Origin of the sequence: Candidatus Endoriftia persephonae (genome assembly GCF_023733635.1) — a bacterium.
GTDB lineage: Bacteria > Pseudomonadota > Gammaproteobacteria > Chromatiales > Chromatiaceae > Endoriftia > Endoriftia persephonae.
The window spans coordinates 801,418-1,262,790 of the sequence record NZ_CP090569.1 but is presented as its reverse complement, the minus strand read 5'-3'; the positions used below and the strand labels follow the sequence as shown (position 1 = coordinate 1,262,790).

399 protein-coding genes, 5 tRNA genes, 1 other RNA gene and 8 pseudogenes (2 of these 413 cut by a window edge) are annotated in these 461,373 nt (G+C 59.1%); 139 read left to right on the top strand and 274 right to left on the bottom strand.

Going from position 1 to position 461,373, the window contains the following annotated elements; genetic code table 11:
- Positions 1 to 1,282 carry the 3' portion of a type IV pilus assembly protein FimV gene (locus L0Y14_RS05700; RefSeq protein ID WP_240991598.1) on the top strand. It extends 800 nt beyond the left edge of the window, so only the last 1,282 of its 2,082 coding nucleotides appear in the window; its start codon lies off the left edge, out of view; its stop codon occupies positions 1,280 to 1,282.
- A gap of 87 nt (positions 1,283 to 1,369) precedes the next feature.
- Here L0Y14_RS05700 and L0Y14_RS05695 read toward each other — a convergent pair whose 3' ends face one another.
- The 5 genes from L0Y14_RS05695 to hypF all read right to left on the bottom strand — a co-directional run bounded on the left by L0Y14_RS05695 (position 1,370) and on the right by hypF (position 11,107).
- Positions 1,370 to 2,668 carry a TIGR03013 family XrtA/PEP-CTERM system glycosyltransferase gene (locus L0Y14_RS05695; protein WP_006474160.1) on the bottom strand — a complete coding sequence of 433 codons (1,299 nt, stop codon included), beginning with the start codon at positions 2,666 to 2,668 and terminating at the stop codon, positions 1,370 to 1,372.
- A 214-nt stretch (positions 2,669 to 2,882) separates the two neighbouring features.
- Entirely contained in the window at positions 2,883 to 6,437 is a 3,555-nt protein-coding gene (locus L0Y14_RS05690; RefSeq protein ID WP_240991599.1) for an EAL domain-containing protein, read from the bottom strand.
- A gap of 386 nt (positions 6,438 to 6,823) precedes the next feature.
- Positions 6,824 to 7,618 (bottom strand): AmmeMemoRadiSam system protein B, encoded by a 795-nt coding sequence (gene amrB / locus L0Y14_RS05685; RefSeq protein ID WP_040818984.1) that lies wholly within the window; start codon positions 7,616 to 7,618, stop codon positions 6,824 to 6,826.
- Between the two features lie 20 nt (positions 7,619 to 7,638).
- Positions 7,639 to 8,727, bottom strand: a complete 1,089-nt coding sequence (gene amrS, locus L0Y14_RS05680) for an AmmeMemoRadiSam system radical SAM enzyme (protein WP_006474163.1) — start codon at positions 8,725 to 8,727, stop codon at positions 7,639 to 7,641.
- 49 nt (positions 8,728 to 8,776) lie between these two features.
- Positions 8,777 to 11,107, bottom strand: a complete 2,331-nt coding sequence (gene hypF, locus L0Y14_RS05675) for a carbamoyltransferase HypF (protein WP_006474164.1) — start codon at positions 11,105 to 11,107, stop codon at positions 8,777 to 8,779.
- A gap of 169 nt (positions 11,108 to 11,276) precedes the next feature.
- Between hypF and L0Y14_RS05670 the strand changes: the two genes are divergently transcribed.
- Positions 11,277 to 13,454 (top strand): tRNA(Met) cytidine acetyltransferase TmcA, encoded by a 2,178-nt coding sequence (locus tag L0Y14_RS05670; protein WP_006474165.1) that lies wholly within the window; start codon positions 11,277 to 11,279, stop codon positions 13,452 to 13,454.
- Between the two features lie 94 nt (positions 13,455 to 13,548).
- On the opposite strand, the gene L0Y14_RS05665 is transcribed toward L0Y14_RS05670, so the two are convergent.
- Both L0Y14_RS05665 and L0Y14_RS05660 read right to left on the bottom strand, forming a co-directional pair.
- A complete protein-coding gene (locus tag L0Y14_RS05665) occupies positions 13,549 to 14,982 on the bottom strand; it encodes a class I adenylate-forming enzyme family protein (RefSeq protein WP_006474166.1) in 1,434 nt (477 codons plus the stop codon).
- Positions 14,983 to 15,112: 130 nt separating this feature from the next.
- Positions 15,113 to 15,277, bottom strand: a pseudogene (locus tag L0Y14_RS05660) (transposase); the annotation flags it as partial.
- An 834-nt stretch (positions 15,278 to 16,111) separates the two neighbouring features.
- Between L0Y14_RS05660 and L0Y14_RS05655 the strand changes: the two are divergent.
- Genes L0Y14_RS05655 through L0Y14_RS05645 form a run of 3 tightly spaced genes read left to right on the top strand, consistent with a single transcriptional unit; the run spans position 16,112 to position 21,785 of the window.
- On the top strand, positions 16,112 to 17,377 hold the full coding sequence (locus L0Y14_RS05655) for a TolC family protein (protein WP_005963154.1): 1,266 nt from the start codon (positions 16,112 to 16,114) through the stop codon (positions 17,375 to 17,377).
- Positions 17,378 to 17,380: 3 nt separating this feature from the next.
- Positions 17,381 to 18,574, top strand: a complete 1,194-nt coding sequence (locus tag L0Y14_RS05650; RefSeq protein ID WP_040818989.1) for an efflux RND transporter periplasmic adaptor subunit — start codon at positions 17,381 to 17,383, stop codon at positions 18,572 to 18,574.
- A 10-nt stretch (positions 18,575 to 18,584) separates the two neighbouring features.
- The gene (locus L0Y14_RS05645; protein WP_006474171.1) at positions 18,585 to 21,785 is read left to right on the top strand and encodes an efflux RND transporter permease subunit; all 3,201 of its coding nucleotides are present in this window, start codon (positions 18,585 to 18,587) and stop codon (positions 21,783 to 21,785) included.
- A 721-nt stretch (positions 21,786 to 22,506) separates the two neighbouring features.
- Here the strand turns inward: L0Y14_RS05645 and L0Y14_RS05640 are convergent.
- From L0Y14_RS05640 to L0Y14_RS05630, 3 genes are read right to left on the bottom strand one after another with little or no spacing between them, the layout of a single operon-like run.
- A complete protein-coding gene (locus L0Y14_RS05640) occupies positions 22,507 to 23,895 on the bottom strand; it encodes a sigma-54-dependent transcriptional regulator (protein ID WP_006474172.1) in 1,389 nt (462 codons plus the stop codon).
- Entirely contained in the window at positions 23,895 to 25,340 is a 1,446-nt protein-coding gene (locus tag L0Y14_RS05635; protein WP_240991600.1) for a sensor histidine kinase, read from the bottom strand. Before L0Y14_RS05635 ends, L0Y14_RS05640 begins: the two co-directional genes overlap by 1 nt.
- 43 nt (positions 25,341 to 25,383) lie before the next feature.
- The gene (locus L0Y14_RS05630) at positions 25,384 to 26,253 is read right to left on the bottom strand and encodes a substrate-binding domain-containing protein (protein ID WP_005965628.1); all 870 of its coding nucleotides are present in this window, start codon (positions 26,251 to 26,253) and stop codon (positions 25,384 to 25,386) included.
- Positions 26,254 to 26,808: 555 nt separating this feature from the next.
- Here L0Y14_RS05630 and L0Y14_RS05625 point away from each other — a divergent pair.
- From L0Y14_RS05625 to L0Y14_RS05605, 5 genes are all read left to right on the top strand, one after another.
- Positions 26,809 to 28,335, top strand: coding sequence for a NapC/NirT family cytochrome c (locus L0Y14_RS05625; protein WP_006474175.1), 1,527 nt, complete (start codon positions 26,809 to 26,811; stop codon positions 28,333 to 28,335).
- A 64-nt stretch (positions 28,336 to 28,399) separates the two neighbouring features.
- Positions 28,400 to 29,251, top strand: coding sequence for a 4Fe-4S dicluster domain-containing protein (locus L0Y14_RS05620; protein ID WP_005965624.1), 852 nt, complete (start codon positions 28,400 to 28,402; stop codon positions 29,249 to 29,251).
- 32 nt (positions 29,252 to 29,283) lie between these two features.
- A complete protein-coding gene (locus L0Y14_RS05615; protein WP_006474177.1) occupies positions 29,284 to 30,894 on the top strand; it encodes a molybdopterin-dependent oxidoreductase in 1,611 nt (536 codons plus the stop codon).
- Positions 30,815 to 31,819: a molybdopterin dinucleotide binding domain-containing protein gene (locus tag L0Y14_RS05610; RefSeq protein ID WP_138921764.1), complete on the top strand. Its 1,005-nt coding sequence runs from the start codon at positions 30,815 to 30,817 to the stop codon at positions 31,817 to 31,819. Before L0Y14_RS05615 ends, L0Y14_RS05610 begins: the two co-directional genes overlap by 80 nt.
- Positions 31,820 to 31,846: 27 nt before the next feature.
- Positions 31,847 to 32,500, top strand: coding sequence for a TorD/DmsD family molecular chaperone (locus L0Y14_RS05605; RefSeq protein WP_010088842.1), 654 nt, complete (start codon positions 31,847 to 31,849; stop codon positions 32,498 to 32,500).
- 38 nt (positions 32,501 to 32,538) lie between these two features.
- Here L0Y14_RS05605 and L0Y14_RS05600 read toward each other — a convergent pair whose 3' ends face one another.
- Together L0Y14_RS05600 and L0Y14_RS05595 are read right to left on the bottom strand one after the other, a co-directional pair.
- Complete coding sequence (locus L0Y14_RS05600) at positions 32,539 to 33,069, bottom strand: protein-tyrosine phosphatase family protein (RefSeq protein ID WP_138921765.1); 531 nt, start codon at positions 33,067 to 33,069, stop codon at positions 32,539 to 32,541.
- Positions 33,070 to 33,376: 307 nt separating this feature from the next.
- Positions 33,377 to 34,039: an ArsR/SmtB family transcription factor gene (locus tag L0Y14_RS05595; protein ID WP_005965620.1), complete on the bottom strand. Its 663-nt coding sequence runs from the start codon at positions 34,037 to 34,039 to the stop codon at positions 33,377 to 33,379.
- A gap of 99 nt (positions 34,040 to 34,138) precedes the next feature.
- On the opposite strand from L0Y14_RS05595, the gene L0Y14_RS05590 reads away from it, so the two are divergent.
- From L0Y14_RS05590 to L0Y14_RS05535, 13 genes and pseudogenes are all read left to right on the top strand, one after another.
- On the top strand, positions 34,139 to 35,002 hold the full coding sequence (locus tag L0Y14_RS05590) for a sterol desaturase family protein (protein WP_006474180.1): 864 nt from the start codon (positions 34,139 to 34,141) through the stop codon (positions 35,000 to 35,002).
- Positions 34,992 to 35,993, top strand: coding sequence for a VTT domain-containing protein (locus L0Y14_RS05585; protein WP_006474181.1), 1,002 nt, complete (start codon positions 34,992 to 34,994; stop codon positions 35,991 to 35,993). The genes L0Y14_RS05590 and L0Y14_RS05585 overlap by 11 nt, the downstream gene beginning before the upstream one ends.
- Complete coding sequence (locus L0Y14_RS05580) at positions 35,993 to 36,775, top strand: sulfite exporter TauE/SafE family protein (RefSeq protein ID WP_005966801.1); 783 nt, start codon at positions 35,993 to 35,995, stop codon at positions 36,773 to 36,775. Before L0Y14_RS05585 ends, L0Y14_RS05580 begins: the two co-directional genes overlap by 1 nt.
- A 48-nt stretch (positions 36,776 to 36,823) precedes the next feature.
- The gene (locus tag L0Y14_RS05575) at positions 36,824 to 37,168 is read left to right on the top strand and encodes a DsrE/DsrF/TusD sulfur relay family protein (protein ID WP_005966802.1); all 345 of its coding nucleotides are present in this window, start codon (positions 36,824 to 36,826) and stop codon (positions 37,166 to 37,168) included.
- A gap of 115 nt (positions 37,169 to 37,283) precedes the next feature.
- Positions 37,284 to 38,474, top strand: coding sequence for an adenylate/guanylate cyclase domain-containing protein (locus tag L0Y14_RS05570; RefSeq protein ID WP_050799339.1), 1,191 nt, complete (start codon positions 37,284 to 37,286; stop codon positions 38,472 to 38,474).
- Positions 38,467 to 40,311 carry an MMPL family transporter gene (locus L0Y14_RS05565; protein ID WP_050799341.1) on the top strand — a complete coding sequence of 615 codons (1,845 nt, stop codon included), beginning with the start codon at positions 38,467 to 38,469 and terminating at the stop codon, positions 40,309 to 40,311. The genes L0Y14_RS05570 and L0Y14_RS05565 overlap by 8 nt, the downstream gene beginning before the upstream one ends.
- A gap of 192 nt (positions 40,312 to 40,503) precedes the next feature.
- Positions 40,504 to 40,824, top strand: coding sequence for a hypothetical protein (locus L0Y14_RS05560; protein ID WP_040818998.1), 321 nt, complete (start codon positions 40,504 to 40,506; stop codon positions 40,822 to 40,824).
- Between the two features lie 68 nt (positions 40,825 to 40,892).
- Positions 40,893 to 41,825, top strand: a complete 933-nt coding sequence (locus L0Y14_RS05555; RefSeq protein ID WP_006474185.1) for an MBL fold metallo-hydrolase — start codon at positions 40,893 to 40,895, stop codon at positions 41,823 to 41,825.
- A gap of 121 nt (positions 41,826 to 41,946) precedes the next feature.
- Positions 41,947 to 44,283: an FAD-dependent oxidoreductase gene (locus L0Y14_RS05550; protein ID WP_251859271.1), complete on the top strand. Its 2,337-nt coding sequence runs from the start codon at positions 41,947 to 41,949 to the stop codon at positions 44,281 to 44,283.
- Positions 44,280 to 44,795 (top strand): hypothetical protein, encoded by a 516-nt coding sequence (locus L0Y14_RS05545; protein ID WP_240991601.1) that lies wholly within the window; start codon positions 44,280 to 44,282, stop codon positions 44,793 to 44,795. Before L0Y14_RS05550 ends, L0Y14_RS05545 begins: the two co-directional genes overlap by 4 nt.
- On the top strand, positions 44,788 to 46,134 hold the full coding sequence (locus L0Y14_RS05540; protein ID WP_006474188.1) for a multiheme c-type cytochrome: 1,347 nt from the start codon (positions 44,788 to 44,790) through the stop codon (positions 46,132 to 46,134). Before L0Y14_RS05545 ends, L0Y14_RS05540 begins: the two co-directional genes overlap by 8 nt.
- Positions 46,134 to 46,478 (top strand): annotated as a pseudogene (locus tag L0Y14_RS16620) (multiheme c-type cytochrome); the annotation flags it as partial. The gene L0Y14_RS05540 and the pseudogene L0Y14_RS16620, both read left to right, overlap by 1 nt.
- A 9-nt stretch (positions 46,479 to 46,487) precedes the next feature.
- Positions 46,488 to 46,958, top strand: a complete 471-nt coding sequence (locus L0Y14_RS05535; protein ID WP_251859270.1) for a hypothetical protein — start codon at positions 46,488 to 46,490, stop codon at positions 46,956 to 46,958.
- 93 nt (positions 46,959 to 47,051) lie between these two features.
- On the opposite strand, the gene L0Y14_RS05530 is transcribed toward L0Y14_RS05535, so the two are convergent.
- The 8 genes from L0Y14_RS05530 to L0Y14_RS05495 form a co-directional block, all read right to left on the bottom strand.
- Positions 47,052 to 47,222 (bottom strand): transposase, encoded by a 171-nt coding sequence (locus L0Y14_RS05530; RefSeq protein ID WP_010086310.1) that lies wholly within the window; start codon positions 47,220 to 47,222, stop codon positions 47,052 to 47,054.
- A 401-nt stretch (positions 47,223 to 47,623) separates the two neighbouring features.
- Positions 47,624 to 48,463 carry a hypothetical protein gene (locus L0Y14_RS05525; RefSeq protein WP_138921766.1) on the bottom strand — a complete coding sequence of 280 codons (840 nt, stop codon included), beginning with the start codon at positions 48,461 to 48,463 and terminating at the stop codon, positions 47,624 to 47,626.
- Positions 48,464 to 48,637: 174 nt separating this feature from the next.
- Positions 48,638 to 50,188, bottom strand: a complete 1,551-nt coding sequence (locus L0Y14_RS05520; protein ID WP_251859269.1) for an MBOAT family O-acyltransferase — start codon at positions 50,186 to 50,188, stop codon at positions 48,638 to 48,640.
- 207 nt (positions 50,189 to 50,395) lie between these two features.
- On the bottom strand, positions 50,396 to 50,560 hold the full coding sequence (locus L0Y14_RS05515; RefSeq protein ID WP_005961037.1) for a hypothetical protein: 165 nt from the start codon (positions 50,558 to 50,560) through the stop codon (positions 50,396 to 50,398).
- 291 nt (positions 50,561 to 50,851) lie between these two features.
- The gene (locus L0Y14_RS05510; RefSeq protein WP_005961036.1) at positions 50,852 to 52,219 is read right to left on the bottom strand and encodes a sigma-54-dependent transcriptional regulator; all 1,368 of its coding nucleotides are present in this window, start codon (positions 52,217 to 52,219) and stop codon (positions 50,852 to 50,854) included.
- A complete protein-coding gene (locus L0Y14_RS05505) occupies positions 52,216 to 53,622 on the bottom strand; it encodes a sensor histidine kinase (protein WP_006474192.1) in 1,407 nt (468 codons plus the stop codon). The genes L0Y14_RS05510 and L0Y14_RS05505 overlap by 4 nt, the downstream gene beginning before the upstream one ends.
- A gap of 24 nt (positions 53,623 to 53,646) precedes the next feature.
- Complete coding sequence (locus L0Y14_RS05500; protein ID WP_005961034.1) at positions 53,647 to 53,883, bottom strand: type II toxin-antitoxin system RelE/ParE family toxin; 237 nt, start codon at positions 53,881 to 53,883, stop codon at positions 53,647 to 53,649.
- Positions 53,883 to 54,110: a TA system antitoxin ParD family protein gene (locus L0Y14_RS05495; protein ID WP_006474194.1), complete on the bottom strand. Its 228-nt coding sequence runs from the start codon at positions 54,108 to 54,110 to the stop codon at positions 53,883 to 53,885. Before L0Y14_RS05495 ends, L0Y14_RS05500 begins: the two co-directional genes overlap by 1 nt.
- Positions 54,111 to 54,390: 280 nt before the next feature.
- Here L0Y14_RS05495 and L0Y14_RS05490 point away from each other — a divergent pair, with 280 nt between their 5' ends.
- The 3 genes from L0Y14_RS05490 to L0Y14_RS05480 are packed head-to-tail and all read left to right on the top strand — an operon-like array spanning position 54,391 to position 55,994.
- Positions 54,391 to 54,972, top strand: a complete 582-nt coding sequence (locus tag L0Y14_RS05490; protein ID WP_006474195.1) for a cytochrome b/b6 domain-containing protein — start codon at positions 54,391 to 54,393, stop codon at positions 54,970 to 54,972.
- 24 nt (positions 54,973 to 54,996) lie between these two features.
- A complete protein-coding gene (locus L0Y14_RS05485; RefSeq protein ID WP_006474196.1) occupies positions 54,997 to 55,398 on the top strand; it encodes a DUF1924 domain-containing protein in 402 nt (133 codons plus the stop codon).
- 26 nt (positions 55,399 to 55,424) lie between these two features.
- Positions 55,425 to 55,994 (top strand): diheme cytochrome c, encoded by a 570-nt coding sequence (locus L0Y14_RS05480; RefSeq protein WP_040819007.1) that lies wholly within the window; start codon positions 55,425 to 55,427, stop codon positions 55,992 to 55,994.
- Positions 55,995 to 56,309: 315 nt separating this feature from the next.
- Here the strand turns inward: L0Y14_RS05480 and L0Y14_RS05475 are convergent, their stop codons facing one another.
- Positions 56,310 to 57,740, bottom strand: a complete 1,431-nt coding sequence (locus L0Y14_RS05475; RefSeq protein ID WP_006474198.1) for a sensor histidine kinase — start codon at positions 57,738 to 57,740, stop codon at positions 56,310 to 56,312.
- Between the two features lie 74 nt (positions 57,741 to 57,814).
- Between L0Y14_RS05475 and L0Y14_RS05470 the strand changes: the two genes are divergently transcribed.
- Positions 57,815 to 59,158, top strand: coding sequence for a sigma-54-dependent transcriptional regulator (locus tag L0Y14_RS05470; RefSeq protein WP_006474199.1), 1,344 nt, complete (start codon positions 57,815 to 57,817; stop codon positions 59,156 to 59,158).
- Between the two features lie 107 nt (positions 59,159 to 59,265).
- On the opposite strand, the gene L0Y14_RS05465 is transcribed toward L0Y14_RS05470, so the two are convergent.
- From L0Y14_RS05465 to L0Y14_RS05415, 11 genes are all read right to left on the bottom strand, one after another.
- Positions 59,266 to 60,219 (bottom strand): permease, encoded by a 954-nt coding sequence (locus L0Y14_RS05465; protein WP_039959910.1) that lies wholly within the window; start codon positions 60,217 to 60,219, stop codon positions 59,266 to 59,268.
- Positions 60,212 to 61,438 (bottom strand): organoarsenical effux MFS transporter ArsJ, encoded by a 1,227-nt coding sequence (arsJ, locus tag L0Y14_RS05460; RefSeq protein WP_006474201.1) that lies wholly within the window; start codon positions 61,436 to 61,438, stop codon positions 60,212 to 60,214. The genes L0Y14_RS05465 and arsJ overlap by 8 nt, the downstream gene beginning before the upstream one ends.
- 4 nt (positions 61,439 to 61,442) lie before the next feature.
- Positions 61,443 to 61,766 (bottom strand): cytochrome c, encoded by a 324-nt coding sequence (locus L0Y14_RS05455; RefSeq protein ID WP_006474202.1) that lies wholly within the window; start codon positions 61,764 to 61,766, stop codon positions 61,443 to 61,445.
- A 2-nt stretch (positions 61,767 to 61,768) separates the two neighbouring features.
- The gene (locus tag L0Y14_RS05450; RefSeq protein WP_006474207.1) at positions 61,769 to 62,779 is read right to left on the bottom strand and encodes an ArsJ-associated glyceraldehyde-3-phosphate dehydrogenase; all 1,011 of its coding nucleotides are present in this window, start codon (positions 62,777 to 62,779) and stop codon (positions 61,769 to 61,771) included.
- Positions 62,780 to 62,800: 21 nt separating this feature from the next.
- Positions 62,801 to 63,037 carry a thioredoxin family protein gene (locus tag L0Y14_RS05445; protein WP_006474208.1) on the bottom strand — a complete coding sequence of 79 codons (237 nt, stop codon included), beginning with the start codon at positions 63,035 to 63,037 and terminating at the stop codon, positions 62,801 to 62,803.
- Between the two features lie 75 nt (positions 63,038 to 63,112).
- Positions 63,113 to 63,460 carry an ArsR/SmtB family transcription factor gene (locus L0Y14_RS05440; protein ID WP_005961023.1) on the bottom strand — a complete coding sequence of 116 codons (348 nt, stop codon included), beginning with the start codon at positions 63,458 to 63,460 and terminating at the stop codon, positions 63,113 to 63,115.
- Between the two features lie 176 nt (positions 63,461 to 63,636).
- Positions 63,637 to 64,059: a heavy metal-responsive transcriptional regulator gene (locus tag L0Y14_RS05435; RefSeq protein ID WP_005961022.1), complete on the bottom strand. Its 423-nt coding sequence runs from the start codon at positions 64,057 to 64,059 to the stop codon at positions 63,637 to 63,639.
- A gap of 12 nt (positions 64,060 to 64,071) precedes the next feature.
- Positions 64,072 to 64,347, bottom strand: coding sequence for a thioredoxin family protein (locus tag L0Y14_RS05430; protein ID WP_039959908.1), 276 nt, complete (start codon positions 64,345 to 64,347; stop codon positions 64,072 to 64,074).
- On the bottom strand, positions 64,347 to 65,066 hold the full coding sequence (locus L0Y14_RS05425; protein WP_005961021.1) for a hypothetical protein: 720 nt from the start codon (positions 65,064 to 65,066) through the stop codon (positions 64,347 to 64,349). Before L0Y14_RS05425 ends, L0Y14_RS05430 begins: the two co-directional genes overlap by 1 nt.
- A complete protein-coding gene (locus tag L0Y14_RS05420; protein ID WP_006474212.1) occupies positions 65,063 to 65,371 on the bottom strand; it encodes a heavy-metal-associated domain-containing protein in 309 nt (102 codons plus the stop codon). Before L0Y14_RS05420 ends, L0Y14_RS05425 begins: the two co-directional genes overlap by 4 nt.
- 32 nt (positions 65,372 to 65,403) lie before the next feature.
- Positions 65,404 to 65,802 (bottom strand): hypothetical protein, encoded by a 399-nt coding sequence (locus L0Y14_RS05415; protein ID WP_040819012.1) that lies wholly within the window; start codon positions 65,800 to 65,802, stop codon positions 65,404 to 65,406.
- A gap of 156 nt (positions 65,803 to 65,958) precedes the next feature.
- On the opposite strand from L0Y14_RS05415, the gene L0Y14_RS05410 reads away from it, so the two are divergent.
- The 7 genes from L0Y14_RS05410 to L0Y14_RS05380 all read left to right on the top strand — a co-directional run bounded on the left by L0Y14_RS05410 (position 65,959) and on the right by L0Y14_RS05380 (position 70,967).
- Positions 65,959 to 66,333 (top strand): mercuric transporter MerT family protein, encoded by a 375-nt coding sequence (locus L0Y14_RS05410; protein WP_005961019.1) that lies wholly within the window; start codon positions 65,959 to 65,961, stop codon positions 66,331 to 66,333.
- Positions 66,334 to 66,362: 29 nt separating this feature from the next.
- Positions 66,363 to 66,689: a cation transporter gene (locus L0Y14_RS05405; protein WP_006474216.1), complete on the top strand. Its 327-nt coding sequence runs from the start codon at positions 66,363 to 66,365 to the stop codon at positions 66,687 to 66,689.
- Positions 66,686 to 66,913: a mercury resistance system transport protein MerF gene (gene merF / locus L0Y14_RS05400; RefSeq protein ID WP_010085351.1), complete on the top strand. Its 228-nt coding sequence runs from the start codon at positions 66,686 to 66,688 to the stop codon at positions 66,911 to 66,913. Before L0Y14_RS05405 ends, merF begins: the two co-directional genes overlap by 4 nt.
- Positions 66,906 to 68,552 carry a mercury(II) reductase gene (gene merA / locus L0Y14_RS05395; protein ID WP_276145422.1) on the top strand — a complete coding sequence of 549 codons (1,647 nt, stop codon included), beginning with the start codon at positions 66,906 to 66,908 and terminating at the stop codon, positions 68,550 to 68,552. Before merF ends, merA begins: the two co-directional genes overlap by 8 nt.
- A gap of 59 nt (positions 68,553 to 68,611) precedes the next feature.
- A complete protein-coding gene (locus L0Y14_RS05390; protein ID WP_005961014.1) occupies positions 68,612 to 69,019 on the top strand; it encodes a MerR family transcriptional regulator in 408 nt (135 codons plus the stop codon).
- 257 nt (positions 69,020 to 69,276) lie between these two features.
- On the top strand, positions 69,277 to 70,413 hold the full coding sequence (locus L0Y14_RS05385; RefSeq protein ID WP_006474219.1) for a carbohydrate porin: 1,137 nt from the start codon (positions 69,277 to 69,279) through the stop codon (positions 70,411 to 70,413).
- 278 nt (positions 70,414 to 70,691) lie between these two features.
- Entirely contained in the window at positions 70,692 to 70,967 is a 276-nt protein-coding gene (locus L0Y14_RS05380) for a hypothetical protein (RefSeq protein WP_005961012.1), read from the top strand.
- Between the two features lie 110 nt (positions 70,968 to 71,077).
- On the opposite strand, the gene L0Y14_RS05375 is transcribed toward L0Y14_RS05380, so the two are convergent.
- From L0Y14_RS05375 to L0Y14_RS05235, 30 genes are all read right to left on the bottom strand, one after another.
- Positions 71,078 to 71,707, bottom strand: coding sequence for a tetratricopeptide repeat protein (locus L0Y14_RS05375; RefSeq protein WP_006474220.1), 630 nt, complete (start codon positions 71,705 to 71,707; stop codon positions 71,078 to 71,080).
- Positions 71,708 to 71,714: 7 nt separating this feature from the next.
- Complete coding sequence (locus tag L0Y14_RS05370) at positions 71,715 to 72,611, bottom strand: hypothetical protein (RefSeq protein WP_138921767.1); 897 nt, start codon at positions 72,609 to 72,611, stop codon at positions 71,715 to 71,717.
- Between the two features lie 13 nt (positions 72,612 to 72,624).
- Positions 72,625 to 74,814: an urea transporter gene (locus tag L0Y14_RS05365; protein ID WP_157292823.1), complete on the bottom strand. Its 2,190-nt coding sequence runs from the start codon at positions 74,812 to 74,814 to the stop codon at positions 72,625 to 72,627.
- Complete coding sequence (locus L0Y14_RS05360; protein WP_005961008.1) at positions 74,811 to 76,202, bottom strand: alanine racemase; 1,392 nt, start codon at positions 76,200 to 76,202, stop codon at positions 74,811 to 74,813. Before L0Y14_RS05360 ends, L0Y14_RS05365 begins: the two co-directional genes overlap by 4 nt.
- Entirely contained in the window at positions 76,195 to 77,262 is a 1,068-nt protein-coding gene (locus L0Y14_RS05355; protein WP_005961007.1) for an ATP-grasp domain-containing protein, read from the bottom strand. The genes L0Y14_RS05360 and L0Y14_RS05355 overlap by 8 nt, the downstream gene beginning before the upstream one ends.
- Positions 77,259 to 77,522, bottom strand: coding sequence for a PqqD family protein (locus L0Y14_RS05350; protein ID WP_006474228.1), 264 nt, complete (start codon positions 77,520 to 77,522; stop codon positions 77,259 to 77,261). Before L0Y14_RS05350 ends, L0Y14_RS05355 begins: the two co-directional genes overlap by 4 nt.
- A gap of 454 nt (positions 77,523 to 77,976) precedes the next feature.
- Positions 77,977 to 78,258, bottom strand: coding sequence for a hypothetical protein (locus tag L0Y14_RS05345; protein WP_138921769.1), 282 nt, complete (start codon positions 78,256 to 78,258; stop codon positions 77,977 to 77,979).
- Entirely contained in the window at positions 78,218 to 78,349 is a 132-nt protein-coding gene (locus L0Y14_RS16375; protein ID WP_005961005.1) for a hypothetical protein, read from the bottom strand. Before L0Y14_RS16375 ends, L0Y14_RS05345 begins: the two co-directional genes overlap by 41 nt.
- Positions 78,350 to 78,538: 189 nt before the next feature.
- A complete protein-coding gene (locus tag L0Y14_RS05340) occupies positions 78,539 to 81,037 on the bottom strand; it encodes a multicopper oxidase family protein (RefSeq protein ID WP_005961004.1) in 2,499 nt (832 codons plus the stop codon).
- Between the two features lie 476 nt (positions 81,038 to 81,513).
- Positions 81,514 to 82,311 (bottom strand): PqqD family protein, encoded by a 798-nt coding sequence (locus L0Y14_RS05335; protein WP_005961003.1) that lies wholly within the window; start codon positions 82,309 to 82,311, stop codon positions 81,514 to 81,516.
- 360 nt (positions 82,312 to 82,671) lie between these two features.
- Positions 82,672 to 83,487 carry a DsbA family protein gene (locus L0Y14_RS05330; protein ID WP_240991604.1) on the bottom strand — a complete coding sequence of 272 codons (816 nt, stop codon included), beginning with the start codon at positions 83,485 to 83,487 and terminating at the stop codon, positions 82,672 to 82,674.
- Between the two features lie 145 nt (positions 83,488 to 83,632).
- On the bottom strand, positions 83,633 to 84,085 hold the full coding sequence (locus L0Y14_RS05325; RefSeq protein ID WP_006474233.1) for a hypothetical protein: 453 nt from the start codon (positions 84,083 to 84,085) through the stop codon (positions 83,633 to 83,635).
- A 47-nt stretch (positions 84,086 to 84,132) separates the two neighbouring features.
- Positions 84,133 to 87,336, bottom strand: coding sequence for an efflux RND transporter permease subunit (locus L0Y14_RS05320; RefSeq protein ID WP_006474234.1), 3,204 nt, complete (start codon positions 87,334 to 87,336; stop codon positions 84,133 to 84,135).
- Entirely contained in the window at positions 87,333 to 88,895 is a 1,563-nt protein-coding gene (locus tag L0Y14_RS05315) for an efflux RND transporter periplasmic adaptor subunit (RefSeq protein ID WP_251859268.1), read from the bottom strand. The genes L0Y14_RS05320 and L0Y14_RS05315 overlap by 4 nt, the downstream gene beginning before the upstream one ends.
- A complete protein-coding gene (locus L0Y14_RS05310; RefSeq protein WP_006474906.1) occupies positions 88,888 to 90,177 on the bottom strand; it encodes a TolC family protein in 1,290 nt (429 codons plus the stop codon). The genes L0Y14_RS05315 and L0Y14_RS05310 overlap by 8 nt, the downstream gene beginning before the upstream one ends.
- A 149-nt stretch (positions 90,178 to 90,326) precedes the next feature.
- A complete protein-coding gene (locus L0Y14_RS05305; protein ID WP_005965752.1) occupies positions 90,327 to 90,734 on the bottom strand; it encodes a hypothetical protein in 408 nt (135 codons plus the stop codon).
- A 128-nt stretch (positions 90,735 to 90,862) separates the two neighbouring features.
- Positions 90,863 to 91,618, bottom strand: coding sequence for a TVP38/TMEM64 family protein (locus L0Y14_RS05300; RefSeq protein ID WP_240991660.1), 756 nt, complete (start codon positions 91,616 to 91,618; stop codon positions 90,863 to 90,865).
- Positions 91,619 to 91,622: 4 nt separating this feature from the next.
- Positions 91,623 to 91,976, bottom strand: a complete 354-nt coding sequence (locus L0Y14_RS05295; RefSeq protein WP_081417769.1) for a heavy-metal-associated domain-containing protein — start codon at positions 91,974 to 91,976, stop codon at positions 91,623 to 91,625.
- A gap of 19 nt (positions 91,977 to 91,995) precedes the next feature.
- A complete protein-coding gene (locus L0Y14_RS05290) occupies positions 91,996 to 92,220 on the bottom strand; it encodes an SHOCT domain-containing protein (RefSeq protein WP_005965749.1) in 225 nt (74 codons plus the stop codon).
- A 13-nt stretch (positions 92,221 to 92,233) separates the two neighbouring features.
- A complete protein-coding gene (locus L0Y14_RS05285) occupies positions 92,234 to 94,882 on the bottom strand; it encodes a heavy metal translocating P-type ATPase (RefSeq protein ID WP_006474910.1) in 2,649 nt (882 codons plus the stop codon).
- Positions 94,883 to 94,892: 10 nt separating this feature from the next.
- Positions 94,893 to 95,333: a MerR family DNA-binding protein gene (locus L0Y14_RS05280; RefSeq protein WP_006474911.1), complete on the bottom strand. Its 441-nt coding sequence runs from the start codon at positions 95,331 to 95,333 to the stop codon at positions 94,893 to 94,895.
- 31 nt (positions 95,334 to 95,364) lie between these two features.
- Positions 95,365 to 95,712 (bottom strand): hypothetical protein, encoded by a 348-nt coding sequence (locus tag L0Y14_RS05275; protein ID WP_005966593.1) that lies wholly within the window; start codon positions 95,710 to 95,712, stop codon positions 95,365 to 95,367.
- A gap of 97 nt (positions 95,713 to 95,809) precedes the next feature.
- The gene (locus tag L0Y14_RS05270) at positions 95,810 to 96,211 is read right to left on the bottom strand and encodes a DUF302 domain-containing protein (RefSeq protein ID WP_005966592.1); all 402 of its coding nucleotides are present in this window, start codon (positions 96,209 to 96,211) and stop codon (positions 95,810 to 95,812) included.
- A gap of 31 nt (positions 96,212 to 96,242) precedes the next feature.
- The gene (locus L0Y14_RS05265) at positions 96,243 to 96,695 is read right to left on the bottom strand and encodes a c-type cytochrome (RefSeq protein WP_050799384.1); all 453 of its coding nucleotides are present in this window, start codon (positions 96,693 to 96,695) and stop codon (positions 96,243 to 96,245) included.
- A 25-nt stretch (positions 96,696 to 96,720) separates the two neighbouring features.
- Positions 96,721 to 97,164: a DUF4399 domain-containing protein gene (locus L0Y14_RS05260; protein WP_005966586.1), complete on the bottom strand. Its 444-nt coding sequence runs from the start codon at positions 97,162 to 97,164 to the stop codon at positions 96,721 to 96,723.
- Between the two features lie 9 nt (positions 97,165 to 97,173).
- Entirely contained in the window at positions 97,174 to 97,671 is a 498-nt protein-coding gene (locus L0Y14_RS05255; protein WP_005966583.1) for a DUF411 domain-containing protein, read from the bottom strand.
- Positions 97,672 to 97,682: 11 nt separating this feature from the next.
- Complete coding sequence (locus tag L0Y14_RS05250; RefSeq protein ID WP_039960753.1) at positions 97,683 to 98,189, bottom strand: c-type cytochrome; 507 nt, start codon at positions 98,187 to 98,189, stop codon at positions 97,683 to 97,685.
- 68 nt (positions 98,190 to 98,257) lie between these two features.
- On the bottom strand, positions 98,258 to 98,956 hold the full coding sequence (locus L0Y14_RS05245) for a copper resistance protein B (protein ID WP_006474917.1): 699 nt from the start codon (positions 98,954 to 98,956) through the stop codon (positions 98,258 to 98,260).
- Positions 98,957 to 98,969: 13 nt separating this feature from the next.
- Entirely contained in the window at positions 98,970 to 100,931 is a 1,962-nt protein-coding gene (locus L0Y14_RS05240) for a copper resistance system multicopper oxidase (RefSeq protein WP_006474918.1), read from the bottom strand.
- Between the two features lie 670 nt (positions 100,932 to 101,601).
- A complete protein-coding gene (locus L0Y14_RS05235) occupies positions 101,602 to 102,057 on the bottom strand; it encodes a Spy/CpxP family protein refolding chaperone (protein ID WP_006474919.1) in 456 nt (151 codons plus the stop codon).
- 199 nt (positions 102,058 to 102,256) lie between these two features.
- Between L0Y14_RS05235 and L0Y14_RS05230 the strand changes: the two genes are divergently transcribed.
- The 3 genes from L0Y14_RS05230 to L0Y14_RS05220 are packed head-to-tail and all read left to right on the top strand — an operon-like array spanning position 102,257 to position 105,254.
- The gene (locus tag L0Y14_RS05230; protein WP_005966376.1) at positions 102,257 to 102,982 is read left to right on the top strand and encodes a response regulator; all 726 of its coding nucleotides are present in this window, start codon (positions 102,257 to 102,259) and stop codon (positions 102,980 to 102,982) included.
- Between the two features lie 14 nt (positions 102,983 to 102,996).
- Positions 102,997 to 104,391 carry an ATP-binding protein gene (locus L0Y14_RS05225; RefSeq protein WP_005966377.1) on the top strand — a complete coding sequence of 465 codons (1,395 nt, stop codon included), beginning with the start codon at positions 102,997 to 102,999 and terminating at the stop codon, positions 104,389 to 104,391.
- The gene (locus L0Y14_RS05220) at positions 104,388 to 105,254 is read left to right on the top strand and encodes an alpha/beta hydrolase (RefSeq protein ID WP_005966378.1); all 867 of its coding nucleotides are present in this window, start codon (positions 104,388 to 104,390) and stop codon (positions 105,252 to 105,254) included. The genes L0Y14_RS05225 and L0Y14_RS05220 overlap by 4 nt, the downstream gene beginning before the upstream one ends.
- A 35-nt stretch (positions 105,255 to 105,289) precedes the next feature.
- Here L0Y14_RS05220 and L0Y14_RS05215 read toward each other — a convergent pair whose 3' ends face one another.
- Positions 105,290 to 106,126 (bottom strand): DNA ligase, encoded by an 837-nt coding sequence (locus L0Y14_RS05215; protein ID WP_005966379.1) that lies wholly within the window; start codon positions 106,124 to 106,126, stop codon positions 105,290 to 105,292.
- A gap of 160 nt (positions 106,127 to 106,286) precedes the next feature.
- Here L0Y14_RS05215 and L0Y14_RS05210 point away from each other — a divergent pair, with 160 nt between their 5' ends.
- Positions 106,287 to 108,203, top strand: a complete 1,917-nt coding sequence (locus L0Y14_RS05210; RefSeq protein ID WP_006474923.1) for a RecQ family ATP-dependent DNA helicase — start codon at positions 106,287 to 106,289, stop codon at positions 108,201 to 108,203.
- A 226-nt stretch (positions 108,204 to 108,429) separates the two neighbouring features.
- On the opposite strand, the gene L0Y14_RS05205 is transcribed toward L0Y14_RS05210, so the two are convergent.
- Positions 108,430 to 108,663, bottom strand: coding sequence for a Wadjet anti-phage system protein JetD domain-containing protein (locus tag L0Y14_RS05205; RefSeq protein ID WP_138921851.1), 234 nt, complete (start codon positions 108,661 to 108,663; stop codon positions 108,430 to 108,432).
- 11 nt (positions 108,664 to 108,674) lie between these two features.
- The gene (locus tag L0Y14_RS05200) at positions 108,675 to 108,887 is read right to left on the bottom strand and encodes a DUF3322 domain-containing protein (protein ID WP_006474924.1); all 213 of its coding nucleotides are present in this window, start codon (positions 108,885 to 108,887) and stop codon (positions 108,675 to 108,677) included.
- 418 nt (positions 108,888 to 109,305) lie between these two features.
- On the opposite strand from L0Y14_RS05200, the gene L0Y14_RS05195 reads away from it, so the two are divergent.
- A complete protein-coding gene (locus L0Y14_RS05195; protein ID WP_305790622.1) occupies positions 109,306 to 110,508 on the top strand; it encodes a DUF438 domain-containing protein in 1,203 nt (400 codons plus the stop codon).
- 35 nt (positions 110,509 to 110,543) lie between these two features.
- Positions 110,544 to 110,819, top strand: a complete 276-nt coding sequence (locus L0Y14_RS05190; RefSeq protein ID WP_006474926.1) for a hypothetical protein — start codon at positions 110,544 to 110,546, stop codon at positions 110,817 to 110,819.
- A gap of 71 nt (positions 110,820 to 110,890) precedes the next feature.
- On the opposite strand, the gene L0Y14_RS05185 is transcribed toward L0Y14_RS05190, so the two are convergent.
- Together L0Y14_RS05185 and L0Y14_RS05180 are read right to left on the bottom strand one after the other, a co-directional pair.
- Complete coding sequence (locus L0Y14_RS05185) at positions 110,891 to 112,027, bottom strand: CapA family protein (protein WP_006474927.1); 1,137 nt, start codon at positions 112,025 to 112,027, stop codon at positions 110,891 to 110,893.
- An 89-nt stretch (positions 112,028 to 112,116) separates the two neighbouring features.
- Positions 112,117 to 114,618, bottom strand: coding sequence for an HAD-IA family hydrolase (locus L0Y14_RS05180; RefSeq protein WP_251859267.1), 2,502 nt, complete (start codon positions 114,616 to 114,618; stop codon positions 112,117 to 112,119).
- 582 nt (positions 114,619 to 115,200) lie between these two features.
- On the opposite strand from L0Y14_RS05180, the gene L0Y14_RS05175 reads away from it, so the two are divergent.
- Together L0Y14_RS05175 and L0Y14_RS05170 are read left to right on the top strand one after the other, a co-directional pair.
- Complete coding sequence (locus L0Y14_RS05175) at positions 115,201 to 115,887, top strand: protein-L-isoaspartate(D-aspartate) O-methyltransferase (RefSeq protein WP_005966626.1); 687 nt, start codon at positions 115,201 to 115,203, stop codon at positions 115,885 to 115,887.
- Between the two features lie 64 nt (positions 115,888 to 115,951).
- Positions 115,952 to 116,116: a hypothetical protein gene (locus L0Y14_RS05170; RefSeq protein WP_006474929.1), complete on the top strand. Its 165-nt coding sequence runs from the start codon at positions 115,952 to 115,954 to the stop codon at positions 116,114 to 116,116.
- Positions 116,117 to 116,163: 47 nt separating this feature from the next.
- On the opposite strand, the gene L0Y14_RS05165 is transcribed toward L0Y14_RS05170, so the two are convergent.
- Positions 116,164 to 116,826: a class I SAM-dependent methyltransferase gene (locus tag L0Y14_RS05165; RefSeq protein WP_005966624.1), complete on the bottom strand. Its 663-nt coding sequence runs from the start codon at positions 116,824 to 116,826 to the stop codon at positions 116,164 to 116,166.
- A gap of 200 nt (positions 116,827 to 117,026) precedes the next feature.
- Here L0Y14_RS05165 and L0Y14_RS05160 point away from each other — a divergent pair, with 200 nt between their 5' ends.
- The 3 genes from L0Y14_RS05160 to L0Y14_RS05150 are packed head-to-tail and all read left to right on the top strand — an operon-like array spanning position 117,027 to position 118,177.
- Positions 117,027 to 117,497 carry an aminoacyl-tRNA deacylase gene (locus L0Y14_RS05160; RefSeq protein ID WP_039960769.1) on the top strand — a complete coding sequence of 157 codons (471 nt, stop codon included), beginning with the start codon at positions 117,027 to 117,029 and terminating at the stop codon, positions 117,495 to 117,497.
- Positions 117,463 to 117,960 carry a phosphoribosyltransferase gene (locus L0Y14_RS05155; protein ID WP_251859266.1) on the top strand — a complete coding sequence of 166 codons (498 nt, stop codon included), beginning with the start codon at positions 117,463 to 117,465 and terminating at the stop codon, positions 117,958 to 117,960. Before L0Y14_RS05160 ends, L0Y14_RS05155 begins: the two co-directional genes overlap by 35 nt.
- Before the next feature lies 1 nt (position 117,961).
- On the top strand, positions 117,962 to 118,177 hold the full coding sequence (locus tag L0Y14_RS05150) for a hypothetical protein (RefSeq protein ID WP_039960404.1): 216 nt from the start codon (positions 117,962 to 117,964) through the stop codon (positions 118,175 to 118,177).
- Between the two features lie 79 nt (positions 118,178 to 118,256).
- Here L0Y14_RS05150 and L0Y14_RS05145 read toward each other — a convergent pair whose 3' ends face one another.
- From L0Y14_RS05145 to L0Y14_RS05135, 3 genes are all read right to left on the bottom strand, one after another.
- The gene (locus tag L0Y14_RS05145) at positions 118,257 to 119,687 is read right to left on the bottom strand and encodes an RtcB family protein (protein WP_006474932.1); all 1,431 of its coding nucleotides are present in this window, start codon (positions 119,685 to 119,687) and stop codon (positions 118,257 to 118,259) included.
- Positions 119,688 to 119,701: 14 nt separating this feature from the next.
- Positions 119,702 to 120,133 (bottom strand): archease, encoded by a 432-nt coding sequence (locus L0Y14_RS05140; RefSeq protein ID WP_005965077.1) that lies wholly within the window; start codon positions 120,131 to 120,133, stop codon positions 119,702 to 119,704.
- A 311-nt stretch (positions 120,134 to 120,444) separates the two neighbouring features.
- Positions 120,445 to 120,573, bottom strand: coding sequence for a hypothetical protein (locus tag L0Y14_RS05135; RefSeq protein ID WP_005965074.1), 129 nt, complete (start codon positions 120,571 to 120,573; stop codon positions 120,445 to 120,447).
- A 210-nt stretch (positions 120,574 to 120,783) separates the two neighbouring features.
- Here L0Y14_RS05135 and bioA point away from each other — a divergent pair, with 210 nt between their 5' ends.
- On the top strand, positions 120,784 to 122,097 hold the full coding sequence (gene bioA / locus L0Y14_RS05130) for an adenosylmethionine--8-amino-7-oxononanoate transaminase (protein ID WP_006474934.1): 1,314 nt from the start codon (positions 120,784 to 120,786) through the stop codon (positions 122,095 to 122,097).
- A gap of 509 nt (positions 122,098 to 122,606) precedes the next feature.
- Here bioA and L0Y14_RS05125 read toward each other — a convergent pair.
- The 3 genes from L0Y14_RS05125 to L0Y14_RS05115 all read right to left on the bottom strand — a co-directional run bounded on the left by L0Y14_RS05125 (position 122,607) and on the right by L0Y14_RS05115 (position 125,258).
- The gene (locus tag L0Y14_RS05125; RefSeq protein ID WP_006474935.1) at positions 122,607 to 123,146 is read right to left on the bottom strand and encodes a translation initiation factor 2; all 540 of its coding nucleotides are present in this window, start codon (positions 123,144 to 123,146) and stop codon (positions 122,607 to 122,609) included.
- Positions 123,147 to 123,155: 9 nt separating this feature from the next.
- Positions 123,156 to 123,737, bottom strand: coding sequence for a hypothetical protein (locus L0Y14_RS05120; protein ID WP_005965065.1), 582 nt, complete (start codon positions 123,735 to 123,737; stop codon positions 123,156 to 123,158).
- Between the two features lie 75 nt (positions 123,738 to 123,812).
- Positions 123,813 to 125,258: an aldehyde dehydrogenase family protein gene (locus L0Y14_RS05115; protein WP_006474937.1), complete on the bottom strand. Its 1,446-nt coding sequence runs from the start codon at positions 125,256 to 125,258 to the stop codon at positions 123,813 to 123,815.
- A 211-nt stretch (positions 125,259 to 125,469) separates the two neighbouring features.
- Between L0Y14_RS05115 and L0Y14_RS05110 the strand changes: the two genes are divergently transcribed.
- Positions 125,470 to 126,021, top strand: a complete 552-nt coding sequence (locus tag L0Y14_RS05110; protein ID WP_006474938.1) for a DUF5610 domain-containing protein — start codon at positions 125,470 to 125,472, stop codon at positions 126,019 to 126,021.
- 67 nt (positions 126,022 to 126,088) lie between these two features.
- On the opposite strand, the gene pnp is transcribed toward L0Y14_RS05110, so the two are convergent.
- The 29 genes from pnp to rlmE all read right to left on the bottom strand — a co-directional run bounded on the left by pnp (position 126,089) and on the right by rlmE (position 156,275).
- On the bottom strand, positions 126,089 to 128,188 hold the full coding sequence (pnp, locus tag L0Y14_RS05105) for a polyribonucleotide nucleotidyltransferase (protein ID WP_006474939.1): 2,100 nt from the start codon (positions 128,186 to 128,188) through the stop codon (positions 126,089 to 126,091).
- Between the two features lie 34 nt (positions 128,189 to 128,222).
- Entirely contained in the window at positions 128,223 to 128,492 is a 270-nt protein-coding gene (gene rpsO, locus L0Y14_RS05100) for a 30S ribosomal protein S15 (RefSeq protein ID WP_006474940.1), read from the bottom strand.
- A gap of 179 nt (positions 128,493 to 128,671) precedes the next feature.
- Complete coding sequence (truB, locus tag L0Y14_RS05095) at positions 128,672 to 129,595, bottom strand: tRNA pseudouridine(55) synthase TruB (protein WP_005965046.1); 924 nt, start codon at positions 129,593 to 129,595, stop codon at positions 128,672 to 128,674.
- Positions 129,596 to 129,677: 82 nt separating this feature from the next.
- A complete protein-coding gene (gene rbfA, locus L0Y14_RS05090) occupies positions 129,678 to 130,046 on the bottom strand; it encodes a 30S ribosome-binding factor RbfA (protein ID WP_006474941.1) in 369 nt (122 codons plus the stop codon).
- A 3-nt stretch (positions 130,047 to 130,049) separates the two neighbouring features.
- Complete coding sequence (gene infB, locus L0Y14_RS05085; protein WP_006474942.1) at positions 130,050 to 132,671, bottom strand: translation initiation factor IF-2; 2,622 nt, start codon at positions 132,669 to 132,671, stop codon at positions 130,050 to 130,052.
- A 68-nt stretch (positions 132,672 to 132,739) separates the two neighbouring features.
- On the bottom strand, positions 132,740 to 134,233 hold the full coding sequence (gene nusA, locus L0Y14_RS05080) for a transcription termination factor NusA (protein WP_005965033.1): 1,494 nt from the start codon (positions 134,231 to 134,233) through the stop codon (positions 132,740 to 132,742).
- Between the two features lie 15 nt (positions 134,234 to 134,248).
- Positions 134,249 to 134,707, bottom strand: coding sequence for a ribosome maturation factor RimP (gene rimP, locus L0Y14_RS05075; protein ID WP_005965028.1), 459 nt, complete (start codon positions 134,705 to 134,707; stop codon positions 134,249 to 134,251).
- 157 nt (positions 134,708 to 134,864) lie between these two features.
- Positions 134,865 to 134,941: transfer RNA gene (locus L0Y14_RS05070), tRNA-Met, on the bottom strand.
- 126 nt (positions 134,942 to 135,067) lie between these two features.
- A complete protein-coding gene (nuoN, locus tag L0Y14_RS05065; protein ID WP_005965025.1) occupies positions 135,068 to 136,534 on the bottom strand; it encodes an NADH-quinone oxidoreductase subunit NuoN in 1,467 nt (488 codons plus the stop codon).
- A gap of 27 nt (positions 136,535 to 136,561) precedes the next feature.
- Positions 136,562 to 138,076 carry an NADH-quinone oxidoreductase subunit M gene (locus L0Y14_RS05060; RefSeq protein ID WP_006474943.1) on the bottom strand — a complete coding sequence of 505 codons (1,515 nt, stop codon included), beginning with the start codon at positions 138,074 to 138,076 and terminating at the stop codon, positions 136,562 to 136,564.
- Between the two features lie 20 nt (positions 138,077 to 138,096).
- On the bottom strand, positions 138,097 to 140,091 hold the full coding sequence (gene nuoL, locus L0Y14_RS05055; RefSeq protein WP_006474944.1) for an NADH-quinone oxidoreductase subunit L: 1,995 nt from the start codon (positions 140,089 to 140,091) through the stop codon (positions 138,097 to 138,099).
- Between the two features lie 134 nt (positions 140,092 to 140,225).
- Positions 140,226 to 140,531 (bottom strand): NADH-quinone oxidoreductase subunit NuoK, encoded by a 306-nt coding sequence (gene nuoK / locus L0Y14_RS05050; RefSeq protein WP_005961591.1) that lies wholly within the window; start codon positions 140,529 to 140,531, stop codon positions 140,226 to 140,228.
- Between the two features lie 11 nt (positions 140,532 to 140,542).
- Complete coding sequence (locus L0Y14_RS05045; RefSeq protein WP_006474946.1) at positions 140,543 to 141,145, bottom strand: NADH-quinone oxidoreductase subunit J; 603 nt, start codon at positions 141,143 to 141,145, stop codon at positions 140,543 to 140,545.
- 36 nt (positions 141,146 to 141,181) lie between these two features.
- On the bottom strand, positions 141,182 to 141,670 hold the full coding sequence (nuoI, locus tag L0Y14_RS05040) for an NADH-quinone oxidoreductase subunit NuoI (RefSeq protein ID WP_005961588.1): 489 nt from the start codon (positions 141,668 to 141,670) through the stop codon (positions 141,182 to 141,184).
- Between the two features lie 13 nt (positions 141,671 to 141,683).
- Positions 141,684 to 142,739 carry an NADH-quinone oxidoreductase subunit NuoH gene (gene nuoH, locus L0Y14_RS05035; protein ID WP_005961586.1) on the bottom strand — a complete coding sequence of 352 codons (1,056 nt, stop codon included), beginning with the start codon at positions 142,737 to 142,739 and terminating at the stop codon, positions 141,684 to 141,686.
- 3 nt (positions 142,740 to 142,742) lie between these two features.
- Positions 142,743 to 145,103: an NADH-quinone oxidoreductase subunit NuoG gene (nuoG, locus tag L0Y14_RS05030; RefSeq protein ID WP_005961584.1), complete on the bottom strand. Its 2,361-nt coding sequence runs from the start codon at positions 145,101 to 145,103 to the stop codon at positions 142,743 to 142,745.
- A 17-nt stretch (positions 145,104 to 145,120) separates the two neighbouring features.
- On the bottom strand, positions 145,121 to 146,404 hold the full coding sequence (nuoF, locus tag L0Y14_RS05025) for an NADH-quinone oxidoreductase subunit NuoF (RefSeq protein WP_006474948.1): 1,284 nt from the start codon (positions 146,402 to 146,404) through the stop codon (positions 145,121 to 145,123).
- A 4-nt stretch (positions 146,405 to 146,408) separates the two neighbouring features.
- The gene (gene nuoE, locus L0Y14_RS05020; protein WP_005961580.1) at positions 146,409 to 146,915 is read right to left on the bottom strand and encodes an NADH-quinone oxidoreductase subunit NuoE; all 507 of its coding nucleotides are present in this window, start codon (positions 146,913 to 146,915) and stop codon (positions 146,409 to 146,411) included.
- A 9-nt stretch (positions 146,916 to 146,924) separates the two neighbouring features.
- Positions 146,925 to 148,178: an NADH-quinone oxidoreductase subunit D gene (locus tag L0Y14_RS05015; protein WP_006474950.1), complete on the bottom strand. Its 1,254-nt coding sequence runs from the start codon at positions 148,176 to 148,178 to the stop codon at positions 146,925 to 146,927.
- Positions 148,171 to 148,872 carry an NADH-quinone oxidoreductase subunit C gene (locus L0Y14_RS05010; protein ID WP_240991663.1) on the bottom strand — a complete coding sequence of 234 codons (702 nt, stop codon included), beginning with the start codon at positions 148,870 to 148,872 and terminating at the stop codon, positions 148,171 to 148,173. The genes L0Y14_RS05015 and L0Y14_RS05010 overlap by 8 nt, the downstream gene beginning before the upstream one ends.
- Before the next feature lie 35 nt (positions 148,873 to 148,907).
- Positions 148,908 to 149,384: a NuoB/complex I 20 kDa subunit family protein gene (locus L0Y14_RS05005; protein WP_005961574.1), complete on the bottom strand. Its 477-nt coding sequence runs from the start codon at positions 149,382 to 149,384 to the stop codon at positions 148,908 to 148,910.
- Complete coding sequence (locus L0Y14_RS05000) at positions 149,375 to 149,731, bottom strand: NADH-quinone oxidoreductase subunit A (protein ID WP_005961572.1); 357 nt, start codon at positions 149,729 to 149,731, stop codon at positions 149,375 to 149,377. The genes L0Y14_RS05005 and L0Y14_RS05000 overlap by 10 nt, the downstream gene beginning before the upstream one ends.
- A gap of 191 nt (positions 149,732 to 149,922) precedes the next feature.
- A tRNA-Leu gene (locus L0Y14_RS04995) sits at positions 149,923 to 150,007 on the bottom strand.
- 10 nt (positions 150,008 to 150,017) lie between these two features.
- Complete coding sequence (gene secG / locus L0Y14_RS04990; protein ID WP_006474951.1) at positions 150,018 to 150,422, bottom strand: preprotein translocase subunit SecG; 405 nt, start codon at positions 150,420 to 150,422, stop codon at positions 150,018 to 150,020.
- Positions 150,423 to 150,448: 26 nt separating this feature from the next.
- Positions 150,449 to 151,201 (bottom strand): triose-phosphate isomerase, encoded by a 753-nt coding sequence (tpiA, locus tag L0Y14_RS04985; protein WP_006474952.1) that lies wholly within the window; start codon positions 151,199 to 151,201, stop codon positions 150,449 to 150,451.
- Positions 151,202 to 151,351: 150 nt separating this feature from the next.
- Positions 151,352 to 152,692: a phosphoglucosamine mutase gene (gene glmM / locus L0Y14_RS04980; protein WP_006474953.1), complete on the bottom strand. Its 1,341-nt coding sequence runs from the start codon at positions 152,690 to 152,692 to the stop codon at positions 151,352 to 151,354.
- Positions 152,693 to 152,802: 110 nt separating this feature from the next.
- Positions 152,803 to 153,576, bottom strand: a complete 774-nt coding sequence (gene folP / locus L0Y14_RS04975; protein WP_006474954.1) for a dihydropteroate synthase — start codon at positions 153,574 to 153,576, stop codon at positions 152,803 to 152,805.
- Between the two features lie 69 nt (positions 153,577 to 153,645).
- On the bottom strand, positions 153,646 to 155,562 hold the full coding sequence (gene ftsH / locus L0Y14_RS04970; RefSeq protein WP_240991664.1) for an ATP-dependent zinc metalloprotease FtsH: 1,917 nt from the start codon (positions 155,560 to 155,562) through the stop codon (positions 153,646 to 153,648).
- Positions 155,563 to 155,654: 92 nt separating this feature from the next.
- Entirely contained in the window at positions 155,655 to 156,275 is a 621-nt protein-coding gene (gene rlmE / locus L0Y14_RS04965; protein WP_005961561.1) for a 23S rRNA (uridine(2552)-2'-O)-methyltransferase RlmE, read from the bottom strand.
- Positions 156,276 to 156,377: 102 nt separating this feature from the next.
- Between rlmE and yhbY the strand changes: the two genes are divergently transcribed.
- Positions 156,378 to 156,674 carry a ribosome assembly RNA-binding protein YhbY gene (yhbY, locus tag L0Y14_RS04960; protein WP_005961559.1) on the top strand — a complete coding sequence of 99 codons (297 nt, stop codon included), beginning with the start codon at positions 156,378 to 156,380 and terminating at the stop codon, positions 156,672 to 156,674.
- A gap of 51 nt (positions 156,675 to 156,725) precedes the next feature.
- Here the strand turns inward: yhbY and greA are convergent, their stop codons facing one another.
- The 4 genes from greA to trxC all read right to left on the bottom strand — a co-directional run bounded on the left by greA (position 156,726) and on the right by trxC (position 162,289).
- The gene (gene greA / locus L0Y14_RS04955) at positions 156,726 to 157,202 is read right to left on the bottom strand and encodes a transcription elongation factor GreA (protein ID WP_005961557.1); all 477 of its coding nucleotides are present in this window, start codon (positions 157,200 to 157,202) and stop codon (positions 156,726 to 156,728) included.
- 26 nt (positions 157,203 to 157,228) lie between these two features.
- Positions 157,229 to 160,438 (bottom strand): carbamoyl-phosphate synthase large subunit, encoded by a 3,210-nt coding sequence (gene carB / locus L0Y14_RS04950; RefSeq protein WP_006474955.1) that lies wholly within the window; start codon positions 160,436 to 160,438, stop codon positions 157,229 to 157,231.
- A gap of 118 nt (positions 160,439 to 160,556) precedes the next feature.
- Positions 160,557 to 161,723, bottom strand: a complete 1,167-nt coding sequence (gene carA, locus L0Y14_RS04945) for a glutamine-hydrolyzing carbamoyl-phosphate synthase small subunit (RefSeq protein ID WP_305790621.1) — start codon at positions 161,721 to 161,723, stop codon at positions 160,557 to 160,559.
- A gap of 122 nt (positions 161,724 to 161,845) precedes the next feature.
- Positions 161,846 to 162,289 (bottom strand): thioredoxin TrxC, encoded by a 444-nt coding sequence (trxC, locus tag L0Y14_RS04940; protein ID WP_005961549.1) that lies wholly within the window; start codon positions 162,287 to 162,289, stop codon positions 161,846 to 161,848.
- Positions 162,290 to 162,414: 125 nt separating this feature from the next.
- Here trxC and trxA point away from each other — a divergent pair, with 125 nt between their 5' ends.
- The 4 genes from trxA (at position 162,415) to L0Y14_RS04920 (ending at position 165,333) form a co-directional block, all read left to right on the top strand.
- Positions 162,415 to 163,278, top strand: a complete 864-nt coding sequence (gene trxA, locus L0Y14_RS04935) for a thioredoxin (protein ID WP_006474957.1) — start codon at positions 162,415 to 162,417, stop codon at positions 163,276 to 163,278.
- A gap of 10 nt (positions 163,279 to 163,288) precedes the next feature.
- Positions 163,289 to 164,140: an MbnB/TglH/ChrH family RiPP precursor modification enzyme gene (locus L0Y14_RS04930; RefSeq protein WP_005961545.1), complete on the top strand. Its 852-nt coding sequence runs from the start codon at positions 163,289 to 163,291 to the stop codon at positions 164,138 to 164,140.
- Between the two features lie 396 nt (positions 164,141 to 164,536).
- Positions 164,537 to 164,869: a hypothetical protein gene (locus L0Y14_RS04925; protein ID WP_006474959.1), complete on the top strand. Its 333-nt coding sequence runs from the start codon at positions 164,537 to 164,539 to the stop codon at positions 164,867 to 164,869.
- Positions 164,870 to 164,883: 14 nt separating this feature from the next.
- On the top strand, positions 164,884 to 165,333 hold the full coding sequence (locus L0Y14_RS04920) for a hypothetical protein (RefSeq protein WP_005961541.1): 450 nt from the start codon (positions 164,884 to 164,886) through the stop codon (positions 165,331 to 165,333).
- Positions 165,334 to 165,522: 189 nt separating this feature from the next.
- Here L0Y14_RS04920 and tilS read toward each other — a convergent pair whose 3' ends face one another.
- From tilS to L0Y14_RS04905, 3 genes are all read right to left on the bottom strand, one after another.
- Positions 165,523 to 166,896: a tRNA lysidine(34) synthetase TilS gene (gene tilS / locus L0Y14_RS04915; RefSeq protein WP_005961539.1), complete on the bottom strand. Its 1,374-nt coding sequence runs from the start codon at positions 166,894 to 166,896 to the stop codon at positions 165,523 to 165,525.
- A 31-nt stretch (positions 166,897 to 166,927) separates the two neighbouring features.
- Positions 166,928 to 167,887: an acetyl-CoA carboxylase carboxyl transferase subunit alpha gene (gene accA, locus L0Y14_RS04910; protein WP_005961537.1), complete on the bottom strand. Its 960-nt coding sequence runs from the start codon at positions 167,885 to 167,887 to the stop codon at positions 166,928 to 166,930.
- A 309-nt stretch (positions 167,888 to 168,196) separates the two neighbouring features.
- Complete coding sequence (locus tag L0Y14_RS04905; protein WP_005966544.1) at positions 168,197 to 168,922, bottom strand: transposase; 726 nt, start codon at positions 168,920 to 168,922, stop codon at positions 168,197 to 168,199.
- A 172-nt stretch (positions 168,923 to 169,094) separates the two neighbouring features.
- On the opposite strand from L0Y14_RS04905, the gene L0Y14_RS16615 reads away from it, so the two are divergent.
- Positions 169,095 to 169,364, top strand: coding sequence for a winged helix-turn-helix domain-containing protein (locus L0Y14_RS16615; protein ID WP_005966540.1), 270 nt, complete (start codon positions 169,095 to 169,097; stop codon positions 169,362 to 169,364).
- A gap of 10 nt (positions 169,365 to 169,374) precedes the next feature.
- Positions 169,375 to 170,568, top strand: a complete 1,194-nt coding sequence (locus L0Y14_RS04900) for a tetratricopeptide repeat protein (protein ID WP_083825155.1) — start codon at positions 169,375 to 169,377, stop codon at positions 170,566 to 170,568.
- A 51-nt stretch (positions 170,569 to 170,619) separates the two neighbouring features.
- Here L0Y14_RS04900 and L0Y14_RS04895 read toward each other — a convergent pair whose 3' ends face one another.
- From L0Y14_RS04895 to rpsB, 19 genes are all read right to left on the bottom strand, one after another.
- Entirely contained in the window at positions 170,620 to 171,912 is a 1,293-nt protein-coding gene (locus L0Y14_RS04895) for an NAD(P)/FAD-dependent oxidoreductase (RefSeq protein ID WP_251859265.1), read from the bottom strand.
- A gap of 76 nt (positions 171,913 to 171,988) precedes the next feature.
- A complete protein-coding gene (locus L0Y14_RS04890; protein WP_006475834.1) occupies positions 171,989 to 173,266 on the bottom strand; it encodes a DUF1501 domain-containing protein in 1,278 nt (425 codons plus the stop codon).
- A 24-nt stretch (positions 173,267 to 173,290) separates the two neighbouring features.
- On the bottom strand, positions 173,291 to 184,573 hold the full coding sequence (locus tag L0Y14_RS04885) for a PA14 domain-containing protein (protein ID WP_251859264.1): 11,283 nt from the start codon (positions 184,571 to 184,573) through the stop codon (positions 173,291 to 173,293).
- Between the two features lie 244 nt (positions 184,574 to 184,817).
- The gene (dnaE, locus tag L0Y14_RS04880; RefSeq protein ID WP_006475405.1) at positions 184,818 to 188,342 is read right to left on the bottom strand and encodes a DNA polymerase III subunit alpha; all 3,525 of its coding nucleotides are present in this window, start codon (positions 188,340 to 188,342) and stop codon (positions 184,818 to 184,820) included.
- Positions 188,343 to 188,439: 97 nt separating this feature from the next.
- Positions 188,440 to 189,012: a ribonuclease HII gene (gene rnhB / locus L0Y14_RS04875; RefSeq protein WP_005959120.1), complete on the bottom strand. Its 573-nt coding sequence runs from the start codon at positions 189,010 to 189,012 to the stop codon at positions 188,440 to 188,442.
- Positions 189,009 to 190,157, bottom strand: a complete 1,149-nt coding sequence (gene lpxB, locus L0Y14_RS04870) for a lipid-A-disaccharide synthase (protein ID WP_006475406.1) — start codon at positions 190,155 to 190,157, stop codon at positions 189,009 to 189,011. Before lpxB ends, rnhB begins: the two co-directional genes overlap by 4 nt.
- On the bottom strand, positions 190,157 to 190,933 hold the full coding sequence (gene lpxA / locus L0Y14_RS04865) for an acyl-ACP--UDP-N-acetylglucosamine O-acyltransferase (protein ID WP_006475407.1): 777 nt from the start codon (positions 190,931 to 190,933) through the stop codon (positions 190,157 to 190,159). Before lpxA ends, lpxB begins: the two co-directional genes overlap by 1 nt.
- Complete coding sequence (gene fabZ, locus L0Y14_RS04860; protein WP_081417690.1) at positions 190,930 to 191,364, bottom strand: 3-hydroxyacyl-ACP dehydratase FabZ; 435 nt, start codon at positions 191,362 to 191,364, stop codon at positions 190,930 to 190,932. Before fabZ ends, lpxA begins: the two co-directional genes overlap by 4 nt.
- 26 nt (positions 191,365 to 191,390) lie before the next feature.
- On the bottom strand, positions 191,391 to 192,437 hold the full coding sequence (gene lpxD, locus L0Y14_RS04855; protein ID WP_005959117.1) for a UDP-3-O-(3-hydroxymyristoyl)glucosamine N-acyltransferase: 1,047 nt from the start codon (positions 192,435 to 192,437) through the stop codon (positions 191,391 to 191,393).
- A 15-nt stretch (positions 192,438 to 192,452) separates the two neighbouring features.
- Positions 192,453 to 192,965, bottom strand: a complete 513-nt coding sequence (locus L0Y14_RS04850) for an OmpH/Skp family outer membrane protein (RefSeq protein WP_005959116.1) — start codon at positions 192,963 to 192,965, stop codon at positions 192,453 to 192,455.
- 17 nt (positions 192,966 to 192,982) lie between these two features.
- On the bottom strand, positions 192,983 to 195,268 hold the full coding sequence (gene bamA, locus L0Y14_RS04845) for an outer membrane protein assembly factor BamA (protein ID WP_251859263.1): 2,286 nt from the start codon (positions 195,266 to 195,268) through the stop codon (positions 192,983 to 192,985).
- Between the two features lie 178 nt (positions 195,269 to 195,446).
- Positions 195,447 to 196,811 (bottom strand): RIP metalloprotease RseP, encoded by a 1,365-nt coding sequence (gene rseP / locus L0Y14_RS04840; protein ID WP_005959114.1) that lies wholly within the window; start codon positions 196,809 to 196,811, stop codon positions 195,447 to 195,449.
- A 23-nt stretch (positions 196,812 to 196,834) separates the two neighbouring features.
- A complete protein-coding gene (ispC, locus tag L0Y14_RS04835) occupies positions 196,835 to 198,013 on the bottom strand; it encodes a 1-deoxy-D-xylulose-5-phosphate reductoisomerase (RefSeq protein ID WP_006475412.1) in 1,179 nt (392 codons plus the stop codon).
- Positions 198,013 to 198,834: a phosphatidate cytidylyltransferase gene (locus L0Y14_RS04830; RefSeq protein WP_005959112.1), complete on the bottom strand. Its 822-nt coding sequence runs from the start codon at positions 198,832 to 198,834 to the stop codon at positions 198,013 to 198,015. The genes ispC and L0Y14_RS04830 overlap by 1 nt, the downstream gene beginning before the upstream one ends.
- A gap of 4 nt (positions 198,835 to 198,838) precedes the next feature.
- Complete coding sequence (gene uppS, locus L0Y14_RS04825; RefSeq protein WP_006475413.1) at positions 198,839 to 199,546, bottom strand: polyprenyl diphosphate synthase; 708 nt, start codon at positions 199,544 to 199,546, stop codon at positions 198,839 to 198,841.
- Positions 199,547 to 199,653: 107 nt separating this feature from the next.
- Positions 199,654 to 200,211 (bottom strand): ribosome recycling factor, encoded by a 558-nt coding sequence (frr, locus tag L0Y14_RS04820; RefSeq protein ID WP_006475414.1) that lies wholly within the window; start codon positions 200,209 to 200,211, stop codon positions 199,654 to 199,656.
- 1 nt (position 200,212) lies between these two features.
- Entirely contained in the window at positions 200,213 to 200,935 is a 723-nt protein-coding gene (gene pyrH, locus L0Y14_RS04815; RefSeq protein WP_005959109.1) for a UMP kinase, read from the bottom strand.
- A gap of 78 nt (positions 200,936 to 201,013) precedes the next feature.
- Positions 201,014 to 201,898, bottom strand: coding sequence for a translation elongation factor Ts (gene tsf / locus L0Y14_RS04810; RefSeq protein ID WP_005959108.1), 885 nt, complete (start codon positions 201,896 to 201,898; stop codon positions 201,014 to 201,016).
- A 99-nt stretch (positions 201,899 to 201,997) separates the two neighbouring features.
- Positions 201,998 to 202,732 (bottom strand): 30S ribosomal protein S2, encoded by a 735-nt coding sequence (rpsB, locus tag L0Y14_RS04805; RefSeq protein ID WP_198295043.1) that lies wholly within the window; start codon positions 202,730 to 202,732, stop codon positions 201,998 to 202,000.
- Positions 202,733 to 203,008: 276 nt separating this feature from the next.
- On the opposite strand from rpsB, the gene map reads away from it, so the two are divergent.
- Together map and glnD are read left to right on the top strand one after the other, a co-directional pair.
- Positions 203,009 to 203,791, top strand: coding sequence for a type I methionyl aminopeptidase (gene map / locus L0Y14_RS04800; RefSeq protein ID WP_006475415.1), 783 nt, complete (start codon positions 203,009 to 203,011; stop codon positions 203,789 to 203,791).
- A gap of 5 nt (positions 203,792 to 203,796) precedes the next feature.
- The gene (gene glnD, locus L0Y14_RS04795; RefSeq protein WP_005959105.1) at positions 203,797 to 206,451 is read left to right on the top strand and encodes a [protein-PII] uridylyltransferase; all 2,655 of its coding nucleotides are present in this window, start codon (positions 203,797 to 203,799) and stop codon (positions 206,449 to 206,451) included.
- Positions 206,452 to 206,458: 7 nt separating this feature from the next.
- Here glnD and L0Y14_RS04790 read toward each other — a convergent pair whose 3' ends face one another.
- The 7 genes from L0Y14_RS04790 to alaC all read right to left on the bottom strand — a co-directional run bounded on the left by L0Y14_RS04790 (position 206,459) and on the right by alaC (position 212,550).
- The gene (locus L0Y14_RS04790; RefSeq protein WP_005959104.1) at positions 206,459 to 206,632 is read right to left on the bottom strand and encodes a class I SAM-dependent methyltransferase; all 174 of its coding nucleotides are present in this window, start codon (positions 206,630 to 206,632) and stop codon (positions 206,459 to 206,461) included.
- Positions 206,633 to 206,918: 286 nt separating this feature from the next.
- Positions 206,919 to 207,326, bottom strand: coding sequence for a hypothetical protein (locus L0Y14_RS04785; RefSeq protein WP_005959103.1), 408 nt, complete (start codon positions 207,324 to 207,326; stop codon positions 206,919 to 206,921).
- A gap of 28 nt (positions 207,327 to 207,354) precedes the next feature.
- Positions 207,355 to 207,744, bottom strand: a complete 390-nt coding sequence (locus L0Y14_RS04780) for a VOC family protein (protein ID WP_005959102.1) — start codon at positions 207,742 to 207,744, stop codon at positions 207,355 to 207,357.
- The gene (locus L0Y14_RS04775) at positions 207,741 to 208,826 is read right to left on the bottom strand and encodes a hypothetical protein (RefSeq protein WP_006475416.1); all 1,086 of its coding nucleotides are present in this window, start codon (positions 208,824 to 208,826) and stop codon (positions 207,741 to 207,743) included. The genes L0Y14_RS04780 and L0Y14_RS04775 overlap by 4 nt, the downstream gene beginning before the upstream one ends.
- A gap of 27 nt (positions 208,827 to 208,853) precedes the next feature.
- Positions 208,854 to 209,936, bottom strand: coding sequence for a threonine synthase (gene thrC, locus L0Y14_RS04770; RefSeq protein ID WP_006475417.1), 1,083 nt, complete (start codon positions 209,934 to 209,936; stop codon positions 208,854 to 208,856).
- Between the two features lie 70 nt (positions 209,937 to 210,006).
- Entirely contained in the window at positions 210,007 to 211,320 is a 1,314-nt protein-coding gene (locus tag L0Y14_RS04765) for a homoserine dehydrogenase (protein ID WP_005959099.1), read from the bottom strand.
- 39 nt (positions 211,321 to 211,359) lie between these two features.
- On the bottom strand, positions 211,360 to 212,550 hold the full coding sequence (alaC, locus tag L0Y14_RS04760) for an alanine transaminase (RefSeq protein WP_006475418.1): 1,191 nt from the start codon (positions 212,548 to 212,550) through the stop codon (positions 211,360 to 211,362).
- Between the two features lie 704 nt (positions 212,551 to 213,254).
- Between alaC and L0Y14_RS04755 the strand changes: the two genes are divergently transcribed.
- The 5 genes from L0Y14_RS04755 (at position 213,255) to L0Y14_RS04735 (ending at position 219,422) form a co-directional block, all read left to right on the top strand.
- Positions 213,255 to 213,998 (top strand): PEP-CTERM sorting domain-containing protein, encoded by a 744-nt coding sequence (locus tag L0Y14_RS04755; RefSeq protein ID WP_081417689.1) that lies wholly within the window; start codon positions 213,255 to 213,257, stop codon positions 213,996 to 213,998.
- Positions 213,999 to 214,220: 222 nt separating this feature from the next.
- Entirely contained in the window at positions 214,221 to 214,991 is a 771-nt protein-coding gene (locus L0Y14_RS04750; protein WP_039959626.1) for a PEP-CTERM sorting domain-containing protein, read from the top strand.
- A 981-nt stretch (positions 214,992 to 215,972) separates the two neighbouring features.
- Complete coding sequence (locus tag L0Y14_RS04745) at positions 215,973 to 217,112, top strand: FIST signal transduction protein (RefSeq protein WP_005959097.1); 1,140 nt, start codon at positions 215,973 to 215,975, stop codon at positions 217,110 to 217,112.
- A complete protein-coding gene (locus L0Y14_RS04740) occupies positions 217,109 to 218,980 on the top strand; it encodes a putative bifunctional diguanylate cyclase/phosphodiesterase (RefSeq protein WP_240991705.1) in 1,872 nt (623 codons plus the stop codon). Before L0Y14_RS04745 ends, L0Y14_RS04740 begins: the two co-directional genes overlap by 4 nt.
- A 70-nt stretch (positions 218,981 to 219,050) precedes the next feature.
- A complete protein-coding gene (locus L0Y14_RS04735; RefSeq protein WP_006475419.1) occupies positions 219,051 to 219,422 on the top strand; it encodes an Mth938-like domain-containing protein in 372 nt (123 codons plus the stop codon).
- Here the strand turns inward: L0Y14_RS04735 and L0Y14_RS04730 are convergent.
- The gene (locus tag L0Y14_RS04730; RefSeq protein WP_006475420.1) at positions 219,419 to 219,955 is read right to left on the bottom strand and encodes a hypothetical protein; all 537 of its coding nucleotides are present in this window, start codon (positions 219,953 to 219,955) and stop codon (positions 219,419 to 219,421) included. The two genes, L0Y14_RS04735 and L0Y14_RS04730, sit on opposite strands and share 4 nt — an antisense overlap.
- Positions 219,956 to 220,186: 231 nt before the next feature.
- On the opposite strand from L0Y14_RS04730, the gene L0Y14_RS04725 reads away from it, so the two are divergent.
- Positions 220,187 to 220,867, top strand: a complete 681-nt coding sequence (locus tag L0Y14_RS04725; protein WP_005959093.1) for a hypothetical protein — start codon at positions 220,187 to 220,189, stop codon at positions 220,865 to 220,867.
- Here L0Y14_RS04725 and ccoS read toward each other — a convergent pair.
- The 15 genes and pseudogenes from ccoS to surE all read right to left on the bottom strand — a co-directional run bounded on the left by ccoS (position 220,852) and on the right by surE (position 233,917).
- Positions 220,852 to 221,061 (bottom strand): cbb3-type cytochrome oxidase assembly protein CcoS, encoded by a 210-nt coding sequence (gene ccoS, locus L0Y14_RS04720; protein WP_010085314.1) that lies wholly within the window; start codon positions 221,059 to 221,061, stop codon positions 220,852 to 220,854. The two genes, L0Y14_RS04725 and ccoS, sit on opposite strands and share 16 nt — an antisense overlap.
- Positions 221,062 to 221,089: 28 nt before the next feature.
- The gene (locus L0Y14_RS04715) at positions 221,090 to 223,603 is read right to left on the bottom strand and encodes a heavy metal translocating P-type ATPase (protein WP_305790620.1); all 2,514 of its coding nucleotides are present in this window, start codon (positions 223,601 to 223,603) and stop codon (positions 221,090 to 221,092) included.
- Between the two features lie 24 nt (positions 223,604 to 223,627).
- Positions 223,628 to 224,131: a FixH family protein gene (locus tag L0Y14_RS04710; protein WP_039959621.1), complete on the bottom strand. Its 504-nt coding sequence runs from the start codon at positions 224,129 to 224,131 to the stop codon at positions 223,628 to 223,630.
- Positions 224,132 to 224,212: 81 nt separating this feature from the next.
- Positions 224,213 to 225,607 carry a cytochrome c oxidase accessory protein CcoG gene (gene ccoG / locus L0Y14_RS04705; RefSeq protein WP_006475423.1) on the bottom strand — a complete coding sequence of 465 codons (1,395 nt, stop codon included), beginning with the start codon at positions 225,605 to 225,607 and terminating at the stop codon, positions 224,213 to 224,215.
- Positions 225,608 to 225,889: 282 nt separating this feature from the next.
- A complete protein-coding gene (locus tag L0Y14_RS16370) occupies positions 225,890 to 226,012 on the bottom strand; it encodes a hypothetical protein (RefSeq protein ID WP_006475227.1) in 123 nt (40 codons plus the stop codon).
- A gap of 67 nt (positions 226,013 to 226,079) precedes the next feature.
- Positions 226,080 to 226,931 (bottom strand): cytochrome-c oxidase, cbb3-type subunit III, encoded by an 852-nt coding sequence (ccoP, locus tag L0Y14_RS04700; protein WP_006475226.1) that lies wholly within the window; start codon positions 226,929 to 226,931, stop codon positions 226,080 to 226,082.
- Entirely contained in the window at positions 226,921 to 227,133 is a 213-nt protein-coding gene (locus tag L0Y14_RS04695) for a cbb3-type cytochrome c oxidase subunit 3 (protein ID WP_006475225.1), read from the bottom strand. Before L0Y14_RS04695 ends, ccoP begins: the two co-directional genes overlap by 11 nt.
- Positions 227,126 to 227,839, bottom strand: a complete 714-nt coding sequence (ccoO, locus tag L0Y14_RS04690; protein WP_005961738.1) for a cytochrome-c oxidase, cbb3-type subunit II — start codon at positions 227,837 to 227,839, stop codon at positions 227,126 to 227,128. The genes L0Y14_RS04695 and ccoO overlap by 8 nt, the downstream gene beginning before the upstream one ends.
- Before the next feature lie 19 nt (positions 227,840 to 227,858).
- Positions 227,859 to 229,286 carry a cytochrome-c oxidase, cbb3-type subunit I gene (gene ccoN, locus L0Y14_RS04685; protein WP_005961740.1) on the bottom strand — a complete coding sequence of 476 codons (1,428 nt, stop codon included), beginning with the start codon at positions 229,284 to 229,286 and terminating at the stop codon, positions 227,859 to 227,861.
- A 445-nt stretch (positions 229,287 to 229,731) separates the two neighbouring features.
- A pseudogene (gene rpoS / locus L0Y14_RS04680) lies at positions 229,732 to 230,562 on the bottom strand (RNA polymerase sigma factor RpoS); the annotation flags it as partial.
- 13 nt (positions 230,563 to 230,575) lie between these two features.
- Positions 230,576 to 230,737 carry a hypothetical protein gene (locus tag L0Y14_RS04675; protein WP_006475223.1) on the bottom strand — a complete coding sequence of 54 codons (162 nt, stop codon included), beginning with the start codon at positions 230,735 to 230,737 and terminating at the stop codon, positions 230,576 to 230,578.
- Positions 230,738 to 230,926: 189 nt separating this feature from the next.
- Positions 230,927 to 231,784: a peptidoglycan DD-metalloendopeptidase family protein gene (locus L0Y14_RS04670; RefSeq protein ID WP_039960050.1), complete on the bottom strand. Its 858-nt coding sequence runs from the start codon at positions 231,782 to 231,784 to the stop codon at positions 230,927 to 230,929.
- 155 nt (positions 231,785 to 231,939) lie between these two features.
- Positions 231,940 to 232,512: a YqaA family protein gene (locus L0Y14_RS04665; protein WP_006475222.1), complete on the bottom strand. Its 573-nt coding sequence runs from the start codon at positions 232,510 to 232,512 to the stop codon at positions 231,940 to 231,942.
- The gene (locus tag L0Y14_RS04660; protein ID WP_420887016.1) at positions 232,512 to 233,171 is read right to left on the bottom strand and encodes a protein-L-isoaspartate(D-aspartate) O-methyltransferase; all 660 of its coding nucleotides are present in this window, start codon (positions 233,169 to 233,171) and stop codon (positions 232,512 to 232,514) included. The genes L0Y14_RS04665 and L0Y14_RS04660 overlap by 1 nt, the downstream gene beginning before the upstream one ends.
- A gap of 5 nt (positions 233,172 to 233,176) precedes the next feature.
- On the bottom strand, positions 233,177 to 233,917 hold the full coding sequence (surE, locus tag L0Y14_RS04655; RefSeq protein WP_006475221.1) for a 5'/3'-nucleotidase SurE: 741 nt from the start codon (positions 233,915 to 233,917) through the stop codon (positions 233,177 to 233,179).
- 156 nt (positions 233,918 to 234,073) lie between these two features.
- Between surE and L0Y14_RS04650 the strand changes: the two genes are divergently transcribed.
- A complete protein-coding gene (locus tag L0Y14_RS04650; protein WP_006475220.1) occupies positions 234,074 to 234,622 on the top strand; it encodes a Smr/MutS family protein in 549 nt (182 codons plus the stop codon).
- Between the two features lie 3 nt (positions 234,623 to 234,625).
- Here L0Y14_RS04650 and truD read toward each other — a convergent pair whose 3' ends face one another.
- Together truD and ispF are read right to left on the bottom strand one after the other, a co-directional pair.
- Positions 234,626 to 235,690 carry a tRNA pseudouridine(13) synthase TruD gene (truD, locus tag L0Y14_RS04645; RefSeq protein ID WP_006475219.1) on the bottom strand — a complete coding sequence of 355 codons (1,065 nt, stop codon included), beginning with the start codon at positions 235,688 to 235,690 and terminating at the stop codon, positions 234,626 to 234,628.
- On the bottom strand, positions 235,687 to 236,157 hold the full coding sequence (ispF, locus tag L0Y14_RS04640) for a 2-C-methyl-D-erythritol 2,4-cyclodiphosphate synthase (protein WP_040819767.1): 471 nt from the start codon (positions 236,155 to 236,157) through the stop codon (positions 235,687 to 235,689). Before ispF ends, truD begins: the two co-directional genes overlap by 4 nt.
- A 208-nt stretch (positions 236,158 to 236,365) precedes the next feature.
- Between ispF and L0Y14_RS04635 the strand changes: the two genes are divergently transcribed.
- A complete protein-coding gene (locus tag L0Y14_RS04635) occupies positions 236,366 to 237,547 on the top strand; it encodes an HDOD domain-containing protein (protein WP_006475217.1) in 1,182 nt (393 codons plus the stop codon).
- Here the strand turns inward: L0Y14_RS04635 and ispD are convergent.
- From ispD to L0Y14_RS04610, 5 genes are all read right to left on the bottom strand, one after another.
- The gene (gene ispD, locus L0Y14_RS04630; protein WP_005961756.1) at positions 237,530 to 238,237 is read right to left on the bottom strand and encodes a 2-C-methyl-D-erythritol 4-phosphate cytidylyltransferase; all 708 of its coding nucleotides are present in this window, start codon (positions 238,235 to 238,237) and stop codon (positions 237,530 to 237,532) included. The genes L0Y14_RS04635 and ispD overlap by 18 nt on opposite strands.
- Positions 238,230 to 238,523 (bottom strand): cell division protein FtsB, encoded by a 294-nt coding sequence (gene ftsB / locus L0Y14_RS04625; RefSeq protein WP_005961758.1) that lies wholly within the window; start codon positions 238,521 to 238,523, stop codon positions 238,230 to 238,232. The genes ispD and ftsB overlap by 8 nt, the downstream gene beginning before the upstream one ends.
- A 148-nt stretch (positions 238,524 to 238,671) precedes the next feature.
- Positions 238,672 to 239,952, bottom strand: a complete 1,281-nt coding sequence (gene eno, locus L0Y14_RS04620; protein WP_005961760.1) for a phosphopyruvate hydratase — start codon at positions 239,950 to 239,952, stop codon at positions 238,672 to 238,674.
- Positions 239,953 to 240,030: 78 nt separating this feature from the next.
- Entirely contained in the window at positions 240,031 to 240,867 is an 837-nt protein-coding gene (gene kdsA / locus L0Y14_RS04615) for a 3-deoxy-8-phosphooctulonate synthase (RefSeq protein ID WP_006475215.1), read from the bottom strand.
- Positions 240,864 to 242,495 carry a CTP synthase gene (locus tag L0Y14_RS04610; RefSeq protein WP_006475214.1) on the bottom strand — a complete coding sequence of 544 codons (1,632 nt, stop codon included), beginning with the start codon at positions 242,493 to 242,495 and terminating at the stop codon, positions 240,864 to 240,866. Before L0Y14_RS04610 ends, kdsA begins: the two co-directional genes overlap by 4 nt.
- A 331-nt stretch (positions 242,496 to 242,826) precedes the next feature.
- Between L0Y14_RS04610 and L0Y14_RS04605 the strand changes: the two genes are divergently transcribed.
- Together L0Y14_RS04605 and fnr are read left to right on the top strand one after the other, a co-directional pair.
- A complete protein-coding gene (locus L0Y14_RS04605; protein ID WP_006475213.1) occupies positions 242,827 to 243,177 on the top strand; it encodes a sulfur globule family protein in 351 nt (116 codons plus the stop codon).
- A 245-nt stretch (positions 243,178 to 243,422) separates the two neighbouring features.
- Positions 243,423 to 244,184, top strand: a complete 762-nt coding sequence (fnr, locus tag L0Y14_RS04600; RefSeq protein ID WP_006475212.1) for a fumarate/nitrate reduction transcriptional regulator Fnr — start codon at positions 243,423 to 243,425, stop codon at positions 244,182 to 244,184.
- Between the two features lie 14 nt (positions 244,185 to 244,198).
- Here the strand turns inward: fnr and dnaQ are convergent, their stop codons facing one another.
- The 3 genes from dnaQ to L0Y14_RS04585 are packed head-to-tail and all read right to left on the bottom strand — an operon-like array spanning position 244,199 to position 246,085.
- Positions 244,199 to 244,915 carry a DNA polymerase III subunit epsilon gene (gene dnaQ / locus L0Y14_RS04595; RefSeq protein WP_005961772.1) on the bottom strand — a complete coding sequence of 239 codons (717 nt, stop codon included), beginning with the start codon at positions 244,913 to 244,915 and terminating at the stop codon, positions 244,199 to 244,201.
- Positions 244,912 to 245,355: a ribonuclease HI gene (gene rnhA, locus L0Y14_RS04590; protein ID WP_006475211.1), complete on the bottom strand. Its 444-nt coding sequence runs from the start codon at positions 245,353 to 245,355 to the stop codon at positions 244,912 to 244,914. Before rnhA ends, dnaQ begins: the two co-directional genes overlap by 4 nt.
- The gene (locus tag L0Y14_RS04585) at positions 245,348 to 246,085 is read right to left on the bottom strand and encodes a class I SAM-dependent methyltransferase (RefSeq protein WP_005961776.1); all 738 of its coding nucleotides are present in this window, start codon (positions 246,083 to 246,085) and stop codon (positions 245,348 to 245,350) included. The genes rnhA and L0Y14_RS04585 overlap by 8 nt, the downstream gene beginning before the upstream one ends.
- A gap of 208 nt (positions 246,086 to 246,293) precedes the next feature.
- Here L0Y14_RS04585 and L0Y14_RS04580 point away from each other — a divergent pair, with 208 nt between their 5' ends.
- The 4 genes from L0Y14_RS04580 (at position 246,294) to L0Y14_RS04565 (ending at position 253,444) form a co-directional block, all read left to right on the top strand.
- Positions 246,294 to 247,997, top strand: a complete 1,704-nt coding sequence (locus L0Y14_RS04580) for a lytic transglycosylase (protein WP_240991682.1) — start codon at positions 246,294 to 246,296, stop codon at positions 247,995 to 247,997.
- A 135-nt stretch (positions 247,998 to 248,132) separates the two neighbouring features.
- On the top strand, positions 248,133 to 248,321 hold the full coding sequence (locus L0Y14_RS04575) for a hypothetical protein (RefSeq protein WP_005961780.1): 189 nt from the start codon (positions 248,133 to 248,135) through the stop codon (positions 248,319 to 248,321).
- A 90-nt stretch (positions 248,322 to 248,411) separates the two neighbouring features.
- The gene (locus tag L0Y14_RS04570) at positions 248,412 to 249,497 is read left to right on the top strand and encodes a mechanosensitive ion channel family protein (RefSeq protein WP_006475209.1); all 1,086 of its coding nucleotides are present in this window, start codon (positions 248,412 to 248,414) and stop codon (positions 249,495 to 249,497) included.
- Between the two features lie 383 nt (positions 249,498 to 249,880).
- Complete coding sequence (locus L0Y14_RS04565; protein WP_006475208.1) at positions 249,881 to 253,444, top strand: putative Ig domain-containing protein; 3,564 nt, start codon at positions 249,881 to 249,883, stop codon at positions 253,442 to 253,444.
- Positions 253,445 to 253,539: 95 nt separating this feature from the next.
- Here L0Y14_RS04565 and L0Y14_RS04560 read toward each other — a convergent pair whose 3' ends face one another.
- Together L0Y14_RS04560 and L0Y14_RS04555 are read right to left on the bottom strand one after the other, a co-directional pair.
- Positions 253,540 to 254,328, bottom strand: a complete 789-nt coding sequence (locus L0Y14_RS04560; RefSeq protein ID WP_006475207.1) for a DUF2145 domain-containing protein — start codon at positions 254,326 to 254,328, stop codon at positions 253,540 to 253,542.
- 1 nt (position 254,329) lies between these two features.
- On the bottom strand, positions 254,330 to 254,668 hold the full coding sequence (locus L0Y14_RS04555; protein ID WP_005961788.1) for a hypothetical protein: 339 nt from the start codon (positions 254,666 to 254,668) through the stop codon (positions 254,330 to 254,332).
- A 123-nt stretch (positions 254,669 to 254,791) separates the two neighbouring features.
- Here L0Y14_RS04555 and L0Y14_RS04550 point away from each other — a divergent pair, with 123 nt between their 5' ends.
- On the top strand, positions 254,792 to 255,535 hold the full coding sequence (locus tag L0Y14_RS04550; protein WP_240991681.1) for a helix-turn-helix domain-containing protein: 744 nt from the start codon (positions 254,792 to 254,794) through the stop codon (positions 255,533 to 255,535).
- 27 nt (positions 255,536 to 255,562) lie between these two features.
- On the opposite strand, the gene L0Y14_RS04545 is transcribed toward L0Y14_RS04550, so the two are convergent.
- Genes L0Y14_RS04545 through L0Y14_RS04530 form a run of 4 tightly spaced genes read right to left on the bottom strand, consistent with a single transcriptional unit; the run spans position 255,563 to position 262,203 of the window.
- Positions 255,563 to 257,584 (bottom strand): ABC transporter ATP-binding protein, encoded by a 2,022-nt coding sequence (locus L0Y14_RS04545; protein ID WP_006475206.1) that lies wholly within the window; start codon positions 257,582 to 257,584, stop codon positions 255,563 to 255,565.
- Positions 257,585 to 257,596: 12 nt separating this feature from the next.
- The gene (locus tag L0Y14_RS04540) at positions 257,597 to 258,997 is read right to left on the bottom strand and encodes an ABC transporter permease (protein ID WP_240991680.1); all 1,401 of its coding nucleotides are present in this window, start codon (positions 258,995 to 258,997) and stop codon (positions 257,597 to 257,599) included.
- 45 nt (positions 258,998 to 259,042) lie between these two features.
- Positions 259,043 to 260,020 (bottom strand): ABC transporter permease, encoded by a 978-nt coding sequence (locus tag L0Y14_RS04535; protein WP_005961042.1) that lies wholly within the window; start codon positions 260,018 to 260,020, stop codon positions 259,043 to 259,045.
- Complete coding sequence (locus L0Y14_RS04530; RefSeq protein ID WP_050799395.1) at positions 260,017 to 262,203, bottom strand: ABC transporter substrate-binding protein; 2,187 nt, start codon at positions 262,201 to 262,203, stop codon at positions 260,017 to 260,019. Before L0Y14_RS04530 ends, L0Y14_RS04535 begins: the two co-directional genes overlap by 4 nt.
- Before the next feature lie 173 nt (positions 262,204 to 262,376).
- Between L0Y14_RS04530 and L0Y14_RS04525 the strand changes: the two genes are divergently transcribed.
- Complete coding sequence (locus L0Y14_RS04525; RefSeq protein WP_006475203.1) at positions 262,377 to 263,153, top strand: enoyl-ACP reductase FabI; 777 nt, start codon at positions 262,377 to 262,379, stop codon at positions 263,151 to 263,153.
- A gap of 84 nt (positions 263,154 to 263,237) precedes the next feature.
- Here the strand turns inward: L0Y14_RS04525 and L0Y14_RS04520 are convergent, their stop codons facing one another.
- From L0Y14_RS04520 to L0Y14_RS16430, 34 genes are all read right to left on the bottom strand, one after another.
- Positions 263,238 to 265,151 (bottom strand): SurA N-terminal domain-containing protein, encoded by a 1,914-nt coding sequence (locus L0Y14_RS04520; RefSeq protein ID WP_006475202.1) that lies wholly within the window; start codon positions 265,149 to 265,151, stop codon positions 263,238 to 263,240.
- A gap of 71 nt (positions 265,152 to 265,222) precedes the next feature.
- Positions 265,223 to 265,299: transfer RNA gene (locus L0Y14_RS04515), tRNA-Asp, on the bottom strand.
- Between the two features lie 5 nt (positions 265,300 to 265,304).
- Positions 265,305 to 265,380: transfer RNA gene (locus L0Y14_RS04510), tRNA-Val, on the bottom strand.
- Positions 265,381 to 265,391: 11 nt separating this feature from the next.
- On the bottom strand, positions 265,392 to 265,664 hold the full coding sequence (locus tag L0Y14_RS04505) for an HU family DNA-binding protein (protein WP_006475201.1): 273 nt from the start codon (positions 265,662 to 265,664) through the stop codon (positions 265,392 to 265,394).
- Positions 265,665 to 265,838: 174 nt separating this feature from the next.
- Complete coding sequence (lon, locus tag L0Y14_RS04500; RefSeq protein ID WP_039960183.1) at positions 265,839 to 268,280, bottom strand: endopeptidase La; 2,442 nt, start codon at positions 268,278 to 268,280, stop codon at positions 265,839 to 265,841.
- A gap of 216 nt (positions 268,281 to 268,496) precedes the next feature.
- The gene (gene clpX, locus L0Y14_RS04495; protein ID WP_005963020.1) at positions 268,497 to 269,774 is read right to left on the bottom strand and encodes an ATP-dependent Clp protease ATP-binding subunit ClpX; all 1,278 of its coding nucleotides are present in this window, start codon (positions 269,772 to 269,774) and stop codon (positions 268,497 to 268,499) included.
- 148 nt (positions 269,775 to 269,922) lie between these two features.
- Positions 269,923 to 270,564 carry an ATP-dependent Clp endopeptidase proteolytic subunit ClpP gene (gene clpP / locus L0Y14_RS04490; protein WP_005963017.1) on the bottom strand — a complete coding sequence of 214 codons (642 nt, stop codon included), beginning with the start codon at positions 270,562 to 270,564 and terminating at the stop codon, positions 269,923 to 269,925.
- Positions 270,565 to 270,694: 130 nt separating this feature from the next.
- Positions 270,695 to 271,981 carry a trigger factor gene (gene tig, locus L0Y14_RS04485; protein WP_006475199.1) on the bottom strand — a complete coding sequence of 429 codons (1,287 nt, stop codon included), beginning with the start codon at positions 271,979 to 271,981 and terminating at the stop codon, positions 270,695 to 270,697.
- 94 nt (positions 271,982 to 272,075) lie between these two features.
- Positions 272,076 to 272,160: transfer RNA gene (locus tag L0Y14_RS04480), tRNA-Leu, on the bottom strand.
- Positions 272,161 to 272,241: 81 nt separating this feature from the next.
- Entirely contained in the window at positions 272,242 to 274,491 is a 2,250-nt protein-coding gene (parC, locus tag L0Y14_RS04475; protein WP_006475198.1) for a DNA topoisomerase IV subunit A, read from the bottom strand.
- 95 nt (positions 274,492 to 274,586) lie between these two features.
- Positions 274,587 to 275,192 carry a molecular chaperone gene (locus L0Y14_RS04470; RefSeq protein WP_138921884.1) on the bottom strand — a complete coding sequence of 202 codons (606 nt, stop codon included), beginning with the start codon at positions 275,190 to 275,192 and terminating at the stop codon, positions 274,587 to 274,589.
- A gap of 74 nt (positions 275,193 to 275,266) precedes the next feature.
- Entirely contained in the window at positions 275,267 to 276,694 is a 1,428-nt protein-coding gene (locus tag L0Y14_RS04465) for a cation:proton antiporter (RefSeq protein ID WP_240992068.1), read from the bottom strand.
- 271 nt (positions 276,695 to 276,965) lie between these two features.
- On the bottom strand, positions 276,966 to 277,160 hold the full coding sequence (iscX, locus tag L0Y14_RS04460; protein WP_420887015.1) for a Fe-S cluster assembly protein IscX: 195 nt from the start codon (positions 277,158 to 277,160) through the stop codon (positions 276,966 to 276,968).
- 20 nt (positions 277,161 to 277,180) lie between these two features.
- Entirely contained in the window at positions 277,181 to 277,519 is a 339-nt protein-coding gene (gene fdx, locus L0Y14_RS04455; protein WP_005963000.1) for an ISC system 2Fe-2S type ferredoxin, read from the bottom strand.
- Positions 277,520 to 277,540: 21 nt separating this feature from the next.
- A complete protein-coding gene (gene hscA / locus L0Y14_RS04450) occupies positions 277,541 to 279,412 on the bottom strand; it encodes a Fe-S protein assembly chaperone HscA (RefSeq protein WP_006475194.1) in 1,872 nt (623 codons plus the stop codon).
- Between the two features lie 24 nt (positions 279,413 to 279,436).
- Positions 279,437 to 279,982, bottom strand: coding sequence for a Fe-S protein assembly co-chaperone HscB (gene hscB, locus L0Y14_RS04445; protein WP_005962994.1), 546 nt, complete (start codon positions 279,980 to 279,982; stop codon positions 279,437 to 279,439).
- Between the two features lie 64 nt (positions 279,983 to 280,046).
- The gene (iscA, locus tag L0Y14_RS04440) at positions 280,047 to 280,370 is read right to left on the bottom strand and encodes an iron-sulfur cluster assembly protein IscA (RefSeq protein ID WP_005962991.1); all 324 of its coding nucleotides are present in this window, start codon (positions 280,368 to 280,370) and stop codon (positions 280,047 to 280,049) included.
- Between the two features lie 35 nt (positions 280,371 to 280,405).
- Positions 280,406 to 280,789 carry a Fe-S cluster assembly scaffold IscU gene (iscU, locus tag L0Y14_RS04435; RefSeq protein WP_005962988.1) on the bottom strand — a complete coding sequence of 128 codons (384 nt, stop codon included), beginning with the start codon at positions 280,787 to 280,789 and terminating at the stop codon, positions 280,406 to 280,408.
- A gap of 22 nt (positions 280,790 to 280,811) precedes the next feature.
- Complete coding sequence (locus L0Y14_RS04430) at positions 280,812 to 282,026, bottom strand: IscS subfamily cysteine desulfurase (RefSeq protein WP_006475193.1); 1,215 nt, start codon at positions 282,024 to 282,026, stop codon at positions 280,812 to 280,814.
- Positions 282,027 to 282,071: 45 nt separating this feature from the next.
- Entirely contained in the window at positions 282,072 to 282,569 is a 498-nt protein-coding gene (gene iscR, locus L0Y14_RS04425; protein WP_006475192.1) for a Fe-S cluster assembly transcriptional regulator IscR, read from the bottom strand.
- A gap of 76 nt (positions 282,570 to 282,645) precedes the next feature.
- Positions 282,646 to 283,458 carry a serine O-acetyltransferase gene (cysE, locus tag L0Y14_RS04420; RefSeq protein ID WP_006475191.1) on the bottom strand — a complete coding sequence of 271 codons (813 nt, stop codon included), beginning with the start codon at positions 283,456 to 283,458 and terminating at the stop codon, positions 282,646 to 282,648.
- Positions 283,459 to 283,618: 160 nt separating this feature from the next.
- On the bottom strand, positions 283,619 to 284,620 hold the full coding sequence (locus L0Y14_RS04415; protein WP_005962975.1) for an FAD:protein FMN transferase: 1,002 nt from the start codon (positions 284,618 to 284,620) through the stop codon (positions 283,619 to 283,621).
- Complete coding sequence (locus tag L0Y14_RS04410; RefSeq protein WP_005962972.1) at positions 284,617 to 285,603, bottom strand: AgmX/PglI C-terminal domain-containing protein; 987 nt, start codon at positions 285,601 to 285,603, stop codon at positions 284,617 to 284,619. The genes L0Y14_RS04415 and L0Y14_RS04410 overlap by 4 nt, the downstream gene beginning before the upstream one ends.
- Positions 285,600 to 286,121, bottom strand: coding sequence for an ExbD/TolR family protein (locus L0Y14_RS04405; RefSeq protein WP_005962969.1), 522 nt, complete (start codon positions 286,119 to 286,121; stop codon positions 285,600 to 285,602). Before L0Y14_RS04405 ends, L0Y14_RS04410 begins: the two co-directional genes overlap by 4 nt.
- Positions 286,118 to 286,633, bottom strand: a complete 516-nt coding sequence (locus L0Y14_RS04400; RefSeq protein WP_006475188.1) for an ExbD/TolR family protein — start codon at positions 286,631 to 286,633, stop codon at positions 286,118 to 286,120. Before L0Y14_RS04400 ends, L0Y14_RS04405 begins: the two co-directional genes overlap by 4 nt.
- A complete protein-coding gene (locus L0Y14_RS04395) occupies positions 286,630 to 287,274 on the bottom strand; it encodes a MotA/TolQ/ExbB proton channel family protein (RefSeq protein WP_005962963.1) in 645 nt (214 codons plus the stop codon). Before L0Y14_RS04395 ends, L0Y14_RS04400 begins: the two co-directional genes overlap by 4 nt.
- Before the next feature lie 34 nt (positions 287,275 to 287,308).
- Positions 287,309 to 287,581, bottom strand: coding sequence for a hypothetical protein (locus L0Y14_RS04390; protein ID WP_005962961.1), 273 nt, complete (start codon positions 287,579 to 287,581; stop codon positions 287,309 to 287,311).
- Between the two features lie 2 nt (positions 287,582 to 287,583).
- Positions 287,584 to 288,198, bottom strand: a complete 615-nt coding sequence (locus L0Y14_RS04385) for a tetratricopeptide repeat protein (RefSeq protein ID WP_240991679.1) — start codon at positions 288,196 to 288,198, stop codon at positions 287,584 to 287,586.
- A complete protein-coding gene (locus L0Y14_RS04380; RefSeq protein WP_251859262.1) occupies positions 288,185 to 290,992 on the bottom strand; it encodes a tetratricopeptide repeat protein in 2,808 nt (935 codons plus the stop codon). Before L0Y14_RS04380 ends, L0Y14_RS04385 begins: the two co-directional genes overlap by 14 nt.
- The gene (locus L0Y14_RS04375) at positions 290,989 to 292,848 is read right to left on the bottom strand and encodes a coiled-coil domain-containing protein (protein WP_040819420.1); all 1,860 of its coding nucleotides are present in this window, start codon (positions 292,846 to 292,848) and stop codon (positions 290,989 to 290,991) included. Before L0Y14_RS04375 ends, L0Y14_RS04380 begins: the two co-directional genes overlap by 4 nt.
- Positions 292,845 to 293,375: a hypothetical protein gene (locus L0Y14_RS04370; RefSeq protein WP_006474542.1), complete on the bottom strand. Its 531-nt coding sequence runs from the start codon at positions 293,373 to 293,375 to the stop codon at positions 292,845 to 292,847. The genes L0Y14_RS04375 and L0Y14_RS04370 overlap by 4 nt, the downstream gene beginning before the upstream one ends.
- A gap of 1 nt (position 293,376) precedes the next feature.
- Positions 293,377 to 294,966, bottom strand: a complete 1,590-nt coding sequence (locus L0Y14_RS04365) for a hypothetical protein (protein ID WP_006474543.1) — start codon at positions 294,964 to 294,966, stop codon at positions 293,377 to 293,379.
- Between the two features lie 10 nt (positions 294,967 to 294,976).
- A complete protein-coding gene (locus L0Y14_RS04360) occupies positions 294,977 to 297,445 on the bottom strand; it encodes a LamG domain-containing protein (RefSeq protein ID WP_050799364.1) in 2,469 nt (822 codons plus the stop codon).
- The gene (locus L0Y14_RS16430; RefSeq protein WP_006474545.1) at positions 297,445 to 298,158 is read right to left on the bottom strand and encodes a hypothetical protein; all 714 of its coding nucleotides are present in this window, start codon (positions 298,156 to 298,158) and stop codon (positions 297,445 to 297,447) included. The genes L0Y14_RS04360 and L0Y14_RS16430 overlap by 1 nt, the downstream gene beginning before the upstream one ends.
- 1,139 nt (positions 298,159 to 299,297) lie before the next feature.
- Between L0Y14_RS16430 and L0Y14_RS04350 the strand changes: the two genes are divergently transcribed.
- From L0Y14_RS04350 to L0Y14_RS04325, 6 genes are read left to right on the top strand one after another with little or no spacing between them, the layout of a single operon-like run.
- Entirely contained in the window at positions 299,298 to 301,925 is a 2,628-nt protein-coding gene (locus L0Y14_RS04350) for an HzsA-related protein (RefSeq protein ID WP_006474546.1), read from the top strand.
- A gap of 4 nt (positions 301,926 to 301,929) precedes the next feature.
- Positions 301,930 to 302,679 (top strand): outer membrane beta-barrel protein, encoded by a 750-nt coding sequence (locus L0Y14_RS04345; RefSeq protein ID WP_006474547.1) that lies wholly within the window; start codon positions 301,930 to 301,932, stop codon positions 302,677 to 302,679.
- Positions 302,649 to 303,278, top strand: coding sequence for an outer membrane beta-barrel domain-containing protein (locus tag L0Y14_RS04340; RefSeq protein WP_005965983.1), 630 nt, complete (start codon positions 302,649 to 302,651; stop codon positions 303,276 to 303,278). Before L0Y14_RS04345 ends, L0Y14_RS04340 begins: the two co-directional genes overlap by 31 nt.
- A gap of 12 nt (positions 303,279 to 303,290) precedes the next feature.
- The gene (locus L0Y14_RS04335) at positions 303,291 to 303,785 is read left to right on the top strand and encodes a TlpA disulfide reductase family protein (protein WP_005965982.1); all 495 of its coding nucleotides are present in this window, start codon (positions 303,291 to 303,293) and stop codon (positions 303,783 to 303,785) included.
- 3 nt (positions 303,786 to 303,788) lie between these two features.
- Positions 303,789 to 304,007: a DUF4266 domain-containing protein gene (locus tag L0Y14_RS04330; RefSeq protein ID WP_005965981.1), complete on the top strand. Its 219-nt coding sequence runs from the start codon at positions 303,789 to 303,791 to the stop codon at positions 304,005 to 304,007.
- Positions 303,994 to 305,127, top strand: coding sequence for a DUF3570 domain-containing protein (locus tag L0Y14_RS04325; RefSeq protein WP_005965979.1), 1,134 nt, complete (start codon positions 303,994 to 303,996; stop codon positions 305,125 to 305,127). Before L0Y14_RS04330 ends, L0Y14_RS04325 begins: the two co-directional genes overlap by 14 nt.
- A 62-nt stretch (positions 305,128 to 305,189) precedes the next feature.
- Here L0Y14_RS04325 and L0Y14_RS04320 read toward each other — a convergent pair whose 3' ends face one another.
- The gene (locus L0Y14_RS04320; protein WP_006474549.1) at positions 305,190 to 306,539 is read right to left on the bottom strand and encodes an HD domain-containing protein; all 1,350 of its coding nucleotides are present in this window, start codon (positions 306,537 to 306,539) and stop codon (positions 305,190 to 305,192) included.
- A 262-nt stretch (positions 306,540 to 306,801) separates the two neighbouring features.
- Entirely contained in the window at positions 306,802 to 308,874 is a 2,073-nt protein-coding gene (locus L0Y14_RS04315; RefSeq protein WP_251859261.1) for an ATP-binding protein, read from the bottom strand.
- A gap of 458 nt (positions 308,875 to 309,332) precedes the next feature.
- On the opposite strand from L0Y14_RS04315, the gene L0Y14_RS04310 reads away from it, so the two are divergent.
- The 3 genes and pseudogenes from L0Y14_RS04310 to L0Y14_RS04300 all read left to right on the top strand — a co-directional run bounded on the left by L0Y14_RS04310 (position 309,333) and on the right by L0Y14_RS04300 (position 312,181).
- Positions 309,333 to 309,731: a PilZ domain-containing protein gene (locus L0Y14_RS04310; RefSeq protein WP_005960897.1), complete on the top strand. Its 399-nt coding sequence runs from the start codon at positions 309,333 to 309,335 to the stop codon at positions 309,729 to 309,731.
- 13 nt (positions 309,732 to 309,744) lie between these two features.
- Positions 309,745 to 310,128: a hypothetical protein gene (locus tag L0Y14_RS04305; RefSeq protein WP_005960898.1), complete on the top strand. Its 384-nt coding sequence runs from the start codon at positions 309,745 to 309,747 to the stop codon at positions 310,126 to 310,128.
- An 83-nt stretch (positions 310,129 to 310,211) separates the two neighbouring features.
- Positions 310,212 to 312,181, top strand: a pseudogene (locus tag L0Y14_RS04300) (SLC13 family permease).
- A 31-nt stretch (positions 312,182 to 312,212) separates the two neighbouring features.
- Here L0Y14_RS04300 and L0Y14_RS04295 read toward each other — a convergent pair.
- The 4 genes from L0Y14_RS04295 to L0Y14_RS04280 form a co-directional block, all read right to left on the bottom strand.
- Complete coding sequence (locus tag L0Y14_RS04295; protein ID WP_005960901.1) at positions 312,213 to 313,148, bottom strand: Nudix family hydrolase; 936 nt, start codon at positions 313,146 to 313,148, stop codon at positions 312,213 to 312,215.
- Between the two features lie 54 nt (positions 313,149 to 313,202).
- Positions 313,203 to 314,408 carry a bifunctional glutamate N-acetyltransferase/amino-acid acetyltransferase ArgJ gene (gene argJ / locus L0Y14_RS04290; protein WP_005960902.1) on the bottom strand — a complete coding sequence of 402 codons (1,206 nt, stop codon included), beginning with the start codon at positions 314,406 to 314,408 and terminating at the stop codon, positions 313,203 to 313,205.
- Positions 314,405 to 317,218 (bottom strand): preprotein translocase subunit SecA, encoded by a 2,814-nt coding sequence (gene secA, locus L0Y14_RS04285; RefSeq protein WP_005960903.1) that lies wholly within the window; start codon positions 317,216 to 317,218, stop codon positions 314,405 to 314,407. Before secA ends, argJ begins: the two co-directional genes overlap by 4 nt.
- Positions 317,219 to 317,333: 115 nt before the next feature.
- On the bottom strand, positions 317,334 to 318,272 hold the full coding sequence (locus L0Y14_RS04280) for a M23 family metallopeptidase (RefSeq protein ID WP_039959861.1): 939 nt from the start codon (positions 318,270 to 318,272) through the stop codon (positions 317,334 to 317,336).
- Between the two features lie 135 nt (positions 318,273 to 318,407).
- Between L0Y14_RS04280 and L0Y14_RS04275 the strand changes: the two genes are divergently transcribed.
- Positions 318,408 to 318,848, top strand: coding sequence for a DciA family protein (locus L0Y14_RS04275; RefSeq protein ID WP_039959864.1), 441 nt, complete (start codon positions 318,408 to 318,410; stop codon positions 318,846 to 318,848).
- A 25-nt stretch (positions 318,849 to 318,873) separates the two neighbouring features.
- Here the strand turns inward: L0Y14_RS04275 and lpxC are convergent, their stop codons facing one another.
- The 18 genes from lpxC to rnpB all read right to left on the bottom strand — a co-directional run bounded on the left by lpxC (position 318,874) and on the right by rnpB (position 338,351).
- Positions 318,874 to 319,785, bottom strand: a complete 912-nt coding sequence (gene lpxC, locus L0Y14_RS04270; RefSeq protein WP_005960905.1) for a UDP-3-O-acyl-N-acetylglucosamine deacetylase — start codon at positions 319,783 to 319,785, stop codon at positions 318,874 to 318,876.
- A gap of 204 nt (positions 319,786 to 319,989) precedes the next feature.
- Positions 319,990 to 321,183 carry a cell division protein FtsZ gene (gene ftsZ, locus L0Y14_RS04265; RefSeq protein WP_005960906.1) on the bottom strand — a complete coding sequence of 398 codons (1,194 nt, stop codon included), beginning with the start codon at positions 321,181 to 321,183 and terminating at the stop codon, positions 319,990 to 319,992.
- 47 nt (positions 321,184 to 321,230) lie between these two features.
- Positions 321,231 to 322,466, bottom strand: coding sequence for a cell division protein FtsA (gene ftsA / locus L0Y14_RS04260; protein WP_005960907.1), 1,236 nt, complete (start codon positions 322,464 to 322,466; stop codon positions 321,231 to 321,233).
- Entirely contained in the window at positions 322,467 to 323,282 is an 816-nt protein-coding gene (locus tag L0Y14_RS04255; RefSeq protein WP_005960908.1) for a cell division protein FtsQ/DivIB, read from the bottom strand. It abuts the gene before it with no gap.
- A complete protein-coding gene (locus L0Y14_RS04250; RefSeq protein WP_006474554.1) occupies positions 323,279 to 324,211 on the bottom strand; it encodes a D-alanine--D-alanine ligase in 933 nt (310 codons plus the stop codon). The genes L0Y14_RS04255 and L0Y14_RS04250 overlap by 4 nt, the downstream gene beginning before the upstream one ends.
- Positions 324,208 to 325,104 (bottom strand): UDP-N-acetylmuramate dehydrogenase, encoded by an 897-nt coding sequence (gene murB / locus L0Y14_RS04245; protein ID WP_006474555.1) that lies wholly within the window; start codon positions 325,102 to 325,104, stop codon positions 324,208 to 324,210. Before murB ends, L0Y14_RS04250 begins: the two co-directional genes overlap by 4 nt.
- A gap of 199 nt (positions 325,105 to 325,303) precedes the next feature.
- On the bottom strand, positions 325,304 to 326,743 hold the full coding sequence (murC, locus tag L0Y14_RS04240; protein ID WP_006474556.1) for a UDP-N-acetylmuramate--L-alanine ligase: 1,440 nt from the start codon (positions 326,741 to 326,743) through the stop codon (positions 325,304 to 325,306).
- Positions 326,736 to 327,818: an undecaprenyldiphospho-muramoylpentapeptide beta-N-acetylglucosaminyltransferase gene (gene murG, locus L0Y14_RS04235; protein ID WP_005960912.1), complete on the bottom strand. Its 1,083-nt coding sequence runs from the start codon at positions 327,816 to 327,818 to the stop codon at positions 326,736 to 326,738. The genes murC and murG overlap by 8 nt, the downstream gene beginning before the upstream one ends.
- Positions 327,803 to 329,002 (bottom strand): putative lipid II flippase FtsW, encoded by a 1,200-nt coding sequence (gene ftsW, locus L0Y14_RS04230; RefSeq protein ID WP_006474558.1) that lies wholly within the window; start codon positions 329,000 to 329,002, stop codon positions 327,803 to 327,805. The genes murG and ftsW overlap by 16 nt, the downstream gene beginning before the upstream one ends.
- A complete protein-coding gene (gene murD, locus L0Y14_RS04225; protein WP_006474559.1) occupies positions 328,999 to 330,354 on the bottom strand; it encodes a UDP-N-acetylmuramoyl-L-alanine--D-glutamate ligase in 1,356 nt (451 codons plus the stop codon). Before murD ends, ftsW begins: the two co-directional genes overlap by 4 nt.
- Positions 330,354 to 331,436, bottom strand: coding sequence for a phospho-N-acetylmuramoyl-pentapeptide-transferase (gene mraY / locus L0Y14_RS04220; RefSeq protein ID WP_005960915.1), 1,083 nt, complete (start codon positions 331,434 to 331,436; stop codon positions 330,354 to 330,356). The genes murD and mraY overlap by 1 nt, the downstream gene beginning before the upstream one ends.
- Before the next feature lie 2 nt (positions 331,437 to 331,438).
- Positions 331,439 to 332,803, bottom strand: coding sequence for a UDP-N-acetylmuramoyl-tripeptide--D-alanyl-D-alanine ligase (locus L0Y14_RS04215; protein ID WP_006474561.1), 1,365 nt, complete (start codon positions 332,801 to 332,803; stop codon positions 331,439 to 331,441).
- Positions 332,800 to 334,332 (bottom strand): UDP-N-acetylmuramoyl-L-alanyl-D-glutamate--2,6-diaminopimelate ligase, encoded by a 1,533-nt coding sequence (locus tag L0Y14_RS04210; protein WP_240991630.1) that lies wholly within the window; start codon positions 334,330 to 334,332, stop codon positions 332,800 to 332,802. Before L0Y14_RS04210 ends, L0Y14_RS04215 begins: the two co-directional genes overlap by 4 nt.
- A gap of 8 nt (positions 334,333 to 334,340) precedes the next feature.
- Positions 334,341 to 336,077, bottom strand: coding sequence for a peptidoglycan D,D-transpeptidase FtsI family protein (locus L0Y14_RS04205; protein WP_005960919.1), 1,737 nt, complete (start codon positions 336,075 to 336,077; stop codon positions 334,341 to 334,343).
- Position 336,078: 1 nt separating this feature from the next.
- On the bottom strand, positions 336,079 to 336,348 hold the full coding sequence (gene ftsL / locus L0Y14_RS04200) for a cell division protein FtsL (RefSeq protein WP_005960920.1): 270 nt from the start codon (positions 336,346 to 336,348) through the stop codon (positions 336,079 to 336,081).
- Positions 336,348 to 337,283 (bottom strand): 16S rRNA (cytosine(1402)-N(4))-methyltransferase RsmH, encoded by a 936-nt coding sequence (gene rsmH, locus L0Y14_RS04195; RefSeq protein WP_251859260.1) that lies wholly within the window; start codon positions 337,281 to 337,283, stop codon positions 336,348 to 336,350. Before rsmH ends, ftsL begins: the two co-directional genes overlap by 1 nt.
- A gap of 2 nt (positions 337,284 to 337,285) precedes the next feature.
- Positions 337,286 to 337,741 (bottom strand): division/cell wall cluster transcriptional repressor MraZ, encoded by a 456-nt coding sequence (mraZ, locus tag L0Y14_RS04190; RefSeq protein WP_005960922.1) that lies wholly within the window; start codon positions 337,739 to 337,741, stop codon positions 337,286 to 337,288.
- A gap of 261 nt (positions 337,742 to 338,002) precedes the next feature.
- An RNA gene (gene rnpB, locus L0Y14_RS04185) (RNase P RNA component class A) lies at positions 338,003 to 338,351 on the bottom strand.
- 175 nt (positions 338,352 to 338,526) lie between these two features.
- On the opposite strand from rnpB, the gene L0Y14_RS04180 reads away from it, so the two are divergent.
- Together L0Y14_RS04180 and L0Y14_RS04175 are read left to right on the top strand one after the other, a co-directional pair.
- Entirely contained in the window at positions 338,527 to 340,704 is a 2,178-nt protein-coding gene (locus L0Y14_RS04180) for a YgiQ family radical SAM protein (RefSeq protein ID WP_251859259.1), read from the top strand.
- Positions 340,705 to 340,816: 112 nt separating this feature from the next.
- Positions 340,817 to 341,257, top strand: coding sequence for an Hsp20/alpha crystallin family protein (locus tag L0Y14_RS04175; protein ID WP_005960924.1), 441 nt, complete (start codon positions 340,817 to 340,819; stop codon positions 341,255 to 341,257).
- A 53-nt stretch (positions 341,258 to 341,310) separates the two neighbouring features.
- Here the strand turns inward: L0Y14_RS04175 and rsmI are convergent, their stop codons facing one another.
- Positions 341,311 to 342,156, bottom strand: coding sequence for a 16S rRNA (cytidine(1402)-2'-O)-methyltransferase (rsmI, locus tag L0Y14_RS04170; protein ID WP_039959871.1), 846 nt, complete (start codon positions 342,154 to 342,156; stop codon positions 341,311 to 341,313).
- A 53-nt stretch (positions 342,157 to 342,209) separates the two neighbouring features.
- On the opposite strand from rsmI, the gene L0Y14_RS04165 reads away from it, so the two are divergent.
- The 6 genes from L0Y14_RS04165 to L0Y14_RS04140 all read left to right on the top strand — a co-directional run bounded on the left by L0Y14_RS04165 (position 342,210) and on the right by L0Y14_RS04140 (position 347,863).
- On the top strand, positions 342,210 to 344,210 hold the full coding sequence (locus L0Y14_RS04165) for a penicillin-binding protein activator (protein WP_006474569.1): 2,001 nt from the start codon (positions 342,210 to 342,212) through the stop codon (positions 344,208 to 344,210).
- Positions 344,207 to 344,563 (top strand): YraN family protein, encoded by a 357-nt coding sequence (locus tag L0Y14_RS04160; RefSeq protein WP_005966461.1) that lies wholly within the window; start codon positions 344,207 to 344,209, stop codon positions 344,561 to 344,563. The genes L0Y14_RS04165 and L0Y14_RS04160 overlap by 4 nt, the downstream gene beginning before the upstream one ends.
- 81 nt (positions 344,564 to 344,644) lie before the next feature.
- Positions 344,645 to 345,232, top strand: coding sequence for a phosphoheptose isomerase (locus L0Y14_RS04155; protein ID WP_006474570.1), 588 nt, complete (start codon positions 344,645 to 344,647; stop codon positions 345,230 to 345,232).
- A gap of 24 nt (positions 345,233 to 345,256) precedes the next feature.
- The gene (locus tag L0Y14_RS04150; protein ID WP_005966457.1) at positions 345,257 to 345,838 is read left to right on the top strand and encodes a BON domain-containing protein; all 582 of its coding nucleotides are present in this window, start codon (positions 345,257 to 345,259) and stop codon (positions 345,836 to 345,838) included.
- Positions 345,838 to 347,256 (top strand): FAD-binding oxidoreductase, encoded by a 1,419-nt coding sequence (locus L0Y14_RS04145; protein ID WP_005966455.1) that lies wholly within the window; start codon positions 345,838 to 345,840, stop codon positions 347,254 to 347,256. The genes L0Y14_RS04150 and L0Y14_RS04145 overlap by 1 nt, the downstream gene beginning before the upstream one ends.
- A 193-nt stretch (positions 347,257 to 347,449) precedes the next feature.
- Positions 347,450 to 347,863, top strand: a complete 414-nt coding sequence (locus L0Y14_RS04140; protein ID WP_005966453.1) for a hypothetical protein — start codon at positions 347,450 to 347,452, stop codon at positions 347,861 to 347,863.
- Positions 347,864 to 347,966: 103 nt separating this feature from the next.
- Here L0Y14_RS04140 and L0Y14_RS04135 read toward each other — a convergent pair whose 3' ends face one another.
- The gene (locus L0Y14_RS04135) at positions 347,967 to 349,652 is read right to left on the bottom strand and encodes a SulP family inorganic anion transporter (RefSeq protein WP_240991631.1); all 1,686 of its coding nucleotides are present in this window, start codon (positions 349,650 to 349,652) and stop codon (positions 347,967 to 347,969) included.
- A gap of 431 nt (positions 349,653 to 350,083) precedes the next feature.
- Here L0Y14_RS04135 and nhaD (L0Y14_RS04130) point away from each other — a divergent pair, with 431 nt between their 5' ends.
- The 5 genes from nhaD (L0Y14_RS04130) (at position 350,084) to L0Y14_RS04110 (ending at position 355,443) form a co-directional block, all read left to right on the top strand.
- A complete protein-coding gene (gene nhaD, locus L0Y14_RS04130; protein WP_005959988.1) occupies positions 350,084 to 351,559 on the top strand; it encodes a sodium:proton antiporter NhaD in 1,476 nt (491 codons plus the stop codon).
- A gap of 162 nt (positions 351,560 to 351,721) precedes the next feature.
- On the top strand, positions 351,722 to 353,152 hold the full coding sequence (gene nhaD / locus L0Y14_RS04125) for a sodium:proton antiporter NhaD (RefSeq protein WP_240991632.1): 1,431 nt from the start codon (positions 351,722 to 351,724) through the stop codon (positions 353,150 to 353,152).
- A gap of 189 nt (positions 353,153 to 353,341) precedes the next feature.
- On the top strand, positions 353,342 to 354,214 hold the full coding sequence (locus L0Y14_RS04120; RefSeq protein WP_005959990.1) for a phosphoribulokinase: 873 nt from the start codon (positions 353,342 to 353,344) through the stop codon (positions 354,212 to 354,214).
- Between the two features lie 237 nt (positions 354,215 to 354,451).
- Complete coding sequence (locus tag L0Y14_RS04115; protein ID WP_006474576.1) at positions 354,452 to 354,814, top strand: hypothetical protein; 363 nt, start codon at positions 354,452 to 354,454, stop codon at positions 354,812 to 354,814.
- A gap of 176 nt (positions 354,815 to 354,990) precedes the next feature.
- On the top strand, positions 354,991 to 355,443 hold the full coding sequence (locus L0Y14_RS04110) for a YaiI/YqxD family protein (RefSeq protein WP_005959993.1): 453 nt from the start codon (positions 354,991 to 354,993) through the stop codon (positions 355,441 to 355,443).
- A gap of 2 nt (positions 355,444 to 355,445) precedes the next feature.
- Here the strand turns inward: L0Y14_RS04110 and L0Y14_RS04105 are convergent, their stop codons facing one another.
- Complete coding sequence (locus L0Y14_RS04105; protein WP_005959994.1) at positions 355,446 to 356,519, bottom strand: hypothetical protein; 1,074 nt, start codon at positions 356,517 to 356,519, stop codon at positions 355,446 to 355,448.
- 178 nt (positions 356,520 to 356,697) lie between these two features.
- Here L0Y14_RS04105 and L0Y14_RS04100 point away from each other — a divergent pair, with 178 nt between their 5' ends.
- Entirely contained in the window at positions 356,698 to 357,759 is a 1,062-nt protein-coding gene (locus tag L0Y14_RS04100) for a hypothetical protein (protein ID WP_006474577.1), read from the top strand.
- Between the two features lie 20 nt (positions 357,760 to 357,779).
- On the opposite strand, the gene gloB is transcribed toward L0Y14_RS04100, so the two are convergent.
- The 3 genes from gloB to L0Y14_RS04085 form a co-directional block, all read right to left on the bottom strand.
- Positions 357,780 to 358,559, bottom strand: a complete 780-nt coding sequence (gene gloB, locus L0Y14_RS04095) for a hydroxyacylglutathione hydrolase (RefSeq protein WP_006474578.1) — start codon at positions 358,557 to 358,559, stop codon at positions 357,780 to 357,782.
- Positions 358,560 to 358,579: 20 nt separating this feature from the next.
- Positions 358,580 to 360,490, bottom strand: a complete 1,911-nt coding sequence (gene dxs, locus L0Y14_RS04090; RefSeq protein WP_006474579.1) for a 1-deoxy-D-xylulose-5-phosphate synthase — start codon at positions 360,488 to 360,490, stop codon at positions 358,580 to 358,582.
- A 114-nt stretch (positions 360,491 to 360,604) separates the two neighbouring features.
- Positions 360,605 to 361,513, bottom strand: a complete 909-nt coding sequence (locus L0Y14_RS04085) for a LysR family transcriptional regulator (RefSeq protein ID WP_039959748.1) — start codon at positions 361,511 to 361,513, stop codon at positions 360,605 to 360,607.
- Between the two features lie 252 nt (positions 361,514 to 361,765).
- Between L0Y14_RS04085 and L0Y14_RS04080 the strand changes: the two genes are divergently transcribed.
- The 3 genes from L0Y14_RS04080 to L0Y14_RS04070 all read left to right on the top strand — a co-directional run bounded on the left by L0Y14_RS04080 (position 361,766) and on the right by L0Y14_RS04070 (position 364,188).
- Positions 361,766 to 363,151 (top strand): ribulose-bisphosphate carboxylase, encoded by a 1,386-nt coding sequence (locus tag L0Y14_RS04080; RefSeq protein ID WP_005960001.1) that lies wholly within the window; start codon positions 361,766 to 361,768, stop codon positions 363,149 to 363,151.
- 138 nt (positions 363,152 to 363,289) lie between these two features.
- Positions 363,290 to 363,763 carry a C-GCAxxG-C-C family protein gene (locus L0Y14_RS04075; protein ID WP_005960002.1) on the top strand — a complete coding sequence of 158 codons (474 nt, stop codon included), beginning with the start codon at positions 363,290 to 363,292 and terminating at the stop codon, positions 363,761 to 363,763.
- A 239-nt stretch (positions 363,764 to 364,002) separates the two neighbouring features.
- Complete coding sequence (locus tag L0Y14_RS04070) at positions 364,003 to 364,188, top strand: sulfur globule family protein (RefSeq protein ID WP_006474583.1); 186 nt, start codon at positions 364,003 to 364,005, stop codon at positions 364,186 to 364,188.
- 141 nt (positions 364,189 to 364,329) lie between these two features.
- On the opposite strand, the gene L0Y14_RS04065 is transcribed toward L0Y14_RS04070, so the two are convergent.
- The 4 genes from L0Y14_RS04065 to L0Y14_RS04050 all read right to left on the bottom strand — a co-directional run bounded on the left by L0Y14_RS04065 (position 364,330) and on the right by L0Y14_RS04050 (position 368,756).
- Complete coding sequence (locus L0Y14_RS04065) at positions 364,330 to 364,911, bottom strand: PhnA domain-containing protein (protein WP_005960006.1); 582 nt, start codon at positions 364,909 to 364,911, stop codon at positions 364,330 to 364,332.
- A 94-nt stretch (positions 364,912 to 365,005) separates the two neighbouring features.
- Entirely contained in the window at positions 365,006 to 366,229 is a 1,224-nt protein-coding gene (gene glcF / locus L0Y14_RS04060; protein ID WP_005960008.1) for a glycolate oxidase subunit GlcF, read from the bottom strand.
- Positions 366,229 to 367,284 carry a glycolate oxidase subunit GlcE gene (glcE, locus tag L0Y14_RS04055; protein WP_005960009.1) on the bottom strand — a complete coding sequence of 352 codons (1,056 nt, stop codon included), beginning with the start codon at positions 367,282 to 367,284 and terminating at the stop codon, positions 366,229 to 366,231. Before glcE ends, glcF begins: the two co-directional genes overlap by 1 nt.
- Complete coding sequence (locus L0Y14_RS04050; protein ID WP_251859258.1) at positions 367,281 to 368,756, bottom strand: FAD-linked oxidase C-terminal domain-containing protein; 1,476 nt, start codon at positions 368,754 to 368,756, stop codon at positions 367,281 to 367,283. Before L0Y14_RS04050 ends, glcE begins: the two co-directional genes overlap by 4 nt.
- A gap of 344 nt (positions 368,757 to 369,100) precedes the next feature.
- Between L0Y14_RS04050 and L0Y14_RS04045 the strand changes: the two genes are divergently transcribed.
- The 4 genes from L0Y14_RS04045 (at position 369,101) to L0Y14_RS04030 (ending at position 375,814) form a co-directional block, all read left to right on the top strand.
- On the top strand, positions 369,101 to 369,907 hold the full coding sequence (locus L0Y14_RS04045) for a CbbQ/NirQ/NorQ/GpvN family protein (protein WP_005960013.1): 807 nt from the start codon (positions 369,101 to 369,103) through the stop codon (positions 369,905 to 369,907).
- Between the two features lie 159 nt (positions 369,908 to 370,066).
- Positions 370,067 to 372,322 (top strand): nitric oxide reductase activation protein NorD, encoded by a 2,256-nt coding sequence (locus L0Y14_RS04040; RefSeq protein ID WP_005960015.1) that lies wholly within the window; start codon positions 370,067 to 370,069, stop codon positions 372,320 to 372,322.
- Positions 372,323 to 372,503: 181 nt separating this feature from the next.
- Positions 372,504 to 373,571 carry a 3-deoxy-7-phosphoheptulonate synthase AroG gene (aroG, locus tag L0Y14_RS04035; RefSeq protein WP_005960017.1) on the top strand — a complete coding sequence of 356 codons (1,068 nt, stop codon included), beginning with the start codon at positions 372,504 to 372,506 and terminating at the stop codon, positions 373,569 to 373,571.
- Positions 373,572 to 373,723: 152 nt separating this feature from the next.
- Positions 373,724 to 375,814: an EAL domain-containing protein gene (locus tag L0Y14_RS04030; RefSeq protein WP_005960018.1), complete on the top strand. Its 2,091-nt coding sequence runs from the start codon at positions 373,724 to 373,726 to the stop codon at positions 375,812 to 375,814.
- A 268-nt stretch (positions 375,815 to 376,082) separates the two neighbouring features.
- Here L0Y14_RS04030 and L0Y14_RS04025 read toward each other — a convergent pair whose 3' ends face one another.
- The 6 genes from L0Y14_RS04025 to soeA form a co-directional block, all read right to left on the bottom strand.
- Positions 376,083 to 376,610, bottom strand: coding sequence for a hypothetical protein (locus L0Y14_RS04025; protein ID WP_006474585.1), 528 nt, complete (start codon positions 376,608 to 376,610; stop codon positions 376,083 to 376,085).
- Positions 376,611 to 376,749: 139 nt separating this feature from the next.
- Positions 376,750 to 380,481: a DUF1631 family protein gene (locus L0Y14_RS04020; protein ID WP_251859257.1), complete on the bottom strand. Its 3,732-nt coding sequence runs from the start codon at positions 380,479 to 380,481 to the stop codon at positions 376,750 to 376,752.
- A 246-nt stretch (positions 380,482 to 380,727) separates the two neighbouring features.
- Positions 380,728 to 381,534: an esterase/lipase family protein gene (locus L0Y14_RS04015; RefSeq protein WP_006474589.1), complete on the bottom strand. Its 807-nt coding sequence runs from the start codon at positions 381,532 to 381,534 to the stop codon at positions 380,728 to 380,730.
- 36 nt (positions 381,535 to 381,570) lie between these two features.
- The gene (gene soeC / locus L0Y14_RS04010; RefSeq protein ID WP_005960026.1) at positions 381,571 to 382,548 is read right to left on the bottom strand and encodes a sulfite dehydrogenase subunit SoeC; all 978 of its coding nucleotides are present in this window, start codon (positions 382,546 to 382,548) and stop codon (positions 381,571 to 381,573) included.
- Positions 382,549 to 382,655: 107 nt separating this feature from the next.
- Positions 382,656 to 383,381, bottom strand: coding sequence for a 4Fe-4S dicluster domain-containing protein (locus tag L0Y14_RS04005; protein WP_006474590.1), 726 nt, complete (start codon positions 383,379 to 383,381; stop codon positions 382,656 to 382,658).
- 41 nt (positions 383,382 to 383,422) lie between these two features.
- Positions 383,423 to 386,335 (bottom strand): sulfite dehydrogenase subunit SoeA, encoded by a 2,913-nt coding sequence (soeA, locus tag L0Y14_RS04000; RefSeq protein ID WP_005960029.1) that lies wholly within the window; start codon positions 386,333 to 386,335, stop codon positions 383,423 to 383,425.
- 123 nt (positions 386,336 to 386,458) lie between these two features.
- Here soeA and L0Y14_RS16610 point away from each other — a divergent pair.
- From L0Y14_RS16610 to L0Y14_RS03975, 5 genes and pseudogenes are all read left to right on the top strand, one after another.
- Positions 386,459 to 387,626: pseudogene (locus L0Y14_RS16610) on the top strand (tripartite tricarboxylate transporter permease).
- Positions 387,627 to 387,778: 152 nt separating this feature from the next.
- Positions 387,779 to 388,078: a hypothetical protein gene (locus L0Y14_RS03990; protein ID WP_010084488.1), complete on the top strand. Its 300-nt coding sequence runs from the start codon at positions 387,779 to 387,781 to the stop codon at positions 388,076 to 388,078.
- 347 nt (positions 388,079 to 388,425) lie between these two features.
- Positions 388,426 to 388,929: a cytochrome c oxidase subunit 3 family protein gene (locus L0Y14_RS03985; RefSeq protein WP_006474593.1), complete on the top strand. Its 504-nt coding sequence runs from the start codon at positions 388,426 to 388,428 to the stop codon at positions 388,927 to 388,929.
- Positions 388,930 to 388,940: 11 nt separating this feature from the next.
- Positions 388,941 to 389,228, top strand: coding sequence for a cytochrome C oxidase subunit IV family protein (locus L0Y14_RS03980; RefSeq protein ID WP_005960035.1), 288 nt, complete (start codon positions 388,941 to 388,943; stop codon positions 389,226 to 389,228).
- Between the two features lie 391 nt (positions 389,229 to 389,619).
- Entirely contained in the window at positions 389,620 to 390,234 is a 615-nt protein-coding gene (locus L0Y14_RS03975) for an FmdE family protein (RefSeq protein ID WP_050799368.1), read from the top strand.
- 166 nt (positions 390,235 to 390,400) lie between these two features.
- Here L0Y14_RS03975 and L0Y14_RS03970 read toward each other — a convergent pair whose 3' ends face one another.
- The 6 genes and pseudogenes from L0Y14_RS03970 to tnpA (L0Y14_RS03955) all read right to left on the bottom strand — a co-directional run bounded on the left by L0Y14_RS03970 (position 390,401) and on the right by tnpA (L0Y14_RS03955) (position 393,168).
- Complete coding sequence (locus L0Y14_RS03970; RefSeq protein WP_006474595.1) at positions 390,401 to 391,279, bottom strand: TauD/TfdA family dioxygenase; 879 nt, start codon at positions 391,277 to 391,279, stop codon at positions 390,401 to 390,403.
- A 355-nt stretch (positions 391,280 to 391,634) separates the two neighbouring features.
- Positions 391,635 to 391,814, bottom strand: coding sequence for an IS66 family transposase (locus tag L0Y14_RS16605; RefSeq protein ID WP_420887003.1), 180 nt, complete (start codon positions 391,812 to 391,814; stop codon positions 391,635 to 391,637).
- 69 nt (positions 391,815 to 391,883) lie between these two features.
- Positions 391,884 to 392,313: pseudogene (locus L0Y14_RS16600) on the bottom strand (IS66 family transposase); the annotation flags it as partial.
- 9 nt (positions 392,314 to 392,322) lie between these two features.
- Positions 392,323 to 392,475 carry a hypothetical protein gene (locus L0Y14_RS16595; RefSeq protein ID WP_240991766.1) on the bottom strand — a complete coding sequence of 51 codons (153 nt, stop codon included), beginning with the start codon at positions 392,473 to 392,475 and terminating at the stop codon, positions 392,323 to 392,325.
- Between the two features lie 13 nt (positions 392,476 to 392,488).
- A complete protein-coding gene (gene tnpB, locus L0Y14_RS03960; RefSeq protein ID WP_251859255.1) occupies positions 392,489 to 392,854 on the bottom strand; it encodes an IS66 family insertion sequence element accessory protein TnpB in 366 nt (121 codons plus the stop codon).
- Positions 392,851 to 393,168, bottom strand: coding sequence for an IS66 family insertion sequence element accessory protein TnpA (tnpA, locus tag L0Y14_RS03955; protein ID WP_010083125.1), 318 nt, complete (start codon positions 393,166 to 393,168; stop codon positions 392,851 to 392,853). Before tnpA (L0Y14_RS03955) ends, tnpB begins: the two co-directional genes overlap by 4 nt.
- A gap of 693 nt (positions 393,169 to 393,861) precedes the next feature.
- On the opposite strand from tnpA (L0Y14_RS03955), the gene L0Y14_RS03950 reads away from it, so the two are divergent.
- The 3 genes from L0Y14_RS03950 to L0Y14_RS03940 all read left to right on the top strand — a co-directional run bounded on the left by L0Y14_RS03950 (position 393,862) and on the right by L0Y14_RS03940 (position 396,097).
- Positions 393,862 to 395,148, top strand: coding sequence for a porin (locus L0Y14_RS03950; protein ID WP_251859254.1), 1,287 nt, complete (start codon positions 393,862 to 393,864; stop codon positions 395,146 to 395,148).
- A gap of 142 nt (positions 395,149 to 395,290) precedes the next feature.
- Entirely contained in the window at positions 395,291 to 395,683 is a 393-nt protein-coding gene (locus L0Y14_RS03945) for a hypothetical protein (protein ID WP_139042190.1), read from the top strand.
- 45 nt (positions 395,684 to 395,728) lie between these two features.
- Positions 395,729 to 396,097 carry a c-type cytochrome gene (locus tag L0Y14_RS03940; RefSeq protein WP_050798794.1) on the top strand — a complete coding sequence of 123 codons (369 nt, stop codon included), beginning with the start codon at positions 395,729 to 395,731 and terminating at the stop codon, positions 396,095 to 396,097.
- A gap of 255 nt (positions 396,098 to 396,352) precedes the next feature.
- Here the strand turns inward: L0Y14_RS03940 and L0Y14_RS03935 are convergent.
- From L0Y14_RS03935 to tnpA (L0Y14_RS03930), 3 genes and pseudogenes are all read right to left on the bottom strand, one after another.
- Positions 396,353 to 396,604, bottom strand: a pseudogene (locus L0Y14_RS03935) (transposase domain-containing protein); the annotation flags it as partial.
- A 45-nt stretch (positions 396,605 to 396,649) separates the two neighbouring features.
- A pseudogene (locus L0Y14_RS16590) lies at positions 396,650 to 396,731 on the bottom strand (hypothetical protein); the annotation flags it as partial.
- The gene (tnpA, locus tag L0Y14_RS03930) at positions 396,728 to 397,045 is read right to left on the bottom strand and encodes an IS66 family insertion sequence element accessory protein TnpA (RefSeq protein ID WP_251859253.1); all 318 of its coding nucleotides are present in this window, start codon (positions 397,043 to 397,045) and stop codon (positions 396,728 to 396,730) included. The gene tnpA (L0Y14_RS03930) and the pseudogene L0Y14_RS16590, both read right to left, overlap by 4 nt.
- Positions 397,046 to 397,610: 565 nt before the next feature.
- Here tnpA (L0Y14_RS03930) and L0Y14_RS03925 point away from each other — a divergent pair.
- From L0Y14_RS03925 to pstB, 9 genes are all read left to right on the top strand, one after another.
- Positions 397,611 to 398,693: an alpha/beta fold hydrolase gene (locus L0Y14_RS03925; protein WP_050799422.1), complete on the top strand. Its 1,083-nt coding sequence runs from the start codon at positions 397,611 to 397,613 to the stop codon at positions 398,691 to 398,693.
- Between the two features lie 91 nt (positions 398,694 to 398,784).
- The gene (locus L0Y14_RS03920; RefSeq protein ID WP_006475833.1) at positions 398,785 to 403,617 is read left to right on the top strand and encodes an alpha-2-macroglobulin family protein; all 4,833 of its coding nucleotides are present in this window, start codon (positions 398,785 to 398,787) and stop codon (positions 403,615 to 403,617) included.
- Positions 403,614 to 405,944 carry a penicillin-binding protein 1C gene (gene pbpC / locus L0Y14_RS03915; RefSeq protein WP_251859252.1) on the top strand — a complete coding sequence of 777 codons (2,331 nt, stop codon included), beginning with the start codon at positions 403,614 to 403,616 and terminating at the stop codon, positions 405,942 to 405,944. Before L0Y14_RS03920 ends, pbpC begins: the two co-directional genes overlap by 4 nt.
- Positions 405,945 to 406,068: 124 nt before the next feature.
- Positions 406,069 to 406,767: a phosphate regulon transcriptional regulator PhoB gene (gene phoB / locus L0Y14_RS03910; protein WP_006475309.1), complete on the top strand. Its 699-nt coding sequence runs from the start codon at positions 406,069 to 406,071 to the stop codon at positions 406,765 to 406,767.
- The gene (gene phoR, locus L0Y14_RS03905; protein ID WP_006475310.1) at positions 406,764 to 408,119 is read left to right on the top strand and encodes a phosphate regulon sensor histidine kinase PhoR; all 1,356 of its coding nucleotides are present in this window, start codon (positions 406,764 to 406,766) and stop codon (positions 408,117 to 408,119) included. Before phoB ends, phoR begins: the two co-directional genes overlap by 4 nt.
- A 419-nt stretch (positions 408,120 to 408,538) precedes the next feature.
- Positions 408,539 to 409,645 (top strand): PstS family phosphate ABC transporter substrate-binding protein, encoded by a 1,107-nt coding sequence (locus tag L0Y14_RS03900; RefSeq protein WP_040819831.1) that lies wholly within the window; start codon positions 408,539 to 408,541, stop codon positions 409,643 to 409,645.
- Between the two features lie 50 nt (positions 409,646 to 409,695).
- Positions 409,696 to 411,084 carry a phosphate ABC transporter permease subunit PstC gene (gene pstC / locus L0Y14_RS03895; RefSeq protein WP_006475312.1) on the top strand — a complete coding sequence of 463 codons (1,389 nt, stop codon included), beginning with the start codon at positions 409,696 to 409,698 and terminating at the stop codon, positions 411,082 to 411,084.
- Positions 411,077 to 412,375, top strand: coding sequence for a phosphate ABC transporter permease PstA (pstA, locus tag L0Y14_RS03890; RefSeq protein WP_006475313.1), 1,299 nt, complete (start codon positions 411,077 to 411,079; stop codon positions 412,373 to 412,375). The genes pstC and pstA overlap by 8 nt, the downstream gene beginning before the upstream one ends.
- A 164-nt stretch (positions 412,376 to 412,539) precedes the next feature.
- A complete protein-coding gene (pstB, locus tag L0Y14_RS03885) occupies positions 412,540 to 413,286 on the top strand; it encodes a phosphate ABC transporter ATP-binding protein PstB (RefSeq protein WP_305790630.1) in 747 nt (248 codons plus the stop codon).
- A gap of 144 nt (positions 413,287 to 413,430) precedes the next feature.
- Here the strand turns inward: pstB and L0Y14_RS03880 are convergent, their stop codons facing one another.
- Together L0Y14_RS03880 and uup are read right to left on the bottom strand one after the other, a co-directional pair.
- Complete coding sequence (locus L0Y14_RS03880; protein ID WP_006475315.1) at positions 413,431 to 413,850, bottom strand: hypothetical protein; 420 nt, start codon at positions 413,848 to 413,850, stop codon at positions 413,431 to 413,433.
- Between the two features lie 88 nt (positions 413,851 to 413,938).
- Positions 413,939 to 415,834, bottom strand: coding sequence for an ATP-binding cassette ATPase Uup (uup, locus tag L0Y14_RS03875; RefSeq protein WP_006475316.1), 1,896 nt, complete (start codon positions 415,832 to 415,834; stop codon positions 413,939 to 413,941).
- Between the two features lie 127 nt (positions 415,835 to 415,961).
- Between uup and L0Y14_RS03870 the strand changes: the two genes are divergently transcribed.
- The 4 genes from L0Y14_RS03870 (at position 415,962) to L0Y14_RS03855 (ending at position 419,048) form a co-directional block, all read left to right on the top strand.
- Complete coding sequence (locus tag L0Y14_RS03870; protein ID WP_005965869.1) at positions 415,962 to 417,311, top strand: TrpB-like pyridoxal phosphate-dependent enzyme; 1,350 nt, start codon at positions 415,962 to 415,964, stop codon at positions 417,309 to 417,311.
- Positions 417,312 to 417,404: 93 nt separating this feature from the next.
- Complete coding sequence (locus L0Y14_RS03865; protein WP_005965871.1) at positions 417,405 to 418,112, top strand: Crp/Fnr family transcriptional regulator; 708 nt, start codon at positions 417,405 to 417,407, stop codon at positions 418,110 to 418,112.
- A gap of 133 nt (positions 418,113 to 418,245) precedes the next feature.
- Entirely contained in the window at positions 418,246 to 418,668 is a 423-nt protein-coding gene (locus L0Y14_RS03860; RefSeq protein ID WP_006475317.1) for a DUF6858 family protein, read from the top strand.
- Positions 418,665 to 419,048, top strand: a complete 384-nt coding sequence (locus tag L0Y14_RS03855) for a NifB/NifX family molybdenum-iron cluster-binding protein (RefSeq protein ID WP_005965874.1) — start codon at positions 418,665 to 418,667, stop codon at positions 419,046 to 419,048. The genes L0Y14_RS03860 and L0Y14_RS03855 overlap by 4 nt, the downstream gene beginning before the upstream one ends.
- Before the next feature lie 8 nt (positions 419,049 to 419,056).
- Here L0Y14_RS03855 and L0Y14_RS03850 read toward each other — a convergent pair whose 3' ends face one another.
- The 6 genes from L0Y14_RS03850 to dapA all read right to left on the bottom strand — a co-directional run bounded on the left by L0Y14_RS03850 (position 419,057) and on the right by dapA (position 425,405).
- On the bottom strand, positions 419,057 to 419,551 hold the full coding sequence (locus L0Y14_RS03850) for a GlcG/HbpS family heme-binding protein (protein WP_006475318.1): 495 nt from the start codon (positions 419,549 to 419,551) through the stop codon (positions 419,057 to 419,059).
- A 151-nt stretch (positions 419,552 to 419,702) separates the two neighbouring features.
- The gene (gene ispG, locus L0Y14_RS03845; protein ID WP_005965876.1) at positions 419,703 to 420,929 is read right to left on the bottom strand and encodes a flavodoxin-dependent (E)-4-hydroxy-3-methylbut-2-enyl-diphosphate synthase; all 1,227 of its coding nucleotides are present in this window, start codon (positions 420,927 to 420,929) and stop codon (positions 419,703 to 419,705) included.
- Positions 420,930 to 421,059: 130 nt separating this feature from the next.
- Positions 421,060 to 422,328, bottom strand: coding sequence for an NAD(P)/FAD-dependent oxidoreductase (locus tag L0Y14_RS03840; protein WP_039960560.1), 1,269 nt, complete (start codon positions 422,326 to 422,328; stop codon positions 421,060 to 421,062).
- Positions 422,329 to 422,518: 190 nt separating this feature from the next.
- Positions 422,519 to 423,292 carry an MBL fold metallo-hydrolase gene (locus L0Y14_RS03835; RefSeq protein ID WP_005965878.1) on the bottom strand — a complete coding sequence of 258 codons (774 nt, stop codon included), beginning with the start codon at positions 423,290 to 423,292 and terminating at the stop codon, positions 422,519 to 422,521.
- A gap of 22 nt (positions 423,293 to 423,314) precedes the next feature.
- Positions 423,315 to 424,460, bottom strand: coding sequence for an outer membrane protein assembly factor BamC (gene bamC, locus L0Y14_RS03830; protein ID WP_040819821.1), 1,146 nt, complete (start codon positions 424,458 to 424,460; stop codon positions 423,315 to 423,317).
- Between the two features lie 69 nt (positions 424,461 to 424,529).
- Positions 424,530 to 425,405 (bottom strand): 4-hydroxy-tetrahydrodipicolinate synthase, encoded by an 876-nt coding sequence (gene dapA / locus L0Y14_RS03825; protein ID WP_006475323.1) that lies wholly within the window; start codon positions 425,403 to 425,405, stop codon positions 424,530 to 424,532.
- 197 nt (positions 425,406 to 425,602) lie between these two features.
- On the opposite strand from dapA, the gene L0Y14_RS03820 reads away from it, so the two are divergent.
- From L0Y14_RS03820 to L0Y14_RS03805, 4 genes are all read left to right on the top strand, one after another.
- A complete protein-coding gene (locus L0Y14_RS03820) occupies positions 425,603 to 426,691 on the top strand; it encodes a galactose-1-phosphate uridylyltransferase (RefSeq protein ID WP_006475324.1) in 1,089 nt (362 codons plus the stop codon).
- Positions 426,692 to 426,775: 84 nt separating this feature from the next.
- Positions 426,776 to 427,318: a glycine cleavage system transcriptional repressor gene (locus tag L0Y14_RS03815; RefSeq protein WP_005960756.1), complete on the top strand. Its 543-nt coding sequence runs from the start codon at positions 426,776 to 426,778 to the stop codon at positions 427,316 to 427,318.
- Between the two features lie 11 nt (positions 427,319 to 427,329).
- The gene (locus tag L0Y14_RS03810; RefSeq protein WP_005960757.1) at positions 427,330 to 427,806 is read left to right on the top strand and encodes a peroxiredoxin; all 477 of its coding nucleotides are present in this window, start codon (positions 427,330 to 427,332) and stop codon (positions 427,804 to 427,806) included.
- A gap of 34 nt (positions 427,807 to 427,840) precedes the next feature.
- Entirely contained in the window at positions 427,841 to 429,253 is a 1,413-nt protein-coding gene (locus tag L0Y14_RS03805; RefSeq protein WP_005960758.1) for a PhoH family protein, read from the top strand.
- A gap of 12 nt (positions 429,254 to 429,265) precedes the next feature.
- Here L0Y14_RS03805 and L0Y14_RS03800 read toward each other — a convergent pair whose 3' ends face one another.
- Positions 429,266 to 432,082, bottom strand: coding sequence for a hybrid sensor histidine kinase/response regulator (locus L0Y14_RS03800; RefSeq protein WP_006475325.1), 2,817 nt, complete (start codon positions 432,080 to 432,082; stop codon positions 429,266 to 429,268).
- Between the two features lie 268 nt (positions 432,083 to 432,350).
- On the opposite strand from L0Y14_RS03800, the gene L0Y14_RS03795 reads away from it, so the two are divergent.
- The 3 genes from L0Y14_RS03795 (at position 432,351) to L0Y14_RS03785 (ending at position 435,754) form a co-directional block, all read left to right on the top strand.
- Positions 432,351 to 434,723 (top strand): response regulator, encoded by a 2,373-nt coding sequence (locus tag L0Y14_RS03795; protein ID WP_006475326.1) that lies wholly within the window; start codon positions 432,351 to 432,353, stop codon positions 434,721 to 434,723.
- Positions 434,724 to 434,741: 18 nt separating this feature from the next.
- Positions 434,742 to 435,428, top strand: coding sequence for a Crp/Fnr family transcriptional regulator (locus L0Y14_RS03790; RefSeq protein WP_005960762.1), 687 nt, complete (start codon positions 434,742 to 434,744; stop codon positions 435,426 to 435,428).
- A gap of 137 nt (positions 435,429 to 435,565) precedes the next feature.
- The gene (locus tag L0Y14_RS03785; RefSeq protein ID WP_005960763.1) at positions 435,566 to 435,754 is read left to right on the top strand and encodes a YgaP family membrane protein; all 189 of its coding nucleotides are present in this window, start codon (positions 435,566 to 435,568) and stop codon (positions 435,752 to 435,754) included.
- A 49-nt stretch (positions 435,755 to 435,803) separates the two neighbouring features.
- Here L0Y14_RS03785 and L0Y14_RS03780 read toward each other — a convergent pair whose 3' ends face one another.
- The 5 genes from L0Y14_RS03780 to L0Y14_RS03760 form a co-directional block, all read right to left on the bottom strand.
- Positions 435,804 to 436,856 (bottom strand): AI-2E family transporter, encoded by a 1,053-nt coding sequence (locus L0Y14_RS03780; protein WP_006475327.1) that lies wholly within the window; start codon positions 436,854 to 436,856, stop codon positions 435,804 to 435,806.
- A gap of 29 nt (positions 436,857 to 436,885) precedes the next feature.
- A complete protein-coding gene (locus tag L0Y14_RS03775; RefSeq protein ID WP_005960765.1) occupies positions 436,886 to 437,281 on the bottom strand; it encodes a hypothetical protein in 396 nt (131 codons plus the stop codon).
- On the bottom strand, positions 437,278 to 438,192 hold the full coding sequence (locus L0Y14_RS03770) for a selenium metabolism-associated LysR family transcriptional regulator (RefSeq protein ID WP_040819823.1): 915 nt from the start codon (positions 438,190 to 438,192) through the stop codon (positions 437,278 to 437,280). Before L0Y14_RS03770 ends, L0Y14_RS03775 begins: the two co-directional genes overlap by 4 nt.
- Positions 438,193 to 438,578: 386 nt before the next feature.
- Positions 438,579 to 439,079 carry a response regulator transcription factor gene (locus L0Y14_RS03765; RefSeq protein WP_006475329.1) on the bottom strand — a complete coding sequence of 167 codons (501 nt, stop codon included), beginning with the start codon at positions 439,077 to 439,079 and terminating at the stop codon, positions 438,579 to 438,581.
- An 88-nt stretch (positions 439,080 to 439,167) separates the two neighbouring features.
- Positions 439,168 to 441,519 carry a PAS domain-containing sensor histidine kinase gene (locus tag L0Y14_RS03760; protein WP_006475330.1) on the bottom strand — a complete coding sequence of 784 codons (2,352 nt, stop codon included), beginning with the start codon at positions 441,517 to 441,519 and terminating at the stop codon, positions 439,168 to 439,170.
- 628 nt (positions 441,520 to 442,147) lie between these two features.
- On the opposite strand from L0Y14_RS03760, the gene L0Y14_RS03755 reads away from it, so the two are divergent.
- The gene (locus L0Y14_RS03755; protein ID WP_005960769.1) at positions 442,148 to 443,419 is read left to right on the top strand and encodes an OmpP1/FadL family transporter; all 1,272 of its coding nucleotides are present in this window, start codon (positions 442,148 to 442,150) and stop codon (positions 443,417 to 443,419) included.
- Positions 443,420 to 443,522: 103 nt separating this feature from the next.
- Here L0Y14_RS03755 and dsrE2 read toward each other — a convergent pair whose 3' ends face one another.
- The 3 genes from dsrE2 to L0Y14_RS03740 form a co-directional block, all read right to left on the bottom strand.
- The gene (gene dsrE2, locus L0Y14_RS03750; RefSeq protein WP_005960770.1) at positions 443,523 to 444,002 is read right to left on the bottom strand and encodes a sulfur carrier protein DsrE2; all 480 of its coding nucleotides are present in this window, start codon (positions 444,000 to 444,002) and stop codon (positions 443,523 to 443,525) included.
- A gap of 45 nt (positions 444,003 to 444,047) precedes the next feature.
- Positions 444,048 to 444,278, bottom strand: coding sequence for a sulfurtransferase TusA family protein (locus L0Y14_RS03745; protein WP_005960771.1), 231 nt, complete (start codon positions 444,276 to 444,278; stop codon positions 444,048 to 444,050).
- 143 nt (positions 444,279 to 444,421) lie between these two features.
- Positions 444,422 to 444,751 (bottom strand): rhodanese-like domain-containing protein, encoded by a 330-nt coding sequence (locus L0Y14_RS03740; RefSeq protein WP_005960772.1) that lies wholly within the window; start codon positions 444,749 to 444,751, stop codon positions 444,422 to 444,424.
- Between the two features lie 167 nt (positions 444,752 to 444,918).
- Between L0Y14_RS03740 and cysG the strand changes: the two genes are divergently transcribed.
- A complete protein-coding gene (gene cysG / locus L0Y14_RS03735) occupies positions 444,919 to 446,343 on the top strand; it encodes a siroheme synthase CysG (protein ID WP_006475334.1) in 1,425 nt (474 codons plus the stop codon).
- A gap of 70 nt (positions 446,344 to 446,413) precedes the next feature.
- Here cysG and L0Y14_RS03730 read toward each other — a convergent pair whose 3' ends face one another.
- The 5 genes from L0Y14_RS03730 to L0Y14_RS03710 all read right to left on the bottom strand — a co-directional run bounded on the left by L0Y14_RS03730 (position 446,414) and on the right by L0Y14_RS03710 (position 452,325).
- A complete protein-coding gene (locus L0Y14_RS03730; RefSeq protein WP_006475335.1) occupies positions 446,414 to 446,878 on the bottom strand; it encodes a rhodanese-like domain-containing protein in 465 nt (154 codons plus the stop codon).
- A gap of 173 nt (positions 446,879 to 447,051) precedes the next feature.
- Entirely contained in the window at positions 447,052 to 447,699 is a 648-nt protein-coding gene (locus L0Y14_RS03725) for a response regulator (RefSeq protein ID WP_005960775.1), read from the bottom strand.
- Positions 447,700 to 449,343: an ATP-binding protein gene (locus L0Y14_RS03720; RefSeq protein ID WP_081417712.1), complete on the bottom strand. Its 1,644-nt coding sequence runs from the start codon at positions 449,341 to 449,343 to the stop codon at positions 447,700 to 447,702.
- Between the two features lie 10 nt (positions 449,344 to 449,353).
- Positions 449,354 to 450,541 (bottom strand): tRNA nucleotidyltransferase/poly(A) polymerase-related protein, encoded by a 1,188-nt coding sequence (locus L0Y14_RS03715; RefSeq protein ID WP_251859251.1) that lies wholly within the window; start codon positions 450,539 to 450,541, stop codon positions 449,354 to 449,356.
- A complete protein-coding gene (locus L0Y14_RS03710) occupies positions 450,538 to 452,325 on the bottom strand; it encodes an ABCB family ABC transporter ATP-binding protein/permease (protein ID WP_040819825.1) in 1,788 nt (595 codons plus the stop codon). The genes L0Y14_RS03715 and L0Y14_RS03710 overlap by 4 nt, the downstream gene beginning before the upstream one ends.
- A 131-nt stretch (positions 452,326 to 452,456) precedes the next feature.
- On the opposite strand from L0Y14_RS03710, the gene L0Y14_RS03705 reads away from it, so the two are divergent.
- From L0Y14_RS03705 to L0Y14_RS03685, 5 genes are all read left to right on the top strand, one after another.
- Positions 452,457 to 452,813, top strand: a complete 357-nt coding sequence (locus tag L0Y14_RS03705) for a S24 family peptidase (RefSeq protein ID WP_006475339.1) — start codon at positions 452,457 to 452,459, stop codon at positions 452,811 to 452,813.
- 11 nt (positions 452,814 to 452,824) lie between these two features.
- Positions 452,825 to 453,892 (top strand): efflux RND transporter periplasmic adaptor subunit, encoded by a 1,068-nt coding sequence (locus L0Y14_RS03700; protein WP_005960780.1) that lies wholly within the window; start codon positions 452,825 to 452,827, stop codon positions 453,890 to 453,892.
- Between the two features lie 254 nt (positions 453,893 to 454,146).
- Entirely contained in the window at positions 454,147 to 454,380 is a 234-nt protein-coding gene (locus tag L0Y14_RS03695) for a hypothetical protein (protein ID WP_005960781.1), read from the top strand.
- Between the two features lie 162 nt (positions 454,381 to 454,542).
- Positions 454,543 to 455,670 carry an NAD(P)/FAD-dependent oxidoreductase gene (locus L0Y14_RS03690; RefSeq protein ID WP_006475340.1) on the top strand — a complete coding sequence of 376 codons (1,128 nt, stop codon included), beginning with the start codon at positions 454,543 to 454,545 and terminating at the stop codon, positions 455,668 to 455,670.
- 106 nt (positions 455,671 to 455,776) lie between these two features.
- The gene (locus L0Y14_RS03685) at positions 455,777 to 456,970 is read left to right on the top strand and encodes a GGDEF domain-containing protein (protein ID WP_006475341.1); all 1,194 of its coding nucleotides are present in this window, start codon (positions 455,777 to 455,779) and stop codon (positions 456,968 to 456,970) included.
- A gap of 37 nt (positions 456,971 to 457,007) precedes the next feature.
- Here the strand turns inward: L0Y14_RS03685 and L0Y14_RS03680 are convergent, their stop codons facing one another.
- Positions 457,008 to 460,121: an efflux RND transporter permease subunit gene (locus tag L0Y14_RS03680; protein ID WP_240991692.1), complete on the bottom strand. Its 3,114-nt coding sequence runs from the start codon at positions 460,119 to 460,121 to the stop codon at positions 457,008 to 457,010.
- 290 nt (positions 460,122 to 460,411) lie between these two features.
- On the opposite strand from L0Y14_RS03680, the gene L0Y14_RS03675 reads away from it, so the two are divergent.
- Positions 460,412 to 461,373, top strand: partial view of an MMPL family transporter gene (locus L0Y14_RS03675; protein ID WP_251859250.1) — the start only. Its footprint extends 1,840 nt past the window's final position; only the first 962 of its 2,802 coding nucleotides appear in the window; it begins with the start codon at positions 460,412 to 460,414; its stop codon lies off the right edge, out of view.

Genomic DNA, 461,373 nt, shown 5'->3' with positions numbered 1-461,373 from the left:
TACCGCTCCGCCAGAGACAAAGAAGCCAGAGCATGCGGAACAATCCGGCATCGCTGAATCCCAACTCGCGACCGCAGAAGAAGAGGCAACATCAACAACGCCTGATGCAGCCAAACCGCAGGTAGAGGAAGAGTCGCTGCTGCGTTTGGTCCCGGTCAGCAACGAGGATCTGAAACTGATTTCGGACGAGAATCAGGAACGTCTGGAAAATGAGTTAAGCGAAGTCTCCAAACAGTTGGACGAAGTACGAGATGAGAATCGACTGCTTCGAGCTCGCCTGGAAGGGATGGAGCAGATCCTCAGTGAGCTCAGGGAAGAAGCCGTGCGTATCGTGGCAGAAGAGCAGAAAATTGCCGCGGCCGAAGAGTCTGCCACATCTGCTATACCTGTCCCCGCAGCGATTGAAAAGCCTCAGCCAGCGCCGTCTCCAATCGAGATCGCCACTGATACACCAGCACCAGTTGAATCGACACCCACTGACGAAAAGGAGGTCTCCGAGTCGTCTCCAGACTGGATACTGTTGATTGGACTGGGTATCGCACTTATCTTCGCTCTGTTTGCGCTGCTTTGGATGCGCATGCGGGAAGAGGAGGAGCACGACCTCAATGAGTCTCTGACACTAAGCGAAGCTGAAGACCTGATTCCCCACCAGCCTCGGCCATCTCCCGCCGAAGCCGCCATGGAAAGAGTGGCCTTGGAGAAAATCGATGACACTGATGAAAGCTTTGCTCAACAGGTGCTTGAGGAACCAAAGCCCGTCAGCAACCTTGAGAAACTACGGACGCAAATCGATACCAATATCGCCTACGGTCGCTATTCTGATGCCCAGAATGCACTCGATGAAGCACTCCATGAGTCACCATCTGACATCGCACTGATCTCCAGGGCACTTGAGCTCGCTCTGCTCAAAAAAGATGAGAAACAGTTTGTCGCATGGATTGAACAGGTCGACGAATTGCTGTCGGAACAAGCACCCGAGGTCTGGGAGCAGATCCGCAAAAAAGGCCAGGAGTGGCTTCCAAACCACCCGGTCTGGCACAAAGACGTGTCCACACCCATCTTGGATATAGACGACTTTCCTCTGGAGCATGATGATGACTCGGTCACTCTCGATCCCTCTGAACTCAACGAATTTCTTCTCAAGTCAGTGGATGTCGAGCAGAGCTATCCTTCCGATGAAGCAGCCGCAGATGAAGAACTCTCTCAGGTTCTGAACGAGCTTGAAGCCCTCGACCTGAGAATCAATGAGGATGATGCTAAAAAGCCCCACGAGACTGAATGATCAGGATCGAAGTCTTACACATCCACACGAGCCTGTCGGTCACATTGAGTTACCATCAGCGACCTTGCGGAGACCAGCAAAAGAGGCTTATCGTGCACCCTTTGCCAACAACACCACCTCAACCGTCTCCAGCAGAATAATCAGGTCCAGGAACAGGCTCGAGTTCTTAACGTAATAGAGGTCATACTCCAGCTTTTTCCTGGTATCCTCCCGGTTCGCTGCATAACTGAACATCAGCTGCGCCCAACCTGTCAGCCCCGGCTTTACCCTGTGCCGCTCTTCATAATAGGGGATCTCTTGAGTCAAGCGCCTGACGAACTCTGGCCTCTCCGGCCTCGGCCCCACCAGACTCATCTCACCCCTCAGCACGTTGTAGAGTTGCGGCAGCTCATCCAGCCGGGTAAATCGCAGAAAAGCGCCAAGCTTGGTGATACGATCATCATTCACACTCGCCCATCGGGCACCTGTCTCAGCCTCAGCATTGACTCGCATACTGCGAAACTTATGGATCTGGAACAATTTCCCGTCCTTCCCTACCCGGGTCTGGTGATAAAGAACGGGATCACGCCAACGAGATTCAATCAGGCTGGCGAACGCGACCAAAACCATCAAGGGTACCACCAAGACCAACAGCACAAGGCTGACAAAAACATCCAGAAGCCGCTTAAGCTGAATCGAAAATCCACCACTGTAGAACCCGCTTGAGAAGAAGATCCAGCTAGGGTGAAGCAGATCGATCTTGATTATCGAGTCTTCTTTTTCGTAAAAGGTGAGCAGATCCAGTATCTCTACCCCCTTCATTTTGCAATCGATCAACTCGTTCACCGGTAGGCCTTTTCGACGATCATCCACCGCCACCACCACCTCATCCACCGCCATCCGGGTGGCGATATCATAGAGTTCCTGATCTTTTGGAATCTGCCGGCACTCTTCAATCAGGCTGATACTGTCGCCCAGATTGATGTAACCCACCACCACATAACCCAAACGGGAATTTGTGCTGAAAAGATCCTCGATCCTGTCGGCATTGATTCCTGTACCCAACACAAGCACCCGGCGCTTGCGTGAGTCGGCGCGAGTCACCCGAACAAACACCGATCGCAGCATCAGCACGCCGGTTATCGAGATCAGCAGACTAAGACCAAATTCTCTCGGGGGAATAGCCACATCGGGAAAGATGTAGAAGATCAGACTCATCAGGACGACGCCAAAGGCAAATACCAGAATCAGGCGAAGAATCAGACCTGAGGCCCGCTCCAGCACTCCACGCTGATAGAGCCCAAGCGCCACCATCGACATCATCATCACCACTGCGTAGATGATTGACGAGGTGAGCATCTCCGTCCGCTCCAGCATCAACTGCTTAGAAAACAGCTGTTGCAGCATCAATGCCGCCCACACGGATCCAGCAAAGACTAGGAATTCAATCTGCCCGAGAATTAGGAATGACTTGGAGATGAAATAACCGAAGAACCTTACCATCTTGAACTTAAAATCACCTGAAAAAAAGATTCATTGCATCTGTCCAGAATCTGAGAATCGTCATCCACGACACCACAATCATCAGATTCCACCGTCAGCTAAGAAAGGGGATTAACAACTAATCGGGTGCACCCGGCACAGGCGTTGACAGACAGAGGTCGGCCTGACTATCCAACAGGAATTTCTCAAACTCAGCCGCAGGAACCGGCCGCTGATAGAGAAAACCCTGTGCCTGTGTACACCCGGCGCTTTGCAAAAACTCAGCCTGAGCCTGATTTTCAATGCCCTCTGCCGTAACCGAAAGTCCAAGGCTTCTGCCCATGCCAATGATCGCCTCAGCAATCGCCCGGCTATCCATATCATCCGGCAGATCCCGCACAAAGGAGTGATCAATCTTCAGCTTGTTCAAAGGCAGCTGTTTCAGCTGACTGAGTGACGAATAACCGGTGCCAAAATCATCAATAGCCACCGTGATGCCATTTTTGCGTAACGCCTCCAGAACACCGATAGCCCGCTCACTGCGTTCCATGATCTGCCCCTCTGTCACCTCAAATTCGATCTGTTCAGAGGGGCAGCCTGTCTCGTCAAGAATCCTGATGATATTTTCGAGCAGGTGCTTGTCGTTAAACTGCTTGGGCGACAGATTGATCGCGATCCTTGGCACCGGGATCCCCCGCTTCAGCCAATCCACTATCTGCTGACAGGTGGTTCGCGTCACCCACTCCCCAATAGGCAGGATCAACCCCGTATCTTCAGCCAGAGGGATAAAATTCGCCGGCGAAACCATTCCCATCTCCGGGAAGTTCCAACGAATCAGCGCCTCGGCCCCCACCACCTCACCTGTATCAAAACTCACCTGGGGCTGGTAGTAGATCTCAAACTGCTGCTCCATTAGCGCATTGCGCAGATTATTTTCCATCAGCACATGCTCAAACGCCTGGACAGTCATCTCATCGCGATAGAACTGAAAACTATTGCGCCCCTCATCTTTCGCCTGAAACAGCGCGGTATTGGCCTCTCTCATCAGGGCCTCGGGGTCCTGTCCATCCTGCGGAAAGATACTCACACCGATACTGGCGGTGACATAAAATTTCTGATCTTTGACGAAGAAGGGCTCATCAAATCCCTGCAACAGCTTCTGCGCCAGTATCCCTGCATGCTCAGGCTGCCCCAGATTACCCGTCACCGCGACAAATTCATCGCCACTGAAGCGCGCCAGAGTATCCCCTTCGCGCAACTGTCCCTGCAGTCGCCGCGCCACATCCTGCAGGATCAGGTCACCAAACTCGTGGCCAAAGCTCTCATTGATCTGTTTGAAGCGATCCAGATCGATATAGAGCACCGCCAGCGACCGATTATCGCGCCGGGAGATACTCAGCCCCTGACGCAAGCGATCCATGAAAAGCAATCGGTTGGGGAGCCCAGTCAACTGATCCAGATAGGTCAGCTGAACCACATGGTCATCCTGCTCCTGCAGCCGCGCCTGCAACCCCAGATGTTCAGTGATATCGCGACTGGTCTCGACCACCCCGTACATGATCTTCTCCTCATTCAGCAGGGGGCTGAAGGAGGACTCATAGGTTCGCTGTTCGCCATCATCCAGAGTAATGAGATGGGTTTCCGTCTGCGGCTGTTTGGTTTTGATAACCCGCTTCAACGGGCAGGCAGGCATACCATCCGGGTACTCATCACAAAGCGGCTTCATGCCCTGGCAGCTCTGATAACAAGTCGCCTTACCTTCACAGTCACCACGCTCCACCGACTGATCGAGCGCAGCGCCGTTCATCAGCATCACCCCCATCTCCTGATCGATCACTCGCAACGGATCGGAAATGCCGTTGATCACGTGCTGCAGGAAGTTGCGCTCCTCAACGAGCGACTGTTCAGCCAGCTTGCGATCGGTGATATCGATCACCACACCCAGCATCTGATCAGGGAAGCCATCCGCATCACGGTCCAGCTCTGCCTCCTGATGAATCCAACGCACCGTGCCATTGCGCCAGACAATCCGGTGATCGACGCTGAACGGCTGATTCTCCTCCAGGTGGGCATTGAACTTCAGTTTGACCAACGCCCGGTCCTCCTCGTGCACGAAGTTTAGAAACGCCTCATAGGTCGAATCAAAGCCACCAGGCACCACGCCGAAGATGCGAAACACCTCCTCAGACCAGAATAGCTTGTTGTGCTTGATGTCCCAGCTCCAGTGGCCCATATGGGCGATCGCCTCGGCAAGCGTCAGACGTGCCTCATTGACCTTGAGATCGCCCATCGCCCGATTCAGCGCGGTGATATCCCGGGCCACAGCGAGCACCCCATAAACCTTGCCGGTGCTGTCCCGTAGCGGTATCTTGTGGGTGTCGAAGATGTGGAACGAGCCATCCTGGTAAGTGGCCGGGTCGTATGGATTGTGGATGCGCTTGCCCCCAAGAACATCAACATCATCCTTGCGAAAGCCCCTGATGCCATTAGCCGCGTCACCCGAGACGATCTCTGGCGGAAACCCCAAATCCTCATCCGTTTTGCCGATCACCGAGTCGGGCTTGTGTCCCACCGCCTCGGCAAAACTACGGTTGGCGAACAGGTATTTGAAGCTGGCATCCTTAATGAAGATCCAGTCGGGGGTGGCGTCGACGATGCTTCGCAGCAGATGCTCTGAACGCTTCAGCTGCGCCTCTTTCTGACGCTGCTCGGTGAGATCGGAGTAGATCACCACCACCTCTCCGGAGCCGAGCCGATAGATAAAGTTCTCCACCCATCTCGCCCGACCGCTCCCATCGCTGTATGTGAGCGAAACAAACTCGGACTCACCCGACTCCCAGACCCGCCTGAGCGCCGCTGACAAGCCGCTTTTGGCCACCCGTGGCAGCGCCTCGCTGATCTGCTGGCCACTAATCTGCTCGCGCTCGACCCCATGAAACTGCTCTGCCGCCTTGTTGACGTCGACAATGAGAAAATTCTCTCCGCCTTCCACGCAATCGTAAACAGCGACACAGTCAGCCATGTTATCGAGCAGATTGCGGTAGCGGGATTCACTGTGCTGATGCTGCTCAAGCAGCGGCTGGGTGACCCGGCGGAAAAATCGTGCACTCACAAAGATCAGCACCAGGGCGAGGATCAGTACCAGCAGCCCAGTCTGCGCAAACGGTTTTGCCATCTCCAACAGATCGACTCGGCCTATCAGGGCGGCCCCCGCAGTCCCCAGCGGTGCATAGGCGACAAGCACCCACTGATCTCGGAAATCCCGTGCCACCAGGCTGCCGGACTCGCCCTTGACCCCACGCCGCAATGCCTCACCATAAGCATCCGTCTCCCCGCTCAGGGCAACCATCTTGGCCAACCCGGCCAACTCCTCTTCCGCATGCAGCGGTATCACCAGCTGCGCCCCCTGCTTCACACCCAGAGCATAGGCATTGGCAAGCCCTTGATGCTCCAGCAGCAACAGCATCGCCTTGATATTGTCAAACAGAGGGGTAGCCAGATCGAGCTGCAGCGACTCATGTTCTGGCAGCATCGAGCCAATGAAGGCCGCCTGACGCTCAACGCTGAGGATCAGCTGGTCACGCTGAAACTGATACGAGGAGTGGAAAAGCAAGGCGAATGATGTGAGGGCAACAATACCGGTAACCAGTATCAGAACCCTGAGCAGAAGTGGTGTTGAACGGTGCTTTACCATCGGTTTATCCAAACGGAAACAGAGAAGCGTGCAGACCTCAAACCTTCGGGATCACGGCTTGCTCCTCCGCCAACAACCGCTCAAAACGGCGCTCCGTCAACGACAGATCGACCAAAACCGCCTACCCCGGCCTTGGATGTATCATCGTATTGTTGCTGTCGGGGATTCCAGTCGATCCAGAGAATCTGGCGTTTTTCTTGTCTCTGCCGGATCCTTGCCCCAAGGTTACTATAGGTTCAGTTTTCTGCAAGCAGTGCCGGCAGATCGGCTGCTCGATAGGGAGGGTGGGTTCGCAGTTTATCGATCCAGGGTAGAATCGGCTTGACAACATACTTGAGCCGCCAGAAGTCTGGCAGCAACATAACGATCAGATCTAATCTGAAGCTTCACTGCTGTGAATGCACAGCAAAGGCATAAGCGCCATAGCCCACCACCCGATCCTTGAGGCCGGCGGTATCCCCCGAGTTACGCAGGTCTACCAGCTCACCATCTAATCCCTTGCGCTGCGCGACCTCCAGCAACCCCTGCAGCGGAATCCGGCCGCAGGCATCCTCATAGTGGAGTCGCTCCGGCTGCAGGGCGAGGATCGCATCCGAGGTGGTGCGGTCCATCTGCTGAGCCGTGAGATAGTCGTGATAGTGGCTCAGATCGGAGCTAATCACGATCAGCGTCTCCTCTCCGTCCCAGACCTGCTCCAGCACCTCGGCCACCTCAGCGCCGCTGGCATCCCCCACCACGATCGGCAGCAGCCGGAACTCACCCAGAACCCGTTGCAGGAACGGCAGCTGCACCTCCAGGGAGTGCTCCTGAGCATGCGCCATGTCATTCACACTCAACTGCGGTAGACGTAATAGCTCATCGCTCACCTGTTCCAGCGGAATCTCCCCCAGTGGAGTCTGAAAGCTTTGCGCCGAACTCAGCGCCAGGCCACGGAACGCCACCCGGTGGGAAGGCCCCACCAACACCACCCGACTGATCCGATCGGCCACTGGCGTCAAACGATGATAGACACTCGCGGCCACCGGCCCTGAGTAGACAAACCCCGCATGGGGAGCGACGATCGCCTTCGGTGGCCTCCCCTCGCCCGCCTGCCCCAGATAGTCATCGACCATCGCTCTCAACTCTGCCGGGGCATCCGGATAAAAAAGCCCCGCTACTGCTGCTGTGCGTACCCCGCCCATCGTTCCTCCCCCGGATGCACTCAGGCACCCTGACTCGACAGTCTGACCGGCTGCTGCCGGGCACCCCAGTCACCCGGCTGCGCCTCAAATACACCGGCACAGGGCGTGCCACAGAATCGGCAGGCCCCCTCGGCGTTGAGATTCCAGTTACTCAGTTGATACCAGTCCCGACCGATCAGCAGCTCGCCGCAATTGGAGCACCAGGTGCTATCGGCAGCCGGATCGTGCACATTTCCCACATAGGCGTAGCGAACCCCGGCCTGCAGTGCGATCTGCCGCGCCCGCGTCAGGGTCGCCGCCGGTGTCGCTGGATGGTCCATCATCTTCCAGCTCGGGTGGAAGGCGCTGAAGTGCATCGGCACCTCCCGCCCCAACTGCTCCACCACCCACTGGCACATCGCCTCAATCTCCGCCTCGGAATCGTTTTCACCGGGGATCAGCAGGGTCGTCAGCTCGAACCAGACATCGGTCTCATGTTTCAGATACTGCAGCGTCTCCAGCACCGGCTGCAGATGGGCGCCGGTCAGTTTATGGTAGAACCCCTCATCGAACGACTTCAGATCCACATTCGCCGCGTCCATGTAACGATAGAACTCCGCGCGCGGCTCAGGGCAGACATAGCCGGCAGTCACCGCCACCGACTTGATATCCAGCTCGCGGCAGGCCTGGGCCACGTCGATAGCATATTCATGGAAGATCACCGGATCGTTGTAAGTGTAGGCGACGCTACGGCAGCCCAACTGGCTGGCAGTACGGGCGATGGTCTCCGGCGAAGCGCTATCGGCCAGGGTATCCATCTCGCGGGACTTGCTGATATCCCAGTTCTGGCAGAACTTGCAGGCAAGATTGCAACCGGCGGTGCCAAACGAGAAGATCGGCGTGCCGGGCAGGAAGTGGTTGAGCGGCTTTTTCTCAATCGGATCGACACAGAAGCCGCTGGAGCGCCCGTAGGTGGTCAACACCAGCTCGCCCTGACGGTTCTCCCGCACAAAGCAGAAGCCCTGCCGACCCTCCTTGATCTTGCAGAAGCGGGGACAAAGATCGCACTGCACCCGACCATCTTCCAGGCGGTGCCAATACTTGGTAGGAAAGGCGCTGCTCGCCATCATCACACACCCTCTTTCGAGCTTCTAATCTAAATCTAGCAGACCGGCTCGACTATTTAATCTGCCGGGCAGCGGCAATCACCGCCTGCCCCAGCGCCAACCCACCATCGTTGCTGGGCACGGCTTCATGGCTCAGCAGCCGCAGACCCTGTTTTCGCAACGACTCGGCAATCGCTTCAAACAAGCTACGGTTCTGAAACACCCCGCCCGAGAGCGCCACCGTCTGAATCCCGTGCACTTCCGCCAGCTGCCGGACCGCCCTCACCAGTGCGCTAGCCAGCCCCAGATGAAAGGCGTAGGCAATCTGCTCACTACAGACCCCATCGGCCAGATCCTGCATCAGGGCCCGCCACATGGGAGTGGGGTCGAGCACCAGACCGCTCTCCTCTCGGTTGAATCCAAACGGGTAGGGCTCCGGCAGCCGTTCAACAGCCGCCATCGCTGCCGTTTCCAACTCGACCGCCGCCTGCCCCTCATAGTCGATACCATCCGCACAGATGCCAAGCAGTGCCGCCACCGCATCGAACAGACGGCCGCAGGAGCTGCTCAACGGGGAGTTGAGGCCCTGCTCAACCATCGCCAGCAGGACCGCCACCGGCCTCTGCTGCAGGGCGCAGATCGCCTCCAGCCCGCCCCACTGCCGCTCCACTTGGGACCAGCCGAAGCAACGCTGGAGCTGGGCGAAGGCGTTGCGCCAGGGCTCTTGAATCGCCTTGCTACCACCGGGCAAGGCCGTCGTCTGTAGATGCCCAAGACGCTGGCAGCTACGGTAGTCGACAAGCAGCAGCTCACCGCCCCAGATGGTGCCATCCTCGCCGTAGCCCGAGCCATCCAGGCAGATCCCCAGCACCCGACCGCCATCCAGCGGCCAGCCCCGCTCTGCCATTACACTAGCGATATGGGCATGGTGGTGCTGCACCCGCTCCAGCGGCAACCCCTGCTGCTGTGCCAGCTCCCGGCCAAAGCGGTGAGAGCGATAGCCGGGGTGGCTATCCACCACCAACCGCGTGGGATGATGCTGGTAGAGCTGCCGATAGAGCGCCAGGGTCTGCTGGTAGGCCTGAAAGGTCGGGTAGTTCTCCAGATCCCCCAGGTGCTGAGTGAGGATCGCTTGGCCATCCTTGAGCAGACAGAGAGTCGACTTTAGCTCACCCCCCAGCGCCAGCAGATCGGGAGCCTGCTCAAACCCTGGCGGCAGCGCCAGATGCCCCGGCGCATAACCCCTTGCGCGTCGCAGCAGCCGCGGCCGCCCAGCCACCAGCCGCGCCACCGAGTCATCGACCCGGTTGACGATGGGCCGATCGTGCAGCAGATAGGCATCGGCGATCTCACCCAGGCGCCGGCGTGTCTCATGGTTGCCGACGCACTGAGGCTCTTCGCTGAGGTTGCCGCTGGTCATCACCAACGGGTGTTCCCAATCGGCCAACAGCAACTGATGCAACGGCGTGTAGGGGAGCATGAAGCCAAGGCTGGCCTGCCCCGGCGCCAGCGCCTCGGGCAGCGTCTCCCCCTGCTGATCCAACAGCAGGATCGGCGCTGCCGGGCTCTGCAGTAAATCAAGTTCCTCCCGACTCAGCCGGCAGTAGCGACGAATCACCGTCGCATCCCGTGCCATCAGGGCGAAGGGTTTGGCCGGCCGCCGTTTGCGCTGACGCAAACGCGCCACCGCCGCTGGGTTAGCGGCATCGCAGGCCAGATGCACCCCACCGATCCCCTTGATCGCGAGGATCTGCCCCTGCCGCAGTAGACGACTGGCGCTGTCGATAGAATCCCGCTCCTCAGCTGTCAGCTCGATCTGTTCTCCCGCCCGATCCTCCAGCCAGAGCTGCGGACCACAGACCGGGCAGGCGTTGGGTTGGGCGTGGAAGCGGCGATCCGCCGGATCCAGATATTCCGCCTCACAGACCGGACACATGGGGAACAGGCGCATACTGGTGTTGGCCCGGTCGTAAGGAATGCGCTCGATGATGCTCAGGCGCGGGCCACAGTGGGTACAGTTGGTAAAAGGGTAGCGATAGCGGCGGTTGGCCGGGTCGAAAATCTCCTCGCGGCAGGCATGGCAGGTCGCTGCGTCCGGCACTATGCCGGTATGCACCCCACCGCTCTGGCTAGCGATGATCTGAAATCCCGGCTGAGCGGGCGCGGCATCTACAAACGGCTGGCGTTGGATGAAATCGATACGCGCCAGCGGTGGACACTCTGCCTGCAACTGCTCGCAGAATCGCCCGATGGCATGGCGATCGGCCCAGAGCCGCACCAGCACCCCCTCGCCATCGTTGCTCACATCGCCCTGCAGCCCCAGCTGGCTGGCGATGCGCCAGACAGTGGGACGAAACCCCACCCCTTGCACCAGTCCCCGCACCCGGATCTGCTCAGCGGGCATGCTCAATTGGCTGGACTGGGCGATGGTGAAACAGCGGCCCGTAGAGACGTTCTGAACAGCATGAAATGGCCTGTTGAGCGGCGGGAGTTAAGGTTGCTCATACTACTGCGAAACCCCATCCGAATGCATATTCCTGATCAAACCCGGCCGAGGCGCTATCATCCCGCCCATGAAACTCCCCATCGAACAGATTAGGGTACTGCTGGCCGAGGCCCGCAGCGGTAATCGGCGGCGGCTGGTGGTGGTCTCAGGGGCAGAGCCGTGGTGCCATGAACTTACCACAGAGATCATCCACCAGGCCCCGCTGCCGGAGTGTCGCTGGATCGGCGGGCAGGCCCCGGAAGGGCTGCAGGCATCCCCCCCGGGGCGTCCGGTCGGCTGGCTCGGTGGGGAGAGCTCACACCTGGTCTACGACGCCTTCAGCGGCTTCGACCCTAACCTGTTTGGCGCCGCATCGGGCACCCTGCGTGGCGGTGGTCTGTTGCTGCTGCTGGCCCCGCCGCTGGACGAGTGGCGCAACTACCCCGATCCACAGCAGGCGCGTATCCGAGTGGCCGGTTTTGAGGATCAGCCACTCGCCGGACGCTTTCTGCAGCGCCTAGCGGAGATCATCCGGGAGGATTCGGCAAGCCTGATCCTGCAACAGGATCACCCCATGCCACCCCTGCCCGTTCCTCTGCCAGCTTCTCCATCTGCAGCGCCGAATGACCCGGAGTGCCGCACCCAGGACCAAGCCGAGGCGGTGGGGGCGATCCAGCACTGCATGACCGGTCACCGCCGCCGGCCAGTGGTACTGATCTCCGACCGCGGCCGTGGCAAAAGCGCGGCTCTGGGGATCGCCGCAGCACGGCTGCTGCTAGGGGACAGCTGCAGCGAGATCAGCGTCACCGCCCCTCGTCTGGGGGCCTGCGACGCCCTGTTCCAACAGGCGGCTCGGCTACTGCCAGACGCAGAAGTCGGGCGTGGCACGATCCACGATCAACAGGGCCGCATCCAGTTTGCCGCGCCGGATGAACTGATCCACTCACCTCGCAAGACCAGTCTGCTGCTGGTGGACGAAGCGGCGGCCATCCCCACTCCCCTGCTCGAACAGCTGCTGGAGCGCTATCCGCGCATCGCCTTCGCCACCACCATCCACGGCTACGAGGGGAACGGTCGAGGTTTTGCAGTGCGTTTCCGCCAGCATCTGAGTGAACGCTGCCCCCAGTGGCGGGAGATCCACCTCGAACAGCCAATCCGCTGGTCCCCGGATGACCCGCTGGAACGCTTCCTGTTCCGCGCCCTGGCGCTGGACGCCACGCCGGCAAAGATTGCAGTACCGCCGCAGGGCCGAGAGCAGGCGCTGCAATTTGAGTGGCTCGAGCGGGACCAGCTCATCGCAGATAGACAATCTCTCACCGATCTGTTCGGTCTACTGGTCCTGGCCCACTACCGCACCTCGCCCCTCGACCTCTATCAGCTGCTGGATGGCCCCAATCTGCAGATCGCGGTCGCACGCCAGCAGGGGCGCATCATCGCTACCGCGCTGGTGGCTCTCGAGGGCGGTTTTTCCGCTGAGATGGCGGAGGCAATCCGCCTCGGTGAGCGCCGCCCACGAGGCCACCTACTAGCCCAGTCCCTCAGCGCTCACCTGGGCATGCAACAAGGCGCTTGCTTGCGCGGCGCACGCATCATGCGCATCGCCGTCCACCCCAAGCTACAGCGCCGCGGCATCGGCTCCCGCCTGCTCGGGCTGGCCGGTGAGATGGCCAACGAACAGCGCCTCGACTACCTGGGGGCCAGCTTTGGCGCGACCCCGGAGCTACTGCAATTCTGGCAACAGCGCAGCTTTTCACCACTGCGAATCGGCCTGAGACGCGGCGCCAGCAGCGGCAGCCATTCACTGCTGGTAGTGCAGCCGATCTCCAGCGAGGGGCGGCAGATCTTGCAGCTGGCACACCGACGCTTTCACCAGCAGTTGCCTCAGATGCTGGGCGATCCACTGCGCGAACTCGATCCGACCCTGGCGCTGCAGCTGCTGAGCTGCCCCCCTGCCCGGCCAGCCATCGCGCTCGATCCACAGGACTGGCTCGACCTGCAGGCATTCGCCTTCGCCAGACGGGGGTTCGAGATCACCCTGCCGCCAATCCACCGCCTGACCCTGCAGGGGCTGCGGGATGGAGCGCCACTGGCAGTTGAGATGGAGAGACTGCTGCTAGTGAAGGCGGTACAGCACCACAGCTGGGCAGAGACAGCGAGCCGCTGCGGGTTTTCTGGCCGCCGTCAGACCGAAGCTGCGTTGCGCGAGGCGGTACGAGCGCTGATGCACCACTACAGCGATGTCAGGCCCGCCAGTACAGGGGAATAGACTCCCCACCGACAAAACTCCGGCTGCCAAGCACTGCCCTGAAAAAGCATCCAAAAGGGGGTATTAGGGCGTTCCACGCAGACCTGTCAGCTGCTCAATTAGCAAGCACCTTCAGAGCCTGTCGATCGAGTTTGCCCATGCGGTTGCAGGGTAAAGATTCGAGCTGGACAAAGCGTCTGGGACGCAGTGCAGAAGGGAGTTGCTCCCTCGCCCACTGCTCAAGAGCATCGCAGGAGATATCCCCCACATAGAAGGCCACCAGCCGCTCACCCCAGACTGGATCATGGCTCGATGTCACGGCGGCAGCCGTCAGCCCAGGGCAGGCCTGCAGGCATTGCTCCACCTCCTGCGGGTGGATATTGCGGCCGCCGCTGATCAGCATATCATCGGCCCGCCCCAGCAGGCGCAGCTGCCCCTGTTCGCTCAGTTGCCCCAGGTCGCCGCTCTCGAACCAGCCATTTTCCAGCCCAGCGCCCGGCTGCAGCTGGGGATTGGCGTAGCCGACCATCAGTGCCGGGCCTCGCAGGCGTATCCGCCCCACCCCGTTCAGCTGCAGCTCGAAACCGGCCAGCGGTGCACCCACCACACCGGCCTCTAATCCCGCCTGCTGGCTGTCATCCATCAGGCACATGGAGCCGGTCTCGCTCATGCCGTAGCTGATCACCAGTGGCCAGCCCAGCTGCCGGGCGCGCTGCGCCAGTCGGGGTGAAAGCGGGCCACCGCCGATCAACGCCACTCTCAGGCTGTCGGGGGGCGAACAGGTTTCGGCATGATCGAGCAGCCGTGACAGCATCGCTGGCACCAGCGAGATATGGGTTGCCCGATAGCGATGCAGCGCATCCCACACCCGCACCACATCAAATCCCTGCTGCAACACCACCCCCGCCCCTGCGCGCAAACAACGATAGAGGATCGCCAGCCCGGCGATGTGGTAGAACGGTAGGCAATTGAGCCAACGGTCGGCGCTGCCCAGCCCCAGCGCGGCGTTGACCGCAGCGGTGCTGGCAGCCAGGCTGGATGCCGAGAGCATCACCCCTTTGGGGTCGCCTGTGCTGCCACTGGTGGCGATAATCAGCAGGACTCGGTCGGGGGAGTCACTCGGCACCACTTTGCAGACTGGAACTGGCCCTGCCCCACTATCGCCCAACAGGTAGGCTGCAGGAATCAGCCTGACTCCCGCAGGGTGATCGGCAGAGGGCTGATCGGTAATCAGCAGACGACAGCCGCTCTGCTGCAACAGGCGCTGACGCCGCTCTGGCGCCAGTTGCGGATCGAGCGGCAGCAGCGCGACCCCCAGTCGCGCGCCGGCATACAAAAGCAATAGGAGCAACTGGGGGTCGGCACTAAGCAGACCGACCACCCGATCGGCCGGCTCCAGCGGCAGGCGGCGGCTGAAGCGCGCCACTTGCTGTTCAAGTTCCGCATAGCTGACCTGTCGATCCGCCAGCCAGATGGCTGGTCGTGAGGGATAGCGACCTGCGGCGTGGAGCAACCAGTCGCCGGGCCATTGAGAAAGTTCAGCTGCCACCTAACTCTGTCTCATCATTCTGTGTTCGACTGAAGTCAAACCTACCGACCATCCTAAGGGAGCGCTGATAAATTAATCGATCCCAGCCGCCCCCCAGCATCGGGCGATTTTTTCGCCGGAATAGCGGCATATCGTACATCGCATCCTCCACCGCTTCGTCCGGGAGCGAGAACCAATGCTGGAGGAAATAGAGCCGCAGCATCCGAGCCAGCCCCACCGATGGGCGGCCTCGCTTGCCCTTGGGGTAATGCGGTTCGATGAGCGACGCCAGCTCTGGCCAGGATACCAGGGCCTCCGTTCACTTCAGAAATGCCGCCTTACGCGTGATGCATTGCTGTCGCTCTTGGCCCAGTGAGGCTGGGCCAGGTTGCTACATGTCAGAGTCCTCTGTCTCGATATCGCCGCTCGGATTATCCCATCTTCATGGCCGGAGTAACCGATTAAATCAGTGGTTCCATAGCCGTGTTGCACGTCAGAGAGGTGCAGAGAAAAACCAATGATCTCAAGCGGCTCCACAATGCGCTGAACGAGATGTCTATTAAATGCACTGGAGATAACTATTCGGTCGTTAACTGCCCGATTATCGACGCGCTGTTCCCAAGCGGCCAGTGAAGGACAATGCTCGATACCTGCCGGAACCTTCCCGTTTCCAGGTTGACTAACTGAGTCGTGCACTCTAGATTGGCCGCTTCAGTTAACTCCGAAATCATTACCAATGCTTCGTCGTCTGTTAATCACATGGCTGGTCGTCTCTATCCTCGGTTATGGGATGGCGTTGGCCGCTGATGTGCATAATGAACTGTTGACGGACCAGACTCACGCGATTGGCGATCACGCAACAAACCCGGCCGATATGGACGATGCGAGCGACAGCGACCACTGCTGTCACGGAATCATCCATCTCCTCGGCCTGAACAGGGCTGAAGCGATTAAACTGTCAGCCGATCGTGGCATTTTGCGGACTACCTATCCTGTTTCGATAGTCTCCTCCCCCCCTGCGTTCCTTTTCCGCCCTCCAATCTCTGCCTGATTTTCGTCTCACCCGCGCCTGCTATAAACCCACCTGCTGCTTGCCAGGTTAGCGTTTGTAACGGGTTCTCGTTGTTTACGAACTTACGGAATTCAGGTTATGTCGTTCTCCATCTGCACGCCTGCAGGCCTGTTCGCCTGCCTATTAACCCTTACTGCCTGGACACCAGCGGCGCTTTCCAAGGGGCAATCACCCCATGACATGGAAGTTCAGCAACTGGCTGCCATCATCAACCGCGCACTGGAATCAAACCCTGAGATAGAGGCGGCTCAAGCTGCCGTGGACGCTGCTCAGGCACGGCTTGTCGGCGCCGGTCTGCCGCTGAACAATCCGGAGCTGGAGCTGGAGGCCGAGCGCACCGACATCAGCACCTACACCCTCGGCATCAGCCAGACCATTGACTGGTACGATAAACAGGACGCCCTGAAACAGGCGATGCAGGCGGAACTGAATGCCGCCCGAGCACGCGTTGCCGCCCTGCGGTTGACGAAGTCGGCCGAGCTGCTCAATGCGCTAGGCAGGATCTCCACCCACCACGAAATCACCACTCTCTCCAAGCGCCGAACCGGGATACTGGAGCGCTTCGCCCGGCTCGCGGAGCAGCGTCATGCCTCCGGGGACATTCCACAGGCGGAGATGGAACTGGCCCGTCTGTCGCTGGCAGAAGCGGTCATGCAGCACGCCGGCAATGGCGCTGAACTCATCCAGGCCAGAAGTGACTTTTTCAGTCTCAGCGGCCAGATACCAGGCAGCGGCGTCAAGTTTCCCGACCGGCTACCCGCTGCGCTGCCCCACACCTCGGATGATGAGGCCCTCGCCCGGAATCATCCACAGGTGCAAGCCGCCCAACAGATGGCTGGTGCAGCCCGGCAGCAGATTCATGCCGCGGATCAGGCGCGCAAGGCCGATCCCACCTTCGGTCTGAGAGCAGGACGCGAAGCCAGCGAAAACCTGGTTGCGCTCACTTTCTCCATCCCGCTTCAGATCAGAAACGATTTTCGCAGCACTGTAGATGCCGCACAGGCAGAGGCGCTGCAGGCGGAGCAGGAGGCGCATCAAGCCTACCGGAATCTACTGGCCCGACTCATGAGTGCGCGTAAGCGTTACAAACTGGTGGCCGATGCCTGGTCCCTGTGGGTCTCTCTGGGACAGACCAGTCTGCAACAACGTATCGATCTGCTGGAGACCCAGTGGCAAGCCGGTGAGATGAGCACCACCGACTACCTTCTGCAGGTGCAACAGACCCTGGATACACAAATCGCGGGGGTCAGACTTCACGGCGATCTGTGGGACGCCTGGGTCGAGTGGCTAAACGCCTCCGGCACCCTGAGCCCGTGGCTGAACAAAACATCGAAGGAGCAGTAACCAATGCATATTAACAAATGGAGCCTCTGCCTCCTGACCCTCATCTTCCTTTACGCCAATCCGCTTTCCGCTGCGGATGAACATGATCACGACCATGCTGAGGAATCATCAGAGGCTAACCACGGCGATGAACATGGCCATGAAAATGAGCATCAGGATGAACACGGTCATGAAGAGGAAAACCGTGTTCATCTGAATGACGAACAGCGCCACAGTGCCGGGATCCGGGTGGAGAGATTGACCCTTCACCCCATTCCCACAGAGATCGAAGCCCCGGGGGAGATCCGGCTCAATGCTTACGCCTCCAGCCAGGTCACACCACGCATCGAGGCCCAGGTTATAAAGCGCCATGTCCGCCTTGGCAGTCATGTCTCCACAGGCCAGCCCCTGGTGACTCTCTCCAGCGTTACCATGGCCGAGGCCCAGGGCGACCTGTTGGTAGCCACCCAAGAGTGGCAACGGGTGAAAAAGCTGGGGAAGAAGGTAGTGTCGGAACGGCGCTATCTGGAAGCCCGAATCGCCTATCAGCAGGCTCGTGCCAAGCTGCTGGCCTATGGCATGACCGCCAGCCAGGCCGACCGGCTGGTCAAAGGGAACACGATCAGTCAGGCAGACGGACGCTTTACCCTGCTCTCACTCCAACAAGGCACGGTGATTCGGGATGACTTCATCCTCGGTCAAATGGTGGAGCCAGGCCAGCTACTGTTCGATATCACCGATGAATCCCGGCTCTGGGTTGAGGCCCGGATCAATCCAGAATCACTATCCCACCTCAAGATCGGTGCGCCTGCACGAGTACAGGCAGGCGGGAAGTGGATAGAGGGTAAGGTCATCCAGATCCACCACGCGCTGGACGAGACCACCCGCACCCTGGCAGTTCGCCTGGAGATTGCCAATCCGGCAGACCGGCTGCACCCCGGTCAGTTCGTAACCGCGAGGATCCAGACCGGCGAGTCAGGACAGACCGCCCTCACCCTGCCACTGGATGCCGTACTACGCAGCCCCGACGGTGATTGGCAGGTCTTCGTGGAAGAGGAGCCAGGGGAGTTCGAGCCTAAGGAGGTGGAACTGGTCCGGCAACTGCCCGGACTGGCCGTGATCGAAGGGCTGGAACCGGGAACCCGGGTGGTCACCCAGGGAGCCTTCTTTGTGCAGTCGGAACTGGCCAAGTCCGGTTTCGCGGTCCACAACCACTGAGGGCGACACCATGTTAAACAAGCTGATCGACTGGTCGGTAGCCAATCGCCTGCTGGTGGTGCTCGGCCTGCTGGCCGCACTGGGCGCGGCGGTTACCCTGATACCCCGCCTCAATCTCGACGCCTTTCCCGACGTCACCAATGTTCAGGTGCAGATCAATACCGAGGCCCAGGGACTGGCCGCCGAGGAGGTGGAGCAGCTCATTACCTATCCCATCGAGGCAGTAATGTATGCCCTGCCTGATGTCGAAGAGGTCCGCTCCATCTCCAAAACCGGGCTCTCCGTGATCACCGTGGTCTTCAAAGAGGGGACCGATATCTACTTCGCCCGTCAGCTGGTCTTCGAGCGGCTGCAGGATGCCAGGGAGGAGATCCCCGAGGGCGTGGGTACACCGGAGATGGGCCCCAACACCTCCGGCCTGGGACAGATCTATCAATATATCCTGCGCTCCGACGATCCAGAAAAGCACGATGCCATCGCCCTGCGCAGCCTCAACGACTGGGTAGTGAAGCTGCTGCTCCTGCCGGTGGACGGCATCACCGACGTGCTCTCCTACGGTGGCGAGGTGCGGCAATACCAGGTGCAGGTCGACCCCCGCAAGCAGCTCGCCTACGGCATCAGCATTGATGAGATCGCCGAAGCCATCGAGGCCAATAACCGCAACGCCGGCGGCTGGTATCTCGACCGTGGCGCGGAGCAGCTGGTGATCCGGGGCGTGGGTTGGCTGCGCGCGGGCGAAGATGGGCTGCGTGACATCCGCAACATCCCGTTAAAAATCGAAGACGGCGTGGTGGTGCGCGTGCATGACATCGCTCAGGTCGCCTTCGGTGGCGAGATCCGCCAGGGTGCCGTGACCATGACACGTCGCAGCGCCGCAGGAGAGTCGGAACCTTTGGGTGAGGTGGTGGCCGGTATCGTGCTTAAACGTTTGGGGGCGAATACCAAGGCGACCATCGATGCAGTCAAGGCACGCCTGCCCGCCATCCAGCAGGCGCTACCCGATGGCGTCACCATCGAGCCCTTCTATGATCAGGCCGATCTGGTGGAACAGGCGGTGGAGACCGTCAGCCGGGCGCTCACCGAGGCCTTCATGCTCATCGTGGTGGTGCTGGTGCTATTTCTTCTGAATATCCGCGCCACCCTGCTGGTGCTGATCTCGGTGCCACTATCGGTCGGGCTGGCCCTGACCGCCATGAGCTACTGGGGCCTCTCGGCCAACCTGATGTCCTTGGGCGGCCTGGCCATCGCCATCGGCATGATGGTGGACGGCTCGGTGGTGATGATGGAGAACATTTTCAAGCACCTCACTCACCCGGACCAGGAGCACCTGGAAAAGATCGAGAAAGAGGTAGCACCGGGTGATCTTGATCCCTACGACGCTGCCCAGGACCACCACGGCATCCCCCTGCGCATCCAGCAGGCAGCTCGTGAGGTGGGCAGGCCAGTCTTCTATGCCGTGATCATTATCATCGTGGTTTTTGCCCCCCTGTTCACGCTGGAAGGTGTCGAGGGCAAGCTGTTTCAGCCGATGGCCATCTCCATCGTGCTGGCCATGCTAACCTCCCTCGCGGTAGCGCTGGTGGTGATGCCCGCACTCGCCACCTATGCCTTCCGCCGGGCCGTCAAACATCGCAACAGCCCGGTCTTCCTGCCACTGGAGTGGTTCTACCGGCACTCTCTTCGCTTCGCCCTTAAGGTGAAATGGCTGGTGGTGCTGATGGCCTTGGGGATGTTCGCGGGGGCCATGATGCTGGTGCCAAAGCTGGGCACCGAGTTCGTACCGGAACTGGAAGAGGGCACCATCAACATCCGGGTGACCCTGGCCCCTTCCGCCAGCCTGGAAACCGCGTTGGAGGTGGCCAACCGACTCGAAAAACGCCTCATGAACTTCCCGGAGGTGACCTACGCCTCCAGCCGGGTGGGCCGTCCCGAACTGGGCGGCGACCCGGAACCGGTCTCCAATGTGGAGATCTACGTAGGCTTGAAGCCGGTCGAGGAGTGGACCAGCGCCAGGGACCGTTTCGGCCTGCAGAAGCTGTTCGAGGCAGCCCTCTCGGTGCATCCGGGACTGCTCTTCAGCTTCTCCCAGCCCATCGCCACCCGCGTGGACGAACTGCTCTCGGGCGTCAAGGCGCAGCTGGCGATCAAACTGTTCGGTCCGGACCTCAACGTACTCGCTGAAAAAGGCAAGGCCATCGAGGCGCTAGCCCGTGGGGTCGATGGTACCCGCGGCGTAGAGATGGAACAGATCGCCGGCGAGGCCCAGCTGACCATTCGTCCCCGGCGGGATCTGTTGGCCCGCTACGGTATCCCGGTTTCACAGGTCATGGACCTGGTCGCCGACGGCATTGGCGGCACCAAGGCCGGCCAGGTGATCCAGGGTAATGAACGCTACGACATCACCGTGCGTCTGGCGAAGGCCTGGCGCAAGGATACGGAGACACTGAAACAGCTGGTATTGCAGGCCCCCGGTGGCGCCTGGGTGCGCCTGGGCGAAGTGGCCGATGTGGTGATCGAGTCCGGCCCACCGCAGATCCGCCGCGATGATGTGCAGCGCCGGGTGGTGATCCAAGCCAATGTGGAGGGCCGTGACATGGGGGGGCTGGTGGCGGAGCTACGCCAACGCATCGCTGAGGAGATCGACCTGCCGGCCGGTTACTCGGTGGTCTTTGGCGGGCAGTTCGAGAACCAGCAGCGGGCACAACAGCGGCTGATGATCGTGGTGCCGCTCTCTCTCGGCCTGATCTTCCTGCTGCTCTACTTCGCCTTTCATTCCGTGGGCCAGGCGTTGCTGATCATGCTCAACGTGCCGTTGGCGTTGATCGGCGGTATCGCCGCTCTCTACTGGACCGGCCAGTATCTCTCGGTACCCGGCTCTATTGGTTTCATCGCCCTGTTTGGTGTGGCGGTGCTCAATGGCGTGGTGATGGTCAACGCCATCAACCAGAACGTCGAAGCCGGGGTGCCGGCCGCCGATGCGGTCTTCCGTGGCGCCCTCTCCCGTCTACGCCCAGTACTGATGACCGCCGCCATTGCGGCACTGGGGCTGATCCCGATGCTGATCTCCACCGGCGTCGGTTCCGAGGTGCAGCGCCCGCTGGCGACCGTAGTGGTCGGAGGGCTGGCATCGAGCACCCTGTTGACCCTGTTCGTCCTGCCCACCCTCTACCGGGTGTTTTCAAAGGGGATTCAGTCCAATGCTTCTCAGTAATTATTCAGCCCATTCAGCCAGGGGAGGAACATGGTGAGTCGCTCAGTCGAGCCCGAGTGCGCCGGCTGATGAAGCAACAGGCCCTGGAGGCCTGGAGCCAGCGAAAATTCAAGGCAACCACCCACTCGAATCACGGTCTTCCTGTGGCGCCGCGCCATTTGAACCTAGAGTTCCAGGTAGAGGCACCAGATGGAGTATGCGCCGGTGACATCACATACATCCGCACCAAGGAACCTCTAATTAAGTCTGGACGAAGCCGATTGTGATTCAGAATATCCAGATTCAAGGCGAAAATCGCACGTAAAGCTACCGCTTCCTGCTCATGCTCCTCCCCTACAGGGATGTAGGGGATAGCTGGCTATTGCGAACGACCGCATGGATGCAGGAGGTAGAGTAACGCATGGAGCCGTTGCCGAGATTTGCCACGCAGAAGCTGGATATTCTGGGCACAAGATACGCGTTCATGACGTGATCAGAGGTTCCCTAACCCACCACCAGTGATACCGAGCCAGGAAAGCCACAAAGCGGGAGATATTTGAATATATTGAGGTATTTTATAATGCCAGGGGCGCCCCTCAACTATCGGCCACCAAACGCCCTTAGGCTATGAGCAAGCCGAAAAATTGTGTGATTATTTGTCCGGAAAAATCTTGCCACATCATAAGCTTGCCAGTTCTTATTTCAGGCCGCGAAAATATAGTGGGTCAGGTACCAACCCCTACTACTTTTCAATTCCGTAACGTTTCATCTTCTCCCATAGGTTTTTACGTGAGATGCCGAGAGAACCCGCAGCCTGGTTTATTTTGCCATGATTTTCGGCTAATGCCTTGTTGATTGCCTTACGCTCTGCTTCTTCAATCGATTGCCTCAGCGTCGTCGTGCTGATCTCGTGGGTGTTGCTATCCAGGGTCAGCAGGTCTCTGGCGCCGATCCAAGGAGCGTCACACAAGGCGATAGCCCGTTCAATAATATTCTTAAGCTCACGGACATTTCCTGGAAATGACATGGATTGAAGCTGTAACTCAGCTTCTTTTGACAACCCTTTGATAGAGCTTCCGGATTTTTTTACCAATTCACTTGCGAACAGTCTTGCGAGATAGACGATGTCTTCCGGACGCTCCCGCAACGGAGGAATATCCACATGAATGACATTAAGGCGCCAATAGAGATCAGACCTAAAATCATTGTTCTTAATGGACTCATCCAGGTTTACTTGGGTTGCGGCAATAACCCTGACATCCAGAGTGACCGATTCCACCCCACCTACACGCTCGATTTCACGCTCCTGCAGGACACGTAGTAGTTTGACCTGTATATCAGGTGATACTTCGGCGATCTCATCGAGAAAGATAGTCCCCCCTTGGGCCTGTTCAAAGCGCCCTATACGCCGCTGGGTTGCGCCGGTGAATGCCCCTTTCTCATGGCCAAAGAGTTCACTTTCAATCAGGGTGGAGGATAGGGCGGCACAATTAACCTTGACCATTGGCCCCTGGGCTCGGAGACTGTTGTTGTGGATCAGGGTGGCAACCACCTCTTTACCAACACCGGACTCACCTGTGAGCAATACTGAACTGTCACTCTCACCAAGGCGCGCCACCAACCGCTCGATCTTGCGCATCGCAGAGCTCTTTCCGAGGTGCCCACTGCCTGCTTTGAAGCTGTTGTTGTCAGCACCTGAATTGCCCAGCGTTAAACGAGTATCTGCGATGCAGGAGAGATGGTGTTCTACCTTTTTAATAAAATCGCTGATTTCAAACGGTTTGGTCAGATAATCTAGGACACCGGATTTAACCAGGGTGACCGCATCTGATACGTCACCATAGGCTGTCATGAGGATCACTGGGATTCCGGGAAACCGGCGTGACATATCGGTAAACAATTCAATCCCTGTGCCATCGGGCAAGCGGATATCGGTGATAACAAGATCGACATCACCTTTCTCAAGCTCTTTTCTGGCACTGGCTGTATCACATACGGCGTGCACTGGGATATTTTCAAGGCGTAGTCTGTCTTCAAGTGACAGGCGCATGATTTCATCATCTTCAACCAAGAGTACACAGTAGTCACTGAAATCGTTACTATCCAGCATTGGCTCAAAATTATTTTGCATCAGGCAGCCTTCATCACATTAACCGGTACAGCAACAAGGAACGTAGTACCCTGCCCTTTCTCGCTATTCACTTCAATGATTCCTTGCATGCTTTGGACTTGGCGATAGACCACCCAGAGACCTAATCCAGTACCATTGGGTTTGGTAGTGAAAAAAGGATCAAACAGCTGATTCCTTATGCTGGATGGAATGCCTGGACCATTGTCCCTGACTTCGATGATCAGGTGTGGTCCATCTTGATACATGCAGAAAGTGACGGTGCCACCATCTGGAAGTATTTCTACCGCATTCTTTAGAAGATTACAGACGATCTGTTCAACCTTTCCAGGTATGTGACGATCTTTATCTGTGTTGTTTTTCCAGATGACATTTATATCCCTGCCTCCAATCTCAGCTATTATCAGATCATGTAGCTTATCGATATGTTCAATAGCTACTGTTTCATCGCTCTCTTCATTCTTTAGCCCCACAAGCAGATTGTGAACGATCTCTTTGATTCGGTGCAGCCCTTGATCGATGACCGGCAAGTAACGATCAATAAGTTCTTTATTATTAGGGTGTTTGCGCAGTGTATCGATACAGTTTAGAAGACCGGCAAGAGGGTTATTGACTTCATGGGCCACACCCGCGGTGATGCGGCCAAGCGCGACCAGTTTTTCACTCATTGCGATCTCCTCTTCAAGCATCTTTTTTTCAGCTAATTCCGCCATAATTTTGTTGAAGGTGACACTGAGACGCCCGATCTCATCTCTCTCTTTTACGGGGATAGGTGCAAAATCCGTCATTTCACCTCGCCCTACCGCTTCCAGTCCTTGTGTAACTGCAGTAAGAGGCTTGACCATGCGCCTGGAAACAATGGTACCCAGAGCACTACCGATAATGACGAAACAGAATATCAAGGCAAGAACAATGACCGCGGTGTTTTTGGTCTTTTCATATAACGGAGCGACAGACAAACGAACTCGAACCACACCCATATATTTTTGATCGGAGAAGAGGGGGACAACACCTTCCTGAAAACCTCTCTTTGAAAAACCACCAATGCTTAACACAATGGGAGCTCTTGCGCTCATGGCCTGTTTGAAAAGGTCCTGCTCAATACTATTTTCAGATGAAAAAGGAAGGCCCATTGGATTTTTAGCGGGATTAAGATGTGCCTGAACCCTGCCCTCTGCGTCAAGTATCATTGCTGTTAAGACTTCATGACTTCCTCTTGTTCCTGGTCTTCTGGATGCCATGTTCTTCAGGCTTATGTAGAGTAACCAGTAGTCCTTGCGCAGCATTGCCTTGGGTGTAGTGATGGCAACCGATTCGGATAGCAGGAGGGCCTTTTCCCCCAATTCATCATGAAAACGTTTCCAATCCTGCACAACCATAACAGCTCCGATCATGAAGCCGACAGCGGCCACAACAGCTGTGATTGTAAGTGATAACTTTATCGCCAATGGCCAAGATCTAGGACTAAGTAGCGGCATTTATGCTCTACAATTAATCAGTTGGTAACAAGGAATGCTTCGGATCAGATCTTTGGATTGTCTTTACCATAGCGCGGATTTCATTGAACAACGAATCCGAATAATGACCAAAGCCATCCAGTTTGAGTCGGGCGAGGAGCATCTTGCCAGTGACATCCTCGCCCATATTCTCAAGAGTATCCTTCATCAAGTTGACTGTATTGGGGTTTACTCCTAAACGAAAAACAATAGGTGGGAAGCCAAAACTCGGAGATATTTTTATTATTCGAGTCTTCTTAGTAATATCGGGCCTAAAGATGGCAAGGTATTCCCATATGTATGAATCTACCGCCCCGCCATCTGCAACCTGCTCGGAAACGGCCTGCACCGTTTCGGCGTGATTGAAGGTGAAAAATGTCTGTCGGAAAAAGGTCTCAGGCCTCTCACCTTTCGCTGTCATCAAGGAAAGGGGATAGAGGAAGCCTGAATTCGAGTCAGGGTCAGAGAAAGCAAAAATCTTCCCTTTCAGATCACTAAAGCGTTTATGGGGGCTGTTATGGTGGACGATGATATATGAGTGATAACGTGGTGCCCCTCGATAGATAGGCACTGTTAGGAGCTGAAGAGATTCCGGTTTTCTTGTTTGTACGTAAGAGTAGCCGCAGATCCATGCGAATTCGATACCGCCAGAGTCCAATAGATCCATCACCTCTCGATAGGACTTTCTGAGCACAAATTCTACCTTACGGCCCATTTTATACCCCAGGTATTGACTCCACTGGTCTAGAAATCTGAGGTTTTCGGTGAGTATCACAGCCGTCAGGCCAAAACGGATAGGTGGTTCCGTGTTGGCAGCATAAACCGGGCTAATCAAGAAAACCAATAATAAATAGAACAATCGCACTGGGATTCCTTATTAAGAATAACCTCTTAAGGATACTGCTAAGTTATGTCACGGCATCCACATTGCGACATATATCCTGTGCTCCCCATGGAGTACATAAGCCATCACTGGCTACACTTTCCTGCCTGCTTTAAACAGCCCTATTCTATGAGGATAGCAGAACCCAATTATCACTCTGGATGCTGTTGTTTGTTATTGAAGTCAAGTTAATCGCACACGATCAGTAAGGTTATTTTTAGCTTCTTTTGCTGGAAAAGTGAAGTGGTCTTTCAATTTACCTCTTTTCTATTCTGTAGCTTGTTACCTATTAGTAACTTGATACTTCACGCCACCCTCCTAACTGTTTGAAATTAAATGAATAATCAGAATGGTAACGTTTTTTTCAAAAACGTTACCATCAGGTAACAAATTTCAGCTCATTATCTCCATTGTTTTTTTTATTCTTGCTTTTTCAAGTAGATACAAATCTGGCTCGACTCTTGCAACTCGCACTTAAAGTAATTTTGCACATTCCAATAATAATGCTAAAGCCGTAATTCGGAGTGGGAGAAAACAGTGGCAAAGAATGGTGGGGCTGGAATTGTATTTAGAATTACCTGGCGACTGACAGCATTTATTTTCGTTGGAATCGTACTGTTTTTATTAACAGCCTATGGAGGTGTTGAGTATTACACCTCGCAGTCCTCTTTTTGTGGTGGTAGCTGCCACACCATGACAGAGCAGTATGAAGCCTGGAAGACCAATACCCACCACAAAAGCAACAATCCGGACGGAATGCAGGCAGACTGCATAGATTGCCACTTTCTACCAGGTGAGAAGCATTCACTTAAGGCCAAATTCGAGGGGCTACGTCACCTGGCTGCCTATCTATATAACCCAGATGCACCGCTACCCATACGCCCGGTAATTAAGGATGGCGCTTGCCTCCAGTCTGGCTGTCACAATCGCGAAAACCTCGCGCAGAAGGAGATACAGTACACAGAGAAAGTACGTTTCAAGCACGAGGTTCACTTTAGTGATAAAGCTCTCGATGGCCACCAGATCACCTGCGATACCTGCCACTTTAAGACGACCGCGAATAAACATTTTGAGGTGCCCAAAGATATCTGCTTCCTTTGCCACCTAAAACTGGATAAACCCACGCTTGATAAAGCGAATATGGGTGATGGGGGTGTAAAGAAGATCAGCTTTGCGAATAAACCATCTATCAATTTCAACGAGGGGAAATCCCGTTGTGATATCTGCCACACGATCCCAACCAGATCGCTGCAAAGTCAATTACAGGTAGGTGATAAGAGTACAACCAAGGGGCCAATCACACATCAGACTATGCAGGAATCGAGTGTAGCCTGTGAGAGCTGCCATTTTGAGGTAGTGAAAGGTCAGGGAGAGATTGAGACCGGTAACGTAGTCTCCAATGGTTGTCTCACATGTCATAACCGGAGCCAAACACTTCTGGCTGCCGCAGGTGACAAGACATTGATGCATGAAAAGCATATCCCTAACAAGGCAGACTGCTTCGATTGTCACACTGTAGTCGAACACAAGAACAGGACCGATCATCTTGATTTTGTGCGCGAAGATTGTCAGCTCTGTCATGTCGATCAGCATAAGTACCAAAAGCTGTTGCTTTCCGGTGCTCCCGTTGATGATGAAATTTCAGGTGCTCCACATCTCATGTACGAGGTCAATGTTAACTGCATGGCCTGCCATCTTAAGAAGACCTTGAGCAAAGGGCATGATGTGAGAACCGCATCTGGTGATACCTGTGCCGCCTGTCATACAAAACAGCACAGAAAAATGCTGGATGACTGGAAAAAAACACTTAAGAAAGAGATTGCGGATGGTGAAGAGCTAGAAGCAGAGGCAATTAAACTTCTTGCTGAGATCAAGAGCAACCTGGACAAGAAACAATTAAATCAGGCAGAGGCAATGATCGCCAAGGGCATTCAGCTACTTGATATTGTGCGTTTCGGTAATGGCGTACACAACAAGAAGTATGCAATCACCATTCTTGATGGTGCATTCAACAACTTTGAAGACACCATTGAATTGCTTGAAGGAGCAAAGGGCGCTGAATAAGGAGATTGATCTATAGCACCACTAACATCTGTGGAGGATGAGGAGATGAGTAGGAGATACCAATATGAGTGACAATAAAACACCAGAAATCAGTCGCCGTAAATTTCTAAGTGGGGTCGGAACAGCGGCCGCTGGCGCCGCCGCAATGGTAACACCTGGGCTGAATGTCCAGGCAGCCACAACAAAAGCCCCCCGCTGGGCGATGGTCATGGACCTTAGGCGCTGCATAGGTTGCAGAGCCTGTACTGTGGCCTGCAAATCGGAAAACCACGTATCTCTTGGCCGATTCAGGGCGGTTATTCAAGAGAAAACCATGGGTACATTCCCGAACACAAAGAAAGCGTTTCTGCCTTTGATGTGTAATCACTGCGAGGGTAATAAAGAGGATGGTGTTCCTCCTTGCGTAAAAATCTGTCCTCAGTTCCCCGGTGAACGTCGCAAGTATAAAACCGCTGATGGTAAGACAATACGTTACCGTAGCGGTGGTACTTACAAACGACCAGATGGCATGATCCTGGTCGACGTTGAGCAGTGTATCGGCTGTGGGAAGTGCATTGATGCCTGTCCCTATGGTGTTCGTTCGTTCAATCCCTTTGTCAAAGCCGGCGCCGATCCAACTAAGCAGGCCGCGGACAAATGCGATATGTGCGCTCATCGTGTCGACAACGGTGTTGAACCATCCTGCGTCAACACCTGTCAAGGTCGCGCTCGTATCTTTGGCGATCTTAACGATCCGAACAGTCACGTCTCCAAGCTTGTTAACGAGCACAATTTGGCTAAGGCCGATAATGTGCTGCTTCCGGAGGAGGGAACCAACCCGCATGTATTCTATATCGATCCGGATAACATGTTGAAGCGTCTCTATACACAGCGGAGGAAGGGCAAACTGGATCACTATGTGGATCAGATCCCATAAGCCCTGAAAGCTTGTAAAAGAGAGGAATTGATATGAAAAAGCTAAATCGTCGTAATTTCATGAAACTTGCCGCAGCGAGCGGCACCGTAATGGTGACAGGGATCGGAACCAGTCAGAACGCACTTGCCGGATCAATCAAACTGCAACCGGGTGGTCGCGATTTTTCTCCAACCACGAAGAAGGAGCGGCAGGCTATTCCCACCGCTTGTTGGCAGTGTGTGACCCGTGACGCCATGATGGGCTATGTCGAGGATGGCCGTTTGGTAAAACTGGAGGGGCATCCGGATTCTATCCGTACCCTCGGTAAACTCTGCGCAAAAGGGCAGGCCGGTGTTAATCAAGTCTATTTCCCGGATCGAATCCTGTATCCGATGAAACGTGTCGGTAAGCGCGGCGAGCACAAGTGGAAAAGGATCTCCTGGGATGAGGCCCTGGATCTTTTGGCATCCAAGATCAAACCGCTTCGTGACGCTGGAACACCCGAGTTGTTCATGTACCAGTACGGTCGCCACAAGGGCAGCCAGTCTTCGATCATGCACGACTTCATGGACGCCTTCGGTTCCCATACCATCGGTACGCACACGTCGGTCTGTGAGGGGCCTAAATGGGTCGGTCAGGAGAGCCTGTGGGGCGGCATGTACGATAACTGGGACTACGATCATACCGATTTCGTGGTCAATTTCGGCTCAAACCAGTTCGAGACTCACACCAACCACATCCCGACATCGCAGCGTCTGATTCGGGCAATGGTTGAACGTAACGTCCCGCTCTATACCTTTGATGTGCGCCTTTCCAATACCGCCGCCAAGTCAACCGAATGGGTTCCCATCAAAGTCGGCATGGACGGTCTGGTCATGTTGTCCATGGTTAACGTCATCATGAACGAAGGATTGTTCCGCAGAGATCACCTCAAGTACATGCGCGTGTCGCCGGATTATCATGCATCGGACGACGAGAAAATCGCTGCGATCAAGAAGCATGTAGCTAAGTTCACACCGGAGTTTGCTGAGAAGGAGAGCGGTGTTCCTGCAACCAAGATCAAGCAGATCGCACGCGGTTACGCCAAGGCGAAGTCGGCCTGTCTGATCAGCTATCGTGGCACCGTCATGCATTATCATGGTGCAGATCAGGAGCGTGCGGCGATGTTGCTCTCGGCAATCACCAACAACCTTGATACAAAAGGCGGTCGGGTCATGGGCGTCGGCGCCGGCTGGAAATCCCCCCATTCACCAAAAGCCAAGGTGCAAAAAGGTCTCGACATCGTCAACGGTTTCCCCGGTGAGGCCGCGTTCCCCACGCATCAGGTGAGTCAGCAGAATCTTCCGATGATCAAGGACGGCCAAAATGGCCGGCCCAAAGTCTACTGGTGGAGCTGTAACAACATGGCCTTTATCAACGGAAACAATAAGGAAGCGGAAGCGATCTTAAAAGATGAGAGCCTCATACCCTTCTCGGTTTCGTCTAACATCGTCTATGACGAGTCATCGCAATACGCCGATCTTATCCTGCCTGATGTCACCTATCTGGAACGATGGGACACCGAAGATATGGTGTCGCCGACCGGTGTCGCCGACCGGTGTCGCCGAATACTACATCCGCCAACCCCTCATCAAGCCGCTTGGCGAGGCGAAGGATCAGGGTGAAATCTTTGCCGGCCTGGCGAAACGGTGTGGATTTGAACTGGCCTATTCGACCAAGGAGGAGTATGTCCGTCAGTCTTGCGATATGACACCGGGCGTCAGAGAAGCCGGCGGTTTCGAGTACATGAAGAAACATGGGGTCTGGCACGATAAGAACGCCAAGCCTAACTTCGGCTTCTACGAAGCCAAAGTGGATGTTTCCGGCGACGGGGTTATTCTCGATGAAAAAACCGGCGTCTACTGGAACTACAAGAAGGCCGGAGTCAGCAAAGCCGAAGCTAAGAGCAAAGGCTATCTGGGGGTCGAGGGCGCCAAGAAAGCCTATGTCGCCCAGAACATCGAGGGCACGCCGCGTAAGGCCTATCCGCCGAACACCTCATTCATCAAGTCCGGCCTGCTCGACTTCTATTCCGATAACTTCGCGTCCAAGGGGTTCCCGGCGTTCCCAACCTATACGCCGATACCTGAGCATCAGAAGATGGGCAAGGATGACTTGCACCTGACCACCTACAAGGTAGCCGTACATACGCACTCCCGCACAGCCCATTGCAAGTGGTTGTCTGAGATCAAGCACGACAATCCGGCATGGATCAACGCCAAAACCGCCGCCGCGCGCGGTATCAAGGATGGCGATACCATCAAGGTGTCTAACGAACTTGGTGAGATCACCACCACAGCTCATGTCACCGAAGGCATCATCCCCGGCATCATCGCCATCTCGCACCACTTGGGACGTCAGCATTCCGGTATCTACGGATCGGGAAAGCGTTCTCCCACTCCTGGGGGTGCCGCAGCGGATCCGGACGCCAAGAACATGTGGTGGAACAAGCACGGAACCCATCCCAACTCGATCATTCCGAACAGTTCGGATCCGATTAGTGGTGGGCAACGGTGGATGGATACGGTGGTAAGAGTTGCCAAAGTGTAATTAAGTGAGTGAAACAGGAGAGCTGAGATGGAAACTGATTGGAAAAAGCTGGCCGATAGCGCCAAATCACGAAGTGAAATTTATGGACTATTGACCACTGTTTTCCGGGAGGAACCCACCGAGGCCCTCATCAAGGAGCTGAGAGGTCCCCGCTTGTCGGGGGCCTTCTCAGACATGGACGTGGATCTGGGAGAGACGTTCTACAGCGATCCTGAAGGGCAAGTGGCGGATGAGTTAGCTGTGGAGTTTACCCACTTGTTCCTTGGCCCTGGTCCTCATATATCGGCCCATGAGTCTATCTTTGTCGAGGTGGATGGCGACGCATGTGCTCTATGGGGGGCACAGACCGTTGAAGTGAAAAAGTTTATCGAGACGACAGGCCTCAATTATGAGCCGGGGTTCACAGGTCTTCCTGATCACGTCAGCGTTGAACTTGAATTTTTACAGAAGCTGACAGAGTGGGAGGCTGATAAGTGGATTCAACAAAATCGCAAGAGTGCAGAGTATTGTCTGACAGTGCAACGCATGTTTCTTGAACGGCATCTATTATGTTGGTTACCCCAATTCTGTGATGCGATCATGACTCAGGCGGAGATGCCCTTCTACCGAGCTATGGCTGAATTGACCAAGAATTATATGGAGTTTGAGCGGCAGAGTATCGCAACCGATACAGCTGCTTAATGTATGCTTACCAATTCACCTACATCCATGTAGGTGGATTATTTATTTCTTAACCGGTTGCGAAGGGTAGCTTCCTGATTAGGCCCCATGCCCATTTTTTTACCCTGATTGATAGCGAATTCGACTGGAGCACCTAGATTGATTCGGTAAGCTGCCCACATAGTGCCCAGTAGTGCAGAACTTGGTGCATAGACCAAGAGCATGTCCTTGCTGGCATCGATAACCTTCTGGGTGAAGTCGTCAACCTGTTCCTGACTTGGCACTAGGCCGTCGATCGGGATGCTAATATAACGCATACCCAGCGCCTCAGTCTCCAATTGATGTAATCGTGCGGTTTTTTCTGGTGTTCCGAGATCGATCACGGTTTCAAACCCGAAAATTTTCAGTTCCGCTATACGATTGATCTGACGACCACAGGTTGCCTGTAAATAAGGAATAGCTCGACCAGGATCCGGAATGGCAATAGCGTATCCCATTCTCCCCGGTAACTTGGATGTCTTGTGGGTGAGTGTTTGCGGTACTGATTTGCCATCGCTGGCAGTAAGCACTGCATCATTGTGTCGATTCATCTCTCCGTCACCCCACCAACCGCAGGCGTACACTGACTTGGGTGACATTGCGAAGAGGCATAACAAAGTAGTGATAGATACAGATCTCAATCTGTAAATGGGTTGTGCTTTCTTCATGATTTTGAGTGTCCCTGATCAGGTTATCAGTAGCGCATTCAGTGAATCTTGGTGCGAGTCTATTATCTTTGGATAATCAGCATCATTCCCTATGTGGCAAGAGTGACAGGATTAGTCTGTCAGGGGTGACTGACTAAAATAGATAAGGAGAGAGCTGCGGGAAATTAGACCCACAGCGGTAGACATATTTTCAGGAGGTCTCCACAGGTAATCCTTCCAGTCTCCATTCGGGAAGGCCTCCTTCCAGGCGCTTGGCGTTAACGCCTCGCTCCCGCAGTCTGGAGACAGCATCGAATGCCAGTACACAATGCGGACCGCGGCAGTAGGCGACAATCTCCTGAGAAGGATCAAGCTCGTCCAGATGCTTTTCCAATTCCTCCAGCGGAATATTGATCGCACCCGGCAGGTGTCCCGCTGCATACTCCTCTGGCGGGCGCACATCCAGGACCGTCACCAGACCATCCCTCGCACGCTCCAGTAGTTGAGCTGCCGGCACCGGTTCTAGACTGTCTTTGACCTTGAGGTAGTCGTCGACGAGACGATTCACATCGGCCAGGTGGCGCTCCGCCACTTCTCTCAGCGATCCGAATAGGGCCGAAACGTCCATACCACTCAATCGATAATAGACCTTGTGGCCCTCCTTACGATTGGCAACCAGCCCGGCCTGCCTGAGTTGTTGCAGATGTTGAGAGGTATTAGCCACAGTCAGGCCCGAAACCTGCGCCAAGGCATCTACACTGCGTTCACCCTGCGCCAAAAATTCCAGAAGTTCCAGTCGGTAGCCATTGCTCATCGCCTTGGCGACACGGGCAAATTGGCTGAAAAGATCGTGTTTGAAATTACCTGTTGACATATATATCGCCCCAACTATACTTCAATTATTCAATAGATCTATTGATTATATGATCTCTTTGAAAATTATAACAGATTATGTATTGGAGGAGAGTGGAGCATGAATTGGTACGACTGGATTCTCAGGAATGAACTGCCCGTTCGCCTGGGTTTTTTCTTCGGCATCTTTGCCATCATGGCGGCCTGGGAGCTGCTAACCCCCCGCCGTACTCTCACAGTTTCCAAGAGCATTCGCTGGGCCAACAACCTGGGCCTAGTCTTCCTCAACAGTTTTATTCTGCGTTTGCTGTTTCCGGCGGCGGCGGTGGGTGTTGCTGCCCTTGCCGAGCAACGGGGGTGGGGCCTGCTCAACTTTTATGAAACCCCCTTTATTCCATCGGTCGTCATTGCAGTGATAGTGATGGATTTCGTTATCTACCTGCAGCATGTGATGGTCCATGCCGTACCTGTTCTTTGGCGACTACACCGGGTCCATCACGCCGACCTCGACTACGACGTGACCACCGGCGCCCGCTTCCACACCTTTGAGATCATCCTATCCATGTTGATCAAGTTCGCCACCATCATGGTGCTGGGTCCACCCGTCGTAGCGGTGGTGATCTTTGAGGTGCTGCTCAATGCCACCGCCATGTTCAATCACGGCAATGTCCGGCTCCCAACCAGCCTAGACCGGGTATTGCGCTGGTTCCTTGTCACTCCTGATATGCACCGCGTACACCATTCGGTAGAGGATGATGAGGCAAACAGCAACTTCGGCTTCAGCCTGCCCTGGTGGGATCGGTTGTTCGGCACTTACCGTGATCAACCCAGAGGAGGTCATGAGGGCATGACCATCGGTATCCATAAATACCGCGACCCGAAACAGGTCAACCGCTTACCCGGCATGCTGGCGCTGCCCTTTATCGGCAAGATCAGTGGCTACGCCATCAATCGCCGCGAATGGAGCAATAGCGATGAGAAGTAAAGCACTTCGCTGGCTACTATTTGCCCTGTTGGCATCGGCAATTTCTCTGACCATTCTCTACCGAGACCATATTGATGCAGGTGCCCTGCAGCAGTGGGTAGAGCAAGCCGGTCCCGCCGCTCCACTGCTGTTCATGGTTATCTATGCCATCGGCACGGTGCTGTTCCTTCCAGGATCAGTGATGACCCTGGCGGGTGGTGCCCTGTTCGGGCCGGTGCTCGGCACCTTCTACAATCTCACCGGCGCAACTATCGGCGCGGTGCTGGCTTTTCTTATCGCACGATTCTTTACTTCCAACTGGGTGGAGCAGAAGACCGGTGGCCATCTCAAGCGGCTGAAAGAGGGCGTGGAAAATGAGGGTTGGCGCTTCGTCGCCTTCGTGCGTCTGGTACCGCTCTTTCCCTTCAATCTGCTCAACTATGCGTTGGGCCTGACCCGTATCCCGCTGCTTCACTACCTGATCGCCACCTATCTGTGCATGCTGCCAGGCGCCATTGCCTACACCTATCTAGGATACGCCGGGCGTGAAGCGGTGGCTGGTGGTGAAGGCTTGATTCAGAAAGTGATGCTGGCGCTGGCGCTGCTGGCCGTAGTGGCCTTCCTTCCCCGACTAATCGGTCGTCTCAGGCAGGGCCCCACCATGAACATCGATGCACTGAGGGAACGCCTGAACAAAGAGGACGAATTACTTTTGCTGGATGTCCGCACCGCCAATGACTACCAGGATAAGCTGGGACACATCGTGGGCTCCCTGAATATACCCCTGGAAGAGCTTGAATCCCGTCTGGCCGAACTGACCCCCTATCTGGAAAAACCGGTCGCATTGATCTGCACCACGGATCGTCGTTCCAAAAAAGCCGCGCAGATACTCGGTAGTCAGGGTTTTGCCGATGTGCATGTGGTGATTGGCGGGATGACGCAGTGGAACAAGAATGCCCTGCCTGTTCACACCACAACTGAGACTTCAGACCATTTACGGGAGATTCAATAGTGTCCCTTTCCATTATTATCGCTGGACTCGCCACCGGCCTGCTGCTCGGCGTATTCGGCAGCGGTGGCTCCATCATCACCATGCCCGCCCTGCTCTATCTGTTGCATGTTGAGCCAAAATCGGCCATCGCAATGAGCCTGGGTATCGTGGCTGTCACTGCCACCATTACTGCCATACAGCACTGGAAGCGTGGCAACGTCAACCTGAAGGTGACAGCCATGTTTGGGCTGTTTGGTGTGGCCGGAACCTATGCCGGCGCTCTGCTTGGCGTCATCACACCGGTGGTTATTCAACTGGGTCTGTTTGCTGTAGTGATGTACGCAGCCGCATGGAAGATGCTCAAACCAAAGCCGCAACACAGATCCGTCGGCGCCGCCGCAGTGATTGAATGCGATAGTGGCGATTGTGAAGCCCCCCACTACGGACACATCGCGCTGCACGGCATAGGCGTCGGCATCCTGACCGGCGTCGTGGGAGTGGGCGGCGGCTTTTTGATCGTTCCCGCACTGGTTTTGCTCTCCGGACTCTCCATGAAGCGTGCCGTTGGCACCTCGTTGAGCATCGTCGCACTGAAATCCTTTGCCGGTTTTGCAGGTTATGCCGGTACTGTTTCCGTCGATTACGGGTTGATGGCAATTTTCACAGCCATTGCCATCGCCGGCAGCTTTGCTGGAAGCATGCTTAGCCACCGGCTACCCGCAGAGCACCTGAAAAAAGGGTTCGGTGGTTTTCTGATGCTCGTGGCGAGCTACATATTGATCAAGAGTGTCGTGTTCGGTTGATGCAATACCGACGTTGGTTGGCAAGCATACTTTGTACAGGAGTAAATCATGAATACCCTGATCATATTGAATGACCCACCCTACGGCACTGAACGCAACTATAACGGCCTGCGCCTGGCCAAGGCACTGAGCAATACAGATACAAAGGTCACGGTATTTCTGCTGGCCGACGCGGTGGTCTGTGCAAAACACGGACAAAAGGTACCTCAGGGGTTCTACAACATCGAACTGATGCTTAAATCCATCACACGTAAAGGTGAGGTGCTGCTCTGTGGTGCCTGTATGGATGCCCGTGGCCTGACCGATGAGGAAATCATCGAAGGCGCCCAGCGCAGCAACATGGGGACACTGGCAGAGCACACCCTGGAAGCGGACAAGGTGCTGGTTTTTTGACCCTGTTTTATTCAGGGGCAGAATTGATATGACACCTACCCACACACCTCTGGATAGACTGGTAGCAGTGATTCGGCGCGTTGGTGCTGAAACGGTCGATAGTGAAGACGCTCGCTTGCAAAAGACGCTGCTAGTCGGCGCCAGCCTGATGTTTATCCTGGCGGGCCTGCTGTGGGGCGGTATCTATATTGCGTTCGACGAACCACTGGCCGGAGCGGTGCCACTATCCTATGCGGCGGTTTCGCTCTTCAGCATCCTCTTATTCGGCCTGACACATCACTACCGGCTGTTCCGGGTGAGTCAATTGCTGCTCATTCTGATTCTCCCGTTTCTGCTGCAACTGGCCCTGGGTGGATTTGTCAATTCAAGCGCCGCGATACTATGGTCACTGATATGCCCATTTGGTGCGCTGCTGATCGGGCAGCGCCACCACGCCCCCTGGTGGTTTCTGGCCTTCCTGGGCCTGGTCATCGTCAGCGGTTTGATACAGCCGGACATGCACCCCACCAACAATCTGCCACCCTGGTTGGTAACCATCTTTTTTGTGGCCAATATCGGTACGGTTTCAGCCGTCGCGTTCATTCTGCTCCACTACTTCGTCGGCCAGGAGAGCCGCTTCCTCGGACTGCTTCGTCTCGAGCAGGAAAAATCGGAAAGACTGCTGCAGAACGTTCTACCCAAGGAGATCGCAGCAATCCTGAAAGACAAGGATGAAACCATTGCCGAGCACTACGACTCGGTCAGCATCCTGTTCGCTGACATCGCAGATTTTACGGCCCTTTCCGACGAGCTCTCTCCAACCGAGATGGTCGATCTGCTCAACGAGGTATTTTCTCGATTCGACTCACTGGTCACAAAGTACAGCCTGGAGAAGATACGGACCATCGGAGACAACTACATGGTCGTCTCCGGTGCGCCACGCCCACGGCCAGATCACGCCCGACTCCTGGCGCGCCTGGCGTTGGAGATGCACGCCTACGTCGAGGAATATCAGCGTAACGGCAGGCGATTGAACTTTCACATCGGCATCGGCTCCGGTCCGGTCCGGTCCGGTCCGGTCCGGTCCGGTGATCAGAGGCGTGATTGGCCGCCAGAAATTCCACTACGATGTCTGGGGCGACGCAGTCAATATGGCCAGCCGTATGGAAAATCCCAAGGCGTACCCGGAAAGATCCAGATCACCCAAGACACCTATGAACTGCTCAAGGATGCATGCATTTGCGTACCCAGGGGCACAGTGTTGGTAAAAGGTAAGGGTGAGATGGAAACCTGGTTCTTGGAAGGCATCAAGGCTGGTCATGAATAGGATCATCTCTTTTGCCGCAAGACACCCCCTGCCTGTTTTGCTGATCATTGCGGCACTGACCGCCGTCGCTCTCTCCAGGGTGGACGAACTCCGTCTGAATATCTCTGCAGAGGGCATGCTGGTCGACAACGATCCGGCCAGGGCCTTTTACAAACACACCCGCGAAACTTTCGGGGCCGACGGCTCCACCGAAGACATTCATCTGCTCGCCGAATACCATGCCGGCACCCTGCAGGGGATGCCGCGCATGGATGGCATCCATGTCATGGGCCGCAACATGGGACTCGCGGTGCTGCTTACCTTCATCACCACCTATCTCGGTTTTCTCTCCATTGCACTAAACGACATCCAACTGCTGCGGCAGTTCGGTCTGGTCGCATCCACAGGCCTGCTGCTCAATTTCCTGATTACCATCTTTTTGCTTCCGGTCTGTCTCCGCTACCTCGGCGAGAGGCCTGTCACCCGATCAGCCAACCTCAGCAGCAGCCCCTACCATCGACTGGCCGGGCGGATTTTTCGGCGGGTTCAGACAAACAAAAGAAAAATCGTCATCCTGACAACGATAGTAGTGATCGTCAGCGTTTATGGCGCCTTCTCGTTGCGGGTGAACAATACGCCGCTGGACTATTTTGACAGCAACTCAAACCTCACCCAGCGTCTGAACAGACTGCAGGAGCGACTCGTCGGCATGGAGACCTTCTCCATCGTCCTGGATTCGGGGATCGAGGGCACCTTTCTGAAGCTGCGCTATCTCGAGGAGATCAAGAAGCTTCAGGACTACCTGGCCCAGAGCGAATGGGTCGACAAGTCACTCTCCTTTGCCGACTTTATCGCCCTGATTAACAGCGTCATGGAAGAGGGCACGAGCGGCGATCTATGGCTGCCAGAATCTGATGCCAACGTTCAGGAGTACATGCTCTTTATCAGGCATGAACAGGTCAGTGGCCTTGTCTCGGCGGATTTCAGCGAAGCAAGGATTCTCGTCCGGCACCCTATCGGCTCATCCTGGCAGCTGAAGCAGGCGCTACGGGAGATCCGTGCATTCACCGAAAAACAGATCGACCCCGGCCTCGAGGTGCGAATCACCGGTGAATCCATTCTCACCAATAGGGCGGCGGACGCGATGGCAATCACTCAGGCTAAATCCCTGGCGCTAATGATTCTTGTCATCTTCATCATTATCTCTGTGCTGTTCGTGAATATGAGGACGGGGCTGGTCGCCATAGTTACGAACCTTTTCCCCATCATTGTGTTGTTTGGCGTCATGGGTTACGCGGGCATCCCGTTGAATACAGGGACTGCGATGGTCGCGGCCATCGCCCTGGGGATCTGCGTGGATCACACCATGCATTTCATGGTGCGGTATCAGCGGAAAACGCACAGACATCAGGATGAGGGCCTGGCGCTTGCCGAAACAATACATCAGGAATCCATCCCCATCATGGCGGCCTCCATCGCCCTGGCATTCGGGTTTGCCACGCTGGCAACGTCGAGCTTTCCACCGGTCATGCATTTCGGTCTGCTGAGCGCAATGGTCATGCTGCTGGCGCTACTGGCCACCTTCATCATCACGCCCATCCTGCTGTCGTCCATAAGATTGATCACGCTGTGGGACATGCTGTCGTTGCGCCTCCAGTCGCAGGTCATCGAGCGGTGTGAACTATTTCGGGAGATACGGCCATGGCAAGTCAAAAAGATCGTGTTGGTCAGCAAGGTTCAAGCGGTCAACCCCGGAGATATCATTGTCCGGCAGGGAGACACTGGTGACGAGATGTTTGTCCTGTTGGAGGGGAGCGCAGAGGTGTGGCAAAACCGCCGATGTCGTAGCACGGGATGACTCCAAAATTCTGGCAATCAATTGGGACGGTATTGACCATATCGCCAAAATCTTTCCCCGCATCTCGACAAAACTGTTTCGTAATCTCTCCGCCATTATCAGCAAAAAGCTGGCTGGGACGCAGGCTAAAAATATTTTGGACGGGGATGGTTTGACTGGGGCAAATAGCCAAAATTGAGAGGGGAAAAAACCATGAGCACAATCACCATACTGTCCAAACAACCGCCAGGTGGCCACTGCACCTTGTACATCCATTATGCAGAGGCCATCAGCCAGCATCTTGGGATCGGTTCCCAGGTGAAATATTGTGAGTCGGATGGTGAGGATGGGAACCAACCACCGGCACTGATGATTGGTGAGAACCTTATCGAGCCTTCCGACGGCGTGATCGTATCCCCAGAAGATCTGATCAACAGTCTACGCGATAGCGTTACAGAGAACGAACTGGAAGAGCTATACCAGCTTCTCGATACCGTTCAAGAACAACTGATGGAGGAGTGGAGCAATGAGTGAAGAATACACACTAGACACCTTGGTACGCTCTTGCCACCCACGGAAAACATCATAGAGAGGACACAGAAATGCTGCGTATCTACATCACCCTTTTCACACTGCTAATGCCTATTCTGTCTCTGGGCGGTGACCTGCTGCCGGCCCCGCGCCAGGTTTCCGACCACACCTGGGCATGGATCGGCCCCTACGGTCCTCCCACCCGTGAGAACGGCGGTTTTCGTATGAACCTGGGCTTCGTGGTGGGCGATGATGCCGTGGCGGTTATCGATTCCGGCTATGGAGGGGCGATGGCCGAGGCGATGCTGGCTCATATCCGTCGCATCACAGACCGGCCAGTGCGATATGTGATCAACACCAATTCCCAACCTCATCGGATCATGGGCAATCCGGTGTTTCGGCGCGCCGAAGCCGAGGTGATCGCTGCGGCCGAGGCGGTGCCACGCATCAAGGCCGAAGCTCAGGTCTTTGCCGCCACCATCGAGGGCGTGCTGGGCCTCACGCCCAACAGTGTCGAGGTACCGAGCACCCCCACTGTCGCCATCGATAAGGAGACCTCGTTGGATTTGGGCGGAGTACGGCTGCGCGTGATCCCGGTGGGGGACGCCCACACCCCCGGTAGTCTGGTGGTAGCGGTGAATCCGGACGCACTGGCCTTTGCTGGCGACGTGCTCTACAGAGGCCGGCTGTTGTCCATCCTCTCCAAGAGCAATGTGCGGGAATGGATTAAGTCTTTCCAACGGTTGCGGCAACTTGGTGATGTTCTGTTCATACCGGGCCACGGTGAGCCTGGTCCACTGTCCGCCTTCGAGCACTCTACGCACGACTATTTGACGGCGCTGAAACGACACATGGACCAGGCAGTGGAAGAAGACATTGATCTGCAGGACGCCATCAGCTCCTTCGATCAATCGGCATGGAAAGGGTTTGCCGACTTCGAAGCATTGGCCGGCCGCAACGCCCACCAAGCCTATCTGCAGAGCGAGGCAGCGGCCTTCGAGTAACCATGAACCATGAGGGGGCGAAGTCAAACCGACAACACGAGTCGCATTTATCACAGGATCTAATGCGGTTTGACTTCGACCCCTGCCATGAGAAATCCGTAGATTCGGCAAAAATGTACCCATGAATCCAGACACGCAACAAGAACCCCTCCTGGCATACAGTGCCCGCCCCAACACTGCGGCGCGTCAGGATACCCTGCCGGGGCGTTATCGCTGGTGGGTCATGGCCATCTCCATGGCCGCCTTCAGCCTGGCCTTCGTTGGCTGGCTCAACGAATCCTGGCTCTATCTGTTTGAGAGTCCTATCTGGCTCAACCGCTATACCGAATACGCCATTATCCTTGCCTTTGGCCTCTGGCGTATCCGTGCTGAACAGAACCCCTATACCCGCAAGCGTCTGATCATCCTGGTGACGGTGGTGACCGGCTTCTGGTGGCTGATCCCCTGGCTCATGCCGATGTTCGAGCCCTATGCCGGCTATGTCTGGAGCCAGCCGGTGTTTCCCGCCCTGCACACACCGGGCACCCTCACCTTCTTTCTCACCCTGCTGCTGGTGTTCCTGTTCGGGCGGCGGATCATCTGCGGCTTCGGCTGCCCCTGTGTGGGCGTGCGCGAGACCGTGGGCTTTCCGTTCCGCCGCTTCTCCCTGCGCGGCGATTGGGCCTGGCGGCTGCGCCATACCAAATGGTTCTTCTTCATTTGGTACGTGGGGGTGATGGTGGCCACCCAGTTCCCGCCCAACGCCTGGACCGCAACCCTGGTCGGCATGTTCGCGCTGGTGGTGGGGCTGACCTATTTCGGCACCTTCTTCATTACCCCAATCACCGGCAACCGCTTCTACTGCCGCTACCTCTGCCCCTTCGGCGCCACCTTCGGTCTGCTCAATCATGCCGGCTTCTTCGGCATCAAGATGGACCCTGAACAGTGCATCGACTGTCGGCGCTGCGAGCAGGCCTGCGACATGGGTATCCCGGTGTGGCAACAAGGCAAGACCACAGGCGAAGTCACCAGCATCGAGGATTGTATGGGCTGCGCCCGTTGCATCATCTCCTGTCCCACCGATGCGTTAGAGATTCGCGATGTACGCAACCTGTTCCGGCCTAATCTGCGGCAGGATGCCGGCCATCTTCTCAAACGAAAATCCCAGATCCCAGCACCCCGGACAGAACCGGCACACCGGCCTGCGGCAGTGCGCCTGAGCGACTGGAATCAAGCAGAAAAGGTTCTGTCCACAAAAGACCTGCAGCGCCAGGCTGAACGCTGCCTCGATTGCGGTGTTCCCGGCTGCCGCAATGCCTGCCCACTGGGCAATTTCATCCCCGACTGGCTGGAGGCTGCTGCCCGTGGGGATTGGAAAAAGGCTGGGGATCTGGCCCATGCAACCTCACCACTACCCGAGGTGTGCGGCAGGATCTGTCCTCAGCACCGCCTCTGCGAAGGGGCCTGCACCCGCACGCAGCTGGAAGGGGCTGTCACTATCGGGGCGATAGAGCGAACCTTGGCCGAACGGGCTCTGGATGAAGGCTGGCGGCCGATCAAACCGGCACAGCATAATGGCCGTAAGGTGACAATCATCGGTGCCGGCCCTGCGGGATTGAGCTGTGCGGAACGATTGAATCGGATGGGTGTGGAAGTCACTGTCTATGACCGGTCAACCAAGATCGGCGGCTTGCTGCAGACAGGTGTTCCCGCATTCAAGCTGGATAAGACCCTGCTGGCGCGCCGGCAGACTCTACTGGAACAGGCCGGCATCCGTTTCTCTCTCGGTCTATCGGTGGACGCTGCGATGTTATCTGATCTGCTAGGACAGAATGACGCCATCTTTCTTGGACTGGGCGCGCAGAAACCACGAACCATCGAACTACCGGGACAGACCCTGCCTGGTGTTGAGCAGGCCCTCAGCTGGCTGAAACGAATCAACGCAGGCGAGCGAGAACCTTTAACTGGTCAACAGCTGCTGGTTCTCGGTGGCGGCGATACCGCCATGGACTGTGCTCGTGCCGCGCTACGTCTGGGTGCAGAGGTAACCGTCGCCTATCGTGGCCCGGAAGCGCGTCTACGCGCCTCCCCCAAGGAGATCACACTGGCCCGTGAAGAGGGTGCCCAATTTCTGTTTAACCATGCCCCACTTGAATGCAAAGGTTCAGGAGGCGTAACCGGAGTACGCTTTGAAACCCACGAAGGGGCCACAATTATTGAAGCTAACCGAGTCATCCTCGCCCTGGGTCAGCAAGCCGACCCCCCCCCCTGGCTGGCCACATTCGACATTGTGACTGAGTCAGATGGCCGCATTCAGGTAGACACACAAGGCCATACCAGCCATCCCAAAATCTGGGCGGGTGGCGACAATACTCTTGGGCCCGATCTGGCCGTCACCGCCATGGCCGCCGGTCGCAAGGCGGCTGAAGGCATGTTGAGCAGTTTCAGTCTGTGGCGACGTATCCGGAAGCAGACATGAAAGGGAGCACTCTCATGATCCTGATCCTCTCTCTGCCGCTGCCGGCCACGGCAAGCCATACCTGGTCGGGTATAGATCTGTGCGAGGTACATAAAGACAAGCTGCCGCCTGGCCTCACTGTCGAATCACTCCCCGACTCCCAATCCCCGGAGGCAAGCTTGCTACAACGATTCTGTACTCAATGCCACAACCTGCCGGGACCGGATCGCCACACGGCGGCCGAGTGGCGCGAGGTGGCATCCAAGATGTTTCTGTTGATGGATGTTTCACACCGTTTTGGGGGATTGATGGGCAGGGTGGAGACCATGCAGAAACAGGAGCAGGAGCGTTTGCTGGCCTATCTGCAGCATCATGCAATGCAGTCGATAGATCAAGAAGCGCCTGCCGATATCCACCGACTCAATCATCCCTGGCTGACGCGCATATGGGTTCTAGGCCCCTTCCTGCTGCTGACGGGATTGGGTCTGCTGCGTTGGTGGAGAAATCGCCACACGGATAAAAACCATGCGTAATCGATTAATACTTCCGCTGATTATCGCCCTGTTGGCTGTTCCGGTGGGGTTTGCTTATGTGCACTGGAGCAAGGGAGGACCCGGAACCGGTCTCTACTCCCGCCACTGGTCACCCGATCCGGTGCAAGGCTATTGGGATCCGGACAACTTCTATCAATCCACCAAGATAGTCGAGGGTGTGTTCAAGGCAGAGCTGTGTATCCAGTGCCATGAGGGGATCACCCCCGGCATCGTTGCCGACTGGCGCGCCAGCCGTCATGCCCAGAGCGAGGAAACGGTCACCTGCAATGCCTGCCACGGCAACAACCATCAACAACTCCGGATGCCCACCCCGGACGTATGCGGCAGTTGCCATGAAAAACAGCATGGCGAATTTCTGGATGAGGCCCGCTACGGTTTCCCTAGTCATGTGCTGGCGATGGATCGGGCGGTGGATGCCAAGCACTTCGTGGACAAGCCCAAGGCCGAAGTCCAATCCTGCGTTCAGTGCCACTCGGTGGCCACCAAGTGTGACTCCTGCCATACCCGGCACCGTTTCGATGCCGCCGAAGCACGCCGCCCGGAGGCCTGCATCACCTGCCACTCAGGACCACCTCACCCCGATGACGAAACCTACTTCGCCTCCGCCCACGGCAAACTTTACCTGGCCGAGGGTAACGGCTGGGACTGGTCAAAACCCCTAACCAAGGGTAACTACAAGGCGCCCACCTGTGCCTACTGCCATATGGATGGCGGTCGCCACCAGGTGGCCCACAAGTCCCTGTGGAAATTTGGCCTGCGAGAGGTCAATCCTCATACATCCAAAAATCAGCTGCTGCGCAAAAAGTGGATCAAGCTGTGTAGTGATTGCCACGACGAGGAAAAGGCCAGGCAGTGGCTGACCGAACTGGATCAGGAACGCAAGCAAGCCTGGAAAAAGCTCTATGCAGCAGAGGATGTTCTCAAGGATCTGCGCAGCGACAATCTGCTTCACCCTGCCGCCGGAGAGCGCCCCCCCTACCCTATGGACTGGCTGGATAGTCTCTGGCCCAGAGAGCGCATCGGTTTCTTTGAAGGCCAGGCATCAGTCTTCTACAACGTCTCCGCCATTGAGCGCGACTACTTCGAGATGTGGTACTTCGACAATCTGGGGGCGTACAAATCTGCCGCCCACGGTCACTCGACAGGGGTTAAGGAAGGACATCGAAAAATGGAGGCATCACTGGATCGCATCGAGACCCAAGCCGACGCGCTGCGCGATCTTGTCGAAGCCGAACAGGAAGCGAAAATCACACCTGAAGGTTCAGGTGATCTTTGGATGAAGGGCGCATACACCGACTACAACCGGGAGCATAATTGATGCCCTATCGAATGAGATCTATTGGTTGGCTTCTGGCTATCCTGATAACGCATCCTGCCTTGGCAGACGAGTCCCTCTCCGCAGGACCATTTACCGAGACCGAGTGCATCACCTGCCACACAGAGCGGAATCCTGAGCTGATCAGGCAATGGCGAGAGGGTCCCCACTCAGCCACTTCAAGGGTCGGTTGCAACAACTGCCACGGCGATCGACACGAAAACTCAGCCATAAAGGCGAGAAAAGATCAAAGTTGTACCGCATGCCACGAAGGCCCCGCCAGCCACAGTTACGCCACATCCAAACACGGCATCATCACACGCCTCGAAGAGGCCCGGCAGGATTGGCGACAACCCTTGCAACGCGGTAACTACCGGACGCCTGGTTGCAGCTACTGCCACCTCCATGGCGGCGACCATGGCGACACCATGGCACCTGCTCGCGGCCCCGAAGTGCGCCAATGGATCTGCACCGGATGTCACAGCCCTCGCTATATTCGTGAGCAGTTTGCCAACGGAAAACGCCAGCTGGAGATTGCCGATCTCAAGCTGACAGAGGGAAAAGCATTGATCGACTCTGCTGATAACGTGCCGCCTGATGCACTGTTAAAACTACGGCAGGGCCTGAGCCACCACCGGCAAAATATCCTCCTGGGAGTCGGGCATCAATCCCCGGATTATCAATGGTGGTATGGTCAACCGGCACTGGATGGCGACCTAATCCGAATTCGCGATGCCATTACCGAGTCCCATCGGCGCAAGACATTAGCAAGGCCGATACAATCAGATCCCCATGCAACTAAAAGCATCAAGCGAGAGAGGCAATAATTTTTGGCTCTTTCTGGAATTAAGTGGGTAGCCGCTCAGCATAAGCCCGCCTCGTAAAGGGTGAGGCCGGTAGATGGGGGAGCTTTCCAACAATCAGTAAGCCACCATGATCGGGCTTCGGAATGTCCTGTAGCCTCTGGCTCTTGCCTTGGCGACCTGAATCAGCGAGTTGATGCCTTCCATACACCCATTACTCAGGTGCAATGTGAATCCATTAAGGATGCCGATGAGATGCCCCTTGATGGTGGTCGCCAGTTTCTTCATCTGGGGGACTCAACATCTGTCTGCACAGCGTGATCACCAGCGTCTCGAAGAACGGAGTAAACCCGGTTGAGGGCGAGCCCAAGGCGCATCAACCTGTGTCGTCTTACCGCACTGCTTACAGCGCACCCGCCGGCAAGTTGGCATGGAGGTAGGCTTCATTGAGGGCGTTGCTCCAGTGCTCCAACCGATCGTCATGCCGATAACCAAACAAAGTTACCCACACAATCTGCGATTGAGCCACAAGTCTTCGTCAATCTTGACAGGACCCGGGAGGATGCGAAGAGCACAACCGCTGTTGATGCACCTAGGGACAAGGAGGCCAAATAAAATGCTTAATGACATTGGGCCTTCATTTGCAAACTTGAAGGCCAATTTAAAACAATTGAGAGGAAAAAATCACATCAAATTCCCGAACTACTTACCGCATTTAAGAATAATTTATGATATGTATCATAAGACAGCCCATTCACCTTGATGCCAAAATTATATTCTCCAGCATTAATAGCGTCAGCAATATAATTGTTTGTGCTCACATCATAATGCGATCCATCATATGTTCTACTTTTGTCTCTTGTAATATATGAGGGTAGAGAAAAATCGTACAATGCAGGGCCAATATTGGAAACAGAATGAATGGCATGGATATAATCATCTAAGGTGCCGTTGTTTTTATATTTATTGATGATGAGCCAAGGACTAATTGGCGGGACGTAAAATACAACCTCAGAATCTTGGAAAGTGTTAGCTAACTTTTCATACCATTTGTAATTACCCTCGAAAAAAACGTTATTTTTTTGGGCGTTGTATTTGTGGTTATTTATGTCTGGGACATAAGGCTGGGTGTCTGGCAGAATGTCTATAGAAAAATCTTTTTTATAATATCTCGGTAGAGGCGACTGTCCAGCAAGCGTACGGAGTGAAAGTTTCAAGGCATCGATTGATAGGTAACTCTGCACAATGGATGGAGGGGATTTTTTCTGGGCGATATAGTCTGGAATCGTCCCTTTGATATCATTAGTAAAGAAATTGAATCCATCTACTCCGATAATAACCAGTTTTGGTTGGTACCCTCTGTCTTTCAAATAAGTAGCGAAAGAATTAAATTCACCAACCAGCCCCCCAGAAAAAGAAAAGTTAAAGCATGTGTGGCCTTTAATCCTGCTTTCATCAAGTAATGTTGTTCTGGAACTACCAAAGATATAGCAATCATAATCATGTGGATTTTTTAAAAAACGATTCATTTTGGAAAGGCGCTCATTAAATACGTAATTCTGATGTGTGACTACGTTTCCTTTGAGATACCAGAGTGGGTCCAGTGTGCAGTTTATAATAAAAACGCAATATAAGATTAGCCCTATTATTGTTGACAGAAATAACATGTATTGTTTAGAAGCCAGGGTTAACATGTTTAATCCTCAAAACTGAAAATATAGGAACTCGGAAACCTGAGAAAGACTTAGTAGAGAAGAAGCGCCCAAAATGGCAATCCATACAGACCATGCCACATTTGGCCTCCAATAAAATTTTCGATTCAATGATTGCAATAAAACAGGCTTGTCTGTGCGCCAGGAATATCCGTATGCTGGCCGATATTTTGCGAATAATTGCTGCGTGTTGGGTATAAACCAGACAATTGCCGTAAGGGCAAAGAACATCAATATTACCTTGATATCGCTCGCTGAAATCGATGGCCCATTAAATTGAAACCCCATAAAAACCAGGAGGTCTCCAATAAATCCAAGATTCTCACTTGGCGTGTGAGGAAGATTGGTGAACCCTTTTAGGATTTGCATTGCGCCATCAAACGATTCTGCGCGAAAAAATATCCAAGCAAACATCACAAGAAATAGCGTGACAATACGCGAGATAGCAACAGACCACCACTTATTGATACGTCGCTTCCAAATTTTCTGCCATCCATGATTGACGATCAAGTAGAAGCCATGCAATGCCCCCCAAAAAACGAACGTCCAACCGGCGCCGTGCCAAAGCCCCCCAAGAAGCATGGTGGCCATTAAATTTATATGCCGTCTAGAACGCCCCTTTCTATTCCCTCCCAAAGGGATATAAATATAATCTCTCAGAAATCTGGATAGAGTAATATGCCATCTACGCCAAAAATCAATGATATTTTCTGCTTTGTAGGGGGAATTGAAGTTCAAAGGGAGGCGAATACCAAACAGTCTTGCAATTCCAACTGCCATGTCAGAATAGCCTGAAAAATCAAAATATAGTTGGAATGTGTAGGCAATAACTCCTTCCGCAACCTCAAAAAAATGCAGTACCTCGCCATTCTCGGCAGCACTAAAAACCGGAGAAGCTAGAACGGACAAATTGTCGGCAATAACTACTTTTTTGAATAGCCCGACTAAAAAAATCGATATTCCTATTGTAATGTTGAAATGGTTGAGCTTGTAGGTCTTGCCCTCCTTAAACTGAGGAAGCATCTCTTTGTGGTGGACAATGGGACCTGCTATTAGTTGTGGGAAAAATGTGACAAATAAGCAGTAGTCAAGAAAATTGTATTCCTTGACTTCACCTTTCCATGCGTCTACCAAGTAAGCTATTTGCTGAAATGTAAAGAAAGATATTGCAAGAGGCAAAACTATGCTTTCTATCTGGATGTCAGATAAACCTGTCCTGTTTATCGTATCCATGAAAAAGTTGACGTATTTATAATAGCCCAACAGCAAAATGTTGGCGACCACCCCAATGGCCAAAACAATATTTTTTAACTGACCTTTGGTTGCGGAGGCAGATAACAAAACTCCTAGTGAATAATTTACAAGAATAGACCCAACAATTACCCACAAATAGGCTGGATTCCAGTACCCATAAAAAAACAAAGATGCTAACACTAACCATGAAGTTGCGATTCTAAAGTGGCCACGATTGCCAATAAGATAAAAAACAATCGCTGCGATTGGCAAGAAGGCGAAAATAAAAAATGGCGAATTAAATAACATCTGATTTTAACAACTACAGTCACTTAGCGATGATGGATGATATTGCGGCCAGGCCTATGATTTATGGTTTTTCCTATGTGTAACTATCCACCGCCTCCTTGAACGCTTTACTCAGTGATACTGCCTTGTGCACCAGGTTGTAATGACAGGCAATACAGGTTTTCTTTTCCTCATGGTTGCCTTATGGTCACGTTCCCCTCATTTTTGTCAGGGTTTTACTGCCTCCCAGACCTGCCAGGCGCGGCAGTTCTTACTGTCGTTGATAAGCATCCGCAGGCATACCTTCTCGGCCATGGCGGAGAGGCACCCCACCATGGCCTCCGGTTTGTTCCTGTCGTGGGAGTATTCTCCGATCAGATCCTTCGTCCCCATGATGTGATTCAGGAAAAATTCCTATTCCTATCCTTCAAGCGCTGCCGCCACACTACTTCCGCAGGCGGTAATAACCAGGATCTGTGTCATGCGTTTCATGACATCTCCTCTGTCGCTTGTTTTTCTAAAACAGAATCAGGCAATATTTATACCAACCCGTCATTGGGAAATAATATCGTAAGATCAATAGGATGCGAGCTATACACGGGGCGGCGGCGCATGGGCCTGTAACTGAAAGATGACAAGTGTGGGGCTACGTCACATAAAACTGTCACTGAACGATGACAGATGTCACGATTTCCCGACAAACCCCCAGCGTTTCATTCGCACGTAGAGATTCTGGCGGGAAAGCCCACTTTGCCGAGCGGCTTCGGAGACGTTATCACCTGTTGCCTCCAATAGGCGGGTAAGGTAATCACGTTCGAAATTTCCACGAGCCTCTTGGTAGGGAAGGAGCGTGCCGATTTCCTGCACCATTGGCTCCGAAGTTTGCGCGATGAGATCCAAGTCATCCGCGGTAACGGGTCCGTCGCTCTTGAGGGCCACAGCCCGTTCAATGGCATGCTGGAGTTGGCGTACGTTGCCTGGCCAGGGACAGGTTTCTAGGGCACGAATGGCCCCTGGCGTCAGAGGCCCTGCTGTCTTGTCGAATTTGGCATTGAAATGGGCCAGAAAGTGGGTGCTGAGCGCCAGGACATCCTCCCGTCGCTCGCGCAGGGGCGGCAAGGGGAGCGCCACCACGTTGATGCGGTAGAAAAGATCCTCCCGGAACCGGCCCTCTTTTACCTCGTCCTCAAGCCGTTTGTTGGTGGCACAGATCAGGCGGAAGTCGCTGGAGCGCACCTGGGTGCTCCCCAGACGGGTAAAGGTTCGCTCCTGCAGAACCCGCAACATACTGGTTTGCAGTTTCTGGCTCATGTCCGCAATCTCATCCAGAAACAGCGTGCCACCATCTGCCTCCTCTAGGTAGCCTACTGTGGTTCGGACTGCTCCGGTAAATGCCCCTTTTTCAAAACCAAAGAGGGTGCTTTCAAGAAGCTGCTCTGACTGAGCACCACAGTTGATTGCCATGAAGCGCCCTTCAGTGCGCGAACTTGCGTTATGAATCAGTTGGGCAACCAACTCCTTGCCTGTTCCGCTCTCGCCTTCGAGAAGGACAGTGGTATCCAGCGGAGCTACCTGTTCCATCTGTTGCAACAATCTTTCGATAGCCGGGGAACTGCCAATCAGAATAGGCCCTCGCTGCCGAGCTCCTAGTGATTCGCGCAAATCCCTGATCTCTCGATAGGCACGATCCAACTCCAGCCCCTTCTCTATAACCGCTTCCAGCTCCTCCAGATTCTCGAAGGGTTTGGTCAGGTAATCGAACACCCCCTCCCTGACAGCCCGGACCGCGTCCCGGACGTCGGCGTAACCGGTGATGAGGATGGCGACCTGTTGGGGGCGCTGATGCCGCATCTCCCGCAGCAGATCCAGTCCATTCGCATCGGGAAGGCGCTGGTCCATCAGGATGAGGTGGTAATCTCGTGCGCGGAACTTGCTCTTTGCTTCCGCACCATTGAGTGCGAAATCCACTTTCGTCTGGCTGTTGCGGAACAGGCCCTCCAGTAAGGTCCGCGTATAGGAATCGTCATCGACAATGAGGATTTTAGGCGTCACTGCGCATTTGGCTCCGTGTCGGGCAGCCAGATGGTGAAACGAGCCCCGCCTTCGGGCCGGTTTTCAGCAATTATCTGACCGGCATGCTGAACCATGATATGTTGCACTACCGATAGCCCGAGACCAATGCCCTCCGATCGGGTGGTAAAAAACGGAACAAAGAGCTTACCCAGCGCCTCCTTTGATAATCCCGAGCCTTGGTCCTCAACCACCAAACTCCAGCCGGGGCCGTCTCCACGCTCATTCTTCCCCTGCATCAGCCTTACCGCGATGACACCATTCCATTCGCTCGCTTGTGCCGCATTGTTCAGGAGGTTGAACAGGGCGTGGCGAATCAGGGTCGGGTCTACGGAAAGTATGATGGGATCCTGAGGTAGCTGGATCATCGTCTCCGGATGGTATTTGGTACTCTGCTGAAACAGAAATAACGTCTCCCGCACCAGCTCGCACATATCCGTCGGTACCCGCTCAAAGTGGGATATCTTTGTAAACTCCAGCATGCGTTGCACGAAAGTCCGGCAGTCGCTGCCCGCCTGATGGATCTGCCCCAGGATCTCGCATGTGCGTTCTGGATCTTTAGCCTCGCGCTGCGCAAGTTGTGCCAGGTTCATCACGCCCACCAGGGGATTGTTGATCTGGTGTGCGATCTCACCGATCATCTGCCCCATGGCGGAGAGCTTTTCCATTTGCACGATCCGTTCGTGCTCGGTGCTCAACTTCGACAACTGGCTTTCCGCCTGGCATTGGCGCCAGTAGACAGCACGGAACAAACCGAACAACGCAGCATACAAGAGTAGGCCGCCCAGTCCCGCAACCAGCCATTGCAGCGCCATCCCCCGTCGAATCTGCTCGTTCAGCGTGGCCGCCGAACGATAGAGTCCCAACACGCCCTGGTAGGATGGCTTCCCGGGTGCTGTCGGCCGGATGCTGAAGGGTACGTAGAACTCCACCACAGGGTTCGCAACCGCATTGCTGCCGGCATCTGAATATTCCTCCTGAGAATAGAACACCACATCTGTGCCACCCATGATGGCCGCGTGAAATTGAAGGTTATTGTCGACCTTCGTACCAATGAAGGAGGGTTCATCTGACCAGGCGATCTCACCTTGCCGGTTATACACTTTGATGCGGATGACTTCCGAGAGGTTGGTTAACATGAGAAACCGGCGAGTAAGTCGACCCTCCTTGGTAAGCATCGTGGTGTCTCCTGGGTCCTTGCTGACATGCTCTTGCGAAGCAATGGCCTGTACAAAATCCCGGATGATGAGTGCTTCCCGATCGAGAATGGCCTGGCGGAAGAAACTGGAAAGCACAAAGCCAGTACCCAAGACCATCAGCGTGATAAGCACCAGGCTCATCACAGTGAAGGTCCTAAGCGGCGAACTGTTTAACAGGCGATGCATGATAGCCACATCCACATTTGGATTTTATCGTTTGAGGTCACGGTAGAAGTTTTCGTGTGCACCGAGGCCAAGCAGGGTCAAGGTGAGTTGGTCGGCCATTTTGAACCTGTAAACCTGAACGCCTGTCAGATCACCGACCTTCATTTCGCAGGCAGCAGGGTTGGCCATAATTTCGCGAACCGCTTTACCTAGATCCCGTTTTTGGTTTTTATGGGTTTTTTTTACCACTGTCTTGATGCGGGTAGTTTGCAATACTCGCATCAGACGATTTCCCCAAACTGATATTCGGATCGTTCTCCTTCAGTCGCCTCTTCCCGGGCAATCAGGATCTCGCGGATAAAGGCACAAGGAAGGTCCGGATTCTCTTCGGCTATTTTGCTGATACGGGACCAGTATTCGAACTGCTTAGGAATCGAACGGCAGTAAACCGCGCCATAGCGGCGTGCCTCGGAAACGCGGTTGTCAAAAAATTTAACGCTGGTAGCCATGATTCACCTCAGAGTTGGCTATATTTTGGCGCAAACAGCAACCTTTTACCTCCTTTGGTCGATATATAGCGTAACTCTACTAGGGTTGCTCAGCGCTACCTTAGGCAATGAACAGGCATTGCTGAGCTTTATACGACGTATCTCATTCCCACCCAGAGCGTGGAACCCGATTAAAAAGAAAGCGCCCCGGCCTAAAAGGCTCGCACTAACAATACTCCGTAGTTTTCAGCTTAGTTTCAGGTTGTGTGGCTACGCTCTCCAACATAAATGGAGAGGCGCTATGACCACAGAACATTCAGAGAAACAGATCAAGGTTTGGGATCCACTGGTGCGGCTGTTCCACTGGTCCCTGGCAGTCTCCTTTTTGTTGGCCTATCTCAGCGAAGACGATTTCACCTCTTTGCACATCATCGCAGGCTACTCGGTCGGTGGGTTGGTCGTTTTTCGTCTGCTCTGGGGGTTCATCGGGCCACGCCACGCCAGGTTCAGCGACTTTGCCTATCCACCAACTAGGGTGATCTCCTATCTCAAGCGGGTGATCCATTTTAGAGCTGAGCGGTATCTGGGACACAACCCAGCGGGCGGCGCAATGGTGATGGCCTTACTGCTCTCCCTGTTCATAACGGTGTTGACCGGACTGGCAACCTATGGCGCCGAACAGTCCGCCGGCCCCCTTGCTCCCTTGATGATCTCCATGCCCTTTTTTGTTGGAAAGGCGGCTGAAGAGGTGCATGAATTTTTTGCCAACTTCACCCTGCTGCTTGTTGCACTGCACATAGTCGGCGTTTTGCTGGCGAGTGTTCAGCATAACGAGAATCTGGTACGGGCGATGTTTTCCGGGCGCAAACGGTTGATCGATTAACAAAGTATTGAGGATCCTCTAGCAATGAAAAGAGAGATTTTGATTATCGCACTGCTACTGAACACTGGTACTGCCTTAGCTTCCACCACCGTCGAGAAGCTGCTGCAGGACTACCGCAGTCTGGGCGCGGGGCCATTCAACAAACAGGCGGGGGAACAGCAGTGGCAGAGTGTTCACGTACCCAAGGAAGGAGAGGCAGGTCGAAGCTGCAGCGATTGCCATGGAAACAACCTGAAACAACCAGGAAAACACCTGCGCACCGGCAAGCGGATCGAGCCGATGGCGCCGGCGGTAAACCCACTACGGCTTACCGACCGAAAACAGATCGAAAAGTGGTTCAAACGCAACTGCAGATGGACCTTTGGCCGTGACTGCACTCCTCAGGAGAAGGGCGACCTGATGTTGTTTATTCAAGGCCAAAACTGAGGCCATTAGTTTGGAGATGATGAAATATGAAACCTAAACACAAAATGATTGCAGCAATCTTAACGGTGGCATTGCTGGCAACGGCCGGTTTGGCGCAGAGCGACGATGATGACGGTACACCCTGGTTCCAATCCTGGTTTGACAAGGCGAAGCCTGGTATCGATCCGGTTGGATCCCAACGCTATGTGGAAGAGTGTGGTAGTTGCCATTTCCCCTATCAGCCAGGCCTACTGCCCGCCCCCTCATGGGAGAAGATCATGGGGAGTCTGGATGACCATTTCGGCGAAAATGCCGAGCTGGACGAAGGTGACCGAAAGACGATTCAGAATTATCTGCTCAACAATGCAGCCGGGCGGGTAAACTACGGATTGTCCAATAAATTGATGGCCGCTCAGAGAGAACGTCCACTACCATTGAGGATTACGGAAATGCGTTATTTTGCTTATGAGCACAGCGAGATTCCGAAGGAGCTGGTGCAGGAGAATCCAAAGGTAAGGTCATTCAGCAATTGCGACAGTTGCCATCAACGGGCGAAGCGGGGACTGTATGATGAGCATGACGTACGTATCCCAGGTTTCGGACGCTGGGATGACTGAAATCATGGCGACCTGAGAAGGACATAGCGTTTATGTGTAGTCATCCAGACTGGATCTGACACTGCACTTCAAAAGAATAAGTGAGGGTTACCGGTTTTGATGTTGATCAAGCACCTCCATCAAAACCGGTAACCCTCATACTTTATGCTAACGAGAAATCATTAAACTCTAAGTTGGGCTGCTTAATCTGGCCGATGAACTTGGGAGTGTCTCCACCTTCAAGCCACCAATACTCAACCTGCATCTCCAGCTGTCACGAAAACCGTCTGCCCCTCGCCCTATCGAAGATTCCGAAACTCGAACAAGCCGTTTGACCTAGTCAGTGGCGGCTGGCCCACTCAGATAAAGGTGGTTGGATTTTCTAACCTTTATCGGCAGCATAATCCGGGCCAGCGTGTCAGAACCGGAACCGGTAGTCAGACTCACCGTGCCTCCGTGTTCCACCACCACCCGGCGAACGAATCCGAGCCCCAGCCCGGTGCCCGTCGGTTTGGTAGTAAAGAACAGGTCGAACACACGTTCGCGGATATCATCCCTGATCGGCTCACCGCCGTTACGGATGTCCAATACCAGCAAATCATCTTCCCGGTACAGTTTGATCCCGATCTCTCCGCCCGGCTCGCTGGCCTCCGCCGCATTCTTCAGCAGGTTCAACACGACCTGCTGCATTTTTTGCCCATCCATCTGCAACACAGGAGAGTCAGGAGAGCTTGATCTGCTCAGAATAAGGCCCTGCTCGGCCAATAGGGGTTCCAGCACCTCGCATGCCCGGTCCACAATCGTATCCATCGACTCTGGTTGACCCACGAACTCCACGGGCCGCACGTAATCTAGGGTCTCCGCAAGCAGGGCGTCGAGCCGATCCACCTCACGCAGAGCAATATCCAGACGCCTGCGGCTGCGCCCGGACAATTCCTCCCTGGTCATACCGGACAAACCGAGTTTGAGTGCCGCCAGGGGGTTGCGCATTTCATGGGTCAGCATGGCGGCAGTCTGCCCGATGGTGGCCAAGCTGGCCTGCTGGACCATTTCCGCCTGCGTCTCCTCGAGCTCCCGGGTACGCGCCCGCACCTCCCCTTCCAGATGGCTTTCATAGGCCCGCCCAAGGCGCCTCATGGCCAGGAATCCAAACAATACTATGCCTACCTCAGTGGCCAACAGCGTTGCGTCAACATGCCAGTGCAAGCGATCAAGGTTGGCTATCAACGGTTTCAGATCATACTCCACGCCCAGCAAAAATGGCGTACCCTTCACCTGCCACTGCCGTATCAGTAGCGGACGGCCATCGGTAGTTTCTGCGCGATATTCCGCTTCTCCATCCTCGGGCAGCAAGGCATCAGGGCCATCGATCCGCCGGTAATGCCGGGCAAGACTTCCGCCCTGCCCTTCTGTCGTTTGGTTGGTATGGGCCACCAGTGCATGTTGCTGGGTATCGTAAACGAAAGCAGTCACGCCAAGCCGGCGGGCCTGTTCAATCGCGGGCCGAAACTGCACCAGCGCCTCCGCAGGTGCTGCCCCCGCTACCAAAGGAGTGCGCAGCAGATCCAGCAGCCCTTTGCCCACTTCTCTGCTGTGCTCACTGGCGTGCTCAATGAACTGCTCTTCGATGAAGACCACGATATGACGGTTGCCCAACAGGCCCACCACTACAACTACCGTCGCCAAGGCGAGAAAGCCGAGCCAGGAAACCGTCGCGGACCGCCAGCGCATGCCCGGTCGGCATTTTTCTTCCTTTGCATCTGCCATCTTTTCTTCCTGTCGAACCTTTAGACTCTTGCGACAGTCCAACTGGACGGATGTTTCAATCACAAAGAGGGACCATGGCCGATATTCTCATCATTGAAGACGATCCCGGTTTTGGTGAGCTACTACTCATGCACCTGGAAGACCTTGGACACACGGTGCGGCTGGCGGGATCTCTCGCCGAAGGCAGACGTCAGTACCATCAGGCCACCCCGGAGGCCATACTGCTCGACCAGCAACTGCCAGATGGACTCGGCACACAACTACTCATGGAGATCGGCGATCAGGCAGACAGTCCACCGGTCATCATGATAAGCGGCGTCAGCGACAATCGTCTGGTGATCGAGGCCATTCAACAGGGCGCCTACGACTTCATTCGAAAACCCCTGGATGAACTGGCGCTCGACACCACCTTGGGCAATGCCCTGCGTCAGTACCGTCTTTCCCGCCAGGTAGCCGCCAGCTCGGAGCAACCACCGGAATCCGGCCCCGACACCATCGTCGGCACCAGCCCAGCTATCGTCGAGGTATTGAAGACCATCGGCCGGGTGGCCGATTCTGGCGCCTGCGTCCTGATCACTGGTGAAAGTGGCACCGGCAAGGAGGTGATTGCCCGCGCCCTGCACCGGCACTCAGGGCGGAGTGGCCCATTTTTGGCCATCAACTGCTCGGCCATCGTCGAGACCCTGCTGGAGAGCGAACTGTTCGGTCACGAAAAGGGGGCCTTCACCGGGGCCGACGCCCGCAAGGCCGGCAAATTCGAGATCACTTCCGACGGCACTCTGTTCCTTGACGAGATCGGCGAGCTACAACCGACACTACAGGCCAAACTGCTTCGCGTCTTGCAGGAAGGCAGCTACACACGAGTCGGTGGCAGCCAGGAACTGCACAGCAACGCCCGTATCATCGCGGCCACCCATCGTGACCTGCAAGCCATGGTCCGGGAAGGTTCGTTCCGGGAGGACCTGTACTACCGCCTCAACGTCATCCGCATGCACCTGCCGCCCCTACGCGAACGCCCCCAGGACCTCGCCGCTCTGGTGGAACATCTGCTGGGACGGATCGAAAAGCGCCTGCACCGTACTGCCGTACGCCTCAGCGAAACTGCCTGGCGGTTGATTCGTGAGTATCCTTGGCCGGGCAACGTGCGCGAGCTGGAGAACATCCTCACCCGTGCTGCAGTCCTTGCACCCGGCGACACTCTTACCCCGGACCTGCTGGGGCTGTCGACCTCATCAGCGGCAGCATCGGACGACCCATCCCAACCAGAATTAGAGCTGATTACCCTGGAAACGCTGGAGGCCAGGCATGTTGGCGCCATTCTGGAACACACCCACTGGCACAAGGGCAAAACCTGCGAAATCTTGGGTATCTCTCGGCCCGCGCTGGACCGTAAGATCGCAAAGTACGGAATCGCCTGAAAAGCGTACTCTCATCCGAAATCCTGGGGAAATTTACAGGCTATCAGCGTACCTTCCGGTTCTATGATATTTCACTCTTGAACCCATCTTCTTCTGGTTCATTATCATCAGCCCAGGGTATTGAAGCCCCAACCAACCAGGGTGAACGCCACGCCAAGCACCCCGACAAACAGCGCCAGTGCCTGCCACTTGATGACCTTGCGTAGGATCAGCATCTCGGGCAACGATAGCGCCGCCACACTCATCATCAGGGCAAGAGTTGTGCCCACGGCAACCCCTTTTGTGAGCATCGCCTCGGCCACCGGGATCACCCCGGTGGCATTCGAATAGAGGGGGATGCCCAACACCACAGCTGCGGGTACCGAGTACCAGGCATCACCTCCCAGATATTCACTAACCCATTGTTCCGGTACAAACCCGTGGAACAGGGCGCCCACGCCGATGCCCAGTACCACCCACTTCCAGATTCTACCGACGATCTCCTTCACCTCCGCCACAGCGTAGCGGTGTCGGCCTGCAAGGGATCTGTCCGGCTCGGGCAGATCAGCCTCTCCCATGTGGATCTTCCAGACGTAATCCTCGACCCAGCGTTCCGGCCTGAATGCCTGCATCGCCAGACCACCGAACCAGGCAACCAGCAACCCCGCCGCCACATAGAGCGCCGCCAGCTTCCAGCCGAGGATGCCGACCAGGATTACTGCGGCCACTTCGTTGATCATCGGGCTGGCGATCAGAAAGGAGAAGGTGATACCTAAGGGTATTCCCGCCTCCACAAAACCGATGAACAGCGGCACCGAGGAGCAGGAACAGAATGGCGTCACCGCGCCGAGGGTGACCGCGAATCCCCGCGCCTGCCAATCGGGGCGACCACGCACAAATCCACGAACCCGTTCCGGCGACAGCAGTGCCCGCAACAGACCCATGACATAGATGATGATGAGCAGAAGCGTAAAGATCTTGGTCAGGTCCATGACGAAGAAGTGCAGCGCCGCGCCCGTGGCCAATTGCGAATCAAGCCCCATGACTTGATAAACGACCAGATTAGCCAGGGCTTCAAACATCGGCAGCCGCCTTCTTTTCCTGGGTCACTTCAGGCAGACCAAGCGATAGCAGCGCCGCAGCCAACACAAAGCCCGCCGACCACCAGAGGCACCCCTCCAGCCCCTGCGTCTGGTAGACCCAACCGGAGAGCAGGGTACAGACCAGCCTGCCACCGGCGTTGGCCATGTAGTAGAAACCGACGTTCATCGATACCTTGTCGAGATCGGAATAGGCGAGGATCAGGTAGGAGTGCACCGCTGAATTGATGGCAAAGACAATGCCGAACAGGATCAGGCCAAGGATCAGCACCGTTTGCGGATCCCACCCCTGACCCAGTGCCAAGGCGATGCCGGCGGGCAGGAATACAAGCAGAAAGGCCCAGTTACGCGCAGTACCACCACCCGGCCCCTGGCCATGGTGACTGCGTCGCAGCAGACGGGGCGCAGCGGCCTGCACGAAACCATAGCCGATCACCCACAGAGCCAGGAAAGCGCCCACCCATGCAAAATTCCAGCGCAGTACGTCATAGAGAAACACCGGCAGGCCCACCACGAACCAGACATCACGGGAACCAAACAGGAAGAAGCGGGCCGCCGACAGCCAGTTGATCGCCGGCACCTTAGAAAATACCTGGGTGAACTTTGGCTTGGATTTCATCTTGCCCACGCCAGAGGGCAACAACACGCCTGTGACCACCAACACCATCAGCAACATGCCAGCCAACACCGCCAGCGCGACCCGAAAGCCGATCCAGTCCAACAGGGCCGCACCGACGAAGAACCCCGCCCCCTTGAGGGCGTTCTTGGAGCCGGTCAGTACTGCGACATACTTAAACAGCTTTGACTCACCGCCACTGCCGCTTAAGGTTTTTACGCTGGCCTTGGCCGACATCTTGTTCAGATCTTTCGCGATGCCAGACAATGCTTGGGCAGCCATCACATAGGGCACCGAGAGCCAGGCATCCGGCACCGTGAGCGCAGCCAGCGCCACCACCTGCATCCCCATGCCGATGTGCATGGTCAGATTGAGACCGATGCGCGCTCCCAGCCAGCCGCCCACCAGATTAGTAACGATGCCAAAGAACTCATAGAAGAGGAACAGCGTGGCCACCTCGAAGGGCGAATAGCCCAGCAGGTGGAAATAGAGCACCACCAGCATACGGATGGCACCATCGGTGATGGTAAAGGCCCAGTAGCCGCCGGTAACGACAAGATAATTCCGAAGCGACTTTTCAATCATGGAATTACTGCACTCGGAATCCTGCATGACAGGCACCGCACCGTTTGGTCAGCGCAACAAAACCTGCCATCACTTTTTGCGGATCAGTTTCTACCAGGGTCCGACTCAGTCGGCTTGCTTCATGGTGCATTGCCGTGCCCAGTTCACGCATCGCCGCCGGCATCAGCGGCGTCATGTGCGAGGCACCATAAGATTCCATGGAACTCATACCAATACGCTGCTCAATCCGCTCACTCGTCTGGTCCCACGCCTCGGTAGCAACCCGAGTTCGTGCATCGGTCAAGGCAACCATATGGTCACGCATGTTCATCTTTATGTGCGCACGCATCTTTACTCTCCTTTCGGAATAGACGCGGCCATCCGGGCGATATCCATCATACGGTTCACATAGCCCCACTCGTTGTCGTACCAGGCATAGACCTTTACCTGGGTGCCATCGACCACCAGAGTGGAGAGAGCATCGACGATGGAGGAGCGCGGGTCATTGACGTAGTCTACCGAGACCAGTGGGCGCTCTTCGTATCCCAGGATGCCTTTCAGCTCACCCTCGGCCGCTTCCCGAAAATAGCCGTTCACCTCCTCGGCAGTCACCGGACGCGCCGCTTCAAAGACGAAGTCGGTCAATGAGGCGTTGAGTAGGGGCACGCGCACCGCATGGCCGTTCAGTTTGCCGGTCAGTTCAGGGAATATCTTAGTGATCGCCTTGACTGAACCTGTGCTGGTGGGGATCAGCGACTGACCGCAGGCTCGCGCCCGGCGCAGATCCTTGTGGCCCTTATCGACGATGGTCTGGGTATTGGTAATGTCATGGATGGTGGTCATGCAGCCATGCAGTATGCCGATCCGCTCGTGCATCACCTTGACCACCGGCGCCAAGCAATTGGTGGTGCAGGAGGCGGCGCTGAGCAGTTTGTGCTTGGCGGCGTTGTATCGATCGTGATTGATGCCGTAGACGATATTGAGCACACCCTCGGTGGGTGCAGCGACAATCACCTTCTTCACACCCTGGTCGAAATAGGCGTTCAGCGTATCCGGCTGCTTGTGGTGTTTGCCTGTCGCCTCGATGACGATGTCGCACTCCGACCAATCAGTTTCACCAATGGCGCTATTGGATGAGTAGGCCAGGGGCTTGTCATCAATTACCAAGTTGTCCTCTTCTGCACTCGTCTCGTGACCCCAGGTTCCATGCACGGAATCAAACTTGAGCAGGTGAGCCGAGCCATTCGCATCGGCAGCAATCTCGTTTATGCGTACTATCTCGAACTCCGGCATCTGCCAGCCTGCACGCAAACCAAGCCGCCCCATGCGACCGAAACCATTGATACCGATACGTATCGTCATTCGAATATTCTCCTGCTTGGCCTACTCACTCACCCACTGACGGACTTGGTTGGGGCTGGGCAAGCCACCAACATGCACCAGCTTGCCATCCACCACGACACCCGGGGTGGAGATCACGCCATAGCTCATGATCTGCACCAGATCGGTAACCTTTTCCAGCTCGACCTCAACGCCAGCCTGTTCAGCGGCGATCCTGATCAGCTTGGTGGTGGTCTCGCAGTTCCTGCAGCCAGAACCCAGTACCTTGATGCTCTTCATCAACACATCTCCAAAAATAACTTCATCATTCGTAGTCGCCGTTGGCGGGCCTCTCGCTACCGTTCATCGGCAGACTCAGGCGCTGCAGACGCCGCCAGGCCGATTGGGCATTTCAGCCAGGGCGAGCGCATCAGCGACAAAAGGCGGCTCATTCTTGATGCCTTCGGCGGTTGTACCGATCACCTCTGTCACCCACTCCGGCATCTCAGAATTGAGTCGGTAATAGGTCCACAGCCCCTCCTTGCGATCGCTGACCAGCCCTGCCTTGCGCAGGGCAGCGAGATGGTGCGACACCTTGGGTTGGGGAAGTGCGAGGGCATGAGTCAGCTCACAAACGCATAGCTCATCGTGACTGACCAGCAGGGAGAGGCAGCGAAGACGCGTGGGATCAGAAAGCGCCTTGAACAGCAGTGTGGGATTCATATCGAAGCAGCTCTATATCTATACAATTAGATATGGAGTATATTTATAGAGATCGATATGGCAACAGATTTATGGATGGAGGCTGCAGCTCCTCAGTCTGAAATATTTCGTTACAGCCGAAGGCTGTCGCGAGGGATGAAAGGAAGGATGGCTAAAATCCAGGGAAGATTGTCGGCCTAGCCCTCCAAGTCTTCAATAATCGGGCACCCTCCTTCGGCACCTCGGCATAGATTGACCAACAGCGTCAGTTCCCTGCGCAGGGTTTCAAGATCAGCCAGGTGGCGTTCCACCTCTTGCAACTTCTGCTGGGTCAACTCCCGCACCTCGTCACGGGCGTGTTGCGGGTCCTCCCGCATCTCTAACAGCCGGGCGACCTCATCCAGTGAGAAATTCATCGCCTTGGCCCGCAGGATGAAACGTAGACGCGACAGGTCACGCTCATCATAGAGCCGGGTACCGGACGCTGTCCGATGGATCGGCGGCAACAGCTCTATCTTTTCGTAGTAGCGCAAGGTATCGGCACTGAGGCCAGTAAGACGGGTGATGTCACCGATACGATATTGACTGCGACCAGATCCTGATGATGAGGCGTGATTCATAGCGCTCTCTCGTTACGATGAGCTGTGGTCGATGCGTTGCTGAAGCGTCTGTCGCAACCTTTTTTCAGAGGGTAGCGCGGTAAAGACCAGTTCACCATCGATGGCAATGGCCGGTGTCGCAAGCACACCAATCTGTACAGCGTAATCCAGCTCTTCAAGGACGTTGACCATGCGCAGATCGACCTCACCCTCCGTCCATCCATCAACGATCGCCTGCAGCCGCTGTTTAGCCCGCCCGCATTGACTGCAATCAGGAGCAGTGAAGAGCTCGATCTGAATGTACGCCATCAGAAATGAAACCGGCTGCTCAAAATATATCGGGTATCGTTTGGGCCGTTCAGATCCTTGACCAACGCCCCCTCCAGCACCCAGCGTTTGTGGATCGACTGCAATCCAACTGTGGCCTGGTGCACCATCTTCGCACCCTGTTCCCAGCGCCCGCCCAATTCCAGGTCGAGATCCCATTCACTACCGATGCCCCAATCGGCATGCTCCGCCGGGCTGAGACGATACTGCCAAGCAATATCGTAGCGTGCACGATCTTTGGCATCGCCCAATCCTTCGATCCATAGTGCATCCAGATCCCATTCGTGACGCTTTCGGTAGAAGCTCGTCACCGCTCCGAGCTGGAGACGTGCATCCCGTGCGCCATCGCTCGGCAGAATCACCCCACCCAGCAGGCCAAGCCGGCTGGTGCCTTGCATCGTGTCGTCCTGCCAGACGATGTGACGATAGAGGAGACTCAGATCACCCAGGCGATCACCTTCACCGGAGGAGAGACGATAGGGCAGCCCCAGAAACAGAGTCTGTTTCGCACTGATGCCGTATGCCAAGTTACTGGTCAGGCTGTTTGCATCGATATCACCATTGTGTTCATCCACAACACGCACAACCGTGCCACCCGCCTCTATCGGCAGCGCAACGAATGAGCGAATACCCATTGCGCTGGCATCGACCGTCAGAACAGTCAACACCAGCCCCGCCACAAAGGTCTTGTTAGTGATCATTTTGCAGACCTGTCTGGCTGAAGGATGGCTTCACCCGGGGTAAAGCCAGCATCAACGATGGCCTTGCGTATCGCCTCGAGATCAGCAGATTCTCCCGGCTTCATGACGATACGCGCCCGTTTGTTCTTCAGACTCACATCGGCGGATTCAACACCCAGGAGCTTGTTCAGCTGTTTCTCCGTGCCATAGACACAGAACGGACAGGTCATCCCTGTCACTTCAATCTCAACCACCTGCGGTTCGTCGGCCCAACTCAGTGGAACGATGAGCAACAGGCCAATCAGCAGTACGATCAACCGGTTCATAAGCAGTATCTCTTGTTGGTGATGGATAGGGTTCAAAGGTCAATCCATAGTCGCAGCGGCAACGCAAAATAGGCGGCGAAAAAACCGATGCCCCAGATGGCCACTGAAACCCAGTAGATACGCCGGTTCCAGAGCTGGGTCTTATTGCAGAGTTCACCCAGTTGAGGATCGCTAGGACAACTGTGTCTGGAGCGATAAAGCAGCCATCCGGACAGACCCAGCATGAGACCAGAGAATGCAAACACCCATGCCTTGTGCTGGCTCAAGGTGATCAGAAGCGGCAAGCTGCTGGTCAGTGCAGCCACCGTTGCCCCAAGCCCCAGCATGACCAGGATGATCGGCAGGGCGCAGCAGACCAGCGTGCCGGTGGTTGCAAACAGGGTCAGCCAGCTCAATCTGCTCTGTCCGGATTCCAGGTGGTCGCTGTTCAAATCTCTTTACCCTTTGGCGCCCAATGTTCTCGTCACACGAGCAAGCCTAGAACCTGGAGTTAACTCCAGGTCAAGTTCTCATTTCGATCACCATCGACGCGATCGGCCAGTTGACTCCGTACTTAGGTACAGTGCTTATACTCTGTCCAGAGTTGAATGAGTGAGGAGAAAAACGGGGTGGAACAGGGCGCAAACAGGAACCGGACACTGATCGCAGCCGCGATGGCAGCAGTGGGCGCTTCAATCTGCTGTGTCGGACCCTTTGTGTTGCTGATGCTGGGCATAAGCGGCGCCTGGATCAGTAACCTCACCGCATTCGAGCCCTACCGGCCTATCTTTATCGGTATCACCCTGCTCTTTCTGGGGCTCGCATTCAGAAAGCTCTATCTCCTGCCTGCAACCTGCGAGGTAAGCAAGCCTTGCGCCAAGCCGGCCACGCGGAGAAATCAGCGCATCATCTTCTGGGGGGTGACGGCAATTCTGGCCGCTCTGATCACCTTCCCATGGTATGGCCCCATGCTGCTGAGCTGAAGAACCACTCTCATAAAGGAGACATGCCCATGTTTCGCCAGATCGCATTTACCTTGCTCCTCGGTTTGATCACCGCAGTGATCACTCCAGCCCAGGCCTCCAGCACGGAGAAGGTACAAACCATCATCCTCGAAGTTGAAAACATGACGTGCAGTATCTGTCCCATCACCGTCAGAAAGACTTTGGAAAGGGTGCCCGGGGTAACCAGGGCCGAAGCCGGATATGACGGTAATAGTGATAGCGCAGGCTGGGCAAAGGTTACCTTTGACAGCACTCAAATCACTGTCGATAAGATCACCGCCGCGACCTTTGAAGCCGGTTATCCCTCAGATATCAAGCCGGGTAAGACGGAATGAAGAGCCGGACACTATTGGCCACCGGCATCGTCGGCTCGGCCATCACCGCACTCTGCTGCTTCACCCCGCTACTGGCAGTGCTGTTAGGCAGCATTGGACTGGCAGCCCTACTCGGCTGGCTCGATTATCTGCTGATCCCGGCGCTGCTGTTTTTTATTGGCCTGACACTCTATGCGTCGTCTCGACGCGATGGAAAAACAGGCAGGGAGAGAGGTTGTGAGTAGAGCCCATATCACACTCCGCATCACCGGCATGACCTGTGAACACTGCGCCCGCTCTGCCGAGGCGGCACTGAACGCGCTTGCCGGAGTGCGGGCCAGGGTCTCCTTTCATGAGACCTTGGCACGGATAGAAGCCGATGCGGAGACTGTAGTCTCTCAGATGCTCGATGCCGTTCGAACAGCCGGTTATGTTGCCGCACTGATCGAAGAGGATGACAGCAACGCCGCGCAAACCAGTGATGACGCTGCCTTGCAGATCGCCATCATCGGCAGCGGATCCGGCGCCTTTGCCGCAGCCATCAAGGCAGCTGACGAGGGGGCCAAGGTGACCCTCATCGAAGGGAGTAAAATAATTGGCGGCACCTGCGTCAACCTGGGCTGCGTGCCCTCAAAGATCATGATTCGTGCCGCCCAGACTGCGCAGATGCAGGCCAGAAATCCGTTTGATGGCCTGCAGAGCCACACCCCAATCATCGATAGAAAACGACTGGTTAGCCAGCAGCAGACGCGGGTCGCTGAGTTGCGCCAGGCCAAGTATGAAAGCATCCTGCAAGGCCATCCGGATATCCAGCTCATCCATGGCTGGGCACGGTTTCAGGACTCCCATACCCTGGCCATCACACAAGCCAACGCTAGAGAACTGACACTCAAGGCAGATCGCATCCTGATCGCCAGCGGCGCCCACGCCGCGATTCCCGCCATACCCGGCCTCGAGGAAACCCCCTACTGGACCTCCACCGAGGCACTGGTCGCAGAGACGTTACCCGACCATCTGGTTGTCCTAGGCGGCTCGGTGGTCGCCCTGGAGCTGGCCCAGGCCTTCCGGCGTCTTGGCAGCCGGGTCACCCTGATGGCCCGCAGCACCCTGTTATCGAAGGAGGATGCCGATTTCGACGCGGGCATCGGCAAGGTCTTTGAAGCAGAGGGTATCCGGATACTACGTCACACCGTCCCCGACCGGGTCGATCACGACGGCCAGATGTTTCAGATCCGGAGCGACGATGAGATCCTGACGGCGAATGCCCTGCTGGTCGCCACCGGCCGCTCGCCAAATACCCGGCAGCTGGGACTGGAGGCGGCCCGGGTGGCAATGGACAGCCAGGGACGCATCCTTGTCGATGACCGGATGCGCACCTCAGCAGAGCACATCTTCGCCGCCGGGGACTGCACCAACCAGCCGCAATATGTCTATGTCGCGGCCGCCGCCGGCACCCGTGCGGCGATCAATATGACCGGCGGAGACGCCAGACTCGACCTGTCGGCGATGCCGGCGGTGGTCTTCACCGATCCGCAAGCCGCAACCGTTGGCCTGACCGAGGCTCAGGCCCGCGCCCAGGGCATCGAGGCGGACTCACGGACCCTGTCCCTGGAGAATGTCCCCCGGGCCCTGGCCAATTTTGAGACCGCTGGCTTCATCAAGCTGGTTGTGGAAAAAAAGAGTGGCCGACTGATCGGCGCCCAGATCCTCGCCCCCGAGGCGGGGGAGATGATCCAGACCGCAGTGCTGGCGATCCGCAACCGGATGACGGTGCAGGCGCTGGCGGATCAACTGTTCCCCTACCTGACTCTGGTCGAAGGGCTCAAGCTCTGCGCCCAGACCTTCAGCAAGGATGTTAAACAGCTATCTTGTTGTGCAGGGTAGACTTGCAGGGACGGAGGCCACTGCCAGTCTGACTCCCCCCCTGAACAAAGGTATCTCCAGTGACCGAACAACTGACCATCGGCAGATTGGCCAGGGCCGCAGGCGTCAATATCGAGACCATCCGCTACTACCAGCGCATCGGCCTGATCGACGAGCCAGTCAAGCCAATCCAGGGTTACCGGCACTATCCGGCAACCACGATCGAGCGGATTCGCTTCATCAAACGCGCCCAGGACCTGGGATTCAACCTCAGTGAGATTGCTGACCTACTCTCCCTGAAACACCGGGAGTGCGAAGAGGCGCGCATGATCGCGGAAAATAAACATGCCGACATCACACGCCGGATCAGAGACCTGACCGCCATGCAGGGGGAACTGGCCAAACTGATCGACGCCTGCCGCGAAAACATCAATGGTCAGGATCGCTGCGCAATCATCGAGACCTTAGCCCAATCCAGACGCCGATAGTGTGCCCCGCTCGATAGTCGTTGGAACAGCGACGGCATGGGGTCTCCTTGAATTACAAGTAAGAATCATTATCATTAACGCCAGAGGGAGCGGCACCTTCCCGCATTCCCACCGCGACGTCAAAGAAACCTGGGGAGTCTCCGAGCAAATCATGAACTCGCATCTTTGGCCGCAAATCGACGCATTTTGACGCCCAATCCATCGCATTCGATTTCTCAGAGCCCCTCCTACCCAGCAGTAACCAAACCTTTACGACAATGACCCAAAGCAGATCATCACTGAGCCATGCCATCCTGATCAGCACCACCCTCCTTGCCACCCCACTCCTCTTCGCTGATGAGCCCGACACCCGCCACGGCGCAGTGGAAGACGGCCACAAGGATCTCAGCTTCGAGGGCGGTATCACCCTCACCGGGCAACACGCCAGCGATGGCCGGATCGACGATGAGCTCTCCGCATCCTTAGACCTGGTGGCCACCCTGCCGATGGGGCCCGGCCTCTGGACTCTCTATGTGGAGGGCAATACCACCCCCCGCAACAATGGCATATCCAGCGTACTAGGCGAGGCCAACGCCGATATTGGCTCGGCCCTGGATGGGGATGACAGCGGCCGTCTGCAGGTCTCAGAACTCCACTACGCCATCTCCCTCGCCAGTGGTGAGCTGGTGACCGGCCTGATCGACGCCAGCAGTTTTCTCGATGCCAGCAAGGTGGCCAACGACGAGACCGCCCAGTTCCTCGGCGCCGGTTTCGTCAACAACCCCACCATCGAGTTCCCCGACTACAGCCTCGGCGCCGTCTGGCACTATGACGCCACCGCTGACCATCCCGGCCTCACCCTGCTATTCGCCAGCTCCCACGGGTTGGCGGACAACGACGGCAAATATGGCCAGTTGTTCGATCTGGGGGATGACGGCAAGGGGGCCTTCGCCGCTGCCGAGGCCTATGGCTACTTCGGATGGGGCATCTGGCGGCTCGGCGTCTGGAGCAATACCGCCGACCATACCCGGCTCGACAGCAGCTCAGATCAGGAGAACAACTGGGGGCTCTATGGCGTTGCCGACGGCGGCTTCGGGGAGACCCGCTGGAACCTGCGCCTCGGCTGGGCGGATGCATCGGTCTCGGAGTCTGCTGACTTCATCGCCATCACCCTGGAGCAGCCTGCCGGCCCCGCCACCCTCGGCGCTGGCATCGCGCGCACCGGCGTCTCCTCCAATCTGATTGGCGGCGACGACAGCCTCCAGGCGGAACTCTACGCCCGCTTCGAACTAACGGGCGGGGTGCAGATCACCCCGGACCTGCAGTGGATCCGCAACAGTGGCCTGGATGGCAGCGGCAGCAGCCATGACCGATCGATATGGGTCGCGGGGGTACGGGCCGGATACACTTTCTAGCCGTCACATGGCAAACAAGCGGGCAGGGTTGCACGAATAGCGCTGGAGCCGATTGTATCTCACTCTCAGGTTTTACGAAGCATTACATTCTTTCACGTTTCGTCGATGTCGAGGCACAATCCCCCCCCTCTCATCAGGCCGGAGAGTAAGGTGTTTTTCTCTTTTTTTACAGTTGGTTATGTGATTTTTTAGGAGTTGGCACGGTCACTGCAATATCAGAGGCAAGCAGTCACAAAGACAGCTTTCAATCAGATCCAAACCGTAAATGGAGCACCATCATGAAAAAGATATTCGCAATTGCCAGCCTTGCACTGTTGACTTCCACTGCCTGGGCGCATGACGAACACTTCGGCGATAATCCCGATATGTATCAGAGCCCGATCACTGAGCATGGCAAAGGCGACCCCGCGCATGTGGGACAGATGGGGATTGGCGACCAGTATGCCAGTCAGCTGATTCAGCAGCCGGCTGACCATACCGACAAATTGGAACCGGCACCGATCGACTTTTCCAAAAATGACCCGAATGGTAACCGGGACATCCTGCCCAACTGATCAGATCCGATAATCCAGGGTGAGGCGCTTCGACAGTCTGTCGAAGCGCCAGATCCCACAACAACACCAACAGGCCGTTCGGGAAACCGGACGGCCTGTTGGTTTTAACCCTACTCTTTCTCCTTCCCCTTGTTCAGATAGGCGTTGGCCTCCAGATGCGCCGGTATGCGCCTGAGCACCCGCACATAGGCGCGCTTTGCCGCCTCATGATCCCCCAGCCAGGCCTCAGCCCTAGCCAGATAGACCCAGGGTGTGGCGGATGACGGATAGCGGGCGGCGAGTTCGGAGGCGTGCTTTTTCATCACACTCCACTTGCGTCTCCCCTCTTCACTGACCAGCAGGCGCAGATGCGCTGTGAAGTTCCAGGGGGAGCGCTGCAGCACCTGCTTGGCATAGCGCGCCGCTTCCTTCCAACGCTGCTGTACCAACAAAGGAAGCGTCAGTCCGAGACGGGCATCGATGGAGTTAGGATTGAGCCGCAGCGCCTTTTCGTAGCTGCGAATCGCATCGTTATGGTTGCGTAATAGATAGTTCAGCCAGCCATATCGTAACAGGGCAAACTCAGCAGTATCGCCACCGCCATTGAGGAAGGGCTCGATAACCGCTGCCGCCTCCTTGTATTCGCCCTTTGCCTCCAGCGCGTAAGATTTTGCCCAGGTCTCCTCTTCACCCGCCTGAACGGTCGTGAAGAAGAGCAGGAGTACGCAAAGAGACAACAGCCAACCAATGGTTCTTTTCATTCTCGATTCACCACTTCCTGTTAACATCGAAATAGAGATAACGGTTGTCATACTCATCGCTGATATCCTGGTTCTCATACTTCTCCAGGCCGCCGACCAACAAAACAGACCAGCTATCATCCAGATCCCAGGTACCGCCCAGCGAGAGCGAACCCTTCTGTATATCAGCCAGGTTGTAGACCGCTCCGGCATCCCCATCGACCGCATACATGCGCTGGCCGCCCAACAGAGTTGCCTGCAGACGGTCGATCCCGAGCGGAGCATCAGAACCGAAATAGTGGGTCAGCTTCGCTTCCACGGCACTGGTGTCTTCCTTGCCCTGGGTGCGACTGGCATTGGATGAGTGGATCAGATAGCCGCGCAGCTGTAGCCAATCATTGCCCTGGTTGAGGCCAATCCCTAGGGTCGGGGTCCACTGGGTGAGGGTCAGATCGCCTGCATAGCTGGAGTGGGCGTAACCCAGATCGAGATAGAGACTCTTGTCGAACGCGAGATAGGCGATCTGCGGTGCGAGAATCCGTCCCTCGTCAGTGTTGCCGGTAGGGTCGTCATTTTCGATCAGGTGTCCATCCAGGCGATAGGTCAGGCGCCCGGGCAGGAGATCGGGAGTATCGTGGAACCGTACACTGGCAAACAGGGCATCCTGCGTCAGCTTCGGGGTCCCCGGCGTGTAGTTGACCTCGGTCTTGTTATACCCGACTGTGAAGCCGACGTTATCAAGATAGTCTGCTGTCACGATCAGGCCGGCAGACCAGAGATCCTCACGTTCGGTGGATTTGGCATAATCTCCATAACTGCCTTGCAGATCCACTTTTACGTCCCACTCATCTCCAGCCTGGGCTAGAGGAACAATCACGGCGACTGATAACGCCGTTGCAGTCAATAATCGTGCTGTTTTTAGCATTGGCAACTCTCCTTTAATAAGTCTCTTTCAAACTAATTCGGGCCTGCGGAATGCCCTGATCTTCAATGGTTGAGATCTCTTCCAGCTCGGCCTCCAGCAAACAGTCAGCGGTCTGCAGGGAGAGCCGGGTACACCCCCGCTCCGGATCAATAATCGCCACGCTCGCCCCTTCCTGCTTGATCCCAGGCAGCAGCGGCAGCCGGTGCTGCCCCTGCTGCCGCCAAAGGCCTTTCTCTCTGCTGCGATGGTAACGGCTGTCGAGCCCGCCGCCCAAGGGCCGCAGCAATCCCCGAAGCGCCCACCACGGCCAGGCAAGGGGCAACAGCCTATCACTGGGACGGTCCGCCCAGGACATTGGAGCATCCGCCAGCGGCGTCAATCCCAGGGCAAGCAGCCAGAGATCGAGCAGCGGATCCTTTCCCCCGGCCCGTTCGAAAAAACACAGCACCCCGCCCTCCTCCAGAAAACGGGCCGAGGCACCGCTACCACTGCGCAGGCGGAAACCACCGGTCAGATCCATGGAGACCGTCAGACGCTGTGCGCGCCACTCCCCCTCATCCAGGCGATAGCGGTAGTGCAGCTGCAGACCCAAGGGCAGATGGAGGGCACGCCAAAAAGCTCCGTCCATCTTGACCACGCTTACCAGTTCCCCTTCAGCGGGACGGCATGCGAGATGAAAACCGGCGATCTGTTCTTGTGTCGTTTGCAGGGTAACCCCCAGCAGATGAAACGGGTGGGTGGGGCTGCCAAGTACCGCCGTGGTCTGCACATGCAGATGCAGATGGGGCTGGGGTGAACGGCCGGTGTTGCCACATCGGGCCACCGGCTGACCCGGCGTCAACCGCTCCCCCTCTATCACTGTCAGACTGTGCTGGCGCAGATGCGCAAGCAGCACATAGAGCCCGCTGTCGAGGCGGATCAGCAGAAAATTACCCCAATTGTTGTTGCTGTCGACCTCACCTGGCGGATTGTCGGGCAGCTCATCCAAACAGCGTGCCACCGTGCCGTGACAGGGGGAGAGCACGGGTAGATCAAAGCAATGAAAATCCTGCAGGCGATGCCCGGCGTTACGGAAACTCCGCCCCTGCTCGGTAATAATGAAATCCAGCGCATGCTGCCACGGCGGCTGGTGGGTGTGGGGACCATCGAAGCCCTGATAGACTCGCCAGCTGCCGAAAAATGGGGCGCGCAGCGGGACACTCTCGGGCTCTGCACCACGCGCTCGCACCAGCCGCGCCCGCTCATAGCTGTGCTCGGGCAAGGCTGGTGCCTCCAGCAGCAGATAGGGCGGAGTAGTGGCGACGCGCTTGCGCATCGCCGCCAGCATGGTCAGGGTGGTGAGCAGAAAGGGGATTGCCAGTACCGGAACCCCATAGACCTGCAACACTCCCTGTACCGCCATGGTGATCAGCGAAGAGAGGGCTGCCGCGATGATCGCCAGCAGCAGGCTGCGCCAGCCGGGCACGCTGAAGATCCCACCTACCGCAATAGTGGTCAGGATGAAGTTAAACCCGCCCCACTGCCCCAAGGTGGGGTGAATGCTGCCTGAGAGCCACTGCAACAGCCCATCCCCCACCAGATAACCCACCACCGCAAGCAGCGCAAGATAGCGGGAGGTCCAGAGCAGGCCGATGAAAAAGAACAGGCCAGCGACAGGATGGGGAATAAAGAAGGCCGAGCCCAGCGCGGTGAGAAAGGCATCCGTCCAACCGCCGACAAATGGCTCAACCGGCGCGGAGGGAAACAGGTAGACGCTCAGGTTGCCGTAGGCCTGGGCGGCAAAAAAACAGGTGAAGGCCACCACCACAAAGGGCAGGCTGAGCACCGGCAGATGCTCCAGACGCCACAACATATCGGCCAGCGCGACGGTCAGAAAGACCGCCAGCACCGCCCCCAGCAGGATCAGGGTCAGCAGATAGCCATCCAGCCGGTAAACGATGCCAAGCGCCAGCCCCACCAGCAGGCTGTTGTAGATATAGAGCCCCCTGGAGAGGTATGGAAAGGACAACAGTCGGGCGGTGATGCTGCCGGTAAGCGCTCCGATCAATCCAGCCATGCCGGCATTGGGAAACCAGAAGCTGGAGCCCAGAAACAGCAGCCCCACTACCGGACGGCTGGAGAAGAGGATCGCCGCATAGGCACGCAGCAACCCCTCCCCCATGCTCCGCAGCGCGGCAATAGTTGTGACCGCGTGTACCTTCACCCTTCAGACATCCCCGCTTCCACGGAGCGCAGGTGTACCGGCATACGCTCCAGGGCGGTGACCGCCTGCAGATCCTCGGCCTGGCGGATCACCGAGACCTCACCCCCACCATGGGTCATCACCACGTTGGGCCGATACTCGATGAACTGTAGCCACTGGGTGTTGTTGTAGGCCCCCACCGGCGAGACCACCAGCCGTTCCCCCACCCGCAGCGGCGGCAGGGTGACGCTAGCGCGCACCACATCAATGTTCATGCAGAGCGGCCCGTAGAGCACCGTCTCCTCGGGGATACCTTGGGGCGGCTGCGCCAGTTCTACCCGGTGGTTGTACCAGAAGCTGGTGAAGAGCAGATTGACCCCCGCATCCAGCACCGCGGAGCGGCGCCCGTCGGGCAGGTGCTTGGTCGCCACCACACTGCTGATCAGGCTGCCGGCGTCGTCCACCGTTGCCCGCCCGGTCTCCAGAATCAGGGTCGGCTGCGGCTTGCCGCGGGCGGTACGCCCCCGAGTCGCCTCCAGCAGAGTGTCACAGATCGCCTGGGCATACTGTTCGATCTCCGGCACCACCTGCTCCGGCGGCAGGTAGGTTCCATGCAGGGCATTGCGCGAGGCGAAGCCGCCACCGATATCGATGCTATCGATCTCACAGCCGGTCTCGCTCTCCGCGGTCTCCATGAAGGCGCACATAATCCGCACCTGCGCCTCGTAGGCACGAGTGTCGAGGATGAAGGTGCCAATGTGGCTGTGCAGTCCACGCAACCGCAGATGGGGGCTGTTGCCAATGCGCCGCGCCGCATCCAGCGCTTGCCCTGTCTCGATATTGAAGCCGAAGCGGCTCCAGGGCTCGGTGTAACCGGTGTCGAAATTGAGCCGGATAGTCACCGGGATGGTCCGTCCGACCTCGGCGGCAATCGCCTCCAAAGTGTACATCTCATCCAGGTTGTCGATGTGCACCCGCGCCCCTTCGGCAACCACCCGTTCCAGGATCTCCCGCTGTTTGTGCGGGCCATTGAAGAGGATGCGCTCTCCCGGTACCCCGTGGGAGCGGGCCTTCTCATATTCGAAGGCCGAGACCACCTCCGCCCAGGCCCCCTCCTGGTGCATCACCTGGCAAACGGCACCCAAGTAGTTGGTCTTGTAGGACCAACCGTAGACCACATCGGGATAGCGGGTCTCGAAGGCACTGATCAGGCGGCGCACATTCTCTCGCAGGCGCTGCTCGGAAAGTACGAACAGCGGCGAGCCAAAGCGTTCGATCAGGTCGTCGATGGGCACGCCGTCGATATCCGTAATATGATCCGGCGCGCCACCGCCACCAAACTTGTTCAGGCCACCCACCAGATGGGGGGTCAGGGTGGGCCGCACCCAACTCTTTTTTCTGTCACTCATCGTTCGTACTCTCGGTCAGCCCGCCATGGACTGTCATGGATTCAAACTGTTGCAGACTCATCAGGGTCTCCTGGGCATAGCGAATAAAAAGCAGTCCCACCTGTGGCGATGAAAAAACAGGCGGGGGGGTGCCATTGATCAGGTCCACCAGCAGCCGCGGCAGGTTTCGCCCGACCCCGTGGGAGAGGTAGATCCAGGCCGGAAAGCGCGGGTTGATCTCCACCAGGCAGTAGCGCCCGTTGGCGTCACGCAGCACCTCCACCTCCAGCGGACCAGGCCAGCGCAGCGACGCCACCAGCGCCTCAGCGGCCTGCAGCAGCCGTTCATCCCAGATCGAGATCCCAGCCCAGGCCTTGCCTTTGTCGGTCATGGCGCGCTTGCGCATCATCACCACGCCATGCAGTCCGCCCTCGCCGTCGCCAACCCCGGTCAGATTGACCTCTTCACCCTGCACGAACTGCTGCACCAGCACCGGCAGCCCCCACTCGTTGGCGATACGGCGGAAGGCGTGAGCCGCCTGATCCGGATTGTGGGCCACCGCCGCATCGTAGAACTGCCCCTTGACCACCAGTGGGTAGTGCCACCCCTCTTGCTGGCACTGATAGAAGAAGCCAGCATGGGTCACGGGTTTCGTCTGCGGATAGTCGAGTCCGGCGCTGGCCGCCAGGTCACCGAGCCGGTCCTTGTTACGCTGCTGCAACTGCTCCACATCGGGCAGCAGGCAGCGGATGCCCATCTGCTCCAGTTCCGGCATCAGACGGGCGAAGCCGAGCAGTTCCGCATCGAGACAGGGGATCAGGATGTCGATCGACTCCCGCGCCTGGATCGCCCGCAGGCGTTCCAGCAACGCCGCCTCCCCGGCCGATGGATAGGGCAGCAGATAGCCGGCGTCACACTGCTCGCGCAGATAGAGGCCCGGATCGAGCACATCATAGCCAAGGCCGACGATGCGCCCCTCAAACCCCTCCGACTCGCGCAGGCAGCGGGCCACCGCCAGGCCGGGGCCCGGATTGTCTGGCTTGGCGTTCATGCCGGTAACGGCGACGGTCACTCCCTTCATCCGTGAAACGCCTTACGCAGTTCGGCAGAAAAATCCAACAGATCCCGCTCCGCCTGCCTCGGTTCCAGATCCCACTCATCGGCCAGCTCTTCAATGATCCCGGTGACGCTCATTTCCTGCATCATCAGATGCAACAGGGCGAGTCCCGACTCATTGACGGTAAAACTGCGGCCGCTGACCGGATCGAAGATAAAGCCGCTCTCATTGATCGCCAGCCGCTGCAACAGCACCGGGTTCGGCAGTGTTTCGGATGGTTTCATTCCATGCATCTCCAAGGTAAAAAATTCAGCAGGCGTTTCCAGCGGGCTTCCCGGTCGGGCATACGCCGATCCCTGCTGTGCCTGAATAAGTCAAGAGGTGGTCAGCAGACTGCTAGCCGCCCGGCTCTCGATCCATTGCGCCAGAATCCCGTCCATGCCTATAAAAGGCCGGCCTGCGCGGCAAGCCTGTCCAGGCCCGACAGCATATCTTTCATGCGTTACTGTAAAACCGAAGTTTCATTGTGGTCCGCGGAAGAGAGTAAAAGTGAAAGTGGTTACTTTCACCAGCATACGGTGGTTGTTTTTGATTCCAATGTGACTCTATTCACAATGGCCCTTCTCCACTGTGAGACGACAAGATTCGCAAACCATCCCATTAAACAAGTTTGCCGCACCTTCCAAGAAAAAAGGCACGACAAACAGGGGGCAGGGAAGCACCTCTGGATATATCTACTCAAACAACAGTGACTGTCGTGGAGGCGCTGCCTAGCGTGCGGCTGTAACAGATGTTGTCGTAGTCCACGCTAGCCCTGTACTGACCGCTGGCAGGCATGGTGAGCAGGATATCGTAGCGCCCACCTGGGGCAATCAGCGATTCGGTCGTGATGATAGGAGCCGGTAACGGACGGCCATCGGATGCAATGACCTCGAAGACAAGGCCGTCCAGGCGAACCATCGCCCACTGGTAGCCGACATTAGTAGCGCGAATCAGCAACGGCGACGTTGAGACGCTCATCGAACTCACCGAGCACCAACGTATACTGACGGTTGAAGGCGGGGCCAAAGGAGGCTATCGCAACCAGATCCCGCACATTCCACTCTTTCATCGGCAGATGCTCGGAATGAAGAAGGGATTATCAGGGAAGCACTTCTTGTTCAGAAGATAGTGTGTAAGAAGAGTTGCTCTGGACGACTAGGTGGTTCGAGCCTAGCCAGGAACCAAAAAGAGTTGGACCGGCAAGAATCGTTGGATTTAGATGCCCCCCGGCATAGCCGAGGGGTTACCCAATGAGTGATTAGTGGATACTGAAGAAACCCATCATGCCTGCATCTTCATGCTCCAGAATATGACAGTGATACATATAATCACCCCTGTTCACTGCTGGATCGAAGCGACCGATGATGCGCACAGTTTCACCCGGTTGAACCAAAACTGTATCCTTCCAGCCCAGATCCGTACCTGTCGCGGGTCGACCATTACGATCAAGAACCTGCCACTGAATCGCATGAGCATGGAATGGATGCGCCATCGGTGACATATTTTGAATCGACCAGATTTCAGTATCGCCCTCAGCGAGGTTGATGATCTCATCGATACGGTTCATATCGAACGTCTTTCCGTTGATGACAAAGGTCATGCCTCCACCATTCATATGGTCCATCGACATGCTCATGACAAAGTTACGCGTCTTGCTGGCATCGGCTTCTGTCAACCGCTGTGCATTGATTTCTGCATTGGCCGGTAGAGCAGTATAGAGCGTAACGTCATCAGCAGCTTGGGTTGCTATGTCAAAACGCATGATATCCATTCGCATACCATTGACCATGCCAGCTGAGCTCACACCGTTGCTGTACATGCCACCACCATTCATACCGCCGCCGTTCATGCTACGGCTGTTTATGCCGCCCATCATTCCCATCATGGGGCTACCGTTAAAGGCTCTGCTGATAAGCATCACTTTATCTCCTACAGTATGCGGACCAAAGTCTATAACGATCTCAGCACGTTCTCCTGCTCCGAGCACAATATGGTCGGCCTCCACAGGCTGGGATAACAGGCCGCCATCCGTTCCGACCACTTTGAATCTTGCGCCATCACTGAGGGCAAGGTCATAGGTACGCGCATTGGATGCATTGTAAACTCTGAAACGATATTGCCGTGTTTCCACATCCAGCTTTGGCAAGACTGAGCCATTGATCAGGATCTCATCGCCCAGCATACCGTCACTGTCCATCTCTCTATCCATGTAGGCGAGTTCACGTATCCCATTGACTTCATCCTTGAAACGCCGATCCTGGATAAGCACCGGTATATCGTAGTTTCCTGCAGGCAGTTGCTTGTTGCTTTCCAGCTGTTGACTGATCTCATCTTCCAGCAGGAAAACTCCGGCCAGTCCCTTATAAACCTGCTCTCCCGTCTTCATATCAGGATGGGGGTGAAACCAGAGAGGGGCGGCAGGCTGCAACATGGAGAAGCTGTAGGTTTTACTGTTTCCTGCTGCGACCGGAAAATCAGGACCACCATCCTGGTCACCTGGAATCTTGAACCCATGCCAGTGAATGCTTGTCGCAACCGGCAGATCATTCACCAGATGCAGGGTCATAAAATCACCACGTTTCGCCTTGATAACCGGAGGTAACTGGGAGCCGTTATAACGCATCATGGGCGTAAGCCAACTATCCCCCGGAGCATTGATGGCGACATTCACATCAGGCGTTGCAGTGAGTGTATAAGTGGCCGCATTATTATTGGGATCACCATCTTCATCACTTAGAATCGACAACCGATTAAATGCTGGCAGATTGGTCGCCGCAAGCCAGGTTTCAGTATTATTTTCTGAAGCCTGATTATTGTTGTTTAGCTGGTTAAAATAATCCGCATCAAAACCCAGCTGGGCCAGACCTTCCCTTTCACTATCGCTAATCCGACCATTACTTAATCGTTCTATCGTATTGTTGAGCAATCGGGAACGTGCCAGGCCATAGCGCGCTTTCTGATCTATCTCATCCAGTTTCTTATCTATGCCATCTTTATCGGTCAGTAAAATAGTCGCCGCTCCGTTTTCCCTACCATCCAGTATGCCATCTTCCAGATCAGTCGCACGCTTTTCGATCAGATCGAAGACCTGTGCAGGTGAAAGGTTCAGACTATTAGCCTCAAAGGAGTAACTGATCGCCCGATTTCGAGCAAGAGTCTCAGACTGATCAGACGGAATCGCTGCACCAAGATCACCGATGAGAAAAAGAGTATCGCCAGAAACTCCCACGGCGGGATTTGTATCATCGATCAGCTGAGCCTGTATGATCTGTTTCGCATCGGCAATTGCATTGCTGCCTGACTTGCCGGATGCCAGCATCTTCTGCACCAGTTTAGCCAATATGGTTGTTTCCGGAGTCAGAGCAACCACTTTTCTATCACTGATAATGGTTCGTAATTCAGCTGCCGTGAAGACAGTCATTAACCCTGTGCTCGCAGGCGATACCACTTCACCTGTGGCTTCATCCGTGTATTCACCGCCTTGTGTTTCAATAAAGACCGCATTTGTATCTGCAGGAAGGTCAAAATCAGCAAGTGCGAATTTACCCTGATTACTGCCTCCCGAGGCAAGAATATTGCCTGTTGCATCCACCACCCTGACGGTCGCACCATCGATAGGCCCTTTAAAGGCGCTACCCAATAATGCATTTCCTGTAGTTGTCAAAGATGTCGACGTTGTGGAGTCACCACCACAGGCTGTGAGCATGCTAATGCTCATGGTCAACGCAAGCGCTATAGATAGTTTTGTTTTGTTCATTTGTATTACTCTATTTATGTCAAGGAGCCTCTGATCAAGTCATGGACCTACATCTTGCTGCCAAAATACGCTGCTTTTTCGTTGCAAACCTTCGCAATAACTGGCTATTACGTGCAATTTGCGCCTCAAATCAGCGCATTTTCATCAGCAATCTGTACGGCCCAGACTTATTCAGAGGCTCCTCAATAAATGTAGCCAGAGCCGACGACTCTTTGTCGTCATCGCTCCACTAGTCATTGGCATTTTGGTGGCTGAATTTTTCAGTCGTTTTTTCGGTGTGCCACCAAGAGTCAGAAACCGCCAAAAACAAAACAACGGTTACAAAAGCAATCATGGTCGTTTATTTAGGGAGCCTCTGATCAAGTCATATTTATCGTTCCTCCTCCTTCCACGGTATTTATCTCGTTGTGATCCGTCAGTCAGAATCGAGCCGGCAACATATGCGTGACACATAGATCAAGCCCCTTTTGCCCCTTTCATCCGTGAAACGCCTTGCGCAGTTCGGCGGCAAATTCGAGCAGATCACGCTCCGCCTGCCTTGGTTCTACGTCCCACTTCTCGGCCAACTGTTCGATGATCTCGGAAACACTCATCTCCCGCATCATCAGATGCAACAGGGCATGTCCCGACTCATTGACGGTAAAACTGCGACCGCTGACAGGATCGAAGACAAAGCCGCTCTTGTTGATCGCCAGCCGCTGCAGCAGCGCCGGATTCGGCAATATTTCCGATGGTTTCACTCCATTCATCTCCCCGGGCAGGAAATTCAGTAAACGCTCCCGACGCTCTTCTCGGTCCGGCATGCGTGGATCCCAGCTGCGCCTGAGCGAAACCCAGAGGTGGTCGGCAAACAGCAGGCTACCGCCCCCACCCGGTGCCGTAAGACACTGGAGCTGACGGCTCAGCTGCTCTTCCACCCGGAGACGCAGTGCATCGAGCCGGGCCAGGATCGCCGGTGATCCCTTCAGCTCATCGAACAGCAGCCCCAACAGCTCCGGTACCTCCAATAGTGACCGCAGCATCCTGAGAAAACCGGCCCGGTTTGCCGGCGCGCCGCTGATCAGAGTCAACAGACGCCCGCCCCGGCTCTCGATCCACTGCTCCAGGATTCCGTCCATGCCATTGAAGAGGCGAAACATCACCCCCTCTGCCACCCCCGCCATTTCACTCAGGCGGCGGCTGGTCAGCTGTGAAAGGCTGGCCTGCGCGGCGAGCCTGTCCAGACCCGACAGCACATCTTCTATTCGTTGCTTTGAAACTGAGGTTTTTTTCATTGTTATTCGCGGAAGAAAGTAGAAGTGAAAGCAGTCACTTTCGCCAGAATTTAATTACCTTTTCTTGGGGTAAATGTGACTATTCTCACAATAGATTTACCCCAGGAATCCTAAGGGGCCTCTGGTTAAGTCTGGACGAAGTGGATTGTGATTCAGAATATTCAGATTCAAGGTGCAAATCGCACGTATTAGCTGGCTATTGCGAACGACTGCATGGAGGCAGAAGGTAAAGTCACGCATGGAGCCGTTGCCGAGATTTGCCACGCAGAAGCTGGATAGTCTGGGCACAAGATACGCGTTCATGACGTGATCAGAGGCTCCCATGCTTATGTATCTGGCGTTTAGGTGACGGTCGGTTACTCATTTTGCTGTCTGATCTGACAGCAAACGGTCTACCGCAGCCTGCAAGCGGGAAAGTGACAAGGCACCGGCGGTGGCAAAGAGATCACCGCTGACATGATTGAGAAAGATCGTTCCGGGTGTTCCTGAGATCCCGGCTTTAACCCCATCCTCATAATCCTCCCTGACCCGGTCAGCCATCCTGCCACTATCGAGGCAGTCCCGAAATCTCTTACCATCCAGCCCGATCTCTTCGGCCAATGGCACCAAACGATCGATTGGGAATCCCCTACCATTGGAGGTCGTGCGTTGGTAGATCAGATCGGAATAGCGCCAAAACGCACCATTTCCTCCCAGTTCAGAGGCACACTCTGTTGCCTCAGCTTCCTTCTGTGCACCGGGATTGTGGAATTCCAGAGGAAAATGCCGATAGACCCAGTTGACCTTGCCTGCGTTCTGTTCGATAAGCTTTTTCACGGTCGGGTGAAACCGCTTACAGAATGGACATTCGAAATCCGAGTATTCAACCAGACTGATCGGCGCATTGGGATCGCCATAAATATGATCCCTCTCCGCCGAAACAGGACGAAGATTTCGCGCATGTTGCGCCCGTGCACGATTCTTTTCAGAAGCCGACACAGCACGTTGTTTCTGAATATAGGATTCGATTCCACGCTCTATAGCGCGATCCATGAAGCCCTCTTCATCGATCAACCGTCTTAGCTCTTTTCTGACCTCTTCTGCAATGATCGCTCTGTCTGTAATCGGCCCATCGGAATCCGCACGAACGACAGAGCTAATCACACCAATACCGATCGCGCATCCGACCAGAAACATAGCCAGAAATCGTCTACCTGATCCACTATGAGTCATAGCTCTCTACCCTCATGATTTTGTTGATCTTGCCAGGCTCTGGTTGTGGAATTTCAGATCCAGAAAAGGGAAGCCCTCAATCGCCTCCCTTTTCCGGCACTGATTCCGCTTACCTGGCCATATAGTGAATGCCACCAAAGTGTTTCTGTCCGTCAGCTGTCTTGAACAGCACCATCAGCTGGTATTCGCCAGTCTGGCCCAGATCGTAGCCGGCCATATGCCAGTCCCCCATCTTCATCAGCATCTTGCTGCCCTCCTTGCCATCGGGGAAAACCACCTTGGAATTGACGGCGATGTCGTTCAGTGTCCGGCCATCCTTCTCCACCTTGATCATCAGATTGTGACTGCCGCCGTGCTGCATACCCTCTTTGGCCTGCATCACGTGGAAGCTGACGGTGTGCCCGTCGATCTGTGTCTTCTCCAGGAACATCTTCGACTGGGCCGCCATGGTGTCATGGCGGCCCTGATCCATGGGGGTTTGATTGTGGTCCATGCCAGCATAGCTGGCGGCGGCAGCACCGCTCAGGATGGCAAAGGTCAGGCTCTTCAGGACTGTTTTCATGTTGTATCTCCACTCACGTTGGTAAAAGTCGTTTCCAAATATTTCAATCAAGCTTCGCTGTTTTTTAGGAGCTCCTCCGCTTCTACGACGGTTCCACTGGAATAGAACCGTTCCTTGAACTGCAAAACCAGACCGTAGATCACCGGTAGCACCAGCATGCAGAGCACAGTGACACTCACCATGCCCCCCACCATCGGGGCAGCGATGCGCTGCATCACCTCGGAGCCGGTGCCAGTGCCCCAGAGGATCGGCAACAAGCCGGCAATGATGGCGGTGGCGGTCATGGCGATAGGACGCACCCGCTCCGCCGTGCCCTGGAGCACCGCCTCCATCAGTTCGCCCTTGGTCAGACACGCTGCATCACCCCGGATGATTCTCTGGTGGCGTGCCTCCGCCACGGCCTGATCGATGAAGGTCAACACCAAAATGCCGATCTCCGCCGCCACCGCGGCCAGGGCGATGAAGCCCACCACCACCGCCACCGACAGATTGAAGCCGTACCAGTAGACCAGCCAGATACCGCCGATCAGCCCGAAGGGGATGGAGAGCATCACCACCAGCGGTGAGCTGAGGTTGCCAAAGTTGAAGTAGAGCAGCAGGAAGATGATCAACAGAGTCGCCGGCACCACGATGCGCAGCCGCTCCTCAGCCCGCTCCATGTATTCGAACTGCCCCGACCAGACCAGGGCATAACCCGGCGGGATCTTCACCTGTTCACTCACGGTTTGCCTGGCCTTGGCCACATAACCGCCGATATCCGAGGTGCTGATATCGACATAGATCCAGGCGTTAGGCCGGGCGTCCTCGCTTTTGATCACCGGCGGCCCCCGGCGCAGCTGGATCTTCGCCACCTGGGCCAGGGGAATAGATTCACCGTTGGAGGTGGGGATCAGCACCCGCTTGAGCCGCTGAGGATCATCACGCAGTTCCCTCGGGTAGCGCACATTCACCGGGTAGCGCTCCAGCCCCTCCACCGTGCGGGAGACGTTCATACCACCAATGGCAGACTGGATCACATCTTGCACATCACCCACGGTGAGCCCGTATCGGGCCGCCTCCTTGCGATCGATATCAAAATCGAGGTAGTAGCCCCCCAGCGCCCGGTCACCGAAGGCGGAGACCGTATCCGGGACCGTTTTCATAACCCGTTCGATATCCTTCGACAGCGACTCCAGCACCCCGAGATCCGGCCCGCTGACCTTGATCCCGATGGGGGTCTTGATGCCGGTGGAGAGCATGTCGATACGGGTCTTGATCGGCATGGTCCAACTGTTGGCCAGCCCCGGGAACTTGATCGCCGCGTCCATCTCATTCATCAGCTCCTGGGTGCTCTTGGCGGGATCGGGCCACTCTTCTCGCGGCTTCAGCCTAATCGTGGTCTCCAGCATCGCCAGGGGCGCCGGGTCGGTGGCGCTCTCGGCTCGCCCAGCCTTACCGTAGACCGTCGCCACCTCGGGAAAGCTGGAGATAATCTTGTCGGTCTGCTGCAGCAGCTCTTTGGCCTTGGTGATGGAGATGCCTGGATAGGTAGTGGGCATGTAGAGGATATCCCCCTCATCCAGGGACGGCATGAACTCGCTGCCCAGTTGCTGCAGCGGCTGCAAGGTGAAGCCCAGCAGCACCACCGCAACCGCCAGGGTCAGCCAGCGCACCCGGATCGCCAGCGACAATAGCGGGCGATGCATCATATGGAGCAGGCGGTTGATAGGGTTTTTCGCCTCCGAGATAATCCTGCCGCGGATAAAAAAGCCCATCAGAACCGGCACCAGCGTCACCGCCAGGATCGCCGAGGCAGCCATGGCGTAGGTCTTGGTGAAGGCCAAAGGACTGAATAACCGCCCCTCCTGGGCCTGCAGGGTGAAGACCGGTAGGAAGGAGACGGTGATGATCAGCAGCGAGAAGAAGAGGGCTGGCCCCACCTCCCTCGCAGAGTTACCGATGGCCTGCCAGCGTTCGCGTTCACTCAGCTTCCGTCCCAGTCGGCGGGCCATCTGTTCCAAGTGTTTGTGGGCGTTCTCGATCATCACGATGGCGCCGTCCACCATCGCGCCGATAGCGATGGCGATACCCCCAAGGGACATGATGTTGGCATTGATGCCCTGGGCATGCATCACCATGAAGGCCATCAGGATACCCACCGGCAGGGTGAGGATTGCCACCAGGGCGGAACGGGCGTGCAACAAGAAGATGATGCAGACCAGGGAGACCACAATCGACTCCTCCAGCAGCTTGTGCTGCAGATTGTCCACCGCCCGCTGGATCAGGTCGGAGCGGTCATAGACCGGCACGATCTCCACCCCGTCTGGCAGACCCGCCTGCAACGCCTCCAGCTTCTCCCGTACCTTCTGAATGGTGGTCAGGGCGTTTTCGCCAAAGCGCATCACCACCACGCCACCGACGGTCTCACCCTCACCGTTCAGCTCGCCCACGCCACGCCGCAGCTCCGGCCCCAGCTGCACCTGGGCGATATCCCGCAGGCGCACCGGGGTCCCCCGGCCATCCACCGCCACCGGGATCTCCCGCAGATCGTCCAGGCTCTTGATATAGCCGCGGCTGCGCACCATGTACTCGGTCTCGGTCATCTCCACCAGTCGCCCACCCACGTCATTGTTGGAACGCTGGATGGCATGTTTCACCTTGTCCAAGGTGATGCCGTAGGCGGCCATGGCATTGGGGTCCACCTCTACCTGGTACTGCTTCACGTAGCCACCAATGCTAGCCACCTCCGCCACCCCGGGCACCGTCTGTAAGGGGTAACGCAGATACCAGTCCTGGATCGAGCGCAGCTGGGAGAGATCCTGATTACCGCTACGGTCCACCAGGGCGTATTCGTAGACCCAGCCAACCCCGGTGGCATCCGGCCCCAGGGTGGGATTGACCCCGTCGGGGAGCCGGCTGGTGACATAGTTGAGCTGCTCCAGCACCCGGGAGCGGGCCCAGTAGAGGTCAGTCCCGTCCTCGAAGATGATGTAGACGAAGGAGAGCCCGAAGAAGGAGTAGCCCCGCACCGTCTTGGCATAAGGTACCGAGAGCATGGCGCTGGTCAGCGGATAGGTGACCTGCTCCTCCACCACCTTGGGAGCCTGGCCCGGGAACTCGGTGAAGACGATCACCTGCACATCCGACAGATCGGGGATGGCATCCAGCGGGGTCTGTTTCACCGCCCAGATGCCTGCCGCCAGCAGCAGCAGGCTGCTGAGGATGATCAGAAAGCGGTTACGCAGGGAGCCGTTGATGATCCACTCGATCATGGCTTGCGTCCCCCATCCAGGGTGAAGCCGCTCATATCCATCGCATCGGGAACGCTACTATCAAGGCGCATTTCATCCATCGACATGTCAGGTGCATCCATAGCCATACCCTGCATATCCATATCCGCCCCACCGACGGACTGCCCCCCCTTGGCCGCCTCCATCATCTTGGCGGTCGCCTCCCGCAACTTGGATTCAGAATCGATCAGAAACAGAGCTGAGGCCACCACCTCCTCTCCAGCCTTCACCCCATCAAGCACCTGTACCCAACCCTCACTGCTCTGGCCCAGGGTCACCTCCCGCGGTTCGAACTTGCCCGGCTCACGTACAATGAAGACCTGATCCCGTTCACCGGAGCGCACGATTGCCGCATCCGGCACCACCACCGCATCCTTCTGCAACCCGGTATTGAGGGTCACGTCGGCGAACATATCCGGCTTGAGTGCCAGTTCCGGGTTATCCAGTTCCAGGCGCACCTTGATGGTACGGGTCCTGGCCTCTGCATAGGGATAGATATAGGAGACCGTGCCCTCGAATATCCTGCCCGGCATACTCTTCAGGGTTATCTGCGCCTTGTCCCCGACACGCACCCTGGATAGTTCATATTCATAAACGTCGACCTGCACCCAGACTTTGGAGAGGTCGGCGAGACGGTAGAGTTCGCTCCTGGGGGTCACATACTCCCCCTCACTCACGTTCAACTTCATCACGATACCGTCGAAGGGAGAGTGGACGTGTAACGCCTTGAAAGGCTTACCACTCTGCTCCAGTTCCCTGATCTGGTGTTCCGGTACATCCAGCAGCTGTAGCCGTTCACGAGAGATCTCCGCCATCTGACGGGCACCCTCTCGGATATCGGGATACTCGCTCTCACCCAGCGCCTTCAGGTTGCGCAGCGCCAGCAGATACTCATGCTGACTGCTGACCAACTTGGGGGAGTAGATGGAGAAGAGGATGTCGTCCTTCTTCACCGGTTCTCCGGTCTTGTTGATGAAGAGTTTCTCAATCCACCCCTCAGTCTTCGGATGCAGACGGGTGATACGGGTCTCATCGGCAATCACCCGGCCCAGGGCTCGCACCGAACGCGAGAACGCCTGACGCTTGGCCTTGACTGTGCGCACACCGATGTTCTGTACGGTCACCGGGTCAATCTTCACCGTGCCGGTGGGCTCATCCGCCGCCCCGCCGTCATCGGCATAGACCGGCAAGTAGTCCATACCCATCTCATCCTTGGTGAACACTGGCGAGGTGATAGCGGGATTCATCGGGTTGCGCCAGAAGAGCACCTTGCGCTCCTTTTTCCCCGTCTTGGGTGCATCGGCGTAGACCGGCAGGTAGTCCATACCCATCTCATCCTTGGTAAACACCGGCGAGGTGATAGCGGGATTCATCGGGTTGCGCCAGAACAGGGGCTTTTCTCCCGCCTCCATGCCCGCAGCAGCCACACTCTCCAGCCCCGGAACAAGCCAGGGAATCTGTGACCGGTAACCACTCATCCAGATGCCTGCACCAACGCCAACCAGTAGTGCGACAGTAAGACCCATTGGGTATTTATTCATGATTATTCTCCCCGCCGACCGCAGCCAGCAGACGCGCCTCGGCCTGTTTGGCCTGACTCAGGGCCTTCCAGTAGGCAATGCGAAAGTTGTTCAATTTGATCTGGGTGCGGACCAAGGTAAGGAAGTCGACCTTGTCCACCTGATAGCCGGCGAGCATGGAGGCCACCGTCTGCTCGGTCTGAGGAATGATCCCGTTGAGCAATAGACGGGCCTGCTCTCGGCCCTGTTCATAATCCGCCAGGGCGCGTTCCACCTGTTCACGAATCGTGCGCCGGGCATCATCCAGGGCGTAGCGGGCTTCCATTCGTTCGCTGGTGCGCTGATCCACCTCCCGATCCTGCTTGCTGCCCTGAAAGATCGGTAGATTGAGGCTGACGCCGATGGAGAGAAAGTCGCTGCGGGAGGAGCCGTCCGGATTGTTGCCACCCCGCAGACCATAGGCCCCCTTGAGGGTGAAGTCGGGATAGATCCCCTTCCGCGCCAGCTCCAGACGGCGATTCGAGGCATCCAGCGTATGCTGTTTCATACTCAACAGAGGGCGCTCGGCCAGGGCCTGTTGCAGCCAAACTTCGGCCCCCTCCAGATTCAACAGCTCAGGGGGATCGACGGCTGGCAGCTCCACGAGTGAATCACCTGGATGCCCCATCAATGCCTGCAGACGGGCCGCCTCACTACGGCGCATGCCACGCAGACGTACTGCCCGTTCCAACTGACCTGAGAGCTCCACTTGGGCCAGCAGCACATCCTGCTGCAGCCCCTCGCCCACCCGGTATTTGGCCTGCACCACCTGGACAAAAGAACGCAACCGCGACTGATTGTCCTCTACTGTGGCCAGGGCACGATCCAGATAGAAGAGATTCCACCAGCTGCGTCTCACATCACGGGCCAGCATCAGCCGCGCCTCGCGAGTCGCATCCTGCTTGCCCAGGGCCATCAGCCGCGTCGCCTCGGCACGCAACTCGAGCTTGCCGGGCCAAGGCAGCTTCTGGCTGATCCCGACCTGAAACTGGGTCATGGGCTCTTGGGTCAGATCAAAACTATCCAGGGGAAGATTGGCGGCGTTGAGAGACAACACAGGATCGGGCAAGGCGCCAACCTGACTCGGCCGATGAGCGGCGGCCTCTGCCCTGGCCTGTACCTCAGCGAGGCCGGGATTGTCCTGTAACGCCAGGCTCACCGCCTGGCCGATCGACAAGGTGCCGGCCGCCTGGCCACTCTGCCAGATCAGACCGCACACAAGGAAAAGGGCGACACGCGCCCGGCGTTGCGGAAAAGAGAACATCAATGAAAACCTGCTGTTTGGTTCGGGTCTGGCAGCAGGGGGTTCCCCATCCCCAAGCGAATTCGAGCTGTCCTGGCGGACGCTAAAAGATCAGAGGGTGGAGAACGGGATGCTGCCGGCTGAAACGCTGGTCAGACAACAGGTGGGTATCAGATACGCAGGCAGCAGAAACTCAGGCGCGGGGGGATGGGAACCGGTGGGGCTGAGAAGGAGAACAGGATCTCGTCACGGGGTGGCCCCCTGACCGGACGCAGATCCGCCAGATCTTTAGAGACCAGAACCGACCGATCGATGCGTTCGAAGCCCAGGAGATCGGAATCGCGCTGCGGCAGGGCCTGCCGCAGGTTGAGATGGCCAGTATCACAATGGCATTGAAGATCCGCCATCTTGGGCATATGGCAATGGTGACCATCCGCCATGACCCGATGAGAATCCTCTCCCATCGGCATGGAGTGCTGCCCGAGGCCAGCCAAGGCACCCTGCCCCCAGGACAACAGCAATACCACCACTAACATCCAGGTGGTCAATCGCAGATTGTTGTCGTGGGTCAAGGACATCTTAAAATGTCTTACTTCTCAAAGCGTTCATTATGTTTCAGATAGAGACACGACGGGTAACGAAGGGTTCCATCATTGCGTGCTGGATTTGATCAGATATCGTGACCGGTCACAAGTCTGTCCCATCCCTACCGATCCACGGTCGATTTACCTGACACATCGATCCGGTCAGTAACTCTACGCCCATGCCATTTCACGAGTATCGTGGCAATGATCGGCACCAATGTCAGCCCACCCAGCAACAGCACGCTAGCAAGCACCTGCTCCAGGCTCGACGAGGTCAACTCACCGCCGAAGTGGGCCAGCAGAAAACTCGCGGGGATAAGACCTGTCAAGGTCGCTAAGGCAAATCGCCAGGTCGTGATTGGGGTCAACCCGGCACCATAGCTCACCAGATCGAAAGAGAGGAAGGGTATCAGCCGCGAAACGAATACCATACCCATCAGGAAATTCTGGGAGCCCAGCCAGCCCAATCTCAAGCGGCTGCCGAATACCCTAACCATCAGCTCATAACCAAGCAACCGGGCAATCCAAAAAGCTCCCATTGCCCCGCTGGCGGCACCAGCCACCACATAGACAGTGCCCCAGGTATGCCCGTAGGCGGCGCCGGCCGCCAAGGCAATCGGTGCGCTGGGAATGGGATTGATAATGATGGCTATCGCCATCAGAACGATAATCGTGACCGGCCCCCAATACCCCAGTTCCGAAATCCAGGCTTTCAGCTCATCGACATCTGTGACAGTGGCCAGCATCCCAAGCTCCTTTAGCAGGTAGTAAGCAGACACAAGAACCAGTACCAAAAGCCCGAGCAAAAGGATTCGTCGAATAACGGGATTCATCCGGTCATCTTTCACGACAAGTGTAAACAGAAATGCATCACCCACCCCTCTACTTGGGTGGCTTATTGCAACAGGCCGGAGGCGGGGCATGTGCATTGTCTCTGGCATTGGTATCGGTAAATTCAAACCAACTGCCCTTAAACCGACACCACCAATTGTCTAACGGCGGAAAGCCGGCGCTTTCCAGCGCCTCCACAATGGCTTGGTAAGCCGACTGGCTGGCGTCGTATCGCACGATGAGCTGGTGTTTTTCCACATCCGTAGCCATATTGCGGACACCCGATAAAGCACGGACTGCATCTTCCACTGCCATCGCATCGGCAGCATGAACCAGTGCCGGTATCTTGATCCTGCGCCTGACTTCCCAGGTGCCTACAGGTTTCATGGAATCTTGCGTTTTCATCACTTACTCCGGACTCTATTCAACCACCCAAATCCTCTCGTTTTTTCTCGAACTCCTCTTGATCAATCTCACCCCTTGCATAGCGCTCCTTCAGGATGTCCAGTGCAGACTTTTGCGTTTCAGGTGAATCATTACTACTCCCCCCAGCCGCCTTTACAGCCCACACAATCACAACGATCAAAAGGATCCAAAACAACCACATAAAGCCACCGCCAAAACCCATACCAAAACCGTTTCCCATCATGATCTCCTCTTCGTTAAATCGTTACTCGCCTGAGTCTGAGTGCATTACCAATCACGGACACCGAGCTAAAGCTCATGGCGGCCGCAGCAAGTATCGGTGATAACAACAGACCAAAAACGGGATAGAGCGCACCGGCGGCTACCGGCACACCGAGAGAATTGTAGATAAAGGCGAAGAAGAGGTTTTGGCGGATATTGCGCATGGTCGCCCGGCTTAACCGCCTGGCACGCACGATGCCGCGCAGGTCACCCTTGACCAGGGTCACGCCGGCGCTCTCCATCGCCACATCGGTACCGGTACCCATAGCGATACCGACATGGGATTGCGCCAGAGCTGGGGCGTCGTTGATGCCATCTCCCGCCATCGCGACCGTATGACCCTCCGCCTGGAGCTTTCTGACGATCTCGGCCTTCTGGTCCGGCAGCACTTCGGCCTCGACCCGGTCGATACCAAGCTGGTCAGCCACAGCCTGAGCGGTCGTTTGATTATCACCCGTCAGCATGACCACCTTTACACCCTCGACATGCAGATCACGAATGGCCTGTGGTGTAGATGCCTTGATGGGATCAGCCACACCAATCAGTCCGGCAGCCTGACCGTCAATGGCCACGAACATGACCGTCTGTCCCTGTGCGCGACCAATTTCGGCCTCTGCAAGCAAATTGCCCGAATCAATCGACAGCCCCTCTAGCAGTGTGAGGTTGCCGAGCGCCACCGTTCGCCCATCGACAGTGCCGGTCACGCCTTGGCCTGTGATCGATTCGAACCGGTCAGTGGAAGCCAAGCTGACACCCCTCTCCTCGGCACCACGGACAATGGCCTCCGCCAGCGGGTGTTCACTGGCCCGTTCCAGACTGGCGGCGAGACGCAGCATCTCATCTTCTTCGAAACCTTGGCTGACCTGAATGGAAACCAGCTGCGGCTTGCCCTCGGTCAGGGTGCCAGTCTTGTCCACCACCAGGGTGTCCACCTTCTCCATAATCTCCAGCGCCTCGGCGTTCTTGATCAGTACGCCCAGGGTCGCCCCCTTGCCGGTACCGACCATGATCGACATGGGTGTCGCCAGCCCCAACGCACAGGGACAGGCGATGATGAGCACCGCCACGGCATTGATCATGGCGTGGGCCAGGCGCGGCTCGGGGCCAAAAAAGCCCCAGACAATCAGAGTGAGTACGGCGATCATCACCACCGCTGGCACGAAGTAGCCAGCAACGATATCCGCCAGCTTCTGGATCGGTGCCCGCGAACGCTGGGCCTCGCTGACCATGCGTACGATCTGGGCCAGCAGGGTATCACTCCCCACTTTCTCCGCCTGCATCAGCAGGCTGCCAGTGCCATTTACGGTGGCACCAATCAAGGATTCACCCCGGGTCTTCTCGACCGGTATCGGTTCCCCGGTGACCATCGACTCATCGACAGCACTACTGCCGTCGGTCACCACGCCATCCACCGGCACTTTCTCTCCTGGCCTGACTCGAAGGATGTCGCCAGGCATAACCTGTTCCAGCGGAATGTCATCTTCGGTGCCGTCCGCACGCACGATGCGTACCGTGTTGGGGGCCAGCCCCAGCAACAGCTTGATGGCCGCATTGGTGCGGCTGCGGGCGCGCAGCTCCAATACCTGCCCCAGCAGTACCAGGGCCGTAATCACGGCTGCCGCCTCGAAGTAGACGGGGACCGTCCCGCCTTCGTGCAGCATGTTGGCAGGAAAGATGGCCGGAAACAGCAGGGCGACGACGCTGTAGATCCAGGCCACCGCCACACCCAGTCCAATCAGGGTGAACATGTTGAGATTCCAACTCACCACCGACTGCCAGCCGCGCACGAAGAAGGGCCAGCCACCCCACAGGACCACCGGCGTGGCCAGGGTGAACTCGATCCATTGCACCGTCTTCATGGATAGACCGGCCGGCAGCCAGCTGGGCATGAGATCCGCCACCATCGCCAGCAAGAAGAGCGGCAGAGCCAGCATGGCGCTCACCCAGAAGCGCCGGTTCATATCGATCAGCTCTTCGTTTTTCTCCTCCACCTCGATAGTGCGCGGCTCCAGCGCCATGCCACACTTGGGGCAATTACCGGGATGGTCCTGCACGATTTCGGGGTGCATCGGGCAGGTGTATTCGGTGCGAGTCACCGCCACCGGTTCACCCATCGGCTCCAGAGCCATGCCGCACTTGGGACAGGGACCAGGATGCGCTTCCTGGATCTCCGGATGCATGGGACAAGTGTAGACAGCGCCGGCCACGGGCGGATGCGCAACATCCTTCGCAGCGTGATCATGTTGACAGCTGTGACAGCTATCAACATCGGCGTGTTCCTGCTCTGCCGCCTGATCCATCTCCTTATCATTCAGATAGGCGGATGGATCAACCGCGAACTTCTTCTCGCAGTGTTCACTGCAGAAACGATATTCGACACCCTCAAAATGGAATCGATATTCGCTTTCCGCTGAGACATCCATACCACAGACCGGATCAGTATCCGGGGAGGGCTTCAGATAGTGTTCTGGCTGAGCACGAAACTTGTCGAGACATGAACCGCTACAGAACCCATATTCGATATGGTTATATATGTAGCGGTGAGGGCTCTCGGGATTGACATCCATGCCACAGACCGGATCGACACCGTTCCAGGTTTCAAGTTTCTTTGCTGGATGTCCCATGGTTGTCTCCTTAGCTATCTGCGTGACAGGGTTTTTTATCTTCGTTGCTTTCGATCGACTCGATGAGATGGCACACGCTGTTGCCATCGGTAATCCCGTTTGGCATCAGCTTCCACTGTTCCAGTGCCTGTTCCATGCGAGCCTGCAGTTTCATCATCTCCTCGATCTTGACCCGGTTCTCCTGAATACGATGCTGGATGATCTTTCGCACATCGTCACAAGGCGACTCACCCATATCCCCATGCCGGGTGATCTGTTTGATCTCATTCAGGGTAAAGCCAAGATGCTTGGCCATGCGGATAAAACGGATCCGAGTTGCATCGTGTGACGTAAAGAGGCGGTAACCATTCTCCTGCTGTCCGGCAGGCTGGATCAGACCGATACGCACGTAGTAGCGAACCACATGGGCCGGTGCATCGCTCTGTATCGCAAGTTCATGAACTGTGAGCATCGATCTGTTCCTCCTGCCAGCCGACTGTTTGCTATTTCTTCTGCAACTCAACCAACTGTTTCAGCAGTGCCTCTATGTTGGCCATGTGCGTTTCCATTTTCTTCATATGCTCCTGCATCATGGCCTGCTTCTCCTGCATCATCTTCATCATGGGCATACTGTCCTTACCGCCCCCCATCATCGGCATGTTGCCCTGGCCCTTCATCCCGGCCATTCCACCCTGTTGGCCACTCATCATCGGCATCTGTCCACTGGACATGGGCATTCCGGAAGACGGATTTGCCGCACCTTCAGCGTAATGCTCGGAATCGGCAATCGCTGCAAAAGAAACGGAAGCCAGAAAAACGGCCATGCTCATGGTTTTCGTTATCGCCATCATCTCTGCCTCTCTATTTGGAATAATCTCGCTGTAATCAGCTGGTATACTTATCGTACAACCTGCGTGTTACACACAGGTCAAGGGTCTTTTGGTACGATCAGTCAATCGTGCTTCCACCCATCGCCTGGCGCACACGAAGAAGTCTGGAACGCACCTCTTTCGCCAGCTCAGCAATATCGTCCCGATCGACCAGATTCAAGACCGCCTCCGGATCCATGAATGCAACGGTGATCGTTCCATCCTCCTCTCCTCGTATCACCACATTGCACGGCAGCAGGAGTCCGATATCGGGCTCTGCATCAATGGCCTGGTTGGCAAGGGGCGGGTTGCAGGCACCAAGAATCTTGTAGGGCCTCTTCTCCAGACCCAGTTTTTTCTTCAGCGTGGCCTGCACATCAATCTCGGTCAGAATGCCGAATCCCTCATCCTTCAACGCACCGATTAACTTCTGTTCGATCTCGTCCAGGTTCCCCGTCAGTCGGGTTGAAAAGCTGTACATCTCTTCTATTCCTCTATTTGTTAATGAAAACCTATAGCGTTCTCAAGAAATGGATGATCTTCCATCGATCCTCGATGCCAAGTGTCTCCTTGAATGCCGGCATGGCGGTATTGAATCGCTTGCCGCCTTCACTGATGGTCCAGATGAGATAGTTGTCCCGGGCCATCATGCGCATTTGCATAAAATGGTTGATATTGGCTGGTCGCGGTGAAAGCGGCTTGCCTGCCGGGCCATCGCCATAACCCTGCTTGCCGTGGCAGGCAGCGCAGTTGGCCTGATAGAGCTGCTCGCCCTCAGCTATGACCGCATCTGAGGCAGGCAATGAATTGCGCATATCTCTGTAGGGTTCAGGAACACCCACCCGCATACCCTGATGATGCCTGGCCACGCTATGGTTCATCATCATGCCGCCAGCCAGAGTGACACCAGTCACCAACAGCAACGCCAACGCACCCAATCCAAATTGGCCTGCTCGTTTATTCATAACGGCTTCCTTTAGACACAGAATCTCACTGCACGGTGATCGTGATCTTGCCGGAAATCAGTGGTGGATCCTGGGGTTCATGTTGCTCATCACCCAGTAACAACTGAAGCGTGTGTCTACCGGGGGGGAGTTCCAGCAGGGTTTCGGTCTCTCCCTGATCGAAATGGATGTGGTGTGCATCACTTGGGATGGCCTCATCCATATCCGGTGTTTGATCCAGGTCCACCAGAAGGTGGTGATGGCCTGCAGTATGCCGCCGCTTGCCGGTGGTCCCGGCAGGGGTAATACCGAAACCCTCGATCCCAAATTTCACTTTGAATGGACTTTTTACCACTGCTCCATCCGCAAGGCCGATGAAATAGACCCTTGCCTGTTCTGATGGCGAGTGCGCCATCACGATGGTTGTCCCCAGCAGCAGTGCCATTATCAGAACGGGTGTGATAACTGAAACAAGACGCTTCTTAATCATCTCTATCTCCTACTGATTGCGCCTGGCATACACGGTGGTTTTTCCGTTTGCCTGGAAGGTCACAACGTCATAAGGATCTTCCCTCGGCCCTTCCATCCCTGGCGAACCCATGGGCATGCCGGGCACAGCCAGGCCTTTGATAGATGGTTTTTCTTTCAATAGGCGGGCAATCACATCGGCAGGCACGTGCCCCTCAATGACATACTCACCCACTTTGGCGGTATGGCAGGACTGCAGATGACGCGGCACGCCCAGCTCTGCTTTCACCGGATTCATGTTGCGCTGGTTGTGTACTTCCACCGTATAACCGTTCTCTTTCAGATGACTGACCCAACCCTTGCAACAGCCGCAGGTCGGGCTTTTATAGACAACTACATCGGCCGCTTTAGCCGGTTGTTGAGTGAGTAATACGCCTCCCGTAACCAGCGTGATTCCGGCCAGCAACCAAGCAGCGAGCTTTGCGTAAGCAGGTGTTTTCTTTGACTTCACGATTCTCTCCTTTGTCATAATCTTTCTCCTTAGCCCCCATTGATTGGCCGTATGGATTTACTGGCCTGAGCATTCCGCTCATACCACACACGGTAGATCTCATCGGACCAGTGGGTCTGCACCCAGGCCAGAATGTCGTCGATCTGCTGATTGTTCAGTTTGTCGGCAAAGCCCGGCATGGTCCCGCCAAGAGGAATACCTCCCCGTTGCACGGTTCGATGCAAAACGGATAACGGGTGGTGCCAGGTGTGTGCAGTACCGTTTAATGGCGGCGGAGGATACTTGCCCTCAGCATCGGGTTCTTTCCAGTTCGGTGTACCTGAGGCATCCGACTTATGACAGCTGGCACAATTTGTCTGGAACAGTACATTGCCTCTTGCAACCTGCTCTTGGTTGTACCAACGCTGGACGGACGGAGACACCGGTGGCGATGCGACTTGTTTATCGACGCTGGCCGTCGCGTTTTGCTGGTCACTGCAACCGGCGAGCCCAATCAGGCTGGACAGCAACAGCACACCCAATAATCGTTTCTTCATGTTTCAGACTCCTTCGGTTTCATCCCACCGGCCCTTCCTCTGGGCCGGTGAAAAGTGTTGTTGAAAGATCAGAACCAGGCCCGAATACCAGCAACGAACTGAACATCGCTGGTGTCCTCACCCTCGTCTCTGGCGAAGTCGGCGGTCTGGCCGAATTTATTCGTCCAGTTGACGCCAATATAGGGTGCAAACTCGCGCCGTACCTCGTAGCGCAACCGCAGTCCCAACTCCATGTCGGAGAGACCGGAGCCAATGCCGACCGCTGCGTCGTCCTTGCTGTAGAGATTCATCGCGATCTCGGGGGACAGGATCAGTTTTTGCGTGAACATATACTCATATTCCGCATCCAGTCGGGCACCGATCTGCCCCGATTCACCAATGAACACTCCCGTATCCACCTCGAACAGATAAGGCGCCAGGCCTTTGAATCCGAAGGCCAGAAAGTCACGGTCCGGTTCCGGTTTAATATCCCGACGCCAGCCAACCTGGAGATCCCAGAAGGGTGCGATGGCACGGCTGTAGAGAAATTGCACTTCAGCCTCTTCCGTTTTGCCATCCACCCGTTCCACATCGGTCTTGAACCAGAACTTGTTGAGGTCGTATCCGACCCAGGCATCCGCTTCCAGTACCAGTGGATTGGGGCCATCTGTACTCCTGATCTCCAGCTTGTCGATCATCACCTTGTAGAGCAGCGGATCATCTGCCCCGCCGGCAAAGACGGGAGCGGATAGTCCGATCGCCATCAAAGCAGCTACTGTCTTTTTCATAATCTTTGCCTCCTCAACTGACGATGACGGTGCGGAACATGCCGAGCATGTGGTAGAGCAGATGGCAGTGGTAGGCCCAGCCACCCTCCGCGTCCACGGTGACCCGGTAGCTAATCCGGGAGCCAGGCTGCACAATCACGGTGTGCTTGCGCGGGATGAAGTTGTTGTCGCCGGTCTCCAGATCACTCCACATTCCGTGCAGATGCATCGGGTGATTCATCATGGTGTCGTTGACGAAGGTGATACGCAGGCGTTCACCCAGCTTCCAGCGCAGGGGTTCGGCATCGCTGTGTTTGACGCCGTTGATCGACCACATGTAACGCCCCATGTTGCCGGTCAGATGGAGTTCGATCTCCCGGTCCGGCTCACGGTGATCGTGGGTGGTGCGCAGGTTGCGCAGATCAGCGTAGGTGAGAACACGACGGCCGTTATTACGCAGACCGACACCGGGATCATCCAGCCGGTACTGAGGCACATCAGCGCGCATGTCTACATGGGGGCCGTATTCGGTTGCAGCATGATGAACGGGGCCTGCGGTAAAGTCCGATGGATTGGGCTTCATTGCCGGCTTCGCTGACGGTGCTTGAGCCAACTGCATGCCGCCCATATCCATGCCGGCCATCTGGTGCTGGCTATGGTCCATGCCTGACATCATCTTCCCATCCGGCATCTGATGCTGGCTGTGGTCCATACCCGACATCATCTTCCCATCCGGCATCTGGTGCTGACTGTGGTCCATACCCGACATGTCATGTCCGGTGTGGTTCATCATGTTCATGCCCATATCCCCATGCCCCAGATTCGGTACCGGATCCATCTCGGGGATCGTAGCCGTCAATGAGGGATCGGGTGTCAAAGTCCCCCTGGCATAACCAGAGCGGGCGATATCCTGGGCGAAGATGGTGTAGGCCGTGTCGTCCTTAGGCTCGACGATAACGTCATAGGTCTCCGCCACGCCCATGCGGAACTCATCCACCGTCACCGGCTCGATGTACTGACCATCCGCTGCCACCACAGTCATCTTCAGGCCGGGAATGCGTACATCGAAGAAGGTCATAGCTGAACCGTTGATAAAGCGCAGACGGACCTTCTCGCCTCTCCTGAACAACCCTGTCCAGCCATCCGCCGGAGTCTGGCCATTAGTCAGAAAAGTGTAGGTATAGCCGGTCACATCAGACAGGTCGCGCTGACTCATGCGCATCTGATTCCACATCTTGCGGTTGTTCCAGGTAGCGGCCAGCCCCTTCTCCTTGAGGTCCTTCATCAGGTCGGTGTGGGTACGCTCATTGAAGTTGTAGTAGTGGCTGAGCTTCTTCAGCTTGGCGTAGACATCGGTGGGGTCTTCATCGGTCCAGTCGGAGAACATCACCACATAGTCCCGATCGTAGCTGAAGGGTTCCGGCTCCCTGGGGTCGATGATGATAGGACCGTAGAGCCCGGTCTGCTCCTGAAACCCGGAATGGCTGTGGTACCAGTAGGTCCCGCTTTGGGCCACCGGAAACTGATAGGTGAAGGTTTCACCCGGCTTGATTCCATTAAAGCCGGTAGCGATGCCAGGTACACCGTCCATCGCGCTCGGCAGGATGATGCCGTGCCAGTGGATGGAACTGGTTTCACTCAACAGGTTAGTTACCCGCATCGTCACGGTATCGCCTTCCCGCCAACGCAGGATGGGGGCCGGCAGTGAACCATTGACGGTGGTGCCGATACGTGGCGCGCCGGTGAAATTGACCGCCTGCTCACCGATGGTCAGATTGAAATCGGTGCCGCGCAGGGTCTGTGGTCCCTGCTGTTTCATAGCGGCAGCAAGGGCGCTGGAACCCAGCCCTAGGCCGGCGACAGCACCACCCATCGCCAGCCCCTGTACAAATCGGCGGCGCGTCAGACAGACGCCCTCCAGGGATGGAGAAGTGTCGCGAGAGGCAGGACGCCGAAAGCGACCGCCCCCCTTGATTGGGTCGTTAATACTACTCATGGAGTTATTCTTCCTCTGCAAGTCAGCAGCAGACATAACGCTGCTGACCGATGGTCAACAAACAGTTGTCACAAGAGCGATCCCTGAAAAACCAGAGATCAACAGCAGGGAAGTCAGGCCCTGGGCGGGCGGAAGAGGAAAGAGGAGAGTTGGTTTATGAAACCGTCATCCGCCGATAGTGATACGGGGTTAACAGTCAGCATTGTAGGGTGAGAAAAGACCGAGAACAGCGCCAGCACACAGGAAGTACAATGACTGGAGGAGCAGCTATGACCGGTACAGTCATTGCCGGCATTGCACTGCTCACAATCGTGGGTTGTATGGTCCATAACAGCCATACCCGCACTACTCTCATGCATGCCCGACATCTGATGCACCCCCTTCTCCTGGCCGGAGGAAGCGGCAAAACCGGCTATCGCACCCTGCAGTGGAGCAAATCCCAGCAGCAGCATGAGCAAAATGGCCAGCAATCTTTCAGAGAGTCGGTGCATGGAGGTAGATCATACTGAGATTCATTCTTGTTTCAATGTTTTTTGGCAAACGCTTTCCAGAAAAGTTCCTTGAAGCAGGGAGAACATAAGGCAGGTGTCGGAGCCAAGCCGTCCAGTGTACCAGGCAAACAGAACACGGCAGCACGGTTTGACTCCGACCTCTTGGAAGAGATGCTCTCTTACCGAAGAGCGTGATGCAGCCCAATCAGGTTACCGGCCCTGGCCTGCTGTTCGGGGGTCAGTACGCTGTACAGATCACGACTGGCGGTAGTGACCTTTTGCATCTGTTCCAGCCCCTGCTGACGGAAAGTGAAGCGCTGTTCAGGTGCAATCGACCCGCTGCCAAACATGCTCTGTCGATGAGAAGCCATCAGTCCGGCCTTGCCTTTCACAGCCTCTGTATAAGCGTTCCAGGCACTCTCCTGGTCGGCCGTAATACCCAGTGTACTTCTCAGTCCGATCAGCTGCTGATCCGCATAGGCCACCGGACCACCGCCCATCATCCCATGGTGACCACCCCAGCCGGGGCCAAAACCAGGACCATATCCACCGTGGGCGAATACACCGTTGACCAGACCAATAACAAGTACGGAAGCGGCAGCGACACCCAGAAATTGTTTGGTTGTCTGTTTCATGACTCTCTCCTTTTTGCGTTACAGTGAATCGAATCGGTTGTTCAGGCTCTTGCCTTGATTTCTATAAAACCGCACTTGTGTAAGCCGTCAGTGTCGAAAAAGAGGCGTTTTGTAATCTTATGTAACAGGGGCCTTGAGAATTACCGAGCGTTACAATTCACTCCCGCACAAGTAGAAAAAACCCTTTAGATTTGGAGCCATGGACACCCCTCAAGACCACATATTGGTCGTCGATGACGACCCCGAGATCCGACACCTGCTCAAGACTTATCTGGAGAAGAATGGTTACCAGGTCACGACAGCGGCAGAGGGCACCGGCATGTGGATGGCGTTGGACCAGGCCCGCATCGATCTCATCACCCTTGATCTGATGCTGCCCGGCGTTGACGGAATGGAGCTCTGCCGTACCCTGCGCACGCGTTCCAGGATTCCGGTGATCATGCTGACGGCACGAGGCGATGAGATGGATCGCATCCTGGGTCTGGAGATGGGAGCGGATGACTATCTGGCCAAGCCTTTCAGCGCCAGGGAGCTGCTGGCCCGGATCAAGGTGGTACTGCGCCGGGTACGGGACCTGCCCATCGACCCGCTGGCGGATGCCCCGGAGCGGCTCATATTCTCCGACTGGATCCTGGACACCCGAACCCAGCACCTCACCTCACCCGACGGTCTGGTGGTCCCCCTGAGCAACGCCGAGTATCGGCTATTGCACGTGCTGCTGACCCACCCCAACCGAGCACTCACCCGCGACCAATTGCTTGACCTGACCCAGGGGCGGGACGGCGGCCCCTTTGACCGCAGTATCGACGTCCTGATCGGCCGGTTGCGCAGACGCCTCGGCGACGATGCCAAGCAGCCAAAACTGATCAAGACCCTACGCGGTCGCGGCTACTTGCTCGCAAGCAAGGTCTCGTCAGCCATCTGAAGGGGAGACTCAAGGTGCCAAAATCACTTTTTGGAAGGCTGGTACTGTTGTTGCTGACGGGCCTGGTCCTGGCTCAGTTGCTCTCGGCTTTCATCCTGTTGCGTGACCGGGGACAGGTACTCTACGAGTCCATTCGAGAGAACCTGATCGTCCGTACAGCAGGCATTGTCCGCCTCCTTGACTCCCTTCCCGCCCATGATCGCCAACAGCTAGTGCCATTATTGGCCAGCCCGGAGCTACAGATCACCCTCTCTGAGCAACCGGCTTCAATCCCGGAAGCGGATCAGAATTCCCATCCCACTTCCGAGATGGTCAGACATCAACTGCTGAAACAGCTGCCGCAGAATACCGAGGTACGGGTCTCCATCGAAAGCTCGGTCATGGAGCCGCAGATGCCGCAGATGCACCGCCAACATATGATGAGCGGTGGCCCCATGTCAGGCCCCTGGGCCTACATGCACGGACTGCATACCATGGCACAATTTTTCCACATCCAGGTGAGGTTACAAGACGGCACCTGGGTACGCTTCGAGCGCGGTCTTTCCGAGCGCATGTTCGATTGGCCAACTCGGCTCCTCATCGTCCTGGCTATTTTGCTGATCAGCGTAATCCTGCTCTCACTCATCGGCGTACGTTCGATCATCCGTCCCTTGCGGGATCTGAGGCGAGCGGCGGAAGGGCTCGGCAAGGATATCCAGCAGCCGCCACTCAAAGAGACCGGCCCCGCCGAGGTCAAGGATACGGCGAAAGCCTTCAATACCATGCAAACTCGCCTGAAAAACTATATCGAAGACCGGGCGAGTATCCTCGCGGCAGTCTCCCACGACCTCAAGACACCACTGACCCGAATACGTCTACGCACGGATCTAATGGACGACGAGGAACTGCGGGCAAAGACCGAAAAGGATCTCGATGATATGGAGTCCATGGTGAGCGCAACTCTGGACTTCATGCGGGGTACCGAAACAAGAGAACCCAGCCAGCGCCTGGATCTGATGGCACTGCTGGAAAGCATTCAGGAGGATGCCCAGGAAGCGGGCAAGGATGTGCAACTCCATGGCCAGATAATCGCGCCCTACGATGGCAAACCTCTGGCGCTGAAACGCTGTATCGTCAACCTGGTGGAGAACGCCGTGCGCTATGGCGGGCAAGCCGATATCAGGATTGAAGATACAGAAACAGAGGTTGTCATATCCATCTGCGACAAGGGTCCAGGCATTCCCGAAGGGTCACTGCAGAAAGTATTTGACCCATTCTTTCGTCTGGAAAGCTCCCGTGCCCAACAGACTGGAGGGACGGGACTAGGTCTTGGGATTGCGCGAAACATCGCGCGCGCCCATGGCGGCGACCTAATTTTGCATAACCGCTCCGAGGGCGGACTCTGCGCCAAGCTGAACCTGCCGCGATGAATACCCTGATACTGATTGCGCTCGCCTTGTTGGCGGGAGCCCTCCTGACACCGATTTTGATTCACCGGGCCTATCGCGCTCCGAGGATCCAGGAGCATAGATCGCCAGCGGATCTAGGGCTGCCCTACCGGGCCGTGCGCATCCCAACCGCAAACGGCAAGCGCCTGTTTGCCTGGTTCATTCCACTCCCGGAAGGCATCAAAAACGGCCCTGCGGTGGCCGTGATACATGGCTGGGGCGGCAACGCCGGGCACATGCTGCCGTTCGCCTCCCTGCTCCATCACGAAGGCTATGCCGTACTGCTGCTAGACGCCCGCAATCACGGCAACAGCGATGATGACAGTTTCTCTTCCATGCCACGCTTCGCCGAAGATCTCGAGCACGGGCTCGACTGGCTGGGCCGCCAGCCACGCATTGACCCGCAGCGGCTGTACCTGCTCGGCCACTCTGTGGGGGCAGCTGCGGCGCTGCTGGTAGCCTCCCGCCGACAGGATCTGGCCGGCGTGATAAGCATCGCCGCCTTCGCCCACCCCGTAGAGATGATGCGCAGGCAGATGCGCTCGCACCATATTCCATACCTGCCCATCGGCTGGCTGGTGCTGCGCTATATCGAACGGACCATCAAGGCCAACTTCGATGATATCGCCCCCTGCAACACCATCCGGCAGGGGAGCTGTCCGGTGCTGCTGGTACACGGCGAGGAGGACGAGAGCGTTCCGCTGGCGGATGCACGGCGGATATATGCCAACCGCCTCGACGACCGGGTGAAACTGCTGCTATTGCCTGAAACCGGCCACGACTCCAGGGAGGCCATCTCCACACACGGTGAATCGCTGCTGGCGTTCCTCCGGCGAAGTGCATAGGGATTGCCCATCGCCATGGGGCGGAGAGATGCGGGTTAACGCGTATCGCCAACCCGCAGAAACGACGCAAAGCGCGGAATACCGTTGTTGGTAAAACCCTGATACTTGAATGTGATCACACTGCCGACCGCAGGTGGCGCCGCGCGTTCCCGATCTGTCAGGCCGGAGCCGATATAGAAGCGCTTGTTTCCCTCGATCTCTACCCATAGGGCCCCGGTCATTCCGTGGTATTTCCCCTTGCCAGGCCGATAGCCAACCACCCTACCCTCCATATCATCAAAGCGTTTTACCTTGAGGGCGTTGGGACTGCGGCCTGTTTCGTAAGGGCTGCCAGGATTTCTCAATACCACTCCCTCGCCACCGGCCGCATCCACCGCCATCAGCCGCGTCATAACATGGGCAACATCTCGACAAACGGCTTGAGGGATAATCCGCAACTGCTCAACCGAATCACGCGCCAAGTATTGCCGCAGTCGCCCCAAGCGGGCATCCAGACCGCCCGGCGCATTCGGTACCTCGAAGATGTTGTAGGTGATGCGGCGCCAACCCGGGTGCGGCTGATCGCGCGACGTAATGGAGAGGATCTCTTCAAAGCGCCCCCTGGCGATCCACAATTCACCGTCCAGTTCAAAAGGGGGAAGCTTCTCGGTAAACCAGCTGGGGGCAGCAAACAGCTTGCCCTGGCGCGACAGCAGCTGTCGGCCGTCCCAATAGGCCCGTACGCCATCGAGCTTCTCGCTCATAAACCAGCCGCTGACATCCATCCCCGGCCGATACTTCGTCAGCAGCAGGAGATCCAGCGCCGCGGCATGGGCCGTCAAGGTAACAAACAGCACCAACAACCAGCCCAAACAGATCCCTGTCCTCTTCATTGATCACAGCTCCTTGTTGATCGAGTCAGCACAGACGCTAACAATCGACCGGTAGTGATGGCAATCACCGCCACATCTGAAATGGCCCTCGGTCCGCGATTGGGGGGATAATGGAGCGATCATGCACACTATTCCCGATAGCCGGGGACAGGAGGTCCCCATGTCATCAAGGATTCAGACGGCCCTGCACCACTATTTTGGCTTCACCGAGTTACGCCCCGGCCAACAGGCGGTGATGCAACATCTACTCGACGGCCACTCAGCGACTGCTGTGTTCCCCACCGGTGGCGGAAAATCCCTCTGCTATCAGTTACCCGCGCTGTTGCTGCCCGGCGTAACTTTGGTCGTCTCGCCACTGATTGCGCTGATGAAGGATCAGATAGATGCGCTCACCGCACGCGGCATCAGCGCCTGCCGACTCGACTCCTCACTCACTGCCGATGAGTACCGGAAGGTGGTGCAGCAACTTAAAAGCGGTGAGCTGCGGCTGCTCTACGTCGCCCCAGAGCGGTTCAATAATGAGCGATTCAGGGCGATGTTAAAGCCTATCCAGATCGCCCTGTTTGCCGTGGATGAGGCACACTGCATCTCGGAATGGGGGCACAATTTCCGTCCCGACTATCTCAAGCTGGCGGGGTTCGCTCGCCAGTTCGGCGCCGAACGCATACTGGCTCTGACGGCCACCGCCACGCCAGCAGTGCTGGAGGATATCTGCCGGCTGTTCGAGATCAAACCAGACTGCGCGGTGAGCACTGGCTTTTACCGCCCCAACCTCAACATCGAGACCACCGTAGTCGAGGCGTCAGAGCGCGACCGGGTGTTGCTCGAGGCGATCAGCCGCAATCCCCCCGGCCCGGTCATCGTCTATGTCACCCTGCAAAAGACTGCCGAGGCGGTTGCCCAACGGCTTGCCGATGCCGGGTTACCCGCCCGCGCCTATCACGCCGGACTCAAGGATGATATCCGTGGCGAGGTCCAGGAGTGGTTCATGAGAGCCAGCCACGCCATCGTGGTCGCCACCATCGCCTTCGGCATGGGGGTGGACAAGGCGAATATCCGTGCGGTCTATCACTACAACCTGCCCAAGAGTCTGGAGAACTACTCGCAGGAGATCGGCCGTGCCGGGCGTGACGGCGCACCTTCAGTGTGCCAAATGCTGGTCTGCCCCGACGACCTGAACGTGCTGGAAAACTTCGTCTATGGCGACACCCCAGATAAAGCCGCGTTGTATGGTCTAATCGATGAGCTGTTCGCTCAGGAGCCGAGCTTCGACGTCAGCCTCTATACCCTGTCGGCCCGGCACGACATCCGCCCGCTGGTGTTGCGAACGCTGCTTACCTACCTGGAGTTGGCGGGCTATCTGGAAGGCGGCACCCCCTTCTACGCTGACTACAAATTCAAACCCCTGCAAAGCTCAGCCGAGATCCTCTCCCGCTTCAAGGGGGAACATCGTAATTTTCTCGCCGCCCTGTTTCGGCATGCGGTCAAGGGCAGAATCTGGTTCAGCATTGATCCGACCGAAGCCGCCGTAGCGCTGCAAACAACCCGCGACAGGATCGTACAAGCGCTCGAATGGCTGGGGGAGCAGCAGCTACTAGAGGTGAAGGTCGCCGGCATACGCCACCGATTCCAGCGGATGCGACAACCGGACACCACCGAGGCTTTGGCCAGTGAGCTGTACCAACGCCTCATCAAACGGGAAGACGCAGAGATCCATCGTCTGCAACAGATATTGGATCTGGTCACCCTGGACGGCTGTCAGAGCAACGCCCTGGCACAGCATTTCGGCGAACAGCGTGAAGCCCCCTGCGGCCATTGCAGCTGGTGCCGACGTGGCAGTAGCGAGCTCCCGCCACGCCGAGCACAAACAATCAGTGACACATTCTGGCAGGAGGTCAGCGCCGTCAGGCAGGAGCAGACCGAAATACTGATGCAGCCGCGCCTGTTGAGCCGTTTCCTGTGCGGTATCACATCGCCGCGCCTGAGCCGGAGCAAACTGACCCGCCACCCCCTGTTTGGCAGCTTGGAGAACGTATCCTTCATGACCGTGCTGAGCCAGGCCCAGAAGAGCATCTAGCAGGCTGTTGAAATTCGCTCAGGTGAGTGCGTGGCAAGGCAAAATCGGGCGAAAAAGCGCAGTTTACTGAAGTAAATGAGCATTTTGAGGCCGATTTTAACGCCGGATCGCGCCGCCTGAGTAGAATTTCAACAACCTGCTAGGCGAAACTCCCGCTCCTTACCTACATCCATGTAGGCATGGATGCCAATATCAAGCGTGTCGATGAAAGCAGCACAGGTGCCTATCACTTTCCGGAGTTTAAGGGGAGAGGGCTGATCGTCTGAAGTCTCGTATTGAGGCGACCGAACGGGATCCGCTCCTGCTCCAACCGAATATTGTTTCTCAAGCGATCTTCATACAACAGCCGATAGCACATCTGCCCCTCGCTATCGAGATGTGGCAACCGGGCGGTCGTGCGTTTGCTGGAACTCTCCTCCACCCAGGCGTCGAATAGCGCCTCCAGCGTGCTAGGCTCCATCAGTAGCGACTTCACATGGGGGAAATAGACCCCGCCGTGAAACGCTCGAACTCACAGGTTTTGCGCAGATAACCCAACAGATCGTCCTGGCGATCGAAGACCAGTTGCTGCGGCAGTCGCTGACGCCCCAACTGGCGATGATTGGCCTCTGCGTACTCGATCCGGTAGCCGGCGCCTTGTTCTAGCGCTGTCTTTCCATCACGCACCTGGTTGTAGTCGGCCATCAACGCCTTAGCGCCCGGCCTTCCCACTGGGATACGCAGGGGAAAGGAAAAGCACCTCCTCTCCCAGCCAGGCACGTAAGGCCCGGCCACTGCTCCAGTAGCACTCGGTCTTTTGACGTAGTTCCTGATGTGTCAGCACGGTTCAATCATCTGGCTAGAGAGAACTTCAGGGGTCGGAGTCGAGTCAGCTACGAAGTTACTGCACCTGTATCGCATTGATCTTGCATCAAGCCACACCCAACAGACTCGCTCTTGACTCTGACCCCGGGAGAGCTGCATCTCCTCACTTTTTGGTTTAGGTCAATTGATCGGTCCCGGCACATGGCTAAAATGCGCTTCCTTTGTGCCCAGCCTGTCGGGATAGCTTGTCGGTGGTGCGCACAAGTAACGATACGCCAAACTTTGCCAGGGGCCTGTTTTGAGTGAATTTCTGACCCAGTCTTGCAGTGACATACTGACCACCATCCTTCGTGACCTCTGTACCGGCGGTGACCCGGATGCCGCCATGCACCACTTTGGGGACGCATGTGAGTCGCTGGATAAGGAGACATTTTCCTCGATTATCGAGGAGCTGGAAGAAGAGGGGCTATTTGTCCAGTCCAACCCCAAAGTGGCCGCCTTCTATCACGACGTGCTGGTGGAGAAGCTGGCCGCCGGGCAACTGAAGCAGTTCGAACCAGGCCACCCAGTGAGGGTCTATCTGGAAGAGAACCGCCTGCTGCGTGCGCTGTTTGCCGAGATCAATCAACTGGACCCTCTCACGGAGAGAGAGGGATTCGAACGGCTGTTCCAGCAGATCGCCGGGGTGGAGCTGCACTATGTGCGCAAGGAAAACCAGCTGTTCCCCTGTCTCGAACGCCACGGCTGGGACTCCCCGAGCAAGAACATGTGGGCCTTTCACGACGACATCCGAGCCAGGATCAAAGAGGTCCGTCTGGTACTGGAGGCGGGGGATATGCAGCAGGTGGCACTGCTGTTTCCCCTGCTACAGGACGAGATGACACGCTTGATGAGCGTGGAGGAGACCCGGCTACTACCCAATGCGCTGCAGCTGCTGGATAAGTCCGAGTGGCAGGCCATGCGAGCTGGCGACGAAGAGATAGGCTGGATGCTGAATGAGACACCGCCACCCTATCCAGCTCCTGTAGAGGAGGAGGCGTATGTGCACCCCTCCCAGGTTGAGCGATCAGGTGAACTGCCCTTCGCCACAGAGAACCGTTTTCACTATGACGAGGGGTATATGACCCCGGAGCAGGTGAATCTCATCTTTCGCCACCTGCCGCTGGATATCACCTACGTAGACGAGAATGACCGGGTGGTCTTCTATAACCGGGGTGAGGATCGTCTATTCCCGCGCAGTGCAGGTATCATTGGCAGGGAGGTACGTTACTGTCACCCACCGAAGTCGGTGGACACAGTGTTGCGAATCCTGGAGGAGTTCAAACGCGGCACCAAGGATGTGGCGGATTTCCGCCTTCACGTGAAGGGCCGGTTTGTGCAGATCCGCTATTTTGCAGTGCGTGACGAGGCGAAGAACTATCGAGGCGTTCTCGAGATGTCCCAGGATATTACGGACATCAAGACCCTGGAGGGGGAACAGCGGCTGCTGGACTGGGATTAAATCCCGGCCCTACAGGGGGCCGGCGGAGGAACATCATGCAATCCGAACCGGAAAAACTGCTCAAGCGGCACGCAAAGCTCGTTCACTCCGATATGCTCAAGGTGATCTCCCATGTGCAGCGGGACGAGGGGGAGTGGATCGTCAACACCCTGCTGGTGGAGGGGTATGATGTTTCCTTCAGCTACAAACGCAAGCAACGATACAAGAACATCACCGGTCAGCGGGTCAACCTGACCTACTACCCGGCAACCAAGATGGTCGCCGGGATCGAGTTTGAGGTGATGAACGTGGTAAGAATCAAGATCGCCTGAGGGCAGATTCAGTCACTCGCCATGGCACTGGAGGTGAACCGGCTCAAACCGGGCTGAGAAATCCGCCTAATTTATTGCCAATAGAGCTCAAAACGGCCCTGGGCATTCTCCTTTATCCCCGCACCGAGGCGGCCGCACTCTCTACCCATGGTTTGTGCCAGCCATCGTCTGTCTTGCATCGACGGTGTTTGCAGACGAAACCGCCTGATCTGCATCGGTGTCATCTGCAGGCGCAGCAACCTGCCGCTGTGCGGCTCCAGGGTAAGGAAATACATCAGCGTCAGGTCATCCCTGTACTGCGGAAAGCCACCGATGCCTTCGTAGTCGTTGAGGAAGTCGCCGCAGCCGTAGAGTATGAGGCGATCGTGGTAGATCTCGATCCCCTTGGGGTGATGGGAGGAGTGGCCATGTACCACGTCCACGCCCGCCCTGTCGATGAGGCCGTAGGCAAAGCGTTGTTGTTCACGGGCGATTGGGTAGCCCCAGTTACCGCCCCAGTGGATGGACACAACCACCAGGTCACCCGCCTGCTTTACCGTCGCCACTTGGCTGGCGACCTCCTCGATTCCCGCCTCGGACAGGCTCTCCATAAGACGGACTCCCGCCCGCCCGGGACCGGCCCGCCATGCCCGGGGCACACCACTGGAGGGGTGGGCAAAGGCCAGCACCATCACGCGCCGTCCACCAGCCAGTTCAAAGATTGCCGGTGCCTTGGCCTCCTTGCCGTTATACCCTGCACCTATGGTCTTTATGCCCGCTGCCTCCACGGTATCGAGTGTCTCCTTCAGACCGTCATAGCCCCAGTCCAAGACATGGTTGTTGGCCAGGATACAGCCGTCGATGCCGGCTGCCTCGATGCAGGGGAAGTTATCCGGGTGCATGCGATAGTTGATCCCCTTGCTCGGCCAGTAGCTGTCGCTGCGGGTGACGGCGGTCTCCAGATTGATCAGACGCAGATCCGGTGCCACCCGGATAAACTCCGTCAGCGCATCGCCCCAGATGTAATCGAAGGCAACCGGTGCCGGGATGGGGCCGTTGGCCTCTTCTGCAATCTCCACATAGCCCAGGGCTGAGGTCATATAGGATTCGTAGATCTCGGGGGATGAGGGGTTGGGCAGTACTTGGTCGATGCCGCGACCGGTCATCACGTCGCCACAGAGAAACAGCGTGACGGGATCGGTTTTGTTCTCTGCCTCATGATGAGTCATGCGCTGTGTCCTCGCCCTGGCCACGGCTCCGCTACCGAGGCCAAGCAGCCCCAGGCCCAGCCAGGAAAGCATCCGACGGCGTTGCACGGCTACTCCAGCATGGCGGCAAGCTGCGCCATCAAGGTGTCCTGGTCAGTGTAGAGCAAACCCCTCATCCCACAGCTGCAGGCCCGTTCTATATTGCCGGGTGCATCATCGATAAAGATGACCTGCTGTGGTGCCAGTCCCAAGCTCTGTACCGTGTCATCGAAGAGGGAGGCATCACGCTTGCCCTTGGCGAGCCGATAGCTGACGAAGGCGTGATCGAACTCACCGGCGAAGTGCTGCTGCTCATCCAGCAGGTCCAGCCAGTCGGTCTGATCACTGAGGATACCGGTCATGTAGCCACGCGCCCGCAGTTTCCGGACCAGTTGGATTATCCATGGTCGCACCACGAAGCGCGTCAGTACCTCATGCCGCAGTGAGACATCGTCACCCGTCATGCCCGTGCGCCTTCGCAGCAGATCCCAGAAGGCCGCTTCACTGCCTCTTCCCGTGACATAACCTGAGTCGTATACGGCGTCCATCGCCTGCGCCGGCAATGTCTCGGCATCCAGCCCCTGCTGCCTGGCGATCGCCCTGAGTCCTTCAACGAAGCCCTCCGCGGCGATGACCCCGCCAAAGTCGAACAAGATGGCGCAGATCTGGCTATCCTGTTTCTGTTTCATATTATTTGTTGAGTCCAGTTTAAGCGGGGGTTTGGCTAGGGTATTCATTGGAGATTCGAATACCTTCATGGATACGGGAAGTGCCACACGGGAACACGCAGCCCTTAGTTCATTATAAAGCTGCTGCGGGTTTCGCTGGTAACGGCGTGAGAAGTGAAACGGCACCAGGCGGGATACCCGGGCCTTGGTAGCGATCTCTCCCGCGGCACGGGTGGTCAGATGACCATTCTTCGCCGCATTCTCTGCATCACCCTCGCTGAAGGTGGCCTCACAGAACAGGGTATGAGCATTACGGGCCAGAGCTACCAGTTTTTCCCGGTTTTCTGGCGTATCGGCCAGGTCAGTGGCATACACCAGCTTCTTACCTGGCATCACCAGTATCAGTTCGTCGCCCAGTTCACCCACACTGGCCTCACTACCGTCTGGCAGGTAGACAGGTGCCTTCAGGTTGCCGGCCATGAGCTGCTGCTTCAGCTCAGTAAGCCAGGGTCCGGGCTCCAGTCCCCGTGTTTGCAGCCGATCCTTACGTACGTTGAGGGTCTTCGCCAGTTCCAGGGCATAGGCGAGCACCGGTGTATGGTGGTCCAGTTGCACCGTGCGAACCCGAAACCCCGACTCTTCCAGCAGGACACCGTCTGTTACCTCCACCTCTTCCAGCACCTCTCGCCCCGCTATGCCGGCCTGTAGGCGAACGCGTTTAAGACGTTGTCCGTGGAGTTCCGCCACTTCAAAGGCGGGGCCATTCTTACCGATGCGGTCCCACAGGAAGCTGTTGATGAAACAGACAACATGCTCTATCAGGCCCGGTGGTCCATAGATCCTGCAGGGTGGAAACTCGCCAAGCCGTGAACGCAACAGCCACTGAAAACCACTCAGGTGATCCATATGAGCATGGCTGATGAATACATCGCTCACCTGGTGGGCAACCCGTGCCGACAAACGACTTCCGTCTCCCAGATCAAACAGCATGCTGCGACCCAAATGACGGATGCGCAGATGCAGCAGGGGGTCGCCAAACACACCATTGAGCAGGGTCAGATCAAGCGCTCCGACCCGACCCACAATGCGTGGCCCGCCGCTTTCCTCTCCCAATGTCACCCCCTCTGGTTGGGGCAGATAGGCAATGCGCCCAGCGGCAAAGGATTCCGCCGTCTCCATCAGCCCACTGGTGCTACGGACCGCATCTCGTACCAGTAATGAATCTGCCGTGATGGTTTCCAGTGGCGCCATGACAGTCAGGCTGCCCTCCTCCAGGTGCAGTACCTCGGCCATGGCCTCGGTCCGGTTTTCTTTTAACAAGGCCACCTGCCTTCCAATCCAGGCTGCCTGTTCTTCAAGGGGTGGTGGTGTTCCAATGGGTCTGACTTCGCCCAGGTTCAGGCAATGTGTTTTCGCATCCGCCAAATAGCCGTCCCACTGCGCCGTACGCAGCCTGGCCCGCGTGCGTTTGCCGGGCCGCTTTACCACCGATGCGGTATGCACCAGGAATACCTCGGCAGCAAGGGCATGGAGTTCCTCAGCCAGGGGAGGAGATCGGCCCGTTGAGGTAAGGGCAAGCACCGTATCTATTCCTGCGGCCTCCACCAGCCCCGCCAGCAGCTCGCGGCCAGCCACGCCCCGTACCACTCCGGGGCTGTCCAGTAACATCACGCCGTTATTGCACAGCAGCGCCAGACGACGCACTGCAGTCACCAGGGGCAAACGAAAGCGGCCAGCATCCAGGGTACACAAGGATTCATAGGCAACGACCTGCCAGCCATCATTGGCCCATTGACCCAACGACAGGGTGCCGGGAACGCCAAATGCCGGGCTACCCGGGTCAGCACTGATACACAGGCAGCTACGGTCAGAATTGTCCAGCGTACGCGCCAATTCCGCAGCCAATGTTGACTTGCCAACACCTGATGGGCCGAACAGCAATATCTGCCTATCACCCGTGAGGAGGGTGCCAACAATATCAGTGGCGGAGCTGGGCAGAACGGGCCAGGAGTGTTTAGGTAAGTCAGTCGCCATTACATGAATGTAAATAGAGTTGAGCCCAATATCCACAGGCTCAAGAACGGACGCAGCCGGCATGGCAACTGTGGTCTATAGATTAAAGAGCAATGTACCGATTGCGATGTGCTTAAACAGGGTCGATAAGCGCAAAACACGACCTTGTTGCGCATCTAACTCAATCTACGTTTGCTTAGGAGGAGAAAATGGGGATCGCAACAAGCGCGAACATCCTCGACACGGCCCTGGCGGAGCAGGGCCAGCGACGTATCGAATGGGCATTGCAGGAGATGCCTGTCTTGTACGAGTTCATGGAGCGATTCCATGAACAACACCCGCTGCGGGGCACGGGGCCAACATTGTCATTACCGAGGTCGATCCGCTACGCACCCTGGAGGCGACCATGGAGATCATCATCAATGAGCTGACACATGAACAGCGGAGCTATCTTACTTCCTGGGAGCAGGGTACATGAGCACGCAGCGCGAGCGACAGCGGATGATCGACGATATCGAAAGCGAGATCGACTTCACCCGCAACATGATCGGCCGGGATCACTTCGAGCCGCGGGTCATGGCGGCCATGCGCAAGGTGCCGCGGGAGGAGTTCGTGCCCCCAGAGCTGAAACATGCCGCCTTTGACAATGGTCCATTGCCAATTGGTCACGGGCAGACCATATCCCAGCCCTACATCGTGGCCTTGATGACCGACTTGCTGCAGCCCGAGCCCGACCACACCATCCTCGAGATCGGCACCGGCTCGGGCTACCAGACCGCCATACTCTCGCAGTTGTGCAGGCGAGTCTGCACCATGGAGGTGATTCCGGAGTTGAGCGAGACAGCGAAGCGGCGTTTCGGGGAGATGGGCTATGACAATATCGATGTGCAGACCGGAAACGGCTACCTGGGCTGGCCGGAACATGCCCCCTACGATGGTGTCATCGTCACGGCGGCGGCCGGCCATATCCCCCCCGCCCTCGTAGAACAGCTCAGACCGGGAGGCAGGCTGGTGATCCCGGTCGGGCAGCCGTACAGCTATCAGGAACTAATGCTGGTAGAAAAGGACCGGGAGGGCAACAGCCATACTCGCAATATTCTCAGCGTTGCTTTCGTTCCCCTGGTGGAGACCATACCAACCGCCGGTAACGACCCAAGGTAGCGGCTATAGTCGACGACGCGCTCGTTACTGCGATTGCACGCCATATCTGGGAGATCAAGTATCGGTGCATCTCGATACCTTCGATGCATTCCGCTCATTGTATGAAAGCGCCTATCATCAAGGCGTGAAAGGTTGCACCGCATTCAGGCCAACCAAACTGCGTGAAGGCATTTTACTGTCCGCTGAGATGGGTGCGCACTGCTGCAGCATCGAGCAGGAAGAGGACTGAACGGCGGCCTTGATGCCTTCTTTGCGGTTGATCCGGCAATACGCGGGCTAGAATCCTGACCTTCGGTACAGGCAAACTACCAAAAATCCCCCCAAGGGCAGCGAGTCGGGCATGAAGCGATCAAGCCGCTGTGCGATGGCGCCACCAGAGGGAAAAAACACTGTCCATCCGGCCCGGATCTCTGGTGTGGGCTGAAGCCCCTGTGTCCATTGCCTTACCTCCTCCAGGAGATCCCAGCGGGCACCCTGGTAACTGCCACGGCCGGCCTTATACAGCCACAACAGGCTGCGGCGATGCAGCAGGCCCAGAATGACGCTTTTGCGGCTGACTCGCCACAGTTCCTCCAGGGCATGGGCGGGCTCGGCCACAAAACAGAGGCTGGTTACTGCGGCACTGTGGTCGAAAGCGCCGTCGACGAAGGGAAGTCCCTCGGTGTGGCCCTGGATATGGCCGATACGCTGGTCCAGTTTACGGGCGAAGCTCAGTGCGGCCGGGTCCGGGTCGAGACCAGTTACTGTAAGCCCTGCGTCGGTGAAACGGCTGCTAAAGTAGCCCGTGCCGCAGCCGACATCCAGCAGTTTTTCTCCCAGCTGGAATGGCAGCAGTTTGAGCATCAGCTCCAGCTCTTGCCCGGCGATCCGGCTCCCGCGTGGGGTGCTGTACCAAGCGTGGTAGGCGACCGGGTCGTGGATGCCGGTTTTACCTTGCATAATGGCGAGCCGAATATTCGTTTATCTTTGCCCTATTGAGAGCATAGGCAATGGATTTGGGCTATTTTTAAGTTATCCCCCTGGAATGCCGGCTGGGTAGATGAATGAGACCATTGGGCTTTCCACCTGGTCGGCTTTCCGCATTTAACCCGAACCTGCAGTTGCACCTTGCGCAAGTGCCCAGTATGGAAGATAGAGCCATGACTATTGCTACATCTGTTATGAACATGCTGAATGAGCGGCATATTCCCTATGAAGTGCTTGAACATGCCAAGACCGCAACCAGTCCTCAGGCGGCCCTGGCAGCCCATGTGCCCGATGATCATATCGCCAAGGGCGTGCTGATGAAGGACAACATCGGTTATATGCTGGCCGTGATTCCTGGTGACCAGTGGCTCGACCGGCGGCGTCTGAGCGAGGAGCTCGGCCGAGATCTGCGGATGGCCAGTGAGGAGGAGATCGGCCGTCTGTTCAGTGACTGTGATCTGGGTGCCATTCCGCCATTGGGTAGTGCCTATGGCATCGATATGATGCTGGACGAGGATCTGAGCAGCCTGGCCAATGTCTATTTCGAGGCCGGTGATCATGAGCACCTGCTTATGGTGGACAGCGAGCATTTCCATGAGTTGATGCGTGGTGCGCGCCACGGTCATCTTACTGCTGTGCATTGAGAGGGGAAAACCCTGCGAACTGATTACCTGGCATCAGAGTTACGGCCTGTGCCGCCTGTTTGCGGAACGACTTCGCGCCAGCGGCTTTCGCCCTGACATCATCGTGGCCATCGGTCACGGTGGCTGGGTCATCGGTCGCATTCTGGCTGATTTCCTCAATCTCATGGATCTGACCAGCTTCAAGATCGAGCATTACCACGGCCCCCACAAGCAGGCACGTGCGAAAGTGAAATACCCCCTCTCTACCCATGTCAGCGGCCGGCGAGTTCTTCTAGTCGACGACGTCAGCGACAGCGGCGATACCTTCGAGATCGCCCTCGAGCATTTGCGTACCCGCGGCGCACCTGCGATTGTTCGCACCGCCGTGATCCATCACAAGATCCAATCGCTCTTCATGCCGATTTCCATGCCCGATTTCCATGCCCGATTTCCATGCCCGATTTCCATGCCCGCAAGATTGTAAAATGGCACTGGCTGCCTATCCGTGGGCGCTCCTGAAGAATCTGACGACGTTCATCGGCGAGATGAAGCCCGTTCCCCGAGATGCCGAGGAGATCGCCCGGCGGCTGCACCAAGAGCACGGCATCCGGCTCTCTCCGCACATGCTTCAAGACCTGTGCCTGGCGTTGGAAGAAACGTCAGTCATATCATCCCCTCAATCCAATTCCAGAAGCGGATAACGCACTCGCTGTTCATGCGATCACAAGGACAAACCAGCCCGCTGTCCCACTATTTCCACGACCACTATGCGATGGATGTTCATCCCTTCACGCAGATCAGTGGCTCAAGGCGCGCCACCTTGCGCGATAGCCCGGCCTGATGGGCAACATCGACTACCCGGCTGACATCCTTGTAGGCACCCGGCGCCTCTTCGGCCACGCCACGCAGGGATGGGCTGCGGATCAGGATGCCGCGGGTCTCCAGTTCCTTGATGACGTTCCTGCCATGCCAGCGCTTGGTCGCCTGGTGGCGGCTCATGGCACGGCCCGCGCCATGGCAGGCGGAGCTGAAGGCCAGCTTTTCGCTCTCTTTGACACCAGCCAATATGTAGGACTCGGTGCCCATGGAGCCGCCGATGATCACCGGCTGTCCAACCTCGCGCAGACCATCCGGCAGGTTGGGGTGTCCGGGACCGAGCGCCAGGGTCGCGCCCTTGCGATGTACAAACAGCTGTTTTTCCTTACCGTCGATCCTGTGGGTCTCGCGTTTACAGGTATTGTGTGAGACATCATAAAGCAGCGTCAGCTGGGTGCCGGGCAGGACGTCGTCGCATACCTCGCGGGTAAGATGGGTGAGAATCTGGCGATTGGCCAGGGCGCAGTTGATACCGGCACGCATGGCCCCAAGGTAGGACTGCCCGAGTTTGGACTCGATCGGCGCACAGGCCAGTTCGCGGTCCGGCAGCCAGATGCCGTGATCCTTGGCCTTGGTGGCCATGAACTTGAGGAACTCGGTACCGATCTGATGGCCCAGGCCACGCGACCCGCAGTGGATGCTGATCACGATCTCGCCTTCCCTGAGATCGAAGGCAGCCGCAGTTTCGGCATCATAGACTTGGGCGACCAGCTGGACCTCCAGGTAGTGATTGCCGGAACCCAGGGTTCCCATCTCGCGGCGCTGTCGCTCCTTGGCCTTTTCCGAGACATCGGCCGGGTTGGCTCCGGCCATGCAGCCATGCTCCTCGGTGCGGAGCAGGTCGGCCTCGCTACCGTAGCCCTGCTGCACCGCCCAGGCGGCACCGCCAATCAGCATCTGGTCCATCTCGCGATGTGTCAGCTTTATAGTGCCTGTACTGCCCAGGCCCGCCGGGATGGCCACAGCCAGCAGGTCGGCCAAGGCCTTTTTGTGGGGGCGCAACTGATCGAGCGTCAGACCGGTGTGCAGGGTGCGTACGCCACAGGAGATGTCGAAGCCGACGCCGCCGCCCGAGACCACACCACCTTCATCCGGATCAAACGCCGCCACACCACCGATGGGAAAACCATAACCCCAGTGGGCGTCTGGCATGGCGTAGGCGGCCTGCTGGATGCCGGGCAGGCTGGCGACATTGCTGAGCTGTTCGAAGACCTTGTGGTCCATGGCCTCGATCAGCGCGTGATCGGCATAGATGATGGCTGGCACCCGCATCTTGCCCTGGGGCGCGATCCGCCAGGCGTAGGGTGATTCGGTGGCTAGGGGTCTGAATTCCATCTTTTCACTCCTTGCTACACGTCGACCACGCACTGCGCATGCCACAGGCCGTCTTCATCCAGCCATACACGCAACTCCGTGAAGGTCGCACCCTTGATCTCCACTACGGGCTGATGGCGGGCAATGTCAATCGGTTCGCCCCAGGCCTTGCCCTGCAGTTCATGATCACAGATCTTGACCTGGAAGCGTGTGAACAGCATGTGGCGGGTCGCCATCTCGTAGATCAAGGCATTCAACCACTCGGTCAGCAGCAGCTCCTCGTCAGGGGCCGAGACATTGAGCTCTATCGTCTCACTGCCTGCCACCGTATCGGGCTCGACAATCACCGCCGTCATGGCCAGCGCGGCTTGTTCGAAGGCCTCGGCTAGAGTGTAGCCGCTACCACGCACGCCGATATCGGCGACGTGGTAAAAATGCTCCCATGCTGGTACGGACGACTCTTTCATCTAGTGCTCCCCGGTCAGAAGAACAAAGGCCAAGGGAAAATAGCTCTTCATCCCCCAATCAGGCAGGTAGCGCCCGGCCACTGCTCCAGTACGTTCGACTTTTTGACTTGGGGCGGCGTGTAGAGCCCCCGAGACATGACAAGCTTCAGCTGTGAGTGCAATCCATCGGAGCTGGCAAAGTGGCGATCATCGGGCAGCTCATCCTTGATCAGGATGGCTCATTTTTCGATGCTACGCACCAATTTCATGATCCGCTTATTCTCCAGCCAAGCCTGGTCGTCCAGATACTTACACAGCTGTTTACCAGTTGATTATTGGTTTAATAGACCTTTCTCGCCCGCCTCCAGTAGGTAGTAGCGGATACGCTCGAGGATCGACCTAGGCGCATCGTCTCCATCGGTCTCAACCTGGGGCGCCACCACCGCCACCAGTTCATCCAATTCCTACTGCGACGGGGTAACATCAGAAACTCCCAGAAGACGCAAAGTCAGGTGGGACTGCTTCAGTTTTAAGAGGTATTCGTACTACAACGCCGTCTACTCCGGATCTATAACGGCTATTCTACCCCTCCTTCAGTGGGCCACTGAACGGTTGCAGATACTGATATTATCCCTGGAAAATCACCTCATCACCCAGGCAGCTTGAATAGAATGGATAGTGAAACCCTGCTCCAACTCGACCGACAACATGTCTGGCATCCCTACAGTGCCATTGGTGCCGATCTGCCGGTGTTCCCGGTGGCCTCCGCTAAAGGGGTGCGGCTGCGCCTCAGCGACGGGCGCGAACTGATCGACGGCATGTCCTCTTGGTGGAGTGCGATCCACGGCTACAACCACCCGGAACTGAACCGTGCGGTGCAGGATCAGCTCAGCTCCATGTCTCACGTCATGTTCGGCGGGCTTACCCACCAGCCGGCGGTGGAGCTGGCGCAACGGCTGGTGGAGCTGACCCCCGAGCCGTTGCAGTGTGTCTTCTTTGCCGATTCCGGCTCGGTAGCGGTGGAGGTGGCGATGAAGATGGCCATTCAATACTGGCACGCCCGCGGTAAACCGTCGAAGCAGCGCTTTCTCACCATCCGCAATGGCTACCATGGCGACACCTTTGGCGCGATGTCGGTGTGTGATCCGGTCAACGGCATGCACGGGCTGTTTCGCGATGCCCTGGTGCAGCAATTTTTTGTCGACGCCCCGAGCCGCCCGTTTGGCGAGCCCTGCGACGATACGGACATGGCGCCGATGGCTGAGCATCTGGCGAAGGATCATCAGCAGATCGCCGCGGTGATCCTCGAACCGGTGGTGCAAGGGGCCGGTGGTATGCGCTTCTACTCCGCCGACTATCTGCGGCACCTGCGCCAGCTGTGTGACCGCTACGGCGTGCTGCTGATCTTCGACGAGATCGCCACCGGCTTCGGTCGCAGCGGCCGTCTGTTTGCCTGTGAGCACGCCGGCGTCAGCCCGGACATCCTCTGTCTGGGCAAGGCCCTGACCGGCGGTTACATGACCCTGGCTGCGACTCTCGCTACGCAAGATGTCGCCGCCACCATCTCATCAGGGGAGCCTGGTCTGTTCATGCACGGCCCCACCTTCATGGCCAACCCGCTGGCCTGCGCTACCGCTCTGGCCAGCATCCAACTACTACTGAACTCCCCCTGGCAGGCTCGGGTGGAGGCCATCGAATCAGGCATGTGTAGTGGCCTGGAGGCCTGTCGGGGGCTGCCGTCGGTAGCCGATGTGAGGTTGTTGGGGGCGATTGGCGTGGTGGAGCTGACTGCCCCAGTGGAGATGCGCAGCGTGCAGCCGGCGTTTGTCGAGCGAGGCGTCTGGCTGCGGCCGTTTGGACGACTGGTCTATCTGATGCCACCCTACATCATCGAGGCAGCAGATCTGCAGTGCCTGACCGAAGCCGTGGTGGATGTGGTCCAGCAGCTGCAGGAGAACGGCCGGGGCAACCTGCAGATCACCTGAATCTTGCCCCCGGACCGGGAGCGTAGCTGTGTCATGCTCATTTCCCGGACTAAAGCCAGTTTTTCTCATCAAAAAAAGGCTGTGCCGCCTCAACATCCCCTTTATTCAGCAGCAGGTGCGCCCATTTCCGATAGTAGCGCGCCAGCTCTTTATAGGCAGGCGCATACTCAGGATGCGCGCCAATTACCTGGTCAAGCTCTGCCTTAGCCTGTTGCAGCTTCGACTGCCTGCCTCGATAGCTGTCCAGCAGTTCCTTTATCTACCCTACCCTGGTAACAGGGTCTTCATCCAACCCTGCGGCAACCACCGCATCTGCACATGGTAACCCCAGCAGGAGAACCAAAATAAGTGCTTGAACCAACGACCTGATCGGTTCCATTCCATTTTCCGTTCTCAAACGATCCATCAATATCTGGCAACTCTGCCACCGGCTGAACCGGGCACGGCACACGCATGGTTATGCCAATCCATTCCTGCATCAGGATTAACGAAGGTAAAAGCACCAAGAGTTAGGGCAGCGCTGGATTTATCACCCCCATTGGCCGAGACATCTGCCGCACGTTGTACCGCATCACCGAGACACCGCCGGTCATGTGGCGAAAGCGCTGATCGATATTCCCCATACTCCGGCTCATCTGGCCCATCTCCTGGTCGATTGAGACCATTACAGCGCCGATTTTACCCATCGAATCACCCACCCCCGGCATCAGCTGCCCCATTGCCTCAGTATGGGCAGTGATCTGATCCATGTTGCCCATATGCTTATCGATGCTCTCCACCTTGTCGGTGATGCGGTTCATATTGACCCTCACCACTTCCAGATTGGTATGCATCGAATCCATGTTGTCGACAATACCGTTAAGGTCATTAGAGAGGATGTGGATGTAGTAGACATTGAAGACGGCCACCACCAGCAGCAGGGCTGAGACCACCATCAGCACGATATTGGTGATATGGAAGTGGTGCTGGCGTTCATCCAAATGGAACTGGGTCTCCCGCCCCAGACGCCCCACCATCTGGACAAACAGGCGTTTTGGATCCTCTGACATCACAAACTCCTAGGGAAACGGGAACATCTTGTTCATGGTGCGGGCTGGCTGCCCCATACGGTGCATATCCTGCCCCATCATCTGCACCTCGCCGTTCATCTGGTTGATCGAGACGGAGATATTGTCAATCTTGCCGCGCACCTCGGTCATATGATTTCTGATGCCACCGATGGTGCCTTCCATCTGCGTCAGATCCTGAGCGATGCCCTGCATCTCGCGGTTCATCGTCTCGGTCTGCACAGTAATGCTATCCATCCGCGAGACCCGCCGTTCCATGGAGGAGATGTAGTTCTCGATACGCCCCATCTCTCCCGAGACGCTGGTGAAATTGTGGTTCATATCGGCGACAACGTTGGAGATCCGGGTGATCTGGGAGGAGAGTGTCAGCAACAGGATTAGGATTGAGACGGCAATCAGGCCCAGGATGATGACTCCGGTGCGAATGCTGTAATTCAGCCGGTCGACGAGATGCTTCTTGACCTCGATCTGGCTGAGAATGATCGCCTCAAAAGAGGTGACAGCACGTACCAACTGCTGGTCCGACACCGGCTCGCTACTGCTTGCTGCCGATGCCTGCGTTTCATCACCCATGAATTTTTACCTCGCCCCACCGTGATGCGCTGATGCTAACCAAAACAGCAGGGAATGAGAAGAAACGGATCAGCTTCAGAGTTCTGGCGAACGCACCACCATCATCTTCTCGACCTGCATATCACGATAGGTGTGGGGAATGCCGCCAACCCCCAACCCTGACTGACGCAACCCGGCAAACGGCATCCAGTCAACGCGAAAGGCGGTAAAATCATTGACCATCACCGCCGAGGCATCGAGCCGGCGGTAGGCGCGCATCGCCTGATCCAGATTTTTTGTAAAGACCGCCGCCTGAAATACATAGGGCAGACTGTTGGCCCGTTCGATCGCCTCATCCATATCCGTATAAGGATAGACACAGATCACTGGACCGAACACCTCCTGCTGACTGACCCGTACCTGCGACGGCGGGTCGTAGAGCACCGTTGCCGGATAGCAGGTCTCTGAGAGCGGTTCACCACCACACAGGCACTCGGTCCCGGCGGCGACAGCCTCCTCCACCCACTCATGGATGCGTTGCGTCTCTGCAGGCCGGATCAGAGGCCCCACCGCGGTCTCCTCCAAGGTCGGATCGCCCACCTTCATCTGCTGCGCCTGCACCTTGAGCCGTTCGGCCAGCTCACGCGCGATGGAGGCCTCGGCAAACACCCGCTGCACCGACACACAGACCTGCCCGGCGTGGTAGAAGCCGCCCTTGGCCAGCAGTGGGATGGTATCGTTCAGGTCCGCATCGGCGGCGACAATCACCGGCGCCACCCCACCGTGTTCCAGCGCACAACGGGTACCCGACGCCAGCTGTGAGCGCAGCCACCAGCCGACCTTCGTCGAACCGATGAAGGAGAGAAAGCCGACCCGCGCATCGGTTGCCAGCTGGCCAGCGGTGCTCTGATCCTCGGTCAGCAGCGCCTGGGCCCAGCCTTTCGGCAGACCCGCCTCATGCAGGATCTGGATAAAACGCAGGCAGGAGAGCGGAGTGTCAGAGGCCGGTTTGACGATCACCGGACAACCGGCGGCCACTGCCGGCCCCGCCTGGTGCACGATCAAGTTGAGCGGGTGGTTGAAGGCAGAGAGCGCCACCACCACCCCAATCGGTTCGCGACGAGTGAAGGCGAGCCGTCCCACCGAGGCCTGGGTCAACCCCATCGGGATCTCCTCGCCCGCTTCGGTGCGCAGGGTCTCGATGCAGAGCTGCATGCCGTCGATGGCACGCGCCACCTCCACCCGTGAATCACTCAACGGCTTGCCGCCCTCACGAGCCGCCTCCAGTGCTAGCTCCTCGGCCCGCCCGATCATAATCTGCCGAGCACGTTCAAGAATCTCAGTACGCCGCCAGGCAGGCAGCCAGTCATCCTTATTGCGAAACAGCGCCTCGGCCGTCGCCAGCGCCTGCTCGACCCCGGCTGCGTCCAGCGTATCGACTGTGGCGATCGGGGTGCGGTCAAAAGGGGCCAGCACCTCAATCTGACCGGCAGGAGGGGTCTGTTCCGCAATCAGGTGGGAGAAGTGTGGAATCTCTGGCATAGCTGTTCCCCTTTGATGAACGATTACACAAGTGGCCAGCTCCATACTAAGCACAAAGCCCGCTCTCACCAACAGGAAATGCAGCACGCCTGTCAGCCCAACCGCCAGACCCTGTGATGCGGTTATTCCCCAATCTGCCCCAGCGCCGAATCACCTAGCCATTGATTGTCCATACTGTGGGTAGATCAGCCAAATCTTCGAGGTCGCAGCAATGCCACTACAGAGTCTCGAGCAGAACCTTATCCAATCCCTGCCCTCTCCACTCATCCCACCCAGCAGAGGCGCAAAGAGCGGGGCCACTCCAAGCACAGCTGCAGCCAGCGAAGCACTCAACCTGCAAGCCAGCCAGCAGCCCCTGGAGCTGCTCTACCGCAGTGCCCTGGCAAAGCTCAATGAGATACTGGCACCCGAACTCGGCCCCCAGGCTATCGAACAAGCCGCCAAGCAGGATTTCACCCCCGAGGCCACCGCCGAACGCATCGTCGGCTTCGCCACCGGCTTTTTTGGCGGCTTTCTTGAGAACCACCCCGAGATGGAGCAGGACAGCGCACTGAACGAGTTCCTTGAACTGATCGGTGGCGGGATCGAACAGGGTTTTGCAGAGGCGAGGGGGATCCTCGAGGGACTGGAGATCCTCAACGGCGAGATCGAGCAGAATGTCAATAAGACCTATGAGCTGGTGCAGCAGGGACTGGAACGCTTCCGCCTGGCGATCATGGAGCAGTTGGGATTGAGCGAAAGCGAAGACGCCACGCCAGCGTAATGAGAATGAGATAGGCACAAAAAAGGGGCCCGCGGGCCCCTTTCTCATCGACACTGTCAGAGCAGGATTACTCCCCCTCCTCCACCGCCTTCATGGAGAGACGGATGCGGCCCTGCTTATCCACCTCCAGCACTTTGACGCGGATGTTATCCCCTTCGGAGAGCTTGTCGCTCACCTTCTCCACGCGCTCGTTGGAGATCTGCGAGATATGCACCAGACCATCCTTGCCGGGCAGGATGGTGACAAAGGCGCCGAAGTCCATCAGGCGGGCGACCTTACCCTCGTAGACGGTACCGACCTCGACATCTGCGGTGATCAGCTCGACGCGCTTCTTCGCCTCTTCACCGGCCGCCTTGTCCACCGAGAAGATCTTCACGATGCCATCGTCGGTGATGTCGACGGTGGCACCGGTTGCCTCGGTGATGCCGCGGATGGTCACACCACCCTTGCCGATCACATCGCGGATCTTGTCCGGGTTGATCTTGATCTCGATGATGCGCGGCGCGTGCTCGGACATCTCACCCCGATGCGAGGAGATCACGCGGTTCATCTCGTCGAGGATGTGCAAACGTCCCTCTTTGGCCTGCTCCAGGGCGATCTCCATGATCTCCTTGGTGATGCCGTTGATCTTGATATCCATCTGCAGGGCGTTGATGCCCTGGGCGGTACCGGCGACTTTGAAGTCCATGTCGCCGAGGTGATCCTCGTCGCCCATGATGTCGGTGAGCACAGCAAAACGCTCATCCTCTTTGATCAGGCCCATCGCCACACCGGCCACCGGTGCCTTCAGCGGCACACCGGCGTCCATCAGCGAAAGGCTGGTGCCACACACCGATGCCATCGAGGAGGAGCCGTTCGACTCGGTGATCTCGGAGACCACTCGGATCGCGTAGGGGAACTCCGCCAAGGTCGGCATGCAGGCCAGCACGCCGCGTTTGGCGAGACGACCGTGGCCGATCTCGCGACGTTTGGGGCTACCAACGCGACCGGTCTCGCCAACACAGAAGGGCGGGAAGTTGTAGTGCAGCATGAAGGACTCGCGGCGCTCGCCCTCCAGCGCATCGATGATCTGGCTGTCGCGCTCGGTGCCGAGGGTGGTAACCACCAGCGCCTGAGTCTCACCGCGGGTGAACAACGCCGAACCGTGGGTACGCGGCAGCACACCGGTGCGCACGCTGATCGGGCGCACGGTGCGGGTGTCGCGACCATCGATGCGCGGCTCACCGTCGAGGATACGGCCGCGCACGATCCGCTTCTTCAGCTTCTCCAGGGCGCCCTTGACCTCGTCGGTGCTCCAGCGGGGCTCTTCGCCCTCAGCAGCGCTGCAGAGTTTCTCCAGGGTCGCCTCTTTCACTGCATCGGCAGCGGCATAGCGCTCCAGCTTGTCGGCGATGCTGTAAGCATCACCCATCCCCACCTCTGCTGCTTCGGCAACCGCCGCGGTCAGCGCTTCATCCACTGTCGGCGACTCAAACTCGCCCGCGGCCTTGCCCACCTCGGCCGCCAGTGCATTGATCGTGTCGATCACGATCTGAGACTGTTCGTGACCGAACAGGACTGCGCCCAGCATCACCTCTTCAGAGAGCTCATTGGCCTCGGACTCCACCATCAACACCGCCTCTTCGGTACCGGCGACGATCAGATCGAGATCAGAATCGGCGCTCAGGCCGGTGCTGGCGGCGTTGAGGATGTACTCGCCATCCTTGTAGCCGACACGGCAGGCACCGACCGGACCGTTGAACGGCAGGCCAGAGATGGCCAGCGCCGCGGAGGCGCCGATCAGAGCCGGGATCTCAGGATCCACTGCCGGATTGAGGGACTTCACGGTGAGGATCACCTGAACCTCACTGTTGTAGCCCTTAGGGAACAGCGGACGGATCGGACGATCGATCAGACGCGAGGTGAGGATCTCCTTCTCACTCGGGCGCCCCTCGCGGCGGAAAAAACCGCCGGGGATCTTGCCCGCGGCATAGGTCTTCTCCTGATAATCCACTGTCAGCGGAAAGAAGTCGCGACCCGGGATCGGGCCGGCCCCGACCACGGTGGCCAGAACCACGGTGTCGTCCATATTGACCAGCACCGCGCCGTCAGCCTGGCGTGCGATCTCACCGGTCTCTAAGGAGACCTTGTGCTCACCCCACTGAAACTCTTTTTTGATTGCAGTCACTCTCTTTGTCCTCTGTGCAGAATTGACGATGCGCTTAGCGGCGCAGACCTAGTCGGGAGATCAGATCGCGGTAACGATCCACGTCTTTATTCTTCAGGTAGTCGAGCAGCTTGCGGCGGGAGTTGACCATGCGCACCAGGCCCTGACGGGAGTGGTGGTCCTGCTTATGCTCTTTGAAGTGTTCAGTGAGCTGAAGGATACGCGAGGTCAGCAGGGCTACCTGCACCTCGGGGGAACCTGTGTCGTTCGGTCCGCGTTTGTACTCTTCAACGATTGCGTTCTTTTCTGCTGCGCTCATTGCCATGACGTCTACTCCTAAGTAGCTGTGGCGTCTGTAGAAGGCCTTCACTTTGCCCCTCCAACAATGAGCTCAGAGGGGATCCGGCCGGTTAATCAGGCAGCCCCAAAGTGGGCCTGCCAAAAGCGGGTGAGTATGCGCCGTTCAAGGCGTCTCTTCAAATCGAAAAAACACCTTAGTCGGTCTTAATTCGCTGCCTGCATCATACGCTTGGGGGCGACCCGACCATCATCGAGGATCTGGCCCACACCGATAAACTCGTCACCATTGGCGTAGAGCCGCACCCAACCTTCAGTGGGGGCCTTCGGCACCAGGATCGGCTGCCCCTGACGCAAGTAGAAAAGCATGTCAGGGGAGAGGACGACCTCTGGCCAGTTCTCCAAGGCGCTCTCCAGCGGCAGGAGCATCTGGTCCATCTCATCGAAGCGGCGCTCCTGCCAGGCCTCTTTGAGTTCGGCCAGAGTCACCATTTCGGCACCATCATAGGGCCCAACCCCGGTGCGCCGCAGGCCGCTGACATAGGCGCCGCAGCCCAATGCCTTGCCGATATCCTCGGCGAGGGTCCGCACATAGGTGCCTTTGGAGCAGTGCACATCGAGCTCGAACTCGGGCAGCTCGCACGACAGTAACTCCAGCGCGTGAATATGAATGGTGCGCGGCTCGCGCTCCACCTCGATACCCTTACGCGCCAGATTGTAGAGGCGCTCGCCCTTGTGTTTGATGGCGGAGTACATCGGCGGTAACTGTTGCTGCTCGCCGCGAAAGTCAGCGAGCGTGTCACGGATCTGCGCCTCGCTGACCCCGGAGGCATCCCGCTCTTCAACCACCTCGCCCTCGGCATCGGCTGTGGTGGTAGTCACCCCGAGCCGAATCCGCACCTGGTAGTGCTTGTCTGCATCGAGCAGAAACGCCGACAGCTTGGTCGCCTCGCCAAAGCAGATTGGCAACAGGCCGGTGGCAAGCGGATCGAGGCTGCCGGTATGGCCCGCCTTCGCCGCCTTGTAGAAAAACTTGACCTCCTGCAAGGCCTTGTTCGAGGTAATACCTTCCGGCTTATCCAGCAGGAACACACCGCTGATATTGCGCCCCCGATTGCGACCACGTCCCATCTTCTACTTCAACTCTCTAATCTGAGGCTAACCGGCGCTGCCTTGATGGCAACCGATCGGGCCAGGTAATACCAATACCGGATTATTCCGGTTCGTCAGCGGTGCGGCTCACCGCCTCTTCGATCAGCTGCGTCAGATGCTGGCCCCGCTCTACCGACTCATCAAAAACAAACTTGAGCTTGGGCACTGTGCGAATCTTCAGCCCCTGCCCCAACAGCCAGCGCAGATGGCTCGCCTGCTGGTTCAGCAGCTTGGTGCACTCCGCCAGGCTGAGACTGGCGCCAATCACGGTATAGAAGACCTTGGCGACAGACAGATCACGTACCACCCGGACCTCCTGGATGGTGACCATGCCAAGGCCCGGATCGCCGACCTCGCTACGGATCAGCTCTGCCAGGTCGCGCTGGATCTGTGCGCCAACCCGGTCGCTACGCTTAAAATCACGCGCCATGGCTTACTCGATCACCCGTGCCACTTCGGTGCGTTCGAATACCTCGATCTGGTCGCCTGGCTGCACGTCGTTGTAGTTCTTCACGCCGATACCGCACTCGGTGCCCGCCTTGACCTCACTGACATCGTCCTTGAAGCGACGCAGCGACTCTAGTGAGCCTTCGTAGATCACCACGTTGTCGCGCAGCACGCGGATCGGATTGTTGCGCTTGACTGTACCCTCGGTGACCATGCAGCCGGCGATGGCACCGATTTTGGAGTTGCGAAACACGTCGCGCACCTCGGCCATACCAATGATCTCCTCACGGATCTCCGGTGAGAGCATACCGCTGAGGGCCTTTTTCACATCATCAATGATCTCGTAGATGATGCTGTAGTAGCGCATGTCGATGCCCTGCTCCTCCACCACCCGGCGCGCGCCGGCATCGCCACGCACGTTGAAGCCGATGATAATGGCGCCGGAAGTGACCGCCAGGTTGGCGTCCGATTCGGTGATGCCACCAACGCCGGAGGCGACCACCCGCACCTTCACCTCGTCGGTGGAGGTCTTCACCAGGGACTCTTTAAGCGCCTCTACCGAGCCCTGCACGTCTGCCTTGAGGATAACGTTGAGGGTCTGGGTCTCACCCTCGGCCATCTTGCTGAACATCTCATCGAGCTTGGCCGCCTTCTGGGCTGCCAGGCGGGTATCGCGCTGACGCTCATGACGCAGTTCGGCTAGCTCGCGGGCGCGCCGTTCATCGCTCATCACGCGCATGTCGTCACCCGCTTCGGGGGTGCCGGAGAGACCCAACACCACCACCGGGATCGAGGGACCGGCCGACTTCACTGAGCGGCCATTCTCGTCGAACATGGCACGCACCCGGCCGAACTCCCGACCCGAGACGATCATGTCGCCGCGCTTGAGGGTACCGGAACGTACCAGCACAGTAGCCACCGGACCGCGCCCCTTATCAAGGGAGGATTCGACGATGGAGCCAACAGCCGGGCCGTCAGCCACTGCCTTCAGCTCCAGTACCTCCGACTGCAGCAGGATCGCGTCGAGCAGTTCGTCGATACCCTCACCGGTCTTTGCAGAGACCCGTATAAACTGGGTATCGCCACCCCACTCCTCGGGAATCACCTCCTCCTGGGAGAGTTCCTGGATCACCCGGTCGGGGTTAGCATCCTCTTTGTCGATCTTGTTGATCGCCACGATCAGCGGCACCTCAGCAGCCTTGGCGTGCTGGATTGCCTCTTTGGTCTGTGGCATCACGCCGTCATCGGCAGCCACCACCAGGATTACGATATCTGTGACCTTGGCGCCGCGGGCACGCATCGCGGTAAAGGCCGCGTGGCCGGGGGTATCGAGGAAGGAGACGGTACCTTTCTTGGTATCCACATGGTAGGCACCGATGTGCTGGGTGATGCCGCCGGCTTCGCCCGCCGCCACCCGGCTGGTGCGGATGTAATCGAGCAACGAGGTCTTACCGTGATCGACATGGCCCATGATGGTAACCACCGGCGGGCGTGTCACCGCCTCGCCCAGCATCTCGCTATCTTCATCCGCGCTCAGTAGCTCCGCCTCGACATCCTCGTCCTTCTGTTCGACCGGAGTATGCCCCAGCTCTTCCACCACCAGCACGGCGGTATCCCGGTCGAGCGGCTGATTGATGGTGACCATCATGCCCATCTTCATCAGCACCTTGATCACCTCGGCCGCCTTCAACGCCATGCGCTGAGCCAGTTCCGCCACGGCAATGCTCTCTGGGATCAGTACCTCACGCACCACCGGTGCAGTGGGGCGCTGGAAGCCATGCTCCTGATTCTCCGGCGCCGCCCCCTGACGTCCGCGCCGACGCGCTCCAGGCGGCTGCCTCTTTTTGCGCTTGCCGCGTTTGTCTGCTGAAACATGCAGCTCTTTGCGGGCGAAGCGGGAATCTTTACCCGGACCTTTGCTCTCGGCCGGTTTTTTGGGCTCACTCCGTGGCTTAGCGGTACGCCCGGCCTCTTTCTGCTTTCGCGCCTCCTCTTCCTGGCGCTTCAGCTCAGCCTGTTTGCGCTGCTCTTCTTCGGCAGCCAGGCGAAGCTTTTCCTCTTTCTGGCGCAACTCTTCCGCCGCTTTTGCCTCCTGTTCCGCCTTGAGACGGCCTGCCGCCTCTTCGGCGTGCAGCCTCTCCTGCTCAGCATTACGCCGCGCCAAGGCCTCAGCCTCGATCTTGGCCTGCTCGGCCGCCTGTGCCTCGAGCGCCTTACGCGCCTCTTCAGCCTCTTTCAGGGCGGCTTCGCTGGTCTCTACCGCACTGCGTTTCACATAGGTGCGCTTCTTGCGCACCTCCACGCTGACGGTTTTACTGGCACCGACAGGCGCTCTCCGACTCGGGGTGCTGCGTCCACTTGCCGTGGGCTGGCGCAGTTCGCTCACGGTTTTGCGTCGCAGCGTCACCTTGCTCGGCGAGCTGACAATCGACTTCCCCTGTTTGCCATGGCTTTTGCGCAGATGGCTGAGCAGGCGCGATTTTTCCTCATCGCTAATCGGGTCGTCGAGACCTTTGGCCTGAATACCGGCATCGACCAGCTGTCCCAACAGACGATCTGCGGGGATACCAACCACCTTTGCAAGCTGCGCTACGGTTACTTCGCTCATTTATTCAGGCCTCTCGGGTTTGCCTTTCCTTCGTGTTGCTGTGCAACTTGTTCTCATTGTCGCCCAGACTACTCTGCGTCTTCGAACCAGGGCGCACGCGCGGTGATGATCAGCTTGCCAGCCCGCTCTTCATCCATACCTTCGACATCCATCAGGTCATCCACCGACTGTTCCGCCAGATCCTCCATGGTGGCGATGCCGTGGCTCGCCAGCAGATAGGCCAGGTCCTTGTCCATACCGTCCATTGTCAACAGGTCTTCGGCCGGCTCGGCAAACGCCTCTTCCTTGGCGATCGCCTTGGTCAGCAGTACATCCTTGGCGCGGTTGCGCAGCTCGTCTACCAGATCATCATCGAACTCTTCGATGCCCAGCATCTCTTCGATCGGCACATAGGCCACCTCGTCAACGCTGGTGAAGCCCTCCTGCACCAGAATGGTGGCGACATCCTCGTCCACACCAAGATGCTCCATAAAGGCTTCGATGAAGCCGCGCGACTCCTGATCGCTCTTCTCTGCCGCCTGGGCCTCGTCCATCACGTTGAGCTCCCAGCCGGTCAGCTGGCTGGCCAGGCGTACATTCTGTCCGCCCCGCCCGATCGCCTGGGAGAGGTTCTCCTCGCTGACCGCCACATCCATGGCGTGCCGATCCTCATCGACTACGATGGATACTACATCCGCCGGCGACATAGCGTTGATCACGAACTGCGCAGGGTTATCGTTCCATAGGATGATATCAACCCGCTCGCCGTTGAGCTCGTTGGAGACCGCCTGCACTCGCGAACCGCGCATGCCGACACAGGCGCCAACCGGGTCGATGCGTGAGTCGAGGGCCTTAACCGCGATCTTGGCACGCAGACCGGCGTCGCGGGCAGCGCCGCGGATCTCGATCAGCCCCTCGCCGACCTCGGGCACCTCCAGCTTGAAGAGTTCGATCAGCAGTTCCGGCATAGTGCGGCTGACAAACAGCTGCGGCCCGCGGACCTCAGAGCGGATCTCGTAGAGATAGCCGCGGATGCGATCGCCTACCCGCACCGCCTCTTTCGGGATCATGTGTTCACGACCGATGAAGGCCTCAGCGTTGCCACCAAGATCGAGAAATACGTTGCCGCGGTCGACCCGTTTGACCACGCCGGTGACCAGTTCGCCCTTGCGGTCTTCATAGGCGGCCACAACCTTGGCACGCTCGGCTTCGCGCACCTTCTGCACGATCACCTGTTTGGCGGCCTGGGCGGCAATGCGGCCAAACTCAATTGAGTCGATCTCTTCTTCGATGAAGTCACCGATCTGGATGTCGGGCTGCTGCTCTTTGGCTGCGTCGAAGATGATCTGACGTAGTGGCGCATCCGGTTCATCACTAGAGTAGTCCTCCACCACTTCCCAGCGGCGAAAGCTCTCGTAGTCACCACTGGTGCGGTCGATCTCGACCCGGACCAGAATATCGTCGCCGTTTTTCTTGCGCGTAGCGGATGCCAGGGCGGCTTCAATCGCCTCGAAGATAATTACCTTCTCCACGCCCTTTTCATTCGAAACAGCGTCAACAACCAGCAGAATTTCTTTACTCATCTGTTGTTACCCAATTCAGAATTCCGGTATCAAACGGGCTGAATCTATCTCATCCAGCGGAATGGCGTGCTGCTTGCCATCCTCTTCCAGCAGGATAGTGTTGCCTTCCAAACCGCACAGCGTTCCGCTGAAGCGGCGCTGATTGCCTATCTTCATGCGAGTTTTCACACGAACCCGCTGGCCTTTGAATCGCTCAAAGTCTGCCGCTTCAAACAGCGGCCGATCGAGACCCGGCGAGGAAACCTCCAGGTCATACTTCTCCTTGATCGGATCCTCTACATCGAGCACACCACTCACCTGGTGACTCACCTGGGCGCAATCATCGACATTGATGCCCTGCTCATGATCGATGTAGATGCGCAGCAGCAGATTGCCTCTTGGGCCACTGGTCGACTCGACACCCACCAGTTCATAGCCGAGCAAGTCGACCTCCTGGCGAATCAGTTGAATCAGTTTATCCGGTGCTGAGCGCATTTATTCTCCGCAATAAAAAATGGGCTCAAGGCCCATTCCAGCTGACTTCGACCCACCGCCGAAGATGCATGTTGCAGTCGCTGCATCTCCCTCTGGCCGTCCTGGGCGATCGGTGTCGAAAATAAAAAAACCCCGTAAAACGGGGTTTTTTATTATGTGGTAGCGGGGGCAGGATTTGAACCTACGACCTTCGGGTTATGAGCCCGACGAGCTACCAGACTGCTCCACCCCGCATCAACGCCGCGAATACTACTTCGATTGGTGCCCCATGGCAAGAACTATTTCACAATTATTAGCCCCAAGCAGTAGTGTCCCCCTTTTCATGTCAGTAGTTGACAGAACTATTTTACAATCCGGGAATCATCCGCCAATTGCACTGTTACAGATCGAGAGCAATCCTGCAGGGAACAGGCCAAGCAGCAGCACCGCCAGTCCATTCAGCGACAGTACGATCTGTGTATCCGCACCCACAACGAGTGGGTGCTCATCAACCGGCTTGTCGAAGTACATCAGCTTAATTATGCGGATATAGTAGAAGGCGCCAATGATCGAGAAGAAAACGCCTACCACAGCCACCCAGGTGAGATCAACACTGATCACAGCATCCAGCACGAACAGTTTAGCGAAGAAACCGACTGTCGGCGGTACCCCGGCCATCGAGAACATCAGCAACAGCATCATCGCAGCGAACCAGGGATTGCGCTGGTTGAGGCCCTTGAAATCATCCAGATTCTCGGCCTCGAATCCGCGCCGACTCAGGGCAATGACGATACCGAATCCGCCTAACGACATGATCGCATAGACCAGAGTGTAGAACATCGCCGCGGTATAACCCTCGCTGGTACCTGCAAGTATACCCAACAGAATAAAGCCGACATGGGAGATGGTTGAATAGGCCAACATGCGCTTGATGTTGGTCTGCGCCACCGCCACCAGGTTACCTATGCCCATCGAGAGCACAGCCAAGATGACCAGCATCCCCTGCCAGCCCTGCATCCCGCCCTGCAGCCCCTGCATGCCGTTGAGGTCGGCCATGCCATCCACCAGCAGACGCATCGCCAGACCAAAGGCGGCGATCTTGGGCGCACTGCCAACAAACAGGGTCACTGCGGTGGGCGCGCCCTGGTAGACATCCGGCACCCACATATGGAAAGGCACCGCCCCCAGCTTGAAGGCCAAACCGATCACCACGAATACCAGGCCAAAGATCAGCACTATGTTGTTCGGTTCAACGCCCTTGAGGGCCACCGCCAACTCATCGAAACGCAACGTGCCGGTGGCGCCATAGACCATCGAGATACCGTAGAGCAGCATCCCGGAGGCGATCGCACCCAGCACAAAATATTTCATCGCCGCCTCGGCGCCGTCTTTGCTGTCGCGATTAAAGGCGACCAACGCATACAGTGAGAGCGAGAGCAGCTCGAGACCGAGATAGACCACCAGAAAACTGTTGGCGGAGACCATAATGCTCATGCCAAGCACCGCAAACAGCCCCAAAGTATAGAACTCGCCCTTGAACAGGCCGCGCTGGCGCAGATAGTCCTTGGCATAGAGGAAGGCCACCAGACTGACCAGGTAGATCGCCACCTTCAGTACGTCCGCCATCGGATCACGCACATAGGAACCATCGAAGACGATCTCGACGCCCCCGCCAGAGACGCCTATAGCGACCGCAGCGCCGACAATCAGACCAAACTGAGTGATCGCATAGCTAACGATGCGGTGCTCATCCTTAAGATAGAGATCCACCACCAGCACTACGCAGGCCAGGGTCAGAATAACAATCTCCGGCAGGACCGGAACCAGTGTGGCTAAATCAAAATGCATCTGATGCTACCCGTGCGGATTACCCGATCAGAGTTTAGAGACCGAAATATGTTGCAGGAGATTGACGATGGAGGCGTCCATCACCTCCACCAGCGGCGCCGGCCAGAGCCCCAGGATCAACACCGCCACTGCCAGCGTACCAAGCACGACCAACTCGCGGCGATTCATATCCTGCAGCCCGGCAACACCTTCGCTCTCGACCGTGCCGAACACCACCCGTTTCACCATCCACAAGGTGTAAGCCGCGCCGATGATCAGCGTGGTCGCCGCCAGGAAGGCATACCAGAAGTCGGCCTGGAAGCTGGCCAGAATCACCATGAACTCGCCGACGAAACCGGAGGTGCCAGGCAGACCTGCATTGGCCATGGCAAAGAAGACCATGAAGGCGCCAAACACCGGCATGGTGTTGATCACACCACCGTAGTCGCCGATCTCACGGCTGTGCAGTCGATCGTAGAGAACCCCCACGCAGAGGAACATCGCCGCTGAGATAAAGCCGTGGGAGACCATCTGCACCATGCCACCCTCAACACCGAGGATTGCACCGGAGGCATCGCTGGAACCAGAAGATATGGTGAAGACGATGAAGAAGCCGAGGGTGACAAACCCCATATGGGCGATCGACGAATAGGCGATCAGCTTCTTCATGTCCTGCTGTACCAGCGCAACAAAACCGATATAGACCACCGCGATCAACGACATACCGATGATCAGCCAGTCGAGTGTGTGACTGGCATCGGGTGTGATCGGCAGACTGAAGCGCAGGAAGCCATAGCCTCCGATCTTCAGCATGATCGCCGCCAGGATCACAGAACCGCCAGTGGGCGCCTCGACATGGGCATCCGGCAACCAGGTGTGGACCGGCCACATCGGCACCTTCACGGCAAACGCCAGCAGAAAGGCGATAAAGATCAGGATCTGTTCGTTCAGGCCCAGCTTGAGGTCATGAAAACCGAGGATCTCGAAACTGCCCGACTGAAAGAACATATAAATCAGTGCGACCAGCATGAAGACTGAGCCAAGAAAAGTGTAGAGGAAAAACTTGATGGTGGCGTAGACGCGATTCGGCCCACCCCAGACACCGATGATGACGAACATCGGAATCAGCATCGATTCCCAGAATACATAGAAGAGCATCGCATCAAGGGCAGAGAAGACGCCCACCATGACACCCTCCATGATCAGGAAGGCCGCCATGTATTGTGAGGGTTTGTACTGAATCACCTCCCAACCGGCGATCACCACTAGCGGGGTGATGAAGGTGGTCAACACGATCAACGGCATCGAGATGCCATCGACGCCCATGTAATACTCGATATTGAGCAGAGGGATCCAGGCAGCGCGCTCGACAAACTGCATCTCGGCGGTCGAGCTATCGAAGCCGAACCAGAGTGGCAGACTCACGATAAAGGTGAGCAGCGCAATGATCAGTGCAGTCCAGCGAGTTGCATTAGGTTCACGATCACCACTGGCGAGCACCACGGCGCCGCCGATGATAGGCAGCCAAACGGTAAGGCTGAGGATTGGCCAATCCGCAATCATGCTTTGTATCCTTCGTCTTCTTATACAATCACGAACCAGGTCAGCATCAGCAGCAGACCCAGAATCATGGCAATCGCATAGTGATAGAGGTAACCGGTCTGCACATGCCGCACCACACCGGCAATCCAGCCCACGCTGCGCGCTGATCCGTTGACCAGCAGGCCATCGATCAAAGTGCGGTCACCGACAAACCAGAACAGCTTACCGATCAGGCGGCTGCCACCGGCAAACACCAGCTGATAGGCCTCATCGAACCAGTACTTTTTATCCAGCAGAGTGTAGAGCGGCGCTGCCTTCGACTTGATCCGCTCGGCAATTGACGGATCCTTCATATAGATGTACCAGGCGGTGAGAAAACCACCCAGTGCCAACCAGAACGGCAGCCCCATCATGCCATGCAGGATAAAGCCTGCTGAACCGTGGAATTGCTCACCCATTTCGGCCAGCACATTATGCTGCGCTGACACATGCAGCACACCGCTGAACCAGTCACCAAACAGCATCGGTTCTATAGTCAGATAGCCGAGACCAACGGATGGGATCGCCAACAGAATCAGCGGTATCGTCACCACCTTTGGGGTCTCATGGATATGCTCTTTGGCATGTTCATCACGCGGCCCCTCGCCATGGAACACCAGAAAGAACATGCGGAAGCTGTAGAGCGCGGTGACAAACACCCCGGCCACCACCAGCAGATAGGCATAGCCTGCGCCCGCCACGCTGGAGTGGTGCACCGCTTCGATGATCGCATCTTTGGAGAAGAAGCCGGAGAAGCCGGGGAAACCGATCAGCGCCAGTGAACCGATCAGCGAGGTCCAGTAGGTGATCGGCATGTACTTCTTGATGCCACCCATGTTGCGGATATCTTGATCGTGATGCATACCGATGATCACAGAGCCGGCGGCAAGGAACAGCAGCGCCTTGAAGAAAGCGTGAGTCATCAGGTGGAAGATACCAGCGGCATAGGCCGATGCGCCCAGCGCCACCATCATGTAACCCAGCTGTGACAGGGTCGAATAGGCCACCACCCGTTTGATATCGTTCTGCACTATGCCGATCAGGCCAGTGAAGAAAGCGGTGGTGGCACCGATCACCAGCACAAAACTGAGCGCGGTCTCGGACAACTCATAGAGCGGCGACATACGCGCCACCATAAAGATACCGGCAGTGACCATGGTCGCAGCGTGGATCAACGCGGAGATCGGCGTCGGGCCTTCCATCGAGTCGGGCAGCCAGACATGCAGCGGCACCTGCGCCGACTTACCCATGGCGCCGATAAACAGCAAGATACCGATCGCCGACATCAGTGAGACACCGCCAAAGATATCGATCTGCTTGTCGGCAAAGCCCTTGCTTGGATCCATCGCCAGCTCGAACACCTCGCGATAATCGAGACTGCCGAAGTACATCACAATCGCGGCAATGCCGAGAATAAAGCCAAAGTCACCCACCCGGTTGACCAGGAACGCCTTCAGGTTGGCAAAGATTGCAGTCGGACGCACCGACCAGAAGCCGATCAGCAAATAGGAGACCAGGCCCACCGCCTCCCAGCCGAAGAACAGCTGCATGAAGTTGTTGGACATCACCAACATCAACATAGAGAAGGTGAACAACGAGATGTAGCTGAAGAAACGCTGGTAGCTATTGCGCCCGGCAAGACTCTCTTTCGGCCAGTTGTGCTCGTCATCCGCCATGTAACCGATGGTGTAGACATGCACGCAGAAGGAGACAAAGGTCACCACGCTGATCATCACGGCGGTCAGCTGATCAACCAGAAAGCCCACCTCCATGTTGATTCCGCCACTCACCATCCAGGTGTAAATCGGACCATTGAAAACCGCTTCAGCGTCGAGCGCAAAGCGCTTCAGAGTATAGAGCGACAGCAGCGCGGCGATGCCAACGCCCGCGGTGGTCACCCAGTGGGCACCCTTGCGACCGATACTGCCACCAAGGAAACCCGCGATAATGGCGCCCAACAGAGGAGCCAATACTATGATGAGGTATATATTTTCCATGGTTGTCTGTTTTCTACGCTATCCCCGGTCGAACGGTTCCCCGAACGCCCACTACAGCCCATTTGCAGAAATCTGCTCTGCACCTTGCCATTCTGATTCATGCGGAGCACGACATCGCGCACCCGCGCCGCACACTACCCCTTCAGGGCATCCATATCCTCAACATTGATGCTGCGCCTGCTGCGGAACAGCACCACCAGCAGCGCCAACCCGATCGCCGCCTCTGCTGCGGCCACCGTCAGGATAAAGAAGACGAACACCTGACCCGCGCTATCCCCGAGAAAATGGGAGAAGGCAACAAAGTTGATATTGACCGCCAACAGCATCAACTCGATACACATCAGCAGGATGATCACGTTCTTACGATTCAGGAAGATGCCTGCAATGCTCAGGGCAAACAGGATGGCACCCACTACAAGATAATCTGAAAGCGCTATCACAGACCCAACTCCTAACTCTTCTCTGCGTCCATCTGCACCATCCGCACCCGATCAGCACGCTTCACCACCACCTGTTGGGATGGATCGATGCTCTTGTTCTCGGGACGTTTACGCATGGTCAGTCTGATTGCAGCAATAATCGCCACCAGCAGGATCACCGCGGCAATCTCAAACGGATACATATAGACCGTGTAGAGCACGCTGCCGAGCTCCTCTGTATTGCTGTAGTCGGCTGCATGACGCGCAGGCGCTGCAAACTTCTCAAGACCAAAGTTCTGTGGTCCCACCACCAGCAACAGCTCTGCGCCCATCGCCACTGCCATCACCAGTCCGACCGGCAGATAGCGAATAAAGCCTGCCCGGAGGGTGGCGATCTCAATATCGAGCATCATCACCACAAACAGGAACAGCACCATCACCGCACCGACGTAGACCAGCACCAGGGTCATCGCGAGAAACTCCGCCTCCGCCAGCAGCCAGAGCCCGCTGGTTGCGACAAACGCAACGATCAAAAACAGCGCCGAGTGCACCGGATTACGCCGGGTGATCACCATCGTGGCGGCAAAGATCAGGAGCGCCGCCAAAACATAAAAGACAATCTTTTCAAAGGTCATCGGGGTCATCCAACCGGGTTGGCTAATCTTCCAGGCTCAGCGATATCTCGCCTGGGCCTCGATATCTGCTGCGAGCTGGGCCTCATACTTATCGCCCAGCGCCAGCAATTTCTGTTTTGTCATCACCGCATCTTCTCGGTTCTCAAAGTGATACTCGTAGATGCGGGTTTCGACGATCGCGTCCACCGGGCAGGACTCCTGACAGTAACCGCAGAAGATGCACTTGAACAGATCGATGTCGTAGCGTGTGGTGCGCCGCGAACCATCCTCACGGGGCGAAGCTTCGATAGTGATCGCCAGCGCCGGACAAGTCGCCTCACACAGCTTGCAGGCGATACAACGCTCCTCGCCGCTGGCATAGCGACGTTGCGCGTGCAGACCACGAAAGCGCGGCGAGACTGGCGCCTTCTCCTCCGGATACATCACCGTGAACTTGCGCTTAAACAGGTAGCGTCCGGTCAGCCGCAAGCCACGCAACAGCTCCAGCAGGAACAGGCTCTTGAAATAGTTGGTCAGTGCATTCATTGGTCAGAGCCTCTCAATCGAACCACCAGGGGAGCTGATAGACCACCGCCAGACCCACCACTGCGATCCAGACGATGGTGATCGGGATGAACACTTTCCAGCCGAGCCGCATGATCTGGTCATAGCGGTAACGCGGAAAGGTCGCACGCAACCATAGAAACAGAAACATGAAGAACGCGGTCTTAAACACCAACCAGACAAAACCAGGCACCCAGTCGAACAGCGCACCGAGCACCGGCCAGCCTTCAAAGGGGGAGAGCCAGCCACCCATGAACATCAGCGCGGTCAGCGCCGAGATCAGGATCATGTTGGCGTACTCGGCGAGAAAGAAGGCAGCAAACGTCATGCCCGAATAGTCGATATGAAACCCCGCCACGATCTCCGACTCACCCTCCGCTACGTCGAATGGCGCACGGTTCGACTCTGCCACGCCGGAGATTACATAGACCACAAACAGCGGCAACAATGGCAGCCAGAACCAGGAGAAGAGCCCGCCGTGCTGGGCATTGACGATGGCGCCCAGATTCAGGCTACCCGCCGCCACCAGCACGCCCACCAGAGCAAAGCCCATGGCGATCTCGTAGGAGACGATCTGCGCTGCGGAGCGCATTGCGCCAAGAAAGGCATATTTTGAGTTGGAGGCCCAACCGGCGATGATCACACCGTAGACCCCCAGCGAGGTCATCGCCAGGATATAGAGCAGACCGGCATTGATATTCGCCAGCACCAGCTCCTCACTGAACGGGAACACCGCCCAGGCGGCCAGTGCCGGCCCCAGAAACAGCGCCGGCGCAATCACGAACAAGATCTTGTTGGCGCTGCTCGGGATGACGATCTCTTTGAACATCAGCTTGACCGCGTCGGCGATCGGCTGCAGCCAGCCCTTCGGCCCGACCCGGTTGGGGCCGACACGCACCTGCATGTAGCCGATGATCTTGCGCTCGGCATAGGTGAAGTAGGCCACCAGCAACATCAGCGGCGCAACGATCGCCACGATCTTCAGCAGGGTCCAGATCAGGGTCTGCAACCCCGCCGGCAGGAGTTCCCAGATGCTGATAAAAAATTCCATCGCTTACGCCTTCTCCAGGGTCACTTCGCCAAACTGTGGGCCCAGCGCCTGCGTGCCCTCCAGCCCGCTTGGAATCCAGACACATCCAGCGGGAACCCGTTCATCCACCTGCAACAGCAACTCGGCCCGGTTACCGTTCTGATCAGCGACCACCGAGGCGCCATCCTCCAGCCCGGCCTGACGCGCCACCTTACCATTCACGCGAATCAGCGCCGCTCGGGCATCCCCGGTCTGCTGCAACGATTTGGCCTGGCGCACCAGCAGATCAGAAGCGTAGATCGGCACCTCACCGACTCGCATCAGGCTACTGCCGCCACTTGCCAGCTCCACCGACTCGACTCTGCCAACCTGGTTATCAGGGATCGCACCGTCGCACACTGCAGCCAGCTCGTCGCGCACCTCTTCACAAGCGGTGTAGTCAAAGCCCTGCAGATCAAGCAGATTGCCCAAAACCCGCAATACCTTCCAAGCCGGACGTGCCTCGCCCTGTGGCTTGACCGCACCACGGAACGACTGCCACTCGCCCGCCGCATTCACATAGCTACCGGCGGTCTCGGCGAAAGCTGCCACCGGCAGCTGGATATCGGCACAGCTGTCGAGAGAGGCCGTGCGATGGGTGGTCAGCGCCACCACCAGATCAGCGCTCTTCAGAGCTGACTGGGCGACAGCCGGATCCCAGCAGTCTGCCGCCGGCTCCACACCCATCAGCAGATAGGCCTTGAGCGGCAGTTTGAGCATCTTCAGCGCATCGTTGCCAGAATCCGCAGCACGTTTCGCGCCGGGCAGTAGATGGGGCGCCGCACCCGCCAGCCGGGCCCCCACACTGTTGGCGGCGGCGGGGACCAACGCGAGCTTCGCCGCTGCCGCTTCAGCCACTGCCGCGGCGAGTCCACAGAGGATGGAGTAGTCGGGATGCGCCGAGGCCAGGGCGCCCAACATTACGCATGCATTGTTGGCCTGCTTCAGGGCGTTCGCTGCAGCCTTGGCAGCCTCATCCGCCTTGGCAGCCTTGATCAACTTGCCCAGAGCGCCATCCGTGGAGGCACCCAGCGCACCGGCGATAGCCGCCAGCCTACTGACCATCTCTGCCGGGCTGCAGACCTGTTGCTCGGCGACATAGTTCAGGTCCAACTGCAGCGGCGTGATGTAGCGGATATCCGCCCCATCCAACACCGCCTTGCGCAGGCGGTGCCCGAGAATCGGTTGTTCTTTACGTAGATTGCAGCCGACCAGCAGCGCCGCATCGAGCTGTTCAAGATCAGCGATCGGCATGCCCAGCCAAGCCAGTTCAGGCTCGGCGCCATCCAGGCGGAAATCGCCCTGGCGCAGGCGGTGGTCGATATGATTGCTGCCGAGACCACGAGTGATCTTCTGCGCCAGGTAGAGCTCTTCAAGCGTCGATGTGGGCGACACTAGGCTGCCGATCTGATCGCCACTGCCCACCTCACGCAGGCCCGCGGCCGCCATCTCCAGCGCCATCTCCCAGCTGCTCTCCTGCCACTCGCCATTCTTCTTCACCATCGGGCTGGTAAGGCGATTGTCGCTGTTCAGCCCTTCGTAGCTGAAGCGGTCGCGATCGGAGATCCAACTCTCGTTGATCGACTCGTTGTCGCGCGGATGGACCCGCATCACGCGGTTACCACGCAGATGCAGGTTGATATTGGAACCCACTGCGTCGTGGGGTGCGATGCCTTCGACTTGGACCAATTCCCAAGCGCGGGCGGAGAAGCGAAAGGGTTTGGAGGTCAGCGCGCCCACCGGGCAGAGATCGATGATGTTACCGGAGAGCTCCGAATCGACAGTCTTCGCCACATAGGTACCGATCACCATGTGCTCACCGCGACCGGTGGCACCCAGTTCGCGGATGCCGGCGATCTCGTCACCGAAGCGCACACAGCGCGTACAGTGGATGCAGCGGGTCATATCGGTGGCGATCAGCGGACCAATATCCTTCTGCGGCACCACCCGCTTGCCCTCGGCAAAGCGGGAGACATCACTGCCGTAGCCCATCGCCACGTCCTGCAGCTCACACTCACCACCCTGGTCACAAATTGGGCAATCGAGCGGATGGTTGATCAGCAGAAACTCCATGGTGCCCTTCTGCGCTGCCAGCGCCTTGGGCGAGCGGGTCTGCACCTTCATGCCATCCATTACCGGCGTGGCGCAAGCTGGCATCGGCTTGGGGGCGTTTTCCACCTCCACCAGACACTGGCGGCAGTTGGCGGAGATCGACAGTTTTTTGTGATAACAGAATCGAGGGATGCTGATGCCTGCCTCATCGGTGACTTCGATGAGCATCGCGCCGGGCTTCACCTGCAGCGGCTGGCCGTTCACCTCGATGGTTACCATGGATTCCTCAGTCATTGGCGTGCTTCGTCCCTTTACTGAGTCTGGCCATTACCGACCATGCATCTCTGATGATCGATGTGGTATTGGAATTCATCCCGGAAGTACTTGAGCATGCCCTGCACCGGCATTGCTGCCGCATCGCCCAAGGCGCAGATGGTGCGTCCGGCGATCTTCGCAGCCACATCATCCAGCAGATCCAGATCCTCCTGGCAACCCTTGCCGTTCTCGATCCGGCTCACCACTCGATAGAGCCAGCCGGTGCCTTCCCGGCAGGGGGTGCACTGACCGCAGGACTCTTCATGGTAGAAGTAGGACATGCGTTCCAGCACCCTGACCATGCAGTTGGTGTCGTCGAGCACGATTACCGCGCCTGAGCCCAACATCGAACCGGCGTTGGCGATGGCATCGTAGTCCATGGTCAGATCCATCATCATCTCGCCGGGGATGACCGGCGAGGAGGAACCGCCGGGGATCACCGCCTTGATCTTGCGCCCATCCTTCATGCCACCGGCCATCTCCAACAGCTCAGAGAAGGGGGTGCCCATGGGGATCTCGAACACACCGGGGTTGTTCAGATTGCCGGAGATGGAGAAGAGTTTGGAACCGCCGCTGTTCTTTACGCCCACGTCAGCGAACCACTTACCGCCCTTCTCCAGGATCATCGGGATCGAGGCGAGGGATTCGGTATTGTTGATGATGGTGGGTCGGCCGTAGAGACCAAAGTGGGCCGGAAACGGCGGCTTGAAGCGCGGCTGCCCCTTTTTACCCTCGATCGACTCGAGCAGCGCGGTCTCCTCACCGCAGACGTAGGCACCCGCGCCAAGGTGGGCGTGCAGTTCAAAGTCAAAGCCGGAACCGAACAGATCCTCACCGAGCAAGCCGGCTGCGCGGGCCTCTTCCAGGGCCGCCTCGAAACGTTCGTAAGGTTCCCAGAACTCACCTCGGATGTAATTGTAGCCGCAGGTAGCGCCGATGCAGTAGCCGGCGATGATCATGCCCTCGATCAGCTGATGCGGGTTGTAGCGCAGGATGTCGCGATCCTTGAAGGTACCTGGCTCGCCCTCGTCCGAGTTGCAAACCACATATTTCTGACCCGGTGCGTTGCGGGTGATAAAGCTCCACTTCAGACCGGTGGGAAAGCCCGCGCCGCCACGGCCGCGCAGACCGGATTGCTTTACCTCTTCGATGAGCTGTTCGGGCGGTGTCTTCTCTTTGAGGATCTTCTTCAGTACCTCATAGCCGCCACGGCTCTGGTACTGCTCCAGTAGCCAGGGACGCTCCTGATCGAGGTTACGTAAACAGACTTCGTTCGCCATCCGCCTACTCCAGCCCATCGAGGATCGAATCGACGATCTCGGGGGTAAGGTTTTCGTAATACTGTCGTCCGATCTGCATCATCGGTGCGCCACCGCAGGCACCCAGGCACTCCACCTCTTTCAGAGTGAAGCGGCCATCTTCAGTGGTCTGCCCGAGACCGATGCCGAGACGTTTCTCCAGATGCTCGACGATGCGATCGGAGTTGTTGATCATGCAGGAGACGTTGGTGCAGATGCAGATCTTATGCTTGCCGACCGGTTTCAGCTCATACATCGAGTAGAAAGTCGCCACCTCGTAGACCGCAATCGGCGCCATATCGAGATAGGCAGCCACGTCGTCCATCAGCGCAGTGGTCAGCCAGCCGCCATTGGCGTCCTGGACGATACGCAGTGCGGCCATCACTGCAGACTGCCTCCACTCCGCCGGGTATTTTGCTACCCAACGGTCGATCTCTTCTCGCACCTCAGAGGAGAAGAGTTCCACTTTGTTGTTTGCTTCTGTCGTGCTCATTTCACAGCTCTAGCGGTCGATCTCACCAAAGACCACGTCCATGGTGCCGATCACAGCCACCACATCCGCAAGCATATGCCCCTTAACCATCTCATCCATCGCGGCGAGGTGGGCAAAACCCGGCGCACGAATCTTCAGACGGTAGGGCTTATTGGCACCGTCAGAAATGATGTAACAGCCGAATTCGCCTTTGGGTGCCTCCACCGCAGCGTAGACTTCACCGGCTGGTGGGCAATAGCCTTCGCTGAATAGCTTGAAGTGGTGGATCAACCCCTCCATATCGCCCTTCATGTCAGACCGGCTCGGCGGCGCAATCTTGTGATCGTCGACCATCACCGGCCCCGGGTTGTTGCGCAGCCATTCGACGCACTGCTTGATGATACGGTTGGACTGGCGCAACTCTTCGATGCGCACCAGATAACGGTCATAGCTATCGCCGGTGACACCCACCGGGATATCGAAATCGACCTTATCGTAGGCGGCGTAGGACTGCTTCTTGCGCAGATCCCACTCAACTCCTGAACCGCGCAGCATCGGCCCCGTAAAACCCAACTGCAGCGCCCGTTCCGGCGAGACCACACCAATCCCGACGGTGCGCTGTTTCCAGATCCGGTTGTCGGTCAACAGGGTCTCATACTCGTCGACCAGGGCTGGGAAGCGATCGGCGAAATCCCCGATGAAGTCGAGCAGCGAACCCTGCCGAGCCTCATTGCGCCGGCCCACGTCGCGGCCGGTGGTCCACTGACTCTGCTGGTACTGCGGCATCTGATCCGGTAGATCGCGATAGACGCCACCCGGGCGATAGTAGGCGGCGTGCATACGCGCGCCGGAGACCGCCTCGTAGCAGTCCATCAGATCCTCACGTTCACGAAAGGCGTAGAGGAAGACCGTCATCGCGCCAACATCGAGCGCATGGGTGCCGAGCCACATCAGATGGTTGAGGATGCGGGTAATCTCGTCGAACATGGTGCGGATATACTGCGCACGCAGTGGCACCTCCACCCCCAGCAACTTCTCGATGGCCAGCACATAGCCGTGCTCGTTACACATCATCGAGACGTAGTCGAGGCGGTCCATGTAGGGAATGCTTTGGTTATAGGGCTTGGACTCTGCCAGCTTCTCGGTGGCGCGATGCAGTAGACCAATGTGCGGATCGGCGCGCTCGATCACCTCGCCGTCCATCTCCAGCACCAGGCGCAATACGCCGTGGGCAGCCGGGTGCTGGGGACCAAAGTTCAGGGTGTAGTTGCGAATCTCAGGCATCAGCGGAGTCCTGCTGTTCAGGCGATTCACCGGCAGCGCTGCTGCTGTTGCTGTTGCGAACCACGCGGGGCACCAGGGTGCGTGACTCGATACTCACCGGCTCGTAGATAACACGCTGCTGCTCGGGGTCGTAACGCATCTCGACCTGACCAATGAGAGGAAAATCTTTACGGAACGGATGGCCGATAAAACCGTAGTCGGTGAGGATGCGACGCAGATCGGGATGTCCATCGAAGAGGATGCCATAGAGATCGAAGGCCTCGCGTTCGAACCAGTCAGCGCCTCGCCATACCTCGACCACAGAAGGCACCACGGGCTGCCCAGTATCACCAAACACGCGCAGCCGCAGCCGCATGTTATTGGTCACCGAAAGCAGATGGTAGACAACGGCGAAACGTTCCTCGGCATCTAACTGAAGCTCCGCATCCCGCTGGACACCGCGCCCAAAACCCTGCGCTGAGGCCTGCTCGGTCTGCCATTCGCCCTGACCGTAAGTCGAGTAGTCGACACCACAGACGTCGATGACCTCTTCGAAACGAAATACATCTTCGTCACGCAGCGCAACGGCAACTTCGAGCAGCCGTTGCCGCGGCACCCGCATTGTCACCTCACCAAGGGTATGCACGACGTCGCATCCCAGCGCGGAGAAACGCTCCTCGAGATCCCCAACCAATCCTTGGAGGCGCAGCTGCATCGGTGATTGCTCGTTAGAACTCATATCCTCTCCACCTAGCGGGCGATCGTACAGGTACGCCGAATCTTATCCTGCAACTGGATTATCCCGTACAGCAGCGCCTCCGCGGTGGGCGGACAGCCAGGCACGTAAATATCCACCGGCACCACGCGGTCGCAGCCACGCACCACCGCGTAGGAGTAATGATAGTAGCCACCACCGTTGGCACAGGAACCCATGGAGATCACCCAACGCGGCTCGGCCATCTGGTCGTAGACCTTGCGCAGCGCCGGCGCCATCTTGTTGACTAGAGTACCGGCAACGATCATCACGTCAGACTGACGGGGACTGGGGCGAAATACGATGCCAAAGCGATCCATATCGTAACGGGCTGCAGCCGCATGCATCATCTCTACCGCACAGCAGGCGAGGCCAAACGTCATTGGCCAGAGCGATCCGGTACGCGCCCAGTTGATCAGCTTATCGGCTGTCGTGGTGATCACGCCCTCTTCAAGGATGCCTTCTATTCCCACTCGAGCGCTCCCTTCTTCCATTCATAGATGAAGCCGATGACCAGGATACCGAGAAACAGCATCATCGCCAGGTAGCCGACCATGCCGATCTTCTCCAGCACCACAGCCCAGGGGAATAGGAAGGCAATCTCCAGATCGAAGATTATGAAGAGGATCGCCACCAGATAAAAACGCACATCAAACTTCATGCGCCCATCTTCAAAGGCCTCGAAACCACACTCATAGGGTGACAGCTTCTCGCTATCGGGCTTGCGCGTTCCCAACAGGAAACCCATACCGATAACCACAGCCCCTATCACGATCGCCACCCCAACAAAGATCAGGATGGGCAAATAGTTTTCTAGCATTATTATGCCGCCCCCTCCGGACGATCAGCCTTTCGTTTTGCACGAACTATCTGGGGCGAAAAGTCTAAAGCAGACACCCCCCTCTGTCAAGCTAGTCACTTTATATATTTTCTTTAATATCAATTAGTTATACCGCTTTTGCTGGCATAAAAAAACGGTGTCACCGAGACTCCGATGATACCGTTCAGAGATGGTGCCGATGGCCGGATTTGAACCGGCACGGCTTACGCCACTACCCCCTCAAGATAGCGTGTCTACCAATTCCACCACATCGGCAAATTTTGTCTTACTCGCCCCCTGCAGGCTTAGGAACATCTGCTTCAAGCGCCGCGGGCACAGGAACATCTGCTTCAGGCGCTGCAGGCGCAGCCACCACTGGCAGATCTGAGGCACTCTCCTGCTGCTCGATAACCGCTGCCGGCGCATCACCAACCGCATCCATCAAACCCTCAGGCTCGCGTTTCTGGCTGGCAAAAACGGCCAGCGCGATACTGGTAATAAAAAACAGCGCCGCCAGCAGCGCTGTCGCCCTGGAGAGGAAGGATGCCGAACCCTGTGCGCCAAACACAGTGGCAGAGGCTCCACTACCAAAGGCGGCACCCGCATCCGCGCCCTTGCCATGCTGCATCAGCACCAGCCCTATCAGGCCGATGGCAAGAAACAAATGAAAAACTACCAGTATCGTCTGCATTATTTGATTCGTCGTTACCGCAACACTTAATTGGCAGCGGTGCAAATACCCAGAAAATCCTCGGCAACCAAGGACGCACCACCGATCAGACCACCATCGATATCCGGCTTGCCAATCAACTCTTTGGCATTACCAGGCTTCATCGAGCCACCGTAGAGGATCCGCATACCCTCGGCAACCTCGGCACTCTTCTCCGCGATCCGTCCGCGGATAAAGGCATGCACATCCTGCGCCTGCTCAGGAGTCGCCGTCTTGCCGGTGCCGATTGCCCAGACCGGCTCATAGGCGATCACGCCACATGCCAGTCCATCCACGCCCACCAGATCGATGACCGCATCGAGCTGACGTGCGCAAACATCCTCGGTGATGCCCTGCTCACGCTCCTCAAGGGTCTCACCGACACAGAGGATCGGCACCAGACCGCCAGCGCGCGCGGCGGCGAACTTCTTCGCCACCAGCTCGTCGCTTTCGCCGTGATAGCTACGGCGCTCGGAGTGACCGACGATCGCATACTTGCAGCCAAAGTCATTCAGCATGGAACCGGCAATCTCACCAGTATAGGCGCCAAAGACCTCGACAGAGAGATCCTGACCACCCCAGCTGATGGCGCTGCCATCCAGCAACTTCTGAACCTCAGGAATAAAGACGTAGGGCGGGCAGACCGCCACCTCAGCATTGCTCACGGCATCGATACCCGACTTGAGGCCTTCGAGCAGCTCCCGGACACTCTCCAGAGAACCGTTCATTTTCCAGTTGCCTGCAACCAGAGGCTTACGCATCTTCCTGAACTCCTGCTACTGAATAAGGCGCGCTAGCTTACAGCCCAGCGCCTGCAAAATCAACGACGAAACGGCTTTTTTCAAGCCTGTTTCGGGCCTGAGCTATGTTGCCAAACACCCTCCGACCAGCCATGGGGACTCCGACAAGATTCAGGCCGACTCCCGCACCACATCAGCCAGCCGCTGCCCCAGATCGAGGATCTGCTGCTCGTCCTGGCCCTCCAACATCACGCGGATCAGCGGCTCGGTACCTGAGGGCCGCAGCAGCACCCGACCCCGCTTGCCCAGCTCCACCTCGACCTCTCGCACACTCCGCTCGATCGTCTCCGAGCCCATCACCTCGGCCGCCGGGCGTTCGCCCAGGCGCACATTGATCAGCGTCTGCGGGTATTTACCCATACCGGATGCCAGCTCACGCAACGACCGGCCAGTCTGTTTGATCTCCGCCAGCACCTGCAGCGCCGAGACGATACCATCACCGGTCGTGGTGCGATCAAGGCAGATGATATGCCCCGACTGCTCGCCGCCCAGCAGCCAACCCTTCTTCTTCAGCTTCTCCATGATGTAGCGATCACCCACGTTGGTCCGCTCGAACACCACGCCTTGATCCTTCAGGGCATTTTCCAGACCAAGATTGCTCATCAGGGTACCGACCACGGCCCCTTTGAGCATACCTTCGCGCAGCCGCGAGCAGGCGATAATGTAGAGGATCTCATCACCATCGACCTCCGTACCCTCGTCATCGACCATGATCAGCCGGTCACCATCACCATCCAGCGCGATACCCAGATCAGCCTGGTTATCGAGCACTGCCTGGCTGAGATATTCCGGGTGGGTCGAGCCGACGCCATCGTTGATATTCAGCCCATTCGGCTCATTGCCGATGGCGATCACATCCGCGCCCAGCTCATCCAGTACGAAGGGGGCGATGTTGTAGGTGGCACCATGGGCACAGTCGACCACGATCTTCATCCCCGCCAGACTCATACCCAGCGGAATGGTCGACTTGCAGAACTCGATGTAGCGACCCTCGGCATCATCCACCCGGTCGGCGCGCCCCAGATCGGCCGCCTCGACAGTGAACATCGGCTTATCCATCTGCGCCTCGATCGCCAGTTCCACCTCATCGGGAAGCTTGCAACCCTGCGCGGAGAAGAATTTGATGCCGTTGTCCTGATAGGGGTTGTGCGAGGCGCTGATCACTATGCCCGCCTGGGCATGCAGAGTGCGAGTCAAATAAGCGATACCGGGGGTCGGCATCGGCCCCAGCAGACGGATATTGACACCGGCCGCCGAAAGCCCGGCCTCCAGGGCCGACTCCAGCAGATAGCCGGAGAGGCGGGTATCTTTACCGATCAATACGCGACTGTTGGCCTCCTGACCGAGCACCCGACCAACCGACCACCCAAGCTTCAGAACAAACTCAGGGGTGATCGCCCCCTCGCCCAGACGACCACGGATACCATCGGTTCCAAAATAGCGTCGCTCCACTCTCTCCTCCTTATCTTTTGCCGACACCCGGAGGGTGTTCCAAGTCAATTTGAAAGCCCAAAAGCAAGATCACCACCGCCTACGACGGCAAGCAGAGAATAATACGTTTTTTATATGACGGCTGATGCGACCCGGAGCGCATCTACAGTCGCCCGCACATCGTGGCTGCGGATCACTCTAGCGCCGTTGGCAACCGCCATCACCGCCGCCGCCAGACTGCCGTAGAGACGCTGCCCCACCGGTGCATCATCAAGTAGCGCACCGATCATCGACTTGCGTGAGATCCCCACCAGCAGCGGCGCCCCCAATCCGGCGAGCGCTGGCAGCCCCTTTAGCAACGCAAGATTGTGCTCCAGAGTCTTACCGAAACCAAACCCCGGGTCGAGCAGGATCTGCCCGGCAGCGATGCCAGCCTGCTCGCAGGCGGCCATCCGCTGGCGCAGAAACGCCGCCACCTCGGCCACCACATCCTGATAGTGAGGGGAGGATTGCATGCTACGCGGCTCACCCTGCATGTGCATCAGACAGACTGGCACCTGCAGCCGTGCCGCAGTCTCGAGCGCTCCCGGCGCCCGTAGCGCCATCACATCGTTGATCAGACCGGCGCCGGCAGTCACCGCCTCGCGCATCACCGCCGGCTTGCTGGTGTCGATGGAGATCGGCCGATCGATCTCACCGGCTAGCGCCTCGATGAGCGGGATCACCCGGTCCAGCTCCTGCTGCTCGGAGACCGACGCGGCGCCTGGGCGGGTCGACTCGCCGCCGATATCGATGATCGCCGCCCCCTCTGCCACCATCTGACGTGCGTGCGCGAGCGCCGCATCAGCGGCCAGAAAACGGCCGCCGTCAGAGAAGGAGTCGGGGGTAAGATTGAGAATGCCCATGACCTGAGCGGAACTCAGGTCGATGGGCTTGCCTGCGCAGTCGAGTTTCAAGTGCAGACTGGGGTGGGATCAGTGCTGGTTTGCCGGATCACCCAGAGTATCGGATGAATCTCCGGACGAGGCTGCCGAATTACCACTAGCGGCACCGCCGGTGGAATCAGATTCAGAGTCGTCCCAATCTTTCGGTGGACGTGGCACTCTGCCCTCCATGATGTCGTTGATCTGATCCGCGTCGATCGTCTCGTACTTGATCAGCGCCTCCGCCATCATCTTTAGCTTATCGATATTCTCGGTGAGAATACGCTCCGCACGCTGATAGTTGTGGTCGATAAAGCCACGGATCTCCTCGTCGATGGCATGTGCGGTGTCATCAGAGACATTCTTGTGCTGGGTCACCGAACGACCGAGAAAGACTTCACCCTCCTCCTCACCGTAGGTCAGCGGACCAAGCCGCGAGGAGAGTCCCCACTTGGTCACCATGCTGCGGGCAATCTCGGTGGCGCGCTCGATGTCGTTCTGCGCGCCGGTGGTCACCTTGTCAGGACCGAAGGTTAGCTCCTCGGCAATACGACCGCCGAACAGGCTGGAGATCTGGCTTTCCAGATGCTCCTTGCTCATGCTGTAGCGATCCTCCTCCGGCAGAAACATGGTCACACCCAGAGTGCGGCCGCGCGGGATGATACTGACCTTGTAGACCGGGTCGTGGGAGGGCACCAGCCGACCGACGATGGCGTGACCCGCCTCATGGTAGGCGGTAAGACTCTTCTCCTCGTCGCTCATCACCATGCTGCGCCGCTCGGCGCCCATCATGATCTTATCCTTGGCCTTCTCCATCTCCGCCATGCCGACCATCTTCATGTTGGCACGGGCGGCGAACAGCGCCGCCTCGTTGACCAGGTTAGCCAGATCGGCGCCGGAGAAGCCGGGGGTACCGCGGGCGATGATCGATGCTTTGACATCGTCTCCTGCCGCCACCTTGCGCAGGTGGACTTTGAGGATCTGCTCGCGACCGCGCACATCGGGCAACGGCACCACCACCTGGCGGTCGAAACGACCGGGACGCAGCAACGCCGGGTCGAGCACGTCGGGACGGTTGGTCGCGGCGATCACGATCACGCCCTCGTTGCCCTCGAAGCCATCCATCTCCACCAACAGCTGGTTGAGGGTCTGCTCACGTTCGTCATGACCACCACCCAGGCCGGCCCCACGATGGCGACCGACCGCATCGATCTCATCGATGAAGATGATGCAGGGCGCATGCTTCTTCGCCTGCTCAAACATATCGCGCACCCGAGAGGCGCCTACACCCACGAACATCTCCACGAAATCGGAACCAGAGATGGTGAAAAACGGCACCTTGGCCTCGCCGGCGATGGCCCGGGCCAGCAGCGTCTTACCGGTACCCGGCGAGCCGACCATCAACACTCCCTTGGGGATCTTGCCGCCGAGCTTCTGAAACTTGGAGGGGTCGCGCAGGAAGTCGACCATCTCGGTGACCTCCTCCTTGGCCTCCTCCACGCCGGCCACATCGCTGAAGGAGACCTTGATCTGGTCCTCACCGAGCATACGCGCCTTGCTCTTGCCAAACGACATGGCGCCGCGACCACCGCCGCCGCCCTGCATCTGGCGCATGAAGAAGATCCACAGTCCGATCAAAACGAACAGAGGAAACCAGTTGATCAGGATGTTCATCAACAGCGAGGGCTTCTCCGGCGGAGTCGCTTCGATCTCCACCTGGCCGTTGAGCAGATCGCTGATCAGGCCGTCATCACCCGGGCTGTAGGTGGAGAAGTGCTTGCCGTCGTGCAGCGTGCCATCGATGTTGCGGCCACTGATGGTGACCTCTTTCACCGAGCCGGCCTTGACCTTGCTGATGAACTCCGAATAGGCCATCTGCTGAGGCTTGGTCTGAGTGGTGCTGAAGTTATTGAAAATCGTCATCAGGACGACGGCGATCACCACCCAGAGAATCAGATTCTTTGCCATTTCGTTCAAACGTCTTATCCCTCTTTTAAAGAGTCTTCTGGCTCGCCCCTGCTGATCAGGAAACGCCGGCTTACAGGCAGCTTGGTACCGTACTATAACTTGAAGTTCCCGGCTACCAGGTAAATCTCGCGGCTTTTGGCCCGAGACGAGCGGGGTTTGCGGCTCACCACCCGGCCAAAGGCCTGTCGCATCTCGCGCAGATAGTCGTCAAAACCCTCTCCCTGGAACACCTTTACCACGAAGCCACCCCCAGGTCGCAGCACCTCCTTGGCAAAATCGAGCGCCAGTTCGCACAAATACATAGAGCGCGGCTGATCCACAGTGACCATACCCGTAACATTGGGCGCCATATCGGAAATTACAAGGTCCACCGGCTCGCCGGCGAGCTGCTCACGCAGCTGCGCGAGCGGCCCCTCCTCTCGGAAATCACCCTGAATGATGGTGACACCGGCAATCGGGTCCATCTCGAGGATATCCAGGGCGACCACTCTGCCCTTCTCCCCCACCAAATCACGCGCCACTTGTGACCAACCACCCGGCGCCGCACCCAGGTCCACGACCCGCATGCCCGGCTTGATCAGGCGGCCTTTCTCCTGAATTTCCAGTAGCTTGAAGACCGCACGTGAACGATACCCCAGTTTCTGCGCGCGCTTTACATACTCATCATTGAAGTGCCGATCGAGCCACCTGCGGCTGCTCTTGCTTTTTTTCATAACGACCCACGGCCAATAACCGCCTCTGATTCATGGAAATAATCTGACTTTGCCGGACTACTGGGATAAAATTCGCCACCTTTTGCACCAGGAAATGCCCAGATGGCCTTAAGCACTCAACAGAATCGCAAACTAAAACAGCTCGCCCACCATCTCAAACCGGTTGTCATCATCGGCCAGCATGGCCTGAGCGAAAACGTGATGAGCGAGATTGAACTCGCCCTGAGCCACCACGAGCTGATCAAGGTCAAGCTGGCCGGCGCCGACAAGGCGGAGCGGGAACAACTCAGCAGCGCGATCACCGAACAGAGCGGCGCTGCACTGGTGCAGATCATCGGCCGGGTGGCGATCTTCTACCGCGCCAACCCCGAGAAAAAGAAAAACCGGATCATCGTCTGAGCGACAACCCGGTCTTTTCATGCCTGGGCGGGGCCGGCCCTGGTCCGCTAGCTACTCGTAACGAATCTCCAGCACCTCGAACTCGCGCAGGCCGCCGGGGGTCTCCAGATTGACCTCGTCGCCCTCCGCTTTGCCGATCAGGGCGCGGGCGATCGGCGAGCTGACCGAGATCAGGCCGCTCTTGATGTCGGCCTCGTCGTCACCAACGATCTGGAAGGTATGCTCCTCATTATTATCCAGCTCTATCACATCCACGGTAGCGCCAAACACCACCTTACCGTTGGCGTTGATGGTAGTGACATCGATGATCTGGGCATGTGAGAGCTTGCCTTCGATATCCTTGATACGGCCTTCGATGAAACTCTGCTGCTCACGGGCCGCGTGATACTCGGCGTTCTCTTTCAGGTCACCATGCGCACGCGCCTCGGCGATCGCCTTGATCACCTGCGGCCGCGCCACACTCTTTAACTCTTGCAACTCTTCCTGGAGCTTGTTCGCACCCCGGGCGGTCAACGGTACTTTATTCATATGTCACACTCATGCAATAAAGGGGATCAGCTATGCAGATCCTGCAAGCGGTTCACACTCACCGCGTCCAACTGTTTCAGTGCCAGACAGGTCGCCTCAGCGCCTGAGATGGTGGTGGTATAACTCACCTTGTGCTGCAGTGCAGCACGACGGATCTCAGCCGAATCTGCAATCGCCTTGGCCCCCTCGGTGGTATTGACGATGAAGGAGATCTCGCGATTCTTGATCATGTCCACAATGTGCGGACGCCCCTCTTTCACCTTGTTGACCCGTTCGCAGGGGATATCGGCCACGTTGATCGCTTTGGCAGTGCCACCGGTGGCACAGAGTTCAAAGCCCAGCTCGTGCAGGTCCTTGGCGACTCGCACCGCCCGTACCTTATCTGCATCACGCACGCTGATCAGCGCCTTGCCACCTTGCGGCAACGCTGAGCCACCACCGAGGATCGCCTTATTGTAGGCCTCACCAAAGCTCTTGCCGACTCCCATCACCTCGCCGGTAGACTTCATCTCCGGCCCCAGCACGGTATCGACGCCGGGGAACTTGACGAAGGGGAAGACCGCCTCCTTGACGAAGTAGTTCTCCGGGATCACCTCTTTGGTGAAACCCTGCTCGGCAAGACTGGTGCCGGCCATGCAGCGCGCCGCCACCTTGGCCAGCGGCACCCCGGTCGCCTTGGAGACAAAGGGCACGGTACGTGAGGCGCGCGGGTTGACCTCCAGCAGGTAGATCTCATCGTCCTTGATCGCGAACTGGGTGTTCATCAGACCAATCACCTTCAGCTCCAGTGCCATCTGGCGGATCTGCTCGCGCATTCGATCCTGGACCGAGGGCGACAGGGTGTAGGGCGGCAGTGAGCAGGCGGAGTCGCCAGAGTGTACGCCGGCCTGTTCGATATGCTCCATGATGCTACCGATCAACACATCCTTACCGTCGCAGATGGCATCGATATCGACCTCGATGGCATCGTCGAGGAAGCGATCGAGCAGCACCGGCGAGTCGTTGGAGACACTCACCGCCTCGCGCATGTAGCGACGCAGATCCTCCTCGCCGTAGACGATCTCCATCGCGCGCCCGCCCAACACATAGGAGGGGCGCACCACCAGTGGGTAGCCGATCTCCTCAGCCAGCTGCACCGCCTGCTCCGCCTCAGTGGCGGTACGGTTCGGCGGCTGCTTCAGGTCCAGCTTCTCCACCAGCTTCTGGAAGCGCTCACGATCTTCCGCCAGGTCGATGGAGTCGGGGCTGGTACCGATGATCGGTGCGCCAGCCGCTTCCAGATCCTGCGCCAGCTTGAGCGGGGTCTGGCCGCCATACTGCACGATCACGCCAACCGGCTGCTCCTTGTCGATCACCTCCAGCACATCCTCCAGAGTCAGCGGCTCGAAGTAGAGACGGTCGGAGGTGTCGTAGTCGGTGGAGACGGTCTCCGGGTTACAGTTGACCATGATAGTCTCGTAACCATCCTCGCGCATCGCAAACGCCGCATGTACGCAACAGTAGTCGAACTCGATGCCCTGGCCGATACGGTTGGGCCCACCGCCCAGCACCATAATCTTCTGCCTGTCGCTGGGCATCGCCTCGCACTCCTCTTCATAGGTGGAGTACATGTAGGCAGTGCTGGTGGCAAACTCGGCGGCGCAGGTGTCGACTCGCTTGAACACAGGTCGAACTCCAGCCTGATGGCGACGCTCGCGGATCTCTGACTCGCTGCTGCCGGTGAGCATGGCAAGCCGCTTGTCAGCAAAGCCCTTGCGCTTAAGGTAGCGCAGGCGATCAGCATCCAGCGCCTCGATGCCCTGACCGGCGACCTCGCGTTCCAGATTCACCAGCTCCTCGATCTGCACCAGGAACCAGGGGTCGACCCGGCTGTGCTCATGCACCTCGTCCAGATCCATGCCAAGGCGGAAGGCGTCGGCAAGATACCAGATGCGCTCAGGGCCGGGCAGACGCATCTCGCGCACCAGGGTACCGCGCACATCCTCGGCCTCGGCATCGACGATCTCACACAGGCCGTATTTACCGGTCTCCAGGCCGCGCAGCGCCTTCTGCAGCGCCTCCTGGAAGCTGCGACCGATCGCCATCACCTCGCCCACCGACTTCATCTGGGTGGTGAGGCGATCGTCGGCCAGCGGGAACTTCTCGAAGGCGAAGCGCGGTATCTTGGTGACCACATAGTCGATGCTCGGCTCAAACGAGGCCGGAGTGGCGCCGCCGGTAATATCATTCTGCAGCTCGTCCAGCGTATAACCCACCGCCAGCTTGGCCGCCACCTTGGCGATCGGGAAACCGGTGGCCTTGGAGGCAAGCGCCGAGGAGCGCGACACGCGCGGGTTCATCTCGATGATGATCATGCGCCCGTCGGCCGGGTTGATGGAAAACTGGACGTTGGAGCCACCGGTCTCGACGCCGATCTCGCGCAACACCGCCAGCGAGGCGTTGCGCATGATCTGGTACTCCTTGTCGGTCAGGGTCTGGGCCGGCGCCACAGTGATCGAGTCGCCGGTATGCACCCCCATCGGGTCGAGGTTTTCGATGGAACAGATGATGATGCAGTTGTCGTTGCGGTCACGCACCACCTCCATCTCATACTCTTTCCAACCGAGGATCGACTCCTCGATCAGCAGTTCGCTAGTGGGTGAGAGATCGAGACCGCGCTCGCAGATCTCGATAAATTCCTCCGGGTTGTAGGCTATGCCACCACCACTGCCGCCCATGGTGAAGGAGGGACGGATGATCGCCGGATAGCCGATGCTGGCCTGCACCTGGTGCGCCTCTTCCATGCTGTGGGCGATACCGGAACGGGGCATGTCGAGGCCGATCTTGCGCATCGCCTGGCGGAACAGATCACGGTCCTCGGCCTTGTCGATCGCCTCGCGGGAAGCGCCGATCATCTCCACGCCGTGTTTCTCCAGCACCCCCTCACGAACCAGGTCGAGCGCGCAGTTGAGCGCGGTCTGGCCACCCATGGTGGGCAGCAGCGCGTCCGGCTGCTCCTTCTCGATGATGCGCGCCACTACCTCCCAGGTGATCGGCTCGATGTAAGTGGCATCCGCCATCTCCGGATCGGTCATGATGGTGGCGGGATTGGAATTGACCAGGATCACCCGGAACCCCTCCTCGCGCAGCGCCTTGCAGGCCTGGGCGCCGGAGTAGTCGAACTCACAGGCCTGACCGATCACGATGGGACCGGCGCCGATGATCAGGATGCTTTTAATATCTGTACGCTTGGGCATTTACTCAAACCGTTGGGTAACTGGACGCAAATCTTCGCCAAATCAAATTACGATCGTCATGGTCCCAGACGACTTACTCTTTCCAAAATCCTTTTCGAATTATTCGCGTTATTTGCGGCTAATTCACTCTGGTCTTCATCAACTCGATGAAATGATCGAACACGGGCGCTACATCGTGGGGACCGGGGCTGGCCTCGGGGTGCCCCTGGAAGCCGAAGGCCGGCTTGTCGGTGCGATGAATACCCTGCAGGGAACCGTCAAACAGGGAGCGGTGGGTCGCCGCTAGGTTGGCCGGCAGGCTCTGTTCATCCACTGCAAAGCCGTGGTTCTGACTGGAGATCATCACTGTCTTTTCGGCCAGATCCTGCACCGGATGGTTGGCACCGTGGTGGCCAAACTTCATCTTCACGGTGTTGGCGCCGCTGGCCAGAGAGAGCAACTGGTGTCCCAGGCAGATGCCAAAGGTGGGAATACCACTCTCGACAATCTGTCGGATCGCATCGATGGCATAGTCGCAGGGCTCCGGATCACCCGGACCGTTGGAGAGAAAGACCCCATCCGGCTGCAGCGCCAACACATCTTTGGCGGGCATCTGCGCCGGCACTACAGTGAGGCGGCAACCGCGATCCACCAGCATGCGCAGGATATTGCGCTTTACACCGTAGTCGTAGGCGACCACGTGTAGCGGCAGTTTCTCTTCGATGGGGTGTTCGGCCTCCGGCATGCCGCCTTCAAGGGACCAGCTGCCCTGAACCCATTCGTAGGGGGTATCGGTGGTGACCTGTTTCGCCAGATCCATCCCCTTGAGGCCGGGAAAGTCCTTGGCAGCAGCCAGCGCAGCGGCCTCGTCGATCGCCTCATCGGCCAGGATGCAGCCACCCTGGGCGCCCTTCTCACGGAGGATTCGGGTTAGTTTGCGGGTATCGATACCGGCGATCGCCACCACATTATTGCGACGAAGATAGGCATCGAGCGGCTCCTGGCTGCGCCAATTACTGCTCAACAGCGGCAGATCGCGAATCACCAGACCGGCGGCGTGGATATGCGCCGACTCCTCGTCATCCTCGTTGGCACCAGTGTTGCCGATATGTGGGTAGGTCAGAGTGATGATCTGACGTGCGTAGGAGGGATCGGTGAGGATCTCCTGATAACCCGTCATCGCCGTATTGAACACGACCTCACCCACGGAACATCCGTCGGCACCGATCGATTCGCCCCGGAACAGGGTGCCATCCTCCAGGACAAGAACTGCCGACTTGCTCAAAAAACCCTCCGCGTAGCACATGCGAAAAGGGAGGGGCCTCGCGGCCACTCCCCTCTCGGAAATCCAGAAACGGTATCAGCGGCACGGATTGCCGCCAGAACCCGCTGGATTCTACTAAAAACCCATGAGACCGTCTATCGGCTTCAACTGCCGACCACTGCCTGGCGGGCCCAGGCCACAATTCCGGCAGCATCCAACGCCCCGGCGAGCCGCTGCTGCTCCTGACCGGCACGGAACAGCATCAGGGTCGGAATGCTGCGAATACCGTACTGGGCGGCCAGCTGCTGCTGTTCCTCAGTATTGACCTTGATCAACCGCACCGACGGTTCCAGCTGGCGGGCCGCCTGCTCAAAAGCCGGTGCCATCATCTGACAGGGACCACACCAGGGCGCCCAGAAATCAACCAGCAGGGGAATCTCGCTGCGCTGCAGATGCCGTTGGAAACGCGCACCATCCAACGCCAGCGGCTGTCCGGAAAAGAGCGGCTTGCGACACTTGCCACAGCTGGCGCCATCGCCGAGACGCGCCCGGGGGAGCCGGTTTACCCCATCACAGTGGGGACAGACCACATGCACTGAATCAGACATAAAAATAACTCCAGCAATCTATACCACCCCCCAGATTGGGCCCCATTCATCCCTTTTCAAGCTCGTGCCATTCAATACCCAATCAGTATAATAGCGAGCATCGAAATCACTGGATTCAAACCGAAATGAGCGACTCCCCGTTTGTTATTGAGGTCAATGCCGAAAACTTTCAGCGCGTGGTAATCGAGGGCTCCATGGAACGGCCGGTGCTGGTCGACTTCTGGGCCGACTGGTGCAACCCCTGCAAGATACTGATGCCGATCCTCGCCAGCCTCGCCGACGCCTATCAGGGCAAATTCATCCTCGCCAAGCTCAACACCGAAGAGCAGCGGGAACTGGCCGCCCAGTACGGCATCCGCAGCCTGCCTACCGTCAAGCTGTTCCGCAACGGCCAGCCACTGGACGAGTTCATGGGCGCGCTGCCGGAGCGTGAGATCCGCACCTTTCTCGACCGCCATATCCCGCGCGAGTCCGACCTGATCCTGGCCCAGGCAGAACAGCTGCTGCAACAGGGCGACAGCGAAGGCGCCGGCGAATTGATGCTGAAGGCCAACCAGATGGACCCGGACAACCCGCGGGTACTACTCTCCCTGGGCCGCTATCTGACCGGCCAAGGCAGACTCGACGACGCCCAGGCACTGCTCAATGCTCTCCCGGCAGAGGAACGCGAGTCGCCAGAGGTCATCGCTCTGCTGGCCCGTATCGAATTCGACCAGACCTGCGCCGATGCCCCCGCTGTGGAAGAGTTGAAAAAGAGGCTGGAAGCAGACCCTGACGACAGCAAGGCGCGCTTCCAGCTAGCCAACCACAAGGTCATCAACAACGATCTGGAAGGAGCGCTGGAGCAGTTTCTGATCCTGATGCAGAAGGACCGCCAGTATAACGATGACGCCGGCCGCAAGGGCATGCTGAAGGTCTTCGAGATGCTCGGTGGCGAGGGCGAACTCGTCAAACGCTACCGCAATCGCATGTTCAACATCCTGCACTGATCCATGACCGATGAGTTCCGACATGCTCTCTCAACAGCGGCCTGATCTCGGTTTCGGCCTCAGCCTGAGACGCGAGTTTGTCAGCGATGTGTTGCAACAGCAGCCAGCAGTCGACTGGTTTGAACTACCCTGTGACAACTATCTCGACGCAGATGCCGGCACCCTCGACGAGCTTGCCAGGATCCGCCAGGACTACCCGCTGATACTGCATGGCGGCTCGCTCTCGATCGGCGGTCCCGACCCCATCGACCAGCGCTATCTGCAGCAGATCAAACAGCTCAGCGAACGGCTGCAGTGCGCCTGGTTCTCCGACCACCTCTGCTGGACCCTGCCGGGCCAGTCCCACAGCTACGACCTGCGCCCGCTGCCCTATACCAAAGAGATGATCGACCATCTGGTGACACGCATCGAGCAAGTGCAGGAAACACTTGGACAGCGGCTGCTACTGGAGAACATCCCGGAGTTCCATCGTGATCGTTCCAAACAGATGGACGAGTGGGAGTTTGTCAGTGCTGTTGCAGAACGCTCTGACTCGCTGATCCTACTCGACCTGAGCAACATCATCAGCAAGGCGATCGACCACAACTTCTCCCCCCTCGACTATCTCCGGCAGCTGCCAGCGGATCGTATCTGGGAGGTGCACCTTACCCCACCCCAAGAGCGGCAGGAGTATCAAGGGGATGCGGATGACGCGACTGCCCCCGACTCATCCCGGATCTGGGCGCTCTATCGTGAAACTCTGGCACAAACCGGCCCAATCTCCACCCTGCTCGAACCGGATCACGACATTCCACCGCTAGAGGAGTTGGAACAGGGACTACAGGCGGCACGGACAATCAGTTCACAGATTCACCAAAGCTAAGCCCCCACCCAACCTCTGCACCGCGCCCATTCATCTGAATGACCGGCAAACACTCGCCCACAACCTCCTGCTGATCAAGCCGAAAAGAAGGGACTTCACAAAAGCCCATCCATCAGGAAGCATTTTCTCAGTCCTCCCCATTGACCTCATCACTGAACACGCCTGGCCAATAATTAAGATGGCTTAGCCATTTTTTCTGACGTAATCCGGTCACTTGCCAATGCAAGACGCACCTCAACACCCACCGGCGGCAACCCGATGAGCAGCTATCCGCTTCCCAACAATTACCTCTTCCAGAGCGACAGCCTAACGCCCAAACAGAACCACCAAAGCGACAGATCCTCAGCCGATCCCGTCCGCCAAAGGCCTGTTTCATCGTCGCAGGTTCCAGCGATTGTGTTGCACGCCGGGCGAACCGATCTGGCCACCGCCCGCTGCCTGGCCGATCAGGGCATCCCTGTCTATGCCACCATCGTCTCGGACGCCGACATCGCACGCTACTCCAATAGCCTCACCGGATCGCCGATGACGATGAGGCGATCGCCTGAACTGATCGCCTTCGTATGCGACAGGCTGGTGGTGCAGAGCCGCATCGACGGTGGTGACAACCACATCTTCGACTGCTACGGCCTGTGTAACCGGAATGGAGGACTGGTAACCTGCGCATCCGCCAAAACACGCCGGACCGAGGCATCACCTGCTATGGTGAGATACCATCACGCGGTATAGATCGCGAAAAAACGATGTCCGAAAACACCAGTCGACTGCTAAAGTTACTGCCGTTCCACAGCATCTTTGGCATTGAATGGCTGGAGGACAAACGCACCGGCAAACTCCACCTGATCGACTTCAACGCCCGCCCTTTTTCCTCCATCGGCCATCTGCAGGACAGCGGCCTCAACTTGCCCTACTTCTACTATCAGGAACTGCTCGGCACAGACATCAGCGATCAGACCCTAAAACCCGTGCTGCAACACAAATACTGGGTTGACCTGAAGGGTGACATCAAGAGCTTCCGTCAGCACCAGCGCCGCGGGAATCTCTCCATCGGCAACTGGCTGCTATCGCTGATGAGATGCCGCTCCTTCGCCTTCTTCCGCTGGCACGACCTGCGTCCCTCACTGCATATCCTCTGGACAATGCTGCAGCATGTGGGAAGCTCGGCACTACGCCGCCTCGGCGGCCAATTCTAACAGGCTGTTGAAATTCGCTCAGGTGAGCGCGAAGTAAGGCAAAATCGGGCAAAAAAGCGCAGTTTACTGAAGTAAACGAGCATTTTGAGGCCAATTTTAACGCCGGATCGCGCCGCCTGAGTAGAATTTCAACAACCTGCTAAACCCTTGGATAAGCCGGTACTGCCAGCAGCAGAGCAGACACCCGTCTCAAGCGGACGATGGGGCCTGCTCAGCCGCCTGCCTGAGTGATCGCAGATAGCCGGGCATCTCACCCACCAACTCCAGGGCGGCCTCGCCGGGCCGGTTCTGAAACGGCTGACAGACCACCAGCCCCGGCAGTGCCGCCAACTCTCCATCCAGATAGAGCAACGGCACCCGCTGCCTGATCCAGGGCGGGATACCCCACTGTTGAAACAGCTGCTTGAGTGGACGCCGGTGTGGGTCAGCCACAGGTCGGCAGCACTCTCCACCTTGACGAAACCGCACTTCCACTCGGCTGGCCTGCCAGCGATCGAGACTGATTCCCTGGCTGGCATCGATGCACCGCAGCTCGCCCATCGCCGCAGGCAGCTGCAGTGAATCACCGCCCTCCCAGTAGATTCGAGTGGCCCGGTCAAACGGCTTGAGGCTCTTCATCAGATAGATACCATCGCGATACCGCCGCACCTGCCAGCCAGCCCACTCCACCAGTGGTTGCGCATCCTTGCGGCTGCCAAGCAGTTCCCGCTCGATCCGCAGCAGGTGGCGCGACCCTGGCAACGGCGCCCCCTGGGCACGGATCCAGTGACGTAACAGGCTGCGCTGGCGGGGCGATGAGAGTGACAACAGATGACGCATCGACAACACCCCATCGCACCACTCTGCTGCCGCCAGATCCTCCGCCACCAGCTCGTCGATCAGCTGCTGGGCATCACCACAGAGCGACGCCGAGCGGGAGAGAGTGGCATCGGCGGCGGGCCAGCGTGCCTTCAACATCGGCACCACCCGGTGACGCAGATAGTTGCGGTCGAACTGGAGCTGGGCGTTGCTCGGGTCCTCCAACCACTGCAAGCCCTGCTGATGGGCATAGGCCTCCAGCGCACTACGTGGGAAATCGAGCAGCGGCCTCACCAGTCGACCCTGACCCAGCGGGGCGATGCGCGGCATGGCGGCCAGACCAGCCGGACCGCTGCCGCGCAGCAGCTGTAGCAACAGGGTCTCTGCCTGGTCATCTCGATGCTGCGCGGTGAGCAACAGATCCCCAGCCAGCAGGACACCGGCCAGGCTCTGATAGCGACGCTGGCGCGCCAACGCCTCCAGGCTTTCACCCGGCTGGGGGACAATCTCCAGACGTTGCTGGATCAGGGGGATTTCGAGAGCAGCGCAGAACTGGCCGGCCTGCTCGGCCCAGAGCCTGGAGTCCGGCTGTAGGCCGTGGTCTACATGCACTGCCACCAGCCCGCCGCTCAGGCGTTCGCGGAGCCCGGCAAGGGCATGCAACAGAACCGTAGAATCGAGCCCACCGCTAAAGGCGACCAGATAGCGGTCGCCTTTGGGCAGCTCGTTGAGGATTTTCAGCAGATGATTGGTAGAGAACTCCATCAGAGTTCACACCAGAAGTGACCGGACAGGCTCAGTCGCCGCTGAACTGCCCGTACTGCATCAGACGCTGGTAACGGGTATCCAACAGCTTGTCGATTGCCATGCTGCGAAGGTTTGCCAGCCCTTCGACCAGGGCGTGTTTGAGATTCTTCGCCATCGTCTCAATGTCACGATGGGCGCCGCCAAGGGGCTCTGGCACGATCTCGTCGACCAGATTCAGTTCCTTCAGGCGGTCGGAGGTGATGCCCATCGCCTCAGCAGCGAGCGGCGCCTTCTCCGCATCTTTCCACAGGATCGAGGCGCACCCCTCGGGGGAGATCACCGAATAGGTGCTGTTTTGCAGCATCATCGTCCGGTCGCCCACCCCGATAGCCAGCGCGCCGCCGGAGCCACCCTCACCGATCACAGTGCAGATGATCGGGGTACGCAAGCCCGACATCACCCTGAGGTTGCGCGCGATCGCCTCACTCTGGCCGCGCTCTTCTGCACCCACACCGGGGTAGGCACCGGGGGTGTCGATGAAGGTCAGGATCGGCAGCTGAAAACGCTCTGCCATCTCCATCAGGCGCAGCGCCTTGCGGTAGCCCTCGGGACGCGGCATACCGAAGTTGCGATAGATCTTGTCCTTGGTGTCACGCCCCTTCTGCTGACCGATCACCATCACCGGCTCGCCCTCAAGACGCGCCACACCACCGACGATCGCATGGTCATCGGCAAACGCACGATCACCGTGGAGTTCATGGAACTCGTCGAAGATTCGACTGATGTAGTCAAGCATGTAGGGGCGCAGCGGATGACGTGCCAGCTGGGAGATCTGCCAGGGTTTCAGGTTGGAGAAGATCGACTCGGTGAGCGCCTGGCTCTTGCTCTCCAGACGGCTGATCTCGTCCTGGATGTTGATCTCGTTGTCGTCGCCGACCAGCCGCAGCTCCTCGATTTTTGCCTCGAGTTCTGCGATCGGCTGCTCAAATTCTAGAAAGTTTAGATCCATGTGCGGAATATACCGGAATTGTTTTTTTTAGGACAGAGGGGGAATCCTTATTCAGACAACCACACCGCTCCCACGGACCTGACTACCTCTCATATCCCGGATGCAGAATCCCCAGGCGGCAGCGGCAGAGTTGCCAGCAGGACCGACTCCAGTTCCATGGCAAATCCACCGCCACTACTCATCGAACCGCACGGGACAAACCGGCAAGCGGTTCACCCGGAGCTCAAAGATGTCCGGCCTGGCGTAGTGACCCGCCACATCCAGCGGTAAAAAGGGTAAAAAGGGTAAAAAGGGGACAGACCACGGTTTTCATCGGCCAGTCCCGAATAGATCACCTGCATCAGCGTCAACCTGCTTCTTTGGCCTACCGGATCGTCCCCGAACCACTCGGCGCCCCAAGGCCTTGGCAACCTCTTCCTGAAAACGGGAACTGCCCAATACATAGTTGCCGTTTGTTGCCTCACGAATCTCATCGACCAGACCTGGATCGAGTTGGTAGCGGAACAACTCTCGATAAGCAGCCTGCCGCCCCTGTTCATCCGCCGCCAACGACTGATAGCAAGCGTGCGGCTCCAACCAACCACACGCCTCTCCCTGAGCGTTTGCCCGGTAACTAGACCACCGATACTCCCCCGGGTGCTCCACCATGCCTGCTCGCACCGGGTTCAACTCAATGTATCGATAACAGCCCAGCACATAGGTCTCCTCCTGGGTAAGGCACGAGCGAAAACGCCCCTCCCACAAGGTTCCACTGCGTCGGTAGGTCCGGTTGATGTATTGAACGTAGCGCTGCCCCAACCGTTTCATCATCTCCCCCACGCCTCTGGCCGCTGTCGACGACAGCAGGAGGTGGACATGGTTGGTCATCAGCACGTAGGCATGGATCGCACACCCGCTATCCCGCGCATAGGTGTGTAGCCACTCCAGATATAACCGACAATCATCATCGGCATAAAAGCAAGCCTGGCGGTTATTACCCCGCTGAATCAAATGCAATGAAACGCCGGGTAAAACTACTCTTGGTCGTCTTGGCATGGTCGCTCATCATGTCGCAGATCCTAAAAGATTAGGATAGACAAGAAAACAGGGGTCTGTCCCCTATTGCTGTGAAAAGATTAGGACAGATAGACAAGAAAACCGTGGTCTGTCTCCTATTATTAGACGAGGTGGTCAGCCGCAAGCAACTGCTGTCGGCCCTCTGGCTGGGGTGATCGTCAGTGACGATGCCCTGACCCAGGTCATCATCAAGTTACGCAAGGCCCTGGGAGATGACGCGAAACACCCGCGTTATATCCAGACCATCTCCAAACATGGCTATCGATTGATTACACAGGTCGAAAATCTGCCCTTGAAGGCGCCCCCGGCAGATAGATGCAAAAAAAGAGTCAGCTGGCTGCCACAACGACCAAACCAGGGTCATCATCCTGGCGCTGTCACTCGCTCTGATCTTTATCGAGGGAGAACCAGGCAATCCTAGTCCGGCGCTTGTGAACAGAGGGGAATCACCTGTCACCCAGTCTCGCTCCGCGCCCCTGACCATCAGCGTACTCCCTTTCAAAACAGCAGCGGACGATGCCGTTTCGATAAGATTTGCCGGCGGTATAACCGCCGACCTGGCCGATGATCTCTCCAGGCTGTCAGAGATCTGGGTGATCAACGACCCGGGAGGAAGCGGCGATCTGCATCACGAAAAACGCGCCCGTTATCTGGTTTCGGGGAGTGTGTTCCATGAACAGGGACGGTTGCTGGTCCATGTCCGGCTAACCGAATCTGCAACCGCGCGTCAGCTCTGGTCGGAACATTTCGATCACCCACTTGGAGAGCTATTCGATATGCAGTCGGAGATTAGTCGCCGCGTGGTCGACCAGCTGTCGCTGCGCGTCAGTCAGGCCGAGCGCCGCCACCTGGCCCGGCGCTATACCCGCAATCTGGCCGCCTACGGCTATTTTCTCGATGCCCAGGCCCATCTCCTGACCCGCAAGGCTGAGGACAACCGGCAGGCACGGGCTCTCTACCGGCTGGCCATCGAGCAGGGCCCTGCCTTCGCACAGGCCTACGCCGATCTCGCCCTGAGCCATGCGGCAGACTATCGCAATCAGTGGTCAGAGGATGGCGGCGCCTCCCTCAGCCGGGCCCGGGAGATGGCCGATACCGCCCTGCATATCGATCCGGAGATCCCGCAGACCTATTGGGTGCTGGGGTATGTGGACGCCCAACGACGCCAACATCAACAGGCACTGGAGTCCCTGCGCAAGGCGGTGGCGCTGGATAACTCCTTTGCCGACACCTACGCCCTGATGGGGGGCATCCACACCTATCTCGGGACACCGAAGCGCTCGCTCTCCCTGCTGTGCCGGGCCATGCGTCTGCGGCCGGAGGCGGGCTATCTCTACTTCCTGCTGCTTGGCCGTGCCTACTATTTCCTCGGCGACATTGAGCAGGCCCGAATCAATCTCCATGAGGCCCTGTCACGCAATCCGGCCAGTCTGGATGCCCACCTCTATATGGCGGCCAGCGCGGTTACCTCGGAAGAGGATGGGAGCGGGGAGTGGGAGGCCGAAGAGGTACGGATGATCCGCCCCGGTTTCTCCTTTCAGCGATGGCTGCAGACCTACCCCATGACCAGCGCTGACCAGATCGAGCAGCTCAGGGCCGCGCTGGCCGCGGTCGGGCTGCGATGAGGCAGGAGGGGCAAAGGGTCGATGAGATTATTTGATTTAATCACTGGGCAACTAGCCGCCAAACAGATCCCGGGTGAAGTTGTTGTACCAGCTGTGGGCGTACTCTACATCCCGGCGGCGCTCCTCGGCGCTGGCGTCGGCACGCGATAGACCACCGCTGCCGGGCACCTGTTCGATCTGCTGACCACCGGCGGCAAGACGGTAGACCCCGAGCACAGAGATAGCGTAGTCGGCGCCAACGATACTGTAGCAGGCATTGGCGTAGGAGGGGTTGGCCAACGGCCGATCGTTGAGCAGCGCCGCCACCGCCAGGGCGCACTGCTTGGCCTCGGAGTTGGCGGCAAAGCCCGACTTGGGCAGTGGGCTGGCGCTACAGGCGTCACCGATCACATGGATGCCGGGGCGCAGCCGGGACTCGAAGGTCTGCGGATCCACCGGACACCAACCGCTGGCATCGGTCAGGCCAGCCTGAAAGGCGATCGCGCCGGCCTGCTGGGCTGGCACCAGATTCAGCACATCGGCGTTGTAGCTGTCGCCAAACCCAGTGGTGACCCGGCGGCTGACCGGATCGACCTGCACCACCCCCTGCTCGGGACCGCCGATCCACTCGATCATCGCATTGCCGCTGTCGTAGCCGTAGAGATCCCGCCAGCCCTGGATGAACAGGCTCTGCTTGGCAAAACTGCCCTTCGGATCGAGGATCAACACCTTGCTGCGCGGTTTGTACTGTTTAAAGTAGTGGGCCACCTGACTGGCCCGCTCGTAGGGGGCGGGCGGACAGCGGTAGGGATTGGGCGGCGCGGCCAGGATAAAGGTGCCGCCGTCGGGCATCGCCTCCAGCTGGGCGCGCAGCAGGCGGGTCTGCTCCCCCGCCTTCCAGGCGTGGGGAATGGTGGTAATCACCGAGGCGTCGTAGCCTGCCACCGTCTCGTAGCGGAAGTCGATGCCCGGTGAGACGATGCAGCGGTCATAGGGGAGGCGTGCGCCAGTGGCGGTAATCACCTGCCGGGCACCTGCATCGATGGCACTGACCCGGTCCCGCACCACTTGGATGCCATCCGCCTGCAACCCGGCATAGCCAAACCGGATCGACGCCAGGCTGCGCCCTCCCCCCAGCACCTCGTTGCTCATATAGCAGGTGTAGTAGTCGCTATCGGGCTCGATCAGGGTCACCGCAATCGTGGCGTCGGCACGGCGCAGGGCGCGGGCGACACTGACCCCGCCGGTGCCGCCACCGACCACCACCACCTGGCGGGCCGCCCCCAGCGCCAGGGCCGGAGCGCCCAGCAGGGCCGCGCCGGTGGCCAGGGTCTTGAGAAAACCTCTGCGATCGATCTTGTTCATCGTTACTAAACCTATATCAGTGCTGGCCAGGCCGATGCTCGGCACGAACGCCGCTCCCATCCACAACCGTCGTCTTTCACACCTGAATCCCGGTGGAGCGATTCGGGTCGAACAGGCCGACCGGCTCGGCCCGCAGCGGAAAGCGCCGGGCCAGGGGGTGCTGGTCGATACCCAACAGTTTGCGCAGCTCACTCTGGATGTGGCGCGGCTGGAGCAGCATGCCGGCGCTGTCGATCTGCAGGGTGCGTGGATCGATGGCCAGTTTCTCATGGCGTGGGCCGCCCGCGCCGACGATCCGGTCGGTCCAGCCGACCCCTTGCCTCATCAGCAGCTCGCTGCCCGCCGACCAGTGGTCCTTGCCGTTGTTGCTGTTGTAGCTGGGGGTGCGCCCCACATCCGAGGTGACATGCACCAGCAGGCGGTTGGCCAGTCCGATCTGTTCCGCCTTGCTCCAGAGGTAGTCGAGGCCACGGGTCAACCGCAGCAGGGCCGCCGCCTGGTTGTTGTCATGGTTTCCGTGGGTGTCGAAACCGCCACTGCTGAAGACCCCGGTGACGCTCATGCCGGCCGCCGCCATCACCAGAAACAGGTGCATGTCGCGCACCAGGCTGCTCCGGTCACCCTTCAGGTCGGTGGTGTCGAGGCTCGCCGGCATCACGTCGGCGAGACGGGCCAGACCACCGCTACCACTACGGGCGCTATAGAGTTCATCCAGCTTGCCCTGCCAACGCGGCAGGTTGTCTGGACGCTGCCGTTGCGCCTGCAACCGCTCCAGCTGAAAGCGCCGCACGATGGCGATATCGGAGGGCTTGTGGAAGGTCCGGTTGGCATCCCGCCAGTTCGGATCGGCCATGGTGCGCAACAACGACTCATCCGGCAGCCCAGTGAAGGGCATCACCCCGGCGGTCTCGGAAAAACCGCTGGCGCGCACAAACGGCATCGGCATCCCCTGGCCGTGGACCCCCGCCAGCAGCTCATTGAGGCTTGGATAGCCGGTCATCAGCTGGCCAGTGCTGCGATTGCGCTCCGCCGCCCCGTGGCCGTTGCTCTGCAGATCGATACCATTGATCACCAACATCCGCTGGTGGTGGCGCTGAAAAAACTCGGCATTCTCGGCGAACGGGGCATAACGCAGATTACCGGCGCGCCCGGCCGGCGCGCTGGCCGCCCAACGATTCACCGCACTGTCCTCCCGCGGATCACAGAAGGAACTCTGGTCCCAACCGCCACCGGCATGCAGGGTGATCAATATCGGCCCGTTGTAGGCCGCCGCCATCCCTGGCCGCGTCCAACCCGGCAGCACCGCTGCCATGCCTGCCACTCCCGCCAGTCTCAGAAACTCTCTTCTCTTCATCCTTCTCTGCTCCAGGCCGCCCGGTCACTCATAGAGAAAACGTGCATCACCCAATAGGTAGAGCACAACCATCGCCCAGGCCCGTTTGGTGTAGTAAGGATCCTGCCAGCGGTTGTTAAGGGAACAACTCAGCGAGTCGGAGACGTTCTCCCGGTCGCCCCAGATCGCCTGGAAGAGCTGGAAGGTACGATCGATCTCAGGATCATCCAGTGGCAACGGCTCGCCCAGCAGATGGCTGTGCAGGTGTTGGATCGCCTGGCGGATATGCTGCTCACCCGCCCCCATAAAACCGTCTCCCGGCGCCACCCACTGCAGGTAGGCATCATCGATATAGGCGTCGTTGTTGGCCTGGCTCGTATTGGTGCGCACCCCCAGCAGATGGAAACGCACCCGGCGGGTTCCCACCGGTACCGCAACGAACCGGCTCTGTTGCTGCCAGCGGCTCTGCTCACCGATCAGATGGGGGCTCTCGGCCAGCTGACTGCCATCGGCGGCATGGAAGCTGACGAAGACCTCAGGGCGATCGTTGTTGCGCGACCAGGGACGCAGACGTGCGCCAAACAGCACCCGGCCCCCACCCTGGTCGATGGTCCCAGCCTGGGCGCTGAGATCGACCTCCTGATAGGCCTCGCCGATGGCGCTCTGCCCAGAGCAGATACCACCAACGACAAAGTAGCTCTCGCCGGCATCGGTGCCGGGACCACGGCAACCGCCGATCCGCTCACCGTTACGCCAGACCTGTACCGTACCCTGGGCCAGGGTCCAACCGACCATCCCCTGCTCCGCCCCCGGATTGACCAACAGATTGTTGCCGCTCAGCTGATCCAGATCGGGGGTGTCGGCGGCCTCCACCGCGCCAAACAGCAGCCGCTCCGCCACCGGTCGGGCGAAGTCGTGGCGCACGATGTTGCAACTCAGCTCCATCGCCATCCGTTCCGGGATGGTCGCCATCAGGCTGTTGATCTGGCTGTTCGGCTGGCTCAACAGGCTGCCGCCATCGAAACCACCATAGAACTTGCCCTGCTGGGTACGCCAGGCATTGCCATCGCGGAAGTAGTACCAATCCTCGCCGGTCAGGCTCAGCAGCTTGTGGTTCAGCTCCTCCGGGGTCAGCAGCCGCGCCATCCCCAGATCGTGCAGTTCGGCGCGGCTCTGCGCATCCAGCCCATCGGCGGATGCGGCGCGGAACAGCGGACTGAGCACCAGCTCGACCAGCAGATCCTTGACGTTGAAGGGGCCATGACCCTGATCGCGAACGAACTGGCCGGCGATCTCCTCCAGCAACCGGTCCTGTTGGTTGTAGGCGGCCAACCGGGTGGCGTAGTCATCCACCGTGCTGCTCATCGGCGCGCTCAGCGGGTCACGCTTGAACAGGGCGCGATACCAGAAGTGGACGCCACCCTTGGCAAAGCGGGGGTCCGCCACCAGATGCCATCCCAGCCACTGCAGGCTACCGTTCACCCCCGCCTCGCGGCTATTCACCGCCGGCAGTTGCAGACGCAGCTGAGTGGCGTCGATATAGACATCCGAGACACTCCCCGAACGGCGCAGCCCGGCCATCCAATAGCGGATAGTGCGGGTGCCCCTGGGCAGGGTCACCGTCTCGGTATAGCGCCGCCAGTAGGGACGCTGGTTGCGCAACCGGTTGCTGACACCGATCGACCCACCTTGGGCGTCGAGGAACTCCAGATAGACCTCGGGACGATCAGACCACCCCTTGTCGCGCAGCTGGGCGCCGTAGATCGCCTGCACCTGACCGGCGTCGATGGCCGCCGCGTGGCGGGCCACGCTGAGATCCTGGTGGACCAGGGTCTGGCGCTCGCTCACACCACAGCCACCGAGCATAAACAGCTGGCTGCCGTTATAGGGCGCGGGGATGGTGCCACAACCCGCCGCCTGACTGGCCAGCAGCACCCCCTGATCGACCACCCAGCCCTCGACATCCTGCTCCGCACCAGGGTTCTGCAGCAGATTGTCGGTCACCTCGGTCGCGGCCCCGTAGCCGCGATGCCCCCCCGGCATCACTTGGTCGCCATAACCGGCAGGCAGGGCATCACGGTACCAAGCATCGCCAGGACGATACCAGGGCAGGCCGTTGTGGTCGGGTGGAAAATCCGCCGACTTATAGGCCCGCGGCAGGGAGTCCCGGTCGCCCTGGCTACCATTGAAGTTCTGCTGGTAGCGGGCCGCCGTGCCCCAGCTCTGGAAGGCACCTGCCACCGGGTCCATCGAGGTATGACAGACCAGACAGGCGGGACTCTCCAGGGTCGGCACCAGGAAGTCACCGTTGTTGCTGTCGTCCAACGGGCGCTGCCCCAGGGCCTCGATATCGATACCGAGGAACTGCTTGAAGACCGACTTCGAACGGTGGCGGTTGCGGTTGGTGTCGGTGGTCGGGAAGCGCGACAGCCAGGCATGGGTGGTCAACACTCCGGCGTGGGGGAAGGGCTTGTCGATGCGTGCCGAGATCCGCGCCTGACGTGCCGGCACGAACTGATCCTCGCCCGCAAAACTGCCAGAGATCGGCTCGGCCCCCATCACCCGGCCGATGATCGGATTGGCCATGGTGTAGTCGGCGGTGACGATCTCGCTCCAGGGGCGCTCGTTATCGACGATATAGCTCAGCAGATGGACCGGCTGGTGGCGCACCGCATCGTGCAACTGGCCACGCTCCGTCCGGCTCAACCCGGTCAGCGCTGGATAGTCGTCACGACTCAGGCCCCGACTCCCGTAGAGCCCGGCGGCCCCGTTACTGAGGAAGCGTTCAAACCCCGCCCGCTCGGCAAAGCCATGCAGCGCGTCCCCCGCCATCATCCCCCGCAGGGTCTGGCGCAGAGTCTCGTCGGAGTCTACCGCCGCCCGCTCCGCCGCCGTGGGTATCCGGTTCAACAACAGCAGGCTCGCCTTGCGTAGGGTCGCCTGGGGATCGAGCAGACGGACCCCATCGGGGGCGCTGGCGTCGCGCTGCAGGGTCAGGTTCAGGCTGCCGGAGCGACTCGAACGGTTGCCCGCCGCATCCAGCGCCAGGATCTGGTAGCGGTAGCTACCCTGTTGCAGACCGGTATCGGTGAAGCTGTTCCAGCGGGTCGTGGCGATCAACTGGCCATCACGGTAGATCTCGTAGCCGGTCACCTGCCAGTTGTCGTCAGCGTCGGTCCAGGTCAGGGTCAGCGAGTCGTTGGTGGTGGCCGCCAGGGCGAGATCGACCGGCTGGTCCGGGCCTTGGGTATCGGCCGCCTGACCGGCATAGAAGTGGGCCAACGCCTGAACCGCCTGGGGATCGACACGATGCGCCTGGTCGAGACCACCGCGCATCGCCGTGGGGGCCTGACTGCGATCCGCCAGATAGTCGCTCAACACCGCCTCCAGATAGGGACGCCATTGACCCGCCAGACGCACCCCGGTCAGACCGTTGTCGCGGCCGCTGTTGGTATGACAACTCTCGCACTCGCCCTGGTGCAGACGCTGACCAAGCTGCTGCAGGTTGGCATCGACCGACTGGCTGATCTGGCTCTGCGGCAGCGCGGCGAAGTAGTCGGCCATCGCCGCGATCTGATCCGCCGAGTAGCCCTTGGCGACCCGATCCATCATGCTGGCGTGGCGGCGGCCGCTCTGGTAGTCGTTCATCACCCGCACGAAGTAGCCACGATCGAACCCGGCGATGGCCGGCATCGCCGGGCCACCGCTGACGCCGTCACTGCCATGGCAGATGGCGCAGTTGCCCACCAACGCCGCCACCGGGATATCGCCAACAGTCGGCGCCGAACCGCCGCAGGCGGCCGGATCGTCCAGCTGGCGCAGGAACTCCGCCAGGTTGCGATAGGCGAGGCTCTGGGCATCACCAAACGGCGCACCGCCGCCGTGGGGACGCGTGCCGATACTCTTCTCCAGCAGCGTCGCGCCACCCAGCTGGTTGGCGGCATCCACCACCACCTTCTGGTTACGGCTCGCCGCATCGGTCCCCTGATGGAGCACGAAGCGGGTCATATGGGCGAGACCGCCGGGGTTGTGACAGCTGGCGCAGCGCTCCAGATGGGGGGCGACCTCGCGCACGAAGAACGACTCGGTGGCGGCGCAGGCCGCGGCCAGGCTGACATCGGCCGGGTTCGAAGCCGCGGAGAGGTTACCCGCTGCATCGATCGCCTTGACCTGATAGCTGTAGCTGAGGCCCGCCTCGGCGGAGCTGTCGGTGTATTCGGTCTGCATCGCGGTGGCTATCAGGCGGCCGTCGCGGATCACCCGATAGCCGCTCACCGCCTGGTTGTCCCGCGAGACCCCCCAACTGAGGCGCACGCTCTGGTTGCCCAGCAGCTCGGCGCGCAGGCTGGAGGGGGTGGTCGGGGCCTCGGTGTCACCGGTGCGCACCTCCACCACCTGACTTGCACTGGAGAGGTTGCCCGCCGCATCCAGCGCCCGGATCTGATAGCGGTAGCGGCTGCTGCCCGCCAGCCCCTGGTCGCTGTAGCTGGTGCTGGCCACCCTGGCGATCAGCTTGCCATCGCGCAGCACCTGATAGCCACTGACCCCAACGTTGTCGGTTGCGGCCTGCCAGCTCAGTTGCATCGAGGTGGCATCAGTGGGCTGTACACTCAGCCCGGTCGGGACCGAAGGTGGGGTGCCGTCATCGGTGGTGACGGTGAGCGCGGCGGTCGGTGGCGAGGCATTGCCCGCCGCATCCAGGGCGATCACCTGATAGCTGTAGTGGCTGAAGCTCTGCAGACCCTGATCGGTGAAGCGGGTCGCGTTGACCGTCGCCACCGGCTCGCCATTGCGCAGCAGCCGATAGCCAGTCACCGCGATATTGTCACTCGCCGCGCCCCAGCTGAGGGCGATGCTGTCGTTGCTCCGTGCTGTCACTTGCAACGCCCCCGGCACGCCGGGGGGGATGGTGTCCGGCACCGTCAATTCAACCTGGCTGGCGGGAGACTCGGTGCCGTTGGGCCAGACCGCCTTCACCGCATAGCGGTAGGCCTGACCAACCTCGACCTGGGTATCGCAATAGTCATTAGCATCGACACTACCCAGTAGCCGGCCATCGCGATAGACATGGTAGCGCCCAATCAGGTCGTGGGGCTGCCACGCCAGGGTCACCCCCTGATGGCCCTGCTCGGTGATCTCCAGCCCTGCCGGCGCCTGGGGCGCACCGCTCTGGTCCGCCTGCCAGACCAGCTGGGCTACGGCACCGCCTCCGACCTCGAAATAGTCCATCCGGATCTGGTGGCGTCCCTGGTCGAGAAAAACTCGCTGGCTATACTCGGTCGGCGCCATCGGCCGCCAGGCATCGATCAGCAGCTGGTCATCGACCCACAGCCGCACCCCGTCATCGGTGCGGCTGGTGAAGCTGTACTCACCCGCCGGCAGGTCGAATGCACCACTCCAGCGCGCCGAAAAGTGGTCACGCCCCTTCACCCCTAGCGGCTTGCCACCGCCCCAGTCGAAGTCGATCTTCGGCTCCTGGCGGATATCTGCCAGCGGCCCCTTCAGGTCACCCTGGTTGTAGTATTCGGCGCAGAACGCCCCTACCGGCAGCGGGGAACAGTCATCGATCGGCTGCCAGTTGACCTTCAGTACGGCACCGCCCCAACCGTCAAAGTGCTCCACTCGGACCCGGTGTTTGCCCTGGGTCAGTTGACGCACCGCCCGGTACTCGGTGGGTTTCTGCTGGTTCCAGTAGTCGATGATCAGTTCATCATCGAGCCACACCCGCACCCCATCGTCGGCCAGCGCCGAGAAGCGGTAGAGCCCCGCCTCGAAGGCGAAATCCCCCACCCACTTGTCGGAGAAGGTGTCGTGCTCGATGTTGTCGATCGGCAGATTTGGCCAGTCGAAGTCGAGCCTATCGACCTCCAGAGTGTCGGCCAGCCCCCCCTTGAAGCCCATTTCTTCATAGAACTCGCCGCAGAAACGCCCCTCCGGCACCACCGAGCAGTCGGGGGCTTTGCTCCAGCTCAGCTTCGCCTTAGCCTTGCCCCAGGCCTCGTAGTACTCCACCTTGACCCGATGGGTGCCAGCCTCCAGCTTCAGTAGCGTGCGCTGCTTGCCGTACCAGGGCCAGCTGCGTTTCCAGGCATCGATGATCAGATCGCCATCCACCCAGACCCGGAAGCCGTCATCGGCATCGCTACGGAAGCGGTAGTAGCCTGCCTCGAATTCAAAGTCACCCTGCCAGCGGGCAGAGAACTTGTCGTGACTCAGCGCCTCGCTGGGTCCACCACCCTGCCAATCAAAATCTATAGCCGGATCGAGACTCGCCTCCAGCGGCTCGCCGGAGAGATCCTGATTGGGGAAGTATTCGCCACAGAACTCACCGCTGGGCACCGCGTCGCAGCTGGGCGCGGTCTCCCAGAGCAGGCCCACACTGGCGTTGCCCCAGCCTTCGCGGTATTCGACCTTGATCCGATGGTTACCCGCGCTCAGACGACGCAAGACCTGGCGTTTGCCGAACCAACTCCATTTTGGATCCCAAGCGTCGATCACCAACGCGCCATCGATCCAGACCCGCATCGCATCATCAAAGTGGCTTTTGAAGCGGTAGGTGCCGGCGGCAAATGGGAAATCCCCCTCCCAGCGAACCGAGAACTTGTTTGCCCCTACCCCTACGATCGGGTTGCCGCTGCCCCAGTCGAAGTCGATCTTGTCGTAGAGCCGCGAATCCACCGGATCGCCGCTCAGGTCGGTGGTGGCAAAGAAGCTGGCGCAGAACTGCCCTTCCGGCACCTGCGAACAGTCGGCGGTCTCCTCCCAGCGCAGCTTGGCGACAGCACCACCACCGCTCTCGAAGTACTCCATCTTGATGCGATGTGTGCCCGCTGTAAGCGGCAGCATGGCACGGTATTCGGTGGGCCGCTGATGGCGCCAGCCATCGATGATCAGCCGCCCATCGACCCACACCCGGATACCGTCATCCCCGGTGGCGATGAAGCGGTAGCCCGACGCCTTGAAGAGAAAATCGCCCTGCCAACGGACCGAGAAGTTGTCCTTCCAGACCCCGTCGATCGGCGCGCCCCTCTTCCAGTCGAAGTTGATGGCCGGGTCGACGCGCCCCTCGCTGGGTGCTCCGGTGAGGCCCTTGTTACCGAAGAACTCGGCACAGAAACGCCCGCTCGGCACCGCCTCGCACCCCGCCACCCGCTGCCAGTGGAAGTTGGCGCGGGCACTGCCCCAGCGCTCTTTGTACTCCACCCGGACCCGATGGCTGCCCGCCGTCAGCCGATAGAGCCGGTGCTGCTTGCCGTAGAGCGGCCACTTGCGCGCCCCATCCCAGCTGTCGATGATCGGCTCGCCGTCGATCCAGACCCGCATGCTGTCGTCGGCATCGCTGACGAAGCGGTAGGCCCCCGCCTCGAAGGTGAAGTCGCCCTGCCAGCGCAGCGAGAAGCGGTCGGTGCGCTTGCTATTGTCCGGGCTCCCCTTGCCCCAGTCGTGGGCGATCTGCGCCTCAGTCCAGCCATCCACCGGGTCGCCCTGCAGCTCTTCGTTGTGGAACAGCTCGGCGCAAAACTGGCCGCTCGGCACCGTGCCGCAACCGGGCACCGCCTCCCAGCGGAGATTGGCCCGGGCGTCGCTCCAGGCCTCGCGGTACTCCATGCGGATCTTGTGCAGCCCCGGGGCGAGACGCAGCAGGCGGCTGTATTTGCCGCGGTAGCTCCAATCCATGCTCCAGGCGTCGATCACCTGGCGATCGTCGATCCAGAGCCGAATGCCGTCATCCACATCACTGGTGAAGCGGTAGGCGCCACCGTCGAAGTTGAAACTGCCCTCCCAGCGCACCGAGAAGCGGTCGGGGTTGACCCCATGCATCGGCCGCTGCCGGCCCCAGTCGAAGGCGATGGCCGGCGTCTGCTCCTGACGCACCGGCTCACCCTGGAGCTGCTCGTTGTTGAAGTAGCTGCCGCAGAAGGCGCCGCTGGGCACGCCGCCGCAAGGGTGGCGCTGCTCCCAATGGAACTGGGCCGTGGCCCAGCCGCCATGCTCCTTGTATTCGACCTTGATCCGGTGGCTGCCAGCCGCCAGATGCAGATCCTTGAAATACTCGGTGGCGGCCTGGGGCTTCCAGGAGTCGATGATCGGCGCATCGTCGATCCACACCCGCATCCCGTCATCGGTGCGGGCGATAAAGCGGTAGTCGCCCTCGGTGAAGGTGAAGTCCCCCTGCCAGCGGGCCGAGAAGTTATCCTTGCCGATCACCCCCGCCAAGGGCGACTCACCCTTCCACTCAAAATCAATGGCCGGCACATTGGCGGCGTGGACCGGCAGCCCAGTCAGTTCGCGGTTGTTGAAGAACTCGCCACAGAAGGCCCCGTTTGGCACCGACTCGCAGCGCTGCCCCAGCTCCCAGCTGACGTGGGCACGGGCCCAGCCGCCCCACTCCCGATATTCGACCCGCACCCGCTGCAACCCCGCCGGCAGCGTGACCACCTGGTTGATGCGGCCACCGTGCTGCCAGGAGTCGATGAGCAGCCGATCACCGATCCAGACCCGCACCCCATCATCGGTGTAGCTGTGGAGGTTGTACTCCCCCGCCTCGAACTGGAACTCGCCCAACCAACGGACTGAGAAGTGATCCTTGCCCAGTCCGCCGGCGGGTGCCTTGTCCTGCCACTCGAACGCAATCTGTTGATCTTCACGCACCAGCGCCGCATCACCGGCCAGGTCGTGGTTGTCGTAGTAGGCACCGCAGAAGCGCCCCTGGGGAATCGCCCCGCAGCCGACGGCGGCGGCCCAGCTCAGCTCGGCCACGACGCCACCGCCAGCCTCAAAATATTCGGCGCGGATGCGGTGGCTGCCCGCCTTCAGCCAGAGGCTCTTCTGATGGAGGGTCGGCGCTTGCCCATGCCAGCTGTCGATCACCGGTTCACCGTCAACCCAGAGGCGGAAGCCATCGTCGGTCCGTACCTGGAAGTTGTAGCTGCCATCCTGATCAAACTGGAAGTCACCCTGCCAGCGTACCGAGAAGTTGTCCCGCGGCAGGCTGGCATCAGCGCTGCCGTTGCCCCAGTCAAAGTTGACCTGTGGGTCAATGCGCACCAGCGCCGGATCACCCTCCAGGTTTCGGTTGGCAAAATACTCGGCACAGAACTCACCCGCCGGCACTGAAGCACAATTGACCAGCTCAGCGCCCAACGGCTGCCAGTCGAGGGAGAGAAAGGCGTTGCTACCGAGACGGTACTCCAGCGCCAGCAGATGGTCCCCCTGGCTAAGATGAGCGGTGCGCATGGCATCCACTGCCCCGCCATCACTGCTGCCCTGGTAGAGGGGCTGACCATCCAGCGACAGCTTCAGCTCACGGGCGCCATGGCTGAGCATAAACTGGTAGTCGCCCTGGGCGAACACGAAGGAGCCGCTCCAGCGCAGCAGCAGGCCATCCACCGCCACTCCCACGGGCAGATCGCCGAGGCTAAAACGCAGGCCGTTGTCGCTGATCTGGAGCTGCGCCTGCTCTAGAGGGAGCCACTGAGCACCGTCGAAATATTCAAGGCAGAAGCCACCGCCAGGTTGCAGGCAGCCGACCCGCTCCAGCGCCAGACCCAACGCTGCCTCGCCGCTCAGGTCCTGATAGTCGAGGCGCAGCTGATGATAGCCCTCGGACAGGGTGAGATAGCTACCCAGGGTACGTTGCGGAGATGGGGCGTCCCAGGCGTCGATCAGCGGTGTGCCATCGAGCCAGAGCCGCACCTTATCGTCGGCATCGAGCTCAGCACGGTAGATGCCAGCGCCCGGGTTGAGGCTGCCGATCCAGCGCAGCGAGAAGCCGTCCCGGCCAACACCGGCATCCGGACCGCCCAGCCCCCAGTCCCAATCGAGCAGCTGCTGGCGGCCACTGGCGGCGGTCGAGGCCGGCAGATCACCGGCCAGCGCCAGGGCCGGAGCGCCTTGGGGATCATCCTGGCCACTGTATTCGAGGCAGTAGCGTCCCTCGGTCACCCCCTCGCAGTGCGCCAGTTGCAGCCCAGGACGCTCCTCCAGCCAGAGTCCGGCGCTGTCGCCATCCACCGGAAGCAGCGCGGCGGGCAGACGCAGCTCGACCCCATCCCAGCTCAGCAGGGCCGGGTAGTCGCTAAGCGCCATCTGCTGGGCCGCCCGCCCCGGCTGGGGACGCGGGGTGACGCGCCAGAGGCGCTCACCGGGGTTGCCGGCGCTGGTGATGATAAAGGGGCGGGCGCGCTCGATCAGGCTGTCGATGCGGGCCCTTTTGCCCGTCGCACCCAACCGCTGCTGGAGTTCGCTCAGGGTTGCGGAGAGGAGTTGATCATCCTGCAGATCGCTATGCCCGGCCAGGTAGTCACTGACCCCGGACAGGCCGGCGTGCAGGATCAGCTCGCGGTAGAAGAGGCCACCCTGGCTGACCGATTGGCTGTCGCTGCCAAAGATCAGGCTCCCCTCCAGCAGCGGATGGATCGGCCGGTCCGAGGCCAGCGCCATACCGCGCAACCGGTCGATGGCGTCGCTAAGGCTGTCGAAGGGGGCGTTCTGGTTGCCGGAGAGGGGGTTGGGCTCGCCCTCCAGCAGCAGTTGTGACTGATGTGTGCCGACCTGGGCAGCAGGGTTGGCAAGCCGGCCCCAGACCGGGGCGACCGCAAAGGCGGCGTTCTGATCGTAGAACCCCTGGACGGAGACCTGGGCGGCGGGAAACCAGCGCTGTAGCGGCGTCACCACCACCTGCGCCAGCCAGGCGGCGCTGCGGCGGCCCATCAGCCGGTCCCAGGTGGGATGGGCCTCACCGTTGCGGCCCGCTGTTAGCAGCGCAGACGCATCTTTCAGGCCGATCGATTCGGCCAGCGGCACAAAGCCAGGACTGACGGTCAGGCGATTAAAATAGGCGTCAGGGTCGCCCTGCAGCAGACCACGGGCGTAGAGCCCCGCTACCGAGAGATCGCTGCTGGAATCGATGCTAAGCAGGTCGAGCTGACCACCCAGCCCGGCATAACGGGCCAGAAACGCCTCGACCAACGCCTGGCTCGTCTCGGCGCTGGCCTGCCACCAATCGGCCTGGCCCTGGGTGATCGCCGTATCCACCCCCGCACTGATGCGTTCACCGACCAGCAGCAGCAGACCCCGCTGGCCCGACGCAAGGTCACCGGTAGCAACCGCCGCCTCGGCAGCCAGTGCCTCCACCTCGGCAACGGAGCTGACCCCACTCAGATCGATCCGCTGAAGCTGAGGCAGGTTGGCAAACTGATCGGCAGAGGCATACAACCGGTAGCCCAGTGGCTGGGTGCCACCCATGGTCGGAAAGCACAGCCCCAGCAGCAACAGAATGGGCAGGAGGGTGCATCGGTAATGTTTCCAGCTGGCGATCATATCCATGCCTTCCATGAATCGAAATGGTACCTGCGTCGACTGCTGCCGCCTGGGATCAAGCACAGCAGAGACCGCCTCTCAGGGAATAATCTGAAATGCACAAACGAGCGTCATTCAGCCTGCCCAAACTGCAGAATTTGGGAATAAAAAGCGGATTAGGAATTTATTTAATCAATTTGCGGCGCAAATTGTGAAGCGCTAGACGCACCTCATGTGACATATGTCACATTTTTTTGATCGACGGGTCCGATCAACCCCGCCGGGCAATCACCACCCGAATCGCCTCTGGGCCGAGCCAGCGCTCCAGCCGCCGCAGCAGTTCGTCGCTGGGATTGACCCGCCAAGCCTCCCCCAAGTGGATCTCAGCGCTGGCCGTGGCAGAGCGATAGTGGAGACGGATCGCACATGTGCCGCCGAGAAACGGGCTCAGCAGCTGTTGCAGCTGCTGACGGAATTCGGCCACCTCGGTGGCGACCGGTGCAACCTTTAGGTCGAGGTGGCTGGCATAGAGTCCGCGCGCCTGCTCCACCGTGAGCAGGTTGTCGGCGCGCACGCTGAGGCCACCCCGGTACTCGTCGTAACTGAGGCTGCCGGAAACCACCAGCAGGTTGTCGCTGACCAGCAGATCGCGGTGCGCCTCGTAAGCCTCGTTGAACAGGGTCACCTCGATGCGACCGCTCTTGTCATCCAGCAGCAGGGTGCCCATGCGGCCGCGTTGGGTCTGCCGATGGCTGACGGAGACCACCAGCCCCACCACCACCACCGGCACACCGCGCCGGCGACCGCCGCCTCCACCGCCGTTGTTCTCAACCGAGAGCTCGGCGATACGGCTGCTGGCCAGCTGTTTGCGATCCTGCTCGTAGCGGTCGATGGGGTGGCCGGTGAGATAGAGGCCGAGGGTCTCCTTTTCGCCTTGCAGACGCTGCTCGTCATCCCACTCCTCCACCCCCTCGGGCACCACTGCCGGCTCGGCCCCGCCCTGTGCCGATTCACCCATGCCGAACAGGTCATCCTGACCAACCTCCTGGGCCTCATGCTGCTGCTCCGCCATCTTCAGGGCCAGCGGCAGATGCAACATCATGGTGGCACGATTCTCGCCCAGACCATCCAGCGCACCGGCGCGAATCAGCGACTCCAGCACCCGCCGGTTGACCCGCTTCATATCGATACGGCGGCAGAAGCTGAACAGATCGGCGAACGGGCCGTTGGCATCACGCTCGAGAACGATGCTCTCGATCGCCGACTCCCCCACCCCCTTGATCGCGCCCAAGCCGTAGATAACGGTCTTCTCATCAGCGATGGTGAACTTGTACTGGGACAGGTTGACCTGGGGCGGCTCCACCTTGAGCTGCATGCGCCGCGACTCGTCGATCAGCGGCACCACCTTGTCGGTGTTGTCCATATCCGCCGAGCAGACCGCCGCCATGAAGGCCGCCGGGTAGTGGGCCTTGAGCCACATGGTCTGGTAGGAGACCAGCGCGTAGGCGGCAGAGTGGGATTTGTTGAAGCCGTAGCCGGCGAACTTCTCCACCAGGTCGAAGATCTTCATCGCCAGTTCGGCGTCGATGCCGTTGTTCTCCGCGCCCTCCTTGAACACCGCACGCTGCTTGGCCATCTCCTCCGGCTTCTTCTTGCCCATTGCGCGGCGCAGCATGTCGGCGCCACCCAGCGAGTAGCCAGAGAGCACCTGGGCGATCTGCATCACCTGCTCCTGGTAGAGGATAATGCCGTAGGTAGCATCGAGAATCGGCTTCAACGACCCATGTTGATACTGGGCGTCTGGGTAGGAGATCGCCTCGCGGCCATGCTTGCGGTTGATAAAGTTGTCGACCATGCCCGACTGCAGCGGGCCGGGCCGGAACAGCGCCACCAGTGCAGTGATGTCGTCGAAACTGTCGGGCTGCAACTTCTTGATCAACTCCTTCATGCCGCGGGACTCGAGCTGGAACACCGCGGTGGTCTCGCACCGCTTGAGCATCTTGAAGGTGGCCGGATCGGCCATGTCGATGGCGCTAATATCGATCGGCTCCAAGCCCTGTTTGGCGCGCCCAGCATTCACCGTCTGCAGAGCCCAGTCGATGATGGTAAGGGTGCGCAGGCCGAGGAAGTCGAACTTCACCAGCCCCGCCTGTTCCACATCATTCTTGTCGAACTGGGTCACCAGGTTGCCACCGCCCTCTTCACAGTAGAGCGGGGCGAAGTCGGTGAGCAGGCCAGGGGCAATCACCACGCCGCCCGCGTGCTTGCCAGCGTTGCGCGCCAGCCCCTCAAGCTTGCGCGCCATCTTGATCAGCTCACCCACCTCCTCATCGGTGCGGTAGGCGTCGGCCAGATCTTCGCTCTCCTCCAGTGCCTTCTCCAGGGTCATGCCCAGCTCGAAGGGGATCATCTTTGCCACCCGGTCGGTAAAACCGTAGGGGTGGCCGAGCACCCGCCCGACGTCGCGCACCACCGCCTTCGCCGCCATCGAGCCGTAGGTGATGATCTGCGACACCGAATCACGGCCATACTTGCGCGCCACATAGTCGATCACCTCATCGCGCCGATCCATGCAGAAGTCGATATCGAAGTCGGGCATAGAGACCCGCTCTGGATTGAGGAAGCGCTCGAACAGCAGTTCGTGCTCGATCGGGTCGAGATCGGTGATCTTCAGCACGTAGGCGACCAGCGAGCCGGCGCCGGAGCCGCGCCCCGGCCCCACCGGGATAGCGTTGTCCTTGGCCCACTGGATGAAGTCGGCAACGATCAGGAAATAGCCGGGGAAGCCCATCTGGTTGATCACGTCGAGTTCGATCTGCAGCCGCTCGTCATAGGGCTTGCGGATCTCCGCAAAGTCGGCGCTGCTAGTGTCGAACAACTGCTCGAGTCGCCACTCCAGCCCCTTGCGCGACTCCTCGGAGAAAAACTGCTCGATGGTCATCCCCTCGGGGATCGGGAAGTCGGGCAGGAAGTGCTTGCCGAGAGTTAACGCAAGGCTGCAGCGCTTGGCGATCTCGACACTGTTGGCGAGCGCCTCTGGGATGTCGGCAAACAGCTCGCACATCTCCTGCTGGGTGCGCAGATACTGCTGCTCGCTGTAGAGCCGCGGGCGGCGCGAATCCTCCAGGGTGCGGCCATCGTGGATGCAGACCCGCACCTCATGGGCTTCGAAATCCTCGCTGGCGAGAAAACGCACATCGTTGGTCGCCACCACCGGCACATCCCGGGCCGCCGCCAGGGCTACCGCGGCGTGCAGATAGGCCTCCTCATCGGGACGACCGGTGCGATTCAGTTCCAGGTAGAACCGATCACCGAACAGCTCCAGCCAACCCGCCAGCAGCCTCTCCGCCGCGGCCTGGTTGCCCGCCAGCAAGGCGCGCCCCACATCCCCGTCACGCCCTGCTGAGAGGGCGATCAAGCCATCCACGCTGCCTTCGAGCCAGGCCCGATCCAGCATCGGCCGGCCTAGATGCTGGCCCTCACGATAGCTGCGCGAGACCAGCCGGGTCAGGTTGCGATAACCCTCAAGATTCTGCACCAGCAGCAGCAGACGGAAGGGCTTGTTGACATCATCCGGATTGCGGAGCCACAGATCGGTGCCGGCGATCGGCTTGATACCGCCGCCCAGCGCCGCCTGGTAGAACTTGATCAGAGCAAACAGGTTGGATTGATCGGTGAGCGCCACCGCCGGCATGCCCAGCTCCACCGCCTTTGCCACTAGCGGTTTGATGCGCACCATGCCATCGACCAGGGAGTATTCAGAGTGGACGCGGAGGTGGATGAAGTTGGGTTGCATGGGGCGTGACTTAAGGTGCTCGGTGCGGCGGCTAATTGAGGATGCAGAGCTTACCAAATCGCCCCGGCCAGGCGCGACCCTCGCCCCCCCGGCCGGCTCAATCGAGCAGCCGGCGCACCGGGGCGAAGGAGCGGCGGTGGATCGGGCTGACCCCCAGCTCCTGCAACGCCTGCAAGTGGACCTTGGTAGGATAGCCTTTGTGACGGGCCAAGCCGTAGCCGGGATGGTGTTGATCGAGCTCGACCATCTCCCGGTCGCGCGCCACCTTGGCGATGATGGAGGCGGCGCTGATCGCCTCGACGCTGCTGTCGCCGCCGATGATCGCCTCCACCGGGCAGGCGAGCTGCGGGGCATGTTTGCCATCCACCAGCACCCGCTGCGGCGTCAGTGCCAGTGCCTCCACGGCGCGGCGCATCGCCAGCAGGCTCGCCTGCAGGATGTTGATCTGGTCAATCTCCTCCACCTCGGCGCGCCCCAGCGCCCAGGCCAGCGATTGGGTGCGAATCTGCTCCGCCAGCTGTTCGCGACGCTTTTCCGAGAGCTTTTTAGAGTCGGCCAGTCCCTCAATCGGCTGCGCCGGGTCGAGGATCACCGCCGCAGCCACCACCGGGCCGGCCAGTGGCCCGCGGCCCACCTCGTCGACCCCCGCAACAAAGATATGATCAGTCACTTTTGTTCTCCATCAAGCATCGCCAAGATCGCATCCGCAGCACGATCGGCTGCGTTGCGCCGTAGGTTTTTGTGAATCTCGGCATAGCGTGTGGCGATTTCGGCACGCCGCTGCGGATCATCGAGCAGCGCCAGCAGCGCAGAACCCATCGCCTCGGGTTCTACCTGCTGCTGCAGAAACTCTGGCGCCAGCTCCTCTTCTGCCAGCAGGTTGGCCATCGCCATGTAGGGGATCTTCACCAGATTGAGGCGGGTCACCAGCCAGTAGGTGAGTGCTGCCAGCCGATAGGCAACCACCATCGGCCGCTTCAGCAGCAAGGTCTCCAAAGTGGCGGTGCCGGAAGCGGTGAGCACCAGATCCGCCGCGCCGATCGCCTCGCGCGGGCGGCCATCCAGCAAGGTCAGGGGCAGGCCGGGGGCGAACTCTGCGGCCGCTATGGAAAACGCCTCGCGGAGCCGCTGGTTGACCATCGGTGCGACAAACTGCAGTTCGGGGCGCTGCTGATGGCACCAACTAGCGGTCTGCAGAAACGCCGCCGAGAGCATCTTCAGCTCGCTCATGCGGCTACCCGGCAATAGTGCGATCACCGGCCGCTGCGGATCGAGGCCTAATTCATGACGCAACTGCTGCGCATCCGCCGGCTCGAGTGGGATCTGATCCGCCAGCGGGTGGCCGACATATTCGGCACGCACCCGGTTGGCGCGCAGAAATTCACTCTCGAAGGGAAACAGGCAGAGCATCAGATCGACCGCGCTATGCAGATTTTTGACCCGCCCCTGGCGCCAGGCCCAGACCGTGGGGCTGACAAAGTGTGCGGTGCGGATGCCATTTTGTTTCAGACGGCGTGCCAGCGGCAGATTGAAATCAGGGGCATCCACGCCGATGAAGAGATCCGGCGGGTCGGTGCGAAAATGGTTGTAGAGACGGCGGCGCATCGCCAGCAAGGCGGGCAGATGTTTCAGCACCTCGACCAGCCCCATCACCGGTTCGATACGAGCCAGAGGCTGGCAACCGGCCGCCTCCATCTGCGGCCCGGTCACGCCTTCGAAGCGCAGCCCCGGACGTTTCGCCTGCAGTGCCTCGATAAGAGAGGCTGCGAGGATGTCGCCCGAGACCTCGTTGGCGACGATGCCAATACGTATCATCAGCGGATGATGCCGCGTCCGCTGTCGTGCAGAAAATCGACCATCAGATCCACCTCTGGTGTCTCTGCGGCGATCACCCGCAGGTCGTCGAGCGCCTCTTCGAGACGCTGATTCGACATGTAGATCGCCTTGTAAGCGCGCTTGATCTGCTGCATCGCTGTCTCGGAGAAGTCGCGTCGACGCAGCCCTTCGCGATTGATGCCGTGGGGTTTGGCGGGTTGGCCCGAGACCATCAGGTAGGGCAGCACATCCTTGCTGATCGCCGAGCCCATGGCACAGAAGCTGTGGGCGCCGATGCGGCAGAACTGGTGCACGATAGTGAAACCGCCGAGGATGGCGTAGTCGTCGATAATCACATGGCCACCCAGGGAGGCGGCATTGGCCATGATCACGTTGTCCCCCAGCTGACAGTCGTGGGCGACATGAGTGTAGGCCATCAGCAGGTTGTCGTTGCCGATGCGGGTGGTCGCTGTATCCTGCAGCGTGCCGCGGTTGATGGTGGTGAATTCGCGGATCACGTTGCGATCACCAATCTCCAGCCAGGTCTCTTCGCCGGCGTACTTTTTATCCTGGGGATCTTCACCGACCGAGGCGAACTGGAAGATGCTGTTGTCCTGGCCGATGCGGGCCGGCCCTTTGATCACCGCATGGGGACCCACTCTGGTGCCTTTGCCGATCTGTACACCGGCACCGATGATGCTGAACGGGCCAACCTCGACCCCCTCCTCCAGCTCAGCCGACGGGTCGACGATGGCACGCGGGTCGATCAGGGTCATATCTCCCGGGCGGTACAGATGATGTTGGCGGTGGCTGCGACCTTACCATCCACCGTCGCTTTGCAGGAGAACATACCCATACCGCGACGCATGGCGGTCTGCTCCACCTCAATGCGCAGCTGATCACCCGGCTCCACCGGGCGTTTGAAGCGCGCCTTGTCGATGCCGACAAACAGGTAGATGGTGTTTTCACTGACAGTGGAAGGGTTTGACTCCATCGCCAGCAGACCGGTAGCCTGGGCCATCGCCTCGACGATCAACACCCCCGGCATCACCGGCTTGATCGGGAAATGGCCGTTGAAGAAGGGTTCGTTGTAGGTGACATTCTTCAGCGCCACCAGCCGGGTATCTTTTTCAAATTCCATGACCCGGTCGATCAACAAAAACGGGTAGCGGTGCGGCAGCAAGCTGAGCACCTTTGTAATATCCATAACGGTCAAAACGCTCTCCCCACTCTTCAATCTTTTGGCTGGCTGACATTACCCAGCAACTCTTTGACTTGTTTTTCAAGTTGCTTCAGGCGCTTGGCAAAATCATCCAGATGGCGGATCCGGGCCACGGCCCTTTTCCAGGCACTATTCTCGGTCGCAGGCAGGCCGCTGCTGTAGTAGCCCGGCTGTTCAAAGGAGCGGGTTACCAGCGCTTGACCGGAAAAGTGCACATTGTCACCGATTTTGATGTGTCCAACCACACCGGACGCACCGCCGAAAGTACAGCCGCGGCCAATTCGGGTTGAGCCGGCGACGCCGCTAAGCCCCGCCATCGCGGTATCTTCTCCCACCTGCACGTTGTGCGCGATCATGATCAAGTTGTCCAGCTTGACCCCGTCCGCCAGTACCGTATCGTCCAGGGCGCCACGGTCGATGGTGGTGTTGGCACCAATCTCGACCCGCTTGCCAACACGCACCCGCCCCAGCTGCGGTACTTTCTCCCAGCGCCCCTGGTCGTTGGCCAGGCCAAAACCGTCGGCGCCCAACACCGCACCGGGGTGAATCAGGCACCGCTCACCGAGCTCGGTATCGCGGCAGAGGGTGACCCGCGCTACCAGCCGCGATCCCGCCGCAATTTTACAGCCAGGCTCGATCACGCAGCCCGGCCCAATATAGACTCCGGCACCGATCATCACATCGGCACCGACCACCGCACAGGGTCCGATCCAGGCGCTGGCATCTACCGCAGCACTCTCATCCACCACGGCACTGGGGTGACGGCCCGGCTCAAATCGCGCGGGCGGAAACAGCTGCGCGGCGATACGCGCATAGGCCAGGTGCGGATTATCACTGATCACCACTGCGGCGTGACAGTGCTCCGCATACTCGGCAGAGAGAATCACCGCAGAGGCTTTGGTATCCGCCAGGTAGTGCCGGTATTTCGGGTTGGTGAGGAAGCTGATCTGGCCGGAAGTCGCGCCGGAGAGCGTACCGACCCCGCTGATCCTGAGATCAGGATCACCCCGAAGTTCCGCCCCAACAGAGGCAGCAAGGTCCCCCAGCCGGCTCACCATACCCCACTCCTCCCGCTATTTCGAAACCAGTTCCCGCAGCTTCTCCAGCACCATCTCTGAGATATCGATCCGCTTGCTGAAGTAGACCACGCCGTCGGAGACGATCAGGTCGATATTCTCCGCCTTGCCGACATCGCGGATCACCTCCCGCACCTGGGTCCGCAGCTTTTTGAACTCCTCGTTCTGGCGCAGGTTGAGGTCCTCGCGAAACTCGGTCTGTGCATTTTTCAGCTTGCGACGACGGGAGAGAATGTCGCGTTCAAGGCGTTTGACCTCGGATTCGCTCATCACCGTACCGTCCCGCTTCAGCTTTTCCTCCAGCTGCTTCAGTTGGCTCTGGCTCGACAGCAGATCCTTCTCACGGCGGGAGAACTCCTTCTGTAGCCGCTTGCGGGCCGCCTGGTACTGGGGGGACTCCTCAAACACCTTGGTCGCGTTGACAAAGGCGATCCGGTAATCCTCTGCCATCGCGGCGCTTGCGCCGGCCAGCAACAACACCAGAAAAACAAATTTCAAAACTCTATTCACTATTTACTCCTACTGCATCAATAGGTCGTACCAAAACTGAACTGAAGCGTCTCGACTGAATCACCCGACTTATCATTCAATGGATGACCGAGACTAAACGCCAATGCACCCACTGGCGATAGCCAGGATACCATTACGCCAGTGGACATCCTGATCTCATCCCAATCGATACTGCCTCCATCACGCAGATCAAACACATTGCCCGCATCGAAGAAGACCCCCCAGCGCATGGTTTTTCTGAAGGAATCCATTGGCGGCGGCATCAAAAGTTCGACCTGGCCGATCAGCTTGCTGTTCGCCCCCAACGCCCTGTCGGTGGAGTCCTTAGGACCGAGGGTATTATCTTCGAAGCCACGCACCGATCCGATACCACCGGCGAAAAAGTTGCGGAAGAAGGGCAACTCACCGCCAGAGTAACCCTCGCCATAGCCAAGTTCCCCGTTGAGACGCAGGGTCAGCGAACGGCTCAGCGGCAGATAGTGGGTATGACGGTAGTTGATCCGGTAATATTGGAGGTCACTGCCCGGCACATTCATCTCCAGCGACAGGCGTTGATGCCCGCCCCGGCTGGGAAATATGGCGCTATCGCGACTGTCGCGGTTCCAACTGGCCATCAACTCCACGTCGTCAAATTCGTCGCCGTTGCGGTCCTTGAAGTCGATCACCTCGTCGGAAGGGGAGTCTCCCAACACAAAACGGGTATGTTCATAGGCGAGACTAAGCCTGAAGCGATCATGCTCGGTCAGCGGCAGACCAAAGTTCACTCCCAGACGACTCACATCGGTGGAGTAGCTAGAGATATTCAATTCGGAAAAGTCGGTCTCCTGGAAGATCGCCTCAAAGCCGCGACTGATGCCATCGATGGTGTAGTAGGGGTTGGTATAGGAGAGGTTGACCCGCCGGTTGGCCTTACTGGTGTCAAAGCCCGCGCTGACATGTTTGCCGGTACCCAGGAAGTTATCCTGGGAGATACTGCCGTTAAAGATGATGCCCTGGCTCTGCGAGTAGCCCACACCAGCCGCCAGGTTACCCGAAGGCTTCTCGTTCACCTTGATCTCGATATCCACCTGGTCATTGCGGCCGGGTACCGCCGGCGTCTCCAGCGTGACCTCATCGAAATAGCCCAGACGCTGCACCCGCTCGCGGCTCAGCTTGATCTTGCCACCGGAGAACCAGGCAGATTCCATCTGACGCAACTCACGCCGCACCACCTCGTCACGGGTATTGGTATTGCCGCTGATGTTGATGTTACGCACATAGACCCGGCTGCCGGGATCAACGAAATAGGTGATCGCCACCTCGCGCTTCTCTCGATCGATGTCGGGGATGCTGTTGACGTTGGCGAACGCATAGCCGGCGTCTGCGAGTTTGCTGCTGATGCGCTCCGCACTGGCGGTAGTCTGCTTGCGTGAGAAGACCTCGCCACGTTTCAAGTGGATCAGCGGGAAGAATGTCTCGGTGGGCAGCTCCAGATCACCCGCCAGTTTGATCTCGCTGATCGTGAAGACATCACCCTCGGTGAGTACCACGGTAACGTAGATGTCCCTCTTGTCCGGGGTGATCGAGACCTGGGTCGAGTCGATCTTAAAGTCGATGTAGCCGCGATCGAGGTAGTAGGAGCGAAGCTTCTCCAGATCTCCGGCGAGTGCCTGCTTGGAGTATTTGTCCTTGTCCGAGAAGAATTCGTACCAGGCCGGCACACCGAGCTGGAACTCATCCAGCAGATCGTCGTCATCAAATGAATCATTGCCGATGATGTTGATCTTCTTAATGCGTGCCGAAACGCCTTCAGAGATCGTTATCGCCACCGCCACCCGATTGCGCTCCAGCGGCGTCACCGTGGAGTCAATCTTCACTCCGTACTTGCCACGGGAGAAGTATTGCCGGTTCAGCTCCTGCTCCACTCGCTCCAGCAGGGCGCGCTTAAAGACTCGACCCTCGGCCAGTCCAATCTCCTTCAGCCCCGCCTTGAGCTTATCGGTCTCCAGATCCTTGTTACCCTCGAAGCTGATCTCGGCAATAGCGGGGCGCTCCTGCACCACTACCACCAACACATCGCCATCCTGCTCCAGTCGGATATCCTTAAAAAAACCGGTCTTGAACAGGGCACGGATGACCTCAGCCGTATCACCCGGCTCCAACCGCTCTCCCACCTTCACCGGCAGATAATTGAAGACGGTGCCCGCCGCAATGCGCTGCAGACCCTCGACGCGGATATCGCGCACCACAAAAGCGTCCGCCCCGGCAACAGCGGCCATAGAGAACAGCAGAAATCCGACCAGGGATCTTGTCAGCGCACCCATAAAAGACTCAAAAACCTGATTAGTATCCGTGTGGCACGACCCACCACCAAAGCCTGTCTCCAGGCCCCAGCGTTCCCGACAACAAAAGAGTTGGAAAAACCGGACGTTATTATTACAGCCGCGCTAGTATAAGGGATCTTCCCTGGTTAGCCTACCGCGCCCATCCCCCTGCAACGTTTCAGCCGAGCAGCCGATTGATGTCCACGTAAAACGCCAGCCCCATCAATGCCAACAACAGCAGCATGCCGATCTTCTGCCCCTGCTCAACAAACCGTTCCGACAGGGGACGGCCCTTCACCGCCTCGAGCAGGAAAAACAGCAGATGACCGCCATCGAGCACCGGCACCGGCAGCAGATTGAGCACACCGAGACTGATACTCACCACCGCCAGAAACTTGAGAAAATAGACCAGCCCGTAACTGGCCGACTTGCCAGCCGACTCAGCGATCGAGATCGGCCCGCTCAGGTTCTTCACCGAGACCTCGCCGATCAGCATCTTGCCGAGCATCTTCAGCATCAGCGAGGAGAGATCCCAGCTCTTCTGCAGCGCCTTACCCAGCGCCTCCACCGGTGGATAACTGACCTCCACCTGGAACTCATCCATCAGCCCTTCAGGCACCTGCACGCTGGCGCCAATGCGCCCAATCGGCTTGCCCTCGCTCTCGATCTTCGCAGGTGTCAGCTCGACAAAGAACCGCTCATCGCCCCGCTCGACCTCGACCTGCATCGGTAACGCAGGATGAGCCCGCACATACTTCACCCAGGCGCTCCAGCTGGCCAGCGGCTCGCCATCGACGCTGAGCAGCCGATCCGCCACCTGCAGACCAGACTGTTCAGCCGGCTCACCCGGCAGCAGAGCACCGATCACCGCCGGCAGATGGGGGCGCTTCGGGGCCAGCCCCAGACGCAACAACAGCTGCCCATCCTCTGCCATCTGATGCAGATTTTTGGTCTCAAGCCAGCGCACCCGCTGACGCCCCGACTCATCTTCAGTAGTTACCGCCAAGCGCTGATGCTCGATCGATTGCGCCAGCAACGCGTAGACGACGCTCTCCCAGGTGAGCGTCTCCTCACCGTCCACTGCCAGGATCTGATCATTTACCTCAAAACCGGCCTGCGCCGCCAGCGATTCCGCTTCGACACTCCCCACAAGGGGCTTCAGACCGATGTCGCCACTGACAAAGATCAGCCAGAAGGCGAAGATCGCAAACAGAAAGTTGAATAGCGGACCGGCCACCACGATGGCACTGCGCACCGCCAACGATTGCCGGTTGAAAGCGCGATCCAGCTCCGCTTCAGGGACCGGCGCCTCACGCTCATCCAGCATCTTGACGTAGCCACCCAGCGGGATTGCCGCCACCACATACTCGGTCTCATCCCGCTTGCCCTGCCAACGCCACAGGGTGCGGCCAAAACCGATCGAGAAGCGCAGCACCTTAACCCCAAGCTTGCGCGCCACCCAGAAGTGGCCAAACTCATGGACTGCGATCAGGATCGCCAGCGCGAGCAAAAAGGAAAGTAGCGTAAACAATAGGGAACCCATCGAAACCTCCGGCAGTCAGGGCGTCAGACCCTTTCCCGCACCACTTGTTCCGCATACTCCCGTGCGCGGTGATCCTGCTCCAGCAGCAGTTCGAGAGTCTCTGCCGGTTCGACGGCAAAGGCATTCAAAGTCTGCTCCACCACCTGTGGGATGCCAAGGAAGTCGAGATTTCCCTCAAGGAAGCGTGCCACCGCCACCTCATTCGCCGCATTCAACACCGCCGGCGCGGTACCGCCCGCCTCGATCGCCTGATAGGCGAGACGCAGACAAGGGAATCGCTCGGTGTCTGGGGCCTCGAAATCGAGCCGCGCCACCGCAAATAGATCGAGGCTGCCGACCCCCGACTCGATCCGCTCCGGCCAAGCCAGGGCGTGGGCGATAGGGATTCGCATGTCAGGATTACCCAGCTGCGCCAGCACCGAGCCGTCGTTGTACTCCACCATCGAGTGGATCACACTCTGCGGATGCAGCACGACCTCGACCTGCTCTGGTGAGGTGCGGAACAGCCAGCAGGCCTCAATCACCTCCAACCCCTTATTCATCATGGTGGCGGAGTCGACAGATATTTTGCGCCCCATCTCCCAATTAGGGTGGGCGCAGGCCTGCTCCGGGGTGACCGCACGCAACTCATCCAGGCTGCTGCGGCGAAACGGTCCGCCGGAAGCGGTCAGTAGGATCTTTTTCACGCCGACCTGCGCCAGCCCCCGCTCAAAGTCAGCCGGCATGCACTGGAACACCGCGTTGTGCTCCGAATCGATGGGCAGGATCTCGGCGCCATGCTGGCGCGCCTCCTCCATAAACAGATGCCCGGAGACCACCAGCGCCTCCTTATTGGCCAGCAGCAGCCGTTTGCCGGCGCGCACCGCCGCCAGCGCCGGCAGCAGCCCGGCGGCGCCGACGATCGCCGCCATCACATAGTCAGCCTCGGGCATCGAAGCAACCCGCTCCAAGCCGACCACACCAGAGAGCACCTCGATGTTTAGCGACTCATCCCTCAGCCGCCCGGCCAGCGCCTCCGCCGAAGCCTCATCGGCCATTACCGCCACCTGCGGGCGGAACGCCTGGCACTGTTGAAGCATCCCCTCCACATCGTGGTTGGCAGTCAGCGCCACCACACGATAGCGCTCCGGGTGGCGCGCCACCACGTCCAGAGTGCTGACTCCGATCGAACCGGTGGAACCCAAAATCGTCAGCCCTTTCATCACACTCTGCCCATCACTATCAGACCCAAAACGAACACCGGAGCTGCCGCGGTCAGGCTGTCGATCCGATCCATCATGCCACCGTGGCCCGGCAGCAGCGTACCACTGTCTTTCATGCTGCGCTGACGCTTCATCAGGCTCTCAAACAGGTCACCGGCTACTGAGAAGATCGTGGTCAGCAGACAGAGCAGCAGCAGCCCGGGATAGTCGGCTAGTGGCGCCTCCAGCCACCAGCCGAGCCAGAGTCCCAGCAGCAGCGCACTAACCAGCGCTCCATAGACTCCCTCTCGACTCTTGCCCGGGCTGACCCGCGGTGCCAGCTTGACCCGCCCCCAGCGCCTGCCGGCAAAGTAGGCACCGCTATCTGCACCCCAGATCAGCACCAGCAGGAACAGCATCAGGCCGGGGCCCCGCTCTGCGGTGTAGTGAAGATAGACCAACGAAAACCAGGTCGGCACCAGCACCAACAGCCCTTCGGCCGCCTGTAGCGGGCTGAAACCCTCGAGGCTCACGCCACCCGGGTAACGCCACAATCGCAGGATATTAAACAGCCACCAGAGCACCACCAGACTCAGCAACGGCATGACCCAGCCGTGCTGATCAAACAGCAGCGATACCGCCAGCAGCGCAACAGTGACCAGCAAGATATAGAGGGAGCGGTGCAAACAGAAGCCAAGACCTGAGAGTCGCCCCCACTCATTGGCTCCTAGCGCCAGAGCCAGCCCCAGCAGCATCGCCAGATAGAGACTTGGGAGCAACAGCACCGCTGCTACCACCAGCGGCACCAGTATCAGAGCAGTCAGCAGGCGCTGTTTGAGCATGTGCTCAGAGATCCTTGGCCGATTGCGTCTCCACCACCTGCTCGCCGGTGCGACCGAAACGACGCTGCCGACGGGAATAGTCGGCAATCGCCGCGTCGAGGGCAGCGGCATCGAACTCAGGCCAGAGCAGATCGGTGAAGTAGAGCTCGGAGTAGGCCGCCTGCCAGAGCAGAAAGTTGCTCACACGGCACTCGCCGCCAGTACGGATGAAGAGGTCGGGATCAGGCAGATCAGGGAAGGCAAGCTGCGCCGCCAGTGCCTGCTCGTCGATGGCATCGACATCGATCTCACCGGCAGCCGCCTGCCGGGCCAGTCGACGCGCCGCGCGAATGATATCCCAGCGGCCGCCGTAGTTTGCCGCCACCTGTAATATCAGACCACTGTTCGCCGCAGTCAGCGCCTCCACCTCATGGATGCGTCGCTGCAGTTTTTCCGGAAAGGCTGTGCGGTCGCCGATCACCCGCAGCCTGACACCGTTGCGGTGCAGGCGTCGCGCCTCCTTTCTGAGGGCGCGGATGAACAGATCCATGATCAGGCCGACCTCTTTCTTCGGCCGCTGCCAGTTTTCACTGCTGAAGGCGAACAGGGTGAGCACCTCTATGCCCTGCTGCACGCAGTGTTCCACCACCTTGCGCACCGATTCGACACCGGCGGGATGACCAGCGTAGCGCGGTAAACCCCGCTGCCTTGCCCAACGACCATTGCCGTCCATAATGATTGCAATGTGCCGGGGAAGCTGGGGGGGCGTCCCGGTGCTGTCGGTCTGGCCTGCTGTGCTCATAAGGAGCTGAAATCCTGTTGCTAATCTCGCCTTGACGATCAGAACTCCATCAGATCTTTCTCTTTTACCGCCAGGACTTCATCGATGGTCTTGACGTGCTGATCGGTCAGTTTCTGGATAATCTCCTGGCCACGGCGCTCGTCGTCCTCGGAGATCATCTTCTCTTTCACCAGATCCTTGAGATCGTGGTTGGCGTCGCGGCGGATATTGCGCACCGCCACCCGTGCTCCCTCCGCTTCATTGCGCGCTATACGGATCATGTCCTTGCGGCGTTCTTCGGTAAGCGGCGGCATCGGCACCCGGATTACGGTGCCCGCCGACATCGGATTGAGGCCGAGATCGGAGGTCATGATCGCCTTTTCCACCGCCTGCACCATGGTCTTCTCCCAGGGGGTCACGGCCAGGGTGCGAGCATCCTCGATATTGATGTTAGCCACCTGATTGAGTGGCGTCTCGGAACCATAGTAGTCGACCTTGATGTGGTCGAGCAGGCTTGGATGGGCCCGCCCGGTGCGGATCTTGGCCAACTCGTTGTGCAGCGCTTGGACACTCTTGTCCATGCGTGTTGCTGCATCGCTTTTGATATCGTCGATCATCTCACTCTCCGCTCTCAACCAAGGAGCCGATCGCCTCTCCGCGCATCAGACGCATCAGGGCACCATGTTCGTTGACATTCATGATACGCAACGGCATGCCATTGTCACGACAGAGCACGATCGCCGTTGCGTCCATCACCTGCAGATTCTCTGCCAGCGCTCGATCGTAACTGAGCACCGGATAGAATTCAGCATCGGCCACCTTCACCGGATCGGCGGAGTAGACGCCGTTCACCTTGGTCGCCTTGATCATCAGATCGGCCTTGATCTCAATCGCCCTCAGCGAGGCGGCGGAATCAGTGGTGAAGTAGGGATTGCCGGTGCCGGCCGCCAGGATCACCACCTCACCAGCCGCCAGACAGGCACGCGCCTGACGAGCGGTGAAGCCCTCGCAGACATCCGGCATCGCCAGCGCCGACATCACCCGCGTCGGCACACCGATGCGCTGCAATGCATCCGCCATCGCCAGCGAGTTCATCACCGTCGCCAGCATCCCCATGTGGTCGCCGGTGACCCGGTCGATGCCGCCCTGGGCCAAACCGGCGCCGCGGAAGATGTTGCCGCCGCCGATCACCATGCCGACCTGCACGCCAGCCTCGCTCAGTTCTTTGACCTCGCCGGCAACCCGCGCGATCACATCCGGATCAATGCCGAAGTCGCCGCTGCCCATCAGGGCCTCACCGCTAAGTTTGAGTAGAATCCGCTGGCAGATCAGTTCCGACATGGTTTACCGCATTCCTTGTTTTGTAGGGATTGGAAGACTAGGCTGCCGCCCCTGGTGGGGCAGCGGCCAGATTTCGCATCAGAGTTTGGCCTGGGCCATCACTTCGTCGCGGAAGTTCTCCTGCTTCTTCTCGATGCCCTCGCCCACTTCCAGACGCTGGTACTGGATGATCGAAGCACCTCGACTCTTGAGCAGTTTCTCCACGCTCTGGTCGGGATCCTTGACAAAGGCCTGTCCCAGCAGGGTGTTCTCGGCGAGATACTTGCGCATCCGCCCCTCCACCATCTTCTCGACGATGTTATCGGGCTTGCCGCTCTCCTGTGCCTGGGCGGTGACGATCTCACGCTCTTTCGCCAGCATCTCCTGGGGCATGCTGTCGGCATCCAGGCAGACCGGGTTGGTAGCGGCGATATGCATTGCCAGATCCTTACCCAGCGCCTCGTCGCCACCCTCCAGCTCGACCACCACACCGATGCGCACACCGTGACGGTAGCTCACCAGGCTGCCTTTGCTGCTCTGCAGGCGGGCAAAGCGACGCACATTCATGTTCTCACCCAACTTCGACACCAGCGCCTCGCGGGCCTGTTCGACGGTGGTCTCCTCGCCCTCGTGCAGCGACTGCCCCATCAGCGCGGCGACATCCTCAGCACCGCTGCTGAGGGCGCGCTCGGCCACTGCGTCGGCAAATGAGGTGAAGTTCTCGTCCTTACCGACGAAGTCGGTCTCACAGTTGACCTCAACCATCACCGCGCTACTGTTGTCATCAGAGAAGCTGATCACGATGACGCCCTCAGCCGCGGTTCGGCCGGCTTTCTTCGCCGCTTTCGCCTGACCGGACTTGCGCATCGCTTCGATCGCGGCCTCAACATCGCCATCCGTCTCAACCAGTGCCTTCTTGCACTCCATCATGCCTGCGCCGGTACGCTCGCGCAGCTCTTTAACCAGAGAGGCTGTAATCGCCATGTTCTGTCCTACCTCTGTAGATTCGTAACTTCAAACGAAAAGCGACCGGATCGCGCCTACCACGCGGATCCGGTCTGAGCAGAATATCGCTATCGGGGTTTACGCGTTGTCGTCTTTGACCTCGACAAACTCATCCCCAGCGCCAGATGCCGCCACATGGGCCGCGCTGGCGCGCCCCTCCAAGACTGCCGCAGAGGCGCCCTGCACAAACAGTTGGACCGCGCGGATCGCGTCATCGTTGCCGGGAATAACGTAATCGATGTCATCTGGGTCGTTATTGGTATCGACCACGCCGACCACCGGAATACCGAGCTTGCGCGCTTCAGCCACTGCAATGTTCTCGTTGCCCACATCGATGACAAACATCGCATCGGGCAGACCGCCCATATCTTTGATACCGCCGATGCTGCGATCGAGCTTCTCCATCTCACGCTTCAGGCCCAAGCCTTCCTTCTTGTTAAAGCGCTGCTCGACACTGCCGTCCTCGAACATCGCCTCAAGCTCTTTCAGACGTTTGATCGACTGCTTGATGGTCTTAAAATTGGTCAACATGCCGCCCAACCAGCGATGGTTAACGAAGGGCATGCCGCAGCGCTGCGCCTCTTCGCGGACCGCATCACGGGCAGCGCGCTTGGTACCAACAAACAGAATCTTGCCGCCGTTGGCGGAGAGAGAACCGATGTAGTTCATCGCATCGTTGTAGAGGGGCAGGGTCTTCTCAAGATTCACGATGTGAATCTTGTTGCGATGACCGAAGATGTAAGGACTCATCTTCGGGTTCCAGTAGCGGGTCTGATGACCAAAGTGCACACCAGCCTCAAGCATCTGGCGCATAGATACAGAGCTCATATAAATCTCCTAATTGTATCGGGTTAGGCCTCCATACACCCCATGCCCCGACCCCGCAGCAATGCTGCTGAGCACCCCGGTACATGTGTCGATGTATGTGCGGATTTGGTGGACTGCGGCACGATCTGCGCCTGCCACCACAATAATGCGAACCGTTTGCGATTCGGCGGGGCGTTTTATACCATACCCGCCGGACTGCGACAAACCCTCCCGCCGCTTCATGTGGCTGTATCCCCCGGACCACCAACCAAATTCAAGCCCATGAGCGTCACCATCAAAACCGCCCAGGAAATCGAAAAAATGCGCGTTGCGGGCCATCTTGCCGCCGAGGTCCTGGAGATGATCGAGCCGTACGTGAAACCGGGCATCACCACCGCAGAGCTCGACCAGATCTGCCACGACTACATCGTCCACCAGCAGCAGGCGATCCCGGCACCGCTCAACTACCGGGGCTTCCCCAAATCGATTTGCAGCTCGGTCAACCAGGTTGTCTGCCACGGCATACCCAACGAGAAACGACTGAAGAAGGGCGACCTGATCAATCTCGACATTACCGTGATCAAGGATGGCTACCATGGCGACACCAGCCAGATGTTCCTGGTCGGTGGAGGTAGTGTGTTGGCGAAACGATTGATGGATATCACCCAGCAGGCGCTGTGGATCGGCATCCAGCAGGCCAAGCCCGGCGCCCAGCTGGGCGACATCGGCCATGCGATCCAGGATTTCGTCGAACAGCACAACTACTCGGTGGTACGCGAATATTGCGGCCACGGCATCGGCAAGGAGTTTCACGAAGACCCGCAGGTGCTGCACTACGGCAGCCCCGGCACCGGCCTGGTGCTGCAACCCGGCATGTGCTTCACCATCGAACCGATGGTCAACTCAGGCAAACGCCATGTGAAGCTGCGCCCGGACGGCTGGACCGTAGTGACCCGCGACCGCAGCCTCTCAGCCCAATTCGAACACACCCTGCTGATCACGCCCGAAGGCTGCGAGGTACTCACCCTGCGCCAGAACGAGACCCAGTTCGCCAGCGGTCACTGACATCCATGCCCAAGATTGAATTTGACTTTCAACCACTGGATCAGGCGTTGCAGGCCGACACCTTTCCGTTCGCCAAATTCCAGACCACTCTGAAGCAGGGTACGGCGCTAATTCAGGAAAAATATCATAAGGGTGTGGCGATCGATCAGCTGGTCTGCGCCCGTGCCCGACTGATCGATGAGTTGCTGGTCCGTGCCTGGCGCCACCATTTCAGCGACGCCAGTGGGGTCGTGCTGGTGGCAGTGGGGGGCTATGGCCGGGGCGAACTCCACCCCGCCTCCGATATCGACCTGATGCTGCTGCTCGAGAGCGAGGCCGAATTCGAACAACAGCGGGAGCCACTGGAGGCGTTTCTCACCGCCCTCTGGGACATCGGTCTGGAGGTGGGTCAGAGCGTGCGCACCATCACCGACTGCGTGCGCGAGGCGGAGCAGGACATCACCGTCGCCACCAACATCATGGAGTCGCGGCTGCTGACCGGGCCTCTGGCGCTGTTTGAATCGATGCGCGAGGCCACCGGCCCCGACCGGATCTGGAACAGCCGCGAGTTCTTCGAGGCAAAGTGGAAGGAGCAGCAGGCGCGCCACGCCAAATATGAAGACAGTGTCAGCAACCTGGAACCCAACATAAAAGAGGGGCCAGGCGGCCTGCGCGATATCCAGATGATCGGCTGGGTGGTGAAACGCCACTTCCGCGCCGAGACCCTGCAGGATCTCGTGCTGCACGAATTTCTCACCCAGGATGAGTACAACACCCTGATCGAGGGCCAGAACTTCCTCTGGCGGGTGCGCTTCGCCCTGCACACTCTCACCGGACGCGCCGGGGACCGTCTGCTGTTCGAGCATCAGCGCGCGCTGGCCGCCGAGTTCGGCTATGACGACGACTCGGCCAACCTGGCGGTAGAGCAATTTATGCAGCTCTACTACCGCACCGTGATGGAGCTAAGCCGCCTCAATGAGATGCTGCTGCAGCTGTTTCAGGAGGCGATCCTGCTGAAAAATCGGCTGGACGAGCCGGTGCAGCTGAACCGCCGCTTCCAGCAACGCAACGGCTTCCTCGAGGCCAGCAGCCCCGAAATCTTCAAGCACACCCCGATCGCCCTGCTGGAGCTGTTTCTGACCCTGCAGCAGCATGCCGAGCTGAAAGGGGTGCGCGCCCGCACCATCCGCCTAATCCGTGACCACTGCCACCTGATCGACGACGCATTCCGTCAGGATATCCAGGCCACCAGCCTGTTTATGGAGATCCTGCGCCAGCCCGAAGGTATCACCGAACAGCTCCGACGCATGAACCGCTACGGCGTGCTCGCCGCCTACATCCCGGCGTTTGCCAATATTGTCGGGCGCATGCAGTACGACCTGTTCCACGTCTACACAGTGGACGAACACACCTTGATGGTGATCCGCAATCTGCGTCGCCTGGCGGTACCCAGCCACAACCATGAATACCCGCTCTGCAGCCAATTACAGCAGAATCTGCCCAAGCAGGAGCTGATCTATCTCGCCGCACTGTTCCACGACATCGCCAAGGGACGCGGCGGCAACCACTCAGAGCTGGGGCAGGAGGACGCCCTGGAATTCTGTCGCCGCCACCACCTCAGCGAGTACGATAGCCGCCTGGTGGCCTGGCTGGTACGCCGCCACCTGCTGATGTCGATGACTGCGCAGCGCAAGGACATCAGCGACCCCGAGGTAATCCAGGCCTTCGCCGAGCAGGTGGTAGAATTGAATCGGCTCGACTACCTCTACCTACTCACCGTTGCCGACAGCCAGGCAACCAATCCAAAACGCTGGAACTCCTGGAAAGAGGCCCTACTGCGCGATCTCTACACATCAACCCGACAGCTGTTGCAGCGCGGCCTCGGCAACCCGCTGGCGCAGGAGGAGCTAATCAGTGAAAAGCAGGCGGAGGCGCGCCAGGGACTGATAGCACAAGGCTACTCTCAGGAGCGCCTGGAGCAGCTCTGGCAGAGCTACAACCCCGAATATTTCCTGACCCATTCGGTAAACGCCATCTGCAGCCAGAGCCGCCTGATCCTCGACACTCCGAAGCGCGAACTGCCACTGATCGCGATCCGCCAGACCGAACATCGCGGCGGCACCGAGGTGATCTACTACGGCATCGAACGGGACAACCTGTTTGCCCTCAGTACCACCCTGCTCGACCAGATCGGCCTCTCTATCGTCAACGCACGCATCATGAGCACCAGTCAGGGCTACTCACTCAACTCCTTCCTGGTCCTGGAAGAGGATGGCTCACCGGTCACACCAGGTGAGCGCACCGATGAGATCCTCGACAGCATGCGCCTCGGCATGAGCCAGACGGAGGCCGACTGTTTCCGAGTGCAACGCCGCATCCCGCGCCAGCACAAGAGCTTCGACACCCCAACCCGGATCTTCTTCTCCCAGGATCTGACCCACCACCGCACCACCATGCGGCTAGTCACCCTCGACCGACCCGGCCTGCTCTCCGAAGTCGGGCAGGCCTTCCTCGCCTGCGGCATCAGCCTGCAGCACGCCAAGATCTCCACCATCGGAGCTCAGGTGGAGGATATCTTCTTCATCACCGACCGCGATAAACAACCCCTGCAAGAAGAGCAACAGTTGGAGTGCCTACGGCGCTCTATCGCCGAGCGGCTGCCAAAGACACCCGAGGAGTGAGCCGACCTCAGGGCTTGATCGCCTCAATGCTGGCCGAAACAACATACTCCTCCACGCTCCGGCCTGGCGCCCAATCCTTGATGAACGCCCGCGAGCTATCCTTTGGCTCAATGCCGATCTCGACCAAGCCGGCGGCAGCCATGAACCGCAGCTGATCGATGATCAGCGAAGCACCGACCATGCACCCGGAGCTGTCACAATCTGAAGCAGGACCCGATCTCCATTCCCGCTCCCGCCCAACGCGAATTTATTTCCTGTGACCCTTGTCACGGTCGCTATTCCGAGCAAGGTTTAGGATCTCTTCAACAAAGAGAGCTGAGTAGCACTGCCATAGCAGCACGGCAACTGCTACTGAAAAGCCTATTTGCTAGCCCCTCCTCTGAGCAGCACTTATAGCCCCCGAAAGGGGGTTTCTTTTACCCGCACGTACAGTCGCGCCCCGCCTGAAGCGACCGTCTCCTACCCGATCACTCACGCCGCACGCTTCTCTTCGCCGCCTTCTTCAGCTTCACAACACGCACGATCTCCCAGATCATGCCACCCACCGACCCCCAAAATCCGCCCAGGATAACGAACATGAAGAGGGGACGGGTGGCGAGAGATTTCAGCAACAGACTATCAGTGGCATCTACCATAAAAGAGACAAGCCAGGCTATCAGCAGTGCCCCGAGCAGGCCGGCGATCAGTGCATGCAGCATGCCTGCCTCCCGGCTGCTCTTGGCGCAGAGGAGCCCGGCCAGGATCCACAGCGCCGAGGCGGTGAGCAGTTGCGGGCCAGTCGCCTGAGTGGCGCCAGCCAGCAGAGCCAGGCCGATCATCACTGCAGTCAGCACAAGGACCAGCAGCATTCCCAGCAGAATAGCTTGATAGCGCATTTCAAGAGTTCCTGTTTAGAAGAGAAGGTTATGAGGCAGAGAGCGGAGTCTCGACAAACTCCAGCGCGTTGCCATCGGGGTCGCGGCAAAAGAGTGCGCGCCGTCCGGAGCGGCTCAGAGTATAGGCGACACCGGCCGGCTCCAGCCGCGCCTTGAGTCTGTCGAGATCAGCGACCTGCAGCGCCAAATGGCGATCCCGCCCACCATGAGCGGGACGCCCCGCGACCGGATCGGGATTGGGCAACTCCAGCAGATGGATCTGCTGCTCACCCAGCGCCAGCCAGGCTCCTGGAAAGCCCAGATCAGGACGAGCCTTGATCGACTCCAGCCCCAGCAGACCGGAGTAGAAGCTGAGTGCGGTATCAGTATCTGCCACGATCAGGCTGACATGATGGATGCCATTGATCAGATCACTCATGGATGGTTACTCTCCAACAGTTGCAGAATCGGCTGGGCTCGACGCCAGAAACGACGCATGGCGCCAGAGGTGACCCGATAGCCACGACCAGTGCAGGGATAGATGGTGAGCTGCCTGAACTCGCCCTGTCGCAGCAGACTCGCCACTTCCGCCTCCAACTGCTCAAGCGCCTCGATCCAGAGATAGGGGTCGGCATTCAACACCGGGGAAAGCAGAGCAGACCAAGTACGCAGGGTTGCCCCATCGCTGGCGATAAATCCATCCCGCTCATCGGCATGCAGATCGACAGCTGCCAGCCGCGCCAGTCCGAGTGCGGTCGGATCATCCGAGCAGACAGCTGCAAAGCGCGGCTTCGGCGACTGCGGCAGGCACCCGCCCCCCGACAGCCAGAGTCCGTTGATCGCGATCCGCCCGGCAAGCTCACGCTGACGGTTGGGCTCCGCATTGAACAGCAGCATCTGCATCTCGTTCAGCAGCCTGCGCCAGTGGCGCGCATCGTCACCCTGGGGCAGAAACATCTCGATGTTGCGCCCCACCACCGACTCCAGCGACCGGGTCTGCAGATCGGGAGCCTCAACAAGGCGGAGATACCAGCGATCGGGGTGGGGGGCGATCAGCTCAAGGCCATCGTCGGCAAAGTGCCGATTGAAGAGCGCCAGCAGCGTCTCGGACTCCTGCTGCTCAATCTGCAACAGCTGATTGTCAAACAGCAGCAGCCGGTCGCGATCGGGACGCAGATGCACCGGGTCGGCGCGCATCCAGAAGCTATCCCCCGGAGCCACGCCATCACCCAGCAGATCCACCGCACCGCGGGGCAGATCATGCCCGGTTTCCGCTTCGATACCGAATAGGCCGAACAGGGTTGATGGGAAATCACTGCCCTCCACCGGCACCTGGTCAGCTCGGGCCAGCAGGCGTTCGATCAGTGGGATTGCCGGCAGCCGGCCGGAAGCGGCCAGATTCGGCATCGGCCCCAACAGACCGGGGATCAGCAGATGGAGTTCGGCGTTGGATTTCGCCATAGAGATAAAACGGGCAGGAGCGCTGCTGGCGGCGCGAACAGACTGGCTCAGCCTTCGCACCTCAAGCGGCGCTCCTACGGGTTTTGATTAGTCAGCCATATTGTCGAGGATCGCGCGCTTCACCGCTTCCAGCTCCGCGTCGACGGTCATCACCGGCGAGGTCGACTGCTTGATGGCGGTGTCAGGATCCTTCAGGCCGTTGCCAGTGAGGGTGCAAACGACCTTGCTGCCCTCGGGGATTTTGCCCGACTTGATGTCGCGCAGCGCACCGGCTAGGGAGGTGGCGGAGGCGGGCTCGCAGAACACGCCATCAGTCTGCGCCAGCAGCTTCTGCGCCGCCAGGATCTCCTCATCGGTACACTCATCGAACCAGCCGCCCGACTCCTTCTGCACCGTCCACGCCTTGTCCCAGGACTGGGGGTTACCAATGCGGATCGCTGTGGCGATGGTATCCGGATCCTTCACCGGACCGCCACGCATGAAGGGCGCGGAACCAGCCGCCTGATAACCCACCATGGTCGGCTTGTTGTTGACGTTGCCGTGCTCGAAATACTCCGTGTAGCCCATCCAGTGGGCGGTGATGTTGCCCGCGTTACCCACCGGCAGGCAGTGGTAGTCGGGGGCGCACTCCAGCTCTTCGATGATCTCGAAGGCGGCGGTCTTCTGCCCCTGCAGGCGGAACGGGTTGATCGAGTTGACGATGGTCACTGGGGCATGCTCGGCGATATCTTTCACCAGTTGCATACCGTCGTCGAAATTGCCGCGGATCTGCAGGGTGACGGCGCCATACATCATCGCCTGGGCCAGCTTGCCCATCGCGATCTTACCCTCGGGGATCAGCACAAAGGCGGTGATGCCGGCCCGTGCCGCATAGGCTGCCGCCGATGCCGAGGTGTTGCCCGTGGAGGCACAGATGATCGCGGTAGAGCCCTCCTCCACCGCCTTGGTCACCGCCATGGTCATGCCGCGATCCTTGAACGAGCCGGTGGGGTTGAGCCCCTCATACTTGACGTAGATATCCACATCCTTGCCGAGCGTGCGGGGGATGTTGTTGAGACGGATCAGCGGGGTGTTACCCTCACCGAGGGAGATGACGCGGGTGTCGTCGTGCACTGGCAGGCGATCGCGGTACTTGTCGATCAGGCCGGTATAACGGGATCTGAATGGCATGATGGCTCCTAAAATACTTTTAAATATCGTTTGGCCAGACCACTGCAGCTGATCTGGCGCTTTAATTCGCTCAGGCGTCGAGCTGCTCAACACGGATCCGCATCACCTGGCCGCTGACGCTATCAAGGGCCTCGATCTGCGCGATCGCCTGGTTCATCTGCCCCTCCACCACCCGGTGGCTAAGCATCACCAGCGGCACCAGGCTCTCGCCCTCTGCCGGCTCCTTCTGCTGGATCGCCTCGATGCTGATTCCCGCCTCGCCGAGGATGCCGGCGATGCGCGCCACCACACCGGGTTTGTCCTCCACCTGGATGCGCAGATAGTAGGCGGTCTCGACCTGTTCCATCGGCAGGATCGGCAGGTCGGCCAGCTCGCCGGGCTGGAACGCCAGGTGCGGCACCCGGTTCTCCGGATCGGTGGTGAGGGCGCGTACGATGTCGACGATATCAGCCACCACCGCCGAGGCGGTGGGCTCTGCACCAGCGCCGGCACCATAGTAGAGCGTTGGACCCACCGCGTCGCCCTGCACCAGCACCGCGTTCATCACCCCATCAACATTGGCGATCAGGCGTCGCTCCGGGATCAGGGTCGGGTGTACGCGCAGTTCCACGCCTTTGTCGGTCTTGCGGGCTATACCCAAATGCTTGATGCGGTAGCCAAACTGGTTGGCGTACTCCACATCCTGGCGCTCAATTCGGGTGATGCCCTCGGTGTAAGTCTTGTCGAACTGGAGCGGGATGCCGAAGGCAATCGAGCCAAGAATCGCCAGCTTGTGCGCCGCGTCTATCCCCTCCACGTCGAAGGTGGGGTCGGCCTCAGCGTAGCCCAGCGCCTGGGCCTCCTTCAGCACATCATCGAAGTCGCGCCCCTTGTCGCGCATCTCGGTGAGGATGAAGTTGCCGGTGCCGTTGATGATGCCGGCGAGCCACTCGATCCGGTTTGCCGCCAGTCCCTCACGCACCGCCTTGATGATCGGGATGCCACCAGCCACCGCCGCCTCGAAGGCCACGGTGACGCCCTTGCGCTGCGCTGCCTCGAAGATCTCATTGCCGTGCATGGCGATCAGCGCCTTGTTGGCGGTAACCACGTGCTTGCCGTTCTCGATCGCCTTCAGCACCAGCTCTTTGGCCGGAGAGTAGCCGCCGATCAGCTCGACGATGATCTGCACCTCCGGGTTGTCGACCACCGCAAAGGCGTCGTCGCAGACCTCGACCTGATCCAGCCCCAGCAAGCTGTCGGCATCATAGGCCTTGGCAGCAGCGTGGGTGATGCGAATGCCACGTCCGACGCGGCGCGCAATCTCTGCCGCGTTGCGGGTCAGTACATTCAGGGTACCGCCGCCGACGGTGCCCAACCCCAACAGACCTACTTTGACCGGATTCAAGCTTACTCTCCTTCAATTTCAATTCGACCCTGAGCGGACTCAGGATTTGATCAGACCGTCGCGACGAAACATGTCACGGATGCCGCGCACCGCCTGGCGGGTGCGGTGTTCATTCTCTATCAGGCCGAAGCGCACATGGTCGTCGCCGTGACTGCCGAAACCGACCCCCGGCGAGACCGCCACCCTGGCCTCCTGAAGCAGTTTCTTGGAGAACTCCAGCGAGCCCATCTCTTTATAAGGTTCAGGGATCGGCGCCCAGACGAACATGGTCGCCTTGGGTTTTTCCACCTGCCAGCCGATGTGGCAGAGCCCCTCGCAGAGCACATCACGACGACGCTGGTACATGTCGCGGATCTCTTCCACACACTCCTGCGGCCCCTCGAGCGCAGCGATGGCCGCCACCTGGATCGGCGTGAAAGTGCCATAGTCGAGGTAGGACTTGATCCGCGACAGGGCTCCCACCAGGGTTTTGTTGCCGCACATGAAACCGACTCGCCAACCCGGCATATTGTAGCTCTTCGACAGAGAGTAGGACTCGACCGCGATATCCTCAGCACCAGGGATCTGTAGGATCGAGGGGGCCTTGTAGCCGTCGAAGACGATGTCGGCGTAGGCCAGATCGTGTATCACCCAGATATTGTGCTGCTTGGCGATCGCCACCACCTTCTCGAAGAAGTCGAGCTCGACACAGTGGGTCGTGGGATTACCGGGGAAGTTGAGCACCAGCATCTTCGGCCGCGGCCAGGAGTCCTCGATCGCCTTCTGCAGCTCCTCGAAGAAGTCCACATCGGAGCGCATCGGCACATGGCGCACATCGGCACCGGCGATGATGAAGCCGTAGGGGTGGATCGGGTAAGCCGGGTTGGGCACCAGCACCGAGTCGCCCGGGCCCACGCAGGCCAGCGCCAGATGGGCCAGCCCCTCTTTGGAACCGATGGTGGCGATCACCTGGGTCTCGGGGTCGAGATCCACGTCGTAGCGGTTCTTGTACCAGCGGCTCATCGCCCGGCGCAGTCGCGGGATGCCCTTCGACATGGAGTAGCGGTGGGTGTCGTTGCGGTTCGCCACCTCGGTCAGCTTGTCGACGATATGCTGTGGCGTCGGCTGATCCGGGTTGCCCATGCCAAAGTCGATGATGTCTTCGCCCCGCGCCCGCGCCGCTGCCTTGAGTTCGTTGACAATAGCGAACACATAGGGCGGCAAGCGCTTGATTCTTGGGAACTCTTCCATCTCGGACGTGGACACGGGGACCTCTGCTCTCTTAATAGGTGACAAGGGCGGGTAAATTAACTGAGCAGCAGGGAAAGATCAATTTTGCTGGGGCATTAGCAGAGCAGCATGGGGCCGGGGCCAATATAGAGGCGAGGCGCGCCCAGCGAACGGGATGTCGATTTTTCTACACCACCTCTGCAACACATGAGAAGCGCGATGCCCTGATATATAAGGTGGGATGGCCCAAGTTTTCAGAACAAGCAAAGCTGAGGGGCACGCAGTCAACACTACCGTCGGGATTCTTTACACCTTTCAGCGGGAACAGCCAAAGTAAGCTAACTTATTGATAGGACATGCATTCCTGTCAACACACAGACAATTCCTGGCGTTTTCTGTTGAATTTATAGCCAATATCGGAGCGATACCAGCAATAGATGCGTCGAAATTCTTTACACATCAGCCAATTCGCCAATATCCAGCCAACACACCATCTGAAAACGACATAAGTAGTGTCGCATCACGGTTTGATTATTTTGCCCGTATTCCTTTCACGCAAAGACCAGAAGTGTGATCCAGCTCCTATTAATCAGACAGCATATATGTCGCATAAATTTCTTCTGCTTTTGGCATGGTACCTGCGCTATCAGACTCGTAGTCATCTGAACAAGCCAAGACTACAAAACATGCCACAAGCTTTTGACACAAATTTTTAGGGGACGGAAATGAAAAAACTGTTGAGCTGCTCAGGAATTTACTTAAGCCTCTCGCTCTTGCTTCACTCAACATCATCCTTCGCTGTTTATCAGTTTCTTGACATGAATACCCTTCCTACCGAAGAAGGCTGGTCTGTCTGGGCAGCTGAGGGTGGTTCGGCTGAAATTATAACTGTTGCTGATGGAACGTATAACGACAGTGACGTTCTAGAAATCAAAGGCAATAGCTATTATGAGTTTTTCGCTCCAAACGATTGGAAGAATAATGTCAATCAAAATCATTATAAGTGGTGGTGGGTTGAAACTCGCATGCGTGTACTAGCAAATGAACAGGGCTCTGGAGACCCGTTCATCTGGATCAATGAAGCTGACCAACTTTCGATATTTAGTTTCTTTGAGGATGGAGTCAAGTTTACCTATCCAGAAACCACTGACCTTATCTCTTTTGACACCTCAGACTGGCTCACCTATTACTTGATGGGCTCTATATTTGACAACAAGGTTTATCTTCAGGTTGAAAAGGAAGGGACATTACTTATTGACGACTGGTTTATATATGAACCTTCATGGCCTGGCTCAGGAACACCAGGTTTAATTTTCGGGAATGGAGGTGGAAACAGTTACCAACGCACGCAATGGGACTACTTCACTTACTCGATTCCAGAGCCAAGCAGCATCTTCCTTATGGGCACCGGATTAATTGGTATTGTATCTTTAAAGCGACATCGCAAAAACACTCACAAATACCAGTAGACCAATAGAGCCAAGCTCGCTGATCAAGAATAGGGGACAAACCACAGCGTCCAGACTTCTAGCGAAGCCGTGGGCTGCCCCCATTCATTTACTGAAGACAATATATAGTATTGGATAATCATTAAAACAAAACCAACCATAATTGCCGTCTGATTACATTACAGAAAATCGAGCCCCTCTCAGATCAGACCAGCCAATCAACACAAAGAGGACCAAATACAGATGAAAAACACAAAACGCACCATAATTAGCGGCTGCATCTGCACTGCCCTCATGTTTACTGCCGGTGCAGCTCAGGCGATACAAGTAACCTTGAACATGAATACACATCCAACAGATGAAGGGTGGATTGTGTCTGAAGACACGACAAATCAGGGCCTTTCATTTGTAAACAACGGGATTTTAACTATCTCCACCCCTACCCTAGGCTTTTATTCATTTCGAGACCCAGGCAATTGGTTTGCCAATGTAGATCACTCCGCTGGATGGACTGTCAAAACCAGAATGCGACTAGTTGCATCAGAAGAGCCTCAATGGAATGTAGACCCCGCTGGCATCTGGATAGATGACAAAACCAATCATGAAATATTTGGTGTTTATGCTGACGAAGTAGGCTTTACACGCACCTACCAGAATAACCAAGTTACAAAGCTCATGTTTAGTATCGACACATCTGAATTCCATACTTATGAAATAATCGGCCAAGGTGACATAATTAAGCTATTTATTGACGACCTACTTGCATTAACGCGCCCCATAATTGGCAATACTGGGCTTCCGCCAGGCCAGCTTGTTTTTGGCAATAACACTGGCAGCGCGAACGTGACCCAGTGGGATTATTTCTCATACACGGCAGGAGTGCCGGAACCTGCAAGTCTAGCCCTTCTGATCACTGGCCTACTCAGCCTGGTCGGCGTACGCAAACAAATAAAGACTCAATCAAAAAAACCCATAGAAAACAATAGGGGACAGACCAGAATGGCACTGACTTAAGCCCAATCGATTGATTAGCTAGGCATAATTAGGGGACAGACCACAGTTTCTTTAATTATATGAAATTGTGGCCTGATTATAAAAGGACGGCACAGCCTGTCACTCAACCCATCCATTCCTATCCAAGTTAAAGAGAAAGGCCATGAAAAAAAGACACTGATTATTTCGCTACTCGTTCTTTCTTTTGCCTCCAACGCTCAAGCCTTTGATTGCACTGGCACCTGGGATCTGATTGCTAATGGTTTCAATTTAGAAATTCACATCGTTGGAGCTGGCGGAAATAATTTCAGTGGTACGATAATAGGCAACGAGCCAACGACGCGCGTCTACAATGGATCCTGTAATGATAGTGATCATAAGATCACTTTCTTGCGTCAATCCAATCCTATTGGCAATATGGGAGCAATACTACGAAGGGTATTTCTGGAGAAAAAATAATAAAACAGGTGCTGCAGGCAGCTTTTCCCAGAATACAGGACGCAAGCGCAGCTTTTACATGCTGAAGAAATAAATGTGAACAAGAAATCAATGGAGCCAGACTCAAATGGCACTAAGTTAAGGGTATTTAGCATGACCCATCAATAGCTGGCCCCCTTTGCAACGTTACTTATCCAGATACAAGCTTCGTGCAAAAGAAGTTTAACTTAGTGCCATTTAGATCAGGCTCGATTGATGGCCAGAATAGAGGCAAACCACGCTTTTAAAATGAAAACATGGTCTGTCCTTTTTGCCCTACCACCAACTCTTCCCTCCCCTATTTTTCACTGTGGTTGTTACCTCGCCGGACCACTTGCCACACCACCCCAGACCGACCAGCGCAAGTTCGTCATCGCATCTTGACCCCTTCGTCCTTCCGTAATACCTTCATTCCATTAGCGAATCACCAAGCGACGCCGCCTTTGTGAGACAGGCACTCAGGGCAGATGCTCGCATTCCCGCCGCGCAGACAGGGATATTGAGGCCCATACAGAAGAATTTCCCATGCAACTCTCCACCTATCAGTATTCACCTGACCGTGGATGGGATAAGCCGTTAGATCCCGCTCTGGACTCCGACCAGACATGGCTGATCCTATTCGGCACATCAGACATCGATGCCTTGGCATCGGGCATGGATAATCTTCGCACAGCCTTTCCGCAGGCGATCTGGATCGGCTGCTCAACGGCGGGCGAGATCCTCGGCCCCACGCTCAGCGATCACACCCTCTCCGTGGCTGTGCTCAGATTCACCCATACCAAACTGCGCTGTGCGGTGCGTGAAATCGACGATACCCATGCCTCCTTCAAGGCGGGTACACATCTAACGCAATCATTGTCAGCACCGGACCTCAAGGGAGTGTTCGTGCTCTCCGACGGCCTGAAGGTCAACGGCTCGGAACTCGTCAAGGGACTCTCTGAGAACCTGCCGGAAAAGGTCATCGTCACGGGCGGGCTGGCCGGTGATGGCGATCGCTTCCAGAAGACCTGGGTAGTGGTGGACAAGCACCCCCGCTCCCACCATATCGTCGCGGTCGGACTGTATGGCGAACATATTGGCATCGCCCACGGCTCACGCGGTGGATGGGATGTGCTAGGCGTAGAGCGCGAGGTCACCCGCGCCGAAGGCAATGTGCTCTATTCTCTGGACGGCCAACCGGCGCTGACACTCTACAAACGCTTTCTGGGCGAACGCGCGGCGGGCCTGCCAGCCACTGGACTGCTATTTCCCCTGGCGATCCGTAACGATCTGGAAGAGGATGGCTGGACGGTGCGCACCATCCTCTCCGTCGACGAGACCAAAAACGCCATCACCTTCGCCGGCGACATCCCCCAAGGCAGCTACGTGCGCCTAATGCGAGCGAATTTTGAGCGATTGATCGACGGTGCAGCCGACGCGGCCGACAGCGTCACGCTACAGGATTATCCTGGCGGCCCTCTACTCAGTGTGGCAATCAGCTGTGTCGGGCGCAGGCTGGTGCTAGGCCAGCGCACCGAGGAGGAGATCGAGGCCTCGCTAGACGGCCTGCCACAAGGCACCGAGCAGATCGGCTTCTACTCCTATGGAGAGATATCACCCTTGGCGAGCGGGCGCTGCGACCTGCATAATCAGACCATGACCCTGAGCCTGTTTTGGGAAAAGTGAACGAAGAGCTCCACCGGCTGCTCACACGACAGCTGCGCAAACTCAGCCTGAGCCCCGACCAGCCACCTGAACCCGCATCCTGGCAGGAATTATTATCCCGAATCGACCAGGCCTATCACGACGCCGACCAGGATCGCTACACTTTGGAGCGTTCGCTCACCCTCTCCTCGGAGGAGATGCAGGCCCTCTACCAACGCCAGAAATCCTCCTACGAGACGCGCCTGCACGCGATTGTTGGCGCGCTTCACGATCTGCTCTTTCTCAACGATGAGGATGGCCTCTATCTGGAGGTGCTCACCGCGCGCAATGATCTGCTCTACCGACCTGCGGAGGAGATTAAAGGTAAGACGATCCATGACATCTTCCCGCCCGAAATGGCGGAGCAGTTCCTCTCCACGATCCACAAGGCCCTGCAGAGCCAGACCCTGCAGGTCATCGAGTACAACCTCAACATTCCATCCGGTTCCGACTGGTTCGAGGCCCGCATAATGCCCACGGAACTGATGGTTAACGGCAAACAAACCGTGATCTGCCTGGTGCGAGATATCAGCGAACTCAGGCGCTCGCGCGAAGCACTGAAGCACATGGCCACCCACGATCCGCTCACCGGCCAGGCGAACCGCAAACTATTCGAGGAGAGACTCGACCAGGCCCTCAGCCGCGCAACCCGCACCGGCCATGCCGGCACTGTCATGTTCCTCGACCTTGATCGTTTTAAGATCATCAACGATTCACTTGGCCATGCAGTAGGCGATGAGCTGCTCAAACAGGTAACCGGACGACTGAAAGAGGTGTGCCGGACGGAGGACACCATCGCGCGCCTCGGCGGTGACGAGTTCGCCCTGCTGATCGAGGATATCGACTCCAAGGCCGACGCAGAACATATCGCCGACAAGATCCTGCAGCGCTTCTCCGCACCCTTCTTTGTACAGGGGCACGATCTGGACATTACCGCCAGCATCGGCATTACCCTGTTTCCTTTGCACGGTAACGACGGGAGTGAGTTGATCAGGCAGGCGGACGCCACTATGTATTCGGCCAAGAACGCTGGACGCAACTGCTACCGCCTGTTCAACCATGCGATCTCCCAACGTGATCAGGCAGCATTCGGTCTGGAACGACAGCTGCGACGAGCAATAGTCAACGAGGAGCTGTTTCTTGAATACCAGCCTCAATTCAGACTCTCGGATGGGCAGCTGACCGGCCTCGAGGCCCTAGTGCGCTGGCGCTCTCCTGGGCGCGGCCTGATACCGCCCGGTGAATTCATCCCCATCGCCGAAACCAGCGGCCTGATCGACGAGATCGGCCTATGGGTGTTCCACAGCGCCTGTGAGCAGGCCGCCGCATGGGATAAGGAGGAGCTGGAGTATTGCAGGCTTGCCATCAACATCTCACGACGCCAGTTGATGCACAATCACCTGGGGCACTCCCTCGCCGAGGTCCTGGCAGCCACCGGCGCCCGCGCCAGCCGACTTGAGTGCGAAATTACCGAGAGCGCCGTCATCGAAGAGGCCAGTGTCGCCAGCCACAACCTGCTGGCCATGTCGCAACTGGGCCTGCAGCTAGCCATCGACGACTTCGGCACCGGTCACGCCTCACTTGCAAACCTCAAGCGCTTCCCGCTGAACCGACTCAAGATCGACCGTACCTTCGTCAATGACGTGGGACGCGATCCCGACGACGAGGCGATCATCCGCGCCACGGTCTATCTGGCGCACGGACTGGGCCTGGAGGTCATCGCAGAGGGTGTGGAAAACGAGATCCAGAAAGGTTTTCTTCGTGAGACAGGCTGTGACGAGATACAGGGCTATTTATGCGGCCGGCCGATGCCGGTGGAGCAGGCCACCGCACTGTTGCGCAAAGATTGAAGCAGCCCGCAAATAGATGGCCCTGTCGGAGCCGCTTCAGCCACTCCGAAAAATCGGGTATGGTCGCCCCATGAAATTCACTCAGGATATAAGCAGCGGCCAGAACGTGATACGCGCCTATTCAAAAGGGCATATCTCGATCAACGGGATCGCATTTGAAGAGAGCCTGATTATAACGCCGGCGACGATTATCGAGCAGTGGCGGCCACAGCGTTTCGAAGATCTGTGCGAGGATGACTTCGCAGCAGCCGTGGCCCTGGAACCGCAGCTGGTAATACTCGGCACCGGCGATCGCCACGCCTTCCCCCACCCATCGCTGCTGCGGCTGCTGGTAGAGCGGGGAATCGGCCTGGAGTCGATGTCCACCGCGGCAGCCTGCCGCACCTACAACATCCTGGTCAGCGAGGGGCGGCAGGTCGCCGCCGCACTGATCATCCGTTAGGTTCCTGGCTGATTCTCCGGCTCTGCGAGCGCCACCACACCATCAGGCTTGGGATATTTCAGCAACAGGCTGCGGGGCATCTTCTGTTGGTCGGTCTGGTGCAGCGCATCTGACTCCATGATGATCAGGATCAGTACGGTCACCATCACCGGCAGGATGCTGCCCCCTCCGACTACCGCATAGACCGCCACCTCCATCATGCCGAAGTAGGTGTAGCCGATCCATCCCGCAAAACACACCAGCAGGGCGAACATGATCATGCCAAGAAAGACACGGCTACGGGCCGCAGCCAGCTGCCAGTGGCACATCACATACCACTCATCGACCTGGCACGAGCGGCGTGCCCGCCACAGGGTATAGAAGAGCGTTATGAGCGACACAACGGGTACCAATGCGACCGGTTGCCAGAAGGAGCGCGCCACCCCCAGCGAGGCGACAAACCAGAGGATGTGGTTGCCAATCAGGTTGGTGAGGAAGACTTCATGGGGAATCTTCGCCTTGTGTGCAGCCGCTTCGGATATCTCGAATTTCATCGGGCTCAGGTAACTCAGCAGGGGAATGGGATCAGGCAACCCAAGTTACCATATCGCAACCGGAAATTTCATCTCACGCCATCGACTTCTGCATCCCCGCCGGCGCGGCCCTTGCAAATTGACAAGAGCCAAAGCGAGCCTAGCGTTGTAGAATCCCCCATTGCCGGCGGACCCGGGATCATCGATCTGCTCTCGTCCGCCTCCACAATTACCAGCCATTAGCAGAGTCAGATGGATAGAAAAATCCTCTTCGGAATCCTTGCCGCCACTCTCGTCGCCGTCAGCCTGGCCGTCATGCTGCCCGGAGGAAAGGCCCCTGACGCAGAGCCAAAACTCCCCTGGAGGATCAGCCTGGATGCGCTGGGCAACTCCCGCGTGTTCGGCCTCACCCTGGGCAAGAGCACCCTGGCGGATGCCCGTCATCTGCTCAGGGATGAAGGCAAGGTCTCACTCTTCATCTCCAAGGGCGAAGCCCCGGTGCTAGAGGCCTATTTCGAACGCATGGCACTGAGTGGCCTGAAGGCCGATTTCGTGTTCGTATTGGAGGCCGACGAGAGTCAGCTGCAGGGCTTCTATGAACGGGGGGCGCGCATCGCCCGCACCACAGAGATGACCAGCAAGGTCGATCTCGCCTTTGAGGATATGCAACAGGTGGCGCAACTGCCGATCAAGCTGATCAACTACATCCCGGTCACCAACCTGGACGAGGCGTTGATCCGCAGCCGATTTGGCGAGCCCGACTCGCAGATCCCGGAGGGTGATTCTGGGGTGATGCACTGGATCTATCCGGCGCAGGGTCTGAGTATCAGCCTCAACCCGGAGGGTAAAGAGGTGCTGCAGTACACCAACCCCGCAGCGATAGAAACGCTGATCGAATCGATCAAAAACAACGCCGCTCAACCCTCGTCCTGATCCTCGGCATCGGGCATACGCCGCTCCGGGGAGCGGCGTTTCTTCTTCGGGTCAGCATCATCGTCCATCAGGATGCGGTGGGCCTCACCCTCGAGGTCATCGAACTGCCCACTGCGGGCGGCCCAAAATAGCACCACCACCGCCACCAGGCCGAGGAAGATCATGCCCGGAATCAAACCATAGATAACTTCCATCCAATACCCCCAAGTTAATCTAATAATTCTAGCGGGAGTCGACACCGCGGAACAGGGTGCGAATGCGGGCCGCATTGCTGATCACTGCCAGCGAACTGATCGGCATCGAGATCGCCGCCACCAGCGGTGTCACCACCGCCGCCATCGCCAGCGGCACCATGATGATATTGTAGAGGATCGAGATACCGATATTCTGGCGGATGGTGCGCAGAGTGCGCCGTGACAACCCGGTCGCCAGCCGCACCTTCTCCAGCTCACTGCTCATCAACACGATATCGGCGCTGGCGATGGAGACATCGGTGCCCGATCCCATGGCAATGCCGACATCGGCGCGTACCAGCGCCGGCGCATCATTGACGCCATCCCCCACCATCGCAACCTTGTGGCCGTCCCGCTGCAGTCCGGCGATCACCTGATCCTTCTGCTCGGGCAACACCTCGGCGATCACCTCCATTCCGCCCAGACGCTCAGCGATCGCCTCCGCCGTCTGGCGCCGGTCACCGCTCAGCAGGGTCAGCTGCATCCCCTCCGCCTTCAGGTCAGCGATCAGCTGCGGCGCGTCGGGCCTGATCCGATCTTCGATGCCGATCAGCAGTTGCTCTTTGCCATCCAGCGCCAGATGGATCACCCCCACTCCCTGGGCCTGCAACTCCTGCTCGGCCTGATCCAAATTACTCAGACGCGTTACCTCTGAGCGCTCCATCCAGGCAGCACTGCCTGCAATCAACTCGCGCCCGGCCACTTCGCCGCTGATCCCCATGCCTGGGTGGTTTTTGAAACTGTTGACCGCAATCTTGCGGTAGTCGCCGCCCTGCTGTTCTACCCAGCTGAGAATCGCCTGTGCCGTGGGGTGTTCCGAGTAGCGCTCCAGTGCCGCCAGCTGGCGCAGCAGATCGACGAGCGGCTCGGGCATCGACTCATCGTCGCTAATCTGCCAGCGACCTGCTGCGCTATGAACCGCCACCAGCGACATACGCCCTTCGGTGAGGGTACCGGTCTTGTCGAACACGACATGATTGATGCTGGAGAGGCTTTCGAGCACCTCGCCGTTCTTCACCAGGATGCCATACTTGGCCCCTAGGCCGGATGCCACCGCGATCGACATCGGCGTAGCCAGACCAAAGGCGCAGGGACAGGTGATAATCAGCACCGAGGTGGCCGCCAGCAGGGCCACCTCAAAATCGGTTTGCAACCACCACAGAAAGGTGGCGCTGCCCAGCGCCAGGGTGACCGCCACGAACCAGGGCACGATCTGGTCCGCGACACACTGGATCGGCGCCTTGGAGGCCTGTGCCTCTTCTACCAGACGGATGATGCGCCCCAGCGCAGTGTCCTTGAGCGCGCCTTCGACTTCAATCTTCAGCATGCCATGGCCGTTGATGGTACCAGCTGAGACCGACGCGCCGACCCCCTTCTCCACCGGCAGCGACTCGCCGGTCAGCAGCGCCTCATCCAGGGCACTCTCTCCCTCGACGATCGTACCATCCACCGGAATTCGCTCGCCGGGACGCACCAGCACCAGTTCGCCCCGTTGCACCGCGCGGATCGGCACCAGTTCCTCCTGGTCATCGCGCAGCACTGTCGCCACTCGCGGCTGCAGATCGAGCAGGCGCTGGGTGGAAGCCACCGCTTGGCGCTTTGAGATCGCCTCCAGATAGCGGCCAACCAGTATCACAAACAGGAAGTTGACCACCGTATCGTAGTAGACATCTCCCAACTGCGAGCCGGAAAGAGTCACATAGACCGAGTAGAGGTAGGTGATGGAGGCGCCGATGGCGATTGGCAGATCCATGCCGAGGTGGAAGTTCTTCAGACCTGCCCAGGCGCCTTTGAAAAACGGATGGCCTGAGTAGAGCAAGACCGGTGTCGCTAGGGCAAAGCCGACCCAGTGAAACATGCCGCGAAACTCACCCTGGTCCGCGCCTGAGTAGAGCGCAATCGAGATCCATAGCAGGTTCATCATGCCGAAGCCGGCAAAGGCCATGCGGTAGAGCAGATTACGATTCTGCCGTTTCAGCTTGCCCTCGGCCACTTCGGGGTCGTAGGGCACCGCCGCATAGCCGATCTGCCCCAGGCGCTCGATGATGCGGGAGAGCTTCAGCTGTTGGTTATGCCACTTGAGATGCAGCCGCTTTCCCGACAGGTTGACACTGGCATGGGCAACCCCTGGCATGGCGCGCAGAGTGTGTTCGATCAACCAGACACAGGCGGCGCAGTGGATCCCCTCCACCAGCAAATGGATATCGCGCAGTTCACCCAGATCACCAACGAACTCCTCCTGCACCTCATCCAGATCATAGAGGGCGAGCTCTTTGGGCAGTTCAGGCGGCGGCGCCAGACTGGCGTCCTCCGGGGTGCGTCGATAGAAGCCCTCGAGGCCAGCCTCGTAGATCGCCTCACAGACCACTTTGCAGCCAGTACAACAGAAGTGCTGCTGCTCGTCCTCGATACGGGCGACCACATCGTCATCTGGCGGTATCGGCAGGCCGCAGTGGAAACAACCCGACTCCGGTATCGTCCCATCAGGCGTTTCGCTAGACAAAACCCGGCCCTCTAACATCTACTCTCAGGGCATCCAGTCGATACCGACCCCGATCCGCTTGGGCGTATTGAACTCATCCTCACCCCGTTTCACGCTGACCAGGATGTCCCAGGCGCCGAGCAACGGAAAGCGCAGTTCCGCTTCATAGACTCCAGGCGCCACCTGCAGCATCGGTACCGAGAAGTCCTCTGCTGCATCCGAGGGACGATAGGCGTGGAACATCACCTGATCTACCGTCACCGGCTGATCCGACTTGTCTTTGACCGTGAAACGGGCAGCAATTAGCTGGTCAACATCGATCTTGCGCGGCAGCTGGATTTTCATCTGCCAGCCCGGATCATTGGCACGCCGCTTCATCATGTTCTCTTCGTAATCCTGACCACGCTCATAAAAATCTTCATTCACCAGGCCGGGATTGTTATCCACCGCCATGAAGATCATGAACAGGTTCATCGAGAAGAAGATGGCTACCATCGCCACCCAACCGATCACCCAGGGGCTGCGCCATGCGGAATTCTTGTCTGCCATATCGTCACTAATCGTCACTTAAGCCAAAAACAGAGGGGCGGACCACTGGTCCGCCCCTGGAGCCTACTTAGTATATAGAAGTCAGTACCTTGGACCAATAAAGATACTCTCTCGCTGGGCCTTCAGTAGCTCTTCACCCAGCTGCCCCTCCACATGGAAGATGATCGGTGTCGTCTCCTGCTTGAGCAGCTTTTTCGGCACCCTCACAAAGACAGTCCGCGGGGTGACCTTGCCGTGCCGGGCGGTTGTCACCAGGTCGGCATCCACCAGGATCGCTCCGTCAATACCACTGATGCTGATCTTGGCCGGTATGTCGCCCGTCATCTTGTTGAGGATTTTGAGCGTGTATTTGTTCTGGATCGAGCCATCACTCTGCAGCACGAACAGCGGCTGACGGGAGTGAATCACCTTTATCTCGAGCGCATCGAGTGTACTCATGCCATAGCCTATCCCCAACAGGGCAGCCGTCATGATGATGCTGTAGACCCAGACCCGTGGACGCTTCAGCAACGGGCGACTTTCCTTGCCATTCAGGGCATCCAGCGACTCGTAACGAATCAACCCCGTTGGCCGACCAAGCTTCTTCATCACCGAGTCACAGGCGTCAATGCAGAGCGCGCACATGATGCAGCCCTCCTGCTGGCCATGGCGGATATCGACACCGGTCGGACAGACTGCGATGCATTGGTTGCAGTCGACGCAGTCGCCAGTCGTGCGCTCCTCTTCGGAAACACCTTTTTTCACGCGTCCGCGGGGCTCGCCACGATGGAAGTCGTAGGTTGGCACTACCGTGGTATTGTCGATCATTACCGCCTGAATACGGGCATAGGGACAGAGCCAGAAACAGGTCTGTTCACGCAGGAAACCTGCCAGCACATAGGTGCCCACGGTAAATAGGGCAATGGAGATGATGGCTGTCGAACCCAGAGTGAAGCTCACCAAATCCGCCCACAGTTGGAAGGCATCAACAAACCAGGCGACAAAGCTGATACCGGTGAGGAACCCGATAACCAGCCATAGCAAGTGCTTGGTCAGTTTGATACGGATCTTGTTGACATTCCAGGGCGCCTTGTCGAGTTTACGGCGCTTCTGAGGAGCCCCCTCCAGCTTATCTTCAATCCAGGCATAGATATCGGTCCAGACAGTCTGAAAGCAGAAAAAACCGCACCAGATACGTCCAGCCAGAGCTGTCACTACAGCCAGCAGAATCGCAAAGAACAGTAGCGTGAGGGAGAGCATCCAGAAATCCTGTGGCAGGATGGTCACGCCGAAGATATGAAACTGGCGGTTGGGAATATCAAACAGAACTGCCTGGCGATCTCCCCAGCGCAGATAGGGACCCAAAAACAGGATCAGCCAGAAGGAATTTGCATACCATTTATAGCTGCGCCATTTGCCTTTCATGCGCTTGGCATGAATGGTCTCTTCGCCGGTATTAAGCTGCCAGTGTTCCGCCTCGTCGTACAGTTCCTCCATTGAGGATTGCTGGGAAGTGCTCTTTTCTGCGCTCAACGGCCTAGCTCCTATTGGATGAAGAATAATCCAGATTGTTCCCCATCATATCCGGCAAATATCATCAAAACCAATGCGTTTTATCAATCCAAGAATCGCTCTGAAGATATCTTCAGATGTATGCAACAACACCATCAGACAAAGTGCATGGCCTCACCTCTTCACTCATTCATACCGTAGCCAAACCCGATTTCCCATAAAAAAAGGGGGGGTAACCCCCCCTTTTTTTATGGGTATATCATGGAATCATTTGTGCTTTTCAGCATCGCCCTTGATCAAGGCTGAAACCTTGAAGCCCAGAAAGATAATGATCACCACACAGATCACCACGGAAATGATGGATCCCCAAAAAACAGCATCGGCATTCATAGCACATCCCTCGATTCTTGGCCACATGGGAGGTATGCCTCCCATGTGGCCCACTTAGACAAAGCCGTTATTGGCCGCCACCAAACTTGTAAACGTAGACAGCTAGCTTCTTGATGTCATCTTTGGAGAGACGATCCCCAAAAGACGGCATCTCAGCCACGCGTGACGCGGGGTCAGTCGCATCGTTTACACCATGTTTGATGGTATAGGCGATACTCTCACTCCGGCTCTGTCCCTCCTCCGGGGTGAAGCGGTAGATACCGTCGGTCAGGTTAGCGGAACCAAGAACCTGCATGCCCTTACCGTCCATGCCGTGACAGGCGATGCAGCCCTTCTGCATGAACAGGGGCTCACCAGCAGGATTGCCAGCCTCAATCGCCGTTACCAGCTTGCCTAACTCATCATCAGAGATGATTTTGCCATGAGCAGTCATGATGCCCTTGCGTCCCATGCTGATGGTCTGTTCGATGGTCTCGATGGCACCACCGTAGAGCCAGTCATCATCGGCCAACACGGGGAAGTTGGGACCACCCTGACCGCCGCCGCCGTGGCAGGCCGCGCAGTTGTCACCAAATAGCACCTTGGCCGCGGCCACGGTGTATTCGCTCAACCCGGGATCGGCCAGAACATCCTTGGCGCTCATACCCTTGAGCTGGCTTTCGAATTCGGCGCGAACGGCTTCCACCTCATCAACGCCTTCGTTGTACTCGCCGATCTGGGTCCAACCCATTACACCCTTGGTCGACTCGTTACCGATCGGGTACATGGGATAGAGCACACCATAACCAAAGAACCAGATGATTGAGGCCCAGAAGGCGATCATCCACCAACGCGGGGGCGGATTGCTAAGCTCCCGCAGATTGTCGTCCCATATGTGCCCGGTGTTGTTTTCACCCGGAAATGGATTGTTATCCGCCATTTTTTTCTCCGCTATCGATTTTATCTTCTTCCATCGGGATAAAACGCCGGGACTCCAGCTTCTCCCGATTTTTCGGACGTAGTGCGTAGAAATACAGACCAACCATCAGGAGGAAGACGACCACGGTCATGACCAGGCCCACCCAGTCGTTGGTGGTCATCGCCTCCCAATCGGTATGGAAGTATTCCGCGAGACTACTCACGATATACCTTGCTGTCGTCCAGCTTGGCCATAGTACCCAGTACCTGCAGGTAGGCGACCACCGCATCTTCCTCGGTCTTGCCTGCCAGTTCGGCATTGGCGCTGGCGATGTCCTCATCCGTATAAGGAACACCCATCAGCTTCATGACCTTGAAGCGGGCAGCCATATCCACACCTTCCACCGAATTGTTTTTAAACCACGGGTAGTTGGGCATGACAGACTCGGGCACGACGGAGCGAGGCGCCCGCAAGTGCTTACGATGCCAATCGTCGGAGTATTTGCCGCCGAGGCGAGCAAAGTCGGGACCGGTACGCTTGGAACCCCACTGCATCGGATGGTCGTACATCGACTCCGAGGCCAGTGAGTAGTGTCCATAGCGTTCCTTCTCGTCACGGAACGGACGGATCATCTGTGAGTGGCAGAGATAACACCCTTCCCTTTGGTAGATGTCCCGGCCTGCCAGTTCCAGCGCAGTATAGGGACGAATGCCGTCACCAGCCTTGTGGTCAGCCAGGGTCTGCCCTGCCTGACGCTGCCAGACGATCTCCGGGAACTTGTTATGCTCAAAGGTGCTACTCATAGTGAAGAGCGGAACGATCTCCACAATACCGCCCACAGAGAGCGCAATAGCCAGCACGATCAGGAGACCCCAGATGTTTTTCTCCATCTTCTCCTGCATGCCAACAGCTTCATTGTTGTTTGCCATTTTACGTATCTCCCCTTAATTAAACAGCGGCGGTACGCGCGGCCTGGATGCTCCCTTCGCGGGAAGCCTTGCTAACGGTCATCAATATATTGACGAGCATGAGCACCGCGCCAAGCAAGAAGATCATGCCGCCGACTGCGCGCATCGCGTAGTAAGGGTGCATGGCTTCAACAGACTCAGCAAAGGTGTAGGCCAGAGTGCCGTAGTCATCATAGGCACGCCACATCAGGCCCTGCATGATGCCGGATACCCACATAGCAACGACGTAGACCACGGTACCGATGGTGGCGGTCCAGAAGTGAGCGTTGATCAGCTTCTCAGACCACATCTCGGTATGAAAGGTACGTGTCATCATGTGATAGATCGCGCCAATACCAACCATAGCAACCCAACCCAGCGCACCGGAGTGTACATGACCAACGGTCCAGTCAGTGTAGTGGGAGAGCGCGTTGACGGTCTTAATCGACATGACCGGACCTTCGAAGGTCGACATGGCGTAGAAGGCCAGGGACATAATCAGAAAGCGTAGGACATAGTCAGTACGCAGCTTGTCCCATGCACCGGAGAGCGTCATCATGCCGTTCACCGCGCCACCCCAAGAGGGGATGATCATGCCGATAGACACTGCCGCACCCAGAGAACCGGTCCAGTCAGGCAGAGCGGTGTACTGCAGATGGTGCGCACCCAGCCATACATAACCGAACATCAGTGCCCAGAAGTGGATAACTGACAGACGGTAAGAGTAGACAGGACGACCCGCTTGCTTGGGCACGAAGTAGTACATAATGCCGAGGAAGCCTGCGGTCAGATAGAAGCCCACTGCGTTGTGACCCCACCACCACTGGATCATGGCATCCTGCACTCCGGCGAACAGGGAGTATGACTTGAACATGTCGACCGGGACGGCCAGGCTGTTGACCACATGCAGGTAGGTGATCATCACCATCATGCCAAGGAAGAACCAGTTAGACACATAGATGTGTGAACTCTTCCGGTTGGCAATAGTCATGATGAAGTTGAAGAGGTAGGAGAGCCACACGACCGCGATAGCGATATCGATCGGCCACTCCAGCTCTGCGTACTCTTTGGACTGGTTGATACCCAGCGGCAGAGTGATAACCGCAGCGACAATAATCAGGTTCCAACCCCAGAAGGTGAACCACGCCATCTTGTCGCTCCACAGACGCGTACCGCAGGTACGCTGGACGCTGTAGAAAGCGCTTGCCATCAACACACATCCGCCAAAGGCGAAGATAACTGCATTAGTGTGAAGCGGACGCAGACGTCCGAAAGTGATGTATGGAATATCGAAGTTAAGTACCGGCCATGCCAGTTCGGATGCTATATACACACCGGCTGACGCACCTACCACGAGGTAGACCGCTGCCATGACGGCGAACCAGCGTACAACATCAAAGTTGTACTTCTGCTCTGCTACGGCGTCCATGAACCCCCCTCTCTACGAGTTGTTGAACAAAAACAAAAGGTTATAGTTTTTGGGAAACCCCATATCCACACCAACACCGGTAGTATTGACACAGACCGGGCATATATCACTCTCTATCACTACAAAAGTCAAGGCACATGCGGCATATGACACACCCCTAATAAAGCCATCAACTCATTGAATAGAAACGATTTTTACGGCATCAGAATCGAATTAATTGAGATAGATCAAGAGAATATTAATAAACTAAATTGAACGTTTTGTTCAATCGTGCAACCCGTTTTTTTCACACCACGCTCTCCACACTGCCATCGACCACCACCCCGTCAGCGTCAGCTATGACAAGGCCATGATTTCCGGCACAGGCAGGGCGGGGATTGAGGAGAAGAAAAGGAGGGTTTCAGAGCCTGCCCTCTGATTCGGGCAGGCTGCAGATAGTCAGAGCCTATTTAAATATGGTTTCGACAGAGAAACCATCACGTTCAAGGATATCCCTGAGACGGCGCAGTGCATCCATCTGAATCTGGCGCACCCGTTCACGGGTTACCCCCAATTCATTAGCCACCTGCTCGAGAGTCGAATTCTCGTAACCATGCAGCCCAAAACGACGCTCCACCACCTCACGCTGTTTGTCATTGAGTTTTAACAGCCAGGTGTCGAGATTGGTATTGAGTCCGTCATTCTGGATATTCACGGTCGGATCCTGGACCCGCTCATCAGGGATAGTGTCGAGCAGCGGCTTGTCAGCATCCTTACCAAACGGTGTATCGACTGAGGTGACCCGCTCGTTCAGGCCGAGCATTCGTTTCACTTCAGAAATGGGTTTGTCCAGCAGGTCAGCAATCTCTTCCGAAGTTGGTTCATGATCAAGACTCTGGGCTAACTGACGCGCCGCACGTAGATAGACATTGATCTCCTTGACCACATGGATCGGCAGACGGATGGTACGGGTCTGATTCATGATAGCCCGCTCAATGGTTTGCCGGATCCACCAAGTGGCATAGGTCGAAAAACGAAATCCCCGCTCAGGATCAAACTTCTCCACCGCACGGATCAAGCCGAGATTACCCTCTTCGATCAGATCCAGCAGCGCCAACCCCCGATTCATATAACGCCGTGCGATCTTTACCACCAGACGCAGATTGCTCTCGATCATGCGCTGACGCGCTGGGTGTTCGCCCTTCTGCGCCAAACGGGCGTAATAGACCTCCTCTTCCGCGGTCAGGAGTTTAGAACCACCGATTTCATTCAGATAGAGACGAGTCGCATCCATCTGCACATCTGACGGTTCACGAATCGGTACTGCCGAAGACGCTTTCTTGGATCCTTTTTTTCTCCCCCCGCGTCGACTCAGAAACCGGCTTGACAGTCATATTGATAGCCTCTTTCGGCACCGCCTTATTGATCGCGTCGCCCGAGCTGTTCTCCATCTCCTCTCGCTCCTCACTCATCACCACTCCTCATCTTTGGGGAGCCTCCGAACGAATCATGAACGACAGCCTTGCGGTCCAAATCTCCCACTGCCGCATTGGAAATCTAGGCAATAGACCAATTATTACCTGCGATTCCCGCCTTGCATCGAAAAATTTGACCTCACAATTCTGCTCGTCCAGATTCATTCAGAGGCTCCTAGCTCTATCTCATCTTCTGCTGAGAATCGATAACGGGTTGACCGGCTTACCTTTTTTTCTTATCTCGAAGTACAGCACCGGCTCTGCCCCTCGATTTGGAACCCCCAGTTCAGCGATCCGTTCCCCAGCCTCAACCTGATCACCCTCCCGCACTAGCAGTTTTCGGTTGTAGCCATAGGCACTGAGATAATTTTTATTGTGTTTAACGATAATCAGATTGCCGTACCCCACCAGCCCACTACCACTGTAAACAACCTTTCCAGATGCAGCCGCAGCGACCGGTTGACCCAGTTTCCCCCTGATCTTTATCCCCTTACGGTTGGCGTCCCGGGGCTGGAAAGTCTGAACCACCTTGCCTTGTGTCGGCCAGCGCCAACTTATCTTGAGATTTGTTCTACTATTCCCGGTTTTGGAGGTTGACCTGACCTGGACTGGTGGCGTCGTCGGGGTTTCTGGCCTACGCGCAGGTTTAACCTTAGCCTGTGGCGATCTGGTGGGTGCTGCTTTTCGGGGCGCTGCAGTAACAGGTGGAGGGATCTTCTTTTCCACCACCGGCCGCTTCTGCGGCGAAGCCAACCGCAACAACTGCCCAGGAAAGATCGGATATTCAGGGGCTTGAACCCCGTTCCATCGTGCCAGTTCACGATACTCCAGATCGTTGCGCCAAGCGATAGAATAAAGTGTATCCCCCCGCCTGACTCGATAGAACCGGGCCTTCTTCTGCTGAGGAGGCGACTGGGTCTTCTTCTGTTCAGGAAAGGATTGGAATTCACGATTGGAAACAGGCGCGCCCACCCCGGAGGTTACGCAACCCGAGAGAGCGCCAGCCACAAGGACCATCCCTATCACAAACAATTGGCGCAACATGCTTATTGCTACTGTTGATCCGTTGAAAAGCAATCTCCTTTATCCCCGTATGACCCTAAATGGCACGGAAGCAAGAACAACTAACCACACCCGTCTTATTCACGCTAGCCATACCAGCCCGGCGCCAGACGCTGCGATCCACTATAAATAGGCAGTTACATAATAAGGAAGATCACCGCAAACAGCACGATCAGCATCCAGCCTAGCCGATCCACATACCTGTGCAGTGCCACCTCCATGCGCTCGCCTCCCCAGGCCATCAGCCCCGCAACCAGGAAAAAACGCGCACCCCGCCCCACCAGCGAAGCTAGCAGAAAAGGGAACAACGCCATTGCGATCACCCCTGCCGTGATAGTGAATACCTTGTAGGGAATCGGCGAAAAACCAGCCAGAAAGATCGCCCAGAAGCCCCACTCATCGAACCAGATCTTGGTATGGAGATACTTCTCCCAATAGCCCAGCTCATGCAACCAGGGTTCGATCAGCTCAAACGCAAACACACCGATAAAGTAGCCCAATAGACCACCTAATACCGAAGCAGCCGTGGTCAGAGCGGCCAGATACCAGGCCCGGTTTGGCTGCGCCAGACTCATCGGAGCCAGCATCACATCCGGAGGAATAGGAAAAAATGATGACTCGGCAAAGCTCAATCCGGCCAAATACCGTGGCGCATGGGGATGACGCGACCATTGCATGGCACGACTATAGAGCGCAGAAAACAGGCGCATCAAAGCAACCCTCCTTTTAATGGCACAAAATTGGCCGCTTCCAATCGCTCCTGCTCAAACCCATCAGGGGTGCGCAGGATTCGCATTAGCACCTGCCCATTACCGGTATCCGCCGGCAACACCAGACGCCCTCCAATATTGAGTTGCTGCAATAAACGCTGTGGCACTCCCTCAGGAGCCGCCGTCACCAGGATCGCATCAAACGGCGCATACTCTGGCAGTCCGATGCCACCATCACTGTGTTTCAGACGCACATTGCGCAGACCAAGCTCCTGCAGTCGCTGCCGCGCCCGTTCGAGCAGGGCGCCGATGCGTTCGACACTGTAGACCCGCCCCACCAGTTGCGCCAAAACCGCGCACTGAAAACCTGAACCGGTACCGATCTCCAGCACATTTCCGAGTGGCCCCGCCTCCAGCAGCGCCTCGGTCATACGCGCTACCGTATAGGGCTGCGAGATGGTCTGACCATGGCCGATCGGCAATGCGGTATCCTCATAGGCCCGGCTCGCCAGTGCCTCATCGACAAAGATGTGGCGCGGTGTGGTGCGCATCACCTCCAGCACCGCCAGATTATGGATACCACTGTTGCGCAGACGCTGCACCAGCCGCTCGCGGGTGCGCTGAGAGGTCATACCGATTCCCTGGTGTTCCGGGCGCAACAGGCTCATGCTAGCCAGGCCCCGACGCTATCCAGCGCGCTATGCCGGGTCAGATCGACCTGCAACGGCGTCACCGAGACATACCCCTCGCGCACTGCATAAAAATCGGTACCCGGCCCGGCATCCTGTTCGGCCCCCGCCGGCCCCACCCAATAGATTGTCTTGCCCCGGGGATCCTCCGCCCGAACCACCGGCTCCGCCTTGTGGCGGTGTCCCAGACGGGTCGCCTGCATGCCTTTCAGCTGTTCAAACGGCAGATCGGGTACATTGACGTTGAGAATCACCTCAGAAGGAAGCGGCCTCTGCAACAGACGCTCGACCAGTTCCCGCGCCACCCGCGCGCCAGTCGCATAGTGATCCGGATTGTGAGAATTCATCGAAACCGCAATCGCCGGCAGGCCAAGAAAACGCCCCTCCGTGGCCGCCGCCACCGTGCCTGAATAGAGCACATCATCCCCCATATTGGCACCGGCATTGATCCCGGAGACCACCATATCCGGCTCCTCCTCGAGCAACCCGGTGATCGCCAGATGCACACAATCGGTGGGGGTGCCATCGACGCTGACAAAGCCATTGTCATGCGTATGGGCGCGCAACGGCAGCTCCAGGGTCAGCGAATTGCTGGCGCCGCTGCGATTGCGTTCCGGCGCCACCACAACGATCTCCCCCAGCGGGGAGAGGCTTTCGGTCAGTGCCGCCAGCCCGGGGGCCTGAAAGCCGTCGTCGTTGCTCAGCAGAATTTTCATGATGGGGGCCAAATATACTGGAAAAGAGGCATGGTAACATCACCTGCAGAGTGACAGGATCATAGCCCGTCGACGAACCCTTTTTGCCAACGCCGGTCGAAGGGCTTAATACCACCCAGGGCCCGACAGGCCATCCAGATTTTTTGTTCTGAACCGATGAAAAACAAAATCGATGAAGCAGACCGGACGGCCTTCCAGGAGGCCATGGACGACGTAGCCCCCCTACCCCAAAAGCGAGCCGCACCCTACCGCAAGCGCCGACCGCCCCGTCCGCTCAACCTGAGCGAGCCGGACGACGGCTTCGGCGACAGAGACCTCTATTTCGATCAGGAGATCGAGGCCACCGACGAGCTGTCATTCTCCCGCCCAGGGGTACAGAAACGGGTGATCAGCGAGCTGCGCCGCGGACGCTTCGAGGTCGGCCTGGAGCTTGATCTGCACGGCATGAATGTCAGCTACGCCCGCGAAACCCTCGGCCTGTTTCTGCAGGAGTGTCATCGGCACCGGGTGCGCTGCGCCCGCATCATCCACGGCAAGGGATATGGCTCAGCAGATCACCAACCGGTGCTCAAACAGAAGCTCAACATCTGGCTGCGGCAACGCGACGATGTACTTGCCTTCACCTCCGCCACCCGCCGCGACGGCGGCACCGGCGCCGCCTATGTGCTGTTACGCACCCCAAAACAGGAGCAGTGGCAGCGTTGACGGCTACGGCGGCGTGGGAGGCGTCACCTCCAGCAGCTCCCGCAACACCATGGTGGCATAGCTACCCGCCTCGAGACCGAAACTGAGTACCAGCTGATCAGGCTGCGGGAATTCCCACTGCAGGTCATCCAGACGCATGCGCAGAGCGCGGCGCTCCTGCTCCAGCCCGACAAACTCCAGACCATTGCGCCAGGATTCAAAGGGCGCCAGCACTGCCGACTCCAGCTCGCGCACCTCAGCCTCCACCAGGCTCTCGCCCCGACCCCACAGCGGCCCGGAGGGGTGCACATCCAGCGCCTCACAGCGCGACAGCAGCGCCTGATCCGGCTCATCCACCAGAAAGCTGGAGTGACAACCATCCAGCACTAGACGCTCCCCCGGCAGCGGTCGCTGCCAATCACCCCGAGCAATGCGCTTCGCTAACACCGCATTAAACAGCTGCGAACGGGCAGCAGAGATCAACAAACCCCGTAGCTTGCGATCGAGCCGCCCGGCACTGCCGGCAAACATTGCATCTGCCTGGGCCAGATTGCCATAGCCATGACCGAAGCGCTGTTCGCCAAAGAAGTTGGGTGCACCCTGGTGTCGCAAGCGTTGTAATCGCGCCTCCAAGCCCCCCCGATCCGCCTGCAGCTGCCGAACCGTCAGACAAAACCGATTGCCCTGCAACGCCCCCCGCCGCAACTTGCGGCGGTGCCGCCCCTGTTCGAGCAGCTCCAGCAGATCGGAGTTGAGCTGCGACCAGTCAGGCTCCGGCTTGCCAGCAAGCCGTACCGAGAACCACTGGGTGGTCACCGCATGGCGATCCTTCAGTCCGGCGTAACTCACATCCCGCGGCGGCACCCCCGCCAGACGGGCGATCTGCTTTGCCAGCCAGATGGTGTTGGTATCCCGTTTGCGGATCCGTAGCAGCACATGCTCGCCCTCCCCATCGGGTGCGAAGCCGAGCTGCTCATCCACCTGGAAATCATCCGCAGAACTGCGGATCAGTCCGGTGCCGAGGGGCCTACCATTGGCACAGGGCATCTCCTGCAGCAGCCGGCAAAAAGGAGGGATCGAACCGTTCACTCTTGCAGCAGAGCGACCGCATAGGCGGCGATCCCCTCCCCGCGGCCGGTGAAGCCCATCCTCTCGGTGGTGGTCGCCTTGACGCTGATCTGGTTGACATCAATCTTCAGGTCATTGGCGAGATGCGCACGCATCTGATCGATATAGGGAGCCAGCCTGGGCTGCTGGGCAACCAGGGTCGAATCCACATTAGCAATCTGAAAACCGGCCAGATGCAGCCGTTCCACCACCTGTCGCAGCAAGATGCGGCTGTCGATACCGGCGAACTCCGCCGAATTATCGGGAAACAGCTTGCCGATGTCCCCCTGCGCCGCCGCACCAAGCAGCGCATCACAGAGCGCGTGGATCAGCACATCTCCATCAGAATGGGCCTGCATGCCCAGCTCATGCGGGATCTCCACCCCACCCAGCACCAAACGTCGCCCCGCCGCAAAACGGTGTGCATCATAGCCTTGCCCAATGCGCATGCCTCGCCCCCGATATTGAATTTAAAGAGTCAACCGTCCCAGACGCTAACGATGCTGAGAGGCGGCATTGTAACGAGCCAACCGCCGCAGCCCAACCGAACACCCCTGCTCAATCCCTGCAATGATCAACAACATGGCTAGATCACTCTCTGTCGCCCGGCCTTTAGATTTAAAAGAATTCAACCCGTTGTGGAAGCTGCCAGACAGAGTGGCGCCTCACATCGCCAGCGAAGCGATTGTCGAGCACCTGGTGGATGGCGACAGCGTGATCAAAGCGGGCAGTCAGAGCAGCGAGATCACCTTCCTGATGCAGGGTGAGGTCGAGTTTGTCCAGCAAGACGGCAAGCGCGCCATCTACACCGCAGACTCAGAGCGCTGCGCCTATCCGCTCTCGGTCAGGATCCCCCACCAATACGACATCACCGCGCGCGGGGCAATCACCATCCTCAAGCTGGAGCGCGACATCGTGCTCAGCATCAGCAAACTGCCGGATGACAGCAGCGAGATGCAGCCTGGCCGGATCGAGTTGAAAGAGTCGGGCGGACCAGAGGCGAAGCTCTACTGGGAGCTGTTCGAGGCGACCAAGTCAGGCAAGCTGCAACTGCCCTCGATGCCCTCCATCGCCACCCGCATCGCCAAGGTAGTCAATAACGCCGACACCGACAGCAACGACATCGCCCGGGTGATCCAAGCCGATCCCACCATCGCCGCGCGCCTGATCAGCGTCGTCAATAGCGCCGCCTACCGCGGTCGCTCAAAGATCAACAGCCTGCCCGACGCGATTACCCGCCTGGGCCACAACGTAACCCACAATCTAGTCATCAGCTTCGCCCTGCACACCCTGTTCCACAGCAGCTTCAAAGCCCTCAATAACAAGCTGCGCTCGACCTGGCAGCACAGCTGTTATGTCGCCCCGGTGTGCCACGAACTAGGCCGCATCACGCCAGGCATGAGCCCCGACCGAGCGCTGCTGATAGGGCTGGTACACAACATCGGCACCCTGCCGATCATCAACGCCTCCCGCGGCTACCCAGAACTGATCGACAATCCACAGCTGCTGGATCAGACGATCAACAACCTGCGGCACGAGATAGGTGCGATGGTGCTGCGCAAGTGGGGCTTCGAGAATGATTTTGTGCAGGCCGCACTACACGCCGACGACTGGATGCGCGACCCTCAGGAGAAGCCGGACTACACCGACCTGCTGCTGATCGCCCGCCTGCACAGCTATGTGGGCAGCCCGCGCATGGAGCAGCTGCCACGCCTCGATCTGCTGCCGGCATACCACAAGCTCGCCCTGGGTCGGCTGACCCCGCGCCATTCGCTGGCGATCTTGCAACACGCCAAGGCCGAGATCCGCGATCTGCGCCAGCTACTCTCCAACACCTGAGATAATACGCAGATAGAAGGCCGCCAGCGGCAGATCCTCCGGTCGGGTAATCTTGATGTTGTCGGCATGGCCCTCCACCATCCGCGGCCGAAACCCCGCCAACTCCATCGCGCTGGCATCATCGGTCACCAGCGCCCCTTCTATCAAGGCGTCAGAGAGCGCCTTTTTCAGCAGAGCAAAACGAAACATCTGGGGTGTATAGGCGCGCCAGAGCCCCTCGCGCGGTACTGTTGCCTCCACCTGATTGCCGGCGACAACGCGCTTCACTGTATCGTGTACCGGCACCCCGAGCAGTCCACCTACCGGATCGTCCTGCAACTCATCCAGCAACAGATCGAGATCCTCACGGCGAAGGCAGGGACGCGCCGCATCATGCACCAGCACCCAGTCCCGATCCTCCGCCTGCGACGCCAGTCGCTCCAGCCCATGCAGCACCGAGTGACAGCGCTCCGCACCGCCGGGGGCGCGCAACAGCCGGGGGTGGTTGCGACAACCGATCGTCTCCCACCAACCATCATCTTCAGACAATGCCACGCAGACTCCATCGATTCGCGGATGCTCAAGAAAAACGTTCAGGGTATGCTCGATCACCGGCCGGCCGTTGAGCGGCAGATACTGCTTCGGCACCGCACTCGCCATGCGCCGTCCAACACCGGCGGCGGGCACCACCACCCAGCATCGCTCATTCACTCACAACCCCCTCGTCGCTCTGGATCACTTGGTAAAAGATCTCGCCTGACTTGATCATGCCCAGTTCGCTGCGGGCACGCTCCTCGATCGCCGCCTTGCCGCTGCGCAGGTCATCCACCTCTGCCTGCAGTCGGCGGTTGCGCTCACGCAGCCCGGCCAGCGCCTGCTCCTGACGGGCAATCTCCTGCTTGAGATTGTTCACCTCCGCCAGGCTGCCCTCCCCCACCCAGAGGCGAAACTGGAGAAACAGGAATAGAATCGCCAACACCGCGATCAGGATACGCATGGTCTGAGCTGATGATCAGTTGATGGGTTTGGAACTCAAATCAGCCGCAAAGCGAACTGACATCGGAGAAACTTTAATCGCACCGGGCGTGCAGGGGAAGCAGCAAATCACCCCCCCCCGGATATCCGGGGGGGGGGGGCAGGCAGGCTCAGAACTGGATGGGGAAGGCGTCTCTACCGGCGTAGACCGCCTCGTCGCCTAGCTGATCCTCGATACGCATCAGCTGGTTGTACTTGGCGACCCGGTCAGAGCGCGACAGCGAGCCAGTTTTGATCTGACCGGTGGCGGTGGCCACCACCAGATCAGCGATGGTGGTGTCCTCGGTCTCACCGGAGCGATGCGAGATCACCGCGCTGTAACCGGCGGCCTTGGCCATGTCGATGGCGGCCAGGGTCTCGGTGAGTGTGCCGATCTGGTTGACCTTGATCAGGATCGAGTTGGCGATCCCCTCGTCGATACCGCGCTGCAGGATCTTGGTGTTGGTGACGAACAGGTCGTCGCCCACCAGCTGCACCCGTTTGCCCAGCTTCTCGGTGTGGATTTTCCAGCCTGCCCAGTCGCTCTCGTCCATACCATCCTCGATGGAGATGATCGGGTACTGATCGACCCAGCTGGCCAGCAGTTCGGTAAACTCTGCCGCTGTGTAGGCCTTGTTCTCAGAGGCCAACACATACTTGCCATCCCGATAGAACTCGGAGCTGGCCACGTCGAGGCCCAGGTAGATATCGCTTCCGGCCTTGAAACCGGCCTTGTCGATCGCCTCGAGGATGACGTCGATCGCCTCCTGGTTGGAACTCAGGTCGGGGGCGAAGCCGCCTTCATCGCCCACCGAGGTGTTCATCCCCTTGCCCTTCAGGACCGACTTCAGCGCGTGGAATACCTCGGCGCCGTAGCGCACCGCCTCGCGGATCGAGCCGGCACCTACCGGCAGGATCATGAACTCCTGCAGGTCGACGCTGTTGTCGGCATGCGCCCCGCCGTTGATGATATTCATCATCGGCACCGGCATCCGGTAGGGACCGGCGGAGAGCGAACGGTAGAGCGGCAGGGCGCGCTCCTGGGCTGCGGCGTGGGCCGCCGCCATGGAGACGCCAAGCAGCGCGTTGGCGCCCAGTTTGGACTTGTTATCGGTGCCATCCAACGCCAGCATAGTGTTATCCAGCGCGGTCTGATCGGTGACTTCCTGACCGATCAGGGCGTCGCGCAGCGGGCCGTTGACGTTGCCGACCGCATTCAACACACCTTTACCGAGGTAACGGCTGTTGTCACCGTCGCGCATCTCCAGCGCCTCACGGGAGCCGGTGGAGGCCCCGGAGGGAACCATGGCGCGGCCAATGGCGCCGTCGGCGGTGATCACATCGGCCTCGATGGTGGGGTTGCCGCGTGAGTCGAGGATCTCCCGACCGCGAATATCAACAATCTCGGACATTTTGTCTCCGTCTATCGAATCAGAAAACTTTTGGTTTTTGGAGGTTAGGCAGCAGGGCGTCAGCTTTCCGCCCGGCCGTCACTGCAGCGCCAGCTCGGCAAAGCCATGCCGCTTCACCGTCCGGTCGATCTCCAGCAGCGTTTCGAGCAGCCTCTGTAGCTTGTCCAGCGGCCAGGAGTTGGGACCATCACTGAGCGCCTGCTCCGGATCGGGATGGGTCTCCATGAAGAGGCCGGACACCCCCGCCGCCACCGCTGCCCGCGCTAGCACCGGCACATGCTCGCGCTGGCCGCCCGAACTGCTGCCCTGCCCCCCCGGCAGCTGCACCGAATGGGTGGCATCGAACACCACCGGGCAGCTGGTCTCACGCATCACCGCCAAGGCGCGCATGTCGGAGACCAGGTTATTGTAGCCGAAGGAAACGCCGCGCTCGCAGACCATAATCTGCTCGTTGCCCACTGCCCGCGCCTTGTCGACCACGTTTTTCATATCCCAGGGGGCAAGAAACTGCCCCTTCTTGATATTTACCGGCCGCCCCTGGCGAGCCACGGCCTGGATAAAATTGGTCTGACGGCAGAGGAATGCCGGGGTCTGCAGCACATCGACCACCGCGGCGACCTCATCCAGCGGGGTATCCTCATGCACATCGGTCAGCAGCGGCAGCCCCAGGCTCGACTTGACCTGCTCCAGGATCTTCAGCCCCTGCTCCATACCGGGGCCGCGGTAGCTGCCGGCAGAGGAGCGATTCGCCTTGTCGAACGATGACTTGTAGATGAAGGGGATGCCCAGCGCTGTGGTGATCTCCTGCAGCTGGCCGGCGGTATCCAGCGCCAGCTGTTCACTCTCGATGACGCAGGGACCAGCGATCAGAAACAGCGGCTGATCGAGACCGACGGGGAAGCCACACAGGTTCATGCTGTCGCATCCCGGTGTTTGCGCGCCGCCTCGATGAAGCCGGAGAAGAGTGGATGCCCATAGCGCGGCCGGGAGGTGAACTCCGGGTGGAACTGACAGGCGATAAACCAGGGGTGGTCGGGGATCTCGACGATCTCCATCAGACGGCCGTCGATGGAGCGACCGGCGATCTTCATGCCGGCGGTGACGATGCGGTCGAGATAGCTGTTGTTGAATTCGTAGCGATGACGGTGGCGCTCGACGATCACCTCCTCGCCATAGAGTTCACGTACCTTGCTGTCGGGCTCCAGACGACACTCCTGGCCACCCAGACGCATGGTACCGCCCAAGTCGGAGTTCTCATCCCGTTGCTCGCGCTTACCGTCGGCATTCAGCCACTCGGTGATCAGGGCGATCACCGGATTCGGGGAATCGGGATTGAATTCGGTGCTGTGCGCGTCTGTCAGACCGGCCACGTTGCGCGCGTACTCGATCACCGCCACCTGCATGCCAAGACAGATACCCAGGTAGGGGATGCCCTGTTCGCGGGCGAAGCGGACGGCAGCGATCTTACCCTCCACACCACGCTCGCCAAAGCCGCCGGGGACCAGAATCGCATCCATCCCCCGCAGTTGATCGCCCACATCCTGCTCCAGCTTTTCGGAGTCGATATAGTGGATCTTCACCTTGCTGCCAGTATGTACGCCAGCGTGGGTGAGCGCCTCGGAGAGCGACTTATAGGCTTCGGTGAGATGCACATATTTGCCCACCATCGCCACGTGGACCTCGTCATGCAGGGCATCGTAGCCGTCTATGTAGCCCTGCCACTCGCTAAGGTCGGCGGCAGGCAGATCCAGCCCCAGCAGCTTGACCGCCACCTCGTCGAGGTTCTGCGCATGCAGCATCAACGGGATGCGGTAGATTGAGTCGGCATCCACCGCGGAGAAAACCGCCTCTTCCGCCACATTGGTGAACAGGGCGATCTTCTTGCGTTCGCCCTCGGGCAGCGGTTTTTCCGAGCGGCAGACCAGGATGTCGGGCTGGATGCCGATGGAGCGCAGCTCTTTTACTGAGTGCTGGGTCGGCTTGGTCTTGATCTCGCCCGACACCTTGATGTAGGGCACCAGAGTCAGATGCATGAAAAGGGCGTGCTGATGGCCAAGCTCCACCCCCATCTGGCGGATCGCCTCGAGAAACGGCAGCGACTCGATGTCACCCACAGTGCCGCCGATCTCCACCAGACAGACGTCGGCATCACCCGCACCGAGCAGCACACTCTCCTTGATCTCGTTGGTGATGTGGGGAATCACCTGCACCGTACCACCCAGGTAGTCGCCGCGACGCTCCTTGCGGATCACGCTCTCGTAGATCTGACCGGTGGTGAAGTTGTTGTTCTTCCCCATGGTGGTGCGCACGAAGCGCTCATAGTGACCCAGATCGAGATCTGTCTCAGCACCATCTTCGGTGACGAACACCTCGCCATGCTGAAACGGGCTCATGGTACCCGGATCGACATTGATGTAGGGATCAAGCTTGATCAGGGTGACCTTGAGGCCACGCGCTTCCAACAGCGCTGCCAGTGAGGCAGCAGCAATACCTTTGCCAAGGGAGGAGACGACTCCGCCCGTAATAAAAATGAATCTGCTCATGCCATTCGGGTGTTGGGAAAGGAAGAAAACTGGACGGGCGCAAACATTAACAGATCGAGCCGCTTCCCTCAATTCACATCATGGATGGCATACCCCCAAAAGTGCTGGACATCGTGGTGGGTTTATCTTGCACTCGGGTGTTGAATATCCCCTACTCCCAACTATAATCAGGTGGCGATTTTCGCAGCTTAACTATAAATGCCAACCTGGCGCGCAGGCGGCGGGGAAATAGATAACAAGCGGTACGGAAGGATCTTCGCGGGTCATTTCCAAACACCCAACGGGGCATTGTAGTCGGGCAAACTATCCACTGAACGTTGAGGAAGGAAATATGATGAAGTTTTCAAAAGTCGTGGGTGCAGCTGCACTGATTGTTGCATCTTCCGCTGCTTCTGCCTGGTGGGGCGGTGGCCCCTGGGGCGGCAACCGTGGCTACGGCAACGACGGCTGGGGTGATGGCTATGGCGACGGCTCCGGTGACTTCAGCTTTGGCATGAGCGGCAACGCCCGTGGCAACAGCTATGGTCGCGGCTACAATAGCTACCGTGATTACTATGGCGGCCCCTACGGCTATGGCGCACCTTACGGTTACGGCGCACCTTATGGCTATGGTGCTCCCTATGGCGCACCTTACGGCTACCCGGCTCCGCCTCCCGCCGCTCCGCAGGCCGAATCCAAGTAAAGGATCGGTTGCATAGTAAAAAGGGCCGGCCCGCTTCGGGTTCGGCCTTTTTTATTGCCTTCAGCTCACCCCATCCGGCGACCGATGGCGGGTTTCATGGGAACAGCCGCGTTATTTGTTGGCAAAAATCATTCCTTCACTCAACATCCGATACGTAAATTGCTTGATCCAACTCAATAACCTTTGGAGAATAGCCCCATCCACCATTGAGAGCTGAAATCTCATGCCGGCATCGGAGTTGTAGCTTGCCCAATCGGAAAGTCGTCTCTTTCGAGAACCTCAAAGTCGCCTGCAAAAACTGCAGTCTTGCAACCCTCTGCCTGCCGGTTGCGTTGGAACCGGATGATGTAGAGAGGCTCGACAGCATCGTTAAACGCGGTCGTCCCTTCCACCGTGGCGACCACCTATTCCGCGAAGGTGATGATTTCCACAGTCTGCGAGTCATCACCAGCGGATCTGTCAAGACCTACTCCCCAAGCGAAGATGGCAGCGAGCAGGTGCTTGGCTTCCATCTTCCCGGCGAATTAATCGGACTCGATGCGATCCAGAACGAGCGTCACAGCTGCTCTGCTAGAGCCCTTGAGACCACTGCTGTCTGTGAGATCCCATTCGATAGTCTCGAAGAGCTGAGCAGCGCCATGCCCAGCCTGCAACACCAGATGTATTGTCTGCTGAGCCGGGAGATCGGCCAGGAAACAGAGATGCTCACCCTGCTTGGCAAAAAGAGTGCCGAAGAGCGCCTTGCCACCTTCCTTCTGAGCTTTTCCGAGCGCTTCAAAAAGCGTGGCTTTTCCGCTACCGATTTCTTCCTCAGCATGTCCCGCCACGAGATCGGCAACTATCTAGGACTGGCGGTGGAGACAGTCAGCCGGCTCTTCACCCGCTTTCAGGAGGAGGGCTTACTCAAGGTCGAGCGAAAACATGTACAGTTACTCGATCTGCCCCGACTCAACGATATCATTCACGGAATCGATAGCGTTCGCACATCGAATCAATCAAGGGCTTAAAGACTCCTGCCAGATCACTCGACAGGCAGTTCTTTTCTCCAGATACACCCCTCCCCCATAGCCTCGAGACGAGCCTCGTGCAACTCTAGCTCGACAGCATTTGCCTTGACCACCTTGAGGGCTGGCCGACCTGCTGACAGTCGCCGGATCCCCCCATCCACATCGCCCGTTGATTCCCCTTCAGCACGGGTCATCTCAAGGGAGAGAGTAGCCTGTCCACCGGTCATCGCCAGATAGACATCGGCGAGGATCTCCGCATCGAGCAGCGCGCCGTGGAGTTCCCGCTGAGTGTTGTCGACATCGTAGCGTTTACAGAGTGCATCCAGGCTGTTGCGCTGCCCCGGGTGCATCTTCTTCGCCATCACCAGGGTATCGATTACCGCGCACAGCTCCCCGATCGGCGGCGAATCCGCCCCCATCAGCTGTAACTCGTGGTTCAGAAACCCCACATCGAAGGGCGCATTGTGGATGATCAGCTCGGCACCACGAATATAGTCGAGAAAATCTGCGGCCAGATCGGCAAAACGCGGTTTGTCGGCAAGGAATTCATTGGTGATGCCATGCACCTCGATGGCACCAGCATCGATCTCTCGATCGGGCTGCAGATACTGATGGAAGTTGTTGCCGCTGAGACGGCGATCGATCATCTCGACACAGCCGATCTCGATGATCCTGTGGCCCTGCTGCGGCTCCAGACCGGTGGTTTCTGTATCCAGGACAATCTGTCTCATCGTGACCGCAACCCCTCTATGCCCTGATTGGCCAGCTGATCCGCCAGCTCATTTTCAGGATGACCGCTGTGCCCTTTTATCCAGGCCCACTCAACCTGATGCTGCGCCACCTCCTGATCCAACTCGCGCCACAGGTCGGCGTTCTTGACCGGTTTTTTTGCCGCCGTTTTCCAGCCATTGCGCTTCCAGTTGTGGATCCACTGGGTGATGCCGTTCTTCACATACTGCGAATCGGTGGTGACACGCGCCCGGCTGGCACGCTTCAGAGCGCGCAGGGCCTGGATCACCGCCATCAGCTCCATGCGGTTGTTGGTGGTCTCCGGCTCTCCGCCGCAGAGGCGTTTTTCATGTGAGCCGAAGCGCAACAACGCGCCCCAGCCGCCGGGCCCCGGATTGCCCTTGCAGGCACCGTCAGTAAAAATCTCAATCAAATCATTCATGTAAATTTCTTGTGGTGGGTTCAACTGCATTTGCCGGCAACACCTGTTTGCCCATGCGCCAGCGCGGTCGCAGAGGCGTCAGGGTCGAGGTGCGCTTGACCGCCTGAATCAGATAGACACCGCCCAGCATCGGCCAGAAACGCGCGCCACTCTTCTCCAGGAAGGCCAGCCGCTCCATCAGCTGCCGACTGGCAAGGGGCGGACGGTACATCAGCCAGTCGATCCGCTCAAGGCCGAAGCCGAGCAGCGAAAGCCAGTCCTGAATACGTCCCGCACCGAAGAAATGACCACACCAGGGGGGCTGCCTGCGACGCAGCCGAAACAGCTGCCACATCCCCCACAGACTCCACGGATTGAAGCCAGTGATCAGCACCCTCCCCTCTGGTATCAGGATACGTTCCACCTCCCGCAATGCCTGGTGCGGATCAGTCGAGTAATCGAGGGTATGGGGCAACACCACGCCGTCCACGCTGTCGGTGGCAAACGGCAGGCGTGTGCAGTCGCCTATCAGAGCCGGACTTGCGCCGCCTGCGCCGTCCTCCTTGCTGAGCAGAATGCGATGCCGGGCGGGTGACGTGGCCAGCAGGTCCATCGTCGCGGCGGGGGCACCTAGCTGCACCACATGGTAACCAAACAGGCTGCTTCCCCACTCCTCGATCAACGCCTGCTCCTGCTCTGCCAACACCTGTCCTGGCATCCTCGCGAACCAGGCTTGGAGCTCTCTCTGCATGCTTTACCTCAGGGAGCCTCTAATGAATCATGGCCGGCAGTCTTGCGGCCCAAATTCATCCAGAGACTCCTCAGTTTGCCCCTAATCTACAGTGATAATAATTCCCATATTCTGGACGATGCGCATATGAAAATGGAAATTAATCGCCAATTTGCCTATATTTGCCAGCCTCGACGATCGGCACATTCAAACGGGACAGGGGCTTGCCATGCAGCAGATCACCGCGGTTCGCGCGCTTACTCTCCTCCTGGCAAGCGCAGCCATCTCCTCCAGCCAGGCAATGAGCCTGTTACCGCAGGCCACTGCAGACGCAGATAATAGCCAGGCAGTCACAGAAGCCGCCACCCAAGCCAGCCAGCAGCTTATTTCAGCCGCTCCTGCCACTCCTCCCGCTGATGCAGAGCCGCAAATCTCCGAGACGTCCACTCCTGAGCCGATCCTGACCGAGCCCCCTGAGCTCTCTGACCAGATCACCTTCAGGGAGCCCGAAGCTCCAGCGCCGCAGGATCTCTGGCGGCGTCTGCAACTCGGCCTCTCACTGCCGATCCCAGCAGACGCCCGGGTACAACGGGAGATCGACTGGTACACTAGCCACCCAGAATACCTTGGCAGACTGCAGGAACGCGCCGCTCCCTACCTCCACTTTATTCTGGAGGAGATCGACAAGCGCCAGATGCCAACCGAACTCGCCCTGCTACCCGCAGTGGAGAGCGCCTTCCAGCCCTTCGCCTACTCCCCCGGGCGTGCTGCCGGCCTCTGGCAATTCATCCCCTCCACCGGGCGCCTCTACGGATTGAAGCAGAACTGGTGGTATGACGGTCGCCGCGACATTGTTGCCGCCACCCACTCGGCCCTCGACTATCTGCAGGCGCTCAACCAACAATTCGACGGCGACTGGGAACTGGCGCTGGCCGCCTATAACTGCGGCGCCGGCAATGTGCGCAAGGCGATCCGCCGCAATCAGAAAAAGGGCAAGCCCACCGACTTCTGGTCACTCAAGCTACCGAAGGAGACCAGCGCCTATGTGCCACGTCTACTTGCGATCAGCGCCATCTTTGCCAATCCTGAGCAACACGGCATCAGCCTGAAACCACTCCCAGACCAACCCCATTTCGCGACCATCGACATCCAATCCCAGCTCGACCTGGCACTGGCCGCAGAGATGGCCGATATCGATATCGAACAGCTCTACCTGCTCAACCCCGGTTTCAACCGCTGGGCCACGGACCCGGCCGGCCCGCACCAGCTCAATCTACCTCTCGACAAGGTAGAGGGCTTTCTCACCGAGCTGGAGACACTGCCTGCAGAGAAGCGGCTGCGATGGAAACGCTACAAGATCCGCAGCGGCGACAGCCTCAGCGTGATCGCCCGCAAACACGGCACCACCACCAAGCTGCTGCAACAGGTCAACAACCTGAAAGGCAATCAGATTCGCGCCGGCAAACACCTGTTGATTCCGATCTCCACCAAGCGCCTCAACCACTACGCCTTGAGCAGCAAACAGCGCAAAAACAAGCTGCTGAGCAAGTCCCGCAAGGGCAACAAGCAGATCTACATCGTACAAAAAGGCGACAGTTTCTGGGAGATCGCCAAGCGTCATGGAATCAGCTATCGCAAGCTGGCAAAGTGGAATGGCATGGCGCCCGGCGACCCGATCCGACCCGGTCAGAAACTGGTGTTCTGGGTGAACAAGGCCACCTCTACCCACGTCTCCCTGCCCACCACTCAACCCAGCGGAACGCGCAGCAAGATCGCCTACAAGGTCCGGCGCGGCGACTCGCTGGCACGTATTGCAAAGCGTTTCCGGGTCAGCGTGGCTGATCTCAGGAAGTGGAATAAGCTACCGGAAAAATATCTACAGCCGGGACAGAAGATCCGTCTCTATGTGGATGTGACAGCACAAACTCTGTAGCGCTGGAGCGAACCGGGATCACAAAACAGCAGCAATTGTTGACCAGGATCAATCCAAGGCAACTCTCACTTTGACAGCCTGGCGGCTGACCCAGTAACAATAACGCCTCCTACCATTATTCGCGGAGGCAGTATCATGAGCGAAGAATGCAGCCTGAGGGCCAACACGGACCTCAATCTCGCAGATGTCAGCAAGATCGCGCTGGGCCTAAAATCCCTCGCCGCCTACTCAATGCTCGCATACGAGCACGATGATGATCCCCAGGAGCTGGATGAGATCGTGCAGGATGGACTGGACGCTATCGAGCGCCTATTCAATTGCTAAGCTGAGTCCACTTTAGATTTTCCATGCCTCACAACCCCCGCAAGGGGGTAGAATCCTCTGCAATCCCTATTGACAGTGCAGAGGATCGCAATGGAGTCGATTGAAGCCAAAGTTCTGCCACTGCTGGCCCAGTTTCCCGATCAACCCTATCTGCAGTCCTTGCTGGTTGTTATCGTCACTCTGCTGCTGGCGAAGGGCATCAGTTGGATCCTGCTGGGTATCCTCAAGCGCCTCGCCGGACTGACCCGCGCCCAGTTCGACGACGCTCTGGTCGACGCTCTCAAGACACCGCTCTTCTACACCATCCTGATGACCGGTTTCTCCATCGCGGTACATCTTCTGCCGCTCAGCGAACCAAGCCAACATCTGACTATCGCGCTGCTGCAAACTATCGGCATCTTCGTCTGGATGCGCTTCGCCATCAGCCTCTCCCGCTCAGGCCTGCAGGCACTCGCCGCCGATCCGCATCGCTTCAACTACATCCAAGCACAAACCCTGCCGCTGTTCGAAAATCTGATGGTACTGCTGATCATTGCGATCGCGCTCTACCTTATCTTCATCTCCTGGGGCATCGATATGAGCGCCTGGCTCGCCTCTGCCGGCATCGTCGGCATCGCAGTCGGTTTCGCCGCCAAAGACACCCTAGCCAACCTCTTCTCCGGGGTGCTGATCCTCGCCGACAGCCCTTATAAGATCGGTGACTATATCGTGCTCGACAGCGGCGAACGGGGCGCGGTTACCCATATCGGTATCCGCAGCACCCGCATGCTGACCCGCGATGATGTGGAGTTGACCATCCCCAACTCGATAATGGGCAACGCTAAGGTGATCAATGAAAGCGGCGGCCCTCACCCGAAATATCGCATCCGGGTGCCAGTAGGAGCCGCCTATGGATCTGATGTGGAGCAGGTGCGCCAGCTGCTCACCAGCATCGCCGAACAGGATTCACTGATCTGCTCAGACCCTGCACCCCGGGTACGATTTCGCGCCCTGGGCGGCTCCAGCCTCGACTTCGAACTACTTTGCTGGGTCGATGAGCCGAGGCTGCGCGGCCAGGCCGTCGACCGTCTGCTGACCGCCATCTACAATGGCTTCAACCGGGAGGGGATCGAGATCCCCTACAGCAAACAGGATCTCTACATCAAAGAGACACCGCCTCTGGAGCGACCAGAATAATCTCATCACCTCCGACGCAACCCCGCGAAACACCTCCCGACCTGACTCTGCCCCACGCCGGTACCAAGGTGGAGCAGAGTATCGAATTCTGAACCAGCAGCACTCCTGGAGTGGCCAATCTCAATCGATGCCAAAAGTGATACTTCAGATGAGAGCCAGCTCACATCACCACTTTTGCCGACCAATCCTCACCATTTGCCAACAAGATTTCATTTCCCAATTGGTGTGAAAAAAACCGCACTCTTAATGAGAAGCAGCCCACGATTCACACCAGCGACCTTCAGATCCATAATTTTCAGCCGTGCTATGTGACACAGATGTCGGAATTCTTTACACCGATTCCGTACCTTTGCACCAACTGAGTCGCATACCGGAGTGCCACCATGTACGCACCTAGCATCAATCGAATTTTTATCCCCACCCTGCTGAGCGCACTGCTGCTGGCTGGCTGCGGCGGTAGTGACAGCAGCACTGCCCCGGCGATCGGCGACAGCGGTGGCGGCAGCGAACAGACCACCCAACTGAACATCGGTGGCAGCGTGGGGGACGGCCCCATTATTAACGCAACCGTACGTCTGCGGGACGCCTCCAACAACATCCTCGCCACCACCACTTCAGATGGCATGGCACGTTACTCGTTTGATGTCAGCGTGCCCACCAACGCCTTCCCTCTCACCATCGAAGCGGAAGGCGGCATCGACCTGGTGACTGGCATGGCACCGGACTTCCAGCTGGAATCGACGGTCGTCAACGCCTCCCAGTCGAACGCTAACCTCAACCCCCATTCGAGCATGATCGTCAAGCTGGCTCGTGCCAAGGGCGGCCTCACCAGCAGCAATGTCAGTAATGCCAGGGACACCGTCATCGAACTGCTTAACTTCGGTTTCGATCCCGCCCTGATGGCGGACCCGATCACCGCTTCACTGACCAACAACAATCTGCCGATGATGATCAAATCAAGTGAGACCCTGGCGGAGGCTCTACGACGGGTACGCGACAACGCGCTGAGCAGCAATGTAACCGTAGATGAAGTGATGGATGCTCTCGCCGACGATCTGGTGGATGGCAGCCTCGACGGTGAAGGTGACGATGCTGCCAGCCAGCGCTATGCCGCCCTGCTGCACGTAATCTCCAGCGAGGTGCTCTACGAAGCGATGCACAACCGCCTGAAGGTCAATAACGTCGACGCCAGCACGGCTCTCGACGGTGCCATCCAGACCACCGCCCCCGCCGTTACCCAACGGACCGGGGATGTACGCATCAACCGCCGCATGATCGAGCAGGCGCGCCGCTCGGTGGCAGCCGCCCGCCAAGTAGACAACAGCGCTAATCTGACCGCCCTCGCCGATGCACTCGACCGGCTCTCCGGCAATGTTACCCCAACAGCAGTAGATCAGGTTCTGCCCGATACGGTCAGCAACGATTTCTCCTCACTCGTGGGTTCCACTCGCTATCTACAGGAGGTACGGCTTGGCGGCATCATCCAGGCAGGTAATCAGGGCGCCGGGCCCAACCGGGCACCGCTGATCTCCGGCACACCGGTCAGCAGCGTAGCGGTGAATTCCACTTTCAACTTCACCCCTACCGCCAGCGATGCGGATGGTGATCAACTCAGTTTCAATGTCACCAACCTGCCATCCTGGGCTGTCTTTGCCCCCGAAAACGGCACCATAACCGGCACCCCCAGCTCCAATGATCTGGGCCTCTACCAGAACGTGCGCATCGGCGTCTTCGACGGCCATGCAAATGCCGACATCGTATTCAACATCGAGGTAACCGACGGCTCATCCTCTGGTGGCAACAGCAACAGCGCGCCATCGATCTCCGGCAGCCCGAGTTCCAGCGTGGCAGAAAACAGCAACTACAGTTTTACCCCCAGCGCCAGCGATCCGGATGGCGATGCACTCAGCTTCAGCATCACCAACCTGCCCTCCTGGGCCAGCTTCAACGACCAGACCGGGCAACTCTCTGGCACCCCTGGCACGGGTGACGCTGGCGTCTACCAAAACATCACTCTGATAGTGACTGACGGTCAGGCCAGCAGCTCACTCGCTGCCTTCTCCATCGAAGTTGGAGCCAGCAGTGCTGCCCCTTCCATCAGCGGCAACCCCACCCGTTCAGTCGAAGCTGGCAGTGGTTACAGCTTTACTCCCAGCGCTGCAGACCCGGATGGCGATGATCTCGACTTTAGCATCAGCAGCCTGCCCTCCTGGGCACAGTTCGACACCAATACCGGCACCCTCAGCGGTACCCCGCAGAGCGGCGATGTGGGCAGCTACTCCGGGATCACCATCCAGGTCACAGATGGCCAATCCAGCGTCGCCCTGCCCGCCTTCTCAATCAACGTATCTGAGGCAATCGGCGCTGGTGGTTCAGGGAACAACTACTATGTGGACAACCAGATCAGCAGCTCCAGCTGCACCGACTACTCCATCATCGACCGCAGCTGCGGCGGTGGCAGCGACACCGCCTTCGACTCCTTCAGTGGTGCCACAGCCGTCGCCCAGGCAGGCGACACCGTCTATGTCCGCGAAGGCCGCTTCAAGGAGCAGCTGAAGGTGCGCAACGATGGCGCGGCCGGCAACTATGTCACCTTCCGCAACTATGACTCGGAGACAGTCACCATCACCGGCGCCACTCTCAAGCCCGCCATCGACCTGACCGACCGGGAGTATGTGGTAATCCAGGGCTTCACCGTCGAAAAGGTGGGACGCTGGCTCTACTTTCTGGAGGCGCATAACAACATCGTGCGTGACAACAGCTTCAGCCAGGCCTACGACACTGCAGGCTCCAAGGCCGGTATCTTCTTCTTCCACGCCAGCCACAACCGTTTCCTCAACAACACCCTAGAGGACAACGCGGACGATGCACTCTCGTTGGTTGATTCGGAACGCAATCTGGTGGCGGGCAACTCCATTCGCAACGCCCACCATGCACTGTGGGATATCCGCTGCGGTAACTACAATGTGCTGCGCAACAACTACTTCTATAACGATCAGCAGAAGGACGGTGAGGTCTACGATTGCGATGGTCAGGTCAAGACCTATAAGTATGACTCGACCCGCCGCAATCTGATCGAGGGCAATGAGTTCGACTACACCGCCAACTCCGGCAACAAGTCACCCTTTTCCGGCATCCAGTATGCCGGTCAGCAGGGCATCATCCGCCTCAACCGTTTCCACGACACCACTGGCCCCGGCCTACGCATGGCGATCTATGGCGTCGAAGCGAAAAACAACTGGGGCAACCGGGTCTACAACAACGTAATGCACTCCTCCGAGTTCGCCGGCACCTGGTTGCAGCCAGGCGGTGACAAGTTCTTCGATAACATCTTCAAAAACAACCTGCTCGGCGGCAGCAGCTTCGTCAACAACGACAGCCGTTGGGACTGGTGGAACAATACCCTGAAGGGCAAGCCGGTACAGGCCTACATCGATCGTAGCGACGGTTATGAGTTCGACACCAATATCTTCGTCAACGCCAGTGGTGACCAGGAATTCCTGGCGGTCAAGGGCAACGGCAATCGTACCTCCACCTCGCAGCGCACCATCGCAGAGTGGAACAGCGGGGACAGCAACTTCCGCAACGGATCGGTGGTCACAGACGCCCGCTTTATTGACGAAAGCGGCCGCGATTTCCGTCTGCAAAACGACAGCCCGCTAATCGACGCCGGTACCATCCTGACCCAGACCCTGAGCGCCGGCAGCGGCACCGAATTGCCGGTCGAGGATGCCAGCTTCTTCTATGATGGCTTCGACATCCCCGGCGAGCAGGGGGATGAGATCATGCTGGATGGTGACAGTCAGGCTGCCAGAGTTGTCAGCATCGATTACAACACCAACACCCTGACTCTCGACCGCTCACTCAGCTGGAATAGTGGCCAGGGCGTGAGCCTGAAGTACAACGGCAGCGCCCCTGACGTCGGCGCCTTCGAATCGGGTAACTGATAAACCCAAATAGCGGGGCTCCGGAAAAACCGGAGCCCCGCTTTTTTTTGCCTGACGATCACCCATGTTTGCTTCCGCAAGGGCCTGCAGGATCACTACATGCCAAGTCGGATCACCTCATCGGCCAATCCATACTTCTCCATATAGGCGGCAATAGTGCTGAAGGTAGCGGTCTGCAGCGGCCCCTGATGGTCCTGCAGCGACAGATCGGGCATCAGCAGCGCACCCAGCATGAGCTTCAGTGGTGCCACCGAAAGCCGCTGTGCCTTGAAGTAGGCGCGGTTGTTGGCCTTGATCTGCGCCACATCATCGGTCTGGTAGAGCGCCGCATTGAGCACATCCAGAGTGTGCTCTGTACAATTCTGAAACTGGGAATTGTATGGATTTGCACTCACCGAATAGGCAGGATTGTGCAACTTGCTATAGCTCTCCGAGGCGATCACCTGCAGCAGGCGGCGCTGCATCTCAGGAGTGGGGATGATAATACCCGCCTTGAGTTGCTCAACCGCGACGAAAAAGTCGGCCGGATAGTCCCGTACCAGATCACTCACATCCGGTTGATCGGCGCGCTGGTAGAGGTTATACACCACATAACCTGGCAGCTGGACACCCTCATCGGTGGTGATCTGCGAGTAGACCGCAAAAGCCACATGGGTGAACTCCACGCCCTCCGGCAACTGATCAGCAGGCCGCCCCACCCGGCCGAGGATGATCACCCGCGCCCCCCGTTCTGCGGCCAGGTACTCCACCTGTTTCGCCAGCCTTGCGGTCTGCACGGGATCGAAACGCAGTTCAGCACCCTCCGCACCACTACCACTGCCGGCGATGCTCAATCCACTAACGCTGAGCAGAAGCAGCATCAGAAATACTCGAAGTGTACGCATCTCACTCACCTCCCTGTTGCAACTGTAATGCCTGATCCGGCGCAGGCCCGGCGCTGATTACCTTGTCGGTGACCGGCAACGGCCGCGCCCTGTCATTGGCCGTCGCCCACAGCACATCCCCCAGCGCACCGCTGGCCTGACCGAGCTGACCACTGCCCATCAGTGGCACCGCCACCACCCCGGAGACAACCTGCGCACCAGCAATGCTGGCATATCCCAGCCCTTCGGCCGAATGATGCACAGCAGCGGCTGAGTGGCCCATACTGCCCTCGGCAGCGCTCTGCTGGGTGGAAAAAACAAGCGTGAGGGCGACAAGGGTTGATGCAAGGATTGGTTTCATCTCTGTTCTCCTGATGGTTGACTCGTTGCAGCCTCAGGATTGCCCAGCAGGAAACAGATTGAAACCTTTACAAAGATCGTCTACAAATACGCCAACTTTCGTATCATATTTTTATACTTTTTCATGTCGCAACAGAAGCTCCTCATCAGCACACTCAAACAGGCACTAAAACAACAGGGCCTCACCTACGCCCAGGTCGCCAGTCAGATCCACATCAGCGAGGCCAGCGTCAAACGGATGTTCTCCAGCGGCCGCTTCACCCTTGAACGGATCGAAGCAATCTGCGCGCTGATGGAGATGCAGCTGCTCGACCTGATGCGGTTGATGGAGCGGGCCCAACACTCCACCAGCCAGTTGAGTTGGGAGCAGGAGGAGGAGTTGATCGGCGACATCCGGCTGCTGCTGCTGATCGCACTAATCCGCAACCACTGGAGTCTGCCACAGATCCTGCACGACTATGCGATCCCGGAGCACGACTGCATCCAGCTGCTGGCCCAGCTCGACCGGCTGCGGCTGATCGAGCTGCAGCCGGGCAACCGCATCCGCCTGCTGGTGGCCCCTGACTTCCAGTGGATCCCCAACGGCCCGATCGTGCGCTTCTACGAGGAGCGGGTGAAAGCCGAGTTCTTCGACGCCAGCTTCAGCGGCCAGCACAGCCACCGCCAATTCCTCTCTGGCGAGCTCTCCGCTGGCTCTGCGGCGCTGCTGATCAAGAAGATGCGCCTGCTCGAGCAGGAGTTCGCCGAGCTGCTAAAGGCCGACCTGAGCCTACCACCGGAGCAGCGCATCAACATCGGTCTAGTGCTGGCGCAGCGCCCCTGGCAGTTTCACGCCTTCGACCACCTGCGCCGGGAACAGGACAGCTAATCAGATAAGATCGACAGTTCGACAACCTCAAGAATGGCTGGCAGCGTCTGTCGCAAGCAGATGACAGCTGGCCCGATGGGAGCCACTCAGGCTCACCGAATCGGGATAGGCCGCCTGGCAGTGCGCCATCGCCTCCGGGCAGCGGGGATGGAAGTGACAACCCGCTGGCGGGTCTGAGGGTGACGGCATATCCCCTTCGAGGCGGATCACCGAACGCTGCCGCTGCGGATCGGGTACCGGCACCGCCGACAGCAGCGCCTGGGTATAGGGATGGGCCGGAGCCTCCAGCACCTCATCGACCCGCCCCTGTTCGACGATCCGCCCCAGATACATCACCGCCACCTCATCGGCCAGATAGGCCACCACCGAGATATTGTGGGTGATAAAGAAATAGGAGAGCCCCAGCTGCCGCTGCAGCGACTTCAGCAGATTGAGGATCTGCGCCTGCACTGAGACATCCAGAGCGCTGGTGGGCTCGTCGCAGACGATCAGCTGCGGCTCCACCGCTAGGGCCCGAGCGACGCAGATGCGCTGGCGCTGGCCGCCGGAGAACTCATGCGGATAGCGGCTGGCCGCGTCGGCACGCAACCCCACCTGCTCCAGTAGTTCCGCCACCCGCCGCTGGCGGCTGGTCCGATCCCCCATCCCCTGTGCCAGCATCCCCTCAGCGACGATATCCCCCACCAGCATACGCGGGTTCATCGACGACATCGGATCCTGGAAGATGATCTGCATATCGCCTCGGCGCCTGCGTAGCACCTCGCCACGCATCTCGGTCAGCTCATCAACGCCGAAGCGAACGCTGCCTGCGGTGGGCCGGATCAGCTGCAGTATGCCTTTGCCGACGGTGGTCTTGCCGCAACCCGACTCCCCCACCAAGGCCAGGGTTCGGCCCTTGGGAATCGCCAGGCTGACCCCATCCACCGCCCGCACATGCCCCACCACCCGGCGGAACACCCCTTTATGAATCGGGAAGTAGACCTTCAAGCCTTCCACCTGCAGCAGCCGTGTCTCTCCGTGGTCGACATCGTGGCGCACTGCCTGGACCTTCCTCTCCCTGGCACCGGGCTGAATCGGCTTGTCGGCATAGAGCAGGCAGCGCACCCCTTGCTGCGGGGCGGTCGGGTTCCAGGCAGGAATCTCCTTATGACAGCGCGCCACCGCCAGCTCACAGCGCTCGGCAAAGCGGCAACCTTCGAAGCGGCTGTCCAGAGGCGGCACACTGCCCTCTATCACCGCAAGCTGTTCATCGCGCTTGTGGCTGTCGGGTAGGGATTGGAACAGCTTGCGACTGTAAGGGTGTTTCGGCGCAGCGAAAAAGTCCGCCACATCGGCAGTTTCGACGATCTGCCCAGCATACATCACCGCCAGCCGGTCCGCTGACTCCGCCACCACCCCCAGGTCGTGGGTGATCAGCAGGATCGCCATGCCCGTCTCCCGCTGCAGCTGCTTCAGCAGGCGCAACACTTGGGCCTGGATGGTCACATCCAGCGCGGTGGTCGGCTCATCGGCAATCAGCAGCTCCGGCCGCCCGGCCAGGGCCATGGCGATCATCACCCGCTGCTTCATACCACCGGAGAGCTGGTGCGGATACTCTCGGGTGCGTCGTTCGGGATCGGGAATACCCACCGCGTCGAGCAGCTCCACCACCCGCTGCTGCACCGCCGCCCGGCCCTTCAGTTCGTCATGCAGCCGCACCGCTTCAGCGATCTGCTCTCCCACCCGCATCACCGGATTGAGCGAGGTCATCGGCTCCTGGAAGATCATTCCCATCTTACCGCCGCGCACGCCACGCATCTCCCGCTCCGAGAGGGCCAACAGATCGTCGCCGTCGAGGTGGATGCTGCCGGTGGCGATACGCCCACCATGGGGCAGCAGCCGCATCATGGAGAGGGCAGTCATCGACTTACCGCAGCCCGACTCACCCAGCAGCGCCAGGGTCTCGCCGCGGCGGATCTGCAGATCCATGCCGTCCACCACCCGCACCGGGTTGGATTCATCCCCCAGTTCGGTCTTCAGGCCATTGATCTGCAGCAGAGGATCGCGCATCGAGGCTCCCGTCTATCGGCTGTTGCGCAGGCGCGGGTCGAAGGCATCCCGTACCACGTCAGAGAAAAGGTTGGCGGCCAGCACCAGGGTGAACATAAAAAACAGCGCCGCCACCAGCGACCACCAGACAATCGGTTCGCGGGCCATCTCCAGGCGCGCCGAGTTAATCATGTTGCCCCAGCTGTTCATGGTCGGATCGACACCGATGTTGATGTAGGAGAGCACCGCCTCCGCCAGCACCAACCCGCTGAAGTCGAGCACCAACGTGATCAGCACGATATGCAGCACATTCGGCAGGATGTGGCGGCCGATGATGGTGAAATGGCCAACGCCAAACGCCTGCGCCGCCTGCACATACTCCAATTCGCGCAGCTTGAAGGTCTCGCCGCGCAGCAGCCGGCAGAGTCCGGTCCAGCTGGTGACGCCGAGGATGATGCAGAGAAACAACAAGCGCAGGTCGGCGCGCTCGGTGAGGCTGGCAAAGTCGGCCTCGTGGTTGCTGATGTAGATCTGCATCATCAGGATCGCCGCGGCGATCAGCAGCACACCGGGGATCGAGTTCAGGGTGGTGTAGCTATACTGGATCAGGTCATCGACCCAGCCGCGGAAGTAGCCCGCCATAATGCCGAGCAAGATCGCCGCCGGCAGCATCACCAGGGTGGTGAGGGTGCCGATCAGCAGCCCGGTGCGAATGCTCTTCAGCGCCTGGTAGAAGACATCCTCACCCACCTTGTCGGTGCCGAGCAGATGGTAGCTACTGCCCAAGGTGAAGGCGACAAAACCAAGCAGCAACACCACGCCAAGGGTGATCAACAGGGTACGCCAGGGGACCTGGGTATCAAATGCCAAGATCTGCAAGAGCATCGCTCGGAAGCCAACAGCCTGGCGACGCGCCAGCTGCCAGACTAGCAGCGAGGCGATCAGCGCCCAGCCGAGCAGCCCAATCAGCACCCCCCGCACGATATGGGCCAGCAGATCAGTGGCCCAGTCAGCCGTCGGATCCTGCAGGTGGGCGCCGCCATACTTGAGCCGGGGATAGGCCCGGCTGGTGCGGCCATCCGCCAGTTCAATGCTCTCCTTGGCGTAGAGATGGGTCGCCAGAGGGGCCGAGTAGCTCTTCTCCTGACGGGTACGGATCGGCGTCACCATCCAGTCAAAAACGCTCAACACCTCAGCCGAGCCGGCACCTGGCTCACCGTTGTCCGCCGGGAGATAGTGGATCGAATCGAGCAGGCCGATCAGCACATAGAAGCTCAGCACCACCAGCGCCCCCATGCCGATACGGCTACGCGCCACCTGCCGCCATGGCGTGCGCAGGTGTTCGCGACGACTGGCGAGCAGGCCGAATCCCACTGCCAGCACCAGCAGCAGAAAGATCAGCGCATCGGTCCAGAGGATCACCAGCTCAGGCATGCAGCGCGACTCCAGCGGAAGGATCAAACAGGTTATGCAAATCCATCACTGCAACCTCACCCGCGGATCAACGAGAGTGTAGGAGATATCGGTGAGGATCAGGCCGATGATATAGAGCACCGAGCCAAGGAACACCATGGCGCGCACAATGGCGAAGTCCTGACGGCTGATAGCGTCGATAGTGTAGCTGCCGAGCCCGGGGATGCCGAAGAAGGACTCGGTGATCAGGCTGCCCATGAACAGCAGTGGCAGCACCACCACCACGCCGGTGAGGATCGGTATCAGGGCGTTGTGAAAGACGTGGCCGAACAGCACCCACTGCTCACTCAACCCCTTGGCGCGGGCGCTGCGCACATAGTCGCGGTTGATCTCCTCGAGGAACAGGGTGCGATACCAGCGGGTGCCAGCACCGATGCCGCCGATCACGCCGATGATGACCGGCAGGATCAGAAACTTCAGCCCCCCCATACCGGGATCATAGCCGGAGATCGGCACCAGATGTAGCAGCTTGCCCACCAGATACTGGCCGCCGATGATGTAGAAGAGCGACGAGATCGACATCATCACGACACAGATCACCACCCCCCAAAGGTCGATATAGGTGGCGCGAAAAAAGGCAATAAGCAGCGCGAAGGTGATGTTGAGCGCCAGCCCCACCAGCAGCACCGGCAGGGCGATGGCGAGGCTCGGCCACATCCGCTGGGAGATGTCGTAGCCGATGTCACGGCCTGAGTCGGAGGCGCCAAATTCAAACTGGAACAGCTTCAACGACTTCTGGAAGAAGATCGTGTCAGTAACGACTTCGATACCACCGGCCTGGCTATTGATCAGCAGCGGCTTGTCATAGCCCCGCTCCGCCTTCCAGTGTTCGATCGCCTGTGCGGTGACCCGCTTCGTGCCCAGGTTCATGCGCGCCATGTCGTCCGGTGAGTTGACTACAAAGAACAGCGCGAAGGTGATGACGTTGACGCCAATCAGGATCGGGATCGCATAAAGCATGCGGCGGATGATGTAGGCAATCATCGGGCGGCACTCCGCTCACGCCGGCGGAACACCACCACCGCCGGCATCAACGAGATCAGCAGGATCAGCAATCCGGTGATCACCGGCCAGAGCACAGGCGGGTTCCAGGCGCGCTGGCTTTCGACCCGTCGCGCCGGTTCCAGGCGCTTGTACTTGAGCGTGTTGTTGGCCATCAGGTTGGGCTTCACATTGTGATACCAGGCGTGGTGCAGAGAGAACGCCTTGGGATGATACCCCCAGAGCCAGGGACCCTCGCGGCGCAGCAGTTCCACCATCAGATCGATGATGGCGAGCCGCTCGGGGCCGTTGTCCATGTTCTTCATCTTATTGAACAAGCGGTCAAACTCGGGGTTCTCGTAGTTGGCGGCGTTCTCGCCCTCCCCCTTCACCTTGGCGTTGGGACCGTAGAGCAGAAACAGGAAATTCTCCGGGTCAGGATAGTCGGCGTTCCAGCCCCAGCTGAACATCTGTGCGGTACCCTTGCGCATCTTCTCCTGAAATCGGTTGTAGTCGCTGCTGCGCACCACCAGCTGGATGCCGAGCTTGGCAAACTGCTTGCGCCACCAGTTCATCCGCGCCTTGTCATCGGGGCCAGTGGCCACCGCATCATAGTTGAGCACCAAGGGCTTACCGGTCTGCGGGTCACGTCCGCCCGGGTAGCCCGCCTGCGCCATCAGCGCCTTCGCCTGCTCGATGGGACGACGCCTGATCTTGCCATCGCGCACTTCATAGACATAGGGGTTATGCCCTGCCACACCCGGTCGGTGACCATAGATTCCTTGGGGGATCGGCCCCTGGGCGGGCACCCCGCGACCGTTGGCAAAGATCGAGATGAACTCCTCGTAGTCGGCGGCGATGGCGATGGCACGGCGCAGCAGCCGTGCCCGCTCGGAGTCGCCACCCACCACCGAATCACGCATATTGAAGCCGAAGTAGTAGGTGGAACTCTGCACCGCGGTGGTCAGCTGGATGCCCTTCTCGCGCATCGCGTCAGTAAGCCCCACATCGCCCTGGTCACTGAACTGCACCGCCTGATCGAAGCTGTCGGAGGAGATGCCGGAGGTATCATAGTAGCCCTGCAGAAACTTGTTCCAGTAGGGGATGGTCTCCTTCTCTAGGCTGTAGACCGCACGCTCCACCAGCGGCAGAGACCGGCCTGCGTCCTCCAGCAGCCCAGCGGCACGGTCCTCCGGCTCTCCCTCATTCGGATAGCGTTCACCGTGGAAGTTGGGGTTGCGCGCCAGCACCATACGCAGGTTGGGGTTGTTCTCTGCCAGCATGAAGGGACCTGTTCCCACCGGATACCAGTCGAGTTTGATGTTGCGCTGCCACAACCCCGGCTGGGCGTAGAAGCGATCCGCCTCCCATGGCATCGGGGCGAAAAATGGCATCGCCATCCAGTAGAGCAGCTGCGGGTACTTGCCCTTGATGCGAATGGTGTAGGTGTAGCGATCGAGCTGTTTCAGCCCCGCCATCTCAAACTCGCGCAAATCGAGATAGGGACGGTCCTGGCCGGTCTCTTGCTTCAGACGCTGCTCCTCCTCGCGCAGCCGTTTTGTCAGCGCGTTGAAACCGACAATGTACTCCCCCATGGTGCCGGCGATCGGCGAGTGGAAGCGCGAAAAGGCGAGGCGTTTGATCTGGTAGATGTAGTCGGCGGCGGTCAGCTCGCGGCTGCCCCTCTCGGCGAAATCGTCGAGGGTATGGATCTGCTCTAGCTGCGCCTCGCTCAGCTGATGGTAGCGATAGGCGCCTGACTCATCCGTGGCGAACAGGGGGTGGGGCTGGTAGCGGATGCCGGGCTGAATCCTTACTGTATAAAGGCTGAAGGCGATTTGCTCCGCCGGGGTATCAGGCGACAGCTCCCGGCCAGCCGCATCAAGATAGCTCACCTGGGGCATGCCGTCCGCGGTCAGCGCGATCAGTTGGTACGGCCGTTTGAGAAAGTGGTACTGCAGCGGTGGCTCGTAGATCTGCGCGATAAAGACATACTCGTTGGAGCTGTAGGAGCGTGCCGGGTCGAGGTGCTTGGGACGTTCGGAGAATGAGCTGTAGAGGACCGGAGCGGCCGCATCACCGCTTCGGTAGGGACTATTCCAAGGGTTCTCACCACAACCGGACAGTGACAACAACAGGCTCAGCGCTATCCCGATCCATCCCCATTGCCAAGCCGATCTCTGCATCTCTCCGGGTGCCTGCTCTTTTTTATCTGCTGAGTTTCCGGTAACTTACGCCGTTATTATTTCGCCCGAGCCATTGCGTCGCCGATCCGTGAGATCCGGGATGCGGCACAGGCCCACGCGGTAGCCCGCATTATCCGCGTTTCTTTTTGATGACACCACCAAGGAATCGTTCCATGGGATTTTTACAAGACAAACGTTTTCTGATCGTCGGCGTTGCCAGCAACCGCTCCATCGCCTGGGGTGTGGCTGAAGCCATGCACCGCGAGGGTGCACAGCTCGCCTTCACCTATCAGACCGACAAGCTGAAGAAGCGGGTTGAGAAGGCGGCCACTGAGTTCGGCTCCGATATCGTGCTGCCGCTGGACCTGACCAGCGACGAGCAGATCACGGCGGTCTTCGATGAACTGAGTAAGCGGTGGGATGGCCTCGACGGCATCGTCCACTCCGCCGCCTTCGCCCCCCGCGACCATCTGGAGGGCGGCATCCTCGACAATCTGACCCGCGAAGGCTTCGCCCTCTCCCACGACATCAGCGCCTACTCCTTCGCCGCCCTGGCCAAGGCGGGCCGCGCCATGATGCAGGGGCGCAACGCAGCGCTGATCACCATGAGCTACCTCGGGGCAGTGCGCACCGTACCCAATTACAATGTGATGGGCGTGGCCAAGGCAAGCCTGGAGGCCACCATGCGCTACATGGCCGACTCGCTGGGTCCGGAGGGGATCCGCGTCAATGCGGTCTCAGCCGGGCCGATCCGTACCCTCGCCGCCTCCGGCATCAAGGACTTTAAGAGCATGCTCGACGCGGCGGAGAAGAAGGTGCCACTGCGCCGCAACGTCACCATCCAGGAGGTCGGCAACGCCGCCGCCTTCCTCTGCTCCGACCTCGCCTCCGGCATCAGCGGCGACGTGCTCTACGTCGACTCCGGCTACCATATCCTCGGCAGCGCCTGATCCTTCCATGAAAAAAGCCGCACGACCTTATCCAGGTCGTGCGGCTTTTTCTCAGGATCTCGTCTGAGACCCTAAACCGCAGGCCTACTGCGTCGCCTCCGACTGGAGCGTGATCGTGATCTTCGCCCGCCCCTTCATATCATACAGCAGATGATTGAAGTCACTGCGCCCCTGCAGCCGTTTCAGGTTGTCGATCTCGCGCTGTTTCGCCGCCTCGTCGGCAACCTCGACGTTGCCGTCACTCACCGTACTAAGTGCATAGACCGCATAGTCGCCCTTGCCGAGCCTAGTGATACCTAATGTTGGCTTGCCATCCTTGGGACGCGGGGCACTGAAAATATCACTCAGCAAACTGTAGAGAACACCACGTTCGCTGCGCTTGACCCCACTCAGCTGCTTGGTGGAGTAGTCCCCAGCAACTGCCTCGATCGATTCGCCCGCCTGCAGTTGGGCGAGACGCTTCTCGGCCTCAGCCTTTGCCTTCTCTGCCGCCTGCTGTTGGCGAATCGTTTCAATGATCTCCGCCTTGACCTCATCCAGCGCCTTGAGACTGGCCTCCTGATGATCGACCACGCGTAACACCAACGAACGAGTCTGATCGAGCTCTATAACCTCACTGTTGTTGTGCTCCACCAGCACATCCTCTGAGAAGGCAGCAGCCATCACCTTGGGCGAACTCAGCACACCTGCACCGCCATCGCGAGTGAGCCAGTCACTCTGCTCGATCTTCAGCTCGAGCGTGCTGGCGGCCGGTTCCAGGCTGGATGGATCTTCATAACTCAGATCGGCCAGACGCTCCGCATACTCGAAATAGAGTCGTTCTGCCTCTGCCTTGCGGTAGGCAGACTCCACCTCCTGGCGAGCCTCTTCAAAGCTCTTCACATCACCCGACTTGATCTCAGACAGTCTGATCAGGTGAAAACCGAAGCTGCTGCGCACTGCCTCGCTCAGCTCGCCCTCCTTGAGCGCGAAAGTGGCCGACTCGAAAGCGGGATCCATGATGCCCTTGCCGAAGAAACCGAGATCACCGCCGGCAGCCGCCGAGCCCGGATCTTGCGATTCGCTCTTGGCCAGATCGGCAAATGCCTCACCAGCCTCAACCCGCTGGCGCAGACTCGCAATCTTCTCTTTTGCCGCAGCCACGGTCGCCTCATCAGCATCCTGCGCCACCTGAACCAAGATATGGCTGGCACGACGCTGTTCAGGTCGGCCGTAGCTCTCGAGATGGGCTTCGTAGTAGCCGCGCAACGCCTCTTCCTGCACGTCCAGGGTCGGCGCTATCGCCTCAGCGCTCAGCAGCAAGTATTCGATCTTGACCTGCTCAGGTGCGAGAAACTCGTTCTGGTGGGATTGATAGTAGCTCTCCACCAAGTCGATCGGGATTTCTTCATCTGAAAGGAAATCAGCGACCGGCAGCGTGAAGTAGGCGGCATCGCGGGTCTGGTTGCGCAAACGTATCAGCTCTTCGATCTCGCGTTGGGTAGCAAACACGCTATTCTGTACCGCCTGGGAGAGTTGCTCAGAGAGCAGAGCCTGGCGCACGCGCTGCTCAAAGCCCGCCTCACTGGTACCCTGCAGGCGAACCCCACGCTCATAGAGCGCCTTGTCAAAGTGCCCGTCGACCTGGAACGCCTCGATACCGAGGATAGCCGATCTGATCAGCTGGTCGCCGACTCGCAGCCCCATGTCGTGGGAGACCTGACGCAGCAAACTGCCCCGGATCATCTCCTGCAGGACTTCGGCACGCATCCGTGTGTTATCAAACATCTCCGGCTTGTAGGCGGCGCCGAGGCGCTCGCGCAGCTGCTGCCTGAAGGTGTTGAAGCGTTGGTCGAGATCACGCTCAGTGATCTCTTCATCATTCACACTAGCAACCACAGGCTCAGCGCCTGCACCGAGGTACTCCTGGATGCCCCAAAGCGCAAAAGGAATACTGATGAGAATGACGATCGCCCAGGCGATCCAGCCTTGCGCTTTATCCCTGATTGCTTGCAACATAATGAATCAGATCTGGTCCGAATGTTGGATACAAAAACGGGGTATCAAGACGATACCCCGTTTCACGATGTTGGCGGAGCGGACGGGACTCGAACCCGCGACCCCCGGCGTGACAGGCCGGTATTCTAACCAACTGAACTACCGCTCCAAATTTGGTGGGTGCTGCAGGGATCGAACCTGCGACCCTCGCCTTGTAAGGGCGATGCTCTCCCAGCTGAGCTAAGCACCCCAAGAGGCGCGCTAGTTTACGGCATCCTTAAGGGCTTTGCCAGCCTTAAATGAAGGGGTCTTGGAGGCGGCAATCTGGATGGTTTCGCCGGTCTGAGGATTGCGTCCCTGACGTGCCGCACGCTCCTTGACCGAAAAGGTCCCAAAGCCAACCAGCGAGACCTGATCTCCGCTCTTCAGTGCCTCAGTGATGGCTTCCACCATACCCTCCAGTGCACGCCCGGCCGCAGCTTTGGATATATCCGCCGCGTCCGCTATTGACTCAATCAGTTCGGTCTTGTTCATTAATCGCTTTCCCCCATACTGGCTTCCGGCTTAATTATTTACCGGATCCAAATTATCTGTGTGACGCCCCATTTGTTGGGCCGTGAATCGCCGGGAATTTATACCCACTGCCGGAAATCGTGTCAAGCAACGGGTTCCTCTAAACCGAGCGCCCTCCGGCACTTCAAACAACACTTAATGGGTCGTCACATCAGAGGTTTTTTGCCCCAACGGCTCTTCACTCTCGGTAGATTTCTTTACGCTTTCTGCCTCGCCATTCAACCGGCTGGGCATCTCCACAAGCGCAATCTCCAGCACCTCATCGATCCACCTTACCGGCTTGATCACGAGATTCTGCTTGATATTCTTCGGTATCTCCACCAGATCCCGTTCGTTCTCTTCCGGGATCACCACCGTTACGATACCACCACGATGCGCGGCAAGCAGCTTCTCTTTGAGTCCACCGATTGGCAGCACCTCGCCCCGCAGGGTGATCTCACCAGTCATCGCAACATCTGCCCGTACCGGGATACCAGTCAGCGCTGAGACTAGTGAGGTGCACATACTGATGCCGGCACTCGGACCATCCTTCGGCGTAGCGCCTTCCGGCACATGGATGTGGATATCATATTTCTGGTAGAAGCTGCTCTCCAGACCCAGGGATTTCGCCCGGCTGCGCACCACCGTCATCGCTGCCTGGATCGACTCCTGCATTACCTCACCGAGCTGGCCAGTATGGCTCAGCCGCCCCTTGCCCGGCATCAGCGCCGCCTCGATGCGCAGCAGTTCGCCACCCACCTCTGTCCAGGCCAGACCGATCACCTGTCCGACCTCGTCGTGATCATCTGCTCGCCCGTAGCGGAAACGCTTCACGCTCAAGTAGGACTCCAACCGCTTGGGGGTGACTGTGATCTTGCTTGCAGGCTTCTTTAGCAGGATCTCCTTGACCACCTTGCGACAGACCTTGGCGACCTCGCGCTCCAGGTTACGTACCCCCGCCTCGCGAGTGTAGTAGCGCACGATATCGCGGACCGCCGCCTCACGAAACACCATCTCATCCGGCTTGAGTCCGTTGTTCTCCATCTGCTTCGGTACCAGATAGCGCTCCGCGATGTTGACTTTCTCGTCTTCAGTGTAGCCAGAGAGACGGATCACCTCCATGCGATCCAGCAACGCCGGCGGGATATTCAGAGTATTGGCGGTGGCCACAAACATCACTTCGGAGAGATCGAAATCGACCTCGAGATAGTGATCGTTGAAGGTGTGATTCTGCTCTGGATCGAGCACCTCCAGCAACGCGGAGGCGGGATCGCCGCGAAAATCCATCGCCATCTTGTCGATCTCATCAAGTAGAAACAACGGATTCCGCGTCCCCACCTTGCTGAGATTGTTGATGATCTTGCCGGGAAGCGCGCCGATATAGGTGCGTCGGTGACCTCGGATCTCCGCCTCATCACGCACTCCACCCAGAGCCATACGGGTGAACTTGCGGTTGGTAGCGCGGGCGATGGACTGCCCGAGTGAGGTCTTGCCAACACCCGGCGGTCCAACCAGACAGAGGATCGGGCCCTTCAACTTACGCACCCGCTGCTGCACCGCCAGATATTCAAGGATGCGCTCTTTAACCTTATCCAGCCCGTAATGATCCTCTTCCAACACGCTTTCTGCGCGTCCAATGTCGTTGCGGATCTTAGAACGTTTTTTCCAGGGCAGCCCAACCAAGGTGTCGATGTAGTTGCGCACCACGGTGGCCTCAGCCGACATCGGCGACATCAGCTTGAGCTTGTTCAGCTCCGCCTGGGCCTTCTCCCTGGCCTCCTTGGTCATTCCAACCTCGTCGATCTTCTTGCTAAGCTCCTCGACCTCGTTGGGCGCCTCATCCAGATCCCCCAGCTCCTTCTGGATCGCCTTCATCTGCTCGTTCAGATAGTACTCGCGCTGGTTCTTCTCCATCTGCCGTTTAACCCGGCCTCGGATACGCTTTTCCATCTGCAAGATGTCGTTTTCGCCCTCCATCAAACCCATCAGATGCTCAAGGCGCTCACGCACATCGGGCATCTCAAGCACATGCTGCTTCTCTTCCAACTTGAGCGACATGTGGGCGGCAATGGTATCGGCAAGGCGGCTCGGCTCATCAATGCTTGAGAGCGAGGTCAGCACCTCGGGCGGTACCTTTTTGTTGAGCTTTACATACTGATCAAATAGGGAAGTGGCAGAACGCATCAGCACCTCTATCTCCCGCTCTTCCAGTGAAAGCTCATCACTGAGGCTCTCAATCTGCGCGGTAAAATAGTCGTCAGTTGAGACAAACTCAACGACCCTGGTGCGTTCACCCCCCTCCACCAGCACCTTTACCGTGCCATCCGGCAATTTCAGCAGTTGCAGGATATTTGCGAGTGTTCCAATGCCATACATATCCCCTACTTCGGGGTCATCCACATCAGCGCTCTTCTGCGCTGCCAGCAGGATCTGCTTGTTGCTTTGCATTGCGGCATCAAGCGCGCGGATCGATTTGTCTCGTCCGACAAAAAGGGGGATCACCATGTGTGGGTAGACCACCACATCCCGCAGCGGCAACACAGGAACGATATTCATTGAGTGTTCAGTCATTCCAGAACTCTTCTCTTCTTGGGCCATTAAGGCATGCCCCCAATAGACAGACGGATTCCACCCAGCCACCACTGTGATGGGGCCATGGCGTCTGTGATGGATAGATCAACGGCAGACTAGCAACGGCAAGCTACTGCCAGCGTTTGTCATACAACGTACGGATAGAATTGGGGTGTCCCGGGGAAAATTCAAGCATAAAAACCCTCCGGCGAGCTCAAATCACCCACCGGAGAACTTTTAAGATCAGTCAGAAGCGGCAATCTGCTGCTGCTCCCCTCCGCCGTAGATCATCAGCGGCTCCGTCTCCCCGGCGATGACCGATTCATCCAGCACCACCTTGGAAACATTATCCATAGAGGGCAGGTCATACATGGTGTCGAGCAACACCTGTTCCAGGATGGTGCGCAGGCCGCGTGCACCCGTCTTGCGCTCCATCGCCTTGCCTGCGATGGCGCGCAGAGCGTCCGCGCGGATCTCAAGTTCGCACCCTTCCATTTCGAACAGCCGTCCATACTGCTTGGTAAGCGCATTCTTTGGCTCGGTGAGGATCTTCACCAGCGAATCCTCATCCAGTTCCTGGAGGGTCGCGACCACCGGTAGACGGCCGACAAACTCAGGAATCAGCCCATATTTAATCAAATCTTCCGGCTCCACATCAACGATGATCTCGCCCACCGAACGCGCTTCGTCCTTGCTGTGGACCTCAGCGGAGAACCCAATACCTCCCTTCTCCGAACGATCTTTGATCACCTTCTCTAAGCCCGAAAAGGCACCGCCGACGATGAACAGGATATTGGAGGTGTCAACCTGCAGGAACTCCTGCTGCGGATGCTTGCGCCCGCCCTGGGGCGGCACCGAGGCGACTGTACCCTCGATCAGCTTCAGCAGCGCCTGCTGCACACCCTCGCCAGAGACGTCCCGGGTGATGGAAGGATTGTCAGACTTGCGGGAGATCTTATCGATCTCATCAATGTAGACGATGCCGGTCTGCGCCTTCTCTACATCATAATCGCACTTCTGCAACAGCTTCTGGATGATATTCTCAACATCCTCGCCCACATAGCCTGCTTCTGTCAGAGTGGTCGCGTCCGCGATGGTGAAGGGTACATCAAGGAGGCGCGCCAGCGTCTCCGCCAGCAGAGTTTTACCTGATCCGGTGGGGCCGATCAGCAGGATATTCGATTTGGCAAGTTCGATATCGCTCTCTTTGCCGAGGCTCTCCAGACGCTTGTAATGATTGTAGACCGCCACCGAGAGCACCTTTTTTGCGCGCTGCTGGCCGATGACGTATTGATCAAGGGTTTTATTGATCTCGTGAGGACGGGGCAGGCTATCTGAGGATTTCTCGCCAGACTCATGCATCTCTTCACGGATGATGTCGTTGCAAAGTTCGACACACTCGTCGCAGATGAAAACTGATGGACCAGCAATCAGCTTCCGCACTTCATGCTGGCTTTTGCCGCAAAATGAACAGTAAAGCAGTTTACCGTCGTCGTTCTTACCGTTCTTGTCGCCGCTCATCTATACAATCTCCTGCGAGAGTTTACTGGTCCGCATCCCGTTCTCCCGAGCATGCCTAATCATATCGAACCCAAACCTGATGGCAAGGTAGCACGCCACAAACTGACTCATCCAGACAAATTCGGAGTAACTGAGGAAGCCACACCCTCTATTCGCCCGCCGCCAGGCTGCGCTGCGCCAACACCTGATCGATCAGGCCGTAGGCAACAGCATCTTCACCACCCAAAAAATTATCACGTTCCGTATCCGCTGCAATCTGCTTCAGCGACTGCCCGGTATGGTGAGCCAAGATCTCGTTAAGTCTCTCGCGCAGCAACAGAATCTCTTTTGCGTGGATCTCGATGTCCGACGCCTGCCCCTGAACACCACCCAACGGCTGATGGATCATCATGCGTGAGTTGGGCAGGCAATAACGCTTGCCAGGCGCCCCCCCCGTCAACAGCAACGCACCCATACTGGCAGCCTGGCCAATGCACATAGTACTGACGTCCGGACGGATAAACTGCATGGTGTCGTAGATTGACATGCCTGCTGTAACCGAGCCGCCCGGTGAATTGATATAGAGGTGAACATCCTTGTCCGGATTCTCGGATTCAAGAAACAGCAGCTGCGCCACCACCAGGTTGGCCATGTTATCTTCCACCGGACCCACCAGGAAGATCACCCTCTCCTTCAGCAAGCGCGAATAGATATCGAAGGATCGCTCGCCTCGCGCCGTCTGTTCAATGACGATCGGCACCAAACCCAGATTCTGTGTATCCACTCCACCCATGTTTTGTATATCGGTCATCTCTTCGAAATCCTTAGGGCCGACAGGCCCATTACCCTATGCTCGGCAGGGGATGGTGGTGCCATCCCAAAGACCAGGCTTCAGCACAATCCTCCCGCCCCAAAACCTGGCCTGTTGCCAGCTCGGCGGATCAGCTTTCCGCGGTCAGCTCCGCAAAATTTGTCGGCTCATCGACAACATCAGCCTGCTCCATGACCCAGTCGACCACCTGATCTTCCAGCACCACATTCTGTACTGCGGCAAGCTGCTCCTGATTCGCGTAGTAGTGCTTGATCACTTCCTCAGGCTGCTCATAGCTGGCGGCGAACTCCTCGATGGTCTGACGAACCCGCTCATCATCCAGTTTAATCGAGTTCTTCTTGATCACTTCCGCGATCAGCAGTCCTAGCCCGACCCGGCGCTTGGCCTGAGACTCAAACATGTCGCGTGGCAGCTCCATGGAGGAGGAACCGGCAGGCAGGCGACTGCGAGTCTGATTACGCAGCGCGTCGATCTCCTCGTCCACCAGCGCCGTCGGCACGTGCAGCTCATTACATTCGATCAGCAGGTCCATCGCCTGCCCTTTGAGACGCGCCTTGATTCGCTGTTTCAGCTCGTTCTCCATATTCTCGCGGATATCGCTCTTCAGCTTCTCCACACCCTCGTCGGAACCGAACTCTTTGGCGAACGCATCATCGAGCTCAGGCAGTACCGCCTCAGCCACTTCGATCACGTCCACCTCAAAGGTTACAGGCTTACCCGCCAGCTTTTCCACCCGGTAGTCTTCAGGGAATTTGAGTTCCAGGGTGCGGCTCTCACCGGCCAGGGCGCCGATCAGGCCGGATTCAAAACCGTCGATCATGCTGTTGGAACCCAGCACCAGCGGCACATCATTGGCGCTGCCACCATCGAAGGCCTCACCATCCATAATGCCCTTAAAGTTGATCTTGACCTGATCCTGCTCTGCCGCGGCGCGCTCCACCGGATTCCAGCTGATGCGCTGCCCACGCAGCTTCTCGATCATATCCTCTACGTCCTGGTCGACCACCTGGGCCACCGGGCGGGTAATCTTGCCCTCGATCTTTGCCAGCTCGATCTCCGGCATCACCTCCAGTGTCGCGGTATAGGCGAAGACACTCTCATCATCGCTCTGTTTGGGCTCAATCTTCGGCGGACCAACAGGATTGAGGTTCTGCTGCTGCAGCGCATCCTGATAACTCGACTCCACCAGCGAGCCGTAGACCTCCTGCAACACCTGAGAACCATACTGACGGCGCAGCATCCGCATCGGCACCTTGCCAGGACGAAAACCATCCATGCGGGCAGTGCGACCGATCTCTTCCAGGCGTCTGCTTACCTCTTCCTCGACCCGCTCAGCAGGCAACTCCACAGAGAGGATCCGCTCCAGACCTTCCCCTGATTCCAGCGATACTTGCATCAATCTCGTCTCCTGGCAGCGCAGGCCACCTCACAATTTTAAAGTCTCTAAGTTGAATTCAGATCGAACCCCGTAACCGGGATTATGATAAATTTGGTGCGAAAGGGGAGACTCGAACTCCCACGGGTTGCCCCACTGGAACCTAAATCCAGCGCGTCTACCAATTCCGCCACTTTCGCATATCCGCACTTCCGGCGTAGAATCGTGCATTATATCCACATATTGACAGCGCATCCACGCCGGAAGTCACACCAGGATCGTCAACTGGGCTCGATCCGGTCGACCCTCTGGAAACCACGCGGCAATTTGTTGCCACGACGTCCCCGCTCACCCTGATAGCTATCAAGATCGGATGACTTCAGGGTGATATGGCGCTTGCCCGCATAAGCAGTAAGCGCGCTCCCTGCCGGCACCACCGCCAGGGCAATTACAAACTCCTCGCGCGACGCCACTCGCTTCGGCGGGATCCCGATAATCTTGTTGCCCTTGCCGCGATTCAGCTCGGGCAACTCCGCCAGCGGGAAGACCAGCATGCGACCCTCATTGGTGATCGCCACCACCCGCTCACCATCCGGATCATGCACCGGTAGCGGCGGCAGCACCTTCGCCCCCTTCGGCAGAGTCAACAGCACCTTGCCTGCCTTGTTCTTCGATTGCATCACCTCGAGCTGTACACGGAAGCCGTAGCCCGCATCCGAGGCGAGCAGATACCACTGTTTGGCATCACCGCCGAGCACCGCACAGAAGCTGGTCCCCACCGGCGGCGCAAGGCGACCGGTCAGCGGCTCACCCTGACTCCGCGCCGACGGCAGGGTATGTGCCGGCAGCGCGTAGCTGCGCCCGCTGGAGTCGAGAAACACCGCAGCCTGGTTGCTGCGCAGCTGCGCCGCAGCGAGATAGTGATCACCCGCCTTGTAGCTGAGCCCGGCGGGATCGATCTCATGCCCCTTGGCGGCGCGCACCCAACCCTTCTCCGAGAGTACCACCGTAACCGGCTCGCTGGGGCTCAGATCGGTCTCGGAGAGTGCCTCCGCCGCCGCCCGCTCGACGATAGGAGAGCGGCGTTCGTCACCAAACCGTTCCGCATCGGCCTCAATCTCCTTACGGATCAGGGTGCGCAGGCGTTGCTTGGAGCCGAGGGTCTTCTGCAGCCAGTCGCGCTCCTGCTCCAGCTCATCCTGCTCGCCGCGGATTTTGAACTCCTCCAGCTTCGCCAGGTGGCGCAGCCGCAGATTGAGGATCGCCTCGGCCTGCCGCTCGGAGAGAGCAAAGCGGCGCATCAGCTCCGCCTTAGGGTCATCCTCATAGCGAATGATGGCGATCACCTCGTCGATATTGAGGTAGGCGATCATCAGACCTTCGAGGAGATGCAGCCGATCCAGCACCTGATCGAGCCGATATTGCAGCCGCCTAGTCACCGTCGCGGTGCGAAACGCCAGCCACTCCCGCAGCAGGCTCAGCAAATCCTTCACCTCAGGGCGACCATTGGTGCCGATCAGGTTGATATTGACGCGATAGCTGCGCTCCAGGTCGGTACTAGCGAACAGATGCGACATCAGGCGCTCTACATCGATCCGATTGGAGCGCGGCACGATCACCAGCCGAGTCGGGCTCTCATGATCCGACTCATCACGCAGATCCTCCACCATCGGCAGTTTCTTCGCCTGCATCTGCGCCGCGATCTGCTCCAACACCCGCGCCCCGGAGACCTGGTGCGGCAGCGTGGTAACAATGATCTCGCCCTGCTCGCGCTCATAGCGGGCACGCATGCGGATCGAGCCCTTGCCGCTGACATAAATCTTTCGAATCTCCTCCGGCGGGGTGATGATCTCCGCCTCGGTGGGGTAGTCCGGCCCTTTGATGTGGTCGAGCAGATCATCGAGGCTCGCCTTGGGCGACTCCAGCAGATGCACGCAGGCGGCGGCCACCTCGCGTAGATTGTGCGGCGGGATGTCGGTGGCCATGCCCACCGCGATACCGGTGGAACCGTTGAGCAACACATTGGGCAGGCGTGCCGGCAGCAGCGACGGCTCCTGCAGAGTGCCGTCGAAGTTCGGCTGCCACTCCACCGTGCCCTGGCCCAGCTCAGAGAGCAGCACCTGTGAATAGGGGGTGAGGCGCGACTCAGTGTAACGCATCGCGGCGAAGGATTTTGGATCGTCCGGCGAGCCCCAGTTGCCCTGCCCATCCACCAGCGGATAGCGGTAGGAGAAGGGCTGCGCCATCAGCACCATCGCCTCGTAGCAGGCAGAGTCACCGTGGGGATGGAACTTGCCGAGCACATCACCCACGGTGCGCGCCGACTTCTTGAACTTGGCCGCCGCGCTCAGTCCCAGCTCCGACATGGCGTAGACGATACGTCGCTGCACCGGCTTGAGACCGTCGCCGATGTGCGGCAGGGCGCGGTCGAGGATGACGTACATGGAGTAGTCGAGATAGGCCTTCTCAGTGAAAAGGCTGAGCGGCAGTCGCTCCACCCCTTCCAGGCTCTGATCGATGGTATCGCTCATCTGGGCAGCTTTTCTTCCAGTCATAAAGGGCCAAAGGGCCCGAAACAGCCGGAGATAATACGGAATGCCCCAGAATTAGGGAATACGCAGGGGAATCAACTCAGCCGCAGGCGCAGCCAGAACAGAAGCAGGGTCGGCAGCAGAAACAGTCCCAGACCGAGCAGAATCGACAGCCAAAGCACTGCAAACTCACCGCTCAAGCCACCCACACCCCCAAGCAGAAACAGCAGAGCACCGAGCCCCAGGGCGTGATTGATCCAGCGCTCGTGCCGATAGCCGTTACCCGGCGCCAGGCGATAGAGCTGTCGCAAACCATCCAGCAGCAGATACCAGGCGGCTGACAGGGCGATCAGATAGGGCAGCAGCCCGATCAGATCCCAGGCGTTGAGCAACCAGAACAGCTGTGCCGTCAGCAACAGCAGGCCGATCACAGAGAAGCGCAGCTGTGCCACCGCCCGACTTCTCAGCCAGCGTGGATAGTGCTGCAGCAAAAGGCCAAACAGAAAAAAGGGCAACACCCCATAGAGCAGATTGAAGGCCTGCGGCGCCAGCTCCAGGCTCAGCCCAGCCCAAACCGCAAGAGAAAACCCCAGCACCCCCTCCAGACTCAGCAGCGACAAGGGAGACCAGCAGACCCGATCCCACCAGGTCGGATCCCGATGCGCTTGCTGGTTGAAGGATGTTAGCGGGGTGATACACATGACGGCAGACCAAAGATTCTGATCAGATGATTAAAACAGCTGCGCGCATCATCGACAATGACAATCCGCAAGCCCTACTGGCACTGCTTGCCGACCGAGCGATCCGGGCCCTTGCCTTCTGTAGAGTCACCCAGCGCCCACTTCAACAGCGGCGGGGTGGCCAGGGTCGTCACCATCACCATCATCAAGACCGCCGAAAACATCGCCTTGTCGATCACATTCAGACTGATGCCGATGGAGGCAAACACCAGCCCCACCTCACCCCGTGGCATCATGCCAATGCCCACCGCCAAACGCCTGCGATCAGCCCCCATCACACCCAGACCTGCCACCAGTTTGCCGAGCACCGCCACCAGGGTCAGTCCTGCCGAGAGCAGCAGCACCTGCGGATCGAGAAAGCTCTCCAGCTTCACCTGTATGCCCATCAGGACAAAGAAGATCGGCACCAGAATCGCCTCCAGCGGCGCGAACAGCTCCTTGATCGAGTATTTGTGCTTACGGTAGTCGCCCCAGGCCTGGAAGTGACTGTCGAGCATCAACAGACCAGCGGCGAATGCACCAACAATGGTCGCCAGACCCACCAGATTGGCCAGCCAGGCAAGCGTCATGACAAACACAAACGGGATAAAGAGCTTCGCCTCCACCACCTCCATGTGTCGCAGCAGGCGGATCAGGGCGCGGATGATATGCGGCCCGAGCAGTAGCACACTGGCGATAAACAGGCTCGCCAACAGGATGATACGCAGGATCTCATCCAGTTCGATACTGCCGGTGACCACGATGCCGGAGACGATCGCCAGCATCACCAGACCGAGCACGTCGTCCATCACCGCCGCACCGACAACCACCTGGGCCACCCCGGAGCGACTCTGGCCGAGATCCTGCAATACCCGGGCAGTGATACCGATGCTGGTGGCACCCAGCGTCGCGCCGAGAAACATATGCTGGGTGTGGGGGGCATCCGGCGTCAGCCACCAGGTGACTAGAAAGCCGAGCGCAAAGGGAGCCAGTACGCCGATCAGCGCCACCCGCAGAGAGTCACCACCGACCCGCTGCAGCTGCGCTACGCAGGTATCCAGACCGATATGAAACAACAGAAAGATCACGCCGTAGCGGGAGAAGACATCCACCGCCTGGGCCACCGACAGATACTCGCGCCCATGCGGGCCGCTCACCACCTGCAGGAAGCCAGCGGCATACTCAGGCCCGACCAGCTGCTGCACCGCCTGTTCCAGCGACAACCCCGACATCACCAGACCCGACAACTCGGTGCAGCCAACCCCTTCGCGCAACACGCTCATCAGCTCGAAGCCGGCGAAGTGCAGCAGGTTACCCAGCACCACCCCCATCACCAGCTCACCCAGCACCGAGGGCTGCTTCAACTGGCGCGCCGTGTAGCGTCCGATCAGTGCCGCGATCAGGATCAGGGTGACGCCAAAGATCACTGGCGCCACCGGGTCGCCATGCGAGAGACCTGTAGCGATATTCGGCTCAGCGACCATCACACCCCTCATTCACGCCGCAGCGAAAAAGGTCTGCGGCAGAGGAACCATCGTTACTGGCAGTTTACTACAAGGTCAGGCCGACCACTTTAATGGAAACAAAGAGGTGCACAGTGTGGAGAGATAGAGAACGGTGGAACCCTGTCACCAGGGATACTCAGGCTCTAGGGAGAAACGTCAAACCTGGAGCAGGGATTCTGGGCAAAAGCGTGGCTTTCTATTCAGCATGCCATTCCACTCGCATCGCGGCGCGGCACGGTGCCCCCTCTTCCTACTCCCGCTCTTCGATCCAGGCCGCCTGGATCGCCTCGAGGACCCTTTCGCCGGAGTGCTCCGGGTCATCGTCGAAGTCATCGAGCGCCATCACCCAGTTGCGCAGGTCGACAAAGTTGACCTGTGTCGGATCCACCTCAGGGTAGGCCTCGTCCAGCTCGATGGCGATATCCTGGATATCGATCCACTTCAGTCCCATGACATGCTCCTCGCTCAGTGGCTCTCTGAGACCATGTTGATGGTGTATTTGGGAATCTCGATCACCAGATCCTCATCCCCTACCCGCGCCTGACAGCTAAGGCGCGACTCCGGCTCCAGCCCCCAGGCCTTGTCGAGCAGGTCATCCTCCTCCTCAGTCGACTCCTCCAGGGAATCAAAACCCTCACGCACGATCACGTGGCAGGTGGTGCAGGCGCAGGACTTCTCACAAGCATGCTCGATCTCGACGCCGCCGGCCAGCGCCGCATCGCAGATGGTGGTGCCTGGCTCCGCCTCGATCACGGCACCCTCGGGGCAGATCTCTTCGTGGGGCAGGAAGATCAACTGGGTCATTACGGCTTCTCCTGCTGAAACTCACTCAAATTCATTAACACTGTGGCCAGCCATCGCCTGCTGGATACTCTGATTCATGCGCCGCTCGACGTAGAAGCCACAGGCCTTCTCCAGCGCCGAAATCGCCTGCTTGATCTCGGCCAGGCTATCGGCGCGGGAGAGGTCACGCAGCTGCTGCAGGGCGGCATCGATGGTGGCGCGCTCGTCACTATCGAGCAACCGCTCGCCATCTGCGGCCAGCGCTGCTTCCAGCGCCTCAATCACCCGATCCGCTTCCACCTGCTGCTCACGCAGAGCACGCGCCTGTTTGTCATCATCGGCATGGTCGATAGAGGCGCGCAGCATGCTTTCGATCTCGTTATCGGTCAGCCCGTAGGAGGGTTTGACCTCGATCTGTGCCTGCACCCCGCTGCTCTGCTCCACCGCCATCACGCTGAGCAGGCCATCCGCATCCACCGAGAAGGTGACGCGAATGCGCGCCGCGCCGGCCACCATCGGTGGGATACCGCGTAGCTCGAATCGCGCCAAGGAGCGGCAATCGCTGACCAGCTCCCGCTCACCCTGCAGCACGTGGATCGCCATCGCCGTCTGGCCATCCTTGAAGGTGGTGAACTCCTGGGCGCGGGCCACCGGGATGGTGGTGTTGCGGCTGATCAGCTTCTCCACCAGCCCACCCATAGTCTCGATGCCGAGCGAGAGGGGGATCACGTCGAGCAGCAGCATCTCGTCATCGGGCTTGTTGCCGGCCAGGATGTCGGCCTGGATCGCCGCCCCCACCGCCACCACCCGATCCGGGTCGATATCGACCAGCGGCTCACCACCAAATAGTTCACCAACCCGCTCACGCACCCGCGGTACCCGAGTAGAACCGCCCACCATCACCACCTCTTCGACCTGCTCCGGTTCGACACCCGCATCGCGCAGCGCCCGGCGACAGGCCATCAGGGTCTTTTTGATCAGCGGTTCGACCAGCGCGTTGAACTGTTCGCGCTCAAGCCGGCCCTGCCAATGTGTACCATCCGCCAGTTCAAGCTCGATCTCAGTCGCATCCGCTTCGCTCAGGGCCTCTTTGGCGGCACAGGCGTCGCGCATCAGACGACGCATCTGGCGGTGGTCCGCGCCGTCCTGGATGCCCGCCTGCTGCATCATCCACTCCGCCACTACACGGTCGAAATCGTCACCGCCAAGGGCTGAATCACCACCGGTAGCCAGCACCTCGAAGACCCCCTTGTGCAGCCGCAGAATGGAGATATCGAAGGTGCCACCACCCAAGTCGTAGATCGCGTGCAACCCTTCGGCCCCCTTGTCGAGTCCGTAGGCAACGGCCGCGGCGGTGGGTTCGTTGAGCAGCCGGAAGACATTCAGACCGGCCAGTCTGGCGGCGTCTTTGGTGGCTTGACGCTGCGCTTCGTCGAAGTAGGCGGGGACGGTAATCACCACCCCGGTAAGATCACCGCCGAGGGTTGACTCGGCGCGCTGTGCCAACACTTTGAGCACCTCAGCGGAGACCTCAACCGGCGAGACATCGCCAGCCAGCGTGCGGATCCGCGGCACCGCCGTCTCAGTGCCAACAAATTGGTAGGGAAGCTGGCTGCCGAGGGTCTTGATCTCCTCCACGCCACGGCCGATCAGACGTTTCGCCGAAGCAATGGTGTTGAATGGATCCTGCGCCGCCTGCGCCTTCGCTGCATGGCCGACGCTGATCCCCTCATCGCTGTAGCGCACCACGGAAGGCAGCAGGTGGCGCCCCTCGGAATCGGCCAGGGTCTCTGCCCTGCCGCTGCGCACGCTGGCGACCAGCGAGTTAGTGGTGCCCAGGTCGATACCGGCGGCCAGCCGGTGCTGATGGGGTGCCTGGGCCTGGCCCGGTTCGGCGATCTGCAATAGTGCCATGATTCAGTTTCAGTCCAATGATGTTCAGAGTGCGTCTTCGATCTCAGCTTCCGCGGCCTCGACCTCGGCCCGCAAGCGCTGCAGAAACCGCATCTTGCGCAGGATCTCCCGGCTCGCTTCCAGCTGCTCAGGGGTGGCGCTCTCGAACTGCACCGCCATCTGTCCGACCAGGGTATTGATCTTTTTGTTGATGCGCCCACGCAGCTCGAACACCGCGTCGTAAGGATCTGCCTGGCTGCGTGCCTGCTCCAGCTCTTCACGCAGCTCCATCTGTTCCATCAGAAAGGCCGCGTCCATGGTGGTCTCTTTCTCCATATCCATCTCGATGCCATGCATCGAGAGTAGATAGGCACCACGGGCAATCGGATCTTTGATGGTCTGGAAGGCCTCGTTGATGAGTGCCGCGCCCTGCACCGAGAGCCGCCGTTCCTGATCAGTTGCGTTGGCAAAGCGGTCCGGATGCATCACCCTTTGCAGGTCGCGATAGCGCTCCGCCAGCGAATCAACATCAACGATGAAGCCCACCGGCAGCCCGAACAGTTCAAAATAATTTTTCGAAAGATCCAGCATATCGAAAAAAGCCGGCTGCCCTAGGCAGCCGGACTCTTAGGCTCCTGTTCCAACTGGAGTGACCTCAAACGGTGAAGCTTTCGCCGCAGCCGCACTCACCCTTGGCGTTGGGGTTGTTGAATTTGAAGCCCTCGTTGAGGCCCTCTTTGGCGAAGTCGACCTCGGTGCCGTCCAGATAGACCAGACTCTTCGGGTCGATCACCACCTTTACGCCACAATCCTCGAACACCACGTCATCTTCGTCGAGTTCATCAACAAATTCCATCTCGTAAGCCATACCGGAACAGCCGGAGGTGCGCACTGACAGACGGATGCCAATGCCTTTTCCACGGTTGCTGAGGAATGCCTCGACCCGCTTAGCAGCGGCTTCTGTGATAGTGATTGCCATCTTGCTACTCCGCAGGGTTATCGATCACAGGGACCTTAACCCGCATTCTTGTCGGTGTAATCTTTGATCGCAGCCTTGATCGCATCTTCAGCCAGGACCGAGCAGTGCACCTTGACCGGCGGCAGCGCCAGCTCTTCGGCGATCTCTGAGTTTTTGATCTGCTGCGCCTCATCCAGGGTCTTGCCCTTTACCCACTCGGTGAGCAGGCTGCTAGAGGCGATGGCGGAACCGCAGCCGTAGGTCTTGAAGCGGGCATCCTCGATCACCCCAGCGTCGTTGACCTTTATCTGCAGACGCATCACATCACCACAGGCCGGCGCACCCACCATGCCGGTGCCGACGCTCTTCTCTTCGTTGTCGAAAGCACCCACATTGCGCGGATTCTCGTAGTGGTCGAGTACCTTATCACTGTATGCCATAACCTTAACCTCTATCGAAAAATCAGTGTGCCGCCCATTGGATCGATTTTAGATCGATACCATCTTTGAACATCTCCCACAGGGGGGAGAGTTCACGCAGGCGGCTCACCTGGCTGCGAATCTTCTCCACCGCGTAGTCCACCTCTTCCAGCGTGGAGAAGCGACCGAATGTGAAACGGATCGAGCTGTGCGCCAGCTCATCCTCACGCCCCAGCGCGCGCAGTACGTAGCTCGGCTCCAGGCTGGCCGAGGTGCAGGCGGAACCGGAGGAGACCGCCAGATCCTTCAGCGCCATGATCAGCGATTCACCCTCGACGAAGGCGAAACTGACATTCAGATTGCCAGCGACGCGCCGCTCCAGATCGCCATTCAGGTAGACCTCATCCATATCCTTGATACCGTCCCACAGGCGTTGGCGCAGGGCCTGGATACGCTCATTCTCGGCCACCATCTCCTCGCCGGCGATACGGAACGCCTCGCCCATACCAGCGATCTGGTGGGTTGCCAGGGTACCGGAGCGCATACCGCGCTCGTGGCCACCGCCGTGCATCTGCGCCTCCAGCCGCACCCGCGGCTTGCGACGCACGTAGAGCGCGCCTATACCCTTGGGTCCGTAGATCTTGTGCGCGGAGAAGGACATCAGGTCGACCTTCATCTGCTGCAGGTCGATCGGCACCTTACCGGCGCTCTGGGCAGCATCGACATGGAGCAGGATCTTGCGGGGTCGGGTCAGCTCACCGATCGCCTCGATATCCTGGATCACGCCGATCTCGTTATTGACGTGCATGATCGAGACCAGGATGGTGTCGTCGCGCAACGCCGCCTCGAGCTTGCCCAGATCGATCAGGCCGTTCGGCTCGGGATCCATATAGGTAATCTCGAAGCCCTCGCGTTCCAGCTGACGGCAGGTGTCGAGTACCGCCTTGTGTTCGGTCTTGCAGGTGATGATGTGCTTGCCCTTCTTCTGATAGAAGTGGGCCACACCCTTGATCGCCAAATTGTCGGACTCGGTAGCGCCGGAGGTCCAGACGATCTCTTTCGGATCGGCATTGACCAGTTCCGCCACCTGTTTGCGCGCCCGGCTCACGGCCTCGTCCGCAGTCCAACCAAAGGAATGGGAGCGTGACGCCGGGTTGCCAAAATCACCATCAGGAGTCAGGAAACTACACATCAGCTCGGCAACCCGGGGGTCGACCGGGGTAGTAGCTGAATAGTCCATATAGATCGGTAACTTCATTTCTCAATCGACTCCGAAATAGGGAAAGGGATAAAGGGCGGGTGCTCAGGCACTCGCTGGATTGCTGGCTTCTGTGAGGGAGCTGATAGCAATCGATGGCCCCTCTTCTTCCTGCTCCTGCCGTTCTGACACCTCTTTCACCGCCTTGCGGTCCATCAGGTCCTGCAGGCTGATGCGGTTGAGGTAGTGGTAGATCTGCTCGCTCAGGTCGGCCCACAGGTCGTGGGTCAGGCAGCGATCATTATTCTGACAGTTGTGGGCGCCGTGGCAACGAGTGGTATCCATACTTTCATCGACCGCGGTAATCACCTCGCCGATGAAGATCTCAGCCGCTTCGCGCCCCAGGCTGTAGCCGCCACCTGGCCCCCGCACACTCGTCACCAGCTCCTTTTTGCGCAGACGAGAGAAGAGTTGCTCCAGGTAGGAGAGCGATATCCCCTGTCGCTGGGCAATATCCGCTAGGGTGATCGGCCCCCGACCGTAGTGGAGTGCCAGGTCGAGCATCGCCGTTACGGCATAACGACCTTTTGTGGTAAGCTTCACGCGCTTCGCTCCAAACAATATGTTTGGTCGCTAATATACATTCCCAAGTATTTTAGTCAAGTATTTTGCACCCCAGTCATTCTGCGGTTTTATTCTTCGCCGGGGTCTCGCCACTCGCCTCATCCAGCTTCAGCAGTTCTTCCGCAGTGGAGACGATCTCGCAGGAGTCCAGCGGTGGTATCACACCATCCTCCTCAGACAGACCCATCTTCTTCAGCGCCTCGCACATCGACTGCATCTTATTGTCCATCACGTGCATGTGATCGAGCATGCAGTTGATCGCATGGGCGACCGGATCGGGGGCATCCTTGGTTGCGCCATAGGCATCGAAACCAATCTTCTTGGCAATCGCCTCGCGATGACCATCGGCCGCTTTCTTCGGCGTGATCAACCGCCCCGGCACACCCACCGCGGTAGCGCCGGGCGGCACATCTTTCACCACCACCGCATTGGAACCGATACGCGCGCCCTGGCCGATCAGGATCGGCCCAAGCACCTTGGCGCCCGCACCCACCACCACATTGTTAGCCAGGGTCGGGTGGCGCTTGCCCTTCTCCCAGCTGGTACCACCCAAGGTGACACCATGATAGAGGGTGCAATCATCACCGATGATCGCGGTCTCACCGATCACCACCCCCATGCCGTGGTCGATAAAAAAGCGCCGGCCGATCACCGCACCCGGGTGGATCTCGATACCGGTTAGCCAGCGAGCGATGTTGGCGTTGACTCGCGCCAGCCACTTCAGGCCCGCATTCCAGAGCCAATGGGAGAGGCGGTGAAACATCACCGCATGCACCCCCGGATAGGTGGTGAGTATCTCAAAGGTGGTGCGCGCCGCCGGATCGCGCTCGAACACGCACTGAATGTCTTCCCACCAACCGAAGCCCATCAGCCCCTCCAAAATCTTGCCTATACTCACAGACCCGCCCACTGGGCCAGTGCCACTAGCATAGCGATATCCGGGGGGGAGATTATCCACAATACCATGTAAAATACTAGGAAATAGAGCAGGAGGGACTGTTCCTGCGAGCGCCTGAGCCGAAAGCGATCTAATCGAGAGCCGCCGCTGCAGACTGGCCGGCCTGGCCCAGCCCCGACGAAAAGTGCAGACGCCCTTCTGTATCGACGAGCACTGCCTCGATGCCTGGCAACCGCTCCACCAGCGCCATAGCGGCCTGTCGCCCCAGCACAAACAGCGCGGTAGAGAGCGCATCGGTGGTGATCGCCTCCGCTCCCAGCACCGAAACGCTGCGCAACCCCTTGGCCGATCGGCCCGAGCGCGGGTTGAGAATATGGTGATAGCGCTCCCCATCCTGGATGAAGAAGCGCTCATAATCACCGGAGGTGGAGAGTGCCGTATTGCTCAACGGCAACAGCGCCCTGATACCCGCCTTATCATCGGGGTCGCGCACCCCCACCCGCCAAAGGCGGCCACGCCGGTCGCCGAGAAAACGGCTATCACCGCCAGCGCTGAGCAGCGCATGTTCGATGCCGTGCTGCTGCAGGATGGCGATGCCCCGATCCACCGCATAGCCCTTGGCGATACCGCCCAGGTCAATGCGCACCCCCGGTCGAGCAAATGCCAGACGGGGAGGATCTGGAGTCAGCACTAGATGTTGATAGTCGATCATCGGCAGCAGCTGTTCGAGTTGCTGCTCGCTGGGCCTGATGCCGCGTCGATAATCGTATCTATGCCCCACACTGGCAAAGGTGATATCGAAGGCCCCGTCACTTAGCTCCGAGATCTGCTGCGCCCGCGCCAGCACCCCATATAGCTCATCGCTGATAACCACCGCACCCTGGGCCGCCTGCTGGTTGACCCGTGACAGCTCACTGTCGGAACGAAACGGACTCATCGCCCGATCGATCCGACGCAGCTCCTCCAATACCGCCTCGATCGCCACCTCGCCCGCCCCCACCGACTCGCTCCAGAGCTGGATCACGACCCGGGTCCCCATGATATCGGCGCTGCGTTGCAGCCACTGCGCCTGTGCCTGCGCACCAAGGCTGAACAGCGACAGCAGAAGCAGCCAGACGACAGCCCTCGTCATGAGGGGAGAAAGTCGATCGGATAGGAGACCACCGTGATCGCCACATCCTTCACACCGAAGTCGAACATGCGGATCCGTGCCAGCAGCTTGCGCTCCAGGCTCGGATTGTTCAGCTCCGATGAGAGCAGCCGGCAATCGGTCACCCTGCCCGAGGGGGCGATGGTGATCTCCAGCAGCAGCTTGCCGCGTAGGGTCGGATCCTTGCGCAAGGCCCGATTATAGATGGCATAGACCGCCCCCTTATTGCGATCAAATACCAACTGCACCTCTTCGCTGCTGCGCTGGCCCTCAAGGCTGTTACTGATCGGCCGACTGGCGCGACTGCCACCACCACCATTGCCCTGCACTGCCGAACGCAGCTGGGTCGTTTTGCGGCCACTCAAACCCTGGCCACCGGTATCGCGGCTCAAGCGACTGGTGTCGATGCCGGCACTGCCCCTAGCGGCGTCCGCGGTCACCAGAGAACGCGCCACCTTTTTCGCCTGATTGCCCGCCTTGGAGAGACTGCGAGTCGCTGTGGTGCTACTCACCACCGGCGCGCTACGCAGATCCGCCAGCTCATCGGCGAAGGCAAGCAGGCCCGACTGCTGCGCCTTGCGTCGCGCGGCGGCCGGATCGCTCTGCACCCGCCGTTTCGCCACCCTGGCCGGTGGCGCCTTCGGCCGCTTTTTTGCCACCAGTTTAGGTTTCGGTTTGGGCCTTGGCTTAGGTTTCACCACCGGCTTGGGTTTGGCCTCGGGGATCTCAATCTCCGGCGGTTTATGCTTCACTAGTTCGACCGGCCGCCGCTCCAGGGTCAATTTCGCCAGTCGCGGCGGCTGAACCCGCTTGATCCGTTCAGGCTGTGGCAGCTCCACCACCGAGACCACCCACCCCAGCAGCAGCGCCACACTCAACAGCCCCAACTGCAGCCAGCGAAACTGCCTGTCCTCCCAGTGCAGGGTGTTCCAGGGCAGTTCCAGACGATGCACCATCACACTCATAACGCCACCTCCGACTCACCCACCTCGGGGCGACGCAGTACCGCCAGCGAGATGTTGCCGAAGCGGCTCTCGGCGCAGGTCAACATCACCCGTTTCAGCAGCCGATAGGGAGTCTGCTTGTCGGCCATGATAGTGATATCACCGCTTGCCGCACCCTCCGCTGTTGTTGCTGTCTGCTGCTCAGCCGCCCGCGCTGCCAGCGCCTGCGCCAGCGGCGCGATCAGCTCCGAGTCGCCCTCCATCAGCTCCGCAAGCTGCGCCACCGGGTGCCCCTGCAGCAGGATCTCCTGGCGATTCAGCATCACCACCAACGACTCCTCGGCACGTTGCTCAGCACTCGACTCCGGCAGCTGCAGCGCCTTGGCGTTGGGCAGAATCTGCACCTCGGAGGAGTTGACCAGCAGGAAGAACACCAGGATGGTGAAGATATCCATCAGCGACACCAGGTTGATGGCACCACGACCACGGTTACGCCGATGGTGGCGCTGCATGCGTTTGGCCCGGCGTGACAGCTTCATGATCTCTCCCCCTGCCCTGCCGATTCGGGCAGCGGCGGCGCATCCCCCAGGGAGATATCGGGGAACAACTCCGCCTGCACCAGCGAACCGGTCTGCACCAGCTCGGCGACCCGCACCCGATCCATCACCTGCACCAGGGTATCGTAGGCGACCTGCGGCTCCGCCAGCAGATAGGCTGTGCGCTTGTCGGGATAACGCGCCTTGAGCGCCTGCAGCAGCTGCGACAAGCGCTGCAGCTGCCTGTCCGGATCGTCCGCCTCGATACGCTGGATCAGCCCGCCGTTGCGATCGGCCACTTCGATGGCGTCGTGACGCACGATGATCTCCAGCTGCAGCTCGCCCTTGGCCGGCTCACCACCCGCGGCGGCCGGCGGCAGATAGAGATCGAACACCGCCATGCGCGAAAAGGAGGCAGTAATCAACAGAAACGGCACCAGGATCACCATCAGATTCATGAACGCGGTGATGTTCAGCTCCGCCTCTTCGTGGAGCCGTCGCGAGCGGCGTCTCATCGCGCACTCCCAGCCCGTTCGGTGACGATATTGAGGAACTTCACCGAGGCCATCTCCAGGCTGTCAACGATCTGCGTGGTGCGGCTCTGCAGCAGGGTGTAGACCAACAGCAGCGGGATCGCCGCCATCAGGCCAAACGCGGTGGTATTCATTGCCACCGAGATACTGGCGGAGAGCAGATCGGCCTTCTCCGCCGGATCGGCCGCCGAGACCGCAGTAAAGGCATTGATCAGGCCAATGATGGTGCCCAGCAACCCCAGCAGGGTGGCGATATTGGCCAGGGTACTGAGATAGTGAGTGCGCTTCTCGAAGCGTGGTATCTCCTCCATCAGCCCCTCCTCCATCGCCATCTCCAGATCGCTGCGGCGGCGCGCGCTGCGCACCCGATCCAGACCGTAGACCATGATGCGCCCCAAGGCGGTGCTGGAATCCGCAGCCGACTTCAACGCCTGTTTGAAGTCACCCTCATTCAACTGCGGCAACACCCGAGTCCAGAAACGATTGTTGCGCAGCCGAGCACTGGACAGATAGAGGTAGCGCTCGATAGCGATCGCCAGCCCGGCGGCGAAGATCAGCAGGATCGGGTACATAAACAGCCCCCCCTCCTGGAAAAAACGGATGATTGTGTGAAGATTGTCCATGGTGCTCTCCCTCAGTTGGGTCAGATAGTGTCGATTAGGGCCGCTCAGCGACCGCGTTGAAATAGTCGAGCCGGCGGCGAAATTGCGCCCGCTCGATCGGCGCCAGCAGATCACTGGCCGACTGCAGCGACGGCATCCCCAGCGGCTGTCCCGGCCCCGGTTTCTGCCAGGGCACCAGATAGAGCACCTGGGGCGACTCGCGACTGCCGATGATCGAGGTGCCCTGCAGCTCCAGCCGCTGCTCCGCCTGGGCCGGCGTCTGCATCAGCAGCGCCAACAGCAGCCAATGAAAAGAGGTTCTGTTCATGCTTATCGGTCCTCCGCCGCAATGCGCCGCTGCAGCTCGGCGATCCACACTCTGCTCTCCGCCTGCTCATCGACAGAGAGCGCTGCATAGCGCCGGTAGTGCGCCAGCGCCTGCTGCGGCTGATTCAGATAGAGATCGTAGAGGATGCCCAAGTTGCGGTGCCCCAGGGCGTGATCAGGATGCGCTGCGAGCAGCGCCTGATAGAGTGCCAGCGCCTCCTTAAAGCGCCCTTGGTGACGCAGCACGATAGCCCGTTGATGCCGTGCCACCGGGTTCTCCGGATCAAGCCGCAGCGCCTGCTGCAGTGCCGCATCGGCACTCTCCAGCTGCCCCGTCCTGAGCCGCAGGATACCCAGATTGAGCCAGGGCGAGAGCAGATCGGGATACGCCTCCACCAAGCCCTGCAACAGCAGCACGGCCTGCGCCTCATCACCTGTCTGCATCGCGCTGATCGCCTGCCGCAATTGAGCCTGGGCCGGCTCAGGCAGTCCCGCAGGCGATGCCGGCTTCTGTTCCGTAACGACCTGCGGCGGTGCATCCAAACGCGGTGTGATACCGGCACAGCCCACCAGCAGCAGGAGCAGTAGTAGAAGAGAGATCGGTCTAACGCAATGCATCGAACACCCGCTCCCCCTGCTCCTGCTTGGCATAACGCGCCGGGCTCAGCGCCGCCAAGCGCTCGAAACTCTGCCTGACCCACGCGTCATAGCTCCCCTGGGCGGCCCGCCTGGCATTCACCTGGTGAGCCTCGATCGCCCGCTCCTCGAAGGGGAAGGCCTGCTCCTCCAGCAACAACTCATACTGCTCCAGCTCCACCGCCGAGAGTCCGGCCGGACGTTCAGAGTGCAGCAGCGACTCGCCAAACAGCCGGTAGATCTCGGCGAGGCGGAAGGTCGCCTGGGTGGTCACCCCGGCCTGGGCAAAACCAGCCGCCAATTCAAAGGCTTGGATGGCGCGCTGCATCTGCGCCTTCTTCTGCTTCAGACTGCGCGCCAACGGGCGCTTCAGCGGGATCCGCTCAAACGCAGAGAACTCCGGCTCGGCCAGCCGCAACGCCGCATGGGCAGCGAGATAACGGCTGCGCTCACTACTGGCCTGGCCGGCCTTGCGCTGCGTCACAACAAGCTGACGCAGCCAGTAGTCGCGTTTGGCAGACTGATCCTGCTGCTGGTAGAGCTCGACCAGCCGCTGGCGCGCCTCCATCGCCGGCTCCTGTGGCTCAGGGAAACGCTTCACATAGCGCTTGAAGGCAGTCACCGCCTGCTTTCCGCTGCCGGCCTGCTGGTAGAGCTCCGCTGCCTGCCAGGCAGCCTGGCGCTGCACATCGATCGCCTGGGGGGTGGCGGCGACCCGCTCAAAGGCAGCGGCAGCCTGCAGCGGCTGCTTATCCTGCAGATAAACCAGCGCCAGTTTGCGCTGCACATCAGCAATCGACTCATGTTTGGGATAGCGACGACGAAACGCCTCCAACACCTCGGCCGCCTCGGCCCAACGACTTGCCGCGATCAGGCTGGCGGCGGCATCGTATTCGGCGGTGGCACGGATCGTCGCCCCGGGCACCACCTGGCCGACGCGCAGAAAGTGCCGGGCCGCGGCCGCCGTTGCGCCCTTCTCCCGCTGAGCACGGCCCTGCTGGTAGATGGCGGCGGCAAGCTTTTCGCGGATCATACCCTGGCTGTTTTTTTCTGATCCCGGCAGTTGTAACAGCTGGCTGTAGCCCACCTCAGCCTCGACGTAGTCGGCCAGTTCGAAGGCGGCATGGGCGGCCACCATCCAGCTCACCCGCTGCGCCTTCTGCTCCAGGCTGGAGCCCGACTTCAGACTGCGCCGCGCCAGCGTACGGGCCCGGGCGTAATCACCCAGCTCAAACAACTGCTGGGCACTGCGGCTCAGCACTTTGGCGGCCCGCGGATCATTGCCAAACCGGTCAGCAAAGCGCAGCCCACTCTCAGCCGCCTGACGCTGCCACTCTGGGCGTTGCGCCTCGGGCAGGCGCGGCGTCTGCTTTTCAAAGGCCAGTAACGCTGCATAGCCCGCCTCGGCGGCGTCCTTATGGGGCGGATAGTCATAGGCGCTGCGCTGATACGCCACCACCGCCTGGTTGAACGCACCCCGCTCGAACAGCAGTTCCGCCAGCAGAAAGTTCACCGCACCACTCTCCGCCTCACCGGGGAAACGCACCAGGTAGTGGCGATACCAGGCCACTGCCTGCTCGAACCATGCATCCCGCTGCGCTTTTGAAGCCTTCCCCTTCTGCTGCACCAACGCGTGGTAGTGGGCGGCCAGATCACGCAGATGACGACGCAGATGAGGGGTAAGCTCGGCCCGGCTCGACGGATCCAGCTCCCGCCAAGCGGGGCCGTTGAGCCGGTAACGCTCCGCCAGCTCCTGTTTCGCCGCCAGCGCCTGACTGGGAAAACCATGTTTGGTGAAGTTATCGATCGCCAGCAACTGCAGACCCGGTGCTTGCGGATGACTCGGATGCTGCCGCACAAAGGCGAGATAGGCGCCAGCCGCATCGAGGATGCGCTGCTGCTTCAGATAGAGATCACCCAGGCTGCGATAGACTCGGTGCAGCCAGCCCCTGCCTCCGTTTTGCAGGAAGTAGCGATCAATGCCGGCAGCACCGCCCAACTGGATGAAGCTGAGGCTCACCACCCGCAGGGTATCCTGCAGCAGCTCCCGCTCGCCGCGCGCCAGCGCATCACTGTCGAGCCGTTCCAGGGCATCGGCCCGCCGATCAAGCAATCGAGTGAAGGCATCCAGCGCCGCTTCGAAATGCTGCTGTTTGAACAGCGCCCAGCCAAGTTTGAACAGCGAACGCTGATGGAAGGGCGAGGCCTCGCCAGCTGCCACCGCAGCAGCATAAGCGTGCTCGGCTCCAGCATAGTCGGCCTGCGCGAACAGCCACTCACCACGGCGGAACTGCGCCTCCTGTAGATAGGGGGAGTTGGGATGCTCCCGCACCAGCTGATCGAGGGCCTGCTGCGAGCGCGCCGGACGACCAGCCAGCGCCTCCGCCCGGGCCAACTGGTAGAGCAGCCGGTCACGTCCGGCAAAGGCCCCATCCTGCTCCAACAGCCTACGATAGAGCGCGATGGCGCTGGCGAAATCCTGCGCTGACGCATCCCCAGCAGACGCATCGCCGAGGCGCTCCTCACCCTGTTCCAGCTGCAAATCTGCCAGTCGCCGGGTCGCCTCCCAAGTCAGCTCGGGCGGCGCCGGCTGTTGCAGCAGCACCTGGTAGCCCGCCATCACCTGCCCGGCGGGTGGCGCCACCACCGGCTCCGCCTGCACTGTTCGCGGGCGGGCCTGCAGGCTGGCCAGGGTCGGCGGCCCCGGCTCACGCTGCAGCCAGGAGACACACCCCTGCAACAGGAGAGGAAGCAGGATCAGCGCCACTGCCCTCATGGCGTCGCTCCAGCACGGCTGGCAGCCCGATCCTGCAACTGGGCGAGGGCAAAGCGGGCGCGGGCACGCAGACCGTCGAGACCCACCTTACGCTGCTGCAGCGACTCGCTGGCGAGGCGCTTCAGTTCGTCGGCCTGGGCCTGCAGGGTCTGATTCAGCGCAGGCTGCAGCTCGGCAATGCGCGCCTTCAGCGCATCGATCCGCATGGCAAAACCTTTGAAGCGGCCCGGCGCCTGTTGCACCGCCTGCTGCAGACGCTGGCGCTGACGTTCGCTCTGCTCCAGCTCCGTGTTAACTGAGCGAAGGTCTTTGCTGAATTGCCAGAAGCGGGGTTTAAAATCGCTCTCCACTTGCCAGCGCAGCAGCCCCTTCATCAGCCGCAGGCGCTGCCGTTTCTCCTCGAGCCCAGCCACATCGCCCAGCGTATCCAGGCGTCGTTCGATCGACTCGATGCGCACCAGCTGCGCCTGCTCTTTTGCATCTGCCAGCCGCATCGGCTGACTGCCGCCGGCCAGTTTATGTTCCTTTTCAAGCAACTCATCGTGGCGCTGCCGCAGACTCTGCAGAGACTGATCGGAGAGCGCCGCTTCGGCCCTCGGCAGCTGTCGAGTGTAGGCGCTCTGGCGCACTGCCAGCATCTGATCGTAGCTCTCGATGGTGGCGGACCAATGGCTGAGATTGGTATGCAGAAAGCCCAGATCAAGATAGTCCTGATAGGCTTGGCGGAAACGGTGCTGTGCCAGCAGATCGAACAGACGGCGCTGCAGCACCGGGTCAGCCGCCGGCGGCAGATCGCCGACAGAACTGGTCTCGTCGATAGTCGATAGCGTTGGCAGCAGCGCTCCGCCAGCCACCGCCTGCAGCGCCTGATCCAGCGCAGCCAACTCCTGTTTATAGCTGTCGAGCGCCTGACGGTAGCGCTTCAGCGCCTCACTCTCCGCTTGCAACTGCTGCAACGCCTGGGGGATCAGCAGCAGCGCCTGCTGCACCGCCGGGTCCGCCGGAGCGCGTGCTGCCAGCGCCTGCCAGGGACTCAGCGCCTGTTCAAACTGCTGCTGGCGGAAGGCGGCCCAGCCCAGCGCCAACAGCGCCCGGTTGGAGTGGATACCCTGCAATCGCACCCGCTGCAACGGCGCTTGGGCGGCGGCGTTCTCCCCCGCCTCGAGCAACAGCAGACCGAGCAGCAGGTTGGCGCGGTCGCGCAGGGCACGGTGCTCTTCGTCGTCGGCATCGAGCTGGCTCAGTTGTTGGAGCAGTGCTCGGCCCGCCTGCTGCCGCCCCTGACCAAACTCTGCCAGCGCCCGGTTGAAGAGGTGAAAACCCTGCCAATCGTCATCCTCAGCTGTGCTCTGCAGCTGCGCTGCCGCCAAGCCAGGCGCACCCTGCGCCAGCGCAATCAGGCCGGCCAGTTCGCGCCGCTGGTGCTGCAGCGGCTCGGGCAGGGCCTCGCCAATCTGTTCGAAAGCGGTAGCCGCCCGCTCTGTGCGCCTCTGCTGCTGGTGCAGCCGCGCCAGCTGCAGCCAGGCCCGGTCACGCACCACCGGTTTCGCCGCCCGCGCCAACAGGCGTTCAAACAGCGGCTCCGCCTCGTCGTGCAGACCATAGGCGAGATAGAGCCCACCCAGGATCAGCGCCGGCTCATCACCCTGGGCCTGCATCAGCCCCTGCGCCTGGGCCATCTGCAGATGGGTGATGGCAGTGAAGTTGCGCTGTTGGAAGAGCTGAAACAGCGCTTCCCCATAATGCAGGTCGCGCACCCCGGCGCTGGGTGGTGCCGACTCAGCCAGTACGACGCCTCCCAGCGCTACCGTCAACAGAGCGCCGCCCAGTCGCGCGATGAAAGCTGTCCGACTCACTCCCACTCCCGCACGCTGAACTCCGGCTGCTGTTTTGCTTCCAGATCGACGATGCGCAGCTCCAGCAGCTTGGGACTGATCCCCTTGCTGAACTTGAGGCTGGTGGCGCGGCGATAGTCGCGGCCGGAGGGGCCAACACCGGTGAAGAAGGCGACCAGTTCATGCTCACCGCTCTTCAGGTTGCCAAGGAACAGCCGCTGCACCCCACCGCGGCGCAGCGCCGCCAGCTCCCGCTTGGTGTAGAGATGGTTGGCCAGCTCCTTGTCGTCAATCTTCAGCTGCACCGAGTCGAGACTGAAGTAATCGCCGAGATCGAGGGAGAGGAACACCGAGACCTGAGTGTGGCCGGGGAACAGCAGCTCCTCTTCCAGCAGGAAGAGATCCCGATTGAGCGCCAGCACCGCCTTCTTCAGCGCCCGCACCTCCCCCTGCAGATCAGCCGGCTCTGCGGCCTGAGATTGACTTGAAATGGCAAGGAACAAAATTAGCGGCATCACCGCCAACAGCAGTCGGTAGAGCATCGGCATATCAGAGGGTCCCGCTGACGATGGGTTGAAAGGCGGTGAGCCGGTCGAGCAGTGCCGCATTGCCCAGGCCGTGACCGGGGAACAGTCCGCCGAAGCGGCCCTGCTCACCGTGCAGCGCCATGTAGTTGAGCACCACCGTCTCTACCAGCAGGTTGACGTTGTTGGCCGCCGGGGCGGAGGCGGTTTCCACCGAGCCATCGCCGCGGAAGAAGCCAATCTGCTGATGCTGCGCCTGCTGTTCCGGGCTGGCGCCGAGCAGTGCCGGACGCCCTGCCGGGTTGTAGACGAGAAAAAAGGAGGCGGCGGTGGAGGAGTTGTCGCCAGTCCAGACGCCCTTGCCACGCCCCTCTGCCGAGTCGTCGAGACTGCCGTTGCTGGCCACCGAGCCATCGCTGAAGCAGTAGAGCATCAGCGGTACACCGAGCCGCGCGGCATACTCGAGGCAGGCCCCCATGCAACGCCCGGCGCGCAGGTCACGGATCTCACCCACCGCCCGGTTGCCAGTGTGGTAGTCAAAACCGCCCATGGTGATGGTGCCAGCCCCGGCATAGCCGTTGAGCACCAGCTTCATCACCGCGGCGGTCTTGCGAAACTCAGCCTCGTCGTCATATTCGGCCTGGCTGAAGATCGGCCCGACGATATCGGGGTCGATGGAGGGGTTGAGCGCTGCCGGATCACCGTAACGGTCCACCAGGTCGGCGCTCTTCACATAGCCGCAGCGCACCAGCTCTTTGAGCACAGCATCGCTGCTGACCTGGGTATCGACCCGGCCGAGTCGCATCTCGCTGATGCGCTGGATCGACTCCATCACCGCCACCGCATCATCCTGGCTAAGCAGCCCCACCAGCTTGCCAGTATCGACCAAACCGGTGACATCGCTGGGGCGATCAACCTTGGTGGGACGCAGCGCGGGATCGATCAGCGCCGGCGGCGCCACCGAATTGCCGCCCGACTCGGAGTTGCGCGAGCCGATCAGGGTCAGCAGCTCGCCGTCGGCACCGGCGCGGTTGATGCCGTACATCGGATTGTGGGGGTTGTTGCCGGTGTCGTTGTCGGAGCGCGCCGGGATCACCGCGCCGTTGATACTGGCGGCGGTACCGGGCGAAACCCGCTCCAGGATGCCGCGCAGAAAGGCGCTGTCGCTGTGGAAGGCGAGCCCCAGGTCGCTGTTGATGAAGTCACTGAAGCCAGTATCGGGATTGCTCAGCGGCGGGATCATGTCACCGGGCAGGCCGAGACGACTGTAGCCGGCGGTGGTGAGAAAGTCGCGCTGACCACCCTGACGGCCCACCAGCACATTGGAACCGGCGATATTCGCGCCGCCAGCCAGGTCGAAACAGATGAAGGGGATCTTGCCGGCCCCCTGCACCGCAATACCACAGGATTGCTTGAGCGCCTGCAGATCGCTGGAGAGAGCAGCACTGGCCTGGCGCGGATTGGCAAACAGGCCAAACAGGCCCGGCGCGGTCACCGCCCCCAGCCCGGCAGCCAGCCCCTGGCGAATGAAGTCACGCCGGCTGATCGGGCGAGGGTGGTCCGGGTAGAGCAGCGGCGCATCCGGGGAGAGGTTCCTGAGTCGTCGTTTCATCATTGTGTCCGGGTTATTGCAGCAGCATCACCGCACTGCCGAGCAGTGCCGCGCAGTTGGCCTTGACCACCGTGGCGGTGCGCCCCGCCTCACAGCTGGCACCGCAGGCAGTCAACCGATCGGTGAGCTGATTCAGTTCGGCACGGGCCTCCGCTTCGGCGGGCTGATCGGCCAGACCGCCACCGAGCATCCGGCTCAGTAGCGGATCAAGCATCAACGCCCGGTCACCGGCGAAGGCGCTCTGGGGCTCGCTGTCGAAGGGGAAACCAGGGAAGTAGCTGCTGCGCAGGGCTTGGTCCTCCACCAGTGCGTTGCAATATTCGATCGCCAGCTGCGACACCGCCACCTGATGGGCGGAGAGGAAACCGCCGATCTTCTCCACCGCCGGCAACTGCTGCTTGACGCTGTCAAAGGTGGCACGCACCTCCGACTGACTCGGGCTGACGCCGGTCAGCTCCGCCATGCTGGCGTTGATCTCATCGAAGGTGCGCAGGCCGATCACCGACTGCGGCTCACCATCGACGGGCGGTGGCGGAGCCAGCGGCATCGGCTCGGTAAACACATGGCTGTGACTGCCGAGGCGCTCGAAGCTGAGGAAGAATTCATCCCCCGCCACACCCCGCTCACTGGCGATGATGGTGCCCAGCGGCGATAGCAGCTGCCCCTGTTCAGGCGAGTAGGCGGACCCGCCGAGGCGCAGGTCGAGATTGCTGTAGACCTGCCCCACCACCGCTTCGTGGCCGTTGATGCCGATACGCATGCCGGCCAGAGGGCTGTTGCTCGGCTGCACCGTCGCATCCAGGCTGATGAAGCGCGGCTGGTTGAACAGATAGCTGTAGCTGTCGAACTGGCTCACCTCAAACAGGATGTAGCTCTGCGGCAGCCCGACCAGCTCACTGATGCTGAACAGCAGGAAGAACTTCTCGCCAACCCCGGCGGCCTGGTTGCGGGCGATCTGTTCCGGAGTGAGTGCGCGGTTGTGGATCGCCAGCAGCCTCAGCTTGCCGAGCCAGGGGCGATCGCCGGAGACCTCGTTGCCGAGCACCAGGGCAAAGCTGTCATCCCAGTCGATCAAGCTACCGCCGGGCAGCGGATCAAGATCCCCGGTGAACTGGCCGTTGACGTAGATACGCCGGCCATTGATCGGGTCAAAGCTGACTACGATATGCTGCTCGGCGGCCTGTAGCCGCTCATCCGCATCGGCGGTGGAGAGGCCCGGCTCGCCGTCCGCCTCGGTCTGCTCGGTGCGCTGCAGGAAGTCATAGTTGTAGCGGGTCTGGCTCAGGGTGAAATTGCGTGTGTCGACGCCGCCGGAATAACTGACAATGCGCGCCGGCCCCTCCTGGGTGACGTTGGCTGGCACCACCCAGGCCTCGATGGAGTACTCGCCGGTGGCCTGGATCAATTCGATTAGCTTGCGGCTGGCGCTGGTAGAACCCTGCACCTTGCCGCCGGCAAAGTTCAGCCCCCAGCCACTGACCCAGCTGACATCACCACTGAGAGTGAGGTTGAGCGCCGGTTCGACACCGCTGGTGTCATAGACTGTCGTCCCCTCACCGATCTTGAATTCGTAGAGGGCGATCTGGTTTGACTCATAACGGCTGCCACCGCTGGCGATCACACCGTCGCCCAGTTGTAGCGCCTTGCTCAGCACCAGCGCCGGATCGACCGGGGTCGGTGCCACTTGGGCGGCGATCGCCTCGATCTGCGAGCGCAGTTCAGCTGCATCGCTCTGGCAGTCGCCGCTCCAGCAGTTGTGGAACTCGTCACGCAGCCGCACCACCAGGCGCGACTGCTGCGGTAGGTCAAGATCGACCTTGGCGGCGACCGCGGCGTAGGCGGCAGCCAGATCAGCGCCGGCAAAGAACGGTGCCTGGGCAGTCGCGGCATCCTCCCAGTGGCACTCGACGCAATGGCTAGTAAGCAGCGGATAGAGGGTGGCGCCGAACAACGTTGGGTCGTCTGGCAGGATACGCGAATCACCTACCGTCTTGAGCGGCGGCGCCTTGAGTTCGATCTGGCGCCCATCACCGATGCTGGTGCTGTCGGCCCAGGCATCGAGATAGGCGGTGATCACCGCGGCACAGGCGGCATCGCTGTCGAGCCAGCAATTGTGGCCAGCACCGACCTTGCTAACCAGGCGCGAGTCGGCGGTGGCGCTAAGATCGACCAGCGGATTGGCCGCGCTGTAGGCGAGATTGACATCATCATCCCGCACGAACTGGGGCGACTGCCCGCCGACGCTATGGCAGGCGCCACAGCGGTTAGTGGCACGCAGCGGTTCCCAGAGGTGGAGGCGAAACGCCTGAGCATCGTCGGTGCGCGCTGCCGGGCCACTGTAGCCGCCCTGCGCCGGAGCCTGGGTCTGCGGATTGGCGGTAGTGCTGACCCCCTCCATGCAACCACCCAGCAGCAGGCCAGCGAGTAGGCTGAGAATGAGCGAGCCACGACTGGCCCCTCTAATTAGATTGGCTGATCGCATCACTCCCCCCGGCAGTAGACCGCCGACTCGGCGAAGAGCCGTTTCAGGCTGTAGTTATTGGCCCGGAAGGAGTCGCTCATAGCAGCTATCTGGGCGTGGTCGGCGCTGTCCACCGGCTCGCGCAGGCAGACCGCCTTGAAGACCTTCTTCGCCTGGCAACTGGCGAAGGCCTGACTGTTGGCCAGCTCCACACCGAGGGATTTGGCGCCGTTGCCGCTACCCGGCAGGGCCGAGTCCCAGCCGAGCAAGGCGTTGGGGCCGGCGCGCCAGTAGTTGTCCCACTGGTCGTCCGGGGTCACATAGCCCGGTTTGAAGTTGTCGGCGTTGATCAGGTATTTGGGACGCACCTGGTCGGGGGTGTAGAGCAGCCGCCCGGCGGCCTCGTCGTAGTCGTAGTAGGCGTAGGCCTGCACCAGCGGGTCCATACCGGCGTGGCAGCCGACACAGTTGTTGAGGAACAGGCGGCTGTCACCGCCGGGGCTGCGGGGGATATCCTGGCGGACACGGTCCGCGGCGCGGCTGGTGTCCTTGACCTGCTCCAGATCGAGACAGAGATGGTTGAGCAGAGTAAAGCGGAACATCGCCCGGTTGGTGCCAGCGATAAAAAACGCCCGGGCCGCTTGCCGACTGGTGATGACACCAGCGGTGGCGGTAGCGGGCAAACCGTTGAGATCCGACTGGGGGGCGGCGACCAGCGCATCCTTGAGCGGCACACCGCTCGTCTCCAGGGCCTCATAGTGATCGTTGTTGGCGGGTGAGTAGGGCGCAGGCCCAGTGCCGGGTCGCCCTGATAGAGCAGATCGGCCGAGAGCAGCTGATTGAACGGCACCTCGTCCCGCACCATGCCGATCACCGTGGCACTGTAGTCGTTGAGCGGCACGAACAGGCTCTGCTCTTCGTTGGTCCAGGGGGCAGCGAAGTTCTTCAGGGTCACGTCGTAGAAGGCCGGATGCTCCATCGCCAGATAGGCGGCTGCCAGCGGATCGTTATTGGCGCTGATCTGCGTCTCCATCTGTGCCAGCACCGATGCCTGCGGCGGCACGCCGGCGAGCCGGTCGTGGATACGCCGCGCTTGCTCCTTCACCCCCGCCTGCAAGAACGGCGGGGAGAGGATCAGACCGATCAGCATCCCCCCCAGCAACAGATCAGCGATGGCTGGTCGCCAACCGCCCATCAAATCCAAAATTCTGTTCATCTCTATTTATCGCGCAATTGTCGTCGTTTATTTTGGCTCCCTGCCGACACAAAAAATGCCAGACAGAACGGCATCAATAATTAAAAAACCAGCACGAAGTCTCCCTTTTTGAACCGACATGAACGCGCATTAATAATTACCAACCAGGTCACAGGCAATTAAAGAACGCCTCATCACCCGAGCACAACGCAATTAACAAAACACCTGCATTCTGCTACTGACTACCCAATTAACAGATAGCTTCATCACACTCTGAAACCAGCAATAATATTCACTTAAGATATTGTCCATGCTGACATTATTTAATCTTTTATTTAGTCAGCATAGCCGCCATTTATAACGCTGACGTTTTACTCAAGTCAGACCTCAATACGGCTTGATATAAATCATGCGTGCAAGCAGAAGATGCTTCTGTGACGAGCATTTAACTTCCACCCTGGCCGCTGTGATTATGTTTGCAGTTTTTTCCACGCCCCCCATTCATAATTAGCTCAGCTTTTTACAGATCAATTAATCTGCGTTTCCGGCCATTAAATTGAGAAATAAACACCAAGCAATTCAGCTCCAACCCTGAACACCATTAGGAATTAGCCGGCCTGCAGGCAAGCAGTTTAATTTTCAACCTATTCATTACATAAAGACGGGGACCAACAGCGGATGTACTACTTCGCCTGCCTGAATCGCAGCCTTGCCGGCCTGCTGGCACTGATGCTGCTCGCCGGCTGTGGCGGGGAGGGCCAGGCCCCCGATCCGGTGGTGGTCGACTACCCGCTCGCCTACATCAAACGGCCTGCCGAGGCTATCGAGCAGGAGGATGTGCGCCGACTCATCACCTTCAGCGCTGGCGCCGATCTCTATCTGCGCGAGCGCGCCTCACCCAGCGCAGCGGAGATCAGCCTCACCCACAACATCACTGGCGGGCTGGGCGACGTGCGCGATCTGCAGCCCTCCTACGATGGCGAACGGCTGCTATTCTCTTTGCGCCTGCCACAGATCGAAGGTGCGGAGGTGGCCGACCAGCCAAGCTGGAACATCTGGGAGTACAGTCGCGCCGACCACAGCCTGCGGCGCATCATCCCCTCCGACACCCTGGCCGAAGCGGGCCACGACATCGCCCCCCACTACCTGCCGGACGGGCGAATCCTGTTCAGCTCCAGCCGCCAGAAGAGCGCCAAGGCGCTGCTACTTGACGAGGGCAAGCCGCAATACCCGGCACTCAACGAGGCACGCCAGGAGCCAATCTTCGTGCTGCATCTGATGAACGCCGACGGCAGCAACATCCAGCAGATCTCCTTCAACCAGAGTCACGATCTCGACCCCACGGTACTGAGCGACGGCCGAGTCGTGTTCAGCCGCTGGCAGCGTAGCAGCGGCGATGCGATCAATCTCTATCAGATGAACCCGGACGGCACTGAGCTGCAGCTGCTCTACGGCGCCAACAGCCACGCCACCGGCACAAACGGCGCAGCGGTGCAGTTCCTGCGCCCCCGCGAGCTGCCTGACGGTGGTCTGCTGACACTGCTGAAGCCGTTCAATGGACTGAATGGCGGCGGCGACCTGGTGCGCATCGACATCGACAACTTCATCGAGCACGACCGCCCCCTTATAGGCGGCGAGGCCGCGCCGGGCACTGCCCAGCCGCCTGCTACCGTCAACCTGGTACGCACCGACAACGCCCCCTCACCGGGCGGACGCTACCGCGACGCCTTCCCGCTCTGGGACGGCACCGACCGGCTGTTGTTGAGCTGGAACCAGTGCCGACTACGCATCGGCGAGCACACCCTGCCCTGCACAGAGGAAAATCTGGCCGATCCTCAGGCAGAGGAGGCCCCTCCGCTCTACGGCCTCTACGTCTACGACCCAACCGAGGCAACTCAACAACCACTGCTCACCCCACAGGAGGGGGTGATCTATGAAGAGATGGTGGCGCTACAGGTGCGCACCCCACCGCCGATCATCTTCGACAAGGCTGCCGGGGTCGGGCTGGACGGCGAGATGGTCGATGCCGGGGTCGGCCTGCTGCAGATCCGCAGCGTCTACGATCTGGACGGCCAGGACAGTGCCGAACCCGACCTCACAACCCTGGCCGATCCGACTCAGACCAGACCGGACCAGCGCCCACTGCGCTTCCTGCGCCTCTACAAGCCGGTGGCCCTGCCCGAGCGCAATCTGCTGGTGATCCCCAACAGCGCCTTCGGCCGCAACCGCGAGCTGGGGATGCGCGAGATCCTCGGCTACGTCCCCATCGAACCCGACGGCTCGGTGAGTATCCGGGTGCCCGCTGACACCCCCTTCAGCTTCAGCCTGCTTGACCGGGCAGGGCGGCGTGTCGGCCCACGCCACGACCACTGGCTGCAGCTGCGCCCCGGCGAGAGCCTGGAGTGCCATGGCTGCCACGATCCGGCCAGCCCTGTGCCCCATGCCCGTCAGGATGCCCTGCCAGCAGCGCTCAACTCCGGCGCACTAGGCGATGGCCTGCCGTTTCCCAACAGCGACCCGGCGATCTGGGCCAATCAGGGCGAGACCATGGCCCAGGCACGGGGCCGGATCAGCTGCCAGAGCGACTGCGCCGCCATCACCCCCAGCGTCGATCTGCAATTCGAGGACCATTGGACCGACCCCGCAGTGCAGCCAAAAGACCCCGTCTTCAGCTACCGCTACACTGATCTAACCAGCCCGGCCCCGGCCAGCAAGGCCTGCCAGCAGCGCTGGTCTCGCCTCTGCCGCAGCGTGATCCACTATGAGACGCATATCCATCCGCTTTGGAGCCTGCCCCGCCAGCGGCTCGACGCTCAGGGACAGCTCATCGAAGACCAGACCTGCAGCCGCTGCCACGCCACCACCGACGACAACAGTGCACTGCAACTGCCCGCCGCCCAGCTCGACCTGAGCGACGGCCCCTCGGATGCCGAGCCGGATCACTTCAAGGCCTACCGGGAGCTGCTGTTCCCCGACAACGCCCAGGAGATCCGCGACGGGCTGCTGCAGGACCAGCAGCTAGCGGCCACCGACGAGCTCGGCAACCCTCTGTTCGAGACCGATGGTGAGGGCAACCCGATCCTCGACGAGGCAGGCCAGCCGATCCCGCTACTGGTGTCGGTAGCCGCCCCCGGCCCTTCGATGCGCGCCGGCTCCGCCCTGGGCAGCTATTTTTTTGACAGGTTCGCCGCTGGCGGCTCCCACGCCGATTATCTGAGCCCAGCCGAGCTACGACTGCTGTCGGAGTGGCTCGACATCGGCGCCCAGTACTGGAACAACCCGTTCGACATCCCGCGCGATGAGTGAGTCGATGCCCTCTCACCGCTGCAATCGCTCACTACTCTGGCTGCTGCTGTGGCTGCTCTGTCTGCCAGCAGCGGCTGAGCAGCAGTATCGCCAAGTAGAGATCAGTGCGCCGTTTATCGAACTGCAGACCGGCCCGGGACGCGCCTTCCCCGCTTTCCATGCTGTGGCGCGGGGCGAACGGGTGGAGATCCTGATGCGCCGCACCGACTGGTTCAAGCTGCGCACCCGCAAAGGAGTGGAGGGCTGGGTCCATTTGCAGCAGCTCAGTGGCAACCTGGACAGCCTGGGTGAGCCACTGCACCTGGATACGCTGCGTCTAGCCGACTTCCGTCAGCGCCGCTGGGAGGCTGGGCTGCTCGGTGGTTATCTGGAGGGTGCGGCACTGCTCAGCGGCTATGGCGGCTTCGCCTTCTCACCGAACCTGTCGGCAGAACTGTCGCTCTCCCACGCCCTCGGCGACTTCTCCAGTCAGCTGATGGCGGACATCAACCTGCTCGCCCAACCCTTTCCGGAGTGGCCAGTCTCGCCTTTCTTCACCATAGGCACCGGCCTGATCCACACCCGCCCACACAGCACCTTGGTGCAGAGCGAGGATCGCACCGATCAGACCGCCAACGTCGGTCTGGGCGCGAAGCTCTATCTAGGACGCCGCTTCATGCTGCGCGGCGAATACAAACACCGACTGGTATTCACCAGCCGTGACGACAACGAGGAGTACTCGGAATGGAAATTAGGCGTCGCTTTCTTCTTCTGATCACCGGGCTGCTCTGCTGGCAACCTGTGAGCCTGCTGGGCGCGGAGCCGATAATCGAGCCCGATCTGCCGCGCCGCGAAATCGTCGAGCCGGCCATCGACACCGAGGACTTCGAGATCGGCCTGTTCGCCGGCGCCCTCAGCATCGAGGACTTCGGCACCAACCCAGTCTATGGAGTGCGCCTCAACTACCACCTCACTGAGGACTTCTTCCTCGAGGCAGGCCTCGCCAGCTCACGGGCTAGCAAAACCAGCTACGAGCTGCTCAGCGGCGGCGCCCAACTGCTCACCAACAGCGAGCGCAACTTCACCTACTATAACCTTTCAGTGGGCTACAACCTGCTGCCTGGGGAGGTCTTCATCGGTCGTGACCGGGCCTTCAACAGCCAGCTCTATCTGATCGGCGGGGCCGGCAGCACCACCTTCGCCGGCGACGACCACTTCAGCATCAACCTCGGCCTCGGCTACCGGCTGCTGCTCAGCGACAGCTTCGCACTACATCTTGACCTGCGTGACCAGCTGTTCAGCAGCGATCTGTTGGGGGAGGAGAAGACCACCCACAACATCGAGCTGAGCGGCGGGCTGAGCATCTTCTTTTAGAGAGTTATCACCATGAAACAACCCAACAGAATCTCCCATCAGCTGATACTGCTGGCCCTGCTGCTGTTTATCAGCCCGGTGCGGGCGGCTCAACCGACCCCCGACTTCACCCTGAAGCGCCTCAGCGGCGAGAACCTGCGCCTTAGCGAACTGCGCGGCGAGGTGGTGATGATCAACTTCTGGGCCAGCTGGTGCGGCCCTTGCCGGCAGGAGATGCCACTGCTGGAGGCGCTCTATCAGCGCTACCGGCCCCTCGGTTTCACCCTGCTCGGGGTCAATGTCGAACAGGAGAGCACCAAGGCACGCAAGCTGGCGAAGGAGCTGGGAGTGAGCTTTCCGATCCTGTTCGACAGTGACAACCAGGTCAGCAAAAACTATGAGGTGGCGGCGATGCCCACCACCCTGCTAATCGATCGGGACGGCAATCAGCGCTTCATTCACCAAGGCTATCAGCCCGGTTACGAAGAGGCCTATCAGGAGCAGATCCGGCTGCTGGTGGGGGAGTAGGCGATGCGAACGATGATTCTGTCGACCCTGGCACTAGCGCTGCTGGCAGGCTGCACGGTGGAACCCTGGGTCAAACCCTACGAACGGGCCAGGCTGGCCGACCCGATTATGCAGTTCAGCCGCAACCCGGTGGCCAACAATTATATGCAGCATGTCTATCAGGCGCGCGAGGCGGCGCGCGGGGCCGAGGGCGGCCAGGGAGGCGGTTGTGGCTGTAATTGAGCGAATTCTATTTGGCACCACCCTGACGATGAGCCTGCCGCTGCTGGCGGCACAGCTACCGGAGGAGCGGGCGGATGCCATGTACCACCGCTACGACGGTGGCGGAGTGACGATCAGCGGTCCATCGATCCTGGCGCGCAAGCAGTTCGGCGAAAGCATTTCCGTCTCCGCCAACTACTATGTGGACGCCATCTCCAGCGCCTCCATCGATGTGGTGACCAGCGCTAGCCCCTACAGCGAGGAGCGTACCGAGACCAGCGCCTCGATCGACTATCTGCACGGCAACTCACTGATGAACCTCGGCTATACCAACAGCGAGGAGAGCGACTACAGCGCCGACACCTTCCACTTCAGCATCAGTCAGGAGATGTTCGGCGATCTCACCAACGTCACCCTCGGTTACAGCCGAGGCAGCGACCAGGTGCGGCGCAACGGCGACCCCGGCTTCAGCGAGGATATCACCCGCAACAGCTTCACCCTGGGGCTGAGTCAGGTGGTCTCGGCCAACACCCTGTTCGCCCTCACCTGGGAGACCATCGCCGACCAGGGCTATCTCAACAACCCCTACCGCTCGGTACGCTACCTCGACCCGGCCAACCCGCAGGGCTACAGCTACGAGCCCGAGATCTATCCCAACACCCGCACCAGCAACGCACTGGCGGCACGACTGCGCTACCATCTGCCCTACCGGGCGGCGCTCTCCGGGGAGTACCGCTTCTTTACCGACACCTGGGGCATCAACGCCCACAACGCCGAGCTGGGCTATACCCAGCCAATCCAGGACCGTTGGACCTTCGACCTCAGCTATCGCTACTACACTCAGAGCGCGGCGGATTTCTACAGCGACCTGTTTCCGCTCGCCCAAGCGCAGAACTACATGGCACGGGACAAGGAGCTGAGCAGCTTCAGCAGCCACTCGGTGGGACTGGGGGTGAGTTACAAACTGCTTCGTGACGACTGGAAGCTGGTCGACAGCGCCACTCTCAACTTCTCCTACAACTTCCTCTTCTTCGACTATCAGGACTTCCGTGACCTCAGCCAACCGGGGCCGGTGGGCGAAGAGCCGCTCTACGACTTCTCCGCCAATGTGCTGCGACTCTACCTCTCGATCTGGTATTGATATGACAAATCAGCACAGGAACGCTACCGGCTGCGCTTTCTAACACAATCCCGGGAAGGAGCTCACTCCTCCCCGAATCCCATCAGAAACTCGATGCGCTGAGTCATGCGGGCGATCTGTGGCCAGTCGTGGGAGACGATATCCTGGGAGTGGGCCAGATTGTTGCGCAACGACTCCAGATCTCTGAGGGCCTTTTTTGCCACCCGCCTCGAATCGAAGCCCATCCAGGCCAGCTGCACCTCATCCTTGATCAGGATCTGTGCCTTGTCAGAGAACTGCAGGCAATCGATCAGACGAGAGATCTGGCCGCGCCGCTGCCGCTCCTGCTGCATCTCTCTGGCCTTGTCGAGACGGCCATCGTTGAGCTGTGACTGCCACGACTCATCCGGGTAGCTCTCTTCGATGCGCTTCACCAGGTTGATCTCGATGATGGTGATCATGCCGAACAGCCACATGCGCACGATCGGTTTCTGGATATGCTCACGGATGATGATGCCCGAGGTACCGCCGATGATATTTACGAAACAGGAGGCGTGGCGGGTCAGCACATAGATCACGTCCGAGAGTGGCGCATCACCCCGCACCAGCTGTCCCCGCGAAAAACTGCGGCGGTAGTCACCGCAGTAACCACGCTGCAGGTCATCCCGCAGGATATACCCCTCTACCACCCCATCTTCGCGCAGGCCGGCGACCGACCATCCCTTCGAAAGCATGATCTCGTGGGCCTTGATCGCCGAGGTATCGCTGTCGAAAGAACCGAGCGGCTCGGCAATGTCACTGGCGCTGAAAGACTCGGTGAAGAGGCGAAGCGCCCGCCACTGGTCAAAACTAGCATTCTGAGTGTGACGCGCAAACATCTCAGACTCATGGCGAGACGCCTCCTTCTCCGCGCCAAGCCGTTCCCGGCAACGGTTCCATACCTTGTGGGCGCGTTTCAACAGGGTCTCATTACTCTCCTGCAGAACTCGCAGCAGCGCCTCCATCTCAGCCAGATAGACCCGGGCAAAACGCGGGTCATGCCGACAAATATCGCGGCAGTTGTCGATCAGGTCGGCCAGTTTGACTGTCTTCGCCGACACCGAGGCACGCGCGATATGTTCCCGATCTAGAGCCTTGCGCAGCGCCCGGTTGCCGTCACCGGGGCGGCTCACATCGGTCAGCTCATCCACCAGTTGCGCCACCCCGGCACCAAACTCACGTTCGATATCACGATGCGTGGCGGGTGTATCCTCCACCGTATCGTGCAACCAGGCGGCCGCGATCATCTGCGGATCATCGCTGACCTCTTCCACCAATTCAGCAACCCGTTTCAGGTGCTCGTCATAGGGCTGGTTGGAATATTTGCGGCGTTGATCGATGCGCGCATGGGCCTGAGTGGCATAGGCTCGGGCCTTTTCGACAAAGTCATTCATTAGGGAGCCTCTGATCAAGTCATAAACTCGTATCTTGCGCCTAGAGTATCCAACTTCTGCGTGGCAAATCTCGGCAACGGCTCCATGCGTTGCTCTACCTCCTGCATCCATGCAGTCGTTCGCAAGAGCCAGCTATCCCCGACAGGGATGTAGGGGAGGCGCGTGAGCAGGGAGCGGTAGCTTTACGGGCGATTTGCGCCTTGAATCTGAAAATTCTGAATCACAATCCACTTCGTCCAGACTTAATCAGAGGCTCTCTTAGTCAAACATAACCGGGCACTTCCACATAGCTGGCGATCACCCTATCCAGCAGCTCCGGCTCCACCGGTTTGTTGAGAAAATCATCCATGCCCACCTCGCTACATTGCTGCAGCACATCTTCCGGAGCATTGGCGGTCAGCGCCAAAATCGGCAGATGCTCGGTCTCTGACTCCAGCTGCCGATAACGACGCGTCAATTCAAAACCGTCCATGCGCGGCATGCGCAGATCGACAAACGCCAGATGAAACTGCTCAGCCTGCAACAGCTCAAGCGCCTCCTGGCCGTCCCGAGCGATACAGACCCTGTGTCCTTTTTGCTGCAACAGGGTAAAGAGCACCTTGGCAGCGATGGCATTGTCCTCCGCTAGCAGGATCCGGATGCCACTCTCAGCCGCCCTCGCTCCAGCGAACGGCAGTGCCGCTGCCTGCTGCTGACGATCCGCATTGCCCCGCAACAACTCAAGCGCCACTTTGGCTAACTGGCCGGAGAGAAACGGCTTGAGCATGCTCTGTGAGATGCGCGACGGCAACTCGAGCAGGCGTCCACGATAGCCGACGTGGACGATCGGCACACTATCACCGCAGAGTCGGTCGATTGCCTCGATGCTGCCCGGCAGGTCGATGCCTTCCAGCGAATCTGCCAACAGGACCAGGTCCCAATCCTGCTCTGCAAGCTCGCTGATCTCAGCCACGCTTGCCACCCCCCGCCCTTGCATCCCCAGCTCCTGTACCGCTGCCAGGTGGGCCTGCCGCGCAGCGGTGTTGGCCTCAATCAGCAGCAGCTTGCGCCCTGCCAGCAGCGGTGATGCCACCCCCATGCGACCGCTCTGCGGAGGCAGCAGCGGCAACCTGACGGAGAAGCAGCTGCCTTGGCCCAGCTCACTGCTGACATCGATATGCCCCCCCATCAGACGACTCAGATCCCTGACGATGGTGGTTCCAAGACCGGTGCCACCAAACCGGCGACTGCTGGAGGGGTCAGCCTGCCAGAACATCCCGAATACCTGCTGCAGCTGTTGCTGATCCATGCCGATACCGCTGTCCTGCACCTCAATCAGTATATGAGGCTGCGCCACCCGTTCATCCCCCAGCCTGCGTCGCAGCCGCAAGATCACCTCACCGCGATCAGTAAATTTGATCGCGTTGCCGAGCAGATTGAAGAGGATCTGTGACAGTCGCAGCCCATCCCCCTGCAGCTCCCGTGGAATCGCTGGATCGACCTCGCAGACCAGCTCGATCTGTTTCTCCTGGGCCGCCACCGAAATGGTTGAGAGCACATCCCCCACCAACTCGCGTAGATCGATGGGCGCCGCCTCCAGCTCCAGCTTGTTGGCGTCGATCTTGGAAAAATCGAGGATATCGCCAATCAACGCCCGCAGCAGCTGCGCCGAGGCATTGATCGAATGCAGATACTCCTTCTGCTCACTGTTCAGCGGAGTCGACTCCATCAGCCGCGCCATACCAATCACACCGATCAGTGGCGTACGCAGTTCGTGGGTCATGGCAGCCAGGAAATTGCCCCGTGCCCGGTTAGCCTGTTCCGCCTCTTGTCGCGCCTGATGCAGCTTGCGCAGCAGCGAATACTGGTAGAGCGGCAGCAGCACCAACAGCAGCAAAAAAAAGAAGGCCTCAAAGGTGTACTGTCGCCACTCGCCCAATGCAATCAGCACCACCACATAGGCCAGAGTGCTGAGTAACGAGGCGGCCTTCAGCAGCGCTTTGCCGTAGCGAGTGCCGTAGGAGACAAAGATCCAGATATAGAGCAGATAGAAGGGGCTGATCGCCTCTTGGGTGAGAAAGATCGCCAAACTGGCCGCACTGATGTCGGTCAGCAGGGCCAGGTAACGGCGGCGACGCGACACCGGATGATAGTAGACACTGACCAGCAGCAGCAAAAAGACAAACAGAAAACTGCCGAACAGCACCCCATATTGCAGCAGATCCACCTCATAATAACCGGTGGTAGCGCCAAGTCCGATATAGCCGGCGCTGAATACCCAGATAATCAGGCGCACCCAGGCGGATTGATACTCCGAGTGCTTGAATAACTCTTTGGCAAATACGGCTGGCGACATCGACTCAAAATCCCTGTTGTGTTGCAGCTAGTCGTCGAGGCCCAACGAAAACTAGCATATATTGGCCTGACTGTCCGGACTCCCTGAAGTCTACATCAGGACCACTTCATCTATCCCAATAACTCATTGTATTATTACCAAGAGCACGAAGGGCTTGAAGGTGATAACAGATTGTTTCTAATGTGGATTTCTTAATCTCTTTTCTTCGTGCCCTTCATGTTCCTTGCGGTTAAAATTAGCCTGAATTTAATTGCATTCTTAATTGAATAAGACAGCCTTGATATCAGCATCTGGAAGCGGCCGCAATAGGAAGAAAAGAGACAGAATTTCGCTTCGGGCAGCTGTCGATTGCGAATTCTGCAACAATCACTATCATTCTGGTGCAATCGACACTGAACCGAGCCTCGCCTCCGATCCGCTAGATTCCGGACCGCCAGGCCCCACTTGGAGTCTCAGCGATGTATGTAAAAAAACCTTTCGAACACAGCCCACAAGACAACGCAGCGGCAGATGACAGACGCGCTATCAAACGCCGTCATCTGATCTACTATCTGCGGGTCTGGGACAGTGACAGCAACGCTCTGCTGGGCCATGTGGTCGATATCACCACTGAAGGGATGATGCTGGTGGGCGAGCATTCGATCCCCGACGGCCGCAGCTTCGATCTCGAGATCCGCCTGCCAGACAGGGGCGGCAGCGGCCAACTCAAGAGCATCCATTTCAAGGCCGTAACCCGCTGGAGCCACAATGACGTCAACCGCTCCTTCTACGACACCGGCTTCTACTTTGAGGAGCCGCCGGGGGAATCTATCGAGCGGGTGCGCGCACTGATCGCCGAATACGCCTTCCACGACTGATCTGCAACTGCCGATGCAGCCTGAACTGAGCCTCGATGAGCGGGTCGAGCTGACCCGTGTTATCTTCCGCATCCTCAAACGTTGGCAGATTCCGGAAGCGCTGATGGGACCTCTGCTTGGCCTCGGTGAGGGGCTGCAGCGACGCCAGCTCAACCGCTACCGACTTGGCAACCCGCTGCCACAGGAGGCGGAGATTCAGCAGCGCCTGCTGTTGCTGATCCAGATCGATAAGGCGCTCTCCAGCCTGTTTCCCCACAGCGCACTCTCAGCCAACCTCTGGGTCACCACCCCGCAACAGCGCTGCGGTAACATCACTCCGCTGGAAGAGATGGTCGCCGGTGGCATGCCCGCGATCCGGACAGTGTTGCTACGCCTGGACAACCGCCTCGACTGGTAACTCCGCCCCACATCCCTCGGGCTGAGCACGCTCGGCAAGTGCGATTACTTTAGAATGTGTCAATATTCTGCGGTTTTTTTGGGATGCGCCGCTCAACCACAGCCAGAGGATTGCCCACCCATGCCACTTGCCCAGCCTTAAAAAAGAATCTGATCGCCGCCGTGGTCTTTTTGGTCGTTGGTCTGTTGCTAGCCAATCTGGTACCCACCATCGAGATCGCATGGGTCAGCACGATCCTGCTGTTGGCCATCTACCTGTTTGCCTTCGAGGTAGTGGGGGTCGACGTAGCGGCAGTAACCGCGATGGTGCTGCTGGGATTGACCAGCCTGTTGGCGCCGCTGATAGGGCTGCAGCAGGGGCTAGTGCCGACCACCGATCTGTTCAACGGCTTCTCTTCCAACGCGGTGATCTCGATCATCGGCGCCGGCCTCGACAAGACTGGCATCATGAGCCAGGTCGCCGCCTTTATCCTGCGTATCAGCGGCTCAACCGAAGGACGCATCATTCCGCTGCTCTCCAGCACCGTCGGCTTCATCTCCTCGTTCATGCAGAACGTCGGCGCCGCCGCTCTGTTTCTGCCGGTGGTAAGCCGCATCTCCGCCCGCATCGGTCTGCCCTTGTCACGCCTGCTGATGCCGATGGGCTTCTGCGCGATCCTCGGCGGCACCATCACCATGGTCAGCTCCAGCCCGCTGATCCTGCTCAACGACCTGATCCATACCTCCAACCAATCGCTGCAGGCTGGCCAGCAGATGGAGACCTTCTCACTGTTTGCCGTCACTCCGATCGGCCTCGCCCTGGTCATCACCGGTATCGTTTACTTCATCCTGGCGGGCAAGTTTGTGCTGCCAGCCAACAAAGCCGAACACACTGAGGGCCACGACACTGCCAGTTACTTCAGCGAGACCTACGGCCTGCAGGCCTCCGAGGTGTATGAGGTGGTAGTGCCGGCAGAAAGTCCACTAGTGGGGGTCAGTGTCGACGAGTTGGAGCAGCGCTGGAAGGTGCGCATCATCGCTGTAGAGAAGGGCGACGGCCTGCGTCTTGGCGCTGACAGCATCGATCGCGGTCTCGGTATCGAGGCGGGCACTGTACTCGGCCTGCTTGGCACAGAAGAATACTTCACAGTCTTTTCCGAGGAGAGCAGTATCAATCGGCGTAACGACCTGGAGACCTTCGCCAACTCCCTCGCCACCGCCAAAGCGGGTATCGCCGAGGTGGTCATCCCGCCCAGCTCCAACCTGGTCGGCAAGACCGCTCGCGATGTCTGGATGCGCAAGACCTTCGGCCTCAGCCTGCTGGCGATCCACCGCGGTGAGGAGATCATCTCCTGTCGCACCGGCGGCGTACGCCAGACCCCATTCCGTCCTGGCGACACCCTGGTGGTGCATACCGCCTGGACCGATCTCCCCATCTGGAGCAGGATCGCAACTTTGTGGTAGTAACCACCGAATACCCCCACGAGGAGCTACGCCCGCACAAGGTACCGTTTGCCCTGACCTTCTTCATCACCCTGGCGATGGTGCTGTTCACCGATCTGCGCCTCTCGGTGGCGCTGCTGACCGGCGCCGTGGGGATGATCCTGACCCAGGTATTGAATATCGACGAGGCCTATGAGGCGGTGAGCTGGAAGACGGTGTTCCTGCTCGCCTCGCTGATCCCGCTCGGAATGGCGGTGGAAAGCAGTGGCACTGCCGCCTGGATCGCAGACCAGACCCTGGCAGTACTGGGCGATATGCCGATCTGGGTGATCCAGGCCGCAATCGCGGTGCTCGCCACCTTCTTCACCCTGGTGATGTCCAACGCCGGCGCCACCGTGCTGCTGGTGCCACTGGCGGTCAACATCGCTATCGGCGCCGGTGCCAACCCCGCGGTGTTTGCCCTGACCGTGGCGATCGCCACCTCTAACTCTTTCCTCATCCCGACCCACCAGGTCAACGCCCTGATCATGGGCCCGGGCGGCTACCGGGTGCCCGACTTTATGAAAGCCGGCGGCATCATGACGGTGCTGTTCCTGGTGGTCTCGCTGGTGATGCTGAACCTAGTGTTCTGAACCGACCGCCCCTCCATCCGGAGGAGCGATCTCACCACAGACCGCGGATGGCGGCGATGCCCTGAGCGCCATGCTCACGGGCAGTGGAGAGCTGTTCCATCCCCATGCCACCAAGGGCGTAGACTGGGATATTCACCTGCTCCAGCAGGGTCCGAAACTGCGCCCAGCCGAGCGGCCTCGCCTCGGGATGAGTGGCGGTGGGCAGCACCGACGAGAGCAGTGCATAGTCGAGGCCCAGTCGCTCAGCCTGCTTCAGCTCCTGCAGATCATGACAGGAAGCGCCCAGCAGTCCGGCCGCTTGCGGCCGCGCTGTCAATTCAAACAGCTGATGACGGTTCAGGTGGACACCATCGGCAACGCCGAACCAATCGAGGCTGCGCTGCGGCCGGTTGATCAGCAGGCGCGCACCATGTGCCTGGGATAGCGCCAACGCCTCCCCGAGAAGGCTCCGGTATGCCACATCCGACAAGCCATGGGCACGCAGTTGGAGCAGGCGACAATCTCGTTTCAGAGCACGCTCAAGACGCGCACAAAACGCCTCCGGGTTAGTGGGATCCTCGCCGGTAATCAGATAACGCGAGGGGAGCTGCAGTGCGCTGATGATGGGGCGGTCGGCGGCGGGAAATAGCGCCGGCTCCATCGCCTCGGGCAGCACCCAGTTGAGAGGCTGCCCCTCCATGCCCCGCGGCTCTCCTTGATAGCTGAAGACCCGATAGACATCGAGCAGCACTGAGCACTCTGCATAGTGGTGAGTGACGCGGATCAGCGGTTCGAAGCGGCTGATCCGGATGCCCAGCTCCTCATACAGCTCGCGCCGCAGGGCCGCCTCCACCGACTCGCCGGGTTCCAGCTTGCCGCCGGGGAACTCCCACAGACCGCCCTGATGCAGATGCTCGTGGCGTTTGCTGATCAGGACGCGGCCAGCGCTATCGATAATCGCGGCTGCGGCAACGTGGATTAAGGTCAATTTTGAATGCTTAATTTTGAATTATGAATTCAACACTCACAATTCATAATCCCGTCAGGTGCGGTATTCGGCGTTGATTTTGACATAGTCGTAGGAGAGGTCACAGGTGAGTACGCGGCTCTCCACCGCGCCTCGGCCCAGGCGCACCGCGATGGTGATCTCCTGCTGGTCCATTACCCGTTGTCCCGCCTCTTCCGTGTAGTCGCTGGCACGCTCGCCATCACGGACGATGCAAACGTCATCAAGCCAGATCTCGATCCGTTCGATATCCAGATCCTGCAGACCGGCGCGGCCCACCGCAGCCAGAATGCGCCCCCAGTTGGGGTCACTGGCGAACAGCGCGGTCTTCACCAACGGCGAGTGGGCGATAGTGTAGGCGACCTGCCGTGCCTCCGCCTCGTCTGCCGCGTCGCTGACCAGGATCTCGACCAGCTTGGTGGCGCCCTCGGCGTCCCGCACCAGTTCCCTGGCAAGTTCCATGCAGACCTCGCTCACTACCTCGCACAGACTGTTGAACGCAGGGGAGTCGGCATCGGTTACCCCTGCGTGAGGCGAGACGCCACTGGCCAGCAGCATGCAGGCATCGTTGGTGGAGGTGTCACCATCCACACTGATGCTGTTGAAGGAGGGGTGCACGGCCTGCTCGAGGCACTGCTGCAGCAGAGCCGGCTGCACCGCCAGATCGGTCGCCAGATAGGCAAGCATGGTGGCCATATCGGGGCGGATCATACCGGCCCCCTTGGCGATGCCGGTGACAGTGATGGTCTCACCGTCGAGCTGGAACTGACGACTGATCAGCTTGGGACGGGTGTCGGTGGTCATGATCGCCCGCGAGGCCCGCTGCCAACCATTCTCATCCAGATCGGCCTGGGCCTTGGGGATCGCGGCTTCGAAACAGGCCATCGGCAGGTTTTCACCGATCACGCCCGTGGAGAACGGCAGCGTCTGGCTCGCCTCACAGCCGGTCGCCTGCGCCACCAGCGCGCAGCTACGCAGGGCATCGGTCATGCCTTGCACACCGGTCCCGGCATTGGCGTTGCCGGAGTTGACCAGCAGATAGCGCGGTGCGCCCGCCTGCAGATGGCGCTTGGCCAGCTGCACCGGGGCGGCGCAGAAGGCGTTGCGGGTGAAGACCCCGGCACAACTGCCGCCTTCTGCCAGTTCGATCAGCAGCAGGTCATCCCGCTCCGCATATTTAATGCCGGCGGCGGCGATACCGAGACGCACGCCGGGTACCGGAAAAGCCGTCTGGCCGTTCAACTGATCTGACCGTGACAGTGCTTGTATTTTTTACCTGAACCACAGGGACAGGGTTCGTTGCGCCCCACCTTGCGGCCTTCACGCACGAACGGCTGGTGCTCTTCGGCCGCCGCCTCCGAATCTTTGGCGGGGGGCGCCTCCGCTTCATCGGGGAGCCCATGAAACTCTTCGTGCTTGAATTCAAACTCGTCAGTCTGCTGCTCCTGCAGCATCATCTCTTCTGGCATCTGCACCTGCACCTTCGACAGGATGCCGATCACCTCGCGATTGATCTCATCCAGCATGCGGGAGAACATCTCGAATGCCTCACGCTTGTACTCCTGCTTGGGATTTTTCTGCGCATAGCCGCGCAGATGAATGCCTTGGCGCAGGTAGTCCATCGACGCCAAGTGCTCTTTCCAAAAAGAGTCAAGGGTCTGCAGCATGATGCCCTTTTCGAAGTTACGCATGTTGGCCTCACCCACCAGTTGCTCTTTCTCCTGGTAGGCCTGTTCAAGGGTCTCGAGGATGCGCTGGTGCAATGTCTCCTCATGCAGGTCATGATCCTCATCGAGCCAGGCTTGGATCGGCCATTCGCCACCAAACTCTTCCGCCAACGCCTCGCTCAGACCCGGCACATCCCACTGCTCCTCAATGCTCTCGGGAGGCACATAAGCGTGGAAGATATCGTCAACCACGCTGGCACGCAGGGCATTGATGTTATCCGAGACATCGTCAGTCTCCATCAGTTCGGCGCGCCACTTGTAGACCACCTTGCGCTGGTCGTTGGCCACATCGTCATACTCGAGCAGCTGTTTGCGGATGTCGAAATTGCGCCCTTCCACCTTGCGTTGAGCGTTTTCGATCGCCTTGGAGACCCAGGGGTGTTCGATCGCCTCGCCCTTCTCCATGCCCAATTTCTTCATCATGCTGCCGACCTTGTCGGAGGCGAAGATGCGCATCAGGCTGTCGTCCAGGGAGAGGTAGAAACGGCTCGAGCCGGCATCACCCTGGCGACCTGAACGGCCACGCAGCTGGTTGTCGATGCGCCGCGACTCGTGACGCTCAGTACCGACCACATGCAGGCCGCCAGCCTCCAGCACCTGCTGGTGGCGCTGTCGCCAGGCCTCAGTATATTTTTCCACTTCCGCGGGGTTCGCCGGATTCCCCAGTTCAGTCAGTTCCACCTCCAGGTTGCCGCCGAGCACAATGTCAGTACCGCGACCAGCCATATTGGTAGCGATGGTGACTGCACCGGGACGCCCCGCTTGGGCGACGATAGCCGCCTCCTGCTCATGGTGTTTGGCATTGAGCACCTTATGCTCCACCCCCGCCTCGTTCAGCAGCCCGGAGACCAGCTCCGAGGTCTCAATGGAGGCGGTACCGACCAGCACCGGCTGACCGCGTTGAACACAATCCTGCACGTCTTCCAAGATTGCCTGATACTTCTCCTCCTGGGTGAGATAGACTAGATCCCCCATGTCGTTGCGAGCCATCGGCTCGTTGGTGGGGATCACCACCACTTCCAGACCATAGATCTGCTGAAACTCGAAGGCCTCGGTGTCGGCGGTGCCGGTCATGCCTGCGAGCTTCTCGTAGAGGCGGAAGTAGTTCTGAAAGGTGATCGAGGCGAGGGTCTGGTTTTCGTTCTGGATCTCCACACCTTCCTTTGCCTCTACCGCCTGGTGCAGGCCGTCGGACCAGCGCCTGCCCTCCATGGTGCGGCCAGTGAACTCATCGACGATCACCACCTGGCCATTCTTGACAATGTATTCAACGTTGCGCTGGAACAGCACATGCGCCCGCAGCGCCGCCATCACATGGTGCATCAGGATGATGTTGTTGGAATCGTAAAGGCTCGCCCCCTCCTCCAGCAGGCCGGCCTCAGTCAGCATCTCCTCAACATGTTGATGGCCTTCCTCGCTGAGGAAGGTCTGGCGCGCCTTCTCGTCTACCGAGTAGTCGCCGGGACCGAAGTCGGGCTGGCCCTCCTCGTCGGTAATCGGCTCCTGCCGGACCAAGCGAGGGATGATCTCATTGATCGACTTGTAGAGTTCCGAGGTATCGTCGGTAGGACCAGAAATGATCAGCGGGGTACGCGCCTCGTCGATCAGAATCGAGTCGACCTCGTCAACAATCGCAAAGTAGGGCTTGCGCTGCACCCGCTGATCGGCAGAGAAGGCCATATTATCGCGCAGATAGTCGAAGCCATATTCATTATTGGTGCCGTAGGTGACGTCAGCGGCGTAGGCCTCGCGACGCGTCACTGGGCGCAGATGCAGATAGCCGCCGGCTGAGCCGTCATAATCGGGATCGAACAGGAAGGAGGCACTGTCGGGTCCCATCCCGCCAGAGGAGTTAATGACGCCGACGCTCAGCCCCATGAAGTGGTAGAGCTTGCCCATCCAACTGGCATCGCGGCGCGCCAGGTAGTCGTTCACGGTGACCACGTGCACACCCTTGCCAGGCAGCGCGTTGAGATAGACCGCTAGGGTCGCCACCAGGGTCTTGCCCTCGCCGGTGCGCATCTCGGCGATCTTGCCCTGGTGCAACACCATGCCGCCGATCATCTGCACGTCGAAGTGGCGCATCTGCATCGCGCGCCGCCCGCCCTCACGCACTGCGGCAAAGGTCTCTGGCAGCAGCGCATCAAGGCTCTCACCCGCCTCCAAACGCTGGCGGAACTCGGCCGTCTTACCCCTCAGCTGATCATCGGAGAGAACCTCGAACTCCGGCTCTTTTGCACTGATCTGAGCGACCGATTTGGACATGCGTTTAATCAGGCGATCGTTGCGACTGCCGAAGATCTTCTTGAAGATTTTACTGACCATCTGTTAAGGGACCCGTTAGAAAAACGAAATCAGACGATCATACCCTAACAGCAGGGTTTGCTGAAGGCGGAGGCATGCGGGAAGAGCAATAAGAGTGTTAGATCCTAGACGCGGATCAGGCCTTGTCCTGCTCCCGCTTCTTACGAATATAGCGGGTTGGATCCACCACCTTGCCATGGCGCAAAACTTCAAAATGAACATGTGGTCCGGTCGAGCGGCCACTGGATCCCATCTTGCCGATGGCTTGGCCCTGCTTCACACGGTCGCCCACGGCCACCAGGATCTCCTCATTGTGGCCATAGCGAGTGACATAACCTTTGCCGTGGTTGATCTCAACCAACAAGCCGTAGCCATGATGTTGTTCTGCTTTGGTCACTACGCCAGCAGCGACCGCAATCACATTTGAACCCTTTTTGCCGGCGAAATCCATTCCCTTGTGCATGGCCCGCTTGCCGGTAAAGGGGTCGTTGCGCATCCCATAGTAGGAGGAGATCCAGCCCTTGCTGATCGGACGTCCGGTCGGATGCAGCGCCTGCTCAAGATTCGAGTTCAGGATCAGGTCCTCGAGCAGCACCAACTGCTGCTGACGACTTTCGATCTTTGATTCGAGCTGTGCCAGCTCCTGCAACAGCCCGGGGATTGCCTGCTGGGCAGTCTCATTTTCACCGCCCTGGGGGCCGCCCATCGCCGGTTTGGCGGTAAAATCAAACTCACCGCGGTCAAGCTTGCCGACCTCGACCAGCCGCTGCCCCAATGCATCTAGCCGCAACAGCTGCGCCTGCAGACGCCCCACCCGCAACGCCAGAGCATCCACCTGCTCACCGGTTTTGGCGCGGGCATCCTGCAGCATGCGCCGTTCGGCATCAAAGGTCGCTTTGAGGGAACGCACCAACTGATGCTCAGGAAACTCCGCGTCAGCCAGGCCCAGCTGATAGCCGACGGAGAGCACCGCCCCACCAAAAACGATCAGAGTTCCAAGCCCCACGACAAAGCTGAACAGTCGGAATTTGCGCCCCAGAGGCGCCCCCAGTCCCCTTATAAAGACAATCTTCATAGCTCGATCTATCCCGCTTAGATGCAATTCAACCCATGTAGCGTCCAGCTGACCCGCAGATTGAGAATTTTACCACCTAAGTTATCCTGAAGTTATATGGTGGTTCTGATGGATTAATTCTCCTATGATCTTGGCATGCAACGCAAGATCAGAGCAGTAGAAGAAATCATCGGAACACGCAGCGCTTTTGCAACCCTGTCAAAGCAGCTCGAAATCCAGAAGTCGCTGCTCCGACGTGTATCCAGCTATCTGCCACCGCCCCTCGATCAGCACTGCCTCGGCGCCATCCCCGGGAAAGGCACTCTGACCCTCCTGACCGACTCTCCAGTCTGGAGCAGCCGCCTGCGGTTTCTCACTGATGCACTTCTACGGAGACTCCGCAACGATGGAGTCGCGTTCGGACGCATCATCGTGAAGGTGGTCAGCACTCAGAGTCCGGACGCTGTGGCACAGCACCCACCCCGCCGAGCCAGGCTTTCACACGTGAGCGCGGAGTTGCTTCGCGATACCGCGGAGCACACCAGCGATGAGAAGCTGAAGCAGGCGCTACTGCGCCTCAGTAGCCACGCAGACTAGCCTGGGCGTCAGCCAAATCGCACCGTCAGGAGACAGGAACCGGTTTCATGTAGGAGATCGGCGCATTGTCGGTCGCTTTGAAGGTCACTTCTTCCCAGGCATCACGCTGTTTCAGCAGCGTACGCAGCAGCTCATTGTTGAGCGCATGCCCCGACTTATAGCCGTTGAAGGCGCCAATCAAACTGTGACCAAGGAGATAGAGATCGCCGATCGCATCGAGAATCTTGTGTTTGACAAACTCATCCTCGTAGCGCAATCCATCCTCGTTGAGTACCCGATAATCATCGACCACAATCGCGTTATCCATGCTGCCGCCGAGAGCCAACTCCCGCTGGCGCAACATCTCAATATCGCGAAGGAAGCCAAAAGTACGGGCCCTGCTGACCTCTTTTACGAACGAGGTCGAAGAGAAATCGAGGCTGGCATACTGAGTTCGTTCATGGAATGCCGGATGATCAAAGTCAATGGCGAAGCTGACCTTGAAACCATCGAACGGCTCGAAGCTGGCGCGTTTATCGCCCTCTTCCACCACCACCTTGCGCTTGATCCGGATAAACCGTTTGGCTGTGTTCTGGTCTTCCACACCAGCTGACTGCAGCAGGAACACAAAAGGGCCTGCGCTGCCGTCCATAATCGGGACCTCAGGAGCGCTGACATCCACATAGGCATTGTCAATACCAAGACCTGCAAAGGCTGAAAGCAGATGTTCCACGGTCGAGATTCGCACATCATTCTGCACCAGTGTGGTGGAGAGGCGGGTATCGCCAACATTCTCCGGGCAGGCGCGAATCTCCACCGCCGGATCGAGGTCAACCCGACGAAACACTATGCCCGTATTAGGGGCCGCCGGCCGCAAGGTCAGATAGATCTTGTTACCGGTATGCAGGCCAACACCTGTAGCGCGGATGACGTTTTTGAGCGTACGTTGCCGAATCATTTCCTATCCGTCCCCCCAATTTAAAGCGGGGCCCCTGTGTATGAAGGCGGCAATACTAGCACATGTAAAAAAAACCGACAAAACCCTTTGCCGACAAAGCCCTCCTCCGATTCTGCCGAAAAACAGCTGCCTGCAGCCAATTGCGCACTGGACAGCCCCCTTGCCTCCATAACCACCTCCGCTACCGATCAGGCCCGGCAGATCTCAGTCCGCCTGTTTGCGCAGAAAGGCCGGCACATCAAGGTAGGAGAAATCGTCCGGAGGGGTAGCAGGCTCTACTCCCCCTTTCGCCTGTGTTTTATTGCGCACGATCGCCGGCTTATCCAAAGCAGCGTAGTCTCTCTCATGATCACCGAACCCCACATCTGCATCAACCAGGGTCACCGGCGGCGCTGCCTTCGGCTCCTCCTGGCGCTTACTGGGAAGTTCTGCGATCTGTGCGATCTCACCCAGGCCAGTCGCCACTACGGTCACCCGCATTTCATCCTGCATCTCTGGATCAATCACGGTACCAACCACAACCGTTGCGTCATCATCCGCAAACTCACGCACGGTACTGCCCACCTCATCGAACTCACCGATGGCAAGATTTAGACCGGCGGTGATATTGACCAGAATGCCCTTCGCCCCCGAGAGGTTGATATCCTCCAGCAGCGGGCTGCGAATAGCACGCTCGGCCGCCTCACGGGCGCGGTTTTCACCGGTCGCCTCACCCGAGCCCATCATCGCCGATCCCATCTCCGACATCACTGTCTTAACGTCGGCGAAGTCGACGTTGATCAGGCCAGGACGAGTGATCAGCTCGGCAATACCCTGCACCGCATTCAGCAACACATCGTTGGCTGCCTTAAAAGCATTCAGCAGACTCATGTCCTTGCCGAGCACCGCTAGCAGCTTTTCGTTGGGGATGGTGATCAACGAGTCGACGCACTTGGCCAACTCCTCAATTCCCGCCTCGGCCACCTTCATGCGACGACCGCCCTCAAAAGCGAAGGGCTTGGTAACCACCGCCACCGTCAGCACCCCCATCTCCTTGGCGATCTCCGCGACCACCGGCGCCGCCCCGGTACCAGTACCACCACCCATCCCAGCGGTGATGAAGATCATATCGGCCCCCTCCAGTACCTCAACGATACGGTCCCGATCATCCTGTGCCGCCTGCCGGCCAATCTCGGGATTCGCTCCTGCACCTAGTCCTTTTGTGATATCTGAACCGAGCTGCAACAGCGTACGCACCTCGCTGCTGCGCAGCGCCTGCGCATCGGTATTGGCGCAGATGAAATCCACGCCCTCGATCTCACCATTCACCATATGATTGACCGCGTTGCCGCCGCCGCCACCCACGCCGATAACCTTGATTACCGCGTTTGTACTATGTGTATCCAAGAGCTCAAACATTGCCTACCTCCTAGGTTCCTACCTCAGCCGCGCCCTTAATCTCTCATTCAGAAATTGTCTTGAAACCAATTTTTCATGCTCTGCCAGGCCCCCCGTAAGCCACCTGTGCCCATCGGTTCCGATGTGCCGCCATACTGATTGTGCCGACCAAACTGCAACAACCCCACACCGGTCGAATAGATCGGATTGCGTACCACATCTGCCAACCCCGACACTGTCTGCGGGACTCCGAGCCGAACGGGCATATGGAAGACCTCCTCCGCCAGCTCGATCGCCCCCTCCATCTTTGCACTGCCTCCGGTCATCACCACGCCGCCGGCGATGACATCTTCATAGCCACTGCGCCGCAGCTCTGCCTGGACCAGCATCATCAACTCCTCGTACCGCGGCTCCACCACCTCGGCCAGGGTCTGCCGCGACAACCTGCGCGGCGGCCTGTCACCGATCGAAGGCACCTCTATAGTCTCGTCGCTAGTCGCCAGCTGGGTCAGCGCACAGGCATATTTGATCTTGATATCTTCAGCATGCTGAGTCGGGGTACGCAGTGCTACCGCAATGTCGTTGGTAACCTGATCACCAGCAATCGGGATCACCGCAGTGTGGCGAATCGAACCACCGGTAAAGACCGCAATATCGGTCGTGCCGCCACCGATATCGACTAGGCAGACGCCGAGTTCCTTCTCATCCTCACTCAACACCGCATAGCTGGAGGCGAGCTGCTCCAGGATCAGGTCATCCACCTCCAGACCGCAGCGTCGCACACACTTGATGATGTTCTGCGCCGCGCTCACCGCGCCGGTAACCATGTGCACGCGCGCTTCCAGGCGCACCCCAGACATGCCAATCGGATCACGAATCCCTTCCTGCTCATCGATGATGAACTCCTGCGGCAGGATGTGCAGGATGCGCTGATCAGCGGGGATCGCCACCGCGCGGGCCGCATCGACCACCCGCTCCACATCACTCTGCGTCACCTCTTTGTCACGGATTGCGACGATGCCGTAGGAGTTGAGACTGCGGATGTGGCTGCCCGCCACCCCGGCGTAGACCGAGTGAATCTCACAGCCAGCCATCAGCTCCGCCTCCTCCATGGCACGCTGGATCGACTGCACCGTTGACTCGATATTGACCACCACACCTTTCTTCAATCCCCGCGAGGGGTGCGAGCCGATACCGATGATCTCGATCTCGCCATCAGGCCTGAGATCGCCGACAACCGCCATCACCTTGGAGGTGCCGATATCGAGTCCGATGATCAGGTTCTTTTCAATCTTCTTTGTCATTCAGACATCCACTCCCCGGTTTGGGCGAAACAACATCTGTGGATAGTTCGCGCTTTCCGAGTGATCCATTTGAGTCTCCCAGGTCACACTGAATCCATTGGTGTATCGGAGATCGATCCGTAGCAGTTTCTGTTTCCGGCTGGCGCGCAATTCCGGATAGAGAGGCACAAAACGCGCCAATTGCTGCGCAGCATCTCCGCGCCCAAGCACCAGCGCCAGCCCCTCATCGGTATAGAGGGTCCAGGCGTTACGCTGATCAGCAACAATGCGCTTCAGCTTCATCTCTACCGTCTCCAGCAGCGCCCGAATCCGGCGATAATTCCGGTGAATCAAGGCCACATTCGCATCCGGCCCCTCCCAGCTGACCAGCCCGGGAATCTTCGGCAGGCTGCGCGGGCGAAAGATCTCACCACGTTGGTTCACCAGGGCGTCTTTACCCCATCTGGCCAGAGGCTCATGTTCCACCACTGACACCTCAATCCGATCGGGCCAGAGCCGCTTCACACTCACCCGATCGACCCAAGGCAGTCCCTCGACCGCACTACGCACGGCCTGCAGATCGACGCTGAAAAAGCCGCCCCGGATCGACTCGTGCACGGTCTTTTCCAGCAACCCACGATCCAGATACCTAACCTCACCATCGATCCCCACGGAGCGCAGCGGCATCACTCCCGGCTGCTGCAGCCACTGGTAGCCCCAGAGCACTGCAGCCAGGCTTAGGGCGACGACGCTCAGCATCACCCCCCAACGATGCAGAAAACCAGCCACCATGGCGAATCGTCCAGGCGCCGGCCGTTTTTTAAGTCTGCGCTTCATCCCTCTGCAAGCTCCAGACTGGTTCGCAAAATCTGCATCACCAGCTCATCGAATCCTATCCCGGCCGCTTTGGCCGCCATCGGCACCAGACTGTGATCGGTCATGCCCGGCACCGTGTTAACCTCGATCAGCCAAGGCTCGCCCGCTTCATCCAGCATCAGATCAACCCGCCCCCAGCCGCTGGCGCCCACCGCCTCGAAGGCCTTTGCAGCCAGCTGCTGCAGACGTTGCTCCTCTGCCGCAGGCAGGCCGCAGGGGCAGTGGTAACGGGTTGAATCGGCGCTATATTTGGCCTCGTAGTCATAAAATGTGCGAGGTGTCTCGAGACGGATCAGCGGCAGCGATTTGCCCCCGAGCAGGCTGGCAGTGTACTCCTGGCCGGTGATCCAGCGCTCCGCCATTACCATCGGGTCGTACTCAGCCGCCATCTGCCAGGCTTGTTCCAGCTCACCCCGGCTACCGACTCGTGTCATACCAATGCTTGAACCCTCCCGGGCAGGCTTGATCATCAGCGGAAAACCCAGTGCGGCCGAGGCCTCCAGATCAGACTCCCGCTCGATCAGGCGCGACTCCGGGGTTGGCAGGCCTAAACCACTCCAGAGTGCCTTGGTGCGGTACTTGTCCATCCCCAGGGCCGAGCCCAGCACACCACTGCCGGTGTAGGGCAGGCCGATCGATTCAAGCGCCCCCTGCACCGTGCCATCTTCACCGCCACGGCCGTGTAGCACGATGAAGGCACGATCAAAGCCGCCTTCGCTCAACTGCTCCAACAGATTTTCGGCGGAATCCACCGCATGGGCGTCAATAGCTTGACGCAACAACGCCTGAAAAACCGCGTCACCGCTGCGCAGCGAGACCTCCCGCTCCGCAGAGCACCCGCCCATCAGCACCGCTACCTTACCGAATTCTGCTGGCTGGAAATGGTTCATAGCGGCTCTCCAATGCGGTGCACCTCAGTGACCAAACGCACTCCGCTGCGCGCCTCCACCTGCTGCTGAACCCGCTCGATCAGCGCCTCGATATCAGCTGCAGTCGCCTCACCCGTATTAACGATGAAGTTGGAGTGTTTCTCCGAAACCTGGGCACCACCGATCTGCAGCCCCTTGAGGCCCGCAGCCTCGATCAGGCGCGCCGCGTGATCTCCCGGCGGATTGCGAAACACCGAGCCACAACTCGGCATGCGGGTCGGCTGGGTCGCGCCGCGGCGCTCCAACAAAGAACGGATCTTCGCCTGGGTACTGTCCGCATCACCCTGCAGCAGTTGCAGCTCTGCGGCGAGAAACCACTCCCCCGCTCGCCCCTTGACCGAGCGGTAGCTGATCTCAAACTCATCCGGCGAGCGCCACCACAGCCGGCCGCGCCGATCAACCATCTCGACACCGATCACCCGTGGCCAGATCTCACCGCCAAACGCGCCGGCGTTCATCGCCAGGGCGCCGCCCAAGGTACCGGGGATGCCTGCCAGAAACTCCACGCCGCAGAGCCCCGCCCGAGCGGCCATTCTTGCTACCCTGGCGCAGGTGACTCCAGCCTCGACATAGAGCTGGCGTTCGCCGCGCCACTCGATTCGATCGAGCCGTCCCTGGGTGGCGATCACGGTACCGTCGAAGCCCCCATCGCGTACCAGCAGGTTGCTGCCCAGGCCAAGCCAGAAGAGCGTTTCATCTTCTGGCAAACCCTGCAGAAACAGGATCAGATCCTCGCGGTCGGCGGGGCGATAGAAACGCCGCGCCGGGCCACCCACCCGCCAGGTGGTATGGCGTGCCATGGGCTCGTCGTAACGCATCTCGCCGCGCAGCCCCTGCGGTTGCATCGCCGCCATCAACGCGAGTCCCTCCCACTCACCAACGCAGCCTGCTGCTGAGCCAAGCTGGCCTGCTTGTCGGCTCGTCGGCTACCTGCCTGAATCTGTTTGACGCCAGCCTGAGCTATCTGGAAAGGCACAAACCCACGACCGCCAGCATGAGGCAGCAAGGATTCACCACATCCATGATGCAACCGTCGCATATCAAAACTCACACTCATGATTCACCTCCCTCACAGAGGATCTCTGGCAGGCGGGCGGCGATCGTACCGATGCTGCCCGCCCCCAGGGTCAGCACGATGTCACCGTCACGCAGAATGCCAGCGATGATCTCCGGCAGTTCATCCAGCGGCTCAACGAACACCGGATCGACCTGCCCTCGGGCTCGCACCGCACGACTCAGGGCGCGCCCGTCAGCCCCCTGGATCGGCGCCTCGCCAGCTGCATAGACTTCAGTCAGCAACAGCACATCCGCTTGCGAGAGCACTTGCACAAAGTCATCGAACTGCTCTTGGGTGCGGCTGAAGCGGTGCGGCTGAAACGCCAGCACGATACGCCGGCCAGGCCACCCCTCGTGCACCGCCTGCAGGGTTGCGGCGATCTCCCGTGGATGGTGCCCGTAATCATCCACCAGCAGCACCTGACCAGCCGCACAGCGGCATTCGCCCTTGGTCTGAAACCGTCGCCCGATGCCCTGAAAACTCTGTAGCGCCCGTTGGATGGCGGCCGGCTCCACCCCTAGTTCCAAGGCCACTGCTACCGCCGCCAGCGCATTCAGCACATTGTGCCGGCCCGGCATGTTAAGGCTGATCTGCTGGCCGCGCTCCCAGCCTTCGCATTCGAGCCTGAAGCGGGTGGTCAAGCCCTGTTGTTCGACATCCACCGCGCGCACGTCGGCATCCTCGGAGAAGCCGTAGCTGCGAATCCGCCGGGTCACCTTCGGCAACAATCGCCGCACCTCGGGATCATCGATGCAGAGCACCGCCAGGCCGTAGAAAGGCAGATGGTGCAAAAACTCCAGAAAGGCGGCGCGCAGCCGCTCGAAATCACCGCCGTAGGTGGCCATGTGATCGGCGTCGATATTGGTCACCACCGACAGCATCGGCTGCAGATAGAGAAACGAGGCATCGCTTTCATCCGCCTCGGCCACCAGATAGTCTCCCTCTCCGAGCCTGGCATTGGCACCAGCGCTGTTGAGCCGGCCACCGATGACGAAGGTCGGGTCGAGCCCACCCTCGGCCAGCACGCTGGCGATCAGGCTAGTGGTAGTGGTCTTGCCGTGGGTGCCGGCCACCGCAATGCTGTAGAGGAAGCGCATGATCTCGGCGAGCATCTCTGCCCGCGGCACCACCGGAATACGTACCTCCCGAGCCGCCACCACCTCGGGGTTGTCCTCTTTAACAGCGCTGGAGATCACCACCGCATCCGAGCCGATCACGTTGCCCGCCTGATGGCTGAGAAACACCTCGGCGCCGAGGTCACTCAGGCGCTGGGTCACCACGCTTTCACGCTGATCCGAACCAGAAACCTCATAGCCAAGATTGAGCATCAGCTCGGCGATGCCGCTCATGCCGGCGCCGCCGATGCCGACAAAGTGGATGCGTCGCATGCGGCCCATGCTGTCCGGGGCGTGGCGACGTCTTACCGCTTCATTCATGGTTCATTACCTCCAGACAGGCGCGACCAACCCGCTCTGCTGCGTCAGGTTGTGCCAAGGCACGTGCGGCCCCGGCCATCTTCATCAGTTCGCCACGATCAGCGCTCAGGCGACTCAATCGATCTGCCAGATCCGCCGCATCCAGCTCGCTCTGCGGCAGCAATTGCGCCGCCCCGGCATTCACCAGGAAGGCAGCATTCCGGGTCTGGTGGTCATCCACCGCATGGGGATAGGGCACTAAGATCGCTCCCAGACCGGCTGCCGCCAGCTCCGAGATGGTCAGCGCACCAGCCCGGCAGATCACCAGATCAGCCCAGCCGTAGGCCGCCGCCATATCCTCTTCAAAAGGTTTCACCTCGGCGCTGATGCCGAGGTCCCGATAGGCCTGCTGCGCCACCACGAAATTCCGCTCACCCGCCTGGTGGCGCACTTGCGGCCGCTGCGCCGGCTCAAGCAGCGCCAGTGCCTTCGGCACGGTCTCATTTAATGCCTGAGCCCCCAGGGAGCCGCCCAGCACCAACAGTCGCAGCGGCCCGCTGCGCGCCGCAAACCGCTCAGCCGGCGCCGCCAACGCAGTGATCTCAGCGCGCACCGGATTACCCGAATTGAGGGCCCTACGAGCCGCATCAAAGCTGCCGGGAAAGGCTTCGAAGACCCGTCGAGCCAGCGGCGCCAGCAGCCGGTTGGTCAGCCCCGGCACCGCATTCTGCTCCTGGATCACCAACGGGATGCGCATCACCCAGGCCATCAGGCCGCCAGGACCGGAGACAAAACCGCCCATACCAAGCACCAGAGCGGGCCGCTTGCGCCGCAGGATCACTGACACTTGCCAGAGCGCGCGCAGCAACACGAAAGGGGCGGCCAGACGACGTTTCAACCCTGTCCCACGCACACCTTTGATCTCGACCTGCTCGATCTCAATGCCGTAGTGCGGGATCAGACGTGACTCCATACCACCGGGGGTGCCCAACCAGAACACCCCGCAGCCCTGCTGCTGCAGCCACTGCGCCACCGCCAGTGCCGGAAATACATGCCCGCCAGTACCGCCGGCCATCACCATCACGCGCGACTCCACTTGGCGACCCTCCTCTGTGTCTCCCGGGACGCCTGACGCACTTCGTAATCAACCCGCAGTAGCAGAGCCATCACAATACAGACAACAACAATGCTGTTACTACCGTAGCTCATGAACGGTAGGGTCAGCCCCTTGGTCGGCAGCACTCCCACATTCACACCGATGTTGATGAACGCTTGGATGCCGATCCAGATGCCAAACCCGTAGGCCAGATAGGCAGAAAAGCGCTGCCCCAGACGCTCAGCTCGCCAGCCGAGGCCAAACGCCCGCCAGCTGATGAAGAAGAACAGCGCGATCACCACCAAGGTACCAATCAGGCCGAACTCCTCACCGACCACCGCCATCAGGAAGTCGGTGTGGGCCTCCGGCAGATAAAACTGCTTCTGTATACCGTTGCCCAGACCGACACCGCTGATCTCACCGCGACCGAAGGCGATCAGCGCCTGGGAGAGCTGGAAGTCACTCTTGAAGGGATCATCCCAGGGGTTGACGAAGGAAGTAATGCGCGCCCAACGATAGGTGGAGAAGTAGGCCAGCGCGCTGGCGGCGGAGACCGCCATGCCAAGCAAGATCGAGAACTGCCAAAGCTTCACACCGCCAAGCAGCAACATGCCGAGCACCGTCGCAAACAGCACCACCGTGGTGCCGAAATCGGGCTGTAGCAGGATCAGCACCCCAGTCGGAGCCAGCACCAGCATCGGCTTAACAAAGCCCCAGAAAGAGTTGCTGACCTCCTCACTACGACGCACCAGATAACCGGCGATGTAGATCACCATGAAGAGCTTCATGAACTCCGAGCTCTGCAGGTTGAATGGCCCCAGCGGAATCCAACGGGTCGCACCATTAACCGTCTTGCCGACGCCGGGCATCAGCAAAATCAACAGCAATCCCATACCCAAGAACACTAGCAGCGGCCCCGCCTGCTGCCACTGCCGGATCGAAACCTGCGACAACAGCAGCGCTGCACTGACGCCCAGACCGATAGCGATGGCGTGACGAATAACATAGAAAAAAGGCGTGCCGCCGATGCGCTCACCCACCCACATCGAGGCAGAGGCGACCATCACCATGCCAAAACAGAGCAGCACCAAAGCGGCGCCCAACAGCCAGTAGTCGAGCTGCGGCAGGGCTGGCAGCGAACCACCTTTGCCGGTTATCGCTTGCGGGCGTACTGCTGTATTCATTCGTCCAGCGCCTCCACCGCCCGAGCAAACTGCTCACCCCGATCCTCAAAACTGGCGAACATATCAAAACTGGCGCAGGCGGGGGAGAGCAACACGCGGTCCCCTGGCAACCCATGCTGAGCCGCCAGCTCAACCGCGTTCTTCATCGATTTTACATGCACCAGCTGGGCGCAGCCGCTCAGCACCTCTTCGATCAGCGGCGCATCCCGACCGATCAGGATCACCGCCCGTGCAGTGCGCGCCACCACCGGCGCCAGCTCGCTGAAATCGGCCCCTTTGCAGTCACCACCGGCAATCAGCACGGTGCGGCTCTCGCCATGCTCCGGGTGCAACCCCTCCAGCGCCGCAGCGGTGGCACCAACATTGGTCCCCTTGGAGTCGTTATACCAACGCAGCCCACGCTTTTCGGCGATAAACTCGGTGCGGTGCGGCAAGCCGCAGAAACCGCGCAGTGCCTCCAGCATCGGCGCCATCGCCAACCCGGCAGCGCTGCCCAAGGCCAAAGCCGCCAATCCGTTAGCCAGGTTGTGCTCACCAGGAATGCGCAGATCCGCAGCCGGCATCAGCAACTCGTTAGCACGACAAAGCCAGCGCTTCCCTGCCACGCGCCTGACGCCAAAATCCTCACCTTTTGGTTCACCAAGGGTAAAGCCGAGCGTGTTATCAAGATCGGCCACCATCGCCACCACCCGGGGATCATCCCGGTTAACCACCCGCTGCTCGGCATTGCGGTAGACCACCGCCTTGGCTGCGATGTAGTCATCCAGACTGACGTAGCGATCCATGTGATCGGCAGCGATATTCAGCACCACTGCCACCTTCGCCCGCAGGCTCTGGGTGGTCTCCAGCTGAAAACTGGAGAGCTCGACCACATAGAGCTGCACATCCTCATCCAGCAGATCAAGGGCCGGTTCGCCCAGATTGCCGCCCACCGCCACGTTGAGCCCAGCCACCTTCGCCATCTCACCCAGCAGGGTGGTGACGGTGCTCTTGCCGTTGGAGCCGGTGATTGCGATGATCGGCGCGTTGGCCGCCTGGGCAAACAGCTCGATATCCCCCACCACCGGGACGCCACGCTCGATGGCAGCGCCGATCACCGGGGTCTGTAGCGACAGCCCGGGGCTGATCACCAGCCGTTCGGCCGCCGCGAACACCTCCGGCTGGAAGCCGCCGAGAAACAGCGCCAGATCGGGCATCTCCTCGCGCAGCGCCTGCAGCCCCGGCGGCTGCTGACGACTGTCGGTCACCGCCACCGCGACCCCTTGGGCAGTGAGGTAGCGGGCGCAGGAGAGGCCGGTTTTGCCCAGCCCGACGACCAGCGTTCTGGCGGTTTGTTGCATCACGTTTGGCATCAGCGGATCTTCAAACTCGCCAGTCCGATCAACACCAGAACCACGGTGATGATCCAGAAACGTACGATGACCCGCGGTTCAGGCCACCCCTTCAACTCAAAGTGGTGGTGCAGCGGCGCCATGCGGAAGATACGTCGCCCGGTCAACTTGAAGGAGCTGACCTGTAGCACCACCGAGACCGTCTCCATCACGAACACCCCGCCCATGATGAACAGCACCATCTCCTGGCGCACCGCCACCGCTACCGCACCCAGCGCAGCGCCGAGGGCCAGCGCACCCACATCTCCCATGAAGACCTGGGCCGGATAGGCGTTAAACCAGAGGAAGCCCAGCCCGGCCCCCACCAACGCAGCACAGAACACCACCAGCTCACCCACTCCGGGCAGGTAGGGAATCTTCAGATAGCCAGCAAAATCCACATGCCCGGTGAGATAGGCGAAGATGCCCAGCGCGCCGCCCACCATCACAGTGGGCAGGATCGCCAGCCCATCCAGACCATCGGTGAGGTTGACCGCATTGGAGGAACCGACGATCACCAGATAGGCGAAGAGGATGAACCAGGGCCCCAGGTCGATGGCCAGGTTCTTGGTGTAGGGGACCAGCAGCTCAGTCGCTTCCGGCGCATTCGCGGTCACATAAAAGGTCACGGCCACCGCCAACCCGACCAGGGTCTGCCAGAAATATTTCCAACGGGCGATCAAGCCGCGTGGGTCACGCTTCACCAGCTTTTTGTAGTCGTCGACCAGACCGATGATGCCGAACAACAGGGTGACGATCAGCACGATCCAGACATAACGGTTGCCCAGGTCGGCCCACAACAGGGTGGCGATGGTGATCGCCACCAGAATCAGCGCACCGCCCATGGTCGGTGTACCGGCCTTGGAGAAGTGGCTCTCCGGGCCGTCATCGCGCACCGTCTGGCCGATCTGATGGTGGCTCAGCCGGCGAATCATAACCGGCCCCACCAGCAGCGAGATCAGCAGTGCAGTCAGCACGCCAAGGATGGTGCGCATGGTCAAGTATTGAAAGACATTGAACGCGCTGTGGTACTGCGCGAGCCAGTCTGTCAGATAAAGCAGCATGGTCAGTCTCCCCCCTGGCCGGCCAAGGCATCTACGACCTGCTCCATCCCGGCAGATCGTGAGCCCTTTATAAGTATCGTGTCACCACTAGCTGCGCCCTCCCGCAGCGCCTCCGCCAGTGCCTCCCTATCTTCAAAATGGCGCCCGGCCCCGGCAAACGCCACCGACGCCTCGCGGCTTAGCTCTCCCACACTCCACAGCACATCGATGCCGGCACGCTGCGCCTGTTCACCAATCTGCCGGTGCAGGCGCACTGCGCCCTGGCCCAGTTCGGCCAAATCACCCAGCACCAGCCAACGCTGCCCCGGTGCCTGCGCCAACAGCTCGATGGCGACGCTGACCGAATCGGGATTGGCGTTGTAGCTGTCGTCGATGAGCCGTACGCCCGCCGCCATGCGGGTCTGCAGACGCCCTTTCACCGGCCGCATGCCGGCCAGACCTGCCACCACATCCTTTTCAGAGGCCCCTAGGGCAATCGCAGCGGCAGCGGCGGCAGCAGCATTGATCAGGTTGTGGCGTCCACCGAGGGCCAGCTTTAACTGCAGCTCTGTGTCCTGATAGAAGAGCGGCGCATGCACGATAAAGCCGTCCGCCTCCCAGCGGGTCTCGGCGGCCTCCGCATCCAGTCGCAACTGCGCCTCGGGATGGGTGCCGAAGGTCAGCAAACGCCGACCCTCGGCCTGCTTCTGCCAGAAGGGAAAGTAGGCATCATCACGATTCAATACCAGCGTGCCGTCGTCGGTCAGACCCTGGATGATCTCCCCCTTCGCCTTGGCGACGCCGTCGAGCGTGCCGAAACCCTCCAGATGAGCGGCCCCAGCGCTGGTGATCAGTGCCACGTCGGGGCGCGCGATCCCGCTCAGGACGGCGATCTCGCCTGGGTGATTGGCCCCCATCTCGATCACCGCAAACGCCTCATCCTGTTGGCGTAGCAGGGTCAGCGGCATGCCGATATCGTTGTTCAGATTGCCCTGGGTCGCCAGCACCTTGCCGCGCTGGCTGAGGATCGCGGCAAGCATCTCCTTGACCGTAGTCTTGCCGTTGGAGCCGGTCACCGCCACCAGCGGCACCGGGAAGGCCTGACGCCAAGCCGCCGCCAGCCGCCCCAGCGCGAGCCGGGTGTCATCGACCAGGATCAGCGGTAGGTGCGCAGTCGTGCGTTCACTGACCAGCGCCGCCACCGCACCGCGCAGTTCGGCCTCGTAGAGAAACTCGTGGCCATCGAAGTTGGGGCCCTTTAAGGCCACGTAGAGATCACCGGGCTGCAGGGTGCGGGTATCGGTGCTGACCGCACCAAAGCTGCGCTCCATGCCGAACAGCATACCGTTGATCTGCTCCGCAGCCTGATAGAGGCTGAACTGATTCACTGCTGCCCCTCCGCAGCAATACCGAGCAGCCGCTGCACCTGCTCCCGGTCATCGAAGGGGATGCGTCGATCGCCGATCTCCTGCCAGCGCTCGTGGCCCTTGCCGGCGATCAGCACCAGATCATCGGTGCCGGCAGACTCCACAGCCAGACGGATCGCTTGAGCCCGATCTGTCTCAACTTGCACCATGTCGGGTTGCTGCATGCCGCTCAGAATCTGCTGGATGATCGTCTCACTGGCCTCACTACGCGGGTTGTCATCGGTGAGGATCACCCGATCGGCGAGGCGCTCAGCGACCGCTCCCATCTGCGGTCGCTTACCACGGTCGCGGTCGCCGCCGCAGCCGAACACCACCGAGAGCGAACCCTGGCAGTGGCCACGCAACACCTCGAGCGCCTTTTGCAGGGCATCTGGAGTGTGGGCGTAGTCGACAATCACCATCGGCCCAGCCTCGCCTTCGAAGCGCTCCAGTCGACCGGCAATAGTTTTGATCGAGGCGAGTGCAGCGATCGCTTCGGACCAGTCCCACCCTTTGTAGAGCAGCACCGCCAGCGCTGCCAGCAGGTTGTCGGCATTGAAGCTGCCCATCAGTTCGGTCTGCAACAGACCTGAGCCCCAGCTGCTCTCCAGCTGGATCTCCATGCCCCGCGCGGTGGGCAGAATGCGTTCGGCCCGTATCCAGCCACTCAGACGCTCTGGGAAGGCACTCTCAAGGTCGGCGGAGTAGCCCACTGCATCCACATCGCCGGCCAGACTGCCGAGCAATTCCAGGCCAAACGGCTGATCCATGTTGAGCACCGCACAGCGCAGGTCGGGCATCTGAAACAGACGCCGCTTGGCCGCGGCATAGTTGCCAAAGCTGCCATGGTAGTCAAAGTGGTCGCGGCTGAGGTTGGTGAACACGGCGATATCGAAGTGCACCGCCTCGACCCGCGATTGATGCAGCGCATGAGAGGAGATCTCCATCGCCACGCTGCGCGCGCCCTTTGCTTTCAGCTCCGCCAGCAACCCCTGCACGCTGACCGCATCCGGGGTGGTGTAGCCGGTGGCCTCCAGGGCCTCTGGGAAACCTGCGCCGAGGGTACCAACCACGCCGCAACGCGCCTCGCTATCGAGGGCCTGGGCCAGCAGATGGCTAACGCTGGTCTTGCCGTTGGTTCCGGTAACACCGATCACCGTCATCGAACGGCTGGGATAGGCGAAAAAGCGGGCGGCGATCAGGCTCGCCAGACGTGTCAGCCCCTCCACTCGAATCAATGGAATCGGGAGTTGCGTCGCCAACCGCTCCGCCTGTCGATTGACCTCAGGGCCATTTGGCTCCCAGGCGATCGCCACTGCCCCCTGCGCCAGCGCCTGTTCGGTAAAGTCGAGACCGTGCCGGTCGCCCCCCTGACAGGCGAGAAACAGCCCGCCGGGGCAGAGGTTGCGGCTGTCGATGGCAAGGCAGGAGATGGGGCGCTCCTGGGCGGCATCGATCTCTGCCAAGCCTGCCAGCAGATCCTGCAGCGACACGGTCTGAGACCTGTTCATCGCACTCTTCATCGCCCCGCTTCCATCTGTACCAGTCGCGACCCCGACGGCAACGCCAGGTTGTCGGGGGGGATATTGAGAATCCGCAGCGCGCCACTCATCACCCGGGAGAAGACCGGGGCCGCAACCTTGCCACCATAGAACTCTTTACCTCGGGGTTCATTGATCAGCACCGCCATCACCAAGCGTGGATCGGTCGCCGGCGCCATGCCGACAAACAGGGCGAGGTAGCGATCATCCGCATACCCTCCCTTGACCGACTTTTTGGCGGTACCGGTCTTGCCCGCCACCCGGTAGCCAGGCACCGCCGCCTGCGGTGCGGTACCACCCTCGGCGACCACCGCCTCCAGCATCTTCACCAGGGCACGGGCATTGCTGCGGCGCATCACCCGTTTCCCTTTCGACGGCTGCTCCAGCTTCAACATCGAGACCGGCAGCTGCACCCCGTCATTGGCGATCACCGCATAGGCGCGGGCCAGTTGCAGGGGGGTCAGTGCCAGCCCATAGCCGAAGGAGAGGGTGGCCTGTTCAAACGCGCTCCAGTCAGAAAAGTGGGGCAGGCTGCCACTCGACTCGCCGGGAAAAAGACTCTCGCTGCTGCTGCCGAAGCCGAGTCGGGTGTAGAAGTTCCAGAGGGTCTCCGGCTTGAGCGCCAAGGCGATCTTGCTAATCCCCACGTTGCTCGACTTCTGCAGCACCGTCTTAACATCGATACGGCCATAGTTGCGATGATCGCGCACCCAATGGCGCCCCACCCGCAGCTGTCCTGGATTGACGTCAATCGGTGTGTCAGCGGTGAAACGGCCCTGTTCCAGGGCGGCAGCAACAGTGAACGGCTTGAGCGTCGAGCCCGGTTCGAAGACATCGGTCACCACGCGGTTGCGGAAACTGGAGTGGTGGCTGTCGCGCCGTGCATTCGGGTTATAGGAGGGACGGTTGACCATCGCCAGCACCTCGCCACTGCGCACATCGAGAATCACAGCCGAACCCGACTTCGCCTTGTGTTTAGTGACTGCCGCCTTCAGCTCGCGATAGGCGAGAAACTGCAGCCGCCGGTCAATGCTCAGGACCAGTTCGTTGCCCGGTTTTGGGCTGCGGATATTCTCCACATTCTCCACCACCCGGCCATGGCCATCTTTGATCACCCGCTTGGCGCCGGGCGCACCCTTCAGCCACTCGTCGTAGGCCAGCTCCATGCCCTCCTGTCCCTGGTCGTCCATCCCGGTGAAGCCGAGCACATGGGCCATCACCTCGCCACTGGGGTAGAAACGGCGATATTCGGAGACCAGACTGATCTCTTTGATATTGAGTGCTTCCACCTCCGCAGCAGTGTCCGGGTCGATACGCCGCTTGAGAAAGACGAACCCCTTGTCGCGCGAAAGCTGCCGGCGCAGCCAGTCGGCATCCAAATCAAGGATGGCGGCCAGCGCGCCGATCGTCTTCCCGTCCACATTAATTTTGCGTGGGTTGGCGATAACAGTCTTGACCGGGGTGCTGATCGCCAGTGGCTCGCCGTTGCGATCGGTGATCATGCCGCGACTGGCGCTCACCTTCATCACCCGCAGGTAACGGCGCTCACCCTGCTCCTGCAGAAACGTGGTCTGCAGCACCTGGCGGTCGATCGCCCCCCACACCAACAGACCATAGGCGAGCAGAAAAATGCCGAGCACAAGCCAGCGCCGGCCCCGGTAGCCGGGTTCCCGCGCAGTATCGCTCTGCTGTCGTTTTTTCTTGCTTGCCGCCATCTCAGCGCCTTATCACCACCACTTCATCGAACCGGGGCAGGTGCATGCCGAGGCTGCCCCGCGCTACCCGCTCCACTCGCGAGTGGGTAGCGAGTGTGCTCTCCTCAAGCTGCAGACGCCCCCATTCGATACCGATCTTCTCCCGCTCTGTCAGTAACTCCTGCAGACGCACAAACTGCTTTCTGCTGAGGTATTTTGCGTAGACCACACCGATCCCCGACAGCACCACTGCAACCATCAGAAGGGCGAGCAACCAGCTCCGCGCCGACATCAGGCAAGCCTCTCGGCAACGCGCAAAACGGCACTGCGCGCCCGCGGGTTCGACTCGGTCTCGTCTGCACCCGGCCGTATCGCCTTGCCCAGCAGTTTCAAACGCGGCTGCAGCTGCGCCTGGGTGACCGGGACACCAGCAGGGAAGCGATCTCCCTTCGCCTGGTCGCGCATGAAACGTTTGACGATCCGGTCCTCCAGCGAGTGGAAGCTGATTACCGCCAGCCTCCCACCGGGGCGCAGCACCTCCAGTACCTGACCGAGAAACTGCTGCAGGTCATCCAGTTCTCGATTAATGAAGATGCGAATCGCCTGAAAACTGCGTGTCGCAGGGTGTTTGCCCTTTTCCCAGGCAGGGTTGGCAGCGCTGACGATCTCCGCCAGCCGTCCGGTGGTCAGAATCGGTTCAACTTGTCGTGCCGCCACGATGGCACGCGCGATGCGACGTGCATGGCGTGCATCGCCATAACGCTTGAGCACATCAGCGATCTCTTTGTCTGTCGCAGCCGCCAGCCATTGGGCAGCACTCATCCCCGAATTGGGATCCATGCGCATATCCAATGGACCATCCTGCAGAAAGCTAAACCCCCGCTCAGCCTGATCCAACTGAGGAGAAGAGACACCCAAATCCAGCAGGACCCCATCAACCCGGCCTGCCACACCTGCGTTCTGTGCCACTTGCGCAATCATCGCAAAGCTCTGCTGCACGATAGTGAACCGTGCATCCCCCCCCAGTTGTTCTCTGCCATGGACGATCGCCTGTGGATCTTTGTCGATACCGATCAATCGTCCCCGCTCACCCAATACCTTGAGTATGCGCCGGCTGTGTCCGCCCCTACCGAAGGTGCCGTCGATATAGATCCCTTCGGCTGTAATATTTAAGGCTGTTACTGCCTCCTCCAGCAGTACCGGCCTATGTGTTGTTATCTCTGTCATCGTCAGATCGAGAGCGACTCAAGTTCCTCTGGCAGGTCAAGATCGTTCAGGTCAACCTCTTCCAACCACTCATCCCGATTGCGATTCCAGGTCTCTTCATCCCACAACTCAAAACGGTCGCCCTGTCCCACCAGGGCGACCCGTTTCTGCAGATTGGCGAACTTACGCAGTTCCGTCGGCAGCAGAATTCGTCCTTGAGCATCCATTTCCAGATCGTGGGCGTGGCCGATATAGAGCCGCTGTAAATTGCGTGCCGCCCTATTGAATGAGGGCAAGGCCTTCAACTTCTGCTCGATCTCCTCCCAAACCGGCTCGGGGTAGATCAGCAGGCAGCGGTCTTTATCTACGGTGATTACCAATTGGGAGTCGCAGGATTCCACCAGCCGCTCACGATACCGAGTCGGTATAGCCATGCGGCCTTTCGCATCCAGATTCAGGGCAGAAACCCCACGAAACACCGCTCACCCCCCCGCTTGGAAACAAACTCCCCTCTTACCCACATTATTCCACTTTTTTCCAATCTTAGGTGCCGCATCTCCACCTTGTCAAGGAGAGTGATTGTAAAACCCCTGTTTGATCAATTAGTTACACGCGGGAGTTAAGGTTGCTCACACAGAAGATAAACCTCTTTAAACACAAAGAGGTAACGCAAAAACCTAATGTGAAACATGAGAACAGCGTTGCGCTTGCGGGAGGAAATTCGTCGAGAGGCTAAAAAAAGGGGGAGCCGGCCTGTAAGCCGGGTTCTGTCGAGGACAGCCATTCATCTGGGATGCACGTCACCGTGCACCTCAAGCAACCTACCCGGGAGCGATGCGGGCCACACCAATGCTCCCCTATTTGGTCTTGCTCCGGGTGGGGTTTACCCTGCCACTGGCGTTACCGTCAGCGCGGTGCGCTCTTACCGCACCATTTCACCCTTACCGGCGCTAAAGGCGCTTAGGCGGTATCTTTTCTGCGGCACTTTCCGTAGACTTGCGTCCCCCAGGCGTTACCTGGCACCCTGCCCTGTGGAGCCCGGACTTTCCTCCACCTCGTTGCCGAGGCAGCGACTGTCCGGCCGACTCCCGCTAGCAACCTACTGGGTTAGCGGAAAAGATGCAATAGCCATAGCTCCCAAATGGCCGAACCCGGCCACAGAATTTTGTTCCCGAGATGGATCCGCCGGGTTGGGCACCTATCAATAATCGCATCAAAAGCAAGATATGGCCCCCAGACGGGCCGCTCGAAAAGATCCTGATCCATGCAACCAGCCAAAAATATCTTCGACTATCGCCCCTACTGGGCCAAACGCTTCGGCAGCGCGCCAGTCTTGCCGATGTCGCGGGCAGAGATGGACAACTTGGGCTGGGACAGCTGCGACATCATTATCGTCACCGGCGACGCCTATGTGGACCACCCGAGCTTCGGCATGGCGCTGATCGGACGGCTACTGGAGGCCCAGGGCTTTCGTGTCGGCATCATCGCCCAGCCCGACTGGCACTCGAGCAGCGACTTCCTGCGTCTCGGCCGTCCCAATCTCTTCTTCGGCATTACCGCCGGCAACATGGACTCGATGGTCAACCGCTACACCGCCGAGCGGCGCATCCGTAGCGACGATGCCTATACTCCCAACGGCGAGGGCGGCAAGCGCCCCGACCGCTCGGTGATCGTCTACGCTCAGCGAGCCCGCGAAGCCTGCAAGGGAGTACCGATCATCATCGGTGGCATCGAGGCAAGCCTGCGTCGCATCGCCCACTACGACTACTGGTCGGAAAAGGTGCGTCGCTCGATCCTGCCTGATTCGAAGGCCGACCTGCTGATCTACGGCAACGCCGAGCGGGCGCTGGTGGAGGTGGCCCACCGACTAGCGGCGGGGGAGAAGATTTCAGAGATCACCGACGTGCGCGGCACTGGCCTGATGCGCCAGCAGCTGCCGGAGGGCTGGAGCGAGATCGACTCAACCCAGATTGACCACCCCGGCACATCGATCAGGCACTCCAGTCCCTATCAGGCAGAGCCGGCCTGCGACACAACGCAGCGCGTCACGCTGCACACCCGCCCCCGCAAACTGGAGCGCAGCCACACCGTAATCCGTCTCCCCTCTTATGATCAGGTGGAGTCGGACGAGCTGCTCTACGCCCACGCATCCCGGGTCTTCCACCTGGAGACCAACCCAGGCAACGCCCGCGCCCTGGTGCAGCGCCACGGCAAGCGCGATGTCTGGCTCAACCCGCCGCCGATTCCGCTCACCACAAAGGAGCTCGACCACATCTACGAGCTACCCTATACGCGCAAACCCCACCCAGCCTATGGCGATGCTAAAAACCCGGCCTGGGAGATGATCCGCTTCTCGATCAACATCATGCGCGGCTGTTTCGGCGGCTGCACCTTCTGCTCGATCACTGAACACGAGGGGCGCATCATCCAGAGCCGATCGGAGGATTCGATCATCCGCGAGGTGGAGACGATCCGCGACCAGGTGCCTGGTTTTACTGGCAACATCTCCGATCTGGGCGGCCCCACCGCCAACATGTACCGGCTGCAGTGCAAGGACAAAAAGGTCGAGGCCGCCTGCCGCCGCCTCTCCTGCGTCTACCCCGACATCTGCCCCAACATGGAGACAAACCATCGCCCGCTGATCCGGCTCTATCGCCGAGCCCGCAAGCTGCCCGGAATCAAACGCATCTTCATCGCCTCAGGCCTGCGCTACGACCTGGCGGTGCGCGATCCTGAATATATAAAGGAGTTGGTCACCCACCATGTTGGCGGCTACCTGAAGATCGCGCCTGAGCACACCGAAGCGGCCCCTCTGAGCAAGATGATGAAACCGGGGATCGGCAGCTACCAACGTTTCAAGAAGCTATTCGAAAAATACTCCATGGAGGCCGGCAAGGAGCAGTACCTGATCCCCTACTTCATCGCCGCCCACCCCGGCAGCTCAGACCAGGACATGCTCAATCTGGCCCTCTGGCTAAAGGCCAACGGCTTCCGTCTCGACCAGGTACAGGCGTTCCTGCCAACCCCGCTGGCGATCGCCTCGGCGATGTACCATACCGGCCGCAACCCGCTGAAGCGGATCCGACGTGATGGTGAAATCATCACCGTAGCACGCGGCCTAAAACAGCGCCGCCTGCACAAGGCATTTCTGCGCTACCATGACCCGGCCAACTGGCCAGTGCTGCGAGAGGCCCTGAAACAGATGGGGCGGGCCGACCTGATCGGCAACGGTAAACACCAGTTGATACCCAGTTGGCAACCGAAAACTGAGCGCCAGCAAGGCAGCCACAAACCCGCGGGAAAGAGGGTCGGCAGGAGAGATCCAGCCAATCGACGAAGCGCCATAACCCCCCCCAGACGGCGTCACAAACACAGCCGCAAAGGCCGCCAAAAAACACAACAAAAAAACACCATCAAAGGCACCGCATACGGCGCATATTAACCTTTCATTTCAATAAATTATGTGACGCACAATCAATCCATCCCAAACTTGAAAATGGCGCTTTCGGACCCATACTTAAGGTAGATAGAGAGGGCAAACGAAGGAGGAAGCCATGAAAATCACACGTTACGACCCCTGGCAGATGATGGAAGAGTTGCGCCGTGATATGGATCGCGCGTTCACCCCTCAACTCCAGAGAGAAGACACAACCCATGTTGTGGGTGGAGACTGGGTGCCCGCGGTCGATATCAAGGAAGAGGATGACCGGTATGTCCTGCATGCTGACATCCCCGGCGTTGATCCCGAAAAGATCGAAGTCACCATGGAGAATGGCGTACTGACGATCCGCGGCGAACGGCACATTGAGCATGAAGAGGAACGCGAAAACTTCCGGCGTATCGAACGCTCACACGGCGTCTTCTACCGGCGTTTCACGCTGCCTGAACATGCCGATGCAGAGGCCATCACCGCCACCGGCAAGGATGGCGTGCTCGAAGTCATCATTCCCAAGACCACCACACCGACCGCACGCCGGATCGAGGTGACACACTAAGCTGACAATGGGAGAGGGCCTGTATGGCTCTCTCCCGTGTTGCTTTCCCCGCCTCAGCTATCAGTCTTCCATGCCAGCGCCTGCTGATAGAGCGCATTTTTTTTCAGGCCGGTGATTTTCGCCGTCAACGCCGCCGCCTGTTTCAGCGGCAACTCGCCGACCAGCACCCGCAGGATCCGTTCCGCATCCGCCCCAGAGTCCGTCACATTAACCGGTTCCGCTCCCGCCAACAGCAGCACAAACTCCCCCTTGCGCTGATTCGCATCTGCCTCGACCTGTTCAATCAGCGAACTCAGGCTGCCGCTCAACACTGTCTCGTGCAGCTTGGTCAGCTCTCGGGCGATCACCGCCTGACGCTCACTACCAAATACCGCCGCCATATCCGCCAGCGAGGCCTTTATCCGGTGGCTCGATTCATAGAACACCAGCGTCGCGGTTTCTTTTAGCAGTGCCTCCAGCCAGTGGCGGCGCTGCGCGCCCTGGCGCGGCGGGAAGCCAGCAAACAGAAACCGGTCGGTGGGCAGACCCGCCACCGACAGCGCCGCAATCGCCGCACTCGGCCCCGGCACCGCCACCACCTCGATCCCCCGCTGACGCGCCTCACGCACCAGCGGAAAACCTGGATCACTGATCAGCGGCGTACCCGCATCAGAGACCAGCGCGACCTGCTCACCCTGCGCCAGGCGCTGCAACAGTCGCTCCATCGCCTCGCGCTCATTGTGCTCGTGAAACGCCATCATCGGCGTAGCGATGCCGTAGTGACGCAACAGCGGCCGAGTATGGCGGGTATCCTCCGCGGCAATCAGATCGACCGTCGACAACACCTTCACCGCACGCCGGCTCAAATCATCAAGATTGCCGATGGGGGTGGCTACAACGTAAAGTACGCCTTTCGACACATTACATTCCAATGCTCGGGACCAACGCCCATCCTGCCGCCCGTTTGAGACTCATGCAAGCCAACAACCTCTATCGCCCCATTCTCGCCCTGTTTGCCCTACTACTGCTATTGCAGGGGTGCGGCGGCACTCCTCCCCGACCGGACGACACAGAAGCCGTCAAGCAGCCACCCTCTCTACAGGCCCAGGCAGCCAGCCTGATCGAACAGGGGGAGCATGCGGCAGCGGCCCGCCTGCTCGAACAGCTGGCAGCAAGCCTCAGCTCGCCCGAGCAGGAACAGATCCGGCTTGATGCGGCAGAGAGCTGGGTCAAAGCCGGTGACTGGCAGGCCGTGAAACAGATCCTGAGCCAGCTGCCCACCCCCCAACTGCCGGCGACGCTAATCCCACAGACGCAGATGCTGAAGGCAGAACTGGCCCTGCACCAAGGCATGATCGACCACGCCATCGATCTGATGCAGCCGCCGCCCAGCGCCGATGCGCCGCTACCTTTGCAACGGCGCTACCATCGCAACATGGCGGAGGCGTTTCGCCTCTCCGGCAACCGCCTGGAGAGCGCCCGTGAACTGAGCGAACTCGATCAACTCCTGTTCGATGAAGAGGCGCGCCTGGCGAACCAACGCCAACTGCTGCAGGGCCTGATGGTGATGACCGACACCGCCCTGACGCTGCTGCAGCCATCGCCACCGGGCACCCTCGGCGGCTGGATGGAGCTGGCACGCATCGCCAAGGCGAACATCGATGACCCGACGCTGATCAGCACCCGGCTCGAGGCCTGGCAGGAGGATTTCCCCAACCACCCCGCCCTGCCCCAGCTACTAACCGGTCAGCGGGCCGAGTCAGCCGAACAGCTGCTGCAGTTCGACGCGGTTGACCACATTGCGATCCTGCTGCCGCGCAGTGGCATCTATGCCAAAGTAGCCCAAGCGGTACAGGATGGTCTGCTCGCCGCCTGGTATCAGCAACCGGCGAGCCGTCGGCCACAGCTGCGTTTCTATGACAGCAGCGATCCCGACACCATCCTCGATTCGATCGACCAGGCAGTCAGCCAGGGCGCCAAGGCGATCGTAGGCCCACTCAACAAACAGGCCCTGACGCTGCTGCTGAAGAGCGATGGCTTCCCAATCCCGCTGCTGGCGCTCAACCACACCAGCGATGGCGGCACCCCGCCAGCCAACCTCTACCAGTTCGGCCTCTCCCCAGAGGGCGAGGCGCAGCTGGTGGCAGAACGTGCCTGGCTCGAGGGCCATACCAGCGCCTTGAGTCTCACCCCCAGCGGCGACTGGGGAGAGCGTATCGCCGAGAGTTTCCGCACACGCTGGCTGACACTGGGCGGTGTGCTGGTGGAGCAGCAGCAGTATCAGGCGAAGGAGAACGACTTCTCTGCACCGATCCGCAGCCTGCTCAATCTGGACGAGAGCAACGAACGCCGCCGGGTGCTGCAGCAGACCATTCACCGCACGCTCGAATATGAACCCAGGCGGCGCCAGGATGCTGACTTCATCTTTCTCGCGGCACGCCCGCAAAAGGCACGTCAGCTGCGCCCGCAGCTACAGTTTCACCACGCCGGGCAGCTGCCAGTCTACGCCACCTCACACATCTACAGCGGTGCCGCAGAACCGGAGAAAGACAAGGATCTGGGGCATATCTTGTTTGTCGAGATCCCCTGGCTGCTGGATCAGGAAGACCAGAGCCCGCTCTCCCGCAACCAGCTGAAGCGACTGATCCCAAGCATCGAACAGCGCTATGCGCGCCTCTATGCCCTCGGCATCGATGCCTACAATCTGCTGCCACAGCTGCCGGCCCTGGCCGCCGACACCAACCGCAGCCTGGATGGCAAGACCGGCACCCTCTACCTCGACCACAAAAACCGCATCCATCGCCAGCTTGCCTGGGCGGAGATGCGTAATGGTCGGGCCCGACTTACCGGTTATGCGCCGCGCATCGAAGCCCCGCTCGGCAACGAGCAACTGATCGAACTTGAGCTCGAACCAAGCGCTGCCGAGCAGCAGCCAGTCACGCCATTCACCCCGGAAGCCGTCGTCTCACCATGAAGGCCAAGCACCTGATCCGTGGCGAACAGGCCGAGCGCCTTGCCTGCCGTCATCTGCAGGCCGAGGGACTGCGGCTGCTGGAGCGCAACTACCGCACCAAGCAGGGTGAAATCGATCTGGTGATGCAGGATGGCAACAGCCTGGTCTTCGTCGAGGTGCGCTATCGCAAGTCAGACAACTTCGGCAGCGCCGCCGAAAGCATCACCGCCGCCAAACGGGCCAAACTGATCGCCGCCGCCAACCACTATCTGCTGCGTCAGACCGACCGCCCGAGCCGCTTCGACGTGGTCGCCATCAGCGGTGACCAGCCCCCCGGCGTCGAGTGGATCCGCAACGCCTTTGATGCCTTCTGAGCAGCCAGACTGACAGCTATCGCAGCCGATTTTCTTCAATTCACCATCCCCAGAGGATCGGCAACCGGGTACAATGCACCGATGGAACTTAGTGATCACGTCAGACAGATTTTCAGCGAGAGCATCCAACTCAAGATCGACGCGCTGCCACAGCTTACCGATCAGATCAGCGCAGCCGCGGAGCTGATCGTCAGCCGGCTGCTGGAGGGGAACAAGACCTTCAGTTGCGGCAACGGCGGCTCCGCCGGCGACGCCCAGCACTTCTCTTCCGAGATGCTCAACCGCTTCGAGCGGGAGCGGCCAGGGCTGCCAGCCATCGCGCTGACTACCGACAGCACCACCATCACGGCGATCGCCAACGACTACAGTTATGAACGCGTGTTTGCGCGCCAGATCGAGGCGCTTGGCCAGCCCGGCGATCTGCTGCTAGCGATCTCCACCAGCGGTAACTCGGTCAACGTCAATGCGGCGGTGGAGGCGGCCCATGAGCGCGGCATGGGAGTGATCGCTCTCTGCGGCCGGGACGGCGGCGAGCTGAAGAAACTCCTGCTGGCCGATGATGTCGAACTCTGCGTTGCGTCGGATGTAACCGCACGCATTCAGGAGGTCCATCTGCTGATCATCCACTGTCTGTGTGACTTGATCGATCGACAGCTACTGGGCAACTGACACCGCTCCACTGACGAGGATTTTATGAGCCATTTCGTTGTACCACTGGTCTCCCTGCTATTCACCGTCACTCTGCTACAAGGCTGCGCCGCCGCCGTCGTGGGCGGCGCCGCCACTGGCGTCTCCATCGCTCACGACCGCCGAACCATGGGCACCTTCATCGAGGATCAGAATATTGAGCTGAAGGCTTCCAGCCTGCTGCGCAACGACGCCACGCTCTCCGAGCACAACCATATCAGCGTGACCAGCTTCAATATGGTGGTGTTGCTGACCGGCCAAGCCGCCTCCGCAAGTGATCGGCTGCGTACGGAACAGATCGTGAAAAAGGTTGAGAAGGTACGCCGCGTAGTCAATGAATTGGAGGTCGGCTCGGGCGCTTCGTTTGGCGAAATCACCCGTGACTCCGCCCTCTCGGCAGAAGTAAAGTTCAAACTGACCAAGGTGAAGCTACCAGGCTTCGATCCGCTGCGCATCAAGGTAATCACCGAACGCGGCGTGGTCTATTTGATGGGGCTGGTGAGCCGAGCCGAAGCGGATGCCGCCACCGGGCAGGTTCGCAAGATCAGCGGCGTGCGCCGCGTGGTGCGGGTCTTCGAATACATCTGATGCCGTTGCCACTCAGCTTGAGCAGCAAGGTCGCACCGCTCCCGGCTGTTGCGCAAAAGGCCTTGAAGGCGATTGTCGGCAGTGATGCGCTGCTCACCGAACCCGCCGACTGCCTCCCCTACGGTTACGACAACAGCCGCCAGCAGGCGCTGCCCCAGGCGGTGGTATTCGCCAGCGAGGCGGCGCAGATCGAAGCGATCCTGGCGCTCTGCAACAGGCACCAGATCCCGCTGACCCCGCGCGGCGCGGGCACCGGCACCACCGGCGCCACGGTGCCGGACCAGCATGGAATCGTGCTCTCTCTGGAGCGGATGGACCGGATCCTGGATATCGACCCCGGCAACCGACTCGCTCGGGTGGAACCCGGGGTCACCAACCAGACCTTGCAGCTAGCGTTGGCAGAGCACGGCTTCTTCTGGCCACCGGACCCGACCAGCGCCTCGGTCTGCACGATTGGCGGCAATCTGGCCTACAACTCTGCCGGCCCCCGGGCAGTCAAATATGGCACGCCGCGGGAAAACACCCTTGGATTGCAGGCTGTCACCGGCGCCGCTCAGACCATCCGCACCGGCGTCAACACCACCAAGGGGGTGGTAGGCTACGATCTGACGCGTCTGCTGATCGGCTCAGAAGGCACCCTAGCCATCATCACCGAGGCGACCCTCAAGCTGACCCCGCTGACACAGGCCAGGCAGACCCTGCAGGCCAGCTATCGCGACATCCACGCCGCTGCCAAGGCGGTCTCCGCCATCATGGCGCAACCCACCACCCCCTGCGCGCTCGAGTTCATGGATGGCGCGGCACTCGAGATGGTGCGCGACTTCTCCGATCTGGCCCTGCCCCCGGAGGTCGGCGCATTGCTGATGATCGAGGTGGACGGCGCCAGCCACTCGATTGAACAGATCGCAGCTGAGGTGGCAACGGCCGCAACGGTCGAAGGGCTGATCGAGATCCACCAGGCCAAAACCACCGAGGAGATTGCGGCTCTATGGAAGACCCGAAAGGCACTCTCACCAGCACTGCGTAATGTCGCACCGAAAAAGATCAACGAGGATGTGGTGGTGCCGGTCTCACATATTCCCAGGCTGATCGACGAGCTAGAGCGCCTCTCCGCTCAGAGTGGCATCACCATCATTAATTTCGGCCACGCAGGCAATGGCAACATCCACGTCAATCTGTTGCTCGATCCCGACGACCCACTGCAGATGGCAGCGGGTAATGCCGCCCTCAGCCAACTCTTCGATCTAGTTCTGGCGCTGGGAGGGACCATCTCTGGCGAGCATGGCGTCGGTCTGGCAAAACGGGATTTTGTCCCGCGGGAGATCGACCCTCCCACTCTCGAACTGATGCGCGCCATCAAACGCCAGTTTGACCCCAACAACATCCTCAATCCAGGCAAGCTTTTCACGTACAGTTAATGTGTACAGTTAATACACTTGAAATAAATACGTGAATCAGTTAACGTTTTCACCTCGTATTTAGCTAAATGCATGCAGTCTCTCTTTTTACTGCCGCTAGTCTGAGTAAGCATATAAAGCAGTAGCCAGATCGTTATCCGAGCGAGAAAAGAGGCGAATAAAGCCCGACGCCCCTCAACAGGAGAATCGGTGGATGAAGATGACCAGAAACAAGACCTTGGTCGTGGCTTCATTAGCCGCAGCACTTTTCAGCAGTAGCCTGCCAGCCGAAGAGCGTCCCCTACAGGTCGACTCACAGGGTTTCTGTTCAAGCCTGCCCTCAGTGGACCGGGTAGAGCTCTCCCAGCACATTCTCAAGCTGCACAACAATCTGCAGCACCAGCAAGCAGAGCTGACCAGGGCAGAGATTGAAAAACGCTTTGACAGCACCGACGCGGTCATCACCATCATCCTGCCCGGCGGACTTCTCTACGCCGCCTACCGGAAAGCTGACCACCTAAAGACCAAGGCCCGGCTTGAGCAGGTATCTTCCGATCTCAACCGACTCTCTGTTGACTTGGTCGCTTTCAACCCGATCGGCTCCATCCAGGTCGCACAAGCCCACTAGCATCTGGATTACCACTCGTCCCGGCCAGCCCGTACAACAACACAATAAAAAAGCCGGCCAAATGGCCGGGCTTTTTTATTGGCATTAGAAGCTCATTCGATCATCAATCAATCTGCCGCCGCAGGGGGCATTTGGTGCGGTCATAATCCTCTCCCAAGCCATCCCAAGCGTAGTTGAGTGCAAACTGGATGCGCGAGTGGAAGTGGTCTTCGCCAATCGAATCCAGCAGACCAGTGCGGCGAATCGTCTTCATAAACTGCCGCTTCATCCTGGCCACGACAAACTCGATGTGCAGCGATTTTAACCGATCGGCCAGGTGATGCAGGACCTCCTCACCACTTGAATCCATCTGGTTGATGGCCTCGCCATCGATAATGATGTAGCGCAGGTTCGGGTACTTAGAGACCAGTTCCAGCACCTTGTCCTCAAAATAACCGGCATTGGCGAAGTAAAGTGAGCCGTCGAAGCGTAGCAGGGCAATCTTGTCGCTGGTCTGCAGTTCGGGAAACACCGTGATGTCACGCATGGTGCCATCTTTATAGCGCGAGAGTTCTGCCACGCGAGGGCGCATACTACGCATGATAAACAGCATGATCGAGAGGATTACACCCACCAGAATGCCGTACTCGATATGCGGTGCAATATAGAGGGTCAGGGCAAACGTAATGACCGCCACGACGGCATCCTGGGGCTCAGCCTTCCAGGCATGAATAATCGGCCCGACCTTCACCAGATTGGCCACTGCCAAGATGATTACCGCAGCAAGGGTCGCCAGCGGCAAATGGTAGAGCAGTGGGGTCAGAAACAGCAGGGCCAGACCCACCATCAGGCCGGTGACCACAGAGGAGAAACCGGTCACTGCACCAGCATTGATGTTGACTGCAGAACGAGAAAAGGAGCCGGAGACCGGATAGCCAGAGAACAGGCCGGCCGTGATGTTCGACAGTCCCTGACCGATCAACTCCTGGTTGGCATCGAGTCGCTGACGGGTTTTGGCTGCCATCGCCTTGGCAATGGCGATCGCCTCCATGAAGCCCACCAGTGCGATAATAATCGCGTAAGTGGCGAGCTGGGCGAGAATCTCCAGATCAAAACCCGGCATGCTAATGCCCGGCAATCCCTCAGGGATCGCACCCACAACCTTGCCACCGCTCTCGCTAAAACCGGTGTACCAGGCAAGCAGTGTGGTGGTCACCACTGCCACCAGCACATTTGGTATCTTTGGGTAGAAACGCTTCAGACCGATCATGATCAGGATTGCTAAAGCCGCCATCCATAAGGTCGGCAAATGCGTATGATCGATCGCCGAGTTGATGATGTTGATCACCGTCTGGTAGTGGTGTTCACCAGCGACCTTCTCCACACCGAAGACCTTGTTCAGCTGGGATGTGGCGATGATCAGTGCACCGGCGTTGGTGAAGCCGACAACAACAGGGTGGGAGAGCAGGTCCACCAGCACACCAAGCCGCAACATGCCCAGCGCAATCTGGAACACACCTACCATCAGCGCCAGACCAAGAGCATAGGCGAGAAATCCATCGCCACCTTGGGTTGCCAATGGCTCCAACGCGGTGGCTGTCATCAATGAGACCATCGCCACCGGCCCTGTGGCCAGCTGGCGGGAAGAGCCGAAGATAGCGGCAACCATCGGCGGCAGGAAGGAGGCGTAGAGGCCGTAGTAGGCGGGCAGTCCAGCGAGCTGTGCGTACGCCATTGATTGGGGAACCAACACCAGTGCAACCGTGATGCCCGCGATGATATCGGCTTTTACGACCTTGCCGTCTCGCAACTCGCCGATCCACCCCAAGAAGGGAAGAAAACACTGCCTAAGATAATCGACAACCTGTTTTGCCCCAAACACGGAAACCCCCTTAACTTAGAATGCGTTATGTAACTGCCCGGCAGCATGCAAAGAGACTTCAATGACAAGAAGCGCCAACTTTGGTGCCTCTTGCACACCGGCTGCCCTGCGAAAATACCGCCCATTTACAGCGCATGACAAAGACCAACCACCATCTTGTCCAAGCCGCAAAAGAAAACCGAATGAGCTTATCCTAATCTACTTCTTAATTCGACCCTCTCTGCCCCTCCCCCAAATAGAACTAAAGTGGTATAAACGACAGCCGTTACTCTAGATAAATACGCACTCTTCGGCATCTGCTGTCATGATGTCATGACTCATCCACCTTGATTGAATCTTGTTCACCTTAGGAGTTCCAGATGGCGAGTAGACTTATCCCTCTGCTGATGTTGTTGCTGGTACCAGGCCTTGCCCTTGCCACCGGCAACGACCAACACAGCTTGGACCTGACAGACCACTGGGTCGGCTTTACCGCCATCGCAATCTTCGTCCTGGCCTATGCGCTGGTGATGGCGGAGGAGTTCACCCACCTGCGCAAATCAAAACCGGTAATCCTCGCCGCCGGTCTCATCTGGGGCATCGTCGCCTGGTACTACCAGAGCCACGGCCTGCCTGATGCCGCGGAACTCGCGGTACGGCACAACCTTCTGGAATATGCAGAGCTGATGCTCTTCCTGCTGGTGGCGATGACCTATATCAACGCCATGGATGAACGCAACGTCTTCGAGGCGCTGCGCTCCTGGCTGATCAAAAAAGGCTTCGGCTTCCGCCAGCTGTTCTGGATCACCGGCACACTCGCATTTTTTATCTCCCCCATCGCCGACAATCTAACCACCGCTCTGCTGATGTGCGCGGTAGTGCTGGCAGTTGGCGGCGCAAATACCAAATTCATCCTGCTCGCCTGTATCAACATCGTGGTGGCAGCCAATGCCGGCGGCGCCTTCAGCCCCTTCGGCGACATCACCACACTGATGGTCTGGCAGAAGAACATCGACACCCCTCAAGGCACTGTGGACTTCTTCCAGTTCTTCTACCTGTTTCTCCCTGCGATCATCAACTGGGTGGTGCCGGCAATCATCATGAGCTTCGCCGTGCCCAATGAGAAACCCCAGGGCGGCGGTAAAAGTGTGAGCATGAAACGTGGCGCCAGACGCATCATCACCCTGTTCCTGCTGACCATCATTACCGCTGTCAGCTTCCACAACTTCATCCACCTGCCTCCGGTGATCGGCATGCTCACCGGCCTCGCCTACCTGCAGTTCTTCGGCTACTACCTGAAGAAGACCTATCACCGGGAGCTGGCCAACACCAATGGCGAAGCCAATACCGAGTTGGAGCACGATGGCCAGATGGGCGACCCCATCGCTTTCGATGTATTCAGTAAGATCGCCCGCGCAGAGTGGGATACCCTGCTGTTCTTCTACGGTGTGGTGCTCTGTGTCGGTGGCCTTGGCTTCATCGGTTATCTGGCCCTGGCCTCTGAGGTAATGTACACCGAATGGGGCACGTTGCTGGGCCTCAGCGCCGAGATGAGCGCCACCCCAGCCAACGTGGCGGTGGGGCTGCTCTCTGCTGTCGTCGATAACATCCCTGTCATGTTCGCAGTGCTCACAATGATGCCCAACATGTCGGAGGGCCAATGGCTGCTGGCCACCCTCACCGCTGGTGTCGGCGGCAGCATGCTCTCCATCGGCTCTGCGGCCGGTGTCGCGCTGATGGGCCAGGCCCGTGGCAAGTACACCTTCTTTGGCCATCTGAAGTGGGCCCCGGTGATCGCGCTAGGCTATATCGCCAGCATCCTTACCCACCTCTGGCTCAACAGCAACCTCTTCTGACAGGGCTTGATCCCCGACAGACCCGCCAGCGGCTCTCCGCCGCGGCGGGTTTTTGTTTGCCATAACAAGCCACCAGCTCTCGACCTGCAAACCCTCCCATCTCGTTGCCACTGCGCTAGAATGGCACGAACCGCGAATCTTCAACGCTGGAGGTCGATACCGATGCGGTTCAATGCAGTACCCATCACTCTGGCTGTTATCAGCTTGCTCCCGCTTGCTGTCCACGCATCCACTCCTGTCCACTCCACTGCCACCCCCACTTTCGATTGGCCCAGCTGGTTGGCCCTGATCATCTTCTGCGGAGCCATGCTTCTGGCGATCCTTGAGGAGAAGACCGACCTGCACAAATCGAAGCCGCTGCTGCTGGCAGCCGGTCTGATCTGGGCCCTCATTGCCTGGCACTATCAGGGCAACCCCCAGATGCCTGATGCGGAATCGGTGGTGAGAAACCACCTGCTGCAGTTTGCCGAACTAATGCTGTTTCTGCTGGTGGTGATGACCTACATCAACGCCATGAATGAGCGCCGCCTGTTCCTTGCACTGCATCACTGGATGGTCTTCAAAGGATTCAGCTATCGCCAGCTTTTCTGGTTGAGCGGCGCCATCAGCTTCTTTGCTTCACCCTTTCTTGACAACCTGAGCACCCCCCTGCTGGTCGGCACCGCCATCCTGACCCTGGCACGGGAGCACAACCGGTTTGTCGGTCTGGCCTGTATCAATATTGTGGTCGCCACTAACGCCGGGGGGGTCTTCACCCCTTCTGGGGATCTCTCAACACTGATGGTCTGGCAACACAGAATCCTGACCCCGCAAGGGATGCTCGACTTCCCCAACCTACTGAGCCTCGCGCTACCTGCCCTGCTGGCCTGGCTGGTACCAACTCTGCTGATGCACCCCTTCGTTCCCCGGGGAAGACTCCCCCAACAACACCCCGAGCCCTGCCTGCGGCGAGGCGCATTTATCGTTCTACTACTGCTGCTTGCCACCATCGCCACAGGCATCACCTTCGCCCACTATCTCGACCTACCCGCCGCAATCGGCATGATGACCGGCCTCGCCTACCTGCAATTCTATGGTTACTACCTGAAACGCACCCACCAGTTACCTGAGCACAACGGTGATCTACAATCCGGACCGATCGACTCACCCGATCCATTCGACTTTTTTCACGGCGTCGCTCGCAGCCAGTGGGACAGTCTGTTGTTCCTGGCCGGACTGGTACTGTGTATCGGCGGCCTCGCCCACCTCGGCTGGCTTGCCAGCGCGGAGTCACTACTCTACGGCAATTTCGGACCGACCACCGCCAACATCATGATCGGTCTCTATTCTGCAGCCATCGAAAACATCACCACCATGCTTGGCGTGCTGGCGATGGAACCACAGATGTCGCTTGGCCAATGGCAATTGATCACCCTCACCACCGGCACCGGTGGCAGCCTGTTGGCCATAGGTTCGGTCGCCGGTGTGGTGCTGATGGCCCAGGCAGGAGAGCGCTACACATTTTTCAGCCACCTCAAGTGGACCCCCGCCATCGCTCTCGGCTATTTCATCGCTATTGCCGCCCATGTTTGGCTCAACGCCGCACTCTTTTGAGCGCGCTGGACCAGTCCGAGGGGTTGAGCTGAATGCCACCACTATTCCATCTGGTTCGCTGGAAAAGCGGAATCGCCGTGGTATAGTTGGCCCCATTCTTTCAGCCGCCCTCCGGTAGTTACCGGGAGATCGGGCATAAATTCGGATTATTCCGGGACTATTCAGAACGAATACCAAGGGGAGTTATTCATGTCTAAAAAGCATCCGATCGTAGCGGTGACCGGCTCTTCCGGTGCCGGCACCACCACCGTCAAGCGTGCCTTTGAGCACATCTTCTTTCGCGACGGGATTACCCCTGCAGTCATCGAAGGTGACAGCTTTCACCGTTACGATCGCGCCCAGATGCGCGAAAAAATTGCAGAGGGCATGAGCCACTTTGGCCCCGAAGCCAACCGCTTCGACAAAATCGAGGAGCTGTTCAAAACCTACGGCGAAACCGGTTTGGGCCAGAAGCGCTACTACCTGCACAGCGCGGAAGAGGCCGCCGAACACAATGCACGCCTTGGCATCGACAAAAAACCTGGCGAATTCACCCCCTGGGAGTCGGTTCCAGAGGGCACCGACCTGCTCTTCTACGAAGGTCTGCACGGCTTGGCGGTGGACGGCGATGACGATGTCGCCCAGCATGTTGACCTGGGTGTCGGCGTAGTACCGATCGTCAACCTGGAGTGGATCCAGAAGATCTTTCGCGACAACGCCGAGCGTGGTTACAGCGAGGAGGCAATCGTCGACACCATCCTGCGTCGCATGCCCGACTACATCAACCACATCACGCCACAGTTCTCGCGCACCGACATCAACTTCCAGCGCGTTCCCACCGTGGATACATCCAACCCCTTTATCGCCCGTGATATCCCAACTCCGGACGAGAGCTTCGTGGTGATCCGCTTCAAGGATCCAAAAAAGTTTGACACCGACTTCCGCTACCTGCTCTCGATGATCGACGGCTCCTTCATGTCTCGTCGTAATTCCATCGTGGTGCCCGGCGGCAAGATGGGCTTCGCCATGGAGATCATCCTGCAGCCGATCATCGAGCAGATGATGGACTCACGTCACGTCTGAGCACTCACTTCAGACTAGCAAGAAGCCGCGGCTGCGTAGGCACCGCGGCTTTTTTGTGCCCGTCATCTGGGGATGACATGCCACATCCAGACAAACAGTCATAGCAAACAACACACAAAGAGATGTGACAGCCTCCGCAAAAAACGATTTATTTTCCTAACACAATGCGCTAGTTTACGGAACGCACCCGCATCGACAGACCACAGCCCCAGCAGAAGTAGAAGCAGGAGAGAGGCCATGGGTTACGGCTTGAGCATTGTTAAACCACCAATTCCACTCGATAGTGACGCGGCTTGGGACGTCTATGACGAGATCCTGGATGAGATGGATCAGCTGCCAGGCGACCCGGCAGAGGAGTTTCTCAGCCTGATCAACGAACTCACCAGCTACTACCCCGAACAGACCAAAGGGAGAACAGAGACCGCCGAACGTTGCCCATGGGTCTCCCTCCCAATAGAACGCTATGCCGGCTGGGATATGCTCGACCTCACCATCTCCTTCTCCATGGCCTCCGAAGTCGTCCCATTCGTCATCAAAAAAGCCAACCAACAAGGGCTGGTGGTATTCGACAGGCTGAGCGAAAAGGTGCACCACCCCTGAACCGCTCCCGGAGCACGCCGCTCTCAAGGCTTTTGGCAAACCAGGCCCTACCAAACTCACCCGGCACACTATCTCAGCAAGACCCGCTATCGAAGGATAGCTGCGTGGCTTACTCTGGTTGATGGCCGTAGTATTGGTCGCTCGGTTTTTCTCACATAGACAGAGAGGAGTGAGTCATGCAGATCTGGGTCGATGCCGATGCCTGCCCCAAAGTGATCAAAGAGATCCTGTTCCGCGCCGCAGAGCGCACCGGCACCAGCTTGACGCTGGTCGCCAACCAGCCAATGCAGACACCACCCTCGCGGCTGATTCGCTCGATCCAGGTCTCCGCCGGCTTCGACGTGGCCGATGACGAGATCGTCAGGCTGGTCAACAGTGGCGATCTGGTGATCACCGCCGATATCCCACTAGCTGCCGAGGTGATCGAAAAGGGAGGGTGCGCCCTCAGCCCCCGCGGGGAACGCTTCACCCCCGAGAACATCAGACCACGCCTCAACATGCGCGACTTCATGGACACCATGCGCGCCAGCGGCGTCAATACCGGCGGACCACCGCCCCTCAGCCAGAGCGATCGCCAGGCCTTCGCCAACCACCTCGACCGGCTACTGGCAGAAATGGCCAAGGGTTGAGTTCAGCCCAGCCGGGACTCGAACCAGGGAAGCAACTCATCAATGCCCGTAGCGGCTACTGGCGCCGCCTTCGGCAGTTGCCAGAGCCGCTCCAGAGTATCCCCGATTGCCCCCCGCAGCAGCGCTTGCGGTTCAATATCCAGCACCCTGCCGTGACGCCGCAGCCACTGCAACAGGTAGGGCTGCTCCGGCCAGTCGCCGCGCGACATGCAGAGCACCGGCAAACGGTTGATTACCGCCTCACTAATCATGCCGTAGCCTGGCTTAAGGATCACCGCATCACAACTGCCAAGCACCGAACCAAAACGCTGTTCAAGCGCCTCCCACACCAGCACATCGCGGCGACGGACCTGCCAGCTCTGCGGCACGATCCAGCGAATCCCCTCGCGTTCCGGCCAGTGCTGAAAATCAATCCGAGTGTCAAAGCCGCCCAGACTCACCAACACCAGCCGGGTCTGATCAGACAGGTCACATGCCTTGAAGAGTTGCCGTCGAACTGAGGCGTGTGGCACCACTAGCGGCCCCACGTCGACACCATTCTCAAGCCAGGGCATCGGCATCGACGGCGTGAAACGAAAGAAGATATCAGCCTGCTGATAGCTCTCCTCAATCTGCCCCCGGATCACCTGACCACCCGGCTTACGGCCGCAGAAGTGACCGTAGATATCCGCCCAGTTGAGAGAGCACCCAGCGGCACAGGGTAGCCCTTCCAGGCGTGCTGCACTGAGCACCGTATAAGGCGCATCGGCAAACACTAGATCGGGGCGCTGTCTGCGCAGCAGTGCACGCCAGCTCTGCAAGTGACTCTGCCAGTCGCGATGGTACTCACGATAGGCGTAATGCGCCGCGTCAACATCAACCTGCAGAGCAGAGTGCATCGGCATGCCAGGATCACAAGCGATGCGCAGCAGTTCGAAGTGGCCGGCAAACCGACGCCGCAGGAACGGCTCGGGAAGGTCGGTGGCAAGGGTCAGTCGCAGTCGGGGCAGCCGCTGCCGCAGTGCATTCACCAGCACCGAGGTCTGTGCCGCATGTCCAAAGCCATGACCGGAGATAGCCGCAAGCAGATGTACCATGCTGCTCAGCCTGGCAAAGCCGCTTGCGCTTCAGCCATCACCCGACACCATCCAACTCGACCTGCCATCTTGCCAGACTCCTCCCTTGTAACTTCTTAATATTCGATTAGATTTCTAGAAACAGGCCGCATCAAGACGGCAACAAAAAACATCACAAAGCGTTGCTTGGGGAGGCCCCATGGATATCTCACTCGATAGTGTACTCTTCTGGAGCGGACTGGGACTGCTGCTGGTCGGACTGTTTGTCTTTCTCACCGGCAAAAGCACGGCAGACGGAAAGAAAAAGAACAACAACCGCTTCGAGGCATTTGGCATCAAGGTCGATGTCAACAACCCTTCGCTGGTGCTGATCATCCTCGGCGGCGTGATGATGCTCGCCCCGATTATGATGCAGCAGGAGAGAGCGGAGACCACGCAGTACAGTCCCCCACCCCTGGAGCCTGTCAGCCAGACAGAACAGGCCCTTGCCGAGGCCCCACCGCCGCCGACCATAGCAGCCCCACCACAGCAAACCGCCCCCCAAGCCAGGCAGAAAACCACTGATAAGATCAGCCCCCCAGCCGAACCAAAACCCGCCAAACTGGAGAGCAACAAGCCGCTGATGAAGCAACAGCCAGCGCCATCTCGGCCCATCCAAACAACCACCAAGCCCGTCAAAAAAATAGCGACACCGCCCCCAGCCTCACCCTCGATCGCCAGCGCGAGCGCACAGAGAGCGAAATCCAGCGCCGCCAAACTGCCGGCGAGCACCCCACCCGCCATACCGGTTCCAGCGCCTGCACCCAAGATGATGCTGGTGCTGGTCCAGGCCGATGTCAGTTACGAGGCCGGCATCCGTGATGAGACGCCCAACAGCTACGCAAACAAGATCGCAGCGGAACTGGCGGCACGGGTCGAGCAGCAGATCGATGCCCCACTACGCATCAAGTCGATGGCACGTGATCAGCTGAGATCGCAGCTGCGCGGAGGTAAACAAGCCTACCGGCAACTCTGCCGCTCCCATCAGAGCGACCTGCTACTACTCGGAGATCTAGAGGTGCCGTTCGGCTGGTCCGACATCGAATCCGCCTACTGGCCCGACCTGACGCTGCATCTGGTCAACTGCGACAGCACGCGCAACCGCAAGCGCAAGCATGCCCATCTCAATCCCGCACATAACGACCGCTTCCCATTTCAGGTGGAGCTGAGCAGGTACACAAATGAGTTTCTGGCAGACAACCGCTCGATGCTAGAGCGCTGAGCCGGGAGAGGACGACCGAATCAGTCGTACTCGCGATCTTTCCAGTTGCGCAGCGCGGTGAAGATCGCCTCTTGGCTCGTCAAGGCGTGCCCCGCGTAGCGTCCGGCAGCGGTCCGCACCTGCGCCTGATCGCCGCGCAGGAAGGGGTTGGTGGCAAACTCCAGCTGTAGCGTCGAGGGCAGTGTCGGCAGACCTCGCTCTCGACGCGCCTGCTCATCGCTGATGCGCTGTTTTATCGCCTCATTCTGAGGTTCCACCCATTCGGCAAATCCCAGGTTGGCCAGGGTGTACTCATGAGCGCAGTAGATACGCGTTTCGGCGGGCAGCGCAGCGATCCGCAACAGGGAGTGGGCCAACTGCTCGTGGGTACCATCGAAGACCCGGCCGCAGCCGGCGGCAAACAGAGTATCGCCGCAAAATAGCGCCCCTTCACCCAGATAGGCGATATGGGTAGCGGTGTGGCCAGGCACATCCATCACCTCAAGCGTCACACCCAACCCGGGCAGTTCGAGCCGATCCGCCTCGCGCAGCGGGTGATCGAGGGCATTGATCGACGCCCCAGCCGGCCCATAAACCGGGATGCCGGGATAGGCCTGCAGCAGCTCTGGCACGCCACCGATGTGGTCGTAGTGATGGTGGGTGAGGAGGATCGCCCCCAGCTGCAGGCCATCGGCCTGCAGCCGCTCCAGCACCGGCGTCTCATCACCGGGATCAACCAGCGTGACCAGCGCCGAATCCTCTGAGCTGAGCATCCAGATGTAGTTATCATCAAAGGCGGGAATCGGTTCTATCTGCAGCATTGCGCGAGAGAATCCTGGAATCAGGCGGAGGTCTGATAGACGCTGGCGGGTAACTCTTTCAGCGCCCCGCTCACCGAATCGAGCACACCCCGCAGATCGAGGCCACACTCGGCCAGTTGCTGCTGTTGGGTGGCATGGTGGATAAATCGGTCGGGCAGCCCCAGGTTGAGCAGCCGCACACTATGGCCGATGTGCGCCAGATATTCGTTGACCGCGGAGCCGGCACCGCCCTGGACCTGGTTCTCCTCCAGCGTCACTAGCAATTCGTGGCGGCTGGCCAGATCCAGGACCAGTGCCTCGTCCAGGGGTTTGACGAAGCGCATGTCGGCGACTGTCGCATCGAGCTGCTCGGCCGCCGCCAGCGCGGTCTGCAGCAGACTACCAAAGCTGAGCAGCGCTACCCGGCAGCCCTCGCGGCGCAGCCGCCCCTGTCCCAGCTCGAGGGGCTTGGCCGGCTGCTCCACTTCCGCCCCGGTACCACCGCCACGCGGATAGCGCACCATTGCCGGCCCCGGATAGTCGTAGGCGGTCTGCAGCATGCGGCTGCACTCGTTCTCATCTGAGGGCGCCATGATCAGCATGTTGGGCAGCACCCGCGCATAGCTAAGATCAAAACTCCCCGCATGGGTCGCCCCGTCCGCGCCCACCTGGCCGGCCCGATCCACCGCCAGGGTGACATCCAGGTTCTGCAGCACGACATCGTGGATCAACTGATCGTAGGCGCGCTGTAGAAAACTAGAGTAGATCGCCACCACCGGCTTGGCCCCCTCGCAAGCCATGCCCGCCGCCAGAGTCAGGGCATGCTGCTCAGCGATGCCGACATCGAAATAGCGTTTCGGAAAGCGCCGTGCAAACTCCACCATACCGGAGCCCTCGCACATCGCCGGGGTGATCGCCAGCAGGCGCTCGTCCTTTTCCGCCGTGGCGCAGAGCCAATCGCCAAAGATCTGCGTATAGCTGGGGCCGCCACCACCCTTTGTCATCTCGCCAGTGGCCGGATTGAAGGGGGTCACGCCATGGTAGGCAATCGGGCTCTCCTCTGCCGGCTCATAACCGCGCCCCTTCTGGGTCACCACGTGCAGCAAGCAGGGCCCGCTCAGTTTGCTCATGTTGCGCAGGGTCGGCACCAAAGTATCCAGGTCGTGGCCATCGATCGGGCCGATGTAGTTGAAGCCCAGCTCCTCGAACATGGTGCCCGGCAGTACCATGCCCTTCATGTGCTCCTCCCAGCGTCCCATCAGTTCACTGACTTGGGAGGGCAAATGGCTCAGTAGTGATTTGCCACCCTCACGCATGCCGGTGTAGAGCGTGCCGGAGAGCAACCGCGAGAGGTGATTGCTGAACGCACCCACCGGTTTAGATATCGACATCTTGTTGTCGTTGAGCACCACCAACAGATCCTGATCCAGCACCCCGGCATGATTTAACGCCTCAAATGCCATGCCGGCACCGATCGAACCATCGCCGATCACCGCTACCACCTTGCGCGACTCACCCTTGCGCCGGGCTGCCACCGCCATCCCCAAAGCGGCGCTGATGGAGGTGCTGGAGTGGCCAGTGCCGAAGGTGTCATAGTCACTTTCGGAACGTTTTGGAAAGCCGGATGGCCCGCCCTGCTGGCGCAGTTTCGCCATCTGCTCACGTCGACCGGTGAGGATCTTGTGTGGATAGGCTTGGTGACCCACATCCCAGATCAGGCGATCCTGCGGGGTGTTGAAGACGTAGTGGAGGGCGATGGTCAACTCAACCACGCCGAGCCCGGCCGCCAGATGACCGCCGGTGCGGGAGACGCTTTCGATCAGGAAGCGGCGCAGTTCCAGGGCCAGCAGAGGCAACTGCTTGGGTTCGAGCCGTCGCAGATCCTGCGGCAGATCGACCTGTTCAAGCAGGCTGTAGCTCCCCTGCTCCGTATCGCTGTGATGATTGGACACGCCAACCCCGCTCCTGAATTGATGGTGTGATCCCGCCCGCCGACTGAGCCGAAACCAGGCAGATGGTAATGACCCAGTTTAACCCAGTGGAAAGAGATAAGCATTCACACCGGATCAGATCGGGCTCTCACTGATCTGTTTTGCCTGGGCGAGCACAAAATCGTGGAACGCCGTCGCCGCCGGCGAAAGCCGCTTGCCGCGCCGGTAAACCATGTACCACTGCCGCTGGATTGGAAAGCCCTCCACATCGAGCACCAGCAGACGACCGGTCTCGAGTTCCAATTCAATGGTGTGCCGCGACACGACCCCCAGCCCCATGCCAGCCCGCACCGCCTGTTTGATCGCCTCGTTACGGGTCATCTGCATGCCACCACGCAGCACCAGACCACGATCATTAAAAAAACGTTCCAGCGCCAGGCGGGTACCCGATCCCGCCTCACGCATCACGAAGGTCTGTTCAGCCAGCCGTTCAAGCGGGATCGGCTGCTGAGACTCCAGCGGATGGCTGGGTGGCGCAACCACCACCAGCGGGTTCTCCATAAACGGCTCAGACTCCAGATCAAGCGCCTCCGGCGGGCTTCCCATCAGTACAATATCGGTCTCGTTGGCCTCCAGCAGCTCCATCAGACACTTGCGATTAGTCACGTTGAGGCGCAGTTCGATGCCGGGATAGTGGCGGTGAAACGCCGCCAGCAGGCGTGGTGCAAAATAGTTGACGGTACTCGCCACCGCGATATCAAGATGGCCGGTCTCCGCCCCTTTCAGCGCATCCAGCACCTCCTCCATCTCCTCAAAAGTCTGAAAGATGGTGCGGGCATATTGGGAGACCTCGTGGCCCGCCTCGGTGAGCTGGATCTTTTTCCCCATCTGCTCAAACAGCGGCAGCCCCACCGACTCTTCCAACTGCTTGACCTGCATCGACACCGCCGGCTGGCTGAGGTGGAGGGAGCGAGCCGCCTGGGTATAGTTAAGGTGCTGCGCCACCGCCTGAAACACTTTTAGCTGACGCAAGGTTAGATGCATCATCGTCCTGCTCCTGTCTAGATAAACCGCCCTGCCACCAGCCAACAAGACAAGCAGGGATGGTCAGACCAAGCACTCCAGTCTAACCATAAGATTTACCTTATCATGCTGATCAAAACATTTTAGTTTATTTATATGTGCACCGAGGGTAAGGTCACACCCCAGTTCCCACCATGATGTGGAATCGATAGGCAGAGACCTCGCGGTTTCGCCGACAATCAACACAATCGACTCGATATGGAGTAGATCAACATGGCATTAGACCAAACCAATCGTTATTCAGACCTGAGTCTGAAAGAAGACGAGCTGATCGCAAGCGGTGACTACGTACTTTGCGCCTACCTGATGAAGCCAAAGTCCGGCTACGGTTACCTGGAAGCTGCTGCTCACTTTGCAGCTGAGTCCTCCACCGGCACCAACGTGGAAGTCTCTACCACTGATGACTTCACCAAGGGTGTTGACGCGCTGGTCTATGAGATCGATGAAGCCAAAGAGCTGATGAAGATCGCCTACCCCGTTGACTTATTCGATATCAACATCATCGACGGGCGTGCCATGCTGGCATCGTTCCTGACCCTGACCATCGGTAACAACCAGGGTATGGGCGATATCGAATACGCCAAGATGCTCGACTTCTACATGCCACCCAAATACCTGCGCCTGTACGACGGTCCTGCGGTCAACATCCAGGATATGTGGCGCATTCTGGGGCGTCCAATTGAGAATGGTGGTTACATCGCCGGCACCATCATCAAACCCAAACTGGGCCTGCGTCCCGAGCCCTTTGCTGAAGCGGCATACCAGTTCTGGCTGGGCGGTGACTTCATTAAGAACGACGAGCCCCAGGGTAACCAGCCCTTCTCCCCCATGAAGAAGACCATCCCGCTGGTGGCAGACGCCATGCGTCGCGCCCAGGATGAGACTGGCGAAGCCAAGCTCTTCTCCGCCAACATCACCGCTGATGATCCAGCCGAGATGATTGCCCGTGGTGAGTTCGTCCTCGAGACCTTCGGTTTTGAGGCCTCTCAGGTTGCCTTCCTGGTTGATGGTTACGTAGCCGGTCCTACCGCTGTTGCCACCGCCCGTCGCAACTTCCCCAACCAGTTCCTGCACTTCCATCGTGCCGGTCACGGTGCGGTCACCTCTCCCCAGAGCAAGCGTGGTTACACCGCTTTCGTACACATCAAGATGACCCGTCTGCTGGGTGCATCCGGTATGCACGTCGGCACCATGGGCTACGGCAAGATGGAAGGCGAAGCCAGCGACAAACTGATTGCCTACATGATCGAGCGTGACAGCGCCGATGGTCCTTTCTACCATCAGGAGTGGGCTGGCATGAAACCCACCACCCCGATCATCTCCGGCGGCATGAACGCCCTGCGTCTACCCGGCTTCTTCGAGAACCTGGGCCACGGCAACGTGATCAACACCGCAGGTGGTGGTGCTTACGGTCACATCGACAGCCCGGCGGCTGGTGCTGTCTCCCTGCGTCAGGCCTACGAGTGCTGGAAAGAGGGTGCAGACCCGGTCGAGTACGCGAAAGAGCACAAAGAGTTCGCTCGCGCCTTCGAGTCCTTTCCGCACGATGCGGACGCTATCTTCCCCGGATGGCGCGACAAGCTGGGCGTACACAAGTAATCGAACGGTTACTGTACATCCAGTGCAAAAAAGCCCCGCTTCGGCGGGGCTTTTTTTATCCCCTGACTTTACTCGCGCGCGCCCAGCCACACATCTGCTACCCTTTCTTCCCCAAACACAGGGCGGCCAAGCAGCACATTGAGCACAGACCACAAAAGCAACCAACGCATCCTCCGGGCGGGTGAACGCGCCGCTCACTATTTCACCGAGGGTTACTGCTGTTCCGAAGCGATCATGCTCGCCATGAGCGACGTTTATCCCAACGGCGCCAAGGCCGAGATTGCCGGCGTTGGCAGCGGATTGTGTGGTGGCATGGGCAACAAAAAGGCCACCTGCGGCGTCTTCACTGGCGGGGCGGCGGCACTCGGGCTAGTGGCGGGAAAAGCTCCGCAGAAAGGCGGCAACAAACAGATCCGGGAATTGGCCTCGCGCTACCACGAGACACTAGAACAGGAGGCCGGAGGGCAGATCTGCGAAGAGATCCTCAAGCAGATGGGCATACGTAACCTGAACAAACGCCTGTGCAGAAAACTGACCCGCCGCGGCAGCGAACTACTGGCCCAACTGATCGAACAGAGCGAGCTATCAACGCGCCCCAATTCAGGTAAATAAAAACCTGCCGGCAGACAATGCCCAAAAGAAATAATTTATAGCTGTGATAAAAAAGTCTTGCTAATTTAGTATTTGCTTATATACTACTCATCCATCGGATCACTGAGACCAACAACCTAAACAACAAGCTTTTTAACCTTACTTAACAGGTAATCAATCATGAAAAAATCATCGCTATCGCTGCTCTGATCGCTTCCACCCAGGCCAACGCTTTCTGGGGTTTCAACGACAACAACGGCATGTTCGACGGCATGGGTGACGGAGACATGGCCTTCAACATGAGCTTCTCCGGTAACACTCGCGGCAACGCCAACAACAGCTACCGTGGTTACGGCTACAACGCTCCCTACGGTTACGGCTACGCCCCCTACTACGCACCTGTCGCTCCGATGGCTCCGACTGCACAGCCTGAAGCTGTAAAATAAGATCGGGGCTCCTCCCTCCTGATCGAAAGGGCGCTCATTGCGAGCGCCCTTTTTTATTGCCTCCAGCCCATCACCAAGCTACACGCTTTTTCACGCCTGCTTCACTGAGTGAATCCGAACGTCTTGAGCACCAAGGGCCATTCAGTTCGATTTTTTAACGAACTTGGTCAGAATGACGATCTGCTGTCCATTCACACGCCCCTCAATCTGCTCCGGATTATCCGCCACCAGAGAGATACCACGCACAGCCGTGCCGCGTTTGGCGGTAAAGTTCGCCCCTTTTACGTTCAGATCCTTGGTCAGGGTTACCGTGTCACCCGCCTCCAGCAGCGCACCGTTGCTATCGAGATGTCTGACGCCAGACTCGTCGCTCTCACCTTCGCCCGTCGCCTGCCCCCAGGCCAGGGTCTCCTCATCCAGATAGAGCATATCGAGCAGCTCCTGGGGCCAGCCCTCGCCACTCAGGCGGGTCAGCATCCGCCAGGCCATCACCTGCACTGCCGGCACCTGGCTCCACATGCTGTCATTCAGACAACGCCAGTGATGCACATCGACCCTATCCGGGTTTTCGATCTGCTCACGACAACTGTTGCAGATCAGCACACACTCATCGACACCACCAGTTGAGGTAGGCGGCACGGCATAGACCCCCAGCCCCTCCGTTGCGCCACACAATTCACATTTCGATTCGCTACGCGCGTGTAATGCCTTCTCTGTACTCATCTATTTCGACCGTTCAAAAGGAAAAACCCATTATGCCAAAAGGGCGCGGAGCTGGCTGGAATGACCTGGAATGGCTGTCAGGGAACAATGCGGTTCAGTCTTCGCCAAGCGTCTGGTCGATCAGTTCGATCCAATGCTGCACCGGCTGTTCAGAGGCAGAGCCGAGATGGAGCTGACACCCCACGTTGGCGGTGACGACCCGCTCGGGATCGTCGCCGCAGAGTGCCGCCAGCTTGTTATCACGCAGGCGTCTGCTCATCTCCGGCTGGAGGATCGAATAGGTGCCTGCCGAGCCGCAGCAGAGGTGGCTATCCTTTGTGGTCGCCAGATCGACACCAAGACGGGTCAGAATCCCCTCCACCACGCCAGATAGCTGCTGGGCGTGCTGCAGAGTACAGGGGCAATGCACTGCCACCTTACCTGGATCGACCTGCAGCTTGAGTAGTGTGAGATCCTCAGCCTGCACCACCTCGCTCAGATCCTTTGCCAGCGCAGCAACCCGTACTGCCCGCTCCGCATAGTGCGGATCGTTGACCAGCAGCTCACCATACTCCTTGATCATCGCACCGCAGCCAGAGGCGGAGATGACGATCGCCTCGGCGCCTGCCTCGATCTGCGGCCACCAGGCGTCAACATTGCTGCGCACCTGGTCAAGGCTATCCCGGTGGGCACCCAGATGGTAGTCGACCGCGCCGCAGCAACCCGCCGCTGGCGCCACAACCAGCGAGATGCCGAGCCGGTCGAGCACCCGGGCGGCGGCGGCATTGGTATTTGGTGTCGTCACCGACTGGACGCACCCCTCCAGCAACAGCATGCGGCGCGGATGGCGTAGCGCAGGACGAAGTCCGGCTGACTGTTTGACTGGCACCTGCCGCTGCAGCCCGACGGGCAGTAGCGGACGCAGCCACTGGGCGGGGCGCAGCAGAGCGGCAAACCGTTTCGGATAGGGCAATACTCTACGCAACCCCCAGCGCTTCAGGCGATCAATCACACCACGTCCGACCCGCTTTTCGGTGATCTCCCTGCCGATCTCCAGCAGCCGTCCATAGCGCACCCCGGAGGGACAGGTGGTTTCACAGGCGCGACAGGTGAGGCAGCGGTCGAGGTGAAGCAGGGTGCATTCACTGACCGGCTCCCCCTCCAGCAGCTGTTTGATCAGATAGATACGCCCGCGCGGGCTATCCAGCTCATCCCCCAGTAGTTGATAGGTGGGACAGGTGGCGGTGCAGAAACCGCAGTGGACGCAGGCACGCAGGATCTGCTCTGCCTCCTGGCCCTCAGGGGTTGCCAAAAAGGTGCTAAGAAGAGAGGTCTGCATCAGAGTTCCCGGTAGAGCCGGCCTGGGTTGAAGATGCCTTGAGGATCGAAACCCCGCTTCAGATGACGCTGGAGTTGCATCACCGCCGGAGGCAGCGGATGGAATACCTCGCCACTGCGATCACCACCACGGAACAGACTGGCGTGGCCTCCAGCCTGACTCGCCATCTGCCGAATCGATACGGCATCCGCATCAGCGCGCAGCCAGCGCTGCGCCCCACCCCAGTCGATCAGCTGCTTGCCGGGCAACGCCTGAGGCGGTGCAGCAGACGACAGGGAGAGGCGCCACAGCGGCAGCGTCGACTGGAAGAAGCCGTAACGCTGCTCGCGCATCTGGGTCCAAAAATCGACGCCCTCAAGCCGCTCCCCACCAAGCCGATCAGCGCCAGCACGCACCACCGCCGATGCGCCGGAGAGACGCAGATAGAGCTGCAATCCATCATGGCAGGCGGCGCTGATCGGCAGCGGCTGAGCCGCCCACTGGTTCATCAATCGGATCGCCTGCTGCGGTGTCTGCTCCTGCACCAGGGTGATCTCCTGTTCCGGACGCGGCAGCACCTTGAGGCTGACATCGAGGATCAGTCCGAGAGTGCCCATGGCACCGCACATCAGCCTCGAGATGTCGTAACCAGCAACATTTTTCATTACCTCGCCACCAAAACGCAGCCGCTCACCCCGGCCGTTGATGATGCGAGTACCGAGAACAAAATCGCGGGCCGCCCCGGCGAAGGGACGACGCGGCCCGGAGAGACCACAGGCGATGGTGCCGCCGAGGGTGGCGGTCTCGCCAAAACGGGGCGGCTCGAAGCCGAGCATCTGCTCCTGCTCCGCCAGCGCCGCCTCGAGCTCGACCAGCGGAGTGCCGGCGCGGGCGGTAACCACCAACTCCTTCGGCTCATAGTTGATGATACCGCTGTGGCCACTGATCTCCAGCGGGGTACCGCTCGGCTCACGACCATAGAAGCGCTTGCTGCCACCGCCGCGCAGCTCCAGCGGGGTGCCGTTCGCAATCGCCTCGCACACCGCCTGCACCAACGTTTGAGTCAGATCGCTCATCTCACCCCCCCCCGCCGGCTCGGGGCAGTCAGGGTGTCGCTGCCGAGGCTCTTGTATTCGGAGCAGTGGCGTGGCTGGGGGATCGCCTTGCCGGGATTGAGCAGCCCATCAGGGTCGAAAGCACGCTTCACGGCGCGGAACTGCTCCAGCTCCGCCGGGCTGAACTGCACGCACATCTGATGCAGTTTCTCGTGACCCACCCCGTGCTCGCCAGTGATGGTGCCGCCGACCCGCACGCTCAGTTCGAGGATCTCAGCCCCCAGATCCTCTGCCCGTTTGAGCTCGCCAGGCTGGTTGGCATCGAATAGGATCAACGGGTGCAGATTACCGTCGCCGGCGTGGAAGACGTTGGCCACCGCTAAGCCGTAGTGTTCGGAGAGGCGGCTGATGCCAGTCAGCACCTCCGCCAGGCGTTTGCGCGGCACAGTGCCGTCCATGCAGTAGTAGTCGGGAGAGAGTCGTCCCACCGCCGGGAAGGCCGACTTGCGCCCCTTCCAGAAGAGCTGCCGTTCCGCCTCATCACGGGCAGTACGCACCTCGGTTGCCCCGACCTGCAGCAACAGATCGTGGACCAGTTTGAGGTGCACCGAGACCTCTTCGTTGATCCCATCCAGCTCGCAGAGCAGGATCGCCGCTGCATCTTTTGGATAACCGGCATGGGCAAACGCCTCGGCGGCACGAATCGCCAGGCCATCCATCATCTCCAAGCCGGCCGGGATGATGCCGGCGGCGATGATCTCCCCCACCGCATCGGCGGCCAGGGCCAGATCGTCGAAGGCGGCTAGCAGCACCTGGGCCCGCTCGGGGGCCGGCAGCAACTTCACCACCACCTCCACGACGATGCCAAGCATCCCCTCGGAACCGTTCAGCAGCGCCAACAGATCGTATCCGGGAGTGTCAAGCGCACCACTGCCAAGAGTGATCAGCTCGCCCTCGGCGGTGACCAGCTTCAGCTCCAGGATATTGTGTACGGTAAGACCGTACTTCAGGCAGTGGACCCCACCGGAATTCTCCGCCACATTGCCGCCGATGGTACAGGCGATCTGCGATGAGGGATCGGGGGCGTAGTAGAGGCCGTGCGGGGCAACCGCCTGGGAGATCGCCAGGTTCCGCACCCCCGGCTCGACCCGTGCGGTACGTGCCAGCGGGTCGATCTCGAGGATTCGGTTGAACTTCGCCAACCCCAGCAGCACCCCGTCAGCCAGCGGCAATGCCCCACCGGAGAGCCCGGTGGCAGCCCCCCGCGCCACCACAGGCACCCGCTGTTGGTGACACAATCGCACCACCTGTTGCAGCTGCTCCAGCGTCTCCGGCAGCACCACCAGCAACGGCATCTGCCGGTAAGTGGGCAAGCCGTCGCACTCATAGGGATGCAGCGCCTCAGGCTCATGGATTAGCGCCTCGGCGGGCAGCAACGTCTTCAGTGCAGCCAGCAACTGCGCCTTTTTTTGTTCTCTCTGTTCAGCACTCATCGCACATTGCTGTCACTCTTCCTGGGGACTCGTATTAGGTCGGACTGCACCCGACATTAGCCTTGGTTTCAATCAATGACACCAAGCGGCCACGGACCGTCCTAAAGCCCAACCTATAATAAATGAGTGATAAGGATACCGTTTTGCCCTTACAGAGCGGGAGCACAACACCCCAACAGTTCTCAGGGTCTTATCCCTCCCTGCCACTTCGGGCGCCTCCCCCCATCGGCACAGCTATAACCTTTTATTTAACCTATGATCACAAAAAATTAGTTCAGCTTATGGTTGTGATTGGCTATGCTGCCAACCATCCGACAGCGAACAGAGACCGCACTGGAGTCATCATGAGCGCCAATACCGATCAGTATCTCATTACCGAAGAACCCTACTACCAGCCCCAGGGGGACGAGGTCGCCCTCTATCAGGCGGCCTACGAGGAACGCCTGCCAGTGATGGTGAAAGGCCCCACCGGCTGCGGCAAGTCCCGCTTTATCGAGCACATGGCCTGGAAGTTGGGCAGGCCGCTGATCACTGTCGCCTGTAACGAGGACATGACCGCCTCCGACCTGGTCGGCCGCTATCTGCTCGACGCCGACGGCACCCGCTGGCTCGACGGCCCGCTCACCGTGGCCGCCCGCATCGGCGCCATCTGCTATCTGGATGAGGTGGTTGAGGCGCGCCAGGACACCACCGTGGTGATCCATCCCCTCACCGACCACCGCCGCACCTTGCCGCTCGACAAGAAGGGCGAGGTAGTCACCGCCCACCCCGACTTTCAGCTGGTGATCTCCTACAATCCCGGCTATCAGTCGCTGATGAAAGACCTCAAGCAGTCCACCAAGCAGCGCTTCTCCGCCCTCGACTTCGACTACGCCCCGGCCTCGCTGGAAGTCGGCATAGTGACCAAGGAGACCGGCATCGATGAAGCGACCGCAGGCAAGCTGGTGAAGATCGGTGAGACCGCCCGCAACCTGAAGGGCCACGGCCTCGATGAGGGCATCTCCACCCGTCTGCTGGTCTACGCCGCCCAGCTGATCAAGCGCGGCATCGAGCCGATCGCCGCCTGCCGCATGACCCTGGTGCGCCCGATCACCGACGACGCCGACATCATCGCCACCCTGGACCATGCTATCGACGCGGTCTTCGGCTGATTTTCTATTCAAGAAACGAATAAAAATATAGCCACGCATTAATGCACATCACCGCAAAAAGAACGCGAATAGACCATTTATTTTCCCGTTTGCGAAAATTTGCGGTAATTAGCGTCTATTCGCGGCTTAATCAAGCCCAGATGGTGGGGTAATGAACGCATGAGCATCAGCGAAGTCGAACTTAAAGATTACCGCGATCAACTCGGCTGCGGCTTCGAGCAGCTGGACCCGGTCTTCGGCGACTGCATGGAGGAGGCCCAAGCCCTGCTGAGCCCGGAAGGGGTCGATGCCTACCTGGAAGGCGCTTCGATGGCCTGTAAGATCGGCCGCGGCGTGGAACCGGTGATCGTATTCTTGGAGGAGATGCCCCAGGTCGCCGCCAGGGTTGGCGAGGCGGTCCTGCCGCTGATCTCCCAGACCGTCTGGAAGATATCTCGCACTCCCAACGGCAAGTCGATCCTGCCATTTCTGCAGGTGTTGCCAGAGGCGAGCCGCCGCCTCGGCAGCCGGGAACTGCTGACCAGTTTCATCGAACTGCTGCTCGACACAATGGACCGCACCACCGGTTCGATCCACGGCTTCCACACCACCATCCCCAGCCCTTCGCTGCCCGACCTGCTGAAAAAGATCCCCTATCTGCTCAGCCAGCTCTCCTTCGAGGGGCTCCACAACTGGATCGACTACGGGGTACGCAACTACACCAGCCATCCGCAGCGCCAGATCGACTACTTCAGCCTGCAGTCCGCCGACAGCCGTGCCATTCTGCAGCGGGAGCGTCACGGCACCCTGTTCTACGACAACGAACGCAAGCTCGACTACTACATGAAGGCGCTGTGGGAGCGCAAGGCCCAGCTCGTCCCCTACTCCGAGGGCTTCGACGAACTGCGCAAGCCGATGCCCTACTACGACCCGCTGGGCATTCGCGTCCCCGACGTCTATGACGACCTCAACGGCGTCAGTGGCATCAACCGCTATCGAGCCCTGCTCGCCCACGTCGCCGCCCACCAGACTTGGACCCGCCAGGTGGTGGCCGACAACTACAGTCCGTTCCAGCGCGTCGCCATCGAGATGTTTGAAGACTCGCGGGTGGAGTATCTGGCGATGCGGCGCTACCCCGGACTGCGCCGATTCTGGCAAGCGCTGCATCCGAAACCGATCGAGGACGACTGCGAGCCGGAGAAGGAGTCCTGCATCCGCCACCGTCTGGCAATGTTCTCCTACGCCCTACTCGACCCCGACCACGGCTATCAGAACCCCGACCTGCTAGAGTTCGTGCAGCGCTTCCACGAGATCATGGCCCAAGGTGAATCGAGCACCAAGGAGATCGCCGGCCTGGCCATCTCCTACATCGCCCGCACCCGTCGCCAGGCCGATCTCGCCGCCAACGTCTACTTCACCGACACCGAGGTCAGCTACCGCGACGACAACCGCCACATGTGGATCTTCATCGAAGAGGGCGATGAGGAGGAGATGTTCGACGCCGAGTCGAAGCGCAAGCAGTCGGAGGAAGAACTGGAAGGTCTACCGCCCCGCCACTACCCGGAGTGGGACTACAAGGCCAAGACCTACAACCCCGATTACGTCAGCCTCTACGAGAGCCTGCACCCCGGTGGCGCTGCCACCGAGATCGACGCCCTGCTGGAGAAACACAAAAGCCTGGCCAAGCAGCTGAAGCGCCTGCTCGACCTGCTCAAGCCCCAGCAGTACGTGCGCATCCGCTACCAGGAGGAGGGCTCAGAACTCGACCTCGACGTGGCGATCCGCTCCCTGATCGACTTCAAAGGCGGCGCCCAGCCCGACACCCGCATCAACATGAGCCACCGCCACGACGGTCGCGACCTAGCGGTGATGCTGTTGATCGATCTCTCCGAATCGGTGGACCAGATCCCCGCCGGCTGCGACCAGTCGATCCTGGCGCTGAGCAAGGAGGCAGTGACCCTGCTCGGCTGGGCCATCGAACAGCTCGGCGACGCCTTCGCCATTGCCGGCTTCTCCTCCAACACCCGCCACGAGGTGCGCTACCAGCACATCAAGGGCTACGGTGAAAAGTGGGACGAGCAGGTCAAGGGCCGCTTGGCCGCCATGCAGGCGGGCTGGTCGACCCGCATGGGTGCAGCGATCCGCCACGCCAGCCACTATCTGGCGGCGCGCAAGGCCGACAAAAAACTGATGCTGGTGCTCACCGACGGCGAGCCTTCCGACATCGATGTGCAGGACGACCGCCAGCTCATCGAGGATACCCGCAAAGCGGTACAGGAAGCAGACCGGGAGGGGATCTACACCTACTGCATCAACCTCGACCCCAAGGCCGATGAGTATGTAAAAGACATCTTTGGCAACCAGTACACCGTCATCGACCACGTCGACCGGCTGCCCGAACAACTGCCCAAGCTATTCATGGCGCTGACCAAATAGATTCTGCGTAGCCACTCCCGACGGAACATTCGCCGGATCGCCTTTGTCCACCCTCCCCCATAGCAGTACCGCCAGCGGCGCTGCTACAAACGGAGTGCTGATTTCATACGGCAATCGCCCCGGAGTGTGTATAATCGGCGGCTTTCCATTTCAGAAGTCGACCTTCAGGTCAAGCTGTCGCATGCAACACGAAACAGACGATCTACGCATCATTGCGATCAAGGAGCTGAGCACACCGGCTCAGGTCCACGAAGAGCTGCCGATCACCGAAACCGCCGCCGAGACCGCCTTTGCGGCGCGCCAGGCGATTCATAAAATCCTGCACGATGAAGACGACCGCCTGCTGGTGGTGGTCGGCCCCTGTTCGGTGCACGATCCGGCCGCGGCGGTGGATTACGCCCGGCGCCTGCAGCCGCTGCGCGAAGAGCTGAAGGATGATCTAGAGATCGTGATGCGGGTCTACTTCGAAAAGCCCCGCACCACCGTGGGCTGGAAGGGACTGATCAACGATCCGACCCTGGACGATCGTTTCGAGATCAACACCGGGCTGCGCCTGGCGCGCAAGCTGCTGCTGGAGATCAACGAGATGGGGATCCCGGCGGGTACCGAGTACCTCGATCTGATCAGCCCGCAATATCTTGCCGACCTGATCAGCTGGGGCGCGATCGGCGCGCGCACTACCGAGAGCCAGGCCCACCGCGAACTCGCCTCCGGCCTCTCCTGCCCGGTCGGTTTCAAGAATGCCACCAACGGCAGTATGAAGGTGGCGCTGGATGCGATCCGCTCCTCGTCACGACCGCACCACTTCCTGTCAGTCACCAAAGACGGGCGCTCCGCAATTTTCTCCACCAAGGGCAACGAAGACTGTCACGTGATCCTGCGCGGTGGCAGCCGTCCCAACTACGACTCGGAGAGCATCAATATCGCCTCCGACGAGATGGAGGCGGCTGGCCTGAAGCCACGCATGATGGTCGACTTCAGCCATGCCAACAGCCGCAAACAGCATGAGCGTCAACTGTTGGTAGGACGCGACGTGGCGAGCCAGATCAGCCGTGGCGACAGCCGTATCATGGGTGCAATGATCGAGAGTTTCCTGGTCGGCGGCCGGCAGGAGCGGGACAGCACCCGCGAGCTGACCTATGGTCAAAGCATTACCGACGCCTGCATCAGCTGGGACGAGAGTGAACCGTTGCTGCGGGAACTCGCCGCAGCGGTGCAACAGCGGAGGCAAGTCGTGAAGAGGGTCTGAGAAAAGCGGCTGGAGTCGAGGGACAATAGGCCTATAATCAGAACAGACCCCTTCCGTTGCGATCAGCACGCAAGACTGGCTGACTCCAAGCGTAACAACCTCGGCCAAGCTCCGTGTTACAGGGAAGGTATTAACCATAGGATCCCTTAAGAATGCCTGACCAAGCGATCGAGATGTTGATCGTATCGAATGCGATGTCTGAAGCGGAGAGCTACCTCTCCGCCCTGCGCAATGCAGGTATGGCCGTTCATCTGACACGTATCGATCAGGATACCAAGGCCTTCCGCAAGACCATCGACTCCGACACACCCTTCGACCTGCTACTGCTGACCACCGGGGGCAGCAGTCCCGATATCGACGTTGCCATCGGCATGATCAAAGAGGCATCGCGCGAACTTCCGCTGATCGTCCTGCAAGATGTAGAGTCCTCTGAGCCAAAGGCCACCCTGCTAGCCCAGGGCGCACGGGACGTGGTGAACCGTAAGGATACCGAGCACCTGACACTGGTGGTGCAGCGGGAGTTCGACAGCCTCACAATAGGTCGCCAACTGCAGACGCTTCGGCAACAGTTGAAGGAGACCGAGGCGCGCTGTGAAACCCTGACAGCCAATTCACGCGACGCCATCGCCTACATCTATGAAGGCATGCACGTCAAAGCCAACTCTGCTTACCTGGAGATGTTCGGCCAGCTCGGAGAGGAAGAGATCGAGGGCATGCCGATTCTCGACATGATCGCCCCCGCCAACATCAAGAAGTTCAAAAAGCTGCTGCGCCAGCTCTCCAGCGACGCCCGCCTCTCAACCAAGCTGGAGTTCAACTGCTTACACGGCGACGGCACCACATTCAATGCCCTGCTCGAGTTTTCACCGGCCAGCATCGATGGCGAACCCTGCACCCAGCTACTGATCCGCGACCAAACCAACAGCAAAGAGCTGGAAGAGAAGCTGCGCCTGCTTACCACCCAGGATCTGCAGACCGGGCTGAGCAACCGCCAACACTTCATGGACCTGCTCGAAGAGACCGCACGCCACTTCGCACAGGAAGAGGCCGCGCAGACCCTGCTCTACATCACCCTCGACAATTACCAGGATATCCGCAGCAAGGTCGGCATCGCCTCCTGTGACCAGATCCTCGGCGAGGCCGCCGAGATTCTCCGAGAGAACATCAACCAGGGCGACTTACTCGCCCGCTTTGGCGACCACACCTTCACCCTGCTAACCCAGGAAACCGATCCGCAAAAGATAGAGGCCCTCTCGCGGCAGATCTGCCAAGCGATCAAGGCCCACAAGTTTCAAGGCAGTGAGCACTACTCAGGCCCCACCAGCAGCATCGGCATCGCCTACGCCTCCCCGGAGATCAGCGGCGGGCACGATTTCCTCAATGTCGCCTACCACGCCTGTGAACAGGCCCGGTTGAATGGCGGCAACCAGTTCTACTCGGTCGAAACCCCGGCGGAAGATGATCTGGATGATGACCTGAACGGTAACGAGGCAGACCTCAGTCACCTGATCGAATATGCCCTGAGCAACGATCAGTTCCGCCTGGTCTATCAGCCCATCGTCAGCCTACAGGGCGACACCCGCGAGAACTATGCGGTACTGATCCGCCTGCTGGACCAGAATGGCGAGGAGATCCAGCCCAACTACTTCCTGAAACAGGCTGAGGAGATGGGCAAACTGCCGGAGGTGGATCGTTGGGTGATACGCAATGCAATTGCAGAGCTGGCACGACAGCGTCGCCAGGGGCACAAGATCAACTTTTTCATCAACATCTCCGGCGTCACCCTCGCTGACGACACCCTGTTGCTGTGGATCTGCGACTGTCTGCGTGAATTCGAGGCGAAAGGCCCTTGGGTGGTGTTTCAGATTAAAGACGAGGAGGCCCGCGCCCATCTCGCCCAGGTGCAGAAACTGAGTGAGGGGTTGCAGAAGATCAAGTGCCAACTCTCCATTGACCACTTTGGTCTGGCGCCAAAACCGGAGATGCTACTGCGCAACCTGCCCGTCAACTATATCCAGTTCGATCCGATGTTTGTTCATAACATCGCCAGCGACCAGAAAAAACAGGATTCGCTCAACGAGGTCAACAAGCTTGGCCAGCAGTTTGATATCAAGACCGTAGCCACCGGAGTGGAGGATGCCAACAGCCTGGCGGTGCTCTGGTCGATCGGTGTCAACTACATCCGCGGCTACTTCCTGCAGGAACCTGATCAGTCAATCAACTACGACTTCTCCTCCCACTAAGGAGCCTCTGAATAAATCTTAGCCGTACAGATTGCTGATGAAAATGCGCTGATTGGAGGCGCAAATCGCACGTAAAGCTACCACTCCCTGCTCACGCACCTCTCCTACATCCCTGTAGAGGGTCGTCAGCTATTGCGAAGGTTTACAACGAAAAAGCAGCGTATTTTGGCAGCACGATGTAGGTCCATGACTTATTCAGAGGTTCCCTAACAAAAAACCCCGCGATCCTTTCGGAAGCGGGGCTCTTCTGCGCATTACAGACAACCATTCACCAGGGCATGAAGGAGTTCCAGAAGGTCATGGGCCGGGCGGCATCGTTGATGCTGTAGTTCATCGAGCGCATGTCACGCTGCATGTTGTAGGTGCTCGATGTCATTGACTTCATCGACTCATCCATCGAGTCCATGCTGGTCAGTATCGGCTCCAGGGTGCGGACGTCCTCAGCCATCGAGTCGATACTCACCGTCATAGTGCGTACATTGGCCGATAATTGTCCGACACTGTCACTCATCGACTGCACATTGCTGGCAATGATACTCATGTTGGAATCGACACTGAGCGCCAGAAAATGCACATCCTTGGCCAGACTGAAGATCAGATAGAAGCCGTAGGCGGCCAGCAGAATGAAGGCGAACAGTGATGGATAGACGATCAGCTCCCAGCGGCGAGCGCTGGTCTCAAAGGCCATCGAGAGACGATCCATCGAGTAGCGGGGATCCGGTCCGGCGACCACCTCACTGCCCGCCTGCTGCTGCGGACTGGTCGCTGTATCCTGCTTAGCTTCTGATTCAGCCATACAACTCTTCTATCGACACATTAAGGGACCAATAGTCTAGCATAACTGCCAAGCGCCTCGACAACCCTCGTCTGAAATCTGCCAACCAAGCGATGCTTAGCAGGATTTCCCCAGCAGGATAAGTTGCCATTGGCGAGCCTCAGTATCCCAGCTCGATCAGCGAATTCAACGGTGCTGGACGACCAACTGCATAGCCCTGGGCAAAATCAACCTGTAGATTCTGCAACGCGATCATTAGCGCTTCGCTCTCCACATATTCCGCAATCACCTTCTTGCCCATCATCTGCGCAATCTCGGTGATCCCCTTGACCATCGCCCGGCTCGACTCATCATCCAGCAGATCCTTCACAAACACCCCGTCGATCTTGACATAGTCGACCTTCAGCTCTTTCAGATAGGAGAAAGAGGAGTAACCCGAGCCAAAGTCATCCAGCAGGAACTTGCAGCCTGTCTGTTTAATTTCATCGATGACCCGATTGGCCGCTTCGATGTCTTTCACCAGCGCCGTCTCGGTGATCTCGAACCCGATTCGGTCAAGCGGGCATGAAGCCGCCATCAGGCGATCTTTGACAAACCCCATGAAGTTGGCATCGGAGAGTGATTGTCCAGACAGATTGACGCTGAACAGCCCCACCCTGTCGACTCTTTCGGCATACTTCTCGTACCAATCGAAGAAGCTGTTGACCACCCAGCGGTCCACCGAGCGGATCCGGTTGAACTCCTCGGCCGCCTTGATGAAACTCACCGGGTTCTGTGGATCACCGTTCTCGTCTTTGATCCTGAGCAGGATTTCGTAGTGGTCCTGCTCCCCTTCGGCGAGAAACAACGGACTAATCAACTGACAGTAGAGCTGCAGGCGATCGCCCTCCAGTGCCTCCTCGATCAGCGGCACCGAACGGGTCAGCTCCCGGTGGCGTTCAATTTTGCGCCTCGATGCCTGGTAGACTCGCGAGCAGTTCTGGCCCTCGCTCTTGGCCAGCGAGCAAGCGTAACCCGCCTCTGCCATCAGCTCTTCAGGGGAACCACTAGTATCGTCGATGACGACGATGCCGAGGCTGGCGGTGATATTGATTGAATGCCCATTCCAGCTGAACTTGAAGTTTTCGATCGCCCGCCGCTGGGTCTCGGCCACCTGAAAGCCCTTTTCCACGGTACTCTGTGGCAGCAGGATAGTGAATTCGTTATCGCCAGTGCGCGCCAACTGTGCATCCCCCGACAGATAGGTACGGAAGATCCCCGACACCTTCTGCAGCAGATGATCCCCGCCCTCGATACCGCACACCTCATTGGCGATACGAAACTTGTCCAAATCAAGCAGAATCAAGCTGTGGTGGCTGCCCTCATCCCGGGCCAGCTGTAGCAGGGATTTCAGTTCACGCATCAGGGCGCGTCGATTCATCAGGCCGGTCAGGCGGTCCTGATCGCTCTCTTGGCGCAGCTGTTCGAAGCTCTTCTCCAGGGCGCTGCGCACCGCCCGCTCCACCAGCGGTAACTCCTTGTCTTCAAGCAGCGCATAGAGCCCCTCTTGCAGCCCCTGCCCAAGCCTGACCGCATTGGTCTCCAGCGATTTGACACCGCTGCCGTCAACAAACACCAACCACTCACCATCGGAGCTCTTCCAGGCCAGGTTCATCAGGCGCGCCTGCCCCTTCTGCCGATGCTCGGTCAGCCAGTCATCCAACTCCATCTGGTAGACCTGATTGAGCCAGAGATCATGCTCACCCTGCCTATCAGACCTTGCCATCTGGTCTCGGCTCTCCGGCAGCAGTGAATCGAGATAGATCTCATCCATCTGCTCACTACTCTGCGAGAGCTGCTGCTGCACCGCCGTGTCACCGTTCAGCGCATGTTCAATCTGCTGGATTAGTTCCGCCGCCTTCTCCTGGAATACCGGATATATACTGAACCCCTTGTGCAGCACCAGAACGATATCCTCCGCCACGGCCGGTTCAATCGCTGGCAACTCCTTGCCATCGACAAACAGCTTTGACAACACATCGAGCATACGCAGATAGACCCGCCAGGCATTACTATCCTCCCCCTGGGTCGTCAGGGTCTGCACCAGAAGCTCTGCCCAGCCGTTGATCAACAGACGGTCGAGCAGATTTGAGATCGACTGGTTGCCGAACTTCCCTTCCAGCAGCCGCCGCACACTCCTTTGCGCCTCCAGCTGCGCCGCATCCTCACGGCAGCTGCGCACCGCCAGATCACGATTACCTTCAAATGCCTGCCGTCGCTCATCGAGCAACGACTGGATGCGCTGGTGCAACTGCGGGGTCTCGAGGATATCCCCCTTCAGGGCGGCCTCACCGATCTCTCTAAATTGTGCATCGATCTTCTCCGCCCCCGGTCGCCCCTGGGCCAGCATCCCACTATAGAGGGAGAGCTCGCCAATCACATCGAGCAACCGGCGTGACGGATGCGCAGGATCATCAATCACCTGCGGATTTTCCAGTGCCTGTTTCAGGAACGGCAGCCGCAGCCGGTGGACCAGATCGAGCATCGCAGGGCCGATGACCCGATCCTCCTCGATCGAAGCAAACAGTTTTTCTGTTGCCTCCACCCTACCCAGCACCTCGGGTTCGATCACTACCTCCGGCCCCCAACCCTGGGCGACATGGTTGCGGATCTGCTCACCCAGGCTCAGATAGTGGCTGTAGGGAATCCGATCGAGCAGCTGCATGACCTCTTGCTGCCCCACCCGCGGCGCATCCTGCGCCGGTCTTGCACCAGCGATTGTCTGCTTCTGACGCCCCACCATGGAGGAGAGTCGACCAAACAGGGTGCGCCTTTGCCGCTTTCCGACCGATGCCTGTTTGCGGACCTCGCCAGGTGGGGGGGAATCACTCTCCGGGTTGCAGCTCTGTGTTTCGATGCCGGTCGCCTTGATCAGCCCGATCCACTCAGCAAACAGCCCCGAAAACTCATCGATCAGGGCGAAGCGGATCGCCTCATAGACGATCCGTTTGGCCATCAACCCAACCCCCAGCTGTTCGAGCTGGGTTTTCATCGTCCAGAGCACAAAATAGGGTGACAGGGGGTTGGTCTCCGGGTTGATCCGCTGGCGCAGCAGGCAGGCCAGGCCACGCTCCAGCTGGACTCCTTCGGCAGCCAGGTCCACATCCGCCATGCGCGACACTCGCACCACCTCGATCCACTCGTCGAAGTCATCCCGCGCCACCAACGCCATCTCATCCGACTGCTCTGCCGGAGAGTGGACGACAGCGCTATCCGGCACCGATTTCAGCGTCTCAAAGGCCCTCTCCAACTGCTTGAGAAACCCCTGGCTGAGCGACTCGTGATGCCCTTGGATGGCATGCAGCGCATCCAGCAACTCCCGTTCCGCCTCACTGTCGGCGACTGCCTCGCTGGCGCTCTGCAGGTCGCGCTCAACCCGTGTGAGAAAAGCGGGAAACTTGTTACTAAAGTAGTCTCGGGTGAGAGACGCACCACGCTGCAGGGTGCGAATCAGCTTGTGCGCAGGCAGACTGGGGATATCTGGAGAGCCACCAGTCTGCCCAGTTGGCGTCTCCCGTTGCTTTTTGGTCGAGGTGAGGTAGCTGAGCAACTCCGGCTCATCCATCAAAAACGAGACGCCAAAACCGGAGCGCGACAGGAAGGCCACCTTGGCGCCAACCGAAAAGGGATGAAAACCGTTGCTGCTGGTATCGATCTTGATCTGGATGCGATCGAGGCTCTCTGCCGATTTGTGAGCGCAACAGCCCTCCCGCCAGAGGCCCTTACCCTTGCACTGGATATAGAGCCCACCCTGGGAGTAATTCAGAATAGTGCAATCAAACTGCTGGCCACCGGAAAAGCTGACAATCGCCGGATGAACCAGATCGACTCGTGGGTACTGCCTACGTTCCATCGCTCCCCCTTATACACCGCATCAGCAAGATGCTCACTCTCAATTTATAGAGGAAACGGTAATAGAAAGGGAAGCTATAAAACGGATTCTCTTGGGTTTTTTCGCCAGAAACTGCGTTGGCTCAGAAAAAAGCCAGTTGCCTCACACCTCATCCAGGCAGCAACGACCACGGATAACGAACAGGAATCCCATGGTGCGATGTCTCGGTTTGAGGCACCGCACCCTGGGAACAGTTCGACCATCAGCTCACAAGCGCCGTAAAACTCTAACCAGCAACTGACCATCTACAGGATTGAGCTGATGTGAGGTGGGCTGGGTGATCTGCTCTGCTCTACCCGCCAGGGCCGCCACGCTGTTCATATCCTGACTGAAAGCGGGCACCAGCTCGTCGCCCAAACCGACCGGCCCCGGACGGATGATCGAGATGTAAGCCATCTCGGGATGTGGCTGGACGTTCAACCAGTACAGCAGACTGCCTGGCCGCGCCGGGGCCAGATCGATCAGCACGCCCCGGGAGTCTCGCACCAGGTCGTAGATATCGCCAACCATGAACGACTTCATCCAGCTCAGTGGAAACGGATCATCGGTCTCATCCAACGCCTGTACCGCCCGCATCGTACCCAGATGAGGCGCAGCGATGGTGATCAGCGCCTTCGCTTGAGGCGCCCGGCCCAGCACTAGCGCCAGGCGCGCCACCACCCCGCCGGCGGAGTGGCCGATCAGGACCATAGGCTCACCAGGGTATCTCGCCGCCAGCAGCGCCAGCTCCCGCGCCAACAGCTCTGCCTGCAGCGCCAGCGGCGCCAGGGAGGGCAGATCCACTGCATATTGCAGATCACCCTTTGCCGGCCCGACAGCACCATAGATCCCTTCAGGCCTGACAACTCCACCCGGTTGCCAGCCATGCTGCGCCAGCACCGCGCTCACACCGCTGCGCTGCCAGGAGGCGGCACTGCCCAGATAGCCGTGCACCAACACCAGTAAATCCGCGTTGACCGGAATGCTCTGCAGCCCCAGCAACATCAGGGTAAAGATCTGAATCAGTCGTCTCATTGTCTTTCTCCTTCGATCAGTAACAGCTGAGCCGCCTCAGGCCATGCTCTGGTAGTAGAGATTCTGTGGGTGCTGCGCCTCGGTAAAGAAGTGGTAGCGCTCTAGGATCAGCCCCAGGTACTGCACAGCAAAAGCCGCCAGCGGCAGGGTCGCCGACTCGATTGCATAGGAGAGCACGATCAATACCACCGGCATCACAAACACCATCAACAGAAAGGCGTAGCGAATCACCTTCAGGGTCGCCGGCGACTTGCCGTGGAAAAACTCCCGTGTATTGAAAGAGCCACCCATAAAGCCTTGGGATTGCTGCTTCAGATTGGAGTGATGCACGCCGATGCCCGACTGCAGATCGACCTTGCACTTTAAGCGACCATTGCGATAGAGACTGACACCGCGGCTAATCGCCCCCAGCAGGGTGGCAATCACCGCCCAGGTGGCATAGAAACCGACCAGCGCGGTCCCCTCATAGGCAGAGAAGGCCGCCGCCAACATGAAGCCCGAACCCAGTCCGAGAAACAGGAAGTTAGCCACCGTCAGCGGATGGTGCCAGGCCTTGATGAACTTAAGGCTGGCATAGATCATCGCGGTACAGAGGAACAGCGCAAAAGTAACCAGGGTGCCAAGCGCGCCGATAATCAGCGAGAGATCCAGCGGCAGGGCGCCGGAGATCACAAACAGCGGCGAGGTCCACTCGAACCAGTGCACCAGGCCATAGAGAAAGACCAGCCCCATCGCCATCGGCAACACAATCACCTCGCGTGAGAGCCAGGAGGTGCGCCACTGGGTTGCCGCCCGCCAGGCCCGCTCCGGGCGTCCCAGATGAAAGATCGAGGCGATCAATCCGGCGATCAACAGCACCAACGCCACCAGGCTGCCCAGCGCATAGAACTGGCTGCTCTGGGCCGGCAGCAGATTGGCCAGGGCATAGAGCTGGCCGGTGTAGAGCGCCAGGAACAGCCCCTGACCGACACCGATCAGGGTAGTCAAAAATATCACTGAAAATGCGGGATGCATCTGTTTCTCCGAAGAATCTCAATCACTGTTGATGGCCGTGAGAGCAGTGCCCCGCCGCGAAATTGCCGCCGATCGCAGCGAGGCGTCGCTCCCACCACCCAGCAGAATCACCAGGCCACGTCGTCCACCGTATCCACGATATCCGGCAACTTCGGCAACTCCTCCTTGTTGAGCGGATTGTCGGCGCGCACCAGCTCATCCTCGTGGATCTGGATGCGGGTCTTGCGCCGCGGCAGATAGTGGTTGGATGGTTTGGTGCCCCACTCCGGCTGCAACGCATAACCGCCCTGCTCACGGATCGCCACCGAGACCTCCGACTGCGGATCGTGCACATCGCCGAACAGCCGTGCGCTGGTCGGGCAGGCCAGCACACAGGCTGGCTGACGCTCCGCCTCCGGCAACGACATGTCGGTGATGCGGTCGATGCAGAGGGTACACTTCTTCATCACCCGTTCCTTCTCGTCGAACTCGCGCACCCCGTAGGGGCAAGCCCAGGAGCAATATTTGCAGCCGATGCACTTGTCGTAGTCGACCAGCACCACGCCGTTGTCCTCACGTTTGTAGGAGGCGCCAGTGGGGCAGACCGGCACACAGGGCGGATCTTCACAATGCAGGCAGGACTTGGGGAAATGGTAGGTCTCCGTATTCGGAAACTCACCCGCCTCATAGGTCTGCACCCGATTGAAGAAGGTGCCGGTGGGATCGGCATCGTAGGGACGCTGATCGGTCATCGGACCGGCCCAACCGGAGCTGTTCCACTCCTTGCAGCTGGTCACGCAGGCGTGGCAGCCGACGCAAACGTTGAGGTCGATGACGAGCGCGAGTTGTGTCATGGTTAATTTCTCTGTTTCTGCAGGAGCACAGCTCCTACGAATCAATCCTGGATCTTGGCCTTGCGGCGAAACGCGCCCGCGACAAACGCCTGCCACTTGCCACGCTTCGGATCCTGCCCCGGAACCCGCTTCTGCGGCTTGAACTGGGGCGAGGTGACTGCCGGCTCGTCCAGTCCGGCCGGATAGACCTTGACCTTGACATCGAACCAGGCGGCCTGCCCCGTTACCGGATCAGCGTTGGAAATATGCTTGCCTGATTCACAGGGCGGCAGTTCCTCCGAGATCAGATGGTTGAGCAGGAAGCCCTTCTGCGACTCGTTGGCCTTGGGCGACAGCCCCCAGGCACCGGCAGCCTTGCCGATGGCGTTCCAGGTCCAGACCGTGCCCGGCTCCACCGCCTCGGAGAAACGCGCCATGCAGCGCACCTTGTTGGTGGGCGACTCGACCCAGATCCAATCGCCGTCATCAAAACCCTGAGCCTTACCCAGCAGCGGATTGACGAACAAATAGTTATGGGTGTGGATCTGCCGCAGCCAGGCGTTCTGACTGTCCCAGGAGTGGTACATTGCCATCGGCCGCTGGGTCAGCGCGTTGAGCGGGAACTCATGGTTGTCCACCAGCTTCTGCTCCAGCGGCGCGGTGAAGAACGGCAGCGGATCGAAGTGCTCCTCGACCCGTTTGCGCAGCCGTTCGGGAGGCTGCCTGCCCGGCCACTTGCCTTGGGCCGCAAGGCGAAACCGCTGCAGCACTTCGGAGTAGAGGTGCAGGGTGATCGGCTCAGCGTAACGGGTCATACCGTGGGCCCGCGCCCACTCTAGGTAGCCACGATTCCAGTTACGCATGTACTGGTAAGACCTGGGCAGCTTGTAGTGGTAGTGGCAGTCGTTCTTCTGATACATCTCCCACTGCCGCGGGTTGGGCTCACCCTTGAGAAACTTCTCGCCCCCCTTACCACGCCAGCCGGCGAGGAAACCAATCCCGGAGCCCGGCGAGGTCTCGTAGTTGGTGATGAAGTCGGGGTAGTCGCGATACTTGCGCGAGCCATCCTGTTTGACGAAGGCGGGCAGACCCAGCCGCGAACCCAGCTCGATCAGCACCTCCTGAAACGGCTTGCAGTCGCCCTTCGGCGGCACCACCGGGATACGCACCGAATCGACCGGACCGTCGAACTCGGAGATCGGCCGGTCCAGCATCGACATCGCATCATGGCGCTCCAGATAGGTGGTATCGGGCAGCACCAGATCGGCAAACGCCACTGTCTCCGACTGAAAGGCATCGGCGACGATCAGGAACGGGATCTTATACTCACCGTTCTCATCCTTGTCGGTGAGCATCTCGCGCACGTTCTCAGTGTTCATCGAGCTGTTCCAGGCCATGTTGGCCATGAACAACAGCAGGGTGTCGATCTTGTAGGGGTCGCCGCGCCAGGCGTTGGTGATGACATTGTGCATCAGGCCATGCACCGAGAGCGGATACTCCCAGGAGAAGGCCTTGTCGAGGCGCACCGCCTCACCCGCCTCATCGACGAACAGATCGTCCGGCTTGCCCGGCCAGCCCAACGGCATACCATCCAGCGGGGTGTTAGGCTGCACCCCTTCCGGCCCGTTTGGCGGCTTCGGGCAAGGCGGAATCGGCCGCGGAAAGGGCGCCTTGTGGCGGAAACCACCGGGTCGATCGATGGTGCCCAGAATCGTCATCAGGATGCCCAGGGCGCGGATCGACTGAAAGCCGTTGGAGTGGGCCGCCATGCCGCGCATCGCATGGAACGAAACCGGGTTACCGGTCACCGAGTTGTGGTCGTTGCCCCAGGCATCGGTCCAGGCGATCGGCAGCTCGATCTTCTGGTCGCGGGCCACCACGCCCATCTCGTGAGCCAATCGCGTGATGGTCTCGGCGGGGATGCCGGTGATGCCCGCGGCCCACTCCGGGGTGTACTGCTCGACCCGCTCCTTGAGCAGCTGGAAGGCGGGTTTCACCGGAGTACCGTCCTCCAGCCGGAACTCGCCAAGCAGGCGCGGATCAGAGCCGGGGGTCTGGGTAGAGATCTCACGATCCAACTCGCGATCCCACCAGAGCTTGTTCTCGGGATCGAAGCAGCCCTCCTCGATGTGCATCTCGAAACGTTTGAACAGGCCGTGGTCGTCGCGGTTCTCATCATCCACCACCAGCTCCGCAGAGTTGGTGTATTTGATCAGGAAGTCGCGGTCGTAGAGGCCCTGCTTGATCAGCTCATTGATGATGGCGAGGATCAACGCGCCGTCGGTGCCGGGCTTGATCGGCACCCACTCATCGGCGATCGCCGAATAGCCGGTGCGGATCGGATTGATCGAGATAAAACGGCCACCGCGTCGCTTAAACTTGGCCAGCTCGATCTTCATCGGGTTGGAGTGATGATCCTCCGCGGTGCCGATCATGATGAAGAGCTTGGAGCGCTCCAGGTCGGGCCCACCGAACTCCCAGAAGGAACCACCGATGGTGTAGATCAGCCCAGCCGCCATGTTGACCGAGCAGAAGCCGCCGTGGGCCGCATAGTTCGGCGTGCCGAACTGCTTGGCGAACATGCCGGTGAGTGCCTGCATCTGATCGCGGCCGGTGAACAGGGCGAACTTCTTCGGATCCTCGGCACGGATCTTCGAGAGACGCCGCTCGATGATCTCGAAGGCACGCTCCCAGGAGATCTCCTCGAAATCCGAGTTGCCACGTTTCGACCCCGCCTTACGCAACAGCGGCTTGGAGAGGCGCGCCGGCGAGTACTGCTTCATGATCCCCGAGGCGCCCTTAGCGCAGATCACCCCCTTGTTGAGCGGATGCTTAGGGTTGCCCTCGATGTGGCGCACCTCACCATCGCGCAAGGTCACCCGAATGCCGCAGCGGCAGGCGCACATGTAGCAGGTGGTTTCTTTGACTTCGACGCGTCCCTCATCCTGGTCGGAATGCGTAGTGGGATCCTGCATGGCGAAGGCCCTACTTTAGAGTATTAACGATCAGTAATTTTGAAGCCTTCTATATTAGTCTTAACTAATTCTTATTGCCAGACAGAAGGGAGATGTCGGCGGTAGCCCCGTAGGCTAGGTTGAGTGAAACGAAACCCAGCATGGATCTTCGCCCCCCCCCGGGACGATTGCATTCGTGCCCCTCCGCTGGTGCTGATCCTAGGTGCCGGAGTCGCAGCGGGGTTGGCACTGCATCTAGGACCGGCCGAACTTTGCGCCCTGGCGCTCTTTTCGCTGGCGGTGATCGTGCTAGTTGCCACCCGTTCGCCAAGCCGCGGTCTGATCAGTCTCGCCCTCGGGCTGCTGCTTGCGACAATCGGCCAAGACCTCTTCTCGGCAACCGATCGTCTCGCCTTCGGCCAGCCAGAGCTGCTGCCCGGCATCAACCTGATTCCGCTGATGGTCGGCCTATTTGTGCTGCCAGAGGCGTTTCAGCGGATCATCGCCGGACGCCCGGCAAGCACCCCAGCGAGCGCCCCCAGGCAGCGGCCGGAGGGGCTGACCCGGCAGGAGTACCGCGCTGCCCTTGGCAACATCACCCAGGGTGGTTTGGTCGGGGTGGTGCTGGGAATCATCCCCGGCATCGGCGTCGCTCCGGCCGCCTTACGGCCTGGCCGCCGCCGAGGCAGGCAACAGCGGCGTCTGCGGCGCCACCCTAATCCCGCTGATGGAGCTGGGCATCCCCGGCGATGTGATCACCGCAGTCATCCTCGGCACCTTTACCCTGCATGGTCTGCCGCCTGGCCCACTGCTGTTCACCCAACATCAGTCCGAGCTGGCACCGCTGTTCTGGGGGCTGATCCTCTCCACCCCGTTGCTGTTCGGCCTGGTCGCGATTCGTGGCTTCAGCCGTCTCAGCCTGCTGCCCGAATGGGCGCTCTACCCGGCGATCGTCACCACCGCGCTGTTTGGCGTCTACAGCCTGCAGGCCTCGATCTTTGATATCCAGCTGGCCCTGATCACCGGTCTTGCCGGCCTAACGATGCGCCAGATCGATCTACCCACCACGCCCCTGCTGATCGCCTTCATTCTCGGCCCGTTGATCGAAGAGAACCTGCGGCGGGCGCTGCTGCTCTCCCAGGGCACGCTCGAGATCTTTATCCACTCCCCCTTTGTCTGGGGCTGTGTGGCAGCCACCCTGCTGCTCTGTTTTTGGCTGGCAATCCAGCATCACCCCTGGCTGGGGAAACGCCCAGCCATGCATTCCGGCGATCGACCGGGAAGCGCGGCAGAAAAAAAACAAACTATGTAGAAAAAGGAAAGGAACCAAGGAAAAACCTATCCCCTTGATCGCGCCCGCATCCGGCTCGCCCCCGGCAGCCGTGACATGTCCAACATCCACATGGGCATGCTGGTCAACGGCGAAATCGCGAACGATAAATACATCGACGGCGATGAGAGGCGATGAGAGCAGTTACGACGGCAGCGCCCTGCCCAACCGCTGGACTAGCCTGTTCGGCGTCAATCAGACGAACTTCCAGCCCGGCGACCAGGCCCAGCTCCAACACCACCCCCTATAACAAATCTCCGGAGTTCTTCACCCAGGATCTGCGCAACGAGTTTCCACTGGAGTTTTTCGACGAGGCAACCGGGCAGTTCACCGTGCCAATAAACACCGGCGAGTATGGCGTCGAGGTGGAATCGGAGTTGGATGACCCCGATCAGAGTAACAACGAGACGAGCAAACATTTCCGCGTGAGATAGTTGCCAACCAGGCCGCAAGGACGCGGCCGTCTTATCTCTAGAGTCAGGCGCAATGTCCTTTGGTTATTGCGCACTACACGAACCAGAAGAGTACCCATTGATACGAGATCACCTCATGCAGTACTCATTAAACACCATCCGAACCAGCAGCAATTGCGCTTGGTCAAGGCAGACCACAGCCACTCAGGCAGGATGGTGAGGGTACCTCTCAATATCCAAGCAGAACAATGGATATCGCAATAACCGCTGCCCCTGCGCAGACGCGCAGCACTAACGACGCTCCTACCCTGCCCACAGCCAGCAGGGTGCCGGGAGGCTGGCCTATCTGGGTTGGCATTTTCTCTGAGATGAGCGAGTTTGCGATGATGTTCATCATCTACTTCATCGCCAAGGCGCACTACCCAGAGCTGTTTAACGATGGCCCGACAAAACTCAACACCCTGGCAGGCGTACTCAACACCCTGGTCCTGCTCACCAGCAGCTACTGCGTCGCCAAGTCGATGCAGGCTATCAAGCGGGACGACAGCACAGCCTGTGTGCGCTGGCTATGGCTGGCCATCCTAGCCGGAGCCGCCTATCTGCTGATCAAGAGCTGGGAATACCACTGGAATGAAAGCGTGGGTATCACAAAGGATACCAACACCTTCTTTACCGTCTACTACTACACCACCTTCAATCACATGCTGCATGTCGGCTGGGGCAGCGCTGCGGTGCTATGGGCGATCATGGGTGTCAAACGCGGTAGCTTCACTGCGCAGAATCACGGTGGATTGGAAGCGGTTGCCTGTTACTGGCACATGATCGATCTTGCCTGGATCGTCATCTTTCCACTGCTCTATGTCTTGCGCTAACGGGATACATCATGCTCAGCAACAAGAACATCGACTTTGTCTGGATACAGCTGATGCTGCTGACACTGCTCAGTGCCTTTATCGCAGAGACCGCTGATACCAGCTTGGCGGTGATCATCATCGTCGCAGTGACCATCGGCTACAAGGGACGCATGATCGTGGATCACTTCATGGAACTGATCAATGCCAACCAATATATCCGCACTACGATGAGACTCTACTTCTATGTTATCCCCCTGATGATCGTCCTGGCTTACCTATTTCCTGATACACTGGTTCGTATGACAACGCTGCAGTAGCAGAAGGCATCCGTCGCGATTTATGCGGTGAAGAGTGAACCGCATCCTACGGCACAACAACCCACCGTGCACCACGACCTCCCTAGACATTCTCCTTTACCAAGCTCATCCTAAAACCGACTTTCCAACGGACAATTGCGACAATTGCGACAATTGAGGTTAGAGTAAAAACAGCAGTCTTTACTCTAATCCCTAATATCTTTTTCCCAGGATTCCAGATGGAGACAAAGCTAATTTAACAGCACATGCAGGGCGCAATAACACAGCGTATTACGCCGAATGGGGCTATCGTCGGGTGCGGTGAGAAACGAAACGCATTCGTCCCCTACAATTTCTTGGGATCAAAACAAAATCCCCCCTTTATAAACGTCAGTCGCGAAAGAGCCTGATTATGAACACGATGTTTCCACAGGAGCCTTCCCTCCATTTTTTCGATCCCCTCGCGGAGTTATTGGGTGCTGGGGACGGTCACTTCACCTACACCTTCGACGATGCAGTCAAACTGTCCGGCCACGCCTGCCCCACGGTGGCGGGAGCCTTTCTCATGGTGGTGCACGCCATGGATGCGCTGTATGGGTCGGAGACACCCCAGCGCGGCGATATCCTGATCAGAATCCAGGGCGCTCAGGATCAGGGGGGGCTGGGCCCCATAAGCCAGGTTTTTACCTTGCTGACCGGAGCGGCCCCGGAGAACGGTTTTCAGGGTCTGGGAGGGCAACATGCGCGCAACGACCTGTTACGCTTCGAACCTGCTTCTGGTGATGCCGCAGGACCCTTTACCTTTGAGCGCGGGGATACTGGGAAGCGCATCACGGTAAGCTATGACCCCTCTTGCATCCCTCCCCGGCCGGAGATGGGCGCCCATCTGCAACAGATTCTTCAGGGCAGCGCTGAAGCGGAGACAAAGGAGGCGTTTCGCTCGGCCTGGCGGGAGCGCGTGCTGAATATTCTTGCAGACGGAGGACAGAGCACGGTCACTGTGACAGTCATCCATGAATCAACATAGCCCCGCTTCCCTCTACCGTTCAGAACACCAGGCATGCCGAAAATGGAAATAGGGGGCAAACTAGAATGGCACTAAGTTAAGCCTATTTGGAACAATTGGGGTCAGAGTAAAGACTGCTGTTTTTACTCTGACCCCTAATATCCCACCAAGACATCGTGGACAAATTTTAGCGAATACGGTCGAAGTAGCGAGCACGATAGAGCAAACGTTTTTTTGCAGGATCATCATCGTCTTCAAAACCGGAACGGTCGTGTAACACATTGTTGCTAAGCAGGCCCCAGCCCGATTGCAGAGTACCGCGATAGATATAAGGGGAATCCCCGTTGAGCAGGTTTTCCAGCCAACTCACCGCCTCCTTGACTAACGGGTCATCTTTCCACGCCACGTTTCTTCTGCGCATGGTATAGCGCATGTGCAGATGTCCGTCGGCCGCCACCATAAAAACCGGTCCAGTGCGATCAGGACGCAACTCCATTCCGTCGACCACATTCTTGGGGATCATCATGGCATCTTCCTGCATCAGGGCGCGTACATAGTCCGGATTGGCATCACGCATCAGCAGGTAGGCGATTTCGTGATCCATCAGGGCGTTCTCACCACCACTCATGGCTGGGCGAACGCAGTGCAGCAGCAGGGCGTGATCCTGCAGGTCCAGACGATTGTAATAGCCATCGGTGTGCCAATGGATGGCACGGTTAGAATAGGGAATGTAGGGTGAATGCAGGGCATCGTCCTGCACTGTAAGCGCGGTGACTGCGTCCTCTTCGGCGCCACGGTTGTGATCGAGGTGTTCTAGCCCGAAGTGACTGCCGAAGCCGCGCGGTATATCGGTGCCCGATATGTCGCCAAGTTTGCTGACATAGATTGCCATATTGGCCTTGCGGCAGCGCTGCATCAGGGCATCATGCTCCGCAGTCGACAGTGTGCGCGGATCATCTATTTCGACCACCAAGTCGCCGAGTTCTTGCGGAGCATCGGCAAGCTTTTGCTCGCGCCATGCCTGGTAGGCGGTATCATTATCCAGGTCAAATGGAGTGTTGTTCATAATTGTATCATTTGATGTTGACAAAAAACGGTGGAGCGTACTATGCGTCCACTATGTCCGATCATGATGCAAGTCAATTCATGGGAAATTTGGAATTAGAGTAAAACGAGATCTCACCCAAAAATTTAAAGCTAGCATTAGTCTAAGTTTATTCAGACCAAGAATGATCTGATGGCAAGATTATTTAGAATCTGCCCGTCCGACATTCCTCAACACATCATCCAGCGGGGAAATAATCGACAAGCCTTTTTTGCGTCAGCGTCAGAGGTGATGTGACACAACTAAAGTAACCGCCCGAGTATCAGCCCTATTGCGCGGCTTTGAGCTTGGCGTTCCAGGGTAACAGCGCCTCGATCTACTCAACTGTCTCCGCCGCCCCGATATGCTGCAACACGTAGTGCAGGTAGGCGAAGGGCTCGAGGCAGCCGATGGCAAAGGGTCGGATGGCATTCTCCGCCAGGGCGTTGCTGATAGTCAGCCGTCCATCTGCGCAGTAGCCTGTCAGCCGTTCCCACTGGTTCAGGGTGTATTGCATGGCCTTGTAGGTCAGGCTGTCCTTTGAGGATGCCCTCGAGCCGGTACAGCGGCAGGGCATCGGCATATTTGGCCACCAGGAGCCAGGCCAGTAGCTGGACGCTGGCCTGGCATTTGCCCAAGGGATGGACCGGACGGACCGCCGCCTTGACCTGGGAGCCCCCCTCGGAATCCTTGAACACCGCCTTCTCCTGCCAATATTCGATGCCCCGGGCCTGGGCCGGGACGATGTCCAGTTCTTCCTTGACCTTGGTGTAGAAGGTCTTGCTGGCACCGGCCTTCTCTTCCTCGCTCAGGGAGAGATACACCTGGATGCGCGGCAGGCGCTCGGAGTAGCCATCGGCCTGACGTGGCTTGCCGGCGGGCCTTTTCTCTTCTTCGGGCAGCTGTGTCTCGACCTCTTCGAGCGAGACCTCGAGTTCGGCCTCGTCGAAGAGCGTGCCCTGGAAGGACAGCCTCTCGCTGCTGGCGCCAAAGCGGCGTAGCCGCGCCAGGCGCAACAGCTTCTGCTATTCCTTGATCAGGGCTTCGCGCTCGACCAGCAACCGGTCTTTCGTCTGGATGACGCGGAGCAGATCGGGGACGGTGAGGGACACTGTGGGGAGAGTGGTTGGATCGGTTGCCCGCGCCTTTTTCATGGGGCCATATTCTACCTTCGACACACCCACCCCGTCTTCAGAAAGTCGCCTCGTAATGCAGCTTTCGATGGCCTTTCATGGCGGCAAGATCATAACCGTCGAGCAGCCAGTTGATCTGCTGGCCATCCAGGGGCACCACCTCGTCTCCCGAGGCAGGCCAATGGAACCGCTCCTCGGCCAGGCTCTTGCAGTAGAGCACGAAGCCATTGTCTTCCCAGTACAGCAGCTTGATCTTGTCCCACTGCCGGTTGCTGAAGGCATACAGCGCACCCTCGAAGGGGTTGTGCTCCAGTTCCTGCTCGACGATCGCGGCCAGCCCGCGGAAGCTCTTGCGGAAGTCCACAGGCTCCCGGTGCAGATAGATCCGCGGCATCTGTGGGTGCGGACGCAGCCGGTAGCTCATGCCAGGCACCCCAGCAATTGCCGGACCATCGAGACATTGTCTGGCCCGATGCTGCGGATCTCCAGGCCGTCGGGTAGCACCAGGCTCAGGCCAGAGACCACCGGTGCTGCGAGGGTGACCGGTACGAAGCCCTTCGCCCTGGGTTGCACCATCGGCTTATCTGTGCGGCGCAACTTGCGCGCCCAGTAGCCGAAGCTCGGGTAACTGAGCCACCGTTGGGCGCAGTAGGCCCTCTGCGTCAGGCCTGAGTCTTGCCAGGCGGCCACATGCTGTTGCCAGTACAGGCTACTGTCGTTGGAGTTGGAAGTCGTCATGCTCTCTCCTGTGTGGTGATCGGTCAGGAGAAAGTCTGCGGCAGCACCTGCTCCGAAAACAGGTGCCGCTTCTTGGGCACTTACAGGTGTTCTATAACCGCCAGAGACGCCACTCAACTATCGGCTATCAGACGCCATTGGGCTATGAGAAAGAAAACCGAAAAGCTGCGTGATTTTTTGTCCGGAAAAGCCTTGCCATATCAAAATATCTTTGCGGCGACTGACAGATATCATTACAGCAATTGATTTTTATATGTTTTTTTCTTGAAGCCGGGTATTTATGTATTTTTTCTTGAAACCGGGTATTTCTTTTGATAATTTCAGTCGCGCGTGAAGCCTGTCACATTTTTAAAAGATAAAGCACTAAAATATTTGCACTCTGCCTTAGGCAAGACAGGGGCGCTATTTTTAGGGTGCGCCTGTGATCTCAACACCTTGAATAAGCAAGAAAAATAATGTTGCAAGGTTTTTTTACGCAGTTAGCGAAAGCCGTCACAAAAACAAAGCAAAGAAAAAGAAATTCCTATCAAGCACTGTAATTGAGGGGCTTGCCTGAAAGGTTCGGGGCGAATTTGTACATCTCCGGCCTGAGATAAATCTTGTTGCCGATTATAGGGGGGGTGCCGAAAAGTCCAGTCATTGTCTTTCGCTAACATCAACAAAAATCATATATCGTTTTACTAAGGGGAAATAATGAAGAAGTCAGCTCAGATTTTTGCGTCAGAAAAAACAAAATCAACGCAAGCTACTGCGGTTGCATTAGTCATTGGAACGCTGGGTCTTGGTGTGTGGACTGAAAGCCAGGCGGTTCCCGCCTTTGCGCGCCAGACTGGTATGGCCTGTAATTCTTGTCACTTCCAGGGTAGTTATCCGGCGCTCAATCAATTTGGCCGTTCATTCAAAGCGGCTGGATATACTCAATCAGGTGCGCAGGAATTGGTGGAGGATGATAATTTGTCTCTACCAGCCGTTCTTAATGCCTCGTTGATTACCAAGTTTCGCTATCAGAAAACGAATGGAGACAATGCGAGGTTGATAGAAAGCGGTGCGACCATCGAAGGCAAAGAGGGTGCCTATGCAACCAATGTGGGTGAGCTCCAGCTACCTGACGAGGCCGCCCTGTTTCTGGGAGGCCGAGTAAGTGAAAACATTGGTTTTCTAACCGAACTCTCCTTGCACGGCACAGAAGGCAGTAATTTCCTCTCCTTTAAAATGCCGTTCAACTTCAAGGCAGGCGAAGATACTGACCTGCTGGTTGTCCCGTTCATAACGGACGCCTTGGGTGCAGGGTTTGGCCTTGAGTTGCTGAATACGGGAGCATTGCGCAGTCAGCGAGTGGGAGAGGATCGCAAGTCATTGATGGCGCAGCAATATCTTGGCCTTGGGTATGGGGCTGCAGAAGGTATCACATTTGCAGCCGTGAAGGAGTCTGGCTTCCTCAATGTGACATTTTGGTCCCCCGATTGGAGCAATTTCAGTCCAGAGGGTCTGGCCACCTATGTTCGTGGGGCGCTGACGCCTCAATTGGGTGACTGGGATTCTGGACTTGGATTCCAATACTATTTCGGTAAGTCAAAGAATGACACTGGCGGTAATATCATTGAAGAGAAAGATATAAAGGGATGGTCTATTGATGGCCAATTGCAGGGCGAATTTCTGGGTAAGCCATTAGGCGCTTATGCTGCATATGGGAGTGTTCCTAGTAATTCGCATTTCAATGCTAGCGCAAACAGGAAAACGGCATGGTCCATCCATGGCCAATATGGTGTGATACCAAATAAGGCGACAATTATACTTGGGTATCGACATGCGGATACGGGTGCTGATACCGACAATGCAGTGACAATAGGTGGCACCTACAATTTTGCGCAAAATGTACAGTTGCAACTCAACCACGTACTACGGAGCGGGAGTAAATATGACACTCCGCAGGATGCGGGCGATCAGCAAACAACCTTGATGCTGTTCAGCGGATTCTGATCGGAGTTCAGCTATGAATAATGGGCTATTTGTCCTGGTTGCATGCTTGCCCATAGTGGTTATTTCCGGGTGCTCATCCTTGGGTGAACGCCCGGGAATGCTTGACATTACTTCCGAGCCTACGGGGGCGGAGGTGTATGTCATGAACACAAGAGTGGGCGTTACCCCGCTCATTCTAGAGCAAGGCAAGGTCTTTCCGATTGTCTATCCACGGGAGAAACACCCGCTGTACGGTACGGTTGAAGTGCGCAAGGTTGGGTGTGCCACACAGCGGCTGCGAGTGGGAACACAAGAGATCGCTAAGGGGGTTCACGCCAGATTGGAATGTAACGAAGTGGAACCCTCGATTATGCCTTCTGATTATCAGCCGAAGTTGCCAGAATCTACTGCAATACAACAATCTGGCAAAACGGTTGAAAAAGCCTCCCCTTTTTTTGAAATGCGGTTGCGTCGTGTTATTGAGCTGCGAGAAAAGGGTTTGATCACGAAACAGGAGGCGAGTGAGATACGGGATCGTATCTTAGACGAACTCTGAATGGATCGTTAAACGCCTCTCATTAACTCCTTGGAGGAGACTTAGATGATACATATACAAAAAAAAATGCTACTGGCTTTTTCAGTTAGTGCTGTCATCGGCTTGGGTGTGGCGCCGTCTGCAGCGCTGGCGGATGGAGCTGCATTGGCAAAGAAATATAATTGCCTGGTGTGCCACAGTGTGGATAAAAAACGGGTTGGTCCCGCATACAAGGCAGTGGCGGCTAGATATGAAGGAGATCCGAGTGCGGTAGCTGATCTTGTTGAAAAAATTAAAAAAGGCGGCAAGGGCGCCTGGGGTTCGGTCCCCATGCCTCCCAACAAGAAAGTTACGGACGAGGTAGCAACGACTATACTGGACTGGGTTCTCGGATTGAACACTGGCACGGTCGTAGCTGCCAATGTGCCGGACTGACCCCTCTGTTGCCTTTGTGCCTGAGGCGAAGTGAGGAGTCAACACGGAATTATCAGGCACTTGAGCTTTGCTGACCACCCTGATAATGAGTAATAGTTCGGCAGGATGCCGCAGGCTATTAACCCGGTAACTGAATAGTGGCCGGGTTAATGCTGGCACAAGGATATGTCGGCCGGTCGACGGCAACTAAAGGCCAGGACGCCTTTTGGTTGCCGAGTTAATAACTGTAATTCAGTAACCGCCCGAGTATCAGCCCTATTGCGCGGCTTTGAGCTTGGCGTTCCAGGGTAACAGCGCCTCGATCTGCTCAACTGTCTCCGCCGCCCCGATATGCTGCAACACGTAGTGCAGGTAGGCGAAGGGCTCGAGGCAGCCGATGGCAAAGGGTCGGATGGCATTCTCCGCCAGGGCGTTGCTGATAGTCAGCCGTCCATCTGCGCAGTAGCCTGTCAGCCGTTCCCACTGGTTCAGGGTGTATTGCATGGCCTTGTAGGTCAGGCTGTCCTTTGAGGATGCCCTCGAGCCGGTACAGCGGCAGGGCATCGGCATATTTGGCCACCAGGAGCCAGGCCAGTAGCTGGACGCTGGCCTGGCATTTGCCCAAGGGATGGACCGGACGCAGCCGGTAGCTCATGCCAGGCACCCCAGCAATTGCCGGGCCATCGAGACATTGTCTGGCCCGATGCCGCGGATCTCCAGGCCGTCGGGTAGCACCAGGCTCAGGCCAGAGACCACCGGTGCTGCGAGGGTGACCGGTACGAAGCCCTTCGCCCTGGGTTGCACCATCGGCTTATCTGTGCGGCGCAACTTGCGCGCCCAGTAGCCGAAGCTCGGGTAACTGAGCCACCGTTGGGCGCAGTAGGCCCTCTGCGTCAGGCCTGAGTCTTGCCAGGCGGCCACATGCTGTTGCCAGTACAGGCTACTGTCGTTGGAGTTGGAAGTCGTCATGCTCTCTCCTGTGTGGTGATCGGTCAGGAGAAAGTCTGCGGCAGCACCTGCTCCGAAAACAGGTGCCGCTTCTTGGGCGCTTACAAACTAAACAAGAGCGTGCTGAAGCATATCGCCGGATATTTGAAGGACAGATTGATGCAGATCTAATTAAAAATATTCGCGAGTCGTTCAATAAATGACTTACCTTGGGAGCCTCTGATTTAGTCTGGACGAAGTCGATTGTGATTCAGAATATTCAGATTCAAGGCACAAATCACACGTAAAGCTACCGCTCCCTGCTCACGCGCCTCCCCTACACCCCTGTCGGGGATAGCTGGCTATTGCGAACGACTGCATGACTTGATCAGAGGCTCCCTTGGGAAATGGCCATTTCAGAAATAAAGTTGAAAGACTGACAAGACGCAGGGTCACGCCATTGAAACCAGGACCAAAAACCAAGTTTCAGAATAACAACAAGATAGGAAAGCAGGAGTGTTTACTCTGACCCCAGATTTCTAATAATCGAAGTGCACACGCCGTAGATTTGAGCCCATTTCCCGATAGGCTGTAGTAGAGTCTAGAAATGGACAAGCCCCCTCCCGCCGCCCAACGCCGCCGCCGACGCCGACGCAAAATCCTGTTGCGACTGCTCATCCTCTGGATCATCACCATCGTCGCCTGGCAACTGCTGCGCCCCCACTTCAGCGAGCAGGAACGGCAGATCCGCAGTCAGCTGCGCCACACTATCGAGCAGCGCTTTCCGCAACAGGCTGCCGAGGCAAACGCACACTACGGCCTGAAACCCTTCCCCGCCGGGCGTCCGCTCAATCTATCCCGCCCCCAGGTAGTGTTGATCCACGGTCTCGATGACCCAGGCAAGATCTGGATGAATCTGGCGCCGACACTGGCCAAAACAGGCTTCAGCATCTGGCTGATGAACTATCCGGACGACCAGCCGATCAGCGACTCAGCCGAGCTGTTTCACCAACAGCTGCAGTGGCTGCAACAGCAGGGCGTCAGCTCGATCACCATCATCGCCCACAGCATGGGCGGACTAGTCAGCCGTGATCTGCTGAGTCGTCCCGAGTGGCTGACAGACAAGAATATCCCTCAGGTCAGCCAGCTGATCCTGGTCGGCACCCCCAACCAGGGCTCAGAGCTGGCACGGCTGCGCTTCTTTGCCGAGCTGCGCGACCAGTTTGCCGAGATCCCCAACGGCGAGTTCGGCTGGCTCAACGCGATCTTCGACGGTGCTGGCGAGGCGGGCCTCGACCTGACTCCCGGCAGTCCGTTTCTTACTCAGCTGAACAGCCGCCCAGCACCCCCCGACACCCGCATAATGGTGATCGCCGGCCAACTCGGCCAGATCGATAAACAGCGTCTGCAGACCGCCATTGCAAACCACCGGGAGACCCTGCCCGAAGGCACAGAGGTGGCCCTGCTGCAGCTGTTCGAGCAGATCGAAGCGGCGCTGGCGATCCTCGGCGATGGCCTGGTCAGCCTCAACTCCGCCCGCCTGCCCGGAGCGGAGTTCCACACCGTCAGCGGCACTCACCTCTCGATCATCCGCAACATCTCCACCGAGAGCCAACGCGTACCACCGGCGATCCCGCTGATCCTACAGCTGCTCACCCCCACTGTTGAAGAAGCGATAAAAGAGCCGTGAACAAGCTGCCTGTTTCTGTCAGGATCTGCCACTGCCCTGCCATCATCCCCTGACATAGTTGGGTGACAAGAACGACCTAAGGAGAATGGCCATGTGGGGTCATCACCACCCGCTCTCGAAACCCTTGTCCCTGCTGCTGCTCGGCCTCTGGCTAGTGGCGGCCAGCCTGCCACTGCAGGCTGCTGAAGCGCTGCAGGTACTCGACGTCTCGGAACGCGCCATCGAGGGCAAGAACCAGATCTGTGCCCTGTTCAGCCAGCCCCTCGACCCCAGCACCAATATCCAGCCCTACTTCAATCTCACCACCGATCAGGGCTTGGTGGAGGGGGCCTGGGTGCTCTCGAAGGATGGCCGACGCGCCTGCTTCCCCGACACCGAACCAGAGACCGACTACCGCCTGACCATCTACCGCAAACTGCAGGCAGCGAATGGATCACAACTGGCGCAGAACCACCCCGCCAGCCTGAAGACCCGGCAGCTGCAGCCCGCCGCCAGCTTCGATAGCCAGGGTTCGCTGCTGCTGCCTCACAAGGGCAGCGGCCTGCCGATCGTCGCGGTCAACGTGGATGCGGTCGACATCACCTTCCACCGGGTACGCGAGGCGAGCCTACTGGAAGTCTGGCGGCAGCTGCAGTCGCGCTACCGTTACAGCCTGTTCGAGAAGCTCGCCGACTGGACCGAGCTGGTCCACAGCGGCCGCTTCACCCTGGATCTGCCGCGCAACACCCGCGCCCGCCGCAGCATCGACATCAGCGCCCAGCCGGCCCTGGCTGAGCCCGGCCTCTATCTAGCACTGATGAAACCCGCCGGCAGCTACACCAGCTATCCCGAGACCGCCTACTTCACCATCACCGACATCGGCCTGCACGCGCGCCGCTACAATAACCAGCTCGACATCTACAGCTACTCCCTAGGCAAGGCGCAGCCGCTGGCCGGCGTCACCCTGGAGGCACTCGACCGCAAAGGCAACCTGATCGCCACCAGCCGCACCTCGCCGGAGGGGCTGGCCAGCTTCAGCCACGCTCTCGACCAGATCGAGCTGATCCGTGCCCACAAGGAGGCCCAGCTGACCCTGCTCGCGCTCAACAGACCGGCCCTTGACCTCTCCGATTTCGACCTAGGTGAGCAGCCCGACCAAGCCCAGCAGCTCTTCATCTATAGCGAGCGCGACCTCTACCGCCCCGGCGAAACGATCCACTTCAACGGCCTGCTACGCGACCGGGACGGCCGCTTCGACAACGCCCCTGTGCTGAAGGCGACCATCCGCGGCCCGGATGATCAGGAGGTCAAACGCCTGCGTTGGCGTTCAGATGCCCTGGCAGGTTACTACCAGCAGGCATTTCACATCCCCACCAGCGCCAAGACCGGTCGCTGGCAGCTGCAGGTGGAAAAGCCCGACGGCGAGCCCGCCCGCTACAGCTTCCAGGTGGAGGAGTTCCTGCCAGAACGAATGAAACTGGACCTCTCGGCCGCAACTGACAAGTCTACCAGCCCGGCAGAACCGATAGAGATCAAGGTACAAGGAGACTACCTCTACGGCGCACCCGCTGCCGGCAACCGCCTCAGCAGCCAGCTCGAGCTCGCCCTCTGGCGCGACCCCATCGCCACCCTGCCCGGCTTCCAGTTCGGTGATCAGGACGAGCAGCAACACAACCAGCGTTTTGAGCTGGAGGATCTGCAGCTCGACGCCAGCGGCCAAGCCCGGCTGCAGATTCCCTCGCGCTGGGCAGATAGCCGCTCACCGCTGCGCCTGTCACTCACCGCCAGCCTGTTCGAGTCAGGAGGCCGACCAGTGAGCCGCCGCCACGACCAGCTGATCTGGCCCACGGGTGGAGTGATCGGCATTCGCCCGCCCTTCGACAAAGAACAGAATCCTCCGGCCGACAGCCGCCTCACATTCGAGATCGTGATGGCCGACGCCGACGGCCGGCTGCTCGCCGCCCAAGGCCTGGAGGCGACCCTGATCCGCGAGGAGCGCCAATACTTCTGGGAGTACTCCAGCGACCGCGGCTGGTATTCGGAGTTCACCGAGCAGGCCTATCCGGTCCTCAATACCACACTGGATCTGGCGGAAGGCGAGCATGGCAAGCTGGAACTGCCGGTGGAGTGGGGCCGCTACCGGCTGGAGATCAGCGACCCAGCCAGCGGCCGCCGATCGAGCCTGCGCTTCACTGCTGGAGAGACCTGGTACCACGACTGGCAACAGAGCCAACAGAGCGGCCAGGCAACACGCCCCGACAAGGTCAGCCTGGCGCTGGACCAGGCCGCCTACCGCCCCGGCGACACGGCCCAGCTGCGCATCGTGCCACCCCACGACGGCCAGGGCCTGGTGCTGGTGGAGAGCAGTGAGCGCCCACTCTGGTCAGCCAGCCTGCCGTTACGCAAGGCCGGCAGCCAGATCGAGATCCCCATCGACCCGACCTGGCAGCGCCACGACCTCTACATCTCGGTGCTGGCGCTGCGCCCGGCGGCAACCGACCAGCAGCTGATCACGCCCAATCGCGCCATTGGCCTGCTGCACCTGCCCCTGGAGCGCAGCGAACGGCGGCTTGAGGTCAGCATCCAAAGCCCCGACAAGGTGGAGCCCAACCGGCCCCTGACGGTCCGCCTCAAGGCCCAAGGCATCGACAACAGCCAGCCGCTCCACGCCACCCTGGCAGCGGTGGATGTCGGGGTGCTCAATATCACCGACTTCGCCACCCCCGATCCTTTTGCTGGCTTGTTCCAGCGGCGCCGCTTCCAGGTCGAGAGCCGGGATGTCCATGGCCGGCTGATCGAACTCAACCGCTACCCACTGGCCCGGCAACGCTTTGGCGGCGACGGCATGGGCGGCAACGCCAAGATGCCCCGCAGCGAGGTAAAGATCATCTCACTGTTCAACGGCCCTGTTTCATTGAATGCCCAGGGCGAGGCACAGATCGAGCTGCAGCTGCCCGACTTCAACGGCACGCTGCGGCTGATGGCGGTGGCCTTCGGTGAGGATCGCTTCGGCAGCGGCGAGCGGGAGATCCAGGTCGCCGCACCGGTCGTCACCCAGCTGGCGCTGCCGCGTTTTCTCGCCAGCGGCGACCAGAGCAACCTGGCGCTGGACCTGCACAACACCACCGACACCGAACAACCATTGAGCCTGCAGCTACAGGCCACAGCCCCGCTCATCCTCAACGCTGAGCTCGAGAGACTGCTGCTGGCCGCCGGCGAGAAGCGGACCCTTCGCTACCCTCTGCAGGCGGGCGACCGATTCGGCCTGGCGCAGATCCACCTGGCGGTTGAGGGCAAGCAGATCGAACCATTCCAGCGCCACTGGCAGCTGACGGTACAGCCCGCCTGGCCTGCGATTCGGGAGTGCCGTTCCCTGACCATGGAGCCGGGCGAGCACGCCCCCCTGCCGCTGCCCGCTCTGAGCGCCTTCAGCCCGGCCACAGTGGTCGCCCGGCTGAGCCTCGACAACCGCATCACACTGCAGATCGAGGATCAGGTCGAGGCACTGCTGCGCTACCCCTACGGCTGTCTCGAACAGACCACCAGCAGCGCCTGGCCCTGGCTACACGCCAACGAGCAGAACCTGCGCCGCTTCGGCCTCGATCCTGAGCAGCTCAATAAACGCCAGCAGAATTTGGAGCAGGCGTTCGAACGGCTGCAGGCGCAGCAGCGCGGCAGCGGTGGCTTCGGCCTGTGGGACAATCACAGCCCGGAGGAGCACTGGCTCACCGCCTATGTAGCAGACTTTCTGCTCAGCGCCCAGGCGATGGGCCTTGCAGTGGAGCCAGAGTTTCTGCGACGGGTGGTAGAACGCCTGGAGCAGTATCTGAAGCAGTCCCGCATGCTCATCGAGCGCCACAGCGATGCCCCCGACCACTACCGCCTCGCCTACCGCGCCTACGCCGGTTACGTGCTATCGCGCATCAACCGCGCCAATCTTGGCCACCTGCGCAGCCTCTGGCGCAGCCAGGCGCAGTACGCCAGATCGGGCTTGCCGCTGATCCACCTCGGCCTCGCCCTGAAAAACCAGGGGGACCACAAGAACGGTGCCGCAGCGATCACCCGCGGGCTGGAGATCGGTGCGCCGAAACCCGGCGCCTATCTGGGCGACTACGGTTCGCCGCTGCGCGACCAAGCGTTAATGATCAGCCTGCTCGCCGATGCCAAAATCCATGACAAGCCGGTGATCGGGATGACCCGGACCCTGCGCGATCAGCTCTTGTCCCGCCAATACCTCAGCACCCAGGAGCGCAACGCACTGTTCCTCGCCGCACTGGCGCTGCAACGGCCCGACGACAACCCTTGGCAGGCGGGCCTGCGTATTGGTGAAGAGCTACTGGAACTGGTGCAGTCGGGCGCATACCAGATCAGTCTGGAGATCGATCAGCTCAGCGCCGGCATAACCCTGGAGAATCGGAGCGACGCTCCCCTGATCAGCGACCTGCTGCTGAGCGGCTATCCCAACCAGCCACCGAAACCTGTCTCACAAGGTATCAGCGTGGCACGCAGCCACTACTCCCGCGATGGCAAGCCGATCGACCTCAAGCAGATCAAAACCGGCGAGCTGGTGCTGGTCCACCTGCAGCTCGATGCTGAGCAGCGCATCCCCGACGCGCTGTTGGTGGAGCTGCTGCCCGCCGGGCTGGAGCTGGAGAACCAGAACCTGAAACATGCAATCCAACTGGACCAGATCAAGATCGACAACAGGCCGGTGAGCGAGCTGATGCTGCAGTCGCAGATCGTGCACAGGGAGTATCGCGATGATCGCTTTGTCGCCGCCCTCAATCTACGCAAAGGCCGGTCGAGCCACCTCTTCTACCTGGCCCGCGCGGTCACTCCCGGCCGCTACCAGGTACCGCCAACCCTGGTGGAGGATATGTACCGCCCAGAGCTGCGCGCGATCGGTGAGTCGGGTGGCCTACTCGAGGTGGTCGACGCACCATGAGAGGCTGCGGCAGCAGGCCCTGGCTGGCGTGGTCGGCCGGACTGCTGCTCGCCAGCGGCCTGCTGTTGTGGGCACTCGACCTGTTCTATCCTCTCCAGCTGCTCGGTACCGATGCCCCCTCCCAGGTGGTGGTGGACCGGCAGGGTCGCCCGCTGCGCACCTTCCCCAATGCACGCGGGGTGTGGCGCTATCCGCTGCACATGGAGCAGATCTCGCCGCTCTATATCGAAGCACTGCTCGGCTACGAGGACCGCTGGTTCTACTGGCATCCGGGGATCAATCCCTTCGCCCTGCTGCGCGCCGCGACACAGAATCTGGCCAGCGGGCGCATCGTCTCCGGCGGTTCCACCCTGACGATGCAGGTGGCGCGGCTGCTCCACCCCCACCCCCGCAGCCTCTCCGGAAAACTGTCACAGATACTCCGCGCCCTGCAGCTGGAGTGGCACTTCAGCAAGCGGGAGATCCTCGAACTCTATCTGCAGCTGGCCCCCTTTGGCGGCCCCCTGGAAGGGGTGCAGGCAGCCAGCCTCAGCTATCTACAGAAGGACGCCAGCGAGCTGACCCACGCCGAGGCAGCGCTGCTGGCGGTGCTCCCCCAGGCCCCCAGCCGGCTGCGCCCCGACCGCCACGCCGAACCTGCCGAGGCAGCGCGCAACAAGGTATTGGAGCGGCTGGCCAGCCAGGGTATCTGGTCGCAGGCGGTGGTCCAGCAGGCAAAGCTGGAGCGGGTCTACGCCAACAGTTTTCGCCCGCCGCTGCTGGCACCGCTGCTGGCGCGCCGCCTGCGCAACCGATTCCCCCAGCAGGCGGTGATCCGCACCACCCTGGATGGCGAACTGCAGGCGATGATCGCGGAGTTGGCGAAAAACTACGCACAGCAGCAACCGCCGGGGGTCTCGGTAGCGCTGCTGGTGGTGGAGAACCGCAGCGCCGAGGTGCTTGCCTATGTCGGCTCGGCTGGTTTTCTTGACGACAAACGTCTGGGCCAGGTCGACATGGTGAGAGCGATCCGCTCACCGGGCTCAACTTTGAAACCGTTTCTCTATGGGATGGCGCTGGACGATGGCCTGATCCACTCCGCCTCGCTGCTGAGCGATGCGCCGCGCCACCGCCAGGCCTATCGCCCGGCCAACTTTCACCGCGGCCACGAGGGGCCAGTGAACGCCAGCCGAGCGCTGCAACAGTCGCTCAATGTGCCGGCGGTCAATCTGCTGGAGCAGCTCGGCCCAGGCAGCTTCGCCAACCGTCTGGCCAACGCCGGCCTGGGATTGACGATTCCGGGGGATGGCCGCCCCAATCCTGCGCTGATCTTGGGCGGCGCGGGCATCTCCCTGGAGCGGCTGCTGCAGGGCTATCTGGCCATCGCCAACAATGGTCAGACGCAACCCCTGCACCTGCTGCTGGGCGAGCCGGATACAACGCGCTTTCTGCTCTCCCCCGGCGCGGCCTGGATCGTACGACAGATACTCGCCGAGACTCCGCGGCCCGACCGGCTCGGCGGCCACCGGGTGCGGGACGAGACCCGGCTGGCCTGGAAGACCGGCACCAGCTACGGCTTTCGCGACGCCTGGGCGGTCGGGGTGACGCCCCGCTACAGCCTCGGAGTCTGGCTCGGGCGGCCCGACGGCACCCCGGTACCGGGACACTATGGCGCACTCTCCGCGGCACCACTGCTGTTCCGCCTTGCCAACCTGCAGGCGGATGGGAACGAGGCATGGAGCAGCGCACCGCCCTCGGTGGCCGAGGTGCAGATCTGCTGGCCACTCGGCACCCTGAAGCAGCAGCAGCCGGAACAGCACTGCCACCGCAACCTGACGGCCTGGAGCCTCGACGGGCAAATCCCGCCCACGCCCAACCAGGGGCTGGACAGCAACCCGCTCAAGCTCTGGGTGAGTCAGGACCAGGGGAAGCGGATTGCCTCCAGCTGCCCGGGGGTGGAAAAACAGCCACTGCAGCTCGCCCTCTGGCCGCCTGCCCTGGAGCCCTGGCTGCCCTTTCGGCAGACCCGGTTGGGTCAGCTGCCTGCCGCCGATTCTCGTTGCCCACCTGCCAGTATGATCGGGGCCGCTGGATTGCAGATCATCTCCCCCAATCACCAGGCCGAACTGACTCAACCGGGCGGTGATGCCCTACCCCAGATCATGCTGAAGAGCCTTGGCGCTCAGGGCAAGGTGAGCTGGTACGTCAACGGTGAGTTTCTCGGCCGCTTCCCCGCCTCACAGGACATCGCCTACCGTTTTAGTCAGGCTGGAAAAAACCGTATCCTTGCTCTGGATGAGCAGGGCAACAACGACCAGGTGGAAGTGGAGATTCTGATTGGTGAGTGATTAATGAGCCTCTGAGCGAGCTGGCATGCCAGCATCCATACTGGGTTCCAGACGTCATCAAAATGTAACCATCGATTCGGTCTAATACCAGGTTTGAATATCAGACAGCTAATGGATATTTAGCATGACCACAAAGATTCTCATCGTCGAGGACGAGACCGCCGTGCGTGAGATGATCGGCTTTGTGTTGCGACAGGCCGGTTATGAGACGATGGAGGCGGAAGACGCCGGGCAGGCACGCACCTGTCTGGCCCGGCAGATACCGGACCTGATCCTGATGGACTGGATGCTGCCCGGCACCAGCGGGGTAGAACTCACCCAGGAGCTGAAGCGGGATTCCCTGACCGCTGAGATTCCGGTGATCGTACTCACCGCCCGCGGTGAAGAGGACGATAAGGTACGGGGTCTGGAATCGGGGGCGGAAGACTATGTGACCAAGCCCTTTTCGCCCCGCGAACTGATTGCCCGGATCAAGGTGATCCTGCGCCGGGTGGCACCCCACGCCACTGAAGAGGCGGTGGAGGTGGCGGGGCTGCGGCTCGATCCGACCTCCTATCGGGTCAGCGCCGATTCGAAGGAGATCGAACTCGGTCCCACCGAGTTCCGCCTGCTGCACTTCTTCATGACTCACCAGAACAAGGTGTTCAGCCGTTCACGGTTGCTCGACAACGTCTGGGGCACCAACGTGTTCATTGAGGAGCGCACTGTGGATGTACACATCCGACGCCTGCGCAAGATTCTGGAGCCGCATGGTCTAGACCGTCTGGTACAGACGGTACGTGGCGCTGGATACCGCTTCTCTGGACAGGTCGCCACAAAATGAGCCTTCATCGAGCAGGCCGTTACCGGGAGTTTGTCCTTGTCGTCTGTGTCGGGTTGCTGCTGTTTGCCTGGGGAGTCTGGATCGACCACCCGGCCTTGGCGCTGCTGTGCGGTCTGGTCTCTTACCTGCTGTGGCACATGCACAATCTCCACCGTTTGAGCCTGTGGCTGGACGACCCAAAACACCACGAGCCACCGTCGGCACTGGGCGGGTGGGGCGAGATCGTGCATGCGGTGGAGGCACTGCGTGAACGTGGGCGCAAACGCAAACGCAAACTCAGCCGCATGCTCAGTGGGTTTCATCAATCCACCAACGCCCTGCCCGATGCCACCGTGGTGCTGAACGATCGTGGTCAGGTGGAGTGGTGGAACAGTGCCGCCAGCAAGATATTCGGCTTCAGAAAGAAACGGAGTAGCGACCGCTCACTTGAAGAGCTGATCCCCGACCCGATGTTCCGGAAGTACCTGGCACAGGGTGATTACAGCCAACCGTTGCAAATGCCGGGGCCGCTGGACCACAAACGCACCCTCGAGGTGCGCATCGTCCCCTACGGCAAGGGCAAACGCCTGTTGCAGGCGCGGGATGTGACCCGTCTGCAACAATTGGAGATTGTGCGCCGCGATTTCGTGGCCAATCTATCCCACGAGATGCGCACCCCGCTGACCGTCATTCACGGCTACCTGGAGACCCTGAACGACGCTGAAGATCCCGAATTCTCACCCTGGTGCCACATCATCAACCAGATGTACCAGCAGACCACACGCATGCAACGCATCGTCGAGGATCTGCTGCTGCTGGCGCGCCTGGAGCGGGAGGACGCGCCGCAGAGGGACGAGCCGGTGGATGTGGCCCTGCTGCTCACCACCATACAGAGCGAGGCTGAGGCGCTGAGTGGCGATCAGCACCACCACATCGAACTGGAGATCGTCGATGACTATCGCTTGCTCGGCGTGGAGCGGGAGCTCGACAGCGCCTTCTCCAACCTGGTGTTCAATGCAGTCCGCTATACCCCTGCCGGCGGGCTGATCCGAATGCGCTGGGAGCGCACCGAACAGGGCGCCTGTTTCTCGGTCACCGATAGCGGCATCGGCATCGACCCTGAGCACATACCCCGCTTGACCGAGCGCTTCTACCGGGTGGACGTGGCACGCTCACGCCGCAGCGGTGGCACCGGCCTGGGCCTTGCCATCGTCAAGCATGTGTTAACTCGCCACTGCGGTGAGTTGCAGGTAGAGAGCGAGCCCGGCAAGGGCAGCCGCTTCAGCTGTCTGTTTCCCACCTCGCGGGTGCTAGCCGAGGGGCATGGCGAGGCATCAGTTTACCCAACTACCCGGTCGCGCCAATCTTCGTGATGTTGTAAGCAGTCTGTCTACGCAAACCTCCGAGCCCCGTCACCTGAGCATCACCAGGATCACTCCTCCGCTTTGGCACGAGTTACTGAAAAACAGATGGTTTTGTCAGCAAAATATTAACGACCATATCAAAACCAAAAAGTATTCATTATGAAGCTGGAACAGGATATCCGCTGAATTCAACGCCTGAGCAACTACACCAGAGCGCTTTCACAGCTCAGAAAATTCATTGAAAAGGGTGACTTGATCAGAGGCTCCTTAGTCTGCTTCGTGAAGAGATAGAGTGTTTCCCGACGCTTGCATCCCGCCACTCCCAAGGCGATTTGTAACAAAACTGTCATAAAGCGCTCATTCCTGTGTAACACAACCATCCAATAATCTCCGCCACAAGCTCAAACCCTGGACTGGAGATAATTGTGATCAACAAGCGTTTCGCCCTCGCCGCACTGCTGGCTGCTTCCGCATCCGTCGCCACGGCAGCCGCATCGCGTGACTACATTTCCATCGTCGGCTCTTCCACCGTCTACCCCTTCGCCACCGTGGTGGCCGAGACCTTCGGCAAAACCAGCAACTTCAAGACCCCGAAGATCGAATCCACCGGTTCCGGTGGTGGCCTGAAGCTATTCTGCGCCGGAGTGGGTGTGGAGCATCCGGATATCACCAATGCCTCCCGCCGGATTAAGAAGTCCGAGGTCGAGCGCTGCAGCAAGCAGGGTGTGAACGACATTGTCGAGGTGAAGATCGGCTACGACGGCATCGCCATCGCCAACTCGAAACATGCAGCTCAGTTCGAACTGACCCGCCGGGATCTCTTTCTGGCCCTGGCCAAGCAGGTTCCCGGTCCTGACGGCAAGCTGATCGACAATCCCAATAAGACCTGGAAGGAGGTCAATCCGGCCCTGCCGAATACCAAGATCGAGGTACTAGGGCCGCCGCCCACCTCCGGCACCCGCGACGCCTTCGCTGATCTGGTGATGGGCGCTGGCGCCAAGGCCTTCTCCGACCTGAAGGCCCTGCGCAAGGCTAAGGGCGAGGACCAGGTCAAACCGCTGATGGCCAAGCTCGGCATCCCCGAGCGCGCCTACAACAAGAAGGGCAAGAAGGTGTTCAAGGCAGTGGCCCACGCGATTCGTGAGGACGGTGCCTACATCGAGGCCGGTGAGAACGACAACCTGATCGTGCAGAAGCTAGAGGCCAACCCCAACGCTCTGGGGGTATTCGGCTTCAGCTTCCTCGACCAAAACAGCGACAAGGTGCAGGGTTCCAAGATCGAGGGTGTGGTGCCTGAATTCGAGTCCATCGCCGACGGCTCCTACCCGGTATCCCGTCTGCTCTTCTTCTATGTAAAGAAGGCTCACATCGGCAAGATCCCCGGCATCAGCGAATACCTTTCTGAGTTCACCTCTGAAAAGGCCTGGGGTGACGAGGGCTATCTGGCCGACAAAGGCATGATTCCCATGCCAAAGGCGGAGCGCGATGCCTTCGCCAGCGACGTCAGATCGTTAAAGAACCTGCAGCTCAAATGAGCGAGTGGGATTGAGGTGCCGGGAATTTCCCCGGCCACCCTTGATAGATTATGCACTACACAACCCTGATCCTGCTGCTAGCGATCCTGACCAGCCTGGCCTATCAGTTGGGACGCCGACGTTCTCACACCCTGGTGGGAGGCCCTACCAGGGTCCGGCAGCTGCACTCTTTGCCCAGCTACTACGGCTTCTACACGGCCATCTGGTGCGGACTCCCGGCGCTGCTGGTGCTGGGGCTCTGGCTAATTTTCGAGCCCAACATCATTACCAGCCTAGTGGTGGCGGAGCTGCCCGAGGCGACCCGCAACCTGCCTGAGGCGGAGCTGGGTCTGGTGATCAACGACATCAAGAACCTGGCGGCGGGCAATATCGTCTCCACTGAGATCGGTCCCGCGATACAGGCAGCCGCGGATCACCTGCAAAGTCTCGAGCGCACCTCGGCGGCCGCCTTGACCGTGCTGATCCTAGTCCTGGCGATGCTGGGCACGAGCTACGCCTGGCGCTTCATCTCGCCGGAACTACGCGCCCGCAACCGGGTGGAGGGCGTGCTCAAGGCCCTGCTCATCACCAGTTCCACCATCGCCATCTTCACCACCATCGGCATCGTGCTGTCGGTGCTGTTCGAGGCGCTGCGCTTCTTTCGGCAGATTCCACTCAGCGAGTTCCTGTTCGGCCTGACGTGGAGTCCGCAGATGGCGATCCGCGCCGATCAGGTGGGCTCCTCGGGCACCTTCGGCTCCATCCCCCTATTTGCCGGCACCCTGCTGATTTCCTTCATCGCCATGCTGGTAGCGGTGCCCATCGGACTGATGTCGGCCATCTACCTCTCCGAATACGCGGGGCGCAGGCTGCGAGCTGTCGCCAAGCCGGTGCTGGAGATCCTGGCCGGGATTCCCACCGTGGTCTACGGCTTCTTCGCAGCACTCACAGTGGCGCCCTTCATTCGCAACAGCGGCGGGCTGCTGGGACTCGACGTCTCCTCCGAAAGCGCTCTGGCCGCCGGACTGGTGATGGGCATCATGATCATTCCCTTCGTCTCATCGCTCTCCGACGACGTGATCAACGCCGTCCCCCAGGCGCTGCGCGACGCCTCCTACGGTCTCGGCGCGACCCGTTCCGAGACCATCCGGCAGGTGATCATCCCCGCGGCGCTGCCGGGCATCGTTGGCGGCATCCTGCTGGCGGTCTCCCGGGCCATCGGCGAGACCATGATCGTGGTGATGGCGGCGGGCCTGTCGGCCAATCTCACCGCCAATCCACTGCAGAGTGTGACTACGGTGACGGTGCAGATCGTGACCCTGCTGGTGGGTGACCAGGAGTTCGACAGCCCCAAGACCCTGGCCGCCTTTGCCTTGGGACTGCTGTTGTTCGTGGTCACCCTGGTGTTGAACCTGGTGGCTCTGCATGTGGTGCGAAAATATCGGGAGCAGTATGAATAATCCGATCGGTTCGGGGGCCACGGCCACCGAAAAAGTTAAAGCCTCCCTGGCCGCCCGTTACCGGCGTGAACGGCGCTTCAAAGCCATCGGGATCGGGGCCGTCTGTGTGGGGCTGCTGTTCGTCAGCTTTTTATTCGTCAGTATTGTCAGCAAAGGCTATACCGCCTTTTGGCAGACTCAGATCCGGCTGGATATCCATTTCGATGCCGCCGTGATCGACCCCAGCGGGAACAGAGACCTAACCGAACTGGGGCATGCGGACTACGCCAGCCTGATCAAGCAGAGTCTGCGTAAACGCTTCCCGGAGGTAAAAAACCGGCGCGAGAAGCGAACCCTATACAAGTTGGTAAGTAGTGGTGCGGCGTTCGATCTGCGCGCCAGGGTGCTCGCCGATCCAGACCTGATCGGCACCCGCCAAACCCTGTGGCTGCTGGCGGACGACGATCTGGACATGCTGGTCAAGGGGCAGATCGACCGTTCGCTGCCGGAAAACGAGCGCCGACTGAAAGACCAGGTAATCGGCTGGATCGATGCCCTCAGCGCCCAGGGAGCGGTCGAACTGAAGTTCAACAGCACCTTCTTCACCAATGGCGACTCGCGGGAACCCGAGCAAGCCGGCATCGGCGGCGCGCTGATGGGCTCGCTCTACACCCTGCTCATCACCCTGCTGCTCGCCTTCCCAATCGGCGTGGCGACGTCGGTCTATCTGGAGGAATTCGCCCCCCGCAACTGCTGGACCGACCTCATCGAGGTCAACATCAACAACCTCGCGGCGGTGCCCTCCATCGTGTTCGGCCTGCTGGGGCTGGCGGTGTTCATCAATTTCTTCGGCCTGCCCCGCTCGGCGCCCCTAGTGGGCGGCTTGGTGCTGACCCTGATGACCCTGCCCACCATCATCATCGCCAGCCGTGCGGCACTCAAATCGGTACCGCCCTCGATCCGCGAAGCGGCCCTGGGAGTGGGGGCATCGAAGATGCAGATGGTGTTCCACCACGTGCTACCGATGGCTCTGCCGGGGATGCTTACCGGCACCATCATTGGCATGGCCCAAGCCCTGGGTGAATCGGCGCCGCTGCTGATGATCGGTATGGTGGCCTTCATCGTCGATATTCCCGGCGGACCGCTGGATCCCTCTACGGTGTTGCCGGTGCAGATTTTTCTTTGGGCCGACAGTCCTGAACGTGCCTTCATGGAACGCACCTCGGCGGCGATCATGGTGCTGTTGGGTTTTCTTATCCTGATGAATGCGCTGGCAGTTCTGCTGCGTAAGAGATTCGAACGCCGCTGGTAAGCAGCGGCTATAGGAGTGGAACAATGATGAATGCGATTGCAAAAGAGGTCATGCGAGACGCCCCGAACAAGGGTCTACTGGCATCCGTAAGCGTGGCGCGCTTCAAAGGCGATGCCGATGATTTCAGCGGCACGGTCGGTGAGGTCGAGGTGGCAGACCCACGCATGCGTTGCCGTAACCTCGATGTTTTCTACAACGATAAGCATGCCATCATGGATGTGAGCCTGGATATCGGCAAAAACGAAGTGGTAGCTATGATCGGCCCTTCGGGCTGTGGCAAGTCCACCTTTCTGCGCTGCCTGAACCGGATGAACGACACCATCGATATCTGTCGGGTGAGCGGTCAGATCCAGCTCGACGGTCAGGAGATCTACGACCGCCGGCTCGACGTGGTGCCGCTGCGCGCCCGGGTGGGCATGGTGTTTCAGAAGCCCAATCCATTTCCCAAATCGATCTATGACAATATCGCCTACGGCCCGCGAATTCACGGCCTGGCGGCCAACCGCCAGGAGCTGGACGAGGTGGTGGAGACCTCCTTACGCAAGGCCGGCCTCTGGAACGAAGTGAAGGACCGGCTCGACCAGCCGGGCACCAGCCTGTCAGGCGGCCAGCAACAGCGTCTCTGTATCGCACGCACGATTGCCGTGTCACCCGACGTGATCCTGATGGACGAGCCCTGTTCAGCACTCGACCCCATCGCCACGGCGAAGATCGAGGAGCTGATCGACGAGCTGCGTAAGAACTACACCATCGCCATCGTCACCCACTCGATGCAGCAGGCCGCGCGGGTCTCCCAGCGCACCGCCTATTTCCACCTGGGGCGTCTGATCGAGGTGGGTCCCACCGACGACATCTTCACCCGCCCCCGCCACAAGCTGACGGAAGACTACATCAGTGGTCGTTTTGGTTGAGCAAGAGGGGAGCGACGGCTCAATATTTAGGTTTATAGGTCGGGCTGCGCCCGACAGCATCCTTGATTTCAAGGTATGGCACACGGCGGCCACAGGCCGCCCTATGGGCGCAAGATACGAGCTCACGACTTGATCAGAGGCGCTCTAATACTTCAGCTTCTTGAACACCTCATAGCCATACGCCGGCTTCCAGCCCCAAGAGTAGTTCTGTAGATCGAGCAGTGCCGCCTGCTCTGCGCCCGGGTAGGAGTAGGGGCTGAAACCACAGCCGTAGCTGGTGCGCGGCTTGCCGCGGAAGGTTTTGTATTGGGTCTTGATCACCACGGCGTAGGCGTGTTTCAGGTCGCTGATGGCCTGGGCGTGGGGATCCTGGTACTTCTTGTGGAAGCCCTTCTTGCGCAGACGCTCTATGCCCTTGTCGGTGGCACTGGAGACCGTCTCGTTCGGCCCCGCCACCAATTCGATGGCCAACGAGTTACCCAGCTCTTTCGCTACCACGCAGGCGGCGCCGGCATAGAGCGGCCCTCCTGTGAGCAGGGAGAGGGAGAGGATCAAACCTGGCATCACTACTCTCATGCGCTTGCTCCGCTTGCTTTGTCTCTGTGATAGCCGGCGGCTGGATGGCGGGATTTCTTTAGTCGCGCAGGCAAAATCACCCCTCCCGCTTTGCCTCCAACTCCTCCCAGCGGGCGTAGGCCGTCTCCAACTCCGCTTCGGTGGACTGCATCTGCTGCTGTACCACCGCGACCTCATCGCTGCCCTGCTGATAGAAGGTGGGATCGGCCATGCGGGTCTGGATCTGTTCCAGGCTGGCCTCCAGCACCTCAATGCGGGCAGGCAGTTCGTCCAGTTCACGCTGGTCTTTGTAGCTCAGTTTAACGGACGCTTTTTTCGCGGCACGGGCTGCGGGCTTAGCCAGTTTTGCGGGAGCTGGTGCTGATTTCTGCAGCGCCTGTTTGTGCATCCGCTCCCAGTCACTGTAACCGCCCACATAGTCACCAACCCGGCCATCGCCCTCGAACACCAGGCAGCTGGTGACCGCGTGGTCGAGAAAGTCCCGATCGTGACTGACCAGCAGCAGGGTGCCCTGGTAGTCGAGCAGCAGCTCCTCGAGCAGCTCCAGGGTCTCGACATCGAGGTCGTTGGTAGGCTCGTCAAGCACCAGCACATTGGCCGGCGTGAGGAAGATCTTCGCCAGCAGCAGGCGGTTGCGCTCGCCGCCGGAGAGCGCCTTGATCGGGCCGCGGGCACGCTCCGGGCTGAACAGGAAGTCCTGCAGGTAGGAGATGATGTGTTTCGGCTTGCCATTGACCGTGACCTGGTCACGGCCACCGCCGACATTATCCTGCACCGTCTGGTTCTCGTCGAGGGCATCACGCAGCTGATCGAAGTAGGCGACCTCCAGATTGGTACCCAGCTCAACGCGGCCCTGGTCGGGCTGCAGCCTGCCGAGCAGCAAATTGAGCAGGGTGCTCTTGCCGGCGCCGTTGGGGCCAACGATGCCGATGCGATCGCCACGCAGGATGGTGCAGGAGAAGTCGCGGATCACCGGTGTGCTGTCCCAGGCGTAGCTGACCCCCTGCGCCTCCACCACCAGCTTGCCGGAGCGCTCCGCCTGCTGCAGCTGCATGCGTACCTTGCCTCCCTGCTCGCGGCGCTGGCCGCGCTCCTCACGCATCGCCTTCAAGGCACGCACGCGCCCCTCGTTGCGGGTGCGCCGGGCCTTGATGCCCTGGCGGATCCAGACCTCTTCCTGGGCCAGCTTCTTGTCGAAGCGGGCGTTCTCCAGCGCCTCGGCGTTGAGCTGCTCCTGCTTGCGGCGCAGGAAGTTGTCGTAGTCGCCGGGCCAGTCGCCGAGGCGGCCCCGGTCAAGTTCCAGGATGCGGGTCGCCAGATGGCGCAGGAAGGCGCGGTCATGGGTGATGAAGAGCAGCGCGCCACGGTAGCCGAGCAGGAACTCCTCCAGCCAGGCGATCGATTCGATATCGAGGTGGTTGGTGGGCTCGTCGAGCAGCAGCAGATCGGGCTCGTTGACCAGTGCCTGGGCCAGCAGCACGCGCCGCTTGAGGCCACCGGAGAGCGCCGTGAACTCGACATCCGGGTCCAGCGAGAGGCGCGAGATCACCGTCTCGACACGCTGCTCCAGCTGCCAGCCATCCGCCGCCTCCAGCTCGTGCTGGACCTGGGCGAGCCGCTCCAGCAGCGATTCGTCAGCGCTCTCGGCGAGCTGATGGCTGAGCTGGTGGTAGCGTTTGAGTGTCCCGGCCAGATCACCGGCGCCATCGGCCACCACCTCGAACACACTGCCCTGAGTGCCCGCGGGTACCTCCTGGATCAGCCGTGCGATGCGCACCCCGGCATTAACCACCCGCTCACCGTCGTCCGCCTGCAGCTCACCGAGGATTAGCTTCATCAGGGTCGACTTGCCGGCACCGTTGCGCCCGAGCAGACAGATGCGCTCGCCCTTGTCGATGCTCAGGTCGATGCCGTCGAGCAGCGGCGGGCCGCCGAAACTCACCTGTATGCCGCGTAGATTGATCAATGCCATCTGTTGCTCGATTTTCCGTTGGACGAATGCGGTCGATGTGTGATTATGCCGTGGGGAGGGTACACAGAGATACCGCAAAAGAACACTCTTCTACCCCATCCACTGACGCAATCAGGAAGCCAAAAAAATGAAGACCAAGATCCTGCTGAAAGAGGCCGAGATGCCAACCCATTGGTACAACGTGGTGGCAGACATGCCTAATCCACCGACGCCGCCACTCGGGCCTGACGGCCAGCCGGTGGGACCCGACGCACTGGCCGCGATCTTTCCCAACGCGATCATCGAACAGGAGATGAGCGCCGAGCGCTGGATCCCGATCCCCGAGGAGGTGCGCGAGGCGCTCAGGCTATGGCGCCCCTCGCCGCTCTATCGCGCTAACAGACTTGAGCAGGCGCTCGGCACCCCGGCAAAGATCTACTTCAAAAACGAGGCGGTGAGCCCGGCCGGCTCGCACAAACCCAACACCGCCGTCGCCCAGGCCTACTATAACAAGATGGAGGGCATCAAACGCCTCACTACCGAGACCGGCGCCGGCCAGTGGGGCTGCTCGCTGGCGCTGGCGGGGCAGCTGTTCGATCTCGAGGTGGAGGTTTACATGGTGAAGGTGAGCTATGGCCAGAAACCCTATCGCCGCTCGATGATGCAGACCTGGGGCGCCAAAGTCTTCGCCAGCCCCACCGACCGCACCAACGCCGGCCGGCAGATCCTCACCGCCCACCCCGACTCCGACGGCTCCCTGGGCATCGCCATCTCCGAAGCGGTGGAGCTGGCCGCCGGCCGTGATGACACCAACTACGCCCTCGGCTCGGTGCTCAATCATGTGCTGCTGCACCAGACCATCATCGGTGAGGAAGCGAAAAAGCAGCTGGAGCTGGTCGGCGACTACCCGGATATGATCTTCGCCCCCTGCGGCGGTGGCTCCAACTTCGGCGGCATCGCCTTCCCCTTCTTCGCCGACAAGGCCGCCGGCAAGGCGGTGCAGCTGGTGGCGGTAGAGCCCACCTCCTGCCCAACCCTCACCAAGGGGGTCTACGCCTATGACTTCGGCGACGCCATCGGCCTCACCCCGCTGCTGAAGATGTACACCTTGGGCCACGATTTCATGCCCCCCGGCATCCACGCCGGCGGGCTGCGCTACCACGGCGACTCGGCGCTGGTCAGCCAGCTGCACAATGAGGGGCTGGTCGATGCCTGGGCGGTGCCGCAGCTGGAGACCTTCGAGGCGGGAGTGCTGTTCGCCAAGACCCAAGGCATAGTCCCCGCACCGGAGTCGTGCCACGCCATCGCTGCCGTCATCCGCGAGGCGAAACGCTGCACCGAGAGTGGCGAAACGAAGACCCTGCTGTTCAACCTCTCCGGCCACGGCCACTTCGATATGAGTTCCTACGACCGCTACTTTGCTGGCGAGCTGGAGGATTTCGACTATCCAGAGGCGGCGATCAAAGAGTCCCTCGCCCATCTGCCCAAGGTTGGCTGAAACCTGTGCCCCCGTCATTACCGCGACGGGGGCACCTGCGGATGATTTCTGCTATGGTCAGAAGTTCCAAAACAACCAAGCGAAACCGCCCAGATGGTCAAAAACGTCACCTTCAAAGATGCCTGGGATGGGCAGGCCGATTGTCGCGTCTGTGCACTGCGTGAGTCGGTGCTGTTTGCCGGTCTTAACGAGGGGGATTTCGAGCATATTCACCAACCGATCGACCAGTACACTTTGCCGGTAGGTGCGGTGCTCTATCGCAGCGGTGACTCCGGACAGCGCATGTACACCATCCGCTCCGGGGTGCTGAAACTGGTGCAGTATCTGCCAGACGGCAGCCAGCGCATTGTGCGTCTGATTCGCTCCACCGATGTCACCGGTCTGGAGTGCCTGCTGGGCAAGCCCTATCAGCACGATGCCATCGTGCTGCAGGAGACCGAGGTCTGCAGCCTACCGATCAAGGTGGTCGACAATCTCAGCCAAGAGAACCCGACACTCCACCGCGAGCTGCTGAATCGCTGGCAGCGGGCCCTCAACGAGGCCGACGCCTGGCTTACCGAGCTCTCCACCGGCTCCGCTAAGCAACGGGTAGCGCGGCTGCTGTTGCGGCTGGTCAGCGACATGGAGAGCAGCGAGTGCGAACTGTTCGCTCGCGAGGATATGGGAGCGATGCTCGGCATTACCACCGAAACCGCCAGCCGCACCATTGCCGAGTTCAAGCGCCGGAGTCTACTGGTGGAAAGCCGCAGCAATCACTTCCTGCTGGATGTTCCCAATCTGCAGCGCATTGCCGAAGATTGAGTATTTTCAATGCGCAACTGTGTGCCCCCTCCTAAGATTCCCGCATAGTTCAACCTATGTACGCCGGCCTTCATGACGCTTGGCGTGTAATCGCCCGGGCACTCCCCTGCCCAAACCTTCGGGAGAACACACCTTGAGACAGGAGTTGATCGAAGAGACATTCCCAATCTTTCTGTTGGAGATCGAACGGGAGGAATGTCTTTTTCAATCGGTAGAGGCGATTGCTGACTACCTGCGCGAGCACATTGAGGCGCACCCGTCAGCCCGCTATATCGCCACCTTTGATCACTTCGCCCATACCCGCGAGTTGCCGGAGGGACAGGTAGCTGACAGCATCCACTCCGCGATCAATCTGGTGTTCTGTTTCGGCCTGACCCTGCAGGAACCAGAGACACTCGCCATCCGCCCACGCTCCATCGGCATCTGCGATAGTGGGGATCGGTTTATCATCACCTTCATGGAACCCCCTATGCCGGTGGTCAACGCCGCCATGGAACACTGGGCACACTCCCTGATCAAACGGCCTAAACCGGCCTGCGCAATGAGAGCATCATGAAAATCGCTGTCACCAGCCAGAACTTCCGTACCATCACCGGCCACGCCGGCAAGACGCGCCGCTTTCTGATCTTTGGTCAGGATGAGAACGGAGAAGTGGAGGAACTGCAACGCCTCGATCTGCCGAAGGCGATGTCGATGCATGAATTCCGGGGTGACGAGCACCCGATCTTTGCAGTCGATGTATTGATCACCGGCGGCTGTGGGGAGGGTTTCATCAGAAGGCTCGGCTCCTACGGGGTGCGGGTCATCCCCACCAGCGAGAGCGATCCGCAGACTGCCGTGCGTTGTGTGCTTACCGGCACACCATTGCCAGCACCGCAACCGCACGACCACGGACATGACCATCAGCGCCCTGAGGTCAGCCTGAAAAAGGAGTAACTGCAGCGCTAGAGCGCCATCTCCAGATCATCGATAACGACGTCGATCCCCGCCTTGGCACAGGCTTCGTCGGTAAGCCCAGAGGGTGCGCCACTCACCCCCACACCACCCAACAGTTGCCCACCCACCTCGATCGGCAGACCACCAGCAGACATTACCAGACCATCGATGCGGCCGATCGGGGTATCGGCACGATCCTGCAGCGCCGAGGTGGCAGCATTGAAGTTGGCCGCGGTAAACGCCTTCATGCGGCTGATCGGCAGAGTGATCTGCGCCGCTATGGTGTCGCGCAGGGTAACCTGCACGATGCCGTTTCGATCCACCACCGTAACCCCGATCTGAATGCCTCTGCTACGGCACTCATGCAACGCCCCCTGGGCGATCTGCTGGGCCACCTCCAGGGTCATCCGTTTCAGCGCAACCGTGGGGGAGACTTCCTCTTCGGCGGTGAGTGGCGGGGCAACCAGCACCCCCAACCCAAGCACCAGAGCAGGTTTGATCATCTGCATCCTTCTCCTCCATCATTTTGGCTGTAGTGTCAACACCTACCTTAGCCAAAGACCCCGCCTGTTGAAATGGCGGTAAACACCAACTCAAAAGAGATTAAGAGGGAGCATCCGCAGGTTAAGGACACCTGACCATCCAGCAGCTGTTCTATCCTGCCGGATAGCGCTGCTCCACATACTCATTCAGGATTTGCTTGAACTGTCCGGCAATATCTTCACCTTTCAGAGTGCTGTGCTTTTCACCATCCACATAGACCGGTGCCGAAGGGTTCTCGCCGGTGCCCGGCAGGCTGATGCCGATATTGGCGTGTTTGCTCTCGCCCGGACCGTTGACCACACAACCCATCACCGCCACGCTCATCTTCTCCACCCCGGGGTGGCTCTGCCGCCAGAGCGGCATCTGTTGGCGCAGATAGGACTGGATCTCCCCAGCCAGCTGCTGGAACAGGGTACTAGTGGTGCGACCACAGCCTGGGCAGGCCACTACCATCGGCGTGAAGGCGCGCAGCCCCATCGACTGTAGCAGTTCCTGGGCCACCACCACCTCCTGGGTACGAGCGCCCCCCGGCTCCGGCGTGAGGGAGATGCGAATGGTGTCACCGATCCCCTCCTGCAGCAGCACTGCAAGCGCGGCACTGGAGGCCACGATGCCCTTGGAGCCCATGCCCGCCTCGGTCAGCCCCAGATGCAGCGCATAGTCGCAGCGCTGCGCCAACCGCCGGTAGACCGCGATCAGATCCTGCACCCCGCTCATCTTGCAGGAAAGTACGATCTTATCCGCCGCCATGCCCAGTTCTTGGGCCCGACGGGCACTCTCCAGGGCCGAGGTAACCATGATCTCATGGATCATCTCCTCGGCATCCAGCGGCTCGCTGGCGCGGGCATTTTCGTCCATCATCTTCGCCACCAGGGTCTGATCAAGGCTGCCCCAGTTGACGCCGATGCGCACCGGTTTGTGGTAGCGGCAGGCGGTCTCGATCATGCTGGCAAAGCGGCTGTCCTTGCTGTCGCCACTGCCCACATTACCGGGGTTGATACGGTACTTGGCCAACGCCTCGGCGCAGGCCGGATGATCTGCCAGCAGGCGGTGGCCGTTGAAGTGGAAGTCGCCGATCAACGGCACATCCAGCCCCTGCCGAGCCAGCCCTTCACGGATTAGTGGGATAGCGGCAGCCGCCGCCTCGTTGTTCACCGTCAGCCGCACCAGCTCCGAGCCGGCCTGGGCCAATTGCACCACCTGCTCCACTGTTGCCGCCACGTCCGCCGTGTCGGTGTTGGTCATCGACTGCACCACCACAGGCGCCGCGCCGCCCATCCTGATTCCACCCACCATGACAGACTGGGTGGGATGTCTAGGCAATTGCCTACCGCTCATCCGCGCTCCATTATCACTTGGGGCGGAAAAACCGCCCCTTTAATCTGCAAAGGGGCCATTATGGACGAACCTCCCACAAATAAAAAAGCCCGACCAGAAGGTCGGGCTCTATTGCAGGGCGTCGCCCCTATTATTTCAGCTTGCCAATACCGAGCATCTTGAGGATGTACTTCTCGTAGATCGGCTCCGAGGTGCCCTTTTTCATCTTGCGGATGAAGTACTTCTCGAAGGCGATCTTCGCCATGTGTACCCACTTGCCCTTCTTGAACCAGGCGACGTTGCGCGGCGGGATCTGCGGCAACGCGACGAAGGCGGCGCCGGTGTCACCCATGTCAGCCAAGCAGATGGCATTCCAGGTCGCGAGCGTGGTGCCCTCCTTGCCTGCCAGGTCGTCGGCAATGTTGTGCACGATGGCGGTCACCATCGACTCGATCATGTAACCGGTCTTGGGCGCCCCGGTTGGCACCGCAGTGGCCTCCACCGGCGGGATGGCGATGCAGACACCGGCAGCGTAGATATTCTTGTAGGTCGGGTTGCACTGGTGGTCGTCGACGAAGACAAAACCACGCGGGTTGCACAGCCCCTCCACATTGGCCACCGCATCCACGCCCTTGAAGGCGGGCAGCATCATGGAGTATTTGAACTCCAACTCATGCTCTTTGATTTTATGGCCGGAGTCGTCGTACTGCTCGACAAACATCTTGCCGGCCTCCACCTTGATCACCTTGGCATTGGTGATCCAGTTGATGTGGTGGGCACGGAAATCACTCTCGAGAAACCCCTTGGAGTCGCCCACGCCACCCAGGCCGAGGTGACCGATATAGGGCTCGGAAGTGACGTAGGTCATCGGAACTTTGTCGCGCATCTTACGCTTGCGCAGATCCGAATCCATGATGAAGGAGAACTCGTAGGCGGGACCAAAGCAGCTGGCGAAGGGCATCGCGCCGATGATCACTGGCCCCGGTTCGTCGAGCAGGTCCTTGTAGGCGTCAAACGCCTTCTCCGCGTGATTCACGGTGCAAATCGACTGGGTGTGGCCTTCCGGACCAGAGCCCTCTACCTCTTCAAACGCGAGACGCGGGCCGGTGGCGATCACCAGGTAGTCATACTCGATGGTCTCGCCGTCATCCAATTCCAGCTTGTTGCCTTCGGCGTCGATCTTGTCGACCCGCTTGGCAATGAAGTTGATCCCCTTGCGCTCCAGGTGGGGGCGAATATCGAAGGTGATGTGGGAACGATCTCGCCAGCCGACTGCCAACCAGGGATTAGAGGGTACGAACTGGAAGTACTCCCGTTCGTTGATCATCGTCACCTCATGTTCCCGGCCCAATTCAGCACGCAACTCATAAGCGCACGGCATACCACCGGTCCCGGCACCCAACACTACAACATGTGCCATAGAAAACTCCTCTGACCTCTTTGGTCTTGTATTCGTCATGGCCCGCCGTCAAGCGGCGGCTACTACCTGGAAAGCCCCCTATATTTTTGTGGGGCCACTATTAAATCAAAACAGCCGAAACAATACACTCAACCAACTGAAAATCAAAGGATTTTCAATAATTTAGAATGAATTAATATAACAAATAAGGCTAGCCTTCGAGATCAAACCAACCAGCCACCTCAGACTGCCGTGCAACCACAGCACGCTCGAGTAGAGTCTCTGCACTGCGCGCCACGGCGGCAGTCACCTGCTCGGGCGTGTTATTTTTTTCACTCAGATGGGCCAACAACAGATGGCGAATGCGCCCGCAATCGAGTTTTCTCAGCAGCGCCGCCGACTGCTCATTGTTGAGATGGCCCAGATTGCCCCCGACCCGCGCCTGCAACGAGGCGGGATAGGGACCGTTGGCCAGCATCTCGGTATCGTGATTGAACTCCAGCACCAGCGCATCGCAGGCCGCGATACGCTCCTCGATATGTGGCGTGATACAGCCGGCATCGGTCACCACCCCAAGGCGGAGCCCCCCTTTCTGGAACACGAACTGGCAAGGCTCCCGGGCATCGTGCGGTATCGGGAAGGGTTCGATGCTGAGATCGCCGATGCAAAAGCGGCTGCAGTGGCTGTCAATGGCATGCACCTCCGGCAGTTCACCACAACGTGCCTGCGCCAGGCTGCGGGTGCCTTCCGTCATCCAGACTGGGATCTCATGGCGGCGGGCGAGCGGTCCAACCCCACGCAGATGGTCACCATGCTCATGGGTAACGATGATGGCATCGATACTCCCGGCCTCCACCCCCAGACGCTGCAGACGGCGTTCAACCTCCGTTGCGGGGAAACCGCAGTCCAGCAGAACCCGCACGCCACCGCTATCGACCAACAGGGCGTTGCCGCGACTGCCGCTGCCGAGGGAGGCGAAGCGCAACGCGCTATTCCCGTATCACGATCTAGCGAATCTGCTCGTGTAGCAGAGTCAGGATGCGTTGCGAAGTGGTGGAAGATTCGGGCTGACCCGCCTCATTCTCCACACTGACCAGAGTCACCTCAGCCTGCTGATCCAGTCTGACCCGGTACTGATTATTGGTGTCGATCTGCTCGTCGTCTGTCCAGAAGGCAAGCTTGGAGAAGAAGCCCTTCTCCTGGCCAGCAGCCTTGTCCGGGTCATTGTAGCGCACAAAATAGACCCCTTCCGAGCGGTTGCGATCCTCTACCGCAAAACCGACCCGGTCGAGTGCCATCCCCACCAAACGCCAGGCGCGAGCAAAACCCTCGTTGATGCGCAGCGCAGCATAGCCATCGCGCTTCACCATCTGGGAACGCATCTTGCGCTGCTGCGGCTGCGCCAGCATCCGCTCAGTGGCCTGCTGCTCGGCGCCCATGAAGATCATCATCCGGCGCAACATCTCCACCTCGATGCCCGGCTCGCTGGGACGCGGCGTCCAAAAGGTGGTATCAGAGTCACCGCCGGGGTTCTCTTTCAGATGCTCCTCCATGCCCCGATGGGTCAGATAGAGCTCTGTGGTACCCGCCTGCTCGCCCGGCTCGAGGCGCACCCGGAACTGATCGCGAGTGGCCGACGAGTAGACACTGTCGAACGCCTTGCGAAACAGCTCGGTAAGAAATCCCTGTTTGATATCGGCACGACTCTCCAGCCAGTCGGTCTGCATAATGCCGACGGTGGGATCCTGCTCCACCAGCAGCAGGCCGGCCTGGCGCCAGAACTCCACCGCCAGCGGCCAGACCTCATCCGCTGGGGAGTCGATCAGCAGCCAGTGCTGGTCGCCATCGCGCATCACCTTGATCCCTTCCACGCCAGGCAACACCTGATTACCGGCCAGTTTCACACTGTTGAGCGAGCTTCCCTCCCGACGTTCGGCAAACTCCGAATAGGAGGTGCTGACACCGGGGATGGTCATGGCGTCGTTGATCCCCGAGCGACTCAGATCTGGCGGGATCTCCAGATCCTCGGTCATCTGGCGCTGGTTGCGGTATTCGGTCTTCTTGTCCGTGACTACCTCACCGACAGAACTACAGCCGGACAGCAGCACGAGAGGAAGCAGGAGAACAGAGAGCCGGGAGAAGATGAGAGACATAGCGTTTGATCAGGTTAATTATTAAGTGCTGCGCCGCTTCAAGGGCGGCGACAGGTTCTTCTGCCGGACTCAGCAGACGCCCGCCTGTTGCATCGCGGCGAGCAGAGCGGGCTGCTGTCCCTCCGACAACCAGGTGAGAGGCAGCCGTATACCTTCGGGCGCAAGGCCCAGGTGGTGCATGGCCCATTTGACCGGGATCGGGTTGGACTCGACAAACAGCGCCTGGTGCAGCCCCGCCAACTGGCGGTCGAGCTGCTCAGCGGCGTCGCGATCTCCGGCCAACGCCGCCTTACACATCTGGCTCATCTGCCGCGGTGCCACATTGGTGGTGACCGAGATAACCCCGTTGCCACCCTGCAGCATAAACTCGCAGCCGGTAGCATCGTCGCCACTGTAAACATCGAAACCTTCCCCACACAGCTCGCGGATACGGCTCAACCGACCGAGATCCCCGGTCGCCTCTTTTACCCCGACGATGTTGGGCAGCTCAGCCAAGCGTGCGATGGTCTCGGGCAGCATGTCGCAGGCGGTGCGACCGGGCACATTATAGAGGATCTGCGGGATCTCCACCGCCTCTGCCACGGCCTTGTGGTGCAGGTAGAGACCCTCCTGGGTCGGCTTATTGTAGTAGGGGGTGACCAGCAGGCAGGCATCGGCACCCGCCTGTTTCGCGCAGCGGGTCAGACTGATCGCCTCGCGAGTGGAGTTGGCGCCGGTACCGGCGATAACCGGGATTCGACCAGCGACCTGCTCGACCACCTGACGGATCAGCGCGCAGTGCTCCGATTCGTCGAGAGTAGCCGACTCGCCGGTGGTGCCCACCGCGACGATCGCATCGGTGCCCTGCTCAATATGGAATTCGATCAGATGCTGCAGCGACTCTTCGTTCACTGAGCCGTCTTCGTTCATGGGCGTGATCAACGCCACCATGCTGCCACGGAACATCTTCCCCAACCTTTTTCAGCGGATTAAACCGCGCTATGGTAGCGCGCTGTTTGCGAGCCTGACAAGTCATCCGAATAACACTTGTTCCTGTCACGGATTTCCGTTAGATAGTTCAAGCAAGCGCTTCAAGCCCCACTGGATCGGGGCCGGATTCATTAAAATTCAGCTCAGCCTGGGTATGCAGTGGAGACCCGAGAATGTCCGAAGAGAATCAGTTTATCAGAGAGATCAGAATCAACCCCATCGTACCGACCGAGTCGGTGCTGGTAGCAACCGCCCGCGGCATGCGGCCCAAAAAAGCGGAGGAGATGGTGCAGCGCGAGAACCGCGCGCACGTCGAGACCTGCCCCTTCTGCCGCGGCAACGAGGAGAAGACCCCACCAGCGATCAAAGCCTACCCGGATGAGAAGGAGTGGCAGATGCGCATCGTGCCCAACCTCTATCCGGTACTGGGCGACGACAAGCCGCAGAGCAATATCGCGTTTGGCCTACAGCAGGTGATCGACGGCTATGGCCGCCATGAGGTGGTGATCGACAATCCCAACCACGGCATCGCATTGCACGAGATGACTCGTGAACACCTCACCAACCTCTTCTACACCTACCAAGAGCGCATGGCCGAGCTATACAATTCTGATAGCCGGCTCAAGTATGTGCTGGTGTTCAAAAACTTCGGTCCAGCGGCGGGGGCCAGCATCCCGCACACCCACAGCCAGATCATCGCCACCCCGGTGGTCCCGGAGAACGTGCAGAATGAGGTGTACCACAGCCGCGAATATTTCAAGAAGTACGGCCAGTGCGTCTTCTGCTCGCTGATCGACGAGGCACTGACCTACGAGGCCACCATCTACGACCGCGACTCAGGCCAGATCCGGCGCAAGGTCAACGTCGGCCAGTATGTGATCGAGCGCGGTGAGCACTTCGTCGCGATCAAGCCTTTCGCCAGCCGCTTCGAGTGGGAGATCCACATCCTGCCGCTGAAACACCAATCCGACTTCCTCAAGGCAAACCGCGAGGATCTGAGTGACTTCGCGCGCGTGCTGAAACGCACCATGGCACGCCTCGACAAGGTGGTGGGCGGCGTGCAGTACAACTTCTTCCTCCACTCCCAACCCCATGGTGAGGAGTTCGACGGTTGCAACGACAGCTACCACTGGCACCTGGAAATCTGCCCGCGCACCAGCATCCCGACCGGCTTCGAGCTGGGCTCCGGACTGTTTGTCAGCACCGTTAGCCCGGAGCTAGCCGCGGAACAGCTGCGCTCGGTGGAGATACCCGACGACTGATGTAGGGTGATAGACTGCCGGCAGCCCTGTCGGAGCAATTGCCGGCAGGCTCCATTACATCAATACACTGTTAAGGGTTAATCCATGCCTGCACCCAGTAGCTTTCTGGTGATTTCCGCCCTCGGCCGGGACCGGCCGGGCATCGTCAACGAGTTGTCTAAAACCATTCTGGAGGGTGAGTGCAACATCGTCGACAGTCGTATGACAGTGCTCGGCGGCGAGTTCGCAATCCTGTTGATGGTGGAGGGCCAGTGGAACACCCTGGCCAAGCTGGAGAGCGCTCTGCCAGAGATCGAAAAGCGCCTCGGCCTGACCATCATCGCCAAGCGCACCGAGGAACGCGCCCCATCCAGCAATCAGCTGCCCTATGCGGTGGAGGTGGTTGCCATGGACCACCCCGGCATCGTGCACCAGCTGGCGGAGTTTTTCTCGGAACGCCAGATCAATATCGAAGACATGGTCACCAGCAGCTACGCCGCCGCTCACACCGGCACGCCGATGTTCTCTGTCACCATGAGCGTCGGCATCCCCGCCAACCTGCACATCGCCACGCTGCGTGACGATTTCATGGACTACTGCGACAGTCTCAACCTGGACGGCGTACTAGAGCCGATCAAAGGAGCCTAAGAGCAATCATCATGAGCGTGGAAATCGGCCAGCCTATCCCCGACATTGAGCTGCTACTCACCGGCAACCAGCAGAGCCGGCTCTCCGCCTATCGAGGCAAGCCGCTACTACTCTACTTCTATCCCAAGGCGAGCACCCCCGGCTGCACCACCGAGGGGCGCGACTTCAGCGCCCTGATCAACAAGTTCCGTCGCCAATCCACGGTAATCCTCGGCGCCTCCCGGGACGGCCTCAAGGCGCAGGAAAACTTCAAGGCGAAGCAGCAGTTCCCATTCGAGCTGATCTCCGACAAGGAGGAGGCACTCTGCAACCTGTTCGACGTAATCAAGCTGAAGAATATGTACGGCAAACAAGTCAGAGGCATCGAGCGCAGCACCTTCCTGATCGACGAGCAGGGGGTGCTACGACAAGAGTGGCGCAAAGTTAAGATCAAGGGGCACGCGGAAGAGGTGCTCGAAGCGATAAAGGCGATGCGCGCCGCAACTTAAGCCGAGAGAGCCAACAACCTAGCAGGCCATCCCAATGATAAAAACCAGCCGCCAAAAACCCTGCATCTTTGTGCTTGACACCAACGTGCTGATGCACGATCCAAGCGCTCTCTTTCGCTTTCAGGAGCACGACATCTTTCTGCCGATGACGGTACTGGAGGAGCTCGACCGCAACAAACGCGGCATGTCGGAAGTGGCGCGCAATGTGCGCCAGACCAGCCGCTTTCTCGACGAGCTGCTAACCGATGCCAGCCACGCGCAGATCACCAGTGGGCTACCGCTGAACAACCTGGAGCTGAGTGGCAATGCCACCGTTGGCGTCACTGGCAAACTCTTCTTCCAGACCCGCCAACTGCTTAGCGACCACCCGCTGGCGCTGCCCGATACCAGCGCCGATAACACCATCCTGATCACCACCCTGGCGCTGCAGGAGGAGCATCCCGACTGCACCGTGATCCTGGTCTCCAAAGACATCAACATGCGCATCAAGGCTGCTGCCCTGGGGGTCCCGGCGGAGGATTACTCTAACGACCAAGTGCTGGATGATGTCAGCCTGCTCTACAGCGGCGAGGCACAGTTGCCCGACGACTTCTGGGACCACCACACAAAAGAGGTGGAGGCTTGGCAAGAGGAGGGACGCACCTTCTACCGCGTCTCCGGCCCCGATGTGGCGGCCTGGTACCCGAGCCAGTGTCTGTTCCTCGACTGCGACCACGGCTTCGAGGCGATTGTGCGACGCAAGGAGGGGGAGGAAGCGATCATCGAGCTGGTCAACGACTACCGTGCCCAGAAACACTCGGTGTGGGGCATCAATGCGCGCAACCGGGAGCAGAACTTTGCCCTCAACATGCTGCTCGACCCAGAGATCGACTTTGTCTCCCTGCTGGGCACTGCCGGCACCGGCAAGACCCTGCTGACCCTGGCCGCCGGACTGGCGCAGACCCTCGACCAGAATCTCTACCGCGAGATCATCATGACCCGGGTCACAGTACCGGTGGGCGAGGATATCGGCTTTCTGCCGGGCACCGAGGAGGAAAAGATGACCCCTTGGATGGGAGCCCTGATGGATAACCTGGAGGTGCTAACCCAGACCGAGGGCGGCGACTGGGGACGCGCCGCCACCGAGGATCTGCTGCGCTCACGGATCCGCATCCACTCGCTCAACTTCATGCGCGGACGCACCTTTCTCAACAAATACATCATCCTCGACGAGGCGCAGAATCTGACACCGAAGCAGATAAAGACCCTGATCACCCGCGCCGGCCCCGGCACCAAGATCGTCTGCCTCGGCAACGTGGCGCAGATCGACACCCCCTACCTGACCGAGACCTCCTCCGGTCTGACCTACGTGGTGGACCGTTTCAAAGACTGGCCCCACAGCGGCCACATCACCCTGCTCAGGGGAGAGCGCTCACGCCTCGCCGACTTTGCCTCGGAGAGCCTCTGAGAGGCACAGGGTTCAGATCACCGAGCCGCGCTCGACGATCGCCTGTAACTCTTTCTCCGAGAGAGAATAGACCTCCTCGATGCGCCGGTGCTTTTCGTCCAGATCGCTACCTTCCCCCTGGCGCCCCATAAACTCGAGCTCCTTCGCCAGCGTCGAGAGCTCTATCGCCCCCACATTCGCACTACTCGACTTGAGTGAGTGGGCGGGGCCCACCAGGGCCTCCAGATCCTCTGCCGCCACCGCATCGGCGATCCCCTGCATCAGGATTGGGGCATTCTCTAGATAGCTGTTAAGCACCGCTATGAAGTCGGCATCCATGATCTCCACCAGCTCTTCGACCACCCCCAGGTCGATCACACTCTGCCCCTCCGAGACCATGTTCCGTACCTCTCGACCCAGCTCCCGGGAATCGAACTCCAGCTCCGAATCCCCAGAGGAGAGGCCATCGAAATCGTCATCCTCCTCCAGCACCTCTCGCATCGGCAACCACTGACGCAGCATGTTCTCCAGTGCTGACGGTTTCACCGGCTTCGCCAGATAGTCGTCCATGCCCGCCGCCAAACAGCGTTCCCGGTCACCGGCCATGGCGTTGGCAGTCATCGCAATGATCGGCAGGCGCGACAGGCCGTTCATCTCCTCGCGATTACGGATCGCCTCGGTGGATTCGTAGCCATCCATGCGCGGCATCTGACAATCCATCAATACCACGTCAAAATTCTCTTCGCCGACCATTTTCAGTGCCTCTGCACCGTCCATCGCCGTGACCGGCGTCAGGCCAGCTCTCTGCAGCATCTTCTTCACCACCGCCATGTTGACCGGGTTGTCCTCCACCACCAGCACATGACCGACCAGCGGCGTATGCTGGACGGTCTGCTTCTCTCCATCCTTGTTCCTCGAGAGAATATTCTTGGCTGCCTGATTATCATCCCAGGTAAAGGTCTCATCCGGCATGCGCGGGATCAGGTCATCCGGCAGCGAGTGGGAACCGCCGTAACCCTCTTGCACATCGAAGATACGCTTCACGCGGCGCTCGATCTCGATCCGCCGGAACGGCGCCAGCAGCACATCGACGCCCATCTTCTTCAGCTTTTTCACCTCGGCACCATCGCCACTGAGAATCAGGAACTCGACACCCGACATATGTGGCAGGGCGCGGATATCCTCAATCAGCTGAATCACGTTTGGCACCAGCCCGCGCACATCGATAACCACCAGCTCGTACATCCAGCTCTCACCCAGGGTGGCGGAGGCCTTCAGCTTGTTGAGCGCATCGTAGTGATCGCCCGACTGCTCCACCACCATGCCCCAGTCGAGCATGTGGTGGGCAATCTGATCGGTCTCCTCTGCATCGCCACCCAGAATCAGCGCACGCACCCCTTGCAGATCCCGCCGCGCCGAAGGCACCTCCTCAAGGGATTTTCGCAGCGGTACCACGAACCAGAATAGCGAGCCCTTACCGCGAACCGACTTGACGCCGATGCGCCCACCCATCAGTTCGGTCAGACGCTTGCAGATCGCCAGCCCCAGACCGGTGCCACCATGTTTTCGGGTGGTTGAGGCATCGGCCTGAGAGAAGGGGCGAAACAGCCGGTTGACGTGCTTCTCCGACATACCAATACCGGTGTCGCGTACCGCAAACAGCAGCTCTACCTCGGTGCGGCTGGCGTGGCGCAACGAGATCTCTACTGAGATCCCCCCCTTCTCGGTGAACTTGACCGCGTTACTCACCAGGTTAGTAAGGATCTGGCGTAGCCGGATCGGATCACCACGGGCGGAACGCGGCACCTCGGGCGCCACCTTGTGCTTGAGTTTCAAGCCACGCCGATCGGCGGCATTAGTCATCAGCGAGGTAACCTGTTCCACCAACTCACGCACATTCAGCTCGATGAATTCCAGCTCCAGCTTGCCGGCCTCCACCTTTGAGAAATCGAGGATGTCGTTGATGATACTCAGCAGCAGTTGGGTGGAGTTGAGCGCGGTCATCACAAACTGACGTTGCTCGGCGCTGAGTTTAGTCTCGCGCAACATCTCCAGGATCGGCAGGATGCCATTCAACGGCGTGCGGATCTCATGGCTCATGGTGGCGAGGAACTCTGTTTTCGCCATATTCGCCGTCTCTGCCGCCTCCTTCGCCAGCGACAGTTCCCGCTCTACGTCTCGACGCTGATCGTTCTCCATGCTCAAGCGATTGGTAAGTTCAGAGAGCTGCCCCTCGGCCTGGAGCATACGCTCGCGCAGCAGCGAGCGGTTGGCCGCAAATAACAGCAGGCGCTGTTGGTTCAGCACAGACCAGATCACCAGCACAACCAGGGAACAGACGTAGACGATCAGACCAATCCAGCCGCCTTCCGGCAGCGCCAGCGGAGTCAGCAGCATGCCAGCAAACAGCGGTAGCAGTACTGCCAACAGAAAGGTGGCGCTGGCAAGCCCATCCATACTCACCAGCATGGCGGAAAACAGCACCACCACACCGATCAGCGAAAAACTCCACAACTCTGCCGAGGTAAACGGCTCTATCATCAGTTGGAGCAACGCTGCCGACCACAGCAGCCCGATCAGCAGCAGCCCACCAATAAACGGATAACGCCAACGCTCCAGCTGTGCAGGAAGGATCCTACGCCCCATCGCTACCAGCCCAAACATCCCCAGCAGAAGCAGCGCCAGGCCGACGCTCCAGACCATACCCCAGTCCGTCTCCCAGGGAGTCTTGAGCCAGGCGAGCGCGGCAAACACCAGTAGGTTGATCGGCAACAGCACCATGCCCCTGGCATAGAGCAACCGCACCTGCTCCGACTTTACGTTTATCTCTTCCCGGTTCTCAGATTCCATTGGACTTCCGCACAACTTTCCGTCACTCGCACAAGCCGGCAACTGTTAACACATCCACAAATAGGGCTCCCGACTAAAAGTAGCATATTCTTTAAATTACTACCCTAGCTACCTGGAATGGCTCCATTTTTCCCAAAAAGTCGATTAATTCTTCTTTTCATCAGAGTTAGAAGCTGGCTGGACTTGTCTCACCGATTTGAGTGAAACTGCATTGTTTTATCACGTCTCTAGCAGCAGGCTAAAACCAACGCCCGTCACCTTATAAGATATGCAGGACAGCAGACAGCCCCAGACAAGCAAAACCGAAGAGCTCAAGCAGATATTTCTGGGCCATCTTCCGGAACGGCTTGCGGCGATTGATAAATCCTGGCAAGCGCTCGACGCGCACTGGGATCCGATTCTCTGCGCTCGCCTCTACCACCAGATCCAGGACCTGACCGGTGCCTCAGGTCGCTTCGGTCTGCTCGAAATCAGCCAGGAGGTCTTCTCCCTGGAGACCGAACTGGGTCAGTTTGTCGACTCCGGCCTACGTCCCAACGAAACAGAGCTGGCGGAGCTGGATCAACAGATGGCCCGCCTGCAGCAGGCGCTCAGCACCGTCTGCGCACGCCACTTCAACCTCGCCATTCCAAGTCAGCCCACCGATGAGGCCATCTACTATCTGCGTCACACCGAGGAGATCGCCCCCGGACTGGTGGCCGCGCTGGAGGCAAAAAAGTGCATCGTGCTGACCTACAGCCGGGCCGATGACCTGCTTGCCGAGATGGAAAAACGGGTGCCGCAGCTGCTGCTCATCGATACCGTGCATCTGCCGGCACTGAAGAGCATCACCGATGCCTTCGAGCAGCTGAAGAAGCAGCAGAAGCCGGTGCCCAAGCTGCTGTTTCTGTCCCGCGCCAAGGAGCTGGAGCTGCGCCTGCAGGCGATGCGCGCCGGTGCCGAGGGCTATTTTGTACCGCCCTACGACATCTCCGAGCTGGCGGACAGAATCCACACCATGACCGAACCAGACGAGGGCCCCAGCTACCGGGTGCTGATCGTCGAAGACGATCCAGCACAGGCCGATTTCGCCAGTGCAGTGTTACGCAAATCGGGCATCGACTCGTTGATCGTCACCGAACCACTCAAGATCCTCGAGGCCCTCGACCAATACCGCCCCGACCTGATCCTGATGGACCTCTACATGCCCGATGCCGACGGCATCGAGCTGACCAGCATCATCCGCGAACAGCCGCAGTTTATCGGTACCCCGATCGTGTTTCTCTCGGGTGAGCAGAATACCGAAAAGCAATTGGACGCCCTCAGCGTCGGCGGCGACGACTTCATCGCCAAACCGATCCGGCCGCGCTTTCTGATCACCACCGTCATCAATCGCATCCAGCGCTCACGGATGCTGCAGCAGACCCAGAAACCGGTCAATTCGCGCGACCCGCTGACCGGGTTGTCGACCCGCCGGCACTTCTATGAGCATCTCGACAGCCTGCTGCTCAAGTCCGACCCCTCATCAGCCGGACTCGGCGTGATCTACCTGGAGCTCGATATCCGCAGAAGAGGCGGCGGCAGCGCCAACGGCCAGGATGCGGATGACCTACTGCGGCAGATCGGCAGCATGGTTTCTGGCAGCATCGAACCCCAGGATATCGCCGCCCGCTATGACGAACGGACCATCGTGGTACTGGCCCAGCGCCCCCACATCAACAACCTGAATGCGCTCGCCGAGCAGATCCGAAAACAGATCGCATCACACCGCTTTGTCATTGGCGGCCGCGAGCACCGAATCATCCCCAATGTCGGCCTCTGCCAGTTAGATGATTCGCTCTTCACCGCCAGCGAGATGCTCTCGCGCAGCGCCAACGCGGCCTCCTCTGCCCGCGCCACCGGCATCAACCAAGTAGTGCAGTTTTCGGTTAAAGAGGAGCCGCTGGATGAAGACTCTTCCGATGAGGCGCTGTTTTCACACATCAGCCACTCGCTGGAGGAGAACTCGATCCAGCTGCTCTTCCTCCCCTACAGCGATACCCAGGGGGGCAACCTGGAGTTCCATGAGCTGATCCCCCGACTGATGGGCAGCCACGGCGAATCGATCCCCACCGCCCGCATCAATCTGGTTGCCCAGCGCACCGGTCTGTTCAAAAAAATCGACCGCTGGTTGCTGGAACACGCCCTGTCGGTACTCGACCAGCGCCGCCAGCAAGGGCGACCGACAGCGCTGATCATCCATCAGTCGATGGAGTCGGTCCAGGATACGTCGAACCTCAGCTGGATTCGTGAGCAGCTGCGCCTCAGACAGCTGGTGGGTACTGGCATCTTTATCGAGTTCGACCTGGCCGATCTGGCCGCCAATCTGAAACAGGCAAAAAGCTACATCCGCAGCCTGCAGGAGATGGGCATCAATGTGATCCTGTCACGCTTTATCGGCAACGATACCGCCTTCAAGGTACTGGGCTTTCTCAAACCCAACTGCGTGCGCCTCTCGAAACGACTGGTCAAAGCGAAGCAGGACAAGATTGACGCGATCACCGGTCAGCTTCAGAAACGTCAGATCAAGATTATCCTACCCCGCATCGACAACCCCTCACGCATCCCGAAAACCTGGGAGCAACATGCTGATCTGGTGCAGTCCGATTTCTTCTCTGCCTAAGCAGGGGAGCCAGACGGGATGATCTCAGACCCACAAACCATTGCGCAGATCCGTCAGCGCTTCCCGTTTCTGCCTGAGCCTGAGGATGAGCTGATGCGCCACTTCCTGGCCCACAGCAATCTGGTGCGGCTGGACCCACAACAACCGATCTGTCAGGAGGGTATGCAGTGCTCGCATTTGGCACTGGTGCTGAGCGGCACCGCCCGGGTCTTCAAGCTCGGTGAGAATGGCCGCGAGATCACCCTCTACCGGGTCGGCCCGGGGGAGAGCTGTATTCTCACCGCCTCCTGTATCATCAGCCAGCGTCCCTTCCCAGCGTTTGCCGTCTGCGAGGAGGCGCTGGAGGCCGTGGTCATCCCCGCCGCCGAGATCCAGCAGTGGATGGAGCGTTATCCACCTTGGCGCGCCTACCTATTTGGCCTGGTCTCTGAGCGGCTTGGGGATGTCATCAGCATCATCGAAGCCATCGCCTTCCAGCGGGTCGACCGACGCATCGCCTCGCTGCTGCTAAAGCGCGCCACCTCCGGCAACAGCCGACAGATCCACCTGACACACCAGGAGATCGCCTCTGATCTCGGCACCTCCCGCGAAGTGGTCAGCCGCATCCTCAAAGAGTTCGAGAGTCGCGGCATGATCCACGCCAGCCGTGGTCACATCGATCTCAGCGATTTGAAAGCCCTGGAAGAAAAGGCACAAGAACAGTGACCTTATCAATGTGACTAAGTCACATAGTTTGCCCACCTCTGTGTTTATGATGGGCAGCACATTGGAGGTGCAGTGGATTCGTTTCGATCGATGCATCCCCTCACTGTCCGACGCAACGCAAACCCGGAGATCAAACCATGACCAAAAACGTTGGCGGTATCGACCGCATTCTGCGCCTTATCGTGGGCATCGCACTGCTGGTATGGGGCTTTGTCCTGAGTGACCCGATCAACTGGTGGGGCGCCATCGGCATCGTGCCTCTGTTCACCGCGCTGATCAACTGGTGCCCGATCTATCCGCTGATCGGCATGAATACCAACAAATAGTTGATCGCATCTAAGGCCGCAGAGCAGTGGCGCTGTCCTGCGGCCAACCCTAACCCGCCGGCTGACGCGGCCAGGCCACCAGCACCGCCTGCACCAGGGTCGCCAGCGGTATCGCGAAAAACACCCCCCAGAAGCCCCAAAAGCCGCCGAACACCAGGATCGCCACGATAATCGCCACCGGATGGAGGTTGACCACCTCAGAGAAGAGCAGCGGCACCAGCACGTTGCCGTCGAGCGCCTGAATGATGAAGTAGGCAGTGGTGAGCCAGGCAAAATCGGCCGACCAACCCCACTGAAACCAGGCCACGAAGAGCACCGGGAAGGTGACTACTGCCGCCCCGATGTAGGGGATGATCACCGACAACCCCACCATCACCGCCAGCAGCAGCGCATAGTTGAGCCCCATCAGGGAAAACACCACGAAGCTCGCCGCCCAGACGATGATGATCTCCCAGAATTTGCCGCGCACATAGTTACCGATCTGCCGATCCACATCCGACCAGACAGTATCAGCAAAGCGACGATGCTTCGGGAAAAACTGGTTGATCCAGCCCAGAATCAATGACTTGTCTTTGAGAAAGAAAAACACCAGCAGCGGCATCAGGATCAGATAGACCGCCAGGGTGATGAGACTCACCACCGAGGCCAACGACCAGGAGAGCACCTGTTGCCCGAAGGCGCCGATCTCCGCATGGATGCCGCTGATGATCTGCTTGATCTGCGCCTCGGAGAGGATCTCAGGATAGCGCTCCGGCAACTGCAGCAGAACCTGCTGTCCCGAAGAGAGCATCGCCGGAAACTGCTGGATCAGCTCGGTCACCTGACGCGACAGCAATGGCATCAGGCCGAGCAGAATCAGCGCCACAAACAGCAGAAAGCAGATAAACACCAGGATCACAGCTGGAAACCGCGGCCAGGCGCGCCGTTCGAACTGACTCACCACGCCTTCCAGCAGATAGGCGATCACCAGACTTGCCAGCACTGGCGCCAGCATGTCGCCCATGGTGAGCACCACACCAAACACCAACAGCAGCAGCAGCGTCAGAAAGACAACCTGCGGGTCGGAAAAGTAGCGTTTGAACCAGTTGGTAATGGCCTGCATACCAGATCTCCCAGCCAAAACGACGAATACTAGCCGCCTTGGCGATACTTCTGATAGTGCGCTTCAAACAGCGCTTCCAGTTCATCAATCACATCCGGCGCGGAGCGCCCCTGCATGACATGCGCCATCATCAGCGAGGATGTCTCATTGAACAGCGCCTCCCGTGGCAACATCGAAAAACTGGCGGAGAGGCGCTTGATCGCTTTCACCACCGACTCATTCTCAGGCCGGGGGATCAGCTTGGGTTCGAGCAGTGGCTCAGGCTCGGACTCTGCCATCGTCTCTTGACTCGTACGCGTCTGCAGAAACTCAGCATAGTCGAGCAGACTGCGGCGGCCCGCCTCATCCAGTTCGTTGAACAACTTGAGCAGATGCCGCTGTTGTGCATTTTGCGGCCTGCCCGCTGCAGGAGAGGGCATCATCATGCAAGTTCGCTCTGGTGCTGTTCACAGTAAGCGCGGGCAAAATCGAGCAACTCTTCCATCACCCGCAGACGAAACTTCTGTTTCTGGTGCACAAAAGAGAAGGGGCGCTCCAGCGGCGGATCAAGCGGGATCGCACGCAGCGTATCCAGCTTCAGCTCCTTTTGAATCGAGGCACGCGACACCACCGAGACCCCCATACCGGCCTCGACCGCACCTTTCACCGATTCCGGGCTGCCCAGTTCCATGGCGATAGTCAGGCCATTGTTACAGTTACCCAGCTGGTGGCACATATGTTCGTTGATCACCTCGCGAGTGCCCGAACCCTCTTCTCGACAGATGAACGGATACTCGATCAACTCCTTGAAACCAACCGAGTCGCGCTCGGCCAGCACATGGCTCGGCGGCACGATCGCCACCAGCTGATCCTTACGACAGACCTCGACCACCAGATTTTTGTTACCGACCGGCGCCTCCACCACCCCCAGGTCGATGGAGTTGTTCTCCACCATCGAGACGATCCCGTCGGAGTTGGATACCCGCAGGTGAATCGTCACTTCCGGGTAGCGATGCCCAAAATTACCGAGCAGCGCCGGCAACATATACTCTGCAATGGTGGTGCTAGCACCGATGGTCAGCGCGCCGCGAATCTCGCCTGTCATCTCGCGCACCGAGTTTTCCATATCGGCATAGAGATCGAAGATACGATCGGCATATTCAAACACCCGCTCACCCGCCTCGGTGAGGCTGATCCGGTTGTGGGTACGATCAAACAGACGGGTGTTGAAATGTTCCTCGAGCTGACGCACCTGGAAGGTGACCGCCGGCTGGGTCATGTGGAGTGTTTCGGCTGCCTTGGTGAAGCTCAGCAAACGCGCAACTGTGTGAAAAACCTGAAGTCTGCGATCAGCCATACAAATCCCGCAAAAATGCTTTTATGGGTATAGATAAAATCACCTTATATCACAAATTGAGTCTATGAGTGAATGCTAATTCACATCCAACCTACCCTCTCCCCAGCATCCTGCTGCGGCTAACTGCAGCCCCATTTCATCTCCCCTGCAAATCCAACATTGCGAGATACAGTCTCAACATATGTGGGTACAGATCTGCGATAGAATCTTGCGCAGGCGCCACCACTGATGGCACCTGCTTTCGCTCCGCACTTCTATCGAGACTATCAAAGGCTTGAAAAAGGAGATCCCTGAGCGACGTTTCAGGATGCCGCACTGGACGCTTTTCGAGCATCAACGGCCGATCCGGTCTGACCCACGCCTAGGAGACTAGCGGATTATGGGGTTCAGTCTGTCTCGAGTGCCGTATTTTGGGTAGACAAAAATTGATTAAGGATGTGCTCCAACCGCGTCCGCTGATAGGGTTTAACAAGGAATCCGGAGGCACCTTTACTCAGGGCGGTGCGTACATTGTCCAACGAGCTATGAGCGCTAAGCATACAGATAAATAGATCCGGAAACTCCTCTCTAAGGATTTCCAGAGCCTCCAAGCCATTTCTTCTCGGCATATCGATATCGAGAAACACCACTTCCGGACGATAGCGTCCAACCTTCGCCATTGCGATCTCACCATCGTTGGCCCGTAGGATGCGTATGAAACCGATCGCCTTCAGATGATTCTCCAGCGTGTCGAGCATCAATGGCGTGTCATCGGCGATAAGTACCCCGTAGTCCATAGCGGAGGTCACACTCTGTTCGGCCTGAGTGTCATCTTTCTCCTCGACTTCGGCTACGACATAGCCGAAGTCGAGCAGTTCACGATAAAGCTCCTCGTCGTCTATCACCATGCCCGTATTAGCGAGCAATTGACCTTTATTACAATATATTGGCTGTGAGAGGGGTTTTCCAAAACTCAACAGTGCATCATGCAAACGTTTAAGATTCATCATTCTCTCGATTGTGCAAGTGCTTGTTAATAAGATCCATGACCAGTTCTTGCAGATTCTGAATCAGATAAACAGCCTCCTGGGTAGACTGTCTCGTGGTTTGGAATTCAATATCACCGGCAAGCTGGGTAATACCCGGAAAACCGAACCCACCAGCAACACCCTTCAGCTGGTGGGCCAGCGCCCGGACCTCGTCCCATTCACCCTTGCCACTGTGTGCAATCAACTGTTCAATATTGCCGGGAAGCTCTGTTATGAACTTCTCCACCAGCTCGGTAAATTCTGTGTCGCCCATGTCGGGTAGGCTGCCAGGCAGTGCAAATGATGGATTGCCGTCATCTTCCGGAAGATATTTACCTATCACTTCATACAATGCCGGCCAATCAACGGGCTTGCTAAGGAAGTCCGTACAGCCAGCTTCCAGTGCATTACTACGGTCGCCAATCATGGAATGTGCGGTTAGCGCAACGATAGGTCCAGGATAGAGCGTCTGACGCAACATGCGAGTAGCATCCAGCCCTCCCATGATAGGCATCTGAAGATCCATAAGAATTAGATCGAAGGTCTCCCTTAACGCCATCTCAACTGCCTGTTCGCCATTCTCGGCAATCGCGAGTTCGGCCCCTGTCTTACGGACATAAAGTGAGATGAGACGCTGATTGTAAAGGTTATCCTCAGCCAACAAGATTTTGCCCTGGACGCTAGGCGGCCGCCGACTACTACCTGTTCTCTCATCTTCCTGGGGAAGGTCTCTGAATTCATAGAGCAACTTGTCTTCATCAATGTGGCCAGTATCGATCGTCAGTACAAACACACTGCCGGTACCAGGGAGGCTAAGCACCTGAATGTCACCGCCAAGACGATGCGCCAAGCGGCGCGAGATATTGAGTCCCAGGCCCGTTCCGCCGAAGCGCCGAGTCACCGTGGAATCAGCCTGTACAAAAGGCTCGAAGATACGTTCGACCTGTTCCTGAGTCATACCGATGCCCGAGTCGAAAACGGTCACTAGCAGTTTTCTAGAAGGGACATCGCAACTGATGATCACACGTAGATCGCCATGCTCGGTGAACTTCATCGCATTGTTACAGAGATTGTAGAGAATCTGTCGCAGCCGGGTGGGATCGGTGAGAATCGTGGAGGGCAAAGGTGGTACGTAGTGGATACCGAAGCCCAGATTTCTTTGTTCCACCTGGGCCTTAATGCTGCTGAAAAATTTTGTCAGCTGGCCAATAAGATTGATCTCGATCTCTTCAATCTCAAGACGGTCAGCCTCAATCTTCGAGAGGTCCAGGATATCGTCGATCAGCACCCGCAGATGCTGGCCGTTGGCAATGATGGCGCCAATCGACTCTATCCGCTCTTCCATGCTCTGCCCACTCTCAAGTGTCGACTCGGCAAAGCCGATGATGGCGGTCAGGGGCGTGCGGATTTCGTGGCTCATATTGGCAAGAAATTCGCTTTTCGCCAGGTTGGCGGCTTCGGCTCTTTCAAGGGCATATTCCAGTTTCTCACGCAGACACACGTCTTCGGTGACATCACTACAGGTGCCAACAATGCGCACTGCCATGCCACTTTCGTCACGAATGGCGATCCAGCGGTTGCGATGCCAACGGTAGCTCCCGTCGTGGTGCATAACCCGGATAGTTTCTTCATACTCAGGCCGCTTACCGTCCAGGTAGTCCTCTAGATCCATCATCGCCTGGGAGAGATCCTCCGGATGAACCCTGGATGTCCAGGTCTCGAGACTGTTTTCCAGTTCGTGAGCCTCAAAGCCAAGCATCATCTTCCAGCGTGGAGATATGTAAACCTTACCGGTGCGGATGTTCCAGTCCCAGATGCCCTCATTGGCAGCCTGAACAGCAAGTTCGAAGCGCTCCTCACTGTCCCGCAACTTGCGTTCAACCTCTTTACGGACAGAGATATCATGGAAAGAGATCACGCTGCCGACCATCACCCCCCCATGAACGACTGCTCTGGCGGTGATCCGTACGGGTATAGCGTTGTTTCCCTTCGCCAGAAACACCTCACTTTCGGATTGGTACTCCTCAGCACGATGGGTTGTGGAGAGGATGGGACAATCTGCTATGTCGTGCGCTGAATCCTCCCCGCCCTTGTTATGTACGACGTCGTGAAACACCAAGCCCAACACTTCCTCTTGTGAGTAATCAAGAAGCTCAAGAGCGGCGGGATTGCAATAATTCACCACGCCTGACCGATCCAGTATCACAATACCCTCACCGACAGATGTCAGGATATCAGCGACGCCCTCACAAAGGATTTTTTCGAGCAAATCATCCGTCGGTATGGATGAGTGGGTGGCAGTTCTGGATTTTCTGTTCATACGCGTTTTCCCGAACCGAGCTATCGAATACTTTCATACCAATAATCACTAAGGAGCCTCTGCATGAATCTGAGCGAGCGGGATTGTGAGGCCAGCTTTTTCGATGCAAGGTGGAAATCGCAGGGTTGCTCAACAACATCCTGTCACCATTACACCGCACAGGGGTGTAATGGCTGATCTATCGCCAAGCTTATGCCCACAAAAAATACCTTTGGGGCACAAACGAAGCAGCTGTGGAATTTTGGCCACAAGGCTATCATCCATAATTCATTCAGCACTTCCATGTGTCTCGGCACAAAGAATATGAATCTTTAACCTTGATAGGAAAAGAAGGTGGCCCACCTTTTTTAGAGGTGCTTGGCTGGACCAGGCAAAACAAGGTCAGTCAGATGTACGCCAAAGCAGACAAACGACTCATGAGCAAAGGAGATGATGAGGGAATCCTCAGGATCATTCATGGCTACACGCCGCTCCTACATCGGCACCTACGCCTCCTGCAATATTCAACTTGAATATAAGGTTTTTTCTTCCACCTATGGAATTTTTCTCTGGAATCTCTTAGCCTCATGCGGGTCCTGCAGAATCTGCAGGCAGGAGGACTACCATCAGAGCAAGGGCGGAGAGACCCATGAGCAAGAATAAATCTTTTAAAATCAAGGTACTGTCAATTACCTGCGGAGTGACAGCAGCCTTCTCAGCACAACAAGTAGCGGCATCAGGATTTGCGGTTCCCGAGCTCAGCGTAGCCGGTCTTGCCACATCCAACGCGATGGTCGCCAATCACAAGGAGTTGGGTGCCCTGCCCTACAACCCGTCCGCCATGGCCTTTCATGAAGGCAGCTCTGTCAGCTTCGGTGCCCTACTGATCAAACCCGGCCTCAGTGTCACCACCGGCAACGGGACCTTCGACAGTGATGGCAATGGCCTGGTGGCAGTGCCCTCGATCAGTGCACACCATACCCTGACAGAAAACTGGAGCATCGGCCTGGCCGTCAACGCCCCGTTCGGGCTGGAGACCGATTGGTCTAGCTCGACCTTCATCCAGTCTGCACAAAACCCAGGCGGTTATGCTCCTGGAACCTCGATGCCGACCCGTTCCAAGCTTGAAATCGTCGATTTCAGCCCGGCCCTCGCCTACAAACTCAACGACAATGCCAGTCTCGCCGCAGGCGTTGACCTCTACTGGCTGAAGAAGGTGATCTTCAACAGCAAGGTGAACGACGGCGCCAGCTTCCCCGATGTCACGCTAGAGGGCGATGGCAGGGGCGTCGGTTTCCACTTGAGTGGACTCTATGTCGCCGGCGACTGGAGTTTTGGCGGCAGTTACCACACCTCCTCCGATATCCCGGTCGAGGGTCAAATCCAGTCCCCGACCGGCAACTCGGACGCCAATACCAGTCTGGAGGTACCATCAAGACTGCAGCTAGGCATCCGCCACCAGACCACCAAAAAGCTGGCGCTGGAATTCGATTTTACGCGTACCGGCTGGAGTTCTTTCGACTCCATCATCGTCAAGGACAGCACCTATAGCACCACCCTGATGACCAGCGAGAACAAGTGGAAAGACGTCAACGCCTATCGCATCGGCGGTACCTATGATCTTACTCAGGCAACCCAGCTGCGTGCCGGCTATACCTTCGACGAGACCCCACAGGGCGATGAGCGTTTTAGCGTACGGGTACCCGATGCGGACCGCCACCTGTTCAGTATTGGTGTGGGACACAGTTTTGACAACGATTGGTTGCTCGATGTTGGTTATATGTATGTGAAATTCGACGAGCGCACTCTCAACCAACCCGCCCCAACCGGAACCGAATTGAACGGCACCAGCGTGGTTAACGGCACCTACGATTCCGATGTGCACCTGTTTGGCATCAGCATCAACCGCGTCTTCATGTAGATCATCTTCAGACCACGGCCAGGGCAGCAGCCCGGGTTTTTTCGCCCATAAAAAAAGCGCCGCCCCTTGTGGGGGCGGCGCTTGGGCTGCTCAAAACAACGGATCAGATGTAGAGGCAGACATCGCTTTCGCCGGCAAACTCAAAGAATCGCGCCGCGCCAGCGTACTCGACACCATCGATAAAATCAGCGGTATCAAGCTCGAACAGATCAACAGTCATCTGGCAGGCGATCAGCCTCACCTCGGCCTCTTGGCAGAGCTCACGCAGCTCTTCCAGGCTGGCAACACCCTTGTCTGCCATCTTCTTTTTCATCATGCTGGTCATCATGCCCTGCATACCGGGCAGTGTCAGACCCAGTACCGGGAACCACTTGTCCATACCCATCGGCATCGGCATACCGGGATTGCCGAGCGGGGTGACTTCCAGCTGCAGATCCTTCTTCAGGAGCTGTAGACCGTAGAAGGTAAAGAAGATCTCAGTATCGTAACCGAGGGCGGATGCGGTCGAGGCCAGGATAAAGGGCGGGTAGGCCCAGTCCAAGGAACCCTTGGTCGCAATGATGGCTAACTTCTTTTCGTCCATCGATGTCTCTCCTCGTTATGGAGTATCTGGATGGTGATCGAGAGGTCAGGACTTCTTGATCAGGAACTCGAACTTGCCGCCGACTTCCTTGGATTCCACCAGCTCATTACCAGTCTGGTTGGAGAAGGCCTCGAAGTCCTTCACAGAACCCGGGTCGGTAGCGATGATGTGCAGCACTTTACCGGCTTCCATACCGGCCAGGGCCTTTTTTGCACGCAGGATCGGCAGAGGGCAGTTCAGTCCGCTTGCATCCAGTTCTTGATCGAAGTCAGCCATGGTAGGACCTCCAGAATATGATTCTATTCGAAATGTATGAAATAACGGGAGCTAGTTTATATGCGAAGCGCTAATGAAACGCAAGAAAAAAAGCGTCTCCCGACTCCGCTCAACCTCCCGCCAGATGGCGATATCCGCCTCGATCAGCCCGCCATACGGGCAGCGATCTCATAACCTGAACGGGCCCATCCCAGGATGCCGCCGCGCAGGTTAATGACGTTGGTAAAGCCCTGCTGGGCAAGATAGGCGCAGGCATGATGGGAGCGAGCGCCGCTGTGACAGTAGAGAACAACATCCTTATCCTTGGGAATGTCATTGATCTTTATTGGGATCAGATGCATTGCCATATGCTCTGAGTTCGGCAACATGCCTTGCGCTACCTCACCAGCACTGCGAATATCAAGCAGCTGGAGTTCTTCACCATTGGAAAGACGGGTCTGCAGATCGGAAGCATCGATTTCCTGAACTATCACAATAAAAATCCTATTGAATAACCGAGCGCATTAGTATATTAATGTTTCTGCATATTTCAACCCCCCAGCGACACGGGCTACTGCACGCTGCAACCTTGCACCGCACAACCAGGCCGAACGAACGCCATCTGTCATCTTCCTGACCAACAAAACAATCGGTTGTATTTATGGACTTTTTCCCAATTTTTATCGATATCCGCGAACAACCCTGCCTGATCGCTGGTGGCGGCCAGGTCGCTGAACGCAAGGTTTCTGCACTGCTTAAATCCGGTGCCAGGGTAGCCGTGGTCTCCCCCCAACTCACCGCAAACCTGGAATCTCTCGCCGCAGACGGCACCATCACTCACCGTGCGCGAGAGTTCGAGCTGGCGGATATCGATGACTGCCGCCTGGTAATCGCCGCCACGGATGACCCCGACGTCAATCGCCAGATCGCCGAGTTGGCTGAGGCACAGCACATCCCAGTCAATGTGGTCGACCAGCCCGAGCTGTGCCGCTTTATCATGCCCTCGGTGATCGACCGCTCGCCAGTAGTCGCAGCGATCTCCACCGGCGGCGCCTCGCCGGTACTGGCACGCCTGATTCGCTCCCGGCTTGAATCACTGATCCCAGCCGGCTACGGTCGCCTGGCTGCCTTCTGCAGCCAGTTTCGCGATCAGGTCAAAACGACCTTCCACAAGCCTAGCGACCGCCGCATCTTCTGGGAGCGAGCATTGCAGGGCGGCGTCGCGGAACGGGTCTTCTCCGGACATACCGACGAGGCCGAACATCTGTTAGAGCAGGCACTCGAAAAGACCCGACCTAGCGACGAGATGGGTGAAGTCTATCTGGTCGGGGCTGGCCCAGGTGACCCTGACCTGCTCACCTTCCGCGCCCTGCGCCTGATGCAGCAGGCGGATGTGGTGGTGTTTGACCGGCTGGTGGCGCAACCGATCCTGGAGATGACCCGGCAGGACGCAGAACGGATCTATGTCGGCAAGGAGCGGGACAGACACGCCATGCGCCAGGAGGAGATCAACAAGCTGCTGGCGAAACTGGCAAAACAGGGCAAGCGGGTGGTGCGATTGAAGGGCGGTGACCCGTTCATCTTTGGCCGCGGTGGAGAGGAGATCGACACCCTGGCCGCCGAGGGAGTGCCGTTCCAGGTGGTGCCCGGCGTCACCGCGGCGGCTGGTTGCGCCTCCTACGCCGGCATCCCCCTGACCCATCGCGACTATGCCCAGTCGGTCACCTTTGTCACCGGCCATCTGAAGGATGGCAGCATCAACCTCAACTGGGAGATGCTCGCGCAACCGCACCAGACGGTGGTTTTCTATATGGGACTGATGGGACTACCGGTGATCCGTGAACAGCTACAGGCCCACGGGGTGCCAGCGGATATGCCGATTGCCCTGGTGCAGCAGGGCACCACCCATAAACAACGGGTCTTCACCGGCACCCTGGCCAACATCCTGGAGATCGTGGAACGGGAACAACCGAAGCCGCCGACCCTGATCATTGTCGGCCGGGTGGTGGAGCTGCAGGAGAAGCTCTCCTGGTATCAGGCTCCACCGCGTTCAGAACAGGGTGCCACCTCGCCAATCGACTCCTGAGAAGCTCAGGGGCGCACAAGCTGCGCCCCTGCAAGTTTCCAGCTCGCTTCTACGCCGGCGCTCAAAAGAGCTATTTTGGGCTGAGCTGATCCTCTCTCACCCTTGAGGTGAAATAGTCATCCGCCACCTCGATATCAACCGGCTCACCCGCCGCATCCAGCAGGGGCTGCTCATAGTCGTTCCAACCGCGCAGGCCGGTCTTCAACGAGACCACATTCTCATAGCCCAACACCATCAAGGAGAAGGCTGCCAGCACACTACGATAACCGGAGCGGCAGACCACCACCACCTCACGCTGACGCGCCCGCACCAGCTCCGGGATGGTCTCCTCATAATCCCATTCACAGGCCGATTCGAGGATGCCGCGGGGGACGCAGAGCGAGCCCTCAATATGCATCGCATCGTACTCGTAGGGCTCACGCACATCGACCACCAACAGCTCCGGGTTGGCCTGCAGTCGCTCTTCCAGATCCCAGGGCATGATCTCCCCCACATCGGTGAGACAATCGCTGATCAGTTGCAGAAATTTTTTCATTAGATTCTTCTCGGACTCGTTAGGGAGCTTCTGAATGGATCTGGGCCAAGCAGATTGGGATTCCGGACCCAAGATGCGAGACCAGGATTCGTTCAGAGGCTCCTTAGCTACTACAAAACGAACAGGGCCATTTGGCCGCAGCCGCCGCTGCGCCGCCATGATAATTCACAGCCTCAGCCACGCAGACAGAAATTCTGCTCCACCGCGATCACCGCCGCCTCCACCCGGGAGTGCACGTCGAGTTTGCGTAGGATCGCCTTCACATGCAGCTTCACAGTGCCATCGGAGATCCCCAGATTGCGTGCGATCACCTTGTTGCTCTGCCCCTCCGCCAGATGACAGAGGATCTCCCGTTCCCGCGGCGTCAGATCCGCCAGAGAGTGGTGACTCTCCTTCTCCTGGCTCTGCTCACCCCCCTGTACAGCTTTCGCCAAGATGCTGGTCAGCTCTTTTGCAACCACCGAGTTGCCCTGAACGATCTCCTGTAGGGCATCGATCAATTCGTCCGGCTCCATATCCTTGAGCAGATACCCCTGGGCACCATTCTGCAGCGAGTCGATCACATCTTTCTCCTCGCGGCTGGTGGTGAGCATCGCAATCGGCATGTTCGCCTCGCTCTGACGCAACTGCTTGAGCATCTCGATGCCATTCATATTTGGCATGCGCATGTCGAGCAGCACCACATCCGGCCGCTCCTCCAGCACCAGTTCGACACCCTGCAGGCAGTCCCCCACCGCATAGACCTCGATACCACGGCGCTCAAGCAGCTCCTGCAGGCCGATGCGAAACAGCGCATGGTCGTCGATCAACATTACCCGCATCTAATCCACCTCTACAGACCGGGGCGTCGTCTCGGCACGATGGATGGTTAGTTCCACCCGCGTGCCCTCCCCCGGCTCACTTTCAATATTGAGTCGCCCACCGACCCGGCGCGCCCGCTCCTCCATGATCGAGAGGCCGATATGCTCGCCCGGATTGCCCTCCGAGGTAGTCTCTTCAAAACCGACACCATCGTCCTCCACCAGCAGCAGGTAGTCACCCTTGCCACGACAGCGCACCAGCACCCGCACGGTATGCGCCTGGGCATGTTTGCGGATATTCGCCAGCGACTCCTGCACGATACGCAGCGCCTGCAGCTCCTGACTGCTGTTCATATTGATTTTGCGGCAATCTTGCTGAAAAAAAGTCGCGATGCCGGTCTCCTGCTGAAACCGCTCCACCAACTTCTCCAGCGCCGCCAGCAACCCCCCCTGATCGACCCGGGCGCGAAAGCTGTTGATCAGCTCACGCAGCTCCATATGCGCCTCGTCGAGACCGTTGCGAATCCGCTGCACCTCCTGCTGAGCCTCGCCCATCTGCCCCGGCTTCTCCAAAGTCTCCTCCAACATCCGCACCTGAAAGCGCAGACTGGCGAGGGTCTGGGCCAGCGAGTCATGCAGTTCATGGGCCAGGGTGGTGCGCTCTTCGACCACCGAGAGACGCCGCGCCTCCTTGTCGGAACGGTGTTTCGCCACCGCCATGCCGAGGTGACTGCCCACCGTGTTGAGGATATCCAGCACATCCTCACGGCCATCATAGATGCCGGGGCGCTTCACATAGATATGGTAGAAACCGAGCACGTCGCCATGGTACCAGAGTGGCACCGAGACCCGTTCCACCTGCTCCACACTAAAAACACGTCGACCATTTCGCCGTGAACATTCACGCGGATCATTAGGGCAGATGATATCCCCCGGCACCAGCGCCTTGCCGCACTGGCAGAGCCGCACCGGCAGCAGTGCCTCTTCACTCATCAGCCGATCATTCTGGTCGAGGCTGCCGACCAGGCGCACATGCTCATCACTCCCCACCAGATGCACAGTGGCGGAGCGGCCGTTGAGCATCCCCTTCAGCACCCGCAGAAACTGCAGTAGCAGCTCATCCACATTCTCCGATTGGTTGATGCTGGCGGAAACATCATAGAGCAGCTGCAGCGAGGTGGTCTTCTGCGCCAATCGCGCGGTCTGCCGCGCCACCCTGACCTGCATATCCTCGTAGATATCGGTCAACTCCTCGCTAAGGCTGTCGATATCCCGCGCCATCGCGCTCAACACCCCGCTCTTCTCCGGCGGATGGGGCGTGATCACCGGCTCGCCCTGGCAGACTTGGGTGACAGTCTCCTCGAGCAGCGACAGCGGTAGCAGCAGCTGGGTACGCAGCCGCTCCATAGTGACGATCAGCATCACCACCGCCAGCGACACCGCAATCACCAACAGCGGCATGTTCAGCTTGGCATTACCGACATCCAGGTAGAGCAGGATCGCCAATACCAGGGCGGCCAGCAGCGCCAGTGTCAGTACCGAGGCCGGCAGCAGTAGGTGGCCCGACACCAGGATGCGCAGGCTGGGCCACTGTTCGGCGTCGCTCGTCAGGCTGCCGGGGCGGGCTCGATCAGCGCCGGCCACATCTCTCTCCAGTGTCGTCATGGCGCAGATGCTAGCACGATTCCTCACCGTTTAAGTCAGCATCCCGCAACCACTGTTCGAGCCGTTGCAGGCGCCACTGGCGTAACGCCTGGCCCAACTCCGCCCCCTGCAAGCCTGTCGCCTGCAACTGCCGCGCATCGACCTCAGCCAGCGCCCGGCAAGCCAGCTCAATCTGTGGTGCGAGGCGCTGCATCGGCCCAGGCCAGAGCGCCTTGGCCGCCGCTACGAAGCCTGCCAATCGATGCGGCTGCTGTTGCGGTTTCAGGCCAGAGACGGTATCGAGTAACGCCTCAGGCGCAGCTGCCAGAAACCCACCACGATCCGCCTGCTGCAGTTGCCGCAGCAGATCTGCATAGGCACGACCAGCCCGCAGCTGGCGCACCAGCGCCTGCACATCACCACCCGGCCCCAGCAGCGGATAGAAGAGCGCGGCGAAGCGAACATGGCTCTCCGTACTGATCCCGGTGGCCCGCTTCAGCGCAGCAAACCCATCAGTCTCACTCTGCTTAGCGTGACCAGCCGACGAGCCCAGCGCAGTATCCAGTTCGGGCAGCAACCGCTGCAGCGCACCACAGCGCTGCAACACCTCGAAGAAGCGCCAGGGCTGGAGCTCGGCCAGGGACTTCTCCATCTCCCGCCAGATCCGCTCCGGCTTGAGGCTGAGCAGATCGTCACTGGCCGCCATCTGCTGCAGCAGCCGATGGGTGGAGTGGGCGACTCGAAAGCCCCAGCACCCCAGCTTGGCGGCAAACCGGGCCAGCCGCAGCAGCCGTACCGGGTCTTCGATAAAGGCATCGCTGATATGGCGCAACCGGCCGTTTTCCAGATCATCACGTCCGTGGAGGGGATCGATCAGCCGCCCCTGCTGATCCAGCGCCATCGCATTGATGGTCAGATCACGCCGCCGCAGATCGGCCTCCAGAGTCACATCGGGACCGACCTGCACCGCAAACCCCTTGTAGCCAGCACCAGTCTTAGTCTCGGTGCGGGCCAGCGCGAACTCCTCACCACTGTCGGGATGGAGGAACACCGGGAACTCACTGTCGGCGCGACGAAAACCGGCCGCCAGCATCCTCGCCTCATCGCCCCCCACCACCACCCAGTCGCGCTCATGAACCGGCAATTCTAGCAGCTGATCACGCACCGCACCGCCGACCAGGTAGACCTGGACGCCATCGATCTGCGGCCAGTCGCTCACGACTCCCGCTCCTGTTGCTGCAGCAACCACATCTGTTGATAGCGCCCCTGCCGCTCCAGCAGCTCACGGTGGGTGCCCTGTTCGATCACCCTGCCCTGGTCCATCACCAGGATGCGGTCGGCGTCGACCACGGTGGAGAGGCGGTGGGCAATCACCAGGGTCGTGTGGTGGCGCGCCACCTCTTTGAGGGTCTGCTGAATCGCCTGCTCGGTCTTGCTGTCGAGGGACGAGGTGGCCTCATCGAAGATCAGGATCTGCGGCCGCTTCAGCATCGCCCGGGCGATCGCCACCCGCTGCTTCTCACCACCGGAGAGCTTCAACCCCCGCTCTCCCACTCGTGTGTCGTAGCCGTCGGGCAGCGACTCGATGAACTCGGCAATATGGGCCAGTCGCGCTGCCTCTTCGATCTCCTCACGGCTGGCATCGGGGCGGCCATAGGCGAGGTTGTAGAGGATCGACTCATTGAACAGCACGCTGTCCTGAGGCACCACGCCAATCGCCTGGTGTAGCGACTCCTGGGTCAGCGAACGCAGATCCTGGCCATCCACCAACACCCGCCCGCTGGTGACATCGTAGAAGCGGAACAGCAGCCGCGACAAGGTCGACTTGCCGGCGCCACTGTGGCCCACCACCGCCAGTTTCTCGCCTGAGCGGATGGTGAAGTCGATCTGGTGCAGGATCGGCCGCTCCGGCTGGTAGTGGAAATCGACCTGTTCGAAGCGCACCTCGCCGCCCTTCGGCACTAGCGGCTGGGCATCCGGAGCGTCGGTGATCTCGGGTTCACGCTCCAGCAGCTTGAAGATCAGATCCATGTCGGCCAGCGAGTATTTGATCTGGCGGTAGACCATGCCCAAAAAATTCAGCGGGATGAAGAGCTGCAGCAGCAAGGCGTTGACCAGCACCAGATCACCAATGCTCATCTCTCCTGTGACCACGCCGTCAACCGCGAGGATCATGATCAGGGTGACACCGATGGCGATGATGCCGCCCTGACCGAAGTTGAGCAGCGACATCGAGGTCTGGCTCTTCACCGCGTTCTCTTCCCACTCTGAGAGGGTGGTATCGAAGCGATCCAGCTCCAGCCGTTCGTTGCCGAAATACTTCACCGTCTCGTAGTTAATCAGACTGTCAAAGGCCTGGGTGTTTGCCTGGGAATCGAGCCGGTTCATGGCATGGCGGAACTCCATGCGCCACTCAGTGATCGCCAGAGTGAAGCCGATGTAGACCGCCACCGCACCGAAGGTGACTAGGGAGAAGATGATGTCGTACTGGCTCAGCAATATCGCCGCCACCAGGGAGAACTCCACCAACATCGGCAGGATGCTGAACACCATGTAGTTGAGGATCGAACTGACCGAGCGGGTGCCGCGTTCCAGATCACGGCTAATGGCACCGGTCTGGCGTTCCAGGTGGAAACGCAGCGAGAGCTCGTGCAGATGGCTCAGCACCCGGTTCGAGAGACGCCGCATCGCCCGGTAGCGCACCCGCGCGAAGATCGCGTCGCGCAGCTCGTTGAACAGCGAACTGGAGAGGCGCAACGCGCCGTAGGCGAGCAGCAAGCTGAGCGGCAGCACCAGCATCGCTTTATCACTCTGCTCCAGGATATCGACAATCTCTTTCAGCAGCAGCGGGATACCCACGTTGGCCATCTTCGCCAGCACCAGACAGGCCAGGGCGAACAGTGCCCGGCCTCGATACTCCCAGAGAAACGGCAGCATATTCCTAAGGTTGTGGAGGTCCCGCCGGTCGCTGTGGACCCGGGAGTCGGCCATGATGTGTGACATGCTAGAATGCGCCGGTGAAAAAGCGGGATTTTATCGAAATCAGGCGGCTTTGCGCAGAATTCCGTTCAATCCCCAGGGTTGGCTCCGCGCCAGCCCCGTTATATTTAGGCAATTTTTCTGGCTGAAGAGTGATGAGCAACGAGTGTAGTTACAACGAGCTTTACCCCCTACAGGTGCTGGACGACAGCATGGAGCCGGAGTTTCCGGAAAAGTGCATCATCGTCATCGAGCCTGCCGAAGTCTGCGCCACTGGCGCCTACATCATCGCCGAGGTGGATGGCGAACGCTGGTTCCGCCAGTACATCTCGGAAGGCGAAGGCAAAAAACGCCTGGTGGCGCTGAAACCGGGCTACCCCGAGATCGACCTGCAGGGCAGCGAGTTCAAAATCCTCGGCGTGATCGTACAGCGCAACCTGCGCCGTAAGATCAAACACTACTCCCCCTATGTGCCAGACAACGGCACCCCGCAACCCAGCAGCCTGAACTGATCCCCACCGCCATGTGCCTGCAGCGACAGCCTCTCTGCTTCCTGCTGCTGACAACGGTACTGCTGTCGGGCTGCCAGAATCCCTTCTCGGGCGGGCAGCAGGCAGCAAGCGTAAAGCAGAAGAAGCGCCCGCCCAGCGCCCATCTGGTGGTGGTCGAACGGGTGGAGAGACGTCCCAGCACCATCCACCAGCAGCGCAGCGGCACGCTACGGGCACGGCAGCGGGTACGCATCTTCAACCAAGAGGAGGGACGCATCACCCAACTGCCCCTGTTCGAGGGCGACCGGGTAAAAAAGGGCCGCCTACTGGCCCGACTGGAGGATGACCTGCTCAAGGCCGAGCTGGACAAGGCCCGCGCCACCACCCGCCAGGCCCAGGTCAACCTGAAGCGCATCCAGCGTCTGGCGCAGCACAAGGCCACCTCAGAGGATGAGCTGGCCAGGGCCAAGACCGCGCTGGAGGTGGCCGAGGCGGAGCAAAGCCTGCTCGAAACTCGCATCAGCCACACCGTCATCAAGGCCCCCTTCAGCGGCATCATCAGCCAACGGCTGGTAGAACCCGGGGACGTGGTACCACGCCACACGCATCTACTGACTCTGATCGACCTCAACTCCCTGATCACCGAGATCCTGGTCTCCGATCTGCTGATCCCGCAGCTGAAGATCAACGACCCGGTGCAGGTCAGCATCGACGGTCTGGGGCCCACCCTGCACAGCGGCAGAATTCTGCGCATCCATCCGGAGCTGGACCCGAGAAGCCGCATGGGCCGGGTGGAGATCCTGCTCACGCCCAACCCCAAGGGGGCACGCCCCGGCCAGCTCTGCCGAGTCACTCTCAGCAGCGCCCAGCAGGAACGCCTCAGCGTCCCCTTCACCGCACTGCAGCGTGACACCCAAGGCGAATATCTGTTTCGCGTCGATAGCCAGCAACGGGCAGAGCGGGTGACGGTAAAGAGCGGCCTCCATCTGGCCAGCCGGATCGAGATCAGCCAAGGGATCGAACCCGGCGACCAGGTCATCATCAAAGGCTTTCTCAACCTGCGTGACGGCAGCAAGATAAAGGTGGTGGAGGCTCCCTAAGCAGGCTCCGCGAGATAATAGTCCGCAAATGACGCAAAAAAACGCGAATGCTATGTAAGGCTGATTACGCCACTTCAGCCCGTTGTCAGAAATTATTGTTCGCGTTCATGTGCGTTTTTTGCGGACTGACTCCCGGCCTTGATCGATATCTATGCTAACCCGACTTCTCCCGCTACGGCAGCGCCAGTGAACTATTCTAAAAGTGGAAGCCGCAGCACGGCATATTTTGGTCCTGACTGAAGGGGAGAAGCATCATGGATATCAACCTGGCTGACATCACCATCCATGTCGATGAGACGCTGGATGAGAGCGGGCAGAAGCAGCTGGAATCTGCATTTCGCGAACGCGAGGGGGTAGTCTCCGTCCACCACGAAAACAATCGCCCTCACCTCTTCGTCCTTGAATATAATCCCGAAAAAGTCAGTGGCAGAGATCTGCTCAGCATTACCCATTTTCAGGGACTGCATGGCGAGCTAGTTGGGCTCTAAGACCTCTCTCTTGCAAAGGGAATAACATCATCCACAGGTTGAGCGGCAGCCACACTGCCGCTACTATCCTTGTGGCTGCAGGCACCTCTGCGTCAACCCGAGGCCCGGGTATCATTCCACAGGGCCGCTGCTTGCAATCCCAACAACCCCGGAGAGTCCCGCATGAAGCGTGTTACCGTCGTCGGCAGTGGTTTTGCCGCCCTCACCGCTATTCGCAAGCTGCGCAGCAGCGGCATGGAGATGGAGATCACCCTGGTGGCTCCCAAGGCAGAGTTTCACTACCTACCGGGGATCATCTGGATTCCCAGCGGTATCCGTCAGCCGGAAGATCTGATCGTCCCCCTCAACCCCTTCTTCCAGCGCATGCGGGTCAAGCACCACGCCGCTGAGGCGGTCGGTCTGAAGGATGGTGGTCGTACCCTGATCACCAGCGATGGCGAGATCGAAAACGACGGTCTGATCCTCTGCTCAGGCGGCCGCTTCATCAAAAAGCTGCCGGGCATCGAGAACGCCATCACCCCCTGCGAGGGCATTGATGCCGCAGTGCGGATCCGCGAGCGCCTGAAAGCGATGCAGGGCGGCACCATCGCTATCGGCTTTGCCGGCAACCCCAAGGAACCGAGTGCGATGCGCGGCGGCCCGATGTTTGAGTTCCTGTTCGGCATCGACCGTCAGCTGCGCCTGGAGAAACGCCGCGACAAATTCAATCTGATCTTCTTCACCCCAGCCGAAAACCCCGGTCAGCGCCTCGGCCCCAAGGCGGTGGAGGGGCTGGTGCGCGAGATGAAGCTGCGTGACATCGAGACCCACTTGGGGCAGAAGATGAAGCAGTTCACCACGACCAACGTGATCACCGAGGGCGGTGCCTTTCACGCCGATCTGATCCTCTTCATGCCAGGCATGACCGGCAACCTGTGGTTCGACAATACCGAGCTGCCACGCTCCCCTGGCGGGCTGATCAAAGCTGATCTCCAGTGCCGGGTGAAGGGAATGCCGCAGGTCTATGTGGCGGGTGACTCCGGCAGCTTCCCTGGTCCCGAGTGGATGCCAAAACAGGCACACATGGCGGATCTGCAGGCGGAGGCGGCAGCCACCAACCTGGTCGCTGAATTCAAGGGGCATGAACCGACACAAACCTTCAAGGTGGAACTGGTCTGCATCATCGACAGCCAAACTACCGGCATGCTGGTGGCACGCACCCAAAAACACAATATCGTGATGCCGAGCATGCGCCTGTTCCACTGGCTGAAGCGTTTCTTCGAATGGTGGTATCTACGCAAATATCGTTAATTCACCGCTGCCGGCAATCAACTGCTGCTGACAGCCTGGGTCACGCCCCAGCTAAGAATCTGATTCCTAAAGGGTATTTGTCCATTGGAATGGATATAATGCCCACATGAGCAGCATGGAATCACAACACCGGGCTCCGATACCGTTCGAGCAGGAAGAGCATAAGAGCGAGCTCTATATCAACCGAGTGCGCCTCTGGCTCACTCTGCTCTATATTGGGGCAGCTGTAGGCATCCGTCAGGAGATTCCCGCCCACTCTTTCCAAATGATCCTGTTTGGCTCTCTGATCAACCTGCTGTATGCCGGTGTGGTCCATCTGCAGCTGCAGAAGGGCCCTATGGTCTGGTGGCTACGCTATGTCTCAATTTCCACCGATATACTTCTGCTCTCGCTAATAATCTTCGCGTTTGGCGGCTATCGCACCCTCAAGACCGAGGCCTTTCTGCTCTACTTCATCTGGGTCGGCCTCTCCACACTGCGCTTCTCGCCCCGCCTGACCCTGGTCTCCGGAGCATTTGCCGTGGCCGCCTACAGTTTCGTCACCCTCGTCACCATCAGTAGCGGCGGCGTCCAGCTCGGTTCTATCACCGAGGCCTTCACCAGCGATTCCGTGAGTGGCAGTAACAGCCTGCTGCGCATCGCCTTCCTTGCCTTCTTTGTGCTGCTCGCCAGCTATATCTCCAAGCGCTACCGCAGCATTGTCGAGCGAGCCATCGTCTCAGGACTGGAGGAGGAACGCAGCCTGCGGCTGATCTACACTCTTGACCGCCTGCGCGCCACCCAGAAAGAGCTGGCCCAGCGAAACCGGGAGCTAGCCCATCTTTCGGAGGTTGATGCCCTCACCCAGCTCTACAACCGGCGCAAGATCGACCTAATCCTGCAACAGATGGCGCTGCAGAGCCGCAAGAGCAACACCGCACTCTGCGTGATACTGCTCGACATCGACCACTTCAAGTCGGTCAACGACCAGCATGGTCATCAGATGGGCGACAAGGTGATCCGGGCTGTCGCCAGCCAACTGCGCAACGGACTACGCGGCAACGACGAGGTGGGACGCTGGGGTGGCGAAGAGTTTCTCATCATCTGCCCCGAGACCAACAAGCATGACGGCATGGCCCTCAGCGAGCGGCTGCGCCAGCGCATCGAGGCACACGAGTTCCCAACCGGCGAGCCGCTGACCTGCAGTTTCGGCGTAACCTGCCTGCTCTCCGATGACAACTCCGACAGCCTGATGAAGCGGGTCGACGACGCGCTCTACCAAGCCAAAGAGAACGGTCGCAACCAGGTTGCATTTATCTGAGCCAATCTATTCGCGCCGCACGCGGCGCGAATCAACATCAACCAGCCCGTGCGCCAATCAATCGATAGACCGCCGGGATCAAAAGCAGCGTCACCAGGGTCGAAAAAGAGAGCCCGGAAACGATGGTCACCGCCAGCGGCTGCAGCATCTCCGCCCCCTCCCCCAGGGCCAGAGCCAGCGGCAACATGCCTGCCACCGTGGTCAGTGTGGTCATCAGGATCGGCCGCAGCCGCAATCGCGCTGCCTCAACGATCGCTGCATCCAACGCCACCCCCTGCTGCAGCTGCAGGCTGATATACTCCACCAGCACGATCGCGTTGTTGACCACGATCCCCGCCAGCATGATCAACCCCAGCCAGACCGGCATCGAGAGCGATAACTCGCTCCACTGCAGCCCCAACACCACACCAATCAGCGCAAACGGCACGCTCAACATAATCACCAGCGGGTTGCGCAGCGACTCATACTGCACCGCCATCACCACAAACACGAGAAACAGCGCCAGTCCCAGCAGCAACTGACCCATCTCACGTCCCTCCCTCAGCTGCTCCAGACCACCACCGTCGTAGATACGGTAACCCGCCGGCAGCTCGAACCCTTCCAGCACTTTGTCGACACGCTGCATCGCCTGCTCGAGTGAGACTCCTTTGCCCAGCGAGGCACTGATCTCCACCACTCGCCGCTGTTGATCACGGTGGATCGATGAGGGTGCCGGAAGCAGCTCGATCTGCGCCAGTTCACCAAGCCGCAGCGGCACCCGCGGCTCGCTGCGACTGAAGATAATGATCGACTCCACATCAGCGGGGTTGGCAATCTCGTCACGACTCAGGCGCAACCGCACATCCACGCTCCGATCCCCTTGCAGGAATTCAGTCACCTTGATCCCACCGAGGGCGAGCTGCAGATAGCGCCCCACATCCTCCACGCTGAGACCAAACCGCGCGGCCCGCTCGCGATCGACCCGCACTGAGATCTCCTGGCTCACATCCTCGCTGGAGTGGCTCAGGTTGCTCAAGCCTTCCACCTCCCGCAGCCGCACCACCAACTGCTCGGCCAGCCGCGCCAGGGTCTCGAGATCCGGGCCCTGCAGGCGCAGATCCACATCATCCTCGCCCCGATTCAGGCGGATACCGCGAATCCCCCGCACCCGCATATAGAGCCGCACCCCCGGCAGCTGCAACTTTTTTACCGCCTTTTTCATACGCGCAACCCAGACGCGGCTGTCGATGCCGCGCTGACGGATCGGCTTCAACGTCAGCTGCAGACTGGCACGATTAGCGGCCTGATACTGGGAGCGGCCAAACACCGAGCCGCCCGACTGGGTGAAGATCGTCTCCACCTCCGGCTGCTCGCTGAACAGGGTTTCAAGACGCCGCACGATGCGATCCATATTCGGCAGGTTGATGCCGCGATCGGCAGTCACGCTGACATAGATACGCCCCTCATCCATGTTCGGCAGAAACACCTGACGCCCCTGACTCAGCAGCGGCCAGATCAGCGCCAGCGCGGCGATGAACAGCAGCGGCAGTAGCCAAGGGGCCCTCAGCAGCTGTCGTACCAACCAGCCGTATCCCGCCTGCAGGCCATCAAAGAGCTGGTTTACACCGCGCCGCAGCAACGCCTCACGCCGCGCCGGGATGCGCCCGGCCAGGGCCGGCACCAGGGTCAGGGCAACCATCAGCGAGGCGACGATCGCTGCTGAGATAGTGAAGATCAGCTCACGAAACAGCAGCCCCACCAGCCCGCCGATAAACAGAAACGGCAGTACCGCAGCCAGATTGGTGGTGGTGGCGGCGACGATGGCGCTATTGACCTCCGACGCCGCCCGTCCCGAACTCTCGGCAACAGAGAGCGTTTCATCCCCCCGCCGTTCACGCTGATGACGGTAGATGTTCTCCAGCATCACGATGGTGCTGTCCACCAGCATGCCGATGCCCAGCGCCAGGCCGCCCAGGGTCATGATGTTGAGGGTCAGACCCGCCGACGACATCAGGATGAAGGTTACCAGGATCGCAATCGGGATCGCGCTGCCGATGATCAGGGTGCGGCGCAGGCTGCCGAGAAAAAGATAGACCACCAACATCGCCAGCAGCCCACCGATCGCCGCTGAGTTGAGCGCATTGCTCAGGGTACGGCGGATATAACGGGCCTGGTCATCCACCGCGCGGATCTCGATATCCTCCGGGATCAGCCCCTTGTGCTCCAGCTCAGCGAGCCTGGCCAGCACCCCATCGACCACCTCGATGGTGTTCGCCTGGGGCTGTTTCTGGATCGACAGCTTTACCCCTGGCTGCTGGTTGAGACGAATGCGCAGGGTCTCATCCTCTGCCCCATCCACCACCTGCGCCACCTCGCTCAAGTGGATCAGGCTTTCGCTCTGGTCGGCGCCGAACGTGCGCAACGGCAGTTGGGCAATCTCCTCCACCGAACGGAAGCGCCCGGCGGTGCGGCCGCTGATCTCTCCCTGAGGCATCATCAGCCGCCCGCCCGGGGTGTCCTGGTTGGCCGCCTGCAGCGCCGCCTCCAGATCGAGCAACTGCAGATTAAGCCCGGCAAGACGGATCTGATCGGGGATTACCTGGATCTGCCGCACCCGCCCGCCACCGACCTCTGCTGCCGCCACCCCCGGCAGGGTCAGAAACCACTTGCCCAAGTCGTAATCGGCCCAGCTGCGCAGCTCCACCGCATCGCGCAGGGTGGAGCTGACCACAAACTCCGCCACCGGCCGCTGCGAGGGATCACGCTTGTAGATTACCGGCGCTTCAATGCTATCGGGCAGAAAACGCTTGGCCCGGTCGAGGCGGGTGGAGGCATCGCGCAGCGCCTGGTCGATATCGGTGCCATAGGCGAAGGAGAGATCCACCGCACTGCGCCCCTCGCTGGTACGCGACTGGATGTGGATCGCATCCTCAGTGATCGCCAGCTGTTCCTCCAGCTGACGGGTGACCCGATCCTCCATGATGCTCGCCGGCACGCCGGGATCGAGCACCCGCACCCGCACATCCGGGTAGATGATATGCGGCAGCAAATCCACCCCTAGGCGTCCCAACGCAAAGATCCCGAGCACCATCACCGCCAGGGTAATCATCACCACCCCGATCGGGTGGCGAATCGACCAGGCAGCCAGCCCGCCACCGATGTTCTTTGTCATGAAAAATGCCCCGCTCTCAGCACCAGCCAGATTCAAAGCAGATCATAATGCCGCAAATGAACGCCAATAGACGCACATTCAAATGTATGAAGCTCAGGGTCGGAGTCAATTGCGGTAAATGGATGTGTATTTTCCCACAATCTCAACGCAATCGACTCCGCCCCTTGATGAACCTCAGCATATTCGCATTAGCCAGGCATCTTGCCTATGCTCCAGCAGATGAGTTGCCACTTTGATATCTACCATCCGCTCCGTCCGACGGACCTGAGCTGGCACATCAGAAGACCCTGATGCAGCGTATTCTGATGCTTTGCGCCAACCATCCCCGGTGGGCGCTCGCCACACTGCTGATCCTCTCGCTGCTGGCGGCGACCCAGCTGCAGCGGGTGCAGGTGCATATCTCGGCGGAGGAGCTACTGCTACTCGATGATCCGGAGCGGGACTACTACGAGCAGATCAGTCAGCAGTTTGGTGACGAGAAGATCGTGCTGCTCTATCTGCGGGATGGGGAGATGATGGCACCAGGAAAGTTGCAGGCGTTGCAACAGGTGATCGGCACGATCAAGGCGCTGCCTTTTGTCGATCGGGTGGAGAGCCTGTTCTCTGTCCCCTATCTGAAGAGCGTCGATGGCTATCTCAACAAAGACCCCTACCTAGCCAAATTGCCAAAAGATCTCGCCGCAGGCAGGACGTTGGAAAAGCAGGCGCTCACAGACCCCTTCATCAAACATGTACTGCTCTCCGATGACGGCCAAGTGATGACCGCAGCGATCGTCCTGAAGGAGACGGTCAGCGGCCTTGATGATCTTCGCATCACCACATCGATCGACCAGCTAACCAGGCCGCTGTCAGGACACTACGCGCAGTTTTTTACCATCGGCTACCCCTATGTACGCACCGCCATCGCGCGGCAGATCCAGCAGGAACAGACTGACCTCTTCCCCATCGCCATCGCCGCCCTGCTGATCGCCCTGTTTCTGCTGCTGCGCCAGTTTGTCGATATCCTCACCCCAATCCTTACCGCTGGCATCAGCATCCTCTGGACCCTGGGGTTGATGGGGCTCAGCGGCATCCCTCTCAATGTGGTGACATCGATCGTGCCGATCCTGCTGATCATCGTCGGCTCCACCGAGGATATCCACCTGCTCTCCGAGTTCCGCCACGGCCAGCGTCAGGGCATGACGACCCAGGTCGCCATCCAGCACATGGCGCGCAAGATGGGGCGTACGGTGCTGCTCACCTTCGCCACCAC

Bases quoted from the DNA above. Each gene is read 5' to 3' on its own strand.
- L0Y14_RS05695 (WP_006474160.1), bottom strand. From the start codon at position 2,668: ATGCTGCAACAGCTGTTTTCTAAGCAGTTGATGCTGGAGCGGACGGAG.
- L0Y14_RS05690 (WP_240991599.1), bottom strand. From the start codon at position 6,437: ATGGTAAAGCACCGTTCAACACCACTTCTGCTCAGGGTTCTGATACTG.
- amrB (WP_040818984.1), bottom strand. From the start codon at position 7,618: ATGGGCGGGGTACGCACAGCAGCAGTAGCGGGGCTTTTTTATCCGGAT.
- amrS (WP_006474163.1), bottom strand. From the start codon at position 8,727: ATGATGGCGAGCAGCGCCTTTCCTACCAAGTATTGGCACCGCCTGGAA.
- hypF (WP_006474164.1), bottom strand. From the start codon at position 11,107: ATGCCCGCTGAGCAGATCCGGGTGCGGGGACTGGTGCAAGGGGTGGGG.
- L0Y14_RS05670 (WP_006474165.1), top strand. From the start codon at position 11,277: ATGAAACTCCCCATCGAACAGATTAGGGTACTGCTGGCCGAGGCCCGC.
- L0Y14_RS05655 (WP_005963154.1), top strand. From the start codon at position 16,112: ATGTCGTTCTCCATCTGCACGCCTGCAGGCCTGTTCGCCTGCCTATTA.
- L0Y14_RS05650 (WP_040818989.1), top strand. From the start codon at position 17,381: ATGCATATTAACAAATGGAGCCTCTGCCTCCTGACCCTCATCTTCCTT.
- L0Y14_RS05645 (WP_006474171.1), top strand. From the start codon at position 18,585: ATGTTAAACAAGCTGATCGACTGGTCGGTAGCCAATCGCCTGCTGGTG.
- L0Y14_RS05640 (WP_006474172.1), bottom strand. From the start codon at position 23,895: ATGCAAAATAATTTTGAGCCAATGCTGGATAGTAACGATTTCAGTGAC.
- L0Y14_RS05620 (WP_005965624.1), top strand. From the start codon at position 28,400: ATGAGTGACAATAAAACACCAGAAATCAGTCGCCGTAAATTTCTAAGT.
- L0Y14_RS05615 (WP_006474177.1), top strand. From the start codon at position 29,284: ATGAAAAAGCTAAATCGTCGTAATTTCATGAAACTTGCCGCAGCGAGC.
- L0Y14_RS05605 (WP_010088842.1), top strand. From the start codon at position 31,847: ATGGAAACTGATTGGAAAAAGCTGGCCGATAGCGCCAAATCACGAAGT.
- L0Y14_RS05600 (WP_138921765.1), bottom strand. From the start codon at position 33,069: ATGAATCGACACAATGATGCAGTGCTTACTGCCAGCGATGGCAAATCA.
- L0Y14_RS05595 (WP_005965620.1), bottom strand. From the start codon at position 34,039: ATGTCAACAGGTAATTTCAAACACGATCTTTTCAGCCAATTTGCCCGT.
- L0Y14_RS05590 (WP_006474180.1), top strand. From the start codon at position 34,139: ATGAATTGGTACGACTGGATTCTCAGGAATGAACTGCCCGTTCGCCTG.
- L0Y14_RS05585 (WP_006474181.1), top strand. From the start codon at position 34,992: ATGAGAAGTAAAGCACTTCGCTGGCTACTATTTGCCCTGTTGGCATCG.
- L0Y14_RS05575 (WP_005966802.1), top strand. From the start codon at position 36,824: ATGAATACCCTGATCATATTGAATGACCCACCCTACGGCACTGAACGC.
- L0Y14_RS05565 (WP_050799341.1), top strand. From the start codon at position 38,467: ATGAATAGGATCATCTCTTTTGCCGCAAGACACCCCCTGCCTGTTTTG.
- L0Y14_RS05560 (WP_040818998.1), top strand. From the start codon at position 40,504: ATGAGCACAATCACCATACTGTCCAAACAACCGCCAGGTGGCCACTGC.
- L0Y14_RS05555 (WP_006474185.1), top strand. From the start codon at position 40,893: ATGCTGCGTATCTACATCACCCTTTTCACACTGCTAATGCCTATTCTG.
- L0Y14_RS05550 (WP_251859271.1), top strand. From the start codon at position 41,947: ATGAATCCAGACACGCAACAAGAACCCCTCCTGGCATACAGTGCCCGC.
- L0Y14_RS05545 (WP_240991601.1), top strand. From the start codon at position 44,280: ATGAAAGGGAGCACTCTCATGATCCTGATCCTCTCTCTGCCGCTGCCG.
- L0Y14_RS05540 (WP_006474188.1), top strand. From the start codon at position 44,788: ATGCGTAATCGATTAATACTTCCGCTGATTATCGCCCTGTTGGCTGTT.
- L0Y14_RS05530 (WP_010086310.1), bottom strand. From the start codon at position 47,222: ATGAAGAAACTGGCGACCACCATCAAGGGGCATCTCATCGGCATCCTT.
- L0Y14_RS05525 (WP_138921766.1), bottom strand. From the start codon at position 48,463: ATGAATCGTTTTTTAAAAAATCCACATGATTATGATTGCTATATCTTT.
- L0Y14_RS05520 (WP_251859269.1), bottom strand. From the start codon at position 50,188: ATGTTATTTAATTCGCCATTTTTTATTTTCGCCTTCTTGCCAATCGCA.
- L0Y14_RS05515 (WP_005961037.1), bottom strand. From the start codon at position 50,560: ATGGGGACGAAGGATCTGATCGGAGAATACTCCCACGACAGGAACAAA.
- L0Y14_RS05505 (WP_006474192.1), bottom strand. From the start codon at position 53,622: ATGCATCGCCTGTTAAACAGTTCGCCGCTTAGGACCTTCACTGTGATG.
- L0Y14_RS05500 (WP_005961034.1), bottom strand. From the start codon at position 53,883: ATGCGAGTATTGCAAACTACCCGCATCAAGACAGTGGTAAAAAAAACC.
- L0Y14_RS05495 (WP_006474194.1), bottom strand. From the start codon at position 54,110: ATGGCTACCAGCGTTAAATTTTTTGACAACCGCGTTTCCGAGGCACGC.
- L0Y14_RS05490 (WP_006474195.1), top strand. From the start codon at position 54,391: ATGACCACAGAACATTCAGAGAAACAGATCAAGGTTTGGGATCCACTG.
- L0Y14_RS05485 (WP_006474196.1), top strand. From the start codon at position 54,997: ATGAAAAGAGAGATTTTGATTATCGCACTGCTACTGAACACTGGTACT.
- L0Y14_RS05480 (WP_040819007.1), top strand. From the start codon at position 55,425: ATGAAACCTAAACACAAAATGATTGCAGCAATCTTAACGGTGGCATTG.
- L0Y14_RS05475 (WP_006474198.1), bottom strand. From the start codon at position 57,740: ATGGCAGATGCAAAGGAAGAAAAATGCCGACCGGGCATGCGCTGGCGG.
- L0Y14_RS05470 (WP_006474199.1), top strand. From the start codon at position 57,815: ATGGCCGATATTCTCATCATTGAAGACGATCCCGGTTTTGGTGAGCTA.
- L0Y14_RS05465 (WP_039959910.1), bottom strand. From the start codon at position 60,219: ATGTTTGAAGCCCTGGCTAATCTGGTCGTTTATCAAGTCATGGGGCTT.
- arsJ (WP_006474201.1), bottom strand. From the start codon at position 61,438: ATGATTGAAAAGTCGCTTCGGAATTATCTTGTCGTTACCGGCGGCTAC.
- L0Y14_RS05455 (WP_006474202.1), bottom strand. From the start codon at position 61,766: ATGCGTGCGCACATAAAGATGAACATGCGTGACCATATGGTTGCCTTG.
- L0Y14_RS05450 (WP_006474207.1), bottom strand. From the start codon at position 62,779: ATGACGATACGTATCGGTATCAATGGTTTCGGTCGCATGGGGCGGCTT.
- L0Y14_RS05445 (WP_006474208.1), bottom strand. From the start codon at position 63,037: ATGAAGAGCATCAAGGTACTGGGTTCTGGCTGCAGGAACTGCGAGACC.
- L0Y14_RS05440 (WP_005961023.1), bottom strand. From the start codon at position 63,460: ATGAATCCCACACTGCTGTTCAAGGCGCTTTCTGATCCCACGCGTCTT.
- L0Y14_RS05435 (WP_005961022.1), bottom strand. From the start codon at position 64,059: ATGAATCACGCCTCATCATCAGGATCTGGTCGCAGTCAATATCGTATC.
- L0Y14_RS05430 (WP_039959908.1), bottom strand. From the start codon at position 64,347: ATGGCGTACATTCAGATCGAGCTCTTCACTGCTCCTGATTGCAGTCAA.
- L0Y14_RS05425 (WP_005961021.1), bottom strand. From the start codon at position 65,066: ATGATCACTAACAAGACCTTTGTGGCGGGGCTGGTGTTGACTGTTCTG.
- L0Y14_RS05420 (WP_006474212.1), bottom strand. From the start codon at position 65,371: ATGAACCGGTTGATCGTACTGCTGATTGGCCTGTTGCTCATCGTTCCA.
- L0Y14_RS05410 (WP_005961019.1), top strand. From the start codon at position 65,959: ATGAGTGAGGAGAAAAACGGGGTGGAACAGGGCGCAAACAGGAACCGG.
- L0Y14_RS05405 (WP_006474216.1), top strand. From the start codon at position 66,363: ATGTTTCGCCAGATCGCATTTACCTTGCTCCTCGGTTTGATCACCGCA.
- merF (WP_010085351.1), top strand. From the start codon at position 66,686: ATGAAGAGCCGGACACTATTGGCCACCGGCATCGTCGGCTCGGCCATC.
- L0Y14_RS05385 (WP_006474219.1), top strand. From the start codon at position 69,277: ATGACCCAAAGCAGATCATCACTGAGCCATGCCATCCTGATCAGCACC.
- L0Y14_RS05380 (WP_005961012.1), top strand. From the start codon at position 70,692: ATGAAAAAGATATTCGCAATTGCCAGCCTTGCACTGTTGACTTCCACT.
- L0Y14_RS05375 (WP_006474220.1), bottom strand. From the start codon at position 71,707: ATGAAAAGAACCATTGGTTGGCTGTTGTCTCTTTGCGTACTCCTGCTC.
- L0Y14_RS05370 (WP_138921767.1), bottom strand. From the start codon at position 72,611: ATGCTAAAAACAGCACGATTATTGACTGCAACGGCGTTATCAGTCGCC.
- L0Y14_RS05360 (WP_005961008.1), bottom strand. From the start codon at position 76,202: ATGAGTGACAGAAAAAAGAGTTGGGTGCGGCCCACCCTGACCCCCCAT.
- L0Y14_RS05355 (WP_005961007.1), bottom strand. From the start codon at position 77,262: ATGAAGGGAGTGACCGTCGCCGTTACCGGCATGAACGCCAAGCCAGAC.
- L0Y14_RS05350 (WP_006474228.1), bottom strand. From the start codon at position 77,522: ATGAAACCATCCGAAACACTGCCGAACCCGGTGCTGTTGCAGCGGCTG.
- L0Y14_RS05345 (WP_138921769.1), bottom strand. From the start codon at position 78,258: ATGAGCGTCTCAACGTCGCCGTTGCTGATTCGCGCTACTAATGTCGGC.
- L0Y14_RS16375 (WP_005961005.1), bottom strand. From the start codon at position 78,349: ATGAAAGAGTGGAATGTGCGGGATCTGGTTGCGATAGCCTCCTTTGGC.
- L0Y14_RS05340 (WP_005961004.1), bottom strand. From the start codon at position 81,037: ATGAACAAAACAAAACTATCTATAGCGCTTGCGTTGACCATGAGCATT.
- L0Y14_RS05335 (WP_005961003.1), bottom strand. From the start codon at position 82,311: ATGAAAAAAACCTCAGTTTCAAAGCAACGAATAGAAGATGTGCTGTCG.
- L0Y14_RS05330 (WP_240991604.1), bottom strand. From the start codon at position 83,487: ATGTTTCTGGTCGGATGCGCGATCGGTATTGGTGTGATTAGCTCTGTC.
- L0Y14_RS05325 (WP_006474233.1), bottom strand. From the start codon at position 84,085: ATGAAAACAGTCCTGAAGAGCCTGACCTTTGCCATCCTGAGCGGTGCT.
- L0Y14_RS05320 (WP_006474234.1), bottom strand. From the start codon at position 87,336: ATGATCGAGTGGATCATCAACGGCTCCCTGCGTAACCGCTTTCTGATC.
- L0Y14_RS05315 (WP_251859268.1), bottom strand. From the start codon at position 88,895: ATGAATAAATACCCAATGGGTCTTACTGTCGCACTACTGGTTGGCGTT.
- L0Y14_RS05310 (WP_006474906.1), bottom strand. From the start codon at position 90,177: ATGTTCTCTTTTCCGCAACGCCGGGCGCGTGTCGCCCTTTTCCTTGTG.
- L0Y14_RS05305 (WP_005965752.1), bottom strand. From the start codon at position 90,734: ATGTCCTTGACCCACGACAACAATCTGCGATTGACCACCTGGATGTTA.
- L0Y14_RS05295 (WP_081417769.1), bottom strand. From the start codon at position 91,976: ATGAAAACGCAAGATTCCATGAAACCTGTAGGCACCTGGGAAGTCAGG.
- L0Y14_RS05290 (WP_005965749.1), bottom strand. From the start codon at position 92,220: ATGATGGGAAACGGTTTTGGTATGGGTTTTGGCGGTGGCTTTATGTGG.
- L0Y14_RS05285 (WP_006474910.1), bottom strand. From the start codon at position 94,882: ATGGGACATCCAGCAAAGAAACTTGAAACCTGGAACGGTGTCGATCCG.
- L0Y14_RS05280 (WP_006474911.1), bottom strand. From the start codon at position 95,333: ATGCTCACAGTTCATGAACTTGCGATACAGAGCGATGCACCGGCCCAT.
- L0Y14_RS05275 (WP_005966593.1), bottom strand. From the start codon at position 95,712: ATGATGGCGATAACGAAAACCATGAGCATGGCCGTTTTTCTGGCTTCC.
- L0Y14_RS05270 (WP_005966592.1), bottom strand. From the start codon at position 96,211: ATGTACAGCTTTTCAACCCGACTGACGGGGAACCTGGACGAGATCGAA.
- L0Y14_RS05265 (WP_050799384.1), bottom strand. From the start codon at position 96,695: ATGAATAAACGAGCAGGCCAATTTGGATTGGGTGCGTTGGCGTTGCTG.
- L0Y14_RS05260 (WP_005966586.1), bottom strand. From the start codon at position 97,164: ATGATTAAGAAGCGTCTTGTTTCAGTTATCACACCCGTTCTGATAATG.
- L0Y14_RS05255 (WP_005966583.1), bottom strand. From the start codon at position 97,671: ATGACAAAGGAGAGAATCGTGAAGTCAAAGAAAACACCTGCTTACGCA.
- L0Y14_RS05250 (WP_039960753.1), bottom strand. From the start codon at position 98,189: ATGAAGAAACGATTATTGGGTGTGCTGTTGCTGTCCAGCCTGATTGGG.
- L0Y14_RS05245 (WP_006474917.1), bottom strand. From the start codon at position 98,956: ATGAAAAAGACAGTAGCTGCTTTGATGGCGATCGGACTATCCGCTCCC.
- L0Y14_RS05240 (WP_006474918.1), bottom strand. From the start codon at position 100,931: ATGAGTAGTATTAACGACCCAATCAAGGGGGGCGGTCGCTTTCGGCGT.
- L0Y14_RS05235 (WP_006474919.1), bottom strand. From the start codon at position 102,057: ATGAAACAGACAACCAAACAATTTCTGGGTGTCGCTGCCGCTTCCGTA.
- L0Y14_RS05230 (WP_005966376.1), top strand. From the start codon at position 102,257: ATGGACACCCCTCAAGACCACATATTGGTCGTCGATGACGACCCCGAG.
- L0Y14_RS05220 (WP_005966378.1), top strand. From the start codon at position 104,388: ATGAATACCCTGATACTGATTGCGCTCGCCTTGTTGGCGGGAGCCCTC.
- L0Y14_RS05215 (WP_005966379.1), bottom strand. From the start codon at position 106,126: ATGAAGAGGACAGGGATCTGTTTGGGCTGGTTGTTGGTGCTGTTTGTT.
- L0Y14_RS05210 (WP_006474923.1), top strand. From the start codon at position 106,287: ATGTCATCAAGGATTCAGACGGCCCTGCACCACTATTTTGGCTTCACC.
- L0Y14_RS05205 (WP_138921851.1), bottom strand. From the start codon at position 108,663: ATGGAGCCTAGCACGCTGGAGGCGCTATTCGACGCCTGGGTGGAGGAG.
- L0Y14_RS05200 (WP_006474924.1), bottom strand. From the start codon at position 108,887: ATGGCCGACTACAACCAGGTGCGTGATGGAAAGACAGCGCTAGAACAA.
- L0Y14_RS05190 (WP_006474926.1), top strand. From the start codon at position 110,544: ATGCAATCCGAACCGGAAAAACTGCTCAAGCGGCACGCAAAGCTCGTT.
- L0Y14_RS05185 (WP_006474927.1), bottom strand. From the start codon at position 112,027: ATGACTCATCATGAGGCAGAGAACAAAACCGATCCCGTCACGCTGTTT.
- L0Y14_RS05175 (WP_005966626.1), top strand. From the start codon at position 115,201: ATGAGCACGCAGCGCGAGCGACAGCGGATGATCGACGATATCGAAAGC.
- L0Y14_RS05165 (WP_005966624.1), bottom strand. From the start codon at position 116,826: ATGCAAGGTAAAACCGGCATCCACGACCCGGTCGCCTACCACGCTTGG.
- L0Y14_RS05160 (WP_039960769.1), top strand. From the start codon at position 117,027: ATGACTATTGCTACATCTGTTATGAACATGCTGAATGAGCGGCATATT.
- L0Y14_RS05150 (WP_039960404.1), top strand. From the start codon at position 117,962: ATGGCACTGGCTGCCTATCCGTGGGCGCTCCTGAAGAATCTGACGACG.
- L0Y14_RS05145 (WP_006474932.1), bottom strand. From the start codon at position 119,687: ATGGAATTCAGACCCCTAGCCACCGAATCACCCTACGCCTGGCGGATC.
- L0Y14_RS05140 (WP_005965077.1), bottom strand. From the start codon at position 120,133: ATGAAAGAGTCGTCCGTACCAGCATGGGAGCATTTTTACCACGTCGCC.
- bioA (WP_006474934.1), top strand. From the start codon at position 120,784: ATGGATAGTGAAACCCTGCTCCAACTCGACCGACAACATGTCTGGCAT.
- L0Y14_RS05125 (WP_006474935.1), bottom strand. From the start codon at position 123,146: ATGTCAGAGGATCCAAAACGCCTGTTTGTCCAGATGGTGGGGCGTCTG.
- L0Y14_RS05120 (WP_005965065.1), bottom strand. From the start codon at position 123,737: ATGGGTGATGAAACGCAGGCATCGGCAGCAAGCAGTAGCGAGCCGGTG.
- L0Y14_RS05115 (WP_006474937.1), bottom strand. From the start codon at position 125,258: ATGCCAGAGATTCCACACTTCTCCCACCTGATTGCGGAACAGACCCCT.
- L0Y14_RS05110 (WP_006474938.1), top strand. From the start codon at position 125,470: ATGCCACTACAGAGTCTCGAGCAGAACCTTATCCAATCCCTGCCCTCT.
- rpsO (WP_006474940.1), bottom strand. From the start codon at position 128,492: ATGGCAATGAGCGCAGCAGAAAAGAACGCAATCGTTGAAGAGTACAAA.
- truB (WP_005965046.1), bottom strand. From the start codon at position 129,595: ATGGGACGTGGTCGCAATCGGGGGCGCAATATCAGCGGTGTGTTCCTG.
- rbfA (WP_006474941.1), bottom strand. From the start codon at position 130,046: ATGGCGCGTGATTTTAAGCGTAGCGACCGGGTTGGCGCACAGATCCAG.
- infB (WP_006474942.1), bottom strand. From the start codon at position 132,671: ATGAGCGAAGTAACCGTAGCGCAGCTTGCAAAGGTGGTTGGTATCCCC.
- nusA (WP_005965033.1), bottom strand. From the start codon at position 134,233: ATGAGTAAAGAAATTCTGCTGGTTGTTGACGCTGTTTCGAATGAAAAG.
- rimP (WP_005965028.1), bottom strand. From the start codon at position 134,707: ATGCGCTCAGCACCGGATAAACTGATTCAACTGATTCGCCAGGAGGTC.
- nuoN (WP_005965025.1), bottom strand. From the start codon at position 136,534: ATGCATTTTGATTTAGCCACACTGGTTCCGGTCCTGCCGGAGATTGTT.
- L0Y14_RS05060 (WP_006474943.1), bottom strand. From the start codon at position 138,076: ATGATTGCGGATTGGCCAATCCTCAGCCTTACCGTTTGGCTGCCTATC.
- nuoL (WP_006474944.1), bottom strand. From the start codon at position 140,091: ATGGAAAATATATACCTCATCATAGTATTGGCTCCTCTGTTGGGCGCC.
- L0Y14_RS05045 (WP_006474946.1), bottom strand. From the start codon at position 141,145: ATGACCTTTGAAAAGATTGTCTTTTATGTTTTGGCGGCGCTCCTGATC.
- nuoI (WP_005961588.1), bottom strand. From the start codon at position 141,670: ATGAATGCACTGACCAACTATTTCAAGAGCCTGTTCCTGCTGGAGCTG.
- nuoH (WP_005961586.1), bottom strand. From the start codon at position 142,739: ATGGAATTTTTTATCAGCATCTGGGAACTCCTGCCGGCGGGGTTGCAG.
- nuoG (WP_005961584.1), bottom strand. From the start codon at position 145,103: ATGACTGAGGAATCCATGGTAACCATCGAGGTGAACGGCCAGCCGCTG.
- nuoF (WP_006474948.1), bottom strand. From the start codon at position 146,404: ATGGCGAACGAAGTCTGTTTACGTAACCTCGATCAGGAGCGTCCCTGG.
- nuoE (WP_005961580.1), bottom strand. From the start codon at position 146,915: ATGAGCACGACAGAAGCAAACAACAAAGTGGAACTCTTCTCCTCTGAG.
- L0Y14_RS05015 (WP_006474950.1), bottom strand. From the start codon at position 148,178: ATGCCTGAGATTCGCAACTACACCCTGAACTTTGGTCCCCAGCACCCG.
- L0Y14_RS05010 (WP_240991663.1), bottom strand. From the start codon at position 148,872: ATGCAGCTGCGCCTCCAAGGATTGGTTGGGGATCTCGAGGAGCGTTTC.
- L0Y14_RS05000 (WP_005961572.1), bottom strand. From the start codon at position 149,731: ATGCTAGAAAACTATTTGCCCATCCTGATCTTTGTTGGGGTGGCGATC.
- secG (WP_006474951.1), bottom strand. From the start codon at position 150,422: ATGCAGACGATACTGGTAGTTTTTCATTTGTTTCTTGCCATCGGCCTG.
- tpiA (WP_006474952.1), bottom strand. From the start codon at position 151,201: ATGCGTAAGCCTCTGGTTGCAGGCAACTGGAAAATGAACGGTTCTCTG.
- folP (WP_006474954.1), bottom strand. From the start codon at position 153,576: ATGGGCATTCTCAATCTTACCCCCGACTCCTTCTCTGACGGCGGCCGT.
- ftsH (WP_240991664.1), bottom strand. From the start codon at position 155,562: ATGGCAAAGAATCTGATTCTCTGGGTGGTGATCGCCGTCGTCCTGATG.
- rlmE (WP_005961561.1), bottom strand. From the start codon at position 156,275: ATGAAAAAAAGCAAGAGCAGCCGCAGGTGGCTCGATCGGCACTTCAAT.
- yhbY (WP_005961559.1), top strand. From the start codon at position 156,378: ATGGCCTTAAGCACTCAACAGAATCGCAAACTAAAACAGCTCGCCCAC.
- greA (WP_005961557.1), bottom strand. From the start codon at position 157,202: ATGAATAAAGTACCGTTGACCGCCCGGGGTGCGAACAAGCTCCAGGAA.
- carB (WP_006474955.1), bottom strand. From the start codon at position 160,438: ATGCCCAAGCGTACAGATATTAAAAGCATCCTGATCATCGGCGCCGGT.
- carA (WP_305790621.1), bottom strand. From the start codon at position 161,723: ATGTGCTACGCGGAGGGTTTTTTGAGCAAGTCGGCAGTTCTTGTCCTG.
- trxC (WP_005961549.1), bottom strand. From the start codon at position 162,289: ATGTCTGATTCAGTGCATGTGGTCTGTCCCCACTGTGATGGGGTAAAC.
- trxA (WP_006474957.1), top strand. From the start codon at position 162,415: ATGAGCGACTCCCCGTTTGTTATTGAGGTCAATGCCGAAAACTTTCAG.
- L0Y14_RS04930 (WP_005961545.1), top strand. From the start codon at position 163,289: ATGAGTTCCGACATGCTCTCTCAACAGCGGCCTGATCTCGGTTTCGGC.
- L0Y14_RS04920 (WP_005961541.1), top strand. From the start codon at position 164,884: ATGTCCGAAAACACCAGTCGACTGCTAAAGTTACTGCCGTTCCACAGC.
- tilS (WP_005961539.1), bottom strand. From the start codon at position 166,896: ATGGAGTTCTCTACCAATCATCTGCTGAAAATCCTCAACGAGCTGCCC.
- accA (WP_005961537.1), bottom strand. From the start codon at position 167,887: ATGGATCTAAACTTTCTAGAATTTGAGCAGCCGATCGCAGAACTCGAG.
- L0Y14_RS04905 (WP_005966544.1), bottom strand. From the start codon at position 168,922: ATGCCAAGACGACCAAGAGTAGTTTTACCCGGCGTTTCATTGCATTTG.
- L0Y14_RS04895 (WP_251859265.1), bottom strand. From the start codon at position 171,912: ATGAACAAGATCGATCGCAGAGGTTTTCTCAAGACCCTGGCCACCGGC.
- L0Y14_RS04890 (WP_006475834.1), bottom strand. From the start codon at position 173,266: ATGAAGAGAAGAGAGTTTCTGAGACTGGCGGGAGTGGCAGGCATGGCA.
- L0Y14_RS04885 (WP_251859264.1), bottom strand. From the start codon at position 184,573: ATGGATATGATCGCCAGCTGGAAACATTACCGATGCACCCTCCTGCCC.
- dnaE (WP_006475405.1), bottom strand. From the start codon at position 188,342: ATGCAACCCAACTTCATCCACCTCCGCGTCCACTCTGAATACTCCCTG.
- lpxB (WP_006475406.1), bottom strand. From the start codon at position 190,157: ATGATACGTATTGGCATCGTCGCCAACGAGGTCTCGGGCGACATCCTC.
- lpxA (WP_006475407.1), bottom strand. From the start codon at position 190,933: ATGACCCTGATCGACCCGCGTGCCATCGTCGACCCGTCGGCTGAGCTG.
- fabZ (WP_081417690.1), bottom strand. From the start codon at position 191,364: ATGGATATTACAAAGGTGCTCAGCTTGCTGCCGCACCGCTACCCGTTT.
- lpxD (WP_005959117.1), bottom strand. From the start codon at position 192,437: ATGGTGAGCCGGCTGGGGGACCTTGCTGCCTCTGTTGGGGCGGAACTT.
- bamA (WP_251859263.1), bottom strand. From the start codon at position 195,268: ATGGGTGCGCTGACAAGATCCCTGGTCGGATTTCTGCTGTTCTCTATG.
- rseP (WP_005959114.1), bottom strand. From the start codon at position 196,811: ATGGGTTCCCTATTGTTTACGCTACTTTCCTTTTTGCTCGCGCTGGCG.
- ispC (WP_006475412.1), bottom strand. From the start codon at position 198,013: ATGAAAGGGCTGACGATTTTGGGTTCCACCGGTTCGATCGGAGTCAGC.
- L0Y14_RS04830 (WP_005959112.1), bottom strand. From the start codon at position 198,834: ATGCTCAAACAGCGCCTGCTGACTGCTCTGATACTGGTGCCGCTGGTG.
- uppS (WP_006475413.1), bottom strand. From the start codon at position 199,546: ATGGACGGCAATGGTCGTTGGGCAAGGCAGCGGGGTTTACCGCGCTAC.
- frr (WP_006475414.1), bottom strand. From the start codon at position 200,211: ATGATCGACGATATCAAAAGCGATGCAGCAACACGCATGGACAAGAGT.
- pyrH (WP_005959109.1), bottom strand. From the start codon at position 200,935: ATGTCGGAACTGATCTGCCAGCGGATTCTACTCAAACTTAGCGGTGAG.
- tsf (WP_005959108.1), bottom strand. From the start codon at position 201,898: ATGGCGATTACAGCCTCTCTGGTTAAAGAGCTGCGCGAGCGTACCGGC.
- rpsB (WP_198295043.1), bottom strand. From the start codon at position 202,732: ATGCGCCAGATGCTTGAGGCTGGTGTGCACTTTGGTCATCAGACCCGC.
- map (WP_006475415.1), top strand. From the start codon at position 203,009: ATGAGCGTCACCATCAAAACCGCCCAGGAAATCGAAAAAATGCGCGTT.
- glnD (WP_005959105.1), top strand. From the start codon at position 203,797: ATGCCCAAGATTGAATTTGACTTTCAACCACTGGATCAGGCGTTGCAG.
- L0Y14_RS04790 (WP_005959104.1), bottom strand. From the start codon at position 206,632: ATGGTCGGTGCTTCGCTGATCATCGATCAGCTGCGGTTCATGGCTGCC.
- L0Y14_RS04785 (WP_005959103.1), bottom strand. From the start codon at position 207,326: ATGCGCTATCAAGCTATTCTGCTGGGAATGCTGCTGGTCCTTGTGCTG.
- L0Y14_RS04780 (WP_005959102.1), bottom strand. From the start codon at position 207,744: ATGAGTGATCTGATCAATGGCATCCATCATGTCAGCCTGATCGTGGCA.
- thrC (WP_006475417.1), bottom strand. From the start codon at position 209,936: ATGCCATTCAGATCCCGTTATACCGGCCTGATCGACAAGTACCGCGAT.
- alaC (WP_006475418.1), bottom strand. From the start codon at position 212,550: ATGGAAGAGTTCCCAAGAATCAAGCGCTTGCCGCCCTATGTGTTCGCT.
- L0Y14_RS04755 (WP_081417689.1), top strand. From the start codon at position 213,255: ATGAAAAAACTGTTGAGCTGCTCAGGAATTTACTTAAGCCTCTCGCTC.
- L0Y14_RS04750 (WP_039959626.1), top strand. From the start codon at position 214,221: ATGAAAAACACAAAACGCACCATAATTAGCGGCTGCATCTGCACTGCC.
- L0Y14_RS04745 (WP_005959097.1), top strand. From the start codon at position 215,973: ATGCAACTCTCCACCTATCAGTATTCACCTGACCGTGGATGGGATAAG.
- L0Y14_RS04735 (WP_006475419.1), top strand. From the start codon at position 219,051: ATGAAATTCACTCAGGATATAAGCAGCGGCCAGAACGTGATACGCGCC.
- L0Y14_RS04730 (WP_006475420.1), bottom strand. From the start codon at position 219,955: ATGAAATTCGAGATATCCGAAGCGGCTGCACACAAGGCGAAGATTCCC.
- L0Y14_RS04725 (WP_005959093.1), top strand. From the start codon at position 220,187: ATGGATAGAAAAATCCTCTTCGGAATCCTTGCCGCCACTCTCGTCGCC.
- ccoS (WP_010085314.1), bottom strand. From the start codon at position 221,061: ATGGAAGTTATCTATGGTTTGATTCCGGGCATGATCTTCCTCGGCCTG.
- L0Y14_RS04710 (WP_039959621.1), bottom strand. From the start codon at position 224,131: ATGGCAGACAAGAATTCCGCATGGCGCAGCCCCTGGGTGATCGGTTGG.
- ccoG (WP_006475423.1), bottom strand. From the start codon at position 225,607: ATGGAGGAACTGTACGACGAGGCGGAACACTGGCAGCTTAATACCGGC.
- L0Y14_RS16370 (WP_006475227.1), bottom strand. From the start codon at position 226,012: ATGAATGCCGATGCTGTTTTTTGGGGATCCATCATTTCCGTGGTGATC.
- ccoP (WP_006475226.1), bottom strand. From the start codon at position 226,931: ATGGCGGATAACAATCCATTTCCGGGTGAAAACAACACCGGGCACATA.
- ccoO (WP_005961738.1), bottom strand. From the start codon at position 227,839: ATGGCAAACAACAATGAAGCTGTTGGCATGCAGGAGAAGATGGAGAAA.
- ccoN (WP_005961740.1), bottom strand. From the start codon at position 229,286: ATGGACGCCGTAGCAGAGCAGAAGTACAACTTTGATGTTGTACGCTGG.
- L0Y14_RS04675 (WP_006475223.1), bottom strand. From the start codon at position 230,737: ATGAGTGAGGAGCGAGAGGAGATGGAGAACAGCTCGGGCGACGCGATC.
- L0Y14_RS04670 (WP_039960050.1), bottom strand. From the start codon at position 231,784: ATGTTGCGCCAATTGTTTGTGATAGGGATGGTCCTTGTGGCTGGCGCT.
- L0Y14_RS04665 (WP_006475222.1), bottom strand. From the start codon at position 232,512: ATGCGCCTGTTTTCTGCGCTCTATAGTCGTGCCATGCAATGGTCGCGT.
- surE (WP_006475221.1), bottom strand. From the start codon at position 233,917: ATGAAAATTCTGCTGAGCAACGACGACGGCTTTCAGGCCCCCGGGCTG.
- L0Y14_RS04650 (WP_006475220.1), top strand. From the start codon at position 234,074: ATGAAAAACAAAATCGATGAAGCAGACCGGACGGCCTTCCAGGAGGCC.
- ispF (WP_040819767.1), bottom strand. From the start codon at position 236,157: ATGCGCATTGGGCAAGGCTATGATGCACACCGTTTTGCGGCGGGGCGA.
- ftsB (WP_005961758.1), bottom strand. From the start codon at position 238,523: ATGCGTATCCTGATCGCGGTGTTGGCGATTCTATTCCTGTTTCTCCAG.
- eno (WP_005961760.1), bottom strand. From the start codon at position 239,952: ATGTCCGAGATTGTTGATATTCGCGGTCGGGAGATCCTCGACTCACGC.
- kdsA (WP_006475215.1), bottom strand. From the start codon at position 240,867: ATGAACCTGTGTGGCTTCCCCGTCGGTCTCGATCAGCCGCTGTTTCTG.
- L0Y14_RS04610 (WP_006475214.1), bottom strand. From the start codon at position 242,495: ATGAGCAGATTCATTTTTATTACGGGCGGAGTCGTCTCCTCCCTTGGC.
- L0Y14_RS04605 (WP_006475213.1), top strand. From the start codon at position 242,827: ATGATGAAGTTTTCAAAAGTCGTGGGTGCAGCTGCACTGATTGTTGCA.
- dnaQ (WP_005961772.1), bottom strand. From the start codon at position 244,915: ATGAGACAGATTGTCCTGGATACAGAAACCACCGGTCTGGAGCCGCAG.
- rnhA (WP_006475211.1), bottom strand. From the start codon at position 245,355: ATGAATGATTTGATTGAGATTTTTACTGACGGTGCCTGCAAGGGCAAT.
- L0Y14_RS04585 (WP_005961776.1), bottom strand. From the start codon at position 246,085: ATGCAGAGAGAGCTCCAAGCCTGGTTCGCGAGGATGCCAGGACAGGTG.
- L0Y14_RS04580 (WP_240991682.1), top strand. From the start codon at position 246,294: ATGCAGCAGATCACCGCGGTTCGCGCGCTTACTCTCCTCCTGGCAAGC.
- L0Y14_RS04575 (WP_005961780.1), top strand. From the start codon at position 248,133: ATGAGCGAAGAATGCAGCCTGAGGGCCAACACGGACCTCAATCTCGCA.
- L0Y14_RS04570 (WP_006475209.1), top strand. From the start codon at position 248,412: ATGGAGTCGATTGAAGCCAAAGTTCTGCCACTGCTGGCCCAGTTTCCC.
- L0Y14_RS04565 (WP_006475208.1), top strand. From the start codon at position 249,881: ATGTACGCACCTAGCATCAATCGAATTTTTATCCCCACCCTGCTGAGC.
- L0Y14_RS04560 (WP_006475207.1), bottom strand. From the start codon at position 254,328: ATGCGTACACTTCGAGTATTTCTGATGCTGCTTCTGCTCAGCGTTAGT.
- L0Y14_RS04555 (WP_005961788.1), bottom strand. From the start codon at position 254,668: ATGAAACCAATCCTTGCATCAACCCTTGTCGCCCTCACGCTTGTTTTT.
- L0Y14_RS04550 (WP_240991681.1), top strand. From the start codon at position 254,792: ATGTCGCAACAGAAGCTCCTCATCAGCACACTCAAACAGGCACTAAAA.
- L0Y14_RS04545 (WP_006475206.1), bottom strand. From the start codon at position 257,584: ATGCGCGATCCTCTGCTGCAGATCAATGGCCTGAAGACCGAACTGGGG.
- L0Y14_RS04540 (WP_240991680.1), bottom strand. From the start codon at position 258,997: ATGCCTGAGCTGGTGATCCTCTGGACCGATGCGCTGATCTTTCTGCTG.
- L0Y14_RS04535 (WP_005961042.1), bottom strand. From the start codon at position 260,020: ATGATTGCCTACATCATCCGCCGCATGCTTTATGCGATCCCGATCCTG.
- L0Y14_RS04530 (WP_050799395.1), bottom strand. From the start codon at position 262,203: ATGCAGAGATCGGCTTGGCAATGGGGATGGATCGGGATAGCGCTGAGC.
- L0Y14_RS04525 (WP_006475203.1), top strand. From the start codon at position 262,377: ATGGGATTTTTACAAGACAAACGTTTTCTGATCGTCGGCGTTGCCAGC.
- L0Y14_RS04520 (WP_006475202.1), bottom strand. From the start codon at position 265,151: ATGTTGCAAGCAATCAGGGATAAAGCGCAAGGCTGGATCGCCTGGGCG.
- L0Y14_RS04505 (WP_006475201.1), bottom strand. From the start codon at position 265,664: ATGAACAAGACCGAACTGATTGAGTCAATAGCGGACGCGGCGGATATA.
- lon (WP_039960183.1), bottom strand. From the start codon at position 268,280: ATGGCCCAAGAAGAGAAGAGTTCTGGAATGACTGAACACTCAATGAAT.
- clpX (WP_005963020.1), bottom strand. From the start codon at position 269,774: ATGAGCGGCGACAAGAACGGTAAGAACGACGACGGTAAACTGCTTTAC.
- clpP (WP_005963017.1), bottom strand. From the start codon at position 270,564: ATGACCGATATACAAAACATGGGTGGAGTGGATACACAGAATCTGGGT.
- tig (WP_006475199.1), bottom strand. From the start codon at position 271,981: ATGCAAGTATCGCTGGAATCAGGGGAAGGTCTGGAGCGGATCCTCTCT.
- parC (WP_006475198.1), bottom strand. From the start codon at position 274,491: ATGAGCGATACCATCGATCAGAGCCTGGAAGGGGTGGAGCGACTGCCG.
- L0Y14_RS04470 (WP_138921884.1), bottom strand. From the start codon at position 275,192: ATGTGTATCACCCCGCTAACATCCTTCAACCAGCAAGCGCATCGGGAT.
- L0Y14_RS04465 (WP_240992068.1), bottom strand. From the start codon at position 276,694: ATGGTCGCTGAGCCGAATATCGCTACAGGTCTCTCGCATGGCGACCCG.
- fdx (WP_005963000.1), bottom strand. From the start codon at position 277,519: ATGACCCAGTTGATCTTCCTGCCCCACGAAGAGATCTGCCCCGAGGGT.
- hscA (WP_006475194.1), bottom strand. From the start codon at position 279,412: ATGGCACTATTGCAGATCGCCGAACCGGGCCAGGCCCAGGCACCCCAT.
- hscB (WP_005962994.1), bottom strand. From the start codon at position 279,982: ATGCTGGATCTTTCGAAAAATTATTTTGAACTGTTCGGGCTGCCGGTG.
- iscA (WP_005962991.1), bottom strand. From the start codon at position 280,370: ATGGCAATCACTATCACAGAAGCCGCTGCTAAGCGGGTCGAGGCATTC.
- iscU (WP_005962988.1), bottom strand. From the start codon at position 280,789: ATGGCATACAGTGATAAGGTACTCGACCACTACGAGAATCCGCGCAAT.
- L0Y14_RS04430 (WP_006475193.1), bottom strand. From the start codon at position 282,026: ATGAAGTTACCGATCTATATGGACTATTCAGCTACTACCCCGGTCGAC.
- cysE (WP_006475191.1), bottom strand. From the start codon at position 283,458: ATGGGCTTCGGTTGGTGGGAAGACATTCAGTGCGTGTTCGAGCGCGAT.
- L0Y14_RS04415 (WP_005962975.1), bottom strand. From the start codon at position 284,620: ATGACGAGGGCTGTCGTCTGGCTGCTTCTGCTGTCGCTGTTCAGCCTT.
- L0Y14_RS04410 (WP_005962972.1), bottom strand. From the start codon at position 285,603: ATGAGTGTGATGGTGCATCGTCTGGAACTGCCCTGGAACACCCTGCAC.
- L0Y14_RS04405 (WP_005962969.1), bottom strand. From the start codon at position 286,121: ATGAAGCTGTCACGCCGGGCCAAACGCATGCAGCGCCACCATCGGCGT.
- L0Y14_RS04400 (WP_006475188.1), bottom strand. From the start codon at position 286,633: ATGAGACGCCGCTCGCGACGGCTCCACGAAGAGGCGGAGCTGAACATC.
- L0Y14_RS04395 (WP_005962963.1), bottom strand. From the start codon at position 287,274: ATGGACAATCTTCACACAATCATCCGTTTTTTCCAGGAGGGGGGGCTG.
- L0Y14_RS04390 (WP_005962961.1), bottom strand. From the start codon at position 287,581: ATGAACAGAACCTCTTTTCATTGGCTGCTGTTGGCGCTGCTGATGCAG.
- L0Y14_RS04385 (WP_240991679.1), bottom strand. From the start codon at position 288,198: ATGCATTGCGTTAGACCGATCTCTCTTCTACTACTGCTCCTGCTGCTG.
- L0Y14_RS04380 (WP_251859262.1), bottom strand. From the start codon at position 290,992: ATGAGGGCAGTGGCGCTGATCCTGCTTCCTCTCCTGTTGCAGGGGTGT.
- L0Y14_RS04370 (WP_006474542.1), bottom strand. From the start codon at position 293,375: ATGCCGATGCTCTACCGACTGCTGTTGGCGGTGATGCCGCTAATTTTG.
- L0Y14_RS04365 (WP_006474543.1), bottom strand. From the start codon at position 294,966: ATGATGAAACGACGACTCAGGAACCTCTCCCCGGATGCGCCGCTGCTC.
- L0Y14_RS04360 (WP_050799364.1), bottom strand. From the start codon at position 297,445: ATGCGATCAGCCAATCTAATTAGAGGGGCCAGTCGTGGCTCGCTCATT.
- L0Y14_RS04350 (WP_006474546.1), top strand. From the start codon at position 299,298: ATGTACTACTTCGCCTGCCTGAATCGCAGCCTTGCCGGCCTGCTGGCA.
- L0Y14_RS04345 (WP_006474547.1), top strand. From the start codon at position 301,930: ATGCCCTCTCACCGCTGCAATCGCTCACTACTCTGGCTGCTGCTGTGG.
- L0Y14_RS04340 (WP_005965983.1), top strand. From the start codon at position 302,649: ATGGAAATTAGGCGTCGCTTTCTTCTTCTGATCACCGGGCTGCTCTGC.
- L0Y14_RS04335 (WP_005965982.1), top strand. From the start codon at position 303,291: ATGAAACAACCCAACAGAATCTCCCATCAGCTGATACTGCTGGCCCTG.
- L0Y14_RS04330 (WP_005965981.1), top strand. From the start codon at position 303,789: ATGCGAACGATGATTCTGTCGACCCTGGCACTAGCGCTGCTGGCAGGC.
- L0Y14_RS04320 (WP_006474549.1), bottom strand. From the start codon at position 306,539: ATGAATGACTTTGTCGAAAAGGCCCGAGCCTATGCCACTCAGGCCCAT.
- L0Y14_RS04315 (WP_251859261.1), bottom strand. From the start codon at position 308,874: ATGTCGCCAGCCGTATTTGCCAAAGAGTTATTCAAGCACTCGGAGTAT.
- L0Y14_RS04310 (WP_005960897.1), top strand. From the start codon at position 309,333: ATGTATGTAAAAAAACCTTTCGAACACAGCCCACAAGACAACGCAGCG.
- L0Y14_RS04305 (WP_005960898.1), top strand. From the start codon at position 309,745: ATGCAGCCTGAACTGAGCCTCGATGAGCGGGTCGAGCTGACCCGTGTT.
- secA (WP_005960903.1), bottom strand. From the start codon at position 317,218: ATGGTCAGTAAAATCTTCAAGAAGATCTTCGGCAGTCGCAACGATCGC.
- L0Y14_RS04280 (WP_039959861.1), bottom strand. From the start codon at position 318,272: ATGAAGATTGTCTTTATAAGGGGACTGGGGGCGCCTCTGGGGCGCAAA.
- L0Y14_RS04275 (WP_039959864.1), top strand. From the start codon at position 318,408: ATGCAACGCAAGATCAGAGCAGTAGAAGAAATCATCGGAACACGCAGC.
- lpxC (WP_005960905.1), bottom strand. From the start codon at position 319,785: ATGATTCGGCAACGTACGCTCAAAAACGTCATCCGCGCTACAGGTGTT.
- ftsZ (WP_005960906.1), bottom strand. From the start codon at position 321,183: ATGTTTGAGCTCTTGGATACACATAGTACAAACGCGGTAATCAAGGTT.
- ftsA (WP_005960907.1), bottom strand. From the start codon at position 322,466: ATGACAAAGAAGATTGAAAAGAACCTGATCATCGGACTCGATATCGGC.
- L0Y14_RS04255 (WP_005960908.1), bottom strand. From the start codon at position 323,282: ATGAAGCGCAGACTTAAAAAACGGCCGGCGCCTGGACGATTCGCCATG.
- L0Y14_RS04250 (WP_006474554.1), bottom strand. From the start codon at position 324,211: ATGAACCATTTCCAGCCAGCAGAATTCGGTAAGGTAGCGGTGCTGATG.
- murB (WP_006474555.1), bottom strand. From the start codon at position 325,104: ATGGCGGCGATGCAACCGCAGGGGCTGCGCGGCGAGATGCGTTACGAC.
- murC (WP_006474556.1), bottom strand. From the start codon at position 326,743: ATGAATGAAGCGGTAAGACGTCGCCACGCCCCGGACAGCATGGGCCGC.
- ftsW (WP_006474558.1), bottom strand. From the start codon at position 329,002: ATGAATACAGCAGTACGCCCGCAAGCGATAACCGGCAAAGGTGGTTCG.
- murD (WP_006474559.1), bottom strand. From the start codon at position 330,354: ATGCCAAACGTGATGCAACAAACCGCCAGAACGCTGGTCGTCGGGCTG.
- mraY (WP_005960915.1), bottom strand. From the start codon at position 331,436: ATGCTGCTTTATCTGACAGACTGGCTCGCGCAGTACCACAGCGCGTTC.
- L0Y14_RS04210 (WP_240991630.1), bottom strand. From the start codon at position 334,332: ATGAACAGGTCTCAGACCGTGTCGCTGCAGGATCTGCTGGCAGGCTTG.
- L0Y14_RS04205 (WP_005960919.1), bottom strand. From the start codon at position 336,077: ATGGCGGCAAGCAAGAAAAAACGACAGCAGAGCGATACTGCGCGGGAA.
- ftsL (WP_005960920.1), bottom strand. From the start codon at position 336,348: ATGTCGGCGCGGAGCTGGTTGCTCGCCCTTCTGATGGTTGCAGTGGTG.
- rsmH (WP_251859260.1), bottom strand. From the start codon at position 337,283: ATGACAGAGATAACAACACATAGGCCGGTACTGCTGGAGGAGGCAGTA.
- L0Y14_RS04180 (WP_251859259.1), top strand. From the start codon at position 338,527: ATGCAACCAGCCAAAAATATCTTCGACTATCGCCCCTACTGGGCCAAA.
- L0Y14_RS04175 (WP_005960924.1), top strand. From the start codon at position 340,817: ATGAAAATCACACGTTACGACCCCTGGCAGATGATGGAAGAGTTGCGC.
- L0Y14_RS04165 (WP_006474569.1), top strand. From the start codon at position 342,210: ATGCAAGCCAACAACCTCTATCGCCCCATTCTCGCCCTGTTTGCCCTA.
- L0Y14_RS04160 (WP_005966461.1), top strand. From the start codon at position 344,207: ATGAAGGCCAAGCACCTGATCCGTGGCGAACAGGCCGAGCGCCTTGCC.
- L0Y14_RS04155 (WP_006474570.1), top strand. From the start codon at position 344,645: ATGGAACTTAGTGATCACGTCAGACAGATTTTCAGCGAGAGCATCCAA.
- L0Y14_RS04150 (WP_005966457.1), top strand. From the start codon at position 345,257: ATGAGCCATTTCGTTGTACCACTGGTCTCCCTGCTATTCACCGTCACT.
- L0Y14_RS04145 (WP_005966455.1), top strand. From the start codon at position 345,838: ATGCCGTTGCCACTCAGCTTGAGCAGCAAGGTCGCACCGCTCCCGGCT.
- L0Y14_RS04140 (WP_005966453.1), top strand. From the start codon at position 347,450: ATGAAGATGACCAGAAACAAGACCTTGGTCGTGGCTTCATTAGCCGCA.
- nhaD (WP_005959988.1), top strand. From the start codon at position 350,084: ATGGCGAGTAGACTTATCCCTCTGCTGATGTTGTTGCTGGTACCAGGC.
- nhaD (WP_240991632.1), top strand. From the start codon at position 351,722: ATGCGGTTCAATGCAGTACCCATCACTCTGGCTGTTATCAGCTTGCTC.
- L0Y14_RS04120 (WP_005959990.1), top strand. From the start codon at position 353,342: ATGTCTAAAAAGCATCCGATCGTAGCGGTGACCGGCTCTTCCGGTGCC.
- L0Y14_RS04115 (WP_006474576.1), top strand. From the start codon at position 354,452: ATGGGTTACGGCTTGAGCATTGTTAAACCACCAATTCCACTCGATAGT.
- L0Y14_RS04110 (WP_005959993.1), top strand. From the start codon at position 354,991: ATGCAGATCTGGGTCGATGCCGATGCCTGCCCCAAAGTGATCAAAGAG.
- L0Y14_RS04105 (WP_005959994.1), bottom strand. From the start codon at position 356,519: ATGGTACATCTGCTTGCGGCTATCTCCGGTCATGGCTTTGGACATGCG.
- L0Y14_RS04100 (WP_006474577.1), top strand. From the start codon at position 356,698: ATGGATATCTCACTCGATAGTGTACTCTTCTGGAGCGGACTGGGACTG.
- gloB (WP_006474578.1), bottom strand. From the start codon at position 358,559: ATGCTGCAGATAGAACCGATTCCCGCCTTTGATGATAACTACATCTGG.
- L0Y14_RS04085 (WP_039959748.1), bottom strand. From the start codon at position 361,513: ATGCATCTAACCTTGCGTCAGCTAAAAGTGTTTCAGGCGGTGGCGCAG.
- L0Y14_RS04080 (WP_005960001.1), top strand. From the start codon at position 361,766: ATGGCATTAGACCAAACCAATCGTTATTCAGACCTGAGTCTGAAAGAA.
- L0Y14_RS04070 (WP_006474583.1), top strand. From the start codon at position 364,003: ATGTTCGACGGCATGGGTGACGGAGACATGGCCTTCAACATGAGCTTC.
- L0Y14_RS04065 (WP_005960006.1), bottom strand. From the start codon at position 364,911: ATGAGTACAGAGAAGGCATTACACGCGCGTAGCGAATCGAAATGTGAA.
- glcF (WP_005960008.1), bottom strand. From the start codon at position 366,229: ATGCAGACCTCTCTTCTTAGCACCTTTTTGGCAACCCCTGAGGGCCAG.
- glcE (WP_005960009.1), bottom strand. From the start codon at position 367,284: ATGAGCGATCTGACTCAAACGTTGGTGCAGGCGGTGTGCGAGGCGATT.
- L0Y14_RS04050 (WP_251859258.1), bottom strand. From the start codon at position 368,756: ATGAGTGCTGAACAGAGAGAACAAAAAAAGGCGCAGTTGCTGGCTGCA.
- L0Y14_RS04045 (WP_005960013.1), top strand. From the start codon at position 369,101: ATGAGCGCCAATACCGATCAGTATCTCATTACCGAAGAACCCTACTAC.
- L0Y14_RS04040 (WP_005960015.1), top strand. From the start codon at position 370,067: ATGAGCATCAGCGAAGTCGAACTTAAAGATTACCGCGATCAACTCGGC.
- aroG (WP_005960017.1), top strand. From the start codon at position 372,504: ATGCAACACGAAACAGACGATCTACGCATCATTGCGATCAAGGAGCTG.
- L0Y14_RS04030 (WP_005960018.1), top strand. From the start codon at position 373,724: ATGCCTGACCAAGCGATCGAGATGTTGATCGTATCGAATGCGATGTCT.
- L0Y14_RS04025 (WP_006474585.1), bottom strand. From the start codon at position 376,610: ATGGCTGAATCAGAAGCTAAGCAGGATACAGCGACCAGTCCGCAGCAG.
- L0Y14_RS04020 (WP_251859257.1), bottom strand. From the start codon at position 380,481: ATGGAACGTAGGCAGTACCCACGAGTCGATCTGGTTCATCCGGCGATT.
- L0Y14_RS04015 (WP_006474589.1), bottom strand. From the start codon at position 381,534: ATGAGACGACTGATTCAGATCTTTACCCTGATGTTGCTGGGGCTGCAG.
- soeC (WP_005960026.1), bottom strand. From the start codon at position 382,548: ATGCATCCCGCATTTTCAGTGATATTTTTGACTACCCTGATCGGTGTC.
- L0Y14_RS04005 (WP_006474590.1), bottom strand. From the start codon at position 383,381: ATGACACAACTCGCGCTCGTCATCGACCTCAACGTTTGCGTCGGCTGC.
- soeA (WP_005960029.1), bottom strand. From the start codon at position 386,335: ATGCAGGATCCCACTACGCATTCCGACCAGGATGAGGGACGCGTCGAA.
- L0Y14_RS03990 (WP_010084488.1), top strand. From the start codon at position 387,779: ATGAGAGCAGTTACGACGGCAGCGCCCTGCCCAACCGCTGGACTAGCC.
- L0Y14_RS03985 (WP_006474593.1), top strand. From the start codon at position 388,426: ATGAGCGAGTTTGCGATGATGTTCATCATCTACTTCATCGCCAAGGCG.
- L0Y14_RS03980 (WP_005960035.1), top strand. From the start codon at position 388,941: ATGCTCAGCAACAAGAACATCGACTTTGTCTGGATACAGCTGATGCTG.
- L0Y14_RS03975 (WP_050799368.1), top strand. From the start codon at position 389,620: ATGAACACGATGTTTCCACAGGAGCCTTCCCTCCATTTTTTCGATCCC.
- L0Y14_RS03970 (WP_006474595.1), bottom strand. From the start codon at position 391,279: ATGAACAACACTCCATTTGACCTGGATAATGATACCGCCTACCAGGCA.
- L0Y14_RS16605 (WP_420887003.1), bottom strand. From the start codon at position 391,814: ATGCAATACACCCTGAACCAGTGGGAACGGCTGACAGGCTACTGCGCA.
- tnpB (WP_251859255.1), bottom strand. From the start codon at position 392,854: ATGAGCTACCGGCTGCGTCCGCACCCACAGATGCCGCGGATCTATCTG.
- tnpA (WP_010083125.1), bottom strand. From the start codon at position 393,168: ATGACGACTTCCAACTCCAACGACAGTAGCCTGTACTGGCAACAGCAT.
- L0Y14_RS03950 (WP_251859254.1), top strand. From the start codon at position 393,862: ATGAAGAAGTCAGCTCAGATTTTTGCGTCAGAAAAAACAAAATCAACG.
- L0Y14_RS03945 (WP_139042190.1), top strand. From the start codon at position 395,291: ATGAACACAAGAGTGGGCGTTACCCCGCTCATTCTAGAGCAAGGCAAG.
- L0Y14_RS03940 (WP_050798794.1), top strand. From the start codon at position 395,729: ATGATACATATACAAAAAAAAATGCTACTGGCTTTTTCAGTTAGTGCT.
- tnpA (WP_251859253.1), bottom strand. From the start codon at position 397,045: ATGACGACTTCCAACTCCAACGACAGTAGCCTGTACTGGCAACAGCAT.
- L0Y14_RS03925 (WP_050799422.1), top strand. From the start codon at position 397,611: ATGGACAAGCCCCCTCCCGCCGCCCAACGCCGCCGCCGACGCCGACGC.
- L0Y14_RS03920 (WP_006475833.1), top strand. From the start codon at position 398,785: ATGTGGGGTCATCACCACCCGCTCTCGAAACCCTTGTCCCTGCTGCTG.
- pbpC (WP_251859252.1), top strand. From the start codon at position 403,614: ATGAGAGGCTGCGGCAGCAGGCCCTGGCTGGCGTGGTCGGCCGGACTG.
- phoB (WP_006475309.1), top strand. From the start codon at position 406,069: ATGACCACAAAGATTCTCATCGTCGAGGACGAGACCGCCGTGCGTGAG.
- phoR (WP_006475310.1), top strand. From the start codon at position 406,764: ATGAGCCTTCATCGAGCAGGCCGTTACCGGGAGTTTGTCCTTGTCGTC.
- pstC (WP_006475312.1), top strand. From the start codon at position 409,696: ATGCACTACACAACCCTGATCCTGCTGCTAGCGATCCTGACCAGCCTG.
- pstA (WP_006475313.1), top strand. From the start codon at position 411,077: ATGAATAATCCGATCGGTTCGGGGGCCACGGCCACCGAAAAAGTTAAA.
- pstB (WP_305790630.1), top strand. From the start codon at position 412,540: ATGCGTTGCCGTAACCTCGATGTTTTCTACAACGATAAGCATGCCATC.
- L0Y14_RS03880 (WP_006475315.1), bottom strand. From the start codon at position 413,850: ATGCCAGGTTTGATCCTCTCCCTCTCCCTGCTCACAGGAGGGCCGCTC.
- uup (WP_006475316.1), bottom strand. From the start codon at position 415,834: ATGGCATTGATCAATCTACGCGGCATACAGGTGAGTTTCGGCGGCCCG.
- L0Y14_RS03870 (WP_005965869.1), top strand. From the start codon at position 415,962: ATGAAGACCAAGATCCTGCTGAAAGAGGCCGAGATGCCAACCCATTGG.
- L0Y14_RS03865 (WP_005965871.1), top strand. From the start codon at position 417,405: ATGGTCAAAAACGTCACCTTCAAAGATGCCTGGGATGGGCAGGCCGAT.
- L0Y14_RS03855 (WP_005965874.1), top strand. From the start codon at position 418,665: ATGAAAATCGCTGTCACCAGCCAGAACTTCCGTACCATCACCGGCCAC.
- L0Y14_RS03850 (WP_006475318.1), bottom strand. From the start codon at position 419,551: ATGATCAAACCTGCTCTGGTGCTTGGGTTGGGGGTGCTGGTTGCCCCG.
- ispG (WP_005965876.1), bottom strand. From the start codon at position 420,929: ATGAGCGGTAGGCAATTGCCTAGACATCCCACCCAGTCTGTCATGGTG.
- L0Y14_RS03840 (WP_039960560.1), bottom strand. From the start codon at position 422,328: ATGGCACATGTTGTAGTGTTGGGTGCCGGGACCGGTGGTATGCCGTGC.
- bamC (WP_040819821.1), bottom strand. From the start codon at position 424,460: ATGTCTCTCATCTTCTCCCGGCTCTCTGTTCTCCTGCTTCCTCTCGTG.
- dapA (WP_006475323.1), bottom strand. From the start codon at position 425,405: ATGTTCCGTGGCAGCATGGTGGCGTTGATCACGCCCATGAACGAAGAC.
- L0Y14_RS03820 (WP_006475324.1), top strand. From the start codon at position 425,603: ATGTCCGAAGAGAATCAGTTTATCAGAGAGATCAGAATCAACCCCATC.
- L0Y14_RS03815 (WP_005960756.1), top strand. From the start codon at position 426,776: ATGCCTGCACCCAGTAGCTTTCTGGTGATTTCCGCCCTCGGCCGGGAC.
- L0Y14_RS03810 (WP_005960757.1), top strand. From the start codon at position 427,330: ATGAGCGTGGAAATCGGCCAGCCTATCCCCGACATTGAGCTGCTACTC.
- L0Y14_RS03805 (WP_005960758.1), top strand. From the start codon at position 427,841: ATGATAAAAACCAGCCGCCAAAAACCCTGCATCTTTGTGCTTGACACC.
- L0Y14_RS03800 (WP_006475325.1), bottom strand. From the start codon at position 432,082: ATGGAATCTGAGAACCGGGAAGAGATAAACGTAAAGTCGGAGCAGGTG.
- L0Y14_RS03795 (WP_006475326.1), top strand. From the start codon at position 432,351: ATGCAGGACAGCAGACAGCCCCAGACAAGCAAAACCGAAGAGCTCAAG.
- L0Y14_RS03790 (WP_005960762.1), top strand. From the start codon at position 434,742: ATGATCTCAGACCCACAAACCATTGCGCAGATCCGTCAGCGCTTCCCG.
- L0Y14_RS03785 (WP_005960763.1), top strand. From the start codon at position 435,566: ATGACCAAAAACGTTGGCGGTATCGACCGCATTCTGCGCCTTATCGTG.
- L0Y14_RS03780 (WP_006475327.1), bottom strand. From the start codon at position 436,856: ATGCAGGCCATTACCAACTGGTTCAAACGCTACTTTTCCGACCCGCAG.
- L0Y14_RS03775 (WP_005960765.1), bottom strand. From the start codon at position 437,281: ATGATGATGCCCTCTCCTGCAGCGGGCAGGCCGCAAAATGCACAACAG.
- L0Y14_RS03770 (WP_040819823.1), bottom strand. From the start codon at position 438,192: ATGGCTGATCGCAGACTTCAGGTTTTTCACACAGTTGCGCGTTTGCTG.
- L0Y14_RS03765 (WP_006475329.1), bottom strand. From the start codon at position 439,079: ATGGTGATAGACGACGAGGAGCTTTATCGTGAACTGCTCGACTTCGGC.
- L0Y14_RS03760 (WP_006475330.1), bottom strand. From the start codon at position 441,519: ATGAACAGAAAATCCAGAACTGCCACCCACTCATCCATACCGACGGAT.
- L0Y14_RS03755 (WP_005960769.1), top strand. From the start codon at position 442,148: ATGAGCAAGAATAAATCTTTTAAAATCAAGGTACTGTCAATTACCTGC.
- dsrE2 (WP_005960770.1), bottom strand. From the start codon at position 444,002: ATGGACGAAAAGAAGTTAGCCATCATTGCGACCAAGGGTTCCTTGGAC.
- L0Y14_RS03745 (WP_005960771.1), bottom strand. From the start codon at position 444,278: ATGGCTGACTTCGATCAAGAACTGGATGCAAGCGGACTGAACTGCCCT.
- cysG (WP_006475334.1), top strand. From the start codon at position 444,919: ATGGACTTTTTCCCAATTTTTATCGATATCCGCGAACAACCCTGCCTG.
- L0Y14_RS03730 (WP_006475335.1), bottom strand. From the start codon at position 446,878: ATGAAAAAATTTCTGCAACTGATCAGCGATTGTCTCACCGATGTGGGG.
- L0Y14_RS03725 (WP_005960775.1), bottom strand. From the start codon at position 447,699: ATGCGGGTAATGTTGATCGACGACCATGCGCTGTTTCGCATCGGCCTG.
- L0Y14_RS03720 (WP_081417712.1), bottom strand. From the start codon at position 449,343: ATGACGACACTGGAGAGAGATGTGGCCGGCGCTGATCGAGCCCGCCCC.
- L0Y14_RS03710 (WP_040819825.1), bottom strand. From the start codon at position 452,325: ATGTCACACATCATGGCCGACTCCCGGGTCCACAGCGACCGGCGGGAC.
- L0Y14_RS03705 (WP_006475339.1), top strand. From the start codon at position 452,457: ATGAGCAACGAGTGTAGTTACAACGAGCTTTACCCCCTACAGGTGCTG.
- L0Y14_RS03700 (WP_005960780.1), top strand. From the start codon at position 452,825: ATGTGCCTGCAGCGACAGCCTCTCTGCTTCCTGCTGCTGACAACGGTA.
- L0Y14_RS03695 (WP_005960781.1), top strand. From the start codon at position 454,147: ATGGATATCAACCTGGCTGACATCACCATCCATGTCGATGAGACGCTG.
- L0Y14_RS03690 (WP_006475340.1), top strand. From the start codon at position 454,543: ATGAAGCGTGTTACCGTCGTCGGCAGTGGTTTTGCCGCCCTCACCGCT.
- L0Y14_RS03685 (WP_006475341.1), top strand. From the start codon at position 455,777: ATGAGCAGCATGGAATCACAACACCGGGCTCCGATACCGTTCGAGCAG.
- L0Y14_RS03680 (WP_240991692.1), bottom strand. From the start codon at position 460,121: ATGACAAAGAACATCGGTGGCGGGCTGGCTGCCTGGTCGATTCGCCAC.